The organism is Streptomyces sp. NBC_00490 (assembly GCF_036013645.1).
Classification (GTDB): Bacteria; Actinomycetota; Actinomycetes; order Streptomycetales; family Streptomycetaceae; genus Streptomyces; species Streptomyces canus_F.
On record NZ_CP107869.1, the window covers coordinates 8256020 to 8717392 of the forward strand.

General features: G+C 71.3%; 412 protein-coding genes, 5 tRNA genes, 6 pseudogenes and 1 riboswitch (2 of these 424 only partly in view). Of the genes and pseudogenes, 250 read left to right on the forward strand and 173 right to left on the reverse strand.

From position 1 onward, the window contains the following. Positions 1-254: the end of a phytoene desaturase family protein gene (locus tag OG381_RS37570; protein ID WP_327720432.1), read on the forward strand. 1156 nt of this gene lie to the left of the window's left edge; only the last 254 of its 1410 coding nucleotides appear in the window; its start codon lies off the left edge, out of view; the stop codon is at positions 252-254. After that, positions 251-760, forward strand: a complete 510-nt coding sequence (locus tag OG381_RS37575; protein WP_327720433.1) for an O-acetyl-ADP-ribose deacetylase — start codon at positions 251-253, stop codon at positions 758-760. The genes OG381_RS37570 and OG381_RS37575 overlap by 4 nt, the downstream gene beginning before the upstream one ends. A 79-nt stretch (positions 761-839) precedes the next feature. Here the strand turns inward: OG381_RS37575 and OG381_RS37580 are convergent, their stop codons facing one another. Then, positions 840-1376, reverse strand: coding sequence for a hypothetical protein (locus OG381_RS37580; RefSeq protein WP_327720434.1), 537 nt, complete (start codon positions 1374-1376; stop codon positions 840-842). Positions 1377-1623: 247 nt separating this feature from the next. On the opposite strand from OG381_RS37580, the gene OG381_RS37585 reads away from it, so the two are divergent. Further along, entirely contained in the window at positions 1624-3366 is a 1743-nt protein-coding gene (locus tag OG381_RS37585) for a SpoIIE family protein phosphatase (RefSeq protein ID WP_327720435.1), read from the forward strand. Positions 3367-3405: 39 nt separating this feature from the next. Here OG381_RS37585 and OG381_RS37590 read toward each other — a convergent pair whose 3' ends face one another. Further along, positions 3406-4557, reverse strand: coding sequence for an MFS transporter (locus OG381_RS37590; RefSeq protein ID WP_327722649.1), 1152 nt, complete (start codon positions 4555-4557; stop codon positions 3406-3408). A 16-nt stretch (positions 4558-4573) separates the two neighbouring features. Further along, the gene (locus OG381_RS37595) at positions 4574-4930 is read right to left on the reverse strand and encodes an ArsR/SmtB family transcription factor (protein ID WP_307024039.1); all 357 of its coding nucleotides are present in this window, start codon (positions 4928-4930) and stop codon (positions 4574-4576) included. A 35-nt stretch (positions 4931-4965) separates the two neighbouring features. Between OG381_RS37595 and OG381_RS37600 the strand changes: the two genes are divergently transcribed. Genes OG381_RS37600 through OG381_RS37610 form a run of 3 tightly spaced genes read left to right on the forward strand, consistent with a single transcriptional unit; the run spans position 4966 to position 9118 of the window. Next, positions 4966-7083, forward strand: coding sequence for a heavy metal translocating P-type ATPase (locus tag OG381_RS37600; protein WP_327720436.1), 2118 nt, complete (start codon positions 4966-4968; stop codon positions 7081-7083). A 49-nt stretch (positions 7084-7132) separates the two neighbouring features. Then, positions 7133-8617: an AlkA N-terminal domain-containing protein gene (locus OG381_RS37605; RefSeq protein ID WP_327720437.1), complete on the forward strand. Its 1485-nt coding sequence runs from the start codon at positions 7133-7135 to the stop codon at positions 8615-8617. A 9-nt stretch (positions 8618-8626) separates the two neighbouring features. After that, entirely contained in the window at positions 8627-9118 is a 492-nt protein-coding gene (locus tag OG381_RS37610) for a methylated-DNA--[protein]-cysteine S-methyltransferase (RefSeq protein WP_327720438.1), read from the forward strand. 51 nt (positions 9119-9169) lie between these two features. Here the strand turns inward: OG381_RS37610 and OG381_RS37615 are convergent, their stop codons facing one another. Continuing rightward, positions 9170-9916: an SIR2 family NAD-dependent protein deacylase gene (locus tag OG381_RS37615; protein WP_327720439.1), complete on the reverse strand. Its 747-nt coding sequence runs from the start codon at positions 9914-9916 to the stop codon at positions 9170-9172. A 150-nt stretch (positions 9917-10066) separates the two neighbouring features. Here OG381_RS37615 and OG381_RS37620 point away from each other — a divergent pair, with 150 nt between their 5' ends. Together OG381_RS37620 and OG381_RS37625 are read left to right on the forward strand one after the other, a co-directional pair. Continuing rightward, a complete protein-coding gene (locus tag OG381_RS37620; RefSeq protein WP_327720440.1) occupies positions 10067-10480 on the forward strand; it encodes a YciI family protein in 414 nt (137 codons plus the stop codon). Continuing rightward, positions 10480-11625, forward strand: coding sequence for an RNA polymerase sigma factor (locus OG381_RS37625; protein ID WP_327722651.1), 1146 nt, complete (start codon positions 10480-10482; stop codon positions 11623-11625). The genes OG381_RS37620 and OG381_RS37625 overlap by 1 nt, the downstream gene beginning before the upstream one ends. A gap of 22 nt (positions 11626-11647) precedes the next feature. Here OG381_RS37625 and OG381_RS37630 read toward each other — a convergent pair whose 3' ends face one another. After that, positions 11648-12142, reverse strand: coding sequence for an NUDIX hydrolase (locus OG381_RS37630; RefSeq protein ID WP_327720441.1), 495 nt, complete (start codon positions 12140-12142; stop codon positions 11648-11650). A gap of 106 nt (positions 12143-12248) precedes the next feature. Then, entirely contained in the window at positions 12249-13319 is a 1071-nt protein-coding gene (locus OG381_RS37635) for an ADP-ribosylglycohydrolase family protein (RefSeq protein ID WP_327720442.1), read from the reverse strand. 191 nt (positions 13320-13510) lie between these two features. Between OG381_RS37635 and OG381_RS37640 the strand changes: the two genes are divergently transcribed. Further along, positions 13511-14629 (forward strand): glycerate kinase, encoded by a 1119-nt coding sequence (locus OG381_RS37640; RefSeq protein WP_327722652.1) that lies wholly within the window; start codon positions 13511-13513, stop codon positions 14627-14629. Here the strand turns inward: OG381_RS37640 and OG381_RS37645 are convergent, their stop codons facing one another. After that, on the reverse strand, positions 14630-15826 hold the full coding sequence (locus OG381_RS37645; protein ID WP_327720443.1) for a PucR family transcriptional regulator: 1197 nt from the start codon (positions 15824-15826) through the stop codon (positions 14630-14632). It lies immediately after the preceding gene. Positions 15827-16007: 181 nt separating this feature from the next. On the opposite strand from OG381_RS37645, the gene OG381_RS37650 reads away from it, so the two are divergent. From OG381_RS37650 to OG381_RS37670, 5 genes are read left to right on the forward strand one after another with little or no spacing between them, the layout of a single operon-like run. Next, positions 16008-16802, forward strand: a complete 795-nt coding sequence (locus OG381_RS37650; protein ID WP_327720444.1) for an ABC transporter ATP-binding protein — start codon at positions 16008-16010, stop codon at positions 16800-16802. Positions 16803-16806: 4 nt separating this feature from the next. Beyond that, positions 16807-17571 carry an ABC transporter ATP-binding protein gene (locus tag OG381_RS37655; RefSeq protein WP_327720445.1) on the forward strand — a complete coding sequence of 255 codons (765 nt, stop codon included), beginning with the start codon at positions 16807-16809 and terminating at the stop codon, positions 17569-17571. Next, positions 17568-18458: a branched-chain amino acid ABC transporter permease gene (locus OG381_RS37660; RefSeq protein ID WP_327720446.1), complete on the forward strand. Its 891-nt coding sequence runs from the start codon at positions 17568-17570 to the stop codon at positions 18456-18458. The genes OG381_RS37655 and OG381_RS37660 overlap by 4 nt, the downstream gene beginning before the upstream one ends. After that, on the forward strand, positions 18451-19572 hold the full coding sequence (locus OG381_RS37665; protein WP_327720447.1) for a branched-chain amino acid ABC transporter permease: 1122 nt from the start codon (positions 18451-18453) through the stop codon (positions 19570-19572). Before OG381_RS37660 ends, OG381_RS37665 begins: the two co-directional genes overlap by 8 nt. Beyond that, positions 19569-20831, forward strand: a complete 1263-nt coding sequence (locus tag OG381_RS37670) for an ABC transporter substrate-binding protein (RefSeq protein ID WP_327720448.1) — start codon at positions 19569-19571, stop codon at positions 20829-20831. The genes OG381_RS37665 and OG381_RS37670 overlap by 4 nt, the downstream gene beginning before the upstream one ends. A gap of 69 nt (positions 20832-20900) precedes the next feature. On the opposite strand, the gene pssA is transcribed toward OG381_RS37670, so the two are convergent. The 9 genes from pssA to OG381_RS37715 form a co-directional block, all read right to left on the reverse strand. Beyond that, the gene (gene pssA / locus OG381_RS37675; protein ID WP_327722654.1) at positions 20901-21719 is read right to left on the reverse strand and encodes a CDP-diacylglycerol--serine O-phosphatidyltransferase; all 819 of its coding nucleotides are present in this window, start codon (positions 21717-21719) and stop codon (positions 20901-20903) included. Between the two features lie 22 nt (positions 21720-21741). After that, positions 21742-22401 carry a phosphatidylserine decarboxylase gene (locus OG381_RS37680; RefSeq protein ID WP_307024018.1) on the reverse strand — a complete coding sequence of 220 codons (660 nt, stop codon included), beginning with the start codon at positions 22399-22401 and terminating at the stop codon, positions 21742-21744. A gap of 170 nt (positions 22402-22571) precedes the next feature. After that, on the reverse strand, positions 22572-23777 hold the full coding sequence (locus tag OG381_RS37685; RefSeq protein ID WP_327720449.1) for an acyl-CoA dehydrogenase family protein: 1206 nt from the start codon (positions 23775-23777) through the stop codon (positions 22572-22574). A 3-nt stretch (positions 23778-23780) separates the two neighbouring features. After that, positions 23781-24293 carry a MaoC family dehydratase gene (locus OG381_RS37690; protein ID WP_152172572.1) on the reverse strand — a complete coding sequence of 171 codons (513 nt, stop codon included), beginning with the start codon at positions 24291-24293 and terminating at the stop codon, positions 23781-23783. A gap of 4 nt (positions 24294-24297) precedes the next feature. After that, complete coding sequence (locus OG381_RS37695) at positions 24298-25257, reverse strand: HpcH/HpaI aldolase/citrate lyase family protein (protein ID WP_266820829.1); 960 nt, start codon at positions 25255-25257, stop codon at positions 24298-24300. Further along, entirely contained in the window at positions 25254-27302 is a 2049-nt protein-coding gene (locus tag OG381_RS37700; RefSeq protein WP_327720450.1) for a protein meaA, read from the reverse strand. The genes OG381_RS37695 and OG381_RS37700 overlap by 4 nt, the downstream gene beginning before the upstream one ends. Before the next feature lie 17 nt (positions 27303-27319). After that, entirely contained in the window at positions 27320-28657 is a 1338-nt protein-coding gene (ccrA, locus tag OG381_RS37705) for a crotonyl-CoA carboxylase/reductase (protein ID WP_327722655.1), read from the reverse strand. Between the two features lie 419 nt (positions 28658-29076). Further along, the gene (locus OG381_RS37710) at positions 29077-29886 is read right to left on the reverse strand and encodes a TetR family transcriptional regulator (protein ID WP_307024006.1); all 810 of its coding nucleotides are present in this window, start codon (positions 29884-29886) and stop codon (positions 29077-29079) included. A 136-nt stretch (positions 29887-30022) separates the two neighbouring features. Beyond that, a complete protein-coding gene (locus OG381_RS37715; protein WP_327720451.1) occupies positions 30023-31828 on the reverse strand; it encodes a 3-hydroxyacyl-CoA dehydrogenase family protein in 1806 nt (601 codons plus the stop codon). Positions 31829-32206: 378 nt separating this feature from the next. Between OG381_RS37715 and OG381_RS37720 the strand changes: the two genes are divergently transcribed. Next, the gene (locus OG381_RS37720) at positions 32207-32782 is read left to right on the forward strand and encodes an adenylosuccinate lyase (RefSeq protein ID WP_327720452.1); all 576 of its coding nucleotides are present in this window, start codon (positions 32207-32209) and stop codon (positions 32780-32782) included. Here OG381_RS37720 and OG381_RS37725 read toward each other — a convergent pair. The 4 genes from OG381_RS37725 to OG381_RS37740 all read right to left on the reverse strand — a co-directional run bounded on the left by OG381_RS37725 (position 32779) and on the right by OG381_RS37740 (position 36506). After that, positions 32779-33297 carry a GNAT family N-acetyltransferase gene (locus OG381_RS37725; protein WP_327720453.1) on the reverse strand — a complete coding sequence of 173 codons (519 nt, stop codon included), beginning with the start codon at positions 33295-33297 and terminating at the stop codon, positions 32779-32781. The two genes, OG381_RS37720 and OG381_RS37725, sit on opposite strands and share 4 nt — an antisense overlap. After that, positions 33294-33692 carry a RidA family protein gene (locus OG381_RS37730; protein ID WP_327720454.1) on the reverse strand — a complete coding sequence of 133 codons (399 nt, stop codon included), beginning with the start codon at positions 33690-33692 and terminating at the stop codon, positions 33294-33296. Before OG381_RS37730 ends, OG381_RS37725 begins: the two co-directional genes overlap by 4 nt. A gap of 67 nt (positions 33693-33759) precedes the next feature. Continuing rightward, the gene (locus tag OG381_RS37735; protein ID WP_327720455.1) at positions 33760-35331 is read right to left on the reverse strand and encodes an alpha/beta hydrolase; all 1572 of its coding nucleotides are present in this window, start codon (positions 35329-35331) and stop codon (positions 33760-33762) included. Positions 35332-35465: 134 nt separating this feature from the next. Next, positions 35466-36506 (reverse strand): Rv2578c family radical SAM protein, encoded by a 1041-nt coding sequence (locus OG381_RS37740; protein ID WP_327720456.1) that lies wholly within the window; start codon positions 36504-36506, stop codon positions 35466-35468. 157 nt (positions 36507-36663) lie between these two features. On the opposite strand from OG381_RS37740, the gene OG381_RS37745 reads away from it, so the two are divergent. From OG381_RS37745 to OG381_RS37805, 13 genes are all read left to right on the forward strand, one after another. Beyond that, positions 36664-37107 carry an SRPBCC family protein gene (locus OG381_RS37745; RefSeq protein ID WP_046257957.1) on the forward strand — a complete coding sequence of 148 codons (444 nt, stop codon included), beginning with the start codon at positions 36664-36666 and terminating at the stop codon, positions 37105-37107. A 151-nt stretch (positions 37108-37258) separates the two neighbouring features. Further along, positions 37259-39649 (forward strand): MFS transporter, encoded by a 2391-nt coding sequence (locus tag OG381_RS37750; protein WP_443061964.1) that lies wholly within the window; start codon positions 37259-37261, stop codon positions 39647-39649. Between the two features lie 189 nt (positions 39650-39838). Beyond that, positions 39839-42316, forward strand: a complete 2478-nt coding sequence (locus OG381_RS37755) for an ATP-binding SpoIIE family protein phosphatase (protein WP_327720457.1) — start codon at positions 39839-39841, stop codon at positions 42314-42316. A gap of 153 nt (positions 42317-42469) precedes the next feature. Further along, positions 42470-43195 (forward strand): class I SAM-dependent methyltransferase, encoded by a 726-nt coding sequence (locus OG381_RS37760; RefSeq protein ID WP_327720458.1) that lies wholly within the window; start codon positions 42470-42472, stop codon positions 43193-43195. A gap of 82 nt (positions 43196-43277) precedes the next feature. Beyond that, entirely contained in the window at positions 43278-44111 is an 834-nt protein-coding gene (locus OG381_RS37765; protein ID WP_327720459.1) for a M55 family metallopeptidase, read from the forward strand. Beyond that, positions 44104-45408 carry a M20/M25/M40 family metallo-hydrolase gene (locus OG381_RS37770; RefSeq protein ID WP_327720460.1) on the forward strand — a complete coding sequence of 435 codons (1305 nt, stop codon included), beginning with the start codon at positions 44104-44106 and terminating at the stop codon, positions 45406-45408. Before OG381_RS37765 ends, OG381_RS37770 begins: the two co-directional genes overlap by 8 nt. Before the next feature lie 15 nt (positions 45409-45423). Further along, the gene (locus OG381_RS37775) at positions 45424-47376 is read left to right on the forward strand and encodes a dipeptidyl-peptidase 5 (RefSeq protein WP_327720461.1); all 1953 of its coding nucleotides are present in this window, start codon (positions 45424-45426) and stop codon (positions 47374-47376) included. Further along, a complete protein-coding gene (locus tag OG381_RS37780) occupies positions 47373-48296 on the forward strand; it encodes a S66 peptidase family protein (protein ID WP_327720462.1) in 924 nt (307 codons plus the stop codon). The genes OG381_RS37775 and OG381_RS37780 overlap by 4 nt, the downstream gene beginning before the upstream one ends. A gap of 118 nt (positions 48297-48414) precedes the next feature. After that, positions 48415-50160, forward strand: coding sequence for a CocE/NonD family hydrolase (locus tag OG381_RS37785; RefSeq protein WP_443061965.1), 1746 nt, complete (start codon positions 48415-48417; stop codon positions 50158-50160). 58 nt (positions 50161-50218) lie between these two features. After that, on the forward strand, positions 50219-50461 hold the full coding sequence (locus OG381_RS37790) for a LapA family protein (protein WP_327720463.1): 243 nt from the start codon (positions 50219-50221) through the stop codon (positions 50459-50461). 19 nt (positions 50462-50480) lie between these two features. Beyond that, the gene (locus OG381_RS37795) at positions 50481-51041 is read left to right on the forward strand and encodes a GNAT family N-acetyltransferase (protein ID WP_327720464.1); all 561 of its coding nucleotides are present in this window, start codon (positions 50481-50483) and stop codon (positions 51039-51041) included. Between the two features lie 5 nt (positions 51042-51046). After that, positions 51047-51946, forward strand: coding sequence for an arginase family protein (locus tag OG381_RS37800; RefSeq protein ID WP_327720465.1), 900 nt, complete (start codon positions 51047-51049; stop codon positions 51944-51946). Between the two features lie 40 nt (positions 51947-51986). Next, complete coding sequence (locus tag OG381_RS37805) at positions 51987-53897, forward strand: DUF5107 domain-containing protein (RefSeq protein WP_327720466.1); 1911 nt, start codon at positions 51987-51989, stop codon at positions 53895-53897. Between the two features lie 7 nt (positions 53898-53904). Here the strand turns inward: OG381_RS37805 and OG381_RS37810 are convergent, their stop codons facing one another. After that, positions 53905-54252 (reverse strand): VOC family protein, encoded by a 348-nt coding sequence (locus tag OG381_RS37810; RefSeq protein ID WP_307023971.1) that lies wholly within the window; start codon positions 54250-54252, stop codon positions 53905-53907. 97 nt (positions 54253-54349) lie between these two features. Then, positions 54350-54898, reverse strand: a complete 549-nt coding sequence (locus tag OG381_RS37815; protein ID WP_327720467.1) for a hemerythrin domain-containing protein — start codon at positions 54896-54898, stop codon at positions 54350-54352. A gap of 99 nt (positions 54899-54997) precedes the next feature. Here OG381_RS37815 and OG381_RS37820 point away from each other — a divergent pair, with 99 nt between their 5' ends. Beyond that, the gene (locus OG381_RS37820; RefSeq protein WP_327720468.1) at positions 54998-55480 is read left to right on the forward strand and encodes a phage holin family protein; all 483 of its coding nucleotides are present in this window, start codon (positions 54998-55000) and stop codon (positions 55478-55480) included. 57 nt (positions 55481-55537) lie between these two features. Further along, a complete protein-coding gene (locus OG381_RS37825; protein ID WP_443061966.1) occupies positions 55538-56527 on the forward strand; it encodes an SDR family oxidoreductase in 990 nt (329 codons plus the stop codon). A 15-nt stretch (positions 56528-56542) separates the two neighbouring features. Here OG381_RS37825 and OG381_RS37830 read toward each other — a convergent pair whose 3' ends face one another. Then, positions 56543-57634, reverse strand: coding sequence for an enolase C-terminal domain-like protein (locus tag OG381_RS37830; protein WP_327722660.1), 1092 nt, complete (start codon positions 57632-57634; stop codon positions 56543-56545). A gap of 2 nt (positions 57635-57636) precedes the next feature. Continuing rightward, positions 57637-58596: an LLM class F420-dependent oxidoreductase gene (locus OG381_RS37835; RefSeq protein ID WP_327722661.1), complete on the reverse strand. Its 960-nt coding sequence runs from the start codon at positions 58594-58596 to the stop codon at positions 57637-57639. 138 nt (positions 58597-58734) lie between these two features. Between OG381_RS37835 and OG381_RS37840 the strand changes: the two genes are divergently transcribed. The 13 genes from OG381_RS37840 to OG381_RS37900 all read left to right on the forward strand — a co-directional run bounded on the left by OG381_RS37840 (position 58735) and on the right by OG381_RS37900 (position 68343). Further along, entirely contained in the window at positions 58735-60324 is a 1590-nt protein-coding gene (locus tag OG381_RS37840) for an NAD(P)/FAD-dependent oxidoreductase (RefSeq protein WP_327720469.1), read from the forward strand. Beyond that, entirely contained in the window at positions 60321-62174 is a 1854-nt protein-coding gene (locus OG381_RS37845; protein ID WP_327720470.1) for a transketolase, read from the forward strand. The genes OG381_RS37840 and OG381_RS37845 overlap by 4 nt, the downstream gene beginning before the upstream one ends. Continuing rightward, positions 62171-63097 carry a non-homologous end-joining DNA ligase gene (gene ligD / locus OG381_RS37850; protein WP_327720471.1) on the forward strand — a complete coding sequence of 309 codons (927 nt, stop codon included), beginning with the start codon at positions 62171-62173 and terminating at the stop codon, positions 63095-63097. Before OG381_RS37845 ends, ligD (OG381_RS37850) begins: the two co-directional genes overlap by 4 nt. A 61-nt stretch (positions 63098-63158) precedes the next feature. After that, positions 63159-63512, forward strand: a complete 354-nt coding sequence (locus OG381_RS37855; protein ID WP_327720472.1) for a gas vesicle protein GvpO — start codon at positions 63159-63161, stop codon at positions 63510-63512. 49 nt (positions 63513-63561) lie between these two features. Further along, positions 63562-63987: a gas vesicle structural protein GvpA gene (locus tag OG381_RS37860; protein ID WP_327720473.1), complete on the forward strand. Its 426-nt coding sequence runs from the start codon at positions 63562-63564 to the stop codon at positions 63985-63987. Further along, the gene (locus OG381_RS37865; RefSeq protein WP_327720475.1) at positions 63984-64754 is read left to right on the forward strand and encodes a GvpL/GvpF family gas vesicle protein; all 771 of its coding nucleotides are present in this window, start codon (positions 63984-63986) and stop codon (positions 64752-64754) included. The genes OG381_RS37860 and OG381_RS37865 overlap by 4 nt, the downstream gene beginning before the upstream one ends. A gap of 4 nt (positions 64755-64758) precedes the next feature. Beyond that, positions 64759-65022 carry a gas vesicle protein GvpG gene (locus tag OG381_RS37870; RefSeq protein ID WP_327720476.1) on the forward strand — a complete coding sequence of 88 codons (264 nt, stop codon included), beginning with the start codon at positions 64759-64761 and terminating at the stop codon, positions 65020-65022. Beyond that, on the forward strand, positions 65019-65657 hold the full coding sequence (locus OG381_RS37875) for a histone H1-like repetitive region-containing protein (protein ID WP_327720477.1): 639 nt from the start codon (positions 65019-65021) through the stop codon (positions 65655-65657). The genes OG381_RS37870 and OG381_RS37875 overlap by 4 nt, the downstream gene beginning before the upstream one ends. Further along, positions 65654-66778: an SRPBCC family protein gene (locus tag OG381_RS37880; protein ID WP_327720478.1), complete on the forward strand. Its 1125-nt coding sequence runs from the start codon at positions 65654-65656 to the stop codon at positions 66776-66778. Before OG381_RS37875 ends, OG381_RS37880 begins: the two co-directional genes overlap by 4 nt. Further along, positions 66775-67101: a gas vesicle protein gene (locus OG381_RS37885; RefSeq protein WP_327720479.1), complete on the forward strand. Its 327-nt coding sequence runs from the start codon at positions 66775-66777 to the stop codon at positions 67099-67101. Before OG381_RS37880 ends, OG381_RS37885 begins: the two co-directional genes overlap by 4 nt. Beyond that, the gene (locus tag OG381_RS37890; RefSeq protein WP_327720480.1) at positions 67101-67865 is read left to right on the forward strand and encodes a GvpL/GvpF family gas vesicle protein; all 765 of its coding nucleotides are present in this window, start codon (positions 67101-67103) and stop codon (positions 67863-67865) included. The genes OG381_RS37885 and OG381_RS37890 overlap by 1 nt, the downstream gene beginning before the upstream one ends. Continuing rightward, entirely contained in the window at positions 67862-68050 is a 189-nt protein-coding gene (locus OG381_RS37895; protein ID WP_046257980.1) for a gas vesicle protein, read from the forward strand. Before OG381_RS37890 ends, OG381_RS37895 begins: the two co-directional genes overlap by 4 nt. Next, positions 68047-68343, forward strand: coding sequence for a gas vesicle protein K (locus OG381_RS37900; RefSeq protein ID WP_327720481.1), 297 nt, complete (start codon positions 68047-68049; stop codon positions 68341-68343). Before OG381_RS37895 ends, OG381_RS37900 begins: the two co-directional genes overlap by 4 nt. A gap of 25 nt (positions 68344-68368) precedes the next feature. On the opposite strand, the gene OG381_RS37905 is transcribed toward OG381_RS37900, so the two are convergent. The 3 genes from OG381_RS37905 to OG381_RS37915 all read right to left on the reverse strand — a co-directional run bounded on the left by OG381_RS37905 (position 68369) and on the right by OG381_RS37915 (position 70996). Beyond that, positions 68369-68539, reverse strand: coding sequence for a hydrophobic protein (locus tag OG381_RS37905; protein ID WP_327720482.1), 171 nt, complete (start codon positions 68537-68539; stop codon positions 68369-68371). Between the two features lie 42 nt (positions 68540-68581). Next, positions 68582-69403 (reverse strand): class I SAM-dependent methyltransferase, encoded by an 822-nt coding sequence (locus OG381_RS37910; RefSeq protein WP_327720483.1) that lies wholly within the window; start codon positions 69401-69403, stop codon positions 68582-68584. A gap of 99 nt (positions 69404-69502) precedes the next feature. Beyond that, on the reverse strand, positions 69503-70996 hold the full coding sequence (locus OG381_RS37915; RefSeq protein ID WP_327720484.1) for a bifunctional phosphatase PAP2/diacylglycerol kinase family protein: 1494 nt from the start codon (positions 70994-70996) through the stop codon (positions 69503-69505). 69 nt (positions 70997-71065) lie between these two features. Between OG381_RS37915 and OG381_RS37920 the strand changes: the two genes are divergently transcribed. The 3 genes from OG381_RS37920 (at position 71066) to OG381_RS37930 (ending at position 73861) form a co-directional block, all read left to right on the forward strand. After that, positions 71066-71731: a histidine phosphatase family protein gene (locus OG381_RS37920; RefSeq protein ID WP_327720485.1), complete on the forward strand. Its 666-nt coding sequence runs from the start codon at positions 71066-71068 to the stop codon at positions 71729-71731. 110 nt (positions 71732-71841) lie between these two features. Further along, a complete protein-coding gene (locus tag OG381_RS37925) occupies positions 71842-73461 on the forward strand; it encodes an ABC-F family ATP-binding cassette domain-containing protein (RefSeq protein WP_327720486.1) in 1620 nt (539 codons plus the stop codon). 121 nt (positions 73462-73582) lie between these two features. Beyond that, complete coding sequence (locus tag OG381_RS37930; protein WP_327720487.1) at positions 73583-73861, forward strand: DUF6158 family protein; 279 nt, start codon at positions 73583-73585, stop codon at positions 73859-73861. A gap of 33 nt (positions 73862-73894) precedes the next feature. Here the strand turns inward: OG381_RS37930 and OG381_RS37935 are convergent, their stop codons facing one another. From OG381_RS37935 to OG381_RS37960, 6 genes are all read right to left on the reverse strand, one after another. Then, positions 73895-76000: a catalase gene (locus OG381_RS37935; RefSeq protein ID WP_327720488.1), complete on the reverse strand. Its 2106-nt coding sequence runs from the start codon at positions 75998-76000 to the stop codon at positions 73895-73897. Beyond that, positions 76000-76542 (reverse strand): type 1 glutamine amidotransferase domain-containing protein, encoded by a 543-nt coding sequence (locus tag OG381_RS37940; RefSeq protein WP_327720489.1) that lies wholly within the window; start codon positions 76540-76542, stop codon positions 76000-76002. Before OG381_RS37940 ends, OG381_RS37935 begins: the two co-directional genes overlap by 1 nt. A 6-nt stretch (positions 76543-76548) precedes the next feature. Continuing rightward, on the reverse strand, positions 76549-77133 hold the full coding sequence (locus OG381_RS37945; RefSeq protein WP_443061967.1) for a diguanylate cyclase: 585 nt from the start codon (positions 77131-77133) through the stop codon (positions 76549-76551). After that, on the reverse strand, positions 77130-77561 hold the full coding sequence (locus tag OG381_RS37950; RefSeq protein WP_327720490.1) for a CBS domain-containing protein: 432 nt from the start codon (positions 77559-77561) through the stop codon (positions 77130-77132). Before OG381_RS37950 ends, OG381_RS37945 begins: the two co-directional genes overlap by 4 nt. Positions 77562-77624: 63 nt before the next feature. Beyond that, positions 77625-78005 carry a DUF2795 domain-containing protein gene (locus OG381_RS37955; RefSeq protein WP_327720491.1) on the reverse strand — a complete coding sequence of 127 codons (381 nt, stop codon included), beginning with the start codon at positions 78003-78005 and terminating at the stop codon, positions 77625-77627. 247 nt (positions 78006-78252) lie between these two features. After that, a complete protein-coding gene (locus OG381_RS37960) occupies positions 78253-80049 on the reverse strand; it encodes a thiamine pyrophosphate-requiring protein (RefSeq protein ID WP_327720492.1) in 1797 nt (598 codons plus the stop codon). A gap of 236 nt (positions 80050-80285) precedes the next feature. On the opposite strand from OG381_RS37960, the gene OG381_RS37965 reads away from it, so the two are divergent. The 4 genes from OG381_RS37965 (at position 80286) to OG381_RS37980 (ending at position 84302) form a co-directional block, all read left to right on the forward strand. Then, the gene (locus OG381_RS37965; protein ID WP_327720493.1) at positions 80286-81080 is read left to right on the forward strand and encodes an RNA polymerase sigma factor SigF; all 795 of its coding nucleotides are present in this window, start codon (positions 80286-80288) and stop codon (positions 81078-81080) included. Between the two features lie 137 nt (positions 81081-81217). Next, positions 81218-81844: a hypothetical protein gene (locus OG381_RS37970; RefSeq protein ID WP_327720494.1), complete on the forward strand. Its 627-nt coding sequence runs from the start codon at positions 81218-81220 to the stop codon at positions 81842-81844. 155 nt (positions 81845-81999) lie between these two features. Further along, positions 82000-83247, forward strand: a complete 1248-nt coding sequence (locus OG381_RS37975; RefSeq protein ID WP_327720495.1) for an aminotransferase class I/II-fold pyridoxal phosphate-dependent enzyme — start codon at positions 82000-82002, stop codon at positions 83245-83247. Then, a complete protein-coding gene (locus OG381_RS37980; protein WP_327720496.1) occupies positions 83244-84302 on the forward strand; it encodes an MBL fold metallo-hydrolase in 1059 nt (352 codons plus the stop codon). The genes OG381_RS37975 and OG381_RS37980 overlap by 4 nt, the downstream gene beginning before the upstream one ends. A 103-nt stretch (positions 84303-84405) precedes the next feature. On the opposite strand, the gene OG381_RS37985 is transcribed toward OG381_RS37980, so the two are convergent. Then, positions 84406-85020, reverse strand: a complete 615-nt coding sequence (locus OG381_RS37985) for a DedA family protein (RefSeq protein WP_327720497.1) — start codon at positions 85018-85020, stop codon at positions 84406-84408. Then, positions 85017-85790 carry an MBL fold metallo-hydrolase gene (locus tag OG381_RS37990; protein WP_327720498.1) on the reverse strand — a complete coding sequence of 258 codons (774 nt, stop codon included), beginning with the start codon at positions 85788-85790 and terminating at the stop codon, positions 85017-85019. Before OG381_RS37990 ends, OG381_RS37985 begins: the two co-directional genes overlap by 4 nt. 83 nt (positions 85791-85873) lie before the next feature. Between OG381_RS37990 and OG381_RS37995 the strand changes: the two genes are divergently transcribed. The 7 genes from OG381_RS37995 to OG381_RS38025 all read left to right on the forward strand — a co-directional run bounded on the left by OG381_RS37995 (position 85874) and on the right by OG381_RS38025 (position 94361). Next, on the forward strand, positions 85874-86275 hold the full coding sequence (locus tag OG381_RS37995; RefSeq protein WP_327720499.1) for a hypothetical protein: 402 nt from the start codon (positions 85874-85876) through the stop codon (positions 86273-86275). A gap of 87 nt (positions 86276-86362) precedes the next feature. Continuing rightward, a complete protein-coding gene (locus tag OG381_RS38000) occupies positions 86363-88438 on the forward strand; it encodes an alkaline phosphatase family protein (protein WP_327720500.1) in 2076 nt (691 codons plus the stop codon). Positions 88439-88726: 288 nt separating this feature from the next. Next, positions 88727-89788: an ATP-binding protein gene (locus tag OG381_RS38005; RefSeq protein WP_327720501.1), complete on the forward strand. Its 1062-nt coding sequence runs from the start codon at positions 88727-88729 to the stop codon at positions 89786-89788. A gap of 22 nt (positions 89789-89810) precedes the next feature. Beyond that, complete coding sequence (locus OG381_RS38010; protein ID WP_327720502.1) at positions 89811-91625, forward strand: vWA domain-containing protein; 1815 nt, start codon at positions 89811-89813, stop codon at positions 91623-91625. A 49-nt stretch (positions 91626-91674) separates the two neighbouring features. Next, positions 91675-92103 carry an OsmC family protein gene (locus OG381_RS38015; RefSeq protein ID WP_327720503.1) on the forward strand — a complete coding sequence of 143 codons (429 nt, stop codon included), beginning with the start codon at positions 91675-91677 and terminating at the stop codon, positions 92101-92103. A gap of 150 nt (positions 92104-92253) precedes the next feature. Further along, positions 92254-94107 (forward strand): molecular chaperone DnaK, encoded by a 1854-nt coding sequence (dnaK, locus tag OG381_RS38020; RefSeq protein WP_327720504.1) that lies wholly within the window; start codon positions 92254-92256, stop codon positions 94105-94107. 113 nt (positions 94108-94220) lie between these two features. Next, positions 94221-94361 carry a hypothetical protein gene (locus tag OG381_RS38025; protein ID WP_327720505.1) on the forward strand — a complete coding sequence of 47 codons (141 nt, stop codon included), beginning with the start codon at positions 94221-94223 and terminating at the stop codon, positions 94359-94361. A 348-nt stretch (positions 94362-94709) separates the two neighbouring features. Here OG381_RS38025 and OG381_RS38030 read toward each other — a convergent pair whose 3' ends face one another. Both OG381_RS38030 and OG381_RS38035 read right to left on the reverse strand, forming a co-directional pair. After that, complete coding sequence (locus OG381_RS38030; protein WP_327720506.1) at positions 94710-95531, reverse strand: SAM-dependent methyltransferase; 822 nt, start codon at positions 95529-95531, stop codon at positions 94710-94712. Positions 95532-95631: 100 nt separating this feature from the next. Further along, entirely contained in the window at positions 95632-96495 is an 864-nt protein-coding gene (locus tag OG381_RS38035) for a helix-turn-helix domain-containing protein (RefSeq protein WP_327720507.1), read from the reverse strand. A 239-nt stretch (positions 96496-96734) separates the two neighbouring features. Here OG381_RS38035 and OG381_RS38040 point away from each other — a divergent pair, with 239 nt between their 5' ends. Then, positions 96735-97160 (forward strand): hypothetical protein, encoded by a 426-nt coding sequence (locus OG381_RS38040; RefSeq protein WP_327720508.1) that lies wholly within the window; start codon positions 96735-96737, stop codon positions 97158-97160. Here OG381_RS38040 and OG381_RS38045 read toward each other — a convergent pair. Continuing rightward, on the reverse strand, positions 97142-97939 hold the full coding sequence (locus OG381_RS38045; protein WP_327720509.1) for a helix-turn-helix domain-containing protein: 798 nt from the start codon (positions 97937-97939) through the stop codon (positions 97142-97144). The two genes, OG381_RS38040 and OG381_RS38045, sit on opposite strands and share 19 nt — an antisense overlap. 118 nt (positions 97940-98057) lie before the next feature. Between OG381_RS38045 and OG381_RS38050 the strand changes: the two genes are divergently transcribed. Continuing rightward, positions 98058-98363, forward strand: a complete 306-nt coding sequence (locus OG381_RS38050) for a 4a-hydroxytetrahydrobiopterin dehydratase (protein ID WP_327720510.1) — start codon at positions 98058-98060, stop codon at positions 98361-98363. Between the two features lies 1 nt (position 98364). Further along, the gene (locus tag OG381_RS38055) at positions 98365-99108 is read left to right on the forward strand and encodes a class I SAM-dependent methyltransferase (protein WP_327720511.1); all 744 of its coding nucleotides are present in this window, start codon (positions 98365-98367) and stop codon (positions 99106-99108) included. Here OG381_RS38055 and OG381_RS38060 read toward each other — a convergent pair. Beyond that, positions 99092-99553 (reverse strand): hypothetical protein, encoded by a 462-nt coding sequence (locus OG381_RS38060; RefSeq protein ID WP_327720512.1) that lies wholly within the window; start codon positions 99551-99553, stop codon positions 99092-99094. The genes OG381_RS38055 and OG381_RS38060 overlap by 17 nt on opposite strands. Continuing rightward, entirely contained in the window at positions 99550-100029 is a 480-nt protein-coding gene (locus OG381_RS38065; protein WP_327720514.1) for a hypothetical protein, read from the reverse strand. Before OG381_RS38065 ends, OG381_RS38060 begins: the two co-directional genes overlap by 4 nt. Positions 100030-100091: 62 nt before the next feature. Here OG381_RS38065 and OG381_RS38070 point away from each other — a divergent pair, with 62 nt between their 5' ends. Both OG381_RS38070 and OG381_RS38075 read left to right on the forward strand, forming a co-directional pair. After that, the gene (locus OG381_RS38070) at positions 100092-101042 is read left to right on the forward strand and encodes a helix-turn-helix transcriptional regulator (protein WP_327720515.1); all 951 of its coding nucleotides are present in this window, start codon (positions 100092-100094) and stop codon (positions 101040-101042) included. A 57-nt stretch (positions 101043-101099) separates the two neighbouring features. Continuing rightward, entirely contained in the window at positions 101100-102983 is a 1884-nt protein-coding gene (locus OG381_RS38075; RefSeq protein ID WP_327720516.1) for a rhamnogalacturonan lyase, read from the forward strand. A gap of 73 nt (positions 102984-103056) precedes the next feature. Here the strand turns inward: OG381_RS38075 and OG381_RS38080 are convergent, their stop codons facing one another. Continuing rightward, the gene (locus OG381_RS38080; RefSeq protein WP_327720517.1) at positions 103057-105714 is read right to left on the reverse strand and encodes a cellulose binding domain-containing protein; all 2658 of its coding nucleotides are present in this window, start codon (positions 105712-105714) and stop codon (positions 103057-103059) included. Between the two features lie 282 nt (positions 105715-105996). Continuing rightward, on the reverse strand, positions 105997-108912 hold the full coding sequence (locus OG381_RS38085) for a glycoside hydrolase family 48 protein (protein WP_327720518.1): 2916 nt from the start codon (positions 108910-108912) through the stop codon (positions 105997-105999). 251 nt (positions 108913-109163) lie between these two features. Between OG381_RS38085 and OG381_RS38090 the strand changes: the two are divergent. The 3 genes and pseudogenes from OG381_RS38090 to OG381_RS38100 all read left to right on the forward strand — a co-directional run bounded on the left by OG381_RS38090 (position 109164) and on the right by OG381_RS38100 (position 113143). Beyond that, positions 109164-110271, forward strand: a pseudogene (locus OG381_RS38090) (cellulose binding domain-containing protein). 57 nt (positions 110272-110328) lie between these two features. Next, positions 110329-112050 (forward strand): glycoside hydrolase family 6 protein, encoded by a 1722-nt coding sequence (locus OG381_RS38095; protein ID WP_327720519.1) that lies wholly within the window; start codon positions 110329-110331, stop codon positions 112048-112050. A gap of 193 nt (positions 112051-112243) precedes the next feature. Continuing rightward, positions 112244-113143 carry a class I SAM-dependent methyltransferase gene (locus OG381_RS38100; protein WP_327720520.1) on the forward strand — a complete coding sequence of 300 codons (900 nt, stop codon included), beginning with the start codon at positions 112244-112246 and terminating at the stop codon, positions 113141-113143. Between the two features lie 3 nt (positions 113144-113146). Here OG381_RS38100 and OG381_RS38105 read toward each other — a convergent pair whose 3' ends face one another. Further along, a complete protein-coding gene (locus OG381_RS38105) occupies positions 113147-113308 on the reverse strand; it encodes a hypothetical protein (RefSeq protein WP_327720521.1) in 162 nt (53 codons plus the stop codon). A 93-nt stretch (positions 113309-113401) separates the two neighbouring features. On the opposite strand from OG381_RS38105, the gene OG381_RS38110 reads away from it, so the two are divergent. Both OG381_RS38110 and OG381_RS38115 read left to right on the forward strand, forming a co-directional pair. Further along, the gene (locus tag OG381_RS38110) at positions 113402-114103 is read left to right on the forward strand and encodes an SDR family oxidoreductase (RefSeq protein ID WP_327720522.1); all 702 of its coding nucleotides are present in this window, start codon (positions 113402-113404) and stop codon (positions 114101-114103) included. Positions 114104-114194: 91 nt separating this feature from the next. Continuing rightward, positions 114195-115142, forward strand: a complete 948-nt coding sequence (locus OG381_RS38115) for a DMT family transporter (RefSeq protein WP_327720523.1) — start codon at positions 114195-114197, stop codon at positions 115140-115142. Here the strand turns inward: OG381_RS38115 and OG381_RS38120 are convergent. After that, entirely contained in the window at positions 115139-115843 is a 705-nt protein-coding gene (locus OG381_RS38120) for a calcium-binding protein (RefSeq protein ID WP_327720524.1), read from the reverse strand. The two genes, OG381_RS38115 and OG381_RS38120, sit on opposite strands and share 4 nt — an antisense overlap. Positions 115844-115987: 144 nt before the next feature. Here OG381_RS38120 and OG381_RS38125 point away from each other — a divergent pair, with 144 nt between their 5' ends. After that, complete coding sequence (locus OG381_RS38125; protein ID WP_327720525.1) at positions 115988-116734, forward strand: helix-turn-helix transcriptional regulator; 747 nt, start codon at positions 115988-115990, stop codon at positions 116732-116734. A 49-nt stretch (positions 116735-116783) separates the two neighbouring features. On the opposite strand, the gene OG381_RS38130 is transcribed toward OG381_RS38125, so the two are convergent. From OG381_RS38130 to OG381_RS38140, 3 genes are all read right to left on the reverse strand, one after another. Next, positions 116784-117620, reverse strand: coding sequence for an aldo/keto reductase (locus tag OG381_RS38130; protein WP_327720526.1), 837 nt, complete (start codon positions 117618-117620; stop codon positions 116784-116786). Positions 117621-117729: 109 nt separating this feature from the next. Then, complete coding sequence (locus OG381_RS38135) at positions 117730-119556, reverse strand: AMP-dependent synthetase/ligase (RefSeq protein ID WP_327720527.1); 1827 nt, start codon at positions 119554-119556, stop codon at positions 117730-117732. Positions 119557-119819: 263 nt separating this feature from the next. Beyond that, positions 119820-121319: an MFS transporter gene (locus OG381_RS38140; RefSeq protein ID WP_327720529.1), complete on the reverse strand. Its 1500-nt coding sequence runs from the start codon at positions 121317-121319 to the stop codon at positions 119820-119822. A 109-nt stretch (positions 121320-121428) separates the two neighbouring features. Here OG381_RS38140 and OG381_RS38145 point away from each other — a divergent pair, with 109 nt between their 5' ends. Continuing rightward, positions 121429-122412: an Lrp/AsnC family transcriptional regulator gene (locus OG381_RS38145; protein ID WP_327720530.1), complete on the forward strand. Its 984-nt coding sequence runs from the start codon at positions 121429-121431 to the stop codon at positions 122410-122412. A 28-nt stretch (positions 122413-122440) separates the two neighbouring features. Here OG381_RS38145 and OG381_RS38150 read toward each other — a convergent pair whose 3' ends face one another. Further along, positions 122441-123304: a LysR substrate-binding domain-containing protein gene (locus OG381_RS38150; RefSeq protein WP_327720531.1), complete on the reverse strand. Its 864-nt coding sequence runs from the start codon at positions 123302-123304 to the stop codon at positions 122441-122443. Positions 123305-123466: 162 nt separating this feature from the next. Between OG381_RS38150 and OG381_RS38155 the strand changes: the two genes are divergently transcribed. Further along, entirely contained in the window at positions 123467-124510 is a 1044-nt protein-coding gene (locus OG381_RS38155; RefSeq protein WP_327722663.1) for a bile acid:sodium symporter family protein, read from the forward strand. Here OG381_RS38155 and OG381_RS38160 read toward each other — a convergent pair. Next, positions 124446-125678, reverse strand: a complete 1233-nt coding sequence (locus OG381_RS38160) for a DUF4185 domain-containing protein (RefSeq protein ID WP_327720532.1) — start codon at positions 125676-125678, stop codon at positions 124446-124448. The genes OG381_RS38155 and OG381_RS38160 overlap by 65 nt on opposite strands. Before the next feature lie 170 nt (positions 125679-125848). Here OG381_RS38160 and OG381_RS38165 point away from each other — a divergent pair, with 170 nt between their 5' ends. Further along, the gene (locus tag OG381_RS38165; RefSeq protein WP_327720533.1) at positions 125849-126373 is read left to right on the forward strand and encodes an isochorismatase family protein; all 525 of its coding nucleotides are present in this window, start codon (positions 125849-125851) and stop codon (positions 126371-126373) included. Between the two features lie 48 nt (positions 126374-126421). Here the strand turns inward: OG381_RS38165 and fdhD are convergent, their stop codons facing one another. Together fdhD and OG381_RS38175 are read right to left on the reverse strand one after the other, a co-directional pair. Further along, on the reverse strand, positions 126422-127270 hold the full coding sequence (gene fdhD, locus OG381_RS38170; protein ID WP_327720534.1) for a formate dehydrogenase accessory sulfurtransferase FdhD: 849 nt from the start codon (positions 127268-127270) through the stop codon (positions 126422-126424). Positions 127271-127277: 7 nt separating this feature from the next. Beyond that, positions 127278-127394: pseudogene (locus OG381_RS38175) on the reverse strand (2Fe-2S iron-sulfur cluster-binding protein); the annotation flags it as partial. A gap of 222 nt (positions 127395-127616) precedes the next feature. On the opposite strand from OG381_RS38175, the gene OG381_RS38180 reads away from it, so the two are divergent. The 18 genes from OG381_RS38180 to OG381_RS38265 all read left to right on the forward strand — a co-directional run bounded on the left by OG381_RS38180 (position 127617) and on the right by OG381_RS38265 (position 146461). After that, complete coding sequence (locus tag OG381_RS38180; RefSeq protein WP_327720535.1) at positions 127617-128954, forward strand: OFA family MFS transporter; 1338 nt, start codon at positions 127617-127619, stop codon at positions 128952-128954. Continuing rightward, positions 128920-129057 (forward strand): MFS transporter small subunit, encoded by a 138-nt coding sequence (locus OG381_RS38185; protein WP_199924543.1) that lies wholly within the window; start codon positions 128920-128922, stop codon positions 129055-129057. The genes OG381_RS38180 and OG381_RS38185 overlap by 35 nt, the downstream gene beginning before the upstream one ends. Before the next feature lie 149 nt (positions 129058-129206). Then, positions 129207-130154, forward strand: coding sequence for a beta-ketoacyl-ACP synthase III (locus tag OG381_RS38190; protein WP_327720536.1), 948 nt, complete (start codon positions 129207-129209; stop codon positions 130152-130154). 138 nt (positions 130155-130292) lie between these two features. Then, on the forward strand, positions 130293-130973 hold the full coding sequence (locus OG381_RS38195) for a GntR family transcriptional regulator (protein ID WP_327720538.1): 681 nt from the start codon (positions 130293-130295) through the stop codon (positions 130971-130973). Positions 130974-131187: 214 nt separating this feature from the next. Next, the gene (locus tag OG381_RS38200) at positions 131188-132369 is read left to right on the forward strand and encodes an ROK family transcriptional regulator (protein ID WP_327722664.1); all 1182 of its coding nucleotides are present in this window, start codon (positions 131188-131190) and stop codon (positions 132367-132369) included. A 137-nt stretch (positions 132370-132506) separates the two neighbouring features. Continuing rightward, the gene (locus OG381_RS38205) at positions 132507-134024 is read left to right on the forward strand and encodes a sugar ABC transporter ATP-binding protein (RefSeq protein WP_327720539.1); all 1518 of its coding nucleotides are present in this window, start codon (positions 132507-132509) and stop codon (positions 134022-134024) included. Continuing rightward, the gene (locus OG381_RS38210; protein ID WP_327720540.1) at positions 134021-135040 is read left to right on the forward strand and encodes an ABC transporter permease; all 1020 of its coding nucleotides are present in this window, start codon (positions 134021-134023) and stop codon (positions 135038-135040) included. The genes OG381_RS38205 and OG381_RS38210 overlap by 4 nt, the downstream gene beginning before the upstream one ends. A 17-nt stretch (positions 135041-135057) precedes the next feature. Further along, positions 135058-136095, forward strand: coding sequence for a substrate-binding domain-containing protein (locus OG381_RS38215; RefSeq protein WP_327720541.1), 1038 nt, complete (start codon positions 135058-135060; stop codon positions 136093-136095). An 83-nt stretch (positions 136096-136178) separates the two neighbouring features. Next, on the forward strand, positions 136179-137381 hold the full coding sequence (locus tag OG381_RS38220; protein ID WP_327720542.1) for a Gfo/Idh/MocA family protein: 1203 nt from the start codon (positions 136179-136181) through the stop codon (positions 137379-137381). Between the two features lie 15 nt (positions 137382-137396). Beyond that, positions 137397-138395: a sugar phosphate isomerase/epimerase family protein gene (locus OG381_RS38225; RefSeq protein WP_327720543.1), complete on the forward strand. Its 999-nt coding sequence runs from the start codon at positions 137397-137399 to the stop codon at positions 138393-138395. 187 nt (positions 138396-138582) lie between these two features. Next, positions 138583-139920, forward strand: coding sequence for a ThuA domain-containing protein (locus tag OG381_RS38230; protein ID WP_327720544.1), 1338 nt, complete (start codon positions 138583-138585; stop codon positions 139918-139920). A gap of 110 nt (positions 139921-140030) precedes the next feature. Then, entirely contained in the window at positions 140031-140231 is a 201-nt protein-coding gene (locus OG381_RS38235; RefSeq protein ID WP_327720545.1) for a hypothetical protein, read from the forward strand. A gap of 113 nt (positions 140232-140344) precedes the next feature. Beyond that, on the forward strand, positions 140345-141229 hold the full coding sequence (locus OG381_RS38240) for a sugar phosphate isomerase/epimerase family protein (RefSeq protein WP_327722665.1): 885 nt from the start codon (positions 140345-140347) through the stop codon (positions 141227-141229). After that, positions 141226-141912 carry an EboA domain-containing protein gene (locus tag OG381_RS38245; RefSeq protein ID WP_327720546.1) on the forward strand — a complete coding sequence of 229 codons (687 nt, stop codon included), beginning with the start codon at positions 141226-141228 and terminating at the stop codon, positions 141910-141912. Before OG381_RS38240 ends, OG381_RS38245 begins: the two co-directional genes overlap by 4 nt. Further along, positions 141912-142760 (forward strand): TatD family hydrolase, encoded by an 849-nt coding sequence (locus tag OG381_RS38250; protein ID WP_327720547.1) that lies wholly within the window; start codon positions 141912-141914, stop codon positions 142758-142760. Before OG381_RS38245 ends, OG381_RS38250 begins: the two co-directional genes overlap by 1 nt. 3 nt (positions 142761-142763) lie before the next feature. Beyond that, positions 142764-143927: a metabolite traffic protein EboE gene (eboE, locus tag OG381_RS38255; protein WP_327720548.1), complete on the forward strand. Its 1164-nt coding sequence runs from the start codon at positions 142764-142766 to the stop codon at positions 143925-143927. Continuing rightward, a complete protein-coding gene (locus OG381_RS38260; RefSeq protein WP_327720549.1) occupies positions 143924-145321 on the forward strand; it encodes a nucleotide pyrophosphatase/phosphodiesterase family protein in 1398 nt (465 codons plus the stop codon). The genes eboE and OG381_RS38260 overlap by 4 nt, the downstream gene beginning before the upstream one ends. Positions 145322-145420: 99 nt before the next feature. Continuing rightward, positions 145421-146461, forward strand: coding sequence for a sugar phosphate isomerase/epimerase family protein (locus tag OG381_RS38265; protein WP_307023818.1), 1041 nt, complete (start codon positions 145421-145423; stop codon positions 146459-146461). Between the two features lie 66 nt (positions 146462-146527). On the opposite strand, the gene OG381_RS38270 is transcribed toward OG381_RS38265, so the two are convergent. The 3 genes from OG381_RS38270 to frc (OG381_RS38280) all read right to left on the reverse strand — a co-directional run bounded on the left by OG381_RS38270 (position 146528) and on the right by frc (OG381_RS38280) (position 150700). Then, the gene (locus OG381_RS38270; RefSeq protein WP_327720550.1) at positions 146528-147916 is read right to left on the reverse strand and encodes an OFA family MFS transporter; all 1389 of its coding nucleotides are present in this window, start codon (positions 147914-147916) and stop codon (positions 146528-146530) included. Positions 147917-147950: 34 nt separating this feature from the next. Beyond that, positions 147951-149339: an OFA family MFS transporter gene (locus OG381_RS38275; protein ID WP_327720551.1), complete on the reverse strand. Its 1389-nt coding sequence runs from the start codon at positions 149337-149339 to the stop codon at positions 147951-147953. A 128-nt stretch (positions 149340-149467) separates the two neighbouring features. Beyond that, entirely contained in the window at positions 149468-150700 is a 1233-nt protein-coding gene (frc, locus tag OG381_RS38280; RefSeq protein ID WP_327720552.1) for a formyl-CoA transferase, read from the reverse strand. Between the two features lie 181 nt (positions 150701-150881). Here frc (OG381_RS38280) and sucC point away from each other — a divergent pair, with 181 nt between their 5' ends. The 6 genes from sucC to OG381_RS38310 all read left to right on the forward strand — a co-directional run bounded on the left by sucC (position 150882) and on the right by OG381_RS38310 (position 156858). Then, positions 150882-152012 carry an ADP-forming succinate--CoA ligase subunit beta gene (gene sucC, locus OG381_RS38285; RefSeq protein ID WP_327720553.1) on the forward strand — a complete coding sequence of 377 codons (1131 nt, stop codon included), beginning with the start codon at positions 150882-150884 and terminating at the stop codon, positions 152010-152012. An 11-nt stretch (positions 152013-152023) separates the two neighbouring features. Beyond that, complete coding sequence (sucD, locus tag OG381_RS38290) at positions 152024-152926, forward strand: succinate--CoA ligase subunit alpha (protein ID WP_327720554.1); 903 nt, start codon at positions 152024-152026, stop codon at positions 152924-152926. Positions 152927-153083: 157 nt separating this feature from the next. Further along, positions 153084-154640: an aldehyde dehydrogenase family protein gene (locus OG381_RS38295; RefSeq protein ID WP_327720555.1), complete on the forward strand. Its 1557-nt coding sequence runs from the start codon at positions 153084-153086 to the stop codon at positions 154638-154640. A gap of 85 nt (positions 154641-154725) precedes the next feature. Continuing rightward, on the forward strand, positions 154726-155955 hold the full coding sequence (frc, locus tag OG381_RS38300; protein WP_327720556.1) for a formyl-CoA transferase: 1230 nt from the start codon (positions 154726-154728) through the stop codon (positions 155953-155955). Positions 155956-156056: 101 nt separating this feature from the next. Then, a complete protein-coding gene (locus OG381_RS38305) occupies positions 156057-156593 on the forward strand; it encodes a beta-class carbonic anhydrase (RefSeq protein WP_327720557.1) in 537 nt (178 codons plus the stop codon). Between the two features lie 31 nt (positions 156594-156624). Continuing rightward, positions 156625-156858, forward strand: a complete 234-nt coding sequence (locus OG381_RS38310; RefSeq protein ID WP_327720558.1) for a hypothetical protein — start codon at positions 156625-156627, stop codon at positions 156856-156858. 108 nt (positions 156859-156966) lie between these two features. On the opposite strand, the gene OG381_RS38315 is transcribed toward OG381_RS38310, so the two are convergent. Continuing rightward, positions 156967-157659: a GntR family transcriptional regulator gene (locus OG381_RS38315; protein WP_327720559.1), complete on the reverse strand. Its 693-nt coding sequence runs from the start codon at positions 157657-157659 to the stop codon at positions 156967-156969. A gap of 217 nt (positions 157660-157876) precedes the next feature. Between OG381_RS38315 and OG381_RS38320 the strand changes: the two genes are divergently transcribed. Continuing rightward, positions 157877-158665, forward strand: coding sequence for an acyl-CoA dehydrogenase family protein (locus OG381_RS38320; protein ID WP_327720560.1), 789 nt, complete (start codon positions 157877-157879; stop codon positions 158663-158665). Between the two features lie 42 nt (positions 158666-158707). Here the strand turns inward: OG381_RS38320 and OG381_RS38325 are convergent, their stop codons facing one another. After that, entirely contained in the window at positions 158708-159397 is a 690-nt protein-coding gene (locus OG381_RS38325) for a GntR family transcriptional regulator (protein WP_327720561.1), read from the reverse strand. 241 nt (positions 159398-159638) lie between these two features. On the opposite strand from OG381_RS38325, the gene OG381_RS38330 reads away from it, so the two are divergent. From OG381_RS38330 to OG381_RS38350, 5 genes are all read left to right on the forward strand, one after another. After that, entirely contained in the window at positions 159639-160112 is a 474-nt protein-coding gene (locus tag OG381_RS38330; protein ID WP_327720562.1) for an NAD(P)H-dependent oxidoreductase subunit E, read from the forward strand. A 2-nt stretch (positions 160113-160114) separates the two neighbouring features. Further along, positions 160115-161794 carry a formate dehydrogenase beta subunit gene (locus tag OG381_RS38335; protein WP_327720563.1) on the forward strand — a complete coding sequence of 560 codons (1680 nt, stop codon included), beginning with the start codon at positions 160115-160117 and terminating at the stop codon, positions 161792-161794. Further along, entirely contained in the window at positions 161791-164607 is a 2817-nt protein-coding gene (fdhF, locus tag OG381_RS38340; RefSeq protein WP_327720564.1) for a formate dehydrogenase subunit alpha, read from the forward strand. Before OG381_RS38335 ends, fdhF begins: the two co-directional genes overlap by 4 nt. A gap of 1 nt (position 164608) precedes the next feature. Next, complete coding sequence (locus OG381_RS38345; protein ID WP_307023790.1) at positions 164609-164821, forward strand: formate dehydrogenase subunit delta; 213 nt, start codon at positions 164609-164611, stop codon at positions 164819-164821. A 174-nt stretch (positions 164822-164995) separates the two neighbouring features. After that, positions 164996-165928, forward strand: a complete 933-nt coding sequence (locus tag OG381_RS38350; RefSeq protein ID WP_327720565.1) for a LysR family transcriptional regulator — start codon at positions 164996-164998, stop codon at positions 165926-165928. A 21-nt stretch (positions 165929-165949) separates the two neighbouring features. Here OG381_RS38350 and OG381_RS38355 read toward each other — a convergent pair whose 3' ends face one another. Beyond that, complete coding sequence (locus OG381_RS38355; protein ID WP_327720566.1) at positions 165950-167533, reverse strand: FadD7 family fatty acid--CoA ligase; 1584 nt, start codon at positions 167531-167533, stop codon at positions 165950-165952. 257 nt (positions 167534-167790) lie between these two features. Here OG381_RS38355 and oxc point away from each other — a divergent pair, with 257 nt between their 5' ends. Further along, positions 167791-169539 carry an oxalyl-CoA decarboxylase gene (oxc, locus tag OG381_RS38360; protein ID WP_327720567.1) on the forward strand — a complete coding sequence of 583 codons (1749 nt, stop codon included), beginning with the start codon at positions 167791-167793 and terminating at the stop codon, positions 169537-169539. A gap of 29 nt (positions 169540-169568) precedes the next feature. Beyond that, positions 169569-170825 carry a formyl-CoA transferase gene (gene frc / locus OG381_RS38365; RefSeq protein ID WP_327720568.1) on the forward strand — a complete coding sequence of 419 codons (1257 nt, stop codon included), beginning with the start codon at positions 169569-169571 and terminating at the stop codon, positions 170823-170825. A 72-nt stretch (positions 170826-170897) separates the two neighbouring features. Here the strand turns inward: frc (OG381_RS38365) and OG381_RS38370 are convergent, their stop codons facing one another. After that, positions 170898-171323 carry a PAS domain S-box protein gene (locus tag OG381_RS38370; protein WP_327720569.1) on the reverse strand — a complete coding sequence of 142 codons (426 nt, stop codon included), beginning with the start codon at positions 171321-171323 and terminating at the stop codon, positions 170898-170900. A 286-nt stretch (positions 171324-171609) separates the two neighbouring features. Next, positions 171610-172581, reverse strand: a complete 972-nt coding sequence (locus OG381_RS38375) for a 2-dehydropantoate 2-reductase (protein WP_327720570.1) — start codon at positions 172579-172581, stop codon at positions 171610-171612. 300 nt (positions 172582-172881) lie between these two features. Between OG381_RS38375 and OG381_RS38380 the strand changes: the two genes are divergently transcribed. Together OG381_RS38380 and OG381_RS38385 are read left to right on the forward strand one after the other, a co-directional pair. Continuing rightward, positions 172882-173556 (forward strand): GntR family transcriptional regulator, encoded by a 675-nt coding sequence (locus tag OG381_RS38380; protein ID WP_327720571.1) that lies wholly within the window; start codon positions 172882-172884, stop codon positions 173554-173556. Between the two features lie 218 nt (positions 173557-173774). Further along, positions 173775-173862: transfer RNA gene (locus tag OG381_RS38385), tRNA-Leu, on the forward strand. A 163-nt stretch (positions 173863-174025) separates the two neighbouring features. On the opposite strand, the pseudogene OG381_RS49715 reads toward OG381_RS38385, so the two are convergent. From OG381_RS49715 to OG381_RS38405, 4 genes and pseudogenes are all read right to left on the reverse strand, one after another. Further along, positions 174026-174793, reverse strand: a pseudogene (locus OG381_RS49715) (EamA family transporter); the annotation flags it as partial. Beyond that, positions 174790-176115, reverse strand: coding sequence for a hypothetical protein (locus OG381_RS38395; RefSeq protein WP_327720573.1), 1326 nt, complete (start codon positions 176113-176115; stop codon positions 174790-174792). The pseudogene OG381_RS49715 and the gene OG381_RS38395, both read right to left, overlap by 4 nt. A gap of 4 nt (positions 176116-176119) precedes the next feature. After that, on the reverse strand, positions 176120-177085 hold the full coding sequence (locus tag OG381_RS38400; RefSeq protein ID WP_327720574.1) for a hypothetical protein: 966 nt from the start codon (positions 177083-177085) through the stop codon (positions 176120-176122). Positions 177086-177131: 46 nt separating this feature from the next. After that, positions 177132-178166: a zinc-dependent alcohol dehydrogenase gene (locus OG381_RS38405; protein WP_327720575.1), complete on the reverse strand. Its 1035-nt coding sequence runs from the start codon at positions 178164-178166 to the stop codon at positions 177132-177134. A gap of 722 nt (positions 178167-178888) precedes the next feature. Between OG381_RS38405 and fusA the strand changes: the two genes are divergently transcribed. The 7 genes and pseudogenes from fusA to OG381_RS38440 all read left to right on the forward strand — a co-directional run bounded on the left by fusA (position 178889) and on the right by OG381_RS38440 (position 189003). Further along, on the forward strand, positions 178889-180940 hold the full coding sequence (gene fusA / locus OG381_RS38410; RefSeq protein WP_327720576.1) for an elongation factor G: 2052 nt from the start codon (positions 178889-178891) through the stop codon (positions 180938-180940). A 191-nt stretch (positions 180941-181131) separates the two neighbouring features. Then, the gene (locus tag OG381_RS38415; protein WP_327720577.1) at positions 181132-182448 is read left to right on the forward strand and encodes an ABC transporter substrate-binding protein; all 1317 of its coding nucleotides are present in this window, start codon (positions 181132-181134) and stop codon (positions 182446-182448) included. Then, the gene (locus OG381_RS38420; RefSeq protein WP_327720578.1) at positions 182448-183425 is read left to right on the forward strand and encodes a carbohydrate ABC transporter permease; all 978 of its coding nucleotides are present in this window, start codon (positions 182448-182450) and stop codon (positions 183423-183425) included. Before OG381_RS38415 ends, OG381_RS38420 begins: the two co-directional genes overlap by 1 nt. Positions 183426-183432: 7 nt before the next feature. Continuing rightward, positions 183433-184272 carry a carbohydrate ABC transporter permease gene (locus OG381_RS38425; RefSeq protein ID WP_327722666.1) on the forward strand — a complete coding sequence of 280 codons (840 nt, stop codon included), beginning with the start codon at positions 183433-183435 and terminating at the stop codon, positions 184270-184272. A 20-nt stretch (positions 184273-184292) separates the two neighbouring features. After that, complete coding sequence (locus OG381_RS38430; RefSeq protein ID WP_327722667.1) at positions 184293-185651, forward strand: GH1 family beta-glucosidase; 1359 nt, start codon at positions 184293-184295, stop codon at positions 185649-185651. 147 nt (positions 185652-185798) lie between these two features. Further along, positions 185799-186639, forward strand: a pseudogene (locus tag OG381_RS38435) (alpha/beta fold hydrolase). 36 nt (positions 186640-186675) lie between these two features. Then, complete coding sequence (locus tag OG381_RS38440; protein ID WP_327720580.1) at positions 186676-189003, forward strand: DUF4132 domain-containing protein; 2328 nt, start codon at positions 186676-186678, stop codon at positions 189001-189003. Positions 189004-189050: 47 nt separating this feature from the next. Here the strand turns inward: OG381_RS38440 and OG381_RS38445 are convergent, their stop codons facing one another. Next, positions 189051-189443: an SCO5389 family protein gene (locus tag OG381_RS38445; protein WP_327720581.1), complete on the reverse strand. Its 393-nt coding sequence runs from the start codon at positions 189441-189443 to the stop codon at positions 189051-189053. A gap of 54 nt (positions 189444-189497) precedes the next feature. Beyond that, positions 189498-190442 (reverse strand): ATP-binding protein, encoded by a 945-nt coding sequence (locus OG381_RS38450; RefSeq protein WP_327720582.1) that lies wholly within the window; start codon positions 190440-190442, stop codon positions 189498-189500. Between the two features lie 141 nt (positions 190443-190583). Between OG381_RS38450 and OG381_RS38455 the strand changes: the two genes are divergently transcribed. The 4 genes from OG381_RS38455 to OG381_RS38470 are packed head-to-tail and all read left to right on the forward strand — an operon-like array spanning position 190584 to position 195633. Beyond that, positions 190584-191120, forward strand: coding sequence for a GNAT family N-acetyltransferase (locus OG381_RS38455; RefSeq protein WP_327720583.1), 537 nt, complete (start codon positions 190584-190586; stop codon positions 191118-191120). A 5-nt stretch (positions 191121-191125) separates the two neighbouring features. Continuing rightward, entirely contained in the window at positions 191126-192616 is a 1491-nt protein-coding gene (locus OG381_RS38460) for an ABC transporter substrate-binding protein (RefSeq protein WP_327720584.1), read from the forward strand. Between the two features lie 3 nt (positions 192617-192619). Beyond that, positions 192620-194407 (forward strand): ABC transporter permease subunit, encoded by a 1788-nt coding sequence (locus tag OG381_RS38465; RefSeq protein WP_327720585.1) that lies wholly within the window; start codon positions 192620-192622, stop codon positions 194405-194407. Continuing rightward, on the forward strand, positions 194404-195633 hold the full coding sequence (locus tag OG381_RS38470; RefSeq protein WP_327720586.1) for an MDR family MFS transporter: 1230 nt from the start codon (positions 194404-194406) through the stop codon (positions 195631-195633). Before OG381_RS38465 ends, OG381_RS38470 begins: the two co-directional genes overlap by 4 nt. Position 195634: 1 nt before the next feature. Here the strand turns inward: OG381_RS38470 and OG381_RS38475 are convergent, their stop codons facing one another. After that, the gene (locus OG381_RS38475; RefSeq protein WP_327720587.1) at positions 195635-196393 is read right to left on the reverse strand and encodes a CDP-alcohol phosphatidyltransferase family protein; all 759 of its coding nucleotides are present in this window, start codon (positions 196391-196393) and stop codon (positions 195635-195637) included. Between the two features lie 107 nt (positions 196394-196500). Here OG381_RS38475 and OG381_RS38480 point away from each other — a divergent pair, with 107 nt between their 5' ends. The 5 genes and pseudogenes from OG381_RS38480 to OG381_RS38500 all read left to right on the forward strand — a co-directional run. Continuing rightward, on the forward strand, positions 196501-197484 hold the full coding sequence (locus tag OG381_RS38480) for a dehydrogenase (RefSeq protein ID WP_327720588.1): 984 nt from the start codon (positions 196501-196503) through the stop codon (positions 197482-197484). 116 nt (positions 197485-197600) lie between these two features. Next, positions 197601-197999 carry a 6-pyruvoyl trahydropterin synthase family protein gene (locus tag OG381_RS38485; protein WP_266820580.1) on the forward strand — a complete coding sequence of 133 codons (399 nt, stop codon included), beginning with the start codon at positions 197601-197603 and terminating at the stop codon, positions 197997-197999. Further along, positions 197996-199186, forward strand: a complete 1191-nt coding sequence (locus OG381_RS38490) for a glycosyltransferase family 4 protein (RefSeq protein ID WP_327720589.1) — start codon at positions 197996-197998, stop codon at positions 199184-199186. Before OG381_RS38485 ends, OG381_RS38490 begins: the two co-directional genes overlap by 4 nt. Beyond that, positions 199183-200235, forward strand: coding sequence for a class I SAM-dependent methyltransferase (locus OG381_RS38495; RefSeq protein WP_327720590.1), 1053 nt, complete (start codon positions 199183-199185; stop codon positions 200233-200235). Before OG381_RS38490 ends, OG381_RS38495 begins: the two co-directional genes overlap by 4 nt. A gap of 131 nt (positions 200236-200366) precedes the next feature. Then, positions 200367-201449: pseudogene (locus OG381_RS38500) on the forward strand (lysylphosphatidylglycerol synthase transmembrane domain-containing protein); the annotation flags it as partial. Positions 201450-201487: 38 nt separating this feature from the next. Here the strand turns inward: OG381_RS38500 and OG381_RS38505 are convergent. Next, positions 201488-202258: a creatininase family protein gene (locus OG381_RS38505; RefSeq protein ID WP_327720591.1), complete on the reverse strand. Its 771-nt coding sequence runs from the start codon at positions 202256-202258 to the stop codon at positions 201488-201490. Between the two features lie 41 nt (positions 202259-202299). Between OG381_RS38505 and ribA the strand changes: the two genes are divergently transcribed. The 4 genes from ribA (at position 202300) to OG381_RS38525 (ending at position 206374) form a co-directional block, all read left to right on the forward strand. Continuing rightward, positions 202300-202959 carry a GTP cyclohydrolase II gene (gene ribA / locus OG381_RS38510; RefSeq protein ID WP_327720592.1) on the forward strand — a complete coding sequence of 220 codons (660 nt, stop codon included), beginning with the start codon at positions 202300-202302 and terminating at the stop codon, positions 202957-202959. Positions 202960-203023: 64 nt separating this feature from the next. Continuing rightward, complete coding sequence (locus OG381_RS38515; protein ID WP_327720593.1) at positions 203024-204169, forward strand: NAD(P)/FAD-dependent oxidoreductase; 1146 nt, start codon at positions 203024-203026, stop codon at positions 204167-204169. Then, positions 204166-205227 (forward strand): saccharopine dehydrogenase, encoded by a 1062-nt coding sequence (locus OG381_RS38520; RefSeq protein ID WP_327720594.1) that lies wholly within the window; start codon positions 204166-204168, stop codon positions 205225-205227. Before OG381_RS38515 ends, OG381_RS38520 begins: the two co-directional genes overlap by 4 nt. After that, positions 205220-206374, forward strand: a complete 1155-nt coding sequence (locus OG381_RS38525; protein WP_327720595.1) for a saccharopine dehydrogenase family protein — start codon at positions 205220-205222, stop codon at positions 206372-206374. Before OG381_RS38520 ends, OG381_RS38525 begins: the two co-directional genes overlap by 8 nt. Here the strand turns inward: OG381_RS38525 and OG381_RS38530 are convergent, their stop codons facing one another. The 3 genes from OG381_RS38530 to OG381_RS38540 form a co-directional block, all read right to left on the reverse strand. After that, entirely contained in the window at positions 206375-207601 is a 1227-nt protein-coding gene (locus OG381_RS38530; RefSeq protein ID WP_327720596.1) for a serine hydrolase domain-containing protein, read from the reverse strand. A 65-nt stretch (positions 207602-207666) separates the two neighbouring features. Continuing rightward, entirely contained in the window at positions 207667-208959 is a 1293-nt protein-coding gene (locus OG381_RS38535; RefSeq protein ID WP_327720597.1) for an MFS transporter, read from the reverse strand. Next, positions 208956-209531 (reverse strand): TetR/AcrR family transcriptional regulator, encoded by a 576-nt coding sequence (locus OG381_RS38540; protein ID WP_327720598.1) that lies wholly within the window; start codon positions 209529-209531, stop codon positions 208956-208958. The genes OG381_RS38535 and OG381_RS38540 overlap by 4 nt, the downstream gene beginning before the upstream one ends. An 86-nt stretch (positions 209532-209617) precedes the next feature. On the opposite strand from OG381_RS38540, the gene OG381_RS38545 reads away from it, so the two are divergent. Both OG381_RS38545 and OG381_RS38550 read left to right on the forward strand, forming a co-directional pair. After that, complete coding sequence (locus OG381_RS38545; protein WP_327720599.1) at positions 209618-210067, forward strand: PPOX class F420-dependent oxidoreductase; 450 nt, start codon at positions 209618-209620, stop codon at positions 210065-210067. Between the two features lie 293 nt (positions 210068-210360). Next, entirely contained in the window at positions 210361-210771 is a 411-nt protein-coding gene (locus OG381_RS38550) for a VOC family protein (protein ID WP_327720600.1), read from the forward strand. 678 nt (positions 210772-211449) lie between these two features. On the opposite strand, the gene OG381_RS38555 is transcribed toward OG381_RS38550, so the two are convergent. Together OG381_RS38555 and OG381_RS38560 are read right to left on the reverse strand one after the other, a co-directional pair. Continuing rightward, positions 211450-213837 (reverse strand): excinuclease ABC subunit UvrA, encoded by a 2388-nt coding sequence (locus OG381_RS38555; RefSeq protein ID WP_327720601.1) that lies wholly within the window; start codon positions 213835-213837, stop codon positions 211450-211452. 99 nt (positions 213838-213936) lie between these two features. Then, the gene (locus OG381_RS38560) at positions 213937-214344 is read right to left on the reverse strand and encodes a VOC family protein (RefSeq protein WP_327720602.1); all 408 of its coding nucleotides are present in this window, start codon (positions 214342-214344) and stop codon (positions 213937-213939) included. A 109-nt stretch (positions 214345-214453) separates the two neighbouring features. Here OG381_RS38560 and OG381_RS38565 point away from each other — a divergent pair, with 109 nt between their 5' ends. Continuing rightward, positions 214454-214795: a VOC family protein gene (locus OG381_RS38565; RefSeq protein WP_327720603.1), complete on the forward strand. Its 342-nt coding sequence runs from the start codon at positions 214454-214456 to the stop codon at positions 214793-214795. A gap of 72 nt (positions 214796-214867) precedes the next feature. Here OG381_RS38565 and OG381_RS38570 read toward each other — a convergent pair whose 3' ends face one another. Together OG381_RS38570 and OG381_RS38575 are read right to left on the reverse strand one after the other, a co-directional pair. After that, positions 214868-216208 carry an MFS transporter gene (locus OG381_RS38570; RefSeq protein WP_327720604.1) on the reverse strand — a complete coding sequence of 447 codons (1341 nt, stop codon included), beginning with the start codon at positions 216206-216208 and terminating at the stop codon, positions 214868-214870. A gap of 198 nt (positions 216209-216406) precedes the next feature. Continuing rightward, positions 216407-217072: a TetR/AcrR family transcriptional regulator gene (locus OG381_RS38575; RefSeq protein ID WP_327720605.1), complete on the reverse strand. Its 666-nt coding sequence runs from the start codon at positions 217070-217072 to the stop codon at positions 216407-216409. A gap of 145 nt (positions 217073-217217) precedes the next feature. On the opposite strand from OG381_RS38575, the gene OG381_RS38580 reads away from it, so the two are divergent. Together OG381_RS38580 and OG381_RS38585 are read left to right on the forward strand one after the other, a co-directional pair. Then, on the forward strand, positions 217218-218096 hold the full coding sequence (locus tag OG381_RS38580) for a shikimate dehydrogenase (RefSeq protein WP_327720606.1): 879 nt from the start codon (positions 217218-217220) through the stop codon (positions 218094-218096). Positions 218097-218216: 120 nt separating this feature from the next. Beyond that, the gene (locus tag OG381_RS38585; protein ID WP_327720607.1) at positions 218217-220010 is read left to right on the forward strand and encodes a bifunctional sugar phosphate isomerase/epimerase/4-hydroxyphenylpyruvate dioxygenase family protein; all 1794 of its coding nucleotides are present in this window, start codon (positions 218217-218219) and stop codon (positions 220008-220010) included. 89 nt (positions 220011-220099) lie between these two features. On the opposite strand, the gene OG381_RS38590 is transcribed toward OG381_RS38585, so the two are convergent. From OG381_RS38590 to tkt, 7 genes are read right to left on the reverse strand one after another with little or no spacing between them, the layout of a single operon-like run. Next, positions 220100-220687: a histidine phosphatase family protein gene (locus OG381_RS38590; RefSeq protein WP_327720608.1), complete on the reverse strand. Its 588-nt coding sequence runs from the start codon at positions 220685-220687 to the stop codon at positions 220100-220102. Between the two features lie 6 nt (positions 220688-220693). Then, entirely contained in the window at positions 220694-221572 is an 879-nt protein-coding gene (gene gnd, locus OG381_RS38595; protein ID WP_327722668.1) for a phosphogluconate dehydrogenase (NAD(+)-dependent, decarboxylating), read from the reverse strand. A gap of 10 nt (positions 221573-221582) precedes the next feature. Beyond that, positions 221583-223229 carry a glucose-6-phosphate isomerase gene (gene pgi / locus OG381_RS38600; protein ID WP_327720609.1) on the reverse strand — a complete coding sequence of 549 codons (1647 nt, stop codon included), beginning with the start codon at positions 223227-223229 and terminating at the stop codon, positions 221583-221585. After that, the gene (gene opcA / locus OG381_RS38605) at positions 223229-224155 is read right to left on the reverse strand and encodes a glucose-6-phosphate dehydrogenase assembly protein OpcA (RefSeq protein ID WP_327720610.1); all 927 of its coding nucleotides are present in this window, start codon (positions 224153-224155) and stop codon (positions 223229-223231) included. The genes pgi and opcA overlap by 1 nt, the downstream gene beginning before the upstream one ends. After that, positions 224152-225771, reverse strand: a complete 1620-nt coding sequence (gene zwf, locus OG381_RS38610) for a glucose-6-phosphate dehydrogenase (RefSeq protein ID WP_327720611.1) — start codon at positions 225769-225771, stop codon at positions 224152-224154. The genes opcA and zwf overlap by 4 nt, the downstream gene beginning before the upstream one ends. Then, positions 225768-226913, reverse strand: a complete 1146-nt coding sequence (gene tal, locus OG381_RS38615) for a transaldolase (RefSeq protein ID WP_327720612.1) — start codon at positions 226911-226913, stop codon at positions 225768-225770. Before tal ends, zwf begins: the two co-directional genes overlap by 4 nt. A gap of 19 nt (positions 226914-226932) precedes the next feature. Continuing rightward, entirely contained in the window at positions 226933-229008 is a 2076-nt protein-coding gene (gene tkt / locus OG381_RS38620; protein ID WP_327720613.1) for a transketolase, read from the reverse strand. A 146-nt stretch (positions 229009-229154) separates the two neighbouring features. Here tkt and OG381_RS38625 point away from each other — a divergent pair, with 146 nt between their 5' ends. Beyond that, positions 229155-230060 (forward strand): helix-turn-helix domain-containing protein, encoded by a 906-nt coding sequence (locus tag OG381_RS38625; protein WP_327720614.1) that lies wholly within the window; start codon positions 229155-229157, stop codon positions 230058-230060. 39 nt (positions 230061-230099) lie between these two features. Here the strand turns inward: OG381_RS38625 and OG381_RS38630 are convergent, their stop codons facing one another. Beyond that, on the reverse strand, positions 230100-231485 hold the full coding sequence (locus tag OG381_RS38630) for a glycoside hydrolase family 16 protein (RefSeq protein WP_327720615.1): 1386 nt from the start codon (positions 231483-231485) through the stop codon (positions 230100-230102). Between the two features lie 249 nt (positions 231486-231734). Here OG381_RS38630 and OG381_RS38635 point away from each other — a divergent pair, with 249 nt between their 5' ends. Next, the gene (locus OG381_RS38635; protein ID WP_327720616.1) at positions 231735-232484 is read left to right on the forward strand and encodes a helix-turn-helix domain-containing protein; all 750 of its coding nucleotides are present in this window, start codon (positions 231735-231737) and stop codon (positions 232482-232484) included. A gap of 6 nt (positions 232485-232490) precedes the next feature. Here OG381_RS38635 and OG381_RS38640 read toward each other — a convergent pair whose 3' ends face one another. Then, complete coding sequence (locus OG381_RS38640; RefSeq protein WP_327720617.1) at positions 232491-233726, reverse strand: L,D-transpeptidase; 1236 nt, start codon at positions 233724-233726, stop codon at positions 232491-232493. 185 nt (positions 233727-233911) lie between these two features. Next, positions 233912-236014, reverse strand: a complete 2103-nt coding sequence (locus OG381_RS38645; protein ID WP_327722669.1) for an MMPL family transporter — start codon at positions 236012-236014, stop codon at positions 233912-233914. Positions 236015-236213: 199 nt separating this feature from the next. On the opposite strand from OG381_RS38645, the gene OG381_RS38650 reads away from it, so the two are divergent. After that, entirely contained in the window at positions 236214-236624 is a 411-nt protein-coding gene (locus tag OG381_RS38650) for a VOC family protein (protein ID WP_327720618.1), read from the forward strand. Here OG381_RS38650 and OG381_RS38655 read toward each other — a convergent pair. The 5 genes from OG381_RS38655 to OG381_RS38675 all read right to left on the reverse strand — a co-directional run bounded on the left by OG381_RS38655 (position 236621) and on the right by OG381_RS38675 (position 241216). After that, positions 236621-237289 (reverse strand): response regulator transcription factor, encoded by a 669-nt coding sequence (locus tag OG381_RS38655; RefSeq protein WP_327720619.1) that lies wholly within the window; start codon positions 237287-237289, stop codon positions 236621-236623. The genes OG381_RS38650 and OG381_RS38655 overlap by 4 nt on opposite strands. Next, positions 237286-238467: a sensor histidine kinase gene (locus OG381_RS38660; RefSeq protein ID WP_327720620.1), complete on the reverse strand. Its 1182-nt coding sequence runs from the start codon at positions 238465-238467 to the stop codon at positions 237286-237288. Before OG381_RS38660 ends, OG381_RS38655 begins: the two co-directional genes overlap by 4 nt. A gap of 94 nt (positions 238468-238561) precedes the next feature. Further along, a complete protein-coding gene (locus OG381_RS38665; RefSeq protein ID WP_327720621.1) occupies positions 238562-239332 on the reverse strand; it encodes an IclR family transcriptional regulator in 771 nt (256 codons plus the stop codon). Further along, positions 239329-240702 (reverse strand): alpha/beta hydrolase family protein, encoded by a 1374-nt coding sequence (locus OG381_RS38670; protein ID WP_327720622.1) that lies wholly within the window; start codon positions 240700-240702, stop codon positions 239329-239331. Before OG381_RS38670 ends, OG381_RS38665 begins: the two co-directional genes overlap by 4 nt. Positions 240703-240790: 88 nt before the next feature. After that, complete coding sequence (locus OG381_RS38675) at positions 240791-241216, reverse strand: MarR family winged helix-turn-helix transcriptional regulator (protein ID WP_327722670.1); 426 nt, start codon at positions 241214-241216, stop codon at positions 240791-240793. Between the two features lie 220 nt (positions 241217-241436). On the opposite strand from OG381_RS38675, the gene OG381_RS38680 reads away from it, so the two are divergent. The 4 genes from OG381_RS38680 to OG381_RS38695 are packed head-to-tail and all read left to right on the forward strand — an operon-like array spanning position 241437 to position 245236. Beyond that, positions 241437-242354, forward strand: a complete 918-nt coding sequence (locus tag OG381_RS38680) for an SDR family NAD(P)-dependent oxidoreductase (RefSeq protein ID WP_327720623.1) — start codon at positions 241437-241439, stop codon at positions 242352-242354. A 29-nt stretch (positions 242355-242383) separates the two neighbouring features. Next, entirely contained in the window at positions 242384-243259 is an 876-nt protein-coding gene (locus OG381_RS38685; protein WP_327722671.1) for an amidohydrolase family protein, read from the forward strand. Positions 243260-243269: 10 nt separating this feature from the next. Beyond that, positions 243270-244784 carry an acyl-CoA synthetase gene (locus OG381_RS38690; RefSeq protein ID WP_327720624.1) on the forward strand — a complete coding sequence of 505 codons (1515 nt, stop codon included), beginning with the start codon at positions 243270-243272 and terminating at the stop codon, positions 244782-244784. Next, on the forward strand, positions 244781-245236 hold the full coding sequence (locus tag OG381_RS38695; protein WP_046256236.1) for a MaoC family dehydratase: 456 nt from the start codon (positions 244781-244783) through the stop codon (positions 245234-245236). Before OG381_RS38690 ends, OG381_RS38695 begins: the two co-directional genes overlap by 4 nt. Here the strand turns inward: OG381_RS38695 and OG381_RS38700 are convergent. The 9 genes and pseudogenes from OG381_RS38700 to OG381_RS38740 all read right to left on the reverse strand — a co-directional run bounded on the left by OG381_RS38700 (position 245227) and on the right by OG381_RS38740 (position 257314). After that, positions 245227-246057 (reverse strand): PaaX family transcriptional regulator, encoded by an 831-nt coding sequence (locus OG381_RS38700; protein WP_327720625.1) that lies wholly within the window; start codon positions 246055-246057, stop codon positions 245227-245229. The two genes, OG381_RS38695 and OG381_RS38700, sit on opposite strands and share 10 nt — an antisense overlap. Before the next feature lie 23 nt (positions 246058-246080). Then, positions 246081-246604, reverse strand: a pseudogene (locus OG381_RS38705) (hypothetical protein); the annotation flags it as partial. Positions 246605-246685: 81 nt separating this feature from the next. Then, on the reverse strand, positions 246686-248353 hold the full coding sequence (locus OG381_RS38710) for a histidinol-phosphatase (RefSeq protein ID WP_327720626.1): 1668 nt from the start codon (positions 248351-248353) through the stop codon (positions 246686-246688). A gap of 20 nt (positions 248354-248373) precedes the next feature. Further along, positions 248374-250197, reverse strand: a complete 1824-nt coding sequence (locus OG381_RS38715) for a LamG-like jellyroll fold domain-containing protein (protein WP_327720627.1) — start codon at positions 250195-250197, stop codon at positions 248374-248376. 35 nt (positions 250198-250232) lie between these two features. Continuing rightward, positions 250233-253157, reverse strand: coding sequence for a glycoside hydrolase family 2 TIM barrel-domain containing protein (locus OG381_RS38720; protein WP_327720628.1), 2925 nt, complete (start codon positions 253155-253157; stop codon positions 250233-250235). Continuing rightward, the gene (locus tag OG381_RS38725) at positions 253154-253993 is read right to left on the reverse strand and encodes a carbohydrate ABC transporter permease (RefSeq protein ID WP_327720629.1); all 840 of its coding nucleotides are present in this window, start codon (positions 253991-253993) and stop codon (positions 253154-253156) included. The genes OG381_RS38720 and OG381_RS38725 overlap by 4 nt, the downstream gene beginning before the upstream one ends. A 14-nt stretch (positions 253994-254007) precedes the next feature. Next, complete coding sequence (locus tag OG381_RS38730; RefSeq protein WP_307023676.1) at positions 254008-254958, reverse strand: carbohydrate ABC transporter permease; 951 nt, start codon at positions 254956-254958, stop codon at positions 254008-254010. Next, positions 254958-256244 (reverse strand): extracellular solute-binding protein, encoded by a 1287-nt coding sequence (locus OG381_RS38735; RefSeq protein ID WP_327720630.1) that lies wholly within the window; start codon positions 256242-256244, stop codon positions 254958-254960. Before OG381_RS38735 ends, OG381_RS38730 begins: the two co-directional genes overlap by 1 nt. Before the next feature lie 50 nt (positions 256245-256294). Then, positions 256295-257314, reverse strand: a complete 1020-nt coding sequence (locus OG381_RS38740) for a carbohydrate kinase family protein (protein WP_327720631.1) — start codon at positions 257312-257314, stop codon at positions 256295-256297. A 152-nt stretch (positions 257315-257466) separates the two neighbouring features. Between OG381_RS38740 and OG381_RS38745 the strand changes: the two genes are divergently transcribed. From OG381_RS38745 to OG381_RS38760, 4 genes are all read left to right on the forward strand, one after another. After that, on the forward strand, positions 257467-258231 hold the full coding sequence (locus OG381_RS38745) for a DeoR/GlpR family DNA-binding transcription regulator (RefSeq protein WP_307037072.1): 765 nt from the start codon (positions 257467-257469) through the stop codon (positions 258229-258231). Continuing rightward, a complete protein-coding gene (locus tag OG381_RS38750) occupies positions 258228-259565 on the forward strand; it encodes a 6-phospho-beta-glucosidase (protein ID WP_327720632.1) in 1338 nt (445 codons plus the stop codon). Before OG381_RS38745 ends, OG381_RS38750 begins: the two co-directional genes overlap by 4 nt. 93 nt (positions 259566-259658) lie before the next feature. Then, the gene (locus tag OG381_RS38755; RefSeq protein WP_327720633.1) at positions 259659-262712 is read left to right on the forward strand and encodes an alpha-mannosidase; all 3054 of its coding nucleotides are present in this window, start codon (positions 259659-259661) and stop codon (positions 262710-262712) included. A gap of 3 nt (positions 262713-262715) precedes the next feature. Beyond that, on the forward strand, positions 262716-263966 hold the full coding sequence (locus OG381_RS38760) for an alpha-L-fucosidase (RefSeq protein WP_327720634.1): 1251 nt from the start codon (positions 262716-262718) through the stop codon (positions 263964-263966). A 71-nt stretch (positions 263967-264037) separates the two neighbouring features. On the opposite strand, the gene OG381_RS38765 is transcribed toward OG381_RS38760, so the two are convergent. Both OG381_RS38765 and OG381_RS38770 read right to left on the reverse strand, forming a co-directional pair. Beyond that, positions 264038-265714, reverse strand: coding sequence for a carbohydrate binding domain-containing protein (locus OG381_RS38765; RefSeq protein ID WP_327720635.1), 1677 nt, complete (start codon positions 265712-265714; stop codon positions 264038-264040). 185 nt (positions 265715-265899) lie between these two features. Further along, complete coding sequence (locus OG381_RS38770) at positions 265900-267033, reverse strand: ATP-grasp domain-containing protein (protein WP_327720636.1); 1134 nt, start codon at positions 267031-267033, stop codon at positions 265900-265902. 271 nt (positions 267034-267304) lie between these two features. Between OG381_RS38770 and OG381_RS38775 the strand changes: the two genes are divergently transcribed. Both OG381_RS38775 and OG381_RS38780 read left to right on the forward strand, forming a co-directional pair. Next, on the forward strand, positions 267305-268213 hold the full coding sequence (locus tag OG381_RS38775; protein ID WP_327720637.1) for a metallophosphoesterase family protein: 909 nt from the start codon (positions 267305-267307) through the stop codon (positions 268211-268213). After that, a complete protein-coding gene (locus OG381_RS38780; RefSeq protein WP_327720638.1) occupies positions 268161-268835 on the forward strand; it encodes a 4'-phosphopantetheinyl transferase family protein in 675 nt (224 codons plus the stop codon). The genes OG381_RS38775 and OG381_RS38780 overlap by 53 nt, the downstream gene beginning before the upstream one ends. 8 nt (positions 268836-268843) lie before the next feature. On the opposite strand, the gene OG381_RS38785 is transcribed toward OG381_RS38780, so the two are convergent. Further along, complete coding sequence (locus OG381_RS38785) at positions 268844-269071, reverse strand: hypothetical protein (protein ID WP_327720639.1); 228 nt, start codon at positions 269069-269071, stop codon at positions 268844-268846. A 222-nt stretch (positions 269072-269293) separates the two neighbouring features. Here OG381_RS38785 and OG381_RS38790 point away from each other — a divergent pair, with 222 nt between their 5' ends. Further along, positions 269294-270316 (forward strand): alpha/beta fold hydrolase, encoded by a 1023-nt coding sequence (locus tag OG381_RS38790; protein WP_327720640.1) that lies wholly within the window; start codon positions 269294-269296, stop codon positions 270314-270316. A 16-nt stretch (positions 270317-270332) separates the two neighbouring features. Here OG381_RS38790 and OG381_RS38795 read toward each other — a convergent pair whose 3' ends face one another. Next, positions 270333-270863 (reverse strand): toxin-antitoxin system, toxin component, encoded by a 531-nt coding sequence (locus OG381_RS38795; RefSeq protein ID WP_327722672.1) that lies wholly within the window; start codon positions 270861-270863, stop codon positions 270333-270335. Between the two features lie 32 nt (positions 270864-270895). Beyond that, on the reverse strand, positions 270896-271552 hold the full coding sequence (locus OG381_RS38800; RefSeq protein ID WP_327720641.1) for a helix-turn-helix domain-containing protein: 657 nt from the start codon (positions 271550-271552) through the stop codon (positions 270896-270898). A 237-nt stretch (positions 271553-271789) separates the two neighbouring features. Between OG381_RS38800 and OG381_RS38805 the strand changes: the two genes are divergently transcribed. From OG381_RS38805 to OG381_RS38865, 13 genes are all read left to right on the forward strand, one after another. Next, positions 271790-272449, forward strand: coding sequence for an MmyB family transcriptional regulator (locus OG381_RS38805; protein WP_327720642.1), 660 nt, complete (start codon positions 271790-271792; stop codon positions 272447-272449). A gap of 99 nt (positions 272450-272548) precedes the next feature. Further along, the gene (locus OG381_RS38810) at positions 272549-273709 is read left to right on the forward strand and encodes an NAD(P)/FAD-dependent oxidoreductase (protein ID WP_327720644.1); all 1161 of its coding nucleotides are present in this window, start codon (positions 272549-272551) and stop codon (positions 273707-273709) included. Next, positions 273706-274008 (forward strand): (2Fe-2S)-binding protein, encoded by a 303-nt coding sequence (locus OG381_RS38815; protein ID WP_327720645.1) that lies wholly within the window; start codon positions 273706-273708, stop codon positions 274006-274008. Before OG381_RS38810 ends, OG381_RS38815 begins: the two co-directional genes overlap by 4 nt. Then, complete coding sequence (locus OG381_RS38820) at positions 274001-275392, forward strand: NAD(P)/FAD-dependent oxidoreductase (RefSeq protein ID WP_327720646.1); 1392 nt, start codon at positions 274001-274003, stop codon at positions 275390-275392. Before OG381_RS38815 ends, OG381_RS38820 begins: the two co-directional genes overlap by 8 nt. 45 nt (positions 275393-275437) lie before the next feature. After that, a complete protein-coding gene (locus OG381_RS38825; RefSeq protein ID WP_327720647.1) occupies positions 275438-276343 on the forward strand; it encodes a dihydrodipicolinate synthase family protein in 906 nt (301 codons plus the stop codon). 37 nt (positions 276344-276380) lie between these two features. Continuing rightward, positions 276381-277382 carry a proline racemase family protein gene (locus OG381_RS38830; RefSeq protein ID WP_327720648.1) on the forward strand — a complete coding sequence of 334 codons (1002 nt, stop codon included), beginning with the start codon at positions 276381-276383 and terminating at the stop codon, positions 277380-277382. A gap of 97 nt (positions 277383-277479) precedes the next feature. Next, positions 277480-278175 carry a GntR family transcriptional regulator gene (locus OG381_RS38835; RefSeq protein WP_327720649.1) on the forward strand — a complete coding sequence of 232 codons (696 nt, stop codon included), beginning with the start codon at positions 277480-277482 and terminating at the stop codon, positions 278173-278175. Between the two features lie 85 nt (positions 278176-278260). Continuing rightward, a complete protein-coding gene (locus OG381_RS38840; protein ID WP_327720650.1) occupies positions 278261-279256 on the forward strand; it encodes a LacI family DNA-binding transcriptional regulator in 996 nt (331 codons plus the stop codon). 146 nt (positions 279257-279402) lie between these two features. After that, entirely contained in the window at positions 279403-280749 is a 1347-nt protein-coding gene (locus OG381_RS38845) for an ABC transporter substrate-binding protein (protein ID WP_327720651.1), read from the forward strand. A gap of 5 nt (positions 280750-280754) precedes the next feature. Next, the gene (locus OG381_RS38850; protein ID WP_327720652.1) at positions 280755-281714 is read left to right on the forward strand and encodes a carbohydrate ABC transporter permease; all 960 of its coding nucleotides are present in this window, start codon (positions 280755-280757) and stop codon (positions 281712-281714) included. Further along, on the forward strand, positions 281711-282571 hold the full coding sequence (locus OG381_RS38855) for a carbohydrate ABC transporter permease (RefSeq protein WP_327720653.1): 861 nt from the start codon (positions 281711-281713) through the stop codon (positions 282569-282571). The genes OG381_RS38850 and OG381_RS38855 overlap by 4 nt, the downstream gene beginning before the upstream one ends. A 33-nt stretch (positions 282572-282604) precedes the next feature. After that, a complete protein-coding gene (locus tag OG381_RS38860) occupies positions 282605-284188 on the forward strand; it encodes a glycoside hydrolase family 13 protein (protein ID WP_327720654.1) in 1584 nt (527 codons plus the stop codon). Between the two features lie 78 nt (positions 284189-284266). Next, entirely contained in the window at positions 284267-286408 is a 2142-nt protein-coding gene (locus tag OG381_RS38865) for a discoidin domain-containing protein (RefSeq protein WP_327720655.1), read from the forward strand. Here OG381_RS38865 and OG381_RS38870 read toward each other — a convergent pair. The 4 genes from OG381_RS38870 to OG381_RS38885 are packed head-to-tail and all read right to left on the reverse strand — an operon-like array spanning position 286377 to position 289724. After that, positions 286377-287189 carry an ABC transporter ATP-binding protein gene (locus OG381_RS38870; protein WP_327720656.1) on the reverse strand — a complete coding sequence of 271 codons (813 nt, stop codon included), beginning with the start codon at positions 287187-287189 and terminating at the stop codon, positions 286377-286379. The two genes, OG381_RS38865 and OG381_RS38870, sit on opposite strands and share 32 nt — an antisense overlap. A gap of 20 nt (positions 287190-287209) precedes the next feature. Beyond that, positions 287210-288022, reverse strand: coding sequence for an ABC transporter permease (locus tag OG381_RS38875; RefSeq protein WP_443061968.1), 813 nt, complete (start codon positions 288020-288022; stop codon positions 287210-287212). Beyond that, entirely contained in the window at positions 287986-288759 is a 774-nt protein-coding gene (locus OG381_RS38880; RefSeq protein WP_327720658.1) for an ABC transporter permease, read from the reverse strand. Before OG381_RS38880 ends, OG381_RS38875 begins: the two co-directional genes overlap by 37 nt. Beyond that, positions 288756-289724 (reverse strand): ABC transporter substrate-binding protein, encoded by a 969-nt coding sequence (locus OG381_RS38885; RefSeq protein ID WP_327720659.1) that lies wholly within the window; start codon positions 289722-289724, stop codon positions 288756-288758. Before OG381_RS38885 ends, OG381_RS38880 begins: the two co-directional genes overlap by 4 nt. A 147-nt stretch (positions 289725-289871) precedes the next feature. Between OG381_RS38885 and OG381_RS38890 the strand changes: the two genes are divergently transcribed. Continuing rightward, positions 289872-290726 (forward strand): IclR family transcriptional regulator domain-containing protein, encoded by an 855-nt coding sequence (locus OG381_RS38890; protein ID WP_327720660.1) that lies wholly within the window; start codon positions 289872-289874, stop codon positions 290724-290726. Here the strand turns inward: OG381_RS38890 and OG381_RS38895 are convergent. From OG381_RS38895 to OG381_RS38905, 3 genes are read right to left on the reverse strand one after another with little or no spacing between them, the layout of a single operon-like run. Continuing rightward, positions 290641-291579 (reverse strand): PDR/VanB family oxidoreductase, encoded by a 939-nt coding sequence (locus OG381_RS38895; protein ID WP_327720661.1) that lies wholly within the window; start codon positions 291577-291579, stop codon positions 290641-290643. The two genes, OG381_RS38890 and OG381_RS38895, sit on opposite strands and share 86 nt — an antisense overlap. Next, on the reverse strand, positions 291576-291746 hold the full coding sequence (locus OG381_RS38900; RefSeq protein WP_327720662.1) for a hypothetical protein: 171 nt from the start codon (positions 291744-291746) through the stop codon (positions 291576-291578). The genes OG381_RS38895 and OG381_RS38900 overlap by 4 nt, the downstream gene beginning before the upstream one ends. Continuing rightward, on the reverse strand, positions 291743-292816 hold the full coding sequence (locus OG381_RS38905) for an aromatic ring-hydroxylating dioxygenase subunit alpha (RefSeq protein ID WP_307023644.1): 1074 nt from the start codon (positions 292814-292816) through the stop codon (positions 291743-291745). Before OG381_RS38905 ends, OG381_RS38900 begins: the two co-directional genes overlap by 4 nt. Positions 292817-293181: 365 nt before the next feature. Here OG381_RS38905 and OG381_RS38910 point away from each other — a divergent pair, with 365 nt between their 5' ends. After that, positions 293182-295233 carry a phosphocholine-specific phospholipase C gene (locus tag OG381_RS38910; RefSeq protein ID WP_327720663.1) on the forward strand — a complete coding sequence of 684 codons (2052 nt, stop codon included), beginning with the start codon at positions 293182-293184 and terminating at the stop codon, positions 295231-295233. Positions 295234-295249: 16 nt separating this feature from the next. Here OG381_RS38910 and OG381_RS38915 read toward each other — a convergent pair whose 3' ends face one another. Further along, a complete protein-coding gene (locus tag OG381_RS38915; RefSeq protein ID WP_327720664.1) occupies positions 295250-296254 on the reverse strand; it encodes a hypothetical protein in 1005 nt (334 codons plus the stop codon). Then, positions 296251-297057, reverse strand: coding sequence for a phosphatase PAP2 family protein (locus OG381_RS38920; protein WP_327720665.1), 807 nt, complete (start codon positions 297055-297057; stop codon positions 296251-296253). The genes OG381_RS38915 and OG381_RS38920 overlap by 4 nt, the downstream gene beginning before the upstream one ends. A gap of 224 nt (positions 297058-297281) precedes the next feature. Between OG381_RS38920 and OG381_RS38925 the strand changes: the two genes are divergently transcribed. Beyond that, entirely contained in the window at positions 297282-297896 is a 615-nt protein-coding gene (locus OG381_RS38925) for a TetR/AcrR family transcriptional regulator (protein WP_327720666.1), read from the forward strand. Between the two features lie 146 nt (positions 297897-298042). On the opposite strand, the gene OG381_RS38930 is transcribed toward OG381_RS38925, so the two are convergent. The 3 genes from OG381_RS38930 to OG381_RS38940 are packed head-to-tail and all read right to left on the reverse strand — an operon-like array spanning position 298043 to position 301473. Continuing rightward, a complete protein-coding gene (locus tag OG381_RS38930) occupies positions 298043-299047 on the reverse strand; it encodes a DUF2510 domain-containing protein (protein WP_327720667.1) in 1005 nt (334 codons plus the stop codon). Positions 299048-299105: 58 nt separating this feature from the next. Next, entirely contained in the window at positions 299106-300260 is a 1155-nt protein-coding gene (locus tag OG381_RS38935; RefSeq protein ID WP_327720668.1) for an anhydro-N-acetylmuramic acid kinase, read from the reverse strand. 4 nt (positions 300261-300264) lie between these two features. After that, entirely contained in the window at positions 300265-301473 is a 1209-nt protein-coding gene (locus OG381_RS38940; protein WP_327720669.1) for an MFS transporter, read from the reverse strand. A gap of 245 nt (positions 301474-301718) precedes the next feature. On the opposite strand from OG381_RS38940, the gene OG381_RS38945 reads away from it, so the two are divergent. After that, positions 301719-304403, forward strand: a complete 2685-nt coding sequence (locus OG381_RS38945) for an ATP-binding protein (RefSeq protein ID WP_327720670.1) — start codon at positions 301719-301721, stop codon at positions 304401-304403. 80 nt (positions 304404-304483) lie between these two features. Here OG381_RS38945 and OG381_RS38950 read toward each other — a convergent pair whose 3' ends face one another. The 8 genes from OG381_RS38950 to OG381_RS38985 form a co-directional block, all read right to left on the reverse strand. Beyond that, the gene (locus OG381_RS38950) at positions 304484-305275 is read right to left on the reverse strand and encodes an SDR family NAD(P)-dependent oxidoreductase (RefSeq protein WP_327720671.1); all 792 of its coding nucleotides are present in this window, start codon (positions 305273-305275) and stop codon (positions 304484-304486) included. 64 nt (positions 305276-305339) lie between these two features. Beyond that, complete coding sequence (gene pcaDC / locus OG381_RS38955) at positions 305340-306458, reverse strand: bifunctional 3-oxoadipate enol-lactonase/4-carboxymuconolactone decarboxylase PcaDC (protein WP_327720672.1); 1119 nt, start codon at positions 306456-306458, stop codon at positions 305340-305342. Continuing rightward, complete coding sequence (gene pcaB / locus OG381_RS38960) at positions 306455-307786, reverse strand: 3-carboxy-cis,cis-muconate cycloisomerase (protein ID WP_327720673.1); 1332 nt, start codon at positions 307784-307786, stop codon at positions 306455-306457. The genes pcaDC and pcaB overlap by 4 nt, the downstream gene beginning before the upstream one ends. Beyond that, on the reverse strand, positions 307783-308388 hold the full coding sequence (pcaG, locus tag OG381_RS38965) for a protocatechuate 3,4-dioxygenase subunit alpha (protein ID WP_327720674.1): 606 nt from the start codon (positions 308386-308388) through the stop codon (positions 307783-307785). The genes pcaB and pcaG overlap by 4 nt, the downstream gene beginning before the upstream one ends. 6 nt (positions 308389-308394) lie before the next feature. Further along, on the reverse strand, positions 308395-309168 hold the full coding sequence (gene pcaH, locus OG381_RS38970; RefSeq protein WP_327720675.1) for a protocatechuate 3,4-dioxygenase subunit beta: 774 nt from the start codon (positions 309166-309168) through the stop codon (positions 308395-308397). 105 nt (positions 309169-309273) lie between these two features. Then, a complete protein-coding gene (locus OG381_RS38975) occupies positions 309274-310476 on the reverse strand; it encodes a thiolase family protein (protein WP_327720676.1) in 1203 nt (400 codons plus the stop codon). Next, complete coding sequence (locus OG381_RS38980) at positions 310473-311117, reverse strand: CoA transferase subunit B (RefSeq protein ID WP_327720677.1); 645 nt, start codon at positions 311115-311117, stop codon at positions 310473-310475. The genes OG381_RS38975 and OG381_RS38980 overlap by 4 nt, the downstream gene beginning before the upstream one ends. Continuing rightward, positions 311117-311872, reverse strand: coding sequence for a CoA transferase subunit A (locus tag OG381_RS38985; RefSeq protein ID WP_327720678.1), 756 nt, complete (start codon positions 311870-311872; stop codon positions 311117-311119). The genes OG381_RS38980 and OG381_RS38985 overlap by 1 nt, the downstream gene beginning before the upstream one ends. 197 nt (positions 311873-312069) lie before the next feature. Here OG381_RS38985 and OG381_RS38990 point away from each other — a divergent pair, with 197 nt between their 5' ends. Further along, on the forward strand, positions 312070-312534 hold the full coding sequence (locus OG381_RS38990; RefSeq protein ID WP_266885666.1) for a MarR family winged helix-turn-helix transcriptional regulator: 465 nt from the start codon (positions 312070-312072) through the stop codon (positions 312532-312534). Here OG381_RS38990 and OG381_RS38995 read toward each other — a convergent pair. Beyond that, on the reverse strand, positions 312531-313535 hold the full coding sequence (locus tag OG381_RS38995) for a DUF3048 domain-containing protein (protein WP_443061969.1): 1005 nt from the start codon (positions 313533-313535) through the stop codon (positions 312531-312533). The two genes, OG381_RS38990 and OG381_RS38995, sit on opposite strands and share 4 nt — an antisense overlap. A 229-nt stretch (positions 313536-313764) precedes the next feature. Here OG381_RS38995 and OG381_RS39000 point away from each other — a divergent pair, with 229 nt between their 5' ends. After that, a complete protein-coding gene (locus OG381_RS39000; RefSeq protein ID WP_327720680.1) occupies positions 313765-314955 on the forward strand; it encodes a zinc-dependent alcohol dehydrogenase in 1191 nt (396 codons plus the stop codon). A 12-nt stretch (positions 314956-314967) separates the two neighbouring features. On the opposite strand, the gene OG381_RS39005 is transcribed toward OG381_RS39000, so the two are convergent. Beyond that, the gene (locus OG381_RS39005) at positions 314968-316029 is read right to left on the reverse strand and encodes an ATP-dependent DNA ligase (RefSeq protein ID WP_327720681.1); all 1062 of its coding nucleotides are present in this window, start codon (positions 316027-316029) and stop codon (positions 314968-314970) included. 75 nt (positions 316030-316104) lie between these two features. Between OG381_RS39005 and ligD (OG381_RS39010) the strand changes: the two genes are divergently transcribed. After that, positions 316105-317121 (forward strand): non-homologous end-joining DNA ligase, encoded by a 1017-nt coding sequence (gene ligD / locus OG381_RS39010; protein ID WP_327720682.1) that lies wholly within the window; start codon positions 316105-316107, stop codon positions 317119-317121. A gap of 7 nt (positions 317122-317128) precedes the next feature. Here ligD (OG381_RS39010) and OG381_RS39015 read toward each other — a convergent pair whose 3' ends face one another. From OG381_RS39015 to OG381_RS39025, 3 genes are all read right to left on the reverse strand, one after another. Then, positions 317129-318259, reverse strand: coding sequence for a class I SAM-dependent methyltransferase (locus OG381_RS39015; protein WP_327720683.1), 1131 nt, complete (start codon positions 318257-318259; stop codon positions 317129-317131). A gap of 333 nt (positions 318260-318592) precedes the next feature. Continuing rightward, a complete protein-coding gene (locus tag OG381_RS39020) occupies positions 318593-320743 on the reverse strand; it encodes an OmpL47-type beta-barrel domain-containing protein (RefSeq protein ID WP_327722673.1) in 2151 nt (716 codons plus the stop codon). A gap of 47 nt (positions 320744-320790) precedes the next feature. Beyond that, positions 320791-323271, reverse strand: a complete 2481-nt coding sequence (locus OG381_RS39025) for a ThuA domain-containing protein (RefSeq protein ID WP_327720684.1) — start codon at positions 323269-323271, stop codon at positions 320791-320793. 189 nt (positions 323272-323460) lie between these two features. Here OG381_RS39025 and OG381_RS39030 point away from each other — a divergent pair, with 189 nt between their 5' ends. After that, the gene (locus OG381_RS39030; RefSeq protein WP_327720685.1) at positions 323461-324429 is read left to right on the forward strand and encodes a multicopper oxidase domain-containing protein; all 969 of its coding nucleotides are present in this window, start codon (positions 323461-323463) and stop codon (positions 324427-324429) included. On the opposite strand, the gene OG381_RS39035 is transcribed toward OG381_RS39030, so the two are convergent. Together OG381_RS39035 and OG381_RS39040 are read right to left on the reverse strand one after the other, a co-directional pair. Beyond that, positions 324423-324986: a hypothetical protein gene (locus tag OG381_RS39035; RefSeq protein ID WP_327720686.1), complete on the reverse strand. Its 564-nt coding sequence runs from the start codon at positions 324984-324986 to the stop codon at positions 324423-324425. The two genes, OG381_RS39030 and OG381_RS39035, sit on opposite strands and share 7 nt — an antisense overlap. Further along, positions 324932-325279: a hypothetical protein gene (locus OG381_RS39040; RefSeq protein WP_327720687.1), complete on the reverse strand. Its 348-nt coding sequence runs from the start codon at positions 325277-325279 to the stop codon at positions 324932-324934. The genes OG381_RS39035 and OG381_RS39040 overlap by 55 nt, the downstream gene beginning before the upstream one ends. A 138-nt stretch (positions 325280-325417) precedes the next feature. On the opposite strand from OG381_RS39040, the gene OG381_RS39045 reads away from it, so the two are divergent. Beyond that, the gene (locus OG381_RS39045) at positions 325418-326425 is read left to right on the forward strand and encodes a LacI family DNA-binding transcriptional regulator (protein WP_327720688.1); all 1008 of its coding nucleotides are present in this window, start codon (positions 325418-325420) and stop codon (positions 326423-326425) included. On the opposite strand, the gene OG381_RS39050 is transcribed toward OG381_RS39045, so the two are convergent. Both OG381_RS39050 and OG381_RS39055 read right to left on the reverse strand, forming a co-directional pair. Continuing rightward, the gene (locus OG381_RS39050) at positions 326422-327909 is read right to left on the reverse strand and encodes a HEAT repeat domain-containing protein (RefSeq protein WP_327720689.1); all 1488 of its coding nucleotides are present in this window, start codon (positions 327907-327909) and stop codon (positions 326422-326424) included. The genes OG381_RS39045 and OG381_RS39050 overlap by 4 nt on opposite strands. 46 nt (positions 327910-327955) lie before the next feature. Continuing rightward, positions 327956-328741, reverse strand: a complete 786-nt coding sequence (locus OG381_RS39055; protein WP_327720690.1) for a VOC family protein — start codon at positions 328739-328741, stop codon at positions 327956-327958. 241 nt (positions 328742-328982) lie between these two features. Here OG381_RS39055 and OG381_RS39060 point away from each other — a divergent pair, with 241 nt between their 5' ends. Further along, entirely contained in the window at positions 328983-329228 is a 246-nt protein-coding gene (locus tag OG381_RS39060; RefSeq protein ID WP_199924482.1) for a WhiB family transcriptional regulator, read from the forward strand. Here OG381_RS39060 and OG381_RS39065 read toward each other — a convergent pair whose 3' ends face one another. After that, positions 329229-331700, reverse strand: a complete 2472-nt coding sequence (locus OG381_RS39065; RefSeq protein WP_327720692.1) for a hypothetical protein — start codon at positions 331698-331700, stop codon at positions 329229-329231. It lies immediately after the preceding gene. 98 nt (positions 331701-331798) lie between these two features. Between OG381_RS39065 and OG381_RS39070 the strand changes: the two genes are divergently transcribed. The 4 genes from OG381_RS39070 to OG381_RS39085 all read left to right on the forward strand — a co-directional run bounded on the left by OG381_RS39070 (position 331799) and on the right by OG381_RS39085 (position 334541). Continuing rightward, positions 331799-331870 (forward strand) — tRNA-Glu (locus OG381_RS39070). A gap of 11 nt (positions 331871-331881) precedes the next feature. Next, a tRNA-Asp gene (locus tag OG381_RS39075) sits at positions 331882-331953 on the forward strand. Positions 331954-331998: 45 nt separating this feature from the next. After that, entirely contained in the window at positions 331999-333351 is a 1353-nt protein-coding gene (locus tag OG381_RS39080; RefSeq protein ID WP_327720693.1) for an SDR family oxidoreductase, read from the forward strand. Then, positions 333348-334541 (forward strand): ribonuclease inhibitor, encoded by a 1194-nt coding sequence (locus OG381_RS39085; protein ID WP_327720694.1) that lies wholly within the window; start codon positions 333348-333350, stop codon positions 334539-334541. Before OG381_RS39080 ends, OG381_RS39085 begins: the two co-directional genes overlap by 4 nt. A 3-nt stretch (positions 334542-334544) precedes the next feature. On the opposite strand, the gene OG381_RS39090 is transcribed toward OG381_RS39085, so the two are convergent. Together OG381_RS39090 and OG381_RS39095 are read right to left on the reverse strand one after the other, a co-directional pair. Continuing rightward, a complete protein-coding gene (locus OG381_RS39090; RefSeq protein WP_327720695.1) occupies positions 334545-336344 on the reverse strand; it encodes an AAA family ATPase in 1800 nt (599 codons plus the stop codon). After that, positions 336344-337750, reverse strand: a complete 1407-nt coding sequence (locus tag OG381_RS39095; protein ID WP_327720696.1) for a DUF2201 family putative metallopeptidase — start codon at positions 337748-337750, stop codon at positions 336344-336346. Before OG381_RS39095 ends, OG381_RS39090 begins: the two co-directional genes overlap by 1 nt. Before the next feature lie 90 nt (positions 337751-337840). Between OG381_RS39095 and OG381_RS39100 the strand changes: the two genes are divergently transcribed. Then, positions 337841-337916 (forward strand) — tRNA-Trp (locus OG381_RS39100). An 18-nt stretch (positions 337917-337934) separates the two neighbouring features. On the opposite strand, the gene OG381_RS39105 is transcribed toward OG381_RS39100, so the two are convergent. From OG381_RS39105 to OG381_RS39120, 4 genes are all read right to left on the reverse strand, one after another. Beyond that, a complete protein-coding gene (locus OG381_RS39105; protein ID WP_327720697.1) occupies positions 337935-338774 on the reverse strand; it encodes a hypothetical protein in 840 nt (279 codons plus the stop codon). 81 nt (positions 338775-338855) lie between these two features. After that, positions 338856-339830, reverse strand: coding sequence for an acyl-ACP desaturase (locus OG381_RS39110; protein WP_327720698.1), 975 nt, complete (start codon positions 339828-339830; stop codon positions 338856-338858). A 216-nt stretch (positions 339831-340046) separates the two neighbouring features. After that, positions 340047-340823 (reverse strand): dimethylargininase, encoded by a 777-nt coding sequence (gene ddaH, locus OG381_RS39115; RefSeq protein ID WP_327720699.1) that lies wholly within the window; start codon positions 340821-340823, stop codon positions 340047-340049. A gap of 236 nt (positions 340824-341059) precedes the next feature. Then, positions 341060-342673 (reverse strand): ABC-F family ATP-binding cassette domain-containing protein, encoded by a 1614-nt coding sequence (locus tag OG381_RS39120; RefSeq protein WP_327720700.1) that lies wholly within the window; start codon positions 342671-342673, stop codon positions 341060-341062. A gap of 291 nt (positions 342674-342964) precedes the next feature. Between OG381_RS39120 and OG381_RS39125 the strand changes: the two genes are divergently transcribed. Next, positions 342965-343615, forward strand: a complete 651-nt coding sequence (locus OG381_RS39125; protein ID WP_327720701.1) for a GOLPH3/VPS74 family protein — start codon at positions 342965-342967, stop codon at positions 343613-343615. Positions 343616-343898: 283 nt separating this feature from the next. Then, positions 343899-344102, forward strand: a complete 204-nt coding sequence (locus OG381_RS39130) for a hypothetical protein (RefSeq protein ID WP_443061970.1) — start codon at positions 343899-343901, stop codon at positions 344100-344102. A gap of 18 nt (positions 344103-344120) precedes the next feature. On the opposite strand, the gene OG381_RS39135 is transcribed toward OG381_RS39130, so the two are convergent. Then, positions 344121-344534: an SsgA family sporulation/cell division regulator gene (locus OG381_RS39135; protein ID WP_046256307.1), complete on the reverse strand. Its 414-nt coding sequence runs from the start codon at positions 344532-344534 to the stop codon at positions 344121-344123. A 246-nt stretch (positions 344535-344780) separates the two neighbouring features. On the opposite strand from OG381_RS39135, the gene OG381_RS39140 reads away from it, so the two are divergent. Next, a complete protein-coding gene (locus OG381_RS39140) occupies positions 344781-345881 on the forward strand; it encodes a WD40/YVTN/BNR-like repeat-containing protein (RefSeq protein ID WP_327720702.1) in 1101 nt (366 codons plus the stop codon). A 48-nt stretch (positions 345882-345929) separates the two neighbouring features. Next, complete coding sequence (locus OG381_RS39145) at positions 345930-346253, forward strand: plasmid stabilization protein (protein WP_307023604.1); 324 nt, start codon at positions 345930-345932, stop codon at positions 346251-346253. Between the two features lie 4 nt (positions 346254-346257). Here the strand turns inward: OG381_RS39145 and OG381_RS39150 are convergent, their stop codons facing one another. Further along, positions 346258-346554: a YciI family protein gene (locus tag OG381_RS39150; protein ID WP_327720703.1), complete on the reverse strand. Its 297-nt coding sequence runs from the start codon at positions 346552-346554 to the stop codon at positions 346258-346260. Between the two features lie 36 nt (positions 346555-346590). On the opposite strand from OG381_RS39150, the gene OG381_RS39155 reads away from it, so the two are divergent. From OG381_RS39155 to mmpA, 3 genes are all read left to right on the forward strand, one after another. Continuing rightward, the gene (locus OG381_RS39155) at positions 346591-347316 is read left to right on the forward strand and encodes an endonuclease V (protein WP_327720704.1); all 726 of its coding nucleotides are present in this window, start codon (positions 346591-346593) and stop codon (positions 347314-347316) included. 29 nt (positions 347317-347345) lie between these two features. Then, positions 347346-347636, forward strand: a complete 291-nt coding sequence (locus tag OG381_RS39160) for a hypothetical protein (protein ID WP_327720705.1) — start codon at positions 347346-347348, stop codon at positions 347634-347636. Positions 347637-347713: 77 nt separating this feature from the next. Next, positions 347714-347860 carry a morphogenic membrane protein MmpA gene (gene mmpA, locus OG381_RS39165; RefSeq protein ID WP_387768479.1) on the forward strand — a complete coding sequence of 49 codons (147 nt, stop codon included), beginning with the start codon at positions 347714-347716 and terminating at the stop codon, positions 347858-347860. A 19-nt stretch (positions 347861-347879) separates the two neighbouring features. On the opposite strand, the gene OG381_RS39170 is transcribed toward mmpA, so the two are convergent. Next, the gene (locus OG381_RS39170) at positions 347880-349058 is read right to left on the reverse strand and encodes a saccharopine dehydrogenase family protein (RefSeq protein ID WP_327720706.1); all 1179 of its coding nucleotides are present in this window, start codon (positions 349056-349058) and stop codon (positions 347880-347882) included. Between the two features lie 91 nt (positions 349059-349149). Here OG381_RS39170 and OG381_RS39175 point away from each other — a divergent pair, with 91 nt between their 5' ends. The 7 genes from OG381_RS39175 to OG381_RS39205 all read left to right on the forward strand — a co-directional run bounded on the left by OG381_RS39175 (position 349150) and on the right by OG381_RS39205 (position 358175). Beyond that, positions 349150-349530 (forward strand): MmcQ/YjbR family DNA-binding protein, encoded by a 381-nt coding sequence (locus OG381_RS39175; RefSeq protein ID WP_327720708.1) that lies wholly within the window; start codon positions 349150-349152, stop codon positions 349528-349530. A 105-nt stretch (positions 349531-349635) separates the two neighbouring features. Next, positions 349636-350802: a CaiB/BaiF CoA transferase family protein gene (locus OG381_RS39180; RefSeq protein ID WP_327720709.1), complete on the forward strand. Its 1167-nt coding sequence runs from the start codon at positions 349636-349638 to the stop codon at positions 350800-350802. Continuing rightward, positions 350799-351941: an acyl-CoA dehydrogenase family protein gene (locus OG381_RS39185; RefSeq protein WP_327720710.1), complete on the forward strand. Its 1143-nt coding sequence runs from the start codon at positions 350799-350801 to the stop codon at positions 351939-351941. The genes OG381_RS39180 and OG381_RS39185 overlap by 4 nt, the downstream gene beginning before the upstream one ends. Positions 351942-351986: 45 nt before the next feature. Then, the gene (locus tag OG381_RS39190; RefSeq protein WP_327720711.1) at positions 351987-353201 is read left to right on the forward strand and encodes an acetyl-CoA C-acetyltransferase; all 1215 of its coding nucleotides are present in this window, start codon (positions 351987-351989) and stop codon (positions 353199-353201) included. 35 nt (positions 353202-353236) lie between these two features. Beyond that, positions 353237-355414, forward strand: a complete 2178-nt coding sequence (locus OG381_RS39195) for a 3-hydroxyacyl-CoA dehydrogenase NAD-binding domain-containing protein (protein WP_327720712.1) — start codon at positions 353237-353239, stop codon at positions 355412-355414. A 327-nt stretch (positions 355415-355741) separates the two neighbouring features. Continuing rightward, complete coding sequence (locus OG381_RS39200) at positions 355742-357370, forward strand: thiamine pyrophosphate-binding protein (RefSeq protein ID WP_327720713.1); 1629 nt, start codon at positions 355742-355744, stop codon at positions 357368-357370. Between the two features lie 61 nt (positions 357371-357431). Continuing rightward, complete coding sequence (locus tag OG381_RS39205; protein WP_327720714.1) at positions 357432-358175, forward strand: IclR family transcriptional regulator; 744 nt, start codon at positions 357432-357434, stop codon at positions 358173-358175. A 77-nt stretch (positions 358176-358252) separates the two neighbouring features. On the opposite strand, the gene OG381_RS39210 is transcribed toward OG381_RS39205, so the two are convergent. The 3 genes from OG381_RS39210 to OG381_RS39220 are packed head-to-tail and all read right to left on the reverse strand — an operon-like array spanning position 358253 to position 361855. Further along, the gene (locus tag OG381_RS39210) at positions 358253-359722 is read right to left on the reverse strand and encodes a sugar ABC transporter ATP-binding protein (protein ID WP_327720715.1); all 1470 of its coding nucleotides are present in this window, start codon (positions 359720-359722) and stop codon (positions 358253-358255) included. A gap of 1 nt (position 359723) precedes the next feature. Further along, positions 359724-360791: a sugar ABC transporter substrate-binding protein gene (locus OG381_RS39215; protein WP_327720716.1), complete on the reverse strand. Its 1068-nt coding sequence runs from the start codon at positions 360789-360791 to the stop codon at positions 359724-359726. A gap of 35 nt (positions 360792-360826) precedes the next feature. After that, the gene (locus OG381_RS39220; protein WP_327720717.1) at positions 360827-361855 is read right to left on the reverse strand and encodes an ABC transporter permease; all 1029 of its coding nucleotides are present in this window, start codon (positions 361853-361855) and stop codon (positions 360827-360829) included. A gap of 151 nt (positions 361856-362006) precedes the next feature. On the opposite strand from OG381_RS39220, the gene OG381_RS39225 reads away from it, so the two are divergent. Beyond that, positions 362007-362732: an SDR family NAD(P)-dependent oxidoreductase gene (locus OG381_RS39225; RefSeq protein ID WP_327720718.1), complete on the forward strand. Its 726-nt coding sequence runs from the start codon at positions 362007-362009 to the stop codon at positions 362730-362732. Here OG381_RS39225 and OG381_RS39230 read toward each other — a convergent pair. Beyond that, on the reverse strand, positions 362718-363443 hold the full coding sequence (locus tag OG381_RS39230) for a MerR family transcriptional regulator (RefSeq protein WP_327720719.1): 726 nt from the start codon (positions 363441-363443) through the stop codon (positions 362718-362720). The two genes, OG381_RS39225 and OG381_RS39230, sit on opposite strands and share 15 nt — an antisense overlap. A 217-nt stretch (positions 363444-363660) precedes the next feature. Here OG381_RS39230 and OG381_RS39235 point away from each other — a divergent pair, with 217 nt between their 5' ends. The 5 genes from OG381_RS39235 to OG381_RS39255 all read left to right on the forward strand — a co-directional run bounded on the left by OG381_RS39235 (position 363661) and on the right by OG381_RS39255 (position 367771). After that, positions 363661-365127, forward strand: coding sequence for an amino acid permease (locus tag OG381_RS39235; RefSeq protein ID WP_327720720.1), 1467 nt, complete (start codon positions 363661-363663; stop codon positions 365125-365127). A gap of 40 nt (positions 365128-365167) precedes the next feature. Then, positions 365168-365656, forward strand: coding sequence for a macro domain-containing protein (locus OG381_RS39240; protein ID WP_327720721.1), 489 nt, complete (start codon positions 365168-365170; stop codon positions 365654-365656). Then, positions 365653-366588, forward strand: coding sequence for a PfkB family carbohydrate kinase (locus OG381_RS39245; RefSeq protein ID WP_327720722.1), 936 nt, complete (start codon positions 365653-365655; stop codon positions 366586-366588). Before OG381_RS39240 ends, OG381_RS39245 begins: the two co-directional genes overlap by 4 nt. Then, positions 366585-366998, forward strand: coding sequence for a hypothetical protein (locus OG381_RS39250; RefSeq protein ID WP_327720723.1), 414 nt, complete (start codon positions 366585-366587; stop codon positions 366996-366998). The genes OG381_RS39245 and OG381_RS39250 overlap by 4 nt, the downstream gene beginning before the upstream one ends. 86 nt (positions 366999-367084) lie before the next feature. Continuing rightward, positions 367085-367771, forward strand: a complete 687-nt coding sequence (locus tag OG381_RS39255; RefSeq protein ID WP_327720724.1) for a DUF6766 family protein — start codon at positions 367085-367087, stop codon at positions 367769-367771. Positions 367772-367808: 37 nt separating this feature from the next. Here OG381_RS39255 and OG381_RS39260 read toward each other — a convergent pair whose 3' ends face one another. Then, positions 367809-369311: a M1 family metallopeptidase gene (locus OG381_RS39260; protein WP_327720725.1), complete on the reverse strand. Its 1503-nt coding sequence runs from the start codon at positions 369309-369311 to the stop codon at positions 367809-367811. A gap of 204 nt (positions 369312-369515) precedes the next feature. On the opposite strand from OG381_RS39260, the gene OG381_RS39265 reads away from it, so the two are divergent. The 3 genes from OG381_RS39265 (at position 369516) to OG381_RS39275 (ending at position 374481) form a co-directional block, all read left to right on the forward strand. Continuing rightward, positions 369516-371471 (forward strand): Xaa-Pro dipeptidyl-peptidase, encoded by a 1956-nt coding sequence (locus OG381_RS39265; RefSeq protein ID WP_327720726.1) that lies wholly within the window; start codon positions 369516-369518, stop codon positions 371469-371471. Further along, positions 371468-372712: a M14 family metallopeptidase gene (locus OG381_RS39270; protein ID WP_327720727.1), complete on the forward strand. Its 1245-nt coding sequence runs from the start codon at positions 371468-371470 to the stop codon at positions 372710-372712. The genes OG381_RS39265 and OG381_RS39270 overlap by 4 nt, the downstream gene beginning before the upstream one ends. A 65-nt stretch (positions 372713-372777) precedes the next feature. Further along, positions 372778-374481 (forward strand): BCCT family transporter, encoded by a 1704-nt coding sequence (locus OG381_RS39275; RefSeq protein WP_327720728.1) that lies wholly within the window; start codon positions 372778-372780, stop codon positions 374479-374481. Between the two features lie 77 nt (positions 374482-374558). On the opposite strand, the gene OG381_RS39280 is transcribed toward OG381_RS39275, so the two are convergent. Next, positions 374559-375509 carry an FAD-dependent oxidoreductase gene (locus tag OG381_RS39280; protein ID WP_327720729.1) on the reverse strand — a complete coding sequence of 317 codons (951 nt, stop codon included), beginning with the start codon at positions 375507-375509 and terminating at the stop codon, positions 374559-374561. Between the two features lie 66 nt (positions 375510-375575). Here OG381_RS39280 and OG381_RS39285 point away from each other — a divergent pair, with 66 nt between their 5' ends. Beyond that, on the forward strand, positions 375576-376598 hold the full coding sequence (locus OG381_RS39285; protein WP_327720730.1) for an oxidoreductase: 1023 nt from the start codon (positions 375576-375578) through the stop codon (positions 376596-376598). Positions 376599-376705: 107 nt separating this feature from the next. On the opposite strand, the gene OG381_RS39290 is transcribed toward OG381_RS39285, so the two are convergent. Then, positions 376706-377002, reverse strand: a complete 297-nt coding sequence (locus OG381_RS39290; protein ID WP_327720731.1) for a hypothetical protein — start codon at positions 377000-377002, stop codon at positions 376706-376708. Between the two features lie 196 nt (positions 377003-377198). On the opposite strand from OG381_RS39290, the gene OG381_RS39295 reads away from it, so the two are divergent. Then, positions 377199-378839 (forward strand): ABC-F family ATP-binding cassette domain-containing protein, encoded by a 1641-nt coding sequence (locus tag OG381_RS39295; protein ID WP_327720732.1) that lies wholly within the window; start codon positions 377199-377201, stop codon positions 378837-378839. Here OG381_RS39295 and OG381_RS39300 read toward each other — a convergent pair. From OG381_RS39300 to OG381_RS39315, 4 genes are all read right to left on the reverse strand, one after another. Next, positions 378836-380008 (reverse strand): serine hydrolase domain-containing protein, encoded by a 1173-nt coding sequence (locus tag OG381_RS39300; RefSeq protein WP_327720733.1) that lies wholly within the window; start codon positions 380006-380008, stop codon positions 378836-378838. The genes OG381_RS39295 and OG381_RS39300 overlap by 4 nt on opposite strands. Positions 380009-380254: 246 nt before the next feature. Then, positions 380255-382672, reverse strand: a complete 2418-nt coding sequence (locus OG381_RS39305; protein WP_327720734.1) for a Tex family protein — start codon at positions 382670-382672, stop codon at positions 380255-380257. Positions 382673-382752: 80 nt separating this feature from the next. Then, positions 382753-382884 carry an LPFR motif small protein gene (locus tag OG381_RS39310; RefSeq protein ID WP_256122763.1) on the reverse strand — a complete coding sequence of 44 codons (132 nt, stop codon included), beginning with the start codon at positions 382882-382884 and terminating at the stop codon, positions 382753-382755. Positions 382885-383904: 1020 nt separating this feature from the next. Next, on the reverse strand, positions 383905-384774 hold the full coding sequence (locus tag OG381_RS39315; protein ID WP_327720735.1) for an SCO6745 family protein: 870 nt from the start codon (positions 384772-384774) through the stop codon (positions 383905-383907). A 114-nt stretch (positions 384775-384888) separates the two neighbouring features. Between OG381_RS39315 and OG381_RS39320 the strand changes: the two genes are divergently transcribed. Together OG381_RS39320 and OG381_RS39325 are read left to right on the forward strand one after the other, a co-directional pair. Further along, entirely contained in the window at positions 384889-385848 is a 960-nt protein-coding gene (locus OG381_RS39320) for a GlxA family transcriptional regulator (protein ID WP_327720736.1), read from the forward strand. Positions 385849-386730: 882 nt separating this feature from the next. Further along, on the forward strand, positions 386731-387366 hold the full coding sequence (locus OG381_RS39325; protein WP_327720737.1) for a DJ-1/PfpI family protein: 636 nt from the start codon (positions 386731-386733) through the stop codon (positions 387364-387366). Here the strand turns inward: OG381_RS39325 and OG381_RS39330 are convergent. Then, entirely contained in the window at positions 387353-388102 is a 750-nt protein-coding gene (locus tag OG381_RS39330; RefSeq protein ID WP_327720738.1) for an enoyl-CoA hydratase/isomerase family protein, read from the reverse strand. The two genes, OG381_RS39325 and OG381_RS39330, sit on opposite strands and share 14 nt — an antisense overlap. Positions 388103-388166: 64 nt before the next feature. On the opposite strand from OG381_RS39330, the gene OG381_RS39335 reads away from it, so the two are divergent. Together OG381_RS39335 and OG381_RS39340 are read left to right on the forward strand one after the other, a co-directional pair. Continuing rightward, a complete protein-coding gene (locus OG381_RS39335) occupies positions 388167-388790 on the forward strand; it encodes an HdeD family acid-resistance protein (protein WP_327720739.1) in 624 nt (207 codons plus the stop codon). Positions 388791-388964: 174 nt separating this feature from the next. Beyond that, positions 388965-389474 carry an ATP-binding protein gene (locus tag OG381_RS39340; RefSeq protein ID WP_327720740.1) on the forward strand — a complete coding sequence of 170 codons (510 nt, stop codon included), beginning with the start codon at positions 388965-388967 and terminating at the stop codon, positions 389472-389474. Positions 389475-389484: 10 nt separating this feature from the next. On the opposite strand, the gene idi is transcribed toward OG381_RS39340, so the two are convergent. From idi to galE, 3 genes are all read right to left on the reverse strand, one after another. After that, on the reverse strand, positions 389485-390078 hold the full coding sequence (gene idi, locus OG381_RS39345) for an isopentenyl-diphosphate Delta-isomerase (RefSeq protein ID WP_327720741.1): 594 nt from the start codon (positions 390076-390078) through the stop codon (positions 389485-389487). Positions 390079-390276: 198 nt separating this feature from the next. Then, positions 390277-391218 carry a cation diffusion facilitator family transporter gene (locus OG381_RS39350; RefSeq protein ID WP_327720742.1) on the reverse strand — a complete coding sequence of 314 codons (942 nt, stop codon included), beginning with the start codon at positions 391216-391218 and terminating at the stop codon, positions 390277-390279. A 149-nt stretch (positions 391219-391367) separates the two neighbouring features. Continuing rightward, entirely contained in the window at positions 391368-392333 is a 966-nt protein-coding gene (galE, locus tag OG381_RS39355) for a UDP-glucose 4-epimerase GalE (RefSeq protein WP_327720743.1), read from the reverse strand. Between the two features lie 284 nt (positions 392334-392617). On the opposite strand from galE, the gene OG381_RS39360 reads away from it, so the two are divergent. The 20 genes from OG381_RS39360 to OG381_RS39450 all read left to right on the forward strand — a co-directional run bounded on the left by OG381_RS39360 (position 392618) and on the right by OG381_RS39450 (position 413650). Continuing rightward, a complete protein-coding gene (locus tag OG381_RS39360) occupies positions 392618-394411 on the forward strand; it encodes a DUF5941 domain-containing protein (protein ID WP_327720744.1) in 1794 nt (597 codons plus the stop codon). After that, entirely contained in the window at positions 394408-395160 is a 753-nt protein-coding gene (locus OG381_RS39365; RefSeq protein WP_327720745.1) for a phosphocholine cytidylyltransferase family protein, read from the forward strand. The genes OG381_RS39360 and OG381_RS39365 overlap by 4 nt, the downstream gene beginning before the upstream one ends. Then, entirely contained in the window at positions 395148-396209 is a 1062-nt protein-coding gene (locus tag OG381_RS39370) for an iron-containing alcohol dehydrogenase family protein (protein ID WP_327720746.1), read from the forward strand. Before OG381_RS39365 ends, OG381_RS39370 begins: the two co-directional genes overlap by 13 nt. Continuing rightward, positions 396187-396966: a CDP-alcohol phosphatidyltransferase family protein gene (locus tag OG381_RS39375; protein WP_307023568.1), complete on the forward strand. Its 780-nt coding sequence runs from the start codon at positions 396187-396189 to the stop codon at positions 396964-396966. Before OG381_RS39370 ends, OG381_RS39375 begins: the two co-directional genes overlap by 23 nt. Before the next feature lie 5 nt (positions 396967-396971). Next, positions 396972-397844, forward strand: a complete 873-nt coding sequence (locus OG381_RS39380) for a glycosyltransferase family 2 protein (protein ID WP_307037065.1) — start codon at positions 396972-396974, stop codon at positions 397842-397844. Positions 397845-397944: 100 nt separating this feature from the next. Beyond that, complete coding sequence (locus OG381_RS39385) at positions 397945-398883, forward strand: ABC transporter permease (RefSeq protein ID WP_327720747.1); 939 nt, start codon at positions 397945-397947, stop codon at positions 398881-398883. Beyond that, complete coding sequence (locus OG381_RS39390; protein WP_307023566.1) at positions 398876-399652, forward strand: ABC transporter ATP-binding protein; 777 nt, start codon at positions 398876-398878, stop codon at positions 399650-399652. The genes OG381_RS39385 and OG381_RS39390 overlap by 8 nt, the downstream gene beginning before the upstream one ends. Before the next feature lie 354 nt (positions 399653-400006). Further along, a complete protein-coding gene (gene hpnC, locus OG381_RS39395) occupies positions 400007-400939 on the forward strand; it encodes a squalene synthase HpnC (protein WP_443061971.1) in 933 nt (310 codons plus the stop codon). Then, on the forward strand, positions 400936-401886 hold the full coding sequence (gene hpnD, locus OG381_RS39400) for a presqualene diphosphate synthase HpnD (RefSeq protein WP_327720748.1): 951 nt from the start codon (positions 400936-400938) through the stop codon (positions 401884-401886). Before hpnC ends, hpnD begins: the two co-directional genes overlap by 4 nt. After that, positions 401886-402026 (forward strand): DUF6380 family protein, encoded by a 141-nt coding sequence (locus OG381_RS49720; RefSeq protein WP_362400601.1) that lies wholly within the window; start codon positions 401886-401888, stop codon positions 402024-402026. Before hpnD ends, OG381_RS49720 begins: the two co-directional genes overlap by 1 nt. Beyond that, positions 402023-403417 (forward strand): hydroxysqualene dehydroxylase HpnE, encoded by a 1395-nt coding sequence (gene hpnE, locus OG381_RS39405; RefSeq protein ID WP_327720749.1) that lies wholly within the window; start codon positions 402023-402025, stop codon positions 403415-403417. Before OG381_RS49720 ends, hpnE begins: the two co-directional genes overlap by 4 nt. Then, positions 403417-404544: a polyprenyl synthetase family protein gene (locus OG381_RS39410; RefSeq protein ID WP_327720750.1), complete on the forward strand. Its 1128-nt coding sequence runs from the start codon at positions 403417-403419 to the stop codon at positions 404542-404544. The genes hpnE and OG381_RS39410 overlap by 1 nt, the downstream gene beginning before the upstream one ends. Before the next feature lie 117 nt (positions 404545-404661). Beyond that, positions 404662-406653, forward strand: a complete 1992-nt coding sequence (gene shc / locus OG381_RS39415) for a squalene--hopene cyclase (RefSeq protein WP_327720751.1) — start codon at positions 404662-404664, stop codon at positions 406651-406653. Position 406654: 1 nt separating this feature from the next. Beyond that, complete coding sequence (locus OG381_RS39420) at positions 406655-407296, forward strand: phosphorylase family protein (protein WP_327720752.1); 642 nt, start codon at positions 406655-406657, stop codon at positions 407294-407296. Positions 407297-407301: 5 nt separating this feature from the next. After that, positions 407302-408324, forward strand: a complete 1023-nt coding sequence (gene hpnH, locus OG381_RS39425) for an adenosyl-hopene transferase HpnH (RefSeq protein ID WP_307023560.1) — start codon at positions 407302-407304, stop codon at positions 408322-408324. Between the two features lie 4 nt (positions 408325-408328). Next, positions 408329-409486 (forward strand): flavodoxin-dependent (E)-4-hydroxy-3-methylbut-2-enyl-diphosphate synthase, encoded by a 1158-nt coding sequence (ispG, locus tag OG381_RS39430; protein WP_327720753.1) that lies wholly within the window; start codon positions 408329-408331, stop codon positions 409484-409486. Positions 409487-409512: 26 nt separating this feature from the next. Then, a complete protein-coding gene (gene dxs, locus OG381_RS39435; RefSeq protein ID WP_327720754.1) occupies positions 409513-411471 on the forward strand; it encodes a 1-deoxy-D-xylulose-5-phosphate synthase in 1959 nt (652 codons plus the stop codon). Next, complete coding sequence (locus OG381_RS39440) at positions 411468-412853, forward strand: aspartate aminotransferase family protein (RefSeq protein ID WP_327720755.1); 1386 nt, start codon at positions 411468-411470, stop codon at positions 412851-412853. Before dxs ends, OG381_RS39440 begins: the two co-directional genes overlap by 4 nt. A 57-nt stretch (positions 412854-412910) precedes the next feature. Continuing rightward, entirely contained in the window at positions 412911-413531 is a 621-nt protein-coding gene (locus OG381_RS39445) for a helix-turn-helix domain-containing protein (protein ID WP_443061972.1), read from the forward strand. Continuing rightward, entirely contained in the window at positions 413528-413650 is a 123-nt protein-coding gene (locus tag OG381_RS39450; protein ID WP_307023556.1) for a DUF6126 family protein, read from the forward strand. Before OG381_RS39445 ends, OG381_RS39450 begins: the two co-directional genes overlap by 4 nt. Before the next feature lie 15 nt (positions 413651-413665). On the opposite strand, the gene OG381_RS39455 is transcribed toward OG381_RS39450, so the two are convergent. Further along, positions 413666-414463 carry a tyrosine-protein phosphatase gene (locus OG381_RS39455; protein WP_327720757.1) on the reverse strand — a complete coding sequence of 266 codons (798 nt, stop codon included), beginning with the start codon at positions 414461-414463 and terminating at the stop codon, positions 413666-413668. 170 nt (positions 414464-414633) lie between these two features. Here OG381_RS39455 and OG381_RS39460 point away from each other — a divergent pair, with 170 nt between their 5' ends. The 8 genes from OG381_RS39460 to OG381_RS39495 all read left to right on the forward strand — a co-directional run bounded on the left by OG381_RS39460 (position 414634) and on the right by OG381_RS39495 (position 426521). Continuing rightward, positions 414634-416715 (forward strand): alpha-galactosidase, encoded by a 2082-nt coding sequence (locus OG381_RS39460; RefSeq protein WP_327720758.1) that lies wholly within the window; start codon positions 414634-414636, stop codon positions 416713-416715. A 316-nt stretch (positions 416716-417031) separates the two neighbouring features. After that, positions 417032-417189, forward strand: a riboswitch (cyclic di-AMP (ydaO/yuaA leader). 4 nt (positions 417190-417193) lie between these two features. Then, entirely contained in the window at positions 417194-418147 is a 954-nt protein-coding gene (locus OG381_RS39465; RefSeq protein ID WP_327720759.1) for a M23 family metallopeptidase, read from the forward strand. Positions 418148-418347: 200 nt separating this feature from the next. Then, on the forward strand, positions 418348-421071 hold the full coding sequence (locus tag OG381_RS39470; RefSeq protein WP_327720760.1) for an exo-rhamnogalacturonan lyase family protein: 2724 nt from the start codon (positions 418348-418350) through the stop codon (positions 421069-421071). Then, a complete protein-coding gene (locus OG381_RS39475) occupies positions 421068-422099 on the forward strand; it encodes a GDSL-type esterase/lipase family protein (protein WP_327720761.1) in 1032 nt (343 codons plus the stop codon). Before OG381_RS39470 ends, OG381_RS39475 begins: the two co-directional genes overlap by 4 nt. Beyond that, positions 422099-423997 (forward strand): rhamnogalacturonan lyase family protein, encoded by a 1899-nt coding sequence (locus OG381_RS39480; protein WP_327720762.1) that lies wholly within the window; start codon positions 422099-422101, stop codon positions 423995-423997. Before OG381_RS39475 ends, OG381_RS39480 begins: the two co-directional genes overlap by 1 nt. Further along, positions 423981-424703: a DUF6250 domain-containing protein gene (locus tag OG381_RS39485; RefSeq protein WP_327720763.1), complete on the forward strand. Its 723-nt coding sequence runs from the start codon at positions 423981-423983 to the stop codon at positions 424701-424703. Before OG381_RS39480 ends, OG381_RS39485 begins: the two co-directional genes overlap by 17 nt. Before the next feature lie 144 nt (positions 424704-424847). Continuing rightward, positions 424848-425633 (forward strand): SGNH/GDSL hydrolase family protein, encoded by a 786-nt coding sequence (locus tag OG381_RS39490; protein ID WP_327722676.1) that lies wholly within the window; start codon positions 424848-424850, stop codon positions 425631-425633. A gap of 132 nt (positions 425634-425765) precedes the next feature. Continuing rightward, entirely contained in the window at positions 425766-426521 is a 756-nt protein-coding gene (locus OG381_RS39495) for an SIMPL domain-containing protein (RefSeq protein WP_327720764.1), read from the forward strand. A gap of 33 nt (positions 426522-426554) precedes the next feature. Here the strand turns inward: OG381_RS39495 and OG381_RS39500 are convergent, their stop codons facing one another. The 3 genes from OG381_RS39500 to OG381_RS39510 form a co-directional block, all read right to left on the reverse strand. After that, on the reverse strand, positions 426555-426968 hold the full coding sequence (locus tag OG381_RS39500) for a hypothetical protein (RefSeq protein WP_327720765.1): 414 nt from the start codon (positions 426966-426968) through the stop codon (positions 426555-426557). Between the two features lie 79 nt (positions 426969-427047). After that, positions 427048-427668: a TetR/AcrR family transcriptional regulator gene (locus tag OG381_RS39505; RefSeq protein ID WP_327720766.1), complete on the reverse strand. Its 621-nt coding sequence runs from the start codon at positions 427666-427668 to the stop codon at positions 427048-427050. 281 nt (positions 427669-427949) lie between these two features. Next, entirely contained in the window at positions 427950-429128 is a 1179-nt protein-coding gene (locus OG381_RS39510) for a Glu/Leu/Phe/Val dehydrogenase dimerization domain-containing protein (RefSeq protein WP_327720767.1), read from the reverse strand. A gap of 153 nt (positions 429129-429281) precedes the next feature. On the opposite strand from OG381_RS39510, the gene OG381_RS39515 reads away from it, so the two are divergent. The 7 genes from OG381_RS39515 to OG381_RS39545 all read left to right on the forward strand — a co-directional run bounded on the left by OG381_RS39515 (position 429282) and on the right by OG381_RS39545 (position 436165). After that, entirely contained in the window at positions 429282-430121 is an 840-nt protein-coding gene (locus OG381_RS39515) for an MOSC domain-containing protein (protein ID WP_327720768.1), read from the forward strand. A 71-nt stretch (positions 430122-430192) separates the two neighbouring features. Then, positions 430193-431428, forward strand: coding sequence for an MBL fold metallo-hydrolase (locus OG381_RS39520; protein ID WP_327720769.1), 1236 nt, complete (start codon positions 430193-430195; stop codon positions 431426-431428). A gap of 579 nt (positions 431429-432007) precedes the next feature. Beyond that, the gene (locus OG381_RS39525) at positions 432008-434071 is read left to right on the forward strand and encodes a sensor histidine kinase (RefSeq protein ID WP_327720770.1); all 2064 of its coding nucleotides are present in this window, start codon (positions 432008-432010) and stop codon (positions 434069-434071) included. 68 nt (positions 434072-434139) lie between these two features. Beyond that, complete coding sequence (locus OG381_RS39530; protein ID WP_307023541.1) at positions 434140-434574, forward strand: roadblock/LC7 domain-containing protein; 435 nt, start codon at positions 434140-434142, stop codon at positions 434572-434574. 2 nt (positions 434575-434576) lie between these two features. Beyond that, complete coding sequence (locus tag OG381_RS39535; RefSeq protein WP_327720771.1) at positions 434577-434948, forward strand: DUF742 domain-containing protein; 372 nt, start codon at positions 434577-434579, stop codon at positions 434946-434948. Beyond that, a complete protein-coding gene (locus OG381_RS39540) occupies positions 434926-435525 on the forward strand; it encodes a GTP-binding protein (RefSeq protein WP_327720772.1) in 600 nt (199 codons plus the stop codon). The genes OG381_RS39535 and OG381_RS39540 overlap by 23 nt, the downstream gene beginning before the upstream one ends. A gap of 61 nt (positions 435526-435586) precedes the next feature. After that, a complete protein-coding gene (locus OG381_RS39545) occupies positions 435587-436165 on the forward strand; it encodes a GAF domain-containing protein (protein ID WP_327720773.1) in 579 nt (192 codons plus the stop codon). Positions 436166-436186: 21 nt separating this feature from the next. Here the strand turns inward: OG381_RS39545 and OG381_RS39550 are convergent, their stop codons facing one another. Further along, positions 436187-436792, reverse strand: coding sequence for a GOLPH3/VPS74 family protein (locus OG381_RS39550; RefSeq protein ID WP_327720774.1), 606 nt, complete (start codon positions 436790-436792; stop codon positions 436187-436189). Positions 436793-437035: 243 nt separating this feature from the next. Between OG381_RS39550 and tdh the strand changes: the two genes are divergently transcribed. The 10 genes from tdh to OG381_RS39600 all read left to right on the forward strand — a co-directional run bounded on the left by tdh (position 437036) and on the right by OG381_RS39600 (position 446224). Then, entirely contained in the window at positions 437036-438064 is a 1029-nt protein-coding gene (tdh, locus tag OG381_RS39555; protein ID WP_327720775.1) for an L-threonine 3-dehydrogenase, read from the forward strand. A gap of 39 nt (positions 438065-438103) precedes the next feature. Continuing rightward, positions 438104-439297, forward strand: coding sequence for a glycine C-acetyltransferase (locus OG381_RS39560; protein WP_327720776.1), 1194 nt, complete (start codon positions 438104-438106; stop codon positions 439295-439297). Positions 439298-439332: 35 nt separating this feature from the next. Further along, a complete protein-coding gene (locus tag OG381_RS39565) occupies positions 439333-440235 on the forward strand; it encodes a LysR family transcriptional regulator (protein ID WP_327720777.1) in 903 nt (300 codons plus the stop codon). A 36-nt stretch (positions 440236-440271) separates the two neighbouring features. Continuing rightward, entirely contained in the window at positions 440272-441645 is a 1374-nt protein-coding gene (locus OG381_RS39570; RefSeq protein ID WP_327720778.1) for a B12-binding domain-containing radical SAM protein, read from the forward strand. Positions 441646-441714: 69 nt separating this feature from the next. After that, a complete protein-coding gene (locus tag OG381_RS39575) occupies positions 441715-442302 on the forward strand; it encodes a helix-turn-helix domain-containing protein (RefSeq protein ID WP_327720779.1) in 588 nt (195 codons plus the stop codon). Beyond that, positions 442299-442832 (forward strand): GNAT family N-acetyltransferase, encoded by a 534-nt coding sequence (locus OG381_RS39580; protein ID WP_327720780.1) that lies wholly within the window; start codon positions 442299-442301, stop codon positions 442830-442832. Before OG381_RS39575 ends, OG381_RS39580 begins: the two co-directional genes overlap by 4 nt. Positions 442833-442862: 30 nt before the next feature. Further along, positions 442863-443222, forward strand: a complete 360-nt coding sequence (locus OG381_RS39585) for an MmcQ/YjbR family DNA-binding protein (protein WP_327720781.1) — start codon at positions 442863-442865, stop codon at positions 443220-443222. A gap of 31 nt (positions 443223-443253) precedes the next feature. Then, positions 443254-443481: a hypothetical protein gene (locus OG381_RS39590; RefSeq protein WP_443061973.1), complete on the forward strand. Its 228-nt coding sequence runs from the start codon at positions 443254-443256 to the stop codon at positions 443479-443481. A gap of 81 nt (positions 443482-443562) precedes the next feature. After that, positions 443563-443636 (forward strand) — tRNA-Pro (locus tag OG381_RS39595). A gap of 95 nt (positions 443637-443731) precedes the next feature. Continuing rightward, entirely contained in the window at positions 443732-446224 is a 2493-nt protein-coding gene (locus tag OG381_RS39600; protein WP_327720782.1) for a DUF4132 domain-containing protein, read from the forward strand. 6 nt (positions 446225-446230) lie between these two features. On the opposite strand, the gene OG381_RS39605 is transcribed toward OG381_RS39600, so the two are convergent. The 7 genes from OG381_RS39605 to OG381_RS39635 form a co-directional block, all read right to left on the reverse strand. Further along, complete coding sequence (locus tag OG381_RS39605; RefSeq protein ID WP_327720783.1) at positions 446231-447502, reverse strand: LPXTG cell wall anchor domain-containing protein; 1272 nt, start codon at positions 447500-447502, stop codon at positions 446231-446233. 157 nt (positions 447503-447659) lie between these two features. After that, positions 447660-448196, reverse strand: coding sequence for an NUDIX hydrolase family protein (locus tag OG381_RS39610; protein WP_266820233.1), 537 nt, complete (start codon positions 448194-448196; stop codon positions 447660-447662). Positions 448197-448211: 15 nt separating this feature from the next. Continuing rightward, complete coding sequence (locus OG381_RS39615) at positions 448212-449312, reverse strand: amidohydrolase family protein (protein ID WP_327720784.1); 1101 nt, start codon at positions 449310-449312, stop codon at positions 448212-448214. Position 449313: 1 nt separating this feature from the next. Then, complete coding sequence (locus tag OG381_RS39620; RefSeq protein WP_327720785.1) at positions 449314-450726, reverse strand: glutamine synthetase family protein; 1413 nt, start codon at positions 450724-450726, stop codon at positions 449314-449316. Between the two features lie 30 nt (positions 450727-450756). Continuing rightward, entirely contained in the window at positions 450757-451614 is an 858-nt protein-coding gene (locus tag OG381_RS39625; RefSeq protein WP_443061974.1) for an SAM-dependent methyltransferase, read from the reverse strand. A gap of 66 nt (positions 451615-451680) precedes the next feature. Next, complete coding sequence (locus OG381_RS39630) at positions 451681-452460, reverse strand: hypothetical protein (protein ID WP_327720788.1); 780 nt, start codon at positions 452458-452460, stop codon at positions 451681-451683. A 64-nt stretch (positions 452461-452524) separates the two neighbouring features. Then, positions 452525-452851 carry a hypothetical protein gene (locus tag OG381_RS39635; protein ID WP_327720789.1) on the reverse strand — a complete coding sequence of 109 codons (327 nt, stop codon included), beginning with the start codon at positions 452849-452851 and terminating at the stop codon, positions 452525-452527. A gap of 144 nt (positions 452852-452995) precedes the next feature. On the opposite strand from OG381_RS39635, the gene OG381_RS39640 reads away from it, so the two are divergent. Both OG381_RS39640 and OG381_RS39645 read left to right on the forward strand, forming a co-directional pair. Further along, complete coding sequence (locus OG381_RS39640) at positions 452996-453442, forward strand: potassium channel family protein (protein ID WP_327720790.1); 447 nt, start codon at positions 452996-452998, stop codon at positions 453440-453442. A gap of 100 nt (positions 453443-453542) precedes the next feature. Then, positions 453543-454952, forward strand: a complete 1410-nt coding sequence (locus tag OG381_RS39645) for a cytochrome P450 (RefSeq protein WP_327720791.1) — start codon at positions 453543-453545, stop codon at positions 454950-454952. Here OG381_RS39645 and OG381_RS39650 read toward each other — a convergent pair. The 4 genes from OG381_RS39650 to OG381_RS39665 form a co-directional block, all read right to left on the reverse strand. Next, positions 454949-455653 (reverse strand): response regulator transcription factor, encoded by a 705-nt coding sequence (locus OG381_RS39650; RefSeq protein WP_327720792.1) that lies wholly within the window; start codon positions 455651-455653, stop codon positions 454949-454951. The two genes, OG381_RS39645 and OG381_RS39650, sit on opposite strands and share 4 nt — an antisense overlap. A gap of 80 nt (positions 455654-455733) precedes the next feature. Continuing rightward, complete coding sequence (locus OG381_RS39655) at positions 455734-457746, reverse strand: FtsX-like permease family protein (protein ID WP_327720793.1); 2013 nt, start codon at positions 457744-457746, stop codon at positions 455734-455736. Between the two features lie 16 nt (positions 457747-457762). Next, positions 457763-458446: an ABC transporter ATP-binding protein gene (locus OG381_RS39660; RefSeq protein WP_327720794.1), complete on the reverse strand. Its 684-nt coding sequence runs from the start codon at positions 458444-458446 to the stop codon at positions 457763-457765. Positions 458447-458465: 19 nt separating this feature from the next. Next, positions 458466-458837, reverse strand: coding sequence for a DUF4333 domain-containing protein (locus OG381_RS39665; protein ID WP_327720795.1), 372 nt, complete (start codon positions 458835-458837; stop codon positions 458466-458468). Positions 458838-459402: 565 nt separating this feature from the next. On the opposite strand from OG381_RS39665, the gene OG381_RS39670 reads away from it, so the two are divergent. Next, positions 459403-460035, forward strand: coding sequence for a helix-turn-helix domain-containing protein (locus OG381_RS39670; protein ID WP_327720796.1), 633 nt, complete (start codon positions 459403-459405; stop codon positions 460033-460035). 52 nt (positions 460036-460087) lie between these two features. Then, a protein-coding gene (locus tag OG381_RS39675; protein WP_327720797.1) for a M24 family metallopeptidase crosses the window boundary here: on the forward strand, positions 460088-461373 show its 5' portion. 49 nt of this gene lie beyond the right edge of the window; only the first 1286 of its 1335 coding nucleotides appear in the window; it begins with the start codon at positions 460088-460090; its stop codon lies beyond the right edge, outside the window.

The window sequence follows — 461373 nt, forward strand, 5'->3', positions numbered from 1 at the left end:
TCCTGGCCCGCGCCACTGCGGGCCCGCCCGAACTGGCCGCCCGCAACGCCAACTACGTCGGCGGCGACATCGGCTCCGGAGCGGTCACCGGACTGCAGATCCTGCTGCGCCCCAAGCTGTCCCTGTCCCCGTACACCACCCCGCACCCGGCCGTCTTCATCTGCTCCTCCGCCACCCCGCCGGGCCCGGGCGTGCACGGCATGTCCGGGCACAACGCGGCGAAGGCGGCGTGGAGAAGGCTGCGCCAGACATGACTGCCCTCACGCTCGTCCAGGGCGACATCACCGGCGAGAGCGCCGACGCCGTCGTCAACGCGGCGAACTCCTCGCTGCTCGGCGGCGGAGGCGTCGACGGCGCCATCCACCGCCGCGGCGGCCCGGCGATCCTGGAGGACTGCCGCAGGCTGCGGGCCTCCCAGTACGGCAAGGGCCTTGCGACGGGCCGCGCGGTCGCGACCACGGCGGGCAATCTGCACGCCCGCTGGGTGATCCACACCGTGGGGCCCGTGTTCAGCCCGTCCGAGGACCGTTCCGGCCTGCTGGCCTCCTGCTACCGCGAATCCCTGCGCGTCGCCGACGAACTCGGCGCCCGTACCGTCGCGTTCCCCGCCATCTCCACCGGCGTCTACCGCTGGCCGATGCGGGACGCTGCCCGCATCGCCGTGGCGACGGTCCGGGCCGCGGAGACCGACGTCGAGGAGATCAGGTTCGTCCTGTTCGACGAGGACGCGTACGCGGCGTTCGCCGCAGAGGCCGGCTGACGCGGGCGACCGCACGCGACCGAACACACGCGACCGGGCCGCCCGGAGAGTCCGGGCGGCCCGGCAGGTGAAGCCGTCACTACGCCACGGGCAGCGCCGGCACCTCCGGAAGGCCGCCGCCGAGGAGCCCGGTGACCAGCCCCAGCACCGGGGACAGCAGACCGGTGACCGCGCTCAGCACTCCGCCGAGGTCGAGCGAGGTCAACGAGCTGATCAGACCCTGGACCGCGGACGTGAGCGAGGCCAGCAGGTCCCCCACGGGATCGGCCGCCACGGACCGGTCGGCGGGGCGGTCCAGCGTCTTCAGGCGCTCCTGGACGGTCGCGTTCCAGGCCCGCAACTCCTCCGCGTACGCGGCCGCCGCCTCCGGGTCGAGCCGGGTGCCGTCCGCCTCGCCGAGGACCGCGACCGTGTCGAGGAGGGGCGCCAGTGCGCCGTCGTGGCCGAGGACCGTGTCCGTCCCGGCGCCGACGCGCGGGGCGGCCTCGCTGATGCTCAGGCCCGGCACCGCTCGGCCCGCGTCACCGACGGCGGCGGCAGTGCCGACCGGCCCGAGGACCAGTGCCGCACAGACCAGGGGCGGCACGAGGAGGCCGCGGGAGACTAGGGCGCGCATGGAGTTCCTTTCGAAGCGCTGAAAGCTGCTGCTCTAGCGCCCACGGTGGGAACCGCCCCGGCACCCCGCAACCGATCACACCGCCCGCACCGGCCGCAGCGCGCCCCATCGGCGACGCTGACCAGGGCCTTTCCCGCAGAACGCGGCTCCTTACGGGTGTCAGCCCCACGTTCCGCCGTCAGAGGGTGCGGCGCGGCCGTCGTCGCCGGATCATGGAACCCACTGCCCTGGAGAACGGGAGGTTCCTGTGGGGTCGGACTTCCCCCTCCCACGGACCCTGCTGTCCGAGGACGTCGAGACGCTGCTGGCGGGCGCGACCGCGGAACTGGGGCGTGAATACCGCGTGCTGCGGGAGATCGTGGAGGGCGGAGCGGCGGCCGTGGCGGTCCTCGACACCCGGCTGCGCTACGTGTACGTCAACCCCCACATGGCCCGGATCGTGGGCGTACCGGCCGAGGACCAGCTGGGACGGACGCTCGCCGAGGTCATACCGGGAGTGGAGAGACCGGAGGAGGTGCCGGGGGCCGTGCTGCGGGACGGGCGGCCGCGCGATGTCCTCATCGCCGGGGACATGGGCGCCGGGACCTCCCGCACGCCGCGGGAGTGGCACAGCACGTACCACCGGCTCCAGAACGAGCGCGGCGAGATCGTCGGACTCGTGGCCATCGGCGTGGAGGTCACCGAGCCGCGCCGCTATCTCAACGAGCTGGAACGGGCCCACGGCCGGATGGCCATGCTGCACGCCGCCACCCTGCGCATCGGCACCACGCTGGACCTGGAGACCACCTGCCAGGAACTCGTCGACTTCGTCGTACGCGACCTCGCGGACGGGGCCTCGGTCGAGCTCGTCGTGGAGAACGAACCGGTGAGGTCCCCGCGGGCCCCCTCGGCCGGGGTGATGCGGATGCGGCGGGCCGCCGTGAGCGCCCGGCCGGAGCTCGCCGTGCGCCTCGGCGGACTGGCGGGCCCGGACGACGTGAACGACCACGGGCCGACGTCCCCCATGCGCCGCTGTCTGGAACGCGGGCGGCCCTTCGTGACCAGCCTGCCGACCCGGGTCCGACCCAGGGGGCCTTATGCGGAGCGGCTGGCGCGCTACCGCGCCGCCGGGATCCACTCCACCCTGGTCGTGCCCCTGCGCACCGACTCCCGCAGCGTGGGCGTCCTCGCCATGGTCCGGGCGGGCTCCTCGCCCGCCTTCACCGCCGAGGACGCCGTGGTGGCCCAGGAACTCGCGGGACGCGCCTCCCACGCCATGGAACGCGCCCAGCGCTACACCCGCGAACACACCATGGCCCTGGAGCTCCAGCGGGCCCTGCTCAGCGAGCCGACGCTGCCGCACCCGGACCTGGAGACCGCCTCCCGCTATCTCCCCGCCGACGACAGCGCGGTCGTGGGCGGCGACTGGTACGACTCGCTGGCGCTTCCGCAGGGCCGCAACCTGCTGGTCATCGGCGATGTCATGGGCCACGGTGTCGAGGCCGCGGTCGCGATGAGCCACTACCGCTCCATGCTGCGCGCCCTCGCCTCCTCCGGAATGCCCCTGCACGAGATGCTCGCCGCCGCCGACCGCATGGTCGCCGGGTCCGGCTTCGAACGCGTCGCCACCTGCCTGCTGGCGTTGGGCGACCCGGCCACGGACACGGTCAGCTACGCGAACGCCGGCCACCTGCCACCGCTGCGGATCCTGCCCGACGGCCGCGTGGAACTGGTCCCGCTGCCGGCCGGCCCACCGCTCGGCACCGGCATGGGCGTCTACGAGACGGTCTCCCGCCCGGGCGTCCCGGGCGGGGTGCTGCTCCTCTACACCGACGGCCTCGTGGAACGCCGGGGCGAGGACATCGACGTCTCCCTGCACCGGCTGACGGAACTGCGCCTGCCGCCCGGCGGAGGCCTGGACGAGATCCTCGACGGGATCCTCGCGCAGGCCGCGACAGGGTCGGCGCACGACGACATCGCCCTGCTGGCGGCCCGGACGCGGAGGGTGTGAGCGGGCCGGGCACAGGACGCCCGTCCCGGCGCGGGGTCGTCAGCCGCGTCCGGCGCCCACCCGTCGCCGTACCCCCACCAGCACGGCCACTACGGGCCCGCAGGCCAGCAGCAGCGCCAGCGTCCCGTACCCGTAGGCCAGTGTCGCCGCTGCGGCCACCCCCGCGACCAGCAACGGCCCGCCCGCGTCGCCCAGTTCACGCCCCAGCTCGGCCGCGCCCATGGTCTGCCCCAGCCGTTCCGGAGGGGTCGCCGAGGCGAGGGCCGCGAAGCCGAGCGGGGTGATCAGGCCCGTGCCCGCGCCGATCAGGGCCGCGGCGAGCAGTACGCCCGTCAGTCCCGGCAGCATCGCGCAGGCCAGGCCCGCCGCCGCGAGCAGCAGCCCCACGACGAGCCCGCCCCGCGCCGTGACGCGCCCCGCGTCCAACGCCCGCCCCGCCCGCGGCTGCACGACCGCCGCACACGCCGCGAGCACCGACACCGCCGCGCCCGTCGCCACGGTCCCGAGCCCGGCCACCGCACCCGACACGGGAAGGAACCCGACACCCACCGACAGCGCGGCGGTCGCCCCCGCGAGCGCGGCCGTCGGCACGAGGAACACCGGATCGGCCAGCCGCCGCGCCAGATCGACCACCGTCTGCCGGGCCCGCGGAAGCGGCGGTACGACGGGTACGGCGACCAGCGCCCACACCGCCACCGACGCCCCCAGCACCGCCAGCACCGTGAACAGCAGCCGCAGTCCGCCCGCCCACACCAGCACCCCGCCGAGCAGCGGGCCGAGCGTGTAGCCGATGGACTTGTAGAAGCCGTAACTCCCGTACGCCCGCCCGTGCTTGGCCGCCGGATTGAGCCGGGCCACCAGTGCGGAAGCGGCGGGGGAGAAGGCCGAGGCGGCCGCACCCTGGCCGAGCCGCGCGGCCCACAGCCACCCCGGACTGTCGGCGAGGGCGTACAGCGCGGACGCCACGGCGAACGCCACCAGCCCGCCCAGCAGGACGGGACGCGCCCCGATCCGGTCGGCGATCGTGCCGAACACCGGCTTCAGCAGGACCTCGGCGCCGTCGTACAACGCGAGCAGCCCGCCCAGCACCAGCAGCGAGGTGACCGCGTCCTCCGTGTCCCCGCCGAGGTTCGCGGCGATGCCGTGCGCCCCGAACGCGGTGGTGAAACCGGCCGCGTACAGCGGCCACATCCGGCGCGCGGGCGCCTCACTCGGTGGCGTCACTGAGACCAAGGCGCAGATGCTCCACGTGGTAGACGGCCTGGTCGAGCAACTCGGCGACATGGTGGTCGTGGAGCGCGTACACGACGGACCGGCCACTCCGCTCGCCGACGACGAGCCCGAGATTCCGCAGCAGCCGCAACTGGTGCGAACACGCCGACTGCTCCATCCCCACCGCGGCCGCCAACTCCGTCGCAGGCAACGGGCCTTCACGCAGCCGCGCGAGGATCAGCAGCCGGGAAGGGGTCGAGAGGGCCTGGAGCGTGGTGGCGACCTTCGCGACATTGCCCGCGTCGAGGCGAACCCGCTCGTCGTCGGTGGTGGTGACGGCTCCATGACCCATGCGGGGTATCTTACCCACCGCACATGAACAGATGAATGAGTCTTCATGTGTTCCTGTATGGTGGCCGGGTGTCAGCGACCCTTGCCCCCGGCCGTGCCCCTTCGACCCCCTCGACGACGCCTCGCCGCCGCACCTGTGTCCTCGCCCTGCCGGAGGCCCGGTGGGCGCTGGGGGCGACGGTGTCGTTCCTGGCAGGCCTGCTGCTGGACACCGTCGTCGGCGGTCCGTCGTGGGTCTACGGGCTTCTGTATGCGGTCGCCTACGTAGCGGGCGGCTGGGAGCCCGCGCTGGAAGGGCTGCGGGCCCTGCGGGAGAAGACCCTCGACGTCGATCTGCTGATGATCGTCGCCGCCCTCGGCGCGGCAGCCATCGGACAGTTACTGGACGGCGCCCTGCTGATCGTCATCTTCGCCACCTCCGGCGCGCTGGAGGCGCTGGCCACGGCCCGCACCGCGGATTCGGTACGAGGCCTGCTGGACCTGGCGCCCACCACCGCGACCCGCGTCACGGGCGCCGACGCCGAGGAGACGGTCCCGACCTCCGAACTCGCCGTCGGGGACGTCCTGTTGATCCGGCCGGGCGAACGCATCGGCGCCGACGGCCAGGTGCTCGACGGCACGAGCGAGGCCGACCAGGCGACCATCACCGGCGAACCGCTGCCGGTGCTCAAGCGCCCCGGCGACGAGGTCTTCGCCGGCACCCTCAACGGCACCGGCGCCCTGCGCGTCCGTGTCGCGCGCGACCCCGCCGACTCGGTCATCGCCCGCATCGTCACGCTCGTCGAGGAGGCGTCCCGGACCAAGGCGCCGACCCAGCTGTTCATCGAGAAGGTCGAACAGCGGTACGCGGTGGCCATGGTGGCCGCCACGCTCGCCGTGTTCTCCGTGCCGCTCGCCTTCGGCGCCGACCTCACGGACGCGCTGCTGCGGGCGATGACCTTCATGATCGTCGCCTCGCCGTGTGCGGTCGTGCTCGCGACGATGCCACCCCTGCTGTCGGCCATCGCCAACGCCGGCCGGCACGGTGTGCTGGTCAAGTCCGCCGTGGCGATGGAGCGGCTGGGGGAGATCGACGTGGCCGCGCTCGACAAGACGGGGACGCTGACGGAGGGGGCGCCCGAGGTGACGGACGTACGGCCGCTGCCGGATTCCGGGCTGGACGCGGACGGGCTGCTCGCGCTGGCCGCCGCGGCCGAACACCCCAGCGAGCATCCGTTGGCACGCGCGATCGTGGGGGCCGCGCGGGGGAGGGGGCTGCGAATCGCCGACGCGGAGGACTTCGCGGCCGAACCGGGGCGCGGGGTCACGGCTGTGGTCGGGGGGCGGGTGGTGAGGGTCGGACGGGTGGAGGTTCTCGTCGGTGGGGCGGGGGAGACGGGGGAGGTGGGGGAGCCGGGGGAGGTGAGGGAGCCGGGGGAGACGGGCGACTGTATGCACTCGGCGGTCGATGGCATGCACGATCTCGGCGATCGTATGCACGCCGCCCTCGCCGGAACCGCCTCCACCGTCACCGCGGCCCGCGGCAAAACCGTCGTCCTCGTCACCCGCGACGAGACCCCCGTGGGCACCCTCGCCCTCACCGACCGCCTCCGTCCGGCCGCCCCCGCCATGACCGCCGCCCTCACCGCTCTGACCGGCACCACCCCCGTCCTCCTCACCGGCGACAACGCGTCCGCCGCCGCCCGCGTCGCCGAGGCCACCGGCCTGACCGACGTCCGCGCGGAGCTCCTCCCCGAGGGCAAGGTGAATGCCGTACGCGGTATGCAGGATGCGGGCCGCAAAGTGCTGTTCGTCGGCGATGGGGTCAATGACGCGCCCGCCCTCGCCGCCGCGCACGCCGGGGTCGCGATGGGGCGTGCCGGGTCCGACCTGGCGCTGGAGACGGCGGACGCGGTCGTGGTGCCCGACGAGCTGGCGGCCGTGCCCGCCGTGGTACGGCTGTCCCGGGCCGCCCGTCGGCTCGTGGTGCAGAATCTCGTCATCGCAGGGACGTGCATCACCGTGCTCGTCGTGTGGGACCTCGTCGGTCATCTGCCCCTGCCGCTCGGCGTCGCAGGTCACGAGGGCTCGACCGTGCTGGTCGGGCTGAACGGGCTGCGGCTGCTGCGTGAATCCGCATGGCGATCCGGGACGGCGCAGGAAGCGCGAGGTTGATGTCGGATTCCCGCCAGCCCATGCAGGGTGACTGGACCATGCTGAACGTATGCAGAAGGGCATGCACACCGACACCGAGCGCTGCGTGCGCGCGGTCCAGTCCAAGGACGCCCGGTTCGACGGGTGGTTCTTCACGGCGGTCCTGACGACCCGGATCTACTGCCGGCCCAGTTGCCCGGTGGTGCCGCCCAAGGCGGAGAACATGACGTTCTTTCCGAGCGCGGCCGCTTGTCAGCAGGCCGGCTTCCGGGCGTGCAAGCGCTGCCGCCCGGACACCAGCCCCGGCTCCCCCGAGTGGAACCAGCGCGCGGACCTGGTCGCCCGGGCCATGCGGCTGATCGCCGACGGCATCGTCGACCGCGAGGGTGTGCCCGGACTCGCCTCCCGGCTCGGCTACAGCACCCGCCAGATCGAACGCCAGCTCCTCGCCGAGCTCGGGGCGGGCCCGCTCGCCCTCGCCAGGGCCCAACGCGCCCAGACGGCAAGGCTGTTGATCGAGACCACCCCGCTGCCGATGGCGGAGATCGCCTTCGCCGCCGGCTTCTCCTCCATCCGTACCTTCAACGACACCGTGCGCGAGGTCTTCGCCCTCTCGCCGAGCGAACTGCGCACCCGGGCGCCGAAGAAGGGCGCCACCGCGGGCACCCCGGGCGTCCTCACCCTGCGTCTGCCGTTCCGCGCCCCCCTCAACCCCGACAACCTCTTCGGCCACCTCGCGGCGACCGCCGTACCGGGGGTGGAGGAGTGGCGGGACGGCGCCTACCGGCGCACGCTCCGACTGCCGTACGGCCACGGCATCGTGACGCTCACCCCGAACCCCGACCACATCGCCTGCCGCCTCACCCTCGGCGACCTGCGCGACCTGACCGTCGCCATCAGCCGCTGCCGGCGCATGCTCGACCTGGACGCCGATCCGGTCGCGATCGACGACCAGTTGCGCGCGGACCCGGTGCTGGCGCCGCTGGTCGACAAGGCGCCGGGGCGGCGGGTGCCGCGGACGGTGGACGAGGCGGAGTTCGCCGTACGGGCGGTCCTCGGACAGCAGGTGTCCACGGCGGCGGCCCGCACCCACGCGGCCCGGCTGGTGACCGCGCACGGCGAGCCGCTGGACGACCCCGAGGGCGGCCTGACCCACCTCTTCCCGTCCCCGCAGGCACTCGCCGCGCTCGACCCGGAGTCGCTGGCGATGCCCCGCACCCGCCGGGCCACCTTCACCACCCTGGTCGCCCAACTGGCGGACGGCTCACTGAACTTGGGCGTGGAGGGCGACTGGGCGGAGACCCGCGCCCGCCTCCTCGCCCTGCCCGGATTCGGCCCCTGGACCGTCGACGTCATCGCGATGCGCGCGCTCGGGGACCCCGACGCCTTCCTCCCCACCGACCTCGGCATCCGCAAGGCCGCCCAGGAGCTGGGCCTCCCGTCGACCCCGGCCGCGCTCACCGCGCGAGCTGCGGCCTGGCGGCCCTGGCGGGCGTACGCGGTCCAGTACCTGTGGGCGACCGACAGTCACCCGATCAACTTCCTCCCGGTATAAGGACGTTCCGTGAGTTCAGCGAAACAGCACACCACGATCGACAGCCCGTACGGACCGCTGACCCTGGTCGCGACGGACGGCATCCTCAGCGGCCTCTACATGACCGGCCAGCGCCACCGTCCGCCCCAGGAGAACTTCGGCGAACGCGACGACCGCCCCTTCGGCGAGCCTGCCGACCAGTTGGCGGCCTACTTCGCCGGGGAGTTGAAGGAGTTCACCCTCGAACTCCACCTGGACGGAACCCCGTTCCAGCGCGGCGTCTGGCAGCAGCTGCTCCGCATCCCCCACGGCGAGACCCGCACCTACGGCGAGCTCGCCGACGCCCTCGGCAACCCCGGCGCCTCCCGCGCGGTCGGCCTCGCCAACGGCAAGAACCCGATCGGCATCATCGTCCCCTGCCACCGCGTCGTCGGCGCCGACGGCAGTCTGACCGGCTACGGCGGCGGCCTGGAACGCAAGCAGCGACTGCTGGACCTCGAGCGGGGAGCGGCACTGTTCTGAGGCGACCGGCCCGGCACGCGCCCAGGACGGCACCGCGTCACACCGGACGAGTCACACCGGACGAGGAGAGCCCTCCTCCCGAAGCCGCCGCAGCAGCTTCGGCAGTGCCGTCCCGATCGGCTCCCGCACCACCTCGTCGGCGCGATCGTCGTACGGCGTCGGCTCGGCGTTGACGATGATCAGCCGCGCCCCGTGGTCGGCGGCGACACCGGCGAGCCCGGCCGCGGGCTGGACCTGGAGGGTGCTGCCGACGGCGATGAACACCTGGCACGCCTTGGTGATCGAGACCGCCTCGCCGAGCACCACCGGGTCGAGCCGTTCACCGAACATCACGGTCGCCGACTTGAGGATCCCGCCGCACTCCCGGCACGCCGGGTCGTCCTCGCCGGCCTCGACGCGGGCGAGGGCGTCCTCCATGGGCCCGCGCGCATGACACGTCGTACACACGAAACTCCGTGCGGAGCCGTGCAGTTCGAGCACCTTGCGGGCCGGCATCCCGGCGAGCTGGTGCAGCCCGTCCACGTTCTGCGTGATGACCCGCACCGGCACCCCGGACCGCTCCAGCTCGGCCACGGCGATGTGCGCGGCGTTCGGTTCGGCCTTGAGCGTCCGGTTCTCGCGCCGCATCCGCCACGAGCGGCGGCGGATCTCCGGATCGTCCATGTAGTACCCGTACGTCACGAGCTTCTCGGCCTCGGGATCCCGCCGCCACAGCCCGTTGGGACCGCGATAGTCCGGAATCCCGGAATCGGTCGAGATACCTGCGCCACTGAGCAGGGCGACGAGAGGCTTGTCCATGGGGCCGAGGGTAAATCGGCGGGGTTGTCGGCAGCGAGCGGTTATGCGGGCAAAAAAATCTTGGACGGTGATGTCGAGAACCCGTGAGCCGCTCCGTCCCAGGGGTGAACGCGGCCACAATGGGCCGCACCAGTACCGAGGAGAACCACCATGGCCAAGTACCTGCTGCTGAAGCACTACCGGGGAGCCCCGGCCGCGGTGAACGACGTCCCCATGGACCAGTGGACGCCGGAGGAGATCTCGGCGCACGTGCAGTACATGCGGGACTTCGCGGACCGGCTGGAGAAGAGCGGCGAGTTCGTCGACGGGCAGGCGCTCGCCCCCGAGGGCGCGTGGGTCCGCTACGACGGCGAGGGCCGCCCGCCGGTCACCGACGGCCCCTTCGCCGAGACCAAGGACCTCATCGCCGGCTGGATGGTGATCGACGTCGACACCTACGAGCGCGCCGTCGAACTGGCAGGAGAGCTGTCCGCCGCTCCCGGGGCGGGCGGGAAGCCGATCCACGAGTGGCTCGAACTGCGCCCGTTCCTGTCCACGCCCCCCACCATCGCGGAGTGCCATTGATGGACGAGGCCCTGCTGAGGAGCCTCACGCCGAGCGTGCTCACCGTCCTCGTCCGCCGCGGAGCCGACTTCGCGGCGGCCGAGGACGCCGTGCAGGACGCGCTCGTGGAGGCGGTCCGCTGCTGGCCGGCCGACCCGCCGCGGGACGCGAAGGGCTGGCTGGTCACCGTGGCCTGGCGCAAGTTCCTCGACGCCACCCGCGCGGACACCGCCCGGCGCCGGCGGGAGGACCGCCTCGACGAGGAGCCGGCGCCCGGACCCGCCCCCGCGGCGGACGACACGCTCCAGCTGTACTTCCTGTGCGCCCACCCCTCGCTGACACCGTCGTCCGCGGTCGCCCTCACCCTGCGCGCGGTCGGCGGCCTCACCACCCGGCAGATCGCCCAGGCGTACCTGGTGCCCGAGGCGACCATGGCGCAGCGCATCAGCCGCGCCAAGCGCACCGTCTCCGGCGTCCGGTTCGACCGGCCCGGCGACGTCGCCACCGTGCTGCGCGTCCTCTACCTGGTCTTCAACGAGGGCTACTCCGGCGACCTAGACCTCGCCGCCGAGGCCATCCGGCTCACCCGGCAGCTCGCGGCCGTCATCGACCACCCCGAGGTGGCGGGGCTGCTCGCCCTCATGCTGCTCCACCACGCCCGCCGTGCCGCCCGGACCGCGCCCGACGGCAGCCTGGTGCCGCTCGCCGAGCAGGACCGCGGCCGCTGGGACACCCGGGCGATCGCCGAGGGCGTCGAGATCCTCCAGGCCGCCCTGGCCCGCGACCGGCTGGGCGAGTACCAGGCCCAGGCCGCCGTCGCGGCGCTCCACGCGGACGCGCCCACCGCCGGGGAGACCGACTGGGTACAGATCGTCGAGTGGTACGACGAACTCGCCCGGCTGACCGACAGCCCCGTGGTCCTGCTCAACCGCGCGGTCGCCGTGGGCGAGGCCGACGGACCGCGCGCGGGCCTGGCGGCGCTCGCGGCGCTGGAGGACTCCCTGCCCCGCCACACCGCGGTGGCGGCGTACCTCCACGAGCGCGACGGCGACCTGACGACGGCGGCACGGTTGTACGCCGAGGCCGCCCGCAAGGCCACCGACCTCGCCGAACGCGACCACCTGACCCGGCAGGCCGCCCGCCTCAACACCCGGCTGCGGCACTGACGGGCCGCCCTCCCGGGCGGAGTCAGCCGGCCCGGTGCCCGTTCTCCAGCTCGGCCGTCCCCGCGCCGCCCGCGAGCACGTCCAGCGCGGCCAGCACCCGGCGGCCCAGGGCGTCCGGCAGATACTCGGCCAGCTCCTCGCGCGGTACGAGCCGCCAGGACAGCAGCTCCTCCTCCTGCAGCCGGATCGCCTTGAAGTCGTCCTCGCCGAGCACCCCGCCGTCGTAGAGATACGCCACCAGCGGCGGCCGCACCGCCGTCCCCTGCACCCAGTCCACCGCGAGCAGCCGGCCGAGCTCCCGGTCGAGGCCTATCTCCTCCGCGGTCTCGCGGCGCGCGCCCTGGCGCGGGGTCTCGCCGTCGTCGGACTCGACGGTGCCGCCCGGAAGCGCCCAGCCGTCACGGTAGTTGGGCTCGACGAGCAGCACCCGGCCCGCCGCGTCCCGGAAGAGGGCGGCGGCACCGGCGAGGACACGGGGCAGGCCCGCGATGTACGTGGCGAAGTCAGCAGCGGTCATCCACGAAGGGTAACCAGGCCGTCCCGGAGCGGTAAGAGCGCGCCGAGCGGCTCCCGCAGGCCCGCGGGACCCGGCCGCACGCCTCCCGCGCGCCGCGCGGCCGAAGTCACCCGGCCTGCACCAACCGCAGTGTCCGCTCCGCCAGTTCGCTGATCCGGACCCGGTCGAACCCGAACACCGCGCTGCGCACCGTGTCCTCCAGCGGCTCCTTCCACTGCGCGGGAATCGCCTCGGCGCCGCTCAGCACCCCGGCCACCGACCCGGCGGTCGCCCCGTTGGAGTCGGTGTCCAGACCGCCGCGGACCGTCAGCGTGACGGTGCGGGTGAAGTCGCCGTCGCCGTACAGGAGCCCGGCGGTGAGCACCGCGGCGTTCGGGACGGTGTGGATCCAGCCCATCCGGGAGGTCTCCTCGGCCACCGTGGAGAGGGTGTCCTCCCACGTCATCCGGGTGTCGTGGAGGGAGATCACCCGGCGCACCGTCCGGGCAAGCCGGCTGCTCCCCGGGATCACGGTCAGCGCCTGGTCCAGGGCGTGCCGCACGGTCGACGCGGTGAACGCCGCCGAGACCAGCGCGGCCGCCCACATCGCGCCGTACACACCGTTGCCGGTGTGCGACAGCACGGCGTCCCGGCGGGCCAGCGAGGCCGCGCGGCGCGGGACGCCGGGGCAGGTCCAGCCGTAGATGTCGGCGCGGATCAGGGCGCCGATCCACTCCTGGTAGGGGTTGTCGTAGGTCGCCGTCAGCGGCGGTTTCAGCCCGTTGGCGAGGTTGCGGTAGGCGGCCCGTTCCGCCGTGAACGTCTGCAGATACGGCAGCCTCAGCAGCCACAGGTCCCCGACCTGCTCGGTGCTGAAGGCGAAGCCGTGCGTCTCCAGCAGGTCCAGGCCGAGGATGGCGTAGTCCACGTCGTCGTCACGGCAGCTGCCGTGGATCCGGCCGCGCACGCACTGGCGCCACTCCGGGCGCAGCTCGAAACCGTCGCTCTCGCTGGGCGGCTCGGGCAGATAGTCGGTCAGCGGCAGCGCGGCGGCCCGCCGCAGATAGTGATCGATCCGCTCCCGCGTCCACAGGTCACCCTGCTCGACCGGCTTGCCCAGCATGTTGCCGGCGATCCGGCCCAGCCAGCCCCCGAGGACGCGGTCGGCGAGCTCTGGTGCGCCACGCACAGGGGTCATAGGACCGGTCTACCCGATTCCGGGCCGGCGCACAGCGGGGTCGCAGCGGCTTCTCAAGGTCCGGGCGGTGCATGACGGCGAGGGGCACCTCCGGTTAAGGTCGCAGCGGCGCGACTGGCCTGACATGCGTGAGGCCCGGAGAGCAAGGGGAATGCAAGGTGGCGAACGCTGCAGGCAACGGTGCCCAGAGGGTGCTCATCGCCGCGGACAAGTTCAAGGGATCGCTGACGGCCGTGCAGGTCGCGGAGCGGGTGACGGCCGGGCTGCGCCGGGTCGTGCCCGGCGCCGAGATCGAGACGCTGCCCGTGGCCGACGGCGGCGACGGGACCGTGGACGCGGCGGTCGCGGCCGGCTTCGAGCGGCACGAGATCAAGGCCGCCGGGCCGCTGGGCCAGGAGGTCACGGCAGCCTTCGCGCTGCGCGGCGACACGGCCGTGGTGGAGATGGCGGAGGCCAGCGGCCTCCAGCGCCTCCCCCAGGGCGTCTTCGCGCCGCTCACGTCCTCCACATACGGCTCCGGCGAGCTGCTGCGGGCCGCGCTCGACGCGGGCGCCCGCACGATCGTCTTCGGCGTCGGAGGCAGCGCCACCACCGACGGCGGCGCCGGCATGCTGACCGCGCTCGGCGCCCGGTTCCTCGACAAGGACGGCGAGCCGGTCGCCCCGGGCGGCGGCGGTCTCGCCGAGCTCGCCACGGCCGACCTGTCGGACCTGGACCCGCGTCTCGCCGACGTCGAGCTGGTCCTCGCCAGCGACGTCGACAACCCGCTGACCGGCCCGAAGGGCGCGCCCGCGGTCTACGGCCCGCAGAAGGGCGCCTCCCCGGACGACGTGGAGGCCCTCGACGAGGCCCTCGCCCACTACGCGCGCGTGCTGGAGAACGCCATCGGTGCCAAGGCCGCCGAGCACGCGGCCTCCCCGGGCGCGGGCGCCGCGGGCGGCATCGGCTACGGCGCGCTGCTGGTCGGCGCCCGGTTCCGCCCCGGCATCGAGGTCATGCTCGACGTCCTCGGCTTCGCCCCCGCGCTGGAGCGGGCCACCCTGGTCATCACCGGCGAGGGCTCCCTCGACGAGCAGACCCTCCACGGCAAGGCCCCCGCGGGCGTCGCCGCCGCGGCCCGTGCCGCGGACAAGGAGGTCATCGCGGTCTGCGGCCGCCTGGCCCTGCCTCCGGAGGCGCTCGGCAGGGCGGGCATCCGGCGGGCGTACCCGCTCACCGAGATCGAGCCCGACGTGGCGAAGTGCATCGCGGACGCCGGACCGATCCTGGAGCGGGTGGCGGAGCAGATCGGCCGGGACTTCCTGACCTGATCACCTCCGGGCACCCGAGAGCCGGTACGCGTCCAGCGCCAGCGTCATCTCGATCAGGTCCCGGGGCCGGGCCAGCGACCGGGACGTCAGCTGTTCCAGTCGTCGCAGCCGGTTGAAGACCGTGTTGCGATGGCAGTACAGCCGTCCCGCGGCCCGCCCCGCGGAGCCCTCGCACGTCAGCCACACGTCGAGGGTCTCCAGGAGCACGGCCCGGTCGGCGGGCTCCAGCGCCAGCAGCTCGCCGAACACGTCCGACACCAGCCGGTCGGCCAGCTCCGGCTGGCTCACCACCAGCGCCGTCGGCATCCGCTGATCCAGCCGTACGACCTCGGTCGCGTCCGGCGGGCACGTCCGCAGCGCCAGTTCCGCGAGCCGCCGGGCCCGCCCCAGCTCGGCCAGCCCCGGCACCACCGGACTGATCCCGCCGGGCCCCGAGCACCGCCCGTCCAGCGCCTGGGCCACTCCGTCCAGCCCTTGGCCGGGCGTCAGCGCGACGACCCCGATCTCGCAGTCCGCGCGCATCCGCCAGATGAACCGGAACCCCGCTCCTCGCAACGGCTGCCCGTGCGCATCCCGTCGCACCGCCCGCAGGACCACCACCGCGTAGGGACCGTGCTCCGGCAGATCGAGCCCCGCGGCCGCCCGCGCCGCCAGCCCCGGCGTCGCCTGCCCCTCGAGCAGCGCGTCGAGCAGCGCCTGCAACTGTTCGTCGGTACGCCGGCGCAGCTCCGCCTCGGTCGCCCGGTACGCCTCCGACGCCGTCTGGGTCTGCGCGTCCACCGCCGACCACACCACCGTCGCCGACCGCATCAGCGCCGCCAGCCGCTCCGGTTCCCGCCCCGCGGCGCTCTCCACCAGCGCATCCCACACCAGATAGCCGGCGTTGCGATAGGCGTGCACCAGCAGATCCAGCGGCAGCCCCTGCTGGGCCCGGTGCCGGCCCAGGTCCTCGGCGTGCTCCAGGTCGCGGCGCGGCGACTCCCGCGGCGCCGAAAGGGTCTCGATGCCGATCCGGATCGCCTCCTCCGCCTCCCGCCACTGGAGGTCGGATGCGAGCACTCCCGCGTAGACGGGGGAGTGCTCGGCCAGTTGCCGTAGGTGCTCGTCGACGAGCTCGGGCACCCGTTCCAGCAGAGCCGTGCAGGACTCCGCGAGCAGTTTCCAGTCGTGCCCGGTCCGCAGCCTTCGCCCACCCATGACCGGAGGATGCCATCGCGACGGGCCCCCGCACAGGCCCCTGACACGCGGTGTTGTGCGGGCGCACAACGCAGGCACCGGGCCGCTGGGCACCCGCAGCGACATTGCCACGGGCCGTGGACGCGCGCTCGCACCGGTGCTGGGGTGAGCGCCACACAGAGTGAGGGCAGAGGGGAAGTTCATGGTCGGATCCGGACTCGTGGTGCGGGAGCTTTCGGTGGGATACGGGCCCGTACGCGCCCTGCGCCGGGTGTCCCTGGAGGTGCCCGAGGGGAGCGTGGTGACGGTGCTCGGCTCCAACGGCGCGGGCAAGTCGACGCTGCTGCGGGCGATCAGCCGCACGCTGTCCTTCCACGGCGGCACGGTCACCGAGGGCGAGGTACGTCTGGACGACCGCCGCCTGGACGGGCTCGCGCCGGACCGGGTGGTGGCGGCCGGGGTGTCCCATGTGCCGGAGGGCAGGCAGGTGTTCTCCCGGATGACGGTCGCCGACAACCTGCGCGCCGGCGGCCTCGGCGGCAGCCGCACCGAGCGGCCGAAAGCCCTCGCCCGCGTCCACGAACTCTTCCCCGTCCTCGCGGAGCGCGCACAGCAGCGCGCGGGCCTCCTCTCCGGCGGCGAACAGCAGATGCTCGCCGTCGCCCGGGCCCTGATGGCCGTCCCGAAGGTCCTGCTCCTCGACGAGCCCTCCCTCGGACTCGCCCCGCTCATGGCCCAGCGGATCGCCGAGACGGTCCGAGAGATCAACGAACAGGGCACCTCGGTCCTCCTGGTCGAACAGAACGCCGCCCTCGCCCTGCGGATGGCCACGCGCGCGTACGTCCTGGAGGTCGGCGAGGTGACCCTGTCCGGCCCGGCCGCCGAACTGGCCGCCTCCGACGAGGTCCGCCGCCGCTACCTCGGCGTGGTCGACGAGGACGCGGCGGCCGACGCCGACCAGGTCGTGGGACGCACCCTCACCCCGTGGAAGGGGTGAGCCGGTGGACACCCTCGCCGTACGCGACCTGACCGTCCGGTTCGCGGGCCTCACCGCACTCGACGACGTCAGCTTCACCGTCCGCCCCGGCACCGTGCACGCCCTCATCGGCCCCAACGGCGCCGGAAAGTCCACCTGCTTCAACGTGCTGTCCGGCGTCTACCGGGCCACCTCGGGCAGCGTCCGCTTCGGCGACCACGAGCTCACCGGCATGCCCGCGCACCGCATCGCCGGCCTCGGCGTCGCCCGCATCTTCCAGAACCTCGCCCTGCCGCCCCTCGCCTCGGTCGAGGACAGCCTGCTCCTCGGCAGGCACCGGCTGACCCGAACCGGCTTCCTGGCGGCGGGACTCCGGCTGCCCTCGGCCGCACGAGAGGAACGCGCGCACCGTGAACGCGTCCGCGAGATCGCCGAGTTCGTCGGCATCGCGGACTGTCTGGACCGCCCGGCGGGCTCCCTGCCGTACGGGCAGCAGAAGCTCGCCGAACTCGCCCGCGCGCTCTGCATGGAGCCGCGCTTGCTGCTTCTCGACGAGCCCGTCGCCGGGATGACCGCCGATGAGCGGCGCCGGACGGCCGCCGTCATCGCGGGCGTCCGCGACGGGCTCGGTATCTCGATCGTGCTGGTGGAACACGACATGGGGGTGGTGATGCGGCTCGCGGACGCCGTGACCGTACTCGACTTCGGGCGCCGGATCGCCGACGGCGCCCCCGCCGACGTACAGAACGATCCGGCCGTCGTCCGGGCGTACCTGGGGGAGGCGTCATGAGCACCTTCGCCGAGATCCTCCTCAACGGCGTCTCGCTGGGCTCCGTGTACGCGCTCATCGCGCTCGGCTTCGTGGTGATCTTCCGGGCCACCGAGGTCGTCAACTTCGCCCACGCCTCGCTGCTGCTCGCGGGCGGCTATGTCACCGCGACCCTCCACGACGACCTCGGCTTCTGGCCCGCGCTGCTCGTCGGGATCGCGGGCGCGGCCGTGGTCGGCGCGGCGGTGGAGTTCCTGGTGATGCGGCGCTACCGGGGCTCCGACCACAGCGTCCTCGCCATCGTCACCATCGGGGTCGACATCCTGCTCACCACCGAACTGACCCGCCGGATGGGCACCGACGTGCTGCCGCTCGGGGACCCGTGGGGGGACTCCGTGCTCAGGCTCGGGCCGATCTCCCTCGCCCACACGCGGATCGCCGCGTTCGTGGCGGCGGCGCTGCTCATCACCGCGTTCCTGCTGGTCTTCCGGTACACCTCGTGGGGCGTGGCGATGCGGGCGGCCGCGGAGAGCGCGGAGACGGCGGCCCTGATGGGCGTACGGCTGGGCCGGGTGTCGCTGGGAGCGTGGGCGGTGGCCGGGGGACTCGCCGCGGTGGCCGCGCTGTTCCTCACCGTCTTCCCGACGCCGGGGCTGGAACGGGCCACCTCGCTGGCGGCGCTCAAGGCCTTCCCGGCCGCGATCCTCGGCGGGCTGGACTCCACGACGGGCGCGCTGGTGGGCGGACTGCTGGTCGGCATCACCGAGTCGCTGGCGACGGGCTACCAGAGCGACCTGACGTTCCTCGGGCGTGGGCTCGGAGACCTGGCGCCGTACCTCGTGATGGTCGTGATCCTGCTCATCCGCCCGGCCGGGCTGTTCGGGACGAAGGAGCTGGCCCGTGTCTGAGGTTCTCGGCCGCGACAAGGCCCGCGAGGCACCGCCCGGCACCCGCCGCCGCCCTGCCTGGCTCACGAATCCCCGCTCCTACGCCCGGGCCGCCGGAGCGGTCCTCCTCCTCGCCCTCCCCTTCTACCTCGACCGTTTCTGGCTCCAGGCCGGGCTCTTCGCCATGGCCGCGGCGATCGGCGCGATCGGCATCAACCTCCTCACCGGCGCCACCGGGCAGCTCTCCATGGGCCACGCCTTCTTCCTCGCCGTCGGCGCCTACTCCTACTGCGTGTTCGCGGCCGACGGCGGCGACGGCCTGACCGGGCTCGGCCTGCCGACATGGCTGGCGGCCGTGCTGGCGGTGCTGGTCGCGGGGGTGGCGGGCGGGCTGTTCAGCCCCATCTCCGGGCGGCTCAGCGGCGCCTACCTCGGCATCGCCACGCTCGCGCTCGTCTTCATCGGACAGCACGTGATGTTCAACGCCCACGATCTGACCGGCGGGGCGAACGGTCGTGACGTACCGCCGCTGAACCTCTTCGGCCTCACCTTCGACGACCGTGAACTCCTCGTGGCCGCCGTGCCGTTCGGATCGGCGGAGAAGCTGTGGTACGCCGGTCTGGCGGTCCTCCTGGCCGGCGCGCTGTTCGCCCGTGGCGTCCTGCGCGGCCGTCCGGGCCGGGCCATGAACGCCATCCGCGACCACCGCATCGCCGCCGGCGTGATCGGTGTCCCCGTGGCCCGGCACCGGGCCGCCGTCTTCGTGCTGTCGTCGATGTACGCCGGGCTGGCGGGCGTGCTCCTCGCCCTGGTCTTCCAGCGGACCGTGCCCGACTACTTCGGCATCACGCTGTCCCTCGAGTACCTCGCCATGATCGTCATCGGCGGGCTCGGCTCGGTCTCCGGCGCGGTAGCGGGGGCGGTCTTCGTCTCCCTGCTCCCGCAGCTGCTGACCCGCTACAGCGATGCCCTGCCCCTGGTCTCCGCCCCCGGCACGGGCGGGATCGCACCGGGCGAGGCATCCCGGTATCTCTACGGCGCCGCCGTCGTGCTGGTGGTGCTGTTCCTGCCCGGCGGCCTGGTCAGGATGGCCGCCCGGCGTCGCGTCACAACTCATTCACGGGAGGAACGATGAACAGGACGTACGCGGCCAGGGCCGCCGCGGGCGCGCTCGCCGCACTGCTCGTACTGGCGGGATGCAGCTCCAAGGCCAAGGACGACGACGGTGACAAACAGTCGGCGGGCGGGGTGAAGACCGGCGACGGCATCTCCGGCAAGACGATCACCCTCGGCGCCCTCACCGACATGACCGGCGTCTACGCCACCCTCGGCAAGAGCGTCACCCAGGCCCAGCAGCTGTATGTGAAGCAGCTGAACGCCGACGGCGGTGTCTGCGGCTACAAGGTCCGGCTGACGGTCCGCGACCACGGCTACGACCCGCAGAAGGCCGTCTCCGGCTACACCGAGCTGGAGCCGAAGGTGCTGGGCTTCGCGCAGTTCATCGGCTCCCCGTTCGTCGCCGCGGTCAAGCAGCGCGTCGACGGCCAGGACAAGGGGCTCGTACTGCCGCAGGCGTGGTCGTCGGCGCTGCTCGGCAGCCCGTACATCCGGGTCATCGGCTCCACGTACGACATCGAGACGATCAACGCGGTCGACTTCCTGGTCCAGGAGAAGGGCGTCAAGAAGGGCGACAAGATCGGCCATGTGTACTTCGAGGGCGACTACGGCGAGAGCGCCCTGGTGGGGTCGAAGCACATCGCGAAGGAGAAGGGGCTGACCGTCGTCGAGCAGAAGATCAAGCCCACCGACAACGACATGACCGCCCAGGTCGCCGCTCTCAAGCAGGCCGGCGTCAAGGGGATCGTCATCAGCGCGGGCCCGCGCCAGGCGGCCTCGCTCGTCGGCGTCGCGGCCGCCGGCGGCTTCGACGTGCCGATCATCGGCAACAACTCGGCCTTCGCGCCCCAGCTCCTGGCCACCCAGGCGGGACCGGCCCTGATGAAGAACTACTACGTGGCCTCGCCCTCGCTCCCGATCGGCGCGGACACCCCGGAGGCGAAGAAGCTCGTCGCCGACTATCAGGCGGCCTACCCGAAGGACGCCCTCGACAACGGCATCGTCGCCGGCTGGACCGCGGTGTCGGCCTTCGGCGAGGCACTGAAGAAGGCCTGCGAGAGCAAGGACCTCACCCGGGAGGGCGTCGACAAGGCCCTGCTGGCCATCGACGCCTTCGACGTCGGCTTCGGCATCGCCCAGGACTTCACCGACCCGAAGTCCGCGTCCTCCCGGCAGAGCGTGATCCTTCAGCCCGACAAGAGCGTGACGGGCGGCATGAAGGTCGTACGGGAGGCGGAGGCGTCCGAGGTCGCGGAGGCGTACACGCCGGGAGCCTGACACCGCACAGCGAAAGGGCCCGAACCGGATATCCGGTTCGGGCCCTTCCGTACGTCTTCCACCAGGCGCCTACGGCAGCTGCGTCGCTCGTGCCTCGCGCCGGTTGTCACGGAAGTTGTGCACCCGGCGGGCCGTGGCGAACAGCGGGATCACCGCGCCCATGACCAGCTGGAGCGCACAGCCCGTCTGAAGGAGCAGCTGTCCGCCCGGGGCGTCGAACGCCCAGGCCGCCAGCAGGCCCATGGCCGACACGATCCAGCCGAGCATCGCCACCGCGAGGATGCCCCGCGGCTTCGGGTACTCCACCCGGCTGACCATCAGCCACGCCGTCCCCAGGATCGCCATCAGCGTGGCCTCGAAGGGCAGCTCGAGCAGCACGATCGAGACCACGGTCAGTGCCCCGAACGGTGACGGCATGCCCTGGAAGGTGCCGTCCTTCACCGTCACACAGGAGAACCGCGCAAGTCTGAGCACCACCGCCAGAAGCACCACGATCGCCCCCACCGCCGCCACCCGCTGGGAGGCGTCGGCGGCGACCATGCCGTAGACGAGGACGAAGTACGCCGGTGCCAGGCCGAAGCTGACCAGGTCGGAGAGGTTGTCCAGCTCCGCGCCCATCGGCGAGGAGCGCAGCTTGCGCGCCACCAGGCCGTCGAACAGGTCGAAGACCGCCGCACAGAGCATCAGGATGACCGCGGTGGCCGCGCTGTTGCGGGCCATGCCGGACTCCTGGCTGTCCGTGAGGTGCGGGATCAGGATGCCGGTGGTGGTGAAGTACACCGCCATGAAGCCGCACGTGGCGTTGCCGAGGGTGAGGGTGTCCGCTATCGAGAGGCGGAGAGAAAGAGGCATCTCCTCCTCGTCGTCGACCTCGTCGGCCTCGGGCACCCAGCCCGCTTGGGTCTCAGGATCAATCACGGTCAATGCGAGTCACCCCAGCCACGGTCTTCTGACCGACCTCCACCGCGACGTCCACGCCCTCCGGCAGGTAGATGTCGACGCGCGAGCCGAAGCGGATCAGACCGATGCGGTCGCCCTGCTCGAGCTTCGTGCCCTGCGGAACGTAGGGCACGATGCGGCGGGCCACCGCGCCGGCGATCTGGATCATCTCGATGTCACCGAGTTCGGTGTCGAAGTGCCAGACTACGCGCTCGTTGTTCTCGCTCTCCTTGTTGAACGCCGGAACGAACCCACCCGGGATGTGCTCGACCGACGTCACCGTGCCGGAGAGAGGCGCGCGGTTGACGTGGACGTTGAGGGGGCTCATGAAGATCGCGACGCGGGTGCGCCCGTCCTTCCACGGCATGATGCTCTGCACCACACCGTCGGCGGGCGAGATGACCCGGCCCTGGGCGATCTCGCGCTCGGGGTCGCGGAAGAACCACAGCATGCCCGCCGCGAGCGCGGTGGCGGGCACGGCGACGGCCTTGGCGGCGCCGGACTTGCGCGCGCGCACCAGGCTGAGGGCTGCGGTGGCGACCGTCGGGAGAAGCCACGGCGATGCTCCGCGCGCGAGGCGTACGCCGCCGACCTGGCTGTCGCGTGGTGCAGAGGTTTGGCTGTGGGGCATGGATGACCTTCGTAGCGGATGGCGCCGCGCTGTAACGGGGGACGGCGGCTTTCCCGGGATCGTACCGGTCGTGGGCCACAACTGGGCAAGCCAGGAAGCCGAGTCGGCGGCTGAAGAGTGTTGACGGGGTGTGACCTTCTTCTCCAAGAAAACACCCCGTATCCGGACAATCAGCCCTGGAATCGATACTCTTCGAGCAGCCTGCGACCGATGATCATTTTCTGGATCTCGGCGGTACCTTCACCGATCAGCAGCATCGGAGCCTCACGGTAGAGGCGCTCGATCTCGTACTCCTTGGAGAAGCCGTAGCCGCCGTGGATCCGGAAGGCGTCCTCGACGACCTCCTTGCAGTACTCGGAGGCGAGGTACTTCGCCATCCCAGCCTCAAGGTCGTTTCGCTCCCCGGAGTCCTTTTTGCGTGCCGCGTTGACCATCATCGCATGCGCGGCCTCGACCTTGGTAGCCATCTCGGCGAGCTTGAACTGGATCGCCTGGTGCTGGGCGATCGGCTTGCCGAAAGTGTGACGCTGCTGGGCATACGAGACGCCCAGCTCGAAAGCACGCTGAGCGACGCCGCAGCCACGCGCCGCCACATTGACGCGGCCGACTTCGACGCCGTCCATCATTTGGTAAAAACCTCGGCCGGTGACCCCGCCGAGCACCCGATCGGCCGGAACGCGCAGGCCATCCATGATCAGCTCGGTGGTGTCGACACCCTTGTAGCCCATCTTGTCGATCTTCCCGGGGATGGTGAGGCCCGGGCGGACCTCTCCGAAGCCGGGCTCCTTCTCGATGAGGAAGGTCGTCATCGACTTGTGGGGCGCGGTGCCCTCGGGGTGTCCTTCGTCACTTCGGACCAGTACGGCGACCAGACTCGACGTCCCACCGTTCGTCAGCCACATTTTCTGGCCGTTCAGGACGTACTCCTCGCCGTCCTTCACCGCCTTCGACGTGATCGCCGACACGTCCGAGCCCAGGCCCGGCTCCGACATCGAGAACGCGCCGCGGATGTCGCCGGCCGCCATGCGGGGCAGGAAGTGGTCCTTCTGCTCCTGCGTGCCGTGCTGCTTGAGCATGTACGCCACGATGAAGTGGGTGTTGATGATGCCGGAGACCGACATCCAGCCGCGGGCGATCTCCTCGACGCACAGCGCGTACGTCAGGAGCGACTCGCCCAGACCGCCGTACTCCTCCGGGATCATCAGGCCGAACAGGCCCAACTCCTTGAGGCCGTCGACGATCTGCTGCGGGTACTCGTCGCGGTGCTCCAGCTCGGTGGCGACCGGGATGATCTCCTTGTCCACGAAGTCGCGGACGGTGGAGAGGATTTCCCGCTGGATGTCGGTCAGACCGGCGGTCTGGGCAAGTCGCGCCATGGCTTACTTCTCCTGCTGCTTCAGCTCGGGGCGGCCGGGCTGCTCGCCGCCGCGCTCCTTGATGTAGGTCTCGGTCGGCACCATGACCTTGCGGCGGAACACGCAGACCAGCGTGCCGTCCTGCTTGTAGCCCTTGGTCTCGACGTGGACGATGCCGCGGTCGTTCTTCGACTTGGAGGGCCACTTGTCGAGCACGGTCGTCTCGCCGTAGATCGTGTCGCCGTGGAAGGTCGGCGCCACGTGCTTCAGCGACTCGATCTCCAGGTTGGCGATCGCCTTGCCGGAGACGTCCGGGACGGACATGCCGAGCAGCAGCGAGTAGATGTAGTTCCCGACGACGACGTTCTTGCCGAAGTCCGTCGTCTTCTCCGCATAGTTGCTGTCCATGTGGAGCGGGTGGTGGTTCATGGTGAGCAGACAGAAGAGATGGTCGTCGTACTCCGTGACCGTCTTTCCGGGCCAGTGCTTGTAGACCGCCCCGACCTCGAACTCCTCGTAGGTGCGCCCGAACTGCATGGCCTCAGGCCTCCGGAATCTCGAACTTGCTGGTGCGCTGCATACCGGCGGCGCGGCCCTTGCCGGAGATGACCAGGGCCATCTTGCGGCTGGCCTCGTCGATCATCTCGTCGCCGATCATCGCGGAGCCCTTCTTACCGCCCGCCTCGGACGTGTAGTACTCGTACGCGTCCAGGATCAGCTCGGCGTGGTCGAAGTCCTCCTGGGACGGCGAGAAGATCTCGTTGGACGCCTCGACCTGGCCCGGGTGCAGCACCCACTTGCCGTCGAAGCCGAGCGCCGCGGCGCGCTGGGCGACCTCGCGGTAGCCGTCCACGTTGCGGATCTGGAGGTAGGGGCCGTCGATCGCCTGGAGGTTGTTGGCCCGGGCGGCCATCAGGATCTTCATCAGGATGTAGTGGTAGGCGTCCGCCGGGTAGCCGGGCGGCTGCTCGCCCACGACCAGCGACTTCATGTTGATGGACGCCATGAAGTCGGCCGGGCCGAAGATGATCGTCTCGACGCGCTGGGAGGCCGTCGCGATCTCGTTGACGTTGTTGAGACCCTGCGCGTTCTCGATCTGCGCCTCGATGCCGATCTTGCCGACCTCGAAGCCCATCGTCTTCTCGATCTGCGTCAGCAGCAGGTCAAGGGCGACGACCTGCTGGGCCGTCTGGACCTTCGGCAGCATGATGCAGTCGAGGTTCTGGCCGGCCCCCTCGACGACCGTGACGACGTCGCGGTACGTCCACTCGGTGGTCCAGTCGTTGACGCGCACGACCCTCGTCTTGCCCGTCCAGTCGCCCTCGTTGAGGAACTTGACGATGGTGTGCCGCGCCTCGGGCTTGGCGAGCGGCGCGCACGCGTCCTCCAGGTCGAGGAAGACCTGGTCCGCCGGGAGGCCCTGCGCCTTCTCCAGGAAGCGGGGGTTGCTTCCCGGCACCGCGAGACACGAGCGGCGGGGACGCAGACGGTTGACGGTCATGCGGGGACCTCCAGGGGGTCGAGCTTGTTCGCTTTGCGGATCTCGTCGACGATGCGGCCGATGATCCCGGTGATGTCGAAGTCCTTCGGGGTGAACACCGCGGCCACTCCGGCTGCCCTGAGCTGTGCGGCGTCCCCGTTCGGGATGATGCCACCGGCGATCACCGGTATATCTGTGGCACCGGCCACATGCAGCCGTTCCAGCACGTCCGGCACCAGCTGGGCGTGCGAGCCGGACAGGATGGACAGGCCGACCGCGTGCACGTCCTCGGCGAGGGCCGCGTCCACGATCTGCTCGGGTGTCAGACGGATGCCCTGGTAGACCACCTCGAACCCGGCGTCACGGGCCCGCACGGCGATCTGCTCGGCACCGTTGGAGTGCCCGTCCAGGCCCGGCTTGCCGACCAGGAAGCGGAGCTTGCCGACGCCCATGTCCTTGGCCGTCAGGTCGACCTTGCGGCGCACGTCCGCCATGGCCGAGCCCTCCTCCGCGGGCACCGCGACCGGCGCCGACGAGACCCCGGTCGGTGCCCGGAACTCGCCGAACACCTCGCGCAGCGCCCCGGACCACTCGCCGGTCGTGACACCCGCGCGGGCGCACTCCAGGGTGGCCTCCATGAGGTTGCCGGTGCCCTTGGCGGCCTCCTTCAGCTTCTCCAGCGCCTTGCACGGGCGCGGGTGGTTGAAGGGCGGCTGGTAGCGGGTGTCGCGCCAGTGCCGCAGGCTCTCGATCACCCGGGCCTCGACCGCCGGGTCGACCGTGTGGATCGCGGTGTCCAGGTCGGCCGTCAGCGGGTTCGGCTCGGTCGTCTCGAAGATGTTGACACCGATGATCTTCTCCTGGCCGGACTCGATCCGGGCCCGGCGCTCGGCGTGCGAGGAGACGAGCTGCGACTTGAGGTAGCCGGACTCGACGGCGGCCATCGCGCCGCCCATCTCCTGGATCCGGTCGATCTCCGCGAGGGACGCCTCGACGAGCTCCTCGACCTTCGCCTCGATGACATGGGAGCCCTCGAAGATGTCCTCGTACTCCAGCAGGTCGCTCTCATGGGCGAGGACCTGCTGGATGCGCAGCGACCACTGCTGGTCCCACGGCCGGGGAAGACCGAGGGCCTCGTTCCAGGCGGGCAGCTGCACGGCACGCGCGCGTGCGTCCTTGGAGAGGGTCACGGCCAGCATCTCCAGCACGATCCGCTGGACGTTGTTCTCCGGCTGCGCCTCGGTCAGTCCGAGGGAGTTGACCTGGACGCCGTAGCGGAAACGACGCTGCTTGGGGTTCTCGATGCCGTAGCGCTCGCGGGTGACCTTGTCCCAGATGCGGCCGAAGGCGCGCATCTTGCACATCTCCTCGATGAAGCGGACGCCCGCGTTCACGAAGAAGGAGATACGGGCGACCACGTCGCCGAACTTCTCGGCCGGCACCTGACCGGAGTCCCGGACGGCGTCCAGGACCGCGATCGCCGTCGACATCGCGTACGCGATCTCCTGGACGGGGGTGGCTCCCGCCTCCTGGAGGTGGTAGCTGCAGATGTTGATCGGGTTCCACTTGGGGATGTGGTTCACCGTGTAGCAGATCATGTCCGTCGTCAGACGGAGCGAGGGCACCGGCGGGAACACGTGCGTGCCCCGGGACAGGTACTCCTTGACGATGTCGTTCTGGGTCGTGCCCTGGAGCTTGGTGATGTCCGCACCCTGCTCCTCGGCGACGACCTGGTAGAGCGCCAGCAGCCACATGGCGGTGGCGTTGATCGTCATCGAGGTGTTCATCTGCTCCAGGGGGATGTCCTGGAACAGCCGGCGCATGTCACCGAGGTGCGCGATCGGCACGCCGACCCGGCCGACCTCGCCGCGGGCGAGGATGTGGTCGGAGTCGTAGCCGGTCTGCGTCGGCAGGTCGAACGCCACCGACAGGCCGGTCTGACCCTTGGCGAGGTTGCGCCGGTACAGCTCGTTGGACGCCTCGGCCGTGGAGTGGCCGGCGTACGTGCGCATGAGCCACGGCCGGTCCTTCTCCCGCTTGCCTGCGGCGGGCTGACGCTCAGTCATCTATGACCCCGGGTGTCTCAGATGTTGCGGAAGCGGTTGATGGCGTCGAGGTGCTTGGCGCGCATCTCCTCGTCGCGCACGCCCAGGCCCTCCTCGGGCGACAGGCACAGCACGCCGACCTTGCCCTGGTGGGCGTTGCGGTGCACGTCGTGGGCGGCCTGGCCGGTCTCCTCCAGGGAGTAGACCTTGGAGAGGGTCGGGTGGATCTTGCCCTTCGCGATGAGCCGGTTGGCCTCCCAGGCCTCGCGGTAGTTGGCGAAGTGCGAGCCGATGATCCGCTTCAGCGACATCCACAGGTAGCGGTTGTCGTACTCGTGCATGTAGCCCGAGGTCGAGGCGCAGGTGGTGATGGTGCCGCCCTTGCGGGTGACGAAGACGCTCGCGCCGAAGGTCTCGCGGCCCGGGTGCTCGAAGACGATGTCGATGTCCTCGCCGCCGGTGAGTTCGCGGATGCGCTTGCCGAAGCGCTTCCACTCCTTCGGGTCCTGGGTCTGCTCGTCCTTCCAGAACTTGTAGCCCTCGGCGTTGCGGTCGATGATCGCCTCGGCGCCCATCGAGCGGCAGATGTCCGCCTTCTGGTCGCTGGAGACGACGCAGATCGGGTTGGCGCCGCCGGCCAGGGCGAACTGGGTGGCGTAGGAGCCGAGTCCGCCGCTGGCGCCCCAGATCAGGACGTTGTCGCCCTGCTTCATGCCGGCGCCGTTGCGGGAGACCAGCTGGCGGTAGGCGGTGGAGTTCACCAGGCCCGGTGCGGCGGCCTCCTCCCAGCTGAGGTGGTCCGGCTTGGGCATCAGCTGGTTCGACTTGACCAGGGCGATCTCGGCGAGGCCGCCGAAGTTGGTCTCGAAGCCCCAGATGCGCTGCTCGGGGTCGAGCATGGTGTCGTTGTGGCCGTCGGAGGACTCCATCTCGACGGACAGACAGTGCGCGACGACCTCGTCACCGGGCTTCCAGGCGTTCACGCCGGGGCCGGTGCGCAGGACGACGCCCGCGAGGTCGGAGCCGATGATGTGGTACGGCAGGTCGTGCCGCTTGGCCAGGTCGTTGGTGCGGCCGTAGCGCTCCAGGAACCCGAAGGTGGACAGCGGCTCGAAGATCGAGGTCCACACGGAGTTGTAGTTGACGCTCGACGCCATCACGGCGACCAGGGCCTCGCCCGGGCCGAGCTCCGGCACCGGGACGTCGTCCAGGTGGATCGACTTGCGCGGGTCCTTGTCGCGGGTCTGCAGGCCCGCGAACATCTCCGTCTCGTCCTTGTGCACGGTGATCGCGCGGTACGACTCGGGGAGCGGCAGAGCGGCGAAGTCGGCCGGAGTCGAGTCCGGCGACTGGATCGCGTCCAGGATGTCCTTCACGGTCACGGTGTTGCCTCCGGCGATACGCGTCCTGAGGGAGGGACGCTGAGGGTTACGTCGGTGCTGCTGAGGGTTTTTTCGAAGTGCCGTCGGTTCGGCGAGGTGGTGCTTCGGCAGCGCTTTGTGGCGCGGGAGGTTGCCTGTGACGCAGGCGTCCGGGCGGGCAAGTCGATGACTTGTTGGGACAGCCGGCGTACGCATGGTCTCTGCACGCCGGCCGCCCGGACTCCTTCAACGTATGACACCGCGTGTCACTCCGCAAGGCACTGAGTGCCAGGAACTGCTCTCAGATGAAATCTTTACGTAACACATGAGCGATGATCGATCGAACGCGGCTGGAAATCCCCTGGAAATCGGGTGGAGGCACACGAAAACGGCCACCCCGAGGGGTGGCCGTCATCACAGCGATGCGGTAGTGCTCAGCGCTCCTTGAGCGCCTCCTCGATGGTCCTCATGACCTCGTCGAGGGGGGCGTCGGTGCGGGCGACCGTCACCAGGACCTCGCCGTGGGCCGAGACGGTCGCGGCGGCCGGCTTCGGGGTGGTGCTGCGCCCGGCCCCGATGCCGGAGCCGAACGTCTTGCGCACGATCGCGAAGGCGTGGTCCAGCTGTGACTCCACGTCGCCCTGGCCGCCGGCTCTGAGCCAGCGCCGCAGCACGTGGTTGTGGGCCGTGACGACCGCGGACGCGGCCACCTCCGCCAGCAGCGGGTCGTCGTTGGCGTCGTCGTCGTGCGCGTGCTCGTCGAAGTGGCCGAGGAGGTAGCGGGTGAACAGGCGCTCGTAGCGGGCCACCGACGCGATCTCCGCCTCGCGCAGGGTGGGCACCTCGCGCGTGAGCTTGTAGCGGGCGACCGAGATCTCCGGCCGGGCCGCGTACATCCGCATGACTTCCTTGATGCCGTTGCACACCGTGTCGAGCGGGTGCTCGTGCGGGGGAGCCGCGTTGAGGACCGCCTCGGCGCGGATCAGTGTGTCGTCGTGATCGGGGAAGATCGCCTCTTCCTTGGAACGGAAGTGGCGGAAGAAGGTGCGGCGGGCGACTCCGGCCGCCGCCGCGATCTCGTCGACGGTCGTCGCCTCGTACCCCTTGGTCGAGAACAGCTCCATCGCCGCGGCCGCCAGTTCTCGGCGCATCTTGAGCCGCTGGGCGGCAGCACGGCTGCCTGCGGCACTTTCCGGCGCGTCGGGCGTAGCTGGTGTACGTGAGGACTTGGCGGGCTGGGGCATGACCCGAACGTACTGCATGTGCGCAGGTTGGCGCTCATGTCCCGGGCGCCCCCCGCCCGGTGCGGGCAGGGGGGTTCCGTGGGGGTCGAGCAGTCCGCCCCAGTCCTCGGCGTCCTTGAACCAGTCGCCGGACGGCTCAGCGGCGGGCATATTCGCGGAAGCCACGGCCGGTCTTGCGGCCGAGGCAGCCCGCGGCCACCAGGTGCTCCAGGAGCGGGGCCGGCGCCAGGCCCGGGTCCCGGAACTCGCGGTGCAGGACCTTCTCGATGGCGAGCGAGACATCGAGCCCGACGACGTCCAGGAGCTCGAAGGGACCCATCGGGTAGCCGCCGCCCAGCTTCATCGCGGCGTCGATGTCGTCGAGCGACGCGTAGTGCTCCTGGACCATCTTGATGGCGTTGTTGAGGTACGGGAACAGCAGGGCGTTCACGATGAAGCCGGCCCGGTCGCCGCAGTCGACCGCGTGCTTCCTGATCTTCGCGCAGACCTCGCGGACGGTGGCGTGGACGTCGTCGGCGGTGAGAACGGTGCGGACGACCTCGACCAGCTTCATCGCCGGTGCCGGGTTGAAGAAGTGCATGCCGATCACGTCCTGGGGGCGTGAGGTGGCACGGGCACAGGCGACGACCGGCAGCGACGAGGTGGTCGTCGCCAGGACCGCGCCCGGCTTGCAGACCTTGTCCAGCGCCGCGAAGAGCTGCTGTTTGACCTCCAGGTCCTCGGCGACGGCCTCGACGGCCAGATCGACGTCGGCGAAGGCGTCGTACGAGCCCGCCGCCGTGATCCGGCCCAGGGTCTGCGCGGCGGCCTCGGCGGTCATCCGCCCCTTGTCGACGGAGCGCGACAGGGACTTGCCGATACGGGCCTTGGCGGTCTCGGCCTTCTCCTCGCTGCGGGCCGCGAGGACGACCTCGTAACCGGCCTTGGCGAAGACCTCGGCGATGCCGGACGCCATGGTGCCGGAGCCGGCGACGCCGACGGAACGGACCGCACGGCCGGGGGTCCCGGAGTCCCCGGTGGCCGGCGTCAGGGTGTCCGCCACGACCGTCGCGCTGCCCGGAGCCTCGTACGAGTAGAAGCCGCGGCCCGACTTACGGCCCGTCAGGCCCGCCTCGCTGAGCTGCTTGAGGATCGGCGCGGGGGCGTGCAGCCGGTCCTGGGACTCGGAGTACATGGCCTCCAGGACGGTGCGCGCGGTGTCGATGCCGATCAGGTCGAGCAGGGCGAGCGGGCCCATGGGCAGCCCGCAGCCGAGCCGCATCGCGGCGTCGATGTCCTCGCGGGAGGCGTACCTCGCCTCGTACATCGCGGCGGCCTGGTTGAGGTAGCCGAACAGCAGTCCGTCGGCGACGAATCCGGGCCGGTCGCCGACCGCCACGGGCTCCTTGCCGAGGGCGAGGGCGAGGTCGGTGACCGCGCTGACGGCGGCCGGCGCGGTCAGCACCGAGGAGACGACCTCGACCAGCTTCATCGCCGGCGCCGGGTTGAAGAAGTGCAGTCCGAGCACGCGCTCGGGACGGGCCGAGTCGGCGGCGAGCCGGGTGACGGACAGGGCGTTGGTGCCGGTCGCCAGGATCGTCTCGGGGCGCACGATCCCGTCGAGTTCACGGAAGATCTGGTGCTTGATCTCGTACGACTCCGGCGCCACCTCGATGACGAGGTCGGCGTCGGCCGCGGTGCGCAGATCGGTGGAGGTGCGGACCCGGGCGAGGATGCCGGCGCGCTCCTGTTCGGTCAGCCGGCCGCGCTCCACGGCGCGGGCGGTCGAGGTCTCCAGGGCGGTGACGGCCTGGGCGGCCGCGGCCTCGCTGATGTCGATGCCGACGACCTCGCGGCCGGCCTTGGCGAGGACCTCGGCGATGCCGGTGCCCATCGTGCCGAGGCCGACGACGGCAACGGTCTGCAGCAGGGACAGAGGGGTGTCGGACAGGGGAGCGGCCATCGCGGGACTCCAGGAATGAGGTGACGACTGGGAGCGCGACCCGGTACGCCCGAAGGCGCACCGGGTGGCGTGGAGGATGCGGGTGTTGCCGGGCTGCAAGCGCACACGCCCGGTGGTGCGGTGCCGTCGTCACAGGCGTGCACACGCCCGGAGAACGGTGAAACCGACCGGCCCTGTCCCGGGGCCACGTCGTACTGCGATACCTGAGAGGTACCGAACCGACTGCGCTCACGACGGCTGCGTCACCAGGCCGGCGCGAGGAGTTCCGCGAGTGGGTAACTCGCTCGTCTGAGCTTAACCGGCGGGTAACGAGCGCGCTAGTCCCCGTGTTTGTGATGTACGTCCCGGGGCGCTCGCGACCGCCCTAGGCTGCGTGTCATGGACGAAGAGTTGCGGTCGCTCACGGAGCGCTTACGGCAGGAGTCGGGGGCGTCGGCGTCGTACGGGCGGCTGGCGGAGACGAAGGACCTCGACGAGCTGGCCGGAGTGCTGGTCGAGGCCGGGCGGCCGCTGTGGGCCAGGGAGCTGGCCGCGTTCCGGCTGGGGGTCGCGGGGGACTCCCGTGCCTTCGAGTCCCTCGTCCTGCTGCTCAACCACCGTGAACCGCAGCGCTGCGCCTCCGCCGCGTACGCCCTGGCCCGCCTCGGCGACCCGCGCACCGCCCGCGCGGCCGCGGCCCTCGCCACCAACGAACTGCGCGTCGCCTACGCCCTGCACCCGGTCAGACTCCTGACCGAACTGCGCGCGCCCGAGTCGGTGCCGGCCCTCATCACCACGCTGGAACGGCGGCTGCGCCCGCACGACCCCTACCGGCGCGTGGCCCTCGCGTGCGTCGAGGGACTCGGCAGCCTGGGCGACGCCCGCGCCAGACCTGTCCTGAACGAGGCACTGGCCCACCCCACGCTGGCGGAGGCGGCGGTGCGTGCGCTGGCTCGGCTCCCGGGGCGGCCTTAAAGACCGCGCGTGTACCGCACCTCCGGCACCGGCACACCGTCCACCTCGAAGGGCTCCTCGGCGCCGTCCGGCCAGAACCCCGCCCGTTCGTAGAAGGCGCGGGCGCGGGCGTTGCCCTTGAGGACCCAGAGGTGCATGCGGTCGTGCCCGGCGGCGGTGCAGCGGCGTACCGACTCCCGGAGCAGGGCGCGGCCGAGGCCCGCGCCGTACCGTCCGGCGTCCACGTAGAGCGCGTACAACTCGGCGTCCGCGGTGCGCACTTCACCCTCCCGGTAGGGGCCGTGCGCCGCCCAGCCGAAGAGCTCTCCGTCCTGTTCCGCGACGAGGTTCACCACGCTGCCGTCCGACCGCCGAAGACGTTCGCGACGGTGCTCGGCGTCCTCTCGCACGCTCAGCGCGTCCAGATACGGCTGCGGCATGAGGCCTCGGTACGCGCTCTGCCAGCCACGGACCCGGATCTCGGCCACACGGTCGCAGTCCGCGAGGGTCATCTCGCGTATCCGCGGACCGCTCATGGAGCCACCACCGCGAAGGCCTCGACCTCCATCAGGAACTCGGGCCGGACCAGCGCGGCCACCTGGACCGCGGACGCGGCCGGCAGGCGGTCCTCGGGTATGTGCTCGGCGCGGGCGGTGCGGATGGCGGGCAGGTGCGCCATGTCCGTGACGAAGTAGGTGAGTTTGACGACGTCGTCGAAGGTCGCGCCCGCGGCGGCCAGGCAGCGGCGCAGGTTCTCGAAGACCTGGCGGGCCTGGGCGGTGGGATCGCCCTCGCCGACGAGCCTGCCGTCGGCGTCCAGGGCGAGCTGGCCGGAGATCGCGACGAACGTGCCGGTGCCCAGCACGACATGGGAGTACTGGGCGGCGGGGGCGAGCCCGTCGGGGGCGGGAATCCTGGTCAGCTCACTCATGCGTCCATGGTGGACCATGGCACTGACACCCCCCCGACGGGCCCTCGGACCCTGCTCGGCGGACCGCTCAGCCGCGGAAGCCGAGCATGCCGTGCAGCGTCGAGCCGCGCGCGGAGGACGACGCCGAGCTCAGCGGCTTCGGGTCGGGCAGCGTGTCGCACACCGCGTCGGCCTCGCCGCCGCCGCGCGGCACCGTGCCGTCGGTCAGATACGCCGCCAGGTACTTGTCCAGGCAGGCGTTCCCGCTCAGCGTGATGCCGTGGTTGCCGCCGCCCTGCTCGACCACCAGGCTGGAGCCGCGCAGCAGACGGTGGACCGTCACGCCGCCCTCGTACGGAGTGGCCGCGTCGTCCGTCGCCTGGAACAGCAGCGTCGGCGGCAGCTTGGCGTTGGCCACGTTCACCGGTTGCAGCGAGTTCGTCGGCCAGAACGCGCACGGCGCGTTGTACCAGGCGTTGTTCCAGGTCATGAACGGCGCCTTCTCGTACACCGCCCAGTTGTCATTGCGCCACTGGCTCCAGTCGCGCGGCCAGTCGGCGTCACGGCACTGCACCGCGGTGTAGATGCTGTAGCCGTTGTCGCCGGAGGCGTCGACGGCGGCGAAGTTCTCGTACGCCTCGACCAGCGGCTCGGAGTTCTTGTCGTTCACGTACGCCGAGAACGCCTCCGCCAGATACGGCCAGTAACCGTTGTAGTAGCCGCCCGGGATGAAGGTGTCCTCCAGCTCGGAGGCGCCCACCTTCCCGCCGGCCGGCTTCTTGGCCAGGGCCGCCCGCATCGCGTACCACTTGGCCTCGATCTTCTCCGGATCGGTGCCGAGCTTGTACGTGGAGTCGTACTTGGCGACCCACGCGAGGAACGCGCGGTGGCGGTCGTTGAAGGCGTGGTCCTGCGCGAGGTTGTCGTCGTACCAGACACCGGTGGGGTCGACGATCGAGTCGAGGACCAGGCGCCGCACCCGCTCGGGGAAGAGCTTGGCGTAGACCGCGCCGAGATAGGTGCCGTAGGAGTAACCGAAGTAATTGATCTTCTTCGCGCCCAGGGCGGCACGGATCGAGTCCATGTCCCGCACGGCCTGGACCGTGTTGATGTACGGCAGCACATCGGCGTACTTCTTGCCGCAGGCCTGCGCGAAGGACTTGGCCCGCTTCAGGTTGGCCTTCTCGATGGCCGGGGTGCTCGGCACCGAGTCCGGGCGGACCGGGTTGAAGTGACCGGGCTTGCAGTCGAGCGCCGGCTTGCTCTTGCCCACACCGCGCGGGTCGAAGCCGATGACGTCGTACTGCGCCGCGACCGCCTTGGGCAGCGAGCCGGCGACGAATCCCGCGAGGGTCAGACCGCTGCCGCCGGGACCGCCGGGGTTGACCAGCAGCGGGCCCTGGAACTTCTTCGCGGTGTGCGGGACACGGGACAGCGCGAGGGTGATCTGCCGCCCGTGCGGGCGGTGGTGGTCGAGTGGGACCTTGAGGGACGCGCACTGGAGCGTCGGGTAGTTCGTGGTGCCGCAGCTCTTCCAGGTGAGCTTCGCGGCCTGAGTGGCGTTCGCGGTGAGCGGAGTGCTCGCGTCGGCGGGCAGGGCGGTGAACGAACCGGCCACGACGACGGAAACGCCGCACAGCACGGCTGCGCGTTTTCTCATGGCGTCCTCCCAGGACGGAGGTTTCGGACCGCGGGTGTCACGGTCCACGCCGCATCGTTCCGGAAAGCGCGCCCGGAGGAACGCGTTCTGGCAAGACTTGACCCTACTGGGCCGTGGGATGCCCCCGAACGCTGTCAGATCAGAGTGAGTTGGGTTCCTTCGGGCAGATCGGGCGCGGGCGGCTCGGGCTCGGGCATCCGCCGGGGCATGACCGGGTCCGCCGGCCCGATGCCGTACTCCCGGGCCAGCTCGTGGACCTGACGGGTGATCCGGCGCTGGTACCACTTGGGCGCGTAGGAGCCGTCCGCGTACAGCCGCTCGTAGCGGCGCACCAGGTGCGGATGGTGCCGGCCCAGCCATTCCATGAACCACTCCCGCGCCCCGGGCCGCAGATGCAGCACCAGCGGGGTCACGGACGTGGCCCCGGCGGTGGCGATCGCCCGCACGGTGGCCCGGAGCTGGTCCGGTGCGTCGCTGAGGAACGGGATCACCGGCGCCATCAGGACCCCGCACCCGATGCCGTGCTCGGCCAGGGTCCGTACGACGTCCAGGCGGCGCTCAGGGGCCGGCGTGCCCGGCTCCACGGTGCGCCACAGTTCCGCGTCGATGAAACCGACCGAGACGCAGACACCGACGTCCGTCACCGCGTGCGCCTGCTTCAGCAGGTCGAGGTCGCGAAGGATCAGCGTGCCCTTGGTCAGGATCGAGAACGGGTTCGCGTGGTCGCGCAGGGCGCCGATGATGCCCGGCATCAGACGGTAGCGGCCTTCCGCGCGCTGGTAGCAGTCGACGTTCGTGCCCATCGCGATGTGCTCGCCCTGCCAGCGCGGCGATCCGAGCTGGCGGCGCAGCAGTTCGGGAGCGTTCGTCTTGACGACGATCTGGGAGTCGAAGCCGAGACCCGTGTCGAGGTCCAGATAGCTGTGCGTCTTGCGCGCGAAGCAGTACACGCACGCGTGCGAGCAGCCCCGGTACGGGTTGACCGTCCACTGGAAGGACATCCGGGAGACCGCCGGTACCCGGTTGATGATCGACCGGGCCCGGATCTCGTGAAAGGTGATCCCGCTGAACTCCGGTGTGTCGAAGGTACGGGTGACGACCGCGTCCGCGCCGAACAGCGCGGTGTCGTCGGCCCGGCTGTGGCCGGAGTCCGCTGTGAGGTTCTCCCAGCGCATGACGCCTCCTCGGTAGCACTGGCCACAGAATAGAACACATGTTCCCTTGATCGTGCGCGTGCGGATGTGAAGGGTTTGCGGGGCCCCGATTTGGGCGGTCGGGGACCGGGGTGGTTGGCTTGCCCCCACCCCCGATAACTCAGGTGCTGGAGGAAAAATGGCGCAGGTCGAGGCCACTACGGAGCGGGTCGTCGCGGCGGACGCGGAGAAGGTGTTCGACGCCCTCGCCGACTACAGCGGCACGCGCGCGAAGGTGCTGCCCCAGCACTTCAGCGAGTACGAGGTGCGCGAGGGCGGCGACGGTGAGGGCACCCTCGTCCACTGGAAGCTCCAGGCCACCAGCAAGCGGATCCGTGACTGCCTGCTCGAGGTCAGCGAGCCCACCGACGGCGAGCTCGTCGAGAAGGACCGCAACTCCTCCATGGTCACCACCTGGCGGGTCACCCCGGCCGGCGAGGGCAAGTCCCGCGTCGTCGTGAGCACCGTCTGGAACGGCGCCGGCGGCATCGGCGGATTCTTCGAGAAGACCTTCGCCCCCAAGGGCCTCGGCCGGATCTACGACGAGGTGCTCGACAAGCTCGCCGCCGAGGTCGAGAAGTAAGGACAAGTCCCCGGTGTCCGAGGGGCGTTGAGCCCCTCACCGGTTCGAGTGGATCTCCGGATGCCGCCCCGGTCTGCCGTAACTCGTCGCGCTTGCTCGCAGTTGTCGCTTTACGCGGGAATTGTGAGGGTGCGACGAGGGGAGCGGCACAGTGCGCGGGACCACTCTGGTGCAGGACGGACCGCGGGGCGAACCGGCCGAGCAACCGCCGCCGATCCCCGCCCCGGCACCCGCCCAGGCCGTCGAACTCGGCCCGCGCCGGGTGCGGTTGATCTTCTTCGCGCTCATGCTCGCGCTGCTCCTGGCCGCCCTGGAGCAGATGATCGTCGCCACCGCGCTGCCGAAGATCGTCGGTGAACTGCACGGCCTGGACAAGATGTCCTGGACGATCACCGCCTACCTGCTGACCTCCACGATCGGCCTGCCGATCTACGGAAAGCTCGGTGACCTTCTTGGCCGCAAGGGCGTCTTCCAGTTCGCGATCGTCGTGTTCGTCGTCGGCTCCGCCCTCGCCGGGCGGGCCGAGACGATGGACCAGCTGATCGCCTTCCGCGCGGTACAGGGCGTCGGGGCGGGCGGCCTCATGATCGGCGTACAGGCGATCATCGCCGACATCGTGCCCGCCCGCGAGCGCGGCCGCTTCATGGGTCTCATCGGCGCCGCGTTCGGCCTCGCCTCCGTCGCGGGACCCCTGCTGGGCGGCTACTTCACCGACGACCACTCCTGGCGCTGGTGCTTCTACTTCAACGTCCCCTTCGGCGTCCTCACCCTGGCCGTCGTCACCGTCGTCCTCAAGCTGCCCAAGCCGACGGCGAAGCCCCGGCTCGACGTCCTCGGCGCGCTGCTGCTCGCCGCCGCCTCCACCTGCCTGGTGCTGCTGACCAGCTGGGGCGGCACCGAGTACGCGTGGGACTCGCGCGTCGTCCTGGGACTCGGCGCGGGCGCGCTGGCGTCGGCCCTGCTCTTCCTCGTCGCCGAGCACTTCGCGGCCGAACCCCTCATCCCGCTGCGGCTGTTCCGGGACCCGGTCTTCATCGTCACCGGCCTGGTGGGCCTCGTGGTGGGCGTGGCTCTCTTCGGCGCCGCGAGCTATCTGCCCACCTTCCTGCAGATGGTGGACGGCGCGAGCGCCACCGAGTCCGGGCTGCTGATGCTGCCCATGATGGGCGGCATCGTCGGCGCCTCGGTGATCGCCGGACAGCTCATCAGCCACACCGGCCGCTACCGGATCTACCCGGTCCTGGGCAGCGCCCTGTCCGTCTTCGGCATGTGGCTGCTGTCCCGGCTCGAGGTCGACACGCCCCGGCTGCACTACAGCCTCTGGATGGCCGTCCTCGGCGCCGGCATCGGCATGGTGATGCCCGTCCTCGTCCTCGCCGTCCAGAACTCGGTGCGCCCCGCCGACCTGGGCACCGCCACCAGCGCGAACAACTACTTCCGGCAGATCGGCGGAAGCGTCGGCGCCGCGATCTTCGGCACCCTCTTCGCCGACCGGCTCACCGACGCCCTGGCCAAGCGCCTGCCCGAGACGACAGGGCTTCCCGACGCCGGGTCCATCACCCCGCAGCTCGTCCACGCGCTGCCGCCCGAGCTGCGGGACGCGTACATCCGCGCGTACGCCGACGCCATGCCGCGGATCTTCCTCTACCTCGTGCCGGTACTCGTCCTCGGCCTGCTCATCGCCTTCTTCCTCAAGGAGAAACCCCTGGTGTCCCACAACGCCACCGACATCGAGCCCGCGCCCGTGAACGCCCCGGTCCCGCAGGCCCGTGCGCCCCACCTCGCCGGAGTCCCCGTCTGCGGCACGGTGCAGCACCCCGACGGGACCGTCGTACCGCGCGCGGCGCTCACCCTGATCGACGCCGTGGGGCAGCAGATCGGGCGCGGGGCGAGCGGCGAGGACGGACGGTACGCGCTGTCGACGCCCGACTCCGGGGCGTACGTCCTGATCGCCGCGGCCGGGGGACACCAGCCGCAGGCGGTCTCCGTGACCGTCGGCGAGCGGCCCGTCGAGCTCGATGTCGTCCTCGGCGGCGCCGGACGCCTCGCCGGAAGCGTGCTGACCGCCGACGGCACCCCCGTGCGCGACGCCACCGTCACCCTCACCGACGTCCACGGCCGGGTCGTCGCCACCACCCGCAGCGGCCGCGAGGGCGGCTACGTCATCACCGAACTCGTCGCCGGCGAGTACACCCTCGCGGCCGGCGCCCCCGCGCACCGCCCCGCCGCCCTGCCCGTCACCGTGCAGGCATCCCGGGAGACCCGCCAGGACGTCGAACTCGCGGGCGGCGCCGTGCTGCGCGGCACCGTGCGGGCCGGCGGCGGCCGGCCCGTCGAGGACGCGCGCGTGACGCTCCTCGACGCCGCCGGCAACGTCGTGGACACCCTCACCACCGGAGCCGACGGCACCTTCCGGTTCGTCGACCTGTCCTCCGGCGAGTACACCGTCATCGCCGCGGGCTATCCGCCCGTCGCCACCGTCCTCCAGGTCGCCGGCGGCGGGCGTACGGAACGGGACCTCCAACTCGGGCACGAGGACTGAGAACTCGTCAGTAACCCCGACCCGCCTCCCACCGGCAGGTTCTGCCCGACCAGGGGGGCGCAGGGGCGCACGCCGGGGTGATCCGACCCGGCCAATTCCCGCATTGCCCCACATCACAACCACCCACGGCCGTACGGTGGATGAGGCGGCACAGATCTTGCGGAGCCGTGGGGAGAGAGGGCCTGGGCCATGGACCATGGCACCGAGAGGGACGCAGCTCCCGGCCGCGGAGCCGGGGACGGCGCGGTGGAGCACGCCGCGGCCGGCCGTATCCCGCTGGCCGTCGTCGTGGTGGACCGCGACGGCCTGGTGTCCCACTGGAGCAGGGGCGCGCGACGGCTGTTCGGCGCCGCCAAGGAAGAGGCGCTCGGCCGCCCGGCGGCCGACCTGCTGCCCGTCGCCGGCGCCCTGCCCGACCTGGACGACCCCGTGCCGTACGGCGTGTACGCGGCCTACGACGGGCTGGGACCCGATCTCGAGTCCTCCCTCGACGGCAGGCTCTCCTACCCGGCCGCGGGCCGCGCCCGCCTCACGGTGTCGGAGCCCGACCGGCTCGACGTCCTGTGGTGGGCCTACCCCCTGGTGGGCCCCGGACGGGAGCGGCTGCTGGTGCTCGCCGCCGACGCGGGCGCCCTGCGCGCGGACGATCCGGACGACGAGATCGCCGGTGAGCGCATCGCGCCCGCCTTCGCGCTGCACACCGACTTCCCGGGCGCCGAGGAACTGGCCCGGCGGCTGCCCGAGATCCTGCCCAGCATGAGCGTCGAGGAAGGCGCCCGCATCGTCGCCCAGATCCTCGAACTGGGCTACCCCGTCCTGGAGTTCAGCCAGAACGACCGGGTGCCCGTCACCCCCGACTGGGGCGTGCCCCGGCGTATCGAACGCAGGGCGCGCCGTGAGAGGGCCGCGCGGGCCGTGGCCGAGGGGCGGCCCGTCCCGCAGGAACTCACCGACGAGGGCGAGGACCTGGAGTACACCGCCGTACGCGAGCGCCTGGAGTTCCTTACCGAGGTCAGCGGCCGTATCGGCACCTCCCTCGATCTGTCCAAGACGATCATCGAGGTCAGCCGGGCCGTCGTGCCCCGCTTCACCGACGTCGCCGGCACCTATCTGCGGGAGCAGGTCGTCGCGGGCGAGGGGTTCCCCGAGGGAGTGCCGGACACCACCACCATGTGGCACCGGGTCGCCCTCGAACACACCGACGAACCCGGCCGCTGGGACGACGTCGTGCCGGTCGGCGAGGCCATGCCGTTCCCGGCCCACACCCCGTTCTTCCAGTGCATGACCACCGGTGAGCCCGTCCTCGTGCCGCGCATCAGCGAGCAGATGGGGCACGCCATCGCCTCACAGTTCGAAAAGCGCGACATCCGGCCGCTGATCACGGGCCGGTCGATGCTGGTCGTACCGCTCAAGGCCCGCAATGTGGTCCTCGGCTTCATGATCCTGCTGCGGCACCCGGAGCGCGTCGAGTTCAACGACATGGACCGGGTCACCGGCGCCGAACTCGCCGCCCGCGCGGGCCTCGTGCTCGACAACGCGCGCATGTACACCTACCAGGAGTCCGTCGCCGAGACCCTCCAGGACAGCATGCTGCCGCACATCCCGCCGCACATGGCGGGCTGCGACATCGCCACCCGCTATCTGCCGGGCACCCTGCTCGGCCGGGTCGGCGGCGACTGGTTCGACTCGGTGAAACTGCCCGGTGCCCGCACCGCCCTCGTCGTCGGCGACGTCATGGGCCACGGCCTCAACTCGGCCGCCATGATGGGCCAGTTGCGTACGGCCGTACAGACCATGGCCGCCCTCGACCTGCCGCCCGCCCAGCTGCTGCGCAACCTCGACGACCTCGCCCAGCGGCTCGGCGACACCTACCTCGCGACCTGTCTCTACGCCGTGTACGACCCGATCGCGAGCGAGCTGCACATCGCCAACGCCGGCCACATCCCGCCGGTGATCGTGCACGCCGAGGACGGCCGCAGCGAACTCCTCGATCTGCCCACGGGGGCGCCCATCGGCGTCGGCGGGGTGCCCTTCGAGTCGGTACGCGTGCGCGTGCGGCCCGGCGACCGGCTCGTGATGTGCACCGACGGCCTGGTCGAGGTGCGCGGCGAGGACATCGGCGTGGGCCTCGCGACGCTGTGCGAGTCCGCCGCCCACCCGGCCGCGTCCATGGACGACGCCTGCGACACCATCATCCGCGCCCTCGCCGCGACGTTCTCAGAAGAGGGCCGCGGCGGCCGCAAGGACGACGTCGCCCTCCTGATGAGCCGCCTCAACGGCATCGAGCCGGATGACGTCGCCGAGTGGCGGCTCTCCCCGGACCCCATCGAGGCCGGCCGGGCGCGCTCCGTGGTGCGCGAACAGCTCCACGACTGGGGGCTGGCCCGGCTCGCCGACACGGCCGAGCTGCTGGTCAGCGAGCTCGTCACCAACGCCGTACGGCACTCCCGCAGCCGTCCCCTCCAACTGCGCCTCGTCCGCGGCGACACGCTGCTGTGCGAGGTGGACGACGACGACCACGACCTGCCGACCCTGCTGAGCGCCGGCCCCGAGGACGAGTTCGGGCGTGGCCTGCGCATCGTCTCCACCCTGGCCCGGGAATGGGGCACGAGCCGGACGAAGACCGGCAAGACCGTCTGGTTCGAACTGACGTTGCCGCGACGCTGAGGTGCCCCAGGGGCGCAGGGGGCGTAAGGGCGTACGCGTGTCGCACACGGCGTGAAGGATTGCGCCGCGCGCTTGTAGCCGTGACCGGGGCGCGATAGACCGTACTGGCCCGTCACTTGCGGCGGGCCATTGCCGCGTCCTGGGGAGTTGGGCATGAGCGTGACGAGTCGGTACCGGGGTGCCTGGGAGAGCTTCTGGAGCGAAGCTCCCGACGGACAGGGGGCGGTGTTCTGGGACGCGGAGCCCGCGGTGACGGCCGGTCGCCACCTCGCCCTGTTCGAACCGCATGTGACCGCCCCCGCCCTGCCCCTGGTCGACCTGGGCTGCGGCAACGGCACCCAGACCCGCTTCCTCGCCGACCGCTTCCGGCACGTCCTCGGCGTCGACCTGTCCGAGGCCGCCGTCGACCGCGCCCGGGACGCTGATCCGGCCGGCCAGGCCACCTACCGGGTGCTGGACGCCGTGGAGAAGGGCGGGGCGGAGTCGCTGCACGCGGAGCTGGGCGACGCCAACGTCTATATGCGGGGCGTGCTCCACCAGTGCGAACCCGACGACCGGCAGCCGCTCGTCGACGGGCTCGCCGTGCTGCTCGGCGAGCACGGCCGGGGCTTCCTCGTCGAGCTGTCCGAGGCCGCCAAGCCGATCCTGATGGGCCTGGCCCAGCACCCCTCGGGCCCGCCGCCCAAGCTGGCGCCGATCTTCCGGCACGGCATCGCACCCGGCGAGGTCTCCGACGACGCGGTGCCCCAGTACCTGGCCACGGCCGGGCTCACCGTCCTGGCCGGCGGCGAACTGCCCCTCGTGACCACGGAGTACACCCCCGACGGAGCCCGGATCGGGCTGCCGTCGAAGTGGCTGGTGGTGGGACGTACGGTCTGAGGGGTCCCCGAACTGGTCCGAGCCGGTGACGGTTGTCCACAGGCCTGACGGGAGGCGGCACGAACGCGTAGCGTGAGTCGGCATGAAGATCCTCATCAGCGCCGACATGGAGGGCGCCACGGGCGTCACCTGGCCGGCCGACGTGCTGCCGGGGACGCCGCAGTGGGAGCGGTGCCGCGCGATGTTCACCTCGGACGTGAACGCGGCGGTGCAGGGCTTCTTCGACGGCGGCGCCGACGACGTGCTGATCAACGAGGCGCACTGGACCATGCGTAACCTGCTCCTGGAGCGGCTCGACGACCGGGCGGAGATGCTCACCGGACGGCACAAGTCCCTGTCCATGGTGGAGGGCGTGCAGCACGGCGACGTGGACGGCATCGCCTTCGTCGGCTACCACGCGGGCGCCGGAGCGGAGGGCGTCCTCGCCCACACCTACCTCGCCAACTCCATCACCGGGGTGTGGCTGAACGACGTACGCGCGAGCGAGGGCCTGCTCAACGCCCACGTGGTCGCCGAGTACGGGGTGCCGGTCGTCCTCGTCACCGGCGACGACGTGGCCTGCGAGGACGCGCTTGGCTACGCACCCGAGGCGCTGAAGGTCGCGGTCAAGGACCATGTGTCGCGGTACGCGGCGGTGTGCCGGACACCGGCCAGGACCGCCGGCGACATCCGCGCGGCGGCCAAGGAGGCGGCCGCGCTGGCGGTACGTCACCCACCCGTGCAGGCGGGGCCGTTCACCGTCGCCGTGGAGTTCGACGCCGAGCACCTCGCCCTGGCCGCGACCGTCGTTCCGGGTGTCGACCGGATCGGTGAGCGGAAGGTGGGGTACACGAGCGCCACCATGTACGAGGGAATTCGCACCTTCAAGGCGGTCACCACGATCGTCTCGGCCGCGGTGGAGGAGCAGTATGGCTGACGGACAGGCAATGGACGAGGTCGTGACGTTCACCTCCGACCTCATCCGTATCGACACCACCAACCGGGGCGGCGGCGACTGCCAGGAGCGGCCGGCCGCCGAGTACGCGGCCGCGCGGCTGGCCGAGGCGGGCCTGGAGCCGGTGCTGCTGGAGCGGACCAGGGGCCGCACCAATGTGGTGGCGCGCGTCGAGGGCACCGACCCCTCCGCGGACGCGCTGCTCGTCCACGGTCACCTGGACGTGGTGCCCGCCGAGGCCCGGGACTGGAGCGTGCATCCGTTCTCCGGGGAGATCCGTGACGGGGTCGTCTGGGGCCGGGGCGCGGTCGACATGAAGAACATGGACGCGATGATCCTGGCGATCGTCCGGGCCTGGGCGCGCGAAGGGGTGCGGCCCCGGCGCGACATCGTCGTCGCGTTCACCGCCGACGAGGAGGCCAGCGCCGTGGACGGCTCCGGGTTCCTCGCGGACGAGCATCCCGGGCTCTTCGAGGGCTGCACCGAGGGCGTCAGCGAGTCCGGGGCGTTCACCTTCCACGACGGTGCCGGACGGCAGATCTACCCGATCGCGGCCGGCGAGCGGGGCACGGGCTGGGTGAAGCTGACCGCGCGCGGACGGGCCGGGCACGGCTCCAAGGTGAACAAGGAGAACGCGGTCACCCGCCTGTGCGCCGCGATCGCCCGTATCGGAGCGCACGAGTGGCCGCTGCGGCTCACCCCGACCGTTCGCGCCGCCCTCACCGAACTCGCTGTCCTGTACGGCATCGAGCCCGACCTGGACAATGTCGACCGGCTCCTGGAGAAGCTCGGCCCGGCGGCGAAGCTCGTCGAGGCGACGGTCCGCAACAGCGCCAACCCGACCATGGTGGACGCCGGTTACAAGGTCAACGTCATCCCGGGCGAGGCCGTGGCCCACGTCGACGGACGGTATCTGCCCGGCGGCGAGGACGAGTTCCGGACCACCCTCGACCTGCTGACCGGGCCGGACGTGGAGTGGGAGTTCCAGCACCACGAGGTCGCGCTCCAGGCACCGGTGGACTCGGCGACGTACGCGAGGATGCGGGCCGCCGTCGAGGAGTTCGCGCCGGAGGGGCACGTCGTGCCGTACTGCATGTCCGGGGGAACGGACGCCAAGCAGTTCTCGCGCCTCGGCATCACCGGATATGGATTCACACCGCTGAAGCTGCCGGAGGGCTTCGACTACCAGGCCCTCTTCCACGGCGTGGACGAGCGGGTTCCGGTCGAGGCACTGCACTTCGGTGTCCGGGTCCTGGACCGATTTCTGCGCACGGCCTGAGCGACTGGGGGAGAAGTGGAGACGCTGGCGTACGGTTCCTGGCCCTCGCCGATCGACGCGGCACTGGCCGCCGCGCACGACGGGCATCCCGAGTTCGTGGGCTTCGTCGGCGACGAGGCCTGGTGGACCGAGCCACGCCCCACCGAGGGCGGCCGGCGCACGCTGGTGCGGCGGCGCACCGACGGCGCGACGGAGTCGGTGCTGCCGGCGCCGTGGAACGTCCGCAGCCGGGTCATCGAGTACGGCGGACAGCCCTGGGCGGGGACCGTCGTGGACGGCCGACCGCTCGTGGTCTTCGTGAACTTCGCCGACCAGCGGCTGTACCGGTACGCGCCGGACGGCGACCCCAGACCCCTCACCCCGGTCTCCCCGGTCGGCGGCGGCCTGCGCTGGGCGGACCCGGTGCTGCTCCCGGACCGCGGTGAAGTGTGGTGTGTGTTGGAGGAGTTCACCGGCGACGGGCCCGGCGATGTGCGCCGGGTGCCGGCCGCGGTGCCGCTGGACGGCTCGGCCGCCCAGGACCGGGACGCCGTGCGCGAACTCACCGACGCCCGGCACCGGTTCGTGACCGGCCCCCGGATCTCACCCGACGGGCGCAGCGCGGCCTGGCTCGCCTGGGACCATCCGCGGATGCCGTGGGACGGCACGGAGCTGGTGCTCACCGGCGTCCGGGCCGACGGCACCCTCGGCGAACCCCGGACCATCGCCGGGGGACCCGAGGAGTCGATCGTCCAGGTGGACTGGGCCCACGACGGGGCCCTGCTGTACACGAGCGACCGCACCGGCTGGTGGAACCTCTACCGCGACGGCGAACCGCTGTGCCGGCGCGAGGAGGAGTTCGGCGGTCCGCTCTGGAAGCTGGGCCAGCGCTGGTTCGCCCCGCTGGAGAGCGGTCTGATCGCCGTCGTGCACGGCCGCGGCGCCACCGCGCTCGGAATACTGGACCCCGAGACCGCGGAGGTCGTCGACGCGGCGGGCCCCTGGACCGAGTTCGCGCCCACCCTCGCGGTGCACGGCGAGCGGGTCGTCGCCGTCGGCGCCAGCCCGCGCAGCGCCCACGAACTGGTGGAGCTGGACACCCGCACCGGCCGGGCCCGGGTGATCGGCGCCGGACACGACGACGCCGTGGACCCCGCGTACTACCCCGAGCCGCAGATCCGCACCTTCACCGGACCCGCCGGACGTGACATCCACGCCCACGTCTACCCGCCCCACCACCCCACCTGCGTGGCCCCCGGCGACGAACTGCCGCCGTACGTCGTCTGGGCACACGGCGGACCCACCAGCCGCGCCCCCCTCGTCCTCGACCTGGCGATCGCCTACTTCACCTCGCGCGGCATCGGCGTCGTCGAGGTCAACTACGGCGGCTCCACCGGGCACGGCCGGGAGTACCGCAACCGGCTGCGCGAGCAGTGGGGCGTGGTCGATGTCGAGGACTGCGCGGCCGTCGCCCAGGCCCTCGCCGACGAGGGCACCGCCGACCGCGACCGGCTGGCGATCCGCGGCGGCAGTGCCGGCGGCTGGACCGCGGCCGTCTCCCTCGCCGCGACCGACGTCTACGCCTGCGGCACCGTCATCTATCCCGTCCTCGATCTGACTGGCTGGGGCGAGGGCGAGACCCACGACTTCGAGTCGCAGTACCTGGAGACCCTGGTCGGCCCCTTCGCCGAGGTGCCCGCACGGTACGCGGAGCGCTCGCCCACCGAGCACGCCGACCGGATCACCGCGCCTTTCCTGCTGATGCAGGGCCTGGACGACGTGATCTGCCCGCCCGTCCAGTGCGAGCGGTTCCTGGCCCGCATGGAGGGCCGGCGGGTGCCGCACGCGTACATCGCCTTCGAGGGGGAGGGGCACGGGTTCCGGCGGGCGGAGACCATGACCCGGGCGCTGGAGTCCGAACTCTCCCTCTACGCCCAGGTCTTCGTCCTGAACCCGCCCGCCATCCCGACCCTGGAGCTCGACAAGTGAACAGATCCGTCCGGCCCTCCCGACTCGCGCCCGGCGCCCGCGTGGCCGTCGTCGCGCCCAGCGGACCCGTTCCCGAGGAGCGGCTGCAGGCCGGACTCGACATCCTGCGCGGCTGGGACCTCGACCCCGTGGTCGGCCCCCATGTGCTGGAGCGGCACGGCGACCTCGACTACCTGGCGGGCACCGACGCGGACCGGGCCGCCGATCTGCAGAGCGCCTGGTGCGACCCGTCCGTCGACGCGGTGCTGTGCGCGCGGGGCGGGTACGGCGTGCAGCGGATGACCGACCTGCTCGACTGGGAGGCGATGCGGGCGGCCGGGCCGAAGGTGTTCGTCGGCTTCAGCGACATCACCGCGCTGCACGAGGCGTTCGCCACCCGGCTGGGCCTGGTCACGCTCCACGGGCCGATGGCCGCGGGGATCGACTTCATCAAGAACGCCCGGGCACAGGAGCACCTCAAGGCCACGCTCTTCGCACCGGAGACCGTCCGCACGATCGTCTCCGGCGGCAGGACCCTGGTCCCCGGGCGGGCGCGGGGCGTCACGCTCGGCGGCTGCCTGTGTCTGCTCGCCGCCGAACGGGGCACCCCGCACGCCCGGCCCTCCGCGCGCGGCGGGCTGCTGTGCCTGGAGGACGTGGGGGAGGAGACGTACCGCCTGGACCGCTATCTCACCCAACTCCTGCGCGGCGGCTGGTTCGACGGGGTACGAGGGGTGCTGCTCGGGTCGTGGCGGGAGTGCGGTCCCGAGGAGACGGTACGGGCGCTGCTCGCCGACCGGCTCGGCGGGCTCGGAGTACCGGTCGTGGAGGAGTTCGGGTTCGGGCACTGCGACGGGGCGCTGACCATGCCCTTCGGAGTGGCGGCCGAACTGGACGCCGACGCGCGCACGTTGACGCTCGACGAACCGGCCCTGCGCTGAATCATCGTCAAGAAAACACCCGTCCCGGTGATTGACCTCCTTTGACACGTGTCACACCCTGACTACTGGCCGGTTCTTACCGGCCGGTAAGCCGAGTTGTCCTCAGCGTGGAGGTCTCGTGTCTCGTCGTGTGCTCGGATACAGCGTTCCGCTCGCTCTCCTGCTCGGTGCCACACTCGCCACCCCCGCCCCCGCCACCGGCCCGTACACCGTCACGGCCCTGAAGTTCACCGTGCGGGCAGGCGACCGCACCTGCACGATCGACGCCGATCTGTACCGGCCCACCGGTGCCGGCCGCGCCCCCGCCGTGCTCGCCACCAACGGATTCGGCGGCAGCAAGTCCGACGGTTCCACGGACGGCATCGGCAAGGCCTTCGCCGAGCGGGGCTATGTCTCGCTCGTCTACTCCGGGCTCGGCTTCGGCGGCTCCGGCTGCCTGATCTCGCTCGACGACCCGGACATCGACGGCAAGGCCGCCTCCCAGCTGGTCGACTTCCTCGCCGGGAAGCGGGCCGCCGACGACGGCACCCAGGCCGACTTCGTCACCCTCGACGGCAAGGGCGACCCACGCGTCGGCATGATCGGCGGCTCCTACGGCGGCGCGATCCAGATGGCGACCGCGGCCGTCGACCACCGCGTCGACGCGCTCGTCCCGCTGATCACCTGGAACGACCTGGCCTACTCCCTCGACCCGAACAACGCCGGCGCCCACGGCGCGGTGCCCGGCGCCTTCAAATGGCAGTGGGCCAACGGCTTCTATCTGATCGGCGAGAGCCAGCCGCTGACGGCGCCCAACCTCGACCCCTCCCGGATCAACTCCCTGGACTGTCTGCACTTCGTCACCGACGCCTGCCGGACCGTCCGCGCCCTGAACTCCGGCAGCTACCCCGCCGACCGCACCGCCGAACTGCTCGCCTACTCCCGCAGCGTCTCCCCGGTCAGCTACCTCAGCCGTGTGAAGGCACCCACGCTGCTCGTCCAGGGACAGGCCGACAGCCTCTTCAACCTCAACGAGGCGACGGCGACGTACAAGACCCTCAAGAAGCAGGGCACACCGGCCAAGATGATCTGGCAGTCCTGGGGCCACAGCGGCGGCACGGCGGCGGGCGAGCTCGATCTCGGCCAGGGGAATCTGGAGTCCACCTACGTCGGCAAGCGGATCCTCGCCTGGTTCGACCGCTACCTCCACAAGACGAAGGGCGCCGGCACCGGACCGGCCTTCGCCTACTACCGCGACTGGATCACCGACCCGGCCGGCACCTACGCCACCGCCGACAAGCTGCCCGCACTCAACCGGAAGCTGTACCTGTCCGGCGACGGCAAGCTCGTCGGCACCCGCTCCGAGGTGGCCCCCGGCAGCCGGACGTACACGAACCGGCTCGTCCCCACCAGCCACTCGGAGAGCTCGCTGGCCGGGGTGATCGGCCTGCCGGACCCGGCGCCCTACGACACCGAGGGCACCTACCTCGGCTGGACCAGTGAGCCGCTCACCCGGACCACCGACGTCGTGGGCGCGCCGAAGGCCACGCTCAAGGTGGTCTCGCCGAAGGCCGAGCGGACGCAGAACTCCTCGGACGCCGCCGACAAGCTCGTCCTGTTCGCCAAGCTGTACGACATCGCGCCCGACGGCACCAGGACGCTGGTGCACCGGCTCGTCGCACCGGTCCGGGTGCCCGACGTGACCAGGAGCTTCACCGTGACCCTGCCGGGGATCGTGCACCGGTACGAGAAGGGGCACCGGCTGCGGTTCGTGGTCGCGGCGAGCGACGACGCCTACGTCGGCAACCGGGGGATCAAACCGGTGACCGTGGTCAGCTCGCCCGGGAACACCGGAGTGCTGGAGCTGCCGGTGGCCGGCGGCTGATTCACCCGGTGGGCGGCCCCGCCGCGCGAGGCCGGGTCTTCGGGCCCACCCTGGTCGCATGAGCCCGAAGACCTCCGAGAGCGGCGGTGCCACCAGCGGCAAGGGTGGCCCCGTGACGCCCGCCCGGGTGGTCGTCCTGCTGCTCGCCGTCCTCGCCCTGATCTTCATCTTCGAGAACACCCGCGCCACCAGGATCCGACTGCTGATCCCCGAGGTGACGATGCCCCTGTGGATGGCGCTGCTGGCCACCGGCGTCATCGGCGCCCTGTGCGGGGCGTATTTCATGAAGCGCCGCCGCTAGTCCGTCGTAAGGTGACGGGATGCCGCACACCGCCTCCCGCTATCTCGTCGAGGGCCCCCGCGTGGGCATACGCCACATCACCTACGAGGACGGTGCCGAGTTCACCGCCCGGGCCCGCGAGAGCAAGGAACTGCACCAACCCTGGCTCTTCCCGCCGGACAACGCCAACGCGTTCACCGCGTACGCGGGCCGGCTGATCGAGGACCCGACCAAGGCGGGGTTCCTGGTCTGCGAGAAGGACGGGGAGCACGGCGAGGGGGCCGTCGCCGGGTTCATCAACATCAACAACATCGTCGAGGGTGCCTTCCTGTGCGGGGCGCTCGGATACGGGGCCTTCGCGCATGCCGCCGGGCGCGGTCTGATGCGGGAGGGGCTGGGGCTGGTCGTGCGCTACGCCTTCGGCGGGATGCGACTGCACCGGCTGGAGATCAACGTGCAGCCCGGCAATACCGCCTCGATCGCCCTCGCCCGCAGCTGCGGCTTCCGCCGGGAGGGCTTCTCGCCGAAGATGCTCTACATCGACGGGGCCTGGCGCGACCACGAGCGATGGGCCGTCACCGCCGAGATGATCCGGAAGTGAGGCCGATGCGTACCAGGGTGGTGCTGGACGCCCCGTCCAATCTCGGGCTGCGTCCGCCCGCGCCGGGAACCGTCCCGGGCTGCTACAAGCTCGCCGGTGCCCTGCGCGAGCAGCGGATCGTGCACCGGCTCGGCGCGCTGGAAGGCGGGGTGGTGGTGCCGCCGCGCTACGACCGGGGGGAGTGGCAGGAGGGCGACGGCGTCTTCAACGCGGCCGCCATCGCCGCCTACACGGTGAAGCTCGCCGACCGCATCGAACGCCATGTGCGCGCCGGGGAGTTCCCGGTGGTGCTCGGCGGTGACTGCTCGATCCAGCTCGGCGCCTCCCTCGCGCTGCGCCGCCTGGGCCGGTACGGCCTGGCCGCCGTGGACGCCTCCGCCGACTTCCGCCACCCCGGCAACTCCGAGCGGATCGGTGCGGCCGGCGGTGAGGAGATGGCGCTGGCGACGGGGCGTGGGCAGGAGGACCTGACGAACCTGGAGGGGCTGAAGCCTTACCTGAGGGACGAGGACGTACGGCTCTTCGGCAACCGCGACGCGTTCGAGGACGACCGCGGTGAACTCGCCACCCTCAAGATCCCCGTCGTCACCGTCGGGGACATCCGCGAGTGGGGCGCGGACGCGCCGGCCCGGGCCACGGCCCAGGCCTTCGAGATCCCCGAACTCGACGGATTCTGGGTGCACTTGGACGCAGACGTCCTCGATCCGTCCGTCATGCCGGCCGTGGACAGCCCCGACCCGGACGGACTCCTGCCCGACGAACTCGTCGAGCTGCTGCGGCCGTTGGTCGGATCCGCGCACTGCGTCGGGCTGAACGTCACCATCTACGACCCCGATCTCGACCCGGACGGCACGGCGGGCGCCCTCCTCGCCGACATCGTGGTGTCCGCCTTTGCGCAATCCTGACCTGTAGTGCCCCTGTTCAGCTCCCCGGCGAGCGGCTTCCATGGCGATCGTGACGACGATCCGACGTGAGGTACTGACGCTGCCCGCCGCGGAGCTGGGGCCCGACAACCCCCTGCCCCCGCTGCGGCCGCTCGACGAGCTCCACCGCGTCGACGACCGCGACGACCTGCCCCCGGACATGGCCCGCCAGATCGGCTACGGGCCCCTGCGCAGCCTGCTTCCCGTGCACCTGCGGGACGGCTACGAGCGGGTGCGCGCGCCGCGCGGGATCGACGCCCTCGTGATCGAGAACGACCGGCTGCGGGCCACCGTGCTCCCCGGTCTCGGCGGCCGGATCGCCTCCCTCCTCCACAAGCCCTCCGACCGCGAACTCCTGTACCGCAACCCGGTGTTCCAGCCCGCCGCGATCGCCCTCAACGGCGCCTGGTTCTCCGGCGGCATCGAATGGAACATCGGCGCCACCGGCCACACCACCCTCGCCTGCGCACCCCTGCACGCCGCCCGCGTCCCCGCCCCCGACGGCGGAGAGATGCTGCGCCTGTGGGAGTGGGAACGGCTGCGCGACCTGCCCTTCCAGGTCGACCTCTGGCTGCCGGACGGCTCCGACTTCCTGTACGTCGGCGTCCGTATCCGCAATCCGCACGAGACGCCGGTGCCGACGTACTGGTGGTCCAACATCGCCGTTCCGGAGCGACGCCGGGTCCTCGCACCGGCCCAGGAGGCCTGGCATTTCGGCTACGAGCGACGACTGCGGACGGTGCCCGTGCCGTCGTACGAGGAGATCCGGCAACTCCCGCACGCGGCCGACTACTTCTACGATATTCCCGACGCCCGGCGCCGCTGGATCGCCGCCCTCGACGAGGACGGTCACGGACTGGTGCAGACGTCCACCGACGTACTGCGCGGACGCAAGCTGTTCGTCTGGGGGTCAGGGCCGGGCGGGCGACGCTGGCAGGAATGGCTCACCGAACCCGGCACCGAAGGCTACTGCGAGATCCAGGCGGGCCTCGCCCGTACCCAGTTGGAGCACGTACGGCTGGAGCCGGAGAGCGAGGTGTCGTGGCTGGAGGCGTACGGGCCGCTGCACTCCACGGCACAGGCGGACAAGGCGGAGGAGCGGCTCGAAGCCGTCCTTCCGCGCGCCGACGTCGACGCCGCGTACGCCGCCTGGAAACCGCACGCCGACAACGCACCCGGCGAGATCCTGGCCACCGGCTCCGGCTGGGGCGCCCTCGAAGTGATGCGCGCCGACCTGAAGTTGCCCGGCACGCCGTTCGACGACAGCACCCTCGGCGAGGCGCAGGAACCCTGGCTGGAGCTGCTGCGGGCCGGAGCGCTGCCCGAGCCGCGAAGGGTGCGGCCGCCCGGCGGGACGCTCGTGGCCCCGCACTGGCGGGACATGCTGGAGACCGCGCCCGCGGGCCCGCACGGCGAGTACCACCTCGGCGTCGCCCAGTGGCACGCGGGCGACCGGGCGCAGGCGGTGCGGAGCTGGGAGCGGGCCCTTGAACTCGCCCCGTCCGTCTGGCCGTTGCTGCGCTGCCTGGCCGTTGCCGACCAGGAGGTCGGCAACCGTGAGCGGGCTGCCGAACGGTACGCCGAGGCCTTCGACGACCTGTGCCGGGAGCGGCGCGACGCGGGGGAGGCCTGGACGGCGGCCACGGCCGCGCTCGGCCGCGAGGCCATCGAGGCGCTGCTCGCGGTGGGGCGTACGCGGGACGCCCGGTCGGTGTGGGCGCGGCTGCGTCCCGCGACGCGGGCCCGCGGGCGGTTCCGGTTCATCGAGGCCGGGCTGCTGGTCGCCGAGGGCAGGCGGGAAGAGGCGCGGGCCGTGTTCGAGGAGGGCTTCGAGGTCGCCGATCTGAGGGAAGGCGCGGAGGCCGTCGGGCGGCTGTGGGAGCGGGTCAGCGACGAACCGCTCCCGGACCGCTACGACTTCCGTATGCGGTGACCCCGGTCTACGCCCGCCGGTCCACGTACTCGTAGACCGCTCCGTCCGGATGCATCGCGATCAGATTGCGTCCGGCCGGTGTCCCCACCGGTCCCGCGATGACGTGCGCGCCCAGTTCGGTCAGTACCCGATGGGCTTCGTCCACGTCCTTGACGGCGATCGTGGCCGCGACCTTGCGCAGGATCTCCAACTCCGCCTCGGGACCGCTCATCAGGAGGAAGCAGCCCACGGCTGCCACCTGGACCCCGCCGCGCTCGAAGCGCAGGGCCGGGCCGCCGGCCAGGCGTTCGTAGAAGGGGACCGCGGTCTCCAGGTCGTCGACGCAGACACGCAGCGTGGCTCCCAGAATGTCCATGCGGACGAGCCTAATAGCGGCGGCCGGGGCAGGAGATCGTTTCACGCGATCCCCGCACCCCGGCCGCCGGACACGCATGCCTCAGTGGGTCAGTGGGTCAGCCCATGGCCTTGCGCACGATGTCCCGTGTGCGGTCGACGACGGCCGCGACCGGGCCCACCGCCACGTTCTTGACCGCGCTGTCGGTGCCCGGGTGCGGGCGGGTCGGCGCCAGGGCCTCGGCGGCCTGCACGGCACGGGCCAGGTTCTCCAGCCTGCCGCGGTCGGCGACCTTGTGGAAGTGCGCGAACTCGTGACGCTCCTCGTTCGCGGCGTGCGTGAGCACGTCCTCGCGCAGAGCCGCGAACCTGTCGAGGAACTCGGCCGAGTCGGGGTCCATGTCGTCCAGTTCGGACAGCACCCGCTTGGCCTTCTCCTCCTCCTCGATCCGGTCCTTGACGACGAGTTCACCGCCGTCGATGTTCTTGCGGGCGAAGGGATGGACGACCTCTTCCTCAGCGGTCTCGTGCACCGCGAGGAGGCGGACGAGGTCATGGAAGGCATGCTTCCGTTCGTCGCCCTTGGTGGCCGCCACCTCGTCGAGCAGTTCTCGGATCCTGGTGTGCTGCGCCTTGAGCAGCTCCACTACGTCGGTGCGCTCGGTCATCCTCTTCTCTTCTTCCTCCTGTAGGGGTGCGTTGCGTTGCCGTACGGGTGGCCGTGACGGACCGCGTTATGCGTACGGGTGTACGGGTACCCGTCGGCCATGGACCGCTTGGATCATCTTGAGCATCTGGACAAGCACCTGGTCGAGGAGTTGGCCCAGGTGACGCGCGAGACCGTACGCGAGGAACTGCGCGAGCAGACGCGCAAGCAGCGCCGCAAGGCCATGCTGTACGCCGCGTCCGGCGCCGTCGCCCTCTACGCGGGCGCCGCCCTGGCGCTGGCCGTGGGGCTCGCTCTCGCCCTCGGCCTGCCGGACTGGGCCGCCGCGCTGATCACCGCGGCGATCCTCGGGGTGGCCGCCTATGTGCTGCGCGGCGCCGCCCGGCCGTCCCGGCCCACGCCGGAGGGCGACCACGTCATCGGTGGCAGGGCACCGGCCACCCCGCCCGGCGGGACCGGCATGCCGTACCCGCCGGTGCCGCCCGTCGCGCCCGGCGTGGGCACACCGGCGGCCGGGACGCCCGGCCCCGGCGTACCGCCGCGTCCCGACGACAACCCCGAGCAGCCGCACCACCGGGGCTGACGCGCGGTGGAAGGACTGCGGAACGCCCTGCCCCGTCACCGTCGGGGCAGGGCCGTCGTGGTGACCGGGGCCAGCGGCGGCGTGGGACGGGCCACGGCCCTGGCCTTCGCCGCCCGTGGCGACCGGGTCGCCCTGCTGGCCCGCGGACGCGAGGGCCTCGCCGCGACGGCGGACGAGGTGCGGCGCGCCGGAGGTGAGGCGCTCGTCGTCAGCGTGGACATGGCCGACGCCAAGGCGGTCGACGACGCGGCGCAGAAGGTCGTCGACGCGTTCGGGCACATCGACGTGTGGGTCAACAACGCCTTCGCCGGGATCTTCGCGCCGTTCACGGAGATCACCCCGGACGAGTTCCGCCGGGTGACCGAAGTGACGTACCTGGGCTATGTGTTCGGCACCCGGGCCGCGCTGCGGCACATGCTGCCGCGCGACCGGGGCACGATCGTGCAGGTCGGCTCGGCGCTCGCGTACCGCGGGATTCCGCTGCAGTCGGCGTACTGCGGTGCCAAGCACGCCATCCAGGGCTTCAACGAGTCGCTGCGCTGCGAGTTGCTGCATGCGCGCAGCGGTGTCCGTACGACGATGGTGCAGCTGCCCGCCGTCAACACCCCGCAGTTCGACTGGGTGTTGAGCCGGATGCCGGGGCAGGCCCGGCCCGTCGCACCGGTGTACCAGCCGGAGGTGGCGGCCCGCGCGGTCGTGCACGCGGCCGCTCATGGACGGCGGCGGGAGTACTGGGTGGGCGGCTCCACGGCGGCGACGCTGATCGCCAATGCCGTGCTGCCCGGAGTGCTGGACCGCTATCTGGCGCGGACCGCGTTCGAGGCACAGCAGGACGAGGGGGCGCACGGCGCCACCGCGAACCTGTGGAGCCCGGCCGACGGCCCGCACGGTCACGACTTCGGGGCGCACGGGCGCTTCGACGAGGAGTCCCGTCCGGTCAGCCGGCAGGAGTGGATGTCCCTCCGGCGGGGTCAGGTGGGGAAGGTTCTCGTGGTGGGTGCGAGCGCGCTCGCGGCCCGCAGGCTCGCCCGTCTCGTACGGCGTTGAACACGACGTACGGCCTCAGGCGACCCTGAACTCCCTTGCCTCCTCCACCCTTAGCGTCAGCCCGTGACCGATGCCCGTCACCGGCGTGACCGTACCGCCCGTCGGATCCATCGCCCCGTCGAACAGCATCGACTCGATGCGGACGTGGTCGTGGAACCACTCGATGTGGCGGAGGTTGGGGACGCAGGCGGCGGCCGCGGCGTGGACGTGCGGGGCGCAGTGGGTGGAGACCTCCAGGCCGTGGGCCTGGGCCAGCGCGGCGGCGCGCAGGAACTCCGTCAGGCCGCCGCAGCGGGTGGCGTCGATCTGGAGGCAGTCGACGGCTCCGGCGGCGATCATGCGGGCGAAGTAGGGGAGGTCGTAGCCGTATTCGCCCGCCGTCACATCGCACACCACCGCGTCCCGCACCAGGCGCAGTCCCGTCAGGTCGTCCGACGACACCGGTTCCTCGAACCAGCCCACACCCAGCTCGGCGAGCACCCCGCCGACCCGGACCGCCTGCTTGCGGGTGTACGCGCCGTTGGCGTCGACGTACAACTCCGCGCGGGAGCCGATGACTTGACGCGCCGCACGGACCCGGGCCAGATCACGCGGGACCGCCCGGCCCCAGCTCTCGCCGATCTTGATCTTCACCCGGGGGATCTGCTGCCCGTGCACCCACCCGCCCAGCTGGGCGGCCATATGTGTGTCGTCGTACGTGGTGAAGCCGCCGCTGCCGTAGACCGGGACCCGGCGGCGGGCGGCGCCCAGCAGCCCGGTGAGGGGGACCTCCAGGAGGCGGGCCTTGAGGTCCCACAGGGCGATGTCCAGGGCCGAGATCGCACCGGCGGCGATGCCCTGGCGGCCGGCGTTCCGCACCGACCTGCACATCGCGTCGTGCACGGCGGGGATGTCCAGCGCGTCGCGGCCCTCCACCAGCGGGGCCAGCTGTCCGCGCAGGAAGTCGCCGACCGCCCGCGGGCCGTACGTCCAGCCGGTGCCGGTCGCGTCGCCCGCGGTCACCTCGGTGACCACCATGGTCGTGGCATCCCAGGCCAGGGTGCCGTCGGCCTCGGGGGCGTCGGTCGGCACCGTGTAGACGGACACCGCCGGGAGCCGCAGCTTCATCGTCATGTCTGCTGCAGCTGGGGCAGCACCTTGGTGCGGTAGAAGTCGAAGAAGCCGCGCTGGTCGGGGCCGATCTGGTTGACGTAGACCCGGTCGAAACCGGCGTCGGCGAACGCGGACAGTGCCGCCACGTGCTCGTCGACGTCGTCCCCGCACACCGCCTTCTCACGCACCGTCTCCTCGGTCACCAGCGGCTGGAGCTGTTCGAAGTGGCGCGGCGAGGGCAGGATCTGGGCCATCTCACCGGGCAGGAACTGATTCCCCCACAGCCGGTGCACGGTCCGTACGGCCTCCTCGCGGTCCGTGCCCCAGCAGACCTTGGTCCCGCCGCTGACCAGCTTGGCGCCCCCGCCGCCCTTGCGGAACTGGGCCACCATCGACTCGTCCGGCGTCATCGTGATGTAGCCGTCGCCCACCCGGGCCGCGAGCGAGGTCGCCGCCGGGCCGAAACCGGAGATGTCGATGGGGACGGGCTGGTCGGGGACCGTGTAGAGGCGGGCGTTCTCCACCGTGTAGTGGGTGCCGTGGTGGTTGACCTCCTCGCCGGTGAAGAGCCGGCGCATGATCTGGATCGACTCCTCCAGCATCTCCAGCCGGATGTGCGCGGGCGGCCAGACGTGGCCCAGGATGTGCTCGTTGAGAGCCTCGCCGCTGCCCACCCCCAGCCGGAAGCGGCCCTCCGTCATCACCGCCGTCGTCGCCGCGGCCTGCGCCACGACCGCCGGGTGCGTGCGCACGGTCGGGCAGGTCACCGCCGTCTCCACGGGCAGCGACACCGCCTCCGAGAGCGCGCCGAGGACCGACCAGACGAACGGGCTCTGGCCCTGGGCGTCGTTCCACGGGTGGAAGTGGTCCGAGATCCACAGCGAGCGGAACCCGGCCTGCTCGGCCATCCTCGCCTGCTCGACGAGATCCGCGGGGCCGAACTCCTCGCAGGACAGGAAGTAGCCGTACTCGGGCATGGGTGCCTCCGGTGGTTCCACGAACGGGACGCGGTCCGGGTACCCGGTGGCATCCACGGAAACCGGCACACGTTTGGGCCCCCTGACCAGGGTTACGCGGAAGGCTCCCGAGGTACGCGACAGCCCCGGAGGCGCACTGTGAGTCGACCCCGCATCGTGATCGTCGGCGCCGGTTTCGCCGGGTACCGGACGGCCCGCACCCTGTCCCGGCTCACCCGGCACAAGGCCGAGATCACCCTGCTCAACCCGACCGACTACTTCCTGTACCTGCCCCTGCTGCCCCAGGTCGCCGCCGGCGTCCTGGAGCCGCGCCGGGTCACCGTGTCCCTCTCGGGCACGCTGCCCGGGGTGCGCCTGGTGCTCGGCGAGGCCGACGGCATCGACCTGGACGAGCGCACCGTGCACTACACGGACCCCGAGGGCGGTGTCGGCACGCTGCCCTACGACCGGCTGGTGATCGCCGTCGGCAGCGTCAACAAACTCCTGCCGATCCCCGGCGTCGCCGAGCACGCGCACGGGTTCCGGGGGCTGCCCGAGGCGCTGTATCTGCGCGATCACGTCACCCGGCAGATGGAACTCGCGGGCGGTGCGAAGGACAGCGCCGCCCGCAGTACGTTCGTGGTGGTCGGCGCCGGTTACACCGGTACCGAGGTCGCCGCGCACGGGCAGATGTACACGGACGCCCAGGCGCGCAGGCGCCCGCCACGGGACGGGGTGAAGCCGCGCTGGCTGCTGCTCGACGTCGCGCCGCGCGTTCTGCCCGAGATGGACGAACGGCTCTCCCGCACCGCCGACCGGGTGCTGCGGGAGCGGGGCGTCGACGTCCGCATGGGGACCTCCGTGAAGGAGGCCACGCAGGACGGAGTCCTGCTGACCGACGGGGAGTTCGTCGAGACGCGGACGCTGGTGTGGTGCGTCGGCGTACGGCCCGATCCGCTGGTGGAGGGTGTCGGGCAGCCCCTGGAGCGGGGGCGGCTGATCGTCGATCCGTACCTCCAGGTGCCGGGCCGGCCCGAGGTGTTCGCCTGCGGGGACGCGGCCGCGGTGCCCGATCTCAACGACCCCGGTTCCTTCACCCCGATGACTGCGCAGCATGCCTGGCGGCACGGACAGGTCGCGGCCCGGAACGTCGCCGCGTCGCTGGGGATCGGCGACCGCCGCGCGTACCGCCACCGTGACCTGGGCTTCGTCGTCGACCTCGGCGGCGCCAAGGCCGCGGCCAACCCGCTGGGCGTTCCGCTGCCCGGACCGCTGGCCGGCCTTGTCACCCGCGGCTACCACCTCGCGGCGATGCCCGGCAACCGGGTCCGGGTCGCCGCGGACTGGCTGCTGGACTCCGTACTCCCGCGCCAGGCCGTGCAGCTGGGGCTCGTCCGGTCCTGGTCGGTGCCGTTGGACACGGCGTCGCCGGAACTGGCACGGGTGCCGGGGCGGCCCGAGCGGGGGCCGGACGCGAGCGCACAGGAGCTCGTGGCGGACCGCCCCGCCGAGAAGCCCGCGCAGAGCGCCGCGAGCGAGGGACTCACCGGGAACGGAGGGACCGCCGAGCCCGCCAAGGGCCGGCCCGGCGGCGAACCCGCGAAGAACCAGCCGGGCGGCGAACCGGCCAGGAACCAGCCCGGCGGCGAGCCCGCCGCGAACCCCGGCCCCGGCCCGGACACCGACACCGCCCCCGGCCCCGCCAAGCGCCCCGACCGCCCCGCCACCCCCGCAGAGGGAGACTCATGAACACCGCCGAACTCGTCGACCTGGGACAGCAGCTGCGCGTGGACAGCGTCCGCGCGGCCGATGCCGCCGGGTCCGGGCATCCGACGTCGTCGATGTCCGCCGCCGATCTGATGGCCGTCCTGCTCGCCCATCACATGCGCTACGACTTCGACCGCCCCACCCACCCCGGGAACGACCGCTTCGTCCTGTCCAAGGGGCACGCCTCGCCCCTCCTCTACGCCTCCTACAAGGCCGTCGGCGCGATCGACGACGCCGAACTGGCCACCTTCCGCGGGCTCGGCAGCCGGCTGGAGGGCCACCCCACGCCCCGGCGGCTGCCGTGGGTCGAGACGGCCACCGGATCGCTCGGACAGGGCCTGCCGGTCGGTGTCGGCATCGCGCTCTCCGGCAAGCGGCTGGAGCGCACCGGCTACCGCGTGTGGGTGCTGTGCGGGGACAGCGAACTCGCCGAGGGATCGGTGTGGGAGGCCGCCGAGCACGCCGCGCACGAGCACCTCGACAACCTCACCGCCATCGTCGACGTCAACCGGCTCGGCCAGCGCGGTCCCACCCGGCACGGCCACGACCTGGACGCCTACGCCCGCCGCTTCCAGGCCTTCGGCTGGCACACCATCGAGGTGGACGGACACGACGTGGACGCCGTCGACCGCGCGTACGGCGAGGCGATCTCCACCTCCGGGCAGCCCACCGTGATCCTCGCCCGCACCTTCAAGGGCAAGGGCGTGGAGGCCGTCCAGGACCGTGAGGGCCTGCACGGCAAGCCGCTGCCCGACGCCGACGAGGCGATCGCCGAACTCGGCGGCCGCCGCGACCTCCGCATCCACGTGCACGAGCCGCCCGCCGCCCGCATGCTGCACGCCGTTCGCGCCGGACACCTGGAGCTGCCCCGCTGGGACAAGGGGTCCGAGGGCGGCGTCGCCACCCGGGACGCCTACGGCCAGGCCCTCGCCGCCCTCGGCACCGCCCGCGGCGACGTCGTCGCCCTGGACGGCGAGGTGAGCGACTCCACGCGCGCGGAGTTCTTCGCCAAGGAACACCCCGACCGCTACTTCGAGTGCTACATCGCCGAGCAGCAGATGGTCGCTGCGGCCGTGGGACTCGCCGCGCGCGGTTTCGTGCCGTACGCCTCCACCTTCGCGGCCTTCCTCACGCGCGCGTACGACTTCGTGCGCATGGCCTCGGTCAGCGGCGCCGGGATCAACCTGGTCGGCTCGCATGCGGGCGTCGCCATCGGACAGGACGGGCCCTCGCAGATGGGTCTGGAGGACCTGGCGATGATGCGGGCGGTGCACGGCTCGACCGTGCTGTACCCGTGCGACGCCAACCAGACCGCGCACCTCGTCGGCGCCATGGCGGGCCTGGAGGGCGTCCGCTATCTGCGCACCTCGCGCGGCAAGAGCCCGGTGATCTACGGGCCCGACGAGGAGTTCCCGGTCGGCGGCAGCAAGGTGCTGCGCTCCTCCGACCGGGACCGGCTGACCGTCGTCGCGGCCGGAGTCACCGTGCCCGAGGCGCTCGCCGCCGCCGACGCGCTCCAGGGGCAGGGGATCGCCGTCCGGGTCGTCGACCTGTACTCGGTCAAGCCCGTGGACCGGCTCACCCTGCGCCGGGCCGCCGAGGAGACCGGCTGTCTGATGACCGTGGAGGACCACCACGAGGAGGGCGGCCTCGGGGACGCTGTGCTCGACGCCTTCGTCGACGGGCGGCCCGTCCCGCGGCTGGTGCGCCTGGCCGTCCGGACGATGCCGGGCTCGGCCGCGCCGGACGAGCAGCTGCACGCCGCCGGCATCGACGCCGAGTCCATCGCGGCCGCCGCACGGCTGCTGGTGGAGGAGGCGATCGTACGGTGAGCGAGGACGCCACCCGGACGGTGCGGGCCGGTCGCCGCACCGTCGAGGTGCACCGGCCGGAGAAGGTCCTCTTCCCCGGCGACGGGGCGGGCAAGGAGTACACCAAGTCCGACCTGGTCGACTACTACCGGGCCGTCGCCCCCTTCATGCTGCCGCATCTGCGCGGCCGTCCCCTGATGCTGGAACGGCTCCCGGACGGCGTCGGCGGCCCGACGTTCATGCAGAAGAACACCCCGGACAGCTATCCCGACTGGATCAGCCGCGTCGAGGTGACCAAGGAGGGCGGCACCGTCCGCCACACCGTGTGCGACGACACCGCCACCCTGGTCTACCTCGCCGACCAGGCCTGTCTCACCCTGCACCGCTGGCTGTCCCGCGTCGGACGCGTGGAGCAGCCCGACCGGATGGTCTTCGACCTCGATCCCTTCGACGACGACTTCGCGCCGGTCCACGAGGCGGCCTGGCTGCTGGCGGAGCTGCTCGACGAGCTGAAACTGCCCTCCGCGCTGATGACCACCGGTTCGCGCGGTCTGCATGTGGTGGTCCCGGTGACCGGGCACCACGACTTCGACGAGGTGCGGGAATTCGCCAAGGACGTCGCCGACACCCTCGCCGCCGCCCACCCCGAGAAGTTCACCACCGCCGCCCGCAAGAAGGACCGCGGCGAGCGGCTCTACCTGGACGTACAGCGCAACGGCTACGCCCAGACCGCCGTCGTGCCGTTCACCGTCCGCGCGAAACGGGGCGCCCCCGTCGCCATGCCCATGTCCTGGACCCAGCTCGACGACCCGGGCCTGGACGCCCGCCGCTGGAGCATCGAGGACGCCGTCGAGCAGGCCCGCACCAATCCCTGGGCCGGTGTGATGGCCAAGGGCCGCGCTCTTGGCCCCGCCCGGCGCAGGCTCAACGCGTTGCGCGGCTGACCCACCTACGTCGTGAAGGTTTGGCCAACGGACATCCGGCCACCCGGAGTAAGAGGTGGCCATGTCGAACACAAAAAACACATCAGACACACAGAACTCACAGGAATCATCCAAGGGAGCGGAAAGCGACACCGTGGAAGACCGGCCGAGGCCCATGGAGGTGCTGCGTTACGGGCGCACCCAGCTCGAGGAGCTCACCGGCATGTCCGCCGAGTCGGTGTCGTCCTTCGGACAGACGGAGGACGGCTGGTCCCTGGAGGTCGAGGTCCTCGAGCTCGCCAGGGTTCCGGACACGATGAGCCTGATGGCGAGCTATCAGGTCGATCTGGACCCGCAGGGCGAACTCACGGGTTACCGGCGCGTTCGCCGTTACGAACGCGGGCGGGCCGACTCGCACAGGGGCGGCGGCCGCTAGGTCGCGCTTTCCTTCCCCTCGCACTCACAGAAAAGGAGGCACGGTCGGCATGACTGTTGTCCCGGCACAACAGAGCGGCGGCTCGGGCGGCACCAGCGGCCTCTACGACGTTCTGGAACTGGTCCTCGACCGGGGCCTGGTGATCGACGCGTTCGTCCGGGTGTCCCTGGTCGGCATCGAGATCCTCAAGATCGACATCCGGGTCGTCGTCGCCAGCGTCGACACCTATCTGCGCTTCGCCGAGGCGTGCAACCGCCTCGACCTCGAGGCCGGTCCGCACCGCAGTCCCGGACTGCCCGACCTGGTCGGTGAGGTCACCGAGTCCGGCGCCCGGGGCAAGTCCAAGGGCGCGCTGAGCGGTGCCGCGCAGACCGTCTCGGACGCCTTCAAGCAGGCCCGAGAGGAGGGCGAGTCGCAGCCCAGGCCGCGCGCCCGTAAGTCGACCGCCTCGCGCCGGAAGGAGGAGCAGGAGTGAGCACGTATGTGTACGGCATCATCGGCGGCTCCGGAGCCTCGCTGTCCGAGGACCTGACGGGAGTCGGCGACCCGCCGCGGCCCGTGCGCGTCCTCACGGCGGGTGATCTCGCGGCCGTCGTGAGTGACGCGCCCGAGGGGCTGCGGCCCAAGCGCAAGGATCTGCTCGCCCACCAGTCGGTGCTCGCCGAGGCCGGCGCCGAGGGCTGTGTGCTGCCCATGCGGTTCGGCAGCGTCGCACCCGACGACGAGACCGTCGTCAACGTCCTCGGCGAACGCGCCGCGCACTACCAGGAACGGCTGCGGACGCTGGACGGCAAGGTCGAGTACAACGTCAAGGCGACCCACGACGAAGAGGCCGTACTGCACCGTGTGATGGCCGAGAACCCCGAGCTGCGGTCCCTCACCGAGGCCAACCGGCAGGCGGGCGGCGGCTCCTACGAGGACAAGCTCAGGCTCGGCGAGATGGTCGTCGCCGCCGTGAAGGCACGGGAGGCCGAGGACGCGGCCGAGGTGCAGCGCGAGCTGGAGTCCGCTGCCGCGGCCGTCAGCGCGGGCCCCGAGTCCACCGGCTGGCTCGCCAATGTGTCGTTCCTGGTGGACCGCGAGTCGGCCGAGGCGTTCATGGCCGCGGTGGAACAGGTCCGCAAGTCCCACCCCCACCTGGAACTGCGGGTCAACGGCCCGCTGCCGCCGTACAGCTTCGTCGAGCCCGGCCCCGCCGAGCACGCCGGCAGCACGGTCGGCGCCGACAGCTCGAAGGAGTGAGGACATGGGCCTGATCGGCGAGGTGCTGCTGTTGCCGTTCGCCCCGGTGCGAGGCAGCGCGTGGGTGATCGGGCAGGTGCTGGACGAGGCGGAACGCATCTACTACGACCCGGCCACGATACGGGCCGAACTCGGCCGGCTGGAAGAGCGGTTGGAGGCGGGGGAGATCGACGAGGAGGAGTTCGACCGACAGGAGGACGAGCTCTTGGACCGGCTGGAGATCGGCTCGCGCAATCGGGCCGGAACCGACGACTGGACATCAGGATGAACCGACTCGGACTGGGCCTCGCGGTAGGGGCCGGATACGTCCTCGGGCGTACGAAGAAGATGAAACTGGCGTTCGCCGTCGGCACGTTGGTGGCCGGCAAGCGGATGCAGTTGAGCCCGCGGGCGCTCGCGGACCTGGTGTCCGGACAGCTGCGGGACAACCCGCAGTTCAAGGAGATCGGCGACCAGCTGCGCGAGGACCTGCGGGGCGTCGGCAAGGCGGCCTCGGGCGCCATGGTCGAGCGGCAGATCAGTGCGATCGCCGACCGGCTGCACGGGCGTACCGCCGAGGTCCGCGACCAGATCGCGGGCGTCGTACCGGACTCGTCGGACCTCGGTTTCGAGGACGAGGAGTCCGAGGAGGAATACGACGAGGAGCCCGAGGACAGGGACGAGGAACCGGAGGAAGAGGAGGAGCCCGAGCCGCGTCGCAAGACGGCGGAGAAGAAGCCTCCGGCGAAGAAGACGGCCCGCAAGACCGCCGAGAAGGCGCCCGCCAAGAAGGCTCCGGCGAAGAAGACCGCCGCCAAGAAGACGACGGCGGCCAAGAAGACGACCGGCAAGAAGACCGCCGCGGCCCGCACCGCCGCCCGCGGAGCCAGGTCCAGGGTGCCGAAGGGAGGCGGTGAGCGATGACCGACACCGTCGGATCCGCGACCTCCGCGGCGAGCGGAGCGACGAAGAAGGCAGGCCCGCTCGCTGGTATCGCCCAGAGCGAGGCCACCGACCGGCTCAAGGCCGAGGTGCAGGAGTACCTCGCCGCGCAGGCCCAGCGGCTGCTGATCGGCACCGGCCGCAAGCTCGGCGAGACCACGGTCAAGCTCAACGACATAGCCGACGGCAAGAGCCCCGGCTTCGCCAAGCTCGCCCTCGACGGCGGACGCAAGCTCGCCGAAGGCAAGGGGCCGCTGCGCTCCGCCGTGGAGCTGGGTGCCACCCGGGTCAAGGACAACGTGGTCGAGGCCTTCAAGGGGCTCGGCGGCAAGGGCAAGGGCAAGCGCAAGGGCGGGGCGGGCAAGAAGCCGACCGTCATCATGGAGTACGTCGACGTCGGCCTGCCGCTGCGGGCCGCCTACGACCAGTGGACCCAGTTCCAGGACTTCAGCACCTTCGCGAAGGGCGTGAAGAGCGCGAACCGCGCCGACGACACGACCTCCGACTGGCAGATGAAGATCTTCTGGTCCAACCGCAGCTGGAAGGCGAAGACCACTGAGCAGATCCCCGACGACCGCATCGCCTGGACCTCGGAGGGCGCCAAGGGCACCACGAAGGGCGTGGTCTCCTTCCACGAGCTCGCCGACCGTCTCACCCGGGTCCTGCTGGTGATCGAGTACTACCCCAAGGGCCTCTTCGAGAAGACCGGCAACATCTGGCGCGCCCAGGGCCGCCGGGCCCGCCTCGACCTCAAGAACTACGTCCGCTTCGTCACGCTCAAGGGCGAGGTCGAGGACGGCTGGCGCGGCGAGATCCGCGACGGCGAGGTCGTACAGAGCCACGACGACGCGGTCGCCGAGGAGGAGGAAGCCGGGCAGGAAGGGGAAGAGGAGGCGTACGAGGACGAGGAAGAGCAAGCTGAAGAGGACGGCCCGTACGCCGAGGAGGACGCCGAGGAGGACGAAGAGGGCGCGAAGGACGAGTACGAGCAGGAGGACGCCGAGGGCGAGGAGGAGCCCGAGGACGAGCCTGAGGGCGAGTACGAGGAGGAAGGCGCGGACGAGGAGGAGTACGAGTACGCCGAGGGCGGGAGCCGTCGATGACCACCCCCGGACGGCTGCCCGAGCCCTACGGCCGCGGTGACGGCAGCGCGAACCTCGCCGACATCCTGGAGCGCGTCCTCGACAAGGGCGTGGTCATCGCCGGCGACATCCGGATCAACCTGCTCGACATCGAACTGCTCACCATCAAACTGCGCCTCATCATCGCGTCCGTCGACAAGGCGAAGGAGATGGGTATCGACTGGTGGGAGGACGACCCCGCCCTGTCCACCAAGGCCCGACGTGACCAACTCACCCGGGAGAACGCCGAGTTGCGTGAGCGGATCGCCCGGCTGGAGCCCGGCACAGCCGAGAAGGAGACCTGATGACCGGCCTGCGTTACGTGTACGCCGTCTGCCGGCCCTTCAAGGCGCCCCTGCAGTCACAGCTGACCGGAGTGGCGGGCGATCCGCCCAGACTGCTGGTCCACCACGACCTCGTCGCGGTGGTCAGCCACGTGCCGGAGCGGGACTTCGCCGAAGGCCCGCTCCACGCACACCTGGAGGACCTGGACTGGCTCTCCGAGACCGCCCGCGCCCACCAGGGGGTGATCGACGCCCTCACCGTCGTCACGACGCCGCTGCCGCTCCGGCTGGCCACCGTCTTCCGGGACGACAGCGGCGTCCGCACCATGCTGGAAGCCCGCGAGGCGGACTTCTGCCGCACCCTCGACCGGCTGACCGGGCGGGTCGAGTGGGGCGTCAAGGTGTACGTCGAGACCGAGCCGCCCGGTGACGACGCCCCGGCGGAGGAGCCGGCGAAGGCCGTCAGTGGCCGGGACTACCTCCGTCGGCGCAGCTCCCGCGTGCGGGCGAACGAGGACCAGTGGCAGCGGGCCGAGGAATTCGCGGGCGGACTGCACGAAACACTGTCCGCCTTCGCCGAGGACTCCCGGCTGCACCCGCCGCAGAATGCCAAGCTCTCCGGAGCGGCCGGACGCAATGTGCTCAATGCCGCGTATCTCGTGCCCCGGGTCGTGTCCGAGGAATTCGTGGAACTGGTCGACCGTACGAAAGGCGAGGTTCCCGGAATGCGGGTCGAACTCACCGGCCCGTGGGCCGCCTATTCCTTCGCGGGGGAGAAGCCGTGACCGTCGTCGAACGCCGAGAGATCGCCCTCGTGGACCTGCTGGACCGGCTGCTGGCCGGCGGGGTCGTCATCACCGGCGACATCACCCTGCGCATCGCCGACGTCGACCTCGTCCGCATCGACCTCAACGCCCTGATCAGTTCCGTGAACGCGAACGTCCCGTCGCCGTGGGGGGAATCCTCGTGACCCAGGCCCGCAACCGCAATCGCAACCGCCTCGACCTCGAGCCGGACACCGTCGAGCGTGACCTCGTCAAACTCGTCCTGACCGTGGTGGAGCTGCTGCGCCAGCTCATGGAACGCCAGGCGCTGCGCCGCTTCGACGACGGCGGACTCACCGAGGAGCAGGAGGAGCGGATCGGGCTCACCCTGATGCTGCTCGACGACCGCATGGCCGAGTTGCGCGACCGCTACGGACTGCGGCCCGAGGACCTGAATCTGGACCTCGGGCCGCTCGGACCGCTGCTTCCCCGGGAGTGAACTCCTCCGGACTATCCGGGGTGACTCACCACCGGTACCAGCGTCCCCTGCCTCCGCTCGCCGTGGTGCTGCGCATCAGGAACCCCAGCAGCCACAGCACGAGCACCGCGATTGCAATCCACCAGAGAATTTTCACTGCGAATCCGGCGCCGAAAAGAATCAACACCAGGAGCAGTACGAGCAGGATGGGAACCATAATGTGAACCTCCTGCTTTCCGGGTTTCCAGGAAACGGAGATTCAGGCACTCTTTCTGCACAGAATTTCTCCGTGCAGCACGGCGAACCAGCCGTCGTGCCGTTTTCCCCACTCTCGCCAGGCCTCCGACACGGCCGTCAGCTGCTCCGGTGTGGCGTGCCCGCCCTCCGTGGCCCGTCCGGCGTACGCCGAGGCCACGGTGCGGTCGGCCCACAGTCCGCTCCACCAGGCCCGCTCCTCGGCGGTGGAGTAGGTCCAGGTGCCGGAGGTGGCGGTGATGTCGGTCAGGCCCGCCTCCAGGGCCCAGGACTTCAGCCGGCGCCCGGCGTCGGGCTCGCCGCCGTTGGCGCGGGCCACGCGGCGGTACAGGTCCAGCCAGTCGTCCATGCCCTGGGACGCCGGGTACCAGGTCATCGCCGCGTAGTCCGAGTCGCGCACGGCGATGAACCCGCCCGGCCTCGTCACCCGCTGCATCTCGCGCAGCGCCTGGACCGGGTCGCCCACGTGCTGGAGCACCTGGTGGGCGTGGACCACGCAGAAGGTGTCGTCCGGGTACTCCAGGGCGTGTACGTCCGCGACCGCGAAGTCGACGTTCCCCAGGCCGCGCCCGGCGGCTGTGGCCCGCGCCTGCTCCAGGACGCCGGGCGCCTGGTCGACGCCGGTGACGTGGCCGTCGGGGACCAGTTCCGCCAGGTCGGCGGTGATCGTGCCGGGGCCGCAGCCGATGTCCAGGATCTTCATGTGGGGCTTCAGCGAACCGAGCAGGTAGGCGGCGGAGTTGGCGGCGGTGCGCCAGGTGTGCGAGCGCAGCACCGACTCGTGGTGCCCGTGCGTGTAGACGGCGGTCTCCTGCGGTTTCGACATGGCTGAACTCCCCTGTTCGACGTCCTGTCGGTGATCGACACGGTACGCCCGCATGTCGAATGGTGAGACCCGCGTTTTGCCATGTGGACTGACGGGTGATCAGTTACCGGGCAGGGGGCGGTAGACCGTGAGCGCCTCGGGCAGCTTCTCCAGCGTCACCTCCCCTTCCACCCGGGTGACTTCACCGTCGTAGGCGAGAAGCGAGCCCGGTGCCACGCCCGCCAGACGGAGCCGGCCCACCTGGACCGCGGCGTGCACGGGGGAGCGGGTCAGCGGTCCGGCGAGGGCGGCGGCCAGCAGCCGTACCGCGGGCCGCCGTCCGCCGTGCACCACGCGTACGTCGAGCCGGCCGTCCGCGAGATCGTGGCGGCGGCCCGGCGTCAGGCCCACCCGGTGGTAGGTGCCGTTGCCGACGAACAGCAGCCACAACGGGTGTGCCCGGCCCCGGAACTCGGCCTCCAGCGGATGCCGGTCGGCGCGCAGGACGCGCAGGGCCGCGAGCACCCCGGCGGGCCAGCCGCCGATCCGGCGCGACCAGCGGTCCCGCTCGGCCACCAGCTCCGGATAGACGCCCAGACTGCACGTGTTGAGGAAGATCCCCTGGGCGTCGCCGCAGGTGAAGCGGCCCACGTCCACCCGTACGCCCTCGCCGCCCCGGACGGCCCTGGCCAGATCGCCGGCGCTCTCCAGGCCCAGGTCGTAGGCGAAGTGGTTCAGGGTGCCGCCCGGCAGGACCGCGAGCGGCAGGCCGTGGCGCAGGGCGGTCTCGGCGGCGGCGTTCACCGTGCCGTCACCGCCGCACACGCCGAGCACCCGGGCACGGGCCGCCGCCTTCTCCAGCTCGGCCGGGACGTCCTCGGGCCGGCACTCCACGACCTCGCACCCCGGCAGGGCGTTCTGGAGGGCGTGCACCCGGTCGGCGCTGCCCGCGGCGTCGTTGGCCACCACGACCAGGCCCTCGCCGTCGGGCAGCGCCGGGACCTCGGCCCGGGGCCGGGCGGGCGGCACGATCTGGGCGCGGGTCGGCACCATGCCCCGCACGGCGTACGCGGCCCCCACCCCGAGCGCCGCACCGGCCAGCACGTCGCTCGGGAAGTGCACACCGGTGTAGACCCGGGACAGCGCCACCGACCACGCGATCGGCGCCACCGCCGCGCCCCAGGCCGGCGACTCCAGCGCGACCCCGGCGGCGAACGCGGCGGCCGACGCGGAGTGTCCGGACGGGAACGAGGTGGTGATGGGCTGCCGCTTCAGCCGCCGCACCAGCGGCACCGGGTCCAGGACGGGCCGGGTACGGCGTACCGACCGCTTGCCGAGGGTGTTGATGGTCAGCGAGGCCAGTGACAGCGAGGCGAGACCGCGGGCGGCGGCCCGGCGAGACCGTGGGGTGCGGCTCGCCGTGATCGCGGCCGCCGCCGCGAACCACAGGACACCGTGGTTCGCGCTCCGGCTCAGCCGCGGCAGCACGGGTTCGGCGAGCGGCCAGTTCCGCGCGGCGGCGAACTCGAACAGCCGGCAGTCCAGCGCCAGGAGCGTGTCGCGGACGGCGTGCCGGCCGGGCTTCAGGAGGGTGAGGTCCACGTCAGGGGTCATGCGGTGGCGGGTACCCTGAAGTGGCCGTTTCTTGTGCGGAGGCGGGACCCGACACCGGAGGCTTGCTGCATGCGACTGCTCCTCGTCCGCCATGGTCAGACCCCGTCCAATGTCGACTTCCTGTTGGACACCGCCGTCCCGGGACCCGGCCTGACCGCCCTCGGTGAACGCCAGGCCGCCGCCCTGCCCGAGGCCCTCGCCGACGAGGACATCGAGGCCCTCTACGCCTCCACGCTGATACGCACCCAGCTCACCGCCGCCCCGCTGGCCGCCGCGCGCGGCCTCGACATCGTCGTCCGCGACGGCATCCGCGAGGTGTCCGCAGGGGACCTGGAGATGCTGGACGGGCACTCGGAGGCGGGCCGGACCTACATGGAGACGATCTTCGCCTGGCCGGCCGGCGACACGGAGCTGCGGATGCCGGGCGGCGAGAGCGGCGCCGAGGTGCTCGCGCGCTACGACGCGGTGGTCGCCGAGGCCGCCGCCCTCGGGGTCGGCACGGCCGCCCTGGTCAGCCATGGCGCCGCGATCCGGCTGTGGGCCTCGGCCCGCGCCGGCAACATCGACATCGGCTTCGCCGCCGCCCGCCCGCTCGACAACACCGGCGTGGTGGTCCTGGAGGGCTCCCCGGCCGACGGCTGGAAGGTCCTGTCGTGGGAGGGCGCGGTCGTGGACTCCGCGGGGCGCGGGGCGCAGAGCGGACCGGCGGGCCGGCCGCTGGACGAGGTCGAGTAGGCGCGACGTGGCGTGACGCGACGATCCCGGCCCAGCGCGTACGGCCGGGCTGCCGCGGCGTCGGATATGCGTTTGCCCGTCCCGGCCCCCGGGCCGCAGAATGCGGCCTCATGGGACATCTGGAAGCCGCACACCTCGAGTACTACCTCCCCGACGGGAGGCCGCTGCTCGGCGATGTGTCCTTCCGGGTGGGCGAAGGGTCCGTCGTGGCCCTCGTCGGACCCAACGGCGCCGGCAAGACGACCCTGCTGCGGCTGATCTCCGGAGAGCTGAAACCGCACGGCGGGACCGTCACCGTCACCGGCGGCCTCGGCGTGATGCGCCAGTTCGTGGGCTCCGTACGCGACGAGACGACCGTACGGGACCTGCTGGTGTCGGTGGCGCAGCCCCGCATCCGCGAGGCCGCGCGGGCCGTCGACAAGGCCGAGCACCTCATCATGACCGTGGACGACGAGGCCGCGCAGATGCAGTACGCGCAGGCCCTCTCCGACTGGGCCGAGGCGCACGGGTACGAGGCCGAGACGCTGTGGGACATGTGCACCATGGCCGCGCTGGGCGTCCCCTACGACAAGGCCCAGTTCCGCGAGGTGCGCACCCTCTCCGGCGGCGAGCAGAAGCGGCTCGTGCTGGAGACGCTGCTGCGCGGCAACGACGAGGTGCTGCTGCTCGACGAGCCCGACAACTACCTCGACGTGCCCGGCAAGCGCTGGCTGGAGGAGCGGCTGAAGGAGACCCGCAAGACGGTCCTGTTCGTCTCCCACGACCGTGAACTCCTCGCCCGTTCCGCCGAGAAGATCGTGTCGGTGGAGCCCTCGCCGACGGGCGCCGACGCCTGGGTGCACGGGGGCGGCTTCGCCACGTACCACGAGGCCCGGCGTGAACGCTTCGCCCGTTTCGAGGAGTTGCGCAGGCGCTGGGACGAGAAGCACGCCCAGCTGAAGAAGCTCGTCCTGAACCTGCGGCAGGCGGCCTCCATCAGCCATGAGCTGGCCTCCCGCTACCAGGCCGCCCAGACCCGGCTGCGCAAGTTCGAGGAGGCCGGCCCGCCGCCGGAGCCGCCGCGCGAGCAGGACATCACGATGCGGCTCAAGGGCGGCCGCACCGGGGTACGGGCCGTCACCTGCAAGGGGCTCGAGCTGACCGGCCTGATGCACCCCTTCGACCTGGAGGTCTTCTACGGCGAGCGGGTCGCCGTGCTCGGCTCCAACGGCTCCGGCAAGTCGCACTTCCTGCGGCTGCTGGCGGGGGACACCGTGGCGCACTCGGGGGAGTGGAAGCTGGGCGCGCGCGTCGTGCCCGGGCACTTCGCCCAGACGCACGCGCACCCCGAGCTGCTGGGCCGCACGCTCCTGGACATCCTGTGGACGGAACACTCCCAGGACCGGGGCGCCGCGATGTCGAGGCTGCGCCGCTACGAGCTCACCCAGCAGGCGGAGCAGACCTTCGACCGCCTCTCCGGGGGCCAGCAGGCCCGCTTCCAGATCCTCCTGCTGGAGCTGGAGGGCGTCACGGCGCTCCTCCTGGACGAGCCCACGGACAACCTGGACCTGGAGTCCGCCGAGGCCCTCCAGGAGGGCCTGGAGGCCTTCGACGGCACGGTCCTCGCCGTCACCCACGACCGCTGGTTCGCCCGCTCCTTCGACCGCTACCTGGTCTTCGGCAGCGACGGCCGGGTCCGCGAGACGCAGGAGCCGGTGTGGGACGAGCGGCGGGTGGAACGGGCGCGGTAGTTCCCGATCCGCGGGCCCGGGGGCCCGGATGTTCGTAGAGTGGGTGCGGAAAGGCGAGATCCACGGTTCTGTCCCGGATGCCGCTCGGGGGTAGTGCTTGCCGGGCGGGTACTCGAAGCCCATGAACGCACACGACGAGTGGGAAGCCGCCATGACCGGAGTCGACCCCAGCAGGCTGGACGACCAGCAGCTCATGAAAGAGCTGGAGACCATCCACCGCACGCGCCACGACACGCTGCTGCACGCCTCGAACGACGCGCTGCGCGCCCACAACGGCCGGATGGCCGAGCTGGAGGGCGAGTACCTGCGTCGCAACCCCCGGCGCCCGGTCGCCGCCGGCCGCACCCGCGAGGGTGCCAGGGAACGCGGAAGCGGGGAGTCGGCGACTCCCCGCCTCTGACGGACCCTGCCTCTGACCCTCTGACCGTGCCCGCTAGCGGCGGGCCGGCGGCCGGTCCCAGTGCCGGTGCGCCGCGATCGCCTCCACGAAGGCGCGCACGAACTCCTCGCTCGCCGCTCCGGGCGAGGTGTCCGTCACGACGCCCTGGTCGCGGACCACGCGGTGGAACTCCGTGGACACCTGCAGACCCTCCGGTTCCAGGGCCGACAGCACGCCCACGCCGGAGCCGAGCGCGCCCACCGGCTTGCCGTGCCGGTACGCGTCCCGCACGAAGCGCATCGCGTCCTGGTCGGCGGTGAGCGGCGGCGTGCCCGTGGGGCCGCCCGGCAGCAGGACCGCGTCGTACAGCACCGAGGCGACGGTCGGCAGTGCGCGGTCGACCGTATACCGTTCACCGTCGGCGCCGGCGACCGTGCCGTCCGTCGCCGCCAGCGCCTCCACGATCGCCCCCTCGGCGGCCAGCGCGTCACGTACCGAGACCACCTGCTCGGCGTCCACACCGTCGGTGACCAGCACCGCGATCTGCCGGGTGCGGATCGAGCCGTCGCCGCGCAGGGACTCAAGACTCAGCGCGGGGGAGAGCAGCTTGTTCGGCGTCTCGCCGGGCACCGCCGGATCCGGCACCCCGATGCCGCGGGCCACCTGGACCGCCAGCTCGCCGTCCACCTGGGCCAGTTGCTCGACCGTACGGGCGCGGACCGCCATCGCGTCGACCTTGCCCAGCTCGAACCGGAAGGCCGCGACGATGTGCTGGCGTTCCCACTCGCTCATGCTCTTCCAGAACAGCGCGGGCTGGCTGTAGTGGTCCTGGAAACTCGGGCTGCGGCGGCGGATCTTGGCGCCGTCGACGCGCTCCGCGTAGTGCGTGTACGCGCCGGCGTCGGCACCGGCGTGGGCCGGGCAGCCGCCGCCGAGCGAGTTCGGGAAGTAGTTCGTGCCCCGGTGGATCGTGCTCTGGCCGTACCCGTCACGCTGGTTGGTCCGCACCGGCGCCACCGGCCGGTTCACCGGCAGCTGGGCGAAGTTGGGGCCGCCCAGGCGGATCAACTGGGTGTCCAGATAGGAGAAGTTGCGGGCCTGCAGCAGCGGGTCGTTGGTGAAGTCGATGCCCGGGACCACGTTGGCCGTGTGGAAGGCGACCTGCTCGGTCTCGGCGAAGAAGTTCTCCGGGTTGCGGTTCAGGACCATCCGGCCGATCGGCCGCACCGGCACCTGCTCCTCCGGGATGAGCTTCGTGGCGTCGAGCAGGTCGAAGTCGAAGGCGAACTCGTCCTCCTCCGGCACCAGCTGGACACCCAGCTCCCACTCCGGGTACTCACCGGCCTCGATCGCGTCCCACAGGTCACCCCGGTTGAAGTCCGGGTTGCGGCCCTGGCACTCCTGCGCCTCGTCCCACACCAGCGAGTGCACGCCCAGCCGGGGCTTCCAGTGGAACTTGACGAACGTGCCGCGCCCCTCGGCGTTCACGAACCGGAAGGTGTGCACACCGAAGCCCTGCATCATGCGGTAGCTGCGCGGGATCGCCCGGTCCGACATCAGCCACATGATCGCGTGCAGCGTCTCGGGCTGCAGCGACACGAAGTCCCACAGGGTGTCGTGGGCGGAGGCGCCGGTGGGGATGTCGTTGTGCGGCTCGGGCTTCACCGCGTGCACGAAGTCGGGGAACTTGATGCCGTCCTGGATGAAGAAGACCGGGAAGTTGTTCCCGACCAGGTCGTAATTGCCCTCCGACGTATAGAACTTGGTGGCGAAACCGCGCACGTCCCGCACGGTGTCCGCCGAGCCCTTCGGCCCCTGCACGGTCGAGAACCGCACGAACACCGGTGTCCGCACCGCCGGGTCCTGGAGAAAGGCCGCACGGGTGAACTCCGCGCAGGACTCGTACGGTTCGAAGTAGCCGTACGCGCCCGCGCCGCGTGCGTGCACCACCCGCTCCGGGATGCGTTCGTGGTCGAAGCGGGTCAGCTTCTCCCGGAAGTGGAAGTCCTCCATCAACGTCGGACCGCGCTCGCCGGCGGCGAGGGAGTCGTCGGTGTGGTCGACCTCCACGCCCTGGTCGGTGGTGAGCGGGCCGCCCGCCGGGTCCTCGCCCCGGTGGGCCCCGAGCTGCTCCTGCTTGCGGTCGCGCGGGGTGTCCATCAGGCGGCCTCCCGCGCGAACACGTCCAGGAACGCCTCGTCGAACGCCTTCAGGTCGTCCGGCTTGCGGCTGGTCACCAGCTTGCTGTCACCGTGGTCGCAGATCTTCACCTGCTCGTCGACCCACGTGCCGCCCGCGTTGCGGATGTCGGTCGCCAGACTCGGCCAGGAGGTCAGCACCCGGCCGCGGAGCACGTCCGCCTCCACGAGGGTCCACGGGGCGTGGCAGATCGCGGCGACCGGCCAGCCCTGCTCGAAGAAGTCCCTGACGAACCGGACCACCTTCTCGTCCGTCCGCAGGTTGTCCGGGTTGGCCACCCCGCCCGGCAGCACGAGCCCGCCGAAGGAGTCCGCCGTCGTCTCGCCCACCACCTCCTGGACGGGGAACGTGTCCGCCTTGTCGAGGTGATGGAAGGCCTGGATGGTCCCGGGCTTCGTGGACACCAGGACGGGCTCGTGGCCTGCGTCCACGGCGGCCTTCCACGGCTCGGTGAGCTCGATCTGCTCGACGCCCTCGGGCGCGGTCAGGAATGCGATACGCATGAATCCTCAACGTCCTTTCGTGGCACGCCACTCGGCCTCGTCGCCCGGCGCGCGTTTCTTGTTCCGTCGGGCCGCCCGCCGACAGCGCAGCAGCTCCTCGCCGTACGGCAGCAGCACACAGGTGCCGATCGCGGCCGCGACGCCCGCCGGACAGGCGCGGGACAGCGGCCGTCGCCGCGGCACCGGACGCCAGGCGTCCGGATCGCCGCGGCCCCCGCGCAGCAGGGACTTCACCTGGTCGGCGTGCAGACACATCAGCGAGGCCAGCGCGCCGAACGGCAGCGACTCCAGAAAGCTGTGGCTGTGCTGCTCGATCGGCCGGACCTCACGGCCGCTGTCGACGGCCGTCCGCACGTCCCACAGCGCGGTCGCCTCGTGCACCGCCGCGCCGCCCAGCTGCACGGCGAGCAGGGCAGGGTTGACCTCGTAGCGCAGCGTGGCGGCGATCGGGACGCCGACCTCGGCCATCATCAGCGTGGGGGCACCTGCCACGCTTTTGGAGCAGTGGGAGAGGATCACCGACTCCTTGGTGCCCGCCGTGTCCTCGATGGCGCTCGTGGCCCGGACCTCCATGGCCTGGTCCCGGCTCACACGGTGTCCTGGTGGTCGGGTGCGGCCCGGCCGATCTCGGCGAGCACCGAGCCGGGGTTCTCCGCCTCGGCCAGGTCGGCGAGGCTGACCACGCCGACCGGCAGCCCGTCCTCGACGACCGGCAGCCGGCGCACCGCGTGCGCCCGCATCAGCGCCGCCGCGGCGGCCACGGGGTCGTGCGGGGCGACCAGCACCGGGTCCGGGGTGCACACCGATCCGGCGCTCGCCGTCAGCGGATCGACGCCCTCGGCGACCGCCCGCACCGTGATGTCGCGGTCGGTGAGCATCCCGACGATCCGCTGTCCGTCGGCCACCAGGACGTCGCCGATGTCCTGCGCGCGCATCAGCTGCGCCGCCTCGACGAGGGAGGCGTCCGGGCGGACGGCGACCACCCCCGGGGTCATGACGTCCTTCACGAGTTCAGCCATCACTGTGGGCCCTTCCTCGGTCTTCTCGGCTGACGCCGCCCGCAGTACCCCGCGGCCGGGCCCCTATGCGCCGGGCCGGGTCAGCGCCTGGGCCAGCTCCTGCACGGTCGTGTACTGCTCCTTGTGCGGCAGCCGCTCCACGGCGTCGACCAGGGTGTCCGGCGCGTACGCGTGGCGCAGCGCGCCGGCCAGGTGGCGCGCGCTCGCCGGGAACGCGCTGCGGTTCAGATGCCGGGCCAGCTCCGTCCGGACCACTTCCAGGGAAGCCCGGGAGCCACCCGGCGCCACGGGCCCGCCCGCGATCTCCGGATCGTCGTCGGCGGTCGGCTCGGGGTCGTGCCACTCCTCGCTCCGGGTGGGATGCCCGGACCTCAGCAGGCCCTGTAGTTCGTGCTTCATCTCGTCGTCGCGGTGGACGCTCAGCCGGTCGCTGCCTCGCTGCATGGCGCTCCTTCCAGATCTTCGGGGGTGGGCTCCGCGTACCCGAGGACCGGACCCCGACACGGGGGTTTGTCCCCCGTTTCGGGGGAGACCCGGCCGGACACCCCCCACGCGATCCCCGGGAAGGGAAACGCCATGGTGGTACTCGCTGTGCTCATCCCGCTCCTCATGCTCGGCACGGTGCTGGCACTGGGCCGCTACGAGGAGCTGCTCCTGCCCACGGAGCGGGAGGAGGCGGTCGCGCTCGCGCCTACTTCTTCTCCCGGCCCGGCAGGAACTCCTGCACCTTCGCCTTGAACCCCTGTTTGATCATCGAGCCGCGGTCCGCGTCGCCCTTCAGGATCGACGCGGCCGTCGCCTCCATCTGGTCCCAGGTGGCGTGCGGCGGGATCGGCGGCACGGCGGGGTCGGTGAGGAACTCGATCACCGCGGGCCCGTCGGCCTCGAGCCCGGCCCGCCAGGCCGCCTCCACGTCCTCGGGCTTCTCCACGCGGATGCCGGTCAGGCCCAGGGAACGGGCGAAGGCGGCGTACTGCACGTCCGGGAGCTCCTGCGAGGGCAGGAACGACGGGGCGCCCTCCATGGCGCGCATCTCCCAGGTGACCTGATTGAGATCGTGGTTGTTCCACACGGCCACCACCAGCCGCGGATCCTCCCACTGGTCGCGGTACTTGGCCGCCGTGATCAGTTCCGCCATGCCGTTCATCTGCATCGCGCCGTCCCCGACCAGCGCGATCGCCGGCCGGTCCGGGTGGGCGAACTTCGCGCCGATGGCGTACGGCACCCCGCAGCCCATCGTCGCGAGCGTGCCGGACAGCGAGGACCGCATGCCGTCCCGCATCGTCAGGTGGCGCGCGTACCAGTTGGCCGCGGAACCGGAGTCGGAGCTGACGATCGCGTTCCCGGGCAGCAGCGGGTCCAGGACATGGGCCACGTACTCCGGGTTGATCGGGTCCGCCGACAGCTGCGCCCGCCGCTCCATGATGTCGCGCCAGTGCCGTACGTTGTCGCACACCGTGTCGTACCACTCGCGTCCGCCGCGCTCCGCGTTGAGCAGCGGGATCAACTTCTCCAGGGTCGCCTTGGCGTCGCCGACGAGATTCACCTCGTACGGATATCGCATCCCGACCATGTGCGGGTCGATGTCGATCTGCACCCCGCGCGCCTGGCCGAAGTCCGGCAGGAACTGCGTGTACGGGAAGGACGACCCGATGGTCAGCAGGGTGTCGCAGTCCCGCATCAGCTCGTACGACGGACGGGTGCCCAGCAGGCCGATCGAGCCGGTGACATACGGGAGTTCGTCGCTCAGCGCGTCCTTGCCGAGCAGCGCCTTCGCGACACCCGCGCCGAGCAGTTCGGCGACGCGCGCCACCTCGTCCCGCGCGCCCGAGGCGCCCTGACCGATCAGAATGCCCACCTTGTCACCGGAGTTGAGGATCTCGGCCGCCCGCAGCAGCGACTCCTCGGACGGCACGGCCGTCCAGGAACTGCGGTCCAGGCTGGACGGCACCATCTTGAACTCGTGGGTGGGGGCCGCGTATTCGAGCTCCTGGACATCGCCAGGGATGATGATCGCGGTGGGCGCGCGGCGCGCGTACGCGGTGCGGATCGCGCGGTCCAGGACGTTCGGCAGCTGCTCGGGGACCGTCACCGTCTCCACGAAGTCCGAGGCGACGTCCTTGAACAGGGTGTGCAGATCCACCTCCTGCTGGTACGAGCCGCCCATCGCGGTGCGGTGCGTCTGGCCGACGATCGCCAGCACCGGCACATGGTCCAGCTTGGCGTCGTACAGGCCGTTGAGGAGATGGATCGCGCCGGGTCCCGAGGTGGCCGCGCACACTCCGATGCGGCCGCTGAACTTGGCGTAGCCGACCGCCTCGAACGCCGACATCTCCTCGTGCCGCGACTGGATGAACCGCGGCCGGTTCTCAGCCCGGCCCCACGCGGCGAGCAGGCCGTTGATGCCGTCACCGGGATAACCGAAGACATGGTCCACACCCCACTCGCGCAGCCGCTGCAGGACGTGGTCGGAGACCTTGGTGCTCATGGACGGGACCTCCCGGACATAGGGGCATACGGCCCCTTACGAGTGACCGTGCGGGCTCCCGGAAAACCTGGGCCCGGGTTTGCGGTCCGGGGCCGGGGGCAGGCGCACCCACAGTGCTTCGGACAGGAGGCACGTCCGTGGGAAAGGCTCCGAGGCCGCCCCGGCTGTGTCTGTCCGGCCGCGCTCCCACGGTGACCGTCCAACCCAGAGCACCAACTAGGGAGTTGCGACGCACCATGTCCCCCCGAGTGAGCGCGAAGCACCACCCGCACGACGACGCCCCCGACACCGCGGAAGCCTTCCGCAGGCTCGCCGCACTGCCCCCGGGCCCCCAGCACGACACCCTGCGCGACCGGATCATCGAGGCCTGGCTGCCCATGGCCGACCGGCTCGCGGGCCGCTTCCGCAGCCGCGGCGAGAGCTTCGACGACCTGCGCCAGGTCGCGGCCCTCGGCCTGGTCAAGGCCGTCGACCGGTACGACCCCGAACGCGGCAATGCCTTCGAGAGCTACGCCGTGCCGACCATCACCGGCGAGATCAAGCGGCACTTCCGCGACCACATGTGGACACTGCACGTGCCCCGGCGGGTCCAGGAGCTGCGCAACCGCGTGCGCTTCGCCTCCCAGGACCTGTCGCAGACCATCCCCGGGCGGCGGCCCACCGTCGCGGAGATCGCCGCGCACGCGAACATGAGCGAGGAGGACGTCCTCGTGGGGCTCGAGGCGCTGGAGAGCTTCACCGCGCTGTCGCTGGACGCGGAACTGCCGGGGAGCGAGGACGGGTACTCGCTGAGCGACGCTCTCGGGTCGGCGGATCCGGCGCTGGACACGGTGGTGGACCGGGAGGCCGTGAAGCCCCGGCTCGCCGCGTTGCCGGAACGGGAGCGGGCGATCCTGTACATGCGGTTCTTCGGCGACATGACGCAGTCGCGGATCGCCGAGCAGCTGGGGATCTCGCAGATGCATGTGTCGCGGCTGATCAGCCGGTGCTGCGGGCGGGTGCGGGAACAGGTGATGCGGGACGCCGCGTAGCGCGCGGGAGACGGGTCCGGCGTCACCCGCTTGGCCGTGCCCGTCCCGCTAATGGGGTCCGGCCGCGCGCGGGGCCGGGTCCGCCGGGCTGTGATGGCTGCGTGCCCTCGCAGCCGCAGGCCTAAGGAGCCCACCCCATGCGCCGCACCGCCCGTGCCCTGTCCGTCGCCGTTCTGGCCGGAGTCGCCGTGGGCGTCGCCGTGCCGGTCGCCTTCGCGGACCCGGCCGCGGAGGTCGGCCCGAGTACCGTCCAGCCGGGCGCCAGCGTCACCGTGTCCGTCGCCTGCGACTCCACCGGCGGCACGGCACCGGCCACCCTCGAGGCCACCTCAGAGGCCTTCGACGAGGAGACCGTGCCGCTCCAGCTGGTCCCCGGTAACGACGCAGCGGCGTCCGGCCCCGCCTATCGCGGGACCGCCCGGATCGCCTCCGCCCAGGACCTGGGGACCGGCTCCGACGCGGCCGGCGAGGACTCCGCGTGGACCGTCGACGGCACCTGTCCGGCCGCGCCCGGCGGCCAGGGCAAACAGTGGAGCGCGACCCTGACGGTGGCCCACGGCGGCGAGAGCCACGCGTGCACCGAGCCGCGCACCGAGAGCTGCTCCGCCACCACCACGCCCGTCCAGCGCGGCGTACAGGCCGGTCAGGGCGGCGCCTTCACCGACTCCGTACCCGCCCTCGTCACCGGCGGCCTCCTGATCGCGGGCGCCCTCGGCGGGGCCGTGTACCGGGTGCGCCGCAAGGAGTCCCGCGCCGACGTCTGAGCCGGGGAGTGTGACCGGCGCAACTCGAGCGGATTCCTATCGGCGTACGCCACTCTGGGTACTCGGAGGCCGAGGCGCCGCCCCCGTCGTACGGAGGGAGAACCGGGGAGCACACCCGACGGCACCGTGACCCAGCAGCTCACCCGGAGGTACGGATGCGGCGGACGGACCCCGAAGGCCACGGCCCCGTCCGATTCGGGCCGCCACTGCCCGCCGACGGCCTGCCGGTGCTCCCCGAACTGTCGGCCGTGCTCGCCGCCGCGGCGCCCTTCGCCGGGAGCGAACCCGTCGGCGGCGGCCCCGCCCTGCTGGAGGCCGCCTGCGCATACTGGGCCCGGCGTGGACTGTCCGCCGGGCCCGAGCGTGTGGTGGCGGCGCCCGGCGCCCCCTCGCTGCTGCTCGCCCTGACCGCAGCCCTCGGCGGGGACGTCCTGGTGCCCCGGCCCTGCGCGGCCTGGTGGGCGCCGTACGCGCGCCTGTTGGGAAGACCCGTGTTCCATGTGGGGACACCGGCGGAGTGCGGCGGGGTACCGGACCCGTACGCCCTGCTGGAGACCGTGCGCCGGGTCCGTGCCGAGGGCGGTGATCCCCGGCTGCTCGTGCTGTCCGTCGCCGACGACCCCACCGCCACCGTGGCCCCGCCCGAGGCGGTGCACGAGGCCGTGGAGGCCGCCGTCGGCGAGGGACTGCATGTGGTCAGCGACGAGACCTGGCGCGACACCGTGCACGCCCCGCACGACACCGTGCTGATCGGACCCGCCGAGATGCTGCCCGAGCGGGTCACCGTCGTCACCGATCTCGCCGGTGCCCTGCTGCCGTCGGGCTGGCCCGCCGCCGTCGCCCGCTTCCCCGAGGGGGAGGTCGCCGACGACCTCCACGCGCGCGTGCTGGACGTGCTCACCGCCCTCGGCGCCCGCGTCGCCGCCCCCGTCGCCGCCGCGGCCGGGTACGCGCTCACAGAACCCGAACCGGTCACCGCGCGCGTGGCGGCCACCGTACGTCTGCACGCGCGCGTGGCCGCCGCCGCGCACGCCGCCGTCGTCGCGTCCGGCGCCCTGGCCCGGCCCCCGCGGGCCGGCCGGCATCTCTACGTCGACCTCGGCCCGTTGCGCACCGCGCTCGGCGCGCACGGAGTCGGCGACGCACAGGACCTGGAGGAGTTCCTCACGGCCCGGCTCGGCCTGCCCGCCCCGGGCGGCCATCGCTTCGGCGACGACCTGGGCGCCCTGCGCGTGCGGTTGTCGACCGGATCGCTGCTCGCCGGGACGGACACGGAACTCGAGGAATGCCTCAGTTCGCCCTCACCGGTGGAACTGCCGTACACACGACGCGCGTTGATCACTTTGAAGTCGGTCTTCGACGACCTCCGCGATGACGCTCAGCGATGGGAGCCTCCTCGATGACGCAGCAGTCCGAGTCGACCAGCACGAGTACGACCGTCCGGGACGCCGACGACCCGGCGGCCCTCTCATCCTTCGCGCCGCCCGTCCCGCCGCTCGCCGAACCCCGGCCGCTGGGCGAACACCGGGTGTGGCCGCGGACCTTCCACGACCGACTGACCGCCCCGCTGCCCGGCCTCAAGGCCATGGCCCGGTTCGCCCGCGAGGGCTCCCTCAGGCCCGACCGGGAGAGCCTCGCCGACATCCCTCGCCTGCCGTTCGAGCCCGGCCCGATGCCCCGCGTGGACGCCCGCACGGTCGCCGTCTCCTGGGCGGGGCACGCCAGTTGGGTGGTGCGGATCGGCGGGCTGACCATCCTCACCGACCCCGTCTGGTCCCGCCGCATCCTCGGCACCCCGGCCCGTATCACCCCGGTCGGCGTCGCCTGGAACGCGCTGCCCCCCGTCGACGCCGTCGTCATCAGCCACAACCACTACGACCATCTCGACGCCCCCACCCTGCGCCGGCTCCCGCGCGACACCCCGGTGTTCGTGCCCGCCGGACTCGGCACCTGGTTCCGCCGCCGCCGCTTCACCCGCATCACCGAGCTGGACTGGTGGGAGGCGGCCGAACTCGACGGCGTCCGCCTCGACTTCGTCCCCGCCCACCACTGGTCCAAGCGCAGCCTCACCGACACCTGCCGCAGTCTGTGGGGCGGCTGGGTCCTCACCGACCGGGACGGACAGCGCGTCTACTTCGCCGGCGACACCGGCTACGGCCACTGGTTCACCCGCATCGGCCGCCGCTACCCCGGCATCGACCTCGCCCTCCTGCCCATCGGCGCCTACAACCCCCGCTGGTGGCTCAGCGACGTCCACTGCGACCCGGAGGAAGCGGTCAGGGCGGCCCAGGACCTGGGCGCGCGCAGGATGGCACCGATGCACTGGGGCACGTTCGTCCTGTCGGCGGAACCGGTCCTGGAACCCCTGACGCGAGTACGGGAGGCCTGGGAGTTGGCAGGCCTGAACAGGGAGGACCTGTGGGACCTACCGGTAGGAGGATCCCAGGTACTCGATTAGCAGGCGCTCAGGGGGACCAACCCAGGGGCGCGGGGCTGTGTCAATGAGCGGCTCCGCCGCGGGGCGCGATCAACCACACACGACCCGCACCCCGCGACGCACATCAAGCGGCAGACCGAACCCGCCGCCACAGCCCGGGCGCCACACTGATGACCACGGTCAGTACCACCGCAGCCACCACCCCTTCCCAAGGCTCCTTGAACAGCGACCCACCCAGAATGCCGATCAGCTGGTAAGTGACCGCCCAGGCAAGGCACGCCGGGAAGTTGCCGCGGACAAACCTGCGCATCGGCCACTTCGCCATCAGACAGGCCAGCATCACGGGAAGCCGGCCGGCCGGCACGAGCCGGGACAACACCAACACCGCCACCCCGTGATCGGCCAGCTTCTCCTGCGCCTGCGCAAGCCGCTCCTCCGGCGCCCGCGACCGGATCGCCTCCAGCCACCGCGACCCGTTCTTCGACTTCATCCCCCGCCGCCCCAGCCAGTACAGCGTCGCGTCCCCGAGGAACGCGGCCAGCGACGCCGTCACGAACACCAGGGCCAGAGAGAAGGGCGCCGTCTGATGGAACGCCACCACCGCCGCCGTACTCACCAGCGCCCCCGTCGGCACCACCGGCACCAACGCCCCGATCAGCACCAGCAGGAACAGCGACGGATACCCGAGCGCCTGCTGCGTCGCCCCCGGCGCCGTCGACGCGGCCGCCAGCCAGCTCACCGGGCCACCTTGGGGCGCACACTCTGCCCGTGCTCCAGCAGATGCACCGCCACGCCCGGCGCACGCTCGGCCGCGAGCCGCACGAACTCCTCGCCGGGGGCGTGGAATTCGTGGGGGCGCACGGCGTCCATCCCGATCGGCCAGTACGTGCCGTAGTGCACCGGCACCGCGCTCACCGGTTCGAGCCGGGCCAGCGCCTCGGCCGCCCGCCCCGCGTCCAGATGCCCTTCGCCCAGGTACGGTCCCCAGCCGCCGACCGGCAGCAGCGCCACGTCGACCGGCCCGACCTCCTTGGCCATCTCGTCGAACAGCCCGGTGTCCCCGGCGAAGTAGGTGCGCGCCTCGCCCTCGACGACGTAGCCGAGCGCGGGGGAGCGGTGCGGTCCCAGGGGCAGCCGTCGCCCGTCGTGCCGGGCCGGGACGGTCCGTACGACCACGTCCCCGATCACCGTCTCGTCCCCGGGCACCACCTCGTCGACCTGGAGATGGGCGAGGCGGCGCAGCCCCGGCACGGCCTGGGCGGCGCCCCGGGGGACGAGCAGGCGGGTGCCCGGCGCGAGCCGGGCCAGCGAGGGAACGTGCAGGTGGTCGGCGTGCAGATGGGAGACGAGCGCCACGTCCGCGCGCCAGGCGGCGGGCCCCGGCACCGCCCCGCGGCGGCGGCGCAGATGCGCGAGCCGGCGGGCGAACAGAGGATCGGTGAGCACGCGGACGTCCGAGTCCTCGACCGTGCAGGTGGCGTGACCCCACCAGGTGATCTCCACCGGCACCTCTTTGCCTCCTTCGCGCGACTCCCCGAAGCCTACGGGCAGGAGTATGGTCGGCGGCGAAACCCGGAGGTGAGGGGGACGCCATGGGACCGGTGCGGGTCACGGCGATCGCGAGTCTGACGCCGTTGGAGGAGCTGGAGGCGGATCCCTTCCTGGTGGACTCCCGCAGCCAGCACGCGATGTGCGCTCGCTGGGCGGCGGAGCGGGGCTACATCGTCAGCCGGGAACTCCTCGTGCGGGGTCTGCGCGCCGACCACTGCGTCCTGTGGGACGGCGTCCGTCCCGGCACCGACCTGTTCGTCGCGCCCAGCCACCGGGTCCTGGAGAGCGCCCTGTCCTCCGTCGAGGAGTTCGCCGCCGAGTGCGCACGGCGCGGGGTGCGGGTGGAGACCGTGGGGCGCGCCGAACCGTCGTACGACGCCCAGATGAAGGCCAGGATCCACCGCCGGCTGTCGATGCCGACCGCGGGCTACGACGGCCGCTGACACCTGCCCGGGGACGCCGGGGGCCTGCGCGCGTTGTGACTAGGGTGGGTGCAGGCCCGCGCCGACGACGGGCCCGGGACGTGAGGTGTGCGGGGCGTGCGAGGCGGGCGTTGGCGGAGGGTCGCCAGTCAGACGGGGCGGAGCGTCGCGGTGTGGGCGGTCTCCACGATCACCATGCTCGTGCTCGCCGGCATCCTGCCGGAGTTCCAGCTCCGGTCCGCGGACGGTGACAGCGCCACCGACATCGCGGTCACCGCGGCCCTGGGCGCCGGCGCCTTCGGTGTGCTGTCGGCGCTGGTCTGGCCGCTTCTCGTACGGCTCCTGCTGCTGGTGCCCGCCCTCGTGCTGGGCCTGCTGGTGTTCTTCCTCAACGGCGCGCTGCTCCTCGTGGCGCTGCGGCTGAACCCGACCGAGCGAGGCGCGGCCGCGTGGGAGACCGCGGTCGTGGTCGCCGCCGTGATGTCGGCCGTCGCCTCCGCCACCGGCGCCGCCCTGGCGGTGCGCGACGACGACGCCTACCGGCGCCGGCTCTACCGGCTCGCCGACCGCCGCCGCGGCGCGGGACCGGGCGGCCCCGTCACGCCGGGGACGGTCTTCCTCCAGCTGGACGGCGTCGGTCACGACGTCCTGGAGGCGGCGGTGAAGAAGGGCCTCATGCCCACCGTCGCCCAGTGGCTGGACGGCACCCACCGGCTCACCCCGTGGCGCACCGACTGGTCCAGCCAGACCGGCGCCAGCCAGCTCGGCATCCTGCACGGCAGCAACGAGGACGTGCCGGCCTTCCGCTGGTACGAGAAGGACAGCCAGGAGGTGATGGTCTGCAACCGCCCCACCAGCGCCGCCGAGCTCCAGCGCCGGGCGGTGGCCCGTACCGGTGACGGCGGGCTGCTCAGCGCCGACGGCGCCAGCCGCGGCAACCTCTTCAGCGGCGGCGCCGACGAGCAGGCTCTCGTGCTGTCCATCGCCACCCGCCGGCGCAGCCGCGAGACCCGCTCCCGGTCGGGCTACTTCGCATACTTCTCCGACCCGGCCAACGCCGTCCGCACGGCCCTGTCGTTCTTCGCCGAGGTCGGCCGGGAGATCGCGCAGTCGACCAGGAGCCGTGCCCGCCGGGCCCGTCCCCGCGTCAAGCGCGGCGGTCTCTACCCGTTCATCCGCGCCTTCGCGACCGTCGTCGAACGGGACGTGGTCGTCGCCGCGGTGATGGGCGACATGCTCGCCGGCCGCACCGCCGTCTACGCCGACCTCGTCGCCTACGACGAGGTCGCCCACCACTCCGGACCGCACAGCCGCGACGCCGAGAAGGTCCTCGAACGCCTCGACCGTTCCCTCGCGTTGATCGAGAACGTCGCCGAGCACGCCCCGCGCCCGTACCGGATCGTCGTCCTGTCCGACCACGGCCAGAGCCCCGGCGAGACCTTCCGCACCCGCTACGGCCTCTCCCTCGGCGACCTGGTGCGGGCGGGCTGCGGCCTGCCGGTGCCCCGCAAGGCACAGCGCACCCACAGCGGCGCCGAGGCCCGCGCGGCCGTGCGGGCCGCGCTGCGCATCCGCGTCGAGGAGCGCGACGAGCAGCGCCGGCCCTCGCACCGCCGCTCGGAGCCGCTCGTGCTGGCCTCCGGCAACCTCGGCCTGGTCTCCTTCCCGGACGTGCCCCACCGGATGACCAAGGAGGAGATCGACGCCCGTCACCCCGCCCTGCTGACCACGCTCGCCAACCACCCCGGCATCGGCTTCCTCCTCGTCCGCAGTCAGGAGCACGGGGGAGTGGTGCTGGGCCCGTTCGGTACGGAGATCCCGGTCGACCGACTCGACGAGGAACCGGGCCCGTTGGCCGCCTTCGGGCCCGGCGCCGCCGACGTCGTACGCCGCACGCACGGCTTCGCGCACACCGCCGACATCATGGTCAACTCCTGGTACGACCCGATCGACGGCGAAGTCCTCGCCTTCGAGGAGCAGATCGGCTCGCACGGCGGGCTCGGCGGCGCCCAGGGCCGGCCGTTCCTGCTGTCGCCCGTCGTCCTGTCCGCGCCCGTGGCGGACACCGAGGAACTCGTCGGCGCCGAGCAGGTCCACCGCGTCCTGAGCCGGTGGCTGCGTGAATCCGACGGCCCCCAGGTGCCTTTGACGACCCGTCAGGACGAGGAGCGGCGCGCGGCCTAGTCCTCGGCGTCCGCCGCTCCTCCATACCCCCATGAACGGAGGAGCGGCTCACACGGAGGACCGCGCACACCGTGTCACCGCGGCACGGCTTTGCCCAGGGCACATTCCGGTCACTGCCGCGCACCCCGCATGTGCCGGCCCGTCCCACCCGTGAGCGGCTCCGGTGGTACGCCCCACGCGCCGCGGGCCCGGAAAATCGTGTGCGTCCCGTGGCGGCGGCACACACACTGTTCGCATCGGACCCCGCGCACCAGCGCGCCCTTCTCGAACATTCCCTGGAGCCACTGCGTGCAGGCTGCCGTCACCGTCACTCCCGCCCGGATCCCGGAGTTGCTGCTCGGTCTCGCGACCGTGCGGCCGGTCTTCATCTGGGGCGCCCCCGGCATCGGAAAGTCCTCCCTGGTACGGGAGTTCGCCGAGTCCCTGGGACTGGAGTGCGTGAGTCTGCTGGGCACCCAGCTCGCTCCCGAGGACCTGATCGGCGTGCCGCAGATCCGTGACGGACGCTCGGTGTTCTGCCCGCCGGAGGCGATCGCCCGCGACGAGCCGTACTGCCTGTTCCTGGACGAGCTCAACGCGGCGAGCCCGGATGTGCAGAAGGCGTTCTACTCGCTGATCCTGGACCGCCGTATCGGCAGCTACGACCTCCCGGCCGGCTCGATCGTGATCGGCGCCGGCAACCGGGCCACCGACAACGCCCTCGCCCGCCCCATCGCCTCCGCGCTGGTCAACCGGCTCGCCCATGTCCATCTGGAGGCCTCCGCGAAGGACTGGCTCGTGTGGGCCGCGGGCAACGGCATCCACCCCTGGGTCCTGGACCACCTCATCGACCGGCCCGACCACCTGTGGTCCAAGCCGCCCAAGACCGAGGAGCCGTTCTCCACGCCCCGCTCCTGGCACATGCTCTCCGACGCCCTGCACTCCTTCGGCCACGGCCTCGACGAGGAGACGCTGAAGGTGATCGCGCACGGCACGCTGACCCCCGCGCACGCCGTCGCGTTCTGCGGCTACGTCAAGATCGTGCGCGGCCAGTACGGCATCGAGGCGATCATCAAGGGCGACGCCCGCTGGCCGCACCGCATGGCGGACCGCGACCTCCTGTACTACCTCGCCGAGTCCTTCCGCGGCCGTCTGGTCAAGGAGCTGCCCGCCAGCAAGGAGCACCTCTCCGCGTCCGCCCAGCAGACGGCGTACCGCGCCAAGTCGCTGCTCGTGCAGCTCGCCGAGATCTCGGTGGAGGTCGCGCAGAGCGTCATCGCCCCGGACACCGACGGCAACCCGCTGCTGCCCGCCTGGTTCCTGGTCGAGGCCGCCCGTGACATGCCGCGGCTGGTGGAGGCGCGGCAGTGAGCCCTGCGAAGGGGGCGTGGCGGTGAGCCGTACGCGCGCCGCGAAGCCGCCGAAGAAGGACCTCGCGGCCGAGGCCTTCGCCGAGGGAATGCGGCTGGTGCGGGCCAACCGGGCCCTCGCCGCGATCGGGTTCAGCACCTGCCGCAAGCAGGACTGCCCGCACTCGCCCGCCTCCGGGCTGGTCCGCGTCGACTCCGACGGCACCCTGCACGTCCACCCCACCCGGCGCGCCGACCCCGTCGACTGGGCCTGGGCCATCGCCCACGCCGTCATCCACCTCGGCTTCGGCCACGTCCCGGCGAAGGAGGGCCGCCGCACCCAGCCCGACCGGTTGGAGCGGGCCGCCCGCTGCGTCGTCGTCAACCGCTTCCTGCTCGGCTTCCCCATCGGCCGCACCCCCGAGGACCTGCCGCCGTCCTACCCCGACGGCGACGAGGAACAGCTCGCCGCACGCTGGCGCCGCGACGGCGTCCCGCCCGTGTACGAGCACTGCGGCACGGCGGGCCGTGAACCGGACCAACTGCTCGTGCCCTGGGACGTGTGGACGGGCGGCGCCCCGAAGGATTGGCAGCTGGACTTCGCGCACGCCCTCACCCGTACCGTCGCCACCGCCATGGACGTGGCGGGCGGCCGCCGTGCGTCGATGCGCGGCGGCTCCACCCGACTCCAGCCGTGGGAGCGGGCGTTGAGCTGGTTCGTCTCCTCCTACCCGCTGCTCGGCGGCATCGCGGCCGGTATCACCCTGGTCGCCGACGCCGAACTGGCCCGCGCCCACGACATCTCCGTCGCCGCGGTCAACGCCGAACTCGCCGAGATCTACATCAACCCGCTGCGCGAACTCGACGACGAGGAATGGCGGTTCGTCCTCGCCCACGAGATGCTGCACGCCGCCCTGCGCCACGGCGACCGCTGCGGCACCCGCGACCCGTACCTGTTCAACGTGGCCTGCGACTACGTCATCAACGGCTGGCTGGCCGACATGCAGGTCGGCACGATGCCCGACGGGCTGCTCCACGACCCCGGGCTGAAGGACCTGTCCGCGGAGGAGGTCTACGACCGTATCGCCGGCGACATGCGCCGGATGCGCCGCCTGGGCACCCTGCGCGGCAAGGGCCTCGGCGACGTCCTCGGCGGCCCGCTCGGCTCGCCCCGGGACTACGTCGACCTCGACGAGTTCTACCGCCGCGGCCTCGGCATGGGCCTGGACCTGCACCAGGAGCAGTCACGCGGGTTCCTGCCCGGCGGTCTGGTCGAGGAGATCCGCGCACTCAGCCACCCACCACTGCCTTGGGACGCCCAACTCGCGCGCTGGTTCGACGAGTTCGTGCCCCGCCCTGAACCCCTGCGGACGTACGCGCGCCCCTCCCGCCGCCAGTCGTCCACCCCCGACATCCCGCGCGCGGGCCGGTACTTCCCGCCCGAGGAGATCGCCCGCTGCACCTTCGGCGTCGTCCTGGACACCTCCGGGTCCATGGACCGGACCCTGCTCGGCAAGGCGCTCGGCGCGATCGCCTCGTACGCCGAGGCCCGGGACGTACCGGCGGCGCGCGTCGTGTTCTGCGACGCGGCCCCCCACGACGCCGGTTATCTGCCGGTCACCGAGATCGCGGGCCGGGTCCGGGTGCGCGGTCGCGGCGGTACGGTCCTGCAGCCCGGGATCGACCTGCTGCACCGGGCCGACGACTTCCCGCCCGGCGCGCCCGTGTTGGTGATCACGGACGGCTGGTGCGATGTGCTGAGGGTGCGGCGCGAACACGCGTATCTGATCCCGGAGGGCGCGCGGCTGCCGTTCAGCCCGCGCGGGCCGGTCTTCAGGGTGAGCCGCGCCCGAGTGTGATCGGATGGGGTGCATCACCCGGAACCGGGACCACACGAAAGGACTGACCGTGGCTACCACGCGCTCCGCACACACCGTCTGGGAAGGCAACCTGCTCGAGGGCAACGGAGTCGTCACCTTCGACTCCTCCGGCGCCATCGCCGAGCAGCCGGTGACGTGGGCTGCCCGCACGCAGGAGGCCAACGGCAAGACCAGCCCCGAGGAGCTGATCGCGGCCGCCCACTCCAGCTGCTTCTCGATGGCGTTCTCGCACGCCCTCGCGGGGGCCGGCACCCCGCCCACCAAGCTCCTCACCTCCGCCGACGTCACCTTCCAGCCGGGCGAGGGCATCACCGGCATCCACCTCACCGTCGAGGGCACCGTGCCGGGCCTCGACGAGGACGGCTTCGTCGCCGCGGCGGAGCAGGCCAAGGTGAACTGCCCCGTCAGCCAGGCCCTCAAGGCCGTACCGATCACCCTGTCGGCGAAGCTCGCCTGACACCCGTACGTCCCGCACTGCCGCGTCCCCCTCGTGAGGGGCGCGGCAGCGCGCATTTCCGGGTACCCGGCATGGGTACGCGGCATTGACAACAGCGCACTCAAGTTTTGTGCTGGAGTCCGGGAAGTGCCCTGGCGGAAGGGGACAGCGATGGGACGCGCGGTCGGGATCGATCTGGGGACCACGAACTCCGTGGTGGCAGTCCTGGAGGGCGGCGACCCCACAGTCGTCGCCAATGCGGAGGGGGCCAGGACCACACCGTCGGTCGTGGCCTTCGCCAAGAACGGCGAGGTGCTGGTCGGGGAGGTCGCCAAACGGCAGGCGGTGACGAACGTCGAGCGGACGGCCCGTTCGGTGAAGCGGTACATGGGCGACGGGAGCTGGCGCTTCCCGGACCAGGGGGACATCGACGGCACCCGCTACCGGGCGCAGGAGCTCTCCGCGCGGGTGCTGCAGAAGCTGAAGCGGGACGCCGAGTCCTATCTCGGCGAGGACGTCACCGACGCGGTGATCACCGTCCCGGCGTACTTCGACGACACGCAGCGCCAGGCCACCAAGGAGGCCGGGGAGATCGCGGGCCTGAACGTGCTGCGGATCATCAACGAGCCGACGGCCGCCGCGCTCGCCTACGGCCTGGACCGGGGCGAGGAGCAGACCGTCCTCGTCTTCGACCTCGGCGGCGGCACCTTCGACGTCTCCCTGCTGGAGATCGGCGACGGCGTCATCGAGGTCAAGGCCACCAACGGCGACACCCATCTCGGCGGCGACGACTGGGACCAGCGGGTCGTGGAGCACCTGGTGAAGAAGTTCCAGGGGCAGTACGGCGTCGACCTCGGCAAGGACAAGATGGCGCTGCAACGGCTGCGCGAGGGAGCTGAGAAGGCCAAGATCGAGCTGTCGAGCTCGTCGGAGACGACGATCAACCTCCCCTACATCACCGCCTCCGCCGAAGGCCCCCTGCACCTCGACGAGAAGATGACGCGCGCCCAGTTCCAGGAGCTGACCGCCGACCTGCTCGACCGCTGCACGACCCCCTTCCACCAGGCCGTCAAGGACGCCGGCATCAAGCTCGCCGCGGTCGACCACGTCATCCTCGTCGGCGGCTCGACCCGGATGCCCGCCGTCACCGACCTCGTCAAGGAACTCACCGGCAAGGACCCGCACAAGGGCGTCAACCCGGACGAGGTCGTCGCCGTCGGCGCGGCCCTCCAGGCGGGCGTCATCCGCGGCGACGTGAAGGACGTCCTGCTGCTCGACGTCACCCCGCTGTCCCTGGGCATCGAGACCAAGGGCGGCATCATGACCAAGCTCATCGAGCGCAACACCACGATCCCCACCCGGCGTTCGGAGATCTTCACGACGGCGACCGACAACCAGCCCTCGGTGGGCATCCAGGTGTACCAGGGCGAGCGGGAGATCGCCGCGTACAACAAGAAGCTGGGCGTCTTCGACCTGACCGGGCTGCCGCCCGCGCCGCGTGGCGTCCCGCAGGTCGAGGTGGCGTTCGACATCGACGCCAACGGGATCATGCACGTCTCCGCCAAGGACCTGGCGACCGGCCGGGAACAGAAGATGACGGTCACCGGCGGCTCGGCCCTGCCCAAGGACGACATCGACCGCATGATGCGGGACGCGGAGCAGTACGCCGAGGAGGACCGCAACCGCCGGGAGGCGGCCGAGACCCGCAACCAGGCCGAGCAACTCGTCTACCAGACCGAGAAGTTCATCCGTGACAACGACGAACGCGTCCCCGCCGACACCAAGTCCGAGGTGGAGTCGGCGATCTCGGAGCTGAAGACGCTCCTGGAGCAGAACCCCGACACGAACGCGCTGCGCACCGGCGTCGAGAAACTCGCCACCGTCAGCCAGAAGATGGGCCAGGCGATGTACGCCCAGGCCCCGTCGGAACCCACCGACCAGCAGCCCGCGTCTCCCGAGGAGGAAGGCGTCGTGGACGCGGAGATCGTCGACGACGACAAGGACCCCAAGGGCGGGGCGGCCTGAGAGGCCGGCCGCAGCGGGCTTCACGGAGGGACACAAGCATGGGTGACCACAGGACACGACGCGCACGGTTAGCGGCTCTGGCGGCCGGTTCGCTGCTGGCGGGGGCCGCGGCCGTGGGTGTGGCCGGGGGCGGGGACACGCCGGACAACTGGGAGTGGTCCGTGGACGCGGCCCCGGTCGGCCACCACGAGAACAGCACGGACGGACACGTCGACGGCGGCGCCGCCCCGGCCGGCCACATCGAGGGCGGCTGACGGACTACGCGCCCGTCTTCTCCCGACCCGCCGTTCCGGCCGCGGCCCCAACTCCTCGGGGTCGCGGCCGCGGCACACGACATACGGGCGGAACAGGTACGGCACCGGTCTGAATATGTGCACCGGTCGGCTGTACGGCACGAACGTGATCAGCGCCGTCCCGATGCCCGCGCGGGTCGGACGAGGGCGTGCCGGGCCGGAAGCGCCTGCCGGCCCGCAGTGGCGCCGCACCCGGCTCCGAGGGCGGGGCCCGGGTGTCGGTCACCTGCGCACCCTTGCCGGCCCGTGCCCCTCGAAGCCAGGGCCGGGCAGGGGAGCGCGCCCGTCGGCGGCACCCCTGGGGTCAGGTCACGGCTTGCGGGCGACCCCCGCGTAGACCGGGACGATGCCCTCCGCCTGGGCGGCGACGTCCTCGGGGGCCGGGCGCCAGCCGGAGACCGGGATCACGCCGGGGCCGAGCAGTTCCAGACCGTCGAAGAACCGCGAGAACTCGGCCAGCGACCGCGGGTAGAACGGTGTGCCGCCGGCCCGGAAGTGCTCCGCGGCCCTGGCGATCGCCTCCGGGCTGAGGTCGGGGGTGACCTGGGACAGGATCACGAAGCTGCCGGGCGCGAGTTCGGCGACGTACCGCGCGAGCAGGCCGTACACGTCGTCGCCGTCGGGTTCGTCGTCCAGATAGTGGGTGAGCGCCACCAGGGACAGCGCGACGGGCCGCGCGAAGTCCAGGGTCTGCGCGGCCAGCCGCAGGATGGTGCCGGGGTCCCGGACGTCGGCGTGCACATAGTTCGTGGCGCCCTTGGGGGTGCTGTGCAGCAGCGCCTGGGCGTGCCGGAGCACGATCGGGTCGTTGTCGGCGTACACGACCCTCGACTCCGGGGCGACCTCCTGGGCCACCTGGTGGAGGTTCGGCTCGGTGGGGATGCCGGTGCCGATGTCCAGGAACTGGCGGATCCCGGCCTCGGCGGCCGTCCGCACCGCCCGGTGCATGAACCGGCGGTTGGCGCGCGCCCCGCGCACCGCGGTGTCGTCCGTGGCGAGGATCCTGCGGGCCAGCGCCTCGTCCACCGGGTAGTTGTCCTTGCCGCCCAACCACCAGTCGTACACCCGCGCCGGGTGCGGCCGGCTGGTGTCGACGGTGGTGGGCGCGGCTTCGGATCCGGATCCGGTCATGCGGTGTCTTCTCCTCGGTGCGCGGTGCCTGACGGGGTCTGCTCGCAAGTCGTCGGGGATGACGGGAAGGTTGCCGTGCGCGGCCCGAGTGGTGCGTGGCTCAATACGTCGCGCGGCGCTCCCGCAGGATCTTCTTGGTGCGCTCGGCCGACGCGGCGCGCGCCGTCATGTGGTCCAGGACCTCCAGATGCGCGGAGACCTCCGCGCGCGAGTCCAGGTACAGGGCGCCGGTCAGATACTCGGTGAACGCCATGTCGGGCAGTTCCGGCTCGGCGAAACGGAACAGCGAGAAGGGCGCGTACGTCCCCGGGTGCGGACCCGCGGCGAACTCCGCGATCTGCAGGGTGACCCGGTCGCGCTCGGCGAACTCCAGGAGCCTGTCGAGCTGTTCCCGCATGATCTCGCCGCCCCGTCCGACCGGCCGGCACAGCACCGTCTCGTCCATGATCACCCACAGGTGGGGCGGATCGGGCTTCTCCAGAAGCTGCTGCCGGGTCATCCGCAGGGACACGTGCCGCTCGATGGTGTCGGAGCCCTGCTGCGCGATCGTGCCCGCCTCCATGACGGCGCGGGCGTACGCCTCGGTCTGCAACAGGCCGGGCACGAAGTGCGGTTCGTAGGAGCGGATGATGCGGGCGGCACCCTCCAGGCTCACGTACAGGCTGAACCAGTCCGGCAGCACATCGTGGAACCGCTGCCACCAGCCCGGCTGGTTCGCCTCCTCGGCCAGCGCGACGAAGGCGTCCGTCTCCTCCTCCGCGACGCCGTACGTGGACAGCAGCAGCTGCACGTAGGGGATCTTCAGCGCGACCTCGGCCATCTCCATGCGCCGTACGGTCGCGGGAGCCACACGGAGGACTTTCGCGGCCTCCTCGCGCTTGAGCCCGGCCGCCTCCCGCAACTCCTGGAGCCGTCTGCCGAGCACCACCTGACCCACGGTGGGCGCAGGCCGCCGCTCACTCACGCCACGCCTCCCCTACGCGCCGAAGTCTGCAGGGCAGTGTGCCACGTTCCGCTTCCGGTCTCACAGGGGCGGGGGTGAGGCGCTCACCACGTGTGGCATTACTTCGGGGGTAATCGACCGGCCGGGCCCGGGGCGGGATCGTGGTGACACCGGGTTCCGGGCCGGCGCACTCCGGTCCGGAACCCGGGTACCGCCCTTTCTCCCCGCCTCAACTTGACCCCGTCGGAGGGTGATTCGCCATGTCCGCCACCCAGCTGTCCGCTCTTGTCCGCACCGGCGACCCGCACACCGCGCTGCGGCGCTTCCTCGCCCTCGACGCGGTCGTCACCGGCGCGAACGCCCTCGCCTACCTGGCCCTCTCCGGGCCGCTGGGCGTCCTGTTCGGGGTCGACTCCACGCTGCTGCTCGCACTCGGGACGTTCCTCGCGGTGTACGCCGCGGCCGTCGGCCTGCTGGCCAACCGGGCCCGCCCGGCCGCGCTGCCGGTCCGGGCCGTCGTCGAGATCAACCTCGCCTGGACCGCGGTGAGTTGCGTCGCCCTGGTCCTGTGGCTCGCCCCTTCGACGGCGGGCGCCGTGTGGACCGTCGTGCAGGCCCTGACCGTCGCCGGGTTCGCCGTCCTCCAGTACATGGCCCTGAAGGCCCGTCAGGACATCAGCGACTGAAGGTACTTGACCGTCGCCGGGTCGGCCGGGAGGAACGTCTCGATGGCCAGCTCGGCGACGGTCACGTCCATGGGGGTGTTGAAGGTGGAGATGGAGGAGATGAACGACAGCACCCGGCCCTCGTGCTCGATCAGCATCGGCAGCGCGAAGTACGGTGCGTCTTCCAGCGGTTCACCGGAACCGGCGTCCGGCACGGGATACGCCGCCACCTCCTCATACAGCTCCCGCAGCGGCTTTGAGCGGTGCAGCGCGATCTGCCGCTCCATCTGCGCGAGCAGATGCCCGCGCCACTCGCCGAGGTTGCGGATCCGGGGGGCCATGCCCTCGGGGTGCAGCGTCAGCCGCATCGCGTTCAGCGGGGGTTCGAGCAGCGACTCCGGGATGCCGTCGAGCAGCATGAGGATGCCCCGGTTGGCCGCGAGCACGTTGTACATCGCGTCCAGCACCAGTGCCGGATACGGCTCGTAGCCCTGGATCAGCCGCTCCATGCCCGCCCGCACGGAGTCCAGCGCCGGGTCGTCCAGCGGGGTCTGCGAGTAGTGCGGGGCGTAACCCGCCGCCAGCAGCAGCGCGTTGCGCTCCCGTACGGGGACGTCCAGATGCTCGGCCAGCCGCAGCACCATCTCCTCGCTCGGCCGGGAGCGGCCCGTCTCGATGAAGCTGATGTGCCGGGCGGAGGAGTCGGCCCGCAGCGCCAGTTCCAGCTGACTGACCCGGCGCTGTTCGCGCCAGGCCCGCAGCAGGGGGCCGACGCCCTTGTCGGCGGCAGTGGTGGTCATACGAGGACCGTAGACGACGAAGGGGCACACCGGGCAAGAGAACCCGGCTGACCAGGGCTTCGGCGGGCTCCGTGTGGCACGCTGAAGGAGAACCCGCAGTCCAGGAAGGAGCAGCGTCATGCCCCTCGAACCGCTGTCGCAGAAGGACGTCGAAGATCGGCTCGCGGAACTGCCGGGCTGGTCGCTCGACGGTGACCGCCTCGCCCGTTCCTACCGTCTGTCCTCGCACTTCGCGGCCACGGCGATGGTCGTCCACATCGCCCGGGTCCAGGAGGAGCTCGACCACCACTCCGATCTCACGCTCGGCTACAACACGGTGTCCCTGACCGTGAACACGCACAGCGTGGGCGGCGCGGTGACCGAGAAGGACTTCGAACTCGCGCACAGGGTGGAGGCGCTCGCCCCCGGCCACGGAGCCCGGTGAGGTGCTGGACTACGACAAGGAGGCCGACGCCTACGACATCACCCGCGGCGGCGAACCTCGCGCCGCCGCGGCCGCCGACGCCGTCCTGGGCCTGGTCCCCGAGGGCGCCCGCCGCCTGCTGGACGTGGCCTGCGGCACCGGGATCGTCACCCGGCGGCTCGCGAGCGCACGGCCCGCGCTGCGGGTGGCGGGCGCCGATCTGACGTACGGCATGGCACGGATGGCCGCGGCCCGCCTGCCGGGGTCGGTCGTCCTCGCGGACGGCCGCCGACTGCCCTTCCCCGACGGGGCGTTCGACGCGGTGACCAGTGTGTGGCTGCTGCATCTCGTCGACGACGCGGAGGACGTGCGCAGCGTCGTCGCGGAGTGCGCCCGGGTGCTGCGGCCCGGCGGGGTGTACGTCACCACCGTCGACAAGGCGGCCGCGCACGACGTGGGCAGCGACATCGACGCCGTCCTCGCCCCGCGCCCCCGCCGGCCCGCCCCGGACGCCGAGCCCCGCGTCGAGGGGTACGCCGCCGCGCAGGGCCTGGTGGACGCCGGGCGGGCCCGGTTTCCGGGCCGGGGGCAGGGCCGCAGCCCTCGCCGTACGGCGGCCGACCTGCGGCGCGGCTGGTTCACCCTGCTGCCGCCGGGCGACCCGCGCACCGACGCGTTCGCCGCCCGCCTGGAAGCCCTGCCGGACCAGGACCGGCCGCGCCCCGACCCGGTGTTCGCGCTGCGGGCCTTCAGGAAGCCCGGGTGAACTCCATGACCCAGTTGGTCAGCCAGGTGTCCCCGCCGTCGAGCGAGAAGGCCTGCTCCCAGCGGGCCCCGGTGGCAGAGACATCGGACCAGACGAACCGCACCCGCACGTCCTTCCCGTCGTGCGTGTCGTCGCCGTAGAACTCGCCGCGGTCGCCGTCGAACCGGCCGAAGACCGGCGGGAAGAGAGTGCCGCTGCGACTGGAGGCCCAGTTCAGCGACCACAGCTCGCTCTCCCGGTCGAACAGCCGCAGGGTCGCGCCCTTCGCGGCGAGATGCGGCATGTCGATCTCGTCGACGTTGGCGGCGCCGTCGAACAGCGGCCAGCAGCGGCTGGTAGCCCGGAACTCCTCCCAGGCGCTGTCCGGGTCGAGGAAGTCGGTGCGGCGGCGGTTGCGGACCTGCCACTCGCCGTGGAGGAAGTCGAAGTCGTGCGGGCTGCTCATGCGCGGTCCCCCGTGGTTCCCTCGGGCAGGGAGTCGGTCAAGTAGGCGGCCAGGTCCGGGACTTCGGGGGCCAGCAGATGCCGCACCCACGCGTCCCGTTCGTGCAGGATCGGCGGGAGCTCCCAGACACAGCCGATCCACGGCAGGTCGGGTCTGATGAAGTGGGTGGGGTCGCGGTCGGGGCAGCCGAGCACGGGCTGGCCCGCGGAGGCGCCGCGGAAGTGCAGGACGTTGTCCCACACCCAGCTGTAGGCGTTGAGGTAGGCGCCGTCGTCGCCGCCCCGGTGCAGGACGACGAAGGTCGCGGGCGGGGTGCCGTCCGGCTCCGGCAGCAGCTCCGGGAGGATCTCGTACGCCGCCTTCTCCACGTCGGGCGCGATGCCCGCCGGGTCGGCGGTGACGTGGTAGCGCTTGATGTGCCGGCCGCCCACCTCGATGGGTGGGGGGACGGTGAGGAGTTTCTCGGTGAAGCTCATGCCGGGACGTTAGGACCGCTTCACTGACATCCTCTGTCAGTGAAGTCTGGGATTCTGTGGTGGTGAGGTCCAGTCGGCTCGTCTCGATCCTGCTCCTGCTCCAGACCCGGGGGCGGATGACCGCCGCCCAGCTCGCGCAGGAGCTGGAGGTGTCGGTGCGCACGGTCTACCGGGACGTGGAGGCGCTGAGCGCGGCCGGGGTCCCGCTGTACGCCGACGCGGGGCATGCCGGCGGCTACCGGTTGCTCGACGGCTACCGCACCCGTCTGACCGGGCTCACCGCCGACGAGGCCGAGGCGCTGTTCCTCGCGGGTGTGCCCGGTCCGGCCGCCGAGCTCGGTCTGGGCTCGGTGCTGGCGGCGGCGCAGCTGAAGGTGCGGGCGGCGCTGCCGGTGGAGCTGCGGGCGCACGCCGACCGGATCAGCGGGCGCTTCCATCTGGACGCACCCGGCTGGTACGCGGAGGCGGAGGAGACGCCGTATCTGCCGGCGGTCGCCGACGCGGTGTGGAACAACCGTGTACTGAATATCGTATACCGTCGGTGGCGTGCGCCGACCGATGTGGAGCGCCGGCTGGAGCCGTACGGGCTGGTGCTGAAGGCGGGGCGCTGGTACGTCGTCGCCGGTCCGGGGCCGCGCACCTTCCGGGTCGACCAGATCCTTCAACTCACTGTGGCCGAGGGAGAGTTCACGCGCCCCGGCGACTTCGACCTGGCCGCGTACTGGGCGGCCTACCAGCGGGACTTCCACGAGCGGCTGTACCGGGGCGAGGCGGTGGTGCGGCTGGCGCCGGGCGTGACGCTCGCCAGGGCGGCCGACGTCCGTACCGACGAGGACGGGGGGACCGTGGCCACGGTCCCCATCGAGTCCGTCGACCACGCCCTCGGGGAGTTCCTGCGCATGGGCACGGACATCGAGGTGCTCCAGCCGCCCGAGCTGCGTGAGCGGCTCGCCCGCACGGCGGCGGAACTGGCCGAAATGTACGGCAACCCCAGCGCGCGCGGCGGCCACTGAGGAACGGAACCCGCACGTCCTCACGGACTCCGTCCGTCCTCCCAGGAGGTACGTCTCGTGCAGCACCCGCACCCGCAGCCGCCCCCGCGCCGCAGACGAAGGGCCGTTCTGTCCGCGCTGACCGCCGCCACGGCGCTCGTCGCCGCCGGTCTCACCCAGCTCGCCACCGGCACGGCCGAGGCCGCGACCGCCCGGCAGGTGGAGGCACTCGACCGCGGCGTCGTCAGCGTCCACACCGACGCCGGCAACCTGGTCAGCTGGCGCTGGCTCGGCACCGACCCGAACGACGTGTCGTTCAACGTCTACCGGGCCGGCACGAAGGTCAACTCCACGCCCATTACGGGCTCCACCAACTACTTCCACTCCGGCGCCCCCTCCCAGGCCGACTACACGGTGCGCGCGATCGTCGGCGGTGTGGAGCAGGCCGACTCGGTGCACGCGATCCAGTTCCGCACCGGCTACAAGGACGTACCGATCAGCCCGCCCGCGGGCGGCACCACCCCCGACGGAGTCGCCTACACCTACGAGGCCAACGACGCCTCCGTCGCCGATCTCGACGGTGACGGGGCGCTGGACTTCGTGCTCAAGTGGCAGCCCACCAACGCCAAGGACAACTCCCAGTCCGGCTACACCGGCAACACGATCCTCGACGGCGTCAAGCTCGACGGCACCCGGCTGTGGCGCATCGACCTGGGCCGCAACATCCGTTCCGGCGCGCACTACACACAGTTCCAGGTGTACGACTACGACGGCGACCGCAAGGCCGAGGTCGCCGTGAAGACCGCGGACGGAACGGTCGACGGGACGGGCGCGGTGATCGGCAGCTCGTCGGCGGACTACCGCAACTCCAGCGGGTACGTCCTGTCCGGACCCGAGTACCTGACCATGTTCAACGGCCAGACCGGCAAGGCGATGCAGAGCGTCGACTACGTGCCGGCCCGCGGCACGGTGAGCTCCTGGGGAGACGCGTACGGCAACCGCGTCGACCGCTTCCTGGCGGGCACGGCGTATCTGGACGGCGCCCGGCCCTCGCTGATCATGGCGCGGGGCTACTACACCCGTTCGGTGCTCGCGGCCTGGGACTGGCGCAACGGAACCTTCACCCGCCGCTGGACCTTCGACACCAGTTCCTCCACCAACTCCGGCAAGGGGTACGACGGTCAGGGCTCGCACAGCCTGTCCGTCGGGGACGTCGACAACGACGGCAAGGACGAGATCGTGTACGGCGCGATGGCCGTCGACGACAACGGCAACGGCCTGTGGACGACGAAGACGGGCCACGGCGACGCGCAGCATCTGGGCGACCTGGACCCGTCTACGTCCGGCCTGGAGTACTTCAAAGTCTCGGAGTCGTCCTCCCAGCCCGCCGAGCTCTACATCAACCCCGCGACCGGAGCGGTCCGTTGGAAGCTGGCCGCCTGCTGCGACAACGGCCGTGGCGTCGCGGGTGACATCTACGCCGGCAACGACGGCGCCGAGGTCTGGTCCGCCTCCGACTCGAACATCCGCGACGAGGGCGGCGCGACGAAGGGCCGCGAACCGTCGTCGGTCAACTTCCTCTCCTGGTGGGACGGCGACACCACCCGCGAACTCCTCGACGGCACCCACATCGACAAGTACGGCACCTCCTCCGACACCCGCCTGCTGACCGGCGCGAGCGTCCACTCCAACAACAGCACCAAGGCCACCCCGTCCCTGTCCGGCGACCTCTTCGGCGACTGGCGCGAGGAGGTCGTCTGGCCGACCTCCGACAACACGGCCCTGCGGATCTACTCCACGCCGTACGAGACCACCACGAAGATCACGACCCTGCTGCACGACACCATGTACCGCACCGGCCTGGCCTGGCAGAACACCGCCTACAACCAGCCCCCGCACCCGAGCTTCTTCGTCGGCAACGGCATGCCCACCGCGCCGCGGCCGACGGTCTACACCCCCTGACCTGACCTGACCTGACCGACACACAAAGAGGCCCCGTCCGGGAGCGGACGGGGCCTCCTCGTGCGCGGTCCGCTCAGAGGACCGTGCAGGACTGGTCACCCAGCTTGAACGCCGTCGGTTTCGTGTTCGTCCCCGACCAGCTCCCCGTGAAGCCGAAGCTCACGGAGGAGCCCGCCGCCACGTTCGCGTTCCAGGTGACGTTCTTCGCCGTCACCGCCGAACCCGACTGGGTGTACTCGGCGTTCCACAGCTGGCCGACGGTCTGGCCGCCCGGGAAGGTCCAGCCGAGTGACCAGCCGCTCCAGGCGCTGGAGCCGGTGTTGCTGAGCTGGACGTCCGCCTGGAAACCGCCCGACCACTGGCTCGTGATCTTGTACGTCACCGCGCAGGCACCCGTGGGCGTCGGCGTGGGGTCGGTGCCGCCACCGCCACCGCCCGCGTCGGAGGAGTCGCCGTAGATGACGCCACGGCCGTTCGTCGACACATAGACCCGGCCGTACACCCGCGGGTCACCGGTGATCGCCGCGCCCGTCCAACCCCACTGGTGGGCATCGTCGTTGATACGCGTCCAGGTCGAACCCTGGTTCGTGGAACGGAAGATGCCGCGCACACCGCCGATCTTCGCGCTGGTGTAGAGGGTCTGGTACGACGCTCCCGTCGCCGCCTTGCCGAAGCCGACGGCGTCGGCCTGCTCGACATTGGACAGCTTGGTGAAGGACGTACCGCCGTTCGTCGAGTGCCACAGCCCGTACGCGCCGTCCGTCGCGCCGCCCGCCAGCCACACATCGCCCTTGGTGCCGGGCAGCGCCTTGAAGCGGACGCTGTCGCCGCTCGGGAGCCCGGTGGCCGCCGAGGCCGTGAAAGTCGCGCCCCCGTCCGAACTGACGTAGAACTTGCCGGACTTGAAGCCGTAGAAGGTCTTCGCGTCGACCCGGTCGGACTCGACGATCGCCCCGGCCGGGATGCCGCTCGACGCCGCCCAGGACGAGCCGAAGCCCGTCGCGTACTGCACCCCGGTGCCCTCCGGACTCCACACGAAGCGGCTGCCGTCCGAGGCCGCCGCGACCGTGCCGCCACCGCTGACCCCCGAAGGGTCCGTCCCGCCGAACCAGTTGGCGCCGTTGTCCGTCGAGAACGCGATGTGCGGACCCGAGTCCAGGTTGCCGGTCCGGACCACCGTGTTCGGGTTCGTCTCGGCGAAGTCCAGGCTGGTCGTGGTGGTGAAGTTCGGCTGGGTGTACATCATCGCCGGCACCTTGGTGAGGTCCGTGTGCCGGAAACCGCCGATGTCCCCGAGGGCGCTGAAGAGCTGGGCGCCGCCGGAGGGGGGAGCGGCGAGGTCGTTGACCGCGGTCTCCTCCAGGCCCTGCACCATCGGCTTGATGGTGAACTGGCTGCCGGAGTCCCAGTTCGTCAGGTTCTCGGTGCCGTAGACCGTCGCGCCCGTCCCGTACATCATCCGGTCGGAGTCGAACGGATCGATCTCCAGCGCCTCCGTCATCCAGCCGAGCTTCGGCGACTGCTCGGGCGGTGACGGGTTGGCGCCCCAGCTCAGCCAGGGTGAGGAGGACACGTCCATCGTGTAGCGGTTGGAACGGCTGGGATACGACGTGTAGTCCCAGGCCTTCGTCCAGGTCGCGCCGCTGTCGGTGGAGCGGAAGATCTGGGTGTCCGGCCACCAGGAGCTGTACGCCGTGGCCATCACCGTGCCCGGATGCTGCCGGTCGACGCTCAGCCCGCTGAAGCCGTAGTACGTGTCGGCCTCGGCGACCGGGCTGATGTCCGTCCACGTACCGGTCGAGGTCGCGTACCGCAGCAGCCGGCCCTTGCCGCCGTCGTACGGACCGCCCTTGTCGCTGTATGCGATGTACAGATAGCCGTTGGCGGTATCCAGTACGCCCTTGTGCGCGAGGTACCCCGTCGGCTGCCCGGCCAGCCGCGACCAGCTCGCGCCCCCGTCCGTCGAGCGGTAGACCGCGTTGTCCTTGTCGGCCACCCCGACGTAGATCGTCTGTGTCGCGCTGCCCGAGGTGCCCGTGCGCTCGTCGAAGGTGACCCAGACGACGCCCTGGTTGTCACTGGCGTAGCCGGAGGTGTCGCTCGGATCCTGTACGTAATTGCCGACGTTCGGGAAGTTCGCGACCTGCGACCAGGTCACGCCGGAGTCCGTCGACCGCCACAGGCCCTTGCCGCTCGGCGCGCCCAGGTACAGCACGCTGTTCTTGTTCGGGTCGATCGCCAGCCGCTCGCCCATGCCGCGCCCCGGCATGTTGCCGCCCAGCTTGAACGGCAGATCGGTCTTCTGCCAGCTCGCGCCCCGGTTGGAGGAGCGCAGGATGGCCCCGTTCCCGGGGTCCCAGCTGTTGGTGTACGTGCCGACCGCCGCGTACACCCGGTCCGGGTTCACGGAGTCGGAGGCCAGGCTCGCCACGCCCGTGTGCCCCCAGTCGTCCCAGCCGACCGAGTCCAGCAGGGGCGTCCAGGTCTTGCTCGACTGCACCCAGCGGTAGGCGCCGCCGATGTCGGTGCGGGCGTAGGCCAGGTTCTTCTCGCTGCGGTTGAAGACGATGCCGGGGACGAATCCGCCGCCGTCGATCCGGGCGTTCTTCCAGGTGTAGGTGTCGGCGGCGAGGGCCGTTCTCGGACTGTCGGCGGCCAGTGCGGGCGGGGTGCCCGCGAGCAGGCCGGCCGCGAGCGCGAGCACGGCCGTGAGGATGCGTGTTCTTCGCACGGGGGTCCTTTCCGGGACGTGGGGGGAGGAGGGGAAAGTGCGAATGGCAAGCGCTTGCTACGGGGTTCGAGACGTGCCGGGCGACCCCCAGTGCGGGAGGGGGCCGCCCGGCCGGTCGGCCTCGCCGTCAGGTGACGAGACCACGTACGCGGAGCTCTGGAGCGGTTCCTCGGAAAGAACGGTGCCGGACCCGCGCCCCGAGAGGGGCGCGGGGAACTGCGCGACCAGCCACAACGGACCCGCAGTCAAAGGCTGCTCAACCCGCGGAGCGCTCGGCGGGGGCTATTCGAGAAGCTCCGCGTACGAACCCATGGCCAGGGCGATGTCCGCCTGGGCCCAGAACCGGTGGTACGTGAACGACGGCACCGCGCCGCCCGCGAGATACGCCTCGATCTTCGACCAGGCCGGATCGTCCTCGTAGAACGACCGGATCGAGTCGAAGGTCGACGACGAGTTGATCGCGTCGCCGTTCGGCATGGTGCCGGTCCAGCCGCTCGGGATGGAGACGCTGTCGTCGAACCGGTTGTAGTCGGCCCGGTTCTCCGGCACCGCGATGCCCAGGGCGTCCTGGTGGTTGTCCCACATGCCGTCCAGGAGTGCCTTGGCCGTCGTCGCGGCGGCCGTGTCACCGGAGCGGTCCGCGTAGTACGTCAGAGTCTTGGCGTACGCGGCGGCCACACCGACGTCGTTGGTGTAGTCGGCGACGGTGACGTGAAGTCCGCTGTTGGAACCGGGACTTGACGCGTTCCAGGTGTCGGGCTGGCCCGACCACTGGAGGGTCGACGGGATCTGGTAGGTGCCGTCGGGGTTGATGGTGGTGTGGTCCAGTGCCCAGTCCACCCACTTGTCGAGGACGGTCTTCGCGGCCGCGTTCCCCGTCTGCTGGTAGTACTCGGCCACCCGCTCCATCGACCACGCCTGGAAGCCGAACCACTGGTTGGACGGCGGGTCGTGGTAGACGGGCTGCTGGTCGTAGTACATGCCGTAGAAGGTGGACTTGCCGGCCGGCGGAGTCGCGTAACGGCCCGCCCAGCTGTTGGTCGCACCGCCCGCGATGGCGCCCTCGTTGGACTGGAGCCAGCGGTAGAACTCGATCTGCCGGGTCAGCGAGGTGCCCCAATCGGCGGCACCCGTGCTCGACTTGGGCTTCAGGTCGGCGTAGGCGCTCAGCGCGTACGCGGCCATCGGGTTCTGGTAGCCGCCGTGCGCATGGCTGGAGCCGATGCGCCAGGCCCAGCCCGCCGAGGTGTCGGTGGCGCCGCCCCAGGCGTAGTACCAGGACATCAGGTACATCGAGGCGTCCTTGCCGGTCCCGGCCGCACAGGTGGTCGGACCGACGCAGTTGCCGATCTTCTTGAAGTACTTGTCGTACATCGAGTAGCGCAGGTAGTCGCCCATCTTCGCGGCCTTGGCGACGGTCGCGGAGATCTGGCTGCCCTTGCCCTGGGCGTCGGCCCACTTGTCGGCCCAGTACGCGGCCTGCACCGCACGCGCGTCGGCGTCCGGGGCGTTGGTGAACTTCCACTGCTTGGCGTAGGAGGCGTCACCGGTGAAGAGGTCCAGGTACCCGTTCTTGCCGCCGTACTTGAAGGCGTCGCAGGTCGGCTGCGGCACCGTCTCCCACACCGACTCCTGCGCACCGCGCTGGAAGGTGTTGATGTACGACGGGCCGGTGTCCGTCGGACCCGCCTCGCACTTGCCGGGCGCGTTGCCGTAGCCGTAGACGTTGTCGACGTCCTGCAACCAGTGCATGCCGTAGACATCGTCCGTACCGTAGGCGCTCTTCAGTTCACCGGCGATCGGGTCCGAACCGACCGGCACCCCGGTGTCCAGCTTCGCCGGATACTCGTTGGGCGTGTCCAGCTCGGGCGCGTAGGTCGCCGGCTTCGAGGCGTTGTAGAAGGAGTTGGTCGGCTGGTCGGCGTGCGTGGGGATCATGTACTTCTCCATGATGTCCCAGGCACCGTTGAACTTGGTCCAGTCGCCGGTCACCTTGCCGTACATGGCCTGCAGCCAGAGCAGGTAGCTGTACGCCTCGGACGTGGTCTCGTGACCGTGGTCCGGCGCCTCGACGATCAGCGTCTCCACCGAGTGATAGGGGATGCCCTCGGGTGAGAAGTAGCCGTTCGCCGGGTTGGTGATCTTGCCGTACAGCTCCAGGAAACGGGCGTTGTACTCGCCCGCCGCCTCGATCTGCGTGACCGTCACCGACGCCTTGGCGTGCCCGGTCGCCGTCGACTCGAAGGTCGCGGCTCCGGTGCCGGAGGAGCCGGCCGTGATGGTCACGTTCTGGGCGGTGTTCCAGTTCGACGGGGTGAAGGTCAGGGAAGCCCCGCCGGTCACGGACAGGCCCGAGTTGCCACTGGCGCGGGCGGTCGTCACCGTCACGTTCGCGGACGGCTGCGTCGACAGCTTCACCCCGAACGTGCCCGTCTTGCCCTGCTGCACGGCGAGTTGGGTCGCCGAGGCCACGATGGCGGGGCCCGAGACGACCGTGATGCCGACCGGTGTGGACTCCGCCGACGCGCCCGTGCTGTCGTACGCCTTCGCCAGCAGCGAATGACTGCCCACGGTCAAGCTGGAGGCCGAGAGCGAGTACGGCGATGTCGTGTCGGTGCCGAGCAGCGTGGTGTTGTCGTAGAACTCCACCTTGCTGATCGTCGCGCCGTCGGCGGCCGCGGCGGTCGCCGCGAGCGGGACGGCGTTGCCCTGCGTGTAGACGGCGCCCGCTGCCGGGCTGGTCAGCACGGTGATCGGCGGCTGGTGCGCGCCGGTGCAGGTGGTGCCGTTGATCGCGAAGGACGTCGGGGCGGCGTTGGTGCCGCTGTAGGTGAACTGCGCGCCGGTGGAGACCGCGGCGCCGGCCGCGATGTTCCCGTTGTAGCTCGCGCTGTTCACCGTGACCGTCTGGCCGGACTGGGACCAGGTGCCGTTCCAGCCGTTCGACAGCTTCTGGTTGCCGGTGTAGGCATACGTCAGCGTCCAGCCGCTGATGGCGTCCGTACCGCGGTTCGTGATCGTCACGTCCGTGGTGAAGCCGGAGCCCCAGTCATTCGTTTTGTAGTCGACGCTGCACTGAACTGCCGCTGCTTGTGCGGGAGTTGAAGCCACACTCAGCATGGCGAACGGCAGAGCCAGGGCGGCCGTGACAGCCGTCCATAAGCGCCGGACAGTCCGGCGTCTCCTTCTCGGTGCCATGTGCTGGTTCCTCCTTGCGGCTCGGAGAAGTCAAGGCTTGAACCAGTGGGAGCGCTCCCATAGTGAGGATGAGGGTGTGAGGGGTCAAGATGCTTGAAGAGTCGAAAAGATTCGATGAATGTGGTTGAGGAAAAGTCAAGTGACTCCTCTGTTCTTTGCCGTCACTTGGCGCTAACTTCGGTGACACCAGTGGGAGCGGTTCCATCAGTCGACGCGTCGGTCACGGCGCGCTGATCTGCAAGGAGTCGCTCATGCGACACCCCCCGCGTTCAGTACTTTTAGCCGTCGCCGGCGCCGTGGCCCTTCTCGGGTCGGTGTCGGTGCCGTGACGATCACCAACAACACCGCCGCCGTGAGCAGTTGGAGTCTCACCTTCGACTTCGCGGGCGGGCAGAAGCTGAGCCAGGGCTGGAACGCCGAATGGTCCCGGTCCGGTACCACGGTGACGGCGGCCGACCAGAGCTGCAACGGCGCGCTCGCCACCGGCGCGAGCGTCAGCGCCGGCTTCCTCTGCTCCCGGTCGGGGAGCAACCCGTCACCGACCTCGTTCACGCTCAACGGTACGACCTGCAACGTCGACGCGGACCCCTCGCCCGCGCCGACACCCACCGGTCCACCGGACACCGGTGACGGAACACCGCCGGCCCTCAGTGTCTCGGGGAACAAGCTCGTGGACGCCGACGGCATGGCCCGTCCAACATCAAGGCGGAGTACGCCGGTTCGCACTACATCGACGCCGTCAAGGACCTGGTGGCGAAGGTGAAGGCGAACGGCATGACGCCGATGCTCGAACTGCACTGGACCCACGGCCAGTACACGGGCAACTCGGCGGGCTGCTCCGACGTGCACGCCACCTGCCAGAAACCGATGCCCGGCATGCAGTACACCCCGTCCTTCCGGACGTCGGTGGCCTGCACCTTCAAAGACGATCCGACCGTCGTCCTCGACCTGTTCAACGAGCCCTACCCGGACCGCGCCACCTGCCCCGGCATCGCCTACTCGAACGACGTCAGCCAATGGCTGACGCACAAGCCCGACGATCCGAAGAACGATCTCGCGGCCGCCTGGCACGTCTACAACTTCAACACCTGCGCGAACGAGAGCTGCTGGAACTCCCAGCTCGCCCCGGTGGCGGCCCACGTGCCGCTGGTCGCCGGGGAGATCGGCGAGAACACCTGCGGTCACTCCTTCATCGACCAGGTCATGAAGTGGTTCGACGACCGTGGCCTGTCCTACCTGGGCTGGACCTGGAACACATGGAGCTGCACCTCGGGTCCCGCTCTGATCTCCGGTTACGACGGTACGCCGACGGCGTACGGCATCGGGCTGCGCGACCACCTGCGTTCGCTCGACGGATAACCGCTCACGCACCACCGAAATCCGAGAACCTCGCGACGGAGAAGGAAACCCGCACTCATGAGTCGTACCAGAACTGCGCTGCTCGCAGCCATGGCCCTGGTCGCCGGGGCCTCCGGGACGGCGCTCGCCGTCAATCCGGCGGACGTCGGCGCGGCCGCCGTCCCCTGCACCGTGGACTACAAGATCCAGAACCAGTGGGGCACCGGCTTCACCGCCGCCGTGACCATCACCAACAACGGTGCCGCCAAGAGCAGTTGGGCGGTCAAGTGGGCGTACGCCGGTAACCAGCAGGTCACCAGCGGCTGGAACGCCAAGATCACCCAGAGCGGCACCGCCGTGACCGCCGCCAACGAGTCCTACAACGGCACACTCGCCACCGGCGGTTCGACCAGCTTCGGCTTCCAGGGCAGCTACAGCGGCACCAACGCGATCCCGGCCACCTTCACCCTCGACGGAGTGACCTGCAACGTCGACGGTGGCGGCGGTCCGACCGACCCGACGGACCCGCCGGACCCCGGGACCGGAACCCGCGTCGACAACCCGTACAGCGGCGCCAAGGTGTACGTGAACCCGGAGTGGTCCGCGAAGGCCGCCGCCGAGCCGGGCGGCAGCCGTATCTCCAACCAGCCCACCGGTGTGTGGCTGGACCGGACCGCCGCCATCAACGGCGTGAACGGCGGCATGGGTCTGCGCGACCACCTCGACGCGGCGCTCGCCCAGAAGGGCTCCGGCGAACTCGTCGTCCAGCTGGTGATCTACAACCTGCCCGGCCGCGACTGCTCGGCCCTCGCCTCCAACGGCGAGCTCGGCCCGACGGAGATCGACAAGTACAAGACGCAGTACATCGACCCGATCAAGACGATCCTCGCCGACTCCAAGTACGCCGGACTGCGGATCGTCACCACCATCGAGATCGACTCGCTGCCCAACCTCGTCACCAACACCGGCAGCCGTCCCACCGCCACCCCGCAGTGCGACGTGATGAAGGCCAACGGCAACTACCAGAAGGGCGTCGGCTACGCCCTCAACAAGCTCGGTGACGTCCCCAACGTCTACAACTACATCGACGCCGGCCACCACGGCTGGCTCGGCTGGGACGACAACTTCGCACCCAGCGCGGCCATCATCAAGGAGGCGGCGACCACCGAAGGCGCCACCGTCAACGACGTGCACGGCTTCATCACCAACACGGCCAACTACAGCGCCCTGAAGGAGAACAACTTCACCATCAACGACAACGTGGCCGGCAAGTCGGTCCGTGAGTCCAAGTGGGTCGACTGGAACCGGTACGTCGACGAGCTGTCGTTCGCCCAGACGTTCCGCAACCAGCTGGTCACCGCCGGCTTCAACTCCGGTGTCGGCATGCTGATCGACACCTCCCGCAACGGCTGGGGCGGCAGTGCCCGGCCCGCGGGACCGGGAGCGATGACGGACGTGGACACCTATGTCAACGGCGGCCGCTACGACCGTCGTATCCACGTCGGCAACTGGTGCAACCAGTCCGGAGCCGGCCTCGGCGAGCGCCCGCAGGCCAGCCCGGCCGCCGGGATCGACGCCTACGTGTGGATCAAGCCCCCGGGTGAGTCCGACGGTTCGAGCTCTGCCATTCCCAACGACGAGGGCAAGGGCTTCGACCGGATGTGCGACCCGACCTACACGGGCAACCCGCGCAACGGCAACAGCATGTCCGGCGCCCTGCCGAACGCGCCGCTGTCCGGACACTGGTTCTCGGCGCAGTTCCAGCAGCTGATGACGAACGCGTACCCGCCGCTGTCGTAACACCGTGAACGCGGCCGCGGGACCGTCACGGCCGGTCGCGCAGGTCCTCCGCGCCCCTTCGGGGGCGCGGGGGACCGCCGGGTACGTCAGGGGATGGCGGACGCCCCCATTTTTTGCCGCCTCGGCAACAGTGGTGGCCTCCCCACGGTGCGTCGGCGCACGCTGGCCGCAACCGGACGAGAGGCTGACCCCCATGGCGCACGACCACCACGATCACACCCACGACGTTCGCGGCCACTCCCATGACCACGCCGACATCGACTGGGCCGAGATGGCCCCGATGCTGGAGGAGCAGGCCGAGCTGTACATGCCGATGTACGAGCGGGCGATGGCCTGGCTCGCCAAGCGGCAGACCGAGCCCGGGCTGGTCGTCGACGCGGGCAGCGGACCCGGTGTCGCCTCCTGTCTGCTCGCCGAGAACTTCCCCGGCGCCCGGATCGTCGCCGTCGACGGCTCCGAGCCGCTTTTGGAGCGGGCCCGCGAGCGGGCGGCCCGGCTCGGCGTCGCGGACCGGTTCAGCACCCTCACCGGTGAACTGCCAGGCGTACTGGAGGAGTTGGAGTATCCGGCCGACCTGATCTGGGCCAGCTGGAGCCTGCACCACCTCGGCGACCAGCGGGCCGCCCTCGCCTCGTTCGCCGACCGGCTCGCGCCCGGCGGCACGCTGGCCCTGCTGGAGGGCAGCCTCCCCACCCGGTACCTGCCCCGCGACATCGGCATCGGCCGCCCCGGACTCCAGGCCCGGCTCGACGCGCTGCACGAGGACTGGTTCAGCCAGATGCGGGCCGGGCTGCCCGGCACCGTCGACGTGATCGAGGACTGGCCGGCGCTGCTGGCCTCCGTCGGCCTCAAGCCCACCGGCACCCGCAGCTTCCTGCTCGACCTGCCCGCGCCGACCACGGACCGGGCCCGCCATGTCGCCGTCAACACCCTGACCCGGATGCGCGAGGTCCTCGGCGACCGTCTCGACGCCGAGGACCGCGCCACCCTCGACCGGCTCGTCGACCCCGACGACAAGGCGAGCATCCACCACCGCCCGGACGTCTTCGTCCTGGCGGCGCGCACGGTGCACACGGCCGCCCGCGGCGTCTGATGCTCAGCAGCGGCCCGGCCGGGCGTAGACGCTGATCTCCGCGCCCTGCACCCGGCGGGTGCCGCACCGCACGAAGTGCTCGCTCAGCACCCGTCGCTTGAGCAGCACCGCGCAGACCAGCCCGAGCACGGTCGCCCCGGCGAAGGCCGCAAGGTCGGCGCCCACTCGCCGACCACCGTGCCACCTGCGGTACTTGACTTCGAGAACGCTTCAAGTGATCTACTCCCCGGCATCCGCAGGACACCACAGGGGGTAACCATGACCGACTCTCCGGTCGCACTGATCACCGGCGGCGGCAGCGGTATCGGCGCCGCGGTCGCACGGCAACTGCTCGCGGCGGGCCACCGGGTGGCCGTCACCGGGCGAGGTGAGGAGCGGCTGCGCGGCTTCGCCGGGGAACTCGGCAATCCGGCAGAGCTGCTGACGCTCGTCGGCAACGCGGCCGACTATGACAGTGTGCGGTCGGCGGTCGACCGTACGCTCAAGGAGTTCGGCCGGCTGGACACGGTCGTCGCCAACGCCGGCTTCGCCACCCACGACTCCGTCGCCGAAGGCGACCCCGCCGGCTGGACCGAGATGGTGCTGACCAACGTGCTGGGCCCGGCGCTGCTCATCCGCGCCTCCATCGACGCCCTCAAGGAGACTCGCGGCCGGATCGTGCTGGTCGGGAGCGTCGCCGGGTTCGTGCCCGGTCCTGGCAACATCTACGGGGCGACGAAGTGGGCGGTGACCGGGCTCGCCGAGAACACCCGGCGCCAGGTGACCGAGTGGGGCGTCGGCGTGACCCACATCGCGCCGGGCCGGGTGGAGACGCCCTTCTGGGACAGCTACGGCAGCCTCCCGCCCGGCCACCTCCTCACCGCCGACCAGATCGCCGACTCGGTCGTGTGGGCCATCCGGCAGCCCGAGGGCGTCGACGTCAACACCGTGGTCGTACGGCCGATCGGCCAGCCCAACTGACGACCCTCCTGCCGGACCGGTGGCCGATGCATGGACCGTCGGCGCGCGGGTACGCGGGCGATCTCCGTCACCGTCGCGAGGATCACGTTCCGTGGCACGTACCGACACCGTCCGAGACCGTCTGCGCCCGCCCCGGGAGCCCATGGGCCCGCGAGCCGGGCAGGCGGTCGCCGCACTGACGCTGGCCGTGTCGCCGGTGTGCATCGAACTGTCCGGCGCGGACGCCGGTACGGCCTCGGTGTACCGGTGTCTGCTCGCGCTGCCCGCTCTGGTGCTGCTGGTCCTCCCGGAGTACCGGCGCGAAGGCCCGCCGCCCCGGCGGCAGCTGGTGTACGGACTGGTGGGCGGGGTGCTGTTCGCGGGGGACATGCTGCTGTGGACCAAGGCGATCGGCGAGGTGGGCGCGGGGCTGTCGACCGTGCTGGTCAATGTGCAGGTCGTCCTGGTGCCGTTGCTGGCCTGGGCGGTGGACCGAGAGCGCGTCCCGGGCCGTTTCCTGCTGTGGCTGCCGGTCCTGGTCGCCGGTGTGGTGCTCACCGGCGGGCTGTTCGAGCAGGGCGCGAGCGGCAGCGACCCCGCGGCGGGCACCCTCCACGCGATCCTGGCGGCTCTCAGCTACTCGGGTTTCCTGTTCCTGCTGCGCCGCGGCGGCTTCCACGGCCACGTCCGCACGACATACACCGCGGTCGTCTTCTCGGCCACCGTCGCCTCGGCCCTCGGCGGCTGGGCCTGGGGCGCCCTCGACCTCGCCCCGCCCGCGGACACCCTGGCCTGGCTCGCCCTGGCGGCGCTCACCAGCGGGATCATCGGCTGGCTCATGGTCGCCGTCTACTCGCCCCGGCTCCCGAGCCACGTCGGCGCGGTCCTGCTGCTCCTCACGCCCGTCGGGGCGTTGGCGCTTGGGGCGCTGGTACTGGGGGAGCGGCCGTCCCCTGCGCAGTGGGCCGGCGCCGCGCTCATCCTGGTCAGCGCGTACGCCACGGTGACCGGCCGAAGGGGCGCCCCCTCCTCGGAGGAGGACGCCCCTCGTGACGCCTAGCCGAACACCTTGACCTCACAGCCGGACACGTCGTCGATCGGGTCGACGTAGCAGCGGTCGAAGCCGGCGTGGCCGCGCACCTGGTCCTTCTCGTTGTCCCGGGCGTCAATCGTGTCGTCGCCCGAGTTGCCCAGGAGCAGGTCCTTCCCGGCGCCGCCCCTGAGCGTGTCCCGTCCGAGGCCGCCGACGAGGGTGTCCGGCCCGGGCCCGCCGTCGAGCGTGTCCTTGCCCGCGCTGCCCAGCAGCGTGTCCGGGCCGGGGCCGCCGAACAGCCTGTCGTTGCCCCAGTTCCAGGTGAAGTGGATTCCGTCGCCGCCGTAGACGGTGTCCTTGCCGTCGAACCCCCGGAGCTCGTCGGAGCCCGCATACCCCCGGATGACGTCCTCGCCCTCATTGCCCGCGACCCGGTCGTCACCACTGCCCGCGAGCAGGGTGTCGTTGCCCCCGCCCCCGCAGACCACGTCCGCGCCGGCGCCGGAGTCGATCCTGTCGTTCCCGCCGAGCCCGTGCACGACATCCTTGGCCGCACCGGTGTTGAGGGTGTCGGGGCCGTTGCCGCCCCACACCGTGGCGAGGGGGCCGAAGCAGGGCGGTGGTGAGGCCGCCGCCGCGTCCGTCTGTGCGGCGACGAGCATGCCGCCCGCGAGGGCGACCGCCGCGCAGGCCGCGGTGAACGCCCCTGTTCGTGTTCGTGCCTTCATTGCTGAACCCCGTTCGTGGTCCGAATACCTGGAGACCACGGTGGACTCACCACGCCCCCGCCACCATTCGCCATTTGACGAATCATCAGGGCCCCTCGACCCCGGAGGCGTACCGTCGAAGGAGCCCGGCGACAGGAGGCGGACATGAGCCGTCACTCGATCACGACACGGGACCTGCGGACGATGTTCGACGTCCTCGACGAGGCCCGGCACGACGACGGGGACGAGTTCCCGCCCCGCAGCCTCCTGCGCGGGCTGGGACGGCTGATCCCGTGCGATGTGGCCGGGTTCGACGAGGTCGACAACCCCACCCGCCGGTATCTTCACCTCCAGGAGGATCTCTACGCGGGCGACTACGGGGACCCGCACGTCGAGGCCTATTGGCGCTGGCGGCACCAGCATCCGCACTGCCGGCTGGCCGACCAGGCCTGCGGCCGTCTCCCGGTCGCCCAGAACCTGGACTACCAGTCCGCACGGGAGATACGGAACCAGGCCTTCTACACGGAGTATCTGAAGCCCGTCGTCAACACGCTCTTCGTGATGCTGCCCAGCGCGCCCGGCCGCATCCGCACGTACAACTTCTCCCGGGAGACCTCACGCCGCTTCAGCGAACGCGACCGTCTCGTACTGGAGTTGCTGCGGCCGCACCTGTACGCGGTCTACCGGGAGGCCGCTGTGCGGCGGCAGGTGCCGGTGCGGCTCACCGTCCGGGAGCTCGACGTCATGCGGGCCGTCGCGGACGGGCTCGGAACCGAGGCCATCGCGCGGCAGTTCGTCGTCGCGCCCAGTACCGTCCGCAAGCACCTGGAGAACACCTTCCGCAAGCTCGGCGTCTCCAGCCGTACCGCCGCCCTCGCGCGGCTGTTCCCCGAACCCGAGGCGGGGACATGACGAAGGCCCGGGCGGCGCGTCACCGCCCGGGCCTCGAAACGCCGTACCGTCAGGCCGCGTTGAACGTCGACGGGTCCGGGCCCAGCCGCCGGTCCTCGTTCAGCGCGCTGATCGCCGCGAGGTCCTCGGTGTCCAGGCTGAAGTCGAAGACCTCGATGTTCTCCTTGATCCGGGACGGGGTCACGGACTTGGGGATCACGACATTGCCGAGCTGAAGGTGCCAGCGCAGGACGACCTGCGCCGGAGTGCGCCCGTGCTTCTGCGCGATGGCCACGACCGCGGGGACCTCCAGGAGGCCCTTGCCCTGGCCGAGCGGCGACCAGGCCTCGGTGGCGATGCCCTGCTCCGCGTGGTACTCGCGGGCCGCGCGCTGCTGGAGGTGCGGGTGCAGCTCGATCTGGTCGACGGCCGGGATGACGGACGTCTCGGCGATCAGCCGCTCGAGGTGCGCGGGCTCGAAGTTGGACACACCGATGGCGCGGATGCGGCCGTCGGCGTGCAGCTTCTCGAACGCCTTGTACGTGTCGACGTACAAGTCCCGCTCAGGGGTGGGCCAGTGGATCAGGTACAGATCCACGAAGTCCAGGCCGAGCTTCTCCAGCGAGGTGTCGAAGGCACGCAGGGTCGCGTCGTACCCCTGGTCGCTGTTCCAGAGCTTGGTGGTGACGAAGATGTCCTCGCGCGGGAGACCGGCGGCGGCGATCGCCTTGCCGGTGCCCTCTTCGTTGCCGTAGATCGCCGCTGTGTCGATGCTGCGGTACCCGGCCTCCAGAGCGGTGCTGACCGCCTGCTCGGCCTCGTCGTCCGGCACCTGCCAGACTCCGAACCCCAGCTGGGGCATCTCCACGCCGTTGTTGAGGATGATCGGGGGGACCTTGCTGCTCACGAGCTCTTGATCCTTACGGTTGCCGACAAGTGGTACTCCCATCGTCAACGATCAACCGCCCCGATGCATTCCTGACCGCGGAATCCGACAGAATCCGCCGGAAACGAGCTCAGGCCCGGTACAAGGCCTCGACCTCGCCGGCGTACGTCGTCTCGATCGCCTTGCGCTTCAGCTTCAACGACGGCGTCAGCAACCCGTGCTCCTCGGTGAACGGCTGCGCCAGGATGCGGAACGTACGGATCGACTCGGCCTGCGAGACCAGCGTGTTGGCGGCGACCACGGCCCGTCTGACCTCCGCCTCCAGGTCCGCGTCCCGCACCAGCTCGGCCGCCGTCAGCTGAGGTTTGCCGCGCATCGTCAGCCAGTGCTCGACGGCCTCCTGGTCGAGGGTGACCAGTGCGGCGACATACGGGCGGTCGTTGCCCACGACGATGCACTGGGCGACCAGCGGATGGTCCCGGACACGTTCCTCCAGCAGCCCGGGCGCCACGCTCTTGCCGCCCGAGGTGACCAGGATCTCCTTCTTGCGGCCGGTGATCGTGAGGAAGCCGTCCTCGTCCAGGGAGCCCAGGTCGCCGGTGGCGAGCCAGCCGTCGTGCAGGGTCTCGTCGGTGGCCTTCTGGTTGTTCAGGTAGCACTGGAACATGTTGGGGCCGTGCAGCCAGATCTCGCCGTCGTCCGCGATGTGCACGGTGACGCCCGGGATGGGCTGGCCGACCGTGCCGTAGCGGGTGCGCCCGGGCGGGTTGGCGGTCGCCGCCGCCGTCGACTCGGTCAGGCCGTAGCCCTCGTAGATCTGCACGCCCGCGCCCGCGAAGAACAGGCCGAGCCGGCGGTCCATCGCCGAGCCGCCCGACATCGCGTTGCGGATCCGGCCGCCCATCGCGGCCCGCACCTTGGCGTAGACGAGCTTGTCGAAGAGCTGGTGCTGCACGCGTAGACCCGCCGAAGGACCGGGTCCGATGCCCCAGGCCTTGGCCTCGACGGCCTCCGCGTACTTCACCGCGATCTCGACGGCCTTCTCGAAGGGCCCGGCCTTGCCCTCCTTCTCGGCCTTGCGGCGGGCGGCGTTGAAGACCTTCTCGAAGATGTACGGCACGGCGAGGATGAACGTCGGCTTGAACGCGGCCAGGTCCGGCAGCAGCGCGGCGGCGTTGAGCTGCGGCTGGTGGCCGAAGCGGACCCCGCGGCTGATCGCGGCGACCTCCACCATCCGCCCGAAGACGTGCGCGAGCGGCAGGAACAGCAGGGTCGCCGCCTCGTCGCCCTTCTTGGAGTGGAACACCGGCTCCCAGCGCTCGGCGACCGTGTCCGCCTCCCACATGAAGCTGCCGTGGGTGATGACACAGCCCTTGGGACGGCCCGTGGTGCCCGAGGTGTAGATGATCGTGGCGACCGAGTCCGGGGTGACCGCCTGCCGGTGCCGGTGCACCACGTCGTCGTCGAGGGCGGCGCCCGCGTCGTACAGCTCGTGCACGGCGTCGGCGTCCAGCTGCCACAGCCGGTGCAGCTGCGGCAGCCGGTCGATGACGGTGGCGATCGTCATCGCGTGGTCCTCGTGCTCCACGATCGCGGCCGTGCACTCGGCGTCGTAGAGCATCCAGAAACACTGCTCGGCCGAGGAGGTGGGGTAGATCGGCACCACCTGGGCGCCGATCGTCCACAGGGCGTAGTCGAACAGGGTCCACTCGTAGCGGGTGCGGGACATGATGGCGACCCGGTCGCCGAACCGGATGCCCTGGGAGAGCAGCCCCTTGGCGAGGGCGAGCACCTCGTCCCGGAACTCCGCGGAGGAGACGTCACGCCACTGGTCCTGCTCGTCCTTGCGGCCGAGCGCGATGTGCTGCGGGTCCTCCTGGGCACGCCGGAAGACGACGTCGGCCAGTCCCCCCACGGGGGCCGGCAACGCCAACGGAGGGTTGGTGAACTCGCGCAAACCCCGCTCCCCGCTCCCTGGTCCCCGTTCCTGGTGGCTCCGCACAGCGCCGTGAAAGCTACCCCACCCGGGGACAGGGCGGGAGGGGGTGCGGATCCGAGCCCGGTTCAGGTACGCACTGGTCAGCGTCGGAAAATGCGCTCACATGGGGAAGGGTCGGACAGAAAACTGACGGTTGAGTAAGTTTCGGTCCCGTAATCTCCACCGAATCTGTACGACCCGGCTACGGGCCCGGGCACGGCTCACGGCGGCTCGCGGAAGGATCAGTTCCGCGGCGCTGCCGTCTCCTCTGTCAGCGTCTTCGCGGCCGGATCCGTCACACCCGCCTCGCCGGCACCCGGCGCCCGGACCAGGGCGAGGACCAGCGCCCCGCCGACCGTCGCCAGCGCACCCGCGGTCACCGCCGCCGTGTTGAGCCCCGAGGCGAACGCGGCCCGCAGCACCTGCTCCGGGAAGACGCCCCGCAGCGCCCCGGCACCGCCGCCCGCGAGCGTGTGCGCCGCCTCGTGCGGCAGCGTGTCCCGCATCCGGGAGGTCAGCGCCGTACCGAAACCGGCGATCCCGAGCGCGTACCCCAGCTGCCGGAAGGTGTTCACCGCGCCGCCCGCCATCCCCGCCCGCTCCGGCGGTACGGCGGCCAGCGCGGCCCCCGCGATACCGGGCGCCACCAGCCCCGTACCGAAGCCCACCAGCAGCAGCCCCGGCACCAGAGCCGCCGCACCCGACCCCGCGTCCAGCACCGCCATGCAGAACTGCCCCGCACCGATCAGCAGCAGCCCGCCTCCGACGGTGATCCGGACCGGCACCCCGTGCAGCAGCCGCCCGCCGGCCGCGGACACCACGAATGCGGCCAGCGACATCCACAGGAACACCAGCCCGCCGCGCACCGGACTCATCCCCAGCACGGTCTGCAGCCAGATCGAGGTGTACGCCATCACCCCGAACGCCGCCGCGTTGTAGGCGAGCGCCCCCGCCATCACCCCACTGAACGCGGGGCGCAGGAACAGCCGCAGATCCAGCAGCGGATCGGCCACCCGCCGCTCCACCACGACGAAGCAGACCAGCGCGAGCGCCGCGAGCCCGAAGGAGGCGAGGGTGCCGGGCGCGGTCCAGCCGTGCGAGCCGGCCCGCACCGCCCCGTACGTCACCCCGCCCGCGAAGCCCGCGAACGTCACCGTGCCCGCCCAGTCCACCCGGCGCCCGCGCGCCGCCCGCGACTCGGGCACGAGCCGCAGCGTCAGCCACACCGCGGCCACGCTCACCGGCAGATTGACGTAGAAGATCCACCGCCAGCCGGGCCCGTCGGTCAGCAGCCCGCCGAGCACCGGCCCCACCGCGGCCGCCCCGCCGCTCACCGCGCCCCACACGCCGAGCGCCACCGACCGCCGCCGCCCCTGGTAGACCGAGCCCAGCAGCGGCAGCGTCGTCGCGAACATCGCCGCCGCGCCCACCCCCTGCAACCCCCGGGCCGCGACCAGTGTCCCCGGCCCGGAGGCGAGGCCGCACAGCAGCGACGCCACCGCGAACACCACCACACCCGCCAGATGCACCCGGCGATGCCCGAGCACATCGGCCGCGGCCCCGATCCCGAGCAGCAGCGCGGCCAGTGCCAGCGCGTACCCGTCCATCACCCACTGCAGATCGCTCAGTGACGCGTCCAGCGCCCGTGCCATGTCCGGCAGCGCGACGATCGCGATCGTCACATCCAGCAACAACATGAACGTGCCCAGGCACACCGCGGTGAGCGGCCCCCATGTACGCATGTCCTCAACTCCTCGTCCGTGGGCTGCGTAGTACTTCGTACGATGGCTCCGGTGCGGACGATCCCACCGGTGATGGGTGTCCGAGCGCCGGAACTCGACAGGAGAAGGCATGTTGACGCTGGAATCCACCGTTCTGGACGCTCTCGACCTCCAGTTGCTCTCGGCGCTCGAGGTCAACGGCCGCGCCTCCTTCAGCCGTCTGGGCGCCGTGCTCGGGGCCTCCGACCAGACGATCGCCCGCCGCTACCGCAAGCTGTGCGCCGAGGCGGGACTGCGGGTCCTCGCCCTCCGCGACCCGCACGTCCTCGGCGAGGACCAGTGGATCCTCAGGTTCCGCTGCGCGCCCGACAGCGCGGCGGCCATCTCCGACGCGCTCGCCAAGCGGCCGGACACGGCCTGGATCGGACTGGCCTCCGGGGGCACCGAGATCGTCTGCATGACCCGGCCGCGCGGCCCCGGCGACCACGACGAACTGCTGCTCGGCAAACTGCCCCGCACCCCGGGCGTCGTGGACATCCGCGCCCACCAGCTGCTCCACCGGTTCTACGGCGGCCCGGCCGGCTGGTCGAGGAAGTTCGGCGCGCTCGACGAGGACCAGATCGCCGCTCTGCGCCCGCACCCGGAACCCGGGACCGGCCCGGCCCGTGTCGAGCCGGACGACGAACCCCTGCTCGCCGTCCTGCGGCGCGACGGACGGGCGGGCTCTCCGGAACTCCAGCGCGCCACCGGGCGCTCCGAGTCGGCCGTCAAGCGCCGCCTCGCCGCGCTGCTCGGCTCCGGGGCGGTCTACATCGACATCGAGTACCACTCCGAGGCGCTCGGCTACCCGCGGGCCGCGGCCCTGTGGATCACCGCCGCGCCCGGCGCCCTCACGTCCGTCGGCCGGGCCCTCGCCGGCCACGACGAGGTCGCCTTCGCCAGCGCCACCGCCGGCCCCTCCAACCTGGTCGTGACCGCGGTCGTCAGGGACACGGCGGGGCTGTACGCCTACCTCAGCGGGCCACTGGGGCGGCTGGAGGGGGTCCAGCACGTGGAGGCGACGCCGTTCCTGCGGAGGGTGAAGCAGCTGACGTACGAGACGCCCGGCCGCTGACACCGGCCCGGCCGACCGAGGGGAGCGCTCACCGTCGGTGCAGCCGGTCCCCGCCCGTCAGGATCGCCCCTGCGAGCGCGTCCGCCGCGCCCTGGGCCGCCGTACGTCTGCGGCCGTGCACCAGGACGAAGTCGACCCGGCCGAGTTCGGGCAGGCCCGCGCGGTCCGGCACACCCACCAGACCCGGCGGGACGAGACCGCGGGAGTGGGCCATCACACCGAGGCCGGCGCGGGCCGCGGCGACGAGACCGTTGAGGCTGCCGCTGGTGCAGACGATGCGCCACTCGCGGCCCTGACGCTCCAGAGCCTCCAGGGCGAGGGCGCGGGTGATGCCCGGCGGGGGATAGACGATCAGCGGAACCGGCCGGTCCGCCTCGAGGCGGAGCCGTTCCGCGCCGATCCACACCAGCTTGTCGTGCCAGACGAGTTCACCGCGCGGATCCTCCGGCCGCCGCTTCGCCAGCACCAGATCCAGTTTCCCGGCCTCCAGCTGCTCGTGCAAAGTGCCCGAGAGCTCGACGGTCAGCTCCAGGTCGACCTCGGGATGGTCGTGGCGGAAGGCCTCCAGGATCTCCGGCAGCCGGGTCAGCACGAAATCCTCCGAGGCGCCGAAGCGCAACCGGCCGCGGAGCCGGGTACCCGTGAAAAATGCCGACGCCTGCTCATGCACGTCCAGGATCCGGCGCGCGAAGCCGAGCATCGCCTCGCCGTCCTCCGTCAGCTCCACGGAGTGGGTGTCCCGGGTGAACAACTGCCGCCCCGTGGCATCCTCCAGCCGCCGTACGTGCTGGCTGACCGTCGACTGGCGCAGCCCGAGCCGCCGGGCCGCCTGCGTGAAGCTCAGCGTCTGCGCCACCGCCAGGAACGTTCGCAACTGGGACGGGTCGTACATGACCCGGAGCTTATCGCGGAACGTGATGACAGTCAGTGCCGTATGCCGGATTCCCGATCGCGGTCCGGAGGAGGACGATGAAGGGGGGCCCTGCGGCCCCGGTACCGCCGACAGACACCAGCTAGATGGAGCACCGTGAAACGCCTGCGTTGGCCGACTTGGATGCCGATCGACCCGTACATCCTGCTGCTCCTGGGAACGGTGGGCCTCGCCGCCCTCCTCCCGGCGCGCGGGACGGGCGCGGACGTCGCCTCCGGGGCCTCCACCGCCGCGATCGCCTTCCTCTTCTTCCTCTACGGCGCCCGCCTGTCCACCCGTGAGGCGATGGAGGGGGTCAAGCACTGGCGGCTCCACGTCACGGTCCTGGCCTGCACCTTCCTGGTCTTCCCGCTGCTCGGCATGGCCGCCCGCGGCCTCGTGCCGGTGCTGCTGACCCAACCGCTCTACCAGGGCCTGCTCTTCCTCACCCTCGTCCCCTCCACCATCCAGTCGTCGATCGCCTTCACCTCCATGGCCCGCGGCAACGTGCCCGCGGCGATCTGCGCCGGTTCGTTCTCCTCGCTGGTCGGCATCGTCATCACCCCGCTGCTGGCCGCAGCCCTGCTCGGCAGCAGCGCCGGCGGGTTCTCCGCCGACTCGGTCGTCCAGATCGTGCTCCAGCTGCTGGTGCCGTTCGTCGCCGGGCAGCTGCTGCGCCGCTGGATCGGCGGCTTCGTCACCCGGCACAAGAAGGTCCTCGGCCTGGTCGACCGCGGCTCGATCCTCCTGGTCGTCTACACCGCGTTCAGCGAGGGCATGGTCCAGGGCATCTGGCACCAGGTGAGCCCGCTGAGGCTGGCCGGACTGCTCGTGGTCGAGGCCGTACTGCTCGCCGTGATGCTGGCGCTGACCTGGTACGGCGCCAAGGCGCTCCGCTTCGGCCGCGAGGACCGGATCGCGATCCAGTTCGCGGGCTCGAAGAAGTCCCTCGCCTCCGGACTGCCCATGGCGAGCGTGCTCTTCGGCGCGCACGCGTCGCTGGCGGTACTGCCGCTGATGCTCTTCCACCAGATGCAGCTGATGGTGTGCGCGGTGATCGCCAAGCGCCGCTCCCACGACCCGGACGCGCAGGAGCGGCCGGGGGAGGGGCCGGGGGGCGAGGTCACTTCAGCGGCTTCAGCGTCAGCGTCACGAACCTCGGTCGGTACAGGGACACGTTCCGGTTGAGCTGCGCCGCCGCGGCGGCCGGCTCCAGCCAGTTCACGTCGTAGCTGAGGACCAGCCGTCCGCCACCGCTCAGTTCGGAGTGGACCTGCGGGTTGTACGCCGCGACCTCGCCGTCCGGCAGCGCGGCATCGAGGTGCCTGGTCGGTCCGTGCCACGGTCCGGTGGGGGAGCAGGCCCAGTACGAGGTGACGGTGGTCAGTCCCGCGGTGCCCGCCGCCATGGTGAACAGGACGTACGTGCCGTCCTTGCGCACCACGGAGAAGGCGCTGCCCACCCCGGTGCGCTGGCGCTGGTTGCCGAGCACCGGGGCCGGGCGGGCCCCGGACGCCCACGTGGAGCCGTTCCAGTACTGCCAGGCGGCGGGCTCCCCGAGCCTGCCCTCCGGGACCCGGGCCGCATAGGCCGACGAGACCGGCCGGGACGCCGCCTGGCCGTCGTCGCCGCCGAAGACGTACGTCCAGCCGTCCTCCTTGATCAGCGTGGTGCCGAACAGGACACGCCGGGAGGCGTCCGGGACCAGCTGCTGGTCGAACACCTTGGTGATGGACTCGACCCGCAGATCGGGCAGCGAGAGCGTGGCCACCTCGGTGGCGGTGGGCATTCCGTAGATCCACGGCGCCGCCCCCGCCGTCCGCACCCACAGCAGCACCCGCACGACCCGCTCGTCCGACCCGGGCTCACGCGGCTCGACCCGCGCCGCGACCGGCCACCGCCACTGGTTGGGCGCCGGGTCGGGGAAGAGCGGGGCCGGCAGGGTGGTCTCCAGCCGGCCCTCGCGCATCAGCACCGCCGAGTTGCGGACCAGCGGGGCGGTGGTGTCCCGCCAGGCGAAGGACTCGCCGACCGGGTTGGGCGGGGCGTACACCTGGCCGAGATAGGTGTCCGAGAACAGCCACAGCATCCGGCCGTCCGGCAGCCGCACCGAGTGGGTGCCGTCACCGCCGGTCCAGTCGTCGGCGCGGGTGGCGTCATCGCCGTAGCGGGCGAACTCGCCGGTGAGCCGGTCGTCCGCCGACCAGGCGCCGACGGTGTGCGGTATACAGTCGCCCGCATCCTGTGGGTCGTCGTCCTTGGGCAGAGCCGTGAGCAGCACGGCCCCGAGAACCAGGGCCAGCAGCAGGCCGAGCCCCGTTCCCGTCCGCTGTCGTGCTCGTACGTCCTCGGGCACCCACGGGACGTTAGTGGCTCTTGCTCGTCCGGTCCATGGGGAGTCGGAGGAACGTGGTGCCGAACGGGGCGACCCGCGGCCGGCCCACGGCGTCGCCGAACGCGGGCGTTTCCCGGGCTTGTTGATCCGGATCTCCGGTACGGAGGGCTGACGACGGATAGCGTTCCGTCATGACCGAACCCGTCACCCTTGATCCGGCGCGCAGCGCCCTCGTCCTCGTCGATCTGATGGACCGGATCGTCGCGCTGCCCCTGGAGCCCCGCAAGGGCGCCGAAGTCCTCGTCGCCTCGCAGGAGTTGGCGGCCGCCTTCCGTTCGGCGGGCGCACCCGTCGTCCTCATCCGCGTCGAACGCCCCGGGGTCGCCGAACAGCCGCCCGGCAGCGGGCTGGTGGGCGGCCTCGCCCGGGACGGCGACGTCGAGATCGTGAAGCGGACCATCGGCGGCTTCCAGGGCACCGGCCTCGACGACCGTCTCCGTGAACTCGGCGTCAGCACCCTCGTGTTCGGCGGCATCGCCACCAACCTCGGCGTGGAGTCCACCGCCCGCGCCGCCGCCGACCTCGGCTACGACCTCGTCTTCGTCGAGGACGCCATGGCCGCGTTCACGGCGGCCGAGCACGAGGCGTCCGTACGGCTGGACTTCCCGCGACTGGGGTCGGTGGTACGCGTGGCGGAGCTGACCCTCGGCGGCTGACCTCAGGACGGGATCCCGGGGCTCGCCGGTGTGCGGCGAGGGGTGCGGTCAGCCCTGAGCGGCCGTGGCCCGCAGAGCGATGCGGTCCTCTCCCGCGTACACGTTCATGGACGAGCCCCGCAGGAAGCCGACGAGGGTGAGACCGGTCTCGACGGCGAGGTCGACGGCGAGGGACGAGGGGGCGGAGACGGCGGCCAGGACGGGGATGCCGGCCATGACCGCCTTCTGGGCGAGTTCGAAGGAGGCCCGGCCGGAGACCAGCAGGACGACGCGGGACAGGGGCAGGTCGTCGTTCTGGAGGGCGCGGCCGACCAGTTTGTCGACGGCGTTGTGCCGGCCGACGTCCTCGCGTATGTCGAGGAGTTCGCCGTCCTCGGTGAAGAGGGCGGCGGCGTGCAGGCCCCCGGTCCGGTCGAAGACCCGCTGAGCCGCGCGCAGCCGGTCGGGGAGGGCCGCGAGCAGTTCGGGTTCGAGGCGGACCGGGGGAGTGTCGGAGATGGGCCAGCGGGTCGTCGTACGGACAGCGTCGAGACTCGCCTTGCCGCACAGGCCGCAGGACGAGGTGGTGTACACGTTGCGCTCGAGGGTGATGTCGGGGATCACCACGTCGGGGGCGGTCCGCACGTCCACCACGTTGTAGGTGTTGGAGCCGTCCACGGTCGCGCCCGCGCAGTAGACGATGTTCCGCAGATCGGATCCGGCCGCCAGGACACCCTCGCTGACCAGGAAGCCGGCCGCCAGGGCGAAGTCGTCGCCCGGTGTGCGCATGGTGATCGCGAGCGGCTTGCCGTTCAGCCGGATCTCCAGCGGTTCCTCGGCGACCAGTGTGTCCGGGCGGGAGGAGACGGCCCCGTCCCGGATGCGGATCACCTTGCGTCGTTCCGTGACTCGTCCCATGTCCTGATCAGCCCCGGTTCTGTACGTGCTGGTGGCCGAAACGGCCCTTGATGCAGAGGTTGCCCCGGACCACCGGGCCGTCGTGCGGCGCGGTGACCCCCACGATGTCATTGTCCTGCACGTGCCGGTCGGGCTGCGGCCCACCCCGCGGGATGCACGATGCCGAATGCCGTCGACTCCATATTGTCTACAGTATGGCCTAGGTGTCGGCAAGAGTACGCACAGTGGTGAGTGCGACACGGAAACCGGACGGTCCGACCGTTCGGCGCGTGCTGCATACCGTTCATCGCATACCTTCGACGCGCCGCCTTCTCAACTCCCTTGGTTCTCCCTACCGTCCGGGATCATGAGTCCCCCCGTCGCCCCCACCGGCTGGAGCCGTTGGCTCGTACCCCCAGCCGCGCTCTCGGTCCATCTCTCCATCGGGCAGGCGTACGCCTGGTCCGTCTTCAAGCCGCCCCTGGAGTCCGCGCTCGGCCTCAGCGGTACGCAGAGCGCGCTGCCCTTCCAGTTGGGCATCGTCATGCTCGGCCTGTCGGCCGCGTTCGGCGGCACGCTCGTGGAACGCAACGGACCGCGCTGGGCGATGACCGTCGCCCTGATCTGCTTCTCGTCCGGGTTCCTGCTCTCCGCGCTCGGCGCGTACACCGAGCAGTACTGGCTGATCGTCTTCGGCTACGGCTTCGTCGGCGGCATCGGCCTCGGCATCGGCTACATCTCACCCGTGTCGACCCTGATCAAGTGGTTCCCGGACCGGCCGGGCATGGCCACCGGCATCGCCATCATGGGCTTCGGAGGCGGCGCGCTGATCGCCTCGCCCTGGTCGGCGCAGATGCTGGAGTCGTTCGGCTCCGACAGCTCCGGGATCGCGGCGGCGTTCCTCGTGCACGGTCTGTCGTACGCGGTCTTCATGACGCTGGGCGTCCTGCTCGTCCGGGTGCCGCGCACGGAGAAGCCCATCGGCGACAGCGGGCCGAGCGTTCTCGCGGGGCCGCAGGTCTCCGCCCGCAATGCCGTGCGGACCCCGCAGTTCTGGTGTCTGTGGGTGGTGCTCTGCATGAACGTGACCGCGGGCATCGGCATCCTGGAGAAGGCCGCCCCGATGATCACGGACTTCTTCAGGAACACCTCGACGCCGGTGTCGGTGTCGGCCGCGGCCGGTTTCGTCGCGCTGCTCTCGGCGGCCAACATGGCGGGCCGTATCGGCTGGTCGTCCACCTCGGACCTGATCGGCCGCAAGAACATCTACCGCCTCTACCTGGGCGCGGGCGCGCTGATGTATCTGCTCATCGCGCTGGTCGGCGACTCGTCCAAGCCGGTGTTCATCCTGTGCGCCCTGGTGATCCTCTCGTTCTACGGGGGCGGCTTCGCCACGATCCCCGCCTATCTGAAGGACCTCTTCGGGACCTACCAGGTCGGCGCGATCCACGGCCGGCTGCTCACCGCCTGGTCCACGGCCGGTGTCCTCGGACCGCTGATCGTGAACTGGATCGCCGACCGGCAGGAGGAGGCCGGCAAGGACGGCTCCTCCCTCTACACCATGTCCCTCTTCATCATGATCGGGCTGCTCGCGATCGGGTTCGTCGCCAACGAACTGGTCCGGCCCGTCCATGTCCGTCACCACATCCCCGCACCGAGGGAGGCCGCCGATGTCGCAGAACGACAGCAGTCAGAGCCCGCCTGACCGGCGTCCGCTGATCGCCTTCGCCTGGCTGTGGGTGGGGGCGCCGCTCGCCTACGGCCTGTACGAACTCGTGCAGAAGGCGACCCAGCTCTTCACCAAGTGAGGGACCCGGAAGTGTTCGGGCGTCCGAGGGCCTGACAGAAGCCGACAACCTTGGCTTCGGTTTCCTGTCGCCTCGGGTGCCGTCGTACCCGCGAGTCACTGATCAGACTGGTGGATCCCGCTACCCAAGGCAACGAGGGGGACCACCCAATGAACGGCTCGCGCATCGCCGCCGTCGGCCACTACCAGCCCGCCAAGGTACTCACCAACGAGGACCTGGCGGGCCTGGTCGACACCAGTGACGAGTGGATCAGGAGCCGGGTGGGCATCCGCACGCGCCACATCGCGGGCCCCGACGAGCCCGTCGACGAGCTCGCCTCGCACGCCGCCGCCAAGGCGCTCGCCGCCGCCGGTCTCACGCCCGACGACATCGACCTGGTCCTGGTCGCCACGTCCACCGCCGTGGACCGCTCCCCGAACATGGCCGCCCGGGTCGCGGCCCGGCTCGGCATCCCCTCGCCCGCCGCGATGGACGTCAACGTGGTGTGCGCGGGCTTCACCCACGCGCTGGCCACCGCCGACCACACCATCCGGGCGGGTGCCGCGACCCGGGCGCTGGTCATCGGCGCCGACAAGATGTCCGACGTGGCCGACTGGACCGACCGCACGACCTGTGTGCTCGTCGGCGACGGGGCGGGGGCCGCCGTGGTGGAGGCCTGCGGGCCGGGCGACGAGGCCGGTATCGGGCCCGTGCTGTGGGGTTCGGTGCCCGAGATGGGGAACGCGGTGCGCATCGAGGGGCAGCCCGCGCGGTTCGCGCAGGAGGGGCAGAGCGTGTACCGCTGGGCGACCACCCAGCTGCCGCCCCTGGCCCGCAAGGCCTGCGAGCGGGCGGGGCTCGCGCCCGAGGAGCTCGCCGGGGTCGTCCTGCACCAGGCCAATCTGCGGATCATCGAGCCGCTCGCCGAGCGGATCGGCGCCGTCAACGCCGTCGTCGCACGGGATGTCGCCGAATCGGGTAACACCTCCGCGGCCAGCATCCCCCTCGCCTTCTCCAAGCTCGTCGAGCAGGGCGCCCTCTCCACCGGGGACCCGGTGCTGCTCTTCGGGTTCGGCGGCAACCTGTCGTACGCGGGACAGGTCGTCCGCTGCCCGTGACCTGCCGGTACGACGAGGTGTGACGCGGTCGACTCCGTGACGGACCGGCTTCGGTGCGCCGTAGGCTGTAGACGAAAGACAATCCATACCGACTTTCGTACCGCAGTCGTCTCGTGCTGCCAGGAGGGGGACCGACCGATGTTGTCGACGCCAGGACTGCCACAGGGTGCGGTGCCCAAACTGGAACGCCCCGGCCCGCTGCGCGACCGTGTCTACGAGGCGCTGCTCGAACTCATCACCACCCGAGCGCTGCAGCCGGGCCAGCATCTGGTCGAGAGCGAGCTCGCCGGACATCTCGGCGTCTCCCGCCAGCCCGTGCGCGAGGCGTTGCAGCGGCTGAACACGGAGGGGTGGGTCGATCTGCGGCCCGCGCAGGGCGCGTTCGTGCACGAGCCCACCGAGGAGGAGGCCGACCAGCTCCTCACGGTCCGTACGCTGCTGGAGGCCGAAGCCGCCCGGCTCGCCGCGGCCAACGCGTCCAAGGCCGGCATCGAGGCCCTGCGCGACATCCAGGAGCAGGGCATGCGGGCCGTCGCCGCGGACGACGTGGAGGCCGCGGTGCTGCTCAACGCCCGTTTCCACGCGAAGGTCATGGAGTTGGCCGGCAACGCCGTTCTCGCCGAGCTGGCCGCTCAGGTCGACCGGCGCGTCCGCTGGTACTACGCGCCCATCGCCCGGCAGCGCGGACAGCAGTCCTGGGACGAGCACCGGGAGCTGATCGGCGCGATCATGGACCGTGACGAGACCCGCGCCACGCAGCTCATGCGCGAACACACGGAACACACGCGGCGCTCGTACCACGCCCGGGCCAAGTCCTGAGCCCGGCCGTCCCCTTGAGCCGACGCTTCCGACCCCGCTGAGCTGACGCGTTCGGCGATCCCTGGTGCTCGACTCTCCCCTTTGTCCTGCGAGTGGAGAAAGTCGGCACCAATTCCTGCACAGCTTCTTCCCAGGTCGGGCAGCCGCTGCTACGTTCCCCTCGAAAGCACGACGGCAGGCGGCCGAGTGAGGCGGGGAGGGGCTCGTGAGACGGATGACGGCGCGACCCGCGAATTCTCATCAGGCCCGGCTGCTCAAGCTGTTGCGTGACGGGGGTCCCAACTCCCGTGCGCAGCTCGGCGATCAGGTCGACCTGTCGCGGTCCAAACTGGCCGTGGAGGTGGACCGGCTGCTGGAGACGGGCCTGGTCGTGGCCGACGGACTCGCCGCCTCGCGCGGCGGCCGCCGCTCCCACAACATCCGGCTCGCCCCCAATCTGCGCTTCCTCGGCGTGGACATCGGCGCGACCTCGGTCGACGTCGCCGTCACCAACGCCGAGCTGGAGATCCTGGGACACCTCAACCAGCCCATGGACGTCCGCGAGGGCCCGGTCGCGGTCTTCGAGCAAGTCCTGTCCATGGCCGCGAAGTTGAGGGCGACGGGGCTCGCGGAGGGGTTCGACGGTGCCGGCATCGGTGTGCCGGGACCGGTCCGGTTCCCCGAAGGTGTTCCGGTGGCTCCGCCGATCATGCCGGGCTGGGACGGGTTCCCGGTCCGGGAGGCGCTGAGCCAGGACCTGGGCTGCCCGGTCATGGTCGACAACGACGTGAACCTGATGGCGATGGGGGAGCAGCACGCGGGCGTCGCGCGTTCCGTGGGCGACTTCCTCTGCGTCAAGATCGGCACCGGTATCGGCTGCGGCATCGTCGTCGGCGGTGAGGTCCACCGCGGGGCGACGGGCAGCGCGGGCGACATCGGACACATCCAGGCCGTGCCCGGCGGCCGCCCCTGCGCCTGCGGCAACCAGGGCTGCCTGGAAGCCCACTTCAGCGGCGCGGCCCTCGCCCGGGACGCCATCGAGGCGGCCCAGCAGGGACGCTCCGCCGAACTCGCCGCCCGGCTGGAGACCAACGGCACCCTGACCGCCGTCGACGTCGCGGCCGCGGCCGCCGCCGGCGACGCCACCGCCCTCGACCTCATCCGTGAGGGCGGCAACCGCACCGGCCAGGTCATCGCCGGCCTGGTCAGCTTCTTCAACCCCGGCCTGGTGGTGATCGGCGGCGGGGTGACCGGCCTCGGCCACACCCTGCTCGCCGCGATCCGCACCCAGGTCTACCGCCAGTCGTTGCCCCTCGCGACCGGCAACCTGCCCATCGTTCTGGGGGAGTTGGGCCCCACCGCCGGAGTCATCGGCGCGGCCCGGCTGATCAGCGACCACCTGTTCTCACCCGCGTAGACCCCAACAGGCCTGCGTGAGCCGGAAAAGGCCCACGCAAGTCCCCGCAAGCCACTGGTCCGGCACAGCCCACCGGCACGACCCGTTGCCTCGCCCTGCCCTGAAACGGCCCGCACGCCAGCCGAGGGGAACCACACATGGCACCAGAACCACCGCTCCTCAGCATGTCCGGCATCACCAAGTCGTTCCCCGGAGTCCGGGCCCTCGACGGCGTCGACCTCGACGTCCAGGCCGGTGAAGTGCACTGTCTGCTCGGCCAGAACGGGGCCGGCAAGTCCACCCTCATCAAGGTCCTGGCCGGCGCCCACCAGCCCGACGACGGCACCATCACCTGGCGCGGCGAGCCGGTCACCCTGCGCTCGCCGATCGCCGCCATGCGCCTCGGCATCGCCACCATCTACCAGGAACTCGACCTGGTGGAGCACCTGTCGGTCGCCGAGAACGTGCACCTCGGCCACGAACCGACGACGGCCGGATTCGTCGTACGGGGCAAGGCGGCCCGTGCGTCGACGGGCCTGCTGCTCAAGCGGCTCGGGCACCCCGAGATCGACCCGGCCCGCCTGGTCGGCGAGTTGTCCGCGGCCCAGCAGCAGATCGTCTCCATGGCGCGGGCCCTCTCCCACGACGTACGGCTCATCGTGATGGACGAACCGTCCGCCGCCCTCGACCCGGACGAGGTCGACAACCTCTTCCGGATCGTCGGCGACCTCACCGCGGACGGCGTCGCCGTCGTCTACATCTCCCACCGGCTGGAGGAGATCCGGCGGATCGGCGACCGGGTCACCGTGCTGAAGGACGGGCGGGCCGTCGCGGGCGGGCTGCCCGCCAAGGCGACCCCGACCCGTGAGGTCGTGGCGCTGATGACGGGACGGAACGTGGAGTACGTCTTCCCCGACCGTCCCGTGTCGCCTCCCACCGGCACCCCGGTCCTGGAGGTCCGGGGCCTAGGCAGGGAGGGCGAGTTCGAGCCCTTCGACCTCACCCTGCACCCCGGCGAGATCGTCGGACTGGCCGGCCTCGTCGGATCCGGCCGATCCGAGATCCTGGAGACTGTATACGGTGCACGGAAGCCGACCTCCGGGCAGGTCCTGGTCGATGGCCGACCGCTCAAACCCGGCAGCGTCCGCGCCGCCGTCCGCGCCGGACTCGGCCTCGCCCCCGAGGAGCGCAAGGCGCAGGCCCTGCTGATGCTGGAGTCCGTCACCCGCAACGTCTCGGTCTCCACCATGTCCCGCTTCTCGCGCGGCGGCTGGATCGACCGCGGCGCCGAACTCGGCGCGGCGCGGGCCGCCACCCGCGAGCTGTCCCTGCGGCCCGACAACCCGTCCGTCCCGGTCCGCACCCTGTCCGGCGGCAACCAGCAGAAGGCCGTCCTCGCCCGCTGGCTCCTGCGCGGCTGCCGGGTGCTGCTCCTCGACGAGCCGACCCGCGGCGTCGATGTCGGTGCCCGCAGTGAACTGTATGCAGTCGTCCGTCGACTGGCCGACGAAGGCCTCGCCGTTCTGCTCGTCTCCAGCGAGGTGCCCGAAGTGCTCGGCCTCGCCGACCGCGTCCTCGTCCTGCGCGAGGGCCGTGTCGTGCACACGGCCCCCGCCCGCGAGCTCGACGAATCCCGCGTACTGGACCTCGTCATGGAAGGAAGCCCGGCGTCATGACGCAGCACGTCTCCCCGCCCCGGGACGGCACCGGAAAGACCGCCCCCGTGGACCGGCCACCCGTCTGGCGAGGGCTGCTGGCCCGAGTCGACCTCCGCACCCTCTCCCTCCTCGGAGTCCTCGCCGCACTGATCGTGGTCGGCGGGATCACCAAGCCGGACGAGTTCCTCGACACTCGCAACCTCCAACTCGTCCTCACCCAGGGCTCGGTGATCGGCGTCGTCACGGTCGGCATGACCTTCGTGATCATGTCGGGCGGCATCGACCTGTCCGTCGGCGCGATCGTCGCCCTGGCCTCCGTGTGGGCGACCACGGTCGCCACCCAGGAGTACGGCTTCGGCGGCATCCTCCTCACCGCGGTCCTGGTGGGCCTCGGCTGCGGCCTGGTCAACGGACTGCTCATCGCGTACGGCGGGATGGTCCCCTTCATCGCGACGCTCGCCATGCTCGCCTCGGCGCGCGGCCTCGCCCTGCAGATCACCGACGGCAAGACGCAGATCGTCACCGTGGACAGCGTCCTGGACCTCGGGCTGCGCGACGCGTACGTCCTCGGGATCCCGCCGCTCGTCATGGTCTTCGCCGTCGTCACGATCATCGGCTGGCTGGTCCTCAACCGCACCACCTTCGGCCGCCGCACCGTCGCGGTCGGCGGCAACGCGGAGGCCGCCCGCCTCGCCGGTATCGACGTCCGCCGCCAACGCCTCTACCTCTACCTGCTGTCCGGGCTGTGCTGCGGCATCGCCGCCTTCCTCCTGATCATCCTCTCGGGCTCGGGCCAGAACACCAACGGCAACCTCTACGAGCTCGACGCGATCGCCGCCGCGATCATCGGCGGCACGCTGCTCAGCGGCGGCCGCGGCACCATCACCGGCTCCGTGCTCGGGGTCCTGATCTTCACCACGATCACCAACATCTTCGCCCTGAACAACCTGCAGAGCGACGTCCAGCAGATCGCCAAGGGAGCGATCATCGTCGCCGCCGTGCTGGTCCAGCGCCGTACCGCAAGCACGACCTGAGGAAAGGGTTCACCGCCATGCCAGAGCTCACCAGCCGCAGAGGGCTGCTCTTCGGGACCGCCGCCATAGGAGCCGGTGCCCTCCTCGTGGGGTGCACGAGTAACGACTCGGACGACGAACCGGCCGCGAACGACCAGCCGGCCGCCGACGACAAGCCCGGCAAGCAGGTCACCATCGGCTTCGCCGGACCGCAGGCCGACCACGGCTGGCTCAACGCCATCAACGACAACGCCAAGAGCCGCGCCAAGAAGTACTCGGACGTCACCCTGGAGATCACCGAGGGCTCCAACGACACGGCCGCGCAGATCGGCCAGATCGAGACACTGATCAACAAGAAGGTCGACGTGCTGGTGGTGCTGCCCGCCGACGGCAAGGCGCTCACCCAGGTCGGATTGAAGGCGATGCGCGCGGGCATCCCGGTCGTCAACCTCGACCGGATCTTCAACACCCCGCAGGCGTACCGCTGCTGGATCGGCGGCGACAACTACGGCATGGGCCTGAACGCCGGTCACTACATCGGCGAGAAGCTCAAGGGGAAGTCGGACGCCCGCGTCATCGAACTGGCCGGCCTGGACAACCTGGAGCTGACCCAGCAGCGCACCAAGGGCTTCGACGACGCCCTGAAGAACTACCCCAACGTCAAGAAGGTGGCCCGTCAGGCCGCCGAGTTCACCGTGGAGTCCGGGCAGGCCAAGATGGCCCAACTCCTGCAGGCACAGTCGAAGTTCGACGCGCTGTGGAACCACGACGACGACCAGGGGGTCGGCGCGCTGCGCGCCATCGAGCAGGCCGGGCGGGACGACTTCCTGATGGTCGGCGGCGCGGGCGCGCTCTCCGCGTTCCAGGCCATCAAGAAGGACGACGGCGTCCTCAAGGCGACCGTCCTCTACCCGCCGACCATGGCCGCCTCCGCGATCGACCTCGCCCGCGCCCTCGGCCAGAGCAAGGGCATCGGCGGCCTCGCCGAGTTCGAGATCCCGGCCTCGCTCACGCTCTACTCGGCCGTCGTCGACAAGACCAACATCGACCAGTACATGTCCACCGGCTTCAAGTGAGGCGTTCCGCCCGGCAGGCCGCAGCGGCCCGTCGGGCGGGAGGCACCCCCCACCGCGCCACGACGACGAGGAGGACATTGCGCATGGCACAGCCGCAGCAGTCAGAAGGGGCCGAGAAACCGCCCCTGAGGGTGGGCATGGTCGGCTACGCCTTCATGGGCGCCGCCCACTCCCAGGGCTGGCGCACCGTGGGCCGGGTCTTCGACCTGCCCAGGCAGCCGGTCCTGTCCGCGATCTGCGGCCGCGACCCGGCAGCCGTGCGGGCCGCCGCCGACCGGCACGGCTGGGCGGCGGCCGAGACCGACTGGCGTGCGCTGATCGCCCGGGACGACGTGGACCTCGTCGACATCTGCACCCCCGGCGACAGCCACGCCGAGATCGCCGTCGCCGCCCTCGCCGCGGGCAAGCACGTGCTGTGCGAGAAGCCGCTCGCCAACACGGTCGAGGAAGCCGCGATGATGGCGGAGGCGGCCGAAGAGGCCTACGGGCGCGGACAGTTGGCGATGGTCGGCTTCAACTACCGCCGGGTGCCCGCCACCGCGCTCGCCCGGAACATGGTCGCCGAGGGCCGCCTCGGGAAGCTGCGGCATGTGCGGGTGACGTACCTTCAGGACTGGCTGGTCGACCCGGAGTTCCCCCTCACCTGGCGGCTGCGCAAGGAACACGCCGGCTCGGGCTCGCTCGGCGATCTCGGCTCGCACATCATCGACCTCGCCCAGCACCTGGCGGGGGAGCGGCTCGCGGGGGTCTGCGCCCTCACCGAGACCTTCGTCCGGGAACGGCCCCTGCCCGTCGGCGCCACCAGCGGACTGTCCGCGGTGACGTCCGCCGGCACCGGCCAGGTCACCGTGGACGACGCCGCCCTGTTCACCGGCCGCTTCACCTCCGGCGCCCTCGCCTCCTTCGAGGCGACCCGGTACGCCACCGGCCGCAAGAACGCCCTGCGCATCGAACTCAACGGCGAGCGCGGCTCGTTGGCCTTCGACCTGGAGCGCCTCAACGAACTCTCGTACCACGACGGCACCGAGCCCGCCGCGCACGCCGGCTTCCGCCGCATCCTCGTCACCGAACCCGACCACCCCTACCTGGACGCCTGGTGGCCGCCGGGCCACGGCCTCGGCTACGAGCACAGCTTCGTCCACCAGGCCCGCGACCTCGTCCACGCCGTCGCCGAGGGCCGCCGCCCCGAACCCTCCTTCACCGACGGACTCCAGATCCAGCGCGTTCTCGCGGCGGTCGAGGAGAGCGCCGAGAAGAACTCCGTCTACACACCCATAGCCGTCTGAGGAGGCGCAAGCGACATGCCGCGCACATTCACGCTCTTCACCGGCCAGTGGGCCGACCTTCCCCTCGAAGAGGTCTGCCGCCTGGCCCGCGACTTCGGCTACGACGGACTGGAACTCGCCTGCTGGGGCGACCACTTCGAGGTCGACAAGGCCCTCTCCGACCCGTCGTACCTCCCCTCGCGCCACCAACTCCTGGAGAAGTACGGCCTGAAGTGCTGGGCCGTCTCCAACCACCTGGTCGGCCAGGCCGTCTGCGACGCCATCATCGACGAACGCCACCAGGCCATCCTGCCGGGCGAGGTGTGGGGCGACGGCGACCCGGAAGGGGTCCGGCGGCGCGCGGCGGACCGCATGAAGGACACCGCGCGGGCCGCGGCCGCCTTCGGCGTCGACACCGTCATCGGCTTCACCGGCTCCGCCATCTGGCACCTGGTCGCCATGTTCCCGCCCGCCCCCGAGTCGATGATCGAGCGCGGCTACGAGGACTTCGCGACCCGCTGGAACCCCATCCTCGACGTCTTCGACGAGCAGGGCGTGCGGTTCGCGCACGAGGTCCACCCCAGCGAGATCGCCTACGACTACTGGACGACCGTCCGCACACTGGATGCGATCGACCGTCGACCGGCGTTCGGCCTCAACTTCGACCCCAGCCACTTCGTCTGGCAGGACCTCGACCCCGTCGGCTTCCTCTGGGACTTCCGCGACCGCATCTACCACGTGGACTGCAAGGAGGCCCGCAAGCGCCTCGACGGACGCAACGGCCGCCTCGGCTCCCACCTGCCCTGGGGCGACCCGCGCCGCGGCTGGGACTTCGTGTCCGCCGGCCATGGCGACGTCCCCTGGGAGGACGTGTTCCGGATGCTGCGCTCCATCGACTACCAGGGTCCCGTCTCGGTCGAGTGGGAGGACGCCGGCATGGACCGGCTCCAGGGCGCCCCCGAGGCACTGAAGAGCCTCAAGGCATACGACTTCGAGCCGCCGTCGGCCTCCTTCGACGCGGCGTTCGGCAACTGACCGCCCGTCGGTACGCCGGGGCGACGCGAACCCCGGCGTACGCACCCGCCCGTACGCCCGGACCCCGTCCCGCGCACCGAGAGGCACCACCACGCCCTGCCCGGTCGTCAACGGGAGCACCGGGTCCGGGGCCCTGCTCGACGTGGCCGACCTCACCTGCACGACCGGCTGACAGGAGGAATCTGCGATGCGCTCAACGAGCCGACTGACCACGGCAGTTGTCGGAGCCGCCGTGCTTCTGGGCTGCGTCTCCGGCCCCGCCGCCTCACAGGGCGGGCAGGACAAGGAACGCGTCCTGGTCTTCTCCAAGACGGCCGGTTTCCGGCACGACTCCATCCCCGAGGGCGTCACCGCCCTGAAGGAGCTCGGCGGGGCGAGCGGCTTCACGGTCGACGCCACGGAGGACGCCGGCGCCTTCACCTCCCGCAACCTCCGGCGCTACGACGCGGTCGTCTTCCTGTCGACGACCGGCGACGTCCTGGACGCCGCCCAGCAGAAGGCCTTCGAGGGCTACATCCGCAAGGGCGGCGGCTACGTCGGCATCCACGCCGCCGCCGACACCGAGTACGACTGGGCGTTCTACGGCGGCCTCGCAGGCGCCTACTTCCAGTCGCACCCGGCGATCCAGCCCGCCACGGTCGTCGTCGAGGACCGCGCCCACCCGGCCACCTCGGCACTGGGGCCGACCTGGAACCGGTCCGACGAGTGGTACAACTACCGCTCCAACCCCCGGGAACGGGCCCATGTCCTCGCCTCGCTCGACGAGTCGTCGTACACCGGCGGCACGATGAACGGGGACCATCCGATCGCCTGGTGCCAGAACTACCAGGGCGGCAGGGCCTTCTACACGGGCGGCGGCCACACGAAGGAGTCGTACGCGGACCCCGCCTTCCGCCGGCACCTGGTCGGCGGCATCCTGTATGCGATCGGCGAGGCACAGGCCGACTGCCGACCGGAGAACGGATACCGTCCGCTGTTCGACGGCACCGCGCAGTCGCTGGGCGGCTGGCGGCAGGCCGGCCCGGGCTCCTTCACCCTGGACGACGACGGCACCATCACCTCGGCCGGCGGCATGGGGATGCTCTGGTACGCCGCGTCGGACTTCCGCGCGTACTCGCTGAAGCTCGACTGGAAGACGGCCGGCGACGACAACTCCGGTGTGTTCGTGGGATTCCCGCCCTCGGACGACCCGTGGTCGGCCGTGAACAACGGCTACGAGATCCAGATCGACGCCACGGACGTGCCCGAGAAGACGACCGGGTCCGTCTACGGCTTCCGCTCCGCCGACCTGAAGAAGCGCGACCGCGCGCTGAACCCGCCGGGGGAGTGGAACACGTACGAGATCCGCGTGGAGGGCGAACGACTCCGCGTCTGGCTCAACGGCGTGAAGATCAACGATTTCACCAACACCGACCCGGCCCGGAGCCTCACCGACGGTCACTTCGGCATCCAGAACCACGGAGCCGACGACCAGGTGTCCTTCCGGAACATCCGCGTCAAGGAACTGCCCGTCAAGGGCGGCTGAGCGGCGGCGGGCGGGGGACGCCGGACCACCGCCCGCCGTCTCTTCCCCTGCCTCGACAGGGGCTCCCCGCCAGGGGTTCACCCACGACGCGTTCGACAAGGAGGCTGCCCATGCCCGCGTCCGTTTCCTCGCCACGCGTCGGTGTCCGGCTGATCGGGTCGCGCGGCTCCGTCGCCACGACCGTCGTCACCGGCCACGACACGGATGACTGCCCGCTGACCAAACGCGCGGGTGGGCTGACCGTGGCGAGACCCGGCGACGGGCCGGAAGAGGGCGCCGTCCACACAGAGCGTCTCGGGGAGGAGCGGTGAGGCGGGGGAGAGGAGCGGTTGCGCCCAGGCCGGCCGGCTCACTTCGCGAGGGCGGTGAGCGTCCCACGAGCCCGGCAGCCGCCGCCCCCGCCCGAACCCGCGACGGCTCGCCCCTGCGCTTCGGCTACGGAACCAACGGCCTCACCGACCTCCGGCTCGACGACGCCCTCGGCCTGCTCGCCGACCTCGGCTACGACGGCGTAGGCCTGACCCTCGACCACATGCATCTCGACCCGCTCGCCCCGGACCTGGCCGCCCGCACCGGTCGCGTCGCCCGGCGGCTGGACGCGCTGGGCCTGGGCGTCACCGTGGAGACGGGCGCCCGCTATGTCCTCGACCCGCGCCGCAAACACGGGCCCTCCCTCCTCGACCCGGACCCCGACGACCGGGCCCGCCGCGTCGACCTCCTGATGCGTGCCGTGCGGGTCGCGGCCGACCTCGGCGCACACGCCCTGCACTGCTTCAGCGGGATCACCCCGACGGGCACCGACCGGGACACGGCCTGGAAACGCCTCGCCGAAACCCTCACCCCGGTCCTCGACGCCGCCGCCACCGCGGGCATGCCCCTCGCCGTCGAGCCCGAACCCGGCCACCTCCTCGCCACCCTCGCCGACTTCCACCGCCTGCGCCGCGAACTCGGCGACCCCGAACCCCTCGGCCTCACCCTCGACATCGGCCACTGCCAGTGCCTCGAACCACTCCCGCCCGCGGCCTGCGTACGCGCCGCCGCCCCCTGGCTGCGGCACGTCCAGATCGAGGACATGCGCCGCGGCGTCCACGAACACCTTCCCCTCGGCGACGGGGAGATCGACTTCCCTGCCGTCCTCGCCGCCCTGGCCGACACCGGCTACCGCGGGCTCACCGTCGTCGAACTGCCCCGCCACTCCCACGCGGGCCCCCACTTCGCCGAACAGTCCCTCCCCTTCCTCCGCCGAGCGGCGGCCACCCACGCACCTCCCGGCGATCCCTCCGCCACCCCTGAAGGGAGCACCACATGACCCGCGCCGCCCACTCCACCCCGGACACCCCCACGGTGGACCCCGACGCCCTCGCCCACACCCCGCCGACCACCCTGCACGCCCACCTCGACACCCGCCTCGCCGGAGCCGCCCGCGCCTGGCTCGACCAGGCCCTCGACGAGGCCGCCGCCCACCCCGGCGTCCACGGCCCCATCTCCGTGTGGGAACTGCGCCTGGCCGAGGCAGGCCGCCGCTGCGGGCCCGAGCACGCCGACGCCGCCCGCGTCCTCATCCTGCACGCGGCCCACGCCGACATCGACGCCCTCACCCGCGTCTACCGGCAGGGCACCGCCGACGAACGCCGCGCCGTCCTGCACGCCCTGCCCCACCTCGTGCCCGGCCCGGACGCGCTCCCGCTCGTCGAGGACGCCCTGCGCACCAACGACACCCGGCTCCTCACCGCCGCCGTCGGCCCCTACGCGGCCCGCCACCTGGACCCCCACCAGTGGCGGCACGCCGTCCTGAAGTGCCTGTTCACCGGCGTGCCCGTCGACGCGGTGGCCGGCCTGGACCGCCGGGCCGCCGGCGACGCGGAACTCGCCCGCATGCTCGGCGACTACGCCGCCGAACGCACCGCGGCGGGGCGTGAAGTGCCCGAAGACCTCCACCGCGCGCTGGCCCTGACCCAGGCGACGCCGACCGAGTCCAAGGAGCAGTCCTGATGCGCCTGTTCGACCCCCACATCCACATGACGTCCCGCACCACCGACGACTACGAGGCCATGCACGCGGCCGGTGTCCGCGCCGTCGTCGAACCCTCCTTCTGGCTCGGCCAGCCCCGCACCTCGCCCTCCTCCTTCCTCGACTACTTCGACTCCCTCCTCGGCTGGGAGCCCTTCCGCGCCGCCCAGTACGGCATCGCCCACCACTGCACCCTCGCCCTCAACCCCAAGGAGGCCAACGACCCACGCTGTGTCCCCGTCCTCGACGAACTGCCCCGGTATCTCGTCAAGGACCAGGTCGTCGCCGTCGGCGAGATCGGCTACGACTCCATGACCCCCGCCGAGGACACCGCCCTCGCCGCCCAGCTCCAGCTCGCCGCCGACCACCAACTGCCCGCCCTCGTGCACACCCCGCACCGCGACAAGCTGGCCGGTCTGCGCCGCACCCTCGACGTCGTCCGGGAGTCCGCGCTGCCCCCGGACCACGTCCTGGTCGACCACCTCAACGAGACCACCGTCAAGGAGGCCAAGGCCGGCGGCTGCTGGCTGGGCTTCTCCGTCTATCCCGACACCAAGATGGACGAGGAGCGGATGGTCGCGATCCTGAAGGAGTACGGCCCGGAGCAGGTGCTCGTGAACTCCGCCGCGGACTGGGGCAGGAGCGATCCCCTCAAGACCCGCAGAGTCGCCGACACCATGCTGGCGAACGGCTTCACCGAGGACGACGTCGACCTGGTGCTGTGGCGCAACCCCGTCGCCTTCTACGGGCTCAGCGGCCGCCTCGCCCTCGACGCCACCGCGACCGCGGCCACCCACGAGGGCAACTCCATCCTGCGCGGGGGCGAGTAGGGCATGCGCTTCCGCCACCCCGACGGCTCCACCGTCCACCTCGCCTACTGCACCAACGTCCACCCCGCGGAGACCCTCGGCGGTGTCGTCGCCCAGCTCCGCGACCACTGCGAGCCCGTCCGCCGCCGCCTCGGCCGCGACCGCCTCGGCATCGGCCTGTGGCTGGCCGCCGACGCCGCCCGCGCCCTGGACTCCGACCCGTCCGCCCTGCGCGCCCTGCGCGCCGAACTCGACCGGCGCGGCCTGGAAGTGGTCACCCTCAACGGCTTCCCCTACGAAGGGTTCGGCGCCGGGGAGGTCAAGTACCGCGTCTACCGGCCGGACTGGGCCGACCCCGAACGCCTGGAGCACACCACCGCCCTGGCCCGGGTCCTGGCCGGACTCCTCCCCGATGACGTCACCGAGGGCAGCATCTCGACCCTGCCGCTGGCGTGGCGCACCGCCGCCCACGGCACCGGCCGCCACGAGAAGGCCCTGCGTACGCTCGCCGAACGCCTCGAAGCCCTGGAGGAGCTGACCGGACGCTCCATCCGCATCGGCCTCGAACCGGAACCCGGCTGCGTCGTCGAGACCACCCACGACGCCCTCGCCCCCCTGTCCGCGATCGCCCACCACCGGATCGGCATCTGCGTGGACACGTGCCACCTCGCCACCTCCTTCGAAGATCCGCACACCGCCCTCGACGCCCTCACCGCGGCCGGCGTCCCCGTCGTCAAGTCCCAGCTCTCGGCCGCCCTGCACGCCGAGCACCCCCATCTGCCGGAGGTCCGCACGGCCCTCGCCGCCTTCGACGAACCCCGCTTCCTGCACCAGACCCGCACGGCCACCGCCGCCGGCCTGCGCGGCACCGACGACCTCGGCGAGGCACTCGGCGGCGACACCCTGCCCGACGCGAGCCCCTGGCGCGCCCACTTCCACGTCCCCCTGCACGCGGCCCCCGCAGCCCCCCTCACCTCCACGCTCCCCGTCCTCAAGGCCGCGCTGACCCGGCTGGTCGGCGGCCCGCACCCGCTCACCCGGCACCTGGAGGTCGAGACCTACACCTGGCAGGCCCTCCCGCCCGCACTGCGGCCCCGCGGCCGGACCCAGCTCGCCGACGGCATCGCCGCCGAACTCATTCTCGCCCGCGACCTGTTGACGGACCTCGGCCTGAAGGAACTTCCATGAGCACCGCCCGGAACACTTCAGGCCCCACCCCGCTCCTCGTCCTCGACGTCGTCGGCCTCACCCCCCGCCTCCTCGACCACATGCCCCACCTCAAGACCCTCGCCCGGTCGGGCTCCCACGCCCCTCTCGAAACCGTCCTGCCGGCCGTGACCTGCGCCGCCCAGTCCACCTTCCTGACCGGCACCCACCCCGCCGAGCACGGCATCGTCGGCAACGGCTGGTACTTCCGCGACCTCGGCGACGTCCTCCTGTGGCGCCAGCACAACGGCCTGGTCGCCGGGGACAAGCTGTGGGACGCCGCCCGCCGCGCCCATCCCGGCTACACCGTCGCCAACATCTGCTGGTGGTACGCCATGGGCGCCGACACCGACATCACCGTCACCCCCCGTCCCGTCTACTACTCCGACGGCCGCAAGGAACCCGACTGCTACGCCCGCCCTCCGGCCCTGCACGACGAACTCACCGCCACATTCGGCACCTTCCCCCTCTTCCACTTCTGGGGCCCCGGCGCCGACCTCGTCTCCAGCCGATGGATCATCGACGCGACCCGCCACATCATCAGCACCCGGCACCCCGATCTGACGCTGTGCTATCTCCCGCACCTCGACTACGACCTCCAGCGCTTCGGCCCCGACGACCCCCGCTCCCTCAAAGCGGCCGCCGACCTGGACCGGGCCCTGGCGCCGCTCCTCGACGACGCCCGCGCGGAGGGCCGTACCGTCGTCGCGCTGTCCGAGTACGGCATCACCGGCGTCAGCCGGCCCGTCGACATCAACCGCGCCCTGCGCCGCGCAGGACTGCTCGAGGTGCACACCCAGGACGGCATGGAGTACCTGGACCCGATGGCCTCACGCGCCTTCGCGGTCGCCGACCACCAGATCGCCCATGTCTATGTGCGCCGCCCCGAAGACCTGGAGGCGACCCGGGACGCCCTCGCCGGACTGCCCGGCATCGAGCAACTCCTGGACGACGAGGGCAAGAAGGCCCACCACCTCGACCACCCGCGCTCCGGAGAGCTCGTCGCCGTCGCGGAGCCGGACGCCTGGTTCACGTACTACTACTGGCTCGACGACGCCCGCGCGCCCGACTTCGCGCAACTCGTCGAGATCCACCGCAAACCCGGCTACGACCCGGTCGAACTCTTCATGGATCCCCGCGACCCCTACGTCAAGGTCAAGGCGGCCACCGCACTGGCCCGCAAGAAACTCGGCCTGCGCTACCGGATGGCGGTCGTGCCTCTTGATCCCTCACCTGTCCGCGGCAGCCACGGCCGCCTTCCGGCGAGCGACGACGACGGTCCGCTTCTCATCTGCTCCACCCCCCGCGCTGTCGGCGACCGCGTCGCGGCCACCGATGTGAAAGCACTCCTGCTCCGACTGGCCGGTCTCGGCTGACCGGCCCACCCCACCGGCCCCGCACGACCGGCCTCTTCCGACTGATCACCAGTGAAGCACCCACCACTGACAACGCCTCCGACCTCGAGGAGTTCAGGCATGAGCCGCATCTCCCAGCCCGACCCCGAACTCACCCACCGCCTCACCAGACGAGGCATGCTCGGTGTGGCCGCGGGCGCCACCGCCGCCGCGCTCGTGGGCGCCGCAGCGACCCCCGCGGGCGCCGCCACCGAGGCCGCCTCCGGCAGCGCGGGCCGCGGCCGCCCCGTCCTGCCGCCCGGCCGGCTCGGCATCCAGCTCTACAGCCTGCGCGACAAGGTCTCCACCCTCGGTTTCGCGCCCGTCTTCGCCGAACTCGCGAAGTACGGCTACGACGAGGTCGAGTTCGCCGGATACACCCAGGGCTCGGCCGGCCCGATCACCCTCGCCCAGCTCAAGCGGCTGGCCAGGAACCACGGCCTGAACCCGATCGGCAGCCATGTCGGCTACTACTCCGACGACCCGAACGCCTACACCTTCGCCCAGAACCTCACCAAGGTCCTCGACGACGCCCAGGCCCTCGGCCTCAAGCACATCGGCACCGCCTCGGGACCGTTCCGCTACGGCTCCACCGTCGACGCCTGGAAGCGCGCGGCCGAGGAGTTCAACACCTACGGCGCGGCCGCCAGGGCACGCGGCATGAAGTTCTACCAGCACAACCACTCCGAGGAGTTCTCCTTCGCCACCGACAACCCCAAGGTCCGGCTCTACGACGTGCTGCTCGCCGAGACCGACCCCGACCTGGTGTTCCTGGAGATGGACATCTTCTGGGCGTACTCGGGCCAGTTCCGCTTCTCCAAGCGCCCCGACGGCACGGCGGCACCGTTCGAGCCGCTGGACTACGTCCTCAAGCAGCCCCACCGCTATCCGCTGTTCCACGTCAAGGACGGGGTGAGCGACCCCGCGAACACCTATGGCTACCGCATGACGGACGTCGGCGACGGCGACATCGACTACCAGCGGTTCATCTCCGCCGTGACCAGGCTGCGCGGTGAGCGGTTCGCCCACCACTGGCAGGCCGAGCACGACCAGCCGACCGACTCCTTCACTTTCGCGCGGCGCTCCAGCGAACACCTGCACTCGCTGCGCGAGAAGTGCTGACCGGTCCCGCACACATGAGGAGGCCCTCCCGGGATCCCGGGAGGGCCTCCTCACGCGCGCGTGCCGTCAGCCGGCGGTCTGTGGCACCGCCGTCCGCCCGGGCTGCCGCAGCAGCAGGGCGATCACCGCCGCCACCATGGAGACGGCGCCGGCCAGAGCGTACGCCCCGTCATACCCCCAGGCGGCGACCACCATGGAGCCGAGTCCGCCGCCGAACAGACCGCTGATCAGCTTGCCGCTGTACACCAGCCCGTAGTTGGAGGCGTTGTAGTTCTCCCCGAAGTAGTCCGGGGTGAGAGCCGCGAACAGCGGATAGAACGCGCCGCCGCCGAAGCCGGAGAGGAAGGCGAAGAACAGGAACAGCGCCTCGCTCTTCACGTCGCCCGCCCAGATCACGCCGAACTGGGCCAGGCCCAGCACGACGATGACGAACACCAGGGTGGACTTTCTGCCCCACTTGTCGGACAGCCAGCCCACGACACCTCGGCCGATGCCGTTGATGACCGCCATGACACCCATCGACGAGGCCGCCACCAGCGGGCCGAAGCCCACCTCCTTGGCGTAGTCGACCTGGAAGGAGATCCCGAAGATCGACACCCCCGCGGTGAGCACGATGGCGAGCCACATCAGGGGGAGCATGCCGGTCCTGATGGCCTCCTTGGGCGTGTACTGCTTCACCGCGGGAGGGTTCTTGGCGAGGCTCGTCGCGTTCTTCCCGTCGCCGGAGAACTCCAGCGGATCGATGTCCGCGGGCCACCAGTTCTTCGGCGGATCCTTGAAGAAGAACGCGGACCCGAGGACCACGATCATGATGTAGCAGCCGATCAGGTCCAGGACGCGGTGGTAGTTCGCGGTGTCGAAGCCGTAGTTGAAGATGAAGATGAACGGCAGTGACCCGTACGCGAATCCGCCGTTGACGAACCCCGTTCTGGCGCCCCGGCGTTCGGGGAACCACTTGCCGACCATGTTGATGCAGGTTGCGTACACGAGCCCGGCGCCGATTCCCCCGACGACGCCGAAGCCCAGGATCGCCAGCCATACGTTGCTCAGGTGCGACAGGGCGAGGAACCCGACGAGGCACAGACCTGAGCCGATGTACATGGCCTTACGGGCCGTCAGGACGCCCTTCTCCCGCAGCCAGCCCGCCGGGAAGGCGATGCCGGCCTGGAAGAAGACCCAGACGCTGAGGATCCAGAAGGTGTTGCTCTGCGTCCAGCCATGGGCGTGGGACAGGGTGTCCTCCGCCGAGCCGTACGCGTATTCGAAGACGCTGATGGCCATCATGGCGAGCCACGGCAGATACACCATGAGCTTGCGCGAGTGACCGAGGATGTCCCGGTCGGTCTCGCCCACGCGATAGACGCGGCCGCGCGTGTCGGTCACTTCTCGGTAGGGACGGTGTGCGGCGTCGGGGTGGGTCGACGAACTGTTCGTTGCGATGGGATCTGCCGTCATTGCAGAGCAATTCCTTTGCGTCAGGCCTTTGGGGTCAGGCCATTTCCTCGCCGAGCGGCTGGGGGTTGGGAGAGGTGTCCTTCTTCTTGGGCCGGCCCGGCGGTGTCAGGAACAGTGCGATGCACGCGGCGAACAGAGAGATCGAGCCGGCCAGCGTGAATGCGCCGCTGTGTCCCCAGTGGTCCACGACGACCTTGCCCATTCCGGCTCCGAGAAGTCCGGACACCAGCTTGGAGCTGTAGACCAGACCGTAGTTGGAGGCATTGTTGTTCTCGCCGAAGTAGTCCGCCGTCATCGCCGCGAACATGGGGAAGATGGCGCCGCCGCCGAACCCGGAGATGCTGGAGAAGAGCAGGAACAACGGGAGGTTCTTCATGTCGGCGGACCACAGGATGCCGTACTGCGAAAGACCGAGCACGATGCAGACGAAGATCAGGCACCGCTTTCGCCCGTAACGGTCCGACAGCCAGCCGATCACACCGCGCCCGGTGCCGTTGACGATGGCCTTCATCGACATGGCCGTCGCGACGATTCCGCCCGCGAAGCCGGCCTCCTCGCCTATGTCGACCTGGAAGGCGATACCGAAGATGTTCACGCCCGAGGTGCACAGCAGGCAGAACCACATCAGCGCGACCCGCCCGGTACGCCAGGCCTCGCCCGGGGTGTACTGCCGTACGGCAGGCGGGTTCATGGCCATGGCACGCCGGGCACGGGGGTCGGTCGGCGGGCGCAGCGGGTCGACCTCGGCCGGCCACCAGTTCTTCGGCGGGTCCTTGAAGAAGGAGCCGGCCACAGCCACCGTCGTCGCCAGGAAGACACCGACCGCGACGAGCACCCAGCGGAAGTTCGTCAGATCCATGTAGCTGGTGAAGAGGAAGACGAACGGCACGGAACCGTAGGCGAATCCTCCGTTGACGAAACCGGTCTTGCCTCCCTTTCGCTCCGGATACCATTTGCCGACCATGTTCACGCAGGTCGCGTAGACCATTCCGGCGCCCATACCGCTGAACATGCCGAACCCGACGTACGCGACGACCACATGCGGCGCGAACGCGAGGGACAGATATCCGAGCAGGGTGCCGATCGCGCCGAGGATCATCGCCCAACGCGCGGGCAGCTTGCCGCTTTCCCTGAGCTTTCCGGCCGGGAAGGCGACGGCGGCCTGGAAGAACACCCAGACGCCGAGCATCCAGAAGATGTGTCCGTCGTTCCAGCCGTGTGCGATGTGCAGCGTGTCCTCGGCAGACGCGAACGCGTACTCCGCCGAGCTGATGCCCATCATGCCGACCCACGGCAGGATGACCATCCACTTGCGTTTACGGCCCAGGATGTCGATGTCGGTCTCACCGACGCGGTACACGCGGCCGTTGTGGTCCGTCACCTCCCGATACGGGACGGACGTCGAGTAGTCGATCGTTGTCATCTGCTCAAGCACTCCTTGCGTCGAAAGATCTGGCCAGCGCCCCCTGTCCAAATGCCTTTCGTGCGCGCACGGGTCCCGGGGCCGGGCGACGCGCACCGTCGGTCGGCCCCTTGCTCGGTCAAGTCACGTCAGATCACCCCGCTCGACTTGAGCAGGCGCAATTCCTCGTCGCCGATGCCGAGTTCGCTGATGAGGATTTCCTCGGTGTGCTGGCCCAGGAGGGGGGAGGGGGTGATGTGGGTGGGGGAGTCGGAGAGTTTGAGGGGGTTGCCCACCGTGGTGAAACGTCCGCGCTCGGGATGCTCGACCTCCACGACGATCTCGTTCGCCGCGAGGGAGGGATCCTCGATGATCTCCTTGGTGGACAGGATCGGCCCGCACGGAATGTTGTGGCTGTTGAGGCGTTCCAGGACCTGCCATTTGGGCAGGGTCGAGGTCCATTCCTCGATCAGCTGGAACATTTTGGCGAGTTTGGGAAGGCGGGCCTCGGGGGTGGCCCATTCCGGGTCGTCTGCGAGTTCGGGGCGGCCGATGAGTTCGGCGAGTGGCTGCCAGCCGACGGGCTGGACGATGACGTAGACGTAGTCGTTGGGCCCGCCCGGCGCACACCTGACCGCCCAGCCCGGCTGGCCGCCTCCCGACGCGTTGCCGGAGCGCGGGACCTCCTCGGCGAAGTCCTCGTTCGGGTACTCCGCCAACGGGCCGTGTTCCAGGCGTTGTTGGTCGCGGAGTTTGACCCGGCACAGGTTGAGCACGGCGTGCTGCATGGCCACGTTCACCCGCTGTCCGCGTCCGGTGTGCTCGCGCTGGAACAGGGCCGCCAGGATCCCCGCGACGGCGTGGATGCCGGTGCCGGAGTCGCCGATCTGCGCGCCGGTGGCCATCGGCGGCCCGTCCGCGAACCCGGTGGTCGCCATCGACCCGCCCATCGCCTGGGCCACCACCTCATAGGCTTTGAAGCCGGTGTAGGGGCCTTCGCCGAAGCCTTTGATGGAGGCGAACACGATCCGCGGGTTGATCTCCCGGATCCGGTCCCAGGTGAACCCCATCCGTTCCACCGCACCGGGCCCGAAGTTCTCCACCATCACATCCGAACGCCGGATCAGCCCGGTCAGCAGTTCCCTGCCCCGCTCGGACTTCAGGTTCAGCGTGACACTGCGCTTGTTGCAGTTGAGCATCGTGAAATACAGCGAGTCCACACCCGGCACATCCCGCAACTGCCGCCGCGTGATGTCCCCGCCCGGAGCCTCCACCTTCACCACATCCGCACCCAGCCACGCCAGCAACTGCGTCGCCGACGGACCCGACTGCACATGCGTCATATCCAGCACCCGCACACCCTCAAGAGCCCTCGTCGTCACAGGTCACCTCGCTTGTCCGTTGCCTTGAGCGTGATGGCGGCGCTGATCCTGAGCCGTGCTCGGTAGATTGCATACAGTCGACGAATACTGTATGAAGATTGTTATCCCGCATCCCGTGGGTGATGTCCAGGGGTCGTGCACCACTTTTCAGACGCGACCCGATCGAGACGGGAGCCGAACCATGGACCTGTACGAGCACCAGGCCCGCGGGCTCTTCGAGGAACACGGCATCCTCGTGCCGAGGGCGGAGGTCACCGACTCACCCAAGGAGGCGCGGGAGATCGCGCGCAGGCTGGGCGGCCCCGCCGTCGTCAAGGCGCAGGTCAGGACCGGGGGACGGGGCAAGGCCGGCGGTGTGCGGCTCGCGACCGACCCGGCCGCGGCGGAACAGGCGGCCCGCCGGATCCTCGGCATGGACATCAAGGGCCACATCGTCGGCACGGTCATGCTGGCCCAACCGGTGGACATCGAGGCCGAGTTCTACGTCTCGTACGTCCTCGACCGCGCCGCGGGCCGCTTCCTCGCCATCGCCTCCGCCGAGGGTGGCGTGGAGATCGAGGAGGTCGCCGCCGCCCGCCCGGAGGCGGTCGCCCGTATACACATCGACCCGGCCGAAGGGGTCACCTCCGCCAAGGCGGGAGAGATCGCCGAGGCCGCGGGCCTCCCGCCGCAGACCGCCGACGTCCTCGTACGGCTGTGGCAGGTACTGGTCCGCGAGGACGCCGTCCTCGTCGAGGTCAACCCGCTGGTCCGCACCCGGCAGGGACAGCTCCTCGCCCTCGACGGCAAGGTCACCCTCGACGACAACGCCCGCTTCCGCCAGGTCCGTTGGGGCGTCGAGGAGGCGGAGCACGGGAACGCGCTGGAGGCGGCCGCTGCCGCCAAGGGCCTCAACTACGTCAAGCTCGACGGCGAGGTCGGCATCATCGGCAACGGCGCGGGCCTGGTCATGTCGACCCTCGACGTGGTCGCCGGCTGCGGCGCCCGGCCCGCCAACTTCCTCGACATCGGAGGCGGGGCGTCCGCCCAGGTGATGGCCGACGGGCTGTCCGTCATCCTCTCGGACCCGGCGGTCAGGTCGGTGTTCGTCAACGTCTTCGGTGGGATCACCGCGTGCGACGCGGTCGCCGACGGGATCGTACGGGCCCTGGACACCGTCCAGTTGACCAAACCGCTCGTCGTACGCCTCGACGGCAACAACGCCGCCCGCGGTCGCGCCGTCCTCGACGCGCACGCCCATCCGCTGGTCCAGCAGGCCACCACCATGGACGGCGCCGCCCGCCGCGCTGCCCGACTCGCCGACACAGCCTGAGGAGGCGGCACATGGCGATCTACCTCACCAAGGAGAGCAAGGTCCTCGTCCAGGGCATGACCGGCGGCGAGGGCATGAAGCACACCCGCCGCATGCTCGCGGCCGGCACGAACGTCGTCGGCGGCGTCAACCCGCGCAAGGCCGGCCGGACCGTCGACTTCGACGATCGTGCCGTACCTGTTTTCGGGTCGGTTGCCGACGGTATACAGTCGACCGGAGCCGATGTCACCGTCGTCTTCGTACCGCCCGCTTTCGCCAAGGCCGCCGTCATCGAAGCCGCCGACGCCGGCATCGGGCTCGCCGTCGTCATCACCGAAGGCATCCCCGTCCACGACTCCGTCGCCTTCACCGCGTACGCGAAGGAGAAGGGCACCCGGATCATCGGCCCCAACTGTCCGGGCCTGATCACCCCCGGACAGTCCAACGCGGGCATCATCCCGGCCGACATCGCCAAACCCGGACGCATCGGCCTGGTCTCCAAGTCGGGCACGCTCACCTACCAACTCATGTACGAGCTGCGCGACATCGGCTTCACGACCTGTGTCGGCATCGGCGGCGACCCCGTCGTCGGCACCACCCACATCGACTGCCTGGCCGCGTTCCAGGACGACCCCGACACCGAACTCGTCGTACTCATCGGGGAGATCGGCGGCGACGCCGAGGAACGCGCGGCCGCGTACATCGAGCGGCACGTCGGAAAACCCGTCGTCGGCTACATCGCCGGATTCACCGCCCCCGAGGGAAAGACCATGGGACACGCGGGCGCCATCGTGTCCGGTTCCTCGGGCACGGCGCAGGCCAAGAAGGAAGCGCTGGAAGCGGTCGGCGTCAAGGTCGGCGACACCCCGACCGAGACGGCCCGCCTCGTGCTCGACCTGCTGGCGGCCGACCAGGGCGCGGCCCGCAAGGCCTGATCACCCGGCGCCACCGAGTTCCTCCCTGTACACGCGACCACTCACCTGTACACGCGACCACTCGTCGCACGGACCTGCCGTCCGCGGTTCCGCAGCACCTTCCGTGGATGCCAGGCACCCCCCGCCCCCGACTGTGCACCGAGAGCGGAGACACCGCATGACAACCACCCTCAACTCCACCCCCCTCGTGGTGAAGTCCGGTACCACCTGGGACGACGCCTGGCGGCGCTGTCTCGCGGCCGCCCCCGAGGCCTTCCGTGACGACCGCGTCCTCAACCTCTGGAACGCCGCCTGGCAGGCGGACGGCCGGGCTCTGCCCGCCAGCAGCCCCGTCGACGGCAGCCCGATCGCCGGCCCGCCGCGGCTGGACCGCGAAGCCGCCCACCAGGCCGTCCGCGCCTCCCTCGACCAGCACCGCGCCTGGCGGCACATCCCGCTCCCAGAGCGCCGAGCCCGTGTCGCGGCCACCCTCGACGCCCTCGTCCAGCACCGCGAACTCCTCGCCCTGCTGCTCGTCTGGGAGATCGGCAAGCCGTGGCGGCTCGCCCAGGCGGACGTCGACCGGGCCATCGACGGGGTGCGCTGGTACGTCGACGGCATCGAGCCGATGGTCGCCGGGCGGGCTCCGCTGGACGGCCCGGTGTCCAACATCGCCAGCTGGAACTACCCGATGAGCGTGCTCGTCCACGCCATGCTGATCCAAGCCCTGGCGGGCAACGCGGTCATCGCCAAGACCCCGACCGACGGCGGTGTCGCCTGTCTGACCCTGGCCTGCGCGCTGGCCGCCCGCGAAGGGATCCCCGTCACCCTGGTCAGCGGCAGCGGGAGCGAGCTGTCCGAGGCGCTGGTGCGGGCGCCCGAGATCGGCTGCGTCTCCTTCGTCGGCGGCCGAGACACCGGCGCCGCCGTGGCCACCGCCGTCGCCGACCTCGGCAAGCGCCATGTCCTCGAACAGGAGGGGCTCAACACCTGGGGCATCTGGAACCACTCGGACTGGGACGCCCTCGCCACCGTCATCCCCAAGCTCTTCGACTACGGCAAGCAACGCTGCACGGCGTACCCGCGTTTCGTGGTCCAGCGGGAGCTGTTCGACGACTTCCTGGCCGCCTACCTCCCCGCGGTGCGCACCCTCAAGGTCGGCCACCCGCTCGCCGTCGCCCGGGCCGACGACCCCTACCCGGCACTGGACTTCGGCCCGGTGATCAACGCGGCCAAGGCGAAGGACCTGCACGACCAGGTCGCCGAGGCCATCGCCCGCGGCGCCGTCCCCCTGCACCGGGCCAGTGAGAGCGACGCCCGATTCCTGCCCGGCCAGGACACCTCGGCGTACGTCCAGCCCGTCACGCTCCTCAACCCGCCGCCGTCCTCGCCGCTGCACCACGCGGAACCGTTCGGCCCGGTCGACACCATCGTCCTGGTCGACACCGAGGCGGAGCTGCTGGCCGCGATGAACGCCTCCAACGGCGCGCTGGTGGCGACGCTGTCCACGGACGACCGGTCCACCTTCGACCGGCTCGCCCCGCAGATCCGGGCGTTCAAGGTCGGCCACGGCACGCCGCGCTCGCGGGGCGACCGCGACGAACTGTTCGGCGGGTTCGGCGCGTCCTGGCGCGGCGCGTTCGTCGGCGGCGAGCTGCTGGTGCGCGCCGTGACCCAGGGCCCGGCGGGGGAGCGGCTGCCCGGGAACTTCCCCGAGTACCAGCTCATGCCGTGACCGGCGGCCGAGGGCGGCGTCCGCGCGAGGGCGCCGTCCTCGGGACAGCGTGTGCAGACGTCGACGTACGAATGAGGTGGCGATCATGACGAGGGCTCTTGAGGGTGTGCGGGTGCTGGATATGACGCATGTGCAGTCGGGTCCGTCGGCGACGCAGTTGCTGGCGTGGCTGGGTGCGGATGTGGTGAAGGTGGAGGCTCCGGGCGGGGACATCACGCGGCGGCAGTTGCGGGATGTGCCGGGTGTGGACTCGCTGTATTTCACGATGCTCAACTGCAACAAGCGCAGTGTCACGCTGAACCTGAAGTCCGAGCGGGGCAGGGAACTGCTGACCGGGCTGATCCGGCGTTCGGATGTGATGGTGGAGAACTTCGGGCCCGGTGCGGTGGAACGGATGGGGTTCACCTGGGACCGGATCCGGGAGATCAACCCGCGGATCGTGTTCGCCTCCATCAAAGGCTTCGGCGAAGGCCCCTACACCGGCTTCAAAGCCTATGAGGTGGTGGCCCAGGCGATGGGCGGGTCGATGGCGACCACCGGGTTCGCGGACGGGCCGCCGATGGCCACCGGCGCGCAGATCGGCGACTCCGGCACCGGCATCCACGCCGTCGCGGGGATCCTGGCGGCCCTGTTCCAGCGCGAGCACACCGGACGCGGACAGCGGGTGAACGTGGCCATGCAGCACGCCGTGCTCAACCTGTGCCGGGTCAAACTCCGCGACCAACAACGCCTGGAACACGGCCCGCTGCCCGAATACCCCGGCGACGACTTCTCTGATGACGTCCCGCGCTCCGGCAACGCGTCGGGAGGCGGCCAGCCCGGCTGGGCCGTCAAATGCGCGCCCGGCGGGCCCAACGACTACGTCTACGTCATCGTCCAGCCCGTCGGCTGGCCACCCCTGGCCCACCTGATCGGCCGCCCCGAACTGGCCGACGACCCGGAATGGGCCACCCCCGAAGCCCGCCTTCCCAAACTCGCCAAAATGTTCCAGCTCATCGAGGAATGGACCGCCACTCTGCCCAAATGGCAGGTCCTCCACCAGCTGAACACACACGACATCCCCTGCGGACCGATCCTGTCCACCAAAGAAATCATCGAGGACCCCTCGCTGGCCGCCAACGAGATCGTCGTGGAGGTCGACCACCCCCAACGCGGACGGTTCACCACCGTCGGCAACCCCCTCAAACTCTCCGACTCCCCCACCCACATCACCCCCTCCCCCCTCCTGGGCCAGCACACCGAGGAAATCCTCATCGGCGAACTCGGCATCGAGAAAGCGGAGTTGCCGCTCCTCAAGGCACAGGGCGTGATCTGACCGACGGCGGTCCACGCCCCTTCCACTCCGTCCCGGGCGAGCCGCGACCGCTCCCCGGGACGGTTTCCGTGAGTACCCGAACCGGAGTGAGGTAGCCCAGCATGTCGACCCACGCATCCCGTACCGCCCCGCCCGTCGGCGACTCCGTCATCGACCGGCTCGTGGAGTCCAACCGCGCCTACGCCGCAGGGTTCGTGGACCCGGGCATGGACGCCCGTCCGGTCCTGCGCGTGGCCGTCGTGGCCTGCATGGACGCCCGTATCGATCTGCACGCCGCGCTCGGCCTGCAACTCGGCGACTGCCACACCGTCCGCAACGCCGGCGGTGTGGTCACCGACGACACCATCCGCTCCCTGACGATCAGTCAGCGAGCCCTGGGTACCCGCAGTGTCGTCCTCATCCACCACACCGGCTGCGGTCTGCAGACGCTGACCGAGGAGTTCCGGCACGAGCTGGAGATGGAGGTGGGGCAGCGGCCGGCGTGGGCGGTGGAGGCCTTCCGGGACGTCGACCAGGACGTACGGCAGTCCATACGGCGAGTACGCACCTCCCCGTTCCTGCCGCACACCGACGACGTGCGCGGTTTCGTCTTCGACGTGACGTCGGGACTGCTGCGGGAGATAGACGCGGAGGCCTGAACCGGTCCAGGGGCCGTGGGAGTATCCCGGCATGCGCCTGACAGCTGACGGGGCCACGCCGATCCCGCGTTCGGTATGGGCGGAGGATCTCGAGACCGACGACGGCCACGCCTTCGAACTTGTGCGCCCGCTCTTCCTGACCGCGGGTGATCGCATCGGGTTCGAGGGCGGCGTCCTCGTCGTCGTGCGGCCCGGCGGAGCTCGGCTGACGGCGGAGGGCAGTTGGTCCACTCGGTGCGGCCCGGGAGGCGGAAGCCGCCGGTAGGCGCTCGGCGGGAGTACGGTCCCGGTCCGCCCACGCGGTCCGCCCACGCGGTCCTCCCGGCTCGCCCCTGTTCTCGAAGCCGGGCCGGCCTCGACCCGCGCCCCGTCGTCACGCGCCCCGGCCGGCCATCGCGGCGATCTGCTCGCAGTAGAAGTCGGTCGTGTTCGCGGTGTGCCGGCGCATGAGCTCCTCGGCGCCCTCGGGGTCGCGGTCGGCGATGGCCTCGATGATCAGAGCGTGCTCGCTCCAGGCGTCCGTGCCGCGGGGCTTGGCGATGGGCATGTAGTACCAGCGCACACGCCGGTCCACCTGGGGGATGAGCTCGGCGAGGACCGCGTTGCGCGAGAGGTGGGTGATGTGGGCGTGGAGGGCGGCGTTCGCCTCCACGATGGCCCGGGCGTCACCGGCCGCGAGCGCGGTGAGGCCGGTCCGCTGCAGTTCCCGCAGCCGGGCGACGTCGGCGGGAGTGGCGTGCTGGGCGGCCCCGCGCGCGGAGTGGGTCTCCAGGACGGCCCGCACGCTGAGGAGTTGGGCGCACTCCTCGGCGGTGGGGCAGTGCACGAAGGCGCCCTGGGCGGGGCGCAGGTCGACCCAGCCGGCGGTGTGGAGCCGTTGGAGAGCTTCGCGGATGGGCTGGCGGCTGACGCCGAGGTGTTCGGCGAGGTCGGCCTCGACGAGGTGCTGGCCGGGCTTGAGCGAACCGTTGATGATCAGCTCGGTCAGGGCGTCGTAGACCGCCTGGCGCAGTGGGGCGGGCCGCGCGATCGGGCCGCGGGCTGCCACGGTGGGTGTGTCGGGCATGGACCCTCTCCCTCGTTCGACTGCGGTCGGCAAACATCGACTACGGGATACTGAGTTTAGTATGCAATAGACATTCCCGTGCGGCCTGCGTCGCGGACTCCCGGAAATTGCCTCGGCGCACCTCTGGTGCCGATCGAGCAAGGGATGCAAAATACTGTATGCAATCCTCGTCGCCGCCTGACAGCGGACCGGACAACGCTCCCGAGGGGGTCACTCCGTGTCGTACCGCACCACGCTCGCTGAAGTCCTCACCCGTGCCGTCGCGCCCTGCGCCGAACTGACCGGTGCGGAAGGCAGGTTCCCCCGGGGCGCCGTGACGGCCCTCGGGGCCACCGGGCTACTGGGACTCACCGTCGCCACCGAGTTCGGCGGCGCCGGCCTCGGGCTGCCGGAAGCCGCCGAGGTGGTGGCGCGGACCGCGCGCGTCTGCCCCGCCACGTCGACCGTGCTCCAGGCCCACTACGCCGCGGTCGCCGTCATCGAGCCGTACGGCAGTGACTGGGTACGCGGAGAGATCGCCGCCGGACGCCATCTCGCCAGCCTCGCCCTCGCAGAGGACGGCACGGGCGGGTGCGGGGAGGAGGCCCAACTCCTCACGCCACGCTGCACCGCAGTCCGTTCCGGTGGCGTGGTCGCGCTGCGTGCGCGCAAACGCCAGGTGGTCGCGGCCGGGGAGGCCGACAGCTACCTCTGGTCCTCCCGCCCGCTCGGCGCGCGGGACGGTCTGAGTCTCTGGGGGGTTCCGGCGCACGCCCCGGACCTGTTCGTCCCGGCCCGGCCGGACAGCGTGGCGCCGTCCGGCAGCGCGACCTCCACCGTGCTCGCCGATCCGGTGCTGGTGCCCGCCGACGCGATGCTCGGCGAGGACGGCGGCGGGCTCGACATCGTGCTGCGTACGGTCCTGCCCTGGCTGCTGGAGCTGCGGGCCGCCGCCGGCGCGGAGGGGCCGCGTCTCGTGGCCGCCGACGTGGTGCGCCGGCCCGTGGAATCCCTCGCCCCGTCCTGAACTCCCACCCGGGGAAGGCCCCTTCAGGGGCGGCCCGTGCGGTCAGGCCTGGTTCGAGCCGGACGCGATCTGCTTGCGGTAGAAGTCGCTCGTGCGCTCGGTGTGCTTGCGCATCACCTCGCCCGCGCGATCCGCGTCGCCCTTGGCGATGGCCTTGATGAGCTGGGTGTGCTCGTTCCAGGCCTCCTTGCCGCGCGGCTTGGCGATGGGGGTGTAGTACCAGCGCACCTTCTGGCCCACCTGCGCGAGCAGTTCGGCCAGGACGTCGTTGGCGGCCATGGAGGTGACGAAGGCGTGCAGGGAGGTGTTGGCCGCGACGAGGCGTTCGACGTCGCCCTCGGCGAGCGCGTCCACGCCTTCCTGCTGGAGCTCACCGAGACGTTCGATGTCCTCGGCTCGGGCGTTCTGTGCGGCGAGTTGGGCCGAGTAGGTCTCCAGGACCGAGCGGACGCCGAGGAGTTGGGCGGCCTCCTCCTCGGTGGGGGAGTGCACGAAGGCGCCCTGGGCGGGGCGCAGGTCGACCCAGCCGGCCGTCTGCAGTCGCTGGAGGGCCTCGCGGACCGGCTGGCGGCTGACGCCGAGGTGTTCGGCGAGCTCGGCCTCGACCAGATGCTGGCCGGGCTTGAGGGAGCCGTTGATGATCAGCTCGGTCAGGGCGTCGTACACGGCCTGGCGCAGTGGTGCCGGGCGGGTGACGCGCCGGGACGCTGCGGCCGTGAGTGCCTCGCGCATGGTTGTCCCGTTCTGCCGCCGGGCCGACGGCTGTGCCAAGTGGTGGCCGCCGAGTGGGTTGCCGACGGCGGCTTCAGCATACAGGTTTTGGTATGCAACATGGTGTCTGCTGTTGGCGCCGGGCCGGGTCTCGACCGAGGCTCTTTACGACTGTCGTCTGTATACAGAAGCCTGTATGAGGTATTGTCTCAGTCTCCTGCAACCCTCGCCGGGGACCCGTGTGACGGAAGGCGAAGCGATCATGACGACCAGCGGGAGCGATGTGACGGTCGAGAGCGTGGTCCGGAGGGTGGTGGCCGATCACCGGGGTCAGCGCGGCGCGCTGCTGCCCGCACTGCACGCCGTACAGGCCGAGTTGGGCCATGTGCCGCAGGAAGCGGTCCCGGTACTCGCCGACGAGCTGAACCTCTCCAGGGCGGATGTCCACGGAGTGGTGACCTTCTACCACGACTTCCGCCGTGAGCCCGCGGGCCGCACCACGGTCCGCATCTGCCGCGCCGAGGCCTGCCAGGCACTGGGCGCCGACCGCCTGGTGAGTTACGCACGCGAGGCCGGACTCACCCTGGGCGAGACGACACCCGACGGCTCCGTGACCGTCGAGCAGGTCTTCTGCCTCGGCAACTGCGCGCTGGGACCGTCGGTGGAAGCGAACGGACGGCTGTACGGACGAGTGGGCCCGGCCCGGCTGGGCTCGATCCTCAACGGGACGGTCTGATCATGAACAACTCCTCCCCGGCCGACGCCTCGGTCGGCGCTACGGCCGGCAGCCCGGCGGACATCCCGGACGGCGCCCCCTCGCACTGCGCGACGACGGTCTACGTCCCCCGCGACTCGGCGGCCAGGTCCGTCGGCGCCGACGAGGTCGCCGCCGCCCTCCAACGTGCCGCCACACGCGGGGACTTCGCCGTCGACGTCGTACGCAATGGATCGCGCGGCATGCTCTGGCTGGAGCCGATGGTCGAGGTCGCGACGCCACGGGGCCGCGTCGGCTACGGCCCGGTGACCCCCGAGGACGTCGACGGACTCCTGGCCGCCGGCCTGCTCGACGGAGCGGACCATCCGCTGCGGCTCGGCCTTGTCGACGAACTGCCCTGGCTGGCCCGCCAGAACCGGGTGACCTTCGCCAGAGTCGGCGTCATCGACCCCCTCTCGCCCCGGGACTACGTCGAGCACGGCGGCCTCGCCGGACTGCGCGCCGCCCTCGCACTCGCCCCCGCGGACGTGGTCGCCGAGGTCACCGAGTCCGGACTGCGCGGGCGCGGCGGCGCCGGATTCCCGGCCGGTATCAAGTGGAAGACGGTGCTGGAGTGCGCCGACGAGCTGAAGTTCGTCTGCTGCAACGCCGACGAGGGCGACAGCGGGACCTTCGCCGATCGCATGGTCATGGAGGGCGACCCGTTCCTGCTCATCGAGGGCATGACCATCGCCGCGCACGCGGTCGGCGCGAGCGAGGGGTACCTCTACATCCGCTCCGAGTATCCGGACGCGATCGCCACGATGCGCGAGGCGATCGAACTCGCCCGTGGGCAAGGCTGGTTGGGCAAGGGCGTCCTCGGCTCCGCGCTCGACTTCGACCTGCACGTACGCGTCGGGGCGGGCGCGTACATCTGCGGCGAGGAGACCTCCATGCTGGAGAGCCTGGAGGGCAAGCGGGGCATGGTCCGCGCGAAGCCGCCGATCCCGGCGATCGAGGGCCTGTTCGGCAAGCCCACCGTGGTGAACAACGTGCTGACCCTCACCACCGTCCCCACGGTCCTCGCGAACGGCGCCAAGGCGTACCAGGACCTCGGCGTCGGCCGCTCCCGCGGCACCCAGGTCTTCCAGCTCGGCGGCAACATCGCCCGCGGCGGCATCGTGGAGACGGCCTTCGGGATCACCCTGCGCGAGCTGATCGAGGAGTACGGAGGCGGCACCCACACGGGCCGCCCGGTCCGTACCGTGCAGGTCGGCGGGCCGCTCGGGGCGTATCTGCCCGATTCGCTGTTCGATCTGCCGATGGACTACGAGGCGTTCGCCGAGGCCGGTGCGATGCTCGGGCACGGCGGGATCGTGGTCTTCGACGACACCGTCGACATGGCGGCCCAGGCCCGCTTCGCGATGGAGTTCTGCGCCGAGGAGTCCTGCGGCAAGTGCACTCCGTGCAGGGTCGGTTCGGTCCGCGGTGTCGAGGTGATCGACAAGATCGTCGCCGGCACGCACCGGGACGAGAACCTGGCCCTGCTGGAAGACCTCTGCGACCTGATGACCGACGGCTCGCTGTGTGCGATGGGCGGACTGACCCCGATGCCCGTGCGCAGCGCCCTCACCCACTTCTCCGACGACTTCCACGGCGGCCGCCGGCTCCTGGAGATCCAACCCGTGAACGCCACTGGCGTGAGGACGGAGGGCACGGCATGAGCCTTCTCAAGGAACCCGACTACGGAACCCCCGAACAACCCGGTCCGGCAACGGTGTCGGTGGAGATCGACGGTCTGCCGGTGAGCGTCCCCGAGGGCACCTCGGTGATGCGCGCGGCGGCACAGGCCGGTGTCGAGATACCCAAGTTGTGCGCCACCGACAGCCTGGAGGCGTTCGGCTCCTGCCGCCTGTGCGTGGTGGAGATCGACGGGCGGCGTGGCACACCGGCGTCCTGCACCACCCCGTGCTCCGACGGGATGAAGGTGACCACCCAGACACCGAAGGTGGAGAAGCTCCGCCAGGGCGTCATGGAGCTCTACATCTCCGACCATCCCCTGGACTGCCTGACCTGCCCCGCCAACGGCGACTGCGAACTCCAGGACATGGCGGGCGTGGTGGGCCTGCGGCAGGTCCGCTACGGCTACGAGGGCGAGAACCACCTCGACGCCGAGAAGGACACCTCCAACCCCTACTTCGACTTCGACCCCTCCAAGTGCATCGCCTGCTCCCGCTGCGTCCGCGCCTGCGGCGAGGTCCAGGGCACCTTCGCCCTCACCATCGAGGGCCGCGGTTTCGACTCCAAGGTCTCGGCGGGCGCCGGTGAGTCCTTCATGGACTCCGAGTGTGTTTCCTGCGGCGCCTGTGTCCAGGCATGCCCGACGTCCACGCTCCAGGAGCGCTCGGTCGTCGAACTCGGCATGCCGACCAGGTCGGTGGTGACCACGTGCGCGTACTGCGGTGTCGGCTGCTCCTTCAAGGCCGAGCTGCGCGGCGACGAACTCGTGCGCATGGTGCCGTACAAGGACGGCGGTGCGAACGAGGGGCACTCCTGCGTGAAGGGCCGCTTCGCCTTCGGCTACGCCACCCACCCCGACCGTCAACTCAAGCCCATGGTCCGCGAAAAAATCACCGACCCCTGGCGCGAGGTCGAGTGGGACGAGGCGATCGGCACCGTCGCCCGGCGGATGCGCGAGCTCCAGGACCGGTACGGCACGAGCTCCGTGGGCGCCATCACCTCCTCGCGCTGCACCAACGAAGAGGTCTACGTCGTCCAGAAGATGGTCCGCGCGGCCTTCGGCAACAACAACGTCGACACCTGCGCCCGCGTCTGCCACTCCCCGACGGGGTACGGCCTCAAGCAGACCTTCGGCGAGTCGGCGGGCACCCAGGACTTCCGTTCGGTCGCCGAGGCCGACGTCATCATGGTGATCGGCGCCAACCCCACTGACGGGCACCCGGTGTTCGCCTCCCGGATGAAGCGCCGGCTGCGCGAGGGCGCCAAGCTGATCGTCGTCGACCCGCGCCGCATCGATCTCGTGCGCTCGCCGCACGTCGAGGCCCAGCACCACCTTCAGTTGAGGCCCAGCACCAACGTGGCCGTGGTCAACGCGATGGCCCATGTCGTCGTCACCGAGGGTCTGGTCGACCGCTCCTTCGTGGACGCCAGGTGTGAAGGCTTCGACGACTGGGCGGAGTTCATCGCCCGGCCGGAGAACAGCCCGGAAGCGGTGGAACCCGTCACCGGCGTCCCGGCCGCCGAACTCCGCGCCGCCGCACGGCTGTACGCCGAGGCCCGCAACGGCGCCATCTACTACGGCCTCGGCGTCACCGAGCACAGCCAGGGCTCCACCATGGTCATGGGAATGGCGAACCTGGCGATGGCGTGCGGCAACATCGGCCGCGACGGCGTCGGTGTGAACCCGCTGCGAGGACAGAACAACGTCCAAGGGTCCTGCGACATGGGATCGTTCCCGCACGAGCTCCCGGGCTACCGGCACGTCTCCGACGACGCGGTGCGCACCGTCTTCGAGAACCTCTGGGGCGGAACCCTCCTCGCGGAACCGGGACTTCGCATCCCCAACATGTTCGACGCGGCCATCGACGGAACCTTCCGCGGACTCTTCGTCCACGGCGAGGACATCGCCCAGTCCGACCCCAACCTCCAGCATGTCACCGCCGCGCTGAAGGCCATGGAACTCGTCGTCGTACAGGACCTGTTCCTCAACGAGACCGCCAAGTTCGCCCATGTCTTCCTGCCCGGGGCGTCCTTCCTGGAGAAGGACGGCACCTTCACCAACGCCGAACGCCGTATCAACCGCGTCCGCGCGGTCATGAAACCCAAGACGGGCAAGCACGAGTGGCAGATCGTCAGTGAGATCGCCACCGCCATGGGCTATCCGATGGCCTACGACCATCCGAGCCGGATCATGGACGAGATCGCCTCGGTCACCCCGACGTTCACCGGCGTCTCCTTCGACCTCCTCGACAAGCTCGGCAGTGTCCAGTGGCCGTGCAACGAGGAGGCTCCGGAGGGGACGCCCATCATGCACGTGGACGAATTCGTGCGCGGCAAGGGCAAGTTCGTGGTCACCTCCTATGTGCCGACCAACGAGCGCAGCACCCGGCGCTTCCCGCTGGTCCTCACCACCGGACGGATCCTCAGCCAGTACAACGTCGGCGCGCAGACCCGGCGTACCGGCAACGTCGCCTGGCACCCCGAGGACATCCTGGAACTGCATCCCCATGACGCCGAGGACCGCGGCATCAAGGACGGTGACATGGTCACCCTGGCCAGCCGCGTCGGGCGGACGACCCTGCGCGCGGAGATCTCCGACCGGATGCCGACCGGCGTCGTCTACACCACGTTCCACCACCCGGTGACCGGGGCCAACGTGGTGACCACGGAGAACTCCGACTGGGCCACCAACTGCCCCGAGTACAAAGTGACCGCCGTCCAGGTGGGGCTCGCCCGCCCGGACCGGGCCGACGAGGACGAAGTGGCCGGGAACGACCTCGTGACGGTGGTGGACTGAGATGACAGCGACCGTGCCGTCCGAGCTCCGGATGGCGAACGACATCGCCCGCAACCTCGGCCATCTGCCGGGGGAGCGGGCCGCCGAGGAGATCGCGGGCCACATCGGCAGGTTCTGGGACCCGCGCATGCGCACCAGGCTGTACGAGTTCGTGGACGCCGGCGCGGAGGGTCTCGACCCTCTGGTGGTGGCCGCGGTGAAGCTCCTGCGCTGAACAGGCCGCGCCTGCGCCCGCCGCGGGGACGTGCGGCGGACGCAGGCGCTCTCATGCCGGTCGGCATACAGTTCGTGCACCGGGCACGACTCGGCTTCCGCCTCTGTACATATCCCAAATACTGCATACAGTATGGAGCTAGGTGGGGCGACCTCGGGCAGAGAGGAGTCGTTCATGCTGTTCCGGCAGCTCGAGTACTTCGTGGCGGTGGCGCGGGAACGCCACTTCGCCCGGGCGGCGGACGCCTGTTACGTCTCCCAGCCCGCGCTGTCGGCGGCGATAGCCAAGCTGGAGCGGGAGCTGAACGTCACGCTCATCAACCGCGGGCACAACTACCAGGGCCTCACCCCCGAGGGCGAGCGGCTCGTCGTATGGGCCAAACGGATCCTCGCCGAACAGGACGCGTTCAAGGCGGAGGTGGCCGCCGTGCAGTCCGGCATCACGGGCACGCTGCGGCTCGGCACGGACCCCACGGCGTCGACGACCCTGGCGCTTCCCGTGGCCGCGTTCTGCGCCGCCCACCCCCTCGCCAAGGTGCAGGTGCGCTCCCGGCTGTCGACGAAGGAGCTCCACCGTCAGCTGCGCGACTACGAACTCGACGTGGCGATCGCCCACTTCGACCCCGACGACCAGGAGGGCCTCCAGGTCGTACCCCTCTACCAGGAGCGCTACATGCTGCTGGTGTCGGACGACCATCTGGCGGCGCAGTCCTCGACCGTGACATGGGCGGACGCGGCCCAGTTGCCGCTCGCGCTGCTGACGCCCGACATGCGGATCCGGCAGATCGTGGACACCGTGTTCGCGGAGAAGGGGCTCGTGGTCACCCCGCAGGTCGAGACGGACTCCATCGCCTCCCTCTACGCGCACGTCGGCGGCGGCGAGTGGGCCAGCATCGTGCCGCACACCTGGCTGCGGGCGATGCCCGTCATCGGCCGGACCAGAGCGCTGCCCCTGGTCGCCCCGGAGGCCGGCGCGCAGGTGTCCGTGGCGATCCACGCCGCGACCCCCGGCTCGGTCGCCGCCCGCGCCTTCGTCAACGCGGCGACCGGCCTGTCCCTGGACGACTTCTTCGCCCGCCCGCTGCCCAGCGAGCACCGCGTGCGCTGAGCCCGCCGTCCGCAGCCGGTGTCAGGGTGCGTAACGCGCCTGCACCGCCTTTCGGTCCAGCCCGCCCTTCGCGGTGTACGGCAGCGCGGTGACCAGCTCGAGCCGGTCCGGCACCTCGAACGCGGCGAGCCGGTCACGGCAGTACCGCAGGATCTCCCCGGGTCCCACGCCCTCGCTCTCCCGCACCACCACGGCGGCGCCCACCCGCTGCCCGTACACCGTGTCGGGCACGGCGAACACGGCCGCGTCGGCGACCCCCGGGCACCCGGTGAGGATGTCCTCGACATGTTCGGGCGAGATCTTCTCGCCGCCGCGGTTGATGAGGTTCTTGATACGCCCGGTCAGGGACAGGTACCCGTCCGCGTCCAGAGTGCACAGGTCGCCGGTGCGCAGCCAGCCGTCGACGAAGGTGTACGCCGTCTGGTCCGGGTCACCGAGATAGCCGCGCGCGACGGTGGGACCGTGCACCCACAACTCGCCCTCGACACCCACCGGACAGGCCCGCCCGCCGCGGTCGAGCACCCGGATCTCCACCCCGGTCGGCCGCCCGACCGAACCGTGCTTCAGCACACCCCGCCCCGGCAGCGGCTCGCTGGCCGCCTGGTGCGAGGACTCCGTCATCCCGTACGCGGACAGCAACGGCGCCCCGAACGTACGCTCCAGTGCCCGCTGGGTCGCCGGGTTGAGAGGAGCGCTGCCACTGCGTACGAACTTCAAAGCCGGCGCCTGCGGGCCCGGGTACTCCCGCTCCGACCGGTCCAGCAGGATCTCGTGGATGGCCGGGGCCGCGGTGAACCAGGTGGCGCCCACGGCGCGCATGTCGTTCCAGAACGTGCCTGCCGTGAACCGGCCCCGCTCGGGCAGCAGCACACAGCCGCCGCTGGCGAGGGAGGCCAGCAGTGCCGCGAACAGCCCGTGCCCGTGGAAGAACGGCATCACCGCGACCGTGGCGTCGCCGGGCCCCAACTCGTAGGTGGCGCACAGGCAGTGGACGGACGCGGCCACGTTGGCATGGGTGAGCGGAACCATCTTCGCCCGCTCGCTGGTACCGGCGGTGAAGAGAATGAGCGCGTCCTGGTCGGACAAGTCGCCTGCAGCGCCGCCGACTTGGGGTGGTGCGCACGCGCCGGGTTCGAACGCGACGGCAGCCGTCCCCGCGCGGGAGACGTCCACGCGCAGCGGCCAGGCCGGGACCGGCAGCGGGGCGGCGTTCGTCGCGGCCGGGCCCAGCAGGACCGCCCGTGCGCCCAACGCCTCGATGCGCGCCGAGAGTTGGGACGCGGGCAGCGCCGGGTCCAGGGGAGCCGCCACCAGACCGGCCCGCGCCGCTCCCAGGAGCGCGACGACGAACTCCGCGGTGTTGGCGCAGATCAGGCCGACCGCGTCACCGCGGCGCAACCCCGTACCGCCGAGCCGCGCCGCCACGCCGTCCGCCAAGGCGGCGAGACTCCGGTAGGACAGATGCACCCGCTCCCCGGTGACCACCAGGGCCCGGGCGTAAGGGCGTTCACGCACCTGCGCGTCGAGGAGATCGACGAGGCCCGTGACCGCCGGAGGCCGGTACCGGTTCGCGTCGCGCACGGATGCCGCGGCCGGAACGGCCATGACTCCACCCCCTCGCGCCCAGGTCCGATGCTTCGGTCCTCTGCGAGCCTGCGGTGACCTGCGACGCACGTCCAATACCCACTGCCGAACGGCCGATAGCGGGCGTCTATCAAGGCAGTTGCGAGGGCCTTGGGCGGCCGTCGATAGAAGTTGGTTATCGGCTGGTCGCCGATGGGTCTTGGACGCCGGCGGACGCGCTGCGGATGGTGAGAGCAGTAGCCGCTCCGGCAGGACCTGCCCAAGGAGGACCTCGGACCATGACCGCCCCCTCGCCACTGGAGACCGCGGCAGCAGCCGACGTTCCGACCGAGCTCACCGACGGGTACCACCTGGTCGTCGACGCGCTCAAGATGAACGACGTCGACACCATCTACGGCGTGGTCGGCATCCCGATCACCGACCTGGCCCGCCTCGCCCAGGCCCAGGGCATCCGCTACATCGGGTTCCGTCACGAGAGCAACGCCGGACACGCGGCGGCCATCGCCGGCTACCTCAACAAGAAGCCCGGCGTCGCCCTGACGGTGTCGGCCCCCGGCTTCCTGAACGGCCTGGTCGCGCTGGCGAACGCGACCACCAACTGCTTCCCCATGGTCCAGATCTCCGGCTCCAGCGAGCGCCACCTCGTCGACCTCAAGCAGGGCGACTACGAGGAGATGGACCAACTCTCCGCCGCTCAGCCCTTCGTGAAGGCGGCCTACCGGGTCAGCCGCGTGGAGGACATCGGCCGCGGCATCGCCCGCGCCCTGCGTACCGCGATCTCCGGACGCCCCGGCGGTGTCTATCTCGACATCCCCGCCGCGGTGCTCGGCGCCATCATGCCCAAGGCCGAGGGTGACCGCACGCTGAGCCGTCTCGTCGACCCCGCGCCGCGCCAACTGCCCGCACCGGAGGCCGTGGACCGCGCGATCGAGCTGCTGGCCTCCGCCGAACGCCCGCTGGTGGTGCTCGGCAAGGGCGCGGCGTACGCCCAGGCGGACGCCAAGGTACGGGAGTTCGTCGAGTCGACCGGCATCCCCTACGTACCGATGTCGATGGCGAAGGGCCTGCTGCCCGACGACCACCCGCAGTCGGCCGCCACCGCCCGTTCCCTGGCCCTGAAGAAGGCCGACGTCGTGATGCTGATCGGCGCCCGCCTCAACTGGCTCCTCGGCCACGGGCAGACGGGGTGGAACCCCGACGCCAAGTTCATCCAGATCGACATCGACCCCAAGGAGATGGACAGCAACCAGCCCATCTCCGCCCCCCTCGTCGGGGACATCGAGTCGGTGCTCGACGTGCTCGCCGAACGCACCAAGCCCGGCCAGATCCAGGCCCCTTCGGCCTGGCGCGACGAACTGGGGGAGCGCTCGGCGCAGAACGTCGCCAAGATGGCCAAGCGCCTGGAGGCCGACCCGCACCCCATGCAATTCATGGGTGCTCTCAAGGCCGTACGCGACGTCGTGCGCCGGCACCCGGAGACGTACATCGTCAACGAGGGCGCCAACGCCCTGGACATCGCGCGCAACGTCATCGACATGCACGTGCCGCGCCACCGTCTGGACAGCGGCACCTGGGGTGTCATGGGCATCGGCATGGGGTACGCCATCGCCGCCGCCGTCGAGAGCGACGCACCGGTCGTCGCCATCGAGGGCGACAGCGCCTTCGGGTTCAGCGGCATCGAGATCGAGACGATCTGCCGCTACCGGCTGCCCGTCGTCACCGTGATCATGAACAACGGCGGTGTCTACCGCGGCGACGACGTCAACCCGTACGACGACGCGCCCTCGCCCACCACCCTGATGTCGGCGGCCCGCCACGACCTGCTCATCGAGTCGTTCGGCGGCAAGGGCTACCGCGCCACCACCCCCGCCGAGGTCACCGCCGCCCTGACCGAGGCCCTCGCCGCGGGCGGCCCGGCGCTCATCGACTGCGTGATCGACCCGTCGGCCGGCACCGAGAGCGGCCACATCTCCCACCTCAACCCCAAGGGCATCACCGTCGGCAACATCACGCCGGCCAAGAAGTGACCACGCAACTTCACGAGAAGGAAGCACACATGAGTGACAAGCCGCTCGCCGGAATCAAGGTGATCGACTTCACCGGGGTCCAGGCCGGTCCCGCCTGCACCCAGATGCTCGCCTGGTTCGGCGCCGACGTCCTGAAGGTGGAGCGTCCCAACGGCGGCGATGTGACGCGCCGTCAGCTCCGGGACATCGAGGACCTCGACGCCCTCTACTTCACGATGCTCAACAGCAACAAGCGCTCCCTCGCCATCAACACCAAGACCGCCGAGGGCAAGGAGGTCCTGGAGAAGCTCATCGAGGGCGCCGACGTCCTGGTGGAGAACTTCGCCCCGGGCGCCCTGGACCGGATGGGCTTCACCTGGGAGCGCATCCAGGAGCTCAACCCGCGCCTGATCTTCGGCTCGGTCAAGGGTTTCAACGACCAGTCCTCCTGGAACGACCTCAAGGTCTACGAGAACGTCGCCCAGTGCGCGGGCGGCGCCGCCTCCACCACCGGCTTCTGGGACGGCCCGCCGACCATCTCCGGTGCCGCGCTCGGTGACACCAACACCGGTATGCACCTGGCGATCGGCATCCTCACCGCGATCATCGACCGGAACAGGACCGGCAAGGGCCAGAAGGTGTCCGTCTCCATGCAGGACGCCGTCCTCAACCTCTGCCGGGTCAAACTGCGCGACCAGCAGCGGCTGGAGCGGGTCGGCTACCTGGAGGAGTACCCGCAGTACCCGAACGGCGAGTTCACCGACGTGGTGCCGCGCGGCGGCAACGCGGGCGGCGGCGGCCAGCCCGGCTGGGTGCTCAAGTGCAAGGGCTGGGAGACCGACCCGAACGCGTACATCTACTTCACCGTCCAGGAGCAGAACTGGAAGCGCACCGCCGAGGTCATCGGCCGCCCCGAATGGGCCGAGGACCCGGAGTACGCCACCGCGCGCGCCCGTCAGTCGCACATCTTCGAGATCTTCGAGGAGATCGAGAAGTGGCTCGCGGACAAGACCAAGTACGAGGCCGTCAACATCCTGCGTGAGTGGGAGGTGCCCTGCGCCCCCGTGATGAGCATGAAGGAGATCGCCTACGACGAGGACCTGCGCCGCAGCGGCACCGTCGTCGAGGTCGAGCAGAAGGAGCGCGGCACCTATCTGACCGTCGGGAGCCCGGTGAAGTTCTCCTCCTTCAAGCCGGACGTCACCGGCGCCCCGCTGCTCGGCGAGCACAGCTCCGAGGTCCTGGTCGAGCTCGGCTACGACGAGGAGACCATCGGCCGGCTGAAGGAGAGCGGCGTCATCGTCTGACCTGCGTCCGACGACGCGGAAGCGGCCGTGGCCTTCGGGCCACGGCCGCTTCCGTATGCGGTCAGCCGGGGCTCAGACCGAGGCCTCGGCCCGGCGCCGCATCAACTCCCGCTCCCGCTCACGGCGAGCGGTCACGTCCCGGATGACCGCACCGACATACGTGCTGCCGTCGGGGCCGGGCAGCAGCATCACGCTGAACTCGATGGACAGCTTGCGGCCGTCCGCGGCCAGTGCGGGCACGTTCAGCAGGTCCGCGTCCCCGTACTTGCTGTACCCCCGCTCCATGGCCTCCTCGAAGCCCTCCTGGTGCCGCTTGCGGTGCCGCTCGGGAATGATGACGTCCAGGCTGCGACCGTCCACGTCGGCCGCCGAGAACCCGAAGATGCGCTCCGCACCCCGGTTCCAGTAGCGGATCAGTCCTTCGCCGTCGACGATCACGATGCCGTCGGGCGCCTGGGCGGCCATGCCCAGCACCACATCGGGGTTCAGATCTTCCATGTCGCCTCCGAGCCGGGGCCGTTGGATGGTGATCGAGCACAGGTCGGCAGTATACAGAGGATCGTATACAGGATCCAGCCTCAGCATCCCGGTCTCAGGATCCAGGTCTGACATGACTGAGGCGGGACCCCTCCGGCGCAGGGGGCGCTCCCCGCCGGTAGAGGTCCCGCCGTCGTGCAGCGGAGGGCCGGTCAGCCCTGAGTGGCCGCGCCCCGCAGGGTGATGCGGTCCGCATCCGCGTGCACGTTCATGGAAGTGCCGTCCCGTGGCGGCAGGTCGGGCCGTCTCAGGCGGCGGTCCGATGGGCGAGGAGGTCGCTGATGGCGTGGACGGTTCTCAGGGTGGGCACCTCGACGCCGGTGATGTCGGCCAGTTCCACGACCGCGGCGAGCAGGACGTCCAGTTCGAGAGGCTTGCCCGCCTCCAGGTCCTGGAGGGTGGAGGTGCGGTGGTCGCCGACGCGTTCGGCGCCGGCCAGTCGGCGCTCGATGGAGATCCCGATGTCGCAGCCGAGTGCCTCGGCGACGGCCAGGGTCTCCCGCATCATCGTCTCGATGACTTGGCGGGTGCCGCCGTGGTGGCACATCTGGCGCATGGTGGCGCGGGACAGGGCGCTGATCGGGTTGAAGCTGATGTTGCCGAGCAGCTTGAGCCAGATGTCGTTGCGCAGGTCCTTCTCGACGGGGCACTTGAGTCCACCGGCCTGCATGGCCTCGCTGAAGGCCTGACAGCGCTCGGAGGCCGACCGGTCGGGTTCGCCGATGGAGAAGCGGGTGCCTTCCAGGTGGCGGACGACGCCGGGGCCCTCGAGTTCGGTGGCGGCGTAGACGACGCATCCGACGGCGCGTTCGGGGGCGAGCACCGCACTGACCGCCCCGCCCGGATCGACGCTCTCGATGCGCTGTCCGTCGTGGGGTCCGCCGTGGTGGTGGAAGTACCACCAGGGGATGCCGTTCTGGGCGGCGATGACGGCCGTGGTGTCGTTCAGGAGCGGCTCGATGAGCGGCCCGCACGCCGCGTACGAGTTGGCCTTGAGCCCGAGGAAGACGTAGTCGACGGGCCCGATCTCCTGGGGGTTGTCGGTGGCGTGGGCGAGGGCGGTGAAGTCCCCGCGGGGGCTGAGGACTTGTACACCGTTGCGCCTCATGGCCGCGAGGTGCGGTCCACGGGCGATGAGGTGGACGTCGGCGCCTGCGCGGTGCAGGGCGGCGCCGACGTAGGCGCCGATGGCTCCGGCGCCGAGGACTGCGACTTTCACTGGGTGGCGCTCCGTTCGGTCGAGGGTGTACCGCGGAACTGTCGAAATCTGTCGACGAAATATTGTCTACAGGATGGAACGTGCGCCAGCAAGAGTCTGGGACGGCACCGGGACGGCCGCCCGTGGCGTGTGAGAAGCGCGGGCTGTTTGCTCGTCCGCGCTCGTGAGCTGCTGGTACGGCCCGCCGGGAAAGGTCCAACTCCTGGGTGTCCAGCGGTTTGTGCGCCGTAGACTGTAGGCGAAAGCCAATCCATACTTGGCTCTCGCATACAGCGATGACGCTGCTGAGGAGGGCCCGTGATGTTGTCGACAGGACTGCCGCAGGGTGCGGTGCCCAAGCTCGAACGCCCCGGCCCACTGCGCGACCGTGTCTACGAGGCACTGCTCGAACTCATCACCACCCGAGCGCTCCAGCCCGGCCAGCACTTGGTCGAGAGCGAGCTCGCCGGACATCTCGGCGTCTCCCGCCAGCCCGTGCGCGAAGCGCTGCAGCGGCTGAACACGGAGGGGTGGGTCGATCTGCGGCCCGCGCAGGGCGCGTTCGTGCACGAACCCACCGAGGAGGAGGCGGACCAACTCCTCACCGTCCGTACGCTGTTGGAGGCCGAAGCCGCCCGCCTCGCCGCGGCCCACGCGGGTAAGGCCGCCATCGGCGTGCTCGAGGAGATGTGCGCGGAGGGCGAGCGCGCGGTCGCCGACGACGACGTGGACCGCGCCGTCGCGATGAACGCCCGGCTCCACGCGAAGATCATGGAACTGGCCGGCAACGCCGTCCTCGCCGAGCTGGCGGCACAGGTCGACCGCCGGGTCCGCTGGTACTACACGCCGGTCGCCCGGCAGCGCGGCCGGCAGTCCTGGATCGAGCACCGTGAGCTGATCGCGGCGATCGCGGACCGCGACGAGCAGCGCGCCACGGCGGTCATGCGGGCCCACACGGAACACACGCGGAAGATGTACCACGAGCGCGACAAGTAAGGGTCCGATCGACCCCGGGTACAGGCCCCCGCACGCCCGACGAGCAGAGGCCCCGCGTCATCGATCCGTCGCTCCCGGTGAGCCCTCGGAAGCGCTCCGCACCGGGGCCCGGAAGCGCCGCCCGGGGCACGGATATGCAGGTGAAAGGCGCTCCCAAAGCTTGGTATTGTTGTCCATGTCGCCGCGGGGAACACCCCCGGCCAGGCGACAGACACCTGGTCCGGGTGGCGGAATGGCAGACGCGCTAGCTTGAGGTGCTAGTGCCCTTTATCGGGCGTGGGGGTTCAAGTCCCCCCTCGGACACCAGCTGGGACCCCTGTTCATCAGGGGTCTTTTGCTTTGGCCCAGAACTCTGGTCACCGACGTCTCCCACGACCTGCCGGGCCTCGCTGCGCACCGCCCCCATCCCGGCGACGGTCACCAGCACGATGCCCGCGCTCTGGGCCCACGAGGGCTGTTCGGCGAGGAGGACGAAGCCGACGACGGTCCCGATGGCGGGTTCCAGGCTCATCAGGGTGCCGAAGACCGTCGTGGGCAGATTGCGCAGGGCGACCATCTCGGCGGCGTACGGCAGGATCGGCAGCAGCAGTGCCGCCAGCGCGGACAGGGCGAAGGCCTGCGGGTCCATGTGGCCGACGATGTGGCCGACGCCGGCGAACGGCAGGGTCACCGCGGAGGCCGCCGCCATGGAGACGGCCAGGCCGCCGAGACCGGTGAACTGGGCGCCGACCCGTTTGGTCAGCAGGATGTAGCCGGCCCAGCCCGCCGCCGCCCCGAGCGCGAAGCCGACGCCGGCCAGATCGACCTCACCGCTCCAGGGCCGGGTCAGGGCGAGGACGCCGGCCGCCGCGGTCAGCGGCCACAGCACGTCGATCCGGCGCCGCAGGCCCGCCACGGCCACCCCCAGCGGGCCGAGGAACTCCAGGGCCGTGGCGGTGCCGAGCGGGATGCGGACCACGGCCTCGAAGTAGAGCAGGGTGAGCAGTCCGCTGACCGCACCGAGCAGCAGGGCGGTGCCCACCTCACGACGGTCGCGGCCGCGCAGGCGGGGCCGGGCGATGAGCCACAGGACGACCGCCGCCCAGGTCAGGCGCAGCCAGGCGGTCCCCGCGGGCGTGAACTTGTCGAAGAGGTGACTGGAGGTGCCGGACCCGGTCTGCACGCTGGCCATGGCCACCAGGGCGAGAGCCGTCCCCCGGTAGCGGGAACCCGTGTCCGGGTCGTGCGGGAGCTTCATGAGGCGTGCGCTCCATCGGCTGGGAGGCCCGCCGGGTCGGCGGGGTCGGGCAGGTGGGCGACCAGGGCGGCGACCGGGTGCGCGCCGGCGTCCCCGAGGCCCGCCAGAGCCACCTCATGGCGGCCCTCGGCGAGGGCGAGCAGCCACGCGCCGACCTCGGGGATCCAGGGCACGCCCAGTGCCTCGGCGTCGCGCCGCACGCGCTGCGGTCGGGTGGATGCCTGCCGGGCGAGGTAGAGCTGGGCGCGATCGGGGTCGACGGCGGGCAGCGTGGTGAGCCGGGCGGTGACGAAGTCGAGCCACGGGGCGTCCCCGTCCTCCAGGGCGTCGCCGATCAACCCCCGCGCGTCCTCGGCGCGCAGCGGCAGTCCGCCGCGCTCGCACGCCAGCCTGACCAGGAGACGGTCGCCGCACGAGACCCCCAACGCATAGGCCTCCGGGGCCTGTCGGGCGAGCAGGTCGGCGTCCTGACAGCGCTCGAAGGCGAAGCGTACGGCGGGTGCGCTGCCCGAGGTCAGCAGCCGGCGCCACATGCGGGCGTCGAGGGCCTGCCAGTCGGCGTCCGCGAACACCGTGAACAGGGCGGGCAGTTCGGCGAAGCGCGCCTCGGACACCAGGCGTCGGAACACCGCGGTGAAGCCCTCGATACGAGGAGCGGGGCGCAGACAGGCGAGGGCCGCGGCAAGGTCGTGCAGAGTGCCGTCGGTGACGGCCTCGGCGACCGCGCGGTGGATCTCCCGGGCGTCGAGGCGGACCTCGACGTCGGCGAGGCGGGCCAGCTTGCGCAGCGGGCCGTGACGGCCGCTCGCCAGGAGCGCGCGGATGCCGGTGGCCGCGGCGTCCGGGTCGAACCGGACGGGGACGCCGGAGAGTTGACGCATGTAGTCCACGGCGCCGAGGCGGCCGGCGGCCACCAGGACGTTGTACGACCGCAGGACCGTCTCCTCGTCGAGAGCGGGGCGCACCCCGGTCGCCCCGATGATCTGCTCGATGCCGCCCGCGTTGCCGCGTCGCGCCAGCCGGGTGCAGGCCCGGTCGATGCGGGCGGGACCCGGACGCGCGGCCGGCGGCAGGTGCGCGTACAGGAAGCAGAAGTCGTCGACCACACCCCGCTCCAGTGCCCGGTCCGCCGCGCGGGCCACGGCCTCCGTGGACAGCCCGGCCATGACGGGTACGTATTTGTTCACCTGCTCGAGGACGTATATCTCATCCCTTTCGAGCAGCCATCGCGTCTGCTCGGAGAGGAATTCCGCGGGCAGCCGGGTGAGCTTCTCCGGGGCGTCCTCGGACAGTTGCTTGAGAAGATTACGGTACGCGCGCACGGCCCTACCCCGCCAGCGCCAACTGCGCCGGCGCGAAAGGCAGCAGGTGGCTGAAGTCGTGGTCGCGATTGAAACGGACCATGGCCTTGCGCAGTTCGGGGTCGTAGCCCTCGCGGCCGCGGAAGTCGGTGCTCTCGTCGGCGAGTTCCTCGCTCCACAGGCCCGTGTAGACGGGCAGTCCCATGGAATGTCCGGCCACCACGACATCGAAGATTCCCTGAATGGTGGGCGGGGTCCAGTCGCCCGGCTGTGTGGTCTGCTGCAGATAGGAGCCCTCGGCCACATAGGTGGGCGTCAGATAGATCACCAATTCGGTGCCGTGACGGTCGCAGAGCTCCTTCAGGTACTCCATCGTGGCGACGGCCTCGCGCACCCCGTGTTCGTCCGTCATCCGTGGCGCCGGCTTGATCAGGACGTACGAGGTGAGCCGGATCCCCAGTTCGCCGAGGAGCGCGACCCGGTCCTCCATCACCCGGCGGGAGATCTTCTTCTTCAGGACCGTCTGCCGGATGAAGTCGTCCTGTGTCTCGAAGCCGACCGTCACGTCGAGCCGGGGCGCGTGGGTGGTCCTGGCGATGTGCTCCAGGTAGTCGCGCTTGACGTACTCGGGGCGCGTCTCGATGGACAGCACCTCCAGGTTCTCCATCTCCCGGGCGCGGTGCAGCAGATGGTCGACGGACTCGCGGTGGAAGCGCCTCGGATCGAGAGCGGAGCCCTCGTTGCCGAAGCACAGCTGGCGGAAGCCGCCCAGTTCACCGGCCTTGGAGTCGAAGACGTGGTCGATCTGGTTGTTGATCTGCTCGGCCGTCACCTCGAACGACGCCGAGCGGGTCGGCAGCGCGCAATACGTGCACTTGAACTGGCATTTCGTCGTGTAGAACGACAGGACCAGGTCACGCCTTCCGAGGAATTTCCGGGTGCCGACGTAGAGCGGTGTGTTCGGGTCGTGGTTCTCGTTGTTCTCGGACATCCTCAAACCTCCGTGGGTGTACGGCCGTTCGGTTCCGGTCGGGCGTTCAGCGCCACGGATGCAGAATGATCTTTCCGCATTCCCTGGTGAGCTGGAGTTTCCAGGCCTGCTCGATCTCGTCGAGCGGAAAGGTGTGCGTGATGAACCGGTCGATGAGCGGTCCGGTACGGGAAATGGCGTCGAGCATTCCCGGGGCGTGCTGCAGATACAGATCGAGGCTGCCGTAGAGGGTGACGCCCTTCTGGATCAGGTCCTGGTCGACGTGGAGCGACAGTTCGCCGGATTCCCCGAGGAAGGTGACCCGCCCGCCGCGCCCCGCGGCGTCCAGTCCGAACCGCTGGTGGCCGGTCTGCGCCGAGCAGTCGATGACATGGTCGACGCCCTTGCCCCCGGTGAAGTCCCGTACGGCGGCCAGAGCCGCGTCCGGTGTCCCCAGGTCGACGATCAGCTCCGCGCCCAACCGGCGTGCCAGTTCCCGGCGGTAGGGGCTGCGTCCGGCGCAGATCACCCGGGCGCCCCTGTCCTGCCCGTTGATCACGGCGCCGAGCCCCACCTGGCCGAGCCCGGTGACCAGGACCGTGTGACCGGCGGCGACCCCCATGTTCTCCATCGCCGTGTACGTCGCACCCATCCCGCAACAGGCCATCGCGGCATGCTCGTACGGCATCCCGTCGGGGATCCGGAGCAGCAGACGTTCCCGCTTGATCATGTACTGCGCGAAGCCGCACTCACCCGATTCGCCCGAGCACACCGCGAGGGGGTCCTCGGTGTCGGCGCAGTGCGCGTACCGCCCGGAGACGCACAGCGCGCAGCGCCCGCAGGGATAGCCGCTGAGCACGACCACCCGGTCACCCGGCCGGAACGGGCTGCCGGCACGGGCCTCGACCACCTCTCCGGCCGCCTCGTGCCCCAGGGAGTCCCAGCGGTTGCGGTCGCGGAAGTCCCCGTGCTCGTACGCCAGATGCTCATTGCACATCGGGGCCGCGACCACCTTCACCAGGACGTAGTCCTCGGCGATCCGCGGCAAGGGTTTCTCGATGATCCGGCTGACGCCGGGCCCGTCCAGTGCGGCGACTTTCATGCGTGCCTCTTCGGCCATGGTCGGTGCTCCAGGAGATCGGTGAGGGCTTCGGTCCGGGGCCCGGGGTAGCGCGAACAGCCCTTGTGGCATGCCTGATCGGGATCCGGGGACGGTGCGTGCGCACCGTGCGCTGCTCGTACGCGACCGGCGCACCGCGGGGTGGGGGCGCGGCCGGCGACCGCCGCCGCGCGGCTTTCACGGCACGCGGATCCCGATGCCTTGTCCGGAGGCCGGCAGGTGCGGGGTCCCTTGCCGCGCCCGGATCCGCTGGAGCGATCGCTCAGAGTCTCTGCGGATCCGCTAGGGGACGACTCGACCGACGACGGAGGCCCGGCCCTGACCGTCGGGCGCTGCCGGGCAGCCGCCCTCACCGGGGCGACGGAAAATCGGGTGACCCGCCCCTCCCCGTCTCCCTACACTCACCACGCGTCGCACACCGCCCACGGCGGGCCGGTGCGCGTGACATGACGAGGACCGACGAGTGGGGGGAGACCGGCCGTGTGTGACCGCGCCGCTGTTCTCGTTCCCCCGTCGTCGTACGACGTGATCCTCGTGTCCTGCTCCGTCCGGTGCCCGCTGCGCGGCCGGTACCGGATGCCCGGGACACACGCCTGACCATCAACTGACCTCGCACGCCCCCGCATTGGCGTGCCGTCGGATCAGTCCGGCCCGTCCCGGGAATCGCGCCGCCCTGTCACACGTCATCCGAAAGGCCATGGGCCGTGCGCATCAACCTCGACACCCTCGCCGTCGTCCGCAACCTGGGCATCCTCGCCCACGTCGACGCCGGCAAGACCACCGTCACCGAGCGGATCCTCTACGCCACCGGAACCACCCACCGGCGGGGTGAGGTCCATGACGGCACGACCGTCACCGACTTCGACCCGCAGGAGCGCGACCGCGGCATCACGATCTTCGCCGCGGCGGTCAGCTGCGCCTGGGACGGCCACCGGATCAACCTGATCGACACCCCGGGACACGTCGACTTCGCCGACGAGGTGGAGCGTGCGCTGCGGGTGCTCGACGGGGCGGTCGCGGTGTTCGACGCCGTCGCGGGCGTCGAGCCGCAGAGCGAGTCGGTCTGGCGGCAGGCCGACCGGTACGGCGTACCGAGGATCGCCTTCGTCAACAAGCTGGACCGCGCGGGCGCCGACCTCGACACCGCCGTCGAGTCGATCCGGGAGCGACTGCACCCGGCCCCGCTGGTCCTGCAGCTGCCCATCGGCACGGAGGACGCGTTCCGCGGCGTCGTGGACCTGGTGCGCCTGCGGGCGCTGACCTGGACCGACGGCGGCGACATGGTCGTGGCGGACATTCCCGAGGATCTTCGGGAAGAGGCGCGGCGCCGGCGTCGACTGCTGGAGGAGACAGTGGCCGAACTGCATCCGGCAGCGCTGGAGGAATTCTGTATGCGGTCGACGCTCGACACGGGGACGCTCGTCGGCGCCCTGCGCGACCTCACCCGTACCGGCGACGCCGTCGTCGTGCTGTGCGGCTCGGCCTACCGCAACCGTGGGATCGAGCCGCTCCTGGACGCGGTCGTGGCGTATCTGCCGTCGCCGCTCGACGTGCCGCCCGTGTGCGGCACCCTCGGCGACACCCGGCAGGAGCGGCCCGCCGACCCGGCGGCGCCCTTCGCGGCGCTGGTGTTCAAGGTGAACGCCACGCCGACGGGGCGGCTCACCTACCTCCGGGTGTACTCCGGAACGATCGAGAAGGGAGACATGGTGGTGGACGCGGGCGCGCGGCGCGGCGAGCGCGTCGGACGGATCCTGCGCGTACAGGCCGACCGGCACGCCCAGTTGGACCGTGCGGCCGCCGGCGACATCGTCGCGGTCGTCGGGCTGAAGTCCGCCCGCGCCGGGTCGACCCTCTGCGCGCCGGACGCCCCGCTGGTCCTCGAACCGCCGAGCGTGGCCGAACCGGTCGTCTCCGTCGCGGTCGAGGCCGTCAGGTCCACCGACACGGACCGGCTGGCCTCGGCGCTCGCGAGGCTCGCCGAGGAGGATCCGTCGCTGGTCGTGCGGACCGACCCGGAGACCGGGCAGACCGTGCTGTCCGGCATGGGCGAACTGCATCTCGAGGTCGCGCTGGAGAAGGCGCGGCGGGACCACGGGCTGGACGTCAACGCCGGCCGGCCCCGGGTCGCGCACCGCGAGACCGTCGGGCGCGGCGTGAGCGGACATGTCTTCCGGCACGTCAAACAGGACGGTGGCGCGGGGCAGTTCGCGCATGTCGTCCTCGATGTGGAGCCGCTGGACGTCGACGCGGGGTTCGAGTTCCGCTCGGCCGTCGTCGGTGGACGGGTGCCGCAGGAGTATGTCCGGGCCGTCGAGGCCGGGTGCCGGGACGCCCTGGCCGAGGGGCCGCTCGGCGGGCACCCGGTGACCGGGCTGCGGGTCACCCTCACCGACGGGGCGACGCATGTGAAGGACTCCTCCGACACGGCCTTCCGCACGGCGGGCCGGTTCGGACTCCGGGAGGCGCTGCGCGCCTGCGCGATGGTCGTGCTGGAGCCGGTGGCCGAGGTCACGGTCACGGTGCCCGACGCCGCCGTCGGGGGAGTCCTCGGCGACCTGGCGGCTCGGCGCGGCCGGGTCTCCGGCTCGGCGACGCGGGCCGGCTCGGCGGTCGTCACCGCCACCGTGCCGCTGGCCGAACTCTTCGGCTACGCGACCCGGTTGCGCAGCCGGACCCAGGGCCGCGGCACCTTCACGGCCCGGCCCACCGGGTACGCGCCGGCGCCGGCGACCGTGGCGCCGGCCCAGAGGTAGCGGTGCCAGGGCGGTCCCTCTCCCGCGGGGGAGGGACCGCCCGCTCCGTTCAGGAAATGAACGACCCTGCACCGAGCCGCACGATCCGTCGAACTCCCCCTGCTCAACCCCTTGACGTCCCGAAGCCGTGGCAGTTAACTCACGTCCTAAATTAAGCCGTGAGTGCATTCCCTGAAGGGACACCAGGAGCCATGCGCAGCATCCGAGCCGCGGCCGTAGGCGCCGTCACCCTGTCTCTCGCCCTGGCCGCATCGGCCTGCGGAGGCGGTTCGTCGAACGGCGGCGGGTCCAACGACTCGCCGAAGACGCTCACCTACTGGGCCTCCAACCAGGGGGCGAGCATCGAGGTCGACAAGAAGGTCCTCCAGCCCGAGATCGACAAGTTCGAGAAGCAGACCGGCATCAAGGTGAAACTGGAGGTCGTGCCCTGGTCGGACCTGCTCAACCGCATCCTCACCGCGACCACCTCGGGCCAGGGCCCCGACGTCCTCAACATCGGCAACACCTGGAGCGCCTCGCTGCAGGCCACCGGCGCACTGCTGCCCTGGGACGCCGAGAACTTCGCGAAGATCGGCGGCAGGGACCGCTTCGTCGACTCGGCGCTCGGCTCGACGGGCGCCGAGGGCAAGGACCCCTCCGCGGTGCCGCTGTACTCGATGGCGTACGCCCTCTACTACAACAAGAAGATGTTCGCCGACGCGGGCATCGCACAACCACCGGCCACCTGGGCGGAGTTGGCAGCCGACGGCAAGAAGCTCTCCAAGGACGGCAAGTGGGGCCTGGGAGCGGAGGGTTCGAACCCGTCGGAGAACATCCACCACGTCTTCGTCTTCGCCCAGCAGCACGGCGCCGACTTCTTCACCGCCGACGGCAAGCCCGACTTCACCAGCGACGGGGTCGTCACCGCGGTCAAGCAGTACGTCGATCTGATGGCCAAGGACAAGGTCATCGCGCCCGGCAACGCCGAGTACGCCCAGAACCAGTCCGTCAGCGACTTCGCCAAGGGCAAGACGGCGATGCTGCTGTGGCAGTCCGCCTCCGCCAACCTCAAGTCCCAGGGCATGAGCGAGGACGACTACGGCATCGCTCCCGTGCCCGTGCAGTCCGGCACCCCGGGCACCGGCGCGCAGGTCAACTCCATGGTCGCGGGCATCAACCTGGCCGTCTTCAAGAACACCGACAACCTCGACGGCGCCACGAAGTTTGTGAAGTTCATGACCAGCGACGCGGAGCAGAAGATCCTCAACACCGCCTACAGCTCGATACCGCCGGTCAAGACGGCCCAGACGGACGGCGCCTTCAACACGCCCGCCAACGCCGTCCTGAAGGACACCCTCGCCAAGAGCGCCGCCGCGCTGCCCCAGGTCGCCGACGAGTCGCAGTTCGAGACGGCGGTCGGTACGGCCGTCAAGGGCCTGTTCGCCGACGCGGCCGCCGGACGCGCCGTCACCACCGACTCGGTGAAGGCGGCGCTGGAGAAGGCCCAGCAGCAGATGCCGGCCGCCTGATGACCACCACTCTGGAACGCGCCGACCCCAAGGCGCCGTCCGGCGAGAAGCGCACCCCGCGCCCCGGCCGCATCCGCCGGATCGGACTGCCGTATCTGCTCCTGCTGCCCGCCCTGCTCCTCGAACTCCTGGTCCACCTGGTGCCGATGGGCGTCGGCATCGTGATGAGCTTCAAGGAGCTCACACAGTTCTACATCCGCGACTGGGGCACCGCGCCCTGGTCCGGACTCGACAACTTCAAGGTGTCGGTGGACTTCGACGCCCCCGTCGGCGAGGCCCTGCTGCACTCCTTCCTCGTCACCGTCGCCTTCACCCTGCTGTCGGTCGCGCTGTGCTGGCTGATCGGCACCGCGGCCGCGGTCTTCATGCAGGACACCTTCCGCGGCCGGGGCCTGCTGCGGGCGCTGTTCCTGGTGCCGTACGCCCTGCCGGTCTACGCGGCCGTCATCACCTGGGTGTTCATGTTCCAGCACGACAACGGCCTGGTGAACCACGTCCTGCACGACCAGCTGCACCTCACCGACAAGCCGTCCTTCTGGCTCATCGGCGACAACAGCTTCTACGCCCTGCTGATCGTGTCGGTGTGGAAGGGCTGGCCGTTCGCCTTCCTCATCGTCATGGCCGGACTCCAGAACATCCCCCGGGAGCTGTACGAGGCGGCCGCCCTCGACGGCGCCGGCGTGTGGCAGCAGATCCGCCGCATCACCCTGCCGTCGCTGGGCGCCGTCAACCAGGTCCTGATCCTGGTCCTGTTCCTGTGGACGTTCAACGACTTCAACACCCCGTACGTCCTGTTCGGCAGGACCGCCCCCGAGGCCGCGGACCTCGTCTCGGTGCACATCTACCAAGCCTCGTTCGTCACCTGGAACTTCGGCACCGGTTCCGCCATGTCCGTACTCCTGCTGCTGTTCCTGCTGCTCGTGACGGGCGCCTACCTCACCGTCACCTCGCGCGGACGGAGGACCTCGCGTGCATGACTCCCCGATGGCACCGCCGCGTTCGTTCCTCTGGTCCCGGCGGATCTTCCTCACCCTGCTCGGCGGCTTCGTGCTGGTACCGGTGTACGTGATGGTCTCCAGCTCGCTGAAGCCCCTCGCGGACGTCACCGGCAAGTTCCGCTGGATACCGAGCGAGCTGACGATCCGCCCGTACATCGACATCTGGTCCACGGTCCCGCTCGCCCGGTACTTCATGAACTCGCTGATCGTGGCGGGCGCGGCGACGGTCTGCTCGGTGGTGATCGCGGTCTTCTCCGCGTACGCGGTGAGCCGCTACGACTTCCGCGGCAAGCGCGTCTTCACGGTCACCGTCCTGTCGACGCAGATGTTCCCCGGCATCCTCTTCCTCCTCCCGCTGTTCCTGATCTACGTCAACATCGGCAACGCCACCGGCATCGCCCTGTTCGGCTCGCGCGGCGGCCTGATCCTGACGTATCTGACCTTCTCCCTGCCGTTCTCGATCTGGATGCTGATCGGGTACTTCGACTCGGTGCCGCGCGACCTGGACGAGGCGGCGCTGGTCGACGGCTGCGGGCCGCTGCGGGCGCTGTTCCGGGTCGTGGTGCCGGCCGCGATCCCCGGCATCGTCGCGGTCGCCGTCTACGCCTTCATGACCGCCTGGGGCGAGGTGCTGTTCGCGTCGGTGATGACCAACGACACCACCCGCACGCTCGCCGTCGGACTCCAGGGCTACTCCACGCTCAACGACGTGTACTGGAACCAGATCATGGCCGCCTCGCTGGTCGTCAGCGTGCCGGTGGTGGCCAGCTTCCTGCTCCTGCAGCGCTACCTCGTCGCGGGGCTGACGGCGGGTGCCGTCAAGTGACCGACCTCGAAAGGGATTTCGTGACCATCGACCTCGCCGCACTCCCGCACGACTTTCTGTGGGGCACGGCCACTTCGGCGTACCAGATCGAGGGAGCCGTGGCGGAGGACGGCCGTTCGCCGTCGATCTGGGACACCTTCTCGCACACCCCCGGGAAGATCGCCGGCGACGACCACGGCGACATCGCCTGCGACCACTACCACCGCTGGCGCGAGGACATCGCGCTCATGCAGCAACTCGGCACCAACGCCTACCGGTTGTCGATCGCCTGGCCGCGCGTGCTGCCGGGCGGCGACGGCCCGGTCAACGCCAAGGGCCTCGCCTTCTACGACGAGTTGATCGACGGCCTGCTGGACGCGGGCATCACCCCCTCCGTCACCCTCTACCACTGGGACCTGCCCCAGGCGCTCCAGGACCGGGGCGGCTGGCCCGAGCGGGACACCGCCGAGCACTTCGCCGCGTACGCCTCGGTCGTGGCCGCGCGCCTGGGCGACAGGGTCAGCCACTGGACCACCCTCAACGAACCGCTGTGCTCCGCGTGGATCGGCCACCTCGAAGGCAAGATGGCCCCCGGGTTCACCGATCTGACCGCCGCGGTGCGCGCCTCGTACCACCTTCTGCTGGGCCACGGACTGGCGACCCAGGCCATCAGGGCGGCCGTCCCCGCCGCCGAGGTCGGCATCGTCAACAACCTCTCCACCGTGCACCCGGCCACCGACCGTCCGGAGGATCTCGAGGCCGCCCGCCGGATGGACGGCCACACCAACCGCTGGTGGCTGGACCCGATCCACGGCCGCGGCTTCCCGGAGGACATGCGGAAGCTGTACGGCGTCGAACTGCCCGCGAAGGAAGGCGACCTGGAGACGATCGCCGCCCCGCTGGACTGGCTCGGCCTCAACTACTACTTCCCGGCCACCGTCGCCGACGACCCCACCGGCCCGGCCCCGCACGCCCGTTCCGTACGCCGCCTCGGCGTGCCCCGCACCGGAATGGACTGGGAGATCGACGCGAGCGGCATCGAGACCCTGCTGCTCCGCCTCACCGACGAGTACGGCGCCCGCAAGCTGTACGTGACCGAGAACGGCTCCGCCTACCCGGACGTCGTACGCCCCGACGGCAGCGTCGAGGACCCCAAGCGGCAGGACTACCTGGCCGGGCACCTCGCCGCCTGCGCCTCCGCCGCCCGCCGGGGCGCCCCGCTGGCCGGCTACTTCGCCTGGTCGCTGCTGGACAACTTCGAGTGGGCCTACGGCTACGACAAGCGTTTCGGCCTGGTCCACGTCGACTACCGGACCCAGGCCCGCACCATCAAGGGCTCCGGACACCGGTACGCGGAGATCATCCGCGACCATCGGGGACGCGCGCGGCACGCGGCCTGACCCGGCGGGCAGAGCGGGGACAGAAGCCCCTCGCCGAGGGGCCCCGGGGCGGGATCGCACTCCCGCCCCGGGGCTCCGCCGTCCCCGATGCCGCGGCGGCGCACCAAATACGTTGCCGCAGGCCAGCCAGGGTGAAAGCCTCACGCCATGCCCACCTTCACCACCCCCGACGGCACCACCCTCGCCTACCACGCGGCCGGCGAGGGACCGCCCCTGGTCTGCCTCCCCGGCGGTCCGATGCAGGCCTCGGCCTACCTCGGTGACCTCGGCGGCCTCAGCGCCCACCGCACCCTGATCCGCCTGGACCTCAGAGGCACCGGCGACTCGGCGACCCCCGGGGACCCGGCGTCGTACCGCTGCGACCGTCAGGTCGACGACGTCGAGGCACTGCGCGAGGAACTCGGCCTGGACCGCCTGGACGTACTGGCCCACAGCGCAGGCGCCAACCTGGCCGCCCTCTACACGGCCCGCCACCCCGACCGCGTCGCACGCCTCGCCCTGATCACGCCGAGCATCTACGCGGTCGGCATCGCCGTCACCGCCGAGGACCGTCTGAGCACGGCCCGACTGCGCCGTGACGAGGAGTGGTTCGCCCCGGCGTACGCGGCGCTGGAATCGCTCAACGCGGGCCGTCCCGCCCCCGGCGCCTGGCAGGCCGTCGCCCCCTTCTGGTTCGCCCGCTGGGACGAGGCGGCCAAGGCGGTCCGCGCGGCCGAGGACCAGCAGCGCAACGACGAGGCGGCGGCGGTCTACGGCTCCGAGGGCGCCTTCGACCCGGAGGCGACGCGAGCGGCGCTGGCCGGGTTCGCGGGGCGGGTGCTGGTGCTGGGCCGGGGAGGTGGACGTGGCCGGGCCCCCGCGGGCGCTGGCCGAGTACGCCGGGCTCTTCCCGGAGGCCGAGTCGGTGGTCCAGGAGGGGGCGGCGCACTTCCCCTGGCTGGACGACCCGCGGCGGTTCGTGGCCGAGACCGCGAGGTTCTTCGCGTAGATCGCGTTGTCAGTGCTGCCTGTCATGATCCGGGACATGCTCTACGACGACTTGGTCCGGGCGCTGACCGACCCCGACTTCGCCCTCGACGTCCGCGCGGCCGACCTCTCGGGACTCTCCGACGAGGAGGTCGGCGGGCTGCTCGCGGCGGCCTACCGGGCCCGGCGCGGGGCCACGGACGCGATGAAGGGGGTGCGGGTGGCGGTGCACCAGGCGGTCAGGGACAGGGAACCGCGCTACACGCCCGACGCGTGCCGCCGGATGTTCGAGGCGGTCGTCGCCTGCAGCGAGGACCCCGACGACGTGGTGAGCCTCCGGCCGGTCGTGGACGCGCTGACACACTGCACGGGGCCCTGGCCCGACCTTTCCGGCCCGGCCCGTGCCTTGACCGGTTTCCTGGTGGGGAAGGGGGCCGCCACCGACCCGTACTCGCTGCTCATGGTGGCGAGCCTCGGGGGCGGCGAGGCGCTGCGGACGGCGGCCGACCTCCTGCGACGCGACGGAGGAGCCATAGCCATGGACGGGATCGACGTCGTCATCGGACTCACTCCCGCCGAGCGGACCGTGCTCGTGCAGCTCGACGGGCTCAACACCTACGACCCGCCGCCGAACGCACCGGACCTCTGGCGGCAGGTGGCCGGCATCCCGGCCTACGTCGCCTTCGCCCGCCGTGCGCTGGAAGCCGCGGCCGACCGCGCCGACGCCCTCCAGCGCGGCGACATCCCCTACCGGGCCGACAAGGCGTTCACGCCCCGCGAGGTCGACATGCTCGGACAGGCCGCCCGGGTGGCCCTGCTGCGCGACGAGCCCTGGCTGCCGGACCTCCTCGACCGGCTGCTGCCCGGCATCGCCGTCGCCCCGACGTCCGCGAAGACGGTCCCCTCGCAGGCCCTGCTGTACGAACTGGTCCGTGCCGCACGGGACTTCCCGACGCCGGAACTGGTCACCGCGATCCGCACCGCCCGCTCGGTGACCCGCCACGCCGGGATTCCCCGGCAGCTCGACAAGCTGCTCAAGCAGGTCGAGCCGGCCCTGGCCGAGCGGACCGAGGTGGCCCTGCGGCTGTCGAGGGAGGGCTTCGACGACGACGGTGTCCTGCGCAGAGAGGCGGGCGGCGGGTACACGGCCGTCGTCACGGTCACCGAGACCGCCCACCTGACCTGGGAGAAGGACGGCCGCCCCCTGAAGAGCGTCCCCGCGCCCGTCCGGCGCGACCGCGCCGGCCTGGTCAAGGAGCTGCGCGACCTGGTGAAGCGGGTGGACATCCAGCTCGGCACCCTCGCCCGGGCGTTGGAGGGCGGGTTCACCGTCGACGCCGTCCACCCGTACGGCTGGTGGCGCGCGGAACTGGCCGGGCATCCCCTCGCCCGGTCCGTCGTACGCCGGCTGATCTGGGAGATCGAGGTGGCGCCCGGCCGGTGGCTGGCGGTCCTGCCGTCGACCGAGGACCTCCCCGACGCGCCCGACGACGCCTCCGTCCGGCTGTGGCATCCGATCCGCTCCGACGCCGACACCGTACGGGCCTGGCGGGACCGGCTCGTCGACGGGCAGCTGAGACAGCCGTTCAAGCAGGCGTTCCGGGAGATCTACCGGCTCACCCCGGCGGAGGAGGAGACCCGCGTCCACTCCCTGCGCTTCGCCGCCCATCTCGTGCACTACCGCCGGATGTTCGCGCTGTTCCGGGCCCGCGGCTGGACGAGCCGGCTGCTCGGGCCCTGGGACGCCGGGGACGGGGACGCGGCCCTGCGGACCCTGGGCGCGGGGGAGTGGCGGGCCGCCTTCTTCCACACCTACGTGGACTGGGCCGACGGTGACGGGGTGGCCTCGACCGACCGGGTCCGCTTCGAGCGCCGGGTGGCGGGCGCCTGGCGCGAGGCGCCCCTCGCGGAGGTGCCGCCGCCGGTGTTCAGCGAGGCGATGCGCGACGTGGACCTCTTCGTCGGCGTGACCTCGATCGCCGCCGACCCCGACTGGACCGAGCACGGACCGGCCCGCGCCTACTGGGAACGGGCCGGGTTCGCCGAGCTGAGCGAGAGCGCCGAGGCCCGCCGCGACGCCCTCGCGCGGATCCTGCCGCGCCTGAAGATCGCCGACCGGTGCACCCTCGACGGCCGCTTCCTGGTGGTCCGCGGCGACCTGCGCACGTACCGTATCCATCTCGGTTCGGCGAACATCCTGATGGAGCCCGACGACTCCTATCTGTGCATCGTCCCTACCCGCGGCAAGGCCGTCGGCAAGGTCTTCCTGCCGTTCGAGGACGACCGGCTCACCGTGATCCTCAGCAAGGCCCTGCTGCTGGCCGCCGACACCGAGATCACCGACCCGTCCATCCTCGCGCAGTTGGGGAAGGGGAGAGCGGGCTGACCGGGCGCGGAACCGCCGTCGGGGGGCGGCGGTTCCGCGCGGGCGGGTCAGCAGTCCCTGAACTCCGGCGACTGGTTCAGGATCTGTGAACGCGTCGAGGTGAAGCGCGCGTAGGTCTCGCTGTCCCGCGCGCCCGGCCGGAACGCCGCCACCCGGTGGCAGTTCTGGAAGGCCAGGGCCACCCCGAAGTGCCGCTCCAGGCTGCCGCGGATCGCGTCGCTGGCCAGGGCCCGCAGCAGCTGGCCGCGCTCCTTCTCGGACGGCGGGGGCGTCTGGTTGTCGGTGAACTCGGCCTTGCCGTCGTGGAGTTCGACGGCGAGAGAGGCGATCAGGTCGTAGGCGTACGGGAGGGACGTGCGGACGGTGTCCACGAAGTCCTCCTCGCGGACGGCGCCGTTCTCGGCTTCGGCGAGGAGCTTCGGGGAGACGTCGAGAGACATGAAGGTGCGTGTCCTGTCTGTGCGTTGAGTGGGGGGTGAGGGGGAGGTGGTGTGTCAGAGGAGGGCAGCGGGGCCCGGTACGAAGTCGGGGTCGATCTGGGCGGCCAGGTCCTCGCCCGCCCAGGAGCGGGCGTTGCGCAGATGGAACTCGACGGCGTGGCGATGGAGCGTCGCCCAGTCGCGGGGGCAGGCGTCCACGGTCTCGCGCAGGACGTTCAGGGCATGCCGGTTGTGCGGCTCCAGGGACTCCGGGCCGCCCGGTGCGCGGCCCTGTTCGGCGGCCCGTACGAACGGTGAGTGGACCAGGTGGGTCAGCAGGTCGTCCCCCACCTCCTCCTTGAGGAAGAGCAGGTCATCCTCGCCGGTCACCTTGTTGCCGACGACGGCGATTCGGATGCCGAACTCACGGGCGTGGTCGCGGTACTGGCGGTAGACCGAGACGCCCTTGCGGGTGGGTTCCGCCACCAGGAACGTGAGGTCGAAGCGGGTGAAGAGACCGGAGGCGAACGCGTCCGCGCCCGCCGTCATGTCCACCACCACGTACTCGCCGGGACCGTCGACGAGATGGTTGAGATAGAGCTCCACCCCGCCGAGCTTGGAGTGGTAGCAGGCCACCCCGAGGTCGCTCTCCTCGAACTCGCCGGTCACCATCAGCGGCACGTCGCCGACCCGCCGGACGTGCCGGGCGTGCAGTTCGTCGTCGCCGAGCAGGGTGAGCAGCCGGGAGCCGCGGCCCGGCGGAGTGGTCTTGATCATGGCCTCGGCGGAGGCGATGCGCGGGTTGGCGCCGCGCAGGTGGTCCTTGACGGCGTTCAGATGTGCGCCCAGCGGCGGGGCGGCAGGCAGCTCCCCGTCGTGGCCCAGCGCCTCGGCCAGATGCTGGTTGATGTCCCCGTCCACGGCGAGCACGGGAGCGCCGGACCGCGCCAGGTGACGGGAGAAGAGTGCCGACAGGGTGGTCTTGCCGCTGCCACCTTTGCCGACGAAAGCGATGCGCATCAGCACCCCGCCCTTTCGGATAAGGGCTTTTTGAAAATGGATGTCATGTCGGTAGATTTGTAGGGCGTCACCGCGGCGCTGTCAAACCGCCACTCGGGAGGCGTTGATCAAGCCCCTCCGCTTAATGCATATGATGTGCAAGTGCGTGACTACAGCATCAGGGCCGCGGGCCCGGACGACCTCGACGGCGCGCGAGCGGTGATGCTCGACACCGTCTACCGCGACTTCGGTTCCGGCTATGTGCCCCGCTGGCACGGCGACATCATCGACCCGGCCGCCGCCTACCTGGTCCCCGAGCGCCACACCCTCCTCGTGGCGCTCGACCCGCACAGCGGCGAGGTCGTCGCCACCGGCGCGCTGGACTCCCGGGGCCCGGCCCACCCGCCGAACCCGCGCCATGTCGCCGAGCGCTACCCCTCGGGGCGGACCGCACAACTGCGCCGCGTCTACGTCCGCCCCGAGCACCGCAGGCGCGGTCTCGCCCGGCGGCTGGTCGCGGAGCTGACGGAGTTCGCCGTCGCCGAGGGCGGCTACCGCTCCCTGTATCTGCACACCGACCCGGCCGTCCCGGGCGCCGAGGCCTTCTGGCGGTCGCTCGGCAAGCTCGTGCACGACGAGCGCGGGGGCCCCGAGGACGCGTCCGGCGTCCTGCACTTCGAGATCCCGATGGGGCGATGACCCGTATGACCCGACCGCGCTTCCTCCTCGCCCTCCTCCTCGCCCCGGCCCTCACCGGCTGCTTCGCCTCGGAAGGCTCGGGCGGTTCGTCCGACGACGTCGGCGACGGCTCCCGGCTGCGGGTCGCCCTCGCCTTCCCGCCCGCCGAGCACCTCTCGCCGTACGGCGCCGACGCCACCCTCCTCAGCCGCCTCGGCGTCACCGAGGGCCTGACCGCCCTGGACGCCAACGGCGCCGCCGCCCCCGCGCTGGCGGCTTCCTGGACCCGCGAGAACGACCGCACCTGGCTGTTCACCCTGCGCGAGGCCACCTTCCAGGACGGCACCGACGTCACCCCGGCCGCGGTCGCCACCGCCCTCACCCACGCCACCGAGGCCCGGCCGGCCCCCGCCGCCCTCTCCGGCGTGACCCTCACCGCGAAGACCGAGGGCACCACCGGCGTCCGGGTCACCACGAAGAACCCCGACCCCGCCCTGCCGCTGCGCCTGTCCAGCCCCAGCCTCGCCGTCCTGTCCGCGAAGGCCTACGGCAGGACGAACCGCGTCGACCCGGTCGGCCACGCCACCGGCCCCTTCGAGCTCACCAAGGTCATGGGCGCCACCGCCGCCACCCTCGACCGCAACGACGACTACTGGGGCGGCCGCGCGCAGGCCCCGGGCATCGACGTGAAGTTCGTCGCCGACGGCACCGCCCGAGCGAGCGCGCTCCGCACCGACCAGGTCGACCTCGCGGAGGCGATCCCCGTCGCCCAGGCCGCCACGCTCGACAAGGGCCTCCGCAAGGCCACCGCCACGACCCGCACCACGAGCCTGCTCCTCAACACCGAGTCGGACGTGTTCCAGGACGTCGGCCTCCGGGCCGCCGCGCGGCAGGCGGTCGACACCTCCGCACTCGCCGAGGGTGTCTACGAGGGGTACGCCGACGCCGGCACCGGCCTCTACGGGCCTGCCGTGACCTGGGCCGAGAGCAAGCGGACCGAGCCGGCCGGGCGGGCGGGGGCCACCGACCCGGACGGGGCCGCGATCACCCTCGCGACGTACGACAACCGGCCCGAACTCCCCGAGGTCGCCCAGGTGTTGAAGCAGCAGCTGGAGAAGGCCGGCTTCGAGGTGGAGCTGGAGGTGCGCGAGTACTCGCGGCTGGAGAGCGATGTGCTGGCGGGCAGGTTCGACGCCTTCGTCGGTGCCCGCAACAGCCTCCTCGACACCGGCGACCCCGTCTCGCTCCTCGCCAGCGACTTCACCTGCGACGGCAGCTACAACCTGGCGCTGCTGTGCGACAAGGACGTCGACAAGGCGGTGCGGAAGGCCGAGCGCGTCACCGACACCGCCGGGCGCCAGGACGCCGCCATGGCGGCCGAGGCGAAGATCCTCGGCACCGACGCCGTCGTCCCGCTGGTCCACCAGCGCGTCATCACCGGCGTCGGCCCCAAGGTCGGCGGCGCTCTCCTCGACCCGTACGAGCGCACCCTCGTCGGCCTCGGCACCCGGCGCTGACGCGTGCGGCAGCAAGCGGCCACGCTCCTGTGGCGGGCCGGGATCGCCGCCGCCCTCGTGTGCGCCATCGGCCTGCTGCCCTGGCTCACGCGCACGGACCCGGCGCTGACCGTGCTCAAGGCCCGCTCGGCCGAACGCGACCCCGACCCGCAGGTGCTGGCCGACATCCGGGCCCGACTGGGCCTGGACGACGGCCCGTTCCGTCTTCTCGGGCAGTGGCTGGGCGGACTGTGGCGCGGGGACGCCGGACAGTCGTGGATCTCCGGCACCGAGGTCACACCCGCCGTGCTCCAGGCCCTCGGGGCGTCCCTGCTGCTGATGGCGGTGGCCCTCGGGTGCGCCACCGTCACCGCCGCCCTGATCTGTGCCCGCACCCTGTGGCTCGGCGCGCACCACCGGCTCGCCGGACGCGGGGCCGGCGGCAGCGGGTCCGCGGTCCTCGCCGCGCTGCCCGAGTTCCTCACCGCGTCCGTGCTCGCCACCGTCGTCGGCGTCCAGCTCGGCTGGCTGCCCGCCCTCGGCTGGTACGGGCCGAAGTGGACGATCCTGCCCGCCCTCGCCCTCGGCCTGCCCGCCGGGGCCGTGCTCGGCCGCCTCCTCGACGACCTGCTGCCCGGCGCCTTCGCCGAACCGTGGGCGCCGGCCGCCGCCGCGCGCGGACTGCCCGGCCGCGCCATCGCCCGCCAGGCACTGCGCCGCTGTCTGCCCGGACTCCTGCCGAACACCGGCCTGTTCGCGGTCGGCCTCACCGGCGGCTCGGTCGCCGTCGAGCAGATCTTCGACATACCCGGCCTCGGCCGCACCACCCTCCAGGCCGCCCTCGCCCAGGACCTCCCCGTCCTCCAGGCCGGCACCCTCGCCCTCGTCCTCCTCGCCGCGGCCTGCGCCGGCCTCGCCACCCTCGCCACCCGCCTGCTCATCGGCACCGCCCTGCGCGACGGCGCCCTGCCCTCGCTGCACAGACCGAAGCCGCCGGTACGCGGTATACAGCCGATCGCCTACGGTGGACTGCTGGCGGTCGTCATCGCGCTCGGCCTGCCCCGCGACCCGCTCGCCCTCGACACGCGGCAGCCCCTCCAAGCGCCGTCCCGCGCGCACCCCTTCGGCACCGACGCGCTCGGCCGCGACGTCCTCGCCCGCGTCGGCCACGGCGCCCTGGAAACCCTGCTGCTCGCCCTCGCGATCGGCACGGCCGCACTGCTCATCGGCGTCCTGCTCGGACTGCTGCCCCGTCTGTCCGGCCCGCTCGTCGACACGGTCACCGCGTTGCCGCCGGTGCTCGTCGCCCTCCTCGTCACCGCCGTCACCGGCAGCGGTCCCACCACCCCCGCGCTCGCCGTCACCGCCGTCGCCTGGGCACCCCTCGCCGCCCACACCTCCGCACTGCTCCGCCAGGAACGCGCCGCCCTCCACATCACCGCCACCCTCGGCCTGGGCGCCGGCCCCTGGCACCTGCTGCGCCACGAACTCCTGCCCGCCGTCCTGCCGCCCGTCACCCGTCACGCCCTGCTACGGCTCCCCGGCATCGCCCTCGCCCTGGCCTCCCTCGCCTTCCTCGGCCTGGGCGCCCAACCGCCCTCCCCGGAGTGGGGCCTGCTGCTCGCCGAGAACCAGCCCTACGCCGAGCGCGCCCCCTGGGCCGTCCTCGCCCCGGCCGCCGTCCTCGCCCTGCTCGGCGCGCTGGCGGTCACCGCGGCGGGAGGAGTGCGCGGGCCGCGCCGCACCCCGCGCCCACCCGTGAGCGAACCCGAACAGCAGCCTCGTACAAGGGAATGGGTGGAAGCCCGATGAGCAGCCCGCTGTCGACCGCCCTGCGCGGGACCCCGGACCGTACCCGCCTCACGCCCCTCCTGCGGCTGCTGATCCTCACCCAACTCGCCTTCAACGTCGGCTTCTTCGCGGTGCTGCCGTTCCTGTCCGAGCACCTCGGCACGGCGGTGGGCATGGCGGGCTGGACGGTCGGGTTCGTGCTGGGGCTGCGGACCTTCAGCCAGCAGGGGCTGTTCGTGGTGGGCGGGGCGCTCGCCGACCGGTACGGGATCCGGCCGGTCGTGCTCGCGGGATGCGCGCTGCGGATCGCCGGGTTCGCCTGGCTCGGGTACGCCGAGGCGACCGGGGCGGTCATCGGGGCCGTGCTGCTGATCGGGTTCGCCGCCGCGCTGTTCTCGCCCGCGGTCGAGTCCGAGGTGGCCCGGCAGGCCGTCGTCCACGAGGAGCGGGGCGGCGGATCCCGTACCCGGGTGCTCGCACTGTTCACCGTGGCCGGACAGGCGGGGGCGTTCGTCGGGCCGCTGCTCGGCGCGCTGCTGCTGTCGGTGGACTTCCGCAGCGTGTGTCTCGCCGGTGCCGGGATCTTCGTGCTCGTCCTCGCCGGGCACGCGTGGCTGCTGCCGCAGCACATTCCGGGACGCCGACGGGTCCACGTCAAGGGCGGGATACGGGTGCTGCTGCGCAACCGGCGCTTCCTCGCGCTGTGCTGTGCGTACGGCGCCTATCTGCTCGCCTACAACCAGCTCTATCTCGCGCTGCCCGCCGAGGTGGAGCGGGCCACCGGTTCCCAGTCCGCGCTGGCCGGGCTGTTCGCCCTGTCCTCGCTGCTGGTGGTGACCGCCCAGCTGCCCGTCACCCGCCGGGTGGGGGACCGGCTCGACCTGCGCCGCTCGATGGCGGCCGGACTGCTGCTCATCGCCGCCGGGTTCACGGTCGTGGCGCTCGCCCGGCCGGCCGGCTGGACCGGGACGGCGGGGCTGCTGCCCGCGGCCGGGTTCGTCGTGCTGCTCACCCTCGGCCAGATGCTCGTCGCCCCCGTCGCCCGCGCCTGGGTCCCCGACCTCGCCGAGGAGGGGCGGCTCGGCCTCTACACCGGCGCGCTGTCCTCGGTCTCCGGTCTGATCGTGCTGGCCGGCAGCTCACTGACCGGCACACTCCTCGACAGCGGGCTGCCGGCGGCCGTGCCCTGGCTGGTGCTGGCCGCCGTACCGGCCGCGGCGATCACGCTGCTGCCGCGCCGTCCGTAGGTCATCCCGCGACCAGCTCGCGCACGTCCTCCAGCAGGACCTCCTCGATCCGGGAGGTGCGCAGCAGCCACAGGATGTCCCGGCCGAACGACCACACCAGCGCGCCCAGCGCCGTCGCGACGACCCCGAACTCCAGGGCGTACGGCAGCAGGCCCGAGGCGGCCAGGAGCAGGAACACACCCTGGAGCGCGGCCACCGTCTTGCGGGCCGTGCTCGGCGGGAGCGGGGCGTTCAGCCACGGCCAGACACGGGCGGCGGCGACGAAGGCGTAGCGCATGCCGCCGATCAGCAGGACCCAGGGGCCGTGCGTCATGGACACGTAGACGCTGAGCACCAGGATCAGGAACGCGTCGACCTCCATGTCGAAGCGGGCGCCGAGCGGGGTGGAGGTGCCGGTGCGGCGGGCGACCTTGCCGTCGACGCCGTCGAGGATCAGGGCCACGGCCGTCAGACCGACGAAGAGGGTGACCGGCGGTGAGCTCTGGAAGGAGTCGGCGACCAGGGCGGTGACCCCGCCGACCAGGGTGGCCCGGCCGAGCGTGACCCGGTTGGCGGGGCCGAAGGAGCGCGGACGGTGGCGGTGCAGGGCCCGGGAGAGCACCGCCCAGGTGGCGGCGGCGAAGACGAGGCCGGTCAGCCAGCCCGCCGGTCCCATGCCGATCGCCGTCCCGAGCAGAGCCAGCAACAGGATCTGCAGACCCGCTCCCACAGCGGTCTCCTGCTGGACCAGCCTTGCGTCGTAAGTGTTGTTCAGGGCCACCGAACATCCTCCGGCCGTGTGACAGAGTCGATCAACGCCGCGTACTGTGCGCGACCTGTGCACACCTCGGTACGTGAACCACTTCCCAAGCGTTCAGGAGGATGCCGATGAAGCGCACCGCGAGTGCTTTCTGGCTCAACAGCCCCGGTGCGGGTGAGATACGTGAGGTCACCCTCCCGGCTCCCTCCGAGGGGGAGGTGCTGGTCCGCGCCCTGTACTCCGGCGTCAGCCGCGGCACGGAGACGCTCGTCTTCCGCGGCGGGGTCCCCGAGAGCCAGCACGCCGCCATGCGGGCGCCGTTCCAGGAGGGCGACTTCCCGGCACCCGTGAAGTACGGCTACCTCAGCGTCGGAGAGGTCGAGGAGGGCCCGGCGGACCTCGTGGGCCGTACGGTCTTCTGCCTCTACCCGCACCAGACGCGCTACGTCGTCCCGGTGACCGCCGTGACCCCGGTGCCCGAGAACGTGCCCGCCGAACGGGCGATCCTCGCCGGCACGGTGGAGACCGCCGTCAACGCCGCCTGGGACGCGGCGCCGCTCGTCGGTGACCGCATCGCCGTGGTCGGCGGCGGCATGATCGGCTGCTCGGTCGCCGCACTGCTGGCCCGCTTCCCCGGCGTACGGATCCAGCTGGTCGACGCCGACCCGGCACGGGCGACCGTCGCGAAGGCCCTGGGCGTCGACTTCGCGCTGCCGCGGGACGCGCTCGGGGGGTGCGACCTCGTCGTCCACGCCAGCGCCACCGAGCAGGGACTGGCCCGCTCCCTGGAGCTGCTGACGCCCGAGGGCACGGTCCTCGAACTCAGTTGGTACGGCGACCGGAAGGTCAGCCTTCCGCTCGGTGAGGCCTTCCACTCCCGGCGGCTCGTCATCCGCAGCAGCCAGGTCGGCACGGTCTCCCCGGCCCGCCGCTCCAGCCGCACGTACGCCGACCGGCTGGCCCTCGCCCTGGAACTGCTCGCCGACCCGGCGCTCGACGCGCTCATCACGGGGGAAAGCGCGTTCGAGGAGCTGCCGCAGGTGATGCCCAGGCTCACTTCCGGGGAAATTCCCGCTCTTTGTCACCGCGTGAGGTACGGCAAGAGCGCCTGACCTGAGAAAAGAGTGAGAGTCGGCTGAACGCGGGGTAGCGAAGGGCCGTACTACTCGGCATCCCCGCCGGCGATCAGCCGGGGGGATCAGACGTGCCGCACCTGGAGGGTCGTCCGTTGTTCAGTGTCACCGTCCGCGATCACATCATGATCGCCCACAGCTTCCGCGGCGAGGTCTTCGGACCCGCACAGCGCCTGCACGGAGCGACGTTCCTCGTGGACGCCACCTTCCGGCGGGAGCAGTTGGACGACGACAACATCGTCGTCGACATCGGACTGGCCACGCAGGAACTCGGAGCCGTCGTCGCCGAGCTGAACTACAGAAACCTCGACAACGAGCCCGACTTCGCCGGGATCAACACGTCGACGGAGTTCCTGGCCAAGGTCATCGCCGACCGGCTCGCCGAGCGGATCGAGAAGGGCGGGCTGGGCGAGGGCGCCCGGGGCATCGCCGCGATCGCCGTCACCCTGCACGAGTCCCATGTCGCGTGGGCGAGTTACGAGCGTGCGCTGTGACCGACGTGACCCTGGAGAAGGCCCCGCAGGCGGCGCTGGGCTATGTGCCCGTGCAGCATTCGGCTCTCAAGAACGCGGACATCGTCCCCATGGCTCTGCGCTCCGTGCACTTCGTCATGCCCGGCGGTGTCGACGACCCGGCCGTGCCGAGCGGCGGCAACGCCTATGACCGGCGCGTGAGTCTGGACCTGCCGGGCTTCGGCTGGCAGGTCCACAAGCACGCGGTGGCGGGCGAGTGGCCCCGGCCGGGCGCCTCGGCCCGAGCGGAACTGGCCGGTGTGCTGCGGGGGCTGCCGGACGACACCGTGGTCCTGATGGACGGCCTGGTCGCCTGCGGAGTCCCGGAGATCGTCGTACCGGAGGCGGAGCGGCTGCGGCTCGCGGTCCTCGTCCACCTCCCCCTCGGCGACGAGACCGGCCTCGATCCCGTCCTGGCCGCCGAGCTGGACGCGAAGGAGCGCGCGGTGCTCCGCGCGGTCCCCGCCGTCGTCGCCACCAGCGACTGGGCGGTCCGCCGCCTCGTCTCCCACCACGGCCTGGCCCCCGACCGGGTCCATGTCGCCGCCCCCGGCGCCGACATCGCCCCCCTCGCCTCCGGCACCGACGGCCTGTCCCGGCTGCTGTGCGTCGCCGCGGTGACACCCCGCAAGGGACAGCACCGGCTGGTGGAGGCGCTGGCCACGGTCCGGGACCTGCCGTGGAGCTGCGTGTGCGTCGGCGGCCTCGCCCAGGACCCGGAGTACGTGGCCGACCTGCGGGCCCTGATCGCGAAGTACGGCCTGGAACACCGGCTGCACTTGGCCGGACCGCAGGCCGGGGCCGAACTCGACGCCAGCTACGCCGCCGCCGACCTGATGGTCCTCACCTCCTACGCCGAGACCTACGGCATGGCGGTCACCGAGGCCCTCGCCCGCGGCATCCCGGTGCTGGCCACCGACGTCGGCGGGCTGCCCGAGGCGGTCGGCCGCGCCCCCGACGGCGGCGTGCCCGGCATCCTCGTCCCGCCGGAGGACCCCGCCGCCCTCGCCGCGGAACTGCGCGGCTGGTTCGGCGAGGCGGACGTACGACGCCGGCTGAAGGCGGCTGCCCGGGGCCGGCGGGCCGCCCTGGACGGCTGGGCGACCACGGCCCGCAGCCTGGCCGGAGTACTGGGCCGACTGCCGAGCGAACCCAGGAGGACGGCATGAGGAAGACGGCTACGACACAGCGCGCGGGAAGGATTCCGGCGCAGGCGGGACCGAGGGACGTGGCAGGAGTGGAGTCCGAGACGGGGAACCCGACGTCCTCGGTGTCATCGGCGTCCGCGGGCCCCGGCACCGACGCGCAGTCCGTGATCCCCGGCGCCGGCCCCGCGGCCCGCCCCGGCGAGCGGCCCACCGTACGGCTGCGCGAGGACGGGCCCGAGGAGCAGCCCCGGTACGCGCCCGAGTGGCTGGAGCTGCGCGAGCCCGCCGACGCCGGCGCGCGCTCGATCGACCTGCTCGACCCGCTGCGGATCCGGCTCGCCAACCTGCCCGGCAAGGCCGGGGTGACCGTGCACGACCTCGGGTGCGGTACCGGGTCGATGGGCCGCTGGCTCGCACCCCGCCTCGACGGCCCCCAGCACTGGGTGCTGCACGACCGCGACCCCTACCTGCTGCACTTCGCGGCCGTCGCCTCCGCGCGGGTCGCCGCGGACGGCAGCCGGGTCACCGTCGAGACCCGGCGCGGTGACGTCGGCCGGCTGACCCCGGACGCCCTCGCGGGCGCCTCCCTGGTGACGGCCTCCGCACTCCTGGACGTCCTCACCCGCGAGGAGATCGAGACCCTGGCCGCCGCCTGCACCGGCGCCGGCTGCCCCGCCCTGCTCACGCTCTCCGTGGCCGGCCGCGTCGACTTCTCCCCGTCCGACCCGATGGACACCGAGATCGCCGAGGCGTTCAACGCCCACCAGCGGCGCGCGGGCCTGCTCGGCCCGGACGCGGTCACGGTGGCCTGCGAGGCCTTCTCCGAACTCGGCGCGACGGTACGGCTGAACCCGAGCCCCTGGCGGCTGGGCCCCGCCGAGTCCGCGCTCACGGCCCAGTGGCTGCGCGGCTGGGTCGGCGCCGCGGTGGAACAGCGCCCGGAGCTGCGCGAGCGCGCGGACCGTTACCTCCGCGCCCGCCTGGAGGCCTGCGAGGCGGGCGAGTTGAGCGTGGTCGTCCACCACACCGACCTGCTGGCGCTGTCCCGCCCGACGGACGGGGCGGCATGAGCGTGGAGACGGTACGGGCGGCCCACGCGGGCCTGCGGGGGCCTGGCCGACGCAGGCGCTGGGCCGGGGTGACCCGGGGGCGCGGCCGTGTCGCGGTGACGCCGGTGGACGCGACCGCGCCGGTGCGGGGCATGGCCGGCTTCCCGGCCCGTACGGCGGTGGAGGAACGGTACGCCGACCCGGCTGCCGGCGGGGCACGTCCCGAGGCCGGTACCGCCACCGTCGCCCTTCCGCCCGCCAAGGCCGTCCCGCCACCGCCCGTCGCCGTCTCCGGTGACCGCATCGGCGTGATCGTCGCCGCCCCGCGGCCCGCCACCACGCAGGCCGCCCCCGGCGCCTCCTGGTGGCGAAACGTTCTCGCCCGCCTCAAGTCCCCCGCCGTGCGCACCCACGTGGGCAGTGCTGTCGGCGTGATCATCCTCGCCGTTCTGCTGTGGCGGCTCGGCACCGGCGTCTTCCTCGACGGGCTGCGCCGGATCGACGGGGCGACCCTGCTCGCCGCGCTCGGGATCGGCGTGGTCACCACCGTCTTCAGCGCCTGGCGCTGGCAGCTGGTCGCCCGGAGCCTGAAGATCCGGCTGCCCCTCGGTGCGGCCGTGGCCTCGTACTACCGGGCCCTGTTCCTCAACGCCGCCCTGCCCGGCGGCGTTCTCGGCGATGTGCACCGGGCGGTACGGCACGGACGCAGCACCCAGGAGCTCGGGCGCTGTGTGCGGGCCGTCGTCCTCGAACGGATCGCCGGGCAGCTCGCGTTGGCGGTCGTCGGCGCCGCGGTGCTGCTGACCATGCCGTCACCGGTGCTCGCCCAGGCCCGCCACCTCGCGCCGCTGCTGGTGTTCGCCACGCTGGGCGCGCTGGCCGTCGTGCTGGCCCTGCGGATGAACCGGGCGCCCTCACGGGCCGGCAAGGCCCTGCGCGAGGCCCGCGAGGGGCTGCTGTCGCGGCAGAACGGGCCCGGTGTGGCCCTGTCCTCCGCCGTCGTCCTCGCCGGACACCTCGGGATGTTCGTGCTCGCCGCCCGCGTCGCCGGTTCCGCCGCCTCCGTCGCCGTCCTGCTGCCCATCGCCGTGCTCGCCCTGCTCGCCATGGGCCTGCCGCTCAACGTCGGCGGCTGGGGCCCCCGCGAGGGCGTCACCGCCTGGGCGTTCGGCGCCGCCGGGCTGGGCGCCGGCAGCGGGCTGGCCGTCGCCGTCGTCTACGGGGTGCTCTCGCTCGCGGCCAGCCTGCCCGGCGTCATCGTCCTGCTGGCCCGCTATCCGCGGGCCGAATCGCCGTCGGAGGTGAGCAGTGAGAAATATGTGCCGAAGGAATCCGCCAGGCTCGCAAGCAGCGCTTTGCCCTTTTCCGCCGAACCCAGCGAAGGACGGCCGATGACACCGGAATCGGTATAGGCGGACATACCGAGGGTGAGCAGATGACGTCGGTCGTCGGCGACGAAATCGGATGTCTCATAACCGGGTCGGACGAATTCGGGATGAGCGTGCAGAAGGATGGAGGTCTCGATTTCCCCCGCATGCATGTCGGTGAGCAGCGAGGTGACCACCCCCGCCTGCTCCCGGGCCGCCTCCCAGTCCTCCGGGGCCGGGAACAGCGCCATTCGCTCGCCGCGGGCGGAGGATTCCTGAACGACGTTGCCCAGTACGTAGTTTCCGCCGTGCCCGTTGACCACGACCAGGGTCTCGACGCCGGACCGGCGGAGCGAAGACGCTATGTCCCGTATCACCGAGTGAAGGGTCACCGAGGAGATGCTGACGGTTCCCGCCCACGCCGCGTGCTCGTGCGAGCAGGAGATCGTCACGGGAGGGAGAAGGTGTACCGGGTACGCCGCGGCGATCTCCCGGGCGACGGCGCAGGCGACGAGCGTGTCGGTCGCCAGCGGAAGGTACGGGCCGTGCTGTTCGAAGCTCCCGACGGGAAGGACGGCGACCTGTCGTGAGACACCCTCGCCCCGCGCCCGTACGTCTTCCGTGGTGTCCGCCGGCAACGTACCGTGCTCCGCCGACCGCGTTTGCGAACCACTCATTCTTTCACGGCCTTTCGTCTCTGCTTAGGAACTCGAGAATCATGACAGAAAAAGTTGGCGTACTCGGCAAGAAGACCCCACAGCGCACGGGCGTGGAACGCGTCGTGAATGCTCCGCTGCCCACCGTGTACGGTGAATTCAGGGCGGTCGGTTACCTCGACCACGATCGCGGTGACGAGCAAGTGGCCCTGGTCTACGGCGAGATCGGCGCGGACGAGGTCCTGACCCGGCTGCACTCGGAATGCCTGACCGGTGACGCCTTCGGCTCCCGGCACTGCGAGTGCGGCGAACAACTCGACTCGGCGCTGCGGGCCGTCGTCGCCGAGGGCAGCGGCATCGTCGTCTATCTGCGGGGCCACGAGGGCCGCGGCATCGGACTGCTCGCCAAGCTGCGCGCCATGGCCCTGCAGGCGGAGGGCCTGGACACCGTCGAGGCGAACCTCGCCCTCGGCCTGCCGGTGGACGCCCGCGACTACGGCGTCGCCGCCGGGATGCTGCACGACCTCGGCGTGCGCTCGGTGCGGCTGATGTCCAACAACCCGGACAAGCGCGCGGCGCTGGTGCGCCACGGCATCGAGGTCGCCGAGACCGTCCCGCTGCTGATAGCGCCGTGCGAGAGCAACATCACCTACCTGCGCACCAAGCGGGAACGGCTGGACCACCACCTGCCGCATCTGGACGCGGTGGCCCACCTGTCCTGATTACGGGCGGCGGAGTCCGGACAGGAAGAGGGGACCGGCCCCGACACCCCTGGGAGGCTCGCTCGTGAGGACGCAGGCGAACGTCGTGGTGATCGGCGGCGGAGTGATGGGCGCGAGCATCGCCTACCACCTCGCCGCCGCCGGTGTCCGCGACGTCGTCCTCGTCGAACGCGACGAACTGGCCTCCGGGTCCACCTCGAAGGCGGCCGGAGGGGTGCGGGCCCAGTTCTCCGACGCCCTCAACGTGCAGCTCGGCGCGCGCAGCCTGGAGGCGTTCGGCCGGTTCCACCAGGAGGTCGGCCACGACATCGGCCTGCACCGCGTCGGCTATCTGTTCCTGCTGTCGACGCCCGAGGACGTGGCCTCCTTCGAGGCGGGGGTGCGCCTGCAGAACTCCCTCGGTGTGCCCAGCCGCATGCTCACCCCGAAGGAGGCCCGCAAGCTCTCCCCGCTGATCACCACCGACGGGCTGCTGGCCGCCGCCTTCTCGCCGGACGACGGCCACTGCACCCCCGAGGCCGTCGTCCACGGCTACGCCTCCGCCGCCCGCGCCCTGGGCGCCCGCGTCCTGCGGCACACCGAGGTCACCGGCATCACCGTGCGGGGCGACACCATCAGGGCCGTCGAGACGACGCTCGGCACCATCTCCACCGACACGGTGGTCTGCGCGGCCGGCGCCTGGTCGCGCGCGATCGGGAAGATGGTCGGGGTGGACCTCCCGGTGGAGCCGCTGCGCCGCCAGATCGCGGTCACCGAGCCGGTCCGGGGTCTGCCGCCCGGCCTGCCGATGACCATCGACTTCAGCAGCACCCTCTACTTCCACCGCGAGGGCCCCGGCCTCCTGCTGGGCATGTCCGACCCCGACGAGCGCCCCGGCTTCGCCACCGACACCCACGACCGCTGGATCCCCCGCCTCGCCGCCGCCATGGAGCACCGCGCCCCCGCCCTCCTGGACCTGCGCCGCACCGGCGGCTGGGCGGGCCTGTACGAGGTCACCCCGGACCGCAACGCCCTGATCGGCGAGGCGACTTCGGTATCCCGTTTTCTGTATGCGACCGGCTTCTCCGGTCATGGTTTCCTCCAGGGACCGGCCGTCGGCGAGGTCGTCCGTGACCTGTGCCTGGGCCGCGTACCCTTCGTGGACGTCAGCCCGTTGAACGCCGGCCGGTTCGCGGCCGACGCCCCGCGCCCGGAGGCCAACTGCGTATGACCGAACTCCATCTGTGGCTGCGCCACGAGGACCGTCCCACCGAACGGCGCACACCCGTCGTGCCGTCCGACGCCCGCAGGCTCGTCGAGAGCGGGGTGACCCTGACCGTCGAGGAGTCCCCGCAGCGGATCTTCCCGATCGAGGAGTACGAGGCCGTCGGCGCCCGGATCGCACCCACGGGCTCTTGGGTGGCGGCGCCGGCGTCGGCGGTCGTCCTCGGTCTGAAGGAACTCCCCGACGCGCCCGCCGAGTTGCCGCACCGGCACATCTTCTTCGGGCACGCCTACAAGCAGCAGCCGGGCGCCGAGGCACTGCTCCGCCGGTTCGCCGCCGGGGGAGGGGCGCTCCTCGACCTGGAGTACCTGGTCGACGACGACGGTCGCCGGCTCGCCGCCTTCGGGTACTGGGCGGGCTATCTGGGCGCCGCCCTGGCGGTGCTCCAGCACCGGGGCCGGCTCGTCGCACCGCTCACGCCCACCTCCAAGGAGGAGCTCGACGAGACCCTCCGGCCCGCCGCCGGGGACGAGGAGTTCACCGCGCTCGTCATTGGCGCCCTGGGCCGCAGCGGACGCGGCGCCCACGTCGCCCTCCGGGCCGCCGGGCTCGACCCCACCTGCTGGGACCTGGCGGAGACCCGCGACCTGGACCGCGCGGCCCTGCTGGCGCACGACGCGATGGTGAACTGCGTCCTCGCCACCACCCCGGTCCCGCCCTTCCTCCGGGAAGCGGACCTGGACGACCCCGCCCGCCGGCTGCGCACCCTCTGCGACGTCACCTGCGACGTCGGTTCGCCCCTGAACGTCCTGCCGGTCTACGACCGCACCACCGAGTGGGACGAGCCGGTACGCCGGCTCCGCAAGGAGCCGCCGCTGGACCTCATCGCCATCGACAACCTGCCCTCGCTGCTGCCGAAGGAGTCCAGCGAGGGCTTCTCGGGGCAGTTGCTGCCGCTGCTGCTGGACTTCGGGACCGGTGGCCCGTGGGGGCGCTGCCTGGACCGGTTCCGTGCGGCCCGCCGGGAACTCGGCATCGCTGAAGGGGAGTCGCGCCATGTCTGAGCTGGTTCCGGCGAGCGGCACCGTCCACTGGATCGGCACCGGACTGTCCACGGGCAGCGGGTTGGCCCGGGTGTGCGGGGCGGCCGAGCGGGTGCGGGTGTGGCACCGCACCGAGGAGCGCGCGGCCGAGGCCCTGGACCGGTTGGGGCTCACCGGTCGCGCCGAGCCCCGCGCGTACACCCTTCCCGCGCTGACGGAGCAGCTCGCGCCCGGGGACGTCGTCGTGTCGATGCTGCCCGCACCGGAGCACGCCGCGATCCTGGCCGCGTGCGTCGCGCGGAAGGCGCACTTCGCCTGCTCCAGCTATGTGTCGGACGCGGTGCTGGAACAGGTGCCCGCGGCCCTCGCCGCCGGGGTCGTCGTCCTCACCGAGGCCGGGCTCGACCCGGGCATCGACCACCTCTACGCGCACAGCCTCGTCGCCCGCGCCCGGGACGCGATCGGCGACGGTACGGCGGCCTCGTACCGCCTCACCTCCTACTGCGGCGGCATCCCCGCGGTGCCGAACGACTTCCGGTACCGCTTCAGCTGGGCGCCCCTCGGAGTCCTGGGCGCCCTGCGCTCGCCCGCCCGGTACATCGAGGACGGTGCCGAGACCACCTCCGCGCGGCCGTGGGAGGCGACCCGGCGCCATGTCGTCGACGGGGAGGGCTTCGAGGTCTATCCGAACCGCGACAGCGTGCCGTTCGTCGAGCAGTACGGGATGCCGCCCGCCTGGAAGGCGCGGTCCTTCGTGCGGGGCACCCTGCGGCTGGAGGGGTGGCTGCGGGCCTGGGACGCCGTCTTCGAGGAGCTCAAGGGCGGTGACGACGCCCGGATCGCCGCGCTGGCACGGGAGTTGGCGGCGGCCTATCCGACCACGGACACCGACCGCGACCGGGTCGTGCTCGCCGTGTCGCTGGATGTGCGGGGCCCGGAGGGGCAGACGTGGTCGGGCGGCTATCTGCTGGATCTGGTGGGGGACGAGGAGGAGAGCGCGATGGCCCGCTGTGTCTCCCGCACCCTCGCCCTCGGCGTGCGCCACGTCCTGGACGGCTCGCTGCCGCCCGGCCTCAGCCGGGCCGCCGAGACGGCGGCACGGTCGGAGGAGTGGCTGCGGGAACTCGCCCTGGAGGGCGTGGAGTTCACGCTGCGGGTGGACGCCTGATCACTCGACCACGGCCTCGTGCACCAGCCGTCTGAGATCCGGGTTGAGCTTCAGGGATTTCGGCCGCACCTGGGTGTAGAACTGCACGGTCAGATCGTGGCCGGGGTCGACCCAGAAGGTCGTGGAAGCGGCTCCGCTCCAGCCGAACGTGCCCGGGCTCGTGGGCGCGAGGGTACGGGCGGGGTCGATCACCACCGAAACGCTGAGACCGAAGCCGACACCGTCGTTGTTGGGCTCGTCGTGGGCCGGCCTGCTGCCGAAGGCGCGCAGGTCGGCGCCGCCGGGAAGGTGGTTCCTGGTCATCAGGTCCACCGTCTCGGGGGCGAGCAGGCGGGTGCCGTCGAGTTCGCCGCGACGGCGCAGCATCTCCATGAAGCGGTGCATGTCGTGCGCGGAGGCCACCATGCCGCCGCTGCCGGAGAGGAACCGGGGCCGGCCGCGGAGCGGAAGTCCGGGGACCGGCTCGATGCCGCCGTCGTCCTTCTCGCCGTACAACTCGGAGAGCCTGACCGCCTGTTCGTCCGTGACGCTCAGGCCGGCGTCGGTCATGCCGAGCGGTCCGAAGACCCGCTCGGCGAAGAAGGCGTCCAGCGGCTGTCCGGACACCACCTCGATGACCCGGCCGAGCACATTGGAGGCGACCGAGTAGTTCCACTGCGTGCCCGGCTCGAACTGGAGCGGCAGGCTCGCGTACACGTCGACCGTCTCGGCCAGGGTCGTGCCCGGCACCACCGACGACTCCAGACCGGCCTCGCGGTACAGGGCGTCGACCGGATGGGAGTGGTAGAAGGCGAAGGTCAGACCGGCCGTGTGGGTCATCAAGTGCCGTATCAGCACGGGCTGTTCGGCGGGCCGGGTGACCATGTCGGAGCCCGAGCCGCTGACATGGACCCGGGCGTCGGCGAAGGCCGGCAGATACCGGGCGACCGGGTCGTCCAGCGACAGCCTCCCCTCCTCCACCAGGATCAGCGCGGCCACCGCGGTGACGGGCTTGGTCATGGAGTAGATCCGCCACAGGGTGTCCGGCTCGACGGGCAGTCCGGCGGCGAGATCGCGGTGGCCGAGCGCCGTGAGGTGGGCGACGCGGCCGCCGCGGGCGACGGCCACCAGGAAGCCGGGCATGCGTCCCTCGTCGACGTAGTGGGCGAGGTGCTGGTCGAGGCGGTCCAGCGCCTTCGCGTCCAGTCCGGCCTCACCCGGGTCGACTTCCTGCCGCAGCTGTGCCATCGCTCTCCTCCGCTCGCGTTCGTCGAGGTGCGATCCGGCATACCCCGCCGCGACGACCTCAGACCTCATCGTCGCGCAGGAATCTCCGAACGATCGCCCGGTCGACCTCGATCGGTGATCGTGGCACGGAAACCCGCCGCCGGCACCACGCCCACCAGTGCGACAGCGGCGAACGTGACGAGTGACACCTCCGTGGCGGCGAGAGCCACCCCGAGCGTCGGCCCGACGTTCATCGCGGTCTGCTGCAGCCCGCCCGCCACCCCGGCCGACCCGACCGGGCTCTCCCGCACGACGACATGGGTGGCCGCCACCATGACGGTCCCGAACCCCGCCCCCAGCAGGGCGAATCCGGCGGCCAGCGCGAACGCGCCGGACGCGTGGGAGAGCAGCAGGATCCCGGCGGCGAGAACCGCCGTCGCGGTCGTCGTGGTGCGGCGGGCTCCCGCCCGGCGCAGCAGCACGGGGCACGTCGCGGCGGCGGCCACCATCAGCACCGCCAGCGGGAGGCAGCGCAGGGCGCTCCGGAAGGGGTCGAGGCCGAGCGTGTACTGCAGGGTGTACGTGCTCACGAACAGCGTGCCCGACAGGGCGGCCGACGCGGCGACCAGGACGCCGAGCGGTGCGCCGGGGACGGTACGCGGTATCAGCGGGCTCGCGGTGCGGCGCTCGTGGCGTACGAAGGCGACGCCGGTCACCGCGGTCACCGCCAGGCCGAGCCAGTGCGGGGAGACCAGCGTATGGACCAGGAAACCCAGGGTCACCGCGAGCAGGGCGGCACCGGGCAGGTCCAGCCGGACCGCGGTGGCCCGCTCCGGTTCCCGCACCGCCAGGGCGAGCACGCCGAACACCAGCGCTGGCACGACGTTGACGAAGAACACCGCGCGCCACCCGGACCCGGCCACCAGTACTCCGCCGACCAGCGGGCCGACCGCGGCCGCCACCCCGATCGCCGCGGTGCGCAGGGCGATGGGCCCCCGGAGCCGGTCCGGCGGGTAGGCGACGCGCAGCATGCCGAGGGTCGCGGGTTGCAGCAGCGCCCCGAACACCCCCTGGACGACCCGCAGTCCGATCACCCAGCCGACGCCGGGCGCCAGTCCGATGCCCGCCGACGCCATCCCGAAGCCGAGCATGCCGATCCCGAAGAGCCGCCGGTGTCCGTAGCGGTCGCCGAGCCGTCCCGCGAACACCAGCAGACTCGCCACCGCGATGAGATAGCCGGTGCTGGTCCACTGGACCTGGGCGTAGGAGGCGCCCAGGTCCCTTTGCAGGGTGGGCTGGGCGATGGTGAGGACCGTGCCGTCGAGGGCGACGATCACGGCTCCGGTCACGCTGGCCGCGAGGACGAGACGAGGATTCACTTGCCCTCCCGGCCGAGGTGCGCGTCGAGGGCCTGGCGCAGGACAGGCGCCAAGTTGTCGGTGCCTGTGGCCAGTTGGAGGCTGCCCCAGCCCCACAGCTGGGCGATGCCGTGCAGGTTCGCCCACAACGCCCCGGCGACGAGGCGGGCGTCCACGTCCGGGCGGGCCAGGGCGACCAGTTCCACCAGGCGGCCGAAGAGCGGCAGGCTGGTGTCCCTGAGGCCCAGATGACCGCTCTCCAGCAGATCGTGACGGAACATCAGCTCGTACATGCCACGGTTGTCCAGCGCGAACCGCAGATAGACCCGCCCCAGCTCCGACAGCCGGTCGCGCGGGCTCGCGGCGCCGTCGTCGGCCGCCCCCACCAGCTCCGCCAGCTCGCCGAAGCCGTGGCGCGCGATGGCCGACAGCAGCTCCAGATGGGTCGGGAAGTAGCGGCGCGGCGCACCGTGCGAGACGCCCGCCCGGCGGGCGATCTCCCGCAGGGTCAGCGCCTGCACGCCCTCCCGGGCCACCAACTCCACCCCGACCTCGACCAGCCGGGCCCGCAGCCCGCTCTCCGGTTCATGCATAGACAGTGTCTACCAGGGTAGGTAGACACTGTCTACCCGCTTCCCTTCCGGGAATGCGCGCACCCCCTGTGCCGGTTGACCCAGGCATGACTCAGGACGCGACGCAGAACGCACTGCTCGGGCTGCTCTCCGACGGCCACGGCGGGGTGCTGGTCACCCTCAAACGCGACGGCCGGCCCCAGCTGTCGAACGTCAGCCACGCCTACTACCCCGACGAGCGGATCATCCGGGTCTCGATCACGGACGACCGCGCCAAGACCCGCAACCTGCGCCGCGATCCGAGGGCGTCCTACCATGTGACCGCCGCGGACCGGTGGGCGTACACGGTCGCCGAGGGGACGGCCGAGCTCACGCCGGTGGCGCGGGACCCGTACGACGAGACCGTCGAGGAGCTCGTCCGGCTGTACCGCGACGTCGGGGGCGAGCACCCCGACTGGGACGAGTACCGGGCCGCGATGGTCCGCGACCGGCGGCTGGTGCTGCGGCTGAAGGTGGAACGGGCGTACGGGATCCCCAAGGGTGCCAACCTGGGCTGAGGCACGGGGCGTCGCGGCCGGGCCCGACCGGGTCGGCATCTCCGCGCGTACCGGCCGCCCCTGAATCCGGCCGGTACGCGCGGAGCCCTCCCCCCGGACCGGCTGCGCGCGACGAGCGCCTGTTCTTTTCTGCTCGTTGCGGCCGATGTTCTTGCCGAAAACGTCAACTGTCAACGGGGTGGAGCGGTTCGCATGGTCCTAGGACCCGGGGCGCAGGGCGGATGACCGATGGCTTCGCGATCATGCGCTGCCTAGGCTGGCTGAGGAGACGCCACGCTCAGGAAGAGGTCACGATGCCGGTCCACGGCCGCAGTCACATCCGTATCGCCCGCCCGTCCCGCGACCTCGCCGCGGCGGAGCGTTTCTGGGCCGACGGGCTCGGTCTGGCCGTCGTGTGGCGGGCCGAGGGCGGCGCCGAACCGGGCCACCACGACCTGCTCATGCTCGGCTGGCCCGACGCCGGCTGGCACCTGGAACTCGTCCACGACCAGGCCGACCCCGTCGAACCCCGGCCCACGGAGGAGGACCTCCTGGTCGTCTACGTCGACGGTCCCGTGCCGCAGGACCTGGTCGCCCGACTCGAACAGCACGGCGGCAAGCGGGTCCCCTCGCCCAACCCCTACTGGAACAAGTGGGGCGTGACGATCGAGGACCCGGACGGATACCGGCTGGTGCTGTGCGAGCGGGCGTGGTCCAACTCGTAGGGGACGGGCCGGACTCGGAGACGGCCCGATTCGCCACGGACCGGGACCGACGCGGACGCGGCCCCCACGCGTGGCGGGACGGAGCCGGCCCCGGCTGGCTCGGGGCCACCCTGGTCGGCAGATGATCCGGCGCGGCCCGTCGCGGCTCGGCGCGGGTCATAGCGGGGATGGGCCGGACTCGGGGGCGGTTCGACTCGTCACCGGCCGGGGGCCCCGGCGCGGATGCGGCCCTCACTCGTGGCGGGAGGGAGCCGGACCGTAGGCGGCCCCGACCGGCAGATGACCCGGCGAGACCCGTTGCGGACCGGCGCGGGTCACAGCGGGCCGGTCCGCGGGGATGGGCCGGACTCGGAGACGGTTCGACTCGTCACGGGCTGGGACCGGCGTGGACGCGGCCCACTCGTGGCGGGGCGGAGCCGGACCGTAGGTGGCCCCGACCGGCTCGGGGCCACCCTGGTCGGCAGATGAATCGGCGCGACCCGTTGCGGGTCACAGCGGGCCGGTCCGCGGGGATGGGCCGGACTCGGGGACGGTTCGACTCGTCACGGGCTGGGACCGGCGTGGACGCGGTCCCCACTCATGGCGGGGCGGAGCCGGACCGTAGGTGGCCCCGACCGGCTCGGGGCCGCCCCGGTCGGCAGATGAGTCGGCGCGGCCCCGTCGGCGCTCCGGGCCCGTTCAGGCTCCGACGTACTCCGCCAGGTGCTGGCCGGTGAGCGTGGAGCGGTCCGCGATCAGCTCCGTCGGGGTGCCCTCGAAGACGATCCGGCCGCCGTCGTGGCCGGCTCCGGGGCCGAGGTCGATGATCCAGTCGGCGTGCGCCATGACCGCCTGGTGGTGCTCGATGACGATGACCGACTTCCCGGAGTCCACCAGCCGGTCCAGCAGGCCCAACAGCTGCTCCACGTCCGCGAGATGGAGCCCGGTCGTCGGCTCGTCGAGGATGTAGACCCCGCCCTTCTCGCCCATGTGGGTGGCCAGCTTCAGCCGCTGCCGCTCACCGCCCGACAGCGTGGTCAGCGGCTGCCCGAGGGTGAGATAGCCCAGCCCGACGTCCGCGAGCCGCTCCAGGATCTTGTGCGCGGCCGGCGTACGCGCCTCGCCCGCGCCGAAGAACTCCTCCGCCTCGGACACCGGCATCGCGAGCACCTCGCTGATGTCACGGCCACCGAGGTGGTATTCGAGGACCGCCGCCTGGAACCGCTTGCCCTCGCACTCCTCGCAGGTGGAAGCCACCCCGGCCATCATCGCCAGGTCGGTGTAGATGACGCCCGCGCCGTTGCAGGTCGGACAGGCGCCCTCGGAGTTGGCGCTGAACAGGGCCGGCTTCACGCCGCTGGCCTTGGCGAACGCCTTGCGGATCGGCTCCAGCAGGCCGGTGTACGTCGCCGGGTTGCTGCGCCGCGAGCCGCGGATCCCCGTCTGGTCGACCGTGATCACGCCGTCCTGCCCGGACACCGAGCCGTGGATCAGCGAGCTCTTGCCGGAACCGGCGACCCCGGTGACGACGACCAGTGCGCCCAGCGGGATGTCGACGTCGACGTCCTGGAGGTTGTTCGTAGCGGCGCCGCGTACCTTCAGCGCTCCCGACGGCTCGCGCACGGTGGGCTTCAGCGAGGCCCGGTCGTCCAGGTGCCGTCCGGTGAGCGTGTCGCTGGACCGCAGCCCCTCGACGGTGCCCTCGAAGACCACCTCGCCACCCGCGGTGCCGGCGCGCGGGCCGAGGTCCACGACATGGTCGGCGATCTCGATCGCCTCCGGCTTGTGCTCCACGACCAGCACGGTGTTGCCCTTGTCGCGCAGTTGCAGCAGCAGTTCGTTCATCCGGCGGATGTCGTGCGGGTGCAGCCCGATCGTCGGCTCGTCGAAGACGTACGTCACATCGGTGAGCGAGGACCCGAGGTGGCGGATCATCTTGGTGCGCTGCGCCTCGCCGCCGGAGAGGGTGCCCGAGGGACGGTCGAGGCTGAGGTAGCCGAGCCCGATCTCGACGAACGAGTCCAGCGAGTGCCCCAGCGCGGCCAGCAGCGGCGCCACCGACGGCTCCTTCAGGTCACGGACCCAGTCGGCCAGGTCGTCGATCTGCATGGCGCAGACGTCGGCGATGTTCTTGCCCTTGATCTTCGAGGCCAGGGCCTCCGCGCTGAGCCGGGTGCCGTCGCACTCGGGACAGGTCTGGAACGTCACCGCCCGCTCCACGAAGGCACGGATGTGCGGCTGGAGAGCGTCGACGTCCTTGGAGAGGAAGGACTTCTGGATCTTCGGGATCAGTCCTTCGTACGTGAGATTGATGCCCTCGACCTTGATCTTGGTCGGCTCCTTGTGGAGGAGGTCGTGCATCTCCCGCTTGGTGAACTTGCGGATCGGCTTGTCCGGGTCGAAGAGGCCGCAGCCCCGGTAGATACGGCCGTACCAGCCGTCCATGCTGTAGCCGGGGATCGTCAGCGCGCCCTCGTTGAGCGAGAGGCTGTCGTCGTACAGCGCCGTCAGGTCGAAGTCACTGACCGAGCCCATGCCCTCGCAGCGCGGACACATCCCGCCGAGCCGGTTGAACGTGGCCTTCTCCGCCTTGGTCTTGCCACCGCGCTCCACGGTGATCGCACCGCTCGCGGACACCGACGGCACGTTGAACGAGTACGCGTTGGGCGGGCCGATGTGCGGTGTGCCGAGCCGGCTGAAGAGGATGCGCAGCATCGCGTTGACGTCGGTCACGGTGCCGACGGTCGAGCGGGCGTTGGCCCCCATCCGCTCCTGGTCGACGATGATCGCCGTGGTCAGTCCGTCCAGTACGTCGACCTCGGGCCGCGCCAGCGTCGGCATGAAGCCCTGCACGAAGGCGCTGTACGTCTCGTTGATCAGCCGCTGCGACTCCGCCGCGATCGTGTCGAACACCAGCGAGCTCTTGCCCGACCCGGAGACCCCGGTGAACACCGTCAGCCTGCGTTTGGGGATCTCAATGCTGACGTCCTTGAGATTGTTCTCGCGCGCGCCGTGCACGCGGATCAGATCGTGGCTGTCGGCGGGGTGCGACGCGGTCGGCTGCGGGGTCGTCCTCTTGGTGGCCATGCTGACTGTTCTCCATCGTTCGGCTCGATCTCACCGGCTCCGAGCATTAGGACTGATTTCCCTGCGGGAACAAAGCGTTCCGCGTCGTTTCGCGCCTGGTCAGTTCCGTTCCTGGATACGGACCAGATTGCCCGCGGGGTCACGGAAGGCACAGTCACGCACGCCCCACGGCTGCTTGATCGGCTCCTGGACCACATCGGCCCTCGCCTGAAGCCGGTCGAACACGGCGTCGAGGTCGGCGGTGGCCAGCACGACGCCCGCGTAGGTGCCCTTGGCCATCATCGCGAAGATCGTGCGCCGCTCGTCCTCGGTGACATCGGGGTCGATGCCCGGCGGATGCAGCACGACCGAGGTGCCGGGCTGACCGGCGGGACCGACCGTGATCCAGCGCATCGAGCCCTTGCCGACGTCACCGCGCACCTCGAAACCGAGGAGATCGCGGTAGAACGCCAGCGCGGCGTCCGGGTCGTCCTGCGGAAGGAAGCTCGCGTGAAGGGAGAGGTCCATGCACCTCACGCTAGGCGCGGCCCGGGGACGGGCGCTTCTCGAAAACTGACGGGCCGCGGCGGAGGCGGCGGTGCTTGCCCACCGGGCCCCGCCTCACTAGCCTCCGCGCGTGATCAATGGGGCACATGTGGTGATTCACAGCCGTGACGCCGAGGCGGACCGTGACTTCCTGCGGGAGGTGCTGGGCTGGTCCCACGTCGACGCCGGGCACGGCTGGCTGATCTTCAGGGCACCTCCGACGGAGGTCGCCTGCCATCCCACCGAGGGTGCGGCGGCGTACGAGCTGCTGCTGATGTGCGACGACATCGAGGCCACGACCGCCGAGCTCGGGGGCAAGGGCGTCGGGTTCACCCGCCCGCTCCAGGACGCCGCCTGGGGACGGGTGACCGGCTTCCGGCTTCCGGGCGGCGCCGAGGTCGGCCTGTACGAACCGCGTCATCCGCGCGCCTAGGCGGGTGAAAGCCCGGGTCCCCGGAGCCGTTACGGCGTCCGGGGACCCGGGAGTCCTGCGAGCGGGCGGGGGTCAGGCGGTCACGGTCGCCCGCTCCGCCGTCGGCTTCGGCGTGCGTTCGCCGAGCTGCTCCGTCGGGATGCTGTGGGTCTCGCGGGCCGTGAGGACGGCGATGACCGGCGGGACGCACAGCGCGGCGGTGAAGAACGCGACCGCCGACCAGTCGCTGCCGTCGGGGCCCGCGATCTGCGCGGCGAAGGTGACCGCGAACCCGGCCACGGCGAAACCGATCTGGGTGCCGATCGCCATGCCCGACAGCCGGACGCGGGTGGAGAACATCTCGCCGTAGAAGGCGGGCCACACCCCGTTCGCGGCGCTGTAGACGACACCGAAGGTCACGATGCCCAGCACCAGGGTCAGCGGGTAGTTGCCCGTGGAGATCGCCCAGAGGTACACGAACATCATGACCCCGCTGCCCGCGGCGCCGATCAGGTAGACCGGGCGGCGGCCGATACGGTCCGAGAGCGTGGCCCACGCCGGGATCGTGCCGAGGGCGACGAGGTTGGCCAGCGCGCCCACCCACAGCATCGAGGAGCGGCTCATCCCGACCGAGTCGCTGGTGGCGTACGCCAGCGCCCAGACCGTGAAGATCGTCGAGACCGAGGCGATCAGCGCACCCGCGATCACCCGCAGGACGTCCGCCCAGTGGTTGCGGGCCAGGAACGCGAGGGGCATCTTCACGACGCCCTCGGAGGCGGTCTGCTGCTCGAAGGCCGGGGTCTCCTCCAGCTTGCGGCGGATGACGTAGCCGACGACGGCGACCGCGATGCTCAGGAAGAACGGTATCCGCCAGCCCCAGGACAGCAGCTGGTCCTCGGGGAGCGCGGCGATCGGGATGAAGGCCAGCGTGGCGAGGAGCTGGCCGCCCTGGGTGCCGCTGAGGGTGAAGCTGGTGAAGAAGCCGCGCCGGTGCGGCGGCGCGTGTTCCAGCGTCATGGAGTTGGCGCTCGCCTGCTCGCCGGCGGCGGAGATGCCCTGGAGGACACGGCACAGCACCAGCAGGACCGGTGCGAGCGTGCCGACCTGGTCGCGGGTGGGCAGACAGCCGATGAGGAAGGTCGACAGGCCCATCAGGATCAGCGTGAAGACCATGATCTTCTTGCGGCCGAGCTTGTCACCGAAGTGGCCCAGGAAGAGCGCGCCGATCGGCCGGGCCGCGTAGGCCACACCGAACGTGGCCAGCGACAGCAGGGTCGCGGTGGCCGGGTCGGACTTGTCGAAGAAGATCTCCGGGAAGATCAGCGCGGCCGCGCTGCCGTAGATGAAGAAGTCGTAGTACTCCAGCGCGCTGCCGATCCAAGCGGCAGTGGCCGCCTTTTTCGGCTGCCCGACGGCGTCGGCGGGGACGGACACGAGTGTGCTCCTTCGAGGGAACTCCAACGTATGCGGAGTGAGCGGCGGGGGAGAAGTGCCTGAGCCCTGGGGTGCTGGGTCGGCCGCGCTGGGGTCCTCGGGGCTGCGGTTAATTAACCCACTAGGTAGTTAGTAGCGCTTGGGTAGGGATGTTGCGCCCGCGTTTCCCACGTGTCAAGAGGCCCTGCCGAAGGATCTTCAGTCGGCGATGCGCTCCGCCGTCAGGTAGGCGATCACCATGTCGCCCAGCATGTTCCGGTAGTGCTCGCGCTGCGCGGGGGCGACGAGGTCGCGGCCGAACAGGGCGCCGAAGGTGTGCCGGTTGGCGACCCGGAAGAAGCAGAAGGAGCTGATCATCGCGTGCAGGTCCACGGCGTCCACGTCGGCCGTGAACAGGCCGGACTTCTGGCCCGACTCCAGGATCCGGCGGATCACGTCCAGGGCGGGCGAGCCGATCTTGCCGAGCTTCTCGGAGGCGGCGATGTGCTCGGCCTCGTGGATGTTCTCGATGCTGACCAGGCGGATGAAGTCGGGGTGCTGCTCATGGTGGTCGAAGGTGACCTCGGCGAGCTTGCGGATGGCCGCGACCGGGTCCAGATGCTCGACGTCCAGCTCCTGCTCGGCCTCCCGGATCACGCCGTACGCCCGCTCCAGGACGGCCGTGAACAGCTGCTCCTTGCCGCCGAAGTAGTAGTAGATCATCCGCTTCGTGGTGCTGGTGAGGGCCGCGATGTCGTCGACCCGGGCCCCCGCGAAGCCGACCCGGGCGAACTCGCGGGTCGCGACGTCCAGGATCTCGGCCTTGGTGCGCGCGGCGTCACGGGTGCGCCCGTTGGGTCGTGCCGGTTCTTCCACGCTGGTCATCGGGTTCCTTCGGGTGTGCGGCCAGTGCCGCGATTCTAGAAGCCCGCTCACCCCGCGCGACGGGTCAGGGCTTCCCAAGCGCGCTTTCCGGGTGCTATGACTAACTCACTAGTTCGTACATTAGTGAGCCGCTCAGGAGGTCCGCGTGGCCAAGGACTCGTATCTCGTCGGACTGATCGGTGCGGGCATCGGCCCCTCGCTCAGCCCGGGCCTGCACGAGCGGGAGGCCGACCGCCAGGGTCTGCGTTATCTGTACCGGCTCATCGACATCGACGTCCTCGGCGTCGGTCCGGAGGCGGTCGGCGATCTGCTGCGGTCCGCCCGGGACACGGGTTACGACGGGCTCAACATCACGCACCCCTGCAAGCAGCTCGTCATCGAGCACCTCGACGCGCTCTCCCCGCAGGCCGAGGCGCTCGGCGCGGTCAACACCGTCGTCCTCGAGGACGGCCGGGCCGTCGGCCACAACACCGACGTGACCGGCTTCGCCGCGTCCTTCGCCCGCGGCCTGCCGGACGTGCCGCTGGAGAAGGTCGTCCAGCTGGGCGCGGGCGGCGCGGGAGCGGCCGTCGCGCACGCCACGCTCACCCTCGGCGCGGAGCGGGTCACGGTCGTGGACGCGCTGACCGACCGGGCCGCCGCCCTCGCCGCCTCCCTGAACCGCCACTTCGGCGAAGGCCGGGCCACCCACGCGACCCCGGACCGGCTCCCGGACCTGCTCGCGAGCGCCGACGGAATCGTCCATGCCACCCCCACCGGCATGGCCGCCCACCCCGGCCTCCCCTTCGCCGCAGAACTCCTGCACCCCGGCCTGTGGGTCGCGGAGGTCGTCTACCGCCCTCTCGAGACCGAACTCCTGCGCACCGCCCGCGCGTTGGGCTGCGCCACCTTGGACGGGGGCGGAATGGCCGTGTTCCAGGCCGCGGACGCGTTCCGTCTCTTCACCGGGCGGGAGCCCGACAGCGCTCGCATGCTGGCCGACATCGCGGAGATGGCCGGGGTCGTCGAGAGCTCGGCGGGCTAGGCCGTGTCGATACTGCGGGCCGTCAGTGGCTGGTCGCGCCCCGCGGCGGAGCCGCACATGTACACAGCCCCGCGCCCCTGACGGGGCCCTGTAGGACCGCAGGTCGAAGGAGCATGTCCCATGCGTACGTCCATCGCCACCGTCTCCCTCAGCGGGTCCCTCACCGAGAAGCTCACGGCCGCCGCCCGGGCCGGCTTCGACGGTGTGGAGATCTTCGAGAACGACCTCCTCGCCAGCCCCCTCACCCCCGAGGAGATCCGCACCCGCTGCGCCGACCTCGGTCTCGGCATCGACCTCTACCAGCCGATGCGGGACATGGAGGCGGTGCCCGAGGAGCAGTTCGCGCACCATCTGCGCCGGGCCCGGCACAAGTTCGAGCTGATGGGGCGGCTCGGCGCCGACACGGTCCTCGTCTGCTCCAGCGTCCACCCCCTCGCCGTGGACGACGACGCCCTCGCCGCCGAACAGCTGGGCCGACTGGCCGACCTGGCCCAGGAGTTCGGCGTCAAGGTCGCCTACGAGGCGCTGGCGTGGGGCCGCCACGTGAGCACGTACGACCACGCCTGGCAGATCGTCCGCGCGGCCGACCACCCGGCGCTCGGCACCTGCCTGGACAGCTTCCACATCCTCTCGCGGGGCTCCGAACCCAAGAGCCTCGAAGCCATCGCGGACATCCCCGGCGAGAAGATCTTCTTCCTCCAGCTCGCCGACGCCCCCCTGCTCGCGATGGACGTCCTGCAGTGGAGCCGCCACTACCGCTGCTTCCCGGGGCAGGGTGGATTCGATGTGGCGGATCTTGTACGCCGTGTATTGCATACGGGCTACGACGGTCCGCTCTCGCTCGAAGTCTTCAACGACGTCTACCGGCAGGCCGACGCCGGACCGACGGCCGTGGACGCGCACCGCTCGCTGCTGGCGCTCCAGGAGGCGGTCGGCGTCGCACCCCTGCCCGGGCCCGTCGTCCCCACCGGCGTCGCCTTCGCCGAGCTGGTCACACCCGATGCCGGGCCGGTCACGGCGGTGCTCGGCGCGCTGGGCTTCGCCCGCACCGCACGTCACCGCAGCAAGCCGGTGGACCTGTGGCAGCAGGGCGAGGCCCGACTGCTGGTCAACACCGGGCCCGCCGGACGCCGTGACGGCACCGGCCTCGCCGCGATCGGCCTGGAGTCCCCGGACCCGGCGGGCGCTGCCCGGCGCGCCGAGTCCTTGCTGGCCCCGGTCCTGCCCCGCCGCCGCGCCGCGGAGGACGCCCCCCTGGACGCCGTCGCGGCGCCGGATGGCACGGAACTCTTCTTCTGCGCGACCGGCCGTCCCGAACTGCCCAACTGGCGGGCCGACTTCGCGGACGTGACGCACGAGGCGGGGGCGACGGGAGTGCGGCGCATCGACCATCTGGCGCTCGTCCAGCCCTGGCACCAGTTCGACGAGGCGGCCCTGTTCCACCGCAGCGTGCTCGGGCTCCAGGCCCAGGAGAGCGTGGACGTCGCCGACCCGTACGGGCTGATGCGCAGCCGGGCGGTGACGAACCCGGACGGCAGCGTCCGGATCGCGCTGAGCGTCGGCGCGGCACCCACGGACGACACGGTGCACGCCCAGCACATCGCGTTCGCCACGGACGACGTGGTCACGGCGGCACGTCGGTTCCGGGACGCGGGCGGCCGCGTCCTGCCGATCCCCGCGAACTACTACGACGACCTCGCCGCCCGCTTCGAGTTCGCCGACGGTGAGCTGGAGACGTACCGCGAGCTCGGCATCCTCTACGACCGGGACGCGTACGGCGAGTTCCGCCACTGCTACACCCGCACGGTCGGCCGGGTCTTCTTCGAACTCGTCCAGCGCGACGGCTACCGCGGCTACGGCGCCCCGAACGCCCCGGTGCGGCTGGCCGCGCAGCACGGCGTCACTGGCGGCTGACACACCGGTGACAGGGCGGGGCTCCGGTCGCTTTTTCGACGACGAGGCCCGGGCCACCACGTGGTGGCCCGGGCCTCGTCGTGCGACCGCTACGGCCGGGTGTTCCACTCGGCGATGACCGGGCGGCCGTGTTCCGTGGACAGCCGGCTGACCGTGCCCGTCGCCAGCTGGAAGAGCCGTCCGTCGGCGGGCACCAGGCCCAGCCGGCGGGCCGTCAGCACCCGCAGGAAGTGGGCGTGCGCCACGAGGACCACGTCCCCGTCCGGGAGTGCCGCGTCCACCCGGGCCAGCACCCGGTCGGCGCGTGCCCCGACCTCGGCGGGCGACTCGCCGGGGTGTCCCTCGGGGCCGGGCGGCACGCCGTCGGTCCACAGGTACCAGTCGGGCCGGGTCCGGTGGATGTCGACGGTGGTGACGCCCTCGTAGCCGCCGTAGTCCCACTCGTGGAGGTCGTCATAAGGCAACACCCCTGACAGACCGGCGAGTTCGGCGGTGCGTATCGCGCGGTCCAGCGGGCTGCTGAGCGCGGAGACGAAGGTCCTTCCGGAGAGCAGCGGAGCGAGGGACTTGGCCTGTTCCTCACCGTGCGCGGTGAGGGGCAGGTCGGTCCAGCTGGTGTGCCGGCCCGACACGCTCCACTCCGTCTCTCCGTGGCGGACCAGCAGGAGGTCCCCCACGGTGCGCTACTCCTTCGACTCGACGGCGTGGCCGCCGAACTGGTTGCGCAGCGCCGCGATCATCTTCATCTGCGGCGAGTCGTCCTGGCGGGACGCGAACCGTGCGAACAGGGACGCGGTGATCGCCGGAAGCGGTACGGCGTTGTCGATGGCGGCCTCGACGGTCCAGCGGCCCTCGCCGGAGTCCTCCGCGTAGCCGCGCAGCTTGTCCAGGTGCTCGTCCTCGCCCAGGGCGTTGACCGCCAGGTCCAGCAGCCAGGAACGGATGACCGTGCCCTCCTGCCAGGACCGGAAGACCTCGCGCACGTCGGTCACGGAGTCGACCTTCTCCAGGAGCTCCCAGCCCTCGGCGTAGGCCTGCATCATGGCGTACTCGATGCCGTTGTGGACCATCTTCGCGAAGTGCCCGGCGCCCACCTTGCCCGCGTGGACGAAGCCGAAGTCGCCCTCGGGCTTGAGCGCGTCGAAGACCGGCTGCACCTTCGCGACGTGCTCGGCGTCGCCGCCGACCATGAGGGCGTAGCCGTTCGTCAGACCCCACACACCGCCCGAGACGCCGGCGTCGACGAAGCCGATGCCCTTGGCGGCGAGCTCCTCGGCGTGCTTCTCGTCGTCCGTCCAGCGGGAGTTGCCGCCGTCGACGACCGTGTCGCCGGGGGAGAGGAGGTCGCCGAGCTCATCGACGACGGACTGGGTCGGGCCGCCGGCCGGGACCATCACCCAGACCACGCGGGGGGCTTCGAGCTTCTCGACGAGTTCGGCGAGACTCGCCACGTCGGAGACCTCGGGGTTGCGGTCGTATCCGATGACGGTGTGGCCTGCGCGGCGGACCCGCTCGCGCATGTTGCCGCCCATCTTGCCGAGGCCGATGAGGCCGAGCTGCATCGACGTCATGTCAGCGCACTTCCTTCAGTTCACGGTATGCGGCCACGAGGGCGGCGGTTGACGCGTCGAGGCCGGGTACCTCGGCGCCTTCGGTGAGGGCGGGCTCGACCCGCCTGGCGAGCACCTTGCCCAGCTCGACGCCCCACTGGTCGAAGGAGTCGATGTTCCAGACGGCGCCCTGGACGAACACCTTGTGCTCGTACAGCGCGATCAGCTGACCGAGGACCGACGGGGTCAGTTCCTTCGCCAGGATCGTCGTGGTGGGGTGGTTGCCCTTGAACGTCTTGTGGGTGACCAGTTCCTCCGGGACGCCCTCGGCGCGCACCTCGTCCGGCGTCTTGCCGAACGCCAGCGCCTGCCCCTGCGCGAACAGGTTGGCCATCAACAGGTCGTGCTGCGCCTTGAGTTCGTCGCTCAGCTCGGCCACGGGCCGGGCGAAGCCGATGAAGTCCGCCGGGATCAGCTTGGTGCCCTGGTGGATCAACTGGTAGTACGCGTGCTGCCCGTTGGTGCCGGGCGTGCCCCACACCACCGGTCCGGTCTGCCAGTCGACGGGCCGGCCGTCGCGCTGCACCGACTTGCCGTTGGACTCCATGTCGAGCTGCTGGAGGTAGGCCGTGAACTTCGACAGGTAGTGGCTGTACGGCAGTACCGCGTGCGACTGGGCGCCCAGGAAGTTGCCGTACCAGATGCCCAACAGGCCAAGGAGCAGCGGGGCGTTGGCCTCGGCGGGGGCGGTGCGGAAGTGCTCGTCGACGATACGGAAGCCGTCGAGCATCTCCCGGAAGCGGTCCGGGCCGATGGCGATCATCAGCGAGAGGCCGATCGCCGAGTCGTACGAGTAGCGGCCGCCGACCCAGTCCCAGAACTCGAACATGTTGTCCGGGTCGATACCGAACTCGGTGACCTTGCCGCCGTTCGTCGACAGCGCCACGAAGTGCCGGGCGACCGCCTTCTCGTCGCCTCCGAGGCCGTCGAGCAGCCAGGAGCGGGCCGAGGTGGCGTTGGTGATCGTCTCGATGGTGGTGAACGTCTTGGACGCGACGATGAACAGGGTCTCCGCCGGGTCCAGGTCGCGGGTGGCCTCGTGGAGGTCGGAGCCGTCGACGTTGGAGACGAACCGGAGGGTGAGCGAGCGGTCCGTGAACGCGCGCAGCGCCTCGTACGCCATCGCCGGGCCCAGGTCGGAGCCGCCGATGCCGATGTTGACGACATTGCGGATACGGCGGCCCGTGTGGCCGGTCCACTCGCCGGAGCGGACCCGGTCGGCGAAGCGGCCCATCTTGTCGAGCACGGCGTGCACCTGCGGCACGACGTTCTCGCCGTCGACCTCGACGACCGCGTCGGCGGGGGCGCGCAGCGCGGTGTGCAGGACGGCCCGGTCCTCGGTGAGGTTGATCCTCTCGCCGCGGAACATGGCGTCACGCAGGCCGAACACGTCGGTGGCGGTGGCCAGTTCCTGGAGCAGGGCCAGCGTCTCGTCCGTGATCAGGTGCTTGGAGTAGTCGATGCGCAGATCGCCGACGCGTACCACGTAGCGCTCCGCGCGTCCCGGGTCCGTCGCGAACAACTCCCGCAGCTGCGCGAGCCCTTCGGCGCGGTGGTCCTCCAGGGCGGTCCACTCGGGCCGCCGGGTGAGGTTCGGGGTGTCGGACATCAGCCGTTCTCCTTGGTGGCCTCGCCCCGCAGGGCGACGGCGTACATCTCGTCCGCGTCGAGGCGCCGCAGCTCCTCGGCGATCAGTTCGGAGGTGGTGCGGACCTTCAGCGCGAGGGTGCGCGAGGGCTGGCCGGGCAGCGACAGCGTGGCCAGCGGGCCCTCGGGGCGGTCGATGACGATCTCGCCGTTCGCGGTGCCCAGCCGGACGGCCGTGACGACCGGACCGTCGGTGACCACGCGGTCGACCGTGACGCCGAGGCGGGCCTCCAGCCAGCGGGCCAGCAGTTCGGCGGCCGGGTTGTCCTCCTCTGCCTCCACGGCCGCCGAGGTGATCTTCGCGCGGGCCTGGTCGAGGGCGGCGGCCAGCATCGAACGCCACGGCGTGAGCCGGGTCCAGGCGAGGTCGGTGTCGCCGGGCGCGTAGGAGCGGACCCGGGCCTTCAGGACGTCCAGGGGGTTCTCCACGGCGTACAGGTCGGTGATCCGGCGCTGTGCCAGGGCGCCCAGCGGGTCCTTCGCCGGGTTGTCCGGGGCCTCCACCGGCCACCACACCACGACGGGCGCGTCCGGCAGCAGCAGCGGCAGCACGACGGAGTCGGCGTGGTCGGACACCTCGCCGTAGGTCCGCAGGATCACGGTCTCGCCGGTGCCGGCGTCGGCGCCCACCCGGACCTCGGCGTCCAGGCGCGAGCTGGTGCGGTCGCGCGGGGTGCGGGCGTGCCGCTTGATGACGACCAGGGTGCGCGAGGGGTGCTCGTGCGAGGCCTCCTCGGCGGCCTTGATCGAGTCGTAGGCGTTCTCCTCGTCCGTGACGATGACCATCGTCAGGACCATGCCCACGGCAGGGGTGCCGATGGCGCGGCGTCCCTGCACCAACGCCTTGTTGATCTTGCTTGCCGTGGTGTCGGTCAGGTCGATCTTCATGGCCTGCGCCAGCTCCGTCCGTCTCGTGCGAGCATCTCGTCGGCTTCCTTCGGACCCCAGCTGCCCGACGCGTACTGCGCGGGCTTGCCGTGCCGTGCCCAGTACGCCTCGATCGGGTCGAGGATCTTCCAGGACTCTTCCACTTCCTGGTGACGGGGGAACAGGTTGGCGTCGCCCAGGAGGACATCCAGGATGAGTCGCTCGTACGCCTCCGGGCTGGACTCGGTGAACGACTCGCCGTAGGCGAAGTCCATCGAGACGTCCCGGATCTCCATCGAGGTGCCCGGCACCTTGGAGCCGAACCGCACCGTCATGCCCTCGTCCGGCTGGACGCGGATGACGATGGCGTTCTGCCCGAGCTCCTCGGTGGCCGTGGAGTCGAAGGGGGAGTGCGGGGCGCGCTTGAAGACGACCGCGATCTCGGTGACCCGGCGGCCCAGGCGCTTGCCGGTGCGCAGATAGAACGGGATGCCCGCCCAGCGCCGGTTGTCGACCTCCAGCCTGATGGCCGCGTACGTGTCGGTCTTCGACTGCGGGTCGATGCCCTCCTCCTGGAGGTACCCGGGCACCTTCGCGCCGCCCTGCCAGCCCTCCGCGTACTGCGCCAGCACGGTGTGCTCGCCGATCTTCTCCGGCAGCCGCACCGACTTGAGCACCTTGAGCTTCTCGGTGAGCAGCGACTCGGCGTCGAAGGCGATCGGCTCCTCCATGGCGGTGAGGGCCATGAGCTGGAGGAGGTGGTTCTGGATGACGTCACGGGCGGCGCCGATGCCGTCGTAGTAGCCGGCCCGGCCGCCGATGCCGATGTCCTCGGCCATCGTGATCTGCACGTGGTCCACGTACGACCGGTTCCAGACGGGCTCGTACATCTGGTTGGCGAAGCGCAGCGCCAGGATGTTCTGGACGGTCTCCTTGCCGAGGTAGTGGTCGATCCGGAACACCTGCTCCGGGTCGAACACGTCGTGTACGAGCGCGTTCAGCTCCCGCGCGCTGGCCAGGTCGCGACCGAACGGCTTCTCGATGACCGCGCGCCGCCAGGAGCCCTCCGGCGCCTTGGCCAGTCCGTGCTTCTTCAGCTGCCGGACGACCTTCGGGAAGAACTTCGGCGGTACGGAGAGGTAGAAGGCGTAGTTGCCGCTGGTGCCCCGGGAGGCGTCCAACTCATCGACCGCGGACCGCAGTTGCTTGAACGCGGTGTCGTCGTCGAAGTCGCCGGGGATGAACCGCATGCCCTCGGCGAGCTGCTGCCAGACCTCCTCACGGAACTCCGTCCGCGCGTGCTCGCGCACCGAGTCGTGCACGACCTGCGCGAAGTCCTGGTCCTCCCAGTCCCGCCGGGCGAACCCGACGAGCGAGAAGCCCGGCGGCAGCATGCCGCGGTTGGCCAGGTCGTACACGGCCGGCATCAGCTTCTTGCGGGACAGGTCACCGGTGACACCGAAGATGACGAGCCCGGACGGACCGGCGATCCGGGGCAGACGCCGGTCCTGGGGGTGGCGGAGCGGGTTCTCCCACTCGGCGGACTCAGTGGCCGCGACGGTCTCGGCGGCCGCGGCGAGGGCCTCGGCGGCAGAAGTCTCGGCGGCAGAGGTCTCGGTTGCAGGAGTCCCGGTCATTCCGCGTCCACCCCCTTGCTGTCCAGCGACTTGGCGACGGTGGCCAGCAGGTCGTTCCAGGCCGCCTCGAACTTGGCGACGCCCTCGTCCTCCAACTGCTGCACGACCTCGTCGTAGGAGATCCCGAGCGCTTCTACGGCGGCCAGGTCGGCGCGCGCCCGGTCGTAGCCGCCGGTGACGGTGTCGCCGGTGATGTCGCCGTGGTCGGCGGTGGCGTTCAGCGTCGCCTCCGGCATCGTGTTGACGGTGCCGGGCGCGACCAGCTCGTCGACGTACAGGGTGTCCTTGTACGCCGGGTCCTTCACACCGGTCGAGGCCCACAGCGGGCGCTGCCTGTTGGCCCCGGCACCGGCGAGGGCGGTGAAGCGCTCCCCGCCGAAGACCTCCTCGTACGCCTCGAAGGCGAGCCGCGCGTTGGCGAGCGCGGCCTTCCCCTTGAGGGCGAGGGCCTCGTCCGTGCCCAGCACGGTGAGCCGCTTGTCGATCTCGGAGTCGACGCGGGAGACGAAGAAGGAGGCGACCGAGTGGATGGTGGAGAGGTCGACGCCGTTCGCGGCGGCCTTCTCCAGACCGGCCAGGTAGGCGTCCATGACCTCGCGGTAGCGCTCCAGCGAGAAGATCAGCGTGACGTTGACGCTGATGCCGAGGCCGATGACCTCGGTGATCGCGGGGAGACCGGCCTTCGTCGCCGGGATCTTGATCATGGCGTTGGGACGGTCGACGAGCCAGGCGAGCTGCTTGGCCTCGGCGACGGTCGCCGGCGTGTTGTGGGCGAGGCGGGGGTCGACCTCGATGGAGACCCGGCCGTCGCGGCCGTCCGACGCCGTGTATACGGAATGCAGGATATCGGCGGCGGCCCGCACATCGGCCGTCGTCATCATCCGGACGGCCTCCTCGACTGTGACGCCCCGCAGCGCGAGGTCGGTCAGCTGCTCCTCGTACCCCTCGCCTGAGCCGATGGCGGCCTGGAAGATGGACGGGTTGGTGGTGACACCCACGACGTTCTTGTTCTCGACGAGCCCGGCGAGGTTCCCGGACTCGATCCGCCGCCGTGACAGGTCGTCCAGCCAGATGGAGACGCCCTCGTCGGACAGGCGCTTGAGTGCTCCCGCGGTCGCGGTTGCTTCGGTCACAGTGATCATCTTCTTTCTGGCGATCGGATCAACCGCGCGCGGCGGCGAGGGATTCCTTGGCTGCTGCGGCGACGTTCTCGGCGGTGAAGCCGAACTCGGCGAAGAGGGTCTTGGCGTCGGCGGAGGCGCCGAAGTGCTCGAGGGAGACGATGCGTCCGGCGTCACCGACGTACCGGTACCAGGTCAGTCCGATCCCGGCCTCGACCGCTACGCGCGCCTTCACGGCCGGGGGCAGCACGCTCTCGCGGTACGCGCGGGGCTGCTCCTCGAACCACTCCACGGACGGCATCGACACCACGCGGGTGCCGAGCCCCTCTGCCTCCAGCAGCTCCCGGGCGGCCACGGCGAGCTGCACCTCGGAGCCGGTGGCGATCAGCACGACGTCCACGGCCGGGGACGAGGAGTCCTTCAGCACATACCCGCCCTTCGCCGCGTCGGGGTTCACGGGGTACGTCGGCACACCCTGACGCGTGAGCGCGAGGCCGTGCGGGGCCGGGCTGGTGGCGTGCCTCTTCAGGATCTCGGCCCAGGCCACGGCCGTCTCGTTGGCGTCCGCCGGGCGGACGACGTTCAGGCCCGGGATGGCCCGCAGCGACGCGAGGTGCTCGACCGGCTGGTGGGTGGGGCCGTCCTCGCCGAGGCCGATGGAGTCGTGCGTCCACACGTAGGTGACGGGCAGCTGCATCAGCGCCGCCATCCGGACGGCGTTGCGCATGTAGTCGGAGAACACCAGGAAGGTGCCGCCGTAGATCCGCGTGTTGCCGTGCAGCGCGATGCCGTTCATCTCGGCGGCCATCGAGAACTCGCGGATGCCGAAGTGGACCGTACGGCCGTACGGGTCCGCCTCGGGCAGCGGGTTGCCCTCGGGGAGGAAGGAGGAGCTCTTGTCGATGGTGGTGTTGTTCGAGCCGGCCAGGTCGGCGGAGCCGCCCCACAGCTCGGGCAGGACCCCGCCGAGGGACTGGAGCACCTTGCCGGAGGCGGCACGGGTGGCGACGGCCTTGCCCTCCTCGAAGACCGGGACCGAGGACTCCCAGCCCTCGGGAAGCTGGCCGGCGACCACGCGGTCGAAGAGCTCGGCCCGCTCCGGCTGGGCGCCGCGCCACTCGTCGAGCTGCTTGTCCCAGGCCGCGTGCGCCTCGGCGCCTCGGTCCAGGGCCCCGCGGCTGTGGGCGAGGACCTCGTCGGCGACCTCGAAGGTGCGCTCCGGGTCGAAGCCGAGGAGGCGCTTGGTGGCCGCGATCTCGTCGTCGCCGAGGGCGGAGCCGTGGGAGGCCTCGGTGTTCCGCGCGTTCGGGGCGGGCCAGGCGATGATCGTGCGCATCGCGATGATGGAGGGCCGCTCGGTCTCGCCCTGGGCGGCCTTGAGGGCCGCGTGGAGGGCGGCCACGTCGATGTCGCCGTCGGCGGCGGGCTCGATGCGCTGGGTGTGCCAGCCGTAGGCCTCGTACCGCTTCAGGACGTCCTCGGAGAAGGCGGTCGCGGTGTCGCCCTCGATGGAGATGTGGTTGTCGTCGTAGAGGAAGACCAGGTTGCCCAGCTTCTGGTGGCCCGCGAGGGAGGAGGCCTCGGCGGAGACGCCCTCCTCCAGGTCGCCGTCGGAGACGATCGCCCAGATGGTGTGGTCGAAGGGGGACTCGCCCCGCGGCGCCTCGGGGTCGAACAGGCCGCGCTCGTAGCGGGCGGCCATGGCCATGCCCACGGCGTTGGCGGCGCCCTGTCCGAGCGGCCCGGTGGTGGTCTCGACGCCGGCGGTGTGCCCGTACTCGGGGTGACCGGGCGTCTTGGAACCCTGGGTCCGGAACGCCTTCAGGTCGTCGAGCCCGACCTCGTACCCGGCCAGGTACAGCTGGGTGTAGAGGGTGAGCGAGGTGTGGCCGGGGGACAGGACGAACCGGTCACGGCCGGTCCACTCCGGGTCCGCCGGGTCGTGACGCATCACCTTCTGAAAGAGCGTGTACGCCGCCGGGGCCAGGCTCATCGCGGTGCCCGGGTGTCCGTTCCCGACCTTCTGCACGGCATCGGCCGCCAGCAGGCGGGCGGTGTCGACGGCACGCCGGTCGAGTTCGGTCCATTCGAAGCGGTCCGGTGTCTGCGTGCTCATCTTCAAGAAGTCCTCGGTTGGAGCGGGGAATCTGCTCTGACGCGTTCAAATCTAAAAGTCTGACTTTTACGGGGGAAGGTCGAGGTGTGTCAGCCTGTGGTGAAAGTGGGACACGGACGGCTTGAGCAAGGCGGCACGAGTACGACATGGCGGACAGACCCATCCAAGGCGGAGACGGCGTCGGCGGTGTGAACGGGATCAGAACCTTCCCCTTTCCCATCGAGCTCAGCGTCGGCGGCGTCGGCATGCAGGTCGGCCCGATGGGTCCGCACCGCACCTGGCACGCGGATGCCCCACTGCACCGCGTCCACCGGATCGACTTCCATGTCGTGATGCTCTTCGACAAGGGGCCGGTCCGCCACATGATCGACTTCGCGGAGTACGAGGCGTACGCCGGCGACGTGCTCTGGATTCGCCCGGGCCAGGTCCACCGCTTCTCCAAGGCGAGCGGGTACCGCGGAACCGTCCTCACCATGCAACCGGGCTTTCTGCCGCGGGCGACGGTGGAGGCGACCGGGCTGTACCGCTACGACCTGCCGCCGCTGCTGCGCCCCGACACGGCGCAACTGGCGGGGCTGGGAGCGGCACTGGCGCAGCTGCGGCGCGAGTACAAGGACACGGCGACCCTCCCCCTGAGCCTGCACACGGCCGTGCTCCGCCACTCCCTGACGGCCTTCCTGCTGCGCCTGGCCCATCTGGCGGCGAGCTCGCAGGAGGCGGCGCGGGGGCCGTCGGACACGACCTTCACCCTGTTCCGGGACGCGGTGGAGAAGGAGTTCGCGACGAACCACAGCGTCAGCGCGTACGCCGACACCCTCGGCTACTCCCGCCGCACCCTGGTCCGTGCGGTGCGCGCCGCGACCGGGGAGACGCCCAAGGGGTTCATCGACAAGCGGGTCGTCCTGGAGGCGAAACGGCTTCTCGCACACACCGACCTGCCGATCGGGCGGGTGGGCGCGGCGGTGGGGTTCCCGGACGCGGCGAACTTCTCGAAGTTCTTCCAGCTGCACGCGGGGCAGACACCGGCGGGGTTCCGGGCGGAACTGCGATGAGGGGCCCCGACGCGCGGAGCCCCTCACCCAAGTGATGCGTCAGTGGCCGAAGTTGAACCAGTTCACGTTCACGAAGTCGGCCGGCTGCCCGCTGGTGAAGGTCAGATACACATCGTGTGTGCCCGTCACCGAGCTGATGTTCGCCGGCACGGTCCGCCAGGTCTGCCAACCGCCCGTGCCCGCCAGGGCGAAGCTCCCGATGGGCGCGTTGCCGCGGCTGTCCAGCCGGACCTCGACCAGCCCGCTCACGCCCGAGGCCGCACCGCTGGCGACCCGGGCGACGAACTGGGTGGCCGCCGTGGAGCCGAAGTTGACGTTCTGGTAGAGCGCCCAGTCGCCGCCCGCGAGATGGCTGATGTTCTGGCCGCCGCCGGTGTCGGTCGTGGTCTCGGTGCTCACACCGCTCTGGCCGTTGTGCGACTCGGCCTGGATCGCCGCGTAGGCGTCACGCGAGCCCGTCGGAGGCGGGGTGGTGCCGCCCCCGGCGGACGACAGCACCTGGACGTAGTCGACGGTCATCGGCACGCCGGACTGGGTGCCGCTGTCCAGGCCGCCGCCGAACGCGTCCGGGAAGGCGCCGCCCATCGCCACGTTGAGGATGATGAAGAAGCCGTGGTTGGTGGCGTTGGACCAGGTCGTCGCGTCCACCTGGCTCGCGTTGACGGAGTGGAACTGGGTGCCGTCCACGAGGAAGCGGATGGTCTCCGGGGTGACCGAGCGGTCCCATTCCATCGTGTAGGTGTGGAACGCCGACTGGCAGGTAGAGCCCGGACACGGGGTGTTGTTGCCGATGCCCGTCGTCTCGTTGCACGGGCCGCCGGGGTTGGTGCCGCAGTGCATCGTGGCCCACACGCGGTTCATGCCCTGGACGTTCTCCATGATGTCCAGCTCGCCGACGCTCGGCCAGTTCTGGTAGTTGCCCCGGTAGGGCGCGCCCAGCATCCAGAACGCCGGCCAGTAGCCCTCGGCCGCCGTGCCGGTGACGTTGGGCATCTGGATGCGTGCCTCGACGCGCAGCTTCCCGCCGGACGGGGGCTGGAAGTCGGTGCGGTTGGTCTCGATGCGGCCGGACGTCCAGTTGCCGGCCGCGTTGCGGATCGGGGTGATGCGGAGGTTGCCGTTGCCGTCGAGCGAGACGTTGGACGTGCTGTTCGTCATCGTCTCGACCTCGCCGGTGCCCCAGTTGGCGGGGCCGCCCGGGTAGCCGGTGCCGGTCGCGTACTGCCAGTTGGAGGTGTTGACGCCGGTGCCTGCCGCGCCGTTGAAGTCGTCGACGAAAACCTGCGTCCAACCCGTGGGAGGCGTGGGCGCGTTGGCGTTCGCGGGCAGGGTCGCGGCCGTGGCGAGAGCCGCCGCGAGACCGAAGGTGGAGAGTACGGCGATCAGGGCGCGCCGGCGTCTGGATGGTCCGGAGGGTGCACTCATGGGGTGTGCCTCTCGGGTACGGGGTGGGATGCGCGGGTGACTCGACAGCGCGCTCGGAACCGTCTGAGAGCGCTCTCAAAGTGGGCCCAATGTGCTCTCGGCCACTCCGGCCGTCAAGAGGTGTAACCGTGAAAGTCCGTCGGGGGCGGGGGAGTTCACCCCATGAAGCCGCGAATGTGCCGAGAGGTCGCCTCGCCGGCGCGCGGACGGGCGTACCGTCGGACCTGGCCCCGAAGAAGTGGGGGAGCCATGAGCCGGCACTCCGTCACCGCACGCCATCTACGGCTGATGCTCGAGGTCGTGGACGAGGCACGGCACGACACGTCCGACGAGTTCCCGCCACCGGCCCTCCTCAAGGGGCTCGGACGACTGGTCTCCTGCGACCTGGCCGAGTTCAGCGAGGTCGACCTCCCCACCCGCCGGGGGCTGGGCTATCAGGCGGTGCAGTACGGCGGCCCCTACCCGGAGTGGGACGACGAGGTGTGGTGGCTGTGGAAGCACCAGCACCCGCACTGTGCGGACGTGGAGCGCAGCCACGGGCACATGGACGTCGCCCAGTTGACGGACTACATGCCGACCCTGGAGTTCCGCGACACGGCGCTCTACACCGAGTACATGCGGCCCTTCACCACCATGATGGTCGTCGCCCTGCCGACGGCGCCGGGACGCATCCGCATGTACTCCGTCTCCCGTGATCGCGACCGCCCGTTCAGCGACCGCGACCGGCTGACCCTCCAGCTCCTGCGCCCGCACATCGACGCCGTCCACCGCGAGGCGGCCCGCCGGCGACGCGAGCCGGTGCGGCTCACCCCGCGCGAACTCGACGTCCTGCGGGCCGTGGCCAACGGAGGGGGGACCGAGGACATCGCCGGGCAGTTCGTGGTCGCGCCGAGCACCATCCGCAAGCACCTGGAGAACATCTTCCGCAAGCTGGACGTCTCCAGCCGCACCGCGGCCGTCGCCCGCGTCTTCCCGGAACCCGAGGCGCCCCCGCCCTGACCCGCCCTACAGCGCGCTGCCCGCCTTCCAGTCCGCCCAGGACAGGTTCCAGCCGTTGAGCCCGTTGGCCGGATCGACGGTCTTTTCGCCGGAGTTCCGCACGATCACGACGTCGCCGAGCATCGAGCTCTCGTAGAACCTGTAGCCCGCGACGGAGCTGTCGTCCGCGCCTTTCGCGTCGTGCAGGCCGATGCAGCCGTGGCTGGTGTTCCGGCTGCCGAACACCGAGGAGGACGCCCAGTAGTTGCCGTGCACGAAGGTGCCGGAGGTGGTGAGGCGCTGGGCGTGCGGGACGTCGGAGATGTCGTACTCGTCGCCGAGGCCGACCGTGGAGGACTCCATCCGGGTCTCCTTGAACCGCTCGCTGATCACCATGATCCCGGACCAGGTGGTGTGGTCGGCGTCGCCGCCGGAGACGGGGTAGGTGGCGTACGTCGCGCCGTCCCGCTTCACCACCATCTCCTTGGCGGCCAGGTCCACCGTGCTGATCTGCTCACGGCCGATGTGGAAAGTGACGTCCTTCGACTGTGTACCGTATACACCATCCTGTCCTTCGACGTCCTTCAACCGCAGACCGAGGGTGATCGTCGTGCCGGCCGCCCAGTACGTCCGCGGCCGGAAGTCCAGCCGGGTGTCGCCGAACCAGTGGCCGACCACCTCCACGGCCGGCTCCGCCGTCACCGTGATCGCCTTCTCCACGGCGGCCTTGTCGGACACGGCGTGGGTGAAGTTGATCGACACGGGCATGCCCACGCCGGAGGTCGAGTCCGCCTCGGGAGTGAAGTAGCCGACGAAGGTCTCGCCCGGGGACCTGGTGGTGAAGGTCGTGGTCTGTGCGTCGGCGCCCTCGGCCCGCGCGGTGACGGTGTACCTGGTGCCCGAGTACGGGTTCCGCGTCGACGTCCACCGGGTCTTCGCGTCGTCGTACGTCCCGGCCAGCGTGGAGCCGTCGTTGCCGATGACCTCGACGGAGACGAGCGTGCCGTCGGTGACGGTGACCTCGACGGGGGCGCCGAACCCGGCCTTCCTGGTGCCGTCCGCGGGGCTCACCGAGACGACCGGCCTCTTCGTCGCGGCGACCTTCGCCGACGCCGACGGCTTCGCTCCGTCCGAGGCGTCCGCCGACCCGCCGCACCCGGTCAGCAGCGCGGCCGGAACCGCGCCCAGCACGGTGAGCACCCCGCGCCGCGACCACCTCTCCAAGGGCTGGTCGGACGGGTTCGATATGTGCGAGACGCCCACGACAGGCCTTCCTGAGATATCCGCCTTTGCGTGTGCATCCTGCGCCGCGCGGATGTGCTGACCCTTTGAATCCCCGGGCCGCTTCCTGAGATTCCGGTGAGGACCCGCGGGGGACGGGCAGCAGGGCCGCCGCACGACAGGGGGACCCGGCGCTCCCTGCCGGGTCCCCTGCGTGCCGAACGCCGTCAGGCGTGCGTCGTCACCTGCGGTTCGGGCGCCTCCTCCTCGCTCAGTCCGAACCGGTCGTGCACCCGGCGCAGCGGCTTCGGGGCCCACCATGCCCGCCGTCCGAGCAGCGCCATCGTCGCCGGGACGAGCAGCATGCGGACGACGGTGGCGTCGATCAGCACCGCGAGGGTGAGGCCGAGTCCGATCTGGAGGATGGGGGAGAAGCCGCCCGTCATGAAGGCCCCGAAGACCACGGCGAGCAGGAGCGCGGCGCAGGTGACGACCCGCCCCGAGCGTCGCAGTCCGGTGACCACGGCCTCCTGGTCGTCGCCGGTGCGGCGCCGGGCCTCGCGCATCCGGGCCAGGATGAACAGCTCGTAGTCCATGGCGAGGCCGAAGGCGATCGCGATGATCAGCGACGGGGCGGTCAGGCTCAGCGCACCGAGGCCCTCCGCGCCCAGCAGCCCGGCCAGATGACCGTCCTGGAAGACCCACACCACCACACCGAGCGCGGCACCCAGGCTGAGCAGGGTCGTGGCGATCGTGCGCAGCGGGATCAGCACCGACCCGGTGAACGCGAACAGGAGGAGGAAGATGCCGGCCAGGACGGTCACGGCCGCCCAGGGGGCCCGGTCGGCGAGCATCGCGCGGAAGTCGACGAGCCGTGCCGCGGGTCCCGTCACCTCGACCGGGTCGTCGCCCCGGATGTCCCGTACCCGCTCCACCAGAGCGGTGGCCCCGTCGCCGTCCACGCTGCCGGGCGGTGGCAGTTCCACGACGGTGATGCCGCCCGGCACGTCCCTGGTCTCGGCGCGGGGGCTGAGCGACTGTATGCGGTCGACGGTCGACTGGTCCGTGCCCGGCTTCAGGACGACCGTCACCGGTGACACCCCGGTCCCGGGCGGGAAGTGGGCGTCGACGGTGTCGTACAGCTGGCGTGCCTCGGTGCTCGACGGCAGCTGCTGGGCGTCGCCGAGGTTGATCCGCAGGCCGGCGACCGGCAGGGCGAGCACCAGCAGGGCCGGCACGATCACCGCGAGGACGGCGATCCGGTTGCGGGCGGAGAAGCGGGCCAGCCGGGCGAAGACACGGCCCTCCTCGCCCTCCGGACGCACCTTCGCCGGCGGGATCTTCCCGCCGAAGCGGGTGAGCAGCGCGGGCAGCAGGGTGAGCGCGGCCAGCATGTCGACGACGACCACGGCGGCCACGGCAAGACCCATGCTGCGCAGGAACACGCTGGGGAAGACCAGCAGCCCGGTCAGACTGACCGCCACGGTGAGCCCGGAGAACAGCACCGTCCGCCCGGCCGCGGCGACCGTGCGGTGCACGGCCTCGGCCACGTCATGGGTGTTCCTGCGCTCCTCCCGGAACCGGACCAGCATCAACAGGGCGTAGTCCACGGCGAGTCCGAGGCCCAGCATGGTGGTGACCTGGATCGCGTACACGGAGATGTCCGTGACCTCGCTGAACAGGAACAGGGCGAGGAACGCGCCCGCGATGCCGCTCACCGCGATCACGAGGGGCAGCGCGGCCGAGCGCAGCCCGCCGAACACCACGAGGAGCAGCGCGAGGACGACGGGAAGGGAGATCAACTCGGCGTTCTTCACGTCCTCCTGGGCCTTCTCGCCGATCTGCAGACCGAGCAGCAGGCCGCCGCTGACGTGGACCTCGGGCGCGTCGATCTCCTTGACGCGGTCGGCCGCGTCGTCGACCGCCCGTTCCTCGGCGTCGTCGTCCAGTCCGCCCTCCAGGGCGACGGGGATGATGAGCGCCCGTCCGTCCTCGGCGAGCAGGCCGGGCGTCTCGTACGGATCGGGCACCGCGGCGACCCCGGGGACCTCCCGGACCTCGGCGACGGCCCGCTCGACCTGGGCGCGGAGTCCGGGGTCGGAGACGGCGGTTCCCTCGACGACGGCCGTGATCGACTCGCCGGCGGGGTCGACCCGGTCGAGATACCGCGACGCGGCCTCCGACTCGGTGCCGGGGACCTCGGGCACGTTGTCCGACAGGCGCCCGAAGACGCCCGTCCCGAGCCCGAAGCCGAGCAGCAGGAAGATCACCCAGAGCGCGATGACGGTGAGCGGACGGCGCGTGGCCGTCCTGGCGAGTGTGGAGAGCACGGTCCCTCCCGGCGGGGCATCGGTTGACATGCCCTCAGACTCGTGCGGGAGGGGGTGGTGCCGGATCGCCGGAGGGAGTGGTTTCCGGGGCTCCGTCGCGCGAGGGAGACGACCCCTGGTCTCACTCCCTGGAGGGAGGAATGAACCGCACCGGTACCGGAGTTGATCAGTACACCATCCGCGATCCCGAGGAGCCGCCATGTCCGACGCACCCGCCGTCCGTGAACTCCGTCTCGTCGTCACGGCCGACGACTACGACGAGGCCCTGCGCTTCTACCGCGACGTCCTCGGCCTGCCCGAACGTGCCGCGTTCTCCTCGCCCGACGGCCGGGTCACCATCCTCGAGGCCGGCCGGGCCACGCTGGAGATCACCGACCCGAACCATGCCGCGTTCATCGACGAGGTCGAGGTCGGGCGCCGGGTGGCCGGGCCCATCCGGGTCGCCTTCGAGGTCGACGACTCCACCGCCACCACGGCGAGACTGGCCGAGGCCGGCGCCGAGGTGATCGCCGAACCGACCCGCACCCCCTGGAACTCCCTCAACTCCCGCCTGGAGGCACCGGGCGCGCTCCAGCTGACCCTCTTCACCGAGCTGGGCGACCAGGCCTAGGACGCGCCCGGCGTCACCAGTCCGGTCTCGTACGCGCAGATCACCGCCTGCACCCGGTCCCTGAGTCCCAACTTGCCGAGCACATTGCTGACATGGGTCTTCACGGTGTGTTCGCTGACGAACAGGGACGTGGCGATCTCGGCGTTGGACATGCCGCGGGCGAGCATCCGCAGGGTCTCCACCTCGCGCGCGGTCAGCACGTCGAGGCGACGGGGGGTGACATCGGCCGTGGCCTCCTCCCGGCGCCGCTTCACGATGTCCGCGACCAGCCGCCGGGTCACCGCGGGCGCGAGCAGCGAGTCGCCGGCCGCGACCACCCGTACCGCGTGCACCAGGTCGTCGCGGCGTACGTCCTTCAGGAGGAAGCCGCTGGCGCCCGCGTACAGCGCCTCGTACACGTACTCGTCCAGATCGAACGTGGTCAGCATGACGACCTTGCAGGCGGACTGCGCGCACACCCGCCGGGCCGCCTCGAGGCCGTCCATCACGGGCATGCGGATGTCGAGCAGCAGGACGTCGGGCGTGTGCCGCTGCACCGCGGCGACCGCCTCCGCCCCGTCGCCGGCCTCGGCGACCACCTCGATGTCCGCCTGCGCCTCCAGGATCATGCTGAAGCCGCTGCGGACCAGCTCCTGGTCGTCCGCGACGACCACCCGGATGCTCACCCCGGCGCCGCCTGCCGGTCCCCCACCGGGAGGCGTACGACGACCCGGAACCCGCCGTCCGGACCCCGCCCGGTGCGCGCGTCACCGCCGCAGGCCGCGGCCCGTTCCCGGATCCCGATCAGCCCGTGTCCACCGCCCGGGGCCGCGGTGCTCCGCCCGTCGTCCGTCACCGTCAGCGTCAACGCCTCCTCCGTCCAGTCGAGTTCGACGGTCGCGGAGGAAGCGTACGCGTGCTTGACCGTGTTGGTGAGGGCCTCCTGGATCACGCGGTAGACCGCGATGTCGGTGTCCGGCGGCAGCGGCCGCGGCTCACCCTTGGCGTGCAACTCGACGCGCAGGCCCGTCGATTCGCGGACCTGCCGGACCAGCGCGGGCAGCGCCTTGACGCCCGGCTGGGGTGAAGTCCCGTTGCGCTGTTCCTCCTTGAGGACGCCGAGGATCCGCCGCAGCTGCGACATGGCGTCCCGTCCGGCCGCCGCGATCGCCTCGAACGCGGCCTCCGCGCGCGCCGGATCGCTGCGCACCACGACCGGACCGGCCTCGGCCTGCACCACCATCAGGCTCACCGCGTGGGCCAGGATGTCGTGCATGTCCCGGGCGATCCGGGCGCGTTCCTGCGCCGTCGCCCGGGCGGTGTCCGCGTCCCGCTCCCGCTGCAACCGCCGCGCCCTGTCCTCCAGTTCGGCCGTGTAGGCGCGCTGCAGGCGGGAGAGCACCCCGAAGGCGTACGCGCAGGCGACGCCCATCAGCTGGAAGGCGTACTCGAAGGGCTGGGGTTCCTGCTTGTGCAGCATGACCAGCGAGACCCCGAGGAGCCAGCCCGCCAGCATGAAACGCCGCTGCCAGGGCCTGCCCCGGGCGGCCATCGTGTACAGGACGACCAGGCCGCCGTACATCACGTCCGGCGGCGGCGCGTGATGCAGTGCCTGGGCGGGCGTGGCCACCGACACGGCGCACGCCATCGCGAACGGGGCGCGGCTGCGCCACACCAGGGGGACGGCCGTCGCCGCGCCGAGCAGCCAGCCCGCCCAGGTGAGCGGCTCGCCCCCCTCGTCGGGGAAGATCCACTGCAACGAGGCGGCGAACAGCACGAGCGCGGCGAGCGCCGTGTCGACGGCGTACCGGTTCGCCGCGCGCAGCCGCGCGGCGACGGAAGTGAACCAGGACTGGGCGGACATGAGCGGCTCCTCGGGGCAAGGGCCGTACCAGTATCGCGAGGGGTGTGCCGCCGGGCCTCGCCGGTGAGAGGGATATCCGGCACCGGCCCAGTGGTCAGCCGTCGAGCTTCGAGGCACCCTTGTCCGGCCGCCACCCCAGCGCCCGCGATATCCCCCGCGCGGCCATCCGCACCGCCGGAACCAGCACCGGCACCTGCGCGTCGGTCTGCGGCACCACGATCGACACCGCGGCCACCACCGCGCCGCCCGTTCCGCGTACGGGGGCGGCGACCGAGAGGGCGTCGTCGGTGACCTGGCGGTCGCTCACCGCCACCCCTGTGCGGCGTACGTCGGCGAGGACCCGGCGCAACCGGGCCGGGTCGGTGAGCGTGTACGGGGTGAAGGAGGTCAACGGGCCCGCGCAGTAACGCTCCTGGACCTCCGGGCTCTCGTGTGCGAGCAGGGCGAGGCCGACGCCGGTGGCGTGCAGTGGCCAGCGGGCGCCGACCCGGATGTGGACGCCGACCGACGAACGGCCCGACAGCCACTCGATGTAGACGACCTCGGCGCCGTCCCGCACCGCCAACTGCACGTTCTCGTGGGTGGCTTCGTACAGGTCCTCCAGGTACGGCAGCGCGATCTGGCGCAGCGCGAGCCCGCGCGGGGCGAGCGCCGCGACCTCCCACAGCCGCAGTCCGACGTGGTAGACGCCTGACTCGTCCCGCTCCAGGGCGCCCCACTCGGTGAGGGCGCCCACGAGCCGGTGGGCGGTGGTCAGGGTCAGCCCGGCCCGCCGGCTGATGTCCGTCAGGCTCAGTGCCGGGTGTTCGTGGTCGAACGCGGCGAGCACGGACAGCAGTCGGTCGGGCGCGGAGCGGACGGTCATGGCCGGACGTCTCCCGGGTGGGCGAGGTCGTAGGGGCGGGGGTAGACGGCGGGACGGTAGCTCACGTATCGCGGTTCCGTCGTGGGATCCGCTTGTGCGGCACGGGAGTTGAGGGCCTCGGGCGAGGCGTCCCAGCGGCCGGTGTCGAGGCGGCGTTCCAGGGTGCGCAGGGCGCCGATCGTCTCACCCGTGGTGAAGGTGCAGTGGCCGGGGCTGTCGACGTAGGCCTGGCTGAGCAGCCTGCCGGAGTGCGCCGCCGTGGCCGCCCGCCGGTAGGCGCTCTCGGCCTGGACGGGGATCAGCGCGTCGCCGGTCGTGTGGATGTTCAGCTGGGGGTCGGACAGGCGGCCCGACAGTGCGCTGGTCCGCCGCATCCACCGTACGGCCTTGGCGTCGGCGGATATCCGGGGTGCGCGGTTGAGGGTCCCGAGGTCGGCGCGCAGGGCGAGGCCGGCCTCCTTGTAGAGCTCCTTCACCTCTTTGAACAGCGGGGACCGGGCGAGCATCGCCGTGTAGTCGACGCCTGTGTTCCAGGACATGTTGCCGCCCGCCCGGCTCTCGGCCTCCTGCCGCCAGCTGAAGGCGGGCAGGCTCAGGAGGCCGGAAACCGCCGCGTACTGGTTGGACTGCTGGGCGTTCCAGTCGGTGGGGGCGGGCTCGGTCTGGGAGGGGTCGTTGTAGCCGGGGATGTTGTGCAGGGCGGCGGCCAGCGCGATACGGGCCCGGCCCTCCGGCGTCCGCTGGGCCTCGGTGACCTTCGCGGAGAGCGCGTTCGCGGCGCCGACGGCCGCCGACTGGTCGGCGAACCCGGCGAGTTGGATGTCGGCGTCCGGCGCGAGCAGCGTCTTGAGCGCGAACACCGGGTCCAGGGTGCTGTTCCAGTTCGCGACACCGCCCTGCACCAGACCGCACATCGACAGCGAGCCGTCGAACCGGTCGGCGTGCCGCTCGGCGAGGGCCGTCGTGACGAAACCGCCGTACGAGGTGCCCCAGGCGATGGTCTCGCGGGCCTTGCCGAACTTCTCCGTGAACAGGTCCAGCGTGGCCAGTTGGTCCGGCACGGCGTCCGTGATCGCCCAGCCGTTCGTCGCGTACGAGGAGCCGATGAGCGCGTAGCCCTCGTCGAGGAGCTCGGTGAGGGTGGCCGGACTGGGCGCGTTCTGGGCCGAGACGGGGGCGGTGGCGGGGCGGTAGCCGTGGCTGTAGAGCAGCACGGTGCCGTTCCAGGCGGCGGGGACGTCCATCAAGTACTGCGCGCCCGAGGCGAGTCGGCCCTCCAGGTGGGTGTCCGTGGGGGCGGCCTGGGCGGGGACGGCGACGGCTGTGCACAGGGTCGCGGTCAGTACGGCGAGAGCGGTGGGGGTTCTCAACACGGGTCCCTTCCGATGCGGGGGCGGGAGTGCGGGACGCGAGTGAAGTTAGGCAATCCCTGTATCACCGTCAATCACTTGCACAACATCAGTTGAGTCCGTCCTCCGCGATCCGCAGCAGCAGTCCGTGCAGGACCTCCCGCTCGGCGGCGTCCAGCGGGTCCAGGAGCTCGTTCGTCACCCGCCGGCCCGCCTCGTCGGTGTCGCGCAGGAACGCGCGGCCGTCCTCGGTCAGGACGACGATCCGGCTGCGGCGGTCGTCGGGGGAGGGGCGCCGCTCGGCGAGGCCCAGCTTCTCCAGGTCGTCGACCAGACCGACGATCGCGCTCGGGTCGTAGCCGAGCCGATGGCTCAGCTCGCGCTGGAGCGCTCCGTCGGAACCGGCGAGGAAGCGCATCAGCGCGTAGTGGCGCAGCCGCAGTCCCGACTCCTGGAGGAACGCGTTGAACAACTGACCCGAGCGCAGCCCCAGGCGGTACAGCAGATAGCCCGCGTCGGCATGCAGCCCGCGCATCCACGGCTCGTCCGCGTCGATCAGGTTCGGGTTGGTGACGTGCTGGCGTGTGATGGCGGGCTCCCTGGGTCGGTCTGTCGTGCAGATTCCAGCATGACGCACCCGTAGGTCATCAACAACTATTGACGTCAACAATTATTGCTCTTAGCTTCGATCTCGGCAGCGGAGCCGCACGGCGGCCTCCGCACCACCCGCATCAGCTCGTGAAGGGACCTCCCCCGTGCCCAGCATCGATCTCTCCGGCAAGGTCGCCGTCGTCACCGGCAGCGGCCGGGGCCTCGGCCTCGCCTATGCGCACGCTCTGGCCGCCCACGGCGCGTCCGTGGTCGTCAACGACGTCGACGAGGCGGTGGCCGAGGCAGCCGTGAAGTCCCTCACCGAGGCCGGCGGCAATGCCGTCGCCGAGGTCGTCCCCGTCGGCACCACCGAGGCCGCCGAGCGGCTCGTGAACAGGGCCGTAGAGGAGTTCGGACGGATCGACATCCTGGTCACCAACGCGGGCATCCTGCGCGACAAGGTGCTCTGGAAGATGACCGACGACGACTTCGACGCGGTGATCACCACCCACCTCAAGGGCACCTTCACCTGCGCCCGCGCCGCCGCCGTCCGGATGCGCGAGCAGGGCGAGGGCGGCTCGCTGATCCTGGTCGGCTCCCCGGCCGGGCAGCGCGGCAACTTCGGGCAGACGAACTACTCCGCCGCCAAGGCCGGCATCGCCGCCTTCGCCCGCACCTGGTCCATGGAGCTGGGCCGCGCCGGCATCACCGTCAACGCGATCGTGCCGGTCGCCGCGACCGCGATGACCGAGACGATCCCGGCCTTCGCCCCCTACATCGACGCCATGAAGCAGGGCGAGCCGCTCCCGGACTTCCTCCGCAAGGGCGAGGGCTTCGGCACCCCCCAGGACTGCGCGGCCCTCGTCCCCTTCCTCGCCTCCGAGGCCGCCCGGGGCATCACCGGCCAGGCCATCGGCATCGGCGGCGACAAGGTGGCACTCTGGTCGCATCCGCAGGAGATCAGGACGGCCTACGCCGACGGCGGCTGGACCCCCGACACCCTGGCCGACGCCTTCCCGACGTCGGTCGGCGCCGAACTCCAGACCGTCGGCATCCCGGCGCCGAAGCTTCCGGAGGCGTGATGACCCCCTCGACGAACACCGCTCCCTCGATGAACGTCGACGACCTGGTCGCCATCGACGTCCACACCCACGCCGAGGTCTCCTCCCAGGGGCACTCCTCCCTGGACGACGACCTCCACGACGCCTCCTCCGCCTACTTCAAGGTCGAGGGCAAGCGGAAGCCGACGCTCGAGGAGACGGCCGCCTACTACCGCGAGCGGAAGATGGCCGCCGTGATCTTCACGGTGGACGCGGAGTCGGCGACCGGCACCCCGCCGGTCCCCAACGAGGAGGTCGCCGAGGCGGCCGCCGCCAGCTCCGACGTGCTGATCCCCTTCGCCTCCATCGACCCCTTCCGGGGCAGGGCCGGGGTCAAGCAGGCCCGCCGGCTGGTCGAGGAGTACGGGGTGAAGGGCTTCAAGTTCCACCCCAGCATCCAGGGCTTCTTCCCCAACGACCGCTCGGTGGCGTACGACCTGTACGAGGTCATCGAGGAGACGGGCACGATCGCCCTCTTCCACACCGGGCAGACGGGCATCGGCGCCGGAGTCCCGGGCGGCGGCGGGATCAGGCTCAAGTACTCCAACCCCCTCCACGTCGACGACGTGGCGGCCGACTTCCCGCATCTGAAGATCATCCTGGCGCACCCGTCCTTCCCCTGGCAGGACGAGGCCCTCGCCGTCGCCACCCACAAGCCGGGCGTCCACATCGACCTGTCCGGCTGGTCGCCGAAGTACTTCCCTCCGCAGCTGGTGCAGTACGCGAACACCCTGCTCAAGGACAAGGTCCTCTTCGGCTCCGACTTCCCCGTCCTCACCCCCGACCGCTGGCTCGCGGACTTCGAGAAGCTGTCGATCAAGGACGAGGTCAAGCCGAAGATCCTCAAGGAGAACGCCGCCCGTCTGCTCGGGCTGACGAAGCCGTAAGGGGCCCCGCATGCGCAACGAGGGACTGGGGTCATGGCCCGCACGCCGGGCCCGCAAGACCCCGCACCGCACGGCGCTGGTCCACGGCGAACAGTCGACCGACTACCGCACATTGCATACACGTACCACGCGTCTGGCCCACGCCCTGCGCGCCAGGGGCGTCCGCCGCGGCGACCGGATCGCCTACCTCGGCCCGAACCACCCCTCCTACCTGGAGACCCTGTTCGCGGCAGGCACCCTCGGCGCGGTCTTCGTCCCGCTCAACACCCGCCTCGCGGGCCCCGAGATCGCCTACCAGCTCGCCGACTCCGGAGCCAAGGCCCTCGTCTACGGGCCGTCGCACGCCGGGCTGGTCGCCGGACTCCCGGGCAGCACCGACGTACGCGTGTACGTCGAGGTCGGCGCCGAGTACGAACAAGCGCTGGCGTCGGCCTCCGAGGAGCCCGTCGACGAGCCGGTCGCCCCGGACGACACCTGCATCATCATGTACACCTCGGGGACGACCGGCCGCCCCAAGGGCGCCATGCTCACCCACGGGAACCTGACCTGGAACGCGATCAACGTCCTCGTCGACACCGACCTGATCGCCGACGAACGCGCCCTGGTCTCCGCCCCGTTGTTCCACACGGCCGGGCTGAACATGCTGACGCTGCCGGTCCTGCTCAAGGGCGGCACCTGCGTCCTGGTCGAGGCCTTCGACCCGGCGGCCACCTTCGACCTCATCGAACGGCACCGGATCACCTTCATGTTCGGGGTGCCGACGATGTTCGAGCAGGTGGCCCGGCATCCGCGCTGGGCCGACGCCGACCTCTCCTCCCTGCGGATCCTGACCTGCGGCGGCTCCCCGGTGTCCACACCGCTGATCGCCGCGTACCAGGAGCGGGGTCTCACCTTCCTCCAGGGCTACGGCATGACGGAGGCGAGCCCCGGCACGCTGTTCCTGGACGCGGAGCACGCGCTCAGCAAGGCAGGCTCGGCGGGCGTACCGCACTTCTTCAGCGACGTACGGGTGGTGCGGCCCGACCTCACCCCCGCCGACGTCGGCGAGACCGGCGAGGTCCACGTCCGCGGGCCGCATGTCATGCCCGGCTACTGGGGGCTGCCCGAGGAGACGGCCGCCGCCTTCGCGGACGGCTGGTTCCGCAGCGGGGACGCCGCCCGGGTCGACGAGGACGGTTACGTGCATATCGTCGACCGCATCAAGGACATGATCATCTCCGGCGGTGAGAACGTCTACCCCGCCGAGATCGAGGACCTGCTCCTCGCCCACCCCGACATCGTCGAGTGCGCGGTCATCGGCGTGCCGGACGACAAGTGGGGCGAGGTGCCGCGCGCGGTCGTCGTGCCCCGCGAGGGCGCCTCGCTCGACGCCGACGAGGTGCTGGCCGCCCTGTCCGGTCGCCTCGCCAAGTACAAGATCCCGAAGTCGGTGGTCATCGCGGACGAACTGCCGCGCACCGCCTCCGGGAAGCTCCTCAAGTCCCGTGTCCGTACCCGGTACGGCAACAGTGAAGGAACCTCATGAGCATCACCGTGAACGGCATCGACGAACTCAAGAAGCTGGCGGGCAGCGACCTCGGCACCAGTGAGTGGATCGAGGTCACCCAGGAGCGCATCAACACGTTCGCCGACGCCACGGGTGACCACCAGTGGATCCACGTCGACCCCGAGAAGGCCGCCGAGGGACCCTTCGGCGCCCCCATCGCGCACGGCTATCTGACCCTCTCCCTCTTCATCCCGCTCTTCACCGAACTGCTGGACGTCCAGGGCGTCACGACGAAGGTCAACTACGGCCTGAACAAGGTCCGCTTCCCCTCGCCGGTGAAGGTCGGCTCGCGCATCCGGCTGGTCGGCAGGCTGGCCGAGGTCGAGGACGTGGCGGGCGGGGTGCAGATCACCGTCGACGGCACGATCGAGATCGAGGGCGGCGCCAAGCCGGCGGCCGTGCTGCAGAGCCTGTCCCGCTTCTACGCCTGATCAGGGCGTACGGGCACCAGGTCGAGGAGACGTTCCGAGGCGTCCCGGGCCGGCGGGGTGAACCGCTCGTGCACCGCGCGGAACGTCTTCTCCGCCTGCTCGGCCGGCCAGTCGTCCGGCAGGTGCTTGACCGGCAGTCGCGGATCGCGGCGGATGACCCGCAGCCACTCCGCCTGGAGCAGCAGCCGCTGGGCCAGGGCCTCGTCGGCTTCCGGCGCCCGGGTCTCCCAGGGCTGCCAGCGTCGTACGAACTGCCCGTAGCGCTCGGCCAGTTCGGCCAGCTCCCAGGTCTCCTCGATCATCGCGCCGATGTCCATGCCGGTGTCGGCGTGCGCGCGGAAGACCTTCACATGGGCGGACAGGCCCAGGTCGGCGACGAGTTCCGCGACGTCGACCTCGCCGGGCGCGATCCACAGACCGCTGAAGAGGGGGCCGAAGCCGCTCCAGGTGAGCTTGGAGCGCAGGTCGTGACGCTGCCGCTGCCAGGACTCGGGGAGCGAGAAGCCGAGCAGCGTCCAGGTGCCGTCCCACTGCCGGTTGACGGCGCCGGTCTGCCAGATCCGCCGCTCACCGTCGCGCAGGACGGCCTCCGAGTGCTCGGTCAGTCCGAAGTACATCCGGCGGCCCTCGCGCTGGCGGCGCAGCAGGCCGCGGTTCACCATCCGCGTCAGCGTCGAGCGCGTCGCCTGCTCGCCGATCCCGGCGCGGGCGAACACGTCGATGACGCTGCCCGAGTACACGCACACGTCACGCCCGAGCACCTGGTCGCCCAGGAACGTGAGCATGAGGGACTGGGGCCGCAGCGACTCTTCCGTGGTCACGCGGCCACCGTACCTCGCCCCGATCAGCCTGTGAGCTGCCGGTACGAGTACACCGCCGTGCTCACCGCGCACACGCCCGGCGCAATCACCTCCGCGCGGAGCGTGCAGCTGTGCGCGTCGTAGTCGACGCCCTCGGCCTCGAAGGCGCCCGTGCACACGCTGCGCTGCGGGAGCGCGAACAGGCTCTTCACCGTGCCCGTGACCGGCTGCCCGTCGAGCTTACGGGGCAGGTCGACCTGGAGCAGTGGACGGAGCTCGGGTAACAGCGTCCCCGTGGCGTCGTTCGAGGCGCACACCAGCCGTGTGTCCGTCACGAAGTCACAGCCCTGGATGTCGCGCACCGGCTTGTCCAGGGTGATCTGCCAGGCCTCGTCCAGCGCACCGCCGGTGGGCGGGGTGGCCGGGTTGAGCAGGGAGCGGGGAAGACCTGGAGTCTGTTCTACCCGCGCGCGATGTCCGGGTCGCCGACGTGGTTCCAGCCCTTGATCCGCAGGGCCGGCGGGATGGAGGCGAGCCCGCGGTACAGCAGGGTGCCGTCCGCGCGGTTCACCGGTCGCCGCCGCCGTGCCCGCCGCGCCGAGCACGAGGGATCCCCATAAGCAGCCCAGGGTGAGGAAACGACGCTTCTTCAGGCACCTGCCACGTCGACGAACACGGGGTTGGAATAGAACCACGTATCCGCCCACGGGTCACCGTTCCCGGGCTCGTGCGGGATCGGCCCGTTCGGGTCGACCGAGGCGCCGAGGTACCCCGCACCATGGCGGTTGCCGTCGCTGCCGCGCAGCCGGACGTAGAAGGACTCGTCCCCGGCGGTCAGCGGGATGCGCAGGGTGTACGTCCCCTTGCGGCCGCTGACGTCCACAGCGCGTACCACCTTGGTGTCCGGCGCCTGCCAGCTGTCCCGGTCGGTGACCGCGCCGCGCACCGTGCCCCGGATCACGTCCACGTGCGCCAACTCGGGCAGGATTCCCTGCGGGTTGGGCCGGGACGCGGTCGTGACGGTGACGTACAGGCTGATCCGCTCGCCCTTGCGGACCCGCAACCGTCCGCCCAGCGTGACGCCCCGCCCGGTGTCGCAGTCCCGCTTGACCCGTACGTCGAGCCCGTCGAGCAGATGCCCGTGGTCCAGCCAGACGCGGCCCGCGCGCAGGCCCGCCATGACGGCGCGGTAGCCGTAGCGGGTGACGCCCACGTGGGTGCGGCTGAACTGGCCGGGCCAGAAGTCGCTGCCGGGCTGTGGGGTGTCGGTGTTCACCGGGTCGGGGAGTTTGCCGGTGCTGTCGAAGTTCTGGCCCGCCGGCCAGTCGCCGTTCTTCCAGGTGTCGAAGACGGTCCGGTGGTTGTCGGAGTTGGTGGTGATCGAGAACAGCCTGCCCTCGGCCAGCAGCGCGTCCCACAGCCCGCCGACGGTCGCCGTCGCCCAGTCGAAGCCGCCGTAGGTGAGGTAGGCGTCCGCCGGATAACCGGACCAGGACTGGGCGGTCGGCTTGTTCTCGTACTCGCCGCGGATCGAGGTCGCGCCGCGCCAGCCGGGGATGGCCGCGCCCTGGGCGCCCGGCGCGCCCTCCATGCCGATCATGATCTCGGGGGCCGCGTCCCGCCAGTTGCGCATCTCGTGCGGGGAGTCGATGCCGAGCCGCAGCGGGTGGTTGGCGAGGACGAGGACGTCGTCGACATAACCCGAACGGCGCTGCTCGGCCAGCCACTTGATCGCCTTGACGGCGTGCGCCTCGTTGCGGGCGGTGTCGGTCGCGCCGGCGGAGCCCTCGGTGTAGTTGAGCAGCTTGCCGTCGTAGGCGAGCTCGAACTGCGTGAGCAGGTCCACCTCGTGGGGGCCGGGCGCCGCGAACACCGTGCAGTGCTCGGCCGCCGGGATGTACCACTCGAGACCCTGGAAGATCAGCTGACGCGGGTTCTCCGCACGGGCCTGGAGGATCTCCGCGTGTTCCAGCTTCGCGCCGTAGTGGGCGTGTCCGAAGTTGGAGTGCTCGTTGAAGACCATCCAGTCCAGGCCGTACTTGGCGGCCGCCTTGGCCTGCTGGGAGAAGGTGTACTTGGCGTCGTGGCTGTAGACGGAGTGGACGTGGTGGTCGCCCACCAGGTACGCCAGCCTCGGGTCGTCGCCGCCGTAGCGCTGCGGGGAGGCGGCGGCGGGCACGGCGGCGGAGCCGAGGGTGAACGCGGCGCCGAACAGGCCCGCGCGGCGCAGGAGTCCGCGCCTGGACAGCCCTTGCGGATCGAGTGCGGCGGGCGAGACGGAGGGGTCGGCCCAGTCGGGCAGTTGCTGCTCGGTCATGGTGATCCTCGAGAAGGGGTTCAGTGCGTCATGAAGGAGGTGACGGGCAGGGCCCGTTCGACGACGCGGACGTCACCGAGGCGTCCGTGCAGGATCTGGTCGATCTTCCCGCCGTACTCGTAGCCGCCCAGCAGCCAGGGGAGTCCGACCGAGGCGATGCCGGTCGAGGTGGCCTTCGGGTTGCGGACCACGGGGCAGCCCTCGACGTAGAGCGTGGTGTGCCTGCCGTCGTTGACGACCGCGAGGTGCCACCAGGTCTCCAGCGGGGTCTCCTGGCCCCAGTTGGTGGCGATTCCCTCCTGGTTGAGCGGACGCATCGCCCACTGCGGCTCGCGGTCGTTGGACAGCGACAGCGTGGCCAGCGGCTCGTCGGGATCGTCGCCCGTCTTGCCGGCGGCGCCGCCCGTGCCGGTGCGGCTGACGATGCCGGACCAGGCGTGATGGGAGGGGTCCCAGTCGGCGGGGAGCCGGTAGAAGGCCTCGATGGTGTAACCGGCCTTGAACGTCGCCGAGTTGATCGGGGCGCCGTCGACCGTGCGCAGATACGCGCCCTTCAGCGGGGACTTGTAGCCCTGGAACTCCAGGCTGCCGTGCCCGGGTTGATCGGGGTGGTGGTCGGCGGACCAGCCCAGCGCGCCGCCCCCGACGGTGACCAGGGAGAGGTCGTTGCCGCGGCCGGACAGGTCACGGACGGTGTCCTTCGCCGCCGACTCGAAGCGCCAGTAGGCGACCGTGCCCGGTATCAGCAGCCGCGACACGGGATGCTCCGCCCGCGCGGGCACCGGAGCGAAGTCGGAGAACCGCTCGGCGAAGTCGACCTCGACCGTGAAGCGGTCGGCGTCACCGCTGAGTTCGATCTCCTGCCGCTCCAGCTCGTTGAGACCCTTGCCCGCCCGGCCCAGGATCCACGGGGAGACCGTCTCGACGTCGATGACGTTCCGGTCGAGGTCGAAACGGTAGAGGCGGATCATCGCCGCGCCGCCGAAGTAGGGGTTCTGGTAGTTCGTCAGATGGAGGTGGACGTCATGTCCCGCCGCGTTCTTGCGGGTTGCGCGGCAGGCGGGCCAGTAGTGGCCGTTGAGGGTGAGGAAGATCTGGTCGTGGTCCTCGATCAGCCGGTCCCACAGCTGCTGGCCGTAGGCCGACAGGGTGTCGTCCTCGACGACCAGTTCGTGGGTGGTGAGGATGACGGGTGTCCTCGGGTGCCGGGCGAGGACGTCCTTCGCCCACGCGTACCCCTTCGCCGACAGCCGCCAGTCCAGCGCCAGGACCATCCACTCGCGGCCCGCGGCCGTGAACAGGTGGAAGGTGTTGTAGCCGTCGGAAGAGGCGCCGCCGTAGGTCGGCCTGCCCCGGAACCGGTCCGGTCCGAAGGCGTCCAGATACGGCGTCGAGCCGCGCTGGTCGTCCGTCGACGACTTCACGTCGTGATTGCCGGCCAGGACGCTGTAGCCGACACCGCGCCGGTCCAGGAGCCTGAACGCCTCGCTGATCGCGGTGACTTCGGCCGCCGCACCGTTCTGTGTGAGGTCGCCCAGGTGGGACAGGAAGACGAGGTTCTCGTCCTTGCCGTGCTCCAGGAGATAGCGCAGGGACGCCTCGACCGGCGCCTTGTCGATGCTCGGCCCGTCGAAGAGGTACTGCGTGTCGGGCATCACCGCGAGGGTGAAGCGGCGGCTGTCGGTGTCGGGCCGCCAACGGCTCTGCGCGGCGGCCTCGGCCACGCCGGGCAGCGCGACGCCGGCCGTGGCGGCGGCACCGAGCAGTGCGGTCGCGCGGAGGAAACTGCGGCGTCCGGCGCCCGCCTGGGCATGCTCGGACCCGTGCTCATGCGAAGTGCACACGTGTGCTCCGTAAAAGGGGTGACATCCGGTGGAGTTCAGAGGGTGCGCAGGGTCCAGCTCCAGCGGTGGACACCCGGTGCGACCAGGTAGGAGGGGAAGGTGTCGGGGCCGCACGAAGCCGTGCCGAGACCCCGGTGGGCCGCGTCGAGGTGCACCACGCACCCGGCACGCGGCTCCAGTTGGTCGTGATGGGTGACGGAGGTGAGGTCCTCGGCCCGGTAGCGGGTCACGGAGACCTGGCGCGGCTCGTCGAGCGCGACCGTCAGCCCGGTCGCGTCGGGCGCCGAGAGCGTGAAGCGCCGTACGCCGTGGCGGCCGCCGCTCTCCTGCGGCCGCAGATAGGGGGTGAACAACTCGTCGACCGGCACGGAGTGATGGCCGACCGGCGCGCCCGCGCTCCGGTCGGGATACGACTCCCAGGGCCCCTGCCCGAACCACTCCAGCAGGTCCAGGCCCGCCACCGTCTCGAACACCGACCCGACCCGCGCCACGTCGTCGAACTCGGCCGGCAGCTCGGCCTCCTCGTCGATCCGGACGCCGCCCTCGACCGGCGTGAGCTCCTGCCGGTGCCGCACGACGCCGAGGGTGCCGGCGTACTCCGCGAGGACGGTCACCCGGCCGTCGTCCTCCCGCACCGACACCGTCTTGCGGACGAGCGAGTCGAGCCCCCAGGTCCGCCAGCGCAGCGCCGTGCCGCCCAGCTCGTCGTTGTCGGTGGGCGCCCGCCACAGGGACAGGGTGGGGGCGGCGGTGAGCAGGGGATGGACCAGCAGCCCGTCGGCGTCGACCTCGACGGAACGGTTCTCCGGGGAAGCGGGGACCGGGGCCGCCTCGCGCAGCCGTACCTGCGGCAGACACACCACCGTGCCCCGCGGCGCCCATGCCTCGTCCCGCGCGGTCGTCACCCTGAGCGTCAGCCAGGCCTCGCCGCCCTCACGCGGCATCTCGAAGGGCAGCGGCACGACCGCCGTCTCCCCGGGCCGCAGATCCGGCAGCGCGGCGGGCGCGGTCAGCGTGTCACCGTCGGCGAGCGACAGCTCCCACTCACCGGCCAGCCAGTCCAGGCCCCGGAAGTGCTGATGGTTGCCGAGGACGATGCCCTCGTGCCGGAAGCACTCGATACGCACCGGCGCCGCGATCTCCCGGTGCTCGTACATCGCGGGCTTGGGAGTGCGGTCGGGGAAGACGACGCCGTCGGCGATGAAGGCGCCGTCGTGGATCGTCTCGCCGAAGTCGCCGCCGTACGCCCAGCGATGGCCGGGCGCGGCGACACCGTTGTCATAGAGCCCGGCGCCCCCACGCCCGACCGGTCTGCCGTCGTTCACACGTTGGAGAATGCCGTGGTCCCAGAACTCCCAGATGAACCCGCCCTGAAGACCTGGCGTTGACTCGATGGCCGCCCAATGGTCCGCGAGCGTGCCGTTGCTGTTGCCCATGGCGTGCGAGTACTCGCACTGGATGAGTGGCCTGGTCTGTTCGCCGGACAGCGCGTGGGCGACGCAGTCCTCCAGCGGCGCGTACATGGGGCAGGCGATGTCGGAGGCGTCGTCGGTGGCGGCCCAGTCGAGCTTGGCCGCGCCCTCGTACTGGATCGGCCGTGTCGGATCGTGCCGGCGCACCCAGCCCGCCGCGGCGTCGTGGTTGGCGCCGTAGTCGGACTCGTTGCCCAGTGACCAGATGATCACCGACGGATGGTTCTTGTCGCGGAGCACCATCCGCGAGACCCGGTCGACGAAGGCGTTCAGATAGCGCGGGTCGTCGGCGATCTCGTGGGCGTGGTCGTGGGACTCGATGTCCGCCTCGTCGACGACGTAGAAACCGAGTTCGTCGGCGAGGTCGTACAGCCCGGGGTCGTTCGGGTAGTGGGCGGTGCGGATCGCGTTGAAGCCGAACCGCTTCAGCAGCACGAGATCCGCGCGCATGTCGTCGTACGACACCGTCCGGCCCGTCAGCGGATGGAAGTCGTGCCGGTTCACGCCGCGGATGAACACCCGCTCACCGTTGACGAGGAGGTTCCGGCCGACGATCTCGACGTCGCGGAAGCCGACGCGGTGGTACGAGGTGTCGGCGACCGTCGCGTCGGCGCGGTGCAGGCGGACGGTCAGGCCGTACAGCTCGGGCGTCTCGGCGTTCCAGGTGCGCACGTCGGCGACGGTGGTGTGCAGCCGTACCTCGCCGAGGAAGCCGGAGACCCGCTCGTCCTCGACGTTGGCGCGGTCGAACTCCGCGTCCTGGGTGAGGAGCCGCCCGTCGAGCTCGCCGGTGACGTACCAGCCGTCGGGCAGCGCGCCGGCCGCGTCCCGCACCCGGCAGTCGACCCGCAGCTCACCGCTGTACGCGGCCCGTACGGTCACGTCCGCGAGATGGAGGGGATCGGTCGCGTACAGCAGCACCGAGCGGGTGATCCCGCCGTGCCACCACTGGTCCTGGTCCTCGATGTGCGAGGCGTCGGACCACTTGACGACGGTCAGGCGCACGGTGGCGCGCTCCCCGGGCCGGACGAAGGGCGTGAGGTCGAACTCGGCGGCGAGGTGGGAGTCCTTGGAAAGTCCGACCGGCCGCCCGTCCACCTGCACGAGCAGCACGCTCTCGGCGGCACCGACCTGGAGCACGATCCGGCGGCCGGTCCACTCGGCGGGGACGTCGACCGTGCGCTCGTACACACCCGTCGGGTTTCTGTATACAGGCGACAGGGGTGGGACCTCGGCATACGGCATACGGATGTTCGTGTACTGGGGAAGGTCGTCGGTGTCCTGCATGGTCCAGACACCCGGTACGTACGCCGTCGACCACGGACCGCCGACCGGCGCGTCCGGAGCCGGCAGCAACCGGAAATTCCAGTCGCCGTCCAGGGGGAGTGCTCCGGAGCGCCGGTCGACGGCGTTCATGGGCAGCCGCCCCCAGGAGGTCACCTCGGGTGCCTCCCAGGGACGCAGGGCGAGCAGGGGATCGCTCGTCATCCGCGCACGGCTCCCTTCGCGAGGTCGCCGATGATCTGCTTGGCACCGACCGCGAACACGATCAGCAGCGGGACGAGGGCGAGCAGGGCGCCGGTCATCACGATGCCGTAGTCGGTGGTGCCGTGGGTGCCGTTGAGCTGGGACAGCGCGACCTGGAGGGTCACGTTGTCCGGGTTGGTGAGGGCGATCAGGGGCCAGGCGAAGTCGTTCCACTGCCCCATGAAGGTGAAGATGCCGAGGAAGGCGAGGCCGGGGCGGACCACCGGGAGCGCCACGTGCCAGTACTGGCGCAGGAAGTTGGCGCCGTCGAGCCTGGAGGCGTCGAGCAGTTCGTCGTGGATGGCGGTCTTCATGTACTGGCGCATCCAGAAGATGCCGAAGGCGTTGGCCGCGGCCGGCACGATCAGCGAGGTCATCGAGCCGATCCAGCCGATCTTCGCCATGAGGACGAACTGCGGGATGACCGACAGCTGCGCCGGCACCATGAAGATGACCATGAGCAGTCCGAACAGCGGCCCCTTGCCGGGGAACGCGAACTTGGCGAAGACGAACGCGGCGAGGGAGTCGAAGAGCAGGACCAGGAAGGTCACCGACGCCGCGACCAGCAGTGAGTTCCACATCGACCCGAAGAAGTCGATGGCGTCGAAGAGGTTGCGGACGTTCTGAAGGAAGTGCGTGCCCGGCAGCAGCTTCGGCGGGTACGAGAAGATCTCCGTCGAGCTGTGCGTCGACATGATCACGGCCCAGTAGAACGGGAAGGCCGAGATCAGCGTGCCGAGGATCAGCGGGAGGTGCAGCGCGATCCCTCTGCGGCGGGACCCCTTGATGGATGCCATGATGCGGGCCCTTCCTAGTCGCCGCGGCGCTGCACGAGGCGCCAGTTGATGATCGAGAAGAGGACGACGACGAGGAAGATGCCCCACGCCACGGCGGCGCCGTACCCGAAGTCGTTGTTGTCGAAGGTCTGCTGGAAGAAGTAGAGGACCATCGTCTGGCCCGAGTGGCCCGGACCGCCCGCGAACGTCGAGTCGTTGGACGAGGTCTGGAGCAGAACCTGTGGTTCGGAGAAGCTCTGCAGACCGGTGACGGTCGAGACGACGAGCACGAAGAGCAGCGTGGGCCGCAGCAGCGGCAGCGTGATCCGGAAGAAGGTCTGGACGGGCCCGGCGCCGTCCATGCGGGCCGCCTCGTACAGGTCGCTCGGGACGGTCTGGAGGCCGGCGAGGAAGATGATGGCGTTGTAGCCGGTCCACTGCCAGGTCATCAGCGCCGCGATGGTGACCTTGATGCCCCAGGGCGTGTTCAGCCAGGCGACCTGGTCGATCCCGACCGCGTGCAGGACCGCGTTCACCATGCCGGCGTTGGTGGAGAAGATCGAGCCGAAGACGATCGCGATGGCGACGACCGAGGTGACGTTCGGCAGGAAGTACGCGACGCGGTACAGGCTCTTGAACCGGACCGCCGAGTTGAGCATCACGGCCGTGATCATCGCCATGAGGATCATGGGGAAGGTGGCCATCGCCCAGATGATGATCGTGTTGCCGATCGAGTTCCAGAAGTCGCTGTCGCTCAGCAGGTACCGGTACTGCGAGAGCCCGGCCCACTCCATCGAGCCGAGGCCGTCCCAGCGGTGGAAGGACAGATAGAGCGAGAAGCCGACCGGGAACAGGCCGAAGCCCAGGAAGATCAGATAGAAGGGCGAGATCGCGGCGTAGAGGTGCCAGTACTTGCGGAAGCCCTTCTTCGGTCCGACCGCGGAGGGCTGGACCACGGCGGGCGGGGTCTGCTCGAGGACGGCCATCAGTAGCTCACCCCCAGGTGCTTCGCGATGCGACGGCACTTGCTCATGGCGTCACTCCAGGCTTTCTCGGGGTTCTTGCCGAGGACGCCGACGTTCTTGATCTCGTCCTTGATGGGCTGCCCGAGCGCGATGTCGTACGGGCTGTTGTAGGCGACGACGATCTTCTGCGCGGCGGGTCCGAAGACGTCGGTCGTGACCTGGCCGCCGAAGAAGTCGTCCGGCTCCTGCATCTGCTTGAGGTCGTAGGAGGCGGGCGTGGAGGGGAAGAGGCCCGCGTCGACGTAACCCTGCGCCTGGTTGGGCGAGTTGAGCATCCAGGTGATGATCCGGAAGGCCTGCTCGGGCTCGCGGCACGCCTTCGTGATCGACAGGAACGAGCCGCCGTTGTTGGCGGGCCGCACCGGCATGTCGGCCACCCTCCACCTGCCCTTCGTCTTCGGCACGCCGTTCTTGATGTCGAAGCTGGCCCAGGAGGCGCCGAGTTGGCTCGGCAGCTTGCCGTCCTGGATGGCCGACAACTGGTCCGGGGTACCGCTGACCAGGTCCGAGACGATCCCGCGCCGCTTGGCCTCGACGGCCAGCGCCCAGGCGTCGCGCACATGCTGCTGGTCACCGATGAAGTGGCGGTCCTTGTCCACGTACCGCTTCGCGCCCTGCTGCACGATGTTCTCGAAGACGGCGTTGACGTCGGTGAGCAGCTTGGCGTCGGGGACGCGCTTGCCGAGCCGCACACCCGCGTCGAAGAACTTCTCCCAGGTGTTCAGTTCGCTCGACACGTCGGCGGGTTCGTACGGCAGTCCGGCTTTGCGGAAGACCTCGTACTGGTAGTAGTGCGCGACCGGCCCGCAGTCGATCGGGAAGCCGACCATCGTGCCGTCGTCGGCGACGCCCTGGTCCCACTTCCAGGGCAGGTACTGGTCCTTGTACTTCTCCGCGCCCAGCGTCCGCAGATCGATGAACTGGTCCGCGTTCGGCAGATAGGCGGCCATGTCCTCGCCCTTGAGCCCCGCGATGTCGGGGATATGGGCCTTGCCGGTGATCGTGGTGATGAGCTTGGAGCGGTACTGGCCGCCGATCTGGATGGCCTGGAGGTCGACCGAACTGTCGTAGCGGGCCTTGGCGTTCTTGACGACGGTGTCGCTCAGGCCGCCGCTCCAGTACCACAGGACCATGTTCCGGCCGGTCGAGCCGGTCGGAACGGCACAGCCGGACGCCAGGCCGCCGAGCGCCGTGGCGGCCGTACCGGCCAGGCCCGCGCGCAGCAGGCCTCTTCGTGAGAGCCGCACAGCTCCCACCGCCTTTCGGGGGTTTTCGGGTCTTCGCATATGTACGGGGGTCAGAACTGCCGTGCGGGGGGAGTGACAGGGGCGTACTGGACGGGAGGCCCGGGGTCGGCCGGGATCCGGTCGGACAGAAAACCGTATGCAGTCTTCAGTTCGCGGTCGGCGAGCGACCGCCACCAGCGGTCGACGCCGTACCAGCCGGGTGCGGCCAGCGCCCCGCCCGGATGCCGGACGGACAGCCCGGCCGCGAGCGCCGCGAACCGCAGTCGCTCCTCCAGCGGCCAGCCGCCGAGCGAGGCCGCGACGAAGCTCGCGCCGAACACGTCCCCGGCGCCCGTCGCGTCCAGGACATCGATGTCGAGGGCCGGGACGTCCGCGTACTCGCCGGTGGTCTGGTCCACGGCCACCGCGCCGTCCCCGCCCCGCGTGACCACGGCGACCGGCACCAGCTCGGAGAGCGTGCCGAGCGCCGCGACCGCGCTGTCGGTGCGGGTGTAGGCCATCGCCTCGGTCTCGTTGGGGAGGAAGGCGTGGCACAGCTTCAGCTGGTCCAGCAGGTCCGTGGACCACTGCCGGGTGGGGTCCCAGCCGACGTCGGCGTAGATGTGGGTGCCGTTCGCCGCGGCCCTGGCGATCCACTCGCGGGGTTCGGCCTCGAGGTGCACGAGGGCGGTGCGCGCCTCGGGCGGGTCGCCCATCAGCACGTCCTGCGAGTAGGGGGGCTCCTGGCCGTGGGTGACCAGGGCGCGGTCGTTTCCGTGAGCGAGGGAGACGGTGACGGGGGTGGGCCAGCCGTCCGCGGTGCGGGAGAGCGAGAGGTCGACGCCCTCCTGGTCGTCGAGGACGTCCCGGCAGTACTCGCCGTAGAAGTCGTCGCCGAAGACCGTCGCCAGGGAGGTCCTGAGGCCGAAGCGGGACGCGGCGACCGCCAGGTTGGCGATGCCGCCGGGGCCGCAGCCCATGCCGGCCGTCCAGATCTCCTCGCCCGGCGTCGGCGGCCCGCCCAGACCCGTGAGGACGAGGTCGTAGAAGAGCAGCCCGGTCAGCAGTACATCGGGCCGGTCGTCGTCCACGCGCACATCCTCTCGTCCGGCGCCCCATGACGGAGCTCGTCAAAACTCTTCAATTTCGATGACCGGAATCGTGCGCCGCTCCGCGACATTGGTCAATACCTGAGCAGAAGTGAGCATGGAAATGATTGGCAATGACGAGTACTGTTCACGTCGTGCTGGCAGAACGACGACATCAACTCATCCTGCGGGCCCTGCGCTCCGGTGGTCCCGCGGCCGTGACCGACCTCTCCGAGCAGCTGGGTGTGAGCCCCGCCACGATCAGGCGTGACCTGGTCAAACTCGAGGAGGACGGGCTGCTCACCCGCGTCCACGGCGGTGCCCGTGCCGAGGAGGGCGACCAGCCCTTCGACGAGGTCGCCGAGGTGCGGGTGGCCGAGAAGGACGCCATAGCCGCGCATGCGGCGGGGCTGATCGAGGACGGGCAGTCGGTGCTGCTCGACATCGGCACCACCGCCTACCGCCTGGCCCGCCAGCTGCACGGCCGCCGTCTCACCGTGATCACCAGCAACCTGGTGGTCTACGAGGAGCTCGCCGACGACGAGGGCATCGAGCTGGTCCTGCTCGGCGGCATGGTCCGCCGCGAGTACCGCTCCCTGGTCGGCTTCCTCACCGAGGACAACCTCCGCCAGCTGCACGCCGACTGGCTCTTCCTCGGCACCAGTGGAGTGCGCCCCGGTGGGCAGGTGATGGACACGACGGTCGTCGAGGTGCCGGTCAAGCGCGCCATGATCAAGGCGAGCGAGAGGATCGTGCTGCTCGCCGACGCGGCGAAGTTCCCGGGTACGGGGATGGCGAAGGTCTGCGGTCCCGAGGACCTGGACGTGGTGGTGACGAACGCGCCGGTGAACGCGGCGACGCGGGCCTCCCTGGAGGAGGCGGGTGTCGCGGTGGTCGTGGCAGGAAAGGTACAAGCGTGAAGCTGACGATTCTGGGGGGCGGCGGATTCCGCGTGCCGCTCGTGTACGGGGCGCTCCTGACGGACCGCGCCGAGGGGCGGGTCACGGAAGTCGTCCTGCACGATCTGGACGACAGCCGACTGTATGCAGTCGCCCGGGTACTGGCTGAACAGGCGTCGACCGTCGACGACGCCCCCACCGTCACCGCCACCACCGACCTCGACGAGGCGCTCCGCGGCGCCGACTTCATCTTCTCCGCGATCCGCGTCGGCGGCCTGGAGGGCCGCGCCGACGACGAGCGGGTGGCCCTCGCCGAGGGCGTCCTCGGCCAGGAGACGGTGGGTGCCGGCGGCATCGCCTACGGTCTGCGCACGGTCCCCGTCGCCGTCGACATCGCCCAGCGGGTCGCCCGGCTCGCCCCCGACGCCTGGCTCATCAACTTCACCAACCCGGCGGGTCTCGTCACCGAGGCCATGTCCCGCCACCTCGGCGACCGTGTCATCGGCATCTGCGACTCACCGGTCGGCCTCGGCCGCCGTATCGCCCGGGTGCTCGGCGCGAACCCGAACGAGGCGTGGATCGACTACGTCGGCCTCAACCACCTCGGCTGGGTCCGCGGCCTGCGGGTCGCCGGCCGCGACGAACTCCCGCGGCTGCTCGCCGACCCCGGGCTCCTCGGCTCCTTCGAGGAGGGCAAGCTCTTCGGCGTCGACTGGCTGCAGTCGCTCGGCGCGATCCCCAACGAATACCTGCACTACTACTACTTCAACCGCGAGACCGTCCGCGCCTACCAGCAGGCCGAGAAGACCCGCGGCGCCTTCCTCGCCGACCAGCAGGCCGCCTTCTACGAGGAGATGCGCCGCCCGGACGCGGCCGCCCTGACCGCCTGGGACCGCACCCGCGCCGAGCGCGAGGCCACCTACATGTCCGAGAACCGCGAGAGCGCCGGCGCCGGTGAGCGCGACGCCGACGACCTGTCCGGCGGCTACGAGAAGGTCGCCCTCGCGCTGATGCGGGCCATCGCCCGCGACGAGCGCACCACCCTGATCCTCAACGTCCGCAACCAGGGCACCCTCTCGGTGCTCGACAACGATGCCGTGATCGAGGTCCCGTGCCTCGTCGACGCCAACGGCGCCCACCCGGTCGCCGTCGCCCCGCTGCCCGACCACGCGAGCGGCCTGGTCTGCTCGGTCAAGGCGGTCGAGCGCGAGGTGCTGGCCGCCGCCGAGACCGGCTCCCGTACGACGGCGGTGAAGGCGTTCGCGCTGCACCCGCTCGTCGACTCCGTGAACGTCGCCCGCCGACTGGTCGAGGGCTACACCGAGGTCCATCCGGGCCTGGCGTACCTTAAGTGAGCACACGAGGGGAAAGCGCTTTCCCCTCGTGGTGCCCCGCCGGGCCCGCCGCCTTCCGCTTCCACCCGCTCGCTCCCTTCCTGGAGACCTCTCATGCACGACGAACGCCGCCGGATCGAGGAACGCGTAGAGCGCCTCCACAACCAGCGCATCAAGCCCGCGATCTACGCGGCCACCGTCCCCTTCGAGGTCGAGGCCTGGCAGGCACCGGGGGAGCCGGTCTCCTTCGAGGAGGCCGCGGCGGCCCGGTACGCGCCCTTCGCGATGGACACCCCGTGGGGTCCGCCCTGGGGCACCACCTGGTTCCGGATGCGGGGCGAGGTGCCCGCCGAGTTCGCCGGGAAGCGCGTCGAGGCGGTCATCGATCTCGGCTTCGTGGGCGACTGGCCGGGCAACCAGGCCGAGGCGCTGGTCCACCTGCCCGACGGCCGCCCCCTGAAGGCGGTCAACCCGCTCAACCAGTACGTGCCGATCGCCAACCCGGCGGCGGGCGGGGAGCAGATCGACTACCTGGTCGAGGCGGCGTCCAACCCCGACATCCTGGCGAACAGCTTCGCGGCTCCGACCCTGCTCGGCGATGTACTGACGGCAGGCGACCGTCCACTGTATACATTCCAGCGCGCCGACATCGCCGTCCTCGACGAGGAGGTCTGGCACCTCGACCTCGACCTCCAGGTGCTGCTCGGCGTCATGGTCCACCTCGGTGATCACGAGCCGCGCCGCCACGAGATCCTGCACGCCCTGGACCGGGCCATGGACGCCCTCGACTTGGACGACATCTCCGGCAGCGCGGCGGCGGTCCGCGAGGTGCTGGCCCCGGTCCTGGCCAAGCCCGCCCACGCCAGCGCCCACACCATCTCCGGGGTCGGTCACGCGCACATCGACTCGGCGTGGCTGTGGCCCATCCGTGAGACCAAGCGCAAGACGTCCCGGACGTTCTCCAACGTCACGTCCTTGGCCGACGAGTACGACGACTTCATCTTCGCCTGCTCGCAGGCCCAGCAGTACGAGTGGGTGCGCGACAACTACCCGCACGTGTGGGCCCGCATCCAGGAGTCCGTGAAGAAGGGCCAGTGGGCCCCGGTCGGCGGCATGTGGGTCGAGTCCGACGGCAACCTGCCCGGCGGCGAGGCCATCGCCCGCCAGCTCATCCACGGCAAGCGGTTCTTCATCGAGCACTTCGGCATCGAGACCAAGGGCGTCTGGCTGCCGGACTCCTTCGGCTACAACGCCGCCTATCCGCAGCTCGCGAAGCTCGCCGGCAACGAGTGGTTCCTCACCCAGAAGATCTCCTGGAACCAGACCAACAAGTTCCCCCACCACACCTTCTGGTGGGAGGGCATCGACGGCACCCGCATCTTCACCCACTTCCCGCCGGTCGACACCTACAACGCCCGCTTCAGCGGCGAGGAGATGGACCGCGCGGTCCGCAACTACTCCGAGAAGGGCGCCGGTTCACGCTCCCTGGCCCCCTTCGGCTGGGGCGACGGCGGCGGCGGCCCCACCCGCGAGATCATGGAACGCGCCCGGCGCCTCGCCGACCTGGAGGGCTCGCCCAAGGTCGTCGTCGAGCACCCCGACGAGTTCTTCGCCAAGGCCCGCGCCGAGTACGAGGACGCCCCCGTCTGGAACGGCGAGCTCTACCTGGAGCTGCACCGCGCCACCTACACCTCCCAGGCCCGCACCAAGCAGGGCAACCGCCGCAGCGAACACAAGCTCCGCGAGGCCGAGTTGTGGGCGACGACGGCCGCCCTGCACGCGCCGGGCTACGCCTACCCCTACGAGAAGCTCGACCGCCTGTGGAAGACGGTCCTGCTGCACCAGTTCCACGACATCCTGCCGGGCTCGTCGATCGCCTGGGTGCACCGCGAGGCGGAGGCCGAATACGCGCGGGTGGCCGTGGAGCTGGAGGAACTGACCGGTGAGGCGATCGCCGCGCTGGGCGGCGGACAGCCGCGGGTCTTCAACACCGGCCCGTTCGAGCGGCGCGAGGTGGTGCGGCGCGCGGACGGCACGACCGGCTGGGTGAAGGTTCCGGCGAACGGCAGCGCGCCCGTAGACAACGTCGTTCCCGACGATCTCGTCATCGTCGAGGACCGCGCCCTCGACAACGGCCTGGTCCGCGTCGAGCTGGCCGAGGACGGCACCCTGGCCTCCGTCTACGACCGGATCGCCCGGCGCGAAGTCCTCGCCGACAAGGGCAACCTGCTCCGCCTCCACACGGACCTGCCCAACTACTGGGACGCCTGGGACATCGACAAGCACTACAAGAACCGCTACACGGACCTCGTGGACGTCGAGTCCGTGCAGGTCGTCGAACGGGACGTGCTGGTCGGCTCGATCCGCGTCACCCGCGCCTTCGGCAAGGGCTCGAAGATCACCCAGACCATCACCCTGCGCTCCGGCAGCCCCCGCATCGACTTCGAGACCGAGATCGACTGGCACGAGGCCGAGAAGATCCTCAAGGCGGGCTTCCCGATCGACATCCGCGCCCCGCACTCCTCCGCGGAGATCCAGTTCGGTCACATCCAGCGCCCCACCCACACCAACACCAGCTGGGAGGCGGCCCGTTTCGAGGTCTCCGGCCACCGCTGGGTGCATGTCGCGGAGCCCGGCTACGGTGTCGCGGTCATCAACGACTCGACGTACGGCCACGACGTCTCCCGCACGGTCCGCGAGGACGGCGGTACGACGACCAAGGTCAGCCTCAGCCTGGTGCGCGCCCCGCGCGTCCCGGACCCGGAGGCCGACCAGGGCAAGCACCGCTTCACCTACTCCCTGCTGCCCGGCGCGAGCATCGAGGACGCGGTCGCCGAGGGATACGCCCTCAACCTGCCCCTGCGCGTGGCCGATTCGGCGGGCGAGCCGGAGCCGGTCGTCTCCGTGGACGGCGAGGGCATCACCGTCGAGGCGGTCAAGCTCGCCGACGACACCTCGGGCGATGTGGTGGTACGGCTCTACGAGTCCCGCGGCGGCCGCGCCCAGGGTGTCCTGCGCGCCGGCTTCCCGCTCGCCGGCGCCAGGGTGACCGACCTGCTGGAGCGACCCCTGACCGAGGACGAGGCCGCCGTCGACGGCTCGGTCCCCGTGACGCTGCGCCCCTTCCAGATCCTCACCCTGCGACTGAAGCGTGCCGAGGTGAACTGACCCGTGCCCATGCAACCCTGGTTCACCGACGCCAAGTTGGGGATCTTCGTCCACTGGGGCATCTACGCCGTCGACGGCGTCCAGGAGTCCTGGTCGTTCTACGACGACATCGTCCCGCACGACCGGTACATGTCCCAACTGGAGCGCTTCACCGGCGCCAAGTACGACCCTCGCGCGTGGGCCGACCTGTTCGCCCGCGCCGGCGCCCGGTACGCCGTCCTGACGACCCGTCACCACGACGGAGTCGCCCTGTGGGACACGCAGTTCGGCGACCTCAACCTCGGCAAGGACTACATCGGCCCCTACGCCGAGGCCCTGCGTGAGAAGGACCTCAAGGTCGGGTTCTACTACTCGCACTCCGACTGGAATCACCCCGACTACGCCACCACCCGCAAGCCGGGCCGCCCACCGGAGCAGGAGGACAACCGCTACTCCGAATGCGCGGCCGACGACGAGGACCTGGCGGCCTGGGAGCGGTTCATCGCCTACCGGGACGGCCAGATCCGCGAGCTGGCCTCGCGCTACCGGCCCGACCTGATGTGGTTCGACGGCGAGTGGGACCGCAGCGAGGAGCAGTGGCGTATCCCCGAACTCGCCGCGCTCATACGCTCGTACAACCCCGATGTCGTCTTCAACGCCCGCATGCTCGGCGAGGGCGACTACGCCACCCCCGAGCAGGGCGCCCCCATCGAACCACCCAGTGGCCCCTGGGAGTTGTGCCTCACGATCAACGACTCGTGGGGCTACCAGCACCAGGACCACAACCACAAATCGCTCACCCAGCTCGTCCGCTACTTCACCGAGACCATCGGCGGGGGCGGCAACCTGCTGCTCGACGTCGGCCCGATGGAGGACGGCACCATCCCGCAGCCGCAGGTGGAGCGCCTCGAAGGGCTGGGGGAGTGGATCGCGAAACACGCGGAGGCGGTGTACGGGACGGTGCGCGGGCTGCCTGCCGGGCACCACTACGGGCCCAGCACCCTCTCCGCCGACGGCCGGACGCTCTACCTCACCCTGTTCGACATCCCCCGCGCCGAGATCGGCGTGCGCGGCCTGGCCACCCCGGTCCGCAGGGTCACCGTCCTCGGCACCGGCACGGAACTCGCCCACCGTGTCGTCGGCGGACTGCACGAGGCCGTCGGCGTCCTGTGGATCGACCCGCCCGCCGAGACCGACCTCGACCCGCACGCCACGGTGCTCGCGGTCGAACTGGACGGGGATCTGGAGCTGTACCGAGGCGCGGGGCGGTTCTGACGACGCCACGGGCCGACTGCCCCCACGCCTGGCCGACTCGGCGCAGGCGTGGGGGTACCCGGTCAGCCGGCTCAGCCGGTGAAGCCGGCCGTGATCGAGGTGAACTGCCAGTTGCTCTGGCTGATGCCGGAGCAGTTGCTGACCACACCGCCGCCCGGGCACGGCCGGTCACGGTTGACCGACCAGAACGCGAGCCGCGCGAGGTGGTGGGAGTTCGCCCAGTCCCGGATCGAGGTCCAGGTGGCGGTGGAGGTGAGCTCCTGCTGGTCGGAGAGCCCGTTCATACCGGAGATGCCGATGTGGGCGTAGGCGGTCGCGTCGTCCCACCCGAAGGTGGACTTCAGCTTGGCCTTGAGCCCCTCCGTCGCGTTCACGGTGCTGCCGTACATGTCGGCGCCGCCGCCGAAGTCGAACGGCATGATCGTGAACACGTCGATGCCGGCGTTCAGCGCCTTGGCCTGCTCGATGAGCCGGTTGCCCCAGTACGTGGGACCGGTCGTCGACGTCCCGAAGGTCAGGACGGTCCGCAGCCCCGGGTTGTTCGCCTTGACGATCTTCAGGGCGTTCAGGATCCGGTCCTGCACGGTCGCGTTCTCGAATTCGTCGGTGTTCTCGATGTCGACGTCGATCGCCTTGAGCCCGTAGGCGTCGATCACCTTCTGGTAGGCGCCCGCCAGCGCTTCGGCGGTGGAGCAGTTCGGCCCGAGCTTGTTGCCGCTCCAGCCGCCGATCGACGGCACGATGTCGCCGCCCGCGGAACGGATGGAGTTGATGACGCTCTGGTCGTTACCGCCGGTCAGCGGCCTGCTGCCGTCCCAGGCCGGGTTGCAGCCGCCGGAGGACAGGATGAACGCCATCGTGTACCACTTGATCCCGGTCGAGCTCATCACCGAGGTGGCGCTCGGCGGATCGCCCCAGCCGAGGTAGAGGTAGGGCGCGGCCTGCTTGAACCCGGTACCGCCCCCGCCCGCGTCCGTCGTGACGCTCACGGCGTTGGAGGCCGCCGAGGAGTTCCCGGCCGCGTCCCGCGCCCGCACGGTGAACGTGTAGGCGGTGCTGCCGGAGAGCCCGCTGACGGTGGCACTCGTCCCGGAGACGCTGAGCACCTGGTTCGAACCGCTGTAGATGTCGTACGCCGTGACACCGACGTTGTCCGTCGACGCGTTCCACGCCAGCGACACGCTCGACGACGTCTTCCCGGTGGACCGCAGACTCGCCGGCGCGGTCGGCGCCTGCGTGTCCGAACCACCGCCCGGGCCGTCGAGGTTGATGTCATCGGCGTAGTAGGTGCCCTGCGCGTACCACCCGTGGGTGTAGACGGTGGCGCTCGTCTGCGAGGCACCGGTGGTGAAGGACACACTGAGCTGGCTGTACGCCGACGGCGACGAGGTCCATGTGGAGGAACCGCCGTCCACACCGAGGTAGACGTAACTGCCGCGCACCCAGCCGCTCAACGTGTACGCGGTGTTCGGCCGCACGGCGACGGTCTGGCTGCACTTGGCGATGTCGCTCGAACTCACCGCACCCGCAAGCGCCTTGGAGCCGGCGCGCACGGGGGAGGAGACGACCGACCCGAGGTTCCCGGTACAGGACCAGGGGCTCAGGGCCCCCGACTCGAATCCGGGATTGGTCAGAACATTGGCCGCTTGGGCCGTACCGGGAAGAGCGACCGCCCCGGCCAACGCGAGAGCCGCGGTACCCAGGAGAGCGAAGAGACGTCTGGAACGCCGTAGAAGAGGAGTGCGCACGTGATCTCCCTGAAGAAATGGGGGTGTTCGGGAGTACAGCGAAGTGCGCAACACAAGTTGGTATGGACCAATCCGCCTGTCAAGAGTGAGCGACGGAATTGGTCCATACCGGTGGGTGAAGATGCCTTTAAGGGGCGCGGGGAACTGCGCGATCAGCCATGGACGACCCGCACCCGGTACACAACCTAAAGCGGCAGGACCTGACCCGCAGCCGAGACGGAGTCGACGGCAACCGGCTCAGCCGCCGCAGGCCGCGGCAACGGCTCGGACACTTCCGCCCGCTGATGCGGAATGGCCACAGGCCGAAGCTGCCGCGGCCCCGACACCACCGTGTAGTCCTGGCCCAGGAACGGCGGAGTCATCTCCCCCGGGTCCTCGCCCAGCGCCAACTGCACAGCGGCCCAAGGCGCGTTGACCCCGCACAGCGACAGCTGGTGCAGCCCGCCGGCAGGCCGGGTGTTGACGTCCATCAGCACCGGCGTGTCACCGAACATCCGGAACTGGATGTTGGACAGGTAGTGCAGCCCGAAGCCCTCCGCGATCATCCGCGCCGGCTCCAGCCACTGCTCGTGCAGCGTGAACCCACGGCGGCGCCCGTTCTTGGTGCGGCCGACCGCCAGCCGGATCCGGTTGTCCGTTCCCGTGAGGCAGTCGACCGAGACCTCCGGCTGCTCCAGACGCGGCATGACCAGCCAGTCCACCGGCTCGTCGGCCTGCGTCAGCGCCTCCACGACCGTGTCCAGCGGCACGTACGGGCTGGGGAAGCCGTTGAGGTGATCGAGCGAGAAGGGGGTGCGCGTGATCACGCGGAAGCCCACCCCGCCCGCACCGGACGCCGGCTTGAAGCACGCCTTGTACCCGTCCGCCTCCAACTTCTCGACAGCGACGACGAGTTCCTCGGCGGTCCGCACCCGGTACCACGGCGGCACGGGCACCCCGATGGCCTGGACGGCCTCGTACGCGATCACCTTGTCGTGGAAGACGGCCACGGCCTCCGGCGGCGGCGCGAGCAGAGCCGTACCGACCGCAGCGAAGTCCGCGCGGTGCGCCACGATCGCCGACTGGTGCAGCCGGGGCACGAAGACGTCGATGCCGCGGCGGGTGCACTGGTCGAGCGCGTACTCGACGTACGCGGCCGGGGACAGGCCCTCCGGCTCCAGCTCGGCGGTGTCGGCGGCGGCCAGTACGGGGGAGTCCGCGTCGCCGTGCGTCGCATGGATCTTGACGGCGCGATCACAGGGATTTCGGCGCAGCTGATCCATGAAAAACACGTTCTCCGCGTACGTGCGGTTGAGCCAGACGCGTACGCGAGAGATCATGCAGGCCGCCTTTCGGGGTTTTCGGGCACGGCGAAGCAGGCCGAACCCGGCCAGGGTGTGAGGAGGGTCACCAAACCGCCCTGCGCGAAGGGAAGTTCATGGCGGTGGTGTTGGGGCGATCATACGGCTTCCCGAGGGCCCGGCGTGCAACGCGCGTGTTACGGATTATTCGATCTTGATCGAACCCTCTCCGGGCGGGGCCGGGCCCGCTTGTCCGGGCGCCGTGGATGTGCTGTCGTGGTCCCATTCGTCTGCTCGGAGGAGGCCAGAGGTGACGTCGAGGGCCGGGGGTTCCGGACAGCTGCTGGCCATCAGTGACCTGCATGTCGGCTACCCGGAGAACCGCGCCCTCGTCGAGGGGATGCGCCCCGGGACGGACGAGGACTGGCTCCTGGTGGCCGGTGACGTCGCCGAGACCGTGTCCGCGATCCGCTGGACCCTCGAGACGCTCGCCGGCCGCTTCCGCAAGGTCGTCTGGGCCCCGGGCAACCACGAACTGTGGACCCACCCCGACGACGAGGTCACCCTGCGCGGCGTCGAGCGCTACGAACACCTCGTCGCGCTCTGCCGCGACCTCGGAGTCACCACCCCCGAGGACCCCTACCCGGTCTGGGAGGGCCCCGGCGGCCCGGTCGCCGTCGCCCCGCTCTTCCTGCTGTACGACTACTCCTTCCTGCCCCCGGGCTGCGCGACCAAGGAGGAGGGGCTGGAGTACGCGTACGGCACCGGCATCGTCTGCAACGACGAGCACCTGCTGCACCCCGACCCCTACCCGAGCCGCGAGGCCTGGTGCCGGGCCCGGGTCGAGGCGACCGCCCGCAGACTCGCCGAGCTGCCCGACGACCTGCCCACCGTGCTCGTCAACCACTACCCGCTGGACCGGCACCCGACCGAGGTGCTCTGGTACCCCGAGTTCGCCATGTGGTGCGGCACGGCGCTCACCGCGGACTGGCACCGCAGGTTCCGCGTCGAGACCATGGTCTACGGTCATCTGCACATCCCGCGGACCACCTGGCACGACGGTGTCCGCTTCGAAGAGGTGTCGGTCGGATACCCCCGGGAGTGGCGCGAGCGCCCCGACCCGCCGGGCCGGCTGCGCCGCATCCTGCCCAAGGAGGTCGGGCCCCGTGATCGAGGAGCTGCTGCCGGACACGGTGGTGGCCGTGGAGACGTACGGTGACGACGAGACCGCGCCGCTGTACCCCGAGGAAGCGGCGGTCGTGGCGCGGGCGGTGGACAAACGCCGACGCGAGTTCGCCGCCGTACGCTCCTGCGCCCGCCGGGCCATGGAGAAGCTCGGTGTCCCGCCCCAGCCCGTCCTGCCCGGCGTCCGCGGCGCCCCGCGGTGGCCCGCCGGACTGGCCGGCAGCATGACCCACTGCGACGGCTACCGCGCCGCCGCCCTGGTCCGCGCCGCCGACCTGGCCTCCCTCGGCATCGACGCCGAACCCCACGAGCCACTCCCCGACGGGGTCCTGGCCTCCACCTCCCTGCCCGCGGAGGCGGACCGGCTGCGCGGGCTGGCCGGGCAGCGGCCCGACATCCACTGGGACCGGCTGCTGTTCAGTGCCAAGGAGTCCGTCTACAAGGCGTGGTTCCCGCTGACCGGGAAGTGGCTCGACTTCACCGAGGCCGACATCGAGTTCTTCGCCCACCCCGGCGAACGGCTCGGCGGCGGCTTCAGCGCCGAACTCCTCGTGCCCGGACCGACGGTGGGCGGCCGGCGGCTCGGCCGCTTCGAGGGCCGCTGGACCGTCCGGCGCGGGCTGGTCGCCACCGCCGTCGTGGTGCCGCACGCCTGAGCGGTCCCTCATGGACGCGGGAACCAGCTCTGCAGCAGCCGGAAGAACTCCTCCTCGTTGCCCACGAGGCCCGCGTCCGCCAGGGCCTGCTCCGCCTCCGCGAGCACGGCGGGCGGCACGACCGGTGGCCGCGCCGCATTGGGCGGGCCGTCGAAGGCGGCGCGCACGGTGTGCAGAAGCCGCAGGTAGGCCTGGACGGCGGTGCGCTCGCGGTCGGTCAGTACGGCGGTGTGCATCGGTCGGCTCTCCCCAAGTCGGCTCATCGGTCACGCACCCGTACATGGGGGTGCAACTCCAGCTTGCCGCCCACCACTGACAATGAGGCCCGCGCACTCCCCGGTTCGCCCGCTTAGCGGAGGCGAAACCTCCGTGAAATCCCCGGTGGGAAAGGCGTCCTACGCTGGATGCAAGGGCTTTCGGCCGCTGCTCGGCGGCCCAGGGAACGGGGAGGCACGTGCGTGGTCGACGTCCCGCACCGGCGCCCGGCGCGCACCGTAAGGCTGCGCTCGGTGGGCCACGGTGAACTCGAGTTGCAGTACCGGGTCGTGCACGGCTACCGCCGTGCCTTCCGGATGGCCGGTCAGGGGCCCGCGCTGGTCCTCATCCACGGCATCGGGGACTCCTCCGCCACCTGGGCCGACCTGATCCCCGACCTCGCCCGCACCCACACCGTCATCGCCCCCGACCTGCTCGGCCACGGCGCCTCGGACAAACCGCGCGCCGATTACTCGGTGGCCGCGTACGCCAACGGGGTGCGCGATCTGCTGACCACCCTCGGCATCGAGTCGGCGACGCTGGTCGGGCACTCGCTGGGCGGCGGGGTGGCCATGCAGTTCGCCTACCAGTTCCCCGAGCGCACCGAGCGGCTCATCCTGGTCAGCGCGGGCGGCGTGGGGCGCGAGGTGAATCCCGTGCTGCGGATGGTGTCGCTGCCCGGGGCCCATCTGATGCTGTCGTCGCTGCGGCTGCCGGGGATGCGGTGGCAAGTGGGGCTCGCCGTGGGGCTGATGAAGCTGCTCGACACCGATCTCGGGCAGGACGCCCCCGACCTGCTGAACCTCGTGGACGCGCTGCCGGACGAGACGTCACGCAACGCCTTCATCCGCACGCTGCGCGCGGTGGTCGACTGGCGGGGGCAGGTGGTGACCATGCTCGACCGGTGCTATCTGACCGAGGGCATGCCGACGATGCTGCTCTGGGGCGACCGGGACAGTGTGGTGCCGGTGCGGCACGCGTTCGGGGCGCACGAGGCGATGCCGGGGAGCCGGCTGGAGATCTTCGAGGGGGCGGGACACTTTCCGTTCCACGCCGATCCGGGGCGGTTCGTCTCCCTGGTCGAGGAGTTCACCGCGACCACGGCTCCGGCGGACTGGAGCCGTGAGCACTGGCGCGAGCTGCTGTGCGAGGGACGGCCCGGCATGCCGCTCAGCCGTGCCACCGAACGCGACATGCGCGAGGCGAGCGAACGCAGCGCGACCTGACCGGCGGCGGTGCCGGTCAGCTCTGCGGACCGAGGTAGCCGAGCGACGCCTCGATACGGCCCGCGAGGCGGTCGCGCTGTACCGGCCCCCGGGCCGGTGAACCGTCGAGCCAGGTCAGGCATTTGCTGGCGAGGAGCAGCCCGAAGCGTTCGGCCTCCTTCTCGTCGGCCTGGTCGAAGCGGCTGCGGGCGGCGACCTTCAGCACGGTGGCCCGGAGGTCGGCGTCGTCGCTGAGCATGCGGGCCGCGACCGCGGCGCCTTCGACGTGATGACTGCAGTGCCCGGCCTTCATGTGCCACAGCTCGTGCCCGAGGATGACCAACTGGTGCCCGGGAGCGGTGCGTTCCTCCACGACCACGAGGTCCTGGTCGGCCATGTCGAGCCACAGCCCGCTCGCGGTGTCGGGCGGGAACGCGGCCGTACGGAAGTGGACCGGGCGGCCGCGGCGTCGGCTCATCGCCTCGCAGAGTTCGGTGTACAGGTCCGCCGGACGCGCCGGTGCGGGGAGGGTGAGTTCCGCCACCAGCTCGCCGCACAGGCGGCGCATTTCCCTACCGATGCCCACAGTTATCCCCCGGCTCACGACTCGGGCCGTTTGACGCTCTCCAGGAGCATGTCCAGCCATTCGGCGACCTTGTCGCGGTGCTGGTCGGTGGGCAGCTGCGCGGCCCGCCAGGCGATCCCGCGGACGCCGTGGTCCTGCAGCAGCCGCTCCAGCGGATCGCCCGCCGCGGCCGTCGCCTCCTTCTCACGGTCGGCCAGCTTCTGCAGAAGCTCCTGCTCCGTGCGTTGCAGGGCCCCGGCGAGCGCCTCGGGGTCCTCGGCCGTGAGGAAACCGGCGTGCACCCGGAAGAAGCGCTGGATGGCGTCGCAGTGTTCCATGGTGGGTCGCCGGTCGCCGTTGATGAGGGCACCCGCCTGCTGCCGTGACATGAAGGCGCCGTCGGCGATCTCCTGCTGGGTGTACTTGCGGCCGTTGGGCTTGAGCCGGGTGCGGCGCAGCAGGTCCAGGCGCTGGAGGAAACGGGCCTGTACGTCGGGTTCGCCCGCGGGGCGGCCGCCGAGCAGGGACTTGACCACGGGCTCGGGGACGCCGGAGGCCACCGACAGGCGGCCGGTGTGGAAGACCTCCGCGTGCGGCACACCGAGCCGGTCGGCGAGCGCGGTGACCCGGGCGACGACGCCCGGCAGCGCGGCCGTCACCGCGGCGGCCGGACTCGCGAAGCCATCCGTCACCGGCAGATCTCCTACGTCTCTCACTGGCTTCTCACAAGAAGATCATCACAAGCGGTTGCCGTGAACTCCGGGGAGAGTAGCCCCTTGTTCGAACTTACATCCAGGTCTCGCCACAACTGTGGCCAATTTCAGCCGTCAACAGGCATGAAATGCCACGATAGTTGACACGCCTCGCGCCCGGGCATCAGGATCAGGGCGCCGCGTGAAGGCCGCATAGGCAAGAGGGGTGACCTCCCGATGGCACAACAGGCAGGAGGGCAGCGGCCGGAGCCGCGGCCCGTCCCCGAGAGTCTTGAGGCCCGGGCGTATCTGCAGGACTACGCCACCCTTCTCGAAGCGGTCCCCTTTCCGTCGGTCGTCCTCGACCACCGGTGGGACGTCGTGTTGTCGAACACCGCTTTCGAGACACTTTTCCGCGGTGTGGGCCCGCATCCCACCGCCATGCCCGACGACAACTTCCTCAGGTTCGTCCTGTTCCATCCGGACGCGGGAACGGTTCTCGGTGAGCACGAGTCCAGTTGGTGCCTGCCGATGCTCGCCCACTTCGCGGACGCCGTGGAGCGCCACGGCCATGACCAGGGGCTGCAGTCGATCCGCCGGGACATCGCCCAGGACCCCATCATGGAGGCCGCCTACCGGCACGGTCTGCCGCACTGGATCCGCGCCGTCGGCGAGCGGGCCTTCGCCCACGACGGCGGGGTCCGCCCGGTCCTGCACCCCGACCCGCGCTGGGGCGCCACCGACTGCCGGGTCGTCGACGAGACGTCCTCCACCCTCCGGGAGCTGGGCTACACCCGGCTGACCCTGGTACTGCGCGAGGCGCGCCCCGCGACGGCCAGGTCCCGCGGCGCACGCCGTTCCGCAGCCCACCTGACGGTGGTCCCCGCGGCGGAGTGAGGCCGCGGCCCCCCGCCGGTCCTCGGACACCCTCTCTTCTTCTGTGCGGTGCTGTGTGGCGGCGTTCCCAGACAGAGAGCTATGTGACATAGTACTGCCGTGAGCAAGCGACTGACCTGCGATGTCGTGGTCGTCGGAGCCGGGATGGTGGGCGCGGCCTGCGCCCTGTACGCGGCCCGGGCGGGCCTCGACGTGATCATCGTGGACCGCGGTCCGGTGGCCGGCGGCACGACCGGGGCCGGTGAGGGCAACCTCCTCGTCTCCGACAAGGAGCCCGGCCCGGAACTGGACCTGGCCCTGCTGTCGGGGCGCCTGTGGGCGGAACTGGCCGAGGAGGTGGGGGAGGCCGTCGAGTACGAGGCCAAGGGTGGCGTGGTCGTCGCCTCGACGCCGGACGGGCTCGCCGAGCTCGAGCGGTTCGCCGGCACCCAGCGCGCCGCCGGGGTCGTCGCCGAAACCGTCGTAGGAGACGGACTGTACGACCTCGAACCGCACCTCGCCCCTGGTCTGCCCGGCGGGGTGCTGTATCCGCAGGACTGCCAGGTCATGCCCGCGCTGGCCGCCGCCCACCTGGTCCGTGCCTCGGGCGCACGGCTGTTCACCGGCCGGACCGTCACGGACGTACGGCTCACACCGGACGGCGCGGTGTGCGGCGTCCGCACGGACCGGGGCGACATCGATACCCCGGCGGTCGTCAACGCGGCCGGCACCTGGGGCGCCGAACTGGCCGCGCTCGCGGGAACCAGCCTCCCCGTCCTCCCGCGGCGCGGCTTCGTGCTGGTCACCGAACCCCTCCCGCGGATGGTCCGGCACAAGGTGTACGCCGCCGACTACGTGGCCGACGTGGCCAGCGACTCGGCCGCGCTCCAGACCTCGCCGGTCGTGGAAGGGACGGCCGCGGGGCCCGTGTTGATCGGCGCGAGCCGTGAACGGGTCGGCTTCGACCGGTCGTTCTCGCTGCCGGTCCTACGGGCCCTGGCGGCGGGTGCGACCCGGCTGTTCCCGTTCCTCACGGACGTCCGGGCGATGCGCGCCTACCTCGGATTCCGCCCGTACATGCCCGACCACCTCCCCGCGATCGGCCCCGACCCGCGCGTCCCCGGTCTGCACCACGCCTGCGGCCACGAGGGCGCGGGCATCGGACTGGCCACCGGTACCGGGCAGTTGATCGCCCAGGCGCTGACCGCGAGGACGCCCGAGCTGGACCTGACGCCGTTCCGTCCCGACCGCTTCCCCGCCCCCGTGGAGGAGACCGCGTGAGATCCCCGTTCGAACTGGCCGACGCCCGGCCGGGCCCGGCCTTCACGGTCACCCTCGACGGCCGCGAGATCGAGGCCCTGCCCGGGCAGACCGTCGCCGCCGCACTCTGGGCCGCCGGTGTCACCTCCTGGCGCACCACCCGCGCAGAGGGCCGGCCGCGTGGCGTCTTCTGTGGCATCGGCGTCTGCTTCGACTGCCTGGTGACCGTCAACGACCGCCCCAACCGGCGGGCCTGCCTCGTGCCGTTGCGGCCGGGCGACGCGATCCGTACGCAGGAGGGGACGGGCCACGATGACTGACCGGCCGCACCTCGCCGTGATCGGCGCGGGCCCCGCCGGACTCGCCGCCGCCGTCGCCGCCGCGTCCCGGGGCGTACACGTCACCTTGATCGACTCGGCCGCGGAAGCCGGCGGCCAGTTCTACCGTCGGCCCGCCGCGGGCCTCCGCGCTCGCCGCCCGCAGGCCCTGCACCACCAATGGCGCACCTGGGAGCGACTGAGGGACGGCCTGCGCGCCCACGTACAGGCGGTCCATGTACGGCACTTGACGGAGCATCACGTGTGGTTCGTCGAGCGGCGGGACGCCGGCTTCACCGTGCACGCCCTGCTCGGCCCCGAGCAGGAGCACCCCGCCGCGGTCCGCGCCGACGCCGTCCTCCTCGCCACCGGCGGCTACGAGAAGGTCCTCCCGTTCCCCGGCTGGACCCTCCCCGGCGTCGTCACAGCGGGCGGCGCCCAGGCCATGCTCAAGGGCACCCTCGCCGTGTCCGGACGCACCGCCGTGGTCGCCGGCACCGGCCCGCTGCTGCTCCCCGTCGCTACGGGGCTCGCCGCCGCCGGTGTGGAGGTGGCCGCGCTGATCGAGTCCGCCGACCCGAAGGACTTCGTGCGGCGGACCCGCGCCCTGGCGGCCCGGCCCGGCAAAGTCGCCGAAGGCGCCCGGTACGCGGCCCGGTTGGCCCGGCACCGGGTGCGCACCCTCGCCCGCCACACCGTCGTCGAGGCGCACGGCGCGCGGCGCCTGGAGGCGGTGACCGTCGCCGCGCTCGACGCCGACGGGCGGGTCAGGTCCGGGACCGAGCGCCGTATCGCCTGCGACACCCTCGCCGTCGGGCACGGCATGCTCCCGCACACCGACCTCGCCCAGACGCTGGGCTGCCGGCTCGACGGGACGGACGTGCACGTCGACGACGAGCAGCGCACCGACGTCCCCGGCGTCTGGGCCGCTGGCGAGACCACCGGCATCGGCGGCGCCGCCCTCTCCCTCGCCGAAGGCCACATCGCCGGCCGGTCGATCGCGGCACGTCTGCGCGGCATCGACCCCGACGCCCGCGAATGGGCCGCGGCCGCGAGGACCCGCACCCGGCTGCGCGCGTTCTTCGCCGCGCTCGACGCCGTGTACCTGCCGCCCGCCCACTGGACCGAGCAGATCACCGACGACACCGTCGTCTGTCGCTGCGAGGAGGTCACCGGGGGAGCGATCCGGGAGGCCGTCGACGAACTCGGCGCCGGGGACGTGCGGACCGTGAAACTGCTGACGCGGGCCGGGATGGGCTGGTGCCAGGGACGGATGTGCGGACCCGCGGTCGCGGGGCTCGCCGGGTGCGCGCTGACGCCGACGCTTCGGCCGTTCGCCGGACCCGTGCCCCTCGGTGTCCTGGCCGCCGAGCCCGAGGACGGCTGAGACACCAGTAAAATGTCACACCCTATTGATGAGACGGGATCCCAGATGACCAGCACCGAGAACACCGGCGGCCGCCCCTGGCGCGGCGTCCTCGTCGCCACCGCCCTCCCGCTGAACGACGACCTCTCCGTCAACCACGACCGGTTCGCCGAGCACTGCGTCTGGCTGGTCGAGAACGGCTGCGACGGAGTCGTACCGAACGGGTCCCTCGGCGAGTACCAGGTCCTCACGCCCGAGGAGCGGGCCAAGGTCGTCGAGACGGCCGTGGCGGCCATCGGCGGGGAGCGCGTGATGCCGGGTGTCGCCGCCTATGGCTCCGCCGAGGCCCGCCGCTGGGCCGAGCAGGCCAGGGACGCCGGCTGCGCCTCCGTGATGCTGCTGCCACCCAACGCCTACCGCGCCGACGAGCGGTCCGTGCTGGCCCACTACGCCGAGGTCGCGAAGGCGGGCCTGCCGGTCGTGGCGTACAACAACCCCATCGACACCAAGGTCGACCTGGTCCCGGAGCTGCTGGCCGAGCTGCACGCCGAGGGCCACATCCACGCGGTCAAGGAGTTCTCCGGCGACGTCCGCCGCGCGTACCGGATCGCCGAACTCGCCCCCGGGCTGGACCTGTTGATCGGCGCCGACGACGTTCTCCTGGAGCTGGCGATCGCCGGGGCCAAGGGCTGGGTGGCGGGCTATCCGAACGCGCTGCCCCGCGCGAGCGTGGAGCTCTACCGGGCGGCCGTCGCGGGCGACCTCGCCACCGCGAAGAAGCTCTACGAGCAGCTGCACCCGCTGCTGCGCTGGGACTCCAAGGTCGAGTTCGTCCAGTCCATCAAGCTGTCCATGGACATCGTCGGCCGGCACGGCGGCCCCGTCCGTCCGCCGCGCGTCCCGCTGCTGCCCGAGCAGGAGGCCGCGGTGCGCGCGGCCACCGAGCGGGCGGTCGCCGCCGGACTCGCCTGACCGTCCCGTCGGATCCCCCAGGTTCACCAGGAGCGTCATGCGCAGCAAACTCGTCCTGCACGCCGTCGACTCGCACACCGAGGGCATGCCCACCCGCGTGATCACCGGCGGCATCGGCACGATCCCCGGCGCGACCATGAACGAGCGGCGGCTGTACTTCCGCGAGCACCGCGACGACATCAAGCAGCTCCTGATGAACGAACCCCGCGGCCACGCGGCGATGAGCGGCGCCGTCCTCCAGCCGCCCACCCGCCCGGACTGCGACTGGGGCGTCATCTACATCGAGGTCTCCGGCTATCTGCCGATGTGCGGACACGGCACCATCGGGGTGGCCACCGTGCTGGTGGAGACCGGCATGGTCGAGGTCGTCGAGCCGGTCACCACCATCCGGCTCGACACCCCGGCGGGACTCGTCGTCGCCGAGGTCGAGGTCGAGGACGGCGCCGCGAAGACGGTCACGCTCAGGAACGTGCCGTCCTTCTCCGTGGGCCTCGACCGCAAGATCACACTCGCCGACGGGCGCACGGTGACATATGACCTGGCATACGGCGGCAACTTCTACGCCATCCTGCCGCTGGAGGAGTTCGGGCTGCCCTTCGACCGCTCCCGCAAGGACGACATCCTCCAGGCCGGCCTCGCCCTCATGGAAGCGATCAACGCCGAGGAGGAGCCCGTCCACCCGGAGGACCCCTCGATCCGCGGCTGTCACCACGTCCACCTGTACGCCCCCGGCGCCACCGCCCGGCACTCCCGGCACGCGATGGCGATCCACCCCGGCTGGTTCGACCGCTCACCCTGCGGAACCGGCACCAGCGCGCGCATGGCGCAGCTCCACGCGCGCGGCGAACTCCCCCTGGACACCGAGTTCGTGAACGAGTCCTTCATCGGGACGCAGTTCACCGGCCGCCTCCTCGGCACCACCGAGGTCGCCGGCATCCCCGCCGTCCTGCCCAGCTTCACCGGCCGGGCCTGGATCACGGGCACCGCCCAGTACCTGCTCGACCCGACCGACCCCTTCCCGGCCGGGTTCGTCCTCTAGGCGTTCCCCGGCGGCCGTCCTCGGCGTCCTGTCAGGTCCACCGGGAGGTCGATAATGACGATGTCACGTGACATTGCACCACTAGGAGACCGCCCTCATGGCTGCCCAGCGCACCAGCGCCCCCACCCCTGCCACCGCCCCGGACCTGCCCGTTCTCGGCGGCAAGAAGAGCAGCTACCGGGAACGGGTCGCCGACGCCCTGCGGGCCGCACTGGTCGCCGGTGAACTGCTGCCCGGCGAGGTGTACTCGGCGCCGACCCTCGCCGCCCGCTTCGGTGTCTCGGCGACCCCGGTGCGCGAGGCGATGCTGGACCTGGCCAAGGAGGGCCTGGTCGACACCGTCCCCAACAAGGGCTTCCGAGTCACCGCCGTCTCCGACAGACAGCTCGACGAGTACACCCACATCCGTGCGCTCATCGAGATCCCCACGGTGACGGAGCTGGCCAGGACCGCCGACCCGGTCTCGCTGGAGGCGCTGCGCCCGGCGGCCCGGGAGATCGTGCAGGCCGCGGCGGCCGGGGACCTCGTGGCGTACGTCGAGGCCGACACCCGCTTCCACCTGGGCCTGCTCGCCCTCGCCGGCAACGCCCATCTCGTCGATGTCGTCGGTGATCTCCGCAAGCGGTCCCGTCTCTACGGGCTCACCGCACTGGTCGAGGCGGGCCGGCTGCTGGCCTCCGCCGAGGAGCACCTCGAACTCATCGACGCACTGATCGCACGCGACGAGCAGGCGACGCGCGCGGTGATGACACGCCACCTCGGTCACGTCCGCGGTCTGTGGGCGGCCAAGTAGCGGCCTTCCGGAGCCACCGGAAACCACGCAAGCCCGATCCATCAGAACGCAAGCCGCTTGCATTTCTTGCGCTATTCTTGCGCGCATGACGCGACGACTTGCCGAGGTGGCGAAGAAGGTCGGGGTCAGTGAGGCCACGGTCAGCCGGGTGCTCAACGGCAAGCCCGGAGTCTCCGAGACCACCCGGCAGGCGGTGCTGAGCGCCCTGGACGTGCTCGGCTACGAGCGGCCCACACAGCTGCGCGGGGAGCGAGCACGGCTCGTCGGCCTCGTGCTGCCCGAGCTGCAGAACCCGATCTTCCCGGCGTTCGCCGAGGTCATCGGCGGCGCGCTGGCCCAGCTCGGCCTGACCCCGGTGCTGTGCACGCAGACCAAGGGCGGCGTCTCCGAGGCGGACTACGTGGCGCTGCTCCTCCAGCAGCAGGTCTCCGGCGTCGTCTTCGCCGGAGGGCTGTACGCCCAGGCCGACGCCCCGCACGACCACTACCGGCTGCTCGCCGACCGCAACATCCCCGTCGTCCTCGTCAACGCGTCCATCGCCGACCTCGGCTTTCCGGGGGTGTCCTGCGACGACACGGTCGCCGTCGAGCAGGCCTGGCGCCATCTCGCCTCGCTGGGTCATGAGCGCATCGGGCTGGTGCTGGGACCCGACGACCATGTGCCGTCGGCGCGCAAGCTCGCCGCGGCCCGCGCGTTGGGGGAGCTGCCCGACGAGCATGTGGCCCGGGCCATGTTCTCCATCGAGGGCGGTCACGCCGCCGCCTCCCGGCTGATCGACCGGGGGGTCACCGGGATCATCTGCGCCAGCGACCCGCTCGCCCTCGGCGCGGTCCGGGCCGCCCGCCGCAAGGGACTTGGAGTGCCCGCGCAGGTGTCGGTCGTCGGCTACGACGACTCCGCGTTCATGAACTGCACGGAACCCCCGCTGACCACGGTCCGCCAGCCCATCGAGGCCATGGGACGGGCAGCGGTGGAACTGCTGAACACACAGATCGGCGGCGGTTCCGTGACCCCGGAGGAGCTGCTCTTCGAGCCGGAACTGGTGGTGCGGGGTTCCACGGCCCAAGCGCCTCGCAGCTGAGATCCATCCCGCTGTCGAATAATTACAGATTCTGCGCGGCATCTTGCGGACAGATGTCGCCGGTGCTTGAGTGTGCGGCGCCAGCACGGCGGGCTCGCTCCGCCCGTCGCCGTGCCCTCCTTGCTCATGCCCAGAGGGGTCCACCGATGAGAAGCACCGGGTTCCGCCGTACGTTCGTCGCGCTCAGCATCTGCTCCCTCGTCCTCACCGCCTCCGCCTGCGGGTCGGACGACGACTCGGGGAGCGGCAAGACCCGCATCACGGTCAACTGCATGCCGCCCAAGAGCGCCAAGGTCGACCGGGCGTTCTTCGAGGAGGACGTCGCCGCCTTCGAGAAGCAGAACCCGGACATCGACGTCGTCGCCCACGACGCCTTCCCCTGCCAGGACCCGAAGACCTTCGACGCCAAACTCGCCGGCGGACAGATGGAGGACGTCTTCTACACGTACTTCACCGACGCCAAGCACGTCGTCGACATCAAGCAGGCCGCTGATCTGACGCCGTACGTCAAGGAGTTGAAGAGCTACGGCACCATCCAGCAGCAGCTGAGGGACGTGTACACGGTCGACGGCAAGGTGTACGGAATCCCGCGCACCGGCTACTCCATGGGCTTGATCTACAACCGCGCCCTCTTCGAGAAGGCCGGCCTCGACCCCGACCGGCCCCCGGCCGGCTGGGACGAACTCCGGGCCGCCGCGAAGAAGATCGCCGCCCTCGGCGACGGCACCGTCGGCTACGCCGACTACAGCGCCCAGAACCAGGGCGGTTGGCACTTCACCGCCGAGCTGTACTCCCAGGGCGGCGACGTGGTGAGCGAGGACGGCAAGAAGGCCACCGTCGACACCCCCGAGGGCCGGGCCGTCCTCCAGAACCTGCACGACATGCGCTGGACCGACGACTCGATGGGCAGCAAGCAGCTCCTCGTCATCAACGACGTCCAGCAGATGATGGGTTCGGGCAAGCTCGGCATGTATCTCTCCGCGCCCGACAACATCCCGATCCTGGTGAAGGAGAAGGGCGGCGCGTACCAGGACCTCGCCCTCGCCCCCACGCCCGGCGGACAGGGCACGCTCATCGGCGGCGACGGCTACATGTTCAGCAAGAAGGCGAGCCCCGCCCAGATCCGCGCCGGACTGAAGTGGCTCGACCACATGTTCCTCACCCCCGGAGACGGCTTCCTCGGCGACTACGCCCGCGCCAAGAAGAGCGACGCCCCGGTCGGCCTCCCCGAACCGCGTCTGTTCACCGGCGCCGCCGACGCCAAGGACCAGCAGGTCAAGAAGGCCAACGCCAATGTCCCGGTGGAGAACTACCAGGCCTTCCTCGACGGCAACCAGGACCTCGACATGAAGATCGAGCCACCGCACGCCCAGCAGATCTACTCCGTCCTCGACGGTGCCGTCTCCGCCGTCCTCACCAAGAAGGACGCCGACATCGACGGGCTCCTGAAGGACGCCTCCGCGAAGATCGACGGCATCCTGGCCCGGGGCTGACCCCGATGACCAGGACGGCCCATCGACGACCGGTCGAGACGATCCCCGTACGACCGGTCAAGGCGCCGCCCCCGGCAGGGGACCGGAGGCGGCGCCGCCTCACCGACCAGCTCCGCGCCCACGCCTTCCTCCTCGGCGGCCTCCTGTGCTTCGCCGTCTTCTCCTGGTACCCGGCGCTCCGCGCCATCGTGATCGCCTTCCAGAAGTACACGCCGGGCTCGTCACCCGAGTGGGTCGGCACCGACAACTTCAGCCGCGTGTGGCACGACCCGGAGTTCACGGCGGCCTGGCGCAACACCCTCACCTTCACCGCGCTGGCCCTGCTCATCGGCTTCGCGATCCCCTTCGTCCTGGCCCTGCTGCTCAACGAGTTGCGGCACGCGAAGGCGTTCTTCCGCGTCGTGGTCTATCTGCCCGTGATGATCCCGCCGGTGGTCAGCGCCCTGCTGTGGAAATGGTTCTACGACCCCGGGACCGGCCTCGCCAACGAGGCGCTGCGGTTCCTGCACCTGCCCACCTCGAACTGGTCCAACGGCGCCGACACCGCGCTCATCTCCCTGGTCATCGTGGCCACTTGGGCCAACATGGGCGGCACCGTCCTGATCTACCTGGCCGCGCTCCAGTCCATCCCCGGCGAGCTGTACGAAGCCGCCGAGCTGGACGGCGCGAGCCTCCTGCAGCGCATCCGCCACGTGACGGTTCCCCAGACCCGCTTCGTCATCCTCATGCTGATGCTCCTTCAGATCATCGCGACGATGCAGGTCTTCACCGAACCGTTCGTCATCACCGGCGGCGGCCCCGAGAACGCCACCGTCACCGTCCTCTACCTGATCTACAAGTACGCCTTCCTCTACAACGACTTCGGCGGCGCCTGCGCGCTGAGCGTCATGCTCCTGGTCCTGCTCGGGGCCTTCTCCGCCGGATATCTGCGCCTGACCCGCTCCGGAGAGGAGGACGCCGCGTGAGCACCCGCACCCTCGTCTCCCCGGCGACCCTGGCCCGCCCCCGCGGCAGGGCCCTGTACTGGACCGCCTTCACGGGCGTCGTCCTGCTCTTCACGCTCGCGTTCCTCTTCCCCGTCTACTGGATGGTCACCGGCGCGGTGAAGTCCCCCGACGAGGTGGCGCGGACACCGCCCACCCTCCTCCCGGAGCGGTGGCACCCGGACGGCTACCGCGACGCCTGGGACCTGATGCAACTGCCCCAGCACCTGTGGAACACGGTGGTCCAGGCGGCCGGCGCCTGGGCGTTCCAGCTGGTCCTGTGCACGGCCGCCGCCTACGCGCTGTCCAGGCTGAACCCCGTCTTCGGCAAGGTGATCCTCGGCGGCATCCTGGCCACCCTCATGGTCCCGGCGCAGGCCCTGGTGGTGCCGAAATACCTGACCGTGGCCGACCTGGGCCTGCTCAACGACCCGCTCGCCATCTGGCTCCCGGCCGTCGCCAACGCCTTCAACCTCTACCTTCTCAAGCGGTTCTTCGACCAGATCCCGCGCGACGTCCTGGAGGCCGCCGAGATCGACGGCGCCGGAAAGCTGCGCGTCCTGTGGTCGATCGTGCTGCCGATGTCCCGGCCGGTCCTCGGGGTGGTGTCGATCTTCGCGCTCGTCGCCGTCTGGCAGGACTTCCTGTGGCCGCTGATGGTCTTCTCCGACACCGACAAACAGCCCATCAGCGTGGCACTCGTCCAGCTGTCCCAGAACATCCAGCTGACCGTGCTCATCGCCGCGATGGTGATCGCCAGCATCCCCATGGTCGCCCTGTTCCTGGTCTTCCAGCGGCACATCATCGCCGGGATCAGCGCGGGCAGCACCAAGGGCTGACGCCGACACCCCGTCTACAGAAAGGGAAGCCCCGTGGGACAGCCCACCCATGCGCCGACGGAGTGGTGGCGCTCCGCCGTCATCTACCAGGTCTACGTCCGCAGCTTCGCGGACGGCGACGGCGACGGCACCGGTGACCTCGCCGGCGTCCGCGCCAGGCTGCCGTACCTCGCCGAACTCGGCGTGGACGCCCTGTGGTTCAGCCCCTGGTACCTGTCCCCGATGAAGGACGGCGGCTACGACGTCGCCGACTACCGCGCGATCGACCCGGCCTTCGGCACCCTCGCCGAGGCGGAAAAACTGATCGCCGAGGCCCGCGAACTGGGCATCCGCGTCATCGTCGACATCGTCCCCAACCACGTCTCCGACCAGCACGCCTGGTTCCGTGCCGCCCTGGCCGACGGACCCGGACGCGAGCTGTTCCACTTCCGGCGCGGGCGCGGTCAGGACGGCGAACTCCCGCCCAACGACTGGCAGTCACAGTTCGGCGGACCGGCCTGGAGCCGCCTCGACGACGGCGACTGGTATCTGCATCTCTTCGCCCCCGAACAGCCCGACCTCAACTGGGCCCACCCCGCCGTCCGTCAGGAGCACGAGGACATCCTGCGCTTCTGGTTCGAGCGGGGCGTCGCCGGCGTCCGCATCGACTCGGCGGCCCTCCTGGTCAAGGACCCGCGTCTGCCGGACTTCGTCGAGGGACGGGACCCGCACCCGTACGTCGACCGGGACGAACTCCACGACGTCTACCGCTCCTGGCGGGCGATCGCCGACGAGTACGACGGCATCTTCGTGGGCGAGGTCTGGCTCCCCGACACCGAACGCTTCGCCCGCTATCTGCGCCCCGACGAACTGCACACGGCCTTCAACTTCTCCTTCATGACCTGCCCCTGGGACGCGCGGCGACTGCGCCGGTCCATCGACGAGACGCTCGCCGAGCACGCCCCGGTGGGGGCGCCCGCGACCTGGGTCCTGTGCAACCACGACGTCACGCGGACGGTGACGCGCTACGGCCGTACGGACACCGGCTTCGACTTCGCCACCAAGGCCTTCGGCACCCCGACCGACCTCACCCTGGGCACCCGGCGCGCCCGTGCCGCCGCCCTGCTGTCGCTGGCGCTGCCCGGGGCGGTCTACGTGTACCAGGGGGAGGAGCTGGGGCTGCCCGAGGCGGAGGTTCCCGTCGACCGCATACAAGATCCGATGTACTTCCGGTCGGGCGGCGTCGATCCGGGGCGCGACGGATGCCGGGTGCCGCTGCCGTGGACGGCCGAGGCGCCGCACGCGGGGTTCGGTTCGCGGGAGACGCCGTGGCTGCCGCAGCCGGTCGACTGGACATCGTATGCGGTCGACCGACAGCAGGATGATCCCTCCTCCATGCTCGCCCTCTACCGCGAGGCGATCCGCCTGCGCCCCGCACTCGGCGACGGCCCGCTCGCCTGGCTCCCGGCACCCGAGGGCGTCCTCGCCTTCAGCCGGGGCGCCACCGCCCTGTGCGTGGTGAACCTGGCCGACGCTTCCGCCGAGCTGCCCGCCCACACCGAACTGCTCCTCGCCAGCGGTCCACTGCACACGGACGGCAGGCTGCCGAGGGACACCGCGGTCTGGCTCCGCGCCTGAGCCCGGCCGCACGTACCCCGCTATCCCCTTGCACCCCCACTCCGAAGGGATCAGCACATGCAGAGAACTGTCAGGGGCATGCCAGCAGCTGTGGTGGTGGCCCTCGCCGCCGGACTGCTCACCGCCACCGCCCCCACCGCGCACGCGGCCGCCGGTGCCACTCTTCCGTTCACCTCGGTCGAGGCGGAGTCCGCGACCACGACCGGCTCGAAGATCGGCCCGGACTACACACAGGGCACGCTCGCCTCGGAGGCATCGGGACGCCAGGCCGTCAGGATCACCTCCGGGCAGCGTGTGGAGTTCACCGTGCCGAGCGCGGCCAACGCGGTGAACCTCGCCTACAGCGTCCCGGACGGCCAGTCGGGCACGCTCGACGTGTACGTCAACGGCACCCGGATCTCCCGGACGCTCGCCGTCACCTCCAAGTACTCCTACGTCGACACCCCCTGGATCCCGGGCGCCAAGACCCACCACTTCTACGACAACGCCCGCCTGGTGCTCGGCCAGAACGTCCAGGCAGGCGACAAGGTCGCCTTCCAGTCCACGGGCACCCAAGTGACCGTGGACGTGGCCGACTTCGAGCAGGTCGCCGCGGCCGCCGCACAGCCCGCCGGGTCCGTGTCCGTCGTCTCCAAGGGCGCCGACCCGAGCGGCAACGGCGACTCCACACAGGCTTTCCGGGACGCCATCGCGTCCGCCCAAGGGGGAGTCGTCTGGATCCCGCCGGGCGAGTACCGGCTGACCTCCTCGCTCAGCGGCGTCCAGAACGTCACCCTGCAAGGCGCGGGCAGCTGGCACTCGGTCGTGCACACCTCCCGCTTCATCGACCAGACCAGCTCGTCCGGCAGCGTGCACATCAAGAACTTCGCCGTCATCGGCGAGGTCACCGAGCGCGTCGACTCCAACCCCGACAACTTCGTCAACGGATCACTGGGCCCGAACTCCAGCGTCTCCGGCATGTGGCTCCAGCACCTCAAGGTCGGCCTCTGGCTGCTGGGCAACAACGACAACCTCGTCGTCGAGAACAACCGCTTCCTCGACATGACGGCCGACGGCCTCAACCTCAACGGCAACGCCCGAGGCATCCGCGTCCGCAACAACTTCCTGCGCAACCAGGGCGACGACGCGCTCGCCATGTGGTCCCTGTACGCCCCGGACACCGACAGCAGCTTCGAGAACAACACCATCAGCCAGCCGAACCTGGCCAACGGAATCGCGATCTACGGCGGCACCGACATCGCCGTGAGGAACAACCTGATCTCCGACACCAACGCCCTCGGCAGCGGCATCGCGATCTCCAACCAGAAGTTCCTCGACCCCTTCCACCCGCTGTCCGGCACCATCACGGTCGACGGCAACACACTGGTGCGCACCGGTGCGATGAACCCCAACTGGAACCATCCGATGGGCGCGTTGCGCGTCGACTCCTACGACAGCGCCATCAACGCGACCATCAACATCACCAACACGACCATCGCCGACAGCCCGTACAGCGCCTTCGAGTTCGTGTCCGGCGGCGGACAGGGGTACCCGGTCCGGGGTGTCACCGTGGACGGTGCCACCGTGCGCAACACGGGGACGGTCGTGGTGCAGGCGGAGGCCCAGGGCGCGGCCACCTTCCGCAACGTCACGGCGACGGGCATCGGGGCCGCCGGCCTCTACAACTGCCCCTATCCGGCGAGCTCCGGGACCTTCAGCCTCACCGACGGCGGCGGCAACTCCGGCTGGAGCAGCACCTGGTCGGACTGCTCGACCTGGCCGCAGCCCGGCCAGGGCAACCCGGACCCCGATCCGACCCGTAACCTCGCCAAGGGCCGGCCGGCCACCGCGACCGGGTCGCAGGACGTCTACACGCCGGGCAAGGCGGTCGACGGCGACGCCAACAGCTACTGGGAGTCGACCAACAACGCCTTCCCGCAGTCCTGGACCGTCGACCTGGGCTCCACACAGGCCGTACGGCGCCTGGTGCTGAAGCTGCCGCCCTCCGCCGCGTGGGGCGCGCGTACGCAGACCGTCACGGTGCTGGGCAGCACCGATGGCTCGGCCTACACCACGGTCCTGGGGTCCGCGGGCTACCGCTTCGACCCCGCCACCGGCAACACGGCCACCATCTCCCTGCCCGGCGGTACGAGCCTTCGCTACCTGCGCCTGTCCGTGAGCGCCAACACGGGTTGGCCCGCAGGGCAGTTCAGTGAGGTGGAGGTGTATCCGACTTCGTGAGCGTGTCCTGCGGGACCCCGCGCTTCGCCGCCTGGATCTGCTCGTACACATGGGTCCGGAGCTCGGCGAAGCGCGGGGCCACCCGTGTGTGCAACTGGTCGCGCTCGTCCGGGAGATCGACCTTCAGCTGCTCCTGTACGACGGTGGGGGAGGCGGACAGCACGATCACCCGCTCGCCCAGGTACACCGCCTCGTCGATGTCGTGGGTGACGAACAGGATGGTGATGCCGCGCTCCCGCCACAGCCGCCGTACCAGGTCCTCCAGATCGGCGCGGGTCTGGGCGTCGACGGCCGCGAACGGCTCGTCCATCAGCAGCACTTCGGGCTCGTACGCCAGCGCGCGAGCGATCGCCACCCGCTGCTGCATCCCGCCGGACAGTTGCCAGGGATACGCCCCGGCGGCGTCCGCGAGTCCCACCGACTCCAGCGCGTCGGCGACCAGCTCCCGGCGCCGCGCCTTGCTCAAGTCCTTCTGTTTCAGAGGGAGTTCGACGTTCTCGCCGACCCGCTTCCAGGGGAACAGGCTGCGCCCGTACTCCTGGAACACGAACGCCATGCCGGGCGGCGGGCCGTTCACCTTCCGGCCCGCCAGCAGGACTTCGCCGCCGGTCGGCGTGAGGAGGCCGCCCATGCACTTCAGCAGCGTCGTCTTGCCGCAGCCCGACGGGCCGACCAGGCAGACGAGTTCGCCCGCCTCGACGGTGAAGGTGAGGTCGCGCACCGCCTCCACGCGGCGCCCGGACCCCTCGTAGACCTTCTGCAGGCCGCGTATGTCGAGCATGGACCGCCCTTTCGTGAGCGTCACGGGGACCGCCGGGCCGAGGCCCGCAGACCGTGGTACCAGCCGAGGACCCGCCGCTCGACCAGCTGGAAGACGACGGAGAGCACAAATCCGAGCAGACCGAGGACGAGGATGCCGGTCCACATCTCGGGAACCGCGAAACTGCGCTGGAACTGCACGACGGTGAAGCCGAGGCCGTCGCTGGCCGCGAACATCTCGCTGATGACCATGAGGATGATGCCGATCGACAGGGCCTGCCGCAGCCCCGCGAAGATCTGCGGACTCGCCGAGCGCAGCACCACGTCCTTGAGGCGGGCGATGCCCGTGATGCCGTACGAGCGGGCCGTCTCCGCCATCACGGAGTCCACCGCGCGCACCCCCTCGACCGTGTTGAGGAGGACCGGCCAGACACAGCCGCTGGCGATCACGACGATCTTCATCGTGTGGTCGATGCCCGCGAACAGCATGATGACCGGGACGAGGACCGGCGGCGGCACCGCCCGCAGGAACTCCAGGACCGGCTCGCACACCGCCCGCACCCGCCGGTAGGAGCCGATGACCACGCCGACGCCGATCCCCACGACGGCGGCCACGGCATACCCGGCCGAAAGCCGCAGCACGCTGGGCAGCACGTCGTCCTTGAACCGTTCGCCCGTCCATACGTCCGGGAAGGTTTGCAGAATGGTCCGCAGGGGCGGCCAGAACACGTCGGTACTGCTGTCGGACGCGAACCACCAGATCGTGAACAGCAGCGCCGGCAGCGCGAGCACGAAGAACAGCCGCAGCAGAACGCCCTTCACACCGCCACCTCCCCGCGCACCGACTGATGCCATGCCAGCGCCCGCCGCTCCACGGTACGCGCGCCCACGTTGATGAGGAGCCCCAGCACACCGGTCACCACGATCAGCGCGTACATCTCCGGCACCGCCTGGGAGTTCTGCGCGACCGCGATGCGGGCGCCCAACCCCGGTGCGCCGATGACGAGTTCGGCGGTGATGGCGAGGATCAGGGCGACGGCCGCGGCCAGCCGGATGCCGGTCATGACGTACGGCAGCGCGGTCGGCCACAGGACGTGCCGGACCCGCGCCCAGGGTCCGAGACCGTAGGAGCGTGCCGTCTCCTCGGCGACCGGGTCGACGTCCTGGACGCCGTACAGGACCTGGATGAGCACCTGCCAGAACGAGGCGTACACGACGAGCAGCAGCACCGAGCGCAGTTCGGTGCCGTACATCAGCACCGCGAGGGGGATCAGGGCGACCGAGGGGATCGGGCGCAGGAACTCGATCGTGGAGGCCGTGGCCTCGCGCAGATACGGCACCACCGCGATGGCGACGCCGAGGACGATGCCCGCCGTCGAGGCGATGGCCAGGCCCAGCGCCCAGCCGGTGAGGGTGTCGCCGAGCGCCGTCCAGAAGGTGTCGTCGGAGAGCTCGGTGCCGAGGGCGTCGGCGATGCGGCTGGTCGGCGGGAAGTAGGCCTCCTTGACGAGACCGAGCCGCGGCACCGCCTCGCCCAGGGCGAGGAAGGCCGCGAGTCCGGCGGCGCCGAGCGCGGTGTTGAGTCCCCTCACGGCAGCAGCTTGTCCAGGTCGGGTGCCGTCTTGAAGAGGCCGTCGTCCTGGCCGAGCTTCTGCAGCGCGTCGAGGGAGGCCCGGTCCGGGTCGGCCGGCCATGCGGGCAGAGTCACCTTCGCCAGTACGGCCGCCGGGATCTTCGTGTACGTGGTGACGACCTGGCGGGCCTCGTCCGGGTGGGCGTCGGCGTAGGCGAGCGACTCGGCGAGGGCGGTCCGGAACTTCTTCACGACGGCCGCGTTCTGCTGTTCGTACGACGTGGACGTGAAGTACATCGCCACGGTGAGGTGGGGGGCGACGTCCACGAGGGGTGAGGCGATCTCCCGGGCGCCCTGGCTCTTGACGGTCGCGAGGGCCGGTTCGACCACCATGGCCGCGTCGATCTGCCCGCTGTCGAGGGCGGCCGGCATCTGGTCGAAGGCGAGCTCGACGAACTTCACCTTGTCCGGGTCGCCGCCCGCCTTGCGCACCGACTCGCGCACCGCGGTCTCGTTGATGTTCTTCAGGGTGTTGATGGCGACCTTCCTGCCCTCCAGCTGGTCGGCCGACTTGACCGGGCTGTCGCCCTTCACGGTGAGGGCACCGAAGTCCTTGCCCTGTACGCCCGTTGAGGCGATGCCGTTGGAAACGACCTTCACCGGCACGTTGTTGGACTGGGCGACCATCAGCGAGGTCGAGTTGGAGAAGCCGAACTGGTACTGGCCGCTGGCGACGGCCGGCACGATCGCCGCACCGCCCTGTGCGAGCGATACCTCCAGCTCCAGACCCTGCTTCTTGAAGAACCCCTTCTCCTGCCCCAGATAGAGCGGGGCGACGTCGACGATGGGGATCACACCGACCTTGACCTTGGTGGTGCCTCCGGACGACGACTTGTCCGACCCCGTACCGTCCCCGGACGAGCCACAGGCCGACACGGTGACCAGGAATGCTCCGGCCGCTAGAGCGGCGAGCAGACGACGCATGGCTCCTCCTGCACAGACTTCATTGTTCCGACAGGGTGTGCGCACAGCGCACAATGGTGCACAGTGCGAAAGGTAGAGGTTTTCCTTCTCTGCGGTCAACGCCTTTGGCTGACAATATTGTTGACAGTTGTTGAGGTGGAGGCGACGATGCCTGCAGCAGCCCGCGCCCCGCACTTCGTCCGCTCCTTCGAGCGGGGCCTCGCCGTGATCCGCGCTTTCGACGCGGAACACCCGGTCCTGACGCTCGCCGAGGTCGCGCGCACCTGCGGACTGACCCGCGCGGCGGCCCGGAGATTCCTGCTCACACTCGCCGACCTGGGGTACGTGCACGCCGACGGCCGGGCGTTCCGGCTCACGCCGCGCGTGCTGGAACTCGGCTACTCCTACCTCGCGGGCTTCTCGCTGGCGCAGATCGCCGAACCGCATCTGGAGCAACTGGTCGACCGCTCAAGGGAGTCGTCGTCCCTGTGCGTCCTCGACGGCGACGACATCGTGTATGTCGCCCGGGTGCCGGCCCGCCGCATCATGACGGCCGCGATCACCGTCGGGACACGCTTCCCGGCGTACGTCACATCGGTGGGCCGGGTGATCCTCGCCCATCTGCCGGACGCGGAACGGGAGTCGTGGCTGGCGCGGGCCGAACTCCGCTCCCTGACACCGCGCACGATCACCGACGCGGACCTCCTGCGCGCCGAGCTCGACAAGGTCCGGGCGCGCGGGTACGCCGTCGTCGACCAGGAGTTGGAGGAGGGGCTGCGCTCGGTCGCCGCCCCGGTGCGGGACCGGGGCGGCGAGGTGGTGGCGGCGGTGAACATCCCGGTGCACGCCAGCCGCAACACCGTGGCGTCGGTCCGCCGTGATCTGCTGCCGCATCTGCTGGACACGGTCGCCGCGATCGAGCGGGACCTGCGGATGGCTACAGGTCGAGGACGAGCCGCTTGCCCCGACACCGGGACACACAGATCATCATCGTCTCCCCGGCCTCCCGCTCCGCGTCCGTGAGCACCGAGTCCCGGTGGTCCGGGGCACCTTCGAGGACATCGGTCTCGCACGTCCCGCAGGTGCCCTCGGTGCAGGAGAAGAGCACCTCAAGCCCGGCGCCGCGCACGGCGTCCAGCACGGAGACGTCCGCAGGTACGGTCACCGTCCGGCCGCTCTGCGCCAGCTCCACCTCGAACTCGGTGTTCTCGCCGGTCTCCTGCTCCTTCGGCGTGAACCGCTCCAGGCGCAGCACCCCGGCCGGGCAGCGCGCCTCCACCGCGTCCAGCAGGGGACCCGGGCCGCAGCAGTAGACGAGCGTGCCCTCGGGTACGTCGTCGAGCACCGACGCCAGGTCGAGCAGGCCGGTCTCGTCCTGCGGCGCCACGGTGACCCGGTCGCCGTAGCGGCTCAACTCCTCGGTGAAGGCGATGGAGTCGCGGGTGCGCCCGCCGTACAGCAGGGTCCACTCGGCGCCCCGGGACTCCGCTTCCGCCAGCATCGGCAGGATGGGCGTGATGCCGATGCCGCCCGCGATGAACCGGTAGCGGGGCGCGGGCTCGAGGGCGAAGTGATTGCGGGGTCCGCGCACCCGCACCTTGTCACCCTGCCTCAACTGCTCGTGCACATGGGCGGATCCGCCGCGCCCGTCCGGCTCGCGCAGTACGGCGATCCGCCATTCGGTGCGGTCGGCCGGGTCGCCGCACAGGGAGTACTGGCGTTCCAGGCCGGGGCCGAGCACGACGTCGATGTGGCCGCCGGGCTCCCAGGCCGGGAGCTCCTCGCCGAGGGGGTGGCGCAGCGTGAGGGCGAGCACGCCGTCGGCCGCGGACTCCCTGCGACCGACGACGAGTTCGGCTTCGTACACGTCACTCATGAGGTGTTTCCTCGCGGCTGGTGTCCTTGCGGGTGGGCGAGCATCCACTCCCACATCTCGATCGGGTCCTGCGAGGTGTGCTCGCGGCCGCAGTGACAGGTGCCGTGCAGCACGTCCGTGCCGGGCAGCCAGTCGATGCGGTAGATCTCTCCGGTCGGAGTGCTCACTGGACCTTCTCCACGGGCTTGGCGCCCTCCTCGACGAGCCGGGCGAGGATACGGCGGGCGGCCAGGCCGCCGGTGTCGATGTTGATGCTCAGCTCCTGGTACCCCGTCCGCTCGCTGCCGAGCGTCTTCTGCAGCAGGTTGAGCGCGTCCACGTCCTGCATGACGACGGTGTGGTTGTTCTTCCGCAGGAACTCGGTGACCTCGTCGTCCTCGGTCGCCCAGTCGCGCGAGACCATCCAGAAGTCGTACACCTTGCCGTCCGAGGACGGCGTGATCGCGTACGTCACCTCGGTGTGGAAGCCGTTCGGGTCGCTGCCGTCCGCCTCGGGCACCACACCGACGGGGGCGACGCGGCTGTGGAGCAGATACAGGCAGGGCGCGCTGTACTCGATGTCCTGCCAGCGGGTGATCCGGCCTTCTATGCCGGTGGACTTGGCGTAGAACGGCGGGCACTCGGCATCGTCCATGTGCCGGCTGACCCGCACGATCCCCGCGCCCTCGTCGACCTCGGTCGTGATCGGCGTCTCGGCGACCTCGGGGGTCCCGATGTAGCCGCCGTGCAGATACGTCTCGTGGGAGAGGTCGAGGAGGTTGTCGACGAGGAGCCCGTAGTCGGCGTCGATGGGCTCCATGCCGCGCACGGTCGTCCAGCCGGGGGAGTCCAGGTGCCTGGCGCGCGGGATGGTGTCGGGGTCGGCGAGGGCCGGGTCGCCGATCCACACCCAGATCAGGGAGTCCAGCTCGGCGATCGGGTACGAGGCGACGCGCGCGGTGCGCGGGACGCGCTTCTGCCCCGGCACATACACACACGTGCCCGTCGTGTCGTACGTGAACCCGTGGTACCCGCACACGATCCGGTCACCGTCGAGCCGGCTCGGCTTCTCGTGCAGCGGGAACCGGCGGTGCACACACCGGTCGGCCAGCGCGACGGGCGTGCCCTCCTCCTCGGTCCGGTAGAACACGAGCGGCTCACCGAGGATCGTCCGGCCGAGGAGTTCCTCCCGGCCCACCTCGTGGCTGTAGGCGGCGACGTACCACTGATTCCTGGCAAAAGCGGTCATGTGCGGCATGGCAGTTCCCGTCCCTGTCGGCGAGGCGCCGTCGCCCCGCGTGCCGTGGTTGGACCCAGGTTCGTGAGGTGTGCGGGGGCTCGGCAAGGCGGCTTCTGCCAGGCGGAAGACGTTCCGTGAAAAGGCAGGTCAGGTGGGAGGCGGCACGCGACTCGGCCGCCCGGCCCCACGCGGGGTACGGCCGAGCGGCAGCACCGCGCCCCCGTCCCCGGGTCCCCGGCCCGCCACCCCTCCCGTACCGCTGACTTTCACACGAGCGCCACCGCACCCTTCCCTGACGTTTGGTGCTCTTGGAACACTCGCACCGCGCGCATTCCGTCATGTTCCGGCCATCCGCACCCCTGGATGAGAGGCAGTACCCACCCATGCCCGAAGTCAACCGGCGCAGGTTCCTTCAACTCGCGGGCGCCACCTCGGCGTTCACCGCGCTGTCGAGCAGCATCCAGCGCGCCGCCGCGCTCCCGGCGAACCATCGCACGGGGTCGATCGAGGACGTGGAGCACATCGTCGTCCTGATGCAGGAGAACCGCTCCTTCGACCACTACTTCGGCGCCTTGCGGGGCGTTCGCGGTTTCGGCGACCCGCGCCCGGTGCGGCACGACAACGGCAAACCGATCTGGCACCAGTCCGACGGCACCAAGGACGTCCTGCCCTTCCACCCGGAAGCCGACGACCTGGGCATGCAGTTCCTGGAGGGCCTGCCACACGGCTGGACCGACGGCCACCAGGCCTACAACGGGGGCAAGTACGACAAGTGGGTGCCGGCGAAGGGCACCACCACGATGGCCTATCTGACCCGTGAGGACATCCCTTTCCACTACGCCCTCGCCGACGCCTTCACCGTCTGCGACGCCTACCACTGCTCGTTCATCGGCTCGACCGACCCGAACCGCTACTACATGTGGACGGGATACACCGGCAACGACGGCACCGGCGGCGGCCCGGTCCTGGGCAACGACGAGGCCGGCTACGGCTGGACGACCTACCCCGAGCGTCTGGAGCGGGCCGGCGTCTCGTGGAAGATCTACCAGGACATCGGCGACGGCCTGGACGCGGCGGGCTCCTGGGGCTGGATCGCGGACGCCTACCGGGGCAACTACGGCGACAACTCGCTGCTGTACTTCGACAAGTACCGCCAGGCCCAGCCCGGCGACCCCTGGTACGACAAGGCCCGCACCGGCACCGACGTCAAGAACGGCGACGGCTACTTCGACCGGCTGAAGGCCGACGTCAAGGCCGGCACGCTGCCCCAGATCTCCTGGATCGCCGCCCCGGAGGCGTTCTCCGAGCACTCCAACTGGCCCTCCAACTACGGCGCCTGGTACATCGCGCAGGTCCTCGACGCCCTCACCTCCAACCCGGAGGTCTGGTCGAAGACGGCCCTGTTCATCACCTTCGACGAGAACGACGGCTTCTTCGACCACGTGGTGCCGCCGCTCCCGCCGAAGTCCCCGGCGCAGGGCAAGTCGACCGTCGACGTCTCGCCCGACCTCTACCCCGGAGACGCCAACCGCCCGGCGGGCCCCTACGGCCTCGGCCCCCGGGTCCCGATGCTGGTCGTCTCGCCGTGGAGCAAGGGCGGCTACGTCAACTCCGAGACCCTGGACCACACCTCGATCCTGCGGTTCATGGAGCGCCGCTTCGGCGTCAGGGAAACCAACATCTCGCCCTGGCGCCGGGCCATATGCGGCGACCTCACCTCGGCCTTCGACTTCTCCCGCAAGGACAGCCGCCCCGCCGCGCTGCCGGAGACGGACGAGTACGAGCCGCAGGACCGTGAGCGCCACCCCGACTACCGGCCGACGCCGCCCGCCGATCCGGACATGCCCCGGCAGGAGCGCGGTCTGCGCCCGTCCCGCCCCCTCAAATATGCCCCGCACGTGGACGCTTCCGTGGACGCGGCGGCCGGCAAGGTCACGCTGACGTTCGCCTCCGGCGCCAAGGCCGGTGCCGCCTTCCACGTCACCTCCGGCAACCGCACCGACGGCCCGTGGACCTACACCACGGAGGCCGGCAAGACGATCGCGGACACCTGGAACTCGGCGTACTCCGGCGGCTCGTACGACCTGACCGTGCACGGCCCGAACGGCTTCGTGCGCTCCTTCAAGGGCGCGAACAAGGCGGCCGGACCCGAGATCACCGCACGGCACACCGGTGACGACATCGAGCTGACCTTCACCAACAAGGGCGCCAAGGCGGCCCGGCTCAAGGTCACCAGCGGTTACGGCGGCCGCGTCCGCACCATCACCGTGCGGCCCGGCACCACCGTCCGGCACTGCGTCGACCTCGCGGCGAGTCGGCGCTGGTACGACCTGACCGTCACGTCCGACTCCGACCCGGCGTTCCTGCGGAGGTTTGCCGGGCACGTCGAGAACGGGCGGCCCGGGGTGAGCGACCCGGCGATCATCACCGTGTAGGCCGGACCCGTCCGGGTCAGAGCGAGGTGAGGTGCCCCGGGTCGGGCTGCCGGGGCATCAGCATCGACTCGGGCGGCACCTTCGCGGCTTCCAGCGCCAGGACGGCCGCGACGGGGTGCTCGGCATCGGAGACCGTGATGGCGTCGTCGAGCGGCTGATCCGCCGCGACCACCTCGTCGTAGGCCTGATCCACCGCCACCACGTCCGGCGCCACCCGGCTCAGCAGCACCACACCCCACGCCGAGAGACCCGCCCCGGCCAGTGCGAGGAGGATGCCCGTCGCGCCGCCCTGGAGGCGTTCGCCCAGCAATGACAGTCCGATGAGCGCGGCCGCCACCGGATTGGCCAGGGTCACCACCGCCAGCGGCGCGCCGAGGCCGCCCCGGTAGGCGACCTGGGACAGCAGCAGACCGCCCGCCGCGAACGCCGCCACGAGCAGCGCGACGCCGATGACCTGCACGCTCAGCACGGAGTCCGAGCGGTCGGTCGCGGCCACCGTCACGGTCTGGGTGAGCGCCGAGGCGACCCCGGAGGCGAAGCCCGACGCGGACGCGTGGCGCAGGCCGGGACGGGTGCCCCGGCGCGTCAGCAGGCCGATCGCCGCGGCCGTCACACCGGCGACCGCCAGCGCCTCCGGCATGCTCAGCACGTCGTCGGGCGCCGGACCGGACGCCGTGACGAGGATCGCGGCCAGCCCGATCAGGGTGTACGCCGTACCCCGCCACTCCGTCGCGCTGACCCGGCGCCCGGCGACCCGCGCGCCCATGGGCACCGCGGCGACCAGGGTGAGCGCGCCGAGCGGCTGGACCACCGTCAGCGGGCCGTACTTCAGGGCCACCACGTGCAGCAGCGCGGCGGAGGCGTTGAGGGCGACGGACCACCACCAGGCGCCCGAGCCGAGCAGCCGCAGCATCCCCGAACCGGGGTTGCGGGAGGCCAGCCGCTCCTGGGCGACGGCGGCGCCCGCGTAGGCGACGGCCGAGAACAGGGACAGGATGACGGCGAGGGCGGTGGCGCTCATCGGCCCGCTCCGACCAGGACGTTCTCCTCGACCGGTGCCACAGTCTCCTGAATTTCCCCGGGCTGCCCCGCGGTCGTCGTCGTGCGCCGGGGCAGCCGGATCACCGCGAGCGCGATGCCGAGCATGGCCGCCGCCACGATCGCGTCGAGCCAGTAGTGGTTGGCGGTCCCGACGATCACCGTCAGTGTCAGCAGCGGATGCAGCAGCCACAGCCAGCGCCGGCGGGACCGGGTGGCCACGATCAGTCCGATCGCCACCATCAGGGCCCAGCCGAAGTGCAGCGAGGGCATCGCCGCGAACTGGTTCGACAGATGGTCGGTCTGCGGCGGGCCGTACACCGACGGTCCGTACAGCCGCGCGGTGTCCACCAGGCCCGTCGCGGCGAGCATGCGCGGCGGGGCGAGCGGGAAGACGAGGTGCACCACGAGTGCGGCACCGGTGACGGCGGCCAGTACCCGGCGGGCCCAGACGTAGTGCGCCGGCCGGCGCAGATAGAGCCAGACCAGGAAGGCCGCGGTGGCCGGGAAGTGGATCGTGGCGTAGTAGGTGTTGGCGATGTGCACGAGAGTGTCGCCGTGCAGCAGCAGATTCTGTACGTCGCCCTCGCCGGGCAGGTGGACGGCGCGTTCCAGGTCCCACACGCGGCGGGCGTTGCGGAACGCTTCGCCGGTGTGTCCGCTCGCCAGCTGACGGCCGAACTTGTAGACGAGGAAGAGTCCTGCGACAAGCAGGAGCTCACGGACGAGTGGCGGCCGCGTTATGGCGCGGGTCTCCGCTTCTGCAGGCTCGGTGCGGGCATTCATCCCCCGGCCCCTTCGCTGACGGTGGTGCGGGCTGAGCTGGAGACTCGTCTGGTGCGGCGAACTCATCGCGCTCATCGATACGGGTGCGTACCGATACGCCAGTGTACCGATACGGTCGTGTACCGGTACACTCACGTATCGATAGACGTACGCCACACTGGAAGCAGCCCCGCACCACCTTGTATGAAGTCGCTCAAGCCCCACTCGAACGAGGAGAAGAGCTGATGACGTCGCAGGCCGCGGACGGACCGGAGACGGTCGCCGCCTCGCGCCGCTCCAAGATCACGCCCGAGCGTGAGCAGGAGTTCTACGACGCCGTGCTCGAACAGGTCCGCGAATGCGGTTATGAAGCCGTGACCATGGAGGGTGTCGCCGCCAGCACCCGGTGCAGCAAGTCCACGCTCTACCGGCAGTGGAAGACCAAGCCGCAGTTCGTGGTGGCCGCGCTGCGCTCACGGCGCCAGTCGAAGTTCGACGGCATCGATACAGGATCGCTCGCGGACGACTTGCGGGAGGTGGCGCGGGCCGCGGGCCGCTGGTCGAATAGCGACACCAAGCTGCTCCAGGCCCTCGGACACGCCGTCACGCAGGACCCGGAGCTGGCGAAGGCGCTGCGGGAGGCGCTCGTCGACCCGGAGATCGCGTCGCTGAAGGAGATCCTCCAGCGCGGGGTCGACCGGGGCGAGGTCGCCGCCGGGCATCCGGCGCTGGAGTACATCCCGGCCCAGATGTTCGGCGTGATCCGGGCGCGGCCCATCGTGGACGGGGAGTACGCCGATCCGCAGTACCTGGTCTGCTTCGTGGAGGCCGCGGTGCTGCCCGCACTGGGGCTCACATAAGACCCAGGCCGCCGTCCACGGGATGACTGGACGGTGACCTGCTCGCGCCGCACCGTGGGGACGGGGGCGGCGCGCACCCTCCGGCCGGGTGGGGTTCCTCTTGAGCGGAGAGGCGCCCCACCCGGCCGACGGGTTTCCCGGGGGTGTCAGACGTCCTGGCCGCTGCCGCCGCCCGTGGACACCTTGATCCCCTTGGTGATCTCGTCGATGACGGACTGCTTCTCGCCGACGTCCACGCCGAAGCGCACGACGACGATCTGCCGCGCGTTCGCGGGGGAGGGGAAGGCCAGCGACTCGACGTAGCCGTCGGCGCCCTTGCTGGTGACCGCCTTCCAGCGGACCAGGTAGCCCTTCTGCCCGGCGACGGTCACGGCCTTGGAGGCCAGCACGTCGTGCGAGGTGATCGCGCCGTAGGTCTTGCCGCCGTAGGACTGCTCGGCGTTCGCCTCGATGTCCGCCTTGGCGACCTGCTCGGCCGTCGAGCCGACCGTGCCCAGCAGGGCCGCGGGAGCCGAGTACGCACCGCCCTTCGTGCAGTTCTGGGAGGTGTCGCCGGGGCACTCGTAGGAGTCGTTCGACGTGACCGACGCGCCGGCCTGGATCTGCTGGCCGTACCAGTCGTCCGGGATCGGGATGCTGATCCCGCTGATCGCGTCGGTCACCGAACCGCTCTCGATCTTCGGCGCCTCGGACTGCCCGGGCGAGGGCGAGGCCCCGCCGGAACCGCCGGAGCCACCCGGACCGCCGTTCCCGCCCGGCCCGCCCTGGCCACCCGTGGAACCGTCCTGGCCCCCGGCGCCACCCGGCCCGCCGCCCGGCCCCTGCTGCGAGGTGCTGCCGCCGCCCGAGTCGTGGCCGGCCAGCGCCCACACGCCCACACCGATGCTGGCGAGGACCGCGACCGCGACCGCCACGGCTATGCCGGTGCGCAGACCGCGCCGTCCGCCGGCCGGCGGCGGACCGGGATAGGCCGGATACGCGGGATACGCCCCCTCGGCGGGCGTCTGCGTCGGGGGACCCCACTGGGCGGCCGACCCCGCGGGGCGGGTCTGGTCCGTCCATGCCCTGCCGTCCCACCAGCGCTCGGTGGCGGGACCGTCACTTGTCTGTCCGGGATCGGGGTACCACCCGGGAGGAGTCACCTGCGTCATGCCCCCACCGTATGAGGCGTCGGTGAAAGCCGGATGAGAGGGGCGGACCGAATTCCGGTCAACCCAAGACGAGTCGTACAGGTTTCTCTCGCGCGGGCGGCGGCAGACGCAGTCCGTCCCGGCCGGGAGTGACCGATCCGAGGACGCGCGCGTGCCGGGCGCCGGTGCTCGCGGGCACGGTGCCGGGCAGTCCGTGCGCGGTCAGGAATCCGAGGACGGCGAAGGCGTACGCCTCCTTGGCGTCCAAGGGCAGCCCCAGCTCGTCGGAGGTGCGCAGCGCGATGCCGGGCACGGACGCGGCCAGCATGCGCATCAGCGCCGGATTGCGGGTCCCGCCGCCGGAGGCGATCACCTCCGTCGCGCGCACCGCCCGGACCGCGTCGGCCACCGTCCGGGCGGTGAGCGCGGTCAGCGTGGCGACGACGTCCTCGGCCGACAGCGTCCCGCACCCCGCGAGGGCCTCCTGGAGATGCCCGAGGTGGAAGAGTTCCTTGCCGGTCGTCTTCGGCGGTGCCAGCGCGTAGTACGGCTCCGCGAGCAGCCGCTCCAGCAGCGCCCCGTGCACGGTCCCGCGAGCGGCGAGCGCCCCGTCGGCGTCGTACGCCAGGCGCCCGCCGCTGAACCCCCGGGCCGCCGCGTCGATCAGGGCGCACCCGGGGCCGGTGTCGAAGGCGGTCCCGTCGGGCGCGGTGAGGTTGGCGATGCCGCCCAGGTTGAGCGCGACCGGCGTGCCCGGGCGGCCGCGCAGCCACAGCAGGTCGACCAGGCTGACCAGCGGGGCGCCCTGACCGCCGGCGGCGATGTCGCGGGGCCGGAAGTCGGCGACCACGGGCAGCCCGGTCGCCTCGGCGATCCAGGCGGGCTGTCCGATCTGCAACGTGCCGTGCACCTGACCGCCGACGGCCCAGTGGTACACCGTCTGCCCGTGCGAGGCGACCAACTCGGCTCGCCCGTCGCACAGTTCACGATCGGCCCGGACGGCCGCCGCCGCGAACGCCTGCCCGATGAGGGTGTCCAGCCGGCACACCTCGGCCATCGACGTCGTCCCCGGCGGAAGAGCCGCCGCGAGCGCCTCGCGCAGTTCGTCGTCGTACGACGCGCTCACCTGTCCCAGCGGTCTCATGACCAGGCTGTCCCCGACGAGGTCCAGCTCGGCCGCCGCCGCGTCGATGGCGTCGTACGACGTCCCGGACATCAGACCGATCACCCGCATCCGCTCAACCCGCCTTCCGCCCGGGAGGCTTGACCAGTGCCAGCACGCTCACCGCACAGGTCGCCGCCGCGTAGTACCCCGGGATGTCCACGTTCCCGGTCCGCTCCACCGTCTTGGTGATGATGAGCCCCGCGCAACCCGAGAACACCGCATTGGACAGGGCGTAGGCGAGTCCCAGGCCCGTGTAGCGCACGGTGGTCGGGAACAGCTCCGCCAGCATCGCCGGACCCGGCCCCGCCATCAGCCCCACCACGGCACCCGCGCCGCACACCGCCACGCCCTTCACCGCATGCGAAGTCCCGGTGTCCTGAAGGAGGTTGAGCAGTGGTACCGCCAGGACCGTGACGAGGACCGCCCCGGTCAGCATCACCGGGCGCCGCCCCACCCGGTCGCTCAGCAGCCCGGCCGGGACGATCGTCGCCGCGAAGCCCAGGTTGGCCAGCACGGTGGCGACCAGCGCCTGCCGGAAGCTCGCGTTCAGAGTGCTCTGCAGATACGAGGGGAGCACGACGAGGAAGGTGTAACCGGCCGCCGCCCACCCCATGATCCGTCCCGCGCCCAGCGCGACGGCACCCACCACCCGGCGCACCGGCGGCCGTTCGACGTCGTGCTCCTCCCGGAACGCGGGCGTCTCGTCCAGCCGCAGCCTCAGCCACAGCGCCGTGAGCCCGAGCGGCAGCGTCAGCAGGAACGGCAGCCGCCAGCCCCAGTCGGCCAGTTGCCGCTCCGTGAGCACGGTGGCGAGCAGCGCCGCCGCCCCGGCACCGCCCAGCAGGCCCAGCGCCACCGTGAACGACTGCCACGACCCGTACAGTCCGCGCCGACCCGGCGGCGCGAACTCGGTCATCACCGACACCGCCCCGCCGAACTCCCCACCGGCCGACAGCCCTTGAAGCACCCTCAGAAACGTGAGCAGCCAGGGAGCCAGTGCGCCGACCTGGGCGTACGTCGGCAGGATGCCGATCAGGGTCGTCGCGCCGGTCATCAGCACGATCACCAGGATCAGCACCGGACGCCGCCCGACGCGGTCGCCGAGCCGGCCGAACAGGGCCGCGCCGACGGGCCGGAAGAAGAACGCCAGCGCGAACGACGCGTACGCCTTCACCAGCGCCTCGGCCTCGCTGCCGCCCTCCGGGGTGAAGAAGCGGGCCGCGATGATCGTGGCGAAATAGCCGTAGACGCCGAACTCGTACCACTCGATGAAGTTGCCCACCGACCCCGCGACCAGCGCACGGCGCGAGCGGCCTGTCTTCCGATCTTGGAAAATGGGCTCCTCCTCCGGTTTTTGACCATCCGTCAAACAGCAGGGGACGGCAGGCCACAGGCCTGATGCGTCGACTGTCCGACACCGCTGTCACCCGTCGGGGCAACAGCTGTCCGGACCGCCCTCCACATAGCCAATCGGACGGCTACGCTCGAGGTCTGTACGTCGTTAGGGCGACTTGGGGAGGTAACGGGATGACGGAGGAAGGGCCCACGCCGGCCGCCTCGCCTTCCCTCTGGGAGCGCGACGAGGAGGTCGCCGCCGTGGAGCGGGCGATCGACATCCTGCGCGCGGACCGGTCCTCCGCGGGCAGCCTGCTGGTGTTCCGGGGCGAGGCGGGACTCGGCAAGACCGCACTGCTCACCGAGACGCGCCGGATCGCCGAGGCGCGCGGCTGCACCGTCTGGTCCGCCCGCGGCGGCGAGACCCTCAGGTCCGTCCCCTTCAACGTCGTACGCCAACTGCTCCAGCCCGCGCTGGTCTCCCTGATGCCGGAGGAGGCGCGCGAGTATCTCGGCGACTGGTACGACATCGCCGGGCCCGCCCTCGGCGTGGCGGATCCCGGCGAGCGCCAGGCCGACCCGCAGGGCGTGTGCGACGGTCTGGTCGCCGCGGTGCGCCGGCTCGCCCGCCGCGACTGGCCGCTCGTCCTCGTGATCGACGACGCGCACTGGGCCGACCAGGAGACCCTGCGCTGGCTCGCCGCGTTCGCCGAGCGCCTCGACGACCTCTCCGTCCTGCTCGTGGTGGCCCGCCGCCCCGGGGACGTCACCGGCGAGAGCGCCCGCCACCTCGACGCCGTCTCCGCCGCCGCGGGCGGCCCGGTCACCACGCTCAGCGCCCTCACCCCGGACGCCACCGCGGGCCTCACCCGCGCCACCCTCGGCGCACACGCCGACGCCCCGTTCTGCCGCGAGGTCTGGGCCGTCACCGGCGGCAACCCCTACGAGACCGTCGAACTCCTCGCCAAGGTCCAGGACAGCGAACTCGAACCCGTCGAGGCCCAGGCCTGCGAACTGCGCGCCCTGAACCGCTCCGCGCGCGGCGGCGGCCTCGTCGCCCGCCTGGAGGGACTCGGCATCGAGGCCACCCGGTTCGCGTGGGCGGCGGCCATCCTCGGCACCGGCATCTCCGTCGACCTCGTCGCCAAGCTCGCCACCATGGCCCGCGCCGACGCCGTGCGCTGCGCCGAACTCCTGCGCAACGCCCGCATCCTGACCGAACCCGACCCGGCCGTCGTACCGGCCGACGACGGGGACCTGGAGTTCGTCCACCCGCTCATCGCCACCGCCGTCTACAACTCCATCCCCGACGCCCTGCGCACCGCCATGCACGGCATCGCCGCCCAGGTCGTCGCCGACTCCGGACTCGGCGCCGCCATGGCCTCCCGCCACCTGCTCCAGGTGCACCCGGACGACGACGAGGAGCTCGTCGAGCAGCTGCGCGAGGCCGCCCGCGAACACGTCGCAGTCGGCGCCCCCGACGCGGCCCGCCGCTGCCTGGAACGGGCACTGCGGGAACCGCCCCGTCCGGAGACCCACGCGCGCGTGCTCTACGAACTCGGCTGCGCCACCCTGCTGACCGCGCCCGCCGTCACCGTCGACCACCTCCAGTCCGCGCTCGCCATGCCCGGCCTGGACGGCGCCGAACGCATCGAAGCCGTCTTCCGCCTCTCCCAGGCCCTGCTCCACAACGACCAGCTGGAGGACGCCGTCCGCACGGTCGAGGCGGAGGCCGCCCGGCTCGGACCCGGGCCCGCACAGCTGCGGCTGCGGGCCGTCCAGTACATGTGGGAGGGCATCCACGCGGGCGAGACCAGCTCCCCGGGGCGCTCCGAGCGGCTCGCCGAACTCGCCGGGACCTGCACCGGGCGCGACAATTCCGAGCGCGCCCTGCTCATCCTGCGCGGCTTCGACGCCATGACCCACGGCGAGAACGCGGAGATCGTCGTCGAGCTGAGCGACCGCGCCCTCGTCAACGGCCGCCTGGCACCAGGACTCGGCTGGACCGACACCGAGTGGGGCCTCGAGATCCTCATGATGCTCGCCAGCTCCTACACCTACACCGACCGGCTCGACCGCGCCGAGAGCATGTTCACCGAGGCCCTGCGCACCTACGAGTCGGCCGGCTGGAGCGGCGGCCACCTCGCCCTCGCGCACGCCTTCCTCGGCTTCGCGCACCGCCGCCGCGGCCGTCTCAGGGAGGCCGAGTCCACGCTGCGCGAGTCCCTGCGCATCGCCGAGCGCGTCGGGCGGGGACTGCCCCTGTACTGGTCGGCGACGTGCAACCTCGTCGACACGCTGCTCGCCCGCGGCCATGTCGACGAGGCCTGGGAGGCCGCCGAACAGTACGGTTTCGCCCCGCCCTATCCGTCCACCATCGTGCTGCCCGATCCGCAGTCCGTACGCGGCCGGCTGCTGCTCGCCGTCGGCCGCACCCAGGACGCGGTCAACGAGCTGGAGGCCGCGGAGAAGGCGGCCACCGCCCGCAGCCACCTCAACCCGGTGATGGTCCCCTGGGCGCTCGACCTCGCCCGCGCCCTCGCCACGACGGACCCGGTCCGCGCGGCCCAGCTCGCCTCCGACGCCCGACGCCGCGCCGAGCGCTTCGGCACGGACACGGCGATCGGGGAGGCGCTGCGGTGCGCTGCCGCGCTGGAGACGGGGCAGCGGGCGGTGCGGTTGCTGTCCCAGGCGGTGACGTATCTGGAGTCCTCGCCGTGCCAGTACGAGCATGCGGCCGCGCGGGTGGAGTACGGGATCGCCGCGCGGTCTGTCGCCGAGATCAATCGGGGCTTGGCGCTTGCGCGGTCGTGCGGGGCGGATGGGCTGGTCGCGCAGGCGCGGGACGTGTTGGAGACGGGTCGGGGATTGCGCTAGAGAGCTCGGCAGTCGCGGTTGTGTGGCGGCTGCGGGCCCGTTGTGGCTTGTCGCGCAGTTCCCCGCGCCCCTGTGGGGCGCTACAGCGCGAGTAGTTGGTCGGTGACCGCCGCCAACCGCTTCTGTACCTCTCTGTCGTACGTTCCCTCGTGTGCCCGTGCCCTGCTCGTGCCGTCGAAGTAGCCGCCCGTCCCCAAGTCCTGTGTCGCCAGGGCCAGTACACCCGGGGCGCCGTCCGCGATGGTGCTCAGGGCCGCGAACCCGCCCTCGCGTACCATCCCGGTGTCCATGAAGGTCGCCGGGTGCAGGACGTTCACGGCGACGCCGGTACCGGCCAACTCCTCGGCCAGGGTGAAGGTATGGGCCGCCAGGGCGAACTTCGCGCGTCGGTATGCCGCGAAGCCGTCGTACCCGCGCCGGAACTCGATGTCGTCGAAGTCGACGGGGTCCTGGCCGACCGAGCCCACGTTGACGATCCGGGTGGGCGCGTTCGCGCGCAGCACCGGCAGCAGGGCACGGGTCAGCGTCACCGGCGCCAAGTAGTTGACCGCGAGCCGCAGTTCGTGGCCGTCGGCGCTCACCTCGCGTCCCGTGCCGGGGGCGCCCGCTCCGACGCCCGCGTTGTTGATCAGTACGTCCAGGTCGGGACGGGCGTCGGCGACCCGCGCGCCCAGCTCCCGCACCTCGGTCAGGGAGGCCAGGTCGGCCACGAACGCCTCGGCGTCGCCCTCGGTGCGCAGTTCCTCGACGAGCCGCTCGGTACGGCCCGGATCGCGGCCGTGGGCGAGGACGACATGGCCGGAGCGGACCAGCTCGAAGGCGAGGTGGCGGCCGAGCCCGGAGGTGGCGCCGGTGATCAGAATGGTGGACATGCCTCCACCGTAGGCCCGCTGCGGAGGCATGTGCGTGGTGTTGTCGAGGCTACGACCGGCAGGGTCACCCTTCTTCTTCCGCCAGCACGCGCTGCGCGGCGGCGAACGCCGAGTTGGCCGCCGGAACTCCGCAGTACACGGCCGTCTGGAGCAGGACCGCGCCGATCTCGTCCGGCGTCAGACCGTTGCGCCGGGCTGCCCGGACATGCATCGCCAGCTCGTCGTAGTGCCCGTGGGCGACCAGCGCGGTCAGGGTGATCATGCTGCGCTCGCGGCGGCTGAGCGTCGGGTCGGTCCAGATCTCGCCCCACGCGTAGCGCGAGATGAAGTCCTGGAAACGCGCGGTGAAGGGCGACTGCCGGTCCTGCGCCCGGTCCACGTGTGCGTCGCCGAGCACCTCGCGCCGCACCTCCATGCCCCGCTTGGCGCCACCGTCGAAGTGTGCGCGCAGAGCGGTCAGTACGGCCTCCGGGCACTGCGCCACCGCCAGATGCGAGGCCCCGGGGATCTCGACGAGCGCCGCGCCCGGCACCGCGTCCGCGATCTCCCGCAGATGCGCCGGCGGGGTCGCCGGGTCCTCCCGGCCCGCGACGAGCAGGGTGGGCGCGGAGATCTCCGCCAGCCGCTCCCGGATGTCGAAGGCGGCGAGTGCGTCACAGCAGGCGGCGTAGGCCTCCGGGTCGGCGTCCCGGTGGTCCCGGACGAGCCGGGGCACCGTGAAACCGGGGGTGAACCAGCGGGCGTCGGCGCTCTCCACGAGCCGGTCCATGCCCTCGGCGCGGACCTGCGCGGCCCGCTCCTCCCAGGACCTGGAGCCGTTGAAGTGGGACGACGAGCAGATCACGGCCAGCGACGACACCCGCTGCGGGTGGTGCACGGCCAGGTGCAGCCCGACCGCGCCGCCCAGCGACACCCCCGCGTACGCGAACCGCTCGATGCCGAGCGAGTCCGCGAGCGCGAGCACCAGGTCGGCGAGGCCACCGACGGCGGCGCCGGGACCGATCAGACCGGCCGCGCTGCCGCCGTGCCCCGGCAGATCCCAGCGGACCACCCGGTGGCTGACGGAGAGCTCGGGCGCGACCTTGTCCCACAGGGCGTACGACGTCCCGAGCGACGGTCCGAGGATCAGCGGGGGAGCGGAAGCGGGGCCCTCGGTCAGGTGGTTGAGGAGTTTCTCGGTCAACGTCGCTCCAGAGCGCGATCGGTGAGGGTGGCGGCGGCCCCCGTGTAACGGGTGGGGTCGGCGAGACTGTCGAGGTCGAGGCCCTTCAACTCCGGTTCTTCCGCCAGGAGTTCGCCGAGGCTGCGGCCCTCGGTATAGGTGCGCCTGGCCAGCTCGGTCAGCAGGGACTTGGCGCGCGCCCGGCCCAGCACCGGTGCCAGTTCGGCGGAGAGCCGCTCGGAGACGATCAACCCATGGGTGAGGTCCAGGTGTTCACGCATCACCTCCGCGTGCACCCGTAGCCCTTCGGTGAGTTCGGCGGCGTCCCGGGCGGCGCCGCCGACCAGCCGGAGCAGGTCCCGCAGCGGCTCCCACTCGGCGTGCCAGGCCCCGGCCGGCCGCTCGTCCTCCGCGGTCAGCGACCCGTACAGCGTGGCCGCGAGCTGCGGTGCCCGCCGGGCCGCGGCCGCGATCAGCGTGGACCGTACCGGATTCGCCTTGTGCGGCATCGCCGATGAACCGCCCCCGCTGCCCTCCGAGACCTCGGCGATCTCGGTACGGGCCAGCGTGAGCACGTCCGTGGCGACCTTCCCCAGAGCTCCGGCCGTGAACGCCAGACATCCGGCGAGATCGGCGATCGGGGTGCGCAGGGTGTGCCAGGGAAGCCCGGGCGCCTGAAGGCCGAGTTCCCGGGCGTACGCCGCCGGCAGCGCGGTCGGGTCGGTGGCGCCGTACGCGGTGAAGGCGGCCAGGGTCCCGGCCGCACCGCCGAGCTGGACGGGCAGCGCGTTCCGTACCGCCGTGATGCGGTCCCGTGCGTCCAGTACCAGCGACCGCCAGCCGGCCGCCTTCAGCCCGAAGGTCGTCGGCACGGCGTGCTGGGTGAGGGTGCGTCCCGGCATCGGGGTGTCCCGGTGCTCGGCGGCCAGCCGGGCCAGTGTCGCCTCCGTCCGCCCGAGGTCGGCACGGACCAGGTCGAGCGTGCGCACGGCCACCAGCACCGTCGCCGTGTCCATGATGTCCTGGCTCGTCGCGCCCCGGTGGACGTACGGCCCGTACTGCCCGCCGACCGCTTTCGTGAGGTCGGCGACGAGCGGGATCACCGGGTTGCCGCCCCCGCGCGCGCGTACGGCGATGTCCCGGGCGTCGAAGTCCCCGGTCCGGGCGGCCGCGGTCACCGCCGTGGCGGCCTCCTCGGGAGCCAGGCCCAGCGTCGCCTGGGCGCGGGTCAGCGCGGCCTCCGCGTCGAGCAGCGCGCGCAGATACGCGGCGTCGCTCGTCGCGGAGGCGGCGGGGGAGCCGGCCCACCCGGGGGCGAGCAGACCGGCGTCGGGTTCGGCAGAAGTCACTGGAACTCCAGGAAGACCGTCTCGCCTTCGCCCTGAAGGCGGATGTCGAAACGGTAGGTCCCCTTGCCGTCGTCCGTCGCGATGAGCGTGCCCCGGCGCGCCTCGTCCACCCGGGCGAGCAACGGGTCGGCGGCGAGCGCCGCGTCGTCACCCGGGAGATAGATCCGGGTGTAGAGGTGCACGAGGAGCCCGCGCGCGAAGACGCACACGCTGAGATACGGCGCGCTCTTCCCGCGGGCGCCCGGCCGCAGTGTCCGCGCGGACCAGTGGCCGTTGGCGTCGGTCTGGACGCGCCCCCAGCCGGTGAACTCCACGCCGTTGCGGCCCAGGAAGCCGCCGCTCGCCGGGTCGCGCCGCATGGAGCCGTCGACCGTCGGTACGTTGCCGTCCGGGTCGGCGCCCCACAGCTCCACGAACGCGTCCGGCAGCGGCTTGCCCTCGCCGTCGTGAACGTATCCCTGGACCGCGATGGTGTCGGGGTGGCCGACGGGCGCGATGTCGCCGCCGCCGGGGAAGGGCAGGGCGTGGCCGTAGAAGGGCCCGACCGTGTGCGACGGAGTGGGCAGCACCGTCTCGGGACGGCTCGTGTCGATCCTCGTCATGGCAGGTCAGCGCCCTTCTTCGAGCCAGGTGGCGTTCGGGCCGTCGAGCACGACGTCCCAGTGGTAGCCCATCGAGAACTCCGGCACCGACAGGTTGTGGTCGTACGTCGCGACGAGACGCTGGCGGGCAGCGTCGTCCGTCACCGACTGGATGATCGGGTCGTACGGGAACAGCGGGTCGGCGGGGAAGTACATCTGCGTCACGAGCCGCTGGGTGAACGCCGTGCCGAAGAACGAGAAGTGGATGTGGGCCGGGCGCCAGGCGTTGAGGTGCTGACGCCACGGGTACGGGCCCGGCTGGATCGTGGTGAAGTGGTAGTGGCCGTCGGCGTCGGTGAGGGTGCGGCCGACGCCCGTGAAGTTCGGGTCCAGCGGGGCGTCGTGCTGCTCGCGCTGATGTGCGTACCGGCCGGCCGCGTTGGACTGCCAGATCTCGACCAACTGGCCGCGCAGCGGGCGCCCGTCGCGGTCGAGCAGCCGCCCGGAGACGGTGATCCGCTCACCGATCGGCTCACCGTTGTGCTGCCGGGTGAGGTCGTTGTCGATCTCGGTGATGTCCCGCTCGCCGAAGGCGGGGGAGTGCAGCTCCACCAGCTCCGGGTCCTTGGACACGTCGATCGTGACCGGCGGCTGCTTGGGGTGGCGCAGGACCGAGGAGCGGTACGGCGCGTAGTCGCGGCGCGGCTGGTGCTCGACGGGGCCGCCGTCGGCGATCCGCTTCTCGTAGGCGGCGTGCTCGGCCGCGATCTCCTGGTCGATGTCGTGCTGGGTGAGTGTCATGGGGAGGTCCTGGATTCTCTGAAACTCGGGGGCGGTGTCGCGCCCCCGAAGGGACGCGGGGAACCGCGCGACCAGCCACAGCCGGTCCGCGGTCGCAATCGATGCCTAGCGCTCCAAGACGAGAGCGAGTCCTTGACCGACACCGATGCACAACGTGGCCACACCGACTCCACTGCCCTGGCGGGCAAGTTGGTGGGCGACCGTACCGGCGAGGCGGGCGCCCGACGCACCGAGCGGATGGCCGAGGGCGATGGCACCGCCCTGCGGGTTCAGGATCGCCGGGTCGAACTCGGGCCACTCGGCCACGCATCCGAGCACCTGCGCGGCGAACGCCTCGTTCAGCTCCAGGACCGACAGGTCGTCAAACCCCTTGCCCGCCTTGGCGAGTGCCCGGTTCACGGCCTCCACGGGGGCGAGCCCGAAGTAGTCCGGGTCGAGGGCGTTCACACCGGTCGCGGAGACCCGGGCCAGTGGCTCCCGCCCCGTGGCCCGCAGGCCCTCCTCGTCCACCAGCAGCAGCGCCGCCGCACCGTCGTTCAACGGGGACGCGTTGCCCGCGGTGACCGTCCCCCCGTCGGGCCGGAAGGACGGCTTGAGCTTCGCCATCGCGGCCAGGGAGGCGTCGGCCCGCACACACTCGTCGGCGCCGAAGACCACCGGGTCGCCCTTGCGCTGCGGGATCGACACGGGCGCGAGCTCGGCGTCGAAGAGCCCGGCCTCCTGCGCTCTGGCCGCCTTCTGGTGCGAGGCCAGCGCGAACTCGTCCTGCTGCTCACGTGTGATCTTGTGCTTGTCGGCGATGAGTTCGGCCGACTCGCCCAGCGGGATCGTCCACCGCGGGTCCATCCCCGGGTTGACCATGCGCCAGCCGAGCGTGGTCGAGTACAGCTCGGTGTGCCCGGCGGGGAAGGCCCGGTCGTTCTTGGGCAGGACGTACGGCGCCCGGGTCATCGACTCCACGCCGCCCGCCACGGCGATGGAGGCGTCCCCGACCGCGATGGCGCGGGCCGCCTGGATCACCGCCTCCAGACCGGAGGCGCACAGCCGGTTGACGGTGACGCCGGGTACCGAGGTCGGCAGGCCCGCGAGCAGGGCGCCCATGCGGGCGACGTTGCGGTTCTCCTCGCCGGCGCCGTTGGCGTTGCCGAAGTAGACGTCCTCGATGCGGGAGGGGTCCAGGCCGGGCGTACGGGCGAGGAGTTCGCGGATGGCGTGGGCGGCCAGGTCGTCCGGGCGCACCGAGGACAGGCCGCCGTTGTAGCGGCCGATCGGGGTGCGGACCGCGTCGACGAGGTAGACGGGCTTCACAGCAGTTCCTCCGCGACGGTCAGCTTGGCGTCGGTCTTGGCGATGATCTCGTCGGCCGGGACGCCGGGGGCGGTCTCGGTCAGCACGAGCCCCTCCGGCGTCACGTCGATCACGCCGAGGTCGGTGATGATCCGGTTCACGCACGCCTTGCCGGTCAGCGGCAGCGCGCACTCCTCGAGGATCTTCGCGGAGCCGTCCTTGGCGGTGTGGGTCATGACCACGATGACGGTCCGGGCGCCGTGGACGAGGTCCATCGCACCGCCGATCCCGGTGATCATCTTGCCGGGGATGGCCCAGTTGGCCAGGTCGCCCTTGGCGGAGACCTGCATGGCGCCCAGCACGGCGACGTCGATGTGGCCGCCGCGGATCATCGAGAAGGACAGCGCCGAGTCGAAGAAGGAGGCACCGGGCAGGACCGTGACGGTCTCCTTGCCGGCGTTGATCAGGTCCGGGTCGACCTGGTCCTCGGTCGGGTAGGGGCCGGTGCCCAGGATGCCGTTCTCGGACTCCAGGATCACCTCGACGCCGGCCGGGAGGTAGTTGGGGATCAGCGTGGGCAGGCCGATGCCGAGGTTGACGTACTGCCCGTCCTGAAGCTCGCGCGCCGCGCGCGCGGCCATCTGCTCACGTGTCCAGGCCATCACGCACTCACCGTCCGCTGCTCGATCCGCTTGTCGGTGGCCTGCCCCGGAGTCAGTGCCACCACCCGCTGCACGAAGATCCCCGGCAGATGCACCGCGTCCGGTTCGATCTCGCCGGGCTCGACGAGTTCCTCGACCTCGGCGATCGTCACCCGCCCCGCCATCGCCGCGAGGGGGTTGAAGTTGCGCGTGGACTTGTTGAAGACGAGGTTCCCGTGCCGGTCGCCCCTGGCCGCCCGCACCAGCGCGAAGTCGGTGCGGATGCCGCGCTCCAGCACGTACTCGGTGCCGTCGAACTCCCGCACCTCCTTCGGCGGCGAGGCGAGCGCGACGCCGCCCTCACCGTCGTAGCGCCACGGCAGTCCGCCCTCGGCGACCTGGGTGCCCACCCCCGCCGGGGTGAAGAACGCGGGGATGCCCGCGCCGCCTGCGCGCAGCCGCTCGGCGAGCGTGCCCTGGGGGATCATCTCGACCTCGAGCTCACCGGACAGGTACTGGCGCGCGAACTCCTTGTTGGCCCCGATGTAGGAGCCGGTCACCCGGGCGATCCGGCCGGCGGCGAGCAGGACCGCGAGCCCGGACTCCATGGCGCCGCAGTTGTTGGAGACCACGCCGAGGCCGCTGACCTCACGCTCGTACAGGGCCTGGATCAGCACGTTCGGCACACCGCTGAGTCCGAAGCCGCCGACGGCGAGTGTCGCGCCGTCCGGCACATCGGCCACCGCCTCGGCGGCGGTGGCGACCACCTTGTCCATGCGTGAAGCTCCATCCCGCTGATTAATCAGGGCACTGAGTATTTCGGTGAAGTTTCCTTCACGCTGTCACCGGACGGTGGCGACGTCAAGACCTCTGAGAAGTGTGAGGTCACAACGGTGTGCGACGTTGCAGACAGTGCGCGCCCCCGCCCGGTATCGTTCAGTGCACTTACGAATCCGACCTTCAGGGAGCGCACATGGCCGCGGTGGACCTCACCACCCACCCCGGGCACCTGGCCCGGCGGCTCCAGCAGGCGCACTACCTCCTCTGGAACACGATGGTCTCGGAGGAGATCACCTCGCCGCAGTTCGCGGTCCTCAACGCGCTCGTCGCCGAGCCGGGCCTCGACCAGCGCACGGTGGGCGAGCGGGTGGGTCTGGACCGGTCCACCATCGCCGAGGTGATCAGCCGCCTCGGCCGTCGAGGGCTGGTCGACAAGGTGCGTGATCCGCAGGACGGCCGGCGGTTCCTGCTGCGCCTCACCGACGACGGGCTGCGCACCCACCGCAAGCTGACCGTGCGCACGGCCCGGATGAACCAGGTCTTCCTGGCCCCGCTCTCCGCCGAGGAGCAGTCCGTCTTCTTCGAACTGATCCAGCGGGTCTCGGACGCGGCCGAGGGGCTCCGCAACCCCGCGGAACCCCTCGTCGCCCAGCGCTAGGCCCTGTCGGCCTGGGCCTTGGCGAAGAGCACCCAGACCTGGCCCTTGGCGAAGTTCACCGGGTCGCCGTCACTTGTCGTGAACGTCGTACCGTCCGTCGCCTTCTCGCGCTTCCAGTCGACGGTGTACGCCTTCCCGCCGCGCAGCACCTTCGCCTTCCCGGACCCCACCGTCTCGGTGTACGGCGTGTTGTTGCCGAGGAAGTCGTAGAAGTCGGACTTGCGGATCTTCACGTACTGCACGACGACCGTCGCCGGGGCGAGCCGCTTGCCGGCGGTCGTCACGGTCGGTGTGCCGTCCATCGAGACCAGATAGCGGTCCCGGCTCGAGGACCAGGTGAACCGGAAGGCGGCCGCCGGGTAGCGCACGGTCTCCGAGGTGTCCTTCGTCCCGCCGGACGACGGGGCGGCCCCATAGGTGAAGCCGGTGGTCAGGGCGTCCGCGCCAGGGACCGAGGGCATCAGCCGGTCCGGGCGCAGATAGAGGTTGTGCGGGGAGGGCTTGTCGGTGCCCCGGAAGTAGGCGCCGGACGTCTTCTCGGGTGTCTGCGGGTTCAGCGGCGCCTTGTCGATCAGCGGCATCAGCTTCCCCTGGGCGCCGGAGAAGGCGAGCGTCGGGTGGTCGAACTGGCGCAGCAGCTCCAGATCGGACTCCCGGGCGCTGCGCACCGGCCCGATGACCTTGGGGAGCTTGGTCGCGTACACCGCCATCAGCCGGCTCAGTCCGCCCTCGACCTGCTCGGCGTAGATGATGTCCGCGGAATCGGTGCCCGTGTGCGGGCGGGCCGCCCGTGCGTTGTCGATCTTCACGGCGAGCGCCGACTCCCCGGTCAGCCCGCTCTGCGACGGCTCTTGGCTCGGGTCCTGGTCCTGGTTCTCGTCCTGGTCCTGCGTCTGGTCCGTTCCTCGCCCGTCGTCGGCCCGGCCGGGCTTGCTGGTGCCCGTGCAGCCCGCCGCCAGGGAAATCGTCAGTGCGGCGGCCAGGAACGCCGCCGTAGTCATGGCGCGTCTCTTGCGCGCCCTTCGTCCCATGCCCACCGTCGCCACCCAAGTCTCGTTTCACTGATTGTGCGCTTATGTGTTCATTGATGGCCATACCCGGTGGGATTTGATCGGTCGAGGTGAGTACCTCCGAGGAGCGCGTCGCTACGCCGAGCGGCCCACAGCGCGGTTCGGCGCAGGCGCCCCGGGTACCCGGGGCGCCTGCGCAGAGCCCGAAGGGAGTGGCGTGATGAAGGCAGTGACCTGGCAGGGCAAGCGGGACGTACGGGTGGAGAATGTGCCCGATCCGGGGATCCAGGAACCCACGGACGCGGTCATCCGCGTCACCTCCACCGGGCTGTGCGGCTCGGACCTGCATCTGTACGAGGTGCTCACCCCGTTCATGACGCCGGGCGACATCCTCGGACACGAACCGATGGGCATCGTCGAGGAGGTGGGTGCGGCGGTCCCGGATCTGAAGGCGGGCGACCGGGTCGTGGTGCCGTTCCAGATCGCCTGCGGCAACTGCTGGATGTGCCTCAACTCGCTGCCGACCCAGTGCGAGACCACCCAGGTCACCAGCGAGGGCATGGGTGCGGCCCTGTTCGGCTACACCCGTCTCTACGGCGCGGTCCCCGGCGGCCAGGCCGAGTACCTGCGGGTCCCGCAGGCCCAGTACGGCCCCATCAAGGTGCCCGAGGGCCCGGCGGACGACCGGTTCGTCTACCTCTCCGACGTGCTGCCCACCGCCTGGCAGGCCGTCGCCTACGCGGACGTCCCCGAAGGCGGCAGCGTCGCCGTGCTCGGTCTCGGACCCATCGGCGACATGGCCTGCCGTATCGCCCAGGTGCGGGGCGCGGGACAGGTGTTCGGGGTGGACCTGGTGAGCGAGCGGCTGCGCCGGGCACGCGCGCGTGGTGTGCAGACGTACGACCTGAGGAGCTTCGACAGCGAGAAGGAGCTCGTCCAGGCCATCCGTGACGAGACCGACGGCCGGGGCCCCGACGCGGTGATCGACGCCGTGGGCACCGAGGCCCACGGCAGTGCGGTCGCCCGGCTGGCCCAGACGGCCTCCGCCCTGCTGCCGCGCCGGATCAGCGGACCGTTCGCGGAGCGGTTCAGCGTCGACCGGCTCGCCGCCCTGCACACGGCCATCGAGCTGGTACGCCGTGGCGGCACGATCTCCCTGTCCGGTGTCTACGGCGGCATGGCCGACCCGCTGCCCATGCTCACCATGTTCGACAAGCAGCTCCAGATCCGGATGGGCCAGGCCAACGTGCGGCGCTGGAGCGACGAGATCATCCCGTACCTGACCGACGAGGACCCGCTCGGCGTCGACGACTTCGCCACCCACCATGTGCCGCTGTCGGACGCCCCGCACGCGTACGAGATGTTCCAGAAGAAGCAGGACGGCGCGGTGAAGGTGCTGATGCGGCCCTAGGTGCCCTGTGCGTCAGCGCAGGATCTCGTTCAGGTCGTACCTGACGGGCTCCTCCAGCTGCGCGTAGGTGCAGCTCTCCGGCTCACGGTCCGGCCGCCAGCGGCGGAAGCGGGCCGTGTGCCGGAACCGGACGCCGTTCTCCATGTGGTCGTACGCCACCTCGGCCACGCGTTCCGGCCGGATCGCCACCCACGACAGGTCCTTCTTGCCCGACCAGCGGCTCGGCGCCCCGGGCAGCCGGGCGCTCTCGTGCGCCGCCTCGTCCGACCAGGCCGCCCAGGGGTGCCCGGAGGCATCCTCCATGCGCAGCGGCTCCAGTTCCGCCACCAGCTCGGCCCGTCGCTTCATCGGGAAGGCCGCCGACACGCCCACGTGCTGGAGGGTGCCTGCGTCGTCGTGGAGGCCGAGCAGGAGTGAGCCGACGATCGGGCCGCTCTTGTGAAAGCGGTAGCCGGCGACGACCACGTCCGCCGTCCGCTCGTGCTTGATCTTGAACATGGCGCGTTCGTCCGGGAGGTAGCGCAGGGTGAGCGGCTTGGCGATGACCCCGTCGAGGCCCGCCCCCTCGTACTGCTCGAACCACCGCTGGGCCACCTCGACGTCCGTGGTCGCGGGGGCCACGTGCACCGGGGCTCTCGCCCCGGACAGCGCCGTGGTCAGCAGCGTTCTGCGGTCGCTCTGCGGGACGTCCACGAGTGACTCGTCCTGGAGGGCCAGCAGGTCGAAGGCGACGAAGGACGCCGGCGTCCGCTCGGCGAGCGTGCGGACCCGGGAGGCCGCCGGGTGGATGCGCTCGGTGAGCGCGTCGAAGTCCAGGCGGCCGTCCCGTGCGATCACGATCTCCCCGTCCAGCACACAGCGTTCGGGGACCCTCTCCTGGAGGGCGGCCGCGAGCTCGGGGAAGTACCTGGTCAGCGACTTGCCGGTACGGCTGCCCAGCTCGACCTCGGCCCCGTCGCGGAACACGATCGCCCGGAACCCGTCCCACTTCGCCTCGTACTGCATGCCCGGCGGGATCCTGGCCACCGACTTGGCGAGCATCGGCTTCACGGGCGGCATCACCGGCAGATCCATGCTGCCGATTCTGCGCCCATGAGGCCGTACATGCCCGGTGTGCGAGGTTTGCGTGGTACGCCTACCGTGGCTCGCATGGGTGCAGCGGTGGAACTGGAGGCGGGCGGCCGGAGTGTCCGGCTGTCCAGTCCGGACAAGATCTTCTTCCCGGAGCGCGGGTTCACCAAGCTCGACCTGGCCCGCTACTACCAGGCGGTCGCCCCCGGCATCCTGCGCGCCCTGCGCAACCGCCCCACCACCCTGGAGCGCTACCCGGACGGCGTGAGCGGCGAGTCCTTCTTCCAGAAGCGCGCGCCGAAGAACATGCCCGACTGGATCCCGACCGCCCACATCACCTTCCCCAGCGGCCGCAGCGCCGACGAGATGTGCCCCACCGAGGAGGCCGCCGTCCTGTGGGCCGCCCAGTACGGCACGCTCACCTTCCACCCCTGGCCGGTACGGCGCGACGACGTCGACCGGCCCGACGAACTCCGCCTCGACCTCGATCCGCAGCCCGGCACGGACTACGACGACGCCGTGCGCGCGGCGGGCGAACTCCGCGCCGTGCTGGAGGAGTTCGGCGGACTGCGCGGCTGGCCGAAGACGTCCGGCGGGCGGGGCCTGCATGTGTTCGTGCCGATCGAACCCCGCTGGACCTTCACGGAGGTCCGCAGGGCCGCGATCGCGGTGGGCCGGGAGATGGAACGGCGGATGCCGGACCAGGTGACGATCAAGTGGTGGAAGGAGGAGCGCGGCGAGCGCATCTTCATCGACTACAACCAGACCGCCAGGGACCGCACCATCGCCTCCGCCTATTCCGTACGGCCCCGCCCGCACGCCCCGGTCTCCGCACCCCTGCGCTGGGACGAGGTCGGCGAGGCGCACCCGCGCGACTTCGACCTCGCGACCATGCCCGCGCGCTTCGCCGAACTCGGCGATGTGCACGCGGACATGGACGATCACGCCTTCTCGCTCGACGCGCTGCTGGAACTGGCACGCCAGGACGAACACGACCACGGTCTGGCCGACCTGCCGTACCCGCCCGAGTATCCGAAGATGCCGGGAGAGCCCAAGCGGGTACAGCCGAGCCGGGCCAAGCACGACGACACGTGACGGCGCGTCAGCCGCGGGCGGCCAGCCGCCACAGCGAGGTCGTCTCCCTGGCGCGGGCCGCGTGGAGGGGATCACCGGGGTCCGTCGCGCGGCGGTGACGCGGCCTGGTGTCGATCCTCCCGCGTACCCGCAGCCCCGCGCCGTCGATCGCCGACAGCAGCTCGCCGCGTGAGCGAAGCCCGAGATGCTCGGCCAGGTCCGACAGGACCAGCCAGCCCTCGCCGCCCGGCGCGAGATGGCCGGCCAGTCCGTCCAGGAAGCCGTGGAGCATGGTGCCGCCCGGGTCGTACACGCCCTGTTCCAGTGCGGAGGACGGCCGGGCCGGTAGCCAGGGCGGGTTGCAGACGACGAGGTCGGCGCGCCCTTCGGGGAACAGTCCCGGACCCGTCACCTCGACGCGCTCGGCAAGGCCCAGCCGTCGGGCGTTCTCACGGGCGCATTCCAGGGCGCGCGGGCTGATGTCGGTGGCCGTGACGCGGCCGACTCCCCGGCGGGCCAGCACGGCGGCGAGCACTCCCGTCCCGGTGCCCAGGTCGAACGCGGTGCGGAGAGCCGGCCCGGGGAGGGGCGCCGTCGCGACGAGGTCCACGTACTCGCCCCTGACCGGGGAGAACACGCCGTAGTGGGGGTGGACGCGGGCGCCGCCGAGGGCGGGCACCTCGACGCCCTTGCGGCGCCACTCGTGGGCGCCGAGCACGCCCAGCAACTCCCGGAGGGAGACGACCACGGGGCCGCGGGGCGGACCGTAGGCGGCGGCGCATGCCTCGCGGACGTCCGGGGCCCTGCGCAGGGCCAGAGTGTGGTCGTCCGCCAGCAGCACCACCAGGCGGCCCAGGACCCGGGCACGGTGGCCACGGGCCCTGCGGTACAGGTGGAAGGACTCGCTCGGGCCGGCGCCGGGCCGTGGCGGCTTGCGGTCGACGCGACGGCCGACGGCCTCCAGGAGGCGGCGCGCGTGGTGGAAGTCGCCCTGCCAGAGCAGCGCGGTGCCCTCGCAGGCCAGACGGTGGGCGGTGTCGGCGCGCAGGCGGTCGTCGGCGACGAGGACGCGTCGAGGGGCGGGGGCCGCGCTCTCGGAGTGCCAGCGGGCGTGTCGGACGGTGTCGGTGCGGGGCTCGGTCCAGGAGACGGTGGACACGGTGAACTCCTCGTGGTCGAACGTGCGGATACACGAAGAGCACTTCGACGAGGAGCACGAGAAGCGGCCGACGCGATGGCGTGGCCGCGGGTGAAAGGGCAGGTGGGCTCTCGGTGAGCGCCGGGGCTACCGCTCCCGCGTCGAAGCGCGAGCGGGGACGTCGCCGAGCACCATGCCTAGTGTCATGACCTGTCCTGTCGGGGCTGTGGGGGCTGCCGGGAGGGAACGGCAGCAGGCTCGCACGTGGCCTCGCCGCCGGGCAAACCGTTTGCGGGGTGCGGCCCACCGTCACCGCGGTGGGCCGCACCCCTGGGAATCACCGGAGGGCGGCGCTCACAACTCCTTGATCCTGATGTCCCGGTAGGAGACCACGTCCGTGATGCCGTGCACCTGGAGTCCGAGGTAGCCGGAGGCGAACCGTCGCCCGTCCGTGCCCGGGTCGTCCGAGCGGGGCGGGGTGAAGTCCTGGCCGCCGATGTTGTCGAACTCGTTGATCAGCACACCGTTGCGGTAGACCGAGTAGTGCTGGTCGACCACCCGGATCTCGTAGTCGTTCCAGGTGCCCTTCTGGGTCACGCCCGCACCGGCCAGGCCCACGCGGTCGAATCCGTAGACCGAGCCCGTCTTGTACATGTCGCCGTCGGGCCGGTCCAGGACCTGCACCTCGTGCCCGTACTTGATGGCGACCCACTCCGGCCGTGACTCCTCCGGATGGTCGTGGATCCACGGGAAGCGCACGAGCACACCCGAGTTGGTGTTGCCGGCGCCCGGCGCGTCGTCCCGCCACTGCAGCCGCAGCGAGAAGTCGCCGTACTTGCGCTCCGGGAACCACAGCATGCCGAGCCCGTCCCTGGTTGTGCCGGAGGTGATCGAGCCGTCGGCGTTCAGCCCGAACGAACCGCCGCCCACCTGCTGCCACTTGGCGAACGACGCGGCGGTGCCGTCGAGGATGGTCCGATAGCCCTCGGTCTGCCCGGGCGTGCCGATCCCGGACTGCCGGGCGGCCTTGTGGATCGCGTTGTACTCGCGCTGGTCGACGACGCCTTCCTTGAGGAGCTTGTCGAGGACCGTCTTCACGTGCTTGACGAACAGCGCGTGGGAGGTCCACTCCTTCTCGTCCTCAATCAACTCGTTGATACGGCACCGGCTGTTGGTGAGCCGGTTGGGAACCCCCGAGTCGACCTCGCCGACGATCACCGTCAACCGCTCGTCGAACTCCGGGCAGTTGGGGGCGGGGACCTGGCTGGAGACGACGGTGAAGGTCACCGTGCGAGCGGCGGCGGTGTTGCCGGCCTTGTCGGTGGCCCGGTAGGCGAGGGTGTGGGTGCCGGCACGGTCGACGACCACCGGTGTGGTGTAGGCGATGTACGGTCCACCGTCGATCGAGTACTCGATCCGGTCGACACCGGAACCGTGCTCGTCCGTCGCGCTCACGCTCACCCTGGCGGTGCCGACATAGGCCCCGGCCGCGTTCTTCGTGCCCTCGACCGTCACCCCCGTCACCGGCGGTGTGGTGTCCGGGGTGGGTGTCGCGACGACCGTGAACCGGACGCTCTTCTCGGCGGCGACGTTGCCCGCCTTGTCGGTGGCCCGGTAGCGCACGGTGTGGGTGCCGAGCTGATGCACCATCACGGGCGCGGTGTACGCCTGCCAGGCACCGTCGCCGACGGCGTACTCGATGGTGTTGACGCCGGAGCCGGTGTCCGAGGCGGACACGGTCACCGTCGCCATGTCGAGATACGCCCCGTCCGCGTTCCGCTCGCCGGTCACCGTCGCCGAGGTGTCCGGGGGAGCGGTGTCGTCGGAGGGCGGCGGGACCACCGTGAACCGGACGCTCTTCTCGGCGGCGACGTTGCCCGCCTTGTCGAGCGCCCGGTACCGGATCTGGTGACTGCCGACCTGGTCGACGACGACCGGGGTGGTGTACGGCAGCCAGTCACCCGAATCGCCGACCGCGTACTGGATGCCGTCGACCCCGGACCCGCCCTCGTTGTCCGTCGCGCTGATCGCGACACTCGCCGAGCCGACGTACTCGCCCTGCGCGTTCTGTGTCCCGGTCACCTGCGCCGCCGTCGTGGGCGGGGTGGTGTCCTCGCCGGTGCCCTCGCTCACCACGAGGATGCCCTGCATCTGTCCGTGGCCCGGGATCGTGCAGTGGTAGAAGTAGCGGCCCGGGGTGAGGGTGACCTCGGCGGTGTGGCGGCCGCCCATGTCGTCGTTCGGGTTGGCGAGGATGTTGAGTTGCACATCGCTGTTGAACTCGGGGTCCGAGGTCACGAACGTCAACGTGTGCGGCATGCCGGTGGTGTTGCCGGTCGTCACGCTGTTCTCGAAGACGATCGTCGCCTGACCCGCCACCGCGGTCGTCGGCGCCGACGTGTACTTGGTGATGTCGTCGCCGGCCGTCCAGGTGAGTGTCTGGGCGGCGGCAGCCTGCGCCACGGGCTGCTGGGCGGAGACGGGTGCCGACTGCAGCCCGAGCATGATCAGTACGGCGGCCAGCAGGGCCGTCCAGATTCTTCGTCGCTGTGTCACCGAGCGGCCCCCCTCGCCAGCTGACCGGCGGCCGGAGTGGGACCGCCGCCCTTGTAAGTGACCTGCCACAGCGCCGACTTGGCGTCCGAGGTGAAGAAGCCGCGACCGTAGTCGAGCACATACAGCGAGCCGTCCGGACCGAACTTCCAGTCCATGAGGTTCTTGATGCCGTCGTTGCCGATGGGCACGATCTTCTTCAACGACTCGGAGTGCACGGGCAGCCCGCCGTCCCCGTGCGTCTTCGGGTCGGTGATGACGGCGTTGCGCGGCTGGTCGGCGTCGTAGAAGTCACCGACGAACCACTTGCCGTCCCAGTACGCGGGCCACTTGACCTCGCTGGCGCTCGCCGTGTCGTAGCGGTAGACCGGTCCGTTCATCGCGGCCTGTCCGCCGCCCTTCAGCCACGGCAGCAGATACGTCGACTCCTCCTGCTTGTAGGAGGGGATGCCGTTCGCGTCGCGCGGGAAGTCCGGTGCGCCGCCCTGGGGCGAGTACCAGATGTTGTTGCCGGTGACCGGCGGAAGGTTGACGAGGCCGTCGTTGTTCGGGGACTCGTTCTTCGGGTGGTCGCAGTCGTACCAGCCCAGCGGCTTCGTCGGGTCGGGCAGGTTGCGGTCGCGGTAGGGCTGCTTGTTGCCCATGCAGTACGGCCAGCCCCGGTTGCTCGCCTTGGTGATGACGGCGAACGTGTCGTACTTGGCCGGACCCCAGGTCGTCGAGGGCGCCGAGGCGTCAGGGCCGACCCAGCCGGCGTACAGGATGTCGGTCTTCTGGTCGACGAAGATACGGGCGGGGTTCCTGACCCCCATCACATAGATCTCGCCGCGGGTCTTGCCGCCGCCCTCGTCGGTCTCCTGCCCGGTGAAGAGGTTCCCGGCGGGCAGCGTGTACGTCCCGTCCGGCTCCGGGTGGATGCGCAGGATCTTGCCGTTGAGGTTGTGGGTGTTGCCGGCGGTGCGCCGCGCGTCGGCGAAGGAGACGCCCTTGTAGTTCGGCTCCGGGTTGTTGCCGGAGTAACCACCGCTGAAGCCACTGGAGTTGTTGTCGCCGGTCGCGATGTACAGGTTGCCCTTCGAGTCCCAGGTCATCCCGCCGCCCGCGTGGCAGCAACTGTGGATCTGCACCGGCCACTTCAGCAGCACCTTCTCGCTGCCCAGGTCCAGCTTGTTGCTCGCCAGGTCGAGCGTGAACCGGGAGACCCGGCGCTCGGCCATGCGCGTCTCGCGGTTGATCTGCGCGTGCGGTGTGTAGTGCAGATACACCCACCCGTTGTTCTCGAACCGCGGATCGAGCTCGATGCCGAGGAGCCCCTCCTCGACCTTGACCAGCTCGTCGCCGCCGCCCTTGTTGCCGAAGACCGTCAACGCCCCCGCGAGGGTGACCTTTTTGGTCTTCGGGTCGTAGACATGGATCTCGCCCCGGCCCTTGCCGATGTCGGGGTTGTTCCAGTCGGTGATCACGGGCTGCGAGGAGTCCGCGCCGCCCCGGCCGATGTAGAGCACCCGGCCGTCGGGCGCGGTGACCAGGCCGTGCGGCTCGCCGATCTGGTCGTTCTGCCCCGCCTGGTTGGGCTGGGTGAGGCGCTCCGCCTTGTAGTTGCCGGTGATGGTCGCCTTGCAGTCGGCCTGCACCAGCCGCGAGGTCCACAACAGGGCGCCGCGCAGATGCGTACGGAAGTCGCTCTCGTCGTACGACGACACCGTGCCGCCCATGCCGGTGTAGAAGGAACGGCCGCCGTCGTAGTCACGGCACCAGCTCACCGGGTGGTCCCAGCCGTTCTTGCCCGCTCCCGGCTGATACGTCGACTCGCGGACCCGGGCCACGGTGTGGACCTCACCCGACGGGTTCCTGGCCCAGTTGAACCACTGGTCGGGCCGCTTCCACTGCACGGGCAGATCCTTGGTCGCCGGATGCCGACGGTCCCCGACCTCGACGACGGCCCGTTGTACGGCGGTTGGGCTGGAGGCCGCCGGGCGGGCGCCGACCAGTCCGGTGAACCAGTCCGAGTACGGCTCGGCGCGCGCCGCGTCATGGACGCCGACGAAACCGCCGCCCGCCTCCATGTAGGCCTCCAGACCGGCCTCCTGCTCCGGATCGAGGATGTCACCGCCGCCGGTCAGGAAGACGATCGCGTTGTACCGCCCGAGCTTCGTCTCGTCGGTGAACACCGAGGCGTCGTCGGTGGCCACCGTCGTGAACCGCTGCTCCGTCGGCCCGGACAGGCCGATCTTCTCGATCGTCTCGATCCCCGCGTTCACGACCGGCGACTCCTCCCCGGCCGCCGCGGAACCGTAGAAGACCAGTACGCGTACATTCGCGCCGCCTGGCGGCGACTTCACGGACATCGTTGTCAGGGGTGGTTCCGGGGCCGGACGCGCGCTGGCGGCGGGACCCGACAGCAGTCCGGCGACGACGATCCCGGCGGTCACGCCCGCCACGCCGACCCGTCTTCTCGCGCTCAGTCCTCGTAAGTGCATGGGCACCTCCTCGGTCACAGCAACAGCGCGATGGAAGCTAGACCTCTTTGCGCAACTCGCCAATACCTATGACCGAGTTGGGGTCAACTTTGTCCTGAGCGTGGAAAAACAGCGGAACGGCCGGTACCGTCTCACAGGTTCATCACAGGTACGTCTCCGCAAGTTCCGTATCAGGGTGGGGAGTTCCACGTGGACAGACGCGGGTTCAACCGACGAGTACTGCTGGGCGGCGCGGCCGTCGTGGGCAGCGGAGCCGTCGCGACATCGTTGTCGCTGGCGCCGGACGCCGCGAGCGCCGACGGGCCGGCCAGGACCGCACCGGCCGGGGGCGAGGTGAGACGCATCAAGCTGTACGCCGAGAAGCTCGCGGACGGGCAGCTGGGCTACGGCTTCGAGAAGGGCAAGGCGACGATCCCCGGCCCGCTCATCGAACTCAACGAGGGCGACACGCTGCACATCGAGTTCGAGAACACCATGGACATCGCGGCGAGCCTCCACGTCCACGGCCTCGACTACGAAATCACCAGCGACGGAACCAAGTTGAACAAGAGCGATGTGGAGCCCGGCGGCACCCGCACCTACACGTGGCGCACCCACGCCCCCGGCCGCCGCAAGGACGGCACCTGGCGGGCGGGCAGCGCGGGCTACTGGCATTACCACGACCACGTGGTGGGGACCGAGCACGGCACGGTCGGTATCCGCAAGGGCCTCTACGGTCCGGTGATCGTGCGGCGCAAGGGCGACGTCCTCCCGGACAAGACGTACACGATCGTCTTCAACGACATGCTCATCAACAACAAGCCGGCGCACTCCGGGCCCAACTTCGAGGCCACGGTGGGCGATCGCGTCGAGTTCGTGATGATCACGCACGGCGAGTACTACCACACGTTCCACATGCACGGTCACCGCTGGGCCGACAACCGCACGGGCATGCTCACCGGCCCCGACGACCCGAGCCAGGTCATCGACAACAAGATCGTGGGCCCCGCGGACTCCTTCGGCTTCCAGGTCATCGCGGGGGAGGGCGTCGGGGCGGGCGCGTGGATGTACCACTGCCACGTCCAGAGCCACTCCGACATGGGGATGGTCGGGCTGTTCCTGGTGAAGAAGACGGACGGCACGATCCCGGGGTACGAGCCGCACGAGCACGATCACTGACGCGCGAGGTCGAACAGGGTCCATTCCGTGCCGGGGTGCTCCTGGAGGTAGAGGCGGGGGCCGCGGCAGACGACACGGCGGCTTCCGAGGCGGGTGCCGTCCGGGCGGGTGAGCCGGGTCGTCTCCAGGGTCTCGACCGTGCTCGCGGTGAGCCGGCCGGTGACGAGCCGGTCGTGTACGTCGCCGGGGCCGCCGAAGAAGGCGACAAGCCCGCCGTGGACGACGACGCCGTGGGCGTACCTGACCGGCGTGGTGCGGACGCGGGTCGGTCGGCCGTCCCGGACTTCCAGGAGAGGGAAGTCCGTGTACGGGTACGCCCAGGTGGCGCGATGGTCGACGTTGAGGGCGTAGCACTCGAGGACGGGCTGGTCGCCGGGAGCCGCTTCGTACTCCCACAGCGGCCTTCCCGCGCTGCTCCACCGGCGTATGCCGGGCTCGCTGAGCCGGTCGCCCAGGACGCCCTGGTCGAAGTGGCCGACCCATACGTGCCCCGACTCGTCGGTCAGGAAGTGCTCGATGCCGTCGCCCACCCGGAAGGTGCCCGCAGAGCAACCCATACCTGTACCTGGTCGTCCCCGGCGCGACTGCGCACATCGGCCAGCTCGAATCCGCCGTCCGGCAGGGCGTCGATCATCGGATGCCGTGGCCCCACCGCGCTCAGACGCGTCTCGTCCGCGTAGCCGCCCTCCACCGTGACCACGAGTGCGTCGTACGGACCGTGCGGGCTCCGAGTGCCGCAGAGCAGCCAATGCGCACGCCCGAAGGCGTCGACGGTGCTGTGCAGTACGTCCCGGTCGCGGTACTCGCGGGGCAGACGCGCGTACGGGGTCAGGTGGCGGTCAGCGGGCATGGGGCCTTCTCCCGGTCATACGGCGATGATCCGGGCGCCCCGGGCTCGTGAGCAACCGGATTGCGGGCCCCGGAGAGCGCTCTCACGACTCCTCCGGCCAGGGCTATCCTGATCCGCAACCGCGAGGAGGGCCCCGAAGTGACCGAGACAGCGCCGCGTCCCACGCTGGAGGCCGTGGCCGAGCGGGCCGGGGTCTCGCGGGCCACCGTGTCCCGGGTGGTGAACGGTGGGGACGGGGTGCGGGAGCCGCTCGTCGAGCGGGTCCGGCGGGCGGTGGAGGAGCTGGGGTACGTGCCCAACCAGGCCGCCCGCAGCCTGGTGACGCGCCGGCACGACGCGATCGCCGTCGTCGTCGCCGAACCGGAGACCCGGGTCTTCGCCGACCCCTTCTTCGCGCTGCAACTCAGGGGAATCAGCAAGGAGTTGACGGCCCACGACAACCAGCTGGTCCTGCTGCTGACCGAGGGGCGCGACGACCACGCCCGGGTCGGCCGCTACCTCGCCGGCGGCCATGTCGACGGGGTGCTCGTCTTCTCCCTGCACCTCGACGATCCGCTGCCCGGACTGATCCAGCGGGCGGGCATTCCGACGGTGTTCGGCGGGCGGCCCGGGTGGAGCGACGGCAGCCGTGACGTGGTGTTCGTCGACAGCGACAACCGGGGCGGGGCGCGGGACGCCGTACGCCATCTCGTGGGCCTCGGCCGTACGCGCGTCGCGCACATCACCGGTGCCCTGGACCAGACGTCGGCGGTGGACCGGCTGGAGGGGTTCCGGGACGTCATGGGGGACACCGGTCCGGAGCTGGTGGTCGAGGGGGACTTCACTCCCGGGGGCGGGGAACGGGCGATGCGGGAGCTGCTCGAGCGCTGCCCGGACGTCGACGCCGTGTTCGCCGCGAACGACCTCATGGCGTCCGGGGCGCTGCGGGTGCTGCGTGAGCGGGGGCGGCGCGTGCCTGACGACGTGGCCGTGATCGGGTTCGACGACATGCTGCCGGTGGCGGAACAGACCGATCCACCGCTCACGACGATCCGTCAGGACATCGAGGAGATGGGGCGGTTGATGGCCCGGCTTTTGCTGGGGACGGCCGGCGCCGCGTCCAGCGTCGTGCTGCGGACGACGCTGGTGCGGCGGGCGTCCGCCTAGGCCTCGTAGACGCGCAGCTTGTCCAGCGTCAGCTCCAGGAGGGCCATCCGGAAGCCGGGCTCCGTGTCGTCGCCGTCCTCGTGCTCGTTCGGCCGGTCGGGCCAGCCGTCCTGGCGCAGCCGCTCCAGCAGCTGAGTCCATCGCGCGGTCACATCTTTCGAGGGCTGCGTTCCGACATCCAGGAAGAAGCCGACGGAGCTGATGAACCGGGCCTCGACATCGGGCCGTTGGAGCTCGGCCGTCAACCGGTCGTACGCTCCGGGCTCGTCGCGGTGGAGTGCTCCGTCCACGCTCGCGACGCGCAGTCCCGGGTCGGCCGATCCGGCGTGGCCCGCGAGCGCGGCGGAGGCGGCACGGGAGTTGGCCTCCTCGGTACAGCCAATCGTGGCGAGGGCGTACGCCGCCGAGCGCACGACCTCGATATCGGGGTCGTGCTCCATCGCCTCGATCAGGGCGGCGACCGCCCGTGACTCCTCGGGCAGTCCGGCAGCGATGGTGTCCAGCCCGGCGGCGGCGTTCGCCCTCACCAGCGGGTCGGCGTGGCCGAGCGCCGCGAGGAACATCTCCACCGGCGGGTCGTCCAGGCGCCGGCCGGCGTGGAGCGAGGGATAGCAGCTCAGGACCTCGCTGAACGTGAACGGATCCTGGTCCGGTACGCAGAGACTGTCGAGCGTCTCGCGGACGGCGTCGTTCAGGCACACATGGTTGAACCGCAGCATGACGGACAGGGCCTCCACGCCCAGCGACACGCGATCCGGTTCGGCACTCCCGCACAGGTCGAGGGCCTCCCTGATGCGCAGGGCGGCCAGCTGCCGATCCGCCCAGGTCTCGTCATCAGGCGGTTCACAGTGGGAAACCAGCAGCGCGTGGCGGTCGGCGCTCCCCGCCGGGTGCGCCAGGGCCCGCTGCAAGGTCTCCCGGGTCTCGCGTCGCGTGCGTTCGATGTCGTCCGCGGGGAGCGGAGCGTAGCGGCGTACGGCGTCGTGGAGCAGCTCGACGGTCACGCCGAACGTGACCACGTAGTCGAGGGAGTCCGGGGCCGAACCGGACAGCTCATGGGTCATCCCGCCCTGCTCACGTACTCGCCGCAGCCGAGCGCCCACTTCCGCGGCCAACTCGTCGTCGACGGTTTCCAGCGCGGCCCCCGCCCCGAACTCGGCCAGCAAGGCGGTCCAGGCACGCACCAGTTCGACCGGCTCATCGGCATGGGCGGCGAACATCCGCTCCACGCGTTCCCGCACCGCCCGGTCCCGGCACACGGCATCGCAGAAGGGCCCTGCGACAGCGTCGAACCAGAGGGGAGACGGCTCCCGGTCCATCGCCTGCGCCAGCTCCCGTATCGCCCAGGCCGTGTCCTTCACCTGGGCGATCTCGCCGGCGGCGGGCACCCGCACCTCCGGCTCGGGCGACCTCAGCCGTACGGACAGCTCGCGCTGCCGCTCCTTCTCTTTCCGAGCCCGGCGCTCGGTGAACGTCCTGAACATCCCGACAGGCTACGGGCGCGCACCGACCGGCCTCCTCGCGGCCTCGTCAGCCCTGCCCCGGGTCGCTCTTGATCACCGCGAACCGCGCCCCGTACGGATCGGCCAGCTTGGCCACGCGGCCGACACCCGCCACGTCCGTGGCCGGCATCCGGACCGTGCCGCCGAGCTCCCGCGTCGTGGACACCACCGCGTCCGGGTCCGTGACCTCGAAGTACGGCAGCCAGTACGCGTCCGTCTCCCCGGGGGCCTCGGCCAGCGGCACGATGCCGCCGAACATGGCGTCCTCGGACGCGCCGGCGGGGTTGACGGTGGTGTACGTGCCGCCGGGGAAGTCGACGCCGTAGGTCTCCAGACCGAGGGCGGCGTTGTAGAAGAACGCGGCCGCGGGCTGGTCCGGGGTGTACAACTCCAGCCAGCACAGCGAACCGGGTTCCTGCACGACGTCGAGGCCCTTGTTCCGGGCGGGCTGCCAGATGCCGAAGGAGACACCCGCCTTGTCGGCGAGGATGGCCATGCGGCCCTGGTCCATGACATCCATCGGCTGCATCAGCACCGCGCCGTGCGCCTGCTCGGCGGCCTTCGCCGTGGCGTCCGCGTCCGGTGTCTGGAAGTACACCGTCCAGGAGGGCGGGCCCTGCTCCGGCGGGTTCTGCATGCCGGCCGCGGCCGTCCTCCCGTCGAGCTGGAAGAAGCCGTATCCGCCGGCCTCGGGCGGCCCCGGCTGGAACCGCCAGCCGAACAGCGCGCCGTAGAAGGAAGCGGCGCCGTCGATGTCGGGGGTGCCGAGATCGAGCCAGTTCGGGGCGCCGGTGACATAACGCGTGGTGAGCATCGTTGCCCTCCTTCGAAGGGTCCCGTCCACTGCACTGCCGAGTCTCGCACCGCCCACTGACAATCGCCCCGGGCGGTGACCATCCGTGTCCGGCAGGCCGCTCCCAGTTTTCCCGCGATTCCGCGCGCCGCCGTGCGCCACGCCACGCGGCGGAGGACCATCGAGGCGGCCGGGGGCCCGCGCACGCGGCGTTGATCCCGCGTTGATCGAACGTTTTTCGCCGCCCGGCACGATCCTCACCATGCTCATCGAAACGATCACCCCGCCCGGCCTGGACTGGCAGGACGAGGCGTTGTGCGCGCAGACCGGTGGAGACTTCTTCTTCCCCGAGCCGGGCAGCTCCGTACGGGAGGCGAAGCGGATCTGCGGCCTGTGCCCGATCCGCTCCGCCTGTCTGGAGTACGCCCTCGACAACGACGAACGCTTCGGTGTCTGGGGCGGCCTGTCGGAGAAGGAACGCCTGGAGATCAGGCGTACCTCTCACTGATCAGGCGTACGTCACACTGAACCGCCACGTCCCCGCCGGCACCCGCACGTCCTGGCCGGTCACGGCGAGCTCCTGCCCGTTCGCCTCGGCCGAGCGCACTTCGCCGAACCGGCACGGATAGACGAACCGCACCCCTTCCGGCGCTTTGGTGATGTCCACGGTGACCGTCCGCGCGGCCGGGTCGTGGGCGAGCCGGTAGCCGAACGGCGAGCCGAAGAGCGTGGGCGCCGCGTCCACGGTCACCCGTTCGCCGCCCGGCACCCAGTGCGGCCGTACGCCGGGAGCGATGTACAGGTGCGGATCGTGGTCCTCGTCGGCCTCGAAGAAGAGGATGTCGCGGATCAGCAGCAGATACTCGGCGGCCGCCCAGCCGTGCGGGATGTCGCCCATGTACCAGCGGCTGAACGGGACTTCGGCGAAGTCGGACGCCACCGGGTACGCGTGCTGCTCGTTCCAGGCGCCCAGTGCCGCCGCGCGCCCGGCCACGCTCGGGAAGCCCGCGTCCACCGTCCAGCCGAGCAGCTCGTCCATCCGCCCCGGATCACCGGCGAGCAGACAGGCGTGCGCCAACTGCATGGTCAGGTAGGGCCCGTACGCGTTCCAGGCGGCGTCGTGCCGGAAGCCGCCGCTGACGAAGTGCGCGTACATGGTGTCGAGCGTCAAGCGGGCCGCCCGGTCGATGTCGTCGCCCAGTTTGCTGCCCATGTGCAGCCGCAGCGGGTGGAAGTAGGCGGCCGTGCCGATCATCGTCGAGTCGCGCCGTCCGACGTCACCGGGGCCGGTCGGGATGTACGTCTCCCAGGCGCCGCGCCGCTGCTGCTCGCCCAGCACCCAGCGGATCGACTCGGCGGTGGCGCGCTTCAAGTCGTCGAAGGTGTCCCACAGTTCACCGGCCTCCGGCGCGCCGATGCGCTCGGCGAGCCGTGCGGCCTCGTAGAGCCCGGCCAGGCCCCAGAAGTCGTCCCAGTAGTGCGGCTTGTCGCGCTCGCCGAGGTGCTCGGCGCTCCAGCCGCTGTGCAACAGGCCGTACCGGTCGCGGTTGTCCCGCAGCCAGCGGGCCGCGTCGCGCACATAGGGGACGTACAACTTGGCCCCGAACGCCGCCCGTCGGCCGCTCGTGCGGTCGAACCGGCCGATCGCCCACAGGGCTTGGCCGTTGCTGTCCCACTCGCGGTCCTCCTTCTCGTGCGGGCCGCCGTAGAAGCCGTACTCGGCGCACGGACCGATCCGGCCCGTCCCGCGGTTGAACTTGAGCGGGTAGTGGGTTCCCAACTGCCGTTCGGCCAGTGCCGAGTCGCCGACGAGCGAGCATGCCGTCGCCTCGACGCAGGAGTCGCGGATCCAGAAGGAGTCGTAGACGGTCGGGCCGGGATGGATCTCGCCGTGGTCGGACAGGATCAGGAGCTGTGAACGCGCCTGGCGGAACTGGTCGGCGAGGTGCGCCACCGGGCGCGGCAGCCCCGGCTGGAGGCCTTGGCCGAGAAGCTTCGTCGTCCAGAAGTCCCGGTTGGAGGACTCCAGTTCGGTGGCCGGTGTGCCTCTGAGCTCGGCGAGGTCGGCGGAGCCGGAGAACTGGTCGACGGGCAGGCGTACGTCGATCTCGAAGACCTCGTCCTCGGCGATCTGGAACGGCCACGCGAACACCGCGCTGCAGAGCCCCGCCACCTGGTCCTGCGCCTCCAGGGCGCCGTTCAGTTTGCCGCCGACGGCCAGGTCGTGGAAGGCGCTGCGGGTGAGATACGAGGCGGGGTCCGAGGAGAAGTCCGGGTTGCCGTAGACCCCGTACTGCTGGGGCGCGGTGTCGAAGACCGGGCCCCAGCCCGCGTTGGTCTCCACCCGCTGCTCGTTCGGCAGATGGCGCAGGAACGTCAGCCGCCGGTCGGTGATCTGCCGTCCGTTGCGGTCGTGCCGCTGGAAGCCGCTGGGCCCGGCCGGCAGTACCGCCGCGCACAGCAGCCCGGTGCGCTCCTGTCCCGTCGGACTGCCCACGGTCACCCGCGTGACGACCAGGTCCCGTTGGTTCGCGCCGACGGTGCCGGCGAAGGTGCGCTGCACGAACTCGACGTCGTCCGCGGTGCGGAACGTCGTCAGCACGACCGGCAGATGCGGTGCCTCCAGCCGCTGCTCCACCCGCCCGCCGTCCGGGAGTTGGGGCAGCCGCACGGCGCCCGTGGCCGGATCGTGCAGGAAGAACGAGAGGCTGTACTTGTCGTAGACCGGCTCGATCTCGCCCGCCTGGCCGATCAGGGACTCCTGCCGGTGGTCCTTGACGCCGACCATGTGCCAGTACCGGTACAGGGCGTTGGAGGCGAAGGCCGCCTCCTTGGACTCGTAGGTGCCGGAGTCGAAGTCGTCGCTCCAGCGTCGGAAGGCCTGCTGCGCCCACCAGGGCACCGGGTACGGGACCTGTCCCCGACCCGCCCAGGCGCGCCACATGACCTCGTAGAACATCCACTCATGGGTCTGGGCCATGGTGTGTCACCCCCTTCGGGCACCGTTGCACCGACGAGGCCTCCCGTAAATCCGTGCGACCGGCCGTTCGGGGTGCGGTTAGGATCCGGGGGCGCGGTCCGGACGTAGCGCAGAGGCAGACGCGCCGCCCTCTCAAGGCGGTTACGCCGGTTCGAATCCGGTCGTCCGGATGCGTGCGCGGGGTCCCGTAGAGCAGAGGCAGACTCGCCGCCTTGTCAGGGCGGATACGCCGGTTCGAATCCGGTCGGGACCGCGGTACGGCGTTGACGGTCGGGGACGGGACAGGGGCGAGGCGATCATGGAGGCGGGACTGACCGTTTCGGGGCACGAGGCGGTCACCGAGGCGGAACTGGCCGCCTTCCACCAGGTCGTGGGCAAGTTGCGGGCCCTGCCCGTCGACGACCCGGTGCGGTTGCGCGCCGAGCAGGTCGCCGCCTCCTTCGCCCGCGACGGACGGCTGCGGCGGCGCAAGACACGGGGCGCCGAAGCCTCCGCCGCCGACGCGCGGGCCATGGCCGCGACCGCGACCGGCGCGCTGAGCCGCCGCGAGGACGCACCCCTGGCCGGGACCGGCGATCCAGGTGTCTTCCGCAAGCCGCGCACCTGCTATGTCTGCAAGTCGCCCTATCAACACGTCGATGCCTTCTACCACCGCCTCTGCCCCGCCTGCGCCGCCGACAACACGGCCCGGCGGCAGCTGAGCACCGACCTCGACGGGTGCCGCGTGCTGCTCACCGGCGGTCGGGTGAAGATCGGTTTCCAGCTGGCGCTGATGATGCTGCGCGACGGCGCGGAGGTCCTGGTCACCTCGCGTTTCCCGCACGACACCGTGCGCCGCTTCCGCGCCGAGCCGGGCAGCGGGAAGTGGCTCGACCGGCTGAGCGTGCTCGCCGTCGACCTGCGCGACCCGCGCCAAGTGCTCGGGCTGTGCGAGGAGTTGCGGCAGGAGGGTGAGCCGCTCGACATCCTCGTCAACAACGCCGCGCAGACGGTGCGGCGGCCGCCCGAGTCGTACGCGCTGCTCGCCTCCGGGGAGTACGACGCGCTGCCCGCGGGAGCGCGCAAGGCGCCCGGCTTCACGCCGATGCGGATGCTGGAGGGCGGCGCCGCGTCCCTGCCGGCGGCTCTGCGTGAGGCCGACGAGGCCGGACTGCTGCCCGATCCGTCCCCGGAGAACTCCTGGTCGGCGCGGCTCGGCGCCCTCGACCCGGCCGAGGTGCTGGAGACCCAGCTCGTCAACGCTCTCGCCCCGGCCCTGCTGTGCGACCGGCTGCTGCCCCTGCTGCTCGCCTCGCCGCGGCCGCGCCGGTACGTGGTGAACGTGACCGCGGTGGAGGGCCGTTTCGCCGTCCGCAACAAGATGGCCGGTCATCCCCACACCAACATGGCCAAGGCCGCCCTCAACATGCTCACCCGCACCAGCGCCGCCGAACTCGCCGAGCGGGGCGTCCACATGTGCGCCGTCGACACCGGCTGGATCACCGACGAGAACCCGGCGCCGAAGAAGGCACGCATGGCGGAGGCCGGGTTCCGGACACCGCTGGACGTGGTGGACGGGGCGGCCCGGGTGTACGACCCGATCGTGCGGGGTGAGGCGGGCGATCCGGTGTCCGGGGTGTTCCTCAAGGACTATCGGGAGGCGCAGTGGTGACATCGGACGAGGGGAAACGGTCGGCGCCGGACGGGTTCGCCGGTGTGCCGTCCGTCGTACCGCGCCCGGTCGCCGAACTCGCCCCACTGCTGGACTGGTTGCGCGCCGGACGCCCGGCCGGGGAACGGCTGGACTTCCCGGCGGGTACGGCGCTGCCCGACGGCCGCCTCGACCTGTGCAAGCAGGAGCTGGGCGCGGAGGGCGCCGCCCTGGTCGCCGAGGCGCTGGCCCAGGGGCCCTCTCCGGTACGGCATCTGCTGCTCGGCACCGACGGGCTGGGCGACGCCGGGGCGGCCGTCGTGGCCGCGGCGAGCGAGGACGTCGAGACGCTCTACCTCGGCTGCAACGGGATCACCGCGGGCGGCGCCTGCCGGATCGCCGACCAGTTGCGGGCCTCTCCGCAGGTGGTCACCGGGGTGTGGCTCAAACGCAATCCGCTGGGCGCCGGGGGAGGGCGGGCGGCGGCCGAACTCATCGAGTCCGCACGGTCGTTGCGCACCCTCGACCTCGTGCAGACCGGCCTCGACGCGGCCGGTGCCGTCGTCCTCGTCGACGCGCTGCTGGCGGCCGCCGACAACGGGCGCCGTATCGAGCGGCTCTTCGTCGGCGGCAACCCGCTGGGGGAGGCGGGAGCGGAAGCGCTCGGCGCGGTCGTGGCGGCGGGCGCGATCGACGAACTGTATGTGTCGGCCGCCCGGTTGGGGGACGCGGGAGCGCTGCGTCTGGCCGACGCCCTGGAGCGGGCGCCGCACGGACGGCTCACCTGTCTCGCCGTCGCCAGCAACGGGATCGGACCGCGGGCCGCCACCCGGCTGGTGACGGCGGCGACCGCGGCCGGGGTCACCCTGCTGGACCTCGGCCGGGTGCGCGCGGCGGCGGTCCTGGGCGCCGCCGACAACCACATCGACCTGACGGCGGCCGAGACGATGGCCGAGTCCTTGGCCGCCGTCGAGCACCGGCTGACCCACCTGGTCCTGACCCACACCGGCATGCGCAGCCGCGAGGCCCACCGCCTCCTCGACACCGCACCCCGCGCCGTCACGGCCACGCGCTTCGCCCTGGGCCACGGCATCGCCGCCAGCGTCAAACGCCGCCTGGAGGCGCTCAGCGCCCACCTTCCGCGCCCGGCGGTCCCCTCCGACGTGGCCGCCGTCCGGAGCGTGCACCGGACAGCCCCGCCCGACGCCTGAGACTCACCGCCTCCGCATCCCCACGAACACCTCCGTCCAGAACCGCTGCTGCCGCTCCGACGCCCCCACGAGATACGTCGCCCGCAGCTTCGCCGGCAGCAGCGCGACCAGCCGGGCCACCACCGCGCGGTGCTTCTTCAGCTGGGACAGCTCCGCGTTGGCGAGGATCTGGTGGACGACATCGCTGTCGTCGCCGCCCTCGTCGGTGTGCGCGGCGGCGCGACGCAGCCGGGCCTCCCACGCGTCGGCGTCACGGGCGAGCTCGCGCAGGCCCGTGACCTGGCGGCCCTTCAAGCGGTCCATGAGGGCAGTGAGCGGAACCGGCGCGTACTCGCCGTCGCCCAGATACACCGTGCCCATCTCCAGCGGCAGCCCGCGCCGGTGCAGCTTGATGAGCCGCTCCAGCGTGCGCTTGGTGATCCAGGCGCGGCCGTCGTCGTCGATGTCGTGCTTCCACCACTCCAGGACCGTCTCCGCGTCGGAACCGTAGTGGGCGAGCAGCCACTCGTTGGCCGGGATGTCCTGCGGTTCGACGGTCAGCGAGGCCGTGAAGCGCGTCGCCTGGGCGATGTTGTTCCGGGACACCAGAAGCTTGCGGCCGAGGTGGTACGGCGGGTTCTGGACGGCTATCTGGGCGCGCAGGTTCTCGATCCGCCGCCCGGCCAGCGACCACTCCTGGGTGATCTCCATGAGCTTGGCGAACGCGGCCTTGTCCTTGGGCCGGTTGTACTCGTCCCACACGATCACCTTCGGATCCGGACCCGTGAAGTGCGCGGCGAGCAGGTTGTCCAGCGTGCCGTCCGCCGACGGGATCGGCGCGCACAGGTCCTCGACGTTGGTCACCGGCAGCGAGAAGTACAGCGCGTCCCGGCCGAGCCCCTCGCGCACCGTCTCCCGCACCAGCTCCGTCTTGCCGCACCCGGGAGGACCCTGGAGCAGCACCGTCCAGCGGTTGCGCAGCGCGGCGCGCACCACCTGTCGGACCGGGTCGGGAATCGTCGAGGGGTTGGCCACGCCCACCGCCTCGGCGATCCGGTCCAGGATCTCGTGCGTAGGGTTCTGGCCGGGCTTGCCGTCCGGGCCCGGCTCCGCCAGCCGCAGCCGCTCCCCGTCGACCAGGGGCAGGCCCCAGCGCAGCGGGAAGCCCTCCTTCGCGTTGGCCAGGACATGGTCGAGGGTGCGCGGGGAGAGCCGCTCGCGCAGGGCGGGGGAGAGGGACGCCCACAGCGAGAACACCGGACGCAGGTCCCACGGGCGGTACTTGGCCGCCAGGTGCTTGCGCCAGGACGTGTCGTTGGCCGTGATCCGTATCGTGACCATGCGGTCCAGGAGCGCGAGGTCGCCGCGCCGGGACGAGGTCTCCGCGAGCGACTCGTTGTCCGTCAGGAACACCCCGACGCAGCCCAGGGCCCGCAGATCGTGCTCGCCCAGCGTCCAGTTGCACGCGATCTGCATCAGCTGCGACTGGATGGTGTCGCCCGCCTGCAACGAGTCGTCGATGAGCAGCACGAACGGTGTGCCGGGCTTCAGCCGGCTCATCACCAGCTGGCGCAGCACCAGTTCACCGGTGTGCGGATCGCGCACCGGCGCGTTGACGAGCAGATCGTCCGGCGTCAGGTTCGCCGCCGGCACGTACACCAGGGCGGTGTCCGGGTGGGCGCGGGCGAGGTGCGAGAAGAACGTCGCCGTCTTCCCGATGCCGTGCTCGCCGAAGATCTGGCCCGTCTGGCCCATGTCGATCATCGCGTCGATGAAGGACTCGAGCCGCGAGACGGTCGTCGATTGCCTTGTTTCCGTGGTCATTACCGCGATCCCGTGGTGACGCGATGGCAGTCCATCGCGGGTGTGTGCCTCTCGGGCCATTCGTCGCCGCCCTCCGTGATCAGCCAGATCCATTTGTCCGGCTCGGCGGGCGTGATCGCCGGCGCGTATCCGTCGGTGAGCACGACGACAGCGTCGGGGGTCTCCTCGAAACGCCGCCCGTTCACCTCCGTACGGCCCTCCACGTAGTCCGCAACGGCCTGGAAGCTCGTACCGCCACCGCCGTAGACCCGCTCGCCCGGCACGAACGGCATCACCACGGCGTCGAAGGACAGCCAGTGCGCCTCAACGCCGTCGATCCTGCCCACGAGTTCGGTGAGCCAGGTGATCACATGGTGCGGCATCGAGCCCGAGGTGTCGTACGCGACGACCAGCACCTTGTCCCGCACCGGGCCGCGCCGCGCCAGCATCGGATCCTGGCCGAGGGCCGCGAGCATGGCGCCGCGCTTCTTCGGGTACACCAGCCGCTCACCGTCACGCAGTCTGGAGCCGAGGACGTCGACCAGCCAGCGCTGCCACCAGTGGACCGTACGCGTGCGCGTGGTCTCGCCGCGCAGCATGCCCGCGCCCAGGTTCCCCCAGATCCGGGCCGCCCGGGCGTTGCCGCCCCGGGTGCGGTCCATGAGGTCGAGCAGCTCCCGCTCCGCGCCCGCGTGCCCGCGCCGGGCCGCCAGCAGGGAGTTGAGCAGCGCGGAGGAGGTCACCGCGTCGACGGTCTCCTGGTCGGCCGGGACGGGGGAGCCCTCCGAAAGACGCACGCACAGCCGGCGCTCCGGGACCGGCGGGCGGTGCATCCGCTTCAGCTCGCCATAAACCCGCAGGTCCGTCTCGGTGAACGTCTCGTACGACACCGGCTCCAGGCCGTGGGCCATGAGGTCCGCGCGGTAGCGGTCGTACACCTCGCGCGGGTCGATGCCGGTCGGCCGGCCGTCCAGCAGCGGCAGTTCGCGCCTGTCGAGCCGGATCAGTGCCACATGGTTGATGGACACCTCGGCGGCCAGTTCGAAGACCGGGTCCTCGTGCAGCTCGGGGTCGGCGAACAGATGGCGGTGCACGAGGTGGCGGGCCTCGTGGAACAGGACGAACTTCACGCCGTCCAGGCCGAGTCCGACGAAGAAGTCCGGGTTGAACAGCAGCAGACAGGTGCCGTCGCCGGACGCCACCACGGCCGCCGTGTCGATCGCGGTCGTCGGGATCTGGTGGTGGCACTTGGCGTACAGCCAGGACGCCACCGCCGACTGCGTCAGCCCGAAGTCCAGCAGCGCGGCCTCCTTGAGCCGCCGCGCCTCCGTCACCACCCCCGCATCCGCCGGGCGGTACGCCTCCAGTGCCCTGCGGTCGCCGAGGTCCACCACCGGGGGACGCCGCCCCCGCTCTCCGTACGCCATCCCGTGCCCCCCGTACTGGCCTGCCCCCGTGCCTCATTGGTACCAGGGCCCACCGACATCGGGCCAAGGCATTACGATCTGGCGTCAAGGGCGGGGTCGTAGCGCAGAGGCAGGCGCACCGGTCTCCAAAACCAGAACACGCTGGTTCGAATCCAGCCGCCCCGCCCCCCTGGGCCCCTGTCGGCTAGGCGATGGCGCCGGCGGTCACCACGAGTTCGGGCACGTTCCCGTGGAAGCTCTCCACCAGCTGGGCCAGCACCGCCCACGCCTCCTCACGGTCGCCCAAGTGCTCCCGGACCAGCGGGCGGAGCGCGTCCTCCGCCTCCTTGACGCGGTTCGGGAACAGCACGTGCCCCATCGCGAACACCTCGAGGACGCGGATGGCCGGCCCCTCGGACGTCACGTACGCGGCGGGACCGTCGTACACGCCCGCTTGGCGGAGCCGGTGGGTGAACTTGGCGTGCGAGCCGAATCCCGCCCGCACGGAAGGCGGGCAGTCCGGGCGTACGGACAGCGCCCAGCGCGCGTAACCCGGCAGTGGGTGCTCGCCGTCGGCCTCGCCGACGGTCTGCCAGTCGGCGCGCGTCAGCACCATGGACGCGGCGGCGCGTCCCGCGGCCATGGAATCCACTTCGCGCAGGGAGCCGAGGAGGCCATGGCGGACGTAGCTCTCGGGGATCTCGTCCTCCGCCCCCCGGAGCGTGCGGTCGACGGGGAGGGTGCCGGTGCGGCCGGGACCGAACGGCACACCGCGCGCGATGGCCCTGCGCAGCCCGGAGTCGGTGCTGACGTACCTCCACACGACGGCGTTGAGCTCCGGATCGTCGTTCTCGAGAATCCACAGCGCCACCGAGGCCGGCAGGTGCGTCGCCCACGTCCATGCACGTCGCAACCGCGCCGCGGTGGCCTTGGGCCGCTCGGGAGAGGGCAGCCCGGTTCGTGCCCGTACCTGCTCGGCGGTCTCCCCGTCGACCAGGCCGAGCAGGGAGCCGACCGCCTGTTCCACCGTGCTGTTCTGCCGCATGGCCGCATGATGCCGCAGACGGAAGCCGGCCCGCGCGGAAAATTTCTCCGCGCGGGCCGGCTCGTGTGCTCCCGGGTGACGTCAGCCGGCGGCGCGCGCCGCCATCCGCGCCTTGCGCGCGGCCAGCTTCTCGTCGAACTTGGAGGCCTCAGAGTCGAGAGCGCCCATGTACAGGCCGATCTCCTCCTGCGCCTTCTGTCCCTCGGGGCCGAGACCGTCGATGTCCATGACCTTCAGGAACCGCAGCACCGGCTGGATGACGTCGTCGTGGTGGATGCGCAGGTTGTACACCTCGCCGATCGCCATCTGCGCCGCGAACCGCTCGAAGCCGGGCATGCCGTGGCCGGGCATGCGGAAGTTGACGAGGACGTCGCGCACGGCCTGCATGGTCAGGTCGGGGGCCAGGTCGAACGCGGCCTTCAGGAGGTTGCGGTAGAAGACCATGTGGAGGTTCTCGTCGGTCGCGATGCGCGCCAGCATGCGGTCGCAGACCGGGTCGCCCGACTGGTGGCCGGTGTTGCGGTGCGAGACGCGGGTCGCCAGCTCCTGGAAGGCGACGTAGGCGACCGAGTGCAGCATCGAGTGCCGGTTGTCCGACTCGAAGCCCTCGCTCATGTGGGACATGCGGAACGCTTCCAGCTTGTCCGGGTCCACCGCGCGCGAGGCGAGGAGGTAGTCGCGCATCACGATGCCGTGGCGGCCCTCCTCGGCGGTCCAGCGGTGCACCCAGGTGCCCCAGGCGCCGTCGCGGCCGAAGAGCGAGGCGATCTCGTGGTGGTAGCTGGGGAGGTTGTCCTCGGTCAGGAGGTTCACCACGAGCGCGATGCGGCCGATCTCGGTGACCTTGGACTGCTGCTTGTCCCAGGCCTCGCCGTCCTCGAAGAAGCCGGGGAAGTTGCGGCCGTCGCTCCACGGCACGTACTCGTGCGGCATCCAGTCCTTGGTGACCTTGAGATGCCGGTTGAGTTCCTGCTCGACCACTTCCTCCAGGGCGTACAGCAGCTTGGCGTCGGTCCAGACGGAAGGGCTGCCGAGGTGAGGGGTGGCGATCGTCACGGGGACTCCAGGGGGACGTGTGACAAAGCTGAACAAACCGGCGAGCGGTTGCCGGCTCCTACGGAACTTACGAAAGCGTAGGCTACGAATCCGTAGGTTACGAGACCGTAGGTTAAACGCGCTGTAAAGATCCCTGATCAGCCCACGTTCCAGGGTGTACGCCAAAGGCCCCAGGACCGCAGGTCCCGGGGCTGATCGAGTGATCCGCTCACCCGGTCAGGCGTACAGCTCCCGCATCCGGACCGAGAGGCATGTCACACATCCCTCGAGCTTCTCGAACTCGCTGATGTCGACGACGACCGGCTCGTGGCCGAGGTCGGCGAGCAGTTCCGTCGTCTTCGGCGCGCTCGCCGAGATGAGCAGCTTATGGCCGCCGAGCAGCACGACGTGACCGCCGGCCTCCTCGGGCACCGACAGGAAGCGCGGGAAGAGCGAGGGCCGGTCCACCTTCGGGATGTGTCCGATCACCGTGCCGTCGGGGAGTGCGGTGACCGCCGACTTCAGATGCAGCACCTTGCTCACCGGCACCGCGACGACCCGCGCCCCGAGCGGTTCGAAGGCGGCCCGCAGCTGCTGCACGCCGGCCGCGTTGGTCCGGCCGCCGCGCCCGACGTAGATCGTGTCGCCGACCTTCAGGACGTCGCCGCCGTCGAGCGTGCCGGGCTCCCACACCCAGTTCACCGAGCAGCCGAGCGAGGCCACCGCCTCCTCGACGCCCGCGGTCTCCGGGCGCCGGGACTCGGCGCCGGGCCGGGTGATGAGCGCGACGTTCTTGTACATGACGACCGTGTCCTCGACGAACACGGAGTCCGGGCAGTCGTCGGCCGGATCCACCTCGACCGTGTCCCAGCCGTGCGCGCGCAGGGTCTCGACGTAGGCCTCCCACTGCTCGACCGCGAGATCGAGGTCGATCTTCTCGCGCTCGACGTGCGTCACCAGTCCTTCGGCGAGGCGCGGGCTGGGGCGGCGGACGAGGGCCTTCTTGCTGGGCACGAGGAACTCCGTAACGGCGGCAGGGACGGCACCCCGGAAAAGCGGCACCGGTCAGCCATCATGCAGGGCGGGCCCGCGTGCACAAAACCCCCGGTACCAGGCTGTGGCCCTCCTGAGATACGCGGCGGTAACCGGGCCCGGCGCCGTGAGCGGCTCATTCGGCGGGTGCGCGGGCGCGGGCCGGGCGCCCGGGTGCCCTCCCGGCGGAAGGGGCACCCGGAGCGCCGCGTACCCGGCTAGCCGACAGCCTCCGGCGTGGTTTCCCGCAGCTCCCCGTCCAGCAGCAGCCAGCGGGTGATGCCGATCGACTCCAGGAACGGCAGGTCGTGGCTGGCCACGATCAGCGCCCCCTCGTACGACTCCAGCGCGGTCGTCAGCTGCCGCACGCTCGCCATGTCGAGGTTGTTCGTCGGCTCGTCCAGCATCAGCAGCTGCGGCGCCGGCTCGGCCAGCATCAGCGCGGCCAGCGCCGCCCGGAAGCGTTCGCCGCCGGACAGGGTCGCCGCCTGCTGGTCGGCGCGGGCGCCCCGGAACAGGAAGCGGGCGAGACGGGCCCGCACCCGGTTGTTGGTGGCGCCCGGCGCGAACCGGGCCACGTTCTCGGCGACGCTGAGGTCGTCGTCGAGCACGTCCAGGCGCTGGGGCAGGAAACGCAGCGGCACATGTGCCGTCGCCTCGCCCGCCACCGGCTCCAGCTCCCCGGCGACGGTCCGCAACAGCGTCGTCTTGCCCGCGCCGTTGCGCCCGATCAGCGCGATCCGCTCGGGTCCGCGCAGGTCGAAGCCGCCGCTCACCCGGGCCCCGTACGCCAGCTCCAGGTCCATGAGGGTCAGCACGTTCCGGCCCGGCGGTACGGCGGTGTACGGCAGCTCGACGCGGATCTCGTCGTCGTCCCGTACGGCCTCCACCGCCTCGTCCAGCCGTTCCCTGGCCTCGGCGAGCTTCTCCTCGTGCATGATGCGGTGCTTGCCCGCGGACTCCTGCGCCGCGCGCTTGCGTGCCCCCATGACGATCTTCGGCTCGCGTTTCTGGTCCCACATCTTCTGCCCGTACCGCTTGCGGCGGGCCAACTTCATCTGGGCATCGGACAGTTCGCGCTTCTGTTTCTTCAGATCCGCCTCGGCGACCCGCATCATCCGCTCCGCGGCCTCCTGTTCGACGGCGAGAGCCTCCTCGTAGGCGGAGAAGGTGCCGCCGTACCAGGTGACCTCGCCGGAGCGCAGATCGGCGATCTGGTCCACCAGGTCCAGGAGTTCACGGTCGTGGCTGACCACGATCATGACGCCGGGCCAGGACGCGACGGCCGCGTAGAGGCGCCGGCGGGCGTACAGATCCAGGTTGTTCGTCGGCTCGTCCAGGAGCAGTACGTCCGGGCGGCGCAGCAGCAGCGCGGCCAGCCGCAGGAGCACCGACTCGCCGCCGGACACCTCGCCGATCGTGCGGTCCAACCCGATGTGGCCGAGGCCGAGTTCACCGAGCGTGGCCAGGGCGCGCTCCTCGACGTCCCAGTCGTCGCCGACGGTCTCGAAGTGCGCCTCCGCCACGTCGCCCGCCTCGATGGCGTGCAGCGCGGCACGCCGGTCGGCGATGCCGAGCGCCTCGTCGACCTTCAGGGCGGTGTCGAGCGTGACGCTCTGCGGGAGGTAGCCCACCTCGCCCGCGACGCGCACGGCGCCGTCGGACGGGGTGAGTTCACCGGCGATCAGCTTCAACAGGGTGGACTTTCCCGACCCGTTGACGCCGACCAGCCCGGTCCGGCCCGGGCCGAAGGCGATGTCCAGGTCCTCGAAGACGGGTGTGCCGTCGGGCCAGGCGAAGGAGAGGGACGTGCAGGTGAGGGAAGTAGACATACGGGCCTCGCGGTTGCTCGATGCGACAGGGGGCAAACGCGTATCGAGACACCTGGGACCAAGGGGGAGACAGACTCCGCGGGCATGAGAAGAGCCCTGCACCGGAGGACGGCTCGAACGCCGAGGTCGCACGCAGCGCACACAGGTGATGTGTGACGCGGTGTCTCAGGACCTCAGACGAGCAACGTCCTTCTCCAATCGGCGGCAACAGGACCGTCATACACCGTAGGAGAGGGCGTGAAGGCTGTCAACGAATTAACGTGAGACCCGATCGCACCTAGAGGAGGCCCCGTGCCCAACGGCTCGCTGTCGCTGCCCGCCCGGCTGTATCTGCTGGCCTGGGACACCACGAGGAACGAGCTCGCCGGCACCACCCACCTGGTGCGGGCCGGCGCCCTCGTCGAGCTGGCCCAGCGCGGCCTGCTCGTCGACGACGACGGCATCGCCACCCCGGTCGACATGGACTCCCGCACCGGTGACGCCGTCCTCGACGGGCTCCTGGAACTCGTACGCGAGTCCCGGCCGCACCGGTGGCGCGGCTGGGTGCCGCTGCACGCGCGCGTGACGGCGGATGCCGTACGGGAACAGCTCGCCGCCGAGGGGTACCTGCGGGCGGACAAGCGCCGGGCCCTCGGTCTCTTCCCGACCGTCGAGTACGCCCTGGAACGCGTCGCCGTCGTGGACGCGCTGCGCGAGGAGGCACGGGAGGTCCTCGAAGGGGCCGTGCGGCCAGCGGACGTCTCCGAACGGGACGCGGCCGTCGTCGTGCTGGCGGCCGCGGCCGGGGTGAGCACCCTGGTCGCCCGCAAGGAACGCGGACGGTACAAGGAGCGGCTGGCGGACCTGGGGGAGCGCAGTGGGATGGCGGCGCCGGGGCTGCGGATGATCATGGGCGAGCTGGGCACGGCGCTGACGGCTACCGCCATGCCGACGGGGGTCTGAGGGCGCGAGCGACTGAGAGCGGGTGCGTGGGCTTGCCTGGGCCGGTGGGGCGCTGCGGGTCGGTGGGGGCTGGTCGCGCGGTTCCTCGCGCCCCTGGGGTGGGTCGGTGTCGCGCCCTTCGACGCCGGGGACGGTATCGAGGTATCGGAGTCGGACCGGTGTGTTGACGTGCCCGCCGGCCTCACGTCCGGTGGGGGGCTGCGGGTCGGTGGGGGCTGGTCGCGCGGTTCCTCGCGCCCCTGGGGTCAGTCGGTAACCAGGCACTCCCAGGCAGCTGAATGTCATGGTCGGCCCGGGCGCCCCGCCGGTCGCGGATCTGGCCGGGCTCGGCGTCGCGCGCGTGAGCGCCGGTTCGGGCATCGCGCAGGCCGCGCTCGCCCTGGTGCACCGCGCCTCGCGGGAGCTGCTGGGCGCGGGCACGTACGAGTCGCTGGAGGGCGGCCTCGACTACGGCAGGCTCAACGCGCTGCTGGGGGCGGCACGCTAGACGCACCCCCGCGCAGCGCTACGCGTCCCGCATCAACTCCGCCAGCTGCTCGTCAAGGTCGAGCTGGAGGTGCTCCAGCCCCACTGGCACCAACTCGGCCGTGGCCTGCAAGAACCGGCGTACCTCCCCGGAACGCACGTGCACGACAGCCGTGCCCTCGGGCGCGTGGAACTCCAGAACGGTGCGGTCGTACCCGTACGGCCGCACCCGCACGTCGCCATGCCCCTCGGCGGTCTCGAGGCCCGCGGTGAGGAGCTCGCGGGAGAAGGTCCAGCAGACCTCCACGCCCTCCAGCGTGGCCGGAGCCGGGAAGGTCATGCGGACGGCGAACGGATCGCGCCGGTCGTAGTGCAGCGTGGCGGGAATGCTCGGCATCCGCGGCGCGGCGGCGACGAGACGGGCCTCAACGGGCTGCTCGATGACAGTGGACAACGCGTTGCTCCCTAGTGACGGCTGGACTGACTGCCGGGCGGATGGGGCCGGGTACTGGTAGAGACGACGGAATCGGCCAATCCGTGTACACGAAAGTCGAGTGACCTCGGTCACCGTTTTTCATGCACGCAAGTGGCGCAGACCACCTTCCGTGCCGCGAAGTGCGCGTGTGGCGACCGCTGCCCCGTCCGGGGGCGGTCTGGACGGCCACGGGCGCGTGGACTAGCTTCGCCCGCCATGAGGCGCATGGGGAGCACGCGACGCACGCGACACACGGGACGTACCGGCAGACGGCTGGCCGCGGGGGTGGCGTGCGCTGCGGCGCTGGCCGCGGTGACGGCCCTGCCCGCACAGGCGCAGCCGCAGCACCGGGCGCCGCACTGGGAACTCAAGGACAGCGGGACCCCGGAGGTGCGCTTCCGCGGACTGTCGGCCGTCAGCCGGACCACCGCCTGGGTCTCCGGCACGCAGGGGACCGTCCTGCGCACCACGGACGCCGGGGCGACCTGGCGGAACGTCTCACCGCCCGGCGCCGACGAACTCCAGTTCCGGGACATCGAGGCGTTCGACGCCCGCCGGGCCGTCGTGCTGGCCATCGGTGAGGGCGAGGCGTCCCGGGTGTACCGGACCGACGACGGCGGGGCCACCTGGACGGAGTCCTTCCGCAACACCGACGCCCGCGCCTTCTACGACTGCCTCACCTTCTTCGACCCCAAGCACGGCCTGGCGATGAGCGACCCGGTGGACGGGAAGTTCCGCATCCTGTCGACGAGCGACGGCGGCCGCTCCTGGAAGGTGTTGCCGAACGACGGCATGCCCGCCGCACTCGAGGGCGAGGCCGGGTTCGCGGCCAGTGGCCAGTGTCTGGTCGCCTCCGGCCCGAAGGACGTCTGGCTGGCCACCGGCGGAGCGGCACGCGCACGCGTGCTGCACTCCTCCGACCGCGGTCTGACCTGGACGGCCACCGACACGCCGATCCCCGCGGGCGACCCCGCCAAGGGCGTCTTCGCGCTCGCCTTCCGCGACCGTGCCCACGGTCTCGCGGTCGGTGGCGACTACCGCCCCGACCAGGCGTCCCCGCAGGCCGGCGCCGTGACCCGGGACGGTGGCCGCACCTGGCGGCCCGCGGCGACACCGCCGCCCGCCTACCGCTCGGGCGTCGCCTGGCTCCCGCACAGCCGCACCGCCGCCCTCGCGGTCGGCCCCACCGGCACCGACCTGACGACGGACGGCGGCCGCACCTGGCGCACGGTCGACACGGGCTCGTACGACACCGTGGACTGCACCCCCGACCTCGGCTGCTGGGCGGCCGGCGAGAAGGGGCGTGTGGCCCGGTTGGAGAGCTGAACCGGAATGTGGGTACCCGGTCGCCGACTGCGGAAGGAGTGATCCCACATGCCACGTGGTTCGAGCCCGAAGAGGGAACGCCAGTACGAGCACATCAAGGAGAGCGCCCAGGACCGGGGCGAGAGCAAGAAGCGCGCGGAGGAGATCGCCGCGCGGACGGTCAACAAGGAACGCGCCCGCTCCGGGGAGTCGAAGTCCGCGAGCCGCACCTCGACCCAGGACATGTCGTCCGGGAAGAGGGGCGGACAGCGGTCCGGGAAGGGCTCGCAGGGCCCGACCTACGACCAGCTCTACGAGGAGGCCAAGCGCCGCAACATCAGCGGTCGTTCGGACATGAACAAGAGCCAGTTGCAGCGGGCGCTCGGCAAGTGACGCCTCAGGAGGTCGACTCGCGGTACCGCTCCAGCTCCGGTGCGGTCTTCGTGGCCGTGAACTCGGTGATGCGGTAGGCGCAGACGCCGGCCGTGACGAACGGGTCGGTCGCCGCGATCTCCTCGATGCGCGCACGGTCCCCCGCGACGGCGAGGATCACCCCGCCGTCGCGGGGGTTCTTGCGCCCGGAGGCGAGGAAGACACCCCGCTCGTACTGCGCGTCGAGCCACGCCACATGGGCCTCCAGCACGGCGTCGACCTGATCGAGCGGGGCGGTGTACGACAGCTCCAGTACGAACATGATCGCGAGCCTACGCCGACGTAGGCTCGTCCCACCATGAGGACCGTAAGCATTCCCGCGGGCTGGCCCGCGACCGAGGAGCAGGCCCGCGCCGTCCAGGACGAGTTGCGGACGAAGGTCGTGCTCGACGAGCCGGGGCCGCCACCCGGCACGGGGCACGTGACCGGCGTGGACGTCGCGTACGACGACGAGCGGGACGTCGTGGCGGCCGCGGCGGTCGTGCTGGACGCGGCGACCCTCGACGTCGTCGCCGAGGCCACGGCGGTCGGCCGGATCTCCTTCCCGTACGTCCCCGGCCTGCTCGCCTTCCGCGAGATCCCCACGGTCATGGCCGCGTTGGAGGCCCTCCCGTGTCCGCCCGGACTGGTGGTCTGCGACGGCTACGGACTCGCCCACCCCCGCCGCTTCGGCCTCGCCGGCCACCTCGGCGTCCTCACCGGCCTCCCCACGATCGGCGTCGCCAAGAACCCCTTCACCTTCACCTACGACGACCCGCCCACCCCACGCGGCAGCGCCTCCCCGCTCCTCGCGGGCACCGAGGAGGTCGGCCGCGCGCTCCGCACCCGCGAGGCCGTCAAGCCGGTCTTCGTCTCGGTGGGCCATCGAGTGAACCTGGACAACGCCTGCGCCCACACACTGGCGTTGACCCCCCAGTACCGCCTCCCGGAGACGACCCGCCGAGCGGACTCACTGTGCCGGACGGCGCTGAAGGAGGCGACGGTGGCACTCCGACCCGGTGACCTGGGCGGGCCGCGTCCTTAAGTCAAGGCGGCGCACAGGTGCCGTGCCGGATGCCGGAGACCGACGCCGCGCTGGAACTGGCGGGGGACCGTGAGCGGTGGCACCAGGGACGCGAGGTGTTAGCGCTGATTCGTGGACGCGAGCCGCAGGCGGGGTCGGTGTGGAGCGGGAACCGCTGTGCCGCCTCGCCGAGTTGCGCCAAGGTCGCTCACAACGCGGCCGGGCCACCGCCCTACTTCGAGCACGAAGCGGGGTGGCAGATCGGCCCTGTCGCCCGCCCGGTCGCGGCCACCGCGCAAGATCCCGATCGGATCGAGGTGTCGCGCGGCCCGGCCGACTGAGTACCCCATCTGAGTATCCGTACGGATGTGAGCGCCCCGCCCCGATCGGCAGGCTGTGCCCCATGACGACGCACCGAATGCCCCGGCACCGCTCCCCGAAGCCGCTCGCCGACCCGAACCGTCCCGTCGAGCGGGCGGTGATGGCCGCGCTCGTCCTGGCCGTGCTCGCGGGGCTGGCGTGGATCTGCGGGATGATCTACACCGTGGCGACCTGGCCGCTGTAGGGCATGGACACCGGCGCTGTCAGCGGCTCCTGGCCACCCGGAAGACGATCCCCGCGCGCCGCAGCCGCTCGGTCAGCGCGTCGCCCATCGCCACCGCCGTGGTGACCTGGCCCGATGTCGGGGGCAGGTCGTCGAAGGCCAGGGACAGGGCCGCCTCGGCGAAGATCTTCGCCGTCTCGTCGTAACCCGGGTCGCCGCCCGCCACTTCGGTGAACACCTTGCGGCCGCCGCCCTCGCCGACGAAGCGGATCCTGAACCAGCTCTTGGCGCGCTTCTCGGCGCTCGGCCCGTCCCCGGGCTTGAGCCGGTCCGACAACCAGCGTCGCGCGGGCGGCAGTTGGGCCGCAGCGAAGAGCGCGCCCACGGCCGCGACGCCACCCACGGCGATCGGCAGCCGGCGTACGGCCGCGTAGTGGCGGTAGCGGAAGTCGGGACCGTAGCGTTCCAGCGCGCGGGCCGAACGCCCCACGATCTGCGGGTCGATCGTCGGCAGCGGCAGCGCCCACGAGTCGACCTCCCCGACATACCGCGGGGCACCGCTCGGGGTCGACGCCCGCCGCCCCACCAGCCGCGGCTCGTGCCGACCGCGATCCCGGGCGGCGGCGATCATCTGCCGCCCGCGCGCGAACTGGCCCAGCGCCGAGGCGAACGTACCGCCCGAGAAGGTCGCGTCCGCCGTCACGAACCCGTCCACCCGCAGCGGCACCCCCTCCGGCAGCTGCCGCACCGTGAAGTACACGCCCAGGTCGTGCGGCACCGAGTCGAAGCCACAGGCGTGCACCAGCCGCGCACCGGTCTCACGCGCGCGTGCGTCGTGCCGGACGTACATCCGGTCCACGAACTCCGGCTCACCGGTGAGGTCGAGATAGTCCGCCCCGCTCTCCGCGCAGGCCGCGACCAGCTCCTCGCCGTAGGTCACATAGGGACCCACCGTCGTGGCCACCACGCGCGCGTGCCCGGCGAGTTCCCGCAGCGAGGCCGGATCGGCCACGTCCGCCCGCAGCACCCCGACCTCCGCGCCGCCCGGCAGCCGCTCCCGCAGCGCCTGGAGCTTCTCCTCGCTGCGACCGGCGATCGCCCAGCGCAGCCCCTCGGGCGCGTGCGTGGCGAGGTACTCGGCGGTGAGCGTCCCCACGAACCCGGTGGCTCCGAAAAGCACGATGTCGTACGGACGCTCCGACCTGTTCAGCCTGCTCATGACACCCCTCGGTTCCGCACCACGCGCCGTTGTCGGTGGCCGAGGCTAGCGTGAGGAGTGCGGAGCCCGACGACGAGGCCGGAGGTGCGCGGTGGCCGTGCCCGAAAATGCCCTGAAGAAATGGGAAAAGGTGCGCGACTTCGCGCTCGGGATGCCGGGCGCCGTCGAGGAGTTCCCCTGGGGTGAGTCGGTAGCCAAGGTCAACAAGAAGGTGTTCGTCTTCCTCGGCGTCGCCGACGGCGGCTATCCGCTCGGCGTCACGGTCAAGCTCAAGGACGACGCGGCGCATGCGCATGCCCTGACCTGCCCCGGCGCCGAACCCGCCGGGTACGGCCTGGGCAGGGCGGGCTGGGTGCGCGTCCCGCTGGCGGAGAAGGGCGCCCCGGCCGCGGAGCTGCTGTGCGACTGGGTGGAGGAGAGCTACCGCGTGATCGCGCCGAAGCGGCTGATAGCGGAGCTGGACGCGCAGTGAGAGGCTGATTGTCTAAGCGCTTGCTCGTTCAGGTCTTGTGCCCGGTGGAACAGGTTCTTAGCATCACTGGTGTTACATCGGTTGTGTCACGCCAATGGGGGCTGGATGACAACGGCAACGACGCCGACGCAGGGCCCGCTCACCGGCGTGCGCGTACTCGAGCTGGCGGGTATCGGACCGGGCCCGTTCGCGGCCATGCTCCTCGCCGACCTGGGCGCCGACGTGGTCCGCGTGGACCGGCCGGGCGGACCCGGACTCGCCATCCATCCCGATTTCGACATCACCAACCGCAACAAGCGCTCGGTGATCATCGACCTCAAGGCCCCGGACGGCGCCGCCCGCGTCCTCGGCCTCGCCGCACGCGCCGACGTCCTGATCGAGGGCTACCGCCCCGGTGTCGCCGAGCGCCTCGGCATCGGCCCGGAGTCCTGCCACGCCCGTAACCCGGGGCTCGTCTACGGCCGGATGACCGGCTGGGGGCAGGAGGGCCCCCTCGCCCAGCGCGCCGGCCACGACATCGCGTACATCGCCCTCACCGGCACCCTCGGCATGATCGGCAGCCCCGACGCGCCCCCGCCGGCCCCCGCCAACCTCCTCGGCGACTACGCGGGCGGGTCCCTCTATCTCGTCGTGGGCGTCCTCGCCGCCCTCCACCACGCGCGCGCCACCGGTACCGGCCAGGTCGTCGACGCCGCCATCGTCGACGGCACCGCCCACCTCTCGGCGATGATCCACGGCATGCTCGCCGCCGGCGGCTGGCAGGACCGGCGCGGCGCCAACCTCCTGGACGGCGGTTGCCCGTACTACGGCACCTATGAGACGGCCGACGGGAAGTACATGGCGGTCGGGCCGCTGGAGCCGCAGTTCTACGCCGAGTTCGTCCGCCTGCTCGACCTGGAGGAGCACGCCCTCGCCCGCAAGGACTGGACCCGCTGGGGCGAGCTGCGCGAGGCCGTCGCCGCCCGCTTCAAGTCCCGTACGCGCGACGAATGGACGGCCGCCTTCGACGGCACGGACGCGTGCGTCGCCCCCGTCCTGTCGCTGCGCGAGGCCCCGCACCATCCGCACCTCGCCGCGCGCGGCACCTTCACCGACCATGGCGGCCTCACCCAGCCCGCGCCCGCCCCGCGCTTCTCCGCGACCCCGACCGCCGTACGCACCGGCCCCGCCCGGCCAGGCGCCGACACCGGGGACGTGGCGCGCGACTGGGACGTACCCGATCTCCTGAAGGGCCCCGATCCGGACGGCCCCGCGACGAAGGGCCCTGAATGAAGCGGCAGATCTTCGCCCCCGAGCACGACGCGTTCCGCGAGACCGTGCGTGCCTTCCTGGCCAGGGAGGTGCAGCCGTACTACGCGCAGTGGGAGAAGGATGGCATCGTCTCGCGCGAGGCCTGGCGTGCGGCCGGCAAGCAGGGGTTGCTCGGGCTCGCCGTCGACGAGGAGCACGGGGGCGGCGGCACCGCCGACTTCCGCTACAGCGCCGTCCTCGCCGAGGAGTTCACGCGCGCGGGAGCGCCCGGGCTCGCTCTCGGCCTGCACAACGACATCATCGGCCCGTATCTGACCGGCCTGGCCACCGAGGAGCAGCGGCGGCGCTGGTTGCCCGGCTTCTGCGACGGCACCCTGATCACCGCCATCGCCATGACCGAACCCGGCGCCGGATCCGACCTCCAGGGCATCCGCACCCACGCCGAGGACCGCGGCGACCACTGGGTCCTGAACGGCTCCAAGACCTTCATCTCCAACGGCATCCTCGCCGACCTGGTGATCGTGGTCGCGAAGACGACCCCCGAGGGCGGCGCGCGCGGCCTGTCGCTGCTCGTCGTCGAGCGCGGCATGGCGGGCTTCGAGCGCGGCCGCAACCTCGACAAGATCGGCCAGAAGGCCCAGGACACGGCCGAGTTGTTCTTCCACGACGTGCGCGTGCCCAAGGAGAACCTTCTGGGCGAGCTCGACGGCGCGTTCGTCCACCTGATGACGAACCTCGCGCAGGAGCGCCTGAGCATCGCCGTCTCCGCGATCGCCGCCGCCGAGCACCTGCTGGAGATCACCACGGAGTACGTCAAGGAGCGCGAGGCGTTCGGCCGTCCGCTGGCGACCAAGCAGCACATCCGGTTCGAGATCGCGGAGATGGCCACCGAGTGCGCCGTCACCCGCACGTTCCTCGACCGCTGCATCGAGGAGCACTCGAACGGGCAGCTCGACGCCGTCCACGCCTCCATGGCCAAGTGGTGGTCGACCGAGCTGCAGAAGCGGGTCGCCGACCGCTGTCTGCAACTGCACGGCGGTTACGGCTACATGAGCGAACATCCCGTCGCCCGGGCCTTCACCGACGGCCGCATCCAGACCATCTACGGCGGGACGACCGAGATCATGAAGGAGATCATCGGGCGTTCCCTGCTCGGCTGAACAGCTCTTCCGCACGGCTGACCCTCACCCCCGAAAGGCCTCCCTGTGAGCACCGAAGCGTACGTGTACGACGCGATCCGCACCCCGCGCGGTCGCGGCAAGGCGAACGGCGCCCTGCACGGCACCAAGCCCATCGACCTGGTCGTCGGACTCATCCACGAGATCCGCGACCGTTTCCCGGGCCTGGATCCGGCCGCCATCGACGACATCGTGCTCGGCGTGGTCGGCCCCGTCGGCGACCAGGGCTCCGACATCGCCCGCATTGCCGCCGTGGCCGCCGGACTCCCGGACACCGTCGCGGGCGTACAGGAGAACCGCTTCTGTGCGTCGGGTCTCGAGGCGGTCAACATGGCCGCCGCCAAGGTCCGTTCCGGCTGGGAGGACCTGGTGCTCGCCGGCGGCGTGGAGTCCATGTCCCGGGTGCCGATGGCCTCGGACGGCGGCGCCTGGTTCAACGACCCGATGACCAACCTGTCCGTGAACTTCGTGCCGCAGGGCATCGGCGCCGACCTCATCGCCACCATCGAGGGCTTCTCCCGCCGGGACGTCGACGAGTACGCGGCGCTGTCGCAGGAGCGGGCGGCGACGGCCTGGAAGGAGGGCCGCTTCGACCGTTCCGTCGTGCCGGTGAAGGACCGCAGCGGCCTGGTGGTGCTGGACCACGACGAGTACATGCGCCCGGGTACCACCGCCGACTCCCTCGCCAAGCTCAAGCCGTCCTTCGCGGACATCGGCGACCTGGGCGGCTTCGACGCCGTCGCGCTCCAGAAGTACCACTGGGTCGAGAAGATCGACCACGTCCACCACGCGGGCAACTCCTCCGGCATCGTCGACGGCGCCTCGCTCGTCGCGATCGGCTCCCAGGAGGTCGGCGAGCGCTACGGCCTCACCCCGCGCGCGCGGATCATCTCCGCCGCCGTCTCCGGCTCCGAGCCCACCATCATGCTCACCGGTCCCGCCCCGGCGGCCCGCAAGGCGCTCGCCAAGGCCGGGCTGACCATCGACGACATCGACCTCGTCGAGATCAACGAGGCCTTCGCGGCGGTCGTCCTGCGCTTCGTGAAGGACATGGGCCTGTCCCTGGACAAGGTCAACGTCAACGGCGGCGCCATCGCGCTGGGTCACCCCCTCGGCGCGACCGGCGCGATGATCCTCGGCTCGCTCGTCGACGAACTGGAGCGCCAGGACAAGCGGTACGGCCTCGCCACGCTCTGTGTGGGCGGCGGCATGGGCATCGCCACCATCGTCGAGCGCATCTGACCCCCCTCCCGACGGATCACACGGAGCATCTCCACATGAGCACTGAGTCCACCACCATCCGCTGGGAACAGGACCGGTCCGGCGTCGTCACCCTCGTCCTCGACGACCCGTCCCAGTCCGCGAACACCATGAACCAGGCGTTCCGCGACTCCCTCGCCGTCGTCACCGACCGCCTGGAGGCCGAGAAGGACTCCATCCGCGGCATCATCATCACGTCCGCCAAGAAGACCTTCTTCGCCGGCGGCGACCTGCGCGACCTGATCCGGGTCACCCCCGAGACCGCGCAGGAGCTCTTCGACGGCGGCCTCGCGATCAAGCGCGACCTGCGCCGCATCGAGACCCTCGGCAAGCCGGTCGTCGCGGCGATGAACGGCGCGGCCCTCGGCGGCGGTTACGAGATCGCCCTCGCCTGCCACCACCGCGTCGCCCTCGACGCGCCCGGCTCCAAGATCGGCTGCCCCGAGGTCACCCTCGGCCTGCTCCCGGGCGGCGGCGGAGTCGCCCGCACGGTCCGCCTCCTCGGGATCACCGACGCCCTGCTGAAGGTCCTCCTCCAGGGCACCCAGTACAGCCCGCAGCGCGCCCTCCAGAACGGCCTGATCCACGAAGTGGCCGCCACCCAGGAGGAACTGCTCGCCAAGGCCCGCGCCTTCATCGAGGCCAACCCCGAGTCGCAGCAGCCCTGGGACAAGCCCGGCTACCGCATCCCCGGCGGCACCCCCGCCAACCCCAAGTTCGCGGCCAACCTCCCCGCCTTCCCCGCCAACCTGCGCAAGCAGACGGGCGGCGCCCCCTACCCGGCCCCGCGCAACATCCTCGCCGCGGCCGTCGAGGGCTCGCAGGTCGACTTCGAGACCGCACAGGTCATCGAGGCGCGCTACTTCGTGGAGCTGGCGGCCGGCCAGATCTCGAAGAACATGATCCAGGCGTTCTTCTTCGACCTCCAGGCCGTCAACTCCGGTGCCAACCGCCCCAAGGGCATCGAGCCGCGCGAGGTCCGCAAGGTCGCCGTCCTGGGCGCCGGGATGATGGGCGCGGGCATCGCCTACTCATGCGCCCGCGCGGGCATCGACGTGGTCCTGAAGGACGTCTCGGCGGAAGCGGCCGCCAAGGGCAAGGCCTACTCCGAGAAGCTCTGCGCGAAGGCGGTCTCCCGGGGCCGTACGACACAGGAGAAGGCGGACGCGCTGCTGGCCCGCATCACGCCGACGTCCGACCCCGCCGACGTCGCCGGCTGTGACGCGGTGATCGAGGCCGTCTTCGAGAACCCCGAGCTCAAGCACAAGGTGTTCCAGGAGATCCAGCACATCGTCGAGCCGGACGCGCTGCTGTGCTCCAACACCTCGACCCTGCCGATCACCGTGCTGGCGGAAGGCGTGGAGCGCCAGGCGGACTTCATCGGTCTGCACTTCTTCTCGCCGGTCGACAAGATGCCGCTCGTCGAGATCATCAAGGGCGAGCGGACGGGGGAGGAGGCCCTGGCCCGGGCCTTCGACCTGGTACGGCAGATCAAGAAGACGCCGATCGTCGTGAACGACTCGCGCGGCTTCTTCACCTCCCGCGTCATCGGCCACTTCATCAACGAGGGCGTCGCGATGGTCGGCGAGGGCATCGAGCCGGCGTCCGTCGAGCAGGCGGCGGCGCAGGCGGGCTACCCGGCGAAGGTGCTGTCCCTGATGGACGAACTCACGCTGACGCTCCCGCGCAAGATCCGCAACGAGTCCAAGCGGGCCGTCGAGGAGGCGGGCGGGGTGTGGCCCACGCATCCCGCCGAGGCCGTCATCGACCGCATGGTCGACGAGTTCGGCCGCACGGGCCGCAGCGGTGGCGCCGGCTTCTACGAGTACGGCGAGGACGGCAGGCGCACGTCCCTGTGGCCGGGCCTGCGCGAGCACTTCACCAAGCCCGGCTCCGAGATCCCCTTCGTGGACATGCAGGAACGCATGCTCTTCTCCGAGGCCCTCGACACGGTGAAGCTCCTGGAGGAGGGCGTCCTGACGTCCGTCGCCGACGCCAACATCGGCTCCATCTTCGGCATCGGCTTCCCGGGCTGGACCGGTGGCGTCCTCCAGTACATCAACGGCTACGAGGGCGGCCTCCCGGGCTTCGTGACCCGCGCCCGCGAACTCGCCGAACGCTACGGCGACCGCTTCACCCCGCCGGCACTGCTGGTGCGGAAGGCGGAGAAGGGGGAGCGCTTCAGCGACGAGTGACGGGGCGTCGGCGGGGGCTTTCTTCGCCCCCGCCGCCCCTACCCGTCCCGTCCCTGGGGGCTGCGCCCCCAGACCCCCACGACCGGCGTCAGCAGATCCAGCCCCTCCGGCGTTTGAGGAGCGGGGGTCCAGGGGGCAGCGCCCCCTGGGAGCGGGGTCGAAGGGGCGGCACGCCCCTGGGGACGGGAATGGGTAGGGGCGGCGGGGGCGAGAAAAACCGCCCCGGGCACCCCGTACCGCTGAGCGACACGGCACCCTTGCTCCCCAGGGGGCGGAACGTCGACGCTGGCCTGCGAACCGGTCCCCGTCCCCACCGAGGAGCCCCCCATGGGAACCCGTCCCGCCCTCGCCTTCCTGGACATCCTCCGCGGCGAGGGCGTGGACCGGGTCTTCGGCAACCCCGGCACCACCGAACTCCCCTTCCTGGCCGCGCTCAGCGAGACCGAGGACGCCCCCGAGTACGTCCTCGGCGTGCACGAGGGCGCCGTCGTCTCGATGGCCGACGGCTACGCCCGCGCCACCGGCCGCCCCGCCTTCGTGAGCCTGCACGTCGCGGCCGGCCTCGCCAACGGCCTCATCGGCCTCCTCAACGCCCGCCGCTCCCGCACCCCCCTCGTCGTGACGGCCGGCCAGCAGGACCGCCGCCACCTCCAGCAGGACCCCATGCTCAGCGGCGACCTCGTCGGCCTCGCGACACCCGCGGTGAAGGCGGCGTACGACGTCCAGCACGCCCGCGACCTGCCGCTGGCACTGCGCCGGGCCTTCGCCCTCGCCCGACGCCCGCCCGCGGGACCGGTGTTCCTGTCCATCCCGATGGACGTGTTCGCCGAGGACATCGAGGTCGAGGTCCCGGCCCGCACCCCGCCGCCCCCGCCGGGACCGGCCCCCGGCATCGAACGCGCCGCCGTCCTGCTCGGCGACGCCGTCCGCCCCGCGATCGTCGCCGGCGACGGCGTCGGCCGCGAGGACGCCGTCGCCGCCCTGGTCCGCGCGGCGGAGGCCTGCGGCGCGACCGTGCACCACCAGCCCATGGCCGACTGCCTGAACTTCCCGACCACCCACCCCCTCTACGCCGGGATGCTGCCGCCCCGCCACGACGCCATCCGCTCCGCACTCGCCCCCTACGACGTCCTGCTGATCGCCGGCGCCCACGCCTTCACCCCGCACCACTACACCCCGGGCCCCGCCCTGCCGCCCGGCGTCACCGTCGTCCAACTCGACTCCGACCCTGATGAGATCGGCCGCAACTTCCCCGCCGAGGCCGGGCTGGTCGGCGCCCTCGGCCCCTCCCTGCACCGCCTCGCCGACCTCCTGGGCGACCGCGTGCCCGACCACACCGCCAAGGGCCGCGTCCTGCGCGCCGGCGAACAGCACGCCGCGGACCGCGACCGCGCCGAGTCCGCCGCCCGCGCCGCGTACTCCCCGGCCCCGCTCGCCCCCTGGGCCGCCGCCCACGCCGTCGCCCGAGGGCTGCCGCCCGGCGCGGCGATCGTCGAAGAGGCCATCACCGTAGGGCTGTTGCTCCGTCGTCTGGTACGCCTGGACCGGCCCGGCAGCTACACCCACACCGTCGGCGGCGGCCTGGGCTGGGGCATCGGTGCCGCCGTCGGCCGCGCGCTCGCCGAGCCGGGGCGCCCCGTGGTCGCCGTACTCGGTGACGGCTGCGCCCTGTTCGGGCTCCAGGGGCTGTGGAGCGCCGCACGGCAGTCGGCGCCCGTCCTATTCGTCGTGATGGGCAACGGCGCCTACCGCACCCTTCAGGACACCTACGAGGCGATGGGCGGCTCGGGCCCGTGCCCCGGCACCGAGCTGGGCCCCCTGGACTTCACCCGGGCGGCCGCCTTCTTCGGCGTCGACGCGGTCCGCGCCGAGAGCGCGCAGCACCTGCGCGAACTGGTCGCGGGGGCGGGGGAGTTGACGGGCCCACTGCTGGTCGACGTACCACTGGGCCGGTGATCCGCCACTCACAGCGACGCACACCTTGCCACCCGCAGACCCAGGCATCACCATTCGGTCCATGACGGACGACGGTCCTCTGCCCAAGTCGGTGCTCGCACGCGGAGTGACCCTGCTGCGTGCCTGCGGGGACTCCGGGACCGCCCTCAGCCTCGCCGAACTCGCCCTGCGCACCGGGCTGCCGAAACCCACCGCGCACCGGCTGACCGGCGAACTGGTCCGGCTCGGCCTGGTCGAGCGCACCTCGGACGGCCGCTACCGCATCGGCCTGGGGCTCTTCGTCCTCGGCCAGTCCGCGCCGTCGGTGCGCGAACTGCGGGACGCGGCGCTGCCGTACCTGGGCGACCTGCACGAGGCCACCCACGAGAACGTCCACCTCGCCGTCCCGGACGGTACCGACACCCTGTTCCTGGAGAAGATCACGAGCCGCCGCGCCACCCCGATCGTCTCCCGCACCGGCGGCCGCCTCCCCGCCCACTGCACCGCCACCGGCAAGGTCTTCCTCGCCCTGGACCCCCGCCCGCCCCACCGCACCCTGCACCGTCTGACGCCCCGCACCCTGGTCCTGCCGGGCCAGCTGGCCCGGGACCTGGCCCTGACCCGCGCCCGGGGTTTCGGCGTCAACCTGGAGGAGGCCGAGATCGGCGTCTCGGCGGTCGCGGCCCCGGTCTACGCCTCCGACCGCGACCCCCGTCCGATCGCCGCGATCTCGGTGACGGGCGGCACCCGCCGCCTGGACGTGGACCGAGTGGGCGCACGGGTCTGCGCGGCGGCGAGGGCGCTGACGCGGGCCCTGTCGGCGTGAGCGGTCGGCAGATCCGTCCCGCCTCCGCGCCCCAAGAGCGCGGTTGACCGCCGTCCGGCCTGGGGCGCATCCGCCGATCAGCGGGACGTCGACGCCCCGTGCTGCATCGCCACCGCCAAGGCGTGCTCCGTCAGGTGCGCCCCGTGCACCTCTCCCGTCAACCGGCCCCGCACGAAGACCAGCACCCTGTCGCAGACCTCCGTCAGTTCCGCCAGGTCCGTCGACGCGATCAGGACCGCGGCCCCGCCTGAGGCCAACTCGCCCACGATCCGGTGCATTTCGGCCCGCACGCCGACGTCCACACCCCGCGTCGGGTCATCGAGCACCACGATCCTGGGGTCGGTCGCGAGCCACTTGGCGAAGACGACCTTCTGCTGGTTACCGCCGGACAGCCGGGCCACCACGTCGTGCGGGCCGCCGCCCAGCCGTAATCGTTCGGTCAGTTCGACGGTACGGCGGACCAGTTCCGACCGGGACGGCGCGATGCCGCCCCGCCCGAGCCCGAGCCAGCTCACCGACGTCGTGTTCTCCCACACCTCCCGGTCGACCATCAGCCCGTACCGCTTCCGGTCGCTCGGCACGAAGGCGACCCCCGACCGCACCGCGTCCCGCAGCGAGCGCGGCAGACCGCGGCCCCCGACGTCGACCCGGCCCGCGGAGATCGCCGTACGGCCGCACACCACCTCCAACGCGCTCAGATGGCCCGCCCCTTGAAGCCCCGCGACCCCGACCACCTCACCCGCCCGGACCGTGAACGTCACGTCCGTGAGCCTGCCCGGCACGCTCACCCCCGACAACACCACGGGCGGCGGCAGATCGACCACGGTCCGCGTCCGGCGTGGCCGCTGCTCGGGCCGGCCGCCCAGCATCGCGGTCACCAGTTCGGGCACGTCGACCTCCTCGCGGCGCACCCCGGCGAGTGCGACCCGTCCGTCGCGCAGCACCGTCACGCGCTGCGCGAACCGCATCACCTCCTCCAGGAAGTGGGTGACGTACAGGACGGCGATGCCCCGCCCGGTCAGCGTGCGCAGGACGCCTTCGAGGCGGTCGACGGCGGCGGCGGGCAGTGCCGACGTCGGCTCGTCGAGGATCAGCAGCCGAGGGTGGCGCAGCAGAGCGCGGGCGATCTCCGTCAACTGCTGGTCGGCCAGGGGCAGTTCGCCGAGCTCTGTGTCGAAGTCCACGTCCAGGCCCAGCTCGTCGAGGACCGGCCGGGCAGCCCGGTCCATGGCGCCCCGGTCGAGCAGGCCGAGGCGGCGCGGTGGGTGGTGGGGGAAGAGGTTCTCCCGGACGGTGAGGTCGGGGAACAGGCTCAACTCCTGCGAGACGGTGGCGATCCGGGTGTCCTTCGCCAGCCGCATCGCCCCCTCCTCCGCCGTCAGCGTCCCCGACACGATCCGTACCAGCGTCGACTTGCCCGCACCGTTCTCCCCGACCAGTGCGTGCACCTCGCCGCCCCGCAACCGGACCCCGGCCCCGTCCAACGCCCGCACGCCGCCGTAGGACTTGACCAGGCCCTGGGCCACGAGGATGTCGCCGTGCGCCATCTCAGCGCGCGTCCTTCAGGGGGTGCAGCTGTCCCTCCTGGTCGCCGAGGAGCTTGTCGATGGTCGGCCTGTACCAGTCGTAGGCCGCTTCCGGGGACTTCTGCCGGGCGATGACCTCGTCGATGTTGGAGGAGTCGACGACCCCGCCGGGGGAGAGGAACCAGCCGTCGGGCAGCTTGCCGTCGTCCTCGCGCACCGACTCGATCAGGATCGCCGTGGACAGATAGCCCTTGAGGAAGTGCTGCGGGTCGATGGTGACGAAGTTCGAGCCGTCCTCGACCGCGTCGAGGGTCTTGGGGTCGACGTCGAAGCCGGCCGTCAGCCACGTTCCCTTCTTCGACTTCTTGATCTTGGCGAGGTTGTAGCTGTCGGCGTCCCCGACACCGAGGAACGCCAGCGCGTCCGGATGCGCGTTGACCTGCGCCGACCAGGAGCTGTGGTTCTGGCCGGGGTCGCTGTACGTCTGGAAGGGGCCGAGTACCTTCACGTTCGGCGCCTGTTTGCCGAACGTGTCCTTGATGCCCGCCGCCCGGTTGTCCAGCACCGGCGTCCCCGGGTTCGGCACCCCGATGACGATCTCGCCCTTCGGGTCGTCGCCCAGCCGCTTCAGGGCCTCCTTCGCCATCAGCTCGCCGAGCGCGTAATTGTCGTTGCCCACGTAGAAGTTCACCTTGCTGCCGTCCGTGGGGGAGGTGTCCAGCGCGACGATCGGGATGCCCTTGTCCACGGCCCGGGCGGCGGGGCGGGTGAAGATCGGCGGGTCGAGGTTCTCCAGGACGATGCCGTCCTTCGCGGTCGTCTGGAGGTTCTGGAACAGCTGGACCTCGGCGGGACCGTCCGTGTTGGGCGGGCCGACCGCCTGGAAGTCGACGTCCTTGGCATGCTCCGCGGCGCTCTCGGCGCCGAGCACCATCTCGTGGGCGAAGTTGAGGGAGATGTTGGCCACCGCGATGCCCATGTCCAGCCTGCCGCCCTTGCCGCCGGACCCGTCGCTCTCACCGCACCCGGAGGCGCCCAGCAGTGCCAGGACGCCGAGGGCGGCGGCCACCGTACGGAATCGAGGATGCATCTGGGGCCTCCAGGAGCCATGTGCCGACCGGGTGTTCACCGGCGCCGCCGTCCGGTGCGGCGCAGCGCGCTGTCCGCGGCGACCGCGACGAGGATGACCCCGCCGGTCGCGAACGACGTCCAGTTGATGGGTACTTCGAAGAACACGAGCCCCGTGGCCACGACCGCCAGGATCATCGCCCCCGCCACCGCGCCGACCACCGACCCGCGCCCCCCGGCCAGTGGCGTCCCGCCGATGATGCACGCGGCGATGGCCTGGAGCTCGTACCCCTGCCCCAGGGTCGGGTCGCCGGCGCCGTAGAACGCGAGGGCCAGTACGGCGGCGCAGGCCGTGGTGAGACCGGACAGAGCCAGGGCCTGGACGCGGGTGCGCACGACCGGGATACCGCTGAACGCGGCGGCGTCCGGATTGGAGCCGATGGCCCGTACCCGGGCCCCGAACCGGGTGCGGGTGAGCACCACGGCCAGCACGGTGACCACCGCGAGCAGCACCCACAGCGCGAACGGCACCCCGCCCGGATCCCCGCCCGCGAAGGTGAAGAACGAGTCGTCCAGCGGCAGATCGGTGATCTGCCTGCCGTCGGCCAGCGCGAGCCCGACACCCCGGAAGAGCATCAGCGTGCCCAGCGTGACGATGAACGACGGCAGCGCGAGCAGGGTCGTCACCAGCGCGTTGAACATCCCGAGAGCGATCCCGGTGAGCAGCATCACCGGCACCGCCGCCCAGGGCGCCCAGCCGTCCCGCACCAGGAGCGCCCCGACGACCAGCACCATCGCGTAGGTGCCGCCCACCGACAGGTCCACCTCGCGCATGGCGAGCGCGAAGACCATGCCGCACGCCATCAGGGAGATGTAGACCGAGTTGTGGGCGGTGGACAGCAGGTTGTCCGCGTCGAAGAAGTCCGGGTACGGGATGCCGATCGCCAGCACGAGCAGCCCCAGCACGAGCAGGACGCCCAGCTCGTCCCGTACCAGCCGGCGCGGCAGCGGCCACCGCCGTCGGGGTGCGGGGTCCTGTTCGCGGGCGCGCTCGGCGTCGTCCACGGCACGCTCGGTCTCGGTCATCGGGCACGGCTCCCGTACGGCGGCAGCTGGAGGCCGCCCCCACGGGCGACTGGCCGCAGCGTCGGCCCCACGGGCGCGGGCGGCAACACGGGCGTTCCAGCGAGTGGAATGCGCGCTTGCCGGGTGCCTGACGGGTCATCACACTCGCTCCATGGAGACACGTACCGCCCTGGTGACCGGAGCGGCACAGGGCCTCGGGCAGGAGTTCGCCGTCGCGCTGGCAGGGCGTGGCTACCGGGTCGCGGGGCTCGATCTCGTCCCGCAGCCGCAGACCGCGAACCGGATCCTCGACTACGTGGAACTGGTCGGAGACGTCACCGACGAGGAGGTCGTACGGGCCGGACTGGAGCGTGTCATCGACCGGTTCGGCACCCTGCACGTCGTCGTCAACAACGCCGGCGTCTACCCGTCGAAGCCCTTCGAGGAGACGACCGCCGAGGAGTGGCGGCACGTCCTGCGCGTCAACCTGGAGGCCCCGTTCCTGGTGACGCAGGCCGCGCTGCCCCATCTGAAGGCGGCCGGGTGGGGCCGTGTCGTCAACATCGCCTCCGCGGCCGTGTTCACCGCACCGCCCACGATGGTCCCCTACGTCGCCTCGAAGATGGGCCTGATCGGCTTCACCCGCGCACTCGCCGCCGCGCTCGCCCCGTACGGGATCACCGTCAACGCCATCGCGCCCACCATGGTCTGCACCGCCACCGCCGAACGGACGGTCGGCGCCGACGGCGGCTTCGCGTTCGTGCGCGACCGGCAGGCCGTCACCCGCACCCAGGAGCCCGCCGACCTGGTCTCGACGCTGCTGTACGTGGTCGACGAGGGCAGCGGCTTCCTGACCGGGCAGACCCTCAACGTGTCAGGAGGATCAGCCTACTTGTGAGGATCCGGACGAGGGCGGAACCCATTCGCTGAGCTCCTCCCGCAACGACCGCTGGAAAGTGGTCAGCAGCGCCTGCACCACGATCGGATGCATATGGGCGGACAGCGACCTCACGTCCTGGGTGTCCCGTTCCGACACCTCGCCCCGGAACAGCTCCGCCAACTCGTGCGCCGCGGCCCGCGCATGCTCGACGAGCACGCCGCGCGCCGCGAGGATCGACTCCAAGGACAGTGGTACGTCGAGCAGTTGGACGCCGAGCCGCAGCAGCCCCGAGTCGAAGTGGTAGCCGTCGCCGTCCGCCCGTACGACGTTCATCGCGGCCAGCCGCTCCACGTCCGCGTCGGTGAGCGACCGCCCCGCCCGCTGCTCCAGCTCCACGCGTGTGGCGCGCTGCGCCGTGTCCGGCGCCCAGGAGGCCACGACCGCACGGTGGATCGCGAGGTCGTGCGGGCTCAGGCCCGGCGGCAGCTGCCGCAGATACCGCTCGATCGCCGCCAGCGTCATCCCCTGGTGCTGGAGCTCCTCGATCAGCGCGAGCCGGGAGAGGTGCTCCTGCCCGTAGTGCCCCACCCGCCGCGGACCGATCACCGGCGGCGGCAGCAGCCCCTTGGTGCCGTAGAAGCGGACCGTGCGGACCGTGACGCCCGCCCGCGCGGCCAGCTCGTCGATCGTGAGGTCGGTCGCGTCGATCTCGGTGGGTTCGGTCGTCATGTGCAGCAGTATCGCTGTCTCACCAGTGCTGTGAAACCTCGCGAACACCACGGTCGATCATGAGCGATCCCCCGCTGTGTGAGGTCCGCCACCGCGTGACCGGTGCGGGACGGGGAAGGCGGCCCCTCGGTCTGTGCGTCCACCGAGGGCACGGGCCGTACGTACGTCCGGACATCCGAGCGCGCCCGCTCGGGCGCACCAGAGAGCGGTACCACTCGTGAGCAAGGACGCCGTGGACACGGCACAGGCCGCCCGCCCCACGCTGGCGGACGGGACTCCCGCGGACGCGGGCGACGCCGGTTACAGCAAGGACCTCAAGGCCCGCCACGTCAACATGATCGCCATCGGCGGCGCGATCGGCACCGGCCTCTTCCTCGGCGCCGGAGGGCGCCTCCACACCGCGGGCCCGGCGCTCGCGCTCGCCTACCTGGTCTGCGGGATCTTCGCCTTCTTCGTGGTGCGCGCCCTCGGCGAGCTCGTCCTGTACCGCCCGTCGTCCGGTTCCTTCGTGTCGTACGCGCGCGAGTTCCTCGGCGAGAAGGGCGCGTACGTCGCCGGCTGGATGTACTTCCTGAACTGGTCGACGACCGGCATCGCCGACATCACCGCGATCGCGCTCTACACGCACTACTGGAGCCTGTTCACCGACATCCCGCAGTGGACGCTGGCCCTGATCGCCCTCGCGGTCGTCCTGGTGGTCAACCTGATCTCGGTGAAGATCTTCGGCGAGATGGAGTTCTGGTTCGCGATCATCAAGGTGACCACGTTGGTCGCCTTCATGTGCGTCGGCATCTTCCTGCTCGCCACCCGGCACGAGGTCGGCGGCCAGACCCCGGGCCCGGGCGTGATCAGTGACAACGGCGGTGCCTTCCCGCACGGTCTGATGCCCGTCGTCCTCGTCATGCAGGGCGTGATCTTCGCGTACGCCGCCCTGGAGCTGGTCGGCGTCGCCGCGGGCGAGACCGCCGAGCCGGAGAAGGTCGTCCCGCGCGCGGTGAACTCGATCATGTGGCGGGTCGGCCTGTTCTACGTCGGCTCGGTCGTCCTGCTGGCCCTGCTGCTGCCGGGCTCGGCCTACTCGGGCGACGAGAGCCCCTTCGTCACGGTCCTGTCGAAGATCGGCGTCCCGGCGGCGGGCGACGTGATGAACCTGGTGGTCCTGACGGCGGCGATGTCCTCGCTGAACTCGGGCCTCTACTCCACCGGCCGCATCCTGCGCTCGATGGCCATGGCCGGCTCGGCCCCGAAGTTCACGGCGAGGATGAACCGCAGCCAGGTCCCCTACGGCGGCATCCTGCTCACCTGCGCGGTCTGCGTCCTCGGCGTCGGCCTGAACTACCTCATGCCGAGCCAGGCCTTCGAGATCGTGCTCAACGTGGCCTCCCTGGGCGTCATCTCGACCTGGGTCATCATCATGATCTGCCACCTGGCCTTCGTCCGCCGCGCCAGGGCCGGCCTGCTCACCCGCCCCACCTTCCGCCTCCCCGGCAGCCCGGTCACGGAACTCACCACGATCGCCTTCCTCCTGGCCTGCCTCGGCATGATGGCGAACGACCCCGAAGTCGGCCGCAAGACCCTCCTCCTGATCCCCGCGATCGCCGCGATGCTGATCACCGGCTGGTACGCCACCCGCCACCGACGGACGAAGCCCGAGAACAGGAACCTGCCCGACCTCGACGAATAACCCAACGCCCACTGTCAGTGCCGGCGCCTACGGTGGCGTCATGTCGGAGATCACTTATGTCCGGGGTGACGCCACCGCGCCGTCGGTGAAGGGCGTCAAGGTCATCGCCCATGTCTGCAACGACATCGGGGGATGGGGAAAGGGCTTCGTGCTCGCGCTGTCGCGGCGCTGGCCGGCGCCGGAGAAGGCGTACCGCGCCTGGCACCGCAACCGCGCGTCGAACGACTTCGGCCTGGGCGCCGTCCAGTTCGTCCAGGTGGAGCCGTACGTGTGGGTGGCCAACATGGTCGGGCAGCGCGGGACGCGCACCGGCAGCAAGGGCGTGCCGGTGCGCTACGAGGCGATCGACGCGGCGCTGGAGAAGCTCGCGGCGAAGGCCACCGAACTCGGCGCCTCCGTGCACATGCCGCGGATAGGGTGCGGACTGGCCGGAGGGAAGTGGTCCCGGGTCGAGCCGCTCATCGGGCGGCGGCTGGTCGGGAAGGGGATCGCGGTCACGGTCTACGACCATGGGGAGGGCCGGAGTTGAGCAGGGACACCGATGTGCTGGTACTCGGCGGCGCGGGCGTCGACACCATCGTGTACGTGCCTCAGCTGCCGTTGCCGTACGCCGACAGCTACATGATCGACTCCGGGATCCGCACCCGCGCCGGCCAGACCGGAGACTTCGTCGCCGTCGCTCTCGGCTCGCTCGGCCTGCGCACCCACCACATCGACATGCTCGGCGACGACCCCGAGGGCGACCTCGTCCGCGTCCTGCACCGCGACAGGGGCATCGCCCTCACCGCCGTCCCGCAGCCGGCCGGCACCAAGCGCGCGGTCAACCTCGTCAGCCCCGACGGCCGTCGGCTGTCCCTGTACGACACCAGCCGCGGCCACCCCGACGACCGTCTGCCGGAGGCGACCGTCCGGGAGCTCGCCACGGCCAGCCGGCACGCACACGTGTCGATCACCCAGCCCTGCGCCCACGCCCTGCCCGCACTGCGCGACTGCGGCGTGAGCATCTCGACCGACCTGCACGACTGGGACGGCGAGAACCCGTACCACGAGCCGTTCGCGTACACGGCCGACGTGGTCTTCCTGTCCGCCACCGCCCTGACCGACCCCGAGCGCACCATGCGCCGCATCGTCGAACGCGGCCGCGCCGAGGTCGTCGTCGCCACCGCGGGCGCCGAGGGCGCGTATCTGCTGGCCGACGACGAGCTGACCCGGATCCCCGCGGTCGCACCGGCCGCCCCGGTCGTGGACTCCAACGGAGCGGGCGACGCCTTCGCGGCCGCGTTCCTGTACGGCAGGCTGTCCGGCGAGCCCCCGCACCGGTGCGCCCTGTACGGCGCGGTCGCCGGCGCACACGCCTGCACGGTGCCCTCGACGGAGACGGACGCGATCGACCGGGACGCGCTCCACGCCCGTGTGGCCGGATTTTTGCCCCCGGAGGAATCGGGTACCCGGGCCATGTGAGAAAGGTGCGCCGCCCCGGCACGCTGATAATCCTGTCTCTCTGCGGACTGGTTCTCGGCGCTTGTGACAGTGCCGGGCAGCGGGACTCGGCGGCCTCCGCCGCGGCGACCGGATTCGAGCGCCTGCTCAGCTCCGACGACGCCGAAGGTCTGTGCGGGGCACTCGCACCGGAGACCCGGACCGCATTGGAGGAGTCCGAGAAAGCGGATTGCGAGAAGGCGGTCGCCGCCCAGGAAATACCCCTCGGCGGCGAGATCCGCGCCACGGACGTCTACGGCAGACAGGCCCGCGTCGTCCTCGCGTCGGACACGCTGTTCCTGTCGCGGTTCGCGGACGGCTGGAAAGTCGTCGCCGCCGGATGCGTCCCCCGCCCGGACCGGCCCTACCAGTGCACCCTCCAGGGAGGCTGAGGGCGTATGCGGATCATGTTCACCCTCTGTCTGGTCCTCGTCCTCGGCGGCCTCGTCTATTTCAGCGCGGTGGGGCTGATGAACCGATGACCACGAGAACACGCGGATTCCTCCGCGACAACGGACTGGGCCTCGGCTTCGGCCTCGCATTCCTGCTGGCTCTCGTGGGACAGGCGATCGCGGGCCACGCGGAGTTCAACAACCAGCTGGCCACCGACGGACTGGCCCAGGTCGGATTCCGCGAATACCTCATGTCGTCCGACTTCGCCGTCGACGTGACGGAGAACTGGCAGTCCGAGTATCTGCAGTTCTTCCTCTACATCACCGCCACCGTGTGGCTCCTGCAAAGGGGTTCCCCCGAATCGAAGGAAATCCACAAAGCCGGAACGGAGTCCGACAAGGAGCAGCAGGTGGGCCGATACGCCCACCGGAATTCACCGCGCTGGGCCCGCGGGCGCGGATTCCGGCGGCACGTCTACTCGCACTCCCTCGGTCTGGTGATGGGCACGCTCTTCGCCCTGTCCTGGCTGTCCCAGTCGATCACCGGCGTCGCCGCCTACAACGAGGAACAGCTCCGGCAGCTCCAGGCGCCCATCGGCTGGGGAAGCTACGTCGGTTCGGCGGATTTCTGGAGCCGGACCCTGCAGAACTGGCAGTCCGAGTTCCTTGCCGTGGCGTCCATGGCCATCCTGTCCGTCTACCTCCGCCAGCGCGGCTCGCCGGAGTCCAAGCCGGTCGGGGCGGCCCACACCTCGACCGGGGTCGAAGGATGAACGGGGCCGCCCCGCCGTACTCGGGGACCAGGCCCTCCTAGTGCTCGTGCACGTCGTTCGTCGCGGCGATCTTCTTCCACGACCTCGGCTGCACCGGCGCCGCCCCGGCCTCGGCCGACCTGGCGATGGACGCGTCGGCCGCCGCGGGGGCGGCAGGCTTCGCCGGCTGGAACAGCCATGTGTCGAAGAGTGCCGACAGCGACTGCCCCGACACCTCCTCGGCGTACGTCCGGAAGTCGGCGACCGTCGCGTTGCCGTACGCGTACTTCTGCGGCCACCCCTTCAGGACCGCGAAGAAGGCGTCGTCGCCGATCTCGTTGCGCAGCGCCTGGAGGGCCAGCGCGCCCCGGTCGTAGACGGCGATGTCGAACTGGTTCTCCGGCCCCGGGTCACCGGGCTTCACCGTCCAGAACGGGTCGTCGGCCGGGTGCGAGGCGTACACGTAGTCCGCGATCTCCTGTGCCGTGCCCTCGTCCTCGTGCTCGGACCACAGCCACTGCGCGTACCGGGCGAAGCCCTCGTTGATCCAGATGTCCTTCCATCCGGCGACGGAGACGAGGTCGCCGTACCACTGGTGGGCCAGCTCGTGCACGACCACGGAGGTGTTGGAGCCGTTCGCGAACTGGCGCGGGCTGTAGAAGGGCCGGGTCTGCGTCTCCAGCGCGTACCCGGTGTTCGTGTTCGGCACATACCCGCCGAGCGCGTTGAAGGGGTACGGCCCGAAGTACTCGCTCAGCCAGTCGGCGACCTCCCCGGTCCGCTCGATGCTCGCCCGCGCCGCACCGGCGTTGTCGCCGAGGTCCTTGCTGTAGGCGTTGACGACCGGGATCCCGCTCTCGGTCCGGCCCGTGGTGATGTCGAACTTCCCGACGGCCAGCGTCGCCAGATAGGTGGCCTGCGGCTTGTTGGACCGCCAGTTGAAGCGGGTCCAGCCGAGGCGTGAACTCGTGGACTGGAGCGTGCCGTTGGAGATGGCCTGGGTGCCGTCCGGCACCAGCACGGACACGTCGTAGGTGGCCTTGTCGAGCGGGTGGTCGTTGCTGGGGAACCACCACCAGGCGGCCTCGGGCTCGTTGGCGCCGACCCCGCCGTCCGGGGTGCGGTGCCAGCTGGTGAAGCCGTACGCCTGCTTCGACGACGGCACCCCGCTGTAGCGCACGACGACGGTGACGGAGGTGCCCTTCGCCAGCGGTGTCTTCGGCGTGATCTCCAGCTCGTGCTCGCCCGACGTGGCGAACGACGCCTTCGCGCCGTTGACCCGCACCTCGTCGACGTCCAGCAGGAAGTCCAGGTTGAAGCGCGACAGATCCTGGGTGGTGCGGGCCAGGAGGGTTGCCGTGCCCTCCAGTTCGTCCGTCGCCGGCTGGTACTTCAGCCGCAGGTCGTAGTGGGAGACGTCGTATCCGCCGTTGCCGTAGGCCGGGTAGTAGGGGTCGCCGATGCCCGGAGCGCCGGGGGAGTGGCTCGCGGCCGACGCCGGGATCGCCAGCAGGACGGACGCGGCGGCCAGTGCGCCGGGCGCGATGAGTCTGCGGTGCACGAAAGCTCCAAGTCGTAGGGTCACGAAGTCTGTTCGGAGCCTATTCATCACCTGTGGGCGCAGGCGTGTCCACAGCCGCCCCTGTCACACAATCGCCATTTGGCCGTCATGAGCGATCACGTCCCACGCACCTTTCCAGCCACATCCCGCCCGCCCCGATCGGCCCTCTTTTGCGCGGGAGTTGACCGCTGTACCGTCCGCGCCATGCCGATACGCACGCCCTTCACGATCTGGAGAACGCTCGCGACGGCGGCCACCGCCGCCCTGCTGGCCACGTTCCTCACGCCCGTCGCCGCACAGGCCGCCCCGCGTGAGAGCCGACCCGTCTACTCGTACGAGAACGCCGTCCGTGAGGCCGTCTGGGTGGACACCGGACTCGACGGGGACGGGGACGGCAGGAGCGACCGCGTGGCCGTCGACATCGTCCGGCCCCGCGAACTCGCCCAGCAGGGCCGCAAGGTGCCGGTCGTCATGGACGCCAGCCCGTACTACTCCTGCTGCGGTCGCGGCAACGAGAGCCAGCGCAAGACGTACGACGCGAACGGCCACGTCGTCCAGATGCCGCTGTTCTACGACAACTACTTCGTGCCCCGCGGCTACGCCTTCGTCGGAGTCGACCTCGCCGGCACCAACCGCTCCGACGGGTGCGTGGACGTCGGCGGCCGCTCGGACGTCCTGTCGGCCAAAGCGGTGGTCGACTGGCTGAATGGCCGGGCCACCGCCTACACGAGCCGCACCGGGAGCGCCAAGACCAAGGCCGGCTGGACCAACGGCAGAACCGGCATGATCGGCAAGAGCTGGGACGGCACCATCGCCAACGGCGTCGCCGCCACCGGCGTCAAGGGACTCAAGACGATCGTCCCGATCAGCGCCATCTCCTCCTGGTACGACTACTACTTCCAGCAGGGCGCCCCGCTCTACGACTCCGGCCCCGACTGGCTGTCCGACTACGTCAACAGCCCCGACGCCCGCGCCAAGTGCGACGCCGTCCAGCAGAAGATCGTCGACGGCGCCCCGCGCACCGGCGACTGGACGGACTTCTGGACCGAGCGCGACTACCTCAAGGGCGCCTCCAAGGTGCGGGCCAGCGTCTTCGCCATCCACGGCCAGCAGGACCTCAACGTCCGGATGAAGCACCTCGGCCAGTGGTGGGACGCCCTCGGCAGGCACGGCGTCGAGCGGAAGATCTGGCTCTCCCAGACCGGCCACGTCGACCCCTTCGACTTCCGCCGCGCCGAGTGGGTCGACACCCTGCACCGCTGGTTCGACCACGAGCTCCTCGGCTACGACAACGGCATCGACCGCGAGCCGATGGCCGACATCGAACGCCACCCCGACCAGTGGGTCACCTCCAAGACCTGGCCCCCGCGCGGCACGAGCACCGCGACCCTGCGCCCCGCCCACGGACCCCAGCCCGGCGTCGGCACCCTCGGCCTGACCCGCGACCGCGGCACCGAGAGCTTCACCGACGACCCGGCCCTGAGTGAGACCGACTGGTCCGCGCGGATCGACACGTCCACCCCCGAGAAGGCGGGCTTCACCACCGGCGTCCTCACCAAGGACCTGCGACTGGCCGGCTCCTCGAAGGTCACCGTCACCGCCACCCCGACCACCTCGACGGCTCATCTCTCCGCCGTCCTCGTGGATCTCGGCCCCGCCACCATCCGGGACTACGCGACCGCCGGTGAGGGCATCGCCACGCTCACCGACCGCACCTGCTGGGGCGTCAGCAGCGCCGGTGACAGCGCCTGCTTCAAGCAGACGCAGGCCAAGACCGCCGACGTCGACTACGAGGTCGTCAGCCGCGGCTGGGCCGACCTCGGCACCTACGCCGACCCCGGCAAGGGCGTTCCGCTCACCCCGGGCAAGGCGTACACCATCACCGTCGACCTGGCGGCCACCGACCACGTCGTCCCCGCCGGTCACCGCTTGGCGCTGATCGTCGCGGGCACGGACAAGGACCTGATCGACCCGCCGTCGACCACCCCGACGCTCACGATCGACCTGTCCCGCACCTCGGCCCGCGTCCCGTTCGTCGGCGGCGCCTCGGCGTTCGCGCATGCCACGAAGGGCGCCGCCACCGCCGTACCGCAGGCCGCGCCGCTCGACGGCGTGACGGCGCCGCGGACCCTCCAGCGCGTCCCGGGGGCGGGCCGGTGATCCGAGCCCTCACGCTGAGCACGGCGGCCCTGGCCGCGTCCCTGGTCGCCGTGCCGGCCCACGCGGCCGACGCCCCGCCGCGCACCGGTTTCGAGCAGTCCCACGGGGCCCGCTGGACGGGCGGGACGGAGGAACAGGACTTCCTGGCGGCCGTCGACGCGGGGAGCGACCGGGTCTCCCTCGCCCGCATCGGTACGACGAAGCAGGGCCGCCCCCTCCAACTGGTCCGCGTGGGCAGGCAGAGCGCCCCGAACAAGGTGCTCCTCGTGTGCAGCCAGCACGGTGACGAGCCGTCCGGCCGCGAGGCCTGTCTCTCCAGGATCCGCGACCTGGCGTACACGAAGGACGCCGGCACCCGGCGCTTCCTGGACCGCACCACCCTTCTCGTCGTGCCCACCGCCAACCCCGACGGCCGGGCCGCCGACACCCGCGGCAACAGCGACGGCATCGACGTCAACCGCGACCACCTCGCCCTCCAGACGGCCGAGGGGCGGGCCCTGGCCGCCGTGATCCGCGACCGGCAGCCCGATGTCATCTACGACCTGCACGAATACGGAGCCACACCCCCGTACTACGACAAGGACCTCTTCGATCTCTGGCCCCGCAACCTCAACGCGGACGAGGCGGTCCACGACGAGGCCGAGACCCTGTCCCGGGCGTATGTCCGTCCCGCCGCACAGCGCGCCGGATACACCACCGGCACGTACGGCATCTGGACCGACCCCGTCACGGGCGATCCGATCAGACAGACCGCCGGTGACGGCCAGGAACGCATCCTGCGGAACATGTCCGGCATCAAGCACGCGGTCGGCCTGCTCATCGAGAGCCGCGTCGACGCGCTCGCGGACGTCGACGAGGCGACCAACAACCGGCGCCGGGTCAGTTCCCAACTGGCGGCGCTGAAGGGTCTGTTCGGCTTCACCGACGAGCGTCGCGACCGGATCGAGGCGGCGACCGGCACGGCCCGCCACCAGGGCTGGGCCGACACCGGACCCGTCTACACCGGCGGCGCCGACAATGATCCGCCCGAACCCGCCGAGGTGATTGAGGACCCGCCCTGCGGGTACCGGCTCACCGACGCCCAGTACGCGGAGGTCAAGGACGAACTAGCCCTGCACGGAGTGCGGACCAAGGGCACCCTCGTCCCCCTCCGCCAGCCCCTGCGTGCCCTCGTCCCGCTGCTCCTCGACGAACGCGCCCCGTACCACCTGACGGTCGGGGAGCCCGACACCGACTGCTGAAGCGGCATCGATCAGCGGCACCTGTGGTACTCCGTATCCATGGTTTTCGGGAGAAGGTGCCGCAAATGACGGAAGACTTGAAGAAAAGGGGTGGCCGGGAAGATCCCTCGGACGTTCCCGGCCCCCACACCACCGACCGTGTGGTGTTCGGTGTCACCGCCGTCATCACCGTGGCGTTCGTGGTCTGGGGCTCGACGGCGACGGACTCGCTGGAGAGCGTCTCCACGAAGATGCTCAACGGCCTGATCCACAACGGCGGTTGGGCCTTCATGCTGGCGGCCTCCTGCTTCGTCGTCTTCGCCCTGTGGCTCGCGGTCAGCCGCTACGGCCGTATCCACCTCGGCGCCGAGGGCGAGGAACCCGAGTTCAAGACGGTGTCCTGGGTCGCGATGATGTTCAGCGCCGGCATGGGCATCGGTCTGATGTTCTACGGCGTGAGCGAACCGCTCTCGCACTACACGAACCCACCGCCGGGCACCACCCCCGCCGACTCCGCGGAACGCATGGAGACGGCGATGGCCACCACCCTCTTCCACTGGACGCTGCACCCCTGGGCGATCTACGCGGTGGTCGGCCTCGGCATCGCCTACAGCACCTACCGCAAACGCCGCCGCCAGACCATCAGCGCGGTCTTCACCCCGCTCATCGGCGAGAAGCACGCCAACGGCACCGCGGGCCGGGTGATCGACATCCTCGCGATCATCGCCACCATCTTCGGCTCGGCGGCCTCGCTGGGCCTGGGCGCGCTCCAGATCGGCTCCGGATTCCAGGAGCTGGACTGGATGGACGACGTGAGCGAGGGGCTGCTCGTCGCCATCATCGCCGTACTGACACTGGCCTTCGTGGCCTCGGCGGTCTCCGGTGTGGAGAAGGGCATCCAGTGGCTGTCGAACATCAACATGGTGCTCGCGCTGATCCTCGCCGTGTTCGTGTTCATCGCGGGCCCCACGATCATCGTCCTCGATCTGCTGCCCACCTCGATCTTCGCCTACCTCGGCGACCTGCCCCAGCTCGCCGGCCGCACCGAGGCCAGCGGCGGCGAGGGCGTCGCGGACTGGCTCGGCAGCTGGACCGTCTTCTACTGGGCCTGGTGGATCTCCTGGACGCCGTTCGTCGGCATGTTCATCGCCCGCATCAGCCGCGGCCGCACCATCCGGCAGTTCGTCGGCGGCGTCATCCTCGTGCCCAGCACCGTCAGCCTGGTCTGGTTCGCGGTCTTCGGCGGTACGGCGATGAAGCTGAAGGAGGGCGGCGCGCTCCGCGGTGCCGACACCCCCGAGGGGCAACTCTTCGGAGTCCTCCAGGAGTTCCCCATCGCGACCGCCACCAGCCTGCTCGTGATGATCCTGGTCGGCATCTTCTTCGTCTCGGGCGCCGACGCCGCCTCCATCGTGATGGGCACGCTCTCCCAGCGGGGCGCCCTCGAACCCGGCCGCTTCGTCGTCGTGTTCTGGGGCATCGTGACCGGGGCCGTCGCCGCCATCATGCTGCTCGTCGGCAGCGGCCAGGGGGACGCGCTCACCGGTCTGCAGAACCTCACGATCCTGGCCGCCGCGCCCTTCGTCCTCGTGATGATCGGCATGTGCGTCGCCCTCATGCGCGACCTGCGCCGCGACCCGGTCATCGTGCGCGGCGAGATGGGCTCCGAGGCCGTGGAACTCGCCGTGATCGAGGGCCACAAGAGGTACGACGGCGACTTCGAGATCAGGGTCGGCCCGGGCGCCGGGACGGAGACGGAGGGCGACCCACTGGGCCACGACCACGGCTAGCTCCGCTGGAAGAGCGGTGACGACCTGCGGGCCGGTGGGGGCTGTGCCGGAATCTGATCAAGACGGCTCGGCCGGATTCAGGATGCGGCCAGCCTCGCCGCCTCCTCCGCGCAGCCCCACGCCACCGTCACCCCGCCCCCACCGTGCCCGTAGTTGTGCACCAGAGCCCTGCCCTCCGGCAGCGGGACGCGCTCCAGCCGCACCGCGTCCCGCACCGGCCGCAGCCCCACCCGGTGCCCCAGCACCCGCGCCCCCGCGATCTCCGGCCGCAGCGCCGCACACCGCCGTACGATCGCCTCGGCCACCGCCGGATCCGGTTCCGTCGACCAGGCCCCGTCGTCCGCCGTGCCGCCCAGCAGGAGGCGGTCCGGATGCGGGAAGCAGTACGCCATCTCCCCGTCGGCGCCGGTCGACACGACCCATGTCCGGATGCCGGGGTTCGCCACGACCACCAACTGCCCTCGCACCGGCTGCACGGAGGCGTCCGGCACCAGCTCCCGCGCGCCCAGCCCCGTGCAGTTGACCACCACCGGCGCACCGACGGACACCAGGTCGGACACCGTACGCGTCTCGATCGTCCCGCCCGCGTCGAGCAACCGCTGCCGCAGCCAGGGCAGATGGACCGTCATGTCGACGAGCGGCAGCCGTGCCCACACCCCCGGCCCGGCGTACTCCGCGGCCGTGGCGGCCCGCAGACCCGGCAGCCGCCGGCCCGCCCAGGCCGTGGCCTCGTCCAGGTCCGCCTCGCCCAGTACTCCTTCGACCACGCGTACGCCGGTACGGTCCGGGTCCGCCGCGAGCGCCTCGTACACCTCCAGCGAGCGCAGCGCCCACGCGCGGGCCGACGCGACCGGATCGATCCGGTGCGGCCACCACAGCGCCCCCGCAACCCACGAGGTGGTGCGCTCGACGGGATCCCGGGTCCACACCCGCACCCGCCTGCCGCGCTCGGCCAGGACCACGGCCGTCGTCAGCCCGATCACCCCACCGCCGACCACCACAACATCGCTGCTCGGATCACCGTCCACACCGGGACGTTAGCGGAATGTCGCATGCCGTGCGCAGAGCGCGCTTGCTGCGGGAATACTCGCAGCATGTCTGCCGAGTACGCGACCTTCGGCCTGGCACCGGCGATGCGTGCCGGTGGAGTTCTTGTCAACGGTGAGTTCCAGGTCCACCGGGACTTCATGGACTTCATCGTCGACGGACGACCGCTGCTCTTCCAACTCTCCGACCTCGACGCCGTCTCCCCGCTGGCCTCCGACGTACCGCCCTCGATCTTCACCGCCCAGGTCCGCAGCCTGTTGCTGGAGACGGACGCCCCGCTTCCGGGCGGGCGCTACGTCATCTACGGCTGCCCCGAGTGCGAGGACCTCGGGTGCGGTGCCGTCACCGCCGTGATCGACGAGGAGCACGGCGACTTCATCTGGCGGGACTTCGCCTGGCAGACCGACGAGCACGCCGACCTGGAGCTCAACGGCTACCACGGCATCGGCCCCTTCCGCTTCCGCGGGCCCGAGTACCGACAGGCCCTGGACTCCCTGCTCGGCCCCGACTCCGCGAGCCCGCGCCGCCGCGTCCTGCTGATCGGCGCCCGCGTCGCCCTCCTCGCCAAACTCGCCGCCGCCCTGCGCACCATCGGCATCGGCGCCGACATCACCCAGGACGCCGAGGGCGTGTCCGCCGACGAACTGCGCGCCTACGGTGCCGTCGCCTTCGGCCGTGCGGTGGCTCAGCAGGAACGTGCCGCCGTACGCCGGTCCTTCGAACGCGCCGGCGTCGAGGTGGCCTATGTCGACGGCCTCGCCCCGATAGTCCCCCTCCTCGTCGCCCAGATCGAGCACGCCCTCGACCGCAGCCCGCAGGAACAGCGCCGCCTGACCCGGCTGGTCGCCGCCGACGGCGAGGCGGGCATCGAGGTCACCTCGCCGTGCCGGGTGCGCCTCACGGCGTACCGCGTCGACCGGCTCTTCCGCACGCACGCCCAGGAGGTCTTCGACGGGGTGCTGGAGGCGGGCCGGCATCGCATCGCGCTGGACGCGAGGGCGGTGAAGGGGGAGTCGTTCGTGGTGGCGCGGACATCGGGCGGCGTGCTGGTCGAGGCGATGGCGCACTGAGGGCCCCGCCGGGGCGGGGGTCCGGGCGCTCAGGAGAACAGCAGGCGCCAGGTCAGGGGACCGGGGATGTCGTCGGCGTCGCTGGTGAAGCGCGGTTTCGGCGACCACTACAAGGTCGGCCCCAGCAGGACGTGGGGCGAGGCGGACCAGCTCAATGTGCGGGCCTGCTTGCCGAGCTGGAGGACGTACTTGTTCGAGGCGCCGGGCACGAAGTACTTGCGTCCCGGGAACGCGGGGACCTTCGGCTCGGCGGGCAGCGCGGGGGCGTCGTCGTCCACGTCCAGCTCGGCCTTGGCGTACTTGACCAGCGCCCTGGACGAGGTCTCGATGTCGAAGTGCTGGTACCACTTCAGCTTCTTCGCGTCGAGGTCCGGCACCGCCGTCAGGTTCGGAGCGGAGCCCATGGAAGGGGTGATGTGGGCCGGATGGCCGTGCGATGCAAGGAAGTTGACCGCAAAAGTACAGCCGCCGGGGGGAGATCGGAGCGATTCTGCGCAGCTGCGCCGTCCTCGCGTTGTCGTCCCCCGTGGCGCCGGCTCGGCCCCCGGCACGGAATCCGCGGGAAGCCTCCTCCGGCACCTCGCTAGGATCGATCCCCTCATGACTGCCACACTCGTCGCCAAGAACCTCGCCGCCGGCCACGGCGACCGCTCCCTGTTCGCCGGGCTCGACCTCGTCGTCGCGCCCGGTGACGTCATCGGGCTGGTCGGAGCCAACGGCGCGGGCAAGTCCACCCTGCTCAGGCTGCTCGCCGGGCTGACCACGCCGGAGGAGGGCGAGCTCCGGCTCTCCCCGCCGACGGCGACCGTCGGCCACCTTCCCCAGGAACCGGAGCGCCGCCCCGGCGAGACGGTCCGGGACTTCCTGGCCCGCCGCACCGGCGTCGCCGAGGCCCAGCGGGTCATGGACGAGGCGACCCAGGCCCTGGTCGACGGGGCGCCGGGCGCGGACGACGCGTACTCCACGAGCCTGGAGCGCTGGCTCGACCTCGGCGGCGCGGACCTGGACGAGCGCGCCGCCGAGGTGGCCGACACACTGGGCCTGGCCGTGGACCTGGACCAGCCGATGACGTCCCTGTCCGGCGGCCAGGCGGCACGGGCGGGGCTCGCGTCGCTGCTGCTCTCCCGCTACGACGTCTTCCTCCTCGACGAGCCGACCAACGACCTCGACCTGGACGGCCTGGAGCGCCTGGAGCGCTTCGTGAGCGGCCTGCGCGCGGGCACGGTCGTCGTCAGCCACGACCGCGAGTTCCTCACCCGCACGGTCACCAAGGTCCTCGAACTCGACCTGGCGCAGGGACAGATCAATATCTACGGCGGCGGCTACGAGGCCTATCTGGAGGAGCGCGACGTGTCCCGCCGGCACGCCCGCGACGACTTCGAGGAGTACGCCGACAAGAAGGCGGCCCTCCAGGACCGGGCGCAGACCCAGCGGTCCTGGATGGACAAGGGCGTCAAGAACGCGCGCCGCAAGGCAAGCAACGACAACGACAAGATCGGCCGCAAGTTCCGCAGCGAGGCCAGCGAGAAGCAGGCCGCGAAGGCCCGGCAGACCCAGCGCATGATCGAACGCCTGGAGGTCGTCGAGGAGCCGCGCAAGGAGTGGGAACTGCACATGGAGATCGCCTCGGCGCCGCGCTCGGGCTCGGTGGTGGCGACCCTGCGGGAGGCGGAGGTCCGCCGCGGTGACTTCGTGCTCGGCCCGGTGACCCTGCAGATCGACTGGGCGGACCGGGTGGCGGTCACCGGCGCGAACGGCGCCGGCAAGTCGACCCTCCTCGGGGCGCTGCTGGGCCGTGTCCCGGTCGACGCGGGCACCGCCTCGCTGGGCTCCGGCGTCCTGGTCGGCGAGGTCGACCAGGCCCGCAAGCTGTTCCACGGCACCGAGTCACTGCTGGACGCCTTCTGCGCCGCGGTCCCCGACACCGAACCGGCCGAGGTCCGCACCCTGCTGGCCAAGTTCGGTCTGAAGGCCCACCACGTCCTGCGCCCGGCGGCCACGCTCTCCCCGGGCGAACGCACGAGGTCCGCCCTGGCCCTGCTCCAGGGCCGGGGCGTCAACCTCCTGGTCCTCGACGAACCGACCAACCACCTCGACCTCCCGGCCATCGAGCAGCTGGAGTCGGCGCTCGACGCCTACGAGGGCACGCTGCTCCTGGTGACGCACGACCGCCGCATGCTGGACGCGGTCCATGTCACCCGCCGCCTGGAGGTCGCGGACGGCAAGGTGACCGAACGCTAGGACCGGTGGCGCAGCAGCGAGCAGACGAGGTTCTCCTGGACGGCCCGCATCCGGCGCAGCAGGTCCGGCTTCTGGGCCTGGTTGATCTGGGTGGTGACCGAGAACGTCAGTGACCGCTGCCCGTCCGGGGTCGCCGCGATGAGCTGGGTGTAGCCGAGGGTGTTGCCGGTGTGCCCCAGCACCACGCCGCAGCGGGTGGTGTAGCGGAAGATGGCGAGCCCCGCGTCGTTGCGCCCGGGCCCCTTGGGCTCGGAGTTGCCGGGGATCCAGTCGCGTTGCTGCTCCACGACCTGCGGTCCGTACAGTCGCCCTCCGGCGTAACCGCGGATGAAGCGCGTCATGTCGGAGGGCGTGGAGACGATTCCGCCCGACGCCCACACGCCGGACATGCCCAGGACCTCGCTCACGTCCACGGGCGGGTCGGGCGGGGTCACGTCGTAGCCGTGCAGATACGGCTTCGGCATCCGGTACCCCTGCGGCAGGCTGGTGTCGCGCAGGCCCAGCGGCCGGTACACCAGCTTGTGCAGCAGTTGTTCGTACGGGATGTGGGTGGCCGCCTCCGCCATCAGGGCCACGGCGATGTTGTCCGAGTTGGAGTACTCGTACCGGGAGCCCGGCTCGAACCGCAGGGGTTCGTCGGCGACGAAGTCCAGCAGCTTGCGGGAGTCGAAGCGGTGCCGGGGGTCGGCGAGGACGATCTTCAGGAACCCGGCGCTCCGCGAGTAGTCGGGCAGGCCGCTGGTGTGGTGCAGCAGCTGGCGCAGTGTCACGGCATGCCAGGCCTTGGGCAGGTGCGGCAGCCGCTCACCGAGGGTGTCGTCGAGGTCCAGGGTGTTCCAGTCGACGAGGGAGAGCGCGACCGCGCCGCTGAAGGCCTTGGCCGTACTGGCGATCCGCATGTGGTCGTGGGGCGCGGGCCGGCGACCGGTGTCGAGATCGGCGACTCCGGCCCTGAGGACCCGGCTGTTCCTGCCGTCCCGGAGCACGGCGATGACACCGGGCGGACCGCCGGGCGCGTCGACCAGGTCCTGGAGCTGCTGCTGCAGCCTGGTGTCGGTGTGCGGTCCGGGCGGCGCGGTGGTGGCGACGGCGGTCGGTGACAGTGCGGCCAGAGAGGCCGCGAGCAGGGCGACCGCCGTGCGGCGACGGAATCTGGAGGGGACAGGCATGGACTCTCCCGGGCAGGCGGGACGGGGCGGACTGACCCGCCCAGCTTCGCCCTGGCCGGTGGAAGGCAGTCGCTCGAGCTACTGCACCTGGCCCAACGCGCCGCGTCCTCAGCCCTGTGCGAGGCGTGTCGCCCTCCGGGGCTACCCTGCTGGATGGGCGCGAAGCGCCTCATCCAGGGGCGCGGGGAACTGCGCGACCCGCCACGACGGTCTTGCAGCTTCCCCACCGTCCGATCGGCGAAGCCGTCAGCGCTTGCCCTTCTTCGGATCGAGCAGCCCGGCCTTGCGCAACGCGTCCGCCATCGCGCTGTTGGCCGGCGGCGGCGCCGCCTGACGCGAACCGCCCCCCTGACCACCACGGCCACCGCCCTGCCGCTGCTGGCCCTGCTGCCGCTGCTGAGGAGGACGCCCGCCCCGCTGCCGGCGCTCGCCCCCGCCACCCTGCTGCCCCTGCTCACCCTGCGGAGCCGCTTCGTCGTCCAGCCGCAGCGTCAGCGAGATCCGCTTGCGCGGGATGTCGACGTCGAGGACCTTCACCTTGACGATGTCACCCGGCTTCACCACCTCCCGCGGGTCCTTCACGAAGGTCTTCGACAGCGCCGAGACATGCGCGAGACCGTCCTGGTGGACGCCGACGTCGATGAACGCCCCGAAGGCCGCCACGTTGGTGACCACGCCCTCCAGCACCATCCCGGACGTCAGGTCGGAGATCTTCTCGACGCCCTCCTTGAAGGTGGCCGTCTTGAACGCGGGCCGCGGGTCGCGCCCCGGCTTCTCCAGCTCCTTGAGGATGTCGCTGACCGTCGGGAGACCGAACGTCTCGTCCACGAAGTCCTGCGGCCGCAGCGACCGCAGCACCCCCGTGTTGCCGATGAGCGCGGCGACCTCCTGGCCCGCCGTCTTCACCATCCGCCGGACCACCGGATACGCCTCGGGGTGCACGCTGGACGCGTCCAGCGGGTCGTCGCCGCCGCGGATCCGCAGGAACCCCGCGCACTGCTCGTAGGCCTTCGGACCCAGCCGGGCCACCTTCTTCAGCGCGGTGCGCGAGGTGAAGGGACCGTTGGCGTCGCGGTGCGCCACGATGTTCTCGGCGAGGCCGGAGGTGATGCCGGAGACGCGTGCGAGCAGCGGGGCCGACGCCGTGTTGACGTCCACGCCCACACCGTTCACACAGTCCTCGACCACCGCGTCCAGTGAACGCGACAGCTTCACCTCGGACAGGTCGTGCTGGTACTGGCCGACACCGATGGACTTCGGGTCGATCTTCACCAGCTCGGCCAGCGGGTCCTGGAGGCGACGGGCGATCGACACCGCGCCGCGCAGCGACACGTCCATGTCCGGCAGTTCCTGCGAGGCGAAGGCCGACGCCGAGTACACGGACGCGCCCGCCTCGGACACCATCACCTTGGTGAGCTGCAACTCGGGGTGCTTGGTGATGAGTTCACCGGCGAGCTTGTCGGTCTCGCGGGACGCCGTGCCGTTGCCGATCGCGATCAGGTCGACCGCGTGCTCCTTGGCGAGGCGGGCCAGCTTGGCGATCGCCTCGTCCCACTTGTTGGCCGGGACGTGCGGGTAGATGACGTCGGTGGCGACGACCTTGCCGGTGGCGTCGACGACGGCGACCTTCACGCCCGTCCGGAACCCGGGGTCCAGGCCCAGCGTCGAGCGCGTGCCGGCGGGGGCGGCGAGCAGCAGGTCGCGGAGGTTCGCCGCGAACACGTTCACCGCCTCGTCCTCGGCGGCGGTGCGCAGCCGCAGCCGCAGGTCGATGCCGAGGTGCACCAGGATGCGGGTCCGCCAGGCCCAACGGACGGTGTCCGTGAGCCACTTGTCGCCGGGTCGGCCGCGGTCGGCGATCTGGAACCGGTGGGCGATGATCCCCTCGTACGAGGACGGACCAGGCTGCTCGGACGGCTCCTCCGGCTCCAGGACGAGGTCGAGGACCTCCTCCTTCTCGCCGCGCAGCATCGCCAGGACGCGGTGCGAGGGCAGCTGCTTGAAGGGCTCGGAGAAGTCGAAGTAGTCGGCGAACTTGGCGCCCGCCTCCTCCTTGCCGTCCTTCACCTTGGCGGCGAGCCGCCCGCGCACCCACATGCGCTCGCGCAGCTCGCCGATCAGGTCGGCGTCCTCGGAGAACCGCTCGGTGAGGATGGCCCGTGCGCCGTCGAGCGCGGCCTGCGGATCGGCCACGCCCTTGTCGGCGTCGACGAACGCGGCGGCGGCGGCCAGCGGTTCGACGCCCGGGTCCGCGAGGAGCCCCTCGGCGAGCGGCTCCAGACCGGCCTCCCGGGCGATCTGTGCCTTGGTCCTGCGCTTCGGCTTGTACGGCAGGTAGATGTCCTCGAGGCGGGCCTTGGTCTCCGCGCCGCGGATCCGCGCCTCCAGCTCCTCGGTGAGCTTGCCCTGCTCGCGCACCGACTCCAGGATCGCCGTCCGCCGCTCCTCCAGCTCCCGCAGATAGCGCAGCCGCTCCTCGATCGTGCGCAGTTGCGCGTCGTCGAGCATCTCGGTCGCTTCCTTGCGGTAGCGGGCGATGAAGGGCACCGTCGAGCCGCCGTCGAGCAGCTCCACGGCTGACCTGACCTGCCGCTCCCGCACGCCGAGCTCCTCGGCGATCCTTCCTTCGATGGATCCGATGTCGATGGGCTCGCGTGTCGTCACGATGCCGTACCGCCTTCTCACAGAGGTTGCGCGGCAATTGTGGCAGGTGGCACGGACACTCGGGGATCAGGGCGCGGACATCAGGCCCGACGACTCCGCGTGGAGCTCGACGCCCCGCCGAACAGCCGGGCCACCGCCCGGAACGGCAGCGTCACGACGGTGGCGATGGCGCCGCCGATCTGACGGAGTACGTCTGCGATCGCTCGGAACACGAACTTCCCCTTTCGTCACCCCGGCCACGCGACCGGGGAAGCCCGAGTACCTCATCACCGCCCCGGCATGCGTCCGGTGTTCACCGTGCGCCGGGCGGGGACGCTCCTGACCTCCGGGCGCGGGTGCCGTCTCCACGCGCTGGGCCGATCTCAGGGCAGCGCTCCGTACAAGCCGCCGCCGCGTCATGGACCAGACGCGCAAGGGCGCCGCCGTCAGGCCTGCCCGATGCTCGACGACGCCGCCGACACGCCCCGGCGTTCAAAACCATCACTCGGGCTCGCTCCTGGCGCCCAGGGCGCCTCACCCCGCACGCCCAGTCGACAGACCCGCCCCCGCAAGGCACCCAAGCCACCGGCCTCGCCCCGGCACGCGCCCACCCCAAGGGCCCCCGACAGTCGCTCCACCCTCAGCCCCGCCCGACATGCGCCTGGTCAACAGGCCTGCCCCGGCGCGCGCCCGTCCCACAGGCCCCGAGAGGCGCTCCACCCTCAGCTCCGCCCGACATGCGCCTGGTCAACAGGCCTGCCCCGGCGCGCGCCCGTCCCACAGGCCCCGAGAGGCGCTCCACCCTCAGCTCCGCCCGACATGCGCCTGGTCAACAGGCCTGCCCCGGCGCGCGCCCGTCCAACAGTCCCCGAGAGGCGCTCCACCCTCAGCTCCGCCCGACATGCGCCTGGTCAACAGGCCTGCCCCGGCGCGCGCCCGTCCCACAGGCCCCGAGAGGCGCTCCACCCTCAGCCCCGCCCGACATACGCCCAGTCGACAGTCCCGACCCGACATGCGCGGAAGCCTCCGGCCCGCCCCGACCAGGGCGCAGCGCTCAGATCCGTCCCGGCAAGGGCTCAGTGCTCAGGCCCGCTCGGACAAGGCCCACCCTCCGGCCCGCCCCGACAAGGCCCAGCGCCCAGGCCGCCCGACACGGCCCGCCAAGTCCGCCGACCCGACATGCGCTCAACCGTCAGGTGCGCCCCCGCCACGCTCCGCTGCCAAGGCACACCGCCCAGTCGGGCTCCCGACACTCACCCCTTGCCGATCAGGTCCGCCGGATACGCCCCCGCCGCCAACGCCGCCCGTGCGAAGCCCGCTCCGAGTTCCGTCAGCCGTGCCACGCCCGCGGTGCCGAGGTGTTCGTACGGTGCCCGGTCCAGGCGGTCCGTCTCGGTCTCGATCTCCTCACGCAGGGCCGCACCCCGCTCGGTCAGTTCACCGGCCTCGTCCAGGAGCCCCCGGTCCCGGAGCCGTCCGACCGCCGCGTCCCATTCGTCCCGGCTCCAGCCGCGCGTGGTGAGCACCCACTTGGGGCTCATGCCCTTGCCGGTCGCCGTGTGGGCCACCATGGCCTCCAGGCCGCTCAGCTCCGCGGCCGTCAGCGCGGCGAGATGGCCGTCGCCCCGGTGCTCGCGCAGCAGGGTCGCGGCGTGGAAGTACGCCAGATGCGGCTCCTCGGGCACCGGCAGGTCCGCGTGCGCCGAGTACAGCGGACGAGCACCGCGCGAACAGGCCTCGGTGGCGCGCAGCGCCAGCTCCGCGGCCTCCGCCATCTCCGGTGACGCGAGCGTCTGCGCGCCGAGCAGCCGCCGCAGCGCCGCGTCGACGCCACGCACGCGTGCCGCGAGTACGTCCTCGGGCGAGGCGGTGGCCCACACCTCGGGGACGTACCGGGCCACGAGCTCGTGCTTGTAGTTGGAGAACGTCGCCGTCACCGTCCCGGCGCCCACCGGCCCCATGGCGGCGGCCCGCACCGCGAAGTTGGCGGCTCTGGGGTGCGTGATCCCGATTCCGGCCAGTTCCTTGCCCAGTTCGGGCGCGAAGTAGGAGGTGGCGTGCAGGGAGTTGAGCACATTCGCGCAGCGGCGGACGGCCCGCAGCTCGATGGGGGCGGTAGTCATGCCCGGCAGGTTACCAACCGCTTGGTATGCCGCTCCAGGGTGAGGGGGGACGTGGCAGGAAAGGTGGGGTACTCGTCATTGCGGCCGTCCCCGGGCCCGCCCAGAATCGAGTGCATGACGCAGCGAACCGTCCTCGTCGTCCTCTTCGACGACGTGCAGAGCCTCGATGTCACCGGCCCCGTGGAGGTGTTCGCCGGGGCCGAGACACACACCCCGGGCACGTACCGCATCCGTACGGCCTCCCTGGACGGCGCCCCCGTGCGCACCTCCAGCGGCCTGACCCTCGTACCGGATCTGGCACTCACGGACGCACCCGCCCCGCACACCCTCCTGGTCCCCGGCGGTCAGGGCACCCGCCGTCCCGACCCGCGCCTGACGGACTGGCTGCGCGAGAACGGACCGCGCGCGGAGCGCCTCGTCTCCGTCTGCACCGGCGCGATCCTGCTCGCCGAGGCGGGCCTGCTCGACGGCCGTCGCGCCACGACCCACTGGGCGTACTGCGACAGGCTCGCCCGCGACCACCCGGCGATCGACGTCGAACCCGACCCGATCTACGTCCGGGACGGAACGGTCGCCACCTCCGCGGGGGTCACTTCCGGAATCGACCTCGCCCTCGCGCTGGTCGAGGAGGACCTGGACCGGGAGGTCGCCCTCGTCATCGCCCGCCATCTGGTGGTCTTCCTGCGCAGACCGGGCAACCAGGCCCAGTTCAGCGCCCAGCTGGCCGCGCAGACCGCGCGGCGGGAGCCCCTGCGGGAGGTCCAGCAGTGGATCACCGAGCATCCGGACGGCGATCTGAACGTCGAGTCGCTCGCCGCCCGGGCCCGCCTCTCGCCCCGCCACTTCGCCCGCGCCTTCCAGGCGGAGACGGGCACGACCCCCGGCCGCTACGTCGACCGGGTCCGCCTCGAACACGCCCGCCGTCTCCTGGAGGACACCACCGACGGCGTCGAGGAAATCTCCCGAGCCAGCGGCTACGGCACCTCCGAGACCATGCGCCGCGCCTTCGTCAAAGCCCTGGGAACACCACCGGCCGAATACCGCCGCCGCTTCCACCCAGCACCTGCCCACTGAGACCACCGTTCAGCCGTCGCCGACATCCACCCACCGAGACGCCGGTCGGTTCCCTTCCGGCATCCGCCCACCGAGACGCCGGTCGGTTCCACTCCGGCATCCGCCCACCGAGACGCCGGTCAGTTCCGTCCGCCACCTGCCCGCTGATGCGCCGGTCGGCCCCCCCGGGCATCCGCCCACCGAGATACCGGTCGGTTCCTCTCCGGCACCCGCCCGCTGAGATGGCGGTCGGTTCCCTCCGGCATCCGCCGGTTGAGATGCCGGTCGGTCCTCGTTGGCATCCGCCCGCCGAGGCCGGTCGGTTCCGCTCCGGCATCCGCCAACTGATGTGCCGGTCGGTTCCCTCCACCGCCGTGCCCGCTGATGCGCCGGTCGGCCCCCCGGGCCTCCGCCCACCGAGATGTCGGTCGGTTCCGCTCCGGCATCCGCCAACTGATGTGCCGGTCGGTTCCTTGCCGACATCCGCCCGCCGAAGCGCCGGTCGGTTCCCTCCGCCGCCCTGCCCACAGATGCGCCGGTCGGTTCCCCCGGCGCCGCCCACCGAGACGCCGGTCGGTTCCGTTCCGGCATCCGCCCGCTGAGATGGCGGTCGTTCCCTTCCGGCATCCGGCGGCTGAGATGCCGGTCGGTCCTCGTCGGCATCCGCTCACCCAGGCCGGTCGGTTCCTTGCCGGCATCCGCCAACTGAGGTGTCGGTCGGTTCCGTCCGGCGCCTGCCCGCTGATGCGCCGGTCGGTTCCCCCGGCAGTCGCCCATCGAGACGCCGGTCGGTTTTCCCCTCCGGCATCCGCCCACCGAGACGCCGGTCGGTTCGCCTCCGGCATCCGCCCACCGAGACGCCGGTCGGTTCGCCTCCGGCATCCGCCCACCGAAAGGATCCCGATGCAGATCGCCATCGTCCTGTTCGACCGCTTCACCGCCCTCGACGCCGTAGGACCGTACGAGACCCTCGGTCGCCTCCCGGACGCGGAGCTGTTCTTCGTCGCCGAGCGGACGGGTCCCGTCCGTGCCGACACCGGCAACCTCGCCATCACCGCCGACCGCACGCTCGCCGACGTGCCGAGCCCGGACATCGTGGTCGTCCCCGGCGGCCCCGGACAGACTCCGCAGATGGCGAACGAGACCCTCCTGGACTGGCTGCGCGCCGCCGACGCCACCAGCACCTGGACGACGTCCGTGTGCACCGGATCGCTGCTGCTGGCCGCCGCCGGACTCCTCGAGGGGCGCCGCGCGACCTCCCACTGGCTCGCCCTGGACTACCTGAAGCAGTTCGGGGCCGAGCCCACGGGAGAGCGGGTCGTCCTCGACGGCAAGTACGTCACCGCGGCCGGCGTCTCCTCCGGCATCGACATGGGGCTCACCCTGCTGGGCCGGATCGCCGGCGACGAACACGCCCAGGCCGTCCAGCTGCTCACGGAGTACGACCCGCAGCCGCCCTACGACGCCGGCTCGCCCCAGAAGGCCCCCGCGCACCTCGTGGAGGAGTTCCGTTCCAAGAGCCGGTTCATCCTGAAGTAGTCCAGGAGAAGCGCGGCTGCCTGCGCTCCAGGAACGCGGCGACGCCCTCCGCGGTGTCGCCGTTGCCGCGTGCCTGCTCGGCCCAGTGCCCGTCCCGGTCCGCGACGCCGTTCGCGAACTCCTTCGCCGCGGCCTGCGTCAACTGCGAACGGGACACCAGGATCCGGGTGAACTCCGCCACCCGCTTGGTCAGTTCACCCTCCGGCAGCACCTCGTCGACCAGCCCGGTGCGCAACGCCCGTTCGCTGTCGATCAACTCACCGGAGAACAGGAGGTACTTGGTGGTGGCCGGACCCACCAGTGCCACCAACCGCCTGGTGGAGGAGGCCGGATACACGATCCCCAGCTTGGCCGGGGTCACCCCGAACAGCGAGCCCTCCTGCGCGAACCGCAGATCGCAGGCCGCCGCGAGCTGTGAACCACCGCCCACACAGTGCCCGCGGATCGCCGCCAGCGTCGGTTTCGGGAAGGCGGCGAGCGCCTCCTCGGCCGCCACCGCGAGCCCCTGCGCCTCGTCCGGCGACCCCCGCAGCGTGGAGATGTCGGCCCCGGCGCAGAACGTCCCGCCCTCCCCGGTGAGCACCAGGGCCCGTACGTCCGGGTCGGCGGCGAGCGTGTCGAGCAGCGGCGGCAGCGCCCGCCACATCGCGGCCGTCATCGCGTTGCGCTTGGCCGGATGGTGGATGACGACGGTGGCGACCGAATCGGTCACGCTGTACAGCAGCTGGGGCTCCATGGCCGGATGCTAACCGCCCCCGACGCTCGTACGATCGGGGAGGGGTCCGTGTGAGGAGGCGCCGATGGCCAAGGACGAGACCGCCAGGCTGAGCCGGGACTTCGGCCGGCTGGTCGCGCTCGGCGTGGTCCTGGTGCTCGCCGGACTCGTCGGGCTCGTCTACACCGGGGTGGCCACACTCACCTCGATGGTGCTGTTCGGCTGGCTGCTGCTGATCGGCGGCGCAGTCGGCCTGCTGCACGCGATCCAGGCGCGCGGCAGCAACTTCTTCTGGCTCGGCGTCGTGGTCGCGGCCCTGAACATCGCGGCCGGTGTGGTCGTCATCAGCAGACCCGAGGCGGCTGCCGAGGCCCTGACCATGTTCGCCGCGCTGCTCTTCCTGACCGGCGGGGTGTTCCGGCTGGCCGGCAGCTTGGTGGTGCGCGGCACGCAGTTCGGCTGGACGCTGGTGCAGGGTGCCTTCGGACTGCTCCTCGGGATCCTCGTGCTGGCCTCCTGGCCGAGCAGCAGCAAGTACGTCATCGGCTGCTTCTTCTCGCTGGCGCTGCTCTTCGACGGACTCGGTCTGATCGCCACGGGGTTCGGCGGGCGGCGGATCGTCGGCATGGTCTCCGAGCGGCTCGCCGCCGAGGACGGTGCGCGGAGCGGAACGGACGAGCCGGTCGCCAAACCCGTACAACCCGAATAGTTCACGAACACGGCAAAAGCGGGACAGGGGCAGTCTCATAGTCGACCGTGTCATGCGAGAGCGATCACAAACGCTCGATATCTGCTGACTTCTGTTCAGTCATCCGGCGCGGAGCGGCTCGCTGCCAACACTCGATGTGTGGTGACAATCGAGCGCGAGGGTGGCGACCGGACAATGGAGAACCATGGGCGCGGGTCCGGCCCACGCCCAGCGGCCGGCGAGGTCGAGGAACCGGCCCCCGGTCCGCCCGGGCCCCTGCCGTACGAGGGCGTCTGGCGGTTCACCGCACCCGCCGTCGACGTCTCGGTCCCGCAGGCGCGGCACGCCGTGCGGGATCTGCTGCTGCGTCAGGGCGTACCGGTCTCGGACGACCTGGTGCAGGGACTCCTGCTGATCGTCTCCGAACTGGTCACCAACGCGGTGCGGCACGCGGCCCTGCTGTCGCCGATGCTCGCCGTGGAGGTCGCCGTCGGCGCCGAGTGGGTGCGGGTGTCGGTGGAGGACAACCACCCCTACCGGCCGACCGCCCTGGAGGCCGACCACGGCCAGACCGGCGGCCGCGGGCTGCTGCTGGTGCGCGAGGTCACCCGCGAGGCGGGCGGCGTCTGCGATGTCGAGCACACGGCGAACGGCGGCAAGGTGATCTGGGCCGCCCTGCCGCTCGTACCCGCGCGGGTGTCCTAGGAAGCGGCCGTCACCAGCCGGCGGATGGGCCCGTCAGCTCCCTGACCGCGGGACGGGCCGCGTCCAGCACCGTCATGAACCAGGCCGAGAAGGTGTCCTTGGCATGCCGCTCCGCCAGCTCGGCGGGCGTCACGAAGACCGTCTCGCCGATCTCCTCCGGATCCGGACGCAGCGGCGACTGCAGCAGGCCCACGAAGAGGTGGTTGTACTCCTGCTCCACCAGGCCCGAGTCCGGGTCCGGGTGGTTGTAGCGGACCGTGCCCGCCTCGGCGAGCAGGGACGGGGAGGCGCCCAGCTCCTCGTAGGTCCGCCGGGCGGCCGCCGCGAAGGGCGCCTCACCCGGGTAGGGGTGGCCGCAGCAGGTGTTGGACCACACGCCGGGGGAGTGGTACTTGCCCAGCGCGCGCTGCTGGAGCAGCAGCCGGCCCCGCTCGTCGAAGAGGAACACGGAGAAGGCGCGGTGCAGCTGCCCCGGCGCCTGATGGGCGGCGAGCTTCTCCGCGGTGCCGATCGTGACGCCGTCCTCGTCGACGAGTTCCAGCAGAATCGCCTCAGCTGTGCCGTTCGACGCACGGTGTGTCGCGGTGGCAGGTGTGATCGGCATGCCCATCCTTCGCATCGGTTTTTCGCGCACCAAGTGTGCCGCACAAATACGGCACTACCGGCAGTTGATCGTGCCCGGCGCGGCGGACGGGGAACCGTCCGGGGAGGTGCTGTGGGGTGGAGGACGCAGCCGGTCACCGGATCGCTGCATTCCGCCTGAAACGTACTTTCGGGACGTTCGAGCATGCTTGCGGGAGTGTCAGTGGCAGAGCTTCGCCTCGTGCTCCGCGTGCCCGACCGGCTCCAGCTGGAAGGTGCAGTGCTCCACGTCGAAGTGGTCGCCGAGGCAGCCCTGGAGCTCGTGGAGCATCTTCTCGTGACCGATCGCATTCAGCACGTCCGAGCGCACCACCACATGCGCGGACAGCACCGGCATCCCCGAGGTGATCGTCCAGGCGTGCAGGTCGTGGACGTCCTCGACGCCGTCGAGCGCCAGTATGTGGGCCCGGACGTCGTCCATGTCGACGTTCTTCGGGGCCGCCTCCAGCAGGACGTCGAGGGTCTCCCGCAGCAGCTTCCAGGTGCGCGGCACGATCATCAGTCCGATGACCAGGGAGGCGACCGGGTCGGCGGCCTGCCAGCCGGTGGTCAGGATCACCACCGCGGAGATGATCACCGCGAGCGAGCCGAGCGCGTCCGCCGCGACCTCCAGGAAGGCGCCCCGCACGTTCAGGCTCTCCGCCTGTCCGCGCACCAGCAGCGACAGCGAGATCATGTTCGCGACCAGGCCGATCGCGCCGAACACGATGGTCAGCCCGCCCTCGGTGCCGGCCGGCGTGATGAACCGCTGGATCGCCTCGTACAGGACGTAGCCGCCGACGCCGAGCAGCAGCAGACAGTTGGCGAGCGCGGCGAGGATCTCCGCGCGGGCGTAACCGAAGGTGCGCTTCCCGCTCGGCGGGAGACCCGCGAAGTGGATCGCCATCAGGGCCATGCCGAGACCCAGCGCGTCCGTCGCCATGTGCGCCGCGTCCGCGACCAGGGCGAGCGAGTCCGCCATGATGCCGCCGACGATCTCGACCACCATGACGGTGAGCGTGATCGACAGCGCGACCCGCAGCCTGCCCCGGTACGCCGCGGTCGCCGTACCGCCGGGCGGCGCATGCGAGTGCGCGTGCCCGTGATCGTGCCCAGCCCCCATGGAAGCCGCCTCCTGTGCGTCGATCCCGAACAACCCGCCCGGGGCCACAGTGAACTACGGGTGGGGGGTATGGGGCAACGCGGCACTGAACACCGTTGTCATGTGCCCTGACCTGCGGAAACGATCCCGCAGGTCAGACCGCCCAGGCTTCACTTGGTGTGGTGCAGCCGCCAGCCCCGCCACGCCGACTCGATCATCTCGTGCACCCCGCGGCGAGCCGTCCAGCCGAGTTCCGCGGCGGCCCGGGCGGCCGAGGCCACCGAGACCGGGGCGTCGCCGGGGCGCCGGGGCTCCACGACGGCCGGTCGCCGGTCGCCGGTGACCTCGCCGATGACGGTGACCATCTCGCGCACGGAGACGCCCTCGCCGCGGCCGATGTTGACGGTCAGGTCCCCGCTCCGGTCCCCGAGCCCCTGCGCGGCCGCCAGATGCGCCTCCGCCAGGTCGGCGACATGGATGTAGTCACGGACGCAGGTGCCGTCCGGCGTCGGGTAGTCGTCGCCGAAGATCCGCGGGGCCTCGTCGCGGGTGAGCCGGTCGAAGACCATCGGCACGATGTTGAAGACACCGGTGTCCGCCAGCTCCGGCACGGCCGCGCCCGCTACGTTGAAGTAGCGCAGGCACACGGTCGAGATGCCGTGCGCCCGCCCGGCCGCCCGCACCAGCCACTCACCGGTGAGCTTCGTCTCGCCGTACGGGTTCACCGGGGCGCACGGGGTGTCCTCCGTGATCAGCTCCGCGTCGGGGTTGCCGTAGACGGCGGCGGACGAGGAGAAGAGGAAGCGCTCGATCCCGGCCTCGGCGACGGCTTCGAGCAGCGTCGCCAGCCCGCCGACGTTCTCCTGGTAGTAGCGCGTCGGCTGGGCGACCGACTCGGCGACCTGCTTGCGCGCGGCCAGGTGCACCACCCCGGTCACCTCGTGCTCGGCGAGCACCCGCTTCAGCAGACCGGCGTCCCGTGACGAACCCCGCACCAGCGGCACGTTCGCCGGCAGCCGCGCCGGGAACCCGGCGGACAGATCGTCCAGCGCGAGGACGCGCTCTCCGGCGTCCGTCATGGTCCGCGCCACGTGGGCCCCGATGTATCCCGCTCCGCCTGTGATCAGCCATGTCATGGTCGCCCACCCTATGCCGAGGCGGTGGTGGGTCCCGCAATGTCTCGGATGCCCGGTCCGGTGGCCCGCGGTTTGTGGGCGGGGCCCGTGATCACCCATGATGATCGCGGCAAAGGCCGGGGGAGACGGCGTTGATCGGCCCGTGAACGGGCGGTGAACGTGGGCTTCCCGGCATCCGATAGCCTCTGCCGACATGCCGCCCGGGCGCGCCGAGCCACGCCGAGGGGCGCCCCCACCATGCAGATGACCGGCGCCCCGCGTCGGCACCCAGGGAGTGAGTTCGGTTGTCGACCGCCATCCTCACCGGTCAGCCGGTCCCCGGATCGTCGATCGAGGGCGATCTGCGGTCGCTCGGCTTCGATGTCCGGGTCGCCTCGGACGCCGCCGACGCCGAGACGCTCCTCGCCCAGGTCCCGGGAGACCAGCGGGTCGCCATAGTCGACGCCCGCTTCGTGGGCCACCCGCACGCCCTGCGCCTCGGCCTCACCGACCCCCGCTTCCCGCTCGCCGCGATCTCCGGCGCCGTCACCGCCCAGCCGGCCGGGCGGCAGGCCCTGACCCGTGCGATGGCCCGGGAGAGCAGCGCCGGCGGCGGGACGACGGTCGCCGTCGACAGCCTCGCCGACCGCATCGTCACCGCGCTGGACGCCGAGAACGCCGGTGTCCACCACCCCGAGCTCGGCAGCCTGGTCGCCGCCGTGCCCACCGACCCGCAGGCCCGCAACGAGGCACGGCAGGCCGTCGCGGACGTCGACGACGAAGCCGTACGCCTGAAGTCGGCCGTGAAGTCCCGCGACGGCTTCTTCACCACCCACTTCATCAGCCCCTACTCCCGCTACATCGCCCGCTGGTGCGCCCGCCGGGGCCTGACCCCGAACCAGGTCACCACCGCCTCCCTGCTCACCGCCCTGATCGCGGCGGGCAGCGCGGCCACCGGCACCCGGGCCGGCTTCATCGCCGCCGGCGTCCTGCTGATCGCGTCCTTCGTCCTGGACTGCGTCGACGGCCAGATCGCCCGCTACTCCCTCCAGTACTCCACGCTCGGCGCCTGGCTCGACGCCACCTTCGACCGGGCCAAGGAGTACGCCTACTACGCCGGTCTCGCCCTCGGAGCCGCCCGCGGCGGCGACGACGTCTGGGCACTGGCGCTCGGCGCGATGATCCTGCAGACCTGCCGGCACGTCGTCGACTTCTCCTTCAACGAGGCGAACCACGACGCCACCGCCAACACCAGCCCCACCGCCGCGCTCTCCGACAAGCTCGACAGCGTCGGCTGGACGGTGTGGATCCGCCGGATGATCGTGCTGCCGATCGGCGAGCGCTGGGCGATGATCGCGATCCTGACGGCGGCCACGACTCCCCGGATCACCTTCTACGCCCTGCTCATCGGCTGTGCCTTCGCGGCCACGTACACCACGGCGGGCCGGGTGCTGCGCTCGCTGACCCGCAAGGCCAAGCGGACGGACCGGGCGGCACAGGCCCTGGCGGACCTCGCGGACAGCGGTCCGCTGGCCGAGGTGATAGCGCGCTTCCTGCCGGGCCCGTCCCGTCCCACGGCTCCCCTCAGCGCCGCCGCCGGCGCGCTCCTGGTGACGGTCGGGGCCTGGGCGTGGGGGCCGAGCTGGTGGGTCGTCCTGATGGCCGGCGGCTACATCATGGCGTCCGCGGAAGCCATCGAGCGTCCCCTCAAGGGCGCCCTCGACTGGTTGATCCCCCCGTTCTTCCGGGCGGCCGAGTACTGCACCGTCTTGCTCCTGGCGGCCAAGTCCGATGTGAACGGTGCCCTTCCCGCGGCTTTCGGGCTGGTGGCCGCGGTCGCCTACCATCACTACGACACGGTGTACCGCATCCGCGGCAACGCCGGCGCGTCCCCGGCCTGGCTGGTGCGCGCCATCGGGGGGCACGAGGGGCGGACGCTGCTCGTCACCGTCCTGGCCGCCGCGCTCACCGCCTCGCAGTTCACGGTCGCGCTCACGGCTCTCGCCGTGGCCGTGGCCCTGCTGGTGCTCGTCGAGAGCATCCGCTTCTGGGTGTCCTCCGGGGCGCCCGCCGTACACGATGAAGGAGAACCCGCATGATCGGCCTCGTGCTGGCGGCCGGCGCCGGACGGCGTCTGCGCCCCTACACCGACAGCCTTCCCAAGGCTCTGGTGCCGGTGGGTCCCGCGGGCATAGAGGGCGAACCCACGGTTCTCGATCTGACCCTCGGCAACTTCGCCGAGATCGGCCTGACCGAGGTCGCGATCATCGTCGGCTACCGCAAGGAAGCCGTGTACGAGCGCAAGGCGGCGCTGGAGGCGAAGTACGGCCTCAAGCTCACCCTCATCGACAACGACAAGGCCGAGGAGTGGAACAACGCCTACTCCCTGTGGTGCGGACGTGACGCCCTCAAGGACGGCGTGATCCTCGCCAACGGCGACACCGTCCACCCGGTCTCCGTCGAGAAGACGCTGCTCGCCGCCCGTGGCGAGGGCAAGAGGATCATCCTCGCCCTGGACGACGTGAAGTCGCTCGCGGACGAGGAGATGAAGGTCGTCGTGGACCCCGGCAAGGGCGTCCGGAAGATCACCAAGCTGATGGACCCGGCCGAGGCCACCGGTGAGTACATCGGTGTCACCCTGATCGAGGGCGACGCCGCCGCCGACCTGGCCGACGCGCTGAAGACGGTCTGGGAGACGGACCCTCAGCAGTTCTACGAGCACGGTTACCAGGAGCTCGTGAACCGCGGTTTCAAGATCGACGTGGCGCCGATCGGCGACGTCAAGTGGGTGGAGATCGACAACCACGACGACCTCGCCCGCGGACGGGAGATCGCGTGCCTCTACTGACCCGGCTCATCCCCGCCCCGGTCGTCGTCGACATCCGCCCGGGTGCCCTCGACGACCTGGTGGGCGTCCTCGCCGACGAGCGCATCTCGCACTCCGGCCGGCTCGCCGTCGCCGTCAGCGGCGGCTCCGGCGCCCGGCTGCGCCGGCGGCTCGAGCCCTCGCTGCCCGGCGCCACCTGGTACGAGGTCGGCGGCGGCACCCTCGACGACGCCGTCCAGCTGGCCAGTGACATAAAGGCCGGCCACTACGACGCGGTCGTGGGTCTCGGCGGCGGCAAGATCATCGACTGCGCCAAGTTCGCCGCGGCGCGCGTCGGCCTGCCACTGGTCGCCGTACCGACGAATCTCGCGCACGACGGCCTGTGCTCCCCGGTCGCGACCCTCGACAACGACGCGGGCCGCGGCTCGTACGGTGTGCCGAACCCGATCGCGGTCGTCATCGACCTCGACGTCATCCACGAGGCCCCGGCCCGCTTCGTGCGCGCGGGCATCGGTGACGCCGTCTCCAACGTCTCCGCGATCGCTGACTGGGAGCTGGCCAACCGTGTCAAGGGCGAGAAGATCGACGGCCTGGCCGCCGCGATCGCCCGCCAGGCCGGCGAGGCGGTTCTCCGGCACCCCGGCGGCATAGGGGACACGGACTTCCTCCAGGTGCTCGCCGAGGCGCTCGTGCTCAGCGGTATCGCCATGTCGGTCTCGGGGGACTCCCGTCCCTCCTCGGGTGCCTGCCACGAGATCAACCACGCCTTCGACCTGCTGTTCCCCAAACGCGCCGCCGCCCACGGCGAACAGTGCGGACTGGGCGCCACCTTCGCGATGTTCCTGCGGGGTGCCCACGAGGAGTCGGCGCACATGGCCTCCGTGCTGCGCCGGCACGGACTGCCGGTGCTTCCGGAGGAGATCGGCTTCACCGTGGACGAGTTCGTCCGCGCCGTGGAGTTCGCTCCGGAGACCCGGCCCGGCCGGTACACGATCCTCGAACACCTCGACCTCAAGCCCGACCAGATCAAGGATCTCTACGTCGACTATGTCAAGACCATCGGTAGCTGAACTCCGTCCGGTCGTGCACCCCGCAGGGGTCAAGGACCGGCGCAGCGGTGAGCACTGGATGGGGCGCCTCTACATGCGCGAGGTGTCCCTGCGGATCGACCGCTACCTGGTCAACACCAGGGTCACGCCCAATCAGCTCACGTACCTGATGACCGTCTTCGGTGTCCTCGCGGCCCCGGCACTTCTCGTGCCGGGGATCCCGGGGGCCGTGCTCGGTGTGGTCTGCGTGCAGATGTATCTGCTGCTGGACTGCGTCGACGGCGAGATCGCCCGCTGGAAGAAGCAGTACTCCCTCAACGGTGTCTACCTGGACCGGGTCGGCGCCTACCTGACCGACGCCGCCGTGCTCGTGGGCTTCGGTCTGCGCGCCGCCGACCTGTGGGGCAGCGGCCGTATCGACTGGCTGTGGGCCTTCCTCGGCACCCTGGCCGCGCTCGGCGCCATCCTGATCAAGGCGGAGACCGACCTCGTCGGTGTCGCCCGGCACCAGGCCGGCAAGCCGCCGGTCCAGGAGTCGGCGTCCGAGATGCGCTCCTCCGGCATGGCACTGGCCCGCAAGGCCGCCGCCCTGCTGAAGTTCCACCGGCTGATCCTCGGCATCGAGGCGTCCCTGCTGATCCTGGTCCTGGCGATCGTCGACCAGATGCGCGGCGACCTGTTCTGGACCCGGCTCGGCGTCGCGGTCCTCGCGGGCATCGCGCTGCTCCAGACCCTGCTGCACCTCGTGTCCATCCTCGCCTCCAGCAGGCTGAAGTGAGCGGCATGAAGGTCGGCGCGGTCATCATCACCATGGGCAACCGCCCCGACGAACTGCGGGCCCTGCTCGACTCGGTCGCCAAGCAGGACGGCGACCGCGTCGAGGTGGCCGTCGTCGGCAACGGCTCGCCCGTCCCCGAGGTCCCCGAAGGCGTGCGCACCGTCGAGCTGCCCGAGAACCTCGGCATCCCCGGCGGCCGTAACGTCGGCATCGAGGCCTTCGGCCCCAGCGGCCGCGACGTCGACATACTGCTCTTCCTCGACGACGACGGCCTGCTCGCGAACCACGACACCGCCGAGCTGTGCCGCCAGGCCTTCGAGGCCGACCCCGAGCTCGGCATCATCAGCTTCCGCATCGCCGACCCGGACACCGGCGAGACCCAGCGCCGCCACGTCCCCCGGCTGCGCGCGGCGGACCCGATGCGCTCCTCCCGGGTCACCACCTTCCTCGGCGGCGCCAACGCCGTACGGACGAAGGTCTTCGCCGAAGTCGGCGGTCTCCCGGACGCATTCTTCTACGCCCACGAGGAAACCGACCTGGCATGGCGGGCTCTCGACGCGGGCTGGATGATCGACTACCGGTCCGACATGGTGCTGTACCACCCCACGACCGCGCCCTCGCGGCACGCGGTCTACCACCGCATGGTCGCCCGCAACCGCGTCTGGCTCGCCCGCCGCAACCTCCCCGCCCTCCTGGTCCCCGTCTACCTCGGGGTCTGGATGCTGCTCACCCTGCTGCGCCGCCCCTCGCGGCCCGCGCTGAAGGCGTGGTTCGGCGGGTTCCGGGAGGGGTGGAGCACCGGCTGCGGCCCCCGCAGGCCCATGAAGTGGCGTACGGTGTGGCGGCTGACCCGACTGGGCCGGCCCCCGGTCATCTGACAAGCTCGACACTGAGAGCACCACCGGGCCCGCCCCAGGACCCCGGTTCATGCCCCCAGCCCGCACAGGCTGCGCATCTCGAAGACGAAAGTTTCCACTGGTGAGTAGTGAGACAACGCACGACGGCGGAGTCGCGGTGACCGCGCCTCCGTCGCCCGACGAGGGCCTCACGGCGGCCCAGCTCGCCGACAAGTACGGGCTGTCCGTGAGCGGCGCCCGCCCCTCGCTCGTCGAGTACGTCCGCCAGCTCTGGGACCGCCGTCACTTCATCCTCGCGTTCTCGCGGGCGAAGCTGACCGCCCAGTACAGCCAGGCCAAGCTCGGCCAGCTGTGGCAGGTGGCCACGCCGCTGCTGAACGCGCTCGTGTACTTCTTCATCTTCGGTCTGCTGCTGGGCGCCCGGAAGGGCATTCCGCACGACATCTATGTGCCGTTCCTGGTCACGGGCGTCTTCGTCTTCACGTTCACGCAGAGCTCGGTCCTCGCCGGCGTGCGCGCCATCTCCGGCAACCTCGGCCTGGTCCGCGCCCTGCACTTCCCGCGCGCCTCGCTGCCGATCTCCTTCGCGCTCCAGCAGCTCCAGCAGCTGCTGTACTCGATGATCGTGCTGGTCGTGGTCATGGTGGCGTTCGGCAGCTACCCCGGGCTGTCCTGGCTGCTGGTGCTGCCCGCGCTGGTCCTGCACTTCGTCTTCAACACCGGCCTCGCGCTGACCTTCGCCCGCATGGGCAGCAAGACCCCCGACCTGGCCCAGCTGATGCCGTTCGTGCTGCGGACCTGGATGTACGCCTCGGGCGTCATGTTCAGCATCCCGGCGATGCTCGCCGACAAGGACATGCCGGGCTGGGTCACCGAGGTCCTGCAGTGGAACCCCGCCGCGATCTACATGGACCTGGTCCGCTTCGCGATGATCGACGGATACGGCTCGGAGTACCTGCCCCCGCACGTCTGGCTCTTCGCCCTCGGCTGGGCGCTGCTCGCCGGTGCGTTCGGCTTCGTCTACTTCTGGAAGGCCGAGGAGAGGTACGGCCGTGGCTGAGCAGCAGCGGGACCCCCGCCCCACCGTCATCGCGGACGACCTCCACATCGTCTACCGCGTCAACGGCGCCAAGTCCGGCAAGGGCAGCGCCACCGCCGCGCTGAGCCGCATCGTCAAGCGCGGCGAGGAGCGCGGCGTCCGCAAGGTGCACGCCGTGCGCGGTGTCTCCTTCGTCTCCTACCGCGGTGAGGCCATCGGCCTGATCGGCTCCAACGGCTCCGGCAAGTCGACCCTGCTGCGCGCCATCGCCGGCCTGCTGCCCGCCGAGAGCGGCAAGGTCTACACCGACGGCCAGCCCTCGCTGCTCGGCGTCAACGCGGCCCTGATGAACGACCTCACGGGTGAGCGGAACGTCATATTGGGCGGGCTCGCCATGGGCATGTCCCGGGAGCAGATCAAGGAGCGCTACCAGGAGATCGTCGACTTCTCCGGCATCAACGAGAAGGGCGACTTCATCACCCTGCCGATGCGCACCTATTCCTCCGGCATGGCGGCCCGTCTGCGTTTCTCCATCGCCGCGGCCAAGGACCACGACGTCCTGATGATCGACGAGGCGCTGGCGACCGGCGACCGCAAGTTCCAGAAGCGCTCCGAGGCCCGCATCCGCGAACTGCGCAAGCACGCGGGCACGGTGTTCCTGGTCAGCCACAACAACAAGTCGATCCGTGACACCTGCGACCGGGTCCTGTGGCTGGAGCGCGGCGAGCTGCGCATGGACGGCCCGACCGAAGAGGTCCTCAAGGAGTACGAGAAGTTCACGGGCAAGTAGTCCACCCGGGCCTGGACGAACCGGGCCACGACGCTTCGTGGGGCCCCGCCGGAACTGCTCCGGCGGGGCCCCGCGTCTGCAAAGGAAACGTCAACTTCGGTGCGGCGTAGGAATCTTGAAGCCAATCGGTGTGTTGTTGTGATGTCCAGGACACCCCGACTCACCACGTTGAGTTGTACAACGTAAGCTGTACCGGTCCCGAATCGCGGCAAGTGGGGCGATAATGCCCGACATCTTCAGTTGGAGCGGCTGCGCGGAAGGCTGGGCGGCGTGTCCGAAATAGTGTGTATTGGGTCGGCGGTGTAGAACGGGAGATGTGACGGCTATGGCTACGGAAACTCCCCAGCTCAACGCATGTGCCGTCCCCGCTCCGGGCGGTTCGCGGTGACGGGAACCGACACGGCGGGCGCTCCCGATCCGGAGCGCGGCACGCTGGACAAGGCCGCGGGTGAGAACTTCCCCGTGGCCCCCTTCTTCCTGCCCAGGGCCTGGCGCACCGATCTCATGGCGGTGTACGGGTTCGCCCGCCTTGTCGACGACATCGGCGACGGCGACCTCGCCCCCGGCGGCGCCGACGCGCGTCTGCTCGGTGTGCCGGCCGAGGACGCCGAGGACCGGCTGCGCCTGCTGGACGCCTTCGAGGCCGACCTCGAACGGGTCTTCTCCGGAGAACCCCGCCACCCCCTGCTGCGCCGCCTGCAGCCGACGGTCCGCCGCTGCTCGCTCACCCCCGAGCCCTTCCTCGCGCTGATCGCCGCCAACCGCCAGGACCAGCTGGTCAAGCGGTACGAGACCTACGACGATCTGCTCGCCTACTGCGAGCTGTCGGCCAACCCGGTGGGCCGCCTCGTCCTCGGCGTCACCGGCACCTCGACCCCCGAGCGGATCCGGCTGTCGGACGCCATCTGCACGGCCCTGCAGATCGTCGAACACCTCCAGGACGTCGCCGAGGACCTCGGCCGCGACCGCATCTACCTGCCAGCCCAGGACATGAAACGGTTCCATGTCCAGGAGGCGGATCTCGCCACGAAGACCGCAGGCGCATCGGTGCGCGCACTGGTCGCGTACGAAGCACAACGCGCCCGCGGTCTCCTGAATGAAGGCGCCCCCCTGGTGGGTAGCGTCCACGGCAGGCTGAAGCTGCTGCTCGCGGGGTTCGTGGCGGGGGGAAGGGCGGCGATCCATGCGATTGCCGCCGCCGAATACGACGTACTTCCCGGCCCGCCCAAGCCCGGCAAGCTCCAGTTGCTGCGCGAGGTGGGCGTGACTCTGCGAGGAAAGGGGTGATCCGGACCGTGGAGGCCGAACCACGCGTGTCCGCACCGGTACTCGCCGCCTACAGCTATTGCGAGGCCGTCACCGGACAGCAGGCCCGTAACTTCGCCTACGGCATCAGGCTCCTGCCGTTGCCCAAGCGCCGTGCGATGTCCGCGCTCTACGCGTTCTCGCGCCGCGTCGACGACATCGGCGACGGCGCGCTGGAGCGCGAGGTGAAGGCCGTCAGACTCGCGGACACCCGGGCGATGCTGGCCCGGGTCCGCGAGGGCGCGGTCGACGAGGACGACACCGACCCGGTCGCGGTCGCCCTCGCCCATGCCGCCGAGACCTTCCCGATCCCGTTGGGGGGCCTGGACGAGCTCATCGACGGCGTCCTGATGGACGTGCACGGCGAGACCTATGAGACCTGGGACGACCTCAAGGTCTACTGCCGCTGTGTCGCCGGGGCCATCGGGCGGCTCTCGCTCGGTGTCTTCGGTACGGAACAGGGGGCGCGCGGCGTCGAGCGCGCGCCGGAGTATGCCGACACGCTCGGTCTCGCGCTCCAGCTCACCAACATCCTGCGGGACGTCCGTGAGGACGCCCAGGGCGGGCGCACCTATCTGCCGGCCGACGATCTCGCGAAGTTCGGCTGCTCGGCCGGGTTCAGCGGGCCGACGCCACCGGAGGGCTCCGACTTCGCGGGTCTCGTGCACTTCGAAGTGCGCCGGGCCCGCGCCCTTTTCGCCGAGGGCTACCGGCTGCTCCCCATGCTCGACCGGCGCAGCGGTGCCTGTGTCGCCGCCATGGCCGGCATCTACCGACGGCTCCTCGACCGTATCGAGCGCGATCCCCAGGCGGTGCTGCGCGGCCGGGTCTCGCTGCCCGGACGCGAGAAGGCGTACGTCGCGGTGCGCGGCCTCTCCGGCCTCGACGCCCGGCATGTGACGCGGCGGACCGTCAGGAGGCGCGCTTGATGGACAATTCGGTCCAAGGTGATGCCGCTGGGGAAAAGTGGCACGCAACCCTCCGCTCAGGGAGCGCGTCCCTGACTGCAACGGTCGGCTGTGCACCGTTCAAATACCACAGCGGCCGGGCAGGGGAGGGCGCACGATGACCGACGGCAATCAGTCGGGGCGGGACGCGGTCGTGATCGGCGGCGGACTCGCCGGCATCACCACGGCGCTCGCCCTCGCCGACGCGGGGGTCCGCGTCACGCTGCTCGAAGGCCGGCCCCGGCTGGGCGGGCTCGCCTTCTCCTTCCAGCGCGGCGAGCTGACCGTCGACAACGGACAGCACGTCTATCTGCGCTGCTGCACCGCCTACCGCTGGTTCCTCGACCGGATCGAGGGCACCGCGCTGGCGCCGCTGCAGGACCGTCTCGACGTGCCCGTGGTCGACGTCGACAAGCCCGAGGGACGGCGGCTCGGCAGGCTGCGGCGCGACGCGCTGCCGGTGCCCCTGCATCTGGGGCGCAGCCTCGCCACGTATCCGCATCTCTCGCTCGCCGAACGGGCCAAGGTGGGCCGGGCCGCGCTCGCGCTCAAGGGGCTCGACCTCGCCGATCCGGACCTGGACGCGCAGAGCTTCGGCAGCTGGCTGACCGCGCACGGTCAGTCGGCGCGTGCCGTGGAGGCCCTATGGGACCTGGTCGGGGTCGCCACCCTCAACGCGGTCGCGGGCGACGCCTCGCTGGGGCTCGCCGCGATGGTGTTCAAGACCGGTCTGCTGTCCGACCCGGGCGCGGCCGACATCGGATGGGCGCGCGTCCCGCTGGGTGAACTGCATGACCGGCTGGCCCGCAAGGCGCTCGACTCCGCGGGCGTGCGTACCGAGGTCCGTACACGCGTCACCTCCCTCTCTCCTGACGAGAACGGGACGTGGAGCGTTCAGGTTCCCGGCGAGACGCTGCGCGCGGACGCGGTCGTCCTCGCCGTACCCCAGCGCGAGACGTACGACCTGCTGCCGGACGGCGCCCTCGACGCCCCCGAACAGCTGCTCGCGATCGGCACCGCGCCGATCCTCAACGTGCACGTCGTGTACGACCGCAAGGTGCTGAACCGTCCCTTCTTCACCGCCCTCGGCACCCCGGTGCAGTGGGTGTTCGACCGCACCGACGCCTCCGGGCTCAGGGACGGGCAGTACCTGGCCCTGTCCCAGTCCGCCGCGCAGGACGAGATCGACGAGCCGGTCGCCGTCCTGCGCGAGCGCTATCTGCCGGAGCTGGAGCGGCTGCTGCCCGGTGCGCGCGGTGCCGAGGTGCGGGACTTCTTCGTGACCAGGGAGCGCACGGCGACGTTCGATCCCGCCCCCGGCGTCGGACGGCTGCGGCCCGGCGCCCGTACCAAAGCCCCCGGCCTGTACCTGGCCGGTGCGTGGACCGCCACAGGGTGGCCCGCGACCATGGAGAGTGCGGTCCGCAGTGGTGTGAGTGCGGCGGACGCCGCGCTGAGCGCCCTGGGCCGGCCCCGCCCCAGCCGCCTCTTCGACATGGAGGAGGCGGCCTGATGCTCGATCAGCACGCGGCAGGCCCCCGCACCCCCGGTACCGCAACAAGAGGAGAGACTGTGCCCACTGTGCCCCCGGCCTCGACGGCTGCCGAGGCGGTGGACGTGACCGCGCTTCTGGAGCGTGGCCGAACCCTGGCCACTCCGGTGCTGAGGGCGGCGATCGACCGCCTGGCCGCTCCCATGGACACCGTTTCCGCCTACCACTTCGGCTGGATCGACGCCGAGGGCAACCCGACCGCCGGTGACGGCGGCAAGGCCGTGCGCCCCGCACTCGCGGTGCTGTCCGCCGAGGTCACCGGTGCCGCGCCCGAGGTCGGGATCCCCGGCGCCGTCGCCGTGGAGCTGGTCCACAACTTCTCGCTGCTGCACGACGACCTGATGGACGGCGACGAGCAGCGCCGTCACCGCGACACCGTCTGGAAGGTGCACGGCCCGGCCCAGGCCATCCTCGTCGGCGACGCCCTGTTCGCGCTGGCCAACGAGGTGCTCCTCGAACTCGGCACCGTCGCCGCGGGCCGCGCCACCCGGCGCCTCACCTCCGCCACCCGCGCCCTGATCGACGGCCAGGCCCAGGACATCTCCTACGAGCACCGCGACCGCGTCAGCGTCGAGGAGTGCCTGGAGATGGAGGGCAACAAGACCGGCGCCCTGCTGGCCTGCGCCAGCTCCATCGGCGCGGTGCTCGGCGGCGCGGACGACCGCACCGCCGACACCCTGGAGAGGTACGGCTACCACCTCGGCCTCGCCTTCCAGGCCGTCGACGACCTGCTCGGCATCTGGGGCGACCCGGTCTCCACCGGCAAGCAGACCTGGAGCGACCTGCGTCAGCGCAAGAAGTCCCTGCCGGTCGTGGCCGCGCTCGCGGCGGGCGGCTCCGCCTCCGACCGGCTCGGCGAGATCCTCGCCGCGGACGCCAAGAGCAGCGACTTCGAGAACTTCTCCGAGGAGGAGTTCGCGGCCCGCGCCGCCCTCATCGAGGAGGCGGGCGGCCGGGACTGGACGGCCGGCGAGGCCCGGCGTCAGCACACCATCGCCGTCGAGGCGCTCGACGCCATCGACATGCCCGACCGGGTGCGGGACCGGTTCACCGCGCTCGCCGACTTCGTCGTCGTACGAAAGAGATGATCACTATCGGTCGAATAGCCCTCGCGTAGTCGCCGGCCGGTGTCGCGGGAAACCGTGCACCGGCCGACGGCGGACCCACAGCAGAGCACCACATGCACACTGCACGAAGGGGAAGCCATGACAGCGACGACCGACGGAAGCACCGGGGCTCTGCCGCCCCGGACTGCCGCGGCCAGCGAAACCGACATCGAGACCCCCGCGGCGGCCGGGGTACAAGAAGCCGCCGTACGCGCCGTGCAACGCGCCACGGAGTACCTGCTCGCACGGCAGGACTCGCAGGGCTGGTGGAAGGGCGACCTGGAGACCAACGTCACCATGGACGCCGAGGATCTGCTGCTCCGTCAGTTCCTGGGCATCCGCGACGAGTCCACCACCCGCGCCGCCGGCCAGTTCATCCGCGGCGAGCAGCGCGAGGACGGCACCTGGGCCTCCTTCTACGGCGGACCCGGCGAACTCTCCACCACCATCGAGGCGTACGTCGCCCTCCGGCTGGCCGGTGACGCACCCGACGAGCCGCACATGGCGAGGGCGTCGGAGTGGATCCGCGCCCGGGGCGGTATCGCCTCCGCCCGTGTCTTCACCCGGATCTGGCTCGCCCTGTTCGGCTGGTGGAAGTGGGAGGACCTGCCCGAGCTGCCGCCCGAGCTCATCTACTTCCCGAAGTGGGTGCCGCTCAACATCTACGACTTCGGCTGCTGGGCCCGGCAGACCATCGTCCCGCTGACGATCGTCTCGGCGAAGCGGCCGGTACGGCCCGCCCCCTTCCCGCTCGACGAACTGCACACCGATCCGGCCGACCCCAACCCGGCCAAGCCCCTTGCCCCGGCCGCGAGTTGGGACGGCGCCTTCCAGCGTCTGGACAAGGCGCTGCACCAGGTGCGCAAGGTCGTGCCGCGCCGGCTGCGCAAGGCGGCCGTCAACACCGCCGCCCGCTGGATCATCGAGCGGCAGGAGAACGACGGCTGCTGGGGCGGTATCCAGCCGCCGGCCGTGTACTCGGTCATCGCCCTCCACCTGGTCGGCTACGACCTCGAACACCCGGTCATGCGGGCGGGGCTGGAGTCGCTGGACCGTTTCGCCATCTGGCGCGAGGACGGGTCCCGGATGATCGAGGCCTGCCAGTCGCCGGTGTGGGACACCTGCCTGGCCACCATCGCGCTCGCCGACGCCGGTGTGCCCGCCGACCATCCGCAGCTCGTCAAGGCCGCGGACTGGATGCTCGGCGAGGAGATCGTCCGGCCCGGGGACTGGGCCGTCAAACGGCCCCAACTGCCCCCGGGCGGCTGGGCGTTCGAGTTCCACAACGACAACTACCCCGACATCGACGACACCGCGGAGGTCGTCCTCGCCCTGCGCCGGGTCAGGCACCACGACCCGGACCGGGTGGAGAACGCGATCGGGCGCGGGGTGCGCTGGAACCTCGGCATGCAGTCGAAGAACGGTGCCTGGGGCGCCTTCGACGTCGACAACACCAGCCCGTTCCCCAACCGGCTGCCGTTCTGCGACTTCGGTGAGGTCATCGACCCGCCGTCCGCCGACGTCACCGCCCATGTGGTGGAGATGCTGGCCGTCGAGGGACTCGCGCACGACCCGCGCACCCGACGCGGCATCGAGTGGCTGCTCGCCGAACAAGAACAGGACGGCTCGTGGTTCGGGCGCTGGGGCGTCAACTACGTCTACGGCACCGGGTCGGTGGTGCCCGCGCTCACCGCCGCCGGCATCCCCGCCGCGCACCCGGCGATCCGGCGGGCCGTGAGCTGGCTGGAGTCCGTCCAGAACGACGACGGCGGCTGGGGCGAGGATCTGCGCTCCTACAAGGAGGCCGCGGTGTGGAGCGGCCGTGGCGCCTCGACCGCCTCGCAGACGGCCTGGGCGCTGATGGCCCTGCTGGCCGCCGGCGAGAAGGACTCCAAGGCGGTCGAGCGGGGCATCGCGTGGCTCGCGGCCACCCAGCGGGAGGACGGCTCCTGGGACGAGCCCTACTTCACCGGCACCGGCTTCCCGTGGGACTTCTCCATCAACTACCACCTCTACCGGCAGGTCTTCCCGCTCACGGCACTCGGCCGGTACGTCCACGGGGAGCCGTTCGGCAAGGCGGGGGAGGCGTGAGATGACCACCCGGCCGGCCTCCGCCCCGCTGCTGATCGCCTGCGCGCTCGGCATCGAGCACCTGGCCCTGCGCAGCGGCGACCGCTCCGGCGCCGACGGGCCGGTCACCGTGCTCCGCACCGGCATGGGCCCCAAGGCCGCCGAGCGGGCCGTCACCCGCGCCCTCACCGATCCCGCGCTCGCCGACGCCGCGGTACTGGCCACCGGCTTCTGTGCGGGGCTCGCCCCCGGCATGCACCCAGGCGATCTCGTCGTCGCCGAGGAGACCCGGGATCCGGACGGAACCGTTCCCTGCGTCGGGACCGACCTACTCGTCAAGGAGCTCCTGCGGGCGGCCCCCGGACGCACCGTCCACACCGGACCGCTCACCGGCTCCGATCACGTCGTACGCGGTCACGAACGGTCCGATCTGCTCGCGACCGGCGCGATCGCGGTCGACATGGAGTCCGCGGCGACGCTCCACAGCGCCGTGCGGTCGGGGGTACGCCCTGTTGCGGCCGTCCGGGTGGTCGTGGACGCTCCAGAACATGAACTCGTCCGGATCGGCACGGTGCGCGGTGGAATATCAGCTTTCCGCGTCCTTCGCTCCGTCCTTCCCGCTTTCTATGAATGGCACCGTTCCTTGCTGCTCCCCAGGAGGTGAGCCAGATGGCCATGCCGCTGCGTCAGTCCATCAAGGTCGCTACATACTTGGCCGAACAAAAGCTCCGCAAGCGGGACAAGTTCCCGCTGATCGTGGAGCTGGAACCCCTCTTCGCGTGCAACCTCGCGTGCGAGGGCTGCGGCAAGATCCAGCACCCGGCGGGTGTGCTCAAGCAGCGCATGCCGGTGGCGCAGGCCGTCGGGGCGGTGCTGGAGTCCGGTGCGCCGATGGTGTCCATCGCCGGCGGCGAGCCGCTGATGCACCCTCAGATCGATGAGATCGTGCGGCAGTTGGTGGCGAAGAAGAAGTACGTCTTCCTCTGCACCAACGCCATGCTGCTGCGCAAGAAGATGGACAAGTTCACGCCCTCGCCCTATTTCGCCTTCGCCGTGCACATCGACGGGCTGCGTGAGCGGCACGACGAGTCGGTGGCGAAGGAGGGCGTGTTCGACGAAGCCGTCGAGGCGATCAAGGAGGCCAAGAAGCGCGGCTTCCGGGTCACGACCAACTCGACCTTCTTCAACACGGACACCCCGCAGACCGTCATCGAGGTGCTCAACTACCTCAACGACGACCTGCACGTCGACGAGATGATGATCTCGCCCGCCTACGCCTACGAGAAGGCGCCCGACCAGGAGCACTTCCTGGGCGTGGAGCAGACCCGCGAACTCTTCAAGAAGGCCTTCGCGGGCGGCAACCGCAAGAAGTGGCGGCTCAACCACTCGCCCCTGTTCCTCGACTTCCTGGAGGGCAAGGTCGACTTCCCGTGCACGGCGTGGGCGATCCCGAACTACTCGCTGTTCGGCTGGCAGCGCCCCTGCTACCTGATGAGCGACGGGTACGTGCCGACGTACCGCGAACTCATCGAGGAGACCGACTGGGACAAGTACGGCCGCGGCAAGGACCCGCGCTGCGCCAACTGCATGGCGCACTGCGGCTACGAGCCCACCGCCGTCCTCGCCACCATGGGCTCGCTGAAGGAGTCGCTGCGCGCGATGCGCGAGACGGTCTCCGGAAACCGGGAGTGAGGACATGACCGCCGTCTCCTTGGGCCTCCCCGAGGTACCGGTCCGGCCGATCGCCGAGCGGCGCGTGTCGCGGCGGATCCAGGTCGGGCCGGTGGCGGTCGGGGGCGGGGCGCCGGTGTCGGTGCAGTCGATGACGACGACCCGTACGTCCGACATCGGCGCCACCCTTCAGCAGATCGCGGAACTCACCGCGTCCGGCTGCCAGATCGTCCGCGTCGCCTGCCCCACGCAGGACGACGCGGACGCCCTCGCGACCATCGCCCGCAAGTCGCAGATCCCGGTGATCGCGGACATCCACTTCCAGCCCAAGTACGTGTTCTCGGCGATCGAGGCCGGCTGTGCGGCCGTCCGCGTCAATCCCGGCAACATCAAGCAGTTCGACGACAAGGTCCGGGAGATCGCCCGGGCCGCCGCGGACCACGGCACACCGATCCGGATCGGCGTCAACGCCGGGTCGCTGGACCGCAGGCTCCTGCAGAAGTACGGGAAGGCGACACCGGAGGCGCTCGTCGAATCGGCGCTGTGGGAAGCGTCGTTGTTCGAGGAGCACGGCTTCAGGGACATCAAGATCTCGGTCAAGCACAACGACCCCGTGGTCATGGTCAACGCCTACCGGCTGCTCGCCGAGCAGTGCGACTACCCGTTGCACCTGGGGGTCACGGAAGCCGGTCCCGCCTTTCAGGGCACGATCAAGTCGGCGGTGGCCTTCGGGGCGCTCCTCAGCAGGGGCATCGGCGACACGATCAGGGTCTCGTTGTCCGCGCCGCCCGCCGAGGAGGTCAAGGTCGGCATCCAGATCCTGGAGTCGCTGGGCCTTCGGCAGCGGCGCCTGGAGATCGTGTCGTGTCCGTCCTGCGGGCGCGCCCAGGTCGACGTCTACAAGCTGGCCGACGAGGTCACCGCGGGCCTGGAGGGCATGGAAGTGCCCCTGCGGGTCGCGGTGATGGGATGTGTGGTCAACGGTCCCGGCGAGGCGCGGGAGGCGGACCTCGGGGTCGCCTCCGGCAACGGCAAGGGCCAGATCTTCGTCAAGGGCGAGGTCATCAAGACCGTCCCCGAGTCGAAGATCGTGGAGACCCTCATCGAGGAGGCGATGAAGATCGCCGAACAGATGGAGCAGGACGGCGTCGCGTCGGGGGAGCCGGCCGTCACCGTGAGCTGAACAGCACGGACCGAAGGGGGCCCGACGTGACGATTCTGGAGAACATCCGGGGACCACGTGACCTGAAGGCGCTGTCCGAGGCGGAACTCGGCGAACTGTCCGAAGAGATAAGGGAGTTCCTGGTCCACTCCGTGGCCAGGACCGGAGGACACCTCGGGCCCAATCTGGGGGTGGTGGAACTCTCCATCGCGCTCCACCGGGTCTTCGAGTCGCCGGTGGACCGCCTGGTGTGGGACACCGGTCATCAGAGCTATGTGCACAAGATCCTGACGGGGCGTCAGGACTTCTCGAAGCTGCGCGGCAAGGGCGGTCTGTCCGGCTACCCCTCGCGTGAGGAGTCCGAGCACGACATCGTGGAGAACAGCCACGCCTCCACCGCGCTCGGCTGGGCCGACGGGCTGGCCAAGGCCCGCCAGGTCCAGGGCGGCAAGGGGCATGTGGTCGCGGTCATCGGCGACGGCGCGCTCACCGGCGGTATGGCCTGGGAGGCGCTGAACAACATCGCGGCCGCCAAGGACCGGCCGCTGATCATCGTCGTCAACGACAACGAGCGGTCGTACTCGCCGACCATCGGCGGTCTCGCGAACCACCTTGCGACGCTGCGGACCACCGACGGCTACGAGAAGGTCCTGGCCTGGGGGAAGGACGTACTGCTGCGGACCCCGGTGGTGGGCAGCACGCTCTACGAGTCGCTGCACGGTGCGAAGAAGGGCTTCAAGGACGCCTTCGCTCCGCAGGGCATGTTCGAGGACCTCGGGCTGAAGTACGTCGGCCCGATCGACGGCCATGACATCGGGGCCGTGGAGTCGGCGCTGCGACGAGCGAAACGCTTCCACGGGCCGGTCCTCGTCCACTGCCTGACCGAGAAGGGGCGCGGTTACGAGCCCGCCCTCGCCCACGAGGAGGACCACTTCCACACCGTCGGTGTGATGGACCCGCTCACCTGCGAGCCGCTCGCGCCCTCCAACGGGCCTTCCTGGACCTCGGTGTTCGGGGACGAGATCCTCGCGATCGGGGAGGAGCGCGAGGACGTCGTGGCCATCACGGCGGCCATGCTGCACCCGGTGGGGCTCGGGAAGTTCGCGGCGCGGTTCCCGGACCGGGTGTGGGACGTCGGCATCGCCGAGCAGCACGCGGCGGTCTCCGCGGCCGGGCTCGCGACCGGCGGTCTGCATCCCGTGGTCGCCGTGTACGCGACCTTCCTCAACCGTGCCTTCGACCAGCTCCTGATGGACGTCGCGCTGCACCGCTGCGGGGTGACGTTCGTGCTGGACCGGGCCGGTGTCACCGGTGTGGACGGCGCCTCGCACAACGGCATGTGGGACCTGTCGATCCTCCAGGTCGTCCCCGGCCTGCGGATCGCCGCCCCCCGGGACGCGGACCAGCTCCGCTCGCAGCTCAGGGAGGCCGTGGCGGTGGACGACGCGCCGACGCTCGTCCGCTTCCCCAAGGAGTCGGTGGGCCCGCGGATCCCCGCGGTGGACCGCGTGGGCGGCATGGACGTGCTGCACCGCGGGGAACGGCCCGAGGTGCTGCTGGTGGCCGTCGGTGTGATGGCGCCCGTCTGCCTCCAGGCCGCCGACCTGCTCGAGGCCCGCGGTATCGCCTGCACGGTCGTGGACCCCCGCTGGATCAAGCCCGTCGACCCGGCACTGCCCGGGCTCGCCGCCGAGCACCGGCTGGTCGCCGTCGTCGAGGACAACAGCCGTGCCGCCGGGGTCGGTTCCGCGGTCGCCCTCGCGCTGGGCGACGCCGAAGTCGACGTACCGGTGCGGCGGTTCGGGATTCCGGAGCAGTTCCTCGCGCACGCCAAACGCGGCGAGGTGCTCGCCGACATCGGGCTCACGCCGGTGGAGGTCGCCGGACGGATCAGCGCGAGCCTGGCGGTCAAGGAGGCCGAGGAGACGCCGGCCGCCAAGGACGCCGGGGGAACGTCGGCCGTCGGCGCGCAGACCGGCGGCCCTGTCAGGGAGAAGGCTGAATGACCACGGAGTTCGACCTCGGCAGACTCCTCGCCGAGCGCGGAGCCGAGCGCTACGAGCTGCACACGAAGTACCTGAACCACCAGCTCCCGCGCATGCTGCACACCATCGGCTTCGACAAGGTCTACGAGCGGGCCGAGGGCGCGTACTTCTGGGACGCGGACGGCAACGACTACCTGGACATGCTCGCCGGGTTCGGGGTGATGGGCCTGGGCCGTCATCACCCCGTCGTCCGCAAGGCGCTGCACGACGTCCTCGACGCCGGGCTCGCCGACCTCACCCGTTTCGACTGCCAGCCGCTGCCCGGGCTGCTGGCCGAGAAGCTCCTCGCGCACAGCCCGCACCTGGACCGGGTGTTCTTCGGGAACAGCGGGACGGAGGCGGTGGAGACCGCGCTGAAGTTCGCCCGGCGAGCCACCGGTAAGCCGCGGATCCTGTACTGCGACCACGCCTTCCACGGGCTCACCACGGGCTCGCTGTCGGTCAACGGCGAGGACGGCTTCCGGGACGGCTTCGCCCCGCTGCTGCCCGACACGGCCGTACCCCTCGGCGATCTCGACGCCCTGGCAAGGGAGTTGAAGAAGGGCGATGTCGCCGCCCTGATCGTCGAGCCCATCCAGGGCAAGGGCGTCCTCGAGCCACCGCCCGGCTATCTGCGCGCCGCCCAGGAGCTGCTGCACCGGCACAAGGCGCTGCTCATCGCGGACGAGGTGCAGACGGGACTCGGGCGGACCGGCGACTTCTACGCCTACCAGCACGAGGACGGCGTCGAGCCGGACCTCGTGTGCGTGGCCAAGGCGCTCTCCGGCGGCTATGTGCCGGTCGGCGCCACGCTCGGCAAGGACTGGATCTTCAAGAAGGTCTTCTCGTCGATCGACCGCGTCCTGGTCCACTCGGCGAGCTTCGGGTCCAACGCGCAGGCCATGGCGGCCGGGCTCGCCGTGCTGTCCGTCATGGAGAACGAGCAGATCACCGCGAACGCCCGCGCCACCGGCGAGCTGCTCAAGAACCGGCTCGCGGCACTGGTCGACAAGTACGAGCTGCTCGCCGACGTCCGCGGCCGGGGTCTGATGGTCGGCATCGAGTTCGGCCGGCCCAAGTCCCTCGGTCTGCGCAGCCGTTGGACGATGCTCCAGGCCGCCCGCAAGGGGCTGTTCGCGCAGATGGTCGTCGTACCGCTGCTCGAGCGCCACCGGATCCTCACCCAGGTCTCCGGCGACCACCTGGAGGTCATCAAGCTGATCCCGCCACTGACCGTCGGGGAGCGGGAGGTGGACCGGTTCGTCGACGCCTTCACGGACATCATGGACGACGCGCACGGCGGGGGCGGGCTGATGTGGGACTTCGGGAAGACCCTGGTCAAGCAGGCGGTGGCCAACCGGTAGTCGGCATGGTTTGCCTCTGAGGCAAGAAAATTGCCCTGGAGGCAAACCTGCGGCTGAATGGAGAGCATGAGCTCTCCGGAACCCGAGCCGGCCGACGCCCTCACCGTCGTCGCGCCGCAGCTCCGCGCGCTGCGACGACGCGCCTCCCTCACCCTGGAGGCCGCGGCCCGTGCCGCCGGGCTGTCGCCCGCCCATCTCTCCCGGCTGGAGACCGGGCAGCGCCAGCCCTCGCTGCCGATGCTGCTCGCGCTCGCCCGTATCTACGGTACGACCGTCTCGGAGCTGCTCGGTGAGACGGTCGCCGAACGGGACGCCGTCGTGCGCGCCGCCGACATGGAACCGACCGCCGCGGGCGGCTGGACCTACTGGCCGGCCGGTGCGCCCGGACGCGGCATGCAGGCGCTGCGCGTGCACGTCCCGCACGGCTCGCAGGGCGACATCGTGCGGGTCCACCCCGGCGAGGAGTGGCTGTACGTCCTCACAGGACGGCTGCGGCTGCGCCTCGGGGACACCACCCACGTGCTCGCCCCGGGCGACAGCGCGCACTTCGACTCGCTGACCCCGCACCGCATCGCGGCCCAGGACCCCGACGGGGTCGAGCTGCTCTTCGTCCACACCCTGCTGCAGAGCCCGACAGCCACGCTGTGCCTGGGCCCCACCCCTGGAGAGACGTCATGAAGGACATGGAGGAGCGGTTCCCGCGCGGTATCTGGGTGCGGCTGATCATCTACATCGCGGTGGGGCACCTCTTCGCGGCCTTCATCTACCTGCTGTTCGAGCTCGGAGCCCAGCAGTAGACCCGCCGGCGGCTCTCAGTCGAGGAGCCGCTCGCGCAGCCGGTCCCGGAGCTGCGGGGTCAGGCCGAGCCCCTGCTCCAGGTAGGCGTCGACGCTGCCCCAGGTCTCCTCGATCGTCTCGAACGCGGCCTGGAGATATTCGGCGCGCGCGTCGAAGAGCGGGCCGAGCAGCTCCATCACCTCGGGGGAGTAGGCGGCGACGGACTTGCTGCTGCGGTGCACCTTGTAGCGGCGGTGCTTGGCGTTCGACTCCAGGTAGTCCGCGACGATCGCCTCCCGCTCCACACCGAGGGCGAGCAGCGTCACGGCGATGGACAGGCCGGCGCGGTCCTTGCCCGCCGCGCAGTGCATCAGCGCGGGGACGCTCTCCTCGGCGAGGGAGTGCAGGACGCGGGAGTGCTCGGCGGTGCGCTCCTTCACGATCTTGCGGTACGAGGCGATCATCCGGTTGGCCGCCTTGTCGTCGCCGAGGATCTCGCGCAACTGCTCGATCTCGCCGTCCCGGACCATCTTCCAGAACTCCGAGCCGTCCGCCGGGTCGCTCAGCGGGAGGTTCACATTGCGCACGCCCGGCAGCTCGACGTCGGGGCCCTCCAGCTTCTGGTCCGACGCGTTGCGGAAGTCGAAGATCGTGTGCAGCCCCAGGGAGGAGAGGAACGCGGCGTCCTCGTCGGTCGCGTGCGCCAGGTGACCGCTGCGGAACAGCACCCCGTACCGCACCCGCCGTCCGTCCACCGTCGGCAGACCGCCGACATCCCGGAAGTTGCGGACTCCGGTCAGCTCGGGCTCGGTCGACGGGATCTGCTGCGTCACGGGGGCTCCTCCCAGCCGGTCCCGCCGCCACGGCTCGTCAGCGGGCACCTCCCCGACGATACGACATCGGTTCCTGGGGCAATCAGTTGTCCACAGGCGTTGCACCCAGGGCTCGCGGCCGTTGATGATGTTGGCACTTGAGCGCACCTGTTTGTATCTGTGAGGATTTGATGCTGGAGATCTCCGAAACCGGCCGTACCTGGCTTCTCTCCGGGCCTGCCAGCAGTTATGCCGTCCACCTCACCGCGGACGACGTCCTGTTGCACCTCCACTGGGGCCCGAGGATCGAGCTGGCCGACGCCGAGGAACTCGCCGCCCGCCCCCTGCCCGCCGAACGCGGCTTCGAGTCCCCGCTCGACGGCCGCGAGGAGTACCCCGTCGAGGGCGGCCCCCGCTTCGTGCGGCCCGCGCTGTCGGTACGCACCGACGAGCGGCGCGGCACCGAGTGGACCTTCGAGTCCCACGAGACCTCCGGCGACGGCGAAGAGCTGCGGCTCCGGTTCCGTGACGGCGGGCTGGCGATCACGCTGCACTACCGGATGCGCGGCGACGTGGTGGAGCGCTGGGTGACCCTGGACAACAACCAGGGACCCGAGACCGTGGAGCTCCTGCGCGCCGACTCCGCCACCTGGACCCTGCCCGACCGCGAGGAGTGGCGGCTGTCCCATCTGCACGGCCGCTGGGCCGCCGAGTCCCGGCTGACCAGCGCCCCGCTCACCTACGGCGAGAAGATCATCGGCAGCCGCCGCGGGCACACCGGGCACCAGTACCTGCCATGGGTGGCGCTGGACACGGACGCCACCGAGGAGCGCGGCGAGGTCTACGGCTGCGCCCTCGGCTGGTCGGGCTCCTGGCGCATCGCCGTGGCCCAGCTCTCCGACGCGCGCGTGCAGATCACCGGCGGCGTCGGACACGACGAGTCGGGCCTGCTGCGGCTGGCGGCGGGGGAGTCCTTCACGACGCCCGTCTTCGCCGGTCTGTGGAGCGACGGCGGCTTCGGCGGGGCGAGCCGGGCGTGGCACGCGTACCAGCGTGCGTACGTCATCCCGGACGCCGACCGGGACCGGCCGGTGCTGTTCAACTCCTGGGAGGCCACCGAGTTCGACATCTCCGAGGAGCAGCAGGGCACCCTCGCCCGGCGGGCCGCGGCGATCGGCGTCGAGCTGTTCGTGGTCGACGACGGCTGGTTCGGCACCCGCACCAGCGACCGCGCCGGCCTCGGCGACTGGACGCCCAACCGCGACCGTTTCCCGGGCGGCCTGAAGCCCCTCGCCGACCACGTGCACGCGCTCGGCATGCAGTTCGGCATCTGGGTCGAGCCCGAGATGGTCAATCCGGACAGCGAGCTGTACCGGGCGCACCCGGACTGGGTTCAGCACCAAGCAGGACGAAAGCGGACGGAGTTCCGCAATCAGCTCGTGCTGAACCTCGCGCGTGAGGACGTCCAGGAGTACCTCTGGGGGCATCTCGACGCCCTTCTGGGCAGCGCCCCGATCGACTACGTGAAGTGGGACTTCAACCGCAGCTTCACCGACGCCGGCTGGCCGGGAGAGGCCTATCCGCAGCGGCTCTGGATCGACCATGTGCGCGCCTACTACGCCTTGCTGGACCGGCTGCGGGCCGCCCATCCGGGCGTCGCCTTCGAGTCCTGCTCGGGCGGGGGCGGCCGTATCGACCTCGGTGTCATGGGCCGCACGGACCAGGTGTGGACCTCCGACAACACCGACCCGCTCGACCGGCTCGCCATCCAGCACGGTTTCGGCCAGATCCACCCCGCGCGCGTGATGGCCGCCTGGGTCACCGACAGCCCGAACGCCATGCTCAACGGCCGGGTCAGCTCGCTGCGTTTCCGGTTCGTCAGCGCCATGGCCGGGGTGCTGGGCGTCGGCGGCGACCTCACGCGGTGGAGCGAGGAGGAGCTCGCCGAGGCCGGTGAGTGGGTGGAGCTCTACAAGGAGATCCGGCCCGTGGTGCAGCGCGGTGACCTCCACCGGCTGCGACCGCCGCGGGGCGGGCTCAGTGCCGTCCAGTACGTCCTCGGGGACGAGGCCGTCGTGCTCGCCTGGCTCCAGGCGCAGAGCTACGGCGAGCCCGTACCGGCGCTGCGGTTGCGCGGGCTCGACCCGACAGCGTCGTACGAATGCCTCGAAACGGGCGAAGTCCACAGGGGTGCCGTATTGCTGCATCACGGACTTCGCGTCGGATTGCGCGGCGACCTTGATGCGGCAGTTCTCCGGCTGCGTCGCATCTGAGCTGTCTGTCCGAATTGGCGCCTTCCTCATCCTTCATTCCAACTCGCTCTGGAATAAGGGAAGCTGTGAATGTGCCACGTGAGGAGCGTCATACCCGTGACCGTGCGTCGCCCGTCATGTCCACGTAATTCCCGTTCTTTTTCAGGGGTTTTGCATGGCGGGAGGCGTGCGCAATTCACGCAGGGTGACCGTTAATTCTCACAGCGGATCAAGAGGAACGCATGCACCGGGAACCTCTCACTTGTCCCTTTGCGTCTTGCTCGCTTACGTTCGCCATCAATCCGGACGGACGCCCAATCCTGCCGCCGCCCGGGGACCGCACAACTCACCCGTGAACGGCAGGAGCGGGGGACCCACAGGTACAACCGCCTGTTCCGGTCTCCGGAACGGCTAGGGGTTAAGTCGCACCTCGGTGCGGCCGGGCATCTCCAGCCCGAACCCGACAGCTCACCTCGCAGGCGCCGGAGAGGAATTCGTCATGCCCGCGAAGGGTAAGCACCGCCGTCCGAAGGCCCAGCGCCTCACCCGTTCGATCGCCGTCGCCGGCACCGGTGGCGCCGCACTCGCCCTCCCGCTGATGGGTGCCGCAGGTGCCCACGCGGCCACCCCGCAGTCCGTTCCGGAGAAGGCCGTCCAGTCCCTTCCGGTCGCCGGGAAGACGGCCACCGAGAAGAAGACCGCGGACAAGAGCGCCGCGAACACCGCGACCGCGCGCACCTATTCGGTGCGGTCCGGTGACTACCTCTCGAAGATCGCCGACGAGCAGAACGTCAGCGGTGGCTGGAAGAAGCTCTACTCCGACAACCGCGAGGCCGTCGGTTCCGACCCGTCGCTGATCCACCCCGGTCTGAAGCTCACCCTCGGCAAGAAGGCCGCGGCGAGCACGGAGAAGTCCGCGCAGAAGTCGGCCGAGACGCGGAAGTCCTCTTCGTCCTCCAGCTCCGCGGAATCCTCCAAGTCCTCCTCGTCGAACACGACGGCGGCGACGCAGAGCAGCGAGACGACCAGCACCAGCAGCGCCAGCGGCTTCACCCTCCCCGTGGCCGGCGCCACCGTCGGTACTCCGTACCGGATGTCCGGCAGCATGTGGTCCAGCGGCTACCACACGGGCGTCGACTTCGTCGTCCCGACCGGCACCTCGCTCAAGGCCGTGGGCGCGGGCACGGTCGTCTCCGCCGGCTGGGGCGGCGCGTACGGCAACCAGGTCGTCATCAGGCTCGCCGACGGCTACTACGCCCAGTACGCCCACCTCTCCTCGCTCTCGGTGTCGTCCGGCCAGACCGTCGCCGAGGGTCAGCAGGTCGGCCTCTCCGGTGCGACCGGCAACGTGACCGGCCCGCACCTCCACTTCGAGATCCGCACCACGCCGGACTACGGCTCGGACGTGGACCCGCTCGCCTACCTCCGCGCGAAGGGCGTCTCCGTCAGCTGACGCCCACCCCCCTGTGCCACCGAAGGCCGGATCCCGATCCCCGGGTCCGGCCTTCGGTGTTCGTTCTTGCGGGTTCATGATCACTTTATTGCGTTCTTGTGGCACGGCTGTCCAAAGCGTCGACAGTGAGGGGAGGGTGGGGACACAGTGATCTCCGTAGCGATGCAAGCGCTTTCTATCCGCATCTTCCGGAGGTCCCCGTGCCCGGCGTCGACCGACGCACCGTCATCAAGGGCGCCGCAGCCGCGGCCGCCGCGGCCCAGTTCTCCTGGGCCCAGTCCCGTACCGCCGCAGCGGCCGACGCGGACGACACCGAACTCCACTGGCTGGAGGGCGCGACGCCCGACGCCCACGCCGGCACCACCTGGGGCGTGCCATGGGCCCGCGGGGCGTACCGGCCGGAGCAGCGGTTCCGGCTGACGACCGCCGCCGGCGACGACGTTCCCCTCCAGAGCTGGGTCACCGGCCACTGGCCCGACGGCTCGGTGAAGTGGACCGCGCACGCGATCGCGCCCGGCGCCCCGAAGGCCTCCGCGTACAAGCTCGCGGCGGGCAGCCCGGCGGCCCCCGAGCGGAAGGTCACCGTCACCCGGTCCGGCGGCCGGGTCGAGGTGTCGACCGGTGTCATCACGGCCGTGTTCGGCACCAAGGGCTCCGACACCGTCGTGCGCAGCGTGCGGCGCGGTGCGGCCGAGATCGCGCGGGACGGGAAGCTGGTCGCCCTGCGGCAGGAGTCCGTGCGCGAGGGCGCCGACGTCGAGAGCTTCGCCGGGCGGGTCGAGAAGGTCGAGATCGAGCAGGACGGTCCGGTCCGGGCCGTCGTCCGCGTCGAGGGCCGGCACCGCAAGGGCGGCCGCGGCTGGCTGCCGTACACCCTGCGCTTCTCCTTCTTCGCGGGCGCGGACTCCTTCCGCCTCGTGCACACCTTCGTCTGGGACGGCGAGCAGAAGCCCGGCTCCGACCAGGGCGACTTCCTGCGCGGCCTCGGTGTCCGCTTCACCGTGCCGCTGAGTGACCAGCCCTACGACCGGCACATACGCTTCGCCGACTCCGGCGGCGGACTCTTCAGCGAGGCGGTCCAGGGCATCACGGGGCTGCGCCGCGACCCGGGCGCGGCGGTCCGCGGTGCCCAGATCGCCGGAGAGAAGCTGCCCGACACCGCCACCTGGGACACCCGCGTCGCCGGCCGCCTCGCCTACATCCCGGCCTGGGGCGACTACACACTCACCCAGCCCAACGCCGACGGCTACACCGTCCGCAAGCGCACCAAGGCGGGCTACGGCTGGATCCACGCGGCCGCCGGGCGGCGTGCCGGCGGCTTCGGCTACGTCGGTGGCGCGAGCGGCGGACTCTCCTTCGGGCTCAGGGACTTCTGGCAGCGCCACCCGGCCCAGCTCGACGTCCGGGGCGCCCACACGGAGGCCGCCGAGGCCACCGTATGGCTGTACTCGCCCGAGGCGCTCCCGCTCGACCTGCGCTTCTACCACGACGGGCTGGGGCAGGACACGTACGAGAAGCAGTCCGACGGTGGTCTGGAGATCACCTATGAGGACTACGAGCCCGGCTTCGGTACGCCGTACGGCATCGCGCGGACCAGTGAACTGACCTTCTGGGCCGTGGAGAAGACACCGTCGGCCGATGTGCTCGCCGCGCAGGCCGCCGCCACCGCGACGCCGCCGCTCCTCACCGCCACGCCCGAACGGCTGCACGCGGCCGGGGTGTTCGGCGACTGGGCGCCCGTCGACCGTTCCGACAAGGCCCGGGCGGTCGTCGAGGACCGCCTCGACGAGCTGTTCGCCTACTACGTCGGGCAGCGGGAGCAGCACCGCTGGTACGGCTTCCTGGACTACGGCGACGTCCAGCACACCTACGACAACGACCGGCACGTCTGGCGCTACGACGTCGGCGGATTCGCCTGGGACAACTCGGAGTTGGGCACCGACCTGTGGCTCTGGTACCACTTCCTGCGCACCGGCTCCGCCGAGGTCTTCCGGTTCGCGGAGGCCATGACCCGGCACACCGGCGAGGTCGATGTGTACCACCTCGGCAAGTGGGCGGGCCTGGGCACCCGGCACGGCGTGCAGCACTGGGCGGACAGCGCCAAGCAGGTCCGTATCTCCACGGCCGCCAACCGCCGCTTCTACTACTTCCTCACCGGTGACGAGCGCACCGGCGACCTGCTGAGCGAACTCGTCGACGTGGAGCGGACGTTCCTGGCGGTCGACCCGCAGCGCAAGGTCCGCACCGACGGCTACACGCCCGGCGACCGGCACGCGCTGTCGGTCGGCTTCGGCACCGACTGGGGCGGCATCTCGGCGGCCTGGCTCACCGAGTGGGAGCGCCAGGGCCCGAAGGCCGCGCAGGCGAGGGCCAAGCTGGTCAACTCGGTGCGGACGATCGCCGCTCAGCCGAACGGGTTCTTCACCGGGACGGGACTGCTCGACGCGGACACCGGCGAGTTCGCCGTCACGACCGGTACCGCCGTGAGCGTGTCGCATCTGAGCGCCGTCTTCGGGCTCGTCGAGACCAACAGCGAACTCGTGTCGCTGTTCGGGGACGAGGAGCCCGAGTTCCGTACCGCCTGGCTGAACTACGCGCAGTACTACAACGGCACGGACGCCCAGAAGCGGCAACTCACCGGCTCCACCTGGAAGTCGGCGCTGCCCGCCGCCCACTCCCGGATCACCGCCTACGCGGCGCACCACCGGGACGACGCCACGCTCGCCAAGCGCGCGTGGAACGAGTTCTACGCCGGCAGCGACACCTACTTCCCCTCCAACGACTGGAACCCGGTCACCGTCAGGACGCCGGCCGTCCTGCGCACCACCGAGGAGATCCCGTGGATCTCCACCAACTCCTCGGCCCAGTGGGCCCTCGCCGCGATCCAGAACCTCGCCCTGATCGGAGACCGGATCCCGTCATGAGACGTGCCTGCTTGATCGCGGCGGTGACCGCGGGGCTGGTCATGGGGGCGGTGCGGCCCGTGGCGGCCACCGGCGATGTCGTACGCCCCGACGACCGGCGCCTGGCCTACGAGGGCCACTGGGGCCGCACCGCCGAGGCGGCGACCACCGTCAACTCCGGTGCCCGGCTGCGCTTCCGCTTCACCGGTGACAGCGTCCACGCCCTCTTCGACGTCTCGTCGATCACCGTGCCCGCGCAGATCTACGTATCGGTCGACGGCGGCCCGAAGCAGCTGTACGCCGTCGACCGGAACGACCTGGAGATCAGAGCGGCCGGGCGGGGGCCGCACACCGTCGAGCTGTCCGTGAAGGACGTCTTCTCGCGGGCCGAGCGGTGGACACCGCCGCTGGAGACCGGTGTGGTGCTCACCGGAGTGCGGGGCCGACTGCTGGGCCAAAAGGTTCCTCACGCGCGGCAGTTGGCGTTCTACGGCGACTCCATCACCCAGGGCGTCATGGCCCTGTGCGACGTCAACACCTCCGACTGCGCCGACGGTACGGCCGCCTATCCCACCCTGGTCGCCGACGCCCTGCACGCCTCGCTGACCCAGGTCGGCTTCGGGCGTCAGGGCGTGATCCAGACCGGCAACGGGGGAGTGCCGGCCGCGTCGGACGCGTACGGCTGGAACTACGCGGGCTCGACGGCGGATTCGGACCGCAAGGCCGATGTGATCGTGGTGAACCAGGGCACCAACGACACCGCGTGGGGGCCGGAAGAGTTCCGCGCCGCCTATCGCGCCTACCTCGACACGCTGCGGGCCGCGGCACCGCATGCGCGCATCCTCGCGCTGCGGCCGTTCAACGGCGCACACGCCGAGGACATCGCCGCCGTCGTCGCCGAACTCGCCGACACCCGGATCGAGTTCGTCGACACGACCGACTGGCTCTCCCTGACGGACGGGGACTTCAACGGGACCGTCCACCCGAGCTCCCGGGGCCATCGCAAGGTGACCGACCGACTGATCACCCTTCTCGCAAAGGAGCACTAGTGCACCGCCCGTACCGCCGAAGAACCGTCGCCGTCGCCTCGGCGGCCCTGCTGGCCGGGTTGTTCTCCGCACCCGCCGGACACGCCGCCGAGGCCCCGCGCCGGGTCGTCGAGAACCTCGACCGCGGTCTCGTCGCCGTACCCTCCGGAGAGGGCACGTTCCTCAGCTGGCGGTTGCTCGGCACCGAGTACGCGCGCCACGGCAACGCCCTCGCCTTCAACGTGTACAAGAACGGGCGGCGGCTGAACCGCACGCCGGTCACCCAGTCCACGACCTACCAGGACGACACGCCCGGCAAGGGCACCTACACCGTGCGCGTCGTCGTCAACGGGCGCGAGCAGAAGCGGAGTCCGGCCGCGCTCGACTTCGCGCAGGGTTACGCCGAGATCCCGCTCGCGACCGCCGACGGCTACATCGTGCAGCATGCCTGGCCCGGTGACCTCGACGGCGACGGGCGGTACGAGGTCGTCGTCAGCCGGCTCTCCGGGACCCGCGACAGGCCCGATCTGCTGGAGGCGTACACGCTGACCGGCGAGCGGCTGTGGCGCGTCGACCAGGGGCCCGGCTCGTACACCCAGGTCGGCGGGAACGGCGCCAACGACCCGGCGCCCGCGGCGATCAGCGGCTCCACGGCGATCGGCGGCTATCGCAACGACGACAACGTCACGGTGTTCGACCTGGACGGTGACGGCAAGGCCGAGGTGCTGGTGCACACGGCCGACGGCACCACCTTCGCGGACGGCTCCCAGGTCACCGCGGCCTCGCCCGCGAACCAGTTCGTCTCCGTGATCGACGGCCCGACCGGCACCGAGCGCACCCGGCAGCCCGTCCCCGACGACTTCGTCGCCGACGGTCCCTCCGGCGGCCACTTCGGCATCGCCTACCTCGACGGCGAACACCCCAGCCTGGTCACCAAGTTGGTCACCCGCGCCGGGGCCAAGCGCGGGGCCTTCCGAATCCTCTTCCAGACCTGGGACTTCGACGGCACCGACCTGACACCCCGGTGGAAGTACGTCGTCCCCGCCACCAGCGGCGCGACCAGCTTCCACCAGATCCGCACCGTCGACGTCGACCTCGACGGCAAGGACGAGATCGCCGACGGCAACTACGTCGTCAACAGCGACGGCACGCTCCGGTACGTCGTCGACGGCGCCGGGCACGGCGATCGCTTCCACATCGCCGACCTCGACCCCGACCGTCCCGGCCTGGAGGGATTCGCCATCCAGCAGGCCGAGCTGGGCGTGATCCCGAACTTCCCCTGGTACTACTACGACGCCGACACCGGCGAGCGGCTGGTCACCGGACAGCACCCGGCGGACTGGGTCGACGACACCGACATCGACGTCGGCCGCGGCAGCACCGGCGACATCGACCCCAACCACCCGGGCTACGAGTACTGGACCTCCACCGCCGACGTCACCGCCCCCGGCGCCGGCGTCCGCAACGTCCAGGACGGCAAGGTCTCCACGACCACGCCCAGCGTCAACTTCCGCATCTGGTGGGACGGCGACAAGGCCTCGGAGAACCTCGACCTCACCCACGTGGAGAAGTGGGACCCGGCGACCGAGACCACCTCGAAGATCTTCGAGCCGTCCGGTGTCGTCTCCGGCGCCCGCAACGCCACCCCGTTCTACGGCGACATCCTGGGCGACTGGCGCGAGGAGATCCTCGCCGAGACCGCCGACCACACCGCGCTGCGGCTCTACACCACCACCGAGCCGACGAGGACACGCCTCTACACCCTCGCGCAGAACGCCGAGTACCGCCTCGGCTGGACCGTACGCGGCTATCTCCAGTCGACGTACACCGACTACTACCTCGGCACCGAGACCCGCCGGGTGCCGAAGCCCTCGATCACCCTCCCGGAAGGAGCCGTCCGCCGTGACGACCACGCGTAGAGCCTTCACCACCCTCGCGGCAGGAGCCGCCCTGGCCGCCCTCGCCCCCGCCACGACCGCCACTGCCCACTCCTCGCACCGGCGCGGCCGCCTCATCGCCCACGACGACTTCCGCCACGGCCTCGGCCAGTGGGCCGTGGAGCTGGAGAAGGGCGGCACCGTCACCGCCTCCCGCGGCACCCTGGAGGTCGAGGTACCGGCCGGTGCGACGATCTGGTTCAAGAAGCGGCTCGAAGGCCCCTACGTCATCGAGTACACGGCCACGCCGGTGTCCGAGGGCGGCGTCAACGACCGGGTCTCCGACCTCAACAACTTCTGGAACGCGGTCGACGTCCGTTCCCCCGACGACCTCTTCGCCACGCGGCGGGGCGGGGCGCTGGCCGAGTACGACTACCTCAGGACGTACTACGTCGGCTACGGCGCCAACACCAACACCACGACCCGGCTGCGGCGCTACGTCGGTGAGGCCGGCGTCCGTCCGCTGATCTACGACTACACGGAGCCGCTGCTCGTGGCGAACGAACCCCACCGGGTCCGGATCGTCTCCGACGGCTCCACCCAGCGGTGGTGGAACAACGGGCGCCTCGTCTTCGACTACACCGACCCGGAGCCGTACACGAGCGGGCACTTCGCCTTCCGGACGACGTGGAGCCACTTCCGCCTGAACGACTTCCGAGTGTGGCGGCTGAGCCCTCAACATCGCTGATCGGAGAGGTATTCCGGGCTTGGCCAACACTTTAGGAGTGGCTTATCTCACCGCACGTCAACCCTTCCTTACGGTCGCGTAGGTCACATTCGAAGGTGAATCATGCCGGGTGTGGCAGACGATTCGAAGAGTGACAGCAGAAGAGTGATCGGGTCGTACGTTGCGGTGGGGGACAGCTTCACCGAGGGCGTCGGCGACCCCGGCCCCGACGGGGCGTTCGTCGGCTGGGCCGACCGGTTCGCGGTACTTCTCGCGGACCGGCGGCCCGAGGGCGCCTTTATGTACACCAACCTCGCCGTGCGCGGAAAGCTGCTCGACCAGATCGTGGAGGACCAGCTTCCCAAGGCCGTGGAACTCGCCCCGGACCTGGTCTCCTTCTGCGCCGGCGGCAACGACATCCTCCGACCCGGAACCGACCCCGACGAGGTCGCCGAGCGCTTCGAGCGGGCCATCGCCCGGCTCTCCGAGGCGTGCGGGACCGTGATGGTGACCACCGGCTTCGACACCCGTGACGTGCCCGTGCTCAAGCACCTGCGCGGCAAGATCGCCACGTACAACGGACATGTGCGGGCGGTCGCCGACCGCTACGGCTGTCCCGTCCTCGACCTGTGGTCCCTGAAGACGATCCAGGACCGCAGGGCCTGGGACGGCGACCGGCTCCACCTGTCGGCGGACGGGCACACGCGCGTGGCGCTCCGGGCCGGCCAGGTGCTCGGTCTGGAGGTCCCTGCCGACCCCGACCAGCCGTGGCCGCCGCTGCCGCCGCGCGGCACCCTCGACATCCGGCGCGACAACGTGCAATGGGCGCGCGAGTACCTGGTGCCGTGGATCGGGCGCCGGTTGCGCGGGGAGTCCTCGGGCGACCATGTGACGGCCAAGGGCGCGCTGTCGCCGGACGACATCAAGATGCGGATCGCCCCGGTGGCGTGACGGCGGTACGGGCCGCGCGGTGGCGGCTCGACCAGTGAGGTGACCGCGCGGGAGTGGTGCGCGGTCCGGTCCCGGGGCCGGTGCTGGGATGACGGCACACCGTCACCCCGCCCCCGGAAGGACCGGACGCGCATGCCCGTCCCCCGTACGACCGTCACGGCGGTCGCCGTCATCCTCCTGGCCCTGGGCGTGCCCGCCGTCACCGCACCCGGGGCCGCCGCCGCGGGCGGTGCCGTCCCCGCGGCCCGTGTCACGTCGGCGCCCGCCACCGTCACCGTGACCGGCGAGGGCAGCGCCGTCGCGAAGCCCGACATCGCCGTGGTCGGCGCCGGGGTGGAGGCCACCGCCAAGACCACCCGGGCCGCGCTGGACGCGCAGAACGAGGCGGCCGCCGCACTGCTGAAGGCGGCGCGTGCCCAGGGGATCGCCGACCGGGACATCCGTACCGAGAACGTCTCCCTCAGCTCCGTGTACGACTACCAGGACGGCGAGTCGACGCTGAAGGGCTACCGGGCCGCGCAGTCCTTCTCGATCAAGGTGCGCGAGGTGGCTGCCCTCGGCGCCCTGATCACGGCCGTCACCGAGGCCACGGGCGACGCGGGCCGCATCCATTCCGTCGTCTTCGATCTCGACGACCGCCGCCCGCTCCAGGCCCGCGCCCGCAAGGCCGCGTACCGGGACGCCCACGCCAAGGCCGCACAGTACGCCGGGCTCGGTGGCCACCGCCTCGGCCGCCTCGTCTCGCTCAGCGAGGGCGGCACCGGATACGTCCTCCCGATGCCACCGGTCTCCGGGGACACGCCGGGCGCGGGCCTCGGCGCGGTACCCCTCGCACCGGGGGAGATCAGGGCGACGGCCTCGGTCACGGCCGTGTACCAGCTGGACTGACGAGCCGTACGGGTGCGGACGGGCACGCGACGGCTACGCCCGGATCCAGCGCCGCAGTGCCTCGACCGTGTTCTCCGGCGACGAGTTGAAGCACAACCGGATCCCGGGCGCCTCCTCGGTGAGCACGTTGACCAGCCGTTCGAACAGCACGGTGTGCTCCGGCGCCATCCGTACGCCGCCCCCGATCATCGCCAGGCCGAACGCATCCGCCCGCAGCCGTTCCCGGACGGCCGCCTCGGAGCGGTCCGGATCGGTGTCGATCAGACAGGGGACCACATCGAACCCCGCCTCGCGCAGCGCCGTGTGCGCCGCCTCGATGCGGGCGGTGAAGGCCGTCTCGTCGACACCCTCGGGCATCCGGCTGTAGTCGAGCACCCGCGGGTGCAGTCCGACGGACAGCACCTTCGTCGTGCTGGGCAGGGGAGGTGAGGCAGTCGGTAAGACCACGGGCGGGGCCCTCTCTGCGGACGGGGTCGGATCCGGCTCTGCTGGGCGCCGCTCCGTGCGTGGGGCCGGTGCGGCCCCCTCAGCGCTCCTGTGCGCTCAACGTCTCGGCTCCCAGGCCGAGTTCCCGGGCCAGGGCCTCGTCCACCCACTCCTGGGCGCGGGAGCGGGACACGGCTCCCGGATAGGACGTCAGCTGTACGGCGAGACCGTCGAGCAGGGCGGTGAGGCGCAGGGCCGTGCCGTCCGGGTCGGGGCAGTGGAACTCGCCCGCGGCCATGCCCTCCCTGACGACCTCGGTGATCGCCGCCTTCCACCGCCGGTCGAGGTCCCGGGTGACCTCCTGCAGCGCGGGCTCGCGCAGCGCCGCCGCCCAGCCCTCGATCCACAGCCGCCAGCCCTTGGCCTGGCCGGTCGGGGCGTACCAGCGCACGGCGGACCGCAGCCGGCGCAGCGCGGTCGTGCGGCGGCCGAGCAGCTTGCGCAGCTGTGCGAGGTCGTCCTCCGCGGCGTGCCGGAACGCGGCGGCGACCAGCTTCTCCTTCGTCGAGAAGTGGTAGAGCACCAGCGCGTTGCTGACCCCGAGCGCCGAGGCCACGTCGGCGATCCTGACCGCCGCCACGCCCCGCGCCTCGATCTGCTCGACGGCGGCCCGCAGCAGCTCCTCGCGCCGCTCGGCCACACCCAACCGCACTCTCGCCACGCGGCCACCCTATCGAGGCAGATCATGGGAGCGCCGATGGGCCGCGGTCATCGGAACCGGCCGGAACAGCGCGGATGCCGCCGACGCCGGCCGCGACGTTGCCGACACCACCACCGGCCGATGCGCCAAAGGCCCCGTTCACGCCCGGACGGACCGAGCTACGACAAGGCTCCTCCCGCCGACATCCGCCGACATCCGCCGACATCCGCCGACATCCGCCGGCATCCGCCGAACCGCCAGGACCCACCCCGCTGTACCCGCGGCACCGCCGGTGGCGACCGTCACCGGTACCACCCGAACCGTTCCGCGATCACCGGCAGCCGGTCGGCGACGATCGCGTGTGCGGCGGCGCGCGGTGACGACCCGTCGGCCTCCGCGCGGGCCAGCATCAGCTCGACGAGCGCCCGCATGGCGCGGCGGGTGTGCGCGAACGCCTCTTCCGCGTCGGCGCCGATGTCGCCGAACAGGGTCCACCACCACCAGGCGTTCGTCGCGGAGTTCACGACGACGTCGGGCAGCACGGTGACGCCCCGCGCGGCCAGCAGCGCCTCCGCCGCGGGCAGGACGGGCATGTTCGCGGCCTCCACGATCCAGCGGGCGGTGATCCGGGCCTGGTTGGAGACGTCGATCGCGTACGACACCGCCGCGGGCACCAGCACCTCCGCGTCGGCGGACAGCCAGGCGTCGCCCGGCAGTTCACGGTCGCCGGGGCGCAGCACGGCGCGGTCCACGGTGCCGTAGGCGTCCCGCCCGGCGAGCAGCGCCTCCACGTCGAGGCCGGCCGGGTTGGCGATCGTGCCCTTGATGTCGGCGACGGCCACGACGTGGAGTCCCGCGCGCGCAAGGAACCGTGCCGTGGCTCCGCCCATCGTGCCGAGCCCCTGCACCGCGACCCGCGTGCCCGCGTACGGCATCCCGGCCCGGTCCAGGGCGGCGAGCACCGACTCGGCGACCCCGCAGCCGCCCGCCAGTTCGTCGAGCCCGATGCCGTCCACCTCGACCGCGAACGCCTCCGCGAGCCGCCGCCGGGCCGCCGTCTCGTCGTCGAGCAGCGGATACACGGCCTGGATCGAGGAGACGAGCCCCGCCTCGGCCGCCGCCCGGTCCACGAGGTCCTGGGTGAGGCCGAGGTCCTCGCCGGTGGTCCAGAAACTCTCGACGTACGGTCCCGTCGCCCGCAGGAAACGCACGAGGATGCCGTACGCCGCCGGGTCCCGGGGATCGCAGTCGATGCCGCCCTTCGCGCCGCCCAGGGGGATGTAGCGGCCCTCGGGGTCGTAGTGCAGCGCTTCCTTCATCGTCATGCCGCGGGCCAGTCCGGTGACCTCGTCCAGGGTGCAGCCCTCGCGCATGCGCAGCCCGCCGCTGGACACGCCGCGCACCAGCCGGTCGACGACCAGGAAGCCCTGTCGGCCGGTGACATGGTCGGTCCAGGTGAGCGACAGCAGAGGGGTGGTCATGAAGGCTTCTCCTGGTCGATTACTGAACGGTGAGTCAGTATCGGGAGGCGGTCGGGGCGCTGTCAACGCGAGGGGAAACCGGTTGACGGGTCCGGATCCGGGGCTGTTACGTTCCGTTGGGGAACGTACTGGTCGGTGGATGGGGGCGGGGACGTGGCGAACGTCGTCGAGTTGTCGTACTACCCGGTGAAGGGATGCGCCGGGATCTCGGCGAGCGAGGCGATGGTGACGCCGGCCGGGCTCGCCCACGATCGCGCCTTCATGGTCGTGAGCGACGAAGGGGTCTTCCGGACCCAGCGGCGCGACCCGCGGCTCGCGCTGATCCTGCCCGGCATCGACGCCGCGGGCGAGCGGCTCACGCTGCGCGCGCCGGACCATGGCGAGGTGGCCGTCGACGTCGACACCGCCGGAGAGCGGCGGCCCGTCGAGCTGTTCGGGAAGCCGTTCCGGGGCATCGACCAGGGCGACTCCGCGGCGCGGTGGCTCACCGACGTGCTCGGCGTCCCGAGCAGGCTCGTCCGGGTACCGCCGGAGCATGACCGGGTCACCGACGGCAGAACGCCGGGCACCGCCGGCTGGGCGGACAGCGGCGCGCTGCACGTGCTGTCGCGCTCCAGCCTCGACCTGCTCAACGAGAGGATCGCCGAGCGGGGCGGGGAACCCCTGTCGATGAACCGCTTCCGCCCCAACATCGTGATCGGCGGCTGGGACACCCCGCACACCGAGGACCGCGCCCACCGCATGCTGATCGGCGGCACCGAACTCGCCTACGCGAAGCTCGCCGTCCGCTGCGCCGTCACCCTGGTCGACCAGGAGCGCGGCGCCAAGGGCGGCCCGGAACCCATCCGCACCCTGGCCGGCTACCGCCGCGGCGCCGTCGGCACCGTGTTCGGCGTGAAGTTCTCCGTGCTGCGGCAGGGCAAGCTGGCGGTCGGCGACGAGGTGGACGTCACGGCGTGGGGCGCCGCCGAAGTGGAATTCACGCGGCCGTGACCAGGGCGGTCCTGGTTTGTCGGAGCGGCCGACCATAATGGAACGCCTCACCGACTCCACCTGGAGGTACCGTGTCCGGTTTCCGTTCCCTGAGCTCCGGGCTCCGCGCGCTGCAGCCCGCGGCCTTCGGCGTGGACCCGAGCGGTGAGCGCCTCGCGCGCATCCGTAGATCCCCGCACTTCAAGGACGGGGTCTTCCAGAACCCGGGCGGCTTCGCCCGCACCCGGCCCTCCGGCTCGACGGTGGAGTTCGCGAAGGTCTTCTTCGACAAGGACCAGCGGCCCCGCCGCGCCCCCGAGGGCCGGATCCCCGTGCACCCCACCACCCTCGCCGACATCTCCCGGCCGCCGGCCACGGGGCTGCGGCTGACCTGGATGGGCCACTCCAGCGTGCTCGCGGAGATCGACGGACACCGGGTGCTCTTCGACCCGGTCTGGGGCGAGCGCTGCTCCCCGATCCCCTTCGCCGGGCCCAAGCGCCTCCACCCGGTTCCCCTGCCGCTGGCCGCGCTCGGCCCGGTCGACGTGGTCGTCATCTCGCACGACCACTACGACCACCTGGACATGCCCTCCATCAAGGCGCTGGCGGGCACCGACACCCTCTTCGCGGTGCCGCTCGGCGTCGGCGCCCACCTGGAGCACTGGGGCGTCTCCGCCGACCGGCTGCGCGAGCTGGACTGGCACGAGACGACCAAGGTCGGCGGCCTCACCCTGACCGCCACCCCGGCCCGCCACTTCTGCGGCCGCGGCCTGCGCAACACCCAGCACACCCTCTGGGCCTCCTGGGTCGTCGCCGGCGAGGAGCACCGGGTCTTCCACAGCGGGGACACCGGATACTTCGAGGGCTTCAAGGACATCGGCGCCGAGCACGGCCCGTTCGACGCCACGATGATCCAGATCGGCGCGTACAGCGACTTCTGGCCCGACATCCACATGACACCCGAGGAGGGCATGCGCGCCCACCTCGACCTCCAGGGCGGACCGTCGGCCGGACCGATGCTGCCGATCCATTGGGCGACCTTCAACCTGGCCACGCACGCGTGGGCGGACCCGGGGGAGGGCAGCCTCGCGGCCGCCCGCCGGGCCGGGTCCCGGGTCGCCCTGCCCCGGCCGGGCGAGCCCTTCGAGCCCACCGCCGAGACCGTGCCGGGCGAGCCGTGGTGGCGAGGTGTCGCGGCGGTGCCGGCGGGCGGGTGGCCCGCGGACGGCGTGGGTGGCGAGACGGGCCCGGCGACCGACACGGCCCGTGACATTCCCGGTGCCGCGCCCGAGGGCACCGGAGAGCCCGAGATCGTGCCCGCGGGCTGATCCCGGGCCGAACAGCGACTGACGGCGAGGGCCGGAGAGCGTCACGCTCTCCGGCCCTCGCCGTCTTCTCGTGACCGCTTCTGACCAGGTCCGATCAAAGTCCGCTCGTTCCCGAACGGACGTCCGAGGGCTTATCGGGCTGTCGTACGAAGCCTCATACCAGAGCGGGATGCTCCGCGTACGAGTTTGTCAACTGCCCACCGCACATGATGCCTTGCCGACTACTGTGAGTGTCCGTCGGGCGACGCAGGGCCGCTTTTTCGGCGCTCTCGACCGACGCAGCGATGGCGCACATCCCGCCGGGGGCGTCATCGGAATCCGACCGGATCAGGGAGCGGGGTCTGGTACGTGCAGCCGCGAGCCGGAGGAGGGAGTCGACGCGATGGGGATCCCCCCAGCTCGACCGCAACCGGGCACCGGGGGAAGCCGGTGACCGACGACCGCGTCGGAGTGCGCGCCGCCCGCGGCGAGCGCGCCGGACAACCGGCGGGAGCACGCACCGGACCACGGGAACCAGCCCGCGGGCATCCGGGCCCGCCCGGCGACCAGGCCCGACGGACCACCAGTACGAGGACACCGATGGCTCAGCTCCGCGCACCGGCGACACGCGCAGACCGCCGCGAAGGAGGCCGGCACGGAAGGCCGGCCGCCCGCCCCGCACCCGCGCTGCCCGAGACGCACCTACGGCCACAGCTGCTGCGGCTCGCCGTGCTGCCGCCCATCGCGGTCGGCCTCAGCGGCTCGGCAGCCGTCCTCTTCACGGTCCGCTCCACCGGCGCACAGCCCGGTCTCACCCTGTGGGGCGTGCTCGCCGGCGCCTTCTCGGTCGCCCTCGCCGGCATCCTCATCGCCGCTGTGGCCGCCGACCGCGCCGCGAGGACGGTCAGCGACCGCATCGGTGCCCTGCGCCGCACCAGCGCGCGCGGCGAGGCGGACCTGCGGGCCCTCGTCGAGGCGCTGCGCCGTGGCGACGGACCGCCCCAGCGCAAGCCGCGCGGCGGTCCCCCCGAGGACGCCGACGACTTCGAACTCCTCGCCGCCGACCTCACCCGCGCCCACGACGGCGCCGTCACCGCCGTGGTCCACGCGGCCCAGCTCTCCAGCCAGGCGGGCAGCGAGCAGAAACTCGAGGTCTTCCTCAACCTCGCCCGACGCCTCCAGTCACTGGTGCACCGCGAGATCTCCATCCTCGACGAGCTGGAGAACGAGATCGAGGACCCCGACCTGCTCAAGGGCCTCTTCCACGTCGACCACCTCGCCACCCGCATCCGGCGGCACGCCGAGAACCTCGCCGTGCTCGGCGGCGCCGTCTCCCGCCGGCAGTGGAGCCACCCCGTCTCCATGACCGAGGTGCTGCGCTCCGCCATCGCCGAGGTCGAGCAGTACTCCCGGGTCAAGCTCGTGCCGCCCATCGACGGAACCCTGCGCGGGCACGCCGTCGCCGACGTCATCCACCTGCTCGCCGAACTGGTCGAGAACGCGACGGTGTTCTCCGCGCCGCACACCCAGGTCCTGCTGCGGGCCAACCTCGTCACCTCCGGGCTCGCCGTCGAGGTCGAGGACCGCGGGCTCGGCATGCCCGTGGGCGAGCAGAACAAGATGAACGCCCTGCTCGCCGACCCCGACCAGGTCAACGTGGGCAGCCTGCTGGCGGACGGCCGCATCGGCCTGTTCGTGGTCTCGCAGCTCGCCCGGCGGCACGGCATCAACGTCCGGCTCCAGACGAACATCTACGGCGGCGTACAGGCCGTACTCGTCGTACCGCAGGGGCTGTTGGGCGCGGACCCGGACGCCCCGGGCGCCATGCCGCGCTCACCGGGCGGGACCGGAGCGCCGGACACGGGCCCGGGTGTGCCGGGTCCGCCGGTGCCACCGCAGGGTTCGACGGACCGGACGGGGATCTCCGTACCGCCGCCGCAGCAGCAGTATCCGTACGCGGGAGCCGGAGCCGGTGTTGACGGCGGAGCCGGTGCCGTCGCCGACACCGGGCCGCAGCGCGTCGTACCCTTCGCGCCCCGCCGGCAGCCGGACGCCCCGCGAGCGGCCGCCCCCGCGCCCGACACCGGCGCGGCGGTACCGCTGCCCGTGCGCGGCACCCACCAGGCCCGGCCCAACCCGGCGGAGGCCGTCCCGGGCGTCCGCCCCGAGGACCGGCACCGCGCCGCCGACCGCGCCGCCGTGCCGCCCACCCCGCGCACCGGCACCGTGCGCGGCACCATGGGCAAGCCCCAACTGCCCCGCCGCCGCGCCCAGGAACACATCGCACCCCAGCTGCGCGACGGCCCGGCGGCACCGCGTCCCGAGACGGACCACCTCGCCGGTCACGACCCGGGTCTCATGGCGGCCTTCCAGCGCGGCGTCGGCCTCGCCGAGGCACAGCAGCACCTGGAGGCCGAGCACCCGGGGGCACCCCACCCGGACGCGGGCAGCCCGCAGGCCCCGCACATGGAGGCCGTGCGCTTCGACACGGACCGGACCGGGCCCACGTACCTCGGCGCGCCGCACCCCGCCCCGGCACCCCAGGACGCCCCCGCCATGGACCAGGGCCGGATAGCCGAGGTGCGCGGCGCGCACGACGGCGGGTCCGCGGCCCGCCCCGACCACACCCCCACCCGGCACGACGGGAGCGCAACAGCCGGATGACCACCCCCGTTTTCACCCCACCCCCCAGCGCTCCCGCAGACCTTCGTACCTCAAGGAGTCGATCCACCATGGCGAGCGAAGCGCCGACCGGCCATGTATCCGATCTCGACTGGCTGATGAGCGGCCTCGTGCAGCGCGTCCCGCACACCACCAGCGCGGTGCTCCTGTCCTGCGACGGGCTCGTGAAGTCGGTCCACGGTCTCGACACCGACAGCGCCGACCACATGGCCGCCCTGGCCTCCGGCCTGTACTCCCTCGGCCGCAGCGCCGGAGTCCGCTTCGGGGACGGCGGAGACGTCCGCCAGGTCGTCGTCGAACTGGACGCGACCCTGCTGTTCGTGACCACCGCAGGCTCCGGCACCTGTCTCGCCGTGCTCGCCGGCCGCGAGGCCGACGCCGCCGTCCTCGGCTACGAGATGGCGATGCTGGTCAAGAGCGTGCGCCCCTATCTGGTGACCGCACCCCGGCAGCACGCAGGCGAACCGACGGCGATGAGGCCTTGAGCGTGGCGGCGGCCGGTGACGGGCCCTGGCTCGACGACGCGGCCGGACGCCTGGTGCGCCCCTTCACGGTCAGCAACGGCCGCACCAGACCCACCATCGCGCTCGACCTGCTGTCGCAGGTGAGGGTCACCGGAGCCACCCCCCTCGGCTATCTCGGCCTCGAACACACCCAGGCACTCGACCTGTGCCGGGCACCTGTCTCGGTCGCCGAGATCGCCGCCCATCTGAAACTGCCGGCGGCCGTCACCAAGGTGGTGCTGTCCGACCTCGTCGACTGCGGGGCGCTCACCACCAAGCCCCCCGAGTTCACCCACAACCCGACTGACCGGGCCCTTCTGGAGGCAGTGCTCGATGGACTACGACGACAGCTCTGACCCCTTCCCCACCGCACTCAAGATCCTGGTGGCGGGAGGGTTCGGAGTAGGCAAGACCACCTTCGTGGGCGCGGTCAGCGAGATCGCGCCCCTCAGCACCGAGGAACTGCTCACCACGGTCAGCGCCGCGACCGACAACCTGGACGGGATCGAGAACAAGGTCGAGACGACCGTGGCCATGGACTTCGGCCGCATCACCCTCGATCCGGAACATGTGCTGTACCTGTTCGGCACGCCCGGGCAGGAGCGGTTCTGGTTCATGTGGGACGAACTCTCCGAGGGTGCGCTCGGCGCGGTCATCCTCGCCGACACCCGCAGGCTGGAGGACTGCTTCGCCGCCGTCGACTTCTTCGAACAACGCGGTCTCGGCTTCATCCTCGCGATCAACGAGTTCGACGGCTCCTACCGCTACGACCCCGAGGAGGTCCGCGCCGCCATCGACCTCGCCCCGGAGATCCCCATCGTCCGCTGCGACGCCCGGATCTCCAGCTCCGGCGTCCAGACCCTGCTGACCCTCGTACGGCACCTCATCGCCCACGCTCCGGCACCCGCGCCGAGCCACGGCGCCCACATGTGATCCCCGCACCCGACGCCACGGAGCCGCATATGACCCACCGCCACAGCGACGGAACCCGCCGATGAGCTACGACCCGGTGCGCCCCGCCGGTCGTCTGCTGCTCACCCCGGAGGACAAGGAGGCGCCCGCACGGGCCGTCCGACTGCACGGGCTGGGTCTGGGCGAGCGCCCGGAGCCGGCCCTGGACGCCTTCGCGGACCGGCTCGCCGAGCTCACCGGAGCGCCGTACGCGATGGTCAACTTCATCGACGAGAAACGGCAGTTCTTCGCCGGACTGCACACCCCGGACGCCCGGCCGGCGGTGGTGCGGACCGACGAGACCAAACCGGAGCTCGGCCGTCATCTGGAGCGCGACCACGGCTTCTGCCCGCATGTGGTCGTCCGTCGCAAGGCCCTGGTCCTCGAGGACGTCTGCGACTACCCGCGGTTCGCCGGCAATCCGGTCGTCGACGAGTTCGGCATCCGCTCCTACCTGGGCGCACCCCTCATCGACAGAACCGGGATGGTCCTCGGCACGGTGTGTGTCGTGGACGTGGAGCCGCGGCCCTGGGGGAGGCCCGGCCTGGAGACCATCAAGTCGTCGGCGGCGCAACTCGTCACGAGACTGGAGCGAATGGAGGCCGACGGCCTCCCGCTCTGAAGCCCCCGCCGCGCCGGGGGCTCAGACCCCGCCCCGCCAGATGTTGTCGAACGCGGAGTTCTCTATCGCCCGCCGCTGCCGCACCGCCTCCAGCTCCATCACCGCGTCCCCGACGGCGGCCAGCACGCTCGTGACCACGTCGTCGGTGATCTCGAGGGTCTCGGCCGGCTCCTCCCGGATCCCGGCGGCGGCCACCAGGGCCGTGAAGGCCGGCTCGCCGGACGCGAGGCGGGTCTCGGCGCGCGTCCGCTCGGGCGAGTCGACCAGCGTCGTCCGTGCGCTCCGCGGCGGAATCACCCGGCCCCCCGGCCGGGCCGCCAGCCCCTCCCGCTCGATGGCGGAGTGGTACGCGGAGGACAGCCCGTCGCCCCTGCGCCACAGCCAGTCCTGGACCGACTCGTACGGCTCGTCCCGTATGAGCGTGGCGGCGGCCTCGTCCAGCAGCGGGTCGCCCGTGACCTGCGGCGCGCCGGGCACGATCCGGTCATCGTCCACCTGGAGCGCGCCGGCCTCGAGGAGGTCCAGCAGCTCGGAGCCCGCGAGCACGAGCGACACATCGCCCTGCTCCAGCGGAGCCTCGGGCGCCGCGCCCAGCGCGAGCAGAGCGAGATCACGTGCGGTGTTCATGTGCGGCTCCCCGTGGGTCCGGTGCGTCCTCGGGGATTCCAACGGGCATCCCCGGCCCGGTGTTCCCCACGGAAGGGTTCACCGGTGGCGGGCGTGAAGCGGAGCTGCGGCGCGGGTTAAGAAAACCTCGATGGACCTGGGGCGCCGCCGTACGGCAGATTGCTACGCGATCCCACCCCCTCTCCCCGGACGCGGGCCTCTTCGGTATGTCCGCGCACGGGGATCGCACCCACAGGAGCCGCGTTGAAGGCGCTGGTCAAGGAGAAGGCGGAGCCCGGGCTGTGGCTCGCGGACGTCCCGGAGCCCGCCGTCGGACCCGGCGACGTACTGATCAAGGTGCTGCGCACCGGCATCTGCGGCACCGATCTGCACATCCGGTCCTGGGACGGCTGGGCGCGGCAGGCGATCCGTACCCCGCTGGTGCTCGGGCACGAGTTCGTGGGCGAGGTCGTCGAGACCGGGCGGGACGTCGCCGACATCGCCGTCGGCGACCGGGTCAGCGGTGAGGGCCACCTGGTGTGCGGGAAGTGCCGCAACTGTCTCGCCGGGCGCCGCCATCTGTGCCGGGCCACGGTCGGTCTCGGCGTCGGACGGGACGGCGCGTTCGCGGAGTACGTCGCCCTGCCCGCCGCCAACGTCTGGGTGCACCGCGTCCCCGTCGACCTCGACGTCGCCGCGATCTTCGACCCGTTCGGCAACGCCGTGCACACCGCGCTGTCCTTCCCGCTGGTCGGCGAGGACGTCATCATCACGGGCGCCGGTCCGATCGGACTGATGGCCGCCGCGGTCGCCCGGCACGCCGGTGCCCGCAACGTCGTCGTCACCGACGTCAGCGAGGAGCGGCTGGAGCTGGCCCGCAAGATCGGCGCGAGCCTGGCACTCAATGTGGCCGAGGGCCAGATCGCCGACGGGCAGCGGGAGTTGGGGCTGCGCGAGGGCTTCGACATCGGCCTGGAGATGTCCGGCCGGCCCGAGGCCTTGCGTGACATGATCGCCAACATGACGCACGGCGGCCGGATCGCCATGCTCGGCCTGCCGTCGCAGGAGTTCCCGGTCGACTGGGCACGGATCGTCACCTCGATGATCACCATCAAGGGCATCTACGGCCGTGAGATGTTCGAGACCTGGTACGCGATGTCGGTGCTCCTGGAGGGCGGCCTCGACCTCGCCCCCGTGATCACCGGCCGGTACGGCTACCGCGACTTCGAGGCGGCGTTCGCCGACGCGGCGAGCGGCCGCGGCGGCAAGGTCATCCTCGACTGGACCGCTTGATTTTTTGGCTCGCCCTTACGTCCCTCTTTGGAGCCCGAGATGTTCGACACCGTCCGCGACGACCTGCGCGCCACCCTCGACGAGATCCGCGCCGCCGGTCTGCACAAGCCCGAGCGGGTCATCGGCACCCCGCAGTCCAGGGCCGTCGCCGTCACCGCGGGCGGCCGCCCCGGTGAGGTCCTCAACTTCTGCGCCAACAACTACCTCGGTCTCGCCGACCACCCCGAGGTGGTCGCCGCCGCCCACGAGGCACTCGACCGCTGGGGTTACGGCATGGCGTCCGTGCGCTTCATCTGCGGGACGCAGGAGGTGCACAAGGAGCTGGAGGCCCGTCTCTCGGCGTTCCTCGGCCAGGAGGACACGATCCTCTACTCGTCCTGCTTCGACGCCAACGGCGGTGTCTTCGAGACGCTCCTGGGCCCCGAGGACGCGGTGATCTCCGACGCCCTCAACCACGCCTCGATCATCGACGGCATCCGCCTGTCCAAGGCCCGCCGCTTCCGCTACGCCAACCGTGACATGGCCGACCTGGAAGCCCGGTTGAAGGACGCGTCCGACGCGCGCCGCCGTCTGATCGTCACCGACGGTGTGTTCTCGATGGACGGCTATGTGGCGCCGCTGCGCGAGATCTGCGACCTCGCCGACCGCTACGACGCCATGGTCATGGTCGACGACTCCCATGCCGTCGGCTTCGTCGGCCCCGGCGGCCGCGGCACCCCCGAGCTGCACGGGGTGATGGACCGTGTGGACATCATCACCGGCACGCTGGGCAAGGCGCTCGGCGGGGCGTCCGGCGGCTATGTGGCGGCCCGTGCGGAGATCGTCGCCCTGCTGCGCCAGCGCTCCCGCCCGTACCTCTTCTCGAACACCCTCGCGCCGGTGATCGCCGCCGCCTCGCTGAAGGTGCTCGACCTCCTGGAGTCGGCGGACGACCTGCGGGTCCGGCTCGCCGATAACACCGCGCTGTTCCGCCGCCGTATGACCGAGGAAGGCTTCGACATCCTGCCCGGCGACCACGCCATCGCACCCGTGATGATCGGGGACGCGGGCAAGGCGGGACGCCTGGCGGAGCTGCTGCTGGAGCGCGGTGTGTACGTGATCGGCTTCTCGTACCCGGTCGTCCCCCAGGGCCAGGCGCGGATCCGCGTCCAGCTGTCGGCCGCCCACTCCACGGACGACGTCGACCGGGCCGTCGACGCCTTCGTCGCGGCGCGGGCGGAGCTGGACGGCTGAGCCGGAGCGCACGGGGCATTTGAGACAATCGATCCATGATCGAAGCGCGGCGGCTCCACATCCTGCGTGCGGTGGCCGACCACCGCACGGTGACGGCGGCTGCCGCCGCGCTGTACCTCACCCCCTCGGCGGTCTCCCAGCAGCTCACGGCGCTGGAGCAGGAGACCGGGCACCGCTTGGTCGAGCGCGGCGCGAAGGGCGTACGGCTCACCCCGGCCGGCGAGATCCTGCTCAGCCACGCCAACGCCGTCCTCGCCCAGCTGGAGCGGGCCGAGGCCGAGCTGGCCGCGTACGACACGGGGCAGGCCGGCACGGTCACCGTCGCCTCCTTCGCGACCGGAATCGCCCTGGTCGTCGCCCCCGCGGTGGCCCGTCTCGCCGACACCGCGCCCGGCATCCGCATCCGCGTCCAGGACGCCGAGGGCGACGCCAGTCTGCCGATGGTGCTGGACCGCCAGGTCGACGTCGCCGTGGCGGTGGAGTACCGAGGGGCGCCGCCCGCCGACGACCCGCGGCTGTCCCATGTCCCGCTGTACGCCGAGCCCTTCGACGCGGTCGTCCCCGTACGCCATCGACTGGCCGACGTGAGCGAGGTGCCGCTGGCGGAGCTGGCCAAGGACCCGTGGATCGGCCCCTACCCGGGCAACCCCTGTCATGACGTGGTGGTCCTCGCCTGCGAGAGCGCCGGGTTCCAGCCCCGCCTGGAGCACTCCTCGGACGACTTCCGGGCCGTCGTCGCCCTGGCCTCGGCCGACGCGGGCGTGGCACTCGTACCGCGGTCCGCGCTGATCGGCATGGATCTGACCGGCGTGGTCGTACGGCCCGTCGACGGCGTCGCGCCGACCCGCCGGGTCTTCGCGGCCGTACGGCGTGGTGCGGAGGGGCACCCGCTGATCCGCCCGGTGCTCGAAGCGCTCGAAGAGGCCGCCCAGCCGTAGGGAACCGGCCACCGGCCGAAAGCAGTCTGGGCTGTCATGCGTGTGACGATGATCCTCCCGGCCCTGACCGAGGCGACCAGCCCGCTGTTCCGGCCCATCAAGTACTCGCTGTTCCCGCCCCTGGGCCTGGCGACCCTGGCCGGATATCTGGACCCCGACGACGAGATCACCCTGCACGACGAACACGTGGAGCGGATCGATCTCGAGGCTCTCGACACCCCCGACCTCCTGGTCGTCCAGCCGTACATCACCTCGGCGAGACGCAGCTACGAGATAGCCGACCACTTCCGGGCCCGGGGCGTCCATGTCGCCATGGGCGGTCTGCACGTCACCTCTCTCCCCGACGAGGCGGCGGCCCACGCCGACACGATCTTCACCGGCCCCGGTGAGGACACCTGGCCCCTGTTCCTGAAGGACTTCCGCGACGGAGTCCCCGCCCGCCGCTACGACTCGAACCGGCGCACCCTGGCCGGACTGCCGCCCGTCCGACGCGACCTGATCAAGCGTCACCTCTATCTGGTGCCCAACTCCCTCGTGGTGTCGCGGGGGTGCCCCCACCACTGCGACTTCTGCTACAAGGACGCCTTCTTCGAGGGCGGCAAGTCCTTCTACACCCAGACCGTCGACGACGCCCTCGCGGAGATCGACCGGCTGCCCGGCCGCCACCTCTACTTCCTCGACGACCATCTGCTGGGCAACCGGCGCTTCGCGGAGGCCCTGTTCGACGGCATGAAGGGCATGGGGCGGCTGTGGCAGGGGGCGGGCACGGTCAACTCCGTACTGAAGCCGGGCCTGTTGGAGAAGGCTGTGGAGGCGGGGCTGCGCAGTCTGTTCGTCGGCTTCGAGACGGTCAACGACGCCAACCTCGCCGAGCGCCGCAAGAACCAGAACATCGGCGCCGACTACGCGGCCGCGGTGCGGCGCCTGCACGACGCCGGGGTGATGGTCAACGCGAGTTTCGTGTTCGGGCTCGACCAGGACGGCCCGGACGTCTTCGACCGCACGGTCGCGTGGGCGGTCGAGCAGGGCATCGAGACGGCGACCTTCCACATCATGACGCCCTATCCGTCGACCGGCCTGTGGAAGCAGATGGAGTCCGAGGACCGGATCGTGCACCGCGACTGGGACCTGTACGACACCCGGCATGTCGTCTACCGGCCCAAGGGGATGACGCCACGTCAGCTGGAGGACGGCTACTGGCGCGCGTACCGCGACTTCTACCGCTGGTCCAACATCTGGCGCGGCTCGGCGGCCCAGCCGGGCCGCCCTGAGCGGCTGCGGCACCTCGCGTACTCGGGCGGCTGGAAGAAGTTCGAGCCCGCGTGGGACCTGCTGATCCGCTCGCAGCGGGTGGTGCGGGCGATGCCGGCGCTGGAGCGGACGCTGGCGGCGTTCGGCGGACGGGAGTGAGGCGGGAGTGAGGGGGAGTGAGAGGGGTCACGATGACTGATGTCCCGTATCCGGGATAGCATCCCGGATATGAAACAAGATGTCGTCGTCGAGACGGGACCCGACCCCGTCGACGTCCGGCTCGGCGCCCGCCTCGCCGAGCTGCGGGCCGAACGCGGCTGGTCGCTGGGGGAGTTGGCGGAGCGCAGCGGAGTGAGCAGGTCGACCCTGTCGCGGGCCGAGCGGGCGGAGACCAGCCCCACCGCCTCGCTGCTGAACCGGCTGTGCGGGGTGTACGGGCGGACCATGTCCCAGCTGCTCAGCGAGGTCGAGGCCGAACCCGCCCCGCTGATGCGGGCCGCCGAGCAGCCGGTGTGGGAGGACCGGGCCTCCGGCTTCCTGCGGCGGTCCGTGTCACCGCCGCACACCGGGCTGCGCGGCGAACTCGTCGAGGGGCGGCTCGCCGCGGGCGCCGACATCGCCTACGACCGGCCGCCCGTGCCCGGCCTCGAACAGCACATCTGGGTCCTGGAGGGGGCGCTCGACGTGACCGCCCAGGACGTCGAGCGCCACCTCGACACCGGCGACTGCCTGCGGCTGCGGGTGTGGGGGCCGACGCGGTTCCGGTGCGCGGGGCCCGAGCCGGTGCGCTACGCCCTGGCGGTGGTCCTGCCGTGAACGTGACACGCCTGGACGCGAGTGAGGTCCTGGACCGGCTGGACGCGCTGGCCGGCCTGATGGCCGACACCGTGGACGGGGGCGCCTCGATCGGCTTCCTCGGACCCCTCGACCACGCCGAGGCCACCGCCTGGTGGAAGGAGCGGGCCGCCGGTGTGGCCGCCGGTTCGCTGGCGATCTGGGCGGCCCACGACGGCGAGCGGGTGCTCGGCACGGTCAGCCTGGCCTTTCCCGACAAACCCAACAGCCGCCACCGCGCCGAACTGGTGAAGCTGATGGTGCACCGGGACGCCCGCGGCCGGGGCCTCGGACGCAGACTCCTGACGACCGCCGAGGAGGCCGCCGTCGCGGCCGGCGTCACCCTCCTCCACCTGGACACCGAGACCGACAGCCCGGCGGAGCACCTCTACAGGAGGGCCGGCTGGACCCGGGCAGGCGTGATCCCGGACTACGCGGCCGATCCCGCCGGGGTGCTGCGGCCGACCACCCTCTACTTCAAGCAACTGGGAGCAGCCGCTCCCACCAGGTGATTGTCAGTGCGAGCGACTACGGTGCCTGCCATGCCGGATGCCGAAGACGTACGCCGTATCGCCCTGTCCCTGCCGGACACCACGGAGAAGATCGCCTGGAGCATGCCCACGTTCCGGGTCGCGGGCAAGATGTTCGCCACGCTGCCCGAGGAGGAGACCTCCCTCGCGGTGCGCTGCCCCAAGGAGGAGCGGAACGAACTGGTGCTGGCCGAGCCGGAGAAGTTCTGGATCGCCGAGCACGAGGCGCAGTTCGCCTGGGTGCGGGCCCGGCTCGCCGCGCTGGAGGACGAGGACGAACTGCGGGCCATCCTGGCCGACTCCTGGCGCCAGGCCGCCCCGCCCCGACTCCTCGACGACCACCCCGAGTTGGGCAGACCGGCCACGGACTGAAATTCCCTCGGACGCCGTCGGCCCCCGTGGCATGATCCGGAGCCGTGAGAGCCGGGGCGGCGACGTGGCGGGCTCCCTCGCCCTGATGCCCGTCGGCCAAGCCTTCGCCGGTCTCTCCGCCGCGGTCCTCGGCGCCGACCACGTGCTCCTCGTCTCCGGTGCGACCAGCCTCGTCGTCTGCGCCGCCCTGCTCTCGGTCCCCGCGATACGAGACCTCGTGCGCGCCGACGCCCACCCCAGGACCGGGGGCCCCGCGTAAACGGGTGCGCGACCACCGACCCGAGTGCGGTATTGTTTCCCTGCACGTTCGGCCGGGGGAAAGCCCAGGTCAGACGGACACCGGGACGTGGCGCAGCTTGGTAGCGCACTTGACTGGGGGTCAAGGGGTCGCAGGTTCAAATCCTGTCGTCCCGACGGTGTGAAGGGTCTTCACAGGCGAGAGCCTGTGGGGGCCCTTTCTCGTTGCACCGCTTGATCGCGTTGTCAGTGCCCCCTGCCATCATCCCGCCATGCTCTACGACACCTTGGTGGCCGAGGCCCGCAGGAACGACCCCTTCGACGACGTGCGGGCGGGCGCGCTCGCCCGCGCCCGGTGGCTCGTCGATCTTCTGGAACGGCTGCGAGCCGAGTTCGCGGCGGGACTGCACGGTCCGTACACGCCCGAGCAGTCCGATGCGCGATACGCGGGGATACGGGCCGAGATCGACGCGGGCCTCGCCGCCTGTGGGGACGAGGAGGGCCGGGCCGCGGTCCTGAGCCTGATGCTCGCCGCGACCTTCGGTGACACGCTGTGGCACTACGAATCAGAGATCGGCTCCCTGGTCTCGCGGGTGCGCGGGTGGACTCCCGCCGAGGTCGCGGTGATGCTGCTGCGCTCCGCCGAGTACGACATGGGGTTCTGGTTCGCCAACGGGCTCGGATCCGCCCTGACCGCCGCGGAGGAACTCGACGCCGAGGACCTGCGCACGCTCGCGCCCTGGCTGCGGTGGGCGCACACGGAGCTCCTCGACACGGAGATCGGATCGGGAGCCGCCTCCCTCGCCCGCAGGCTCCGTGCCTTGCTGGTGCTCGTGGACGGCGCGGAGATCCCCGACGGCCTCATCCCCGACCGGGCGCCCTGGGCCGCTCCGCTCCGCGCCCGGGCGGTCGCCGCCCCCGGCGCCGAACTGGCCGGACTCATACGCCACTTGGCCGACCTCACGGCGCCGCGTCCCACACAGCGCTGGCGCCGGACGTGTCTGGCGGCCGTCGATGCGGCGTCGGCGCGGGAGGTCGTCGCCGAGACGCTGAGGGCGCTGGCGAAGGGCGAGCCGCTGTGCAGCAGGGAGCACGGTCGGCAGACCGCCTGGGAGTACGGCGACCACCACTACCACTACGTCGTCCACCAGAACGACGCTGACCTCGCGCGCGGCACGGTCTGGGCCGCCGCCCTGACCGCCGGCCCGGCCGCGGTGCCCTGTCTCGACGCCCTGGCGCTGCGCACCGGCGGCGCCCGGCCGACCGGCGTGGCCGAGGACCTCAAGCTCGCGGGCGCCGCGATCAACGCACTGGCCGAGATCGACGACCCGGCCGCCCTGGAGTCCCTGTGGCGGCTCCGGTCCCGGATCAGGCACCGGGGTCTGCGCAAGCAGCTCGACACCGCGCTCACGGCGGCAGCCGCGCGGCAGGGCATCACCCCGGAGCAGCTCGTCGAGCGCAGCGTGCCCGACCACGGTCTGGCGGCGGACGGCTCACTGGAACGCGAGGTGGGCGGCCACCGGGTCCGGGTGGAGATCGAGGACGCCACGACCGTACGGATCGGCTTCACCGCCCCCGACGGGCGGACGTCCCGCACGGCGCCCGCCGCGCTGAAGGACGGGTTCCCCGAAGAGCTCAAGGAGCTGAAAGGCCTGGTCAGGGAGGTGCGCGGCACGCTGGCGGGGGAGCGGGGCCGGCTCGAAGCGCTGATGTCGGCGGCGCGGGAATGGCCGTACGACGCATGGTGTCGCCACTACCGCGACCACCCGGTCACCGGTGTGCTGGTGCGGGGTCTGATCTGGGAGTTCCAGGGCGCTGACGGGGAGTGGCACGCCGTGGCACCGGCCGCCCGCCCGGACGGGCGGCCTGAGCGGGTGCGGCTGTGGCATCCCGTCCGGGCGTCGGTGGACGAGATCGGGGCGTGGCGGGAGCGGATCATCGGCGAGCGGCTGAGGCAGCCGTTCAAGCAGGCCTTCCGGGAGCTCTATCTGCTCACTCCGGCCGAGGAGGAGACCGGCGTCTACTCCAACCGGTTCGCCGCCCACATCGTCCACTACCGGCAGCTCTACGCGCTGTTCAAGGAGCGCGGCTGGCAGAGCAACTTCCTGGGCCACTACGACGGCGGGCGGTACGGGGAGGCCCGGGCGGAGTTCGCCGACGGCCGGTGGCGGGTCTGCTTCCACCATGAACCCGCGGACGACGGGGGCCAGGACATCGAGCGCGCCGCCACCGACCAGGTGCGCTTCGAACGAAGAGACGGCCGGCGCTGGCGCGAGACTCCGCTGGCCGACGTGGAGCCGCTGGTGTTCAGCGAGGCGATGCGCGACATCGATCTGTTCGTGGGCGTCACCTCGATCGCGGCGGACCCCGAGTGGAGCGACCGGGGCGAGAGCCGGCACGCCGCCTACTGGCGCAGCGCCGGCTTCGGCGACCTGACGGCGAGCGCCGAGGTCCGCCGCGAGGCACTGGAACGGATCCTGCCGCGCCTGAAGATCGCCGACCGGTGCTCGATCGCCGGCCGCTGGCTGACCGTGCGCGGCGATCTGCGGACGTACCGGATCCACCTCGGCTCGGCGAACATCCTGATGGAGCCGGACGACGCCTATCTGTGCATCGTCCCGGCGCGCCGCGGGGCCGAGGGCAAGGTGTTCCTGCCGTTCGAGGACGACCGGCTGTCGCTGATCCTGAGCAAGGCCCAGCTTCTCGCCGCCGACACGAAGATCAGCGACGAGACGATCCTGCGGCAGATCAGGAGGGGCGGCTGAGGACCGCTACGCGCGGGCCTTGCGACGCCGTACCACCAGCACGGCACCGGTTCCGACGGCGACGGCCGCGGCCGCCGCGCCCGCGAGGGGCAGCGTCGAGGAGGAGCCGGTGCTGGCCAGGTCGCCGTCGAGGGTGGAGGAGCCGCCCGTGGTGGAACCGCCGGTGGACGACGTGGAGCCGCCACCGTCGGTGGGGTCAGCGCTCGGGGTGGCCGTGGAGCCTCCGCCGCCCGTGGACCCGCCCCCGTTCGCGGTGCCGCCCCCGCCCGTCGAACCGCCGCCGCTGCCGGCGACGTCGAGGAGGATGGCGGCGGTGTCGTTCGCCGTGTTCTCGTCGAACGGCCTGGGCTCACCGGCCAGCTTCACCGAGCCCTCGGCTCCGGCCACCGTCTTGTCGATCCGCAGCTTGAAGGTGTAGGTCTCACCGTCGCCCGGGTCGACCCAGGCCTGGCTGGTGCCGCACTCGTAGGTACGGGCCGCGATCTTGTCGCAGAATCCGTGGGCCTTGGTCACAGTCGTCCCGGCGGGCGTCTTGACGACGACCTTGGTCGCCCCGGTGCCGGACTCCCGACGCACCCACGCGGGTCCGGCGTTGGTGAACTTCACCTCGAAGGACAGGGTTTCGCCGACCTTGCCCTTCAACTTCGCACCGGACACCTGGAAGTCGGCCGTGTTGACCGCGTTCACCGGCACATCGGCGGCGTCCCAGCCCTCGTGCTCGCCGGAACCCGGGGCGGCCGGGGTGGCATCGGGCTGCTCGACGAGTTTCACGGCGGGCCCGGTCCCGGGCACCGGCCCCTCGTCGACGCCCTCCGTGGGGGCGGGGTCGTCCGCGGAGACGACGGCGCGCAGTTCATCGGTGTAGGCCTTGCCGAGGGCCTTGAACTGCATTGACTTCTCGGGCGCGTAGACGACCCCGGGTTCCACGGTCTGGTCGAACTCGCAGACCGCGTACGAGTGGCTGGGCGCCTCGTCGAAGGAACCGACCTCGTAGCGGGCGCAGTTGGCGGGCAGCTCGGTGTGGCTCAGCCCCTGGGTGAGGGAGTACGACAGCCAGACCTTGCCGAGCGCCTCGGTGCCCGTGTTGGTGAAGGAGACCGGTACGTCGAAGGCACTGCCCGGCTTCAGCCCGGTCACGGGCGCTATCTCTCCCAGTACCAGTTCGGGCGTCGAGTCGTCGGCGACGGCGGGCGTGGCGCCCAGTGCCAGCAGGGCGACGGCGCCGAGCGCACCGGTGGTCCGGCGGAGCGTACGAGAGCCGGGAACGGCCTGGAACATGCGGGTCCCTTTGTGTGAATCGGCGGTGGCGGTCGGTCGAACCGCGGGGAACGCGAGTTCCCCGGAGTGAGACGTCAGCGCTCGCCGAATGGTTGTACTCCTCAGGGATCCGTGAGGTCTCAGTGAGCTCGGCGCACCCGACCTGGGGACCGGCCGGTCAGACCGCGCAGCCCAGGTGTGCCAGCGCCTGCTTCAGCAGCACCCCGTGCCCGCCGGGCATCTCGCTCTGCACCGCCTCCGACACGGCGTCCTGAGGGCTGAACCAGACCAGGTCGAGGGCGTCCTGGCGGGGGCGGCAGTCACCGGTCACCGGGACGACGTAGGCCAGCGACACCGCGTGCTGACGGGGGTCGTGGTACGGCGTGATGCCCTGCGTCGGGAAGTACTCGGCCACCGTGAAGGGCTGCGGGGCCGCCGGGATGCGGGGCAGCGCCACCGGGCCGAGGTCCTTCTCCAGGTTCCGCATGAGGGCGTCGCGGACGCGCTCGTGGTGCAGAACACGGCCGGAGACCAGCGTCCGGCTGACCGTCCCGCCGGAACCGATGCGCAGCAGCAGGCCGACGCTGGTGACTTCGCCGCTGTCGTCGACGCGCACGGGCACGGCCTCGACGTACAGGATCGGCATACGGGCGCGCGCCTGCTCGAGGTCGTCCGTAGTCAGCCAGCCGGGCGTGGTTTCGGTCATGTCAGACATTGCTTGATCATACTTTCAGGAGGAGCCGGAAAGGCGGTAGACCTGATGGGCATTGTGTGCTCCCGCCCACTCTGCGAGCCGCAGCGCGTCGGACAGGCTCAGCTCGTCGTCGTCCACCCGGTCCTGGAGCAGCTCGCCCAGGCCCTTGCGGAAGGACAGCGCGCCGAGCGCGTAGAACTCGGACAGACCGTACGCGTCGGAGCTGTACAGCAGTTTGCGGAACGGTGTGATCTCCAGCGCCTCCTCCAGTACCGCCCGTGCCCGTGCCGGACCGACGTGGTGCAAGGTCAGGCCCACATCGAGGTACACCTGCTCGAAGACCGCCGCCAGATAGCCGGCCTGCCGCTGATACGGCCAGCAGTGCAGCAGCAGTACCGGGATCGTACCGGCGGTCAGATGCAGCCAGTCCGTGAGGTGGGTGGGATCCGCCCGGTGCAGCCGGATGTCGTTGTCGCCGAACCCCGTGTGCAGCTGGAGCGGGAGGCCCAGGTCGACCGCCGTCCAGAGCAGGTTCCGGACGAGGACCGGGTCCTCCAGTCGGCCGCCCACCGCGAGCCGGTGCCGCGCTGCCCGCTCGACCTCCGCCGCTGACGGACGCGCCGGATCCAGGTCGAAGCCCGTCCGGTAGGCCGCCACGGACTTCACCGCCACCACGCCCGGCCGCCCCACCGCCTGCCGCGCGGCCGAGTGGAAGGCCCGCGCGTAGGCGTCGGGCTCCACGCCCCCGGCGGCCATCGCCTCCTCGACGCTCTCCAGCCGGACGACCTCGTACACGTCGTCCGCGGCGAGCTCGGCCGGGGCGATTCCGGTGTCCACGCAGTACGTGCCGGTGCCCGCGGCGGCCAGGAAGCGGCGGTTCACCTCCCGCCAGCCCAGCTCCGTCCGCCGCGCCAGGTACTCCCGCGGTGGGGCGTGCCGGTCCAGGTCGAGCAACGGTGCGCAGTGGCGGCGTACGGCCACGCCCACCGGGGTGTCGAAGGGCGAGCCGCCCGGCCGGCGGTCGCCCTCGGTCAGCAGCGACTCGAAGCCGGGCCGGTCCAGGTCGGCGGTCACGACACCGTGGCAGTGGTGGTCGACCAGGCTCAGGGCGGCGAGCGCCTCGTGGACCGCGCCCATGTCAGTACTTCCAGCGGTACGCCGCAGCGACCTGCTCGTCGTCCAGCCCGGCCACGGCCGCGATCTCGCCTTCCCGTACGGCGATCACGGCGTCGGCGAGGACCGTGCCCAGGGCTCCGCGCAGCGTCTTGTCCCCGCGGAACTCCACCACCGCCTCCGCCAGCGACGCGGGCAGCCGGCGCACGCCGCGGGCCGTCGCGGCGCCGGCTTCGAGGCGGGCCGGGTCGCCGGTGATCTCCTCGGGGAGCGGCGTGGACGACGTGATGCCGTCCAGGCCCGCGGCGATCACACTGCCCAGCGCCAGATACGGGTTGGCGGCCAGGTCGACCGGCTTGACCTCCAGGTTGGCCGCCTGGTCGCGCAGGCCGAGGGTGCCGGTGACGACGCGCAGCGCCGCCTCGCGGGTCTCGCGGCCCCAGGCGGTGAACACCCCTGCCCACTGGGAGGGTTTGAGGCGCAGATAGCTGGCCGGGCTGGGTGCGGTGACGGCCGTGAGGGCCGGGAGGTGGGCCAGTACCCCGGCCGCGAAGGACTCCGCCTGTGCCGTCATGCCGTAGCGGCCGTCGCCGCCCGCGTGGAGGTTCGTGCCGTCGCGCCAGGCGGAGAGATGGAGATGGCCGCCGTTGCCGACGCCCTGGGCGAGGACCGCCGGGGCGAACGAGACCACGAACCCGTGGCGCGCGGCCACCGCGCGGATCGTCTGCCGCACCAGTACGCTCCGGTCCGCCGCCGCCACCGGGTCCAGGGCGCCGACCGAGACCTCGAACTGCCCGGCCGCGTACTCGGGATGGAGCTGCTCGACGTCGACGCCCTGTGCAGCGAACGCGGCCAGCAGATCGGCCGTGTAGTCGCTGACCTCGACCTGGCGGATCGCGCCGTAGGCCGGACCCGACAGGGCGGGGACGAAGTCCCCCTCGGCCGACGGGCCTTGGCCGATCGCCCACTCGACCTCGACGGCCGCCTTGAAGGTGATCCCGTGCCGCCGCTCCGCGTCCGCGACGAGCCGGCGCAGGAAGGTGCGGGTGCAGCCCGGGTGCCGCTCGCCCTCCTGGGTGATGCGGTCGACCGGCGCCCAGGCCCAGCCGGGCTGCCCGGCCAGGACCACGAGCCGGTCGAGGTCGGGGTAGAGGCGCAGATCGCCGTCCGGGGAGCCGAGGACGTCGGTGCTGACGATGGAGTCGTTCGCCAGGAAGGTGTCGAAGACCGGTGACATACCGACGCCCCAGGCCGCGGCCGAGGCCAGCCTGGCCGTCGGGACCGTCTTGACCCGGCCGACGCCCGCGGTGTCGACGTAGGACAGCACGACGCCGTGCACGCCCCGCTCGGCCAGTTCGTCGCTCAGGGCGGTGGCCCGGTCGACGTCACCGGGACGCCCGCCCGGCACGGGGTCGGCGGGGTCGGAAAGGGGTGTCATACGTCCTCCACGACGGGCTGGGCCAGCGTGTCAGGGTTTCACGGCCACCGCGCCGAACTGCGGTACCACGCCCGGGGAGTCGGACTCGGCGCGCCACTGCGAGCACGACACCAGACCCGGCTCCAGGAAGTCCAGTCCGTCGAAGAACGCGGCGATGTCGGTGCCGCTGCGGGCGGTGATCGGCGGGGTGGCGTTCTCGTTCCAGAACTTCATGGCCGGGATCTGGCCCGCGCCGCCGAGGGCGTCGTCGAAGGTGGGGTGGGTGAGCACCAGACAGCTGCCGGAGGGAACGTCGGCCAGCACCCGGCGGACGATGTCCCGCGCCTTGTCGTAGTCGAGCACGAAGTTGAGGATGCCCAGCATCAGCACCGCGACGGGCTCGGTGAAGTCCAGGGTGTGCGCGGCGCGTTCGAGGATCGCCTCCGGCTCGTGGACGTCGGCGTCGATGTAGGCGGTGACGCCCTCGCCGGTGCTGGTGAGCAGGGTGCGGGCGTGGGCGAGGACGACGGGGTCGTTGTCGACGTAGACGATCCGCGCGTCCGGGGCGATGCGCTGGGCGATCTCGTGGGTGTTGTCCACCGTCGGCAGGCCGGTGCCGAGGTCCAGGAACTGGCGCAGCCCACGCTCGGCGGCCAGGTGGCGCACGGCCCGGCCGAGGAAGTCGCGGTCGGCGCGGGCGATGGACCGGATGACCGGGAACATCCCGGCGACCTGCTCGCCGACCCGCTGGTCGACCTCGTAGTTGTCCGTGCCGCCGATCCAGTAGTTCCACACGCGCGCGTTGTGCGCGACACCGGTGTTCAGCCTCGACGGCAGGTCCGGGGTGTCACTCACGTCTCGTCCTCTCCTCGCTCCGACGACCGCGGCGCCGCAGCCCGTCGTCGCCATTGTGCCGCCGGATGATCAAGCTGTCCCGGAATCGGCTCAAGTGAGCGGTGCGGAAGAGGGGTTGTCCTAGCTCAGCACGTCGTCGAGGCGCTTGGTGCCCGCGCTCACCGCGTCCTTGACGCTGTCGTGCTCGATGCCGTCCAGACCACCGCCCGTCACCGTGATCGCGTCCGTGCCGACGCGTACGGCGGCGACGTCCAGGGTGAGGGTGGCCGGGTTGCCGCCGGACGTGCCCTGGACCGTCACTCGCAGCCCCTCTCGTGCGTCGCCCTCATCGGGCAGCGAGGTCTCGATGACCTGCACCGTGCGCCTGTCGCCCGCGGAGTCGATCGCGATGAACTGGTCGCACTTGGTCGGCAGGGACTTCAGCCAGGCCAGGGAGGCGTCGAGGCCCGGTTGCCGGTAGGCGCCCACCTGGTAGAGCAGCCGGGAGTCCTCCTCCTCGAAGCCGGTGAGCGCGGAGGCGCCGGACGGCTTGCCGAGCAACTCGTCGCTGTAGAGGCCGTCGAGGAGCTTCTGGCAGTCGGCGGCGTCCGCCTTGGCGGTGAGGAAGTCGGCCACGTCGACCTTGCCGATGAGCAGGCTGTCGCGCCAGGTCGCGGCGTCCTCGACCCGCGTCCAGTCGTCCTCGAGGTCGGTCTCGGTGATGAGGGCCCGGCGGGCCCCGGCCTCGGTGAGGCGGGCCGGGGCGGAGGCGGTCGGGGAGTCGGCGGCCAGGGGGGTGGCGCCGATGGCCGAGGCGCCGGCGTCCTTGTCGTCGTCCGAGCAGGCCGCGCAGGTCAGCAGCACGGTCGCTGCCAGGGCCGGGGCGAGGAAGCGGGCGGGTCGGGACGGACGACGGGTCATCGCGGATGCCTCCTGGGGCGTGGGGGTGCTCTCAGCGCATCACCGGGCCGCGCGGCTCACCAGCTCAGTCGGACCGTTCGGGTGAGCGGTGGGGGAGATGGAGGCGGTGCTTGTGGCGGGTGCGGGGTTCCGGCTCCGCGTGCCGGGCGTGTTCCGCGTGCCCGGCCTCCAGGATGTTCACCCTGCGGCCGCCGCACTCGGGGCAGACCGCGTCGGCGAGGGGCGACCTGATGGCCCTGCCCGCCTCGTCGACGTACTCCTGTGTGGTCAGACCCGAGGTGTCCAGCGGGTCGGTGAAGAACATGACCCGGAAGGAGGCCTCCCAGGTGTGGCCGCAGTCTCCGCAGGTGAACGCGAAGGTCTCCGGCACCGATCGGGGCTCCGGCGTCATGGGTCCTCCGTCGTCGCGTGGGGGGCGTCGGCCCCAGCAGATGACGGCGTGCGGCGCACGGCAACTCGAACGAGCCGCCCGGCATGCCCGCCCGCACACCGCCGCCGACACTGACTCCAAGCGCCCGCACCCGAAGGAGTCGCCATGCTGCCCGGATTCCTGACCAGGGCCGTCGAGTTGCTGCTGGCCCGGGAGGGGCGCTCGCTCCATCTGAAGGCGGCGGGCGGTGCCACGGCCGTTCTCGCGGTGGTGATGCTGCTCGGTTCGTGGGCGGCGGTGGCCGCCGAGGAGGGGGCGCGGGGCGCCAATCTGACGTCGTACCCGAAGGCGCTGTGGTGGTCGATCGAGACGGCGACGACCGTCGGATACGGCGACTTCTTCCCGGTGACGCCGTGGGGCCGGGTCGTGGGCACGGTGGTGATGGTCGTCGGCATCACCACGTACGGCATGGTGACCGCGGCCCTGGCCACCTGGTTCGTCGCCCGGGAACAGAAGCGCAGCCACCGGCTGGGGCACGAGACGGTCCAGGCGCTGCACGAACGGTTCGACCGGCTGGAGCAGTTGGTGGCCGGGAAGGGCGACCGACACTGATCGCTACCGGTCAGTACCCCGGCACTTGACGCCCGTCACCCCTCGGGTAGGGTCCCGTGCGGCCTGTCATGGCCGGGCGCCGAAGGGGGGCGACAGCACGATGGAATTCCATGTGGTCGACGAGGAGGAGTCCACGTCGGACGGGGCACGGCTGGAGGACCTGGCCCCCGAACCCCTGCTGACGCGGGACTACGAGACGCGCCCCGCGCTCGTCTACGAGCGGCTGCGTGAGCGCCACGGTCCCGTCGCACCGGTCGACCTGCTGGGCGTGCCCGCCTGGCTCGTGCTCGGCTACCGCGAGTCGCTCCAGGTGCTCCAGGACGACGCCGGCTGGCCGAAGGGCCTGGAGAACTGGCGGGCCCGCACCGAGGGCCGGGTGCCCGCCGACTGGCCGCTCGGCCCCTCCCTCGAGGTCAACCACGTGCTGATCCAGGGCGGTCCCGGCTACCCCCGGCTCCGCGGCGCCTGGGACACCGCCCTGCGGCCCTTCCAGGACCCGCGCCACCCGCAGGCCAAGCGGCTCAAGGCCGCCGTCACGGGCTACGCCGACGAGCTGATCGGCCTGCTCGCGCAGGGCGGCTGTACGGGCCACGCCGACCTGTCGGCGCAGTTCTCCCGCCCGTTGCCGCTGATGGCGGCGAGCCACCTCCTCGGCTTCCCCGGCTCGCAGGGCGACGACGCCCTGATGGACATGTGGCGGGTGCTGGACGCCGGCCCGGACGCCGAACCCGCCCTGGCGCGACTGCTGGTGACGCTCTCGGAGCTGGCCGCCGCGAAGCGGGAGAAGCCCGGCGACGACTTCCCCTCCCATCTGCTCGCCGCCCACCCGGACCTCACGGTCGACGAACTGGCCCGCGAACTGTTCATGTTGCTCGGCATGACCTCCGATCACGTCGGCATCCTCATCTCCAACACCGTCGTCGAGGTGATCTCCGGCGAGGGCGACGGCGGGGTGCGCCAGACGCTGTCCGCCGGCATGGTCCGGGAGACCATGAACCGGGTGGTCATGCGCAAGCCGCCGCTGGTCAACTTCGTGCCGAGGTTCGCGGCCGCGGACACCCCGCTCGGCGACTACACCATCCGCGCCGGCGACCCCGTGTGGGTCTCCTCCGCCGCCGCGCACGCCGACCCCCTGTTCGCCGGGCAGATGACACCGGGCTCCTCCAGCATCAGCAGCCGGGCACATCTGGCGTGGGGCGCGGGGCCCCGTCAGTGCCCGGCCCGGGAGCTGGCGTCGACGATCGCGGCGGCCGGAGTGGGCCGCATCGTCGAACGGTTCGGTCATCTGGAGCTCGCCCTGCCGGCGGACCAACTGCCGTGGCGTTCCTCGCCGTTCATGCGGGGACTGCGATCCCTGCCGGTGCGCTACGAGCTGTCCGGCACGTTCGTGCCGCCGCCCGTACCGGCCGAGGCGCCCGCAGACGGCGCAGCGGAGGGACAGGACCCGGCGGTGAAGCGGCGGTCGTCGCTGTGGCGGTATCTGACGGGGCTGATCCGGTCGGGAGACTAGGCGCCGGGCGTGACCTGTCCGTGCTGCCAGGCCCACGCGGCGATCTCCACGCGGTTCCGTGCCCGCAGTTTCAGCTGCACGCTGGACAGGTGCGTCTTGACCGTGGACAGCGAGACGTACAGCTCGGCGGCGATCTCGGCGTTGGTGCGGCCGAGGGCGACCAGCCGGACCACGTCGAGTTCGCGGTCCGTCAGTGGCTCGGTCACGGGTGCGGGGCGGGTGGCGGCGGCCGGCTGCGGGGCGTCCGTCACATGCTTCAGCAGGCGGACGGTGACCGAGGGGGAGACCAGCGAGTCGCCGGCCGCCGCGGCCCGGACCGCCTCGGCCAGGAGCGCGGGACCGGCGTCCTTGAGGAGGAAGCCGCAGGCGCCGCCGCGCAGCGCGCCGTACACGTACTCGTCGAGGTCGAAGGTGGTGACCACGACCACCCGCAGCGGGTCGGCGACATCCGGCCCGGCCAGCAGCCGGGTGGCCGCCAGTCCGTCCAGCTTCGGCATCCGGATGTCCAGCAGACACACGTCCGGACGCAGTTCACGGGCCAGTGCCACCGCCTCCTCGCCGTCGGCGGCCTCGGCGACGACGGTCATGTCGGGCTGCGCGTTCAGGAAGAAGCGGAAGCCGGTGCGGACCATGTCCTGGTCGTCGGCGAGGAGCACCCGGATGGGGCTGCCGGGGGCGCCGGCCGGGCTGGGGGCGGTCATGGCTCGATCATGCCTCACGGACGCGGGTGGCCGGACGGCCCGCCGCTGTCGTGGCGGCGGGCCGTGCGCGGAGGGTCGGTTCAGTCCGCGGTCTGTGCCGGATCGGCCGTCACCCGCCGCAGCAGCGGCCGGCTGGCGCTGATCGCGGCGAACATCGCCAGCGCGCCCAGCACCGCGCAGACGGCCAGTTGCAGGAGGCCGGTGGCGCTGACCGTGGTGCCGAACGCCTGGTTGAGCTTGCCGGCGCCGTACATGCCCATCGCGGTGGTGCCGCCCGCCAGGACCACCAGCGGGACGACCGTCTCGCGGACCCGGGCCCGGTCCAGCACCTTGAGAGGGGTGCCGGCCAGCCGGAGCAGGCCGTACACGCGGCGCCGGTCGAGGACGTTCGCGGCGGCGGTCAGACCCGCCGAGGCGCTCGCCACGACGAAGCTCAGGGCCAGGGTCGCGATGCTGACCTGGGCGATCCGTCCGGTGGCGACGCTGTCGCCCGCGCCGGCGTAGTCGCCGGAGTAGGGCGGTGTGCCCGGGGCGAGCGGGACGAGCGCGGTGACGGCGGTGTCGACACCTTCCGTGCCGCCGGAGACCTGGGCGATGACACCCGGTGCGCCGCCCAGCACGGTGTCGAAGTCGTCCTCCCGCCCGACGGCGACGGTCGCGGTGACACCGGCCCGGCGTAGGAGCGTACGAGCCTCGGCGGCGGCCTGTTGGGCGGTGCCGGCGTCGGTGGTGACCACGGCGACCTGGTCCCGGTACTGCCCGGTGTCCCCGCCCAGCATGCTGATGGAGAAGAACCCGGCCGCGAACCCGGCCAGCACCAGGCCGCTGACGGTACGCCAGGCACCCCGCGGGTCGTCGCTGAGCCGGCGCGCGGCCAGCAAGGTCGCCGGTCGGCGGGCGAAGCGGCCGAGCACCCGGCCGAGCCGGTCCACGACCCACGGGCCGAACAGCCAGAACGCGCCGTAGAACAGCAGCAGAAGGGTCAGGAGCTGCCGCTTGTTCAGCTGGCCGGCACCGCCGGAGGTCGCCCAGATGTAACCGAGGGCGCCCACGAACAGCACCAGACGGATCATCCGGGTGCGCCGCGGATTCGCCTGCTGGGCCACGCCGAGCGGTGAGGTCGCCACCTGGCGCAGCATCGACACCGCGCTGACGGTGAGCAGGGCGGTGACGCCCAGCACGACGGCCGCGAACCAGCCGGTCCCGACCCAGAGTTGGCTCGTGTACCAACCGCCGATGCCGTACGGGATCCGCGCGAGGGCGGGCAGCAGGGCCGCGTAGGCGAGCGCACCGGTGAGGGCGCCGGCGAGGCCCACGGCCGCCGCCTCCAGGGCGGTCATCGCGATGATCTGGCGCGGCGTCGCCCCGGCCAACCGCAGGGCGGCGAGCCGCTGTTCGCGTCGGGCCGCGCCGAGCCGCCCGGCCGCGGAGGCCAGCACGACCACGGGCATGCCCAGGAGCACGACGCCGAGCATGGCCGCCGTCTGGTCGGAGTCGGTGAACAGGCTCCGCCGGGTGCCGGAGAACCCGGAGATCTCGGCGCGCGCGGCCTGTCCGATGTCGAACCAGGTGGCGCCGCCCTCGGCGGCCGGGGACACCGCGGCGGCGTCCGGCGCCCGTCCCACCACGGCGACCAGCTCGTCCGGCGAGGCGAGACCGGCGGAGCCGATCGTGCCGTAGGCCGCCGGCTTCGGAAAACGGTCGGCGAGCCGGCCCGCCGGAAGCTTGTGCAGCAGGGCGGCCAGGGCGGGGGAGACATACACCTCGCCCTGCTTCGGGAAGCTGGGGAGACCGGGCGGTGCGGGGGTCCGGGCGCGGCCGGGCAGCTGGGCCAGCGACACGACCGTGACGGGCTCGTGGCGGACATACGTCGTGGCCAGCGCCTGGACGGCCGTGCCGTGTGTGACGGCGTCGGGCGTGCGCCAGGCCGTGCGGTCGGCGCGGACGGCGGAACCGGTCGTGGCGGCGATCATCACCAGCATGACGAACACGCCGACGGCGGCGGCACCGGCCGCGAGCAGCCGGCTCTGGAGGCCGCGGCGGCCGGAGGACCGGGCCAGATGCCAGGTCAGGGGCAGGACGGGGGAGCGCATCACATCTCCGAGAGGCTCAGGCGACCGTGAACTGGCTGTGGCTGCTGATCCGGCCGTCGCGGACCTGCAGCACGCGGTCGCAGTGGGCGGCGACGTCGGCGTCGTGGGTGACCATGACGAGGGCGGCGCCCTGCTCGCGGGTGACGGAGGTGAGCAGACGGATCACCTCGGTGCTGGTCGTCTGGTCGAGGGCGCCCGTCGGCTCGTCGGCGAAGACCACGTCCGGTTCGACGGCCAGGGCCCGGGCGATGGCGACGCGCTGGGCCTGTCCGCCGGACAGCTGGCCGGGCCTGCGGTGCTCCAGGCCGTCGAGGCCGAGCGGGGCGAACCAGCGGCGGGCGCGTTCCACGGCCTGCCTGCGGGGGGTGCCCTCCAGCATCAGCGGCAGGGCGACGTTCTCGTCGGCGGGCAGTTCCGGCAGCAGCTGGCCGAACTGGAAGACGAACCCGAACCGCTTGCGGCGCAGGGCGCTGAGCCGGTTCTCGCCCAGCGTGTCGATGCGGTCGCCGCGCAGCAGGACCTGCCCGCCGTCGGGGCGGACGATCCCGGCGAGGGTGTGCAGCAGGGTGGACTTGCCGGAGCCCGACGGGCCCATGATGGCGAGGGAGTCCCGCTCGCCGACCTCCACGTCGACGCCCGCGAGGGCGGTGGTGGAGCCGTACTTCTTCACGAGGCCGCGACCGGCCATAACAGTGCTCATGAGGTGGGGTGGCCTTCTGTCAGCGCTCGAACTTCCAGGTGACGGACGTATGCGTGGCCTTGACCACGGAGACCGGGATCGTGACGGCCTTGCCGCCCGTGGTCCTGCCGGTGCAGGTGACGGTGGCCCCCGCCACGGCCTTCAGACCGGTCGGGCAGGTGACGCCGGTGACCTTCTCGCCGACCCAGGGCAGCGGGTGGTACTTGCTCTGGGTGCGGCCCGCGACGACCGTGCCCGACAGGGCCCTGTGCCCGTCGACGGTCACCGTGCTGATGTCGTCGAGCCCGGTGGTCGACTCCGTCCCGGAGAGCAGGTACGTGCCGAGGCCGCCGACGGCGACGACCGCGGCCGCGCCTCCGACGGCACCGACGAGGAACTTGCTGCGCTGCATCGTGAACTCCTGCGGGTGGAAGGGCGGAGGGGAGGAGAGGGGCGGTTCGGAGGGGGCCGGAGTGGCGGCTCCGGGTGGCTCTGAAGTGGCTCCAGCCTCGCCCGCGGGCCCGGGTGTGCGCCTCGGCCATACGGCCATGACCGCGGCGGGCAGGGTCGGCCGAACGGCCGAGCTCACCGCCCGGCGCCCGCGCCCGCGGGTCACCGGCATGCCATCGGTATCCGGCCGGGGCGCCGAGGCCGGGGGCTTCGTCCGGAGCCCGGCGTTTCCCGCCGAGGCGCCCGTGCCCACGGACCCCGTCGGAGTGGGGGCGCTGGTGTCCCGGGTCCGGGTGCTGGTGCTGGTGCTGGGGGCCACGCCGGTCCTCGCCCGCTCTCGCGGTACCCGACAGGCCGGGCCGCTCCGCTCGCGCCGAGCACCGCGGCGCCACGTCGTGCCCGTCGTCCGGTCCCGCCCAGCCGTCCGGTGCGAGCTGTCGTGCCGCGCCTGCCTGCGATGCTGGCCGTGCGGCGGGTCCCGGCTGTTCAATGGGGCTGCACATTCCCGCGAGGGAGAGGAGTCGCCGGTGTCACCTGTCGCCGTGCCGCCCGTGGGTGCGCGCATTCGGCGGGCGCGCCTGGAGAGCGGGCTCAGTCTGCGGGCCCTCGCGCGGGACGTCGGGGTCTCCGCGAGCCTGGTGTCGCAGATCGAGACCGGCAAGAGCCAGCCGTCGGTGAGCACGCTGTACGCGATCACGACGGCACTCGGCATCTCCGTCGAGTCGCTCTTCGAGGCGCGGGAGCCCGCCGCGGCGACGGTCGCGGGCGCCGCGCTGCACGCCATGGCCGCCTTCGCCGCCGACCCCGGCCGACGTATAGGTCCCCTGGTCACCCCGGGTGAGCGGGAGGTCCTGGAGCTGGACTCGGGCGTCGTGTGGGAGCGGCTCGGACACGTCCCCGGCACGGACGCCGACTTTCTGCTGGTGACCTACCGGCCCGGTGGCTCCTCCGCCACCTCGGGCGGTCTGATGCGGCACGCGGGCACCGAGTACGGCTATCTCACCTCCGGTGAACTCGTCCTCACCCTCGGTTTCGAGGACCGCGTCCTGCGCCCCGGCGACGCCGTCTGCTTCGAGTCGACGACCCCGCACCGCTACCGCAACGACGGCGCCGAACCGGCCGTGGGGGTCTGGTTCGTCGCCGGCCGGAGTGTTCAGTAGCACTTGACACTTCCGGGGCGCGGTCGTTGACTCGAAGGTGGGGGTGGTCGCCATGGCGATCCGCACTTTCGGACCCAACGCCGTCGACTGGGAAGAGCGCGTCGACCTGGACCGGCTCCGCGGGCAACGGCTGGCCCGGCTGCACGAGACCCTGAACCGCTCCTCCCTCGGCGCGGTGCTCAGCTTCGACTTCGCCAACATCCGCTACATGACCGCCACGCACATCGGCACCTGGGCGATGGACAAGCTGATCCGCTTCGCCCTGCTGACGCGCGGTGGCGAACCGGTCGTCTGGGACTTCGGCTCCGCCGCCCGCCACCACCAGCTCCACAACCCCTGGCTGGACTACAGCGACGGCAAGGGCGGCCCGCCCACCGGCGCCCGCGCCGGCATCTCCACCCTCCGCGGCGCCTTCCACCCGGACGCCGGGATCGCCGAGGACGTCGCCGCGAAGATCGCCGCCGAGCTGCGCGAACACGGCCTGGCGGACGAGCCGTTGGGCATCGACGTCGCCGAGATGCCGGTCCTCGCCGCCCTGCGTGCCGAGGGCATCGACGTTGTCGACGGCCAGCAGGTCTTCCTGGAGGCCCGCCGCATCAAGACCCGCGACGAGATCTCCCTGCTGGCCCAGGCCTGCGCGATGGTGGACGCCGCCTACGAGGAGCTGTACGGCTATCTGCGGCCCGGTGTACGCGAGAACGAGTGCGTGGGGCTGGTCAGCAAGGTCCTGTACGACCTCGGCAGCGAGTACGTCGAGGGTGTCAACGCCATCTCCGGGGAACGCTGTTCACCCCACCCGCACGTCTACAGCGACCGTCTGATCCGCCCCGGCGACCCGGCCTTCTTCGACATCCTGCACAGCCACCTGGGCTACCGCACCTGCTACTACCGCACCTTCGCCGTGGGCAGCGCGTCCGGCGCCCAGCGTGACGCGTATGTCCGCTGCCGGGAGTACATGGACGAGGCGATCGCGCTCGTCCGTCCCGGCGCCACCACCGCCGACATCGTCCGGGTCTGGCCGCGCGCCGAGGAGTTCGGCTTCGCCGACGAGACCGCCGCCTTCGCGCTGCAGTACGGCCACGGGGTCGGGCTGTCCATCTGGGAGAAGCCCATCTTCAGCCGTTTGGTCTCCCTCGACCACCCCGAAGTCCTCGAAGAGGGCATGGTGTTCGCGCTGGAGACCTATTGGCCGGCGGCCGACGGCTGGTCCGCCGCCCGTATCGAGGAGGAGCTCGTCGTCACCGCCGACGGCTGCGAGGTCATCACCAAGTTCCCGGCCGAGGAACTGCTGGTGGCGGGCCGCAAGTACTGGACGGTCGGCGGCGAACTCAACACCCG

Coding starts and splice junctions, on each gene's coding strand:
- OG381_RS37575 (WP_327720433.1), top strand. CDS start 251: ATGACTGCCCTCACGCTCGTCCAGGGCGACATCACCGGCGAGAGCGCC.
- OG381_RS37580 (WP_327720434.1), bottom strand. CDS start 1,376: ATGCGCGCCCTAGTCTCCCGCGGCCTCCTCGTGCCGCCCCTGGTCTGT.
- OG381_RS37590 (WP_327722649.1), bottom strand. CDS start 4,557: ATGTGGCCGCTGTACGCGGCCGGTTTCACCACCGCGTTCGGGGCGCAC.
- OG381_RS37595 (WP_307024039.1), bottom strand. CDS start 4,930: ATGGGTCATGGAGCCGTCACCACCACCGACGACGAGCGGGTTCGCCTC.
- OG381_RS37600 (WP_327720436.1), top strand. CDS start 4,966: ATGAGTCTTCATGTGTTCCTGTATGGTGGCCGGGTGTCAGCGACCCTT.
- OG381_RS37605 (WP_327720437.1), top strand. CDS start 7,133: ATGCAGAAGGGCATGCACACCGACACCGAGCGCTGCGTGCGCGCGGTC.
- OG381_RS37615 (WP_327720439.1), bottom strand. CDS start 9,916: ATGGACAAGCCTCTCGTCGCCCTGCTCAGTGGCGCAGGTATCTCGACC.
- OG381_RS37620 (WP_327720440.1), top strand. CDS start 10,067: ATGGCCAAGTACCTGCTGCTGAAGCACTACCGGGGAGCCCCGGCCGCG.
- OG381_RS37625 (WP_327722651.1), top strand. CDS start 10,480: ATGGACGAGGCCCTGCTGAGGAGCCTCACGCCGAGCGTGCTCACCGTC.
- OG381_RS37630 (WP_327720441.1), bottom strand. CDS start 12,142: ATGACCGCTGCTGACTTCGCCACGTACATCGCGGGCCTGCCCCGTGTC.
- OG381_RS37635 (WP_327720442.1), bottom strand. CDS start 13,319: ATGACCCCTGTGCGTGGCGCACCAGAGCTCGCCGACCGCGTCCTCGGG.
- OG381_RS37645 (WP_327720443.1), bottom strand. CDS start 15,826: ATGGGTGGGCGAAGGCTGCGGACCGGGCACGACTGGAAACTGCTCGCG.
- OG381_RS37650 (WP_327720444.1), top strand. CDS start 16,008: ATGGTCGGATCCGGACTCGTGGTGCGGGAGCTTTCGGTGGGATACGGG.
- OG381_RS37660 (WP_327720446.1), top strand. CDS start 17,568: ATGAGCACCTTCGCCGAGATCCTCCTCAACGGCGTCTCGCTGGGCTCC.
- OG381_RS37670 (WP_327720448.1), top strand. CDS start 19,569: ATGAACAGGACGTACGCGGCCAGGGCCGCCGCGGGCGCGCTCGCCGCA.
- OG381_RS37680 (WP_307024018.1), bottom strand. CDS start 22,401: ATGCCCCACAGCCAAACCTCTGCACCACGCGACAGCCAGGTCGGCGGC.
- OG381_RS37685 (WP_327720449.1), bottom strand. CDS start 23,777: ATGGCGCGACTTGCCCAGACCGCCGGTCTGACCGACATCCAGCGGGAA.
- OG381_RS37690 (WP_152172572.1), bottom strand. CDS start 24,293: ATGCAGTTCGGGCGCACCTACGAGGAGTTCGAGGTCGGGGCGGTCTAC.
- OG381_RS37695 (WP_266820829.1), bottom strand. CDS start 25,257: ATGACCGTCAACCGTCTGCGTCCCCGCCGCTCGTGTCTCGCGGTGCCG.
- OG381_RS37700 (WP_327720450.1), bottom strand. CDS start 27,302: ATGACTGAGCGTCAGCCCGCCGCAGGCAAGCGGGAGAAGGACCGGCCG.
- OG381_RS37710 (WP_307024006.1), bottom strand. CDS start 29,886: ATGCCCCAGCCCGCCAAGTCCTCACGTACACCAGCTACGCCCGACGCG.
- OG381_RS37715 (WP_327720451.1), bottom strand. CDS start 31,828: ATGGCCGCTCCCCTGTCCGACACCCCTCTGTCCCTGCTGCAGACCGTT.
- OG381_RS37720 (WP_327720452.1), top strand. CDS start 32,207: ATGGACGAAGAGTTGCGGTCGCTCACGGAGCGCTTACGGCAGGAGTCG.
- OG381_RS37725 (WP_327720453.1), bottom strand. CDS start 33,297: ATGAGCGGTCCGCGGATACGCGAGATGACCCTCGCGGACTGCGACCGT.
- OG381_RS37730 (WP_327720454.1), bottom strand. CDS start 33,692: ATGAGTGAGCTGACCAGGATTCCCGCCCCCGACGGGCTCGCCCCCGCC.
- OG381_RS37735 (WP_327720455.1), bottom strand. CDS start 35,331: ATGAGAAAACGCGCAGCCGTGCTGTGCGGCGTTTCCGTCGTCGTGGCC.
- OG381_RS37740 (WP_327720456.1), bottom strand. CDS start 36,506: ATGCGCTGGGAGAACCTCACAGCGGACTCCGGCCACAGCCGGGCCGAC.
- OG381_RS37745 (WP_046257957.1), top strand. CDS start 36,664: ATGGCGCAGGTCGAGGCCACTACGGAGCGGGTCGTCGCGGCGGACGCG.
- OG381_RS37755 (WP_327720457.1), top strand. CDS start 39,839: ATGGACCATGGCACCGAGAGGGACGCAGCTCCCGGCCGCGGAGCCGGG.
- OG381_RS37760 (WP_327720458.1), top strand. CDS start 42,470: ATGAGCGTGACGAGTCGGTACCGGGGTGCCTGGGAGAGCTTCTGGAGC.
- OG381_RS37765 (WP_327720459.1), top strand. CDS start 43,278: ATGAAGATCCTCATCAGCGCCGACATGGAGGGCGCCACGGGCGTCACC.
- OG381_RS37770 (WP_327720460.1), top strand. CDS start 44,104: ATGGCTGACGGACAGGCAATGGACGAGGTCGTGACGTTCACCTCCGAC.
- OG381_RS37790 (WP_327720463.1), top strand. CDS start 50,219: ATGAGCCCGAAGACCTCCGAGAGCGGCGGTGCCACCAGCGGCAAGGGT.
- OG381_RS37795 (WP_327720464.1), top strand. CDS start 50,481: ATGCCGCACACCGCCTCCCGCTATCTCGTCGAGGGCCCCCGCGTGGGC.
- OG381_RS37800 (WP_327720465.1), top strand. CDS start 51,047: ATGCGTACCAGGGTGGTGCTGGACGCCCCGTCCAATCTCGGGCTGCGT.
- OG381_RS37805 (WP_327720466.1), top strand. CDS start 51,987: ATGGCGATCGTGACGACGATCCGACGTGAGGTACTGACGCTGCCCGCC.
- OG381_RS37810 (WP_307023971.1), bottom strand. CDS start 54,252: ATGGACATTCTGGGAGCCACGCTGCGTGTCTGCGTCGACGACCTGGAG.
- OG381_RS37815 (WP_327720467.1), bottom strand. CDS start 54,898: ATGACCGAGCGCACCGACGTAGTGGAGCTGCTCAAGGCGCAGCACACC.
- OG381_RS37820 (WP_327720468.1), top strand. CDS start 54,998: ATGGACCGCTTGGATCATCTTGAGCATCTGGACAAGCACCTGGTCGAG.
- OG381_RS37830 (WP_327722660.1), bottom strand. CDS start 57,634: ATGAAGCTGCGGCTCCCGGCGGTGTCCGTCTACACGGTGCCGACCGAC.
- OG381_RS37835 (WP_327722661.1), bottom strand. CDS start 58,596: ATGCCCGAGTACGGCTACTTCCTGTCCTGCGAGGAGTTCGGCCCCGCG.
- OG381_RS37845 (WP_327720470.1), top strand. CDS start 60,321: ATGAACACCGCCGAACTCGTCGACCTGGGACAGCAGCTGCGCGTGGAC.
- OG381_RS37855 (WP_327720472.1), top strand. CDS start 63,159: ATGTCGAACACAAAAAACACATCAGACACACAGAACTCACAGGAATCA.
- OG381_RS37860 (WP_327720473.1), top strand. CDS start 63,562: ATGACTGTTGTCCCGGCACAACAGAGCGGCGGCTCGGGCGGCACCAGC.
- OG381_RS37870 (WP_327720476.1), top strand. CDS start 64,759: ATGGGCCTGATCGGCGAGGTGCTGCTGTTGCCGTTCGCCCCGGTGCGA.
- OG381_RS37875 (WP_327720477.1), top strand. CDS start 65,019: ATGAACCGACTCGGACTGGGCCTCGCGGTAGGGGCCGGATACGTCCTC.
- OG381_RS37880 (WP_327720478.1), top strand. CDS start 65,654: ATGACCGACACCGTCGGATCCGCGACCTCCGCGGCGAGCGGAGCGACG.
- OG381_RS37885 (WP_327720479.1), top strand. CDS start 66,775: ATGACCACCCCCGGACGGCTGCCCGAGCCCTACGGCCGCGGTGACGGC.
- OG381_RS37890 (WP_327720480.1), top strand. CDS start 67,101: ATGACCGGCCTGCGTTACGTGTACGCCGTCTGCCGGCCCTTCAAGGCG.
- OG381_RS37905 (WP_327720482.1), bottom strand. CDS start 68,539: ATGGTTCCCATCCTGCTCGTACTGCTCCTGGTGTTGATTCTTTTCGGC.
- OG381_RS37910 (WP_327720483.1), bottom strand. CDS start 69,403: ATGTCGAAACCGCAGGAGACCGCCGTCTACACGCACGGGCACCACGAG.
- OG381_RS37915 (WP_327720484.1), bottom strand. CDS start 70,996: ATGACCCCTGACGTGGACCTCACCCTCCTGAAGCCCGGCCGGCACGCC.
- OG381_RS37920 (WP_327720485.1), top strand. CDS start 71,066: ATGCGACTGCTCCTCGTCCGCCATGGTCAGACCCCGTCCAATGTCGAC.
- OG381_RS37925 (WP_327720486.1), top strand. CDS start 71,842: ATGGGACATCTGGAAGCCGCACACCTCGAGTACTACCTCCCCGACGGG.
- OG381_RS37930 (WP_327720487.1), top strand. CDS start 73,583: ATGAACGCACACGACGAGTGGGAAGCCGCCATGACCGGAGTCGACCCC.
- OG381_RS37935 (WP_327720488.1), bottom strand. CDS start 76,000: ATGGACACCCCGCGCGACCGCAAGCAGGAGCAGCTCGGGGCCCACCGG.
- OG381_RS37940 (WP_327720489.1), bottom strand. CDS start 76,542: ATGCGTATCGCATTCCTGACCGCGCCCGAGGGCGTCGAGCAGATCGAG.
- OG381_RS37950 (WP_327720490.1), bottom strand. CDS start 77,561: ATGGCTGAACTCGTGAAGGACGTCATGACCCCGGGGGTGGTCGCCGTC.
- OG381_RS37955 (WP_327720491.1), bottom strand. CDS start 78,005: ATGCAGCGAGGCAGCGACCGGCTGAGCGTCCACCGCGACGACGAGATG.
- OG381_RS37960 (WP_327720492.1), bottom strand. CDS start 80,049: ATGAGCACCAAGGTCTCCGACCACGTCCTGCAGCGGCTGCGCGAGTGG.
- OG381_RS37965 (WP_327720493.1), top strand. CDS start 80,286: ATGTCCCCCCGAGTGAGCGCGAAGCACCACCCGCACGACGACGCCCCC.
- OG381_RS37970 (WP_327720494.1), top strand. CDS start 81,218: ATGCGCCGCACCGCCCGTGCCCTGTCCGTCGCCGTTCTGGCCGGAGTC.
- OG381_RS37975 (WP_327720495.1), top strand. CDS start 82,000: ATGCGGCGGACGGACCCCGAAGGCCACGGCCCCGTCCGATTCGGGCCG.
- OG381_RS37980 (WP_327720496.1), top strand. CDS start 83,244: ATGACGCAGCAGTCCGAGTCGACCAGCACGAGTACGACCGTCCGGGAC.
- OG381_RS37995 (WP_327720499.1), top strand. CDS start 85,874: ATGGGACCGGTGCGGGTCACGGCGATCGCGAGTCTGACGCCGTTGGAG.
- dnaK (WP_327720504.1), top strand. CDS start 92,254: ATGGGACGCGCGGTCGGGATCGATCTGGGGACCACGAACTCCGTGGTG.
- OG381_RS38030 (WP_327720506.1), bottom strand. CDS start 95,531: ATGACCGGATCCGGATCCGAAGCCGCGCCCACCACCGTCGACACCAGC.
- OG381_RS38040 (WP_327720508.1), top strand. CDS start 96,735: ATGTCCGCCACCCAGCTGTCCGCTCTTGTCCGCACCGGCGACCCGCAC.
- OG381_RS38045 (WP_327720509.1), bottom strand. CDS start 97,939: ATGACCACCACTGCCGCCGACAAGGGCGTCGGCCCCCTGCTGCGGGCC.
- OG381_RS38050 (WP_327720510.1), top strand. CDS start 98,058: ATGCCCCTCGAACCGCTGTCGCAGAAGGACGTCGAAGATCGGCTCGCG.
- OG381_RS38060 (WP_327720512.1), bottom strand. CDS start 99,553: ATGAGCAGCCCGCACGACTTCGACTTCCTCCACGGCGAGTGGCAGGTC.
- OG381_RS38065 (WP_327720514.1), bottom strand. CDS start 100,029: ATGAGCTTCACCGAGAAACTCCTCACCGTCCCCCCACCCATCGAGGTG.
- OG381_RS38085 (WP_327720518.1), bottom strand. CDS start 108,912: ATGGCACCGAGAAGGAGACGCCGGACTGTCCGGCGCTTATGGACGGCT.
- OG381_RS38095 (WP_327720519.1), top strand. CDS start 110,329: ATGAGTCGTACCAGAACTGCGCTGCTCGCAGCCATGGCCCTGGTCGCC.
- OG381_RS38100 (WP_327720520.1), top strand. CDS start 112,244: ATGGCGCACGACCACCACGATCACACCCACGACGTTCGCGGCCACTCC.
- OG381_RS38110 (WP_327720522.1), top strand. CDS start 113,402: ATGACCGACTCTCCGGTCGCACTGATCACCGGCGGCGGCAGCGGTATC.
- OG381_RS38120 (WP_327720524.1), bottom strand. CDS start 115,843: ATGAAGGCACGAACACGAACAGGGGCGTTCACCGCGGCCTGCGCGGCG.
- OG381_RS38125 (WP_327720525.1), top strand. CDS start 115,988: ATGAGCCGTCACTCGATCACGACACGGGACCTGCGGACGATGTTCGAC.
- OG381_RS38140 (WP_327720529.1), bottom strand. CDS start 121,319: ATGCGTACATGGGGGCCGCTCACCGCGGTGTGCCTGGGCACGTTCATG.
- OG381_RS38145 (WP_327720530.1), top strand. CDS start 121,429: ATGTTGACGCTGGAATCCACCGTTCTGGACGCTCTCGACCTCCAGTTG.
- OG381_RS38150 (WP_327720531.1), bottom strand. CDS start 123,304: ATGTACGACCCGTCCCAGTTGCGAACGTTCCTGGCGGTGGCGCAGACG.
- OG381_RS38155 (WP_327722663.1), top strand. CDS start 123,467: ATGCCGATCGACCCGTACATCCTGCTGCTCCTGGGAACGGTGGGCCTC.
- OG381_RS38165 (WP_327720533.1), top strand. CDS start 125,849: ATGACCGAACCCGTCACCCTTGATCCGGCGCGCAGCGCCCTCGTCCTC.
- fdhD (WP_327720534.1), bottom strand. CDS start 127,270: ATGGGACGAGTCACGGAACGACGCAAGGTGATCCGCATCCGGGACGGG.
- OG381_RS38180 (WP_327720535.1), top strand. CDS start 127,617: ATGAGTCCCCCCGTCGCCCCCACCGGCTGGAGCCGTTGGCTCGTACCC.
- OG381_RS38185 (WP_199924543.1), top strand. CDS start 128,920: ATGTCGCAGAACGACAGCAGTCAGAGCCCGCCTGACCGGCGTCCGCTG.
- OG381_RS38190 (WP_327720536.1), top strand. CDS start 129,207: ATGAACGGCTCGCGCATCGCCGCCGTCGGCCACTACCAGCCCGCCAAG.
- OG381_RS38195 (WP_327720538.1), top strand. CDS start 130,293: ATGTTGTCGACGCCAGGACTGCCACAGGGTGCGGTGCCCAAACTGGAA.
- OG381_RS38200 (WP_327722664.1), top strand. CDS start 131,188: ATGACGGCGCGACCCGCGAATTCTCATCAGGCCCGGCTGCTCAAGCTG.
- OG381_RS38205 (WP_327720539.1), top strand. CDS start 132,507: ATGGCACCAGAACCACCGCTCCTCAGCATGTCCGGCATCACCAAGTCG.
- OG381_RS38210 (WP_327720540.1), top strand. CDS start 134,021: ATGACGCAGCACGTCTCCCCGCCCCGGGACGGCACCGGAAAGACCGCC.
- OG381_RS38215 (WP_327720541.1), top strand. CDS start 135,058: ATGCCAGAGCTCACCAGCCGCAGAGGGCTGCTCTTCGGGACCGCCGCC.
- OG381_RS38220 (WP_327720542.1), top strand. CDS start 136,179: ATGGCACAGCCGCAGCAGTCAGAAGGGGCCGAGAAACCGCCCCTGAGG.
- OG381_RS38225 (WP_327720543.1), top strand. CDS start 137,397: ATGCCGCGCACATTCACGCTCTTCACCGGCCAGTGGGCCGACCTTCCC.
- OG381_RS38230 (WP_327720544.1), top strand. CDS start 138,583: ATGCGCTCAACGAGCCGACTGACCACGGCAGTTGTCGGAGCCGCCGTG.
- OG381_RS38235 (WP_327720545.1), top strand. CDS start 140,031: ATGCCCGCGTCCGTTTCCTCGCCACGCGTCGGTGTCCGGCTGATCGGG.
- OG381_RS38245 (WP_327720546.1), top strand. CDS start 141,226: ATGACCCGCGCCGCCCACTCCACCCCGGACACCCCCACGGTGGACCCC.
- OG381_RS38250 (WP_327720547.1), top strand. CDS start 141,912: ATGCGCCTGTTCGACCCCCACATCCACATGACGTCCCGCACCACCGAC.
- eboE (WP_327720548.1), top strand. CDS start 142,764: ATGCGCTTCCGCCACCCCGACGGCTCCACCGTCCACCTCGCCTACTGC.
- OG381_RS38260 (WP_327720549.1), top strand. CDS start 143,924: ATGAGCACCGCCCGGAACACTTCAGGCCCCACCCCGCTCCTCGTCCTC.
- OG381_RS38265 (WP_307023818.1), top strand. CDS start 145,421: ATGAGCCGCATCTCCCAGCCCGACCCCGAACTCACCCACCGCCTCACC.
- OG381_RS38270 (WP_327720550.1), bottom strand. CDS start 147,916: ATGACGGCAGATCCCATCGCAACGAACAGTTCGTCGACCCACCCCGAC.
- OG381_RS38275 (WP_327720551.1), bottom strand. CDS start 149,339: ATGACAACGATCGACTACTCGACGTCCGTCCCGTATCGGGAGGTGACG.
- sucC (WP_327720553.1), top strand. CDS start 150,882: ATGGACCTGTACGAGCACCAGGCCCGCGGGCTCTTCGAGGAACACGGC.
- sucD (WP_327720554.1), top strand. CDS start 152,024: ATGGCGATCTACCTCACCAAGGAGAGCAAGGTCCTCGTCCAGGGCATG.
- OG381_RS38295 (WP_327720555.1), top strand. CDS start 153,084: ATGACAACCACCCTCAACTCCACCCCCCTCGTGGTGAAGTCCGGTACC.
- frc (WP_327720556.1), top strand. CDS start 154,726: ATGACGAGGGCTCTTGAGGGTGTGCGGGTGCTGGATATGACGCATGTG.
- OG381_RS38305 (WP_327720557.1), top strand. CDS start 156,057: ATGTCGACCCACGCATCCCGTACCGCCCCGCCCGTCGGCGACTCCGTC.
- OG381_RS38310 (WP_327720558.1), top strand. CDS start 156,625: ATGCGCCTGACAGCTGACGGGGCCACGCCGATCCCGCGTTCGGTATGG.
- OG381_RS38315 (WP_327720559.1), bottom strand. CDS start 157,659: ATGCCCGACACACCCACCGTGGCAGCCCGCGGCCCGATCGCGCGGCCC.
- OG381_RS38325 (WP_327720561.1), bottom strand. CDS start 159,397: ATGCGCGAGGCACTCACGGCCGCAGCGTCCCGGCGCGTCACCCGCCCG.
- OG381_RS38330 (WP_327720562.1), top strand. CDS start 159,639: ATGACGACCAGCGGGAGCGATGTGACGGTCGAGAGCGTGGTCCGGAGG.
- OG381_RS38335 (WP_327720563.1), top strand. CDS start 160,115: ATGAACAACTCCTCCCCGGCCGACGCCTCGGTCGGCGCTACGGCCGGC.
- fdhF (WP_327720564.1), top strand. CDS start 161,791: ATGAGCCTTCTCAAGGAACCCGACTACGGAACCCCCGAACAACCCGGT.
- OG381_RS38345 (WP_307023790.1), top strand. CDS start 164,609: ATGACAGCGACCGTGCCGTCCGAGCTCCGGATGGCGAACGACATCGCC.
- OG381_RS38350 (WP_327720565.1), top strand. CDS start 164,996: ATGCTGTTCCGGCAGCTCGAGTACTTCGTGGCGGTGGCGCGGGAACGC.
- OG381_RS38355 (WP_327720566.1), bottom strand. CDS start 167,533: ATGGCCGTTCCGGCCGCGGCATCCGTGCGCGACGCGAACCGGTACCGG.
- oxc (WP_327720567.1), top strand. CDS start 167,791: ATGACCGCCCCCTCGCCACTGGAGACCGCGGCAGCAGCCGACGTTCCG.
- frc (WP_327720568.1), top strand. CDS start 169,569: ATGAGTGACAAGCCGCTCGCCGGAATCAAGGTGATCGACTTCACCGGG.
- OG381_RS38370 (WP_327720569.1), bottom strand. CDS start 171,323: ATGGAAGATCTGAACCCCGATGTGGTGCTGGGCATGGCCGCCCAGGCG.
- OG381_RS38380 (WP_327720571.1), top strand. CDS start 172,882: ATGTTGTCGACAGGACTGCCGCAGGGTGCGGTGCCCAAGCTCGAACGC.
- OG381_RS38400 (WP_327720574.1), bottom strand. CDS start 177,085: ATGTCCGAGAACAACGAGAACCACGACCCGAACACACCGCTCTACGTC.
- OG381_RS38405 (WP_327720575.1), bottom strand. CDS start 178,166: ATGAAAGTCGCCGCACTGGACGGGCCCGGCGTCAGCCGGATCATCGAG.
- OG381_RS38415 (WP_327720577.1), top strand. CDS start 181,132: ATGCGCAGCATCCGAGCCGCGGCCGTAGGCGCCGTCACCCTGTCTCTC.
- OG381_RS38420 (WP_327720578.1), top strand. CDS start 182,448: ATGACCACCACTCTGGAACGCGCCGACCCCAAGGCGCCGTCCGGCGAG.
- OG381_RS38425 (WP_327722666.1), top strand. CDS start 183,433: ATGGCACCGCCGCGTTCGTTCCTCTGGTCCCGGCGGATCTTCCTCACC.
- OG381_RS38440 (WP_327720580.1), top strand. CDS start 186,676: ATGCTCTACGACGACTTGGTCCGGGCGCTGACCGACCCCGACTTCGCC.
- OG381_RS38445 (WP_327720581.1), bottom strand. CDS start 189,443: ATGTCTCTCGACGTCTCCCCGAAGCTCCTCGCCGAAGCCGAGAACGGC.
- OG381_RS38450 (WP_327720582.1), bottom strand. CDS start 190,442: ATGCGCATCGCTTTCGTCGGCAAAGGTGGCAGCGGCAAGACCACCCTG.
- OG381_RS38460 (WP_327720584.1), top strand. CDS start 191,126: ATGACCCGACCGCGCTTCCTCCTCGCCCTCCTCCTCGCCCCGGCCCTC.
- OG381_RS38470 (WP_327720586.1), top strand. CDS start 194,404: ATGAGCAGCCCGCTGTCGACCGCCCTGCGCGGGACCCCGGACCGTACC.
- OG381_RS38480 (WP_327720588.1), top strand. CDS start 196,501: ATGAAGCGCACCGCGAGTGCTTTCTGGCTCAACAGCCCCGGTGCGGGT.
- OG381_RS38495 (WP_327720590.1), top strand. CDS start 199,183: ATGAGGAAGACGGCTACGACACAGCGCGCGGGAAGGATTCCGGCGCAG.
- OG381_RS38505 (WP_327720591.1), bottom strand. CDS start 202,258: ATGAGTGGTTCGCAAACGCGGTCGGCGGAGCACGGTACGTTGCCGGCG.
- ribA (WP_327720592.1), top strand. CDS start 202,300: ATGACAGAAAAAGTTGGCGTACTCGGCAAGAAGACCCCACAGCGCACG.
- OG381_RS38520 (WP_327720594.1), top strand. CDS start 204,166: ATGACCGAACTCCATCTGTGGCTGCGCCACGAGGACCGTCCCACCGAA.
- OG381_RS38525 (WP_327720595.1), top strand. CDS start 205,220: ATGTCTGAGCTGGTTCCGGCGAGCGGCACCGTCCACTGGATCGGCACC.
- OG381_RS38530 (WP_327720596.1), bottom strand. CDS start 207,601: ATGGCACAGCTGCGGCAGGAAGTCGACCCGGGTGAGGCCGGACTGGAC.
- OG381_RS38540 (WP_327720598.1), bottom strand. CDS start 209,531: ATGCATGAACCGGAGAGCGGGCTGCGGGCCCGGCTGGTCGAGGTCGGG.
- OG381_RS38545 (WP_327720599.1), top strand. CDS start 209,618: ATGACTCAGGACGCGACGCAGAACGCACTGCTCGGGCTGCTCTCCGAC.
- OG381_RS38550 (WP_327720600.1), top strand. CDS start 210,361: ATGCCGGTCCACGGCCGCAGTCACATCCGTATCGCCCGCCCGTCCCGC.
- OG381_RS38555 (WP_327720601.1), bottom strand. CDS start 213,837: ATGGCCACCAAGAGGACGACCCCGCAGCCGACCGCGTCGCACCCCGCC.
- OG381_RS38560 (WP_327720602.1), bottom strand. CDS start 214,344: ATGGACCTCTCCCTTCACGCGAGCTTCCTTCCGCAGGACGACCCGGAC.
- OG381_RS38575 (WP_327720605.1), bottom strand. CDS start 217,072: ATGACCAGCGTGGAAGAACCGGCACGACCCAACGGGCGCACCCGTGAC.
- OG381_RS38585 (WP_327720607.1), top strand. CDS start 218,217: ATGCGTACGTCCATCGCCACCGTCTCCCTCAGCGGGTCCCTCACCGAG.
- gnd (WP_327722668.1), bottom strand. CDS start 221,572: ATGCAGCTCGGCCTCATCGGCCTCGGCAAGATGGGCGGCAACATGCGC.
- pgi (WP_327720609.1), bottom strand. CDS start 223,229: ATGTCCGACACCCCGAACCTCACCCGGCGGCCCGAGTGGACCGCCCTG.
- opcA (WP_327720610.1), bottom strand. CDS start 224,155: ATGAAGATCGACCTGACCGACACCACGGCAAGCAAGATCAACAAGGCG.
- zwf (WP_327720611.1), bottom strand. CDS start 225,771: ATGACCGGGACTCCTGCAACCGAGACCTCTGCCGCCGAGACTTCTGCC.
- tal (WP_327720612.1), bottom strand. CDS start 226,913: ATGATCACTGTGACCGAAGCAACCGCGACCGCGGGAGCACTCAAGCGC.
- tkt (WP_327720613.1), bottom strand. CDS start 229,008: ATGAGCACGCAGACACCGGACCGCTTCGAATGGACCGAACTCGACCGG.
- OG381_RS38625 (WP_327720614.1), top strand. CDS start 229,155: ATGGCGGACAGACCCATCCAAGGCGGAGACGGCGTCGGCGGTGTGAAC.
- OG381_RS38630 (WP_327720615.1), bottom strand. CDS start 231,485: ATGAGTGCACCCTCCGGACCATCCAGACGCCGGCGCGCCCTGATCGCC.
- OG381_RS38635 (WP_327720616.1), top strand. CDS start 231,735: ATGAGCCGGCACTCCGTCACCGCACGCCATCTACGGCTGATGCTCGAG.
- OG381_RS38650 (WP_327720618.1), top strand. CDS start 236,214: ATGTCCGACGCACCCGCCGTCCGTGAACTCCGTCTCGTCGTCACGGCC.
- OG381_RS38660 (WP_327720620.1), bottom strand. CDS start 238,467: ATGTCCGCCCAGTCCTGGTTCACTTCCGTCGCCGCGCGGCTGCGCGCG.
- OG381_RS38665 (WP_327720621.1), bottom strand. CDS start 239,332: ATGACCGTCCGCTCCGCGCCCGACCGACTGCTGTCCGTGCTCGCCGCG.
- OG381_RS38675 (WP_327722670.1), bottom strand. CDS start 241,216: ATGCGCGGGCTGCATGCCGACGCGGGCTATCTGCTGTACCGCCTGGGG.
- OG381_RS38685 (WP_327722671.1), top strand. CDS start 242,384: ATGAACGTCGACGACCTGGTCGCCATCGACGTCCACACCCACGCCGAG.
- OG381_RS38690 (WP_327720624.1), top strand. CDS start 243,270: ATGCGCAACGAGGGACTGGGGTCATGGCCCGCACGCCGGGCCCGCAAG.
- OG381_RS38695 (WP_046256236.1), top strand. CDS start 244,781: ATGAGCATCACCGTGAACGGCATCGACGAACTCAAGAAGCTGGCGGGC.
- OG381_RS38710 (WP_327720626.1), bottom strand. CDS start 248,353: ATGACCGAGCAGCAACTGCCCGACTGGGCCGACCCCTCCGTCTCGCCC.
- OG381_RS38720 (WP_327720628.1), bottom strand. CDS start 253,157: ATGACGAGCGATCCCCTGCTCGCCCTGCGTCCCTGGGAGGCACCCGAG.
- OG381_RS38725 (WP_327720629.1), bottom strand. CDS start 253,993: ATGGCATCCATCAAGGGGTCCCGCCGCAGAGGGATCGCGCTGCACCTC.
- OG381_RS38730 (WP_307023676.1), bottom strand. CDS start 254,958: ATGGCCGTCCTCGAGCAGACCCCGCCCGCCGTGGTCCAGCCCTCCGCG.
- OG381_RS38755 (WP_327720633.1), top strand. CDS start 259,659: ATGCACGACGAACGCCGCCGGATCGAGGAACGCGTAGAGCGCCTCCAC.
- OG381_RS38770 (WP_327720636.1), bottom strand. CDS start 267,033: ATGATCTCTCGCGTACGCGTCTGGCTCAACCGCACGTACGCGGAGAAC.
- OG381_RS38785 (WP_327720639.1), bottom strand. CDS start 269,071: ATGCACACCGCCGTACTGACCGACCGCGAGCGCACCGCCGTCCAGGCC.
- OG381_RS38795 (WP_327722672.1), bottom strand. CDS start 270,863: ATGCGCCGCCTGTGCGGCGAGCTGGTGGCGGAACTCACCCTCCCCGCA.
- OG381_RS38805 (WP_327720642.1), top strand. CDS start 271,790: ATGGCACAACAGGCAGGAGGGCAGCGGCCGGAGCCGCGGCCCGTCCCC.
- OG381_RS38820 (WP_327720646.1), top strand. CDS start 274,001: ATGACTGACCGGCCGCACCTCGCCGTGATCGGCGCGGGCCCCGCCGGA.
- OG381_RS38825 (WP_327720647.1), top strand. CDS start 275,438: ATGACCAGCACCGAGAACACCGGCGGCCGCCCCTGGCGCGGCGTCCTC.
- OG381_RS38830 (WP_327720648.1), top strand. CDS start 276,381: ATGCGCAGCAAACTCGTCCTGCACGCCGTCGACTCGCACACCGAGGGC.
- OG381_RS38835 (WP_327720649.1), top strand. CDS start 277,480: ATGGCTGCCCAGCGCACCAGCGCCCCCACCCCTGCCACCGCCCCGGAC.
- OG381_RS38840 (WP_327720650.1), top strand. CDS start 278,261: ATGACGCGACGACTTGCCGAGGTGGCGAAGAAGGTCGGGGTCAGTGAG.
- OG381_RS38845 (WP_327720651.1), top strand. CDS start 279,403: ATGAGAAGCACCGGGTTCCGCCGTACGTTCGTCGCGCTCAGCATCTGC.
- OG381_RS38850 (WP_327720652.1), top strand. CDS start 280,755: ATGACCAGGACGGCCCATCGACGACCGGTCGAGACGATCCCCGTACGA.
- OG381_RS38865 (WP_327720655.1), top strand. CDS start 284,267: ATGCCAGCAGCTGTGGTGGTGGCCCTCGCCGCCGGACTGCTCACCGCC.
- OG381_RS38870 (WP_327720656.1), bottom strand. CDS start 287,189: ATGCTCGACATACGCGGCCTGCAGAAGGTCTACGAGGGGTCCGGGCGC.
- OG381_RS38875 (WP_443061968.1), bottom strand. CDS start 288,022: ATGGCATCAGTCGGTGCGCGGGGAGGTGGCGGTGTGAAGGGCGTTCTG.
- OG381_RS38885 (WP_327720659.1), bottom strand. CDS start 289,724: ATGCGTCGTCTGCTCGCCGCTCTAGCGGCCGGAGCATTCCTGGTCACC.
- OG381_RS38890 (WP_327720660.1), top strand. CDS start 289,872: ATGCCTGCAGCAGCCCGCGCCCCGCACTTCGTCCGCTCCTTCGAGCGG.
- OG381_RS38895 (WP_327720661.1), bottom strand. CDS start 291,579: ATGAGTGACGTGTACGAAGCCGAACTCGTCGTCGGTCGCAGGGAGTCC.
- OG381_RS38905 (WP_307023644.1), bottom strand. CDS start 292,816: ATGCCGCACATGACCGCTTTTGCCAGGAATCAGTGGTACGTCGCCGCC.
- OG381_RS38910 (WP_327720663.1), top strand. CDS start 293,182: ATGCCCGAAGTCAACCGGCGCAGGTTCCTTCAACTCGCGGGCGCCACC.
- OG381_RS38915 (WP_327720664.1), bottom strand. CDS start 296,254: ATGAGCGCCACCGCCCTCGCCGTCATCCTGTCCCTGTTCTCGGCCGTC.
- OG381_RS38920 (WP_327720665.1), bottom strand. CDS start 297,057: ATGAATGCCCGCACCGAGCCTGCAGAAGCGGAGACCCGCGCCATAACG.
- OG381_RS38925 (WP_327720666.1), top strand. CDS start 297,282: ATGACGTCGCAGGCCGCGGACGGACCGGAGACGGTCGCCGCCTCGCGC.
- OG381_RS38930 (WP_327720667.1), bottom strand. CDS start 299,047: ATGACGCAGGTGACTCCTCCCGGGTGGTACCCCGATCCCGGACAGACA.
- OG381_RS38935 (WP_327720668.1), bottom strand. CDS start 300,260: ATGCGGGTGATCGGTCTGATGTCCGGGACGTCGTACGACGCCATCGAC.
- OG381_RS38945 (WP_327720670.1), top strand. CDS start 301,719: ATGACGGAGGAAGGGCCCACGCCGGCCGCCTCGCCTTCCCTCTGGGAG.
- OG381_RS38950 (WP_327720671.1), bottom strand. CDS start 305,275: ATGTCCACCATTCTGATCACCGGCGCCACCTCCGGGCTCGGCCGCCAC.
- pcaG (WP_327720674.1), bottom strand. CDS start 308,388: ATGACGAGGATCGACACGAGCCGTCCCGAGACGGTGCTGCCCACTCCG.
- pcaH (WP_327720675.1), bottom strand. CDS start 309,168: ATGACACTCACCCAGCACGACATCGACCAGGAGATCGCGGCCGAGCAC.
- OG381_RS38980 (WP_327720677.1), bottom strand. CDS start 311,117: ATGGCCTGGACACGTGAGCAGATGGCCGCGCGCGCGGCGCGCGAGCTT.
- OG381_RS38985 (WP_327720678.1), bottom strand. CDS start 311,872: ATGGACAAGGTGGTCGCCACCGCCGCCGAGGCGGTGGCCGATGTGCCG.
- OG381_RS38990 (WP_266885666.1), top strand. CDS start 312,070: ATGGCCGCGGTGGACCTCACCACCCACCCCGGGCACCTGGCCCGGCGG.
- OG381_RS38995 (WP_443061969.1), bottom strand. CDS start 313,535: ATGACTACGGCGGCGTTCCTGGCCGCCGCACTGACGATTTCCCTGGCG.
- OG381_RS39000 (WP_327720680.1), top strand. CDS start 313,765: ATGAAGGCAGTGACCTGGCAGGGCAAGCGGGACGTACGGGTGGAGAAT.
- OG381_RS39005 (WP_327720681.1), bottom strand. CDS start 316,029: ATGGATCTGCCGGTGATGCCGCCCGTGAAGCCGATGCTCGCCAAGTCG.
- ligD (WP_327720682.1), top strand. CDS start 316,105: ATGGGTGCAGCGGTGGAACTGGAGGCGGGCGGCCGGAGTGTCCGGCTG.
- OG381_RS39020 (WP_327722673.1), bottom strand. CDS start 320,743: ATGCTCGGGCTGCAGTCGGCACCCGTCTCCGCCCAGCAGCCCGTGGCG.
- OG381_RS39025 (WP_327720684.1), bottom strand. CDS start 323,271: ATGCACTTACGAGGACTGAGCGCGAGAAGACGGGTCGGCGTGGCGGGC.
- OG381_RS39035 (WP_327720686.1), bottom strand. CDS start 324,986: ATGGGTTGCTCTGCGGGCACCTTCCGGGTGGGCGACGGCATCGAGCAC.
- OG381_RS39040 (WP_327720687.1), bottom strand. CDS start 325,279: ATGCCCGCTGACCGCCACCTGACCCCGTACGCGCGTCTGCCCCGCGAG.
- OG381_RS39050 (WP_327720689.1), bottom strand. CDS start 327,909: ATGTTCAGGACGTTCACCGAGCGCCGGGCTCGGAAAGAGAAGGAGCGG.
- OG381_RS39055 (WP_327720690.1), bottom strand. CDS start 328,741: ATGCTCACCACGCGTTATGTCACCGGCGCCCCGAACTGGCTCGATCTC.
- OG381_RS39060 (WP_199924482.1), top strand. CDS start 328,983: ATGCTCATCGAAACGATCACCCCGCCCGGCCTGGACTGGCAGGACGAG.
- OG381_RS39065 (WP_327720692.1), bottom strand. CDS start 331,700: ATGGCCCAGACCCATGAGTGGATGTTCTACGAGGTCATGTGGCGCGCC.
- OG381_RS39080 (WP_327720693.1), top strand. CDS start 331,999: ATGGAGGCGGGACTGACCGTTTCGGGGCACGAGGCGGTCACCGAGGCG.
- OG381_RS39090 (WP_327720695.1), bottom strand. CDS start 336,344: ATGACCACGGAAACAAGGCAATCGACGACCGTCTCGCGGCTCGAGTCC.
- OG381_RS39095 (WP_327720696.1), bottom strand. CDS start 337,750: ATGGCGTACGGAGAGCGGGGGCGGCGTCCCCCGGTGGTGGACCTCGGC.
- OG381_RS39105 (WP_327720697.1), bottom strand. CDS start 338,774: ATGCGGCAGAACAGCACGGTGGAACAGGCGGTCGGCTCCCTGCTCGGC.
- OG381_RS39120 (WP_327720700.1), bottom strand. CDS start 342,673: ATGTCTACTTCCCTCACCTGCACGTCCCTCTCCTTCGCCTGGCCCGAC.
- OG381_RS39130 (WP_443061970.1), top strand. CDS start 343,899: ATGGTCGGCCCGGGCGCCCCGCCGGTCGCGGATCTGGCCGGGCTCGGC.
- OG381_RS39140 (WP_327720702.1), top strand. CDS start 344,781: ATGGGGAGCACGCGACGCACGCGACACACGGGACGTACCGGCAGACGG.
- OG381_RS39145 (WP_307023604.1), top strand. CDS start 345,930: ATGCCACGTGGTTCGAGCCCGAAGAGGGAACGCCAGTACGAGCACATC.
- OG381_RS39150 (WP_327720703.1), bottom strand. CDS start 346,554: ATGTTCGTACTGGAGCTGTCGTACACCGCCCCGCTCGATCAGGTCGAC.
- OG381_RS39155 (WP_327720704.1), top strand. CDS start 346,591: ATGAGGACCGTAAGCATTCCCGCGGGCTGGCCCGCGACCGAGGAGCAG.
- OG381_RS39160 (WP_327720705.1), top strand. CDS start 347,346: ATGCCGGAGACCGACGCCGCGCTGGAACTGGCGGGGGACCGTGAGCGG.
- mmpA (WP_387768479.1), top strand. CDS start 347,714: ATGCCCCGGCACCGCTCCCCGAAGCCGCTCGCCGACCCGAACCGTCCC.
- OG381_RS39170 (WP_327720706.1), bottom strand. CDS start 349,058: ATGAGCAGGCTGAACAGGTCGGAGCGTCCGTACGACATCGTGCTTTTC.
- OG381_RS39180 (WP_327720709.1), top strand. CDS start 349,636: ATGACAACGGCAACGACGCCGACGCAGGGCCCGCTCACCGGCGTGCGC.
- OG381_RS39185 (WP_327720710.1), top strand. CDS start 350,799: ATGAAGCGGCAGATCTTCGCCCCCGAGCACGACGCGTTCCGCGAGACC.
- OG381_RS39195 (WP_327720712.1), top strand. CDS start 353,237: ATGAGCACTGAGTCCACCACCATCCGCTGGGAACAGGACCGGTCCGGC.
- OG381_RS39200 (WP_327720713.1), top strand. CDS start 355,742: ATGGGAACCCGTCCCGCCCTCGCCTTCCTGGACATCCTCCGCGGCGAG.
- OG381_RS39205 (WP_327720714.1), top strand. CDS start 357,432: ATGACGGACGACGGTCCTCTGCCCAAGTCGGTGCTCGCACGCGGAGTG.
- OG381_RS39210 (WP_327720715.1), bottom strand. CDS start 359,722: ATGGCGCACGGCGACATCCTCGTGGCCCAGGGCCTGGTCAAGTCCTAC.
- OG381_RS39215 (WP_327720716.1), bottom strand. CDS start 360,791: ATGCATCCTCGATTCCGTACGGTGGCCGCCGCCCTCGGCGTCCTGGCA.
- OG381_RS39220 (WP_327720717.1), bottom strand. CDS start 361,855: ATGACCGAGACCGAGCGTGCCGTGGACGACGCCGAGCGCGCCCGCGAA.
- OG381_RS39225 (WP_327720718.1), top strand. CDS start 362,007: ATGGAGACACGTACCGCCCTGGTGACCGGAGCGGCACAGGGCCTCGGG.
- OG381_RS39230 (WP_327720719.1), bottom strand. CDS start 363,443: ATGACGACCGAACCCACCGAGATCGACGCGACCGACCTCACGATCGAC.
- OG381_RS39240 (WP_327720721.1), top strand. CDS start 365,168: ATGTCGGAGATCACTTATGTCCGGGGTGACGCCACCGCGCCGTCGGTG.
- OG381_RS39255 (WP_327720724.1), top strand. CDS start 367,085: ATGACCACGAGAACACGCGGATTCCTCCGCGACAACGGACTGGGCCTC.
- OG381_RS39265 (WP_327720726.1), top strand. CDS start 369,516: ATGCCGATACGCACGCCCTTCACGATCTGGAGAACGCTCGCGACGGCG.
- OG381_RS39275 (WP_327720728.1), top strand. CDS start 372,778: ATGACGGAAGACTTGAAGAAAAGGGGTGGCCGGGAAGATCCCTCGGAC.
- OG381_RS39285 (WP_327720730.1), top strand. CDS start 375,576: ATGTCTGCCGAGTACGCGACCTTCGGCCTGGCACCGGCGATGCGTGCC.
- OG381_RS39290 (WP_327720731.1), bottom strand. CDS start 377,002: ATGGGCTCCGCTCCGAACCTGACGGCGGTGCCGGACCTCGACGCGAAG.
- OG381_RS39295 (WP_327720732.1), top strand. CDS start 377,199: ATGACTGCCACACTCGTCGCCAAGAACCTCGCCGCCGGCCACGGCGAC.
- OG381_RS39300 (WP_327720733.1), bottom strand. CDS start 380,008: ATGCCTGTCCCCTCCAGATTCCGTCGCCGCACGGCGGTCGCCCTGCTC.
- OG381_RS39315 (WP_327720735.1), bottom strand. CDS start 384,774: ATGACTACCGCCCCCATCGAGCTGCGGGCCGTCCGCCGCTGCGCGAAT.
- OG381_RS39320 (WP_327720736.1), top strand. CDS start 384,889: ATGACGCAGCGAACCGTCCTCGTCGTCCTCTTCGACGACGTGCAGAGC.
- OG381_RS39325 (WP_327720737.1), top strand. CDS start 386,731: ATGCAGATCGCCATCGTCCTGTTCGACCGCTTCACCGCCCTCGACGCC.
- OG381_RS39330 (WP_327720738.1), bottom strand. CDS start 388,102: ATGGAGCCCCAGCTGCTGTACAGCGTGACCGATTCGGTCGCCACCGTC.
- OG381_RS39335 (WP_327720739.1), top strand. CDS start 388,167: ATGGCCAAGGACGAGACCGCCAGGCTGAGCCGGGACTTCGGCCGGCTG.
- OG381_RS39340 (WP_327720740.1), top strand. CDS start 388,965: ATGGAGAACCATGGGCGCGGGTCCGGCCCACGCCCAGCGGCCGGCGAG.
- idi (WP_327720741.1), bottom strand. CDS start 390,078: ATGCCGATCACACCTGCCACCGCGACACACCGTGCGTCGAACGGCACA.
- OG381_RS39350 (WP_327720742.1), bottom strand. CDS start 391,218: ATGGGGGCTGGGCACGATCACGGGCACGCGCACTCGCATGCGCCGCCC.
- galE (WP_327720743.1), bottom strand. CDS start 392,333: ATGACATGGCTGATCACAGGCGGAGCGGGATACATCGGGGCCCACGTG.
- OG381_RS39365 (WP_327720745.1), top strand. CDS start 394,408: ATGATCGGCCTCGTGCTGGCGGCCGGCGCCGGACGGCGTCTGCGCCCC.
- OG381_RS39375 (WP_307023568.1), top strand. CDS start 396,187: ATGTCAAGACCATCGGTAGCTGAACTCCGTCCGGTCGTGCACCCCGCA.
- OG381_RS39380 (WP_307037065.1), top strand. CDS start 396,972: ATGAAGGTCGGCGCGGTCATCATCACCATGGGCAACCGCCCCGACGAA.
- hpnC (WP_443061971.1), top strand. CDS start 400,007: ATGTGCCGTCCCCGCTCCGGGCGGTTCGCGGTGACGGGAACCGACACG.
- OG381_RS49720 (WP_362400601.1), top strand. CDS start 401,886: ATGGACAATTCGGTCCAAGGTGATGCCGCTGGGGAAAAGTGGCACGCA.
- hpnE (WP_327720749.1), top strand. CDS start 402,023: ATGACCGACGGCAATCAGTCGGGGCGGGACGCGGTCGTGATCGGCGGC.
- OG381_RS39410 (WP_327720750.1), top strand. CDS start 403,417: ATGCTCGATCAGCACGCGGCAGGCCCCCGCACCCCCGGTACCGCAACA.
- shc (WP_327720751.1), top strand. CDS start 404,662: ATGACAGCGACGACCGACGGAAGCACCGGGGCTCTGCCGCCCCGGACT.
- OG381_RS39420 (WP_327720752.1), top strand. CDS start 406,655: ATGACCACCCGGCCGGCCTCCGCCCCGCTGCTGATCGCCTGCGCGCTC.
- hpnH (WP_307023560.1), top strand. CDS start 407,302: ATGGCCATGCCGCTGCGTCAGTCCATCAAGGTCGCTACATACTTGGCC.
- ispG (WP_327720753.1), top strand. CDS start 408,329: ATGACCGCCGTCTCCTTGGGCCTCCCCGAGGTACCGGTCCGGCCGATC.
- OG381_RS39440 (WP_327720755.1), top strand. CDS start 411,468: ATGACCACGGAGTTCGACCTCGGCAGACTCCTCGCCGAGCGCGGAGCC.
- OG381_RS39445 (WP_443061972.1), top strand. CDS start 412,911: ATGGAGAGCATGAGCTCTCCGGAACCCGAGCCGGCCGACGCCCTCACC.
- OG381_RS39450 (WP_307023556.1), top strand. CDS start 413,528: ATGAAGGACATGGAGGAGCGGTTCCCGCGCGGTATCTGGGTGCGGCTG.
- OG381_RS39460 (WP_327720758.1), top strand. CDS start 414,634: ATGCTGGAGATCTCCGAAACCGGCCGTACCTGGCTTCTCTCCGGGCCT.
- OG381_RS39465 (WP_327720759.1), top strand. CDS start 417,194: ATGCCCGCGAAGGGTAAGCACCGCCGTCCGAAGGCCCAGCGCCTCACC.
- OG381_RS39475 (WP_327720761.1), top strand. CDS start 421,068: ATGAGACGTGCCTGCTTGATCGCGGCGGTGACCGCGGGGCTGGTCATG.
- OG381_RS39495 (WP_327720764.1), top strand. CDS start 425,766: ATGCCCGTCCCCCGTACGACCGTCACGGCGGTCGCCGTCATCCTCCTG.
- OG381_RS39510 (WP_327720767.1), bottom strand. CDS start 429,128: ATGACCACCCCTCTGCTGTCGCTCACCTGGACCGACCATGTCACCGGC.
- OG381_RS39525 (WP_327720770.1), top strand. CDS start 432,008: ATGGCTCAGCTCCGCGCACCGGCGACACGCGCAGACCGCCGCGAAGGA.
- OG381_RS39530 (WP_307023541.1), top strand. CDS start 434,140: ATGGCGAGCGAAGCGCCGACCGGCCATGTATCCGATCTCGACTGGCTG.
- OG381_RS39540 (WP_327720772.1), top strand. CDS start 434,926: ATGGACTACGACGACAGCTCTGACCCCTTCCCCACCGCACTCAAGATC.
- OG381_RS39545 (WP_327720773.1), top strand. CDS start 435,587: ATGAGCTACGACCCGGTGCGCCCCGCCGGTCGTCTGCTGCTCACCCCG.
- OG381_RS39550 (WP_327720774.1), bottom strand. CDS start 436,792: ATGAACACCGCACGTGATCTCGCTCTGCTCGCGCTGGGCGCGGCGCCC.
- OG381_RS39560 (WP_327720776.1), top strand. CDS start 438,104: ATGTTCGACACCGTCCGCGACGACCTGCGCGCCACCCTCGACGAGATC.
- OG381_RS39565 (WP_327720777.1), top strand. CDS start 439,333: ATGATCGAAGCGCGGCGGCTCCACATCCTGCGTGCGGTGGCCGACCAC.
- OG381_RS39570 (WP_327720778.1), top strand. CDS start 440,272: ATGCGTGTGACGATGATCCTCCCGGCCCTGACCGAGGCGACCAGCCCG.
- OG381_RS39575 (WP_327720779.1), top strand. CDS start 441,715: ATGAAACAAGATGTCGTCGTCGAGACGGGACCCGACCCCGTCGACGTC.
- OG381_RS39585 (WP_327720781.1), top strand. CDS start 442,863: ATGCCGGATGCCGAAGACGTACGCCGTATCGCCCTGTCCCTGCCGGAC.
- OG381_RS39590 (WP_443061973.1), top strand. CDS start 443,254: ATGATCCGGAGCCGTGAGAGCCGGGGCGGCGACGTGGCGGGCTCCCTC.
- OG381_RS39600 (WP_327720782.1), top strand. CDS start 443,732: ATGCTCTACGACACCTTGGTGGCCGAGGCCCGCAGGAACGACCCCTTC.
- OG381_RS39605 (WP_327720783.1), bottom strand. CDS start 447,502: ATGTTCCAGGCCGTTCCCGGCTCTCGTACGCTCCGCCGGACCACCGGT.
- OG381_RS39610 (WP_266820233.1), bottom strand. CDS start 448,196: ATGTCTGACATGACCGAAACCACGCCCGGCTGGCTGACTACGGACGAC.
- OG381_RS39615 (WP_327720784.1), bottom strand. CDS start 449,312: ATGGGCGCGGTCCACGAGGCGCTCGCCGCCCTGAGCCTGGTCGACCAC.
- OG381_RS39620 (WP_327720785.1), bottom strand. CDS start 450,726: ATGACACCCCTTTCCGACCCCGCCGACCCCGTGCCGGGCGGGCGTCCC.
- OG381_RS39625 (WP_443061974.1), bottom strand. CDS start 451,614: ATGGCGACGACGGGCTGCGGCGCCGCGGTCGTCGGAGCGAGGAGAGGA.
- OG381_RS39630 (WP_327720788.1), bottom strand. CDS start 452,460: ATGACCCGTCGTCCGTCCCGACCCGCCCGCTTCCTCGCCCCGGCCCTG.
- OG381_RS39635 (WP_327720789.1), bottom strand. CDS start 452,851: ATGACGCCGGAGCCCCGATCGGTGCCGGAGACCTTCGCGTTCACCTGC.
- OG381_RS39640 (WP_327720790.1), top strand. CDS start 452,996: ATGCTGCCCGGATTCCTGACCAGGGCCGTCGAGTTGCTGCTGGCCCGG.
- OG381_RS39645 (WP_327720791.1), top strand. CDS start 453,543: ATGGAATTCCATGTGGTCGACGAGGAGGAGTCCACGTCGGACGGGGCA.
- OG381_RS39650 (WP_327720792.1), bottom strand. CDS start 455,653: ATGACCGCCCCCAGCCCGGCCGGCGCCCCCGGCAGCCCCATCCGGGTG.
- OG381_RS39655 (WP_327720793.1), bottom strand. CDS start 457,746: ATGCGCTCCCCCGTCCTGCCCCTGACCTGGCATCTGGCCCGGTCCTCC.
- OG381_RS39660 (WP_327720794.1), bottom strand. CDS start 458,446: ATGAGCACTGTTATGGCCGGTCGCGGCCTCGTGAAGAAGTACGGCTCC.
- OG381_RS39665 (WP_327720795.1), bottom strand. CDS start 458,837: ATGCAGCGCAGCAAGTTCCTCGTCGGTGCCGTCGGAGGCGCGGCCGCG.